This is a genomic window from Faecalimonas nexilis (genome assembly GCF_059731825.1).
In genome coordinates this window covers 2,191,518-2,652,890 of sequence record NZ_AP029189.1, presented here as the reverse complement: position 1 = coordinate 2,652,890, position 461,373 = coordinate 2,191,518, and the positions used below count along the sequence as shown (strand labels likewise).

The 461,373-nt window shown below is 40.6% G+C and carries 410 protein-coding genes, 1 tRNA gene, 18 pseudogenes, 1 riboswitch and 1 other annotated feature (1 of these 431 cut by a window edge); of the genes and pseudogenes, 372 read left to right on the top strand and 57 right to left on the bottom strand.

The annotated features are described in order from the left end of the window. The 3 genes from AC6I5B_RS13300 to AC6I5B_RS13290 all read left to right on the top strand — a co-directional run. Positions 1 to 1,071: the 3' portion of an O-antigen ligase family protein gene (locus AC6I5B_RS13300; protein WP_144167173.1), read on the top strand. 225 nt of this gene lie to the left of the window's left edge; the window shows 1,071 of its 1,296 coding nt (coding positions 226–1,296); the start codon falls outside the window, past its left edge; it ends in the stop codon at positions 1,069 to 1,071. A gap of 103 nt (positions 1,072 to 1,174) precedes the next feature. Then, entirely contained in the window at positions 1,175 to 2,185 is a 1,011-nt protein-coding gene (locus AC6I5B_RS13295) for a glycosyltransferase family 2 protein (protein WP_004611153.1), read from the top strand. Positions 2,186 to 2,207: 22 nt separating this feature from the next. Then, a complete protein-coding gene (locus AC6I5B_RS13290) occupies positions 2,208 to 3,896 on the top strand; it encodes an asparagine synthetase B family protein (RefSeq protein WP_004611152.1) in 1,689 nt (562 codons plus the stop codon). Positions 3,897 to 4,021: 125 nt separating this feature from the next. On the opposite strand, the gene AC6I5B_RS13285 is transcribed toward AC6I5B_RS13290, so the two are convergent. Then, positions 4,022 to 5,269, bottom strand: a complete 1,248-nt coding sequence (locus AC6I5B_RS13285; protein WP_044988652.1) for an IS110 family RNA-guided transposase — start codon at positions 5,267 to 5,269, stop codon at positions 4,022 to 4,024. A gap of 317 nt (positions 5,270 to 5,586) precedes the next feature. Between AC6I5B_RS13285 and AC6I5B_RS13280 the strand changes: the two genes are divergently transcribed. From AC6I5B_RS13280 to AC6I5B_RS13060, 45 genes are all read left to right on the top strand, one after another. After that, entirely contained in the window at positions 5,587 to 7,107 is a 1,521-nt protein-coding gene (locus tag AC6I5B_RS13280) for an O-antigen polysaccharide polymerase Wzy family protein (RefSeq protein ID WP_022251086.1), read from the top strand. A 68-nt stretch (positions 7,108 to 7,175) separates the two neighbouring features. Further along, the gene (locus AC6I5B_RS13275) at positions 7,176 to 9,800 is read left to right on the top strand and encodes a VanW family protein (RefSeq protein ID WP_022251085.1); all 2,625 of its coding nucleotides are present in this window, start codon (positions 7,176 to 7,178) and stop codon (positions 9,798 to 9,800) included. Positions 9,801 to 9,912: 112 nt separating this feature from the next. After that, on the top strand, positions 9,913 to 11,013 hold the full coding sequence (locus tag AC6I5B_RS13270) for a glycosyltransferase family 4 protein (RefSeq protein WP_022251084.1): 1,101 nt from the start codon (positions 9,913 to 9,915) through the stop codon (positions 11,011 to 11,013). After that, on the top strand, positions 10,995 to 12,134 hold the full coding sequence (locus tag AC6I5B_RS13265; RefSeq protein ID WP_270608614.1) for an acyltransferase: 1,140 nt from the start codon (positions 10,995 to 10,997) through the stop codon (positions 12,132 to 12,134). The genes AC6I5B_RS13270 and AC6I5B_RS13265 overlap by 19 nt, the downstream gene beginning before the upstream one ends. A 27-nt stretch (positions 12,135 to 12,161) precedes the next feature. Further along, positions 12,162 to 13,262 carry a glycosyltransferase family 1 protein gene (locus AC6I5B_RS13260; RefSeq protein WP_022251235.1) on the top strand — a complete coding sequence of 367 codons (1,101 nt, stop codon included), beginning with the start codon at positions 12,162 to 12,164 and terminating at the stop codon, positions 13,260 to 13,262. Positions 13,263 to 13,280: 18 nt separating this feature from the next. Next, positions 13,281 to 14,246: a glycosyltransferase family 2 protein gene (locus tag AC6I5B_RS13255; protein WP_004611142.1), complete on the top strand. Its 966-nt coding sequence runs from the start codon at positions 13,281 to 13,283 to the stop codon at positions 14,244 to 14,246. Beyond that, positions 14,247 to 15,152 (top strand): beta-1,6-N-acetylglucosaminyltransferase, encoded by a 906-nt coding sequence (locus AC6I5B_RS13250; RefSeq protein WP_004611141.1) that lies wholly within the window; start codon positions 14,247 to 14,249, stop codon positions 15,150 to 15,152. Beyond that, entirely contained in the window at positions 15,142 to 16,656 is a 1,515-nt protein-coding gene (locus AC6I5B_RS13245) for a lipopolysaccharide biosynthesis protein (RefSeq protein WP_004611140.1), read from the top strand. The genes AC6I5B_RS13250 and AC6I5B_RS13245 overlap by 11 nt, the downstream gene beginning before the upstream one ends. 19 nt (positions 16,657 to 16,675) lie before the next feature. Next, on the top strand, positions 16,676 to 17,590 hold the full coding sequence (locus AC6I5B_RS13240; RefSeq protein ID WP_004611139.1) for a glycosyltransferase family 2 protein: 915 nt from the start codon (positions 16,676 to 16,678) through the stop codon (positions 17,588 to 17,590). Positions 17,591 to 17,608: 18 nt separating this feature from the next. Then, on the top strand, positions 17,609 to 18,001 hold the full coding sequence (locus tag AC6I5B_RS13235; protein ID WP_004611138.1) for a GtrA family protein: 393 nt from the start codon (positions 17,609 to 17,611) through the stop codon (positions 17,999 to 18,001). 7 nt (positions 18,002 to 18,008) lie between these two features. Further along, complete coding sequence (locus AC6I5B_RS13230; RefSeq protein WP_004611137.1) at positions 18,009 to 19,628, top strand: DUF6020 family protein; 1,620 nt, start codon at positions 18,009 to 18,011, stop codon at positions 19,626 to 19,628. Between the two features lie 29 nt (positions 19,629 to 19,657). Next, a complete protein-coding gene (locus AC6I5B_RS13225) occupies positions 19,658 to 21,052 on the top strand; it encodes an LCP family protein (protein WP_004611136.1) in 1,395 nt (464 codons plus the stop codon). A gap of 56 nt (positions 21,053 to 21,108) precedes the next feature. Next, positions 21,109 to 22,179 (top strand): LCP family protein, encoded by a 1,071-nt coding sequence (locus AC6I5B_RS13220; RefSeq protein ID WP_022251232.1) that lies wholly within the window; start codon positions 21,109 to 21,111, stop codon positions 22,177 to 22,179. Between the two features lie 105 nt (positions 22,180 to 22,284). Then, the gene (locus AC6I5B_RS13215) at positions 22,285 to 23,835 is read left to right on the top strand and encodes a cohesin domain-containing protein (RefSeq protein WP_044986503.1); all 1,551 of its coding nucleotides are present in this window, start codon (positions 22,285 to 22,287) and stop codon (positions 23,833 to 23,835) included. A gap of 130 nt (positions 23,836 to 23,965) precedes the next feature. After that, a complete protein-coding gene (glmS, locus tag AC6I5B_RS13210; protein ID WP_022251230.1) occupies positions 23,966 to 25,792 on the top strand; it encodes a glutamine--fructose-6-phosphate transaminase (isomerizing) in 1,827 nt (608 codons plus the stop codon). Between the two features lie 91 nt (positions 25,793 to 25,883). After that, positions 25,884 to 27,392, top strand: a complete 1,509-nt coding sequence (locus AC6I5B_RS13205; RefSeq protein ID WP_330673610.1) for a S1C family serine protease — start codon at positions 25,884 to 25,886, stop codon at positions 27,390 to 27,392. 141 nt (positions 27,393 to 27,533) lie between these two features. Beyond that, a complete protein-coding gene (gene glyA / locus AC6I5B_RS13200) occupies positions 27,534 to 28,769 on the top strand; it encodes a serine hydroxymethyltransferase (RefSeq protein ID WP_022251228.1) in 1,236 nt (411 codons plus the stop codon). A gap of 180 nt (positions 28,770 to 28,949) precedes the next feature. Further along, on the top strand, positions 28,950 to 31,193 hold the full coding sequence (locus AC6I5B_RS13195; RefSeq protein WP_497773391.1) for a heavy metal translocating P-type ATPase: 2,244 nt from the start codon (positions 28,950 to 28,952) through the stop codon (positions 31,191 to 31,193). A gap of 11 nt (positions 31,194 to 31,204) precedes the next feature. Beyond that, a complete protein-coding gene (locus AC6I5B_RS13190; RefSeq protein ID WP_022251226.1) occupies positions 31,205 to 31,504 on the top strand; it encodes a metal-sensing transcriptional repressor in 300 nt (99 codons plus the stop codon). Positions 31,505 to 31,517: 13 nt separating this feature from the next. Next, positions 31,518 to 31,715, top strand: coding sequence for a metal-binding protein (locus AC6I5B_RS13185; protein WP_004611128.1), 198 nt, complete (start codon positions 31,518 to 31,520; stop codon positions 31,713 to 31,715). A 65-nt stretch (positions 31,716 to 31,780) separates the two neighbouring features. Further along, positions 31,781 to 33,526: a DUF3114 domain-containing protein gene (locus AC6I5B_RS13180; protein ID WP_159431691.1), complete on the top strand. Its 1,746-nt coding sequence runs from the start codon at positions 31,781 to 31,783 to the stop codon at positions 33,524 to 33,526. Between the two features lie 12 nt (positions 33,527 to 33,538). Next, a complete protein-coding gene (locus AC6I5B_RS13175) occupies positions 33,539 to 34,213 on the top strand; it encodes a hypothetical protein (RefSeq protein WP_004611126.1) in 675 nt (224 codons plus the stop codon). A gap of 64 nt (positions 34,214 to 34,277) precedes the next feature. Next, entirely contained in the window at positions 34,278 to 34,499 is a 222-nt protein-coding gene (locus AC6I5B_RS13170; protein ID WP_004611125.1) for a spore coat associated protein CotJA, read from the top strand. Continuing rightward, on the top strand, positions 34,496 to 34,765 hold the full coding sequence (locus AC6I5B_RS13165; RefSeq protein ID WP_004611124.1) for a spore coat protein CotJB: 270 nt from the start codon (positions 34,496 to 34,498) through the stop codon (positions 34,763 to 34,765). Before AC6I5B_RS13170 ends, AC6I5B_RS13165 begins: the two co-directional genes overlap by 4 nt. Positions 34,766 to 34,768: 3 nt before the next feature. Continuing rightward, entirely contained in the window at positions 34,769 to 35,386 is a 618-nt protein-coding gene (locus AC6I5B_RS13160; protein WP_004611123.1) for a manganese catalase family protein, read from the top strand. Positions 35,387 to 35,549: 163 nt separating this feature from the next. Beyond that, positions 35,550 to 37,415 (top strand): asparagine synthase (glutamine-hydrolyzing), encoded by a 1,866-nt coding sequence (gene asnB / locus AC6I5B_RS13155; protein ID WP_004611122.1) that lies wholly within the window; start codon positions 35,550 to 35,552, stop codon positions 37,413 to 37,415. Positions 37,416 to 37,422: 7 nt separating this feature from the next. Next, positions 37,423 to 38,616: an FtsW/RodA/SpoVE family cell cycle protein gene (locus tag AC6I5B_RS13150; RefSeq protein WP_004611121.1), complete on the top strand. Its 1,194-nt coding sequence runs from the start codon at positions 37,423 to 37,425 to the stop codon at positions 38,614 to 38,616. An 89-nt stretch (positions 38,617 to 38,705) separates the two neighbouring features. Continuing rightward, positions 38,706 to 39,545, top strand: a complete 840-nt coding sequence (locus AC6I5B_RS13145) for a DegV family protein (protein ID WP_004611120.1) — start codon at positions 38,706 to 38,708, stop codon at positions 39,543 to 39,545. Positions 39,546 to 39,567: 22 nt separating this feature from the next. Then, positions 39,568 to 39,816, top strand: a complete 249-nt coding sequence (locus tag AC6I5B_RS13140) for a hypothetical protein (protein ID WP_004611119.1) — start codon at positions 39,568 to 39,570, stop codon at positions 39,814 to 39,816. Positions 39,817 to 40,023: 207 nt separating this feature from the next. Next, positions 40,024 to 40,461, top strand: coding sequence for a division/cell wall cluster transcriptional repressor MraZ (gene mraZ / locus AC6I5B_RS13135; protein ID WP_022251219.1), 438 nt, complete (start codon positions 40,024 to 40,026; stop codon positions 40,459 to 40,461). A gap of 26 nt (positions 40,462 to 40,487) precedes the next feature. Continuing rightward, the gene (gene rsmH, locus AC6I5B_RS13130) at positions 40,488 to 41,423 is read left to right on the top strand and encodes a 16S rRNA (cytosine(1402)-N(4))-methyltransferase RsmH (RefSeq protein WP_004611117.1); all 936 of its coding nucleotides are present in this window, start codon (positions 40,488 to 40,490) and stop codon (positions 41,421 to 41,423) included. Positions 41,424 to 41,486: 63 nt separating this feature from the next. Next, the gene (locus AC6I5B_RS13125; RefSeq protein ID WP_004611116.1) at positions 41,487 to 41,963 is read left to right on the top strand and encodes a hypothetical protein; all 477 of its coding nucleotides are present in this window, start codon (positions 41,487 to 41,489) and stop codon (positions 41,961 to 41,963) included. Positions 41,964 to 41,970: 7 nt separating this feature from the next. Beyond that, positions 41,971 to 43,857, top strand: a complete 1,887-nt coding sequence (locus AC6I5B_RS13120; RefSeq protein WP_181989647.1) for a peptidoglycan D,D-transpeptidase FtsI family protein — start codon at positions 41,971 to 41,973, stop codon at positions 43,855 to 43,857. A 63-nt stretch (positions 43,858 to 43,920) separates the two neighbouring features. Then, entirely contained in the window at positions 43,921 to 45,654 is a 1,734-nt protein-coding gene (locus AC6I5B_RS13115) for a peptidoglycan D,D-transpeptidase FtsI family protein (protein WP_004611114.1), read from the top strand. Positions 45,655 to 45,708: 54 nt separating this feature from the next. After that, positions 45,709 to 46,665: a phospho-N-acetylmuramoyl-pentapeptide-transferase gene (mraY, locus tag AC6I5B_RS13110; RefSeq protein WP_022251217.1), complete on the top strand. Its 957-nt coding sequence runs from the start codon at positions 45,709 to 45,711 to the stop codon at positions 46,663 to 46,665. A 20-nt stretch (positions 46,666 to 46,685) separates the two neighbouring features. Continuing rightward, positions 46,686 to 48,038, top strand: a complete 1,353-nt coding sequence (gene murD / locus AC6I5B_RS13105; RefSeq protein ID WP_004611112.1) for a UDP-N-acetylmuramoyl-L-alanine--D-glutamate ligase — start codon at positions 46,686 to 46,688, stop codon at positions 48,036 to 48,038. Between the two features lie 18 nt (positions 48,039 to 48,056). Next, positions 48,057 to 49,142, top strand: a complete 1,086-nt coding sequence (locus tag AC6I5B_RS13100; RefSeq protein ID WP_022251215.1) for an FtsW/RodA/SpoVE family cell cycle protein — start codon at positions 48,057 to 48,059, stop codon at positions 49,140 to 49,142. A 24-nt stretch (positions 49,143 to 49,166) separates the two neighbouring features. Beyond that, positions 49,167 to 49,949, top strand: coding sequence for a cell division protein FtsQ/DivIB (locus tag AC6I5B_RS13095; RefSeq protein WP_497773390.1), 783 nt, complete (start codon positions 49,167 to 49,169; stop codon positions 49,947 to 49,949). A 136-nt stretch (positions 49,950 to 50,085) separates the two neighbouring features. Continuing rightward, complete coding sequence (gene ftsZ, locus AC6I5B_RS13090; RefSeq protein ID WP_022251213.1) at positions 50,086 to 51,285, top strand: cell division protein FtsZ; 1,200 nt, start codon at positions 50,086 to 50,088, stop codon at positions 51,283 to 51,285. 167 nt (positions 51,286 to 51,452) lie between these two features. After that, on the top strand, positions 51,453 to 52,235 hold the full coding sequence (locus AC6I5B_RS13085) for a sigma-E processing peptidase SpoIIGA (RefSeq protein WP_022251212.1): 783 nt from the start codon (positions 51,453 to 51,455) through the stop codon (positions 52,233 to 52,235). Positions 52,236 to 52,246: 11 nt separating this feature from the next. Then, a complete protein-coding gene (gene sigE / locus AC6I5B_RS13080) occupies positions 52,247 to 52,990 on the top strand; it encodes an RNA polymerase sporulation sigma factor SigE (protein ID WP_004611106.1) in 744 nt (247 codons plus the stop codon). A 67-nt stretch (positions 52,991 to 53,057) separates the two neighbouring features. Beyond that, positions 53,058 to 54,665, top strand: a complete 1,608-nt coding sequence (locus AC6I5B_RS13075; protein ID WP_004611105.1) for an MBL fold metallo-hydrolase RNA specificity domain-containing protein — start codon at positions 53,058 to 53,060, stop codon at positions 54,663 to 54,665. Between the two features lie 132 nt (positions 54,666 to 54,797). Next, complete coding sequence (sigG, locus tag AC6I5B_RS13070; protein ID WP_004611104.1) at positions 54,798 to 55,577, top strand: RNA polymerase sporulation sigma factor SigG; 780 nt, start codon at positions 54,798 to 54,800, stop codon at positions 55,575 to 55,577. A 138-nt stretch (positions 55,578 to 55,715) separates the two neighbouring features. After that, entirely contained in the window at positions 55,716 to 56,378 is a 663-nt protein-coding gene (locus AC6I5B_RS13065; RefSeq protein ID WP_004611103.1) for an HAD family hydrolase, read from the top strand. Between the two features lie 13 nt (positions 56,379 to 56,391). Further along, on the top strand, positions 56,392 to 56,655 hold the full coding sequence (locus AC6I5B_RS13060; RefSeq protein ID WP_004611102.1) for a hypothetical protein: 264 nt from the start codon (positions 56,392 to 56,394) through the stop codon (positions 56,653 to 56,655). 21 nt (positions 56,656 to 56,676) lie between these two features. Here the strand turns inward: AC6I5B_RS13060 and AC6I5B_RS13055 are convergent, their stop codons facing one another. Beyond that, positions 56,677 to 57,108, bottom strand: a complete 432-nt coding sequence (locus AC6I5B_RS13055) for an FMN-binding protein (RefSeq protein ID WP_004611101.1) — start codon at positions 57,106 to 57,108, stop codon at positions 56,677 to 56,679. Between the two features lie 143 nt (positions 57,109 to 57,251). Here AC6I5B_RS13055 and pth point away from each other — a divergent pair, with 143 nt between their 5' ends. The 4 genes from pth to AC6I5B_RS13035 all read left to right on the top strand — a co-directional run bounded on the left by pth (position 57,252) and on the right by AC6I5B_RS13035 (position 63,112). After that, the gene (pth, locus tag AC6I5B_RS13050) at positions 57,252 to 57,827 is read left to right on the top strand and encodes an aminoacyl-tRNA hydrolase (protein ID WP_022251209.1); all 576 of its coding nucleotides are present in this window, start codon (positions 57,252 to 57,254) and stop codon (positions 57,825 to 57,827) included. A gap of 12 nt (positions 57,828 to 57,839) precedes the next feature. Then, the gene (gene mfd, locus AC6I5B_RS13045; RefSeq protein ID WP_004611099.1) at positions 57,840 to 61,178 is read left to right on the top strand and encodes a transcription-repair coupling factor; all 3,339 of its coding nucleotides are present in this window, start codon (positions 57,840 to 57,842) and stop codon (positions 61,176 to 61,178) included. A gap of 46 nt (positions 61,179 to 61,224) precedes the next feature. Next, a complete protein-coding gene (locus AC6I5B_RS13040; protein WP_004611098.1) occupies positions 61,225 to 62,259 on the top strand; it encodes a peptidylprolyl isomerase in 1,035 nt (344 codons plus the stop codon). Between the two features lie 67 nt (positions 62,260 to 62,326). Continuing rightward, positions 62,327 to 63,112 carry a ZIP family metal transporter gene (locus AC6I5B_RS13035; RefSeq protein ID WP_004611097.1) on the top strand — a complete coding sequence of 262 codons (786 nt, stop codon included), beginning with the start codon at positions 62,327 to 62,329 and terminating at the stop codon, positions 63,110 to 63,112. An 81-nt stretch (positions 63,113 to 63,193) separates the two neighbouring features. Here AC6I5B_RS13035 and pdaA read toward each other — a convergent pair whose 3' ends face one another. From pdaA to AC6I5B_RS13020, 3 genes are all read right to left on the bottom strand, one after another. Continuing rightward, positions 63,194 to 64,000 (bottom strand): delta-lactam-biosynthetic de-N-acetylase, encoded by an 807-nt coding sequence (gene pdaA, locus AC6I5B_RS13030; protein ID WP_118208295.1) that lies wholly within the window; start codon positions 63,998 to 64,000, stop codon positions 63,194 to 63,196. Between the two features lie 140 nt (positions 64,001 to 64,140). Beyond that, positions 64,141 to 64,590: a DUF6465 family protein gene (locus AC6I5B_RS13025; protein WP_022251205.1), complete on the bottom strand. Its 450-nt coding sequence runs from the start codon at positions 64,588 to 64,590 to the stop codon at positions 64,141 to 64,143. A gap of 119 nt (positions 64,591 to 64,709) precedes the next feature. After that, positions 64,710 to 65,738, bottom strand: a complete 1,029-nt coding sequence (locus tag AC6I5B_RS13020; RefSeq protein WP_118208296.1) for a hypothetical protein — start codon at positions 65,736 to 65,738, stop codon at positions 64,710 to 64,712. Positions 65,739 to 65,947: 209 nt separating this feature from the next. Here AC6I5B_RS13020 and AC6I5B_RS13015 point away from each other — a divergent pair, with 209 nt between their 5' ends. From AC6I5B_RS13015 to AC6I5B_RS12960, 12 genes are all read left to right on the top strand, one after another. Beyond that, the gene (locus AC6I5B_RS13015) at positions 65,948 to 67,357 is read left to right on the top strand and encodes an amidophosphoribosyltransferase (RefSeq protein ID WP_118208297.1); all 1,410 of its coding nucleotides are present in this window, start codon (positions 65,948 to 65,950) and stop codon (positions 67,355 to 67,357) included. A 155-nt stretch (positions 67,358 to 67,512) separates the two neighbouring features. Next, complete coding sequence (gene vanR, locus AC6I5B_RS13010; protein WP_118208298.1) at positions 67,513 to 68,211, top strand: VanR-ABDEGLN family response regulator transcription factor; 699 nt, start codon at positions 67,513 to 67,515, stop codon at positions 68,209 to 68,211. Then, complete coding sequence (locus tag AC6I5B_RS13005) at positions 68,201 to 69,268, top strand: sensor histidine kinase (protein WP_022251203.1); 1,068 nt, start codon at positions 68,201 to 68,203, stop codon at positions 69,266 to 69,268. The genes vanR and AC6I5B_RS13005 overlap by 11 nt, the downstream gene beginning before the upstream one ends. A 32-nt stretch (positions 69,269 to 69,300) precedes the next feature. After that, positions 69,301 to 70,128 carry a PHP domain-containing protein gene (locus tag AC6I5B_RS13000; RefSeq protein ID WP_004611088.1) on the top strand — a complete coding sequence of 276 codons (828 nt, stop codon included), beginning with the start codon at positions 69,301 to 69,303 and terminating at the stop codon, positions 70,126 to 70,128. Positions 70,129 to 70,145: 17 nt separating this feature from the next. Next, positions 70,146 to 70,937, top strand: coding sequence for a DUF975 family protein (locus AC6I5B_RS12995; protein ID WP_022251202.1), 792 nt, complete (start codon positions 70,146 to 70,148; stop codon positions 70,935 to 70,937). Positions 70,938 to 71,135: 198 nt separating this feature from the next. Then, complete coding sequence (locus tag AC6I5B_RS12990) at positions 71,136 to 71,594, top strand: prepilin peptidase (RefSeq protein ID WP_022251201.1); 459 nt, start codon at positions 71,136 to 71,138, stop codon at positions 71,592 to 71,594. Positions 71,595 to 71,611: 17 nt separating this feature from the next. Continuing rightward, complete coding sequence (gene yqeB / locus AC6I5B_RS12985; protein ID WP_497773389.1) at positions 71,612 to 73,057, top strand: selenium-dependent molybdenum cofactor biosynthesis protein YqeB; 1,446 nt, start codon at positions 71,612 to 71,614, stop codon at positions 73,055 to 73,057. Beyond that, positions 73,032 to 73,925, top strand: a complete 894-nt coding sequence (locus AC6I5B_RS12980) for an XdhC family protein (RefSeq protein WP_004611084.1) — start codon at positions 73,032 to 73,034, stop codon at positions 73,923 to 73,925. Before yqeB ends, AC6I5B_RS12980 begins: the two co-directional genes overlap by 26 nt. Before the next feature lie 62 nt (positions 73,926 to 73,987). Continuing rightward, complete coding sequence (locus AC6I5B_RS12975; RefSeq protein ID WP_497773388.1) at positions 73,988 to 74,773, top strand: FAD binding domain-containing protein; 786 nt, start codon at positions 73,988 to 73,990, stop codon at positions 74,771 to 74,773. 1 nt (position 74,774) lies between these two features. Next, positions 74,775 to 75,239 (top strand): (2Fe-2S)-binding protein, encoded by a 465-nt coding sequence (locus AC6I5B_RS12970; RefSeq protein WP_004611082.1) that lies wholly within the window; start codon positions 74,775 to 74,777, stop codon positions 75,237 to 75,239. Beyond that, entirely contained in the window at positions 75,240 to 77,522 is a 2,283-nt protein-coding gene (locus AC6I5B_RS12965; protein ID WP_004611081.1) for a xanthine dehydrogenase family protein molybdopterin-binding subunit, read from the top strand. Then, a complete protein-coding gene (locus tag AC6I5B_RS12960) occupies positions 77,512 to 78,075 on the top strand; it encodes a nucleotidyltransferase family protein (RefSeq protein WP_004611080.1) in 564 nt (187 codons plus the stop codon). The genes AC6I5B_RS12965 and AC6I5B_RS12960 overlap by 11 nt, the downstream gene beginning before the upstream one ends. Before the next feature lie 54 nt (positions 78,076 to 78,129). Here the strand turns inward: AC6I5B_RS12960 and AC6I5B_RS12955 are convergent, their stop codons facing one another. Next, positions 78,130 to 79,035: a hypothetical protein gene (locus tag AC6I5B_RS12955; protein WP_227038960.1), complete on the bottom strand. Its 906-nt coding sequence runs from the start codon at positions 79,033 to 79,035 to the stop codon at positions 78,130 to 78,132. Positions 79,036 to 79,356: 321 nt separating this feature from the next. On the opposite strand from AC6I5B_RS12955, the gene AC6I5B_RS12950 reads away from it, so the two are divergent. From AC6I5B_RS12950 to AC6I5B_RS12940, 3 genes are read left to right on the top strand one after another with little or no spacing between them, the layout of a single operon-like run. Then, positions 79,357 to 80,193: a putative ABC transporter permease gene (locus AC6I5B_RS12950; RefSeq protein ID WP_004611078.1), complete on the top strand. Its 837-nt coding sequence runs from the start codon at positions 79,357 to 79,359 to the stop codon at positions 80,191 to 80,193. 25 nt (positions 80,194 to 80,218) lie between these two features. After that, positions 80,219 to 81,865: a SulP family inorganic anion transporter gene (locus AC6I5B_RS12945; RefSeq protein WP_004611077.1), complete on the top strand. Its 1,647-nt coding sequence runs from the start codon at positions 80,219 to 80,221 to the stop codon at positions 81,863 to 81,865. Between the two features lie 2 nt (positions 81,866 to 81,867). Then, on the top strand, positions 81,868 to 82,098 hold the full coding sequence (locus AC6I5B_RS12940) for a hypothetical protein (RefSeq protein ID WP_004611076.1): 231 nt from the start codon (positions 81,868 to 81,870) through the stop codon (positions 82,096 to 82,098). Positions 82,099 to 82,301: 203 nt separating this feature from the next. Here AC6I5B_RS12940 and AC6I5B_RS12935 read toward each other — a convergent pair whose 3' ends face one another. Next, a complete protein-coding gene (locus tag AC6I5B_RS12935; protein WP_442872463.1) occupies positions 82,302 to 82,616 on the bottom strand; it encodes a hypothetical protein in 315 nt (104 codons plus the stop codon). Next, positions 82,597 to 83,625, bottom strand: coding sequence for a transposase (locus AC6I5B_RS12930; RefSeq protein ID WP_147344809.1), 1,029 nt, complete (start codon positions 83,623 to 83,625; stop codon positions 82,597 to 82,599). The genes AC6I5B_RS12935 and AC6I5B_RS12930 overlap by 20 nt, the downstream gene beginning before the upstream one ends. A 366-nt stretch (positions 83,626 to 83,991) precedes the next feature. Here AC6I5B_RS12930 and AC6I5B_RS12925 point away from each other — a divergent pair, with 366 nt between their 5' ends. From AC6I5B_RS12925 to AC6I5B_RS12915, 3 genes are read left to right on the top strand one after another with little or no spacing between them, the layout of a single operon-like run. Then, positions 83,992 to 84,588 carry a TVP38/TMEM64 family protein gene (locus tag AC6I5B_RS12925; RefSeq protein WP_004611071.1) on the top strand — a complete coding sequence of 199 codons (597 nt, stop codon included), beginning with the start codon at positions 83,992 to 83,994 and terminating at the stop codon, positions 84,586 to 84,588. A 31-nt stretch (positions 84,589 to 84,619) separates the two neighbouring features. After that, the gene (locus AC6I5B_RS12920; RefSeq protein WP_004611070.1) at positions 84,620 to 85,870 is read left to right on the top strand and encodes a glycosyltransferase family 4 protein; all 1,251 of its coding nucleotides are present in this window, start codon (positions 84,620 to 84,622) and stop codon (positions 85,868 to 85,870) included. Continuing rightward, positions 85,782 to 86,783, top strand: coding sequence for an LTA glycolipid anchor biosynthesis glycosyltransferase, IagA/BgsA family (locus tag AC6I5B_RS12915; protein WP_207661360.1), 1,002 nt, complete (start codon positions 85,782 to 85,784; stop codon positions 86,781 to 86,783). Before AC6I5B_RS12920 ends, AC6I5B_RS12915 begins: the two co-directional genes overlap by 89 nt. A 50-nt stretch (positions 86,784 to 86,833) precedes the next feature. Here the strand turns inward: AC6I5B_RS12915 and AC6I5B_RS12910 are convergent, their stop codons facing one another. Continuing rightward, positions 86,834 to 87,502, bottom strand: a complete 669-nt coding sequence (locus AC6I5B_RS12910; RefSeq protein WP_004611066.1) for a S1 RNA-binding domain-containing protein — start codon at positions 87,500 to 87,502, stop codon at positions 86,834 to 86,836. 138 nt (positions 87,503 to 87,640) lie between these two features. On the opposite strand from AC6I5B_RS12910, the gene AC6I5B_RS12905 reads away from it, so the two are divergent. The 5 genes from AC6I5B_RS12905 to AC6I5B_RS12885 all read left to right on the top strand — a co-directional run bounded on the left by AC6I5B_RS12905 (position 87,641) and on the right by AC6I5B_RS12885 (position 92,739). Next, on the top strand, positions 87,641 to 89,290 hold the full coding sequence (locus AC6I5B_RS12905; RefSeq protein ID WP_022251192.1) for a putative manganese-dependent inorganic diphosphatase: 1,650 nt from the start codon (positions 87,641 to 87,643) through the stop codon (positions 89,288 to 89,290). Positions 89,291 to 89,300: 10 nt separating this feature from the next. Beyond that, on the top strand, positions 89,301 to 89,882 hold the full coding sequence (locus AC6I5B_RS12900; RefSeq protein WP_004611064.1) for a flavin reductase family protein: 582 nt from the start codon (positions 89,301 to 89,303) through the stop codon (positions 89,880 to 89,882). Between the two features lie 102 nt (positions 89,883 to 89,984). Beyond that, a complete protein-coding gene (locus AC6I5B_RS12895) occupies positions 89,985 to 90,656 on the top strand; it encodes a polysaccharide deacetylase family protein (protein WP_004611063.1) in 672 nt (223 codons plus the stop codon). 18 nt (positions 90,657 to 90,674) lie between these two features. Then, complete coding sequence (locus AC6I5B_RS12890; protein WP_004611062.1) at positions 90,675 to 91,394, top strand: tRNA threonylcarbamoyladenosine dehydratase; 720 nt, start codon at positions 90,675 to 90,677, stop codon at positions 91,392 to 91,394. 13 nt (positions 91,395 to 91,407) lie between these two features. After that, the gene (locus AC6I5B_RS12885; protein WP_004611061.1) at positions 91,408 to 92,739 is read left to right on the top strand and encodes a replication-associated recombination protein A; all 1,332 of its coding nucleotides are present in this window, start codon (positions 91,408 to 91,410) and stop codon (positions 92,737 to 92,739) included. A 43-nt stretch (positions 92,740 to 92,782) separates the two neighbouring features. Here the strand turns inward: AC6I5B_RS12885 and AC6I5B_RS12880 are convergent, their stop codons facing one another. From AC6I5B_RS12880 to AC6I5B_RS12860, 5 genes are all read right to left on the bottom strand, one after another. Then, a complete protein-coding gene (locus AC6I5B_RS12880) occupies positions 92,783 to 93,628 on the bottom strand; it encodes a DUF2705 family protein (protein ID WP_004611059.1) in 846 nt (281 codons plus the stop codon). Between the two features lie 2 nt (positions 93,629 to 93,630). After that, on the bottom strand, positions 93,631 to 94,359 hold the full coding sequence (locus tag AC6I5B_RS12875) for an ABC transporter ATP-binding protein (protein WP_004611058.1): 729 nt from the start codon (positions 94,357 to 94,359) through the stop codon (positions 93,631 to 93,633). Between the two features lie 122 nt (positions 94,360 to 94,481). Continuing rightward, positions 94,482 to 94,994: a DUF4364 family protein gene (locus AC6I5B_RS12870; protein ID WP_004611057.1), complete on the bottom strand. Its 513-nt coding sequence runs from the start codon at positions 94,992 to 94,994 to the stop codon at positions 94,482 to 94,484. Between the two features lie 12 nt (positions 94,995 to 95,006). Then, positions 95,007 to 95,939: a tRNA modification radical SAM protein MnmL/YtqA gene (gene mnmL / locus AC6I5B_RS12865; protein WP_004611056.1), complete on the bottom strand. Its 933-nt coding sequence runs from the start codon at positions 95,937 to 95,939 to the stop codon at positions 95,007 to 95,009. After that, positions 95,939 to 97,087: an NAD(P)-dependent malic enzyme gene (locus tag AC6I5B_RS12860; protein WP_004611055.1), complete on the bottom strand. Its 1,149-nt coding sequence runs from the start codon at positions 97,085 to 97,087 to the stop codon at positions 95,939 to 95,941. The genes mnmL and AC6I5B_RS12860 overlap by 1 nt, the downstream gene beginning before the upstream one ends. A 201-nt stretch (positions 97,088 to 97,288) precedes the next feature. Here AC6I5B_RS12860 and rho point away from each other — a divergent pair, with 201 nt between their 5' ends. The 15 genes from rho to xylB all read left to right on the top strand — a co-directional run bounded on the left by rho (position 97,289) and on the right by xylB (position 113,375). Further along, positions 97,289 to 98,614, top strand: a complete 1,326-nt coding sequence (gene rho / locus AC6I5B_RS12855; RefSeq protein ID WP_004611054.1) for a transcription termination factor Rho — start codon at positions 97,289 to 97,291, stop codon at positions 98,612 to 98,614. A 149-nt stretch (positions 98,615 to 98,763) separates the two neighbouring features. Next, entirely contained in the window at positions 98,764 to 98,967 is a 204-nt protein-coding gene (rpmE, locus tag AC6I5B_RS12850) for a 50S ribosomal protein L31 (RefSeq protein WP_022251186.1), read from the top strand. 71 nt (positions 98,968 to 99,038) lie between these two features. Beyond that, positions 99,039 to 99,971, top strand: coding sequence for a DUF1385 domain-containing protein (locus AC6I5B_RS12845; protein ID WP_004611052.1), 933 nt, complete (start codon positions 99,039 to 99,041; stop codon positions 99,969 to 99,971). Continuing rightward, complete coding sequence (prmC, locus tag AC6I5B_RS12840) at positions 99,968 to 100,831, top strand: peptide chain release factor N(5)-glutamine methyltransferase (protein ID WP_118208302.1); 864 nt, start codon at positions 99,968 to 99,970, stop codon at positions 100,829 to 100,831. Before AC6I5B_RS12845 ends, prmC begins: the two co-directional genes overlap by 4 nt. Before the next feature lie 55 nt (positions 100,832 to 100,886). Then, positions 100,887 to 101,957: a peptide chain release factor 1 gene (prfA, locus tag AC6I5B_RS12835; RefSeq protein WP_044986492.1), complete on the top strand. Its 1,071-nt coding sequence runs from the start codon at positions 100,887 to 100,889 to the stop codon at positions 101,955 to 101,957. A gap of 166 nt (positions 101,958 to 102,123) precedes the next feature. After that, positions 102,124 to 103,860, top strand: coding sequence for an ABC transporter ATP-binding protein (locus tag AC6I5B_RS12830; protein WP_117787043.1), 1,737 nt, complete (start codon positions 102,124 to 102,126; stop codon positions 103,858 to 103,860). A 103-nt stretch (positions 103,861 to 103,963) separates the two neighbouring features. Then, positions 103,964 to 104,869, top strand: a complete 906-nt coding sequence (locus AC6I5B_RS12825; RefSeq protein WP_004611048.1) for a DUF2156 domain-containing protein — start codon at positions 103,964 to 103,966, stop codon at positions 104,867 to 104,869. A gap of 14 nt (positions 104,870 to 104,883) precedes the next feature. Next, positions 104,884 to 106,071 carry a pyridoxal phosphate-dependent aminotransferase gene (locus tag AC6I5B_RS12820; RefSeq protein WP_118208303.1) on the top strand — a complete coding sequence of 396 codons (1,188 nt, stop codon included), beginning with the start codon at positions 104,884 to 104,886 and terminating at the stop codon, positions 106,069 to 106,071. A gap of 15 nt (positions 106,072 to 106,086) precedes the next feature. Then, the gene (gene hisC, locus AC6I5B_RS12815) at positions 106,087 to 107,163 is read left to right on the top strand and encodes a histidinol-phosphate transaminase (RefSeq protein ID WP_022251181.1); all 1,077 of its coding nucleotides are present in this window, start codon (positions 106,087 to 106,089) and stop codon (positions 107,161 to 107,163) included. After that, a complete protein-coding gene (locus AC6I5B_RS12810) occupies positions 107,157 to 108,005 on the top strand; it encodes a DUF368 domain-containing protein (RefSeq protein ID WP_118208304.1) in 849 nt (282 codons plus the stop codon). The genes hisC and AC6I5B_RS12810 overlap by 7 nt, the downstream gene beginning before the upstream one ends. A 1-nt stretch (position 108,006) precedes the next feature. Beyond that, positions 108,007 to 108,690, top strand: coding sequence for a DNA alkylation repair protein (locus AC6I5B_RS12805; RefSeq protein WP_004611044.1), 684 nt, complete (start codon positions 108,007 to 108,009; stop codon positions 108,688 to 108,690). Between the two features lie 22 nt (positions 108,691 to 108,712). Further along, positions 108,713 to 109,546, top strand: a complete 834-nt coding sequence (locus AC6I5B_RS12800; protein ID WP_497773387.1) for an AraC family transcriptional regulator — start codon at positions 108,713 to 108,715, stop codon at positions 109,544 to 109,546. A 136-nt stretch (positions 109,547 to 109,682) separates the two neighbouring features. After that, on the top strand, positions 109,683 to 110,300 hold the full coding sequence (locus tag AC6I5B_RS12795; protein WP_004611042.1) for a DUF4867 family protein: 618 nt from the start codon (positions 109,683 to 109,685) through the stop codon (positions 110,298 to 110,300). An 18-nt stretch (positions 110,301 to 110,318) separates the two neighbouring features. Next, a complete protein-coding gene (locus AC6I5B_RS12790; protein ID WP_022251171.1) occupies positions 110,319 to 111,803 on the top strand; it encodes an L-fucose/L-arabinose isomerase family protein in 1,485 nt (494 codons plus the stop codon). A gap of 99 nt (positions 111,804 to 111,902) precedes the next feature. After that, the gene (xylB, locus tag AC6I5B_RS12785; protein ID WP_004611040.1) at positions 111,903 to 113,375 is read left to right on the top strand and encodes a xylulokinase; all 1,473 of its coding nucleotides are present in this window, start codon (positions 111,903 to 111,905) and stop codon (positions 113,373 to 113,375) included. A 48-nt stretch (positions 113,376 to 113,423) separates the two neighbouring features. Here xylB and AC6I5B_RS12780 read toward each other — a convergent pair whose 3' ends face one another. Next, entirely contained in the window at positions 113,424 to 114,305 is an 882-nt protein-coding gene (locus AC6I5B_RS12780) for an AraC family transcriptional regulator (protein ID WP_083382842.1), read from the bottom strand. Positions 114,306 to 114,536: 231 nt separating this feature from the next. On the opposite strand from AC6I5B_RS12780, the gene AC6I5B_RS12775 reads away from it, so the two are divergent. The 3 genes from AC6I5B_RS12775 to AC6I5B_RS12765 are packed head-to-tail and all read left to right on the top strand — an operon-like array spanning position 114,537 to position 118,749. Beyond that, complete coding sequence (locus tag AC6I5B_RS12775; protein ID WP_022251167.1) at positions 114,537 to 115,895, top strand: MFS transporter; 1,359 nt, start codon at positions 114,537 to 114,539, stop codon at positions 115,893 to 115,895. An 11-nt stretch (positions 115,896 to 115,906) separates the two neighbouring features. Continuing rightward, positions 115,907 to 117,082, top strand: a complete 1,176-nt coding sequence (locus AC6I5B_RS12770) for a glycoside hydrolase family 5 protein (protein WP_022251166.1) — start codon at positions 115,907 to 115,909, stop codon at positions 117,080 to 117,082. Positions 117,083 to 117,102: 20 nt separating this feature from the next. After that, positions 117,103 to 118,749 (top strand): glycoside hydrolase family 43 protein, encoded by a 1,647-nt coding sequence (locus tag AC6I5B_RS12765; RefSeq protein WP_022251165.1) that lies wholly within the window; start codon positions 117,103 to 117,105, stop codon positions 118,747 to 118,749. 22 nt (positions 118,750 to 118,771) lie between these two features. Here AC6I5B_RS12765 and AC6I5B_RS12760 read toward each other — a convergent pair whose 3' ends face one another. Continuing rightward, positions 118,772 to 119,131: a helix-turn-helix domain-containing protein gene (locus tag AC6I5B_RS12760; protein WP_004611034.1), complete on the bottom strand. Its 360-nt coding sequence runs from the start codon at positions 119,129 to 119,131 to the stop codon at positions 118,772 to 118,774. A gap of 185 nt (positions 119,132 to 119,316) precedes the next feature. Here AC6I5B_RS12760 and AC6I5B_RS12755 point away from each other — a divergent pair, with 185 nt between their 5' ends. From AC6I5B_RS12755 to AC6I5B_RS12700, 12 genes are all read left to right on the top strand, one after another. Beyond that, positions 119,317 to 119,778 carry a hypothetical protein gene (locus AC6I5B_RS12755; protein ID WP_044986488.1) on the top strand — a complete coding sequence of 154 codons (462 nt, stop codon included), beginning with the start codon at positions 119,317 to 119,319 and terminating at the stop codon, positions 119,776 to 119,778. A gap of 107 nt (positions 119,779 to 119,885) precedes the next feature. Continuing rightward, on the top strand, positions 119,886 to 120,941 hold the full coding sequence (ispG, locus tag AC6I5B_RS12750; protein WP_497773386.1) for a flavodoxin-dependent (E)-4-hydroxy-3-methylbut-2-enyl-diphosphate synthase: 1,056 nt from the start codon (positions 119,886 to 119,888) through the stop codon (positions 120,939 to 120,941). A 15-nt stretch (positions 120,942 to 120,956) separates the two neighbouring features. Continuing rightward, positions 120,957 to 125,432: a PolC-type DNA polymerase III gene (locus AC6I5B_RS12745; RefSeq protein ID WP_497773772.1), complete on the top strand. Its 4,476-nt coding sequence runs from the start codon at positions 120,957 to 120,959 to the stop codon at positions 125,430 to 125,432. Between the two features lie 149 nt (positions 125,433 to 125,581). Continuing rightward, positions 125,582 to 126,892 (top strand): phenylacetate--CoA ligase family protein, encoded by a 1,311-nt coding sequence (locus tag AC6I5B_RS12740; RefSeq protein ID WP_022251161.1) that lies wholly within the window; start codon positions 125,582 to 125,584, stop codon positions 126,890 to 126,892. A gap of 10 nt (positions 126,893 to 126,902) precedes the next feature. Further along, positions 126,903 to 128,651, top strand: a complete 1,749-nt coding sequence (gene iorA / locus AC6I5B_RS12735) for an indolepyruvate ferredoxin oxidoreductase subunit alpha (RefSeq protein ID WP_071144765.1) — start codon at positions 126,903 to 126,905, stop codon at positions 128,649 to 128,651. Next, complete coding sequence (locus AC6I5B_RS12730; protein WP_004611026.1) at positions 128,651 to 129,220, top strand: indolepyruvate oxidoreductase subunit beta; 570 nt, start codon at positions 128,651 to 128,653, stop codon at positions 129,218 to 129,220. The genes iorA and AC6I5B_RS12730 overlap by 1 nt, the downstream gene beginning before the upstream one ends. Before the next feature lie 10 nt (positions 129,221 to 129,230). Beyond that, entirely contained in the window at positions 129,231 to 129,650 is a 420-nt protein-coding gene (locus tag AC6I5B_RS12725; RefSeq protein WP_004611025.1) for an ACT domain-containing protein, read from the top strand. A 15-nt stretch (positions 129,651 to 129,665) separates the two neighbouring features. Then, on the top strand, positions 129,666 to 130,982 hold the full coding sequence (locus AC6I5B_RS12720; protein ID WP_071144407.1) for a phenylacetate--CoA ligase family protein: 1,317 nt from the start codon (positions 129,666 to 129,668) through the stop codon (positions 130,980 to 130,982). A gap of 13 nt (positions 130,983 to 130,995) precedes the next feature. After that, positions 130,996 to 131,427: an ACT domain-containing protein gene (locus AC6I5B_RS12715; RefSeq protein ID WP_022251158.1), complete on the top strand. Its 432-nt coding sequence runs from the start codon at positions 130,996 to 130,998 to the stop codon at positions 131,425 to 131,427. Between the two features lie 196 nt (positions 131,428 to 131,623). After that, the gene (locus AC6I5B_RS12710) at positions 131,624 to 136,348 is read left to right on the top strand and encodes a discoidin domain-containing protein (protein ID WP_497773385.1); all 4,725 of its coding nucleotides are present in this window, start codon (positions 131,624 to 131,626) and stop codon (positions 136,346 to 136,348) included. A gap of 40 nt (positions 136,349 to 136,388) precedes the next feature. After that, positions 136,389 to 142,925, top strand: coding sequence for an endo-alpha-N-acetylgalactosaminidase family protein (locus AC6I5B_RS12705; RefSeq protein WP_235837168.1), 6,537 nt, complete (start codon positions 136,389 to 136,391; stop codon positions 142,923 to 142,925). A gap of 287 nt (positions 142,926 to 143,212) precedes the next feature. Then, positions 143,213 to 149,668 carry a discoidin domain-containing protein gene (locus AC6I5B_RS12700; protein WP_071144405.1) on the top strand — a complete coding sequence of 2,152 codons (6,456 nt, stop codon included), beginning with the start codon at positions 143,213 to 143,215 and terminating at the stop codon, positions 149,666 to 149,668. A gap of 145 nt (positions 149,669 to 149,813) precedes the next feature. Here AC6I5B_RS12700 and AC6I5B_RS12695 read toward each other — a convergent pair whose 3' ends face one another. Beyond that, positions 149,814 to 150,014: a cold-shock protein gene (locus AC6I5B_RS12695; RefSeq protein ID WP_004611017.1), complete on the bottom strand. Its 201-nt coding sequence runs from the start codon at positions 150,012 to 150,014 to the stop codon at positions 149,814 to 149,816. A gap of 165 nt (positions 150,015 to 150,179) precedes the next feature. Between AC6I5B_RS12695 and AC6I5B_RS12690 the strand changes: the two genes are divergently transcribed. The 12 genes and pseudogenes from AC6I5B_RS12690 (at position 150,180) to AC6I5B_RS12635 (ending at position 162,849) form a co-directional block, all read left to right on the top strand. Next, on the top strand, positions 150,180 to 150,608 hold the full coding sequence (locus tag AC6I5B_RS12690) for an RrF2 family transcriptional regulator (RefSeq protein WP_004611016.1): 429 nt from the start codon (positions 150,180 to 150,182) through the stop codon (positions 150,606 to 150,608). 56 nt (positions 150,609 to 150,664) lie between these two features. Continuing rightward, positions 150,665 to 151,099, top strand: coding sequence for an RrF2 family transcriptional regulator (locus AC6I5B_RS12685; protein ID WP_004611015.1), 435 nt, complete (start codon positions 150,665 to 150,667; stop codon positions 151,097 to 151,099). A 14-nt stretch (positions 151,100 to 151,113) separates the two neighbouring features. Then, a complete protein-coding gene (gene cysK, locus AC6I5B_RS12680) occupies positions 151,114 to 152,046 on the top strand; it encodes a cysteine synthase A (protein WP_497773384.1) in 933 nt (310 codons plus the stop codon). A 175-nt stretch (positions 152,047 to 152,221) separates the two neighbouring features. Continuing rightward, positions 152,222 to 152,974, top strand: coding sequence for a DeoR/GlpR family DNA-binding transcription regulator (locus AC6I5B_RS12675; RefSeq protein WP_004611013.1), 753 nt, complete (start codon positions 152,222 to 152,224; stop codon positions 152,972 to 152,974). Then, complete coding sequence (pfkB, locus tag AC6I5B_RS12670; protein WP_497773383.1) at positions 152,971 to 153,891, top strand: 1-phosphofructokinase; 921 nt, start codon at positions 152,971 to 152,973, stop codon at positions 153,889 to 153,891. Before AC6I5B_RS12675 ends, pfkB begins: the two co-directional genes overlap by 4 nt. A 12-nt stretch (positions 153,892 to 153,903) precedes the next feature. After that, positions 153,904 to 155,828: pseudogene (locus AC6I5B_RS12665) on the top strand (PTS fructose transporter subunit IIABC). A 66-nt stretch (positions 155,829 to 155,894) separates the two neighbouring features. Further along, positions 155,895 to 156,152 carry an HPr family phosphocarrier protein gene (locus AC6I5B_RS12660; RefSeq protein ID WP_004611009.1) on the top strand — a complete coding sequence of 86 codons (258 nt, stop codon included), beginning with the start codon at positions 155,895 to 155,897 and terminating at the stop codon, positions 156,150 to 156,152. Between the two features lie 28 nt (positions 156,153 to 156,180). After that, on the top strand, positions 156,181 to 157,803 hold the full coding sequence (gene ptsP / locus AC6I5B_RS12655; RefSeq protein ID WP_497773382.1) for a phosphoenolpyruvate--protein phosphotransferase: 1,623 nt from the start codon (positions 156,181 to 156,183) through the stop codon (positions 157,801 to 157,803). A gap of 159 nt (positions 157,804 to 157,962) precedes the next feature. Further along, entirely contained in the window at positions 157,963 to 159,354 is a 1,392-nt protein-coding gene (locus tag AC6I5B_RS12650; RefSeq protein WP_022251150.1) for an NCS2 family permease, read from the top strand. Positions 159,355 to 159,452: 98 nt separating this feature from the next. Continuing rightward, positions 159,453 to 160,370: an alpha/beta hydrolase gene (locus tag AC6I5B_RS12645; RefSeq protein WP_004611006.1), complete on the top strand. Its 918-nt coding sequence runs from the start codon at positions 159,453 to 159,455 to the stop codon at positions 160,368 to 160,370. 3 nt (positions 160,371 to 160,373) lie between these two features. Beyond that, on the top strand, positions 160,374 to 162,179 hold the full coding sequence (locus tag AC6I5B_RS12640) for a DUF6320 domain-containing protein (RefSeq protein WP_071144403.1): 1,806 nt from the start codon (positions 160,374 to 160,376) through the stop codon (positions 162,177 to 162,179). Positions 162,180 to 162,198: 19 nt separating this feature from the next. Then, positions 162,199 to 162,849, top strand: coding sequence for a hypothetical protein (locus tag AC6I5B_RS12635; protein WP_497773381.1), 651 nt, complete (start codon positions 162,199 to 162,201; stop codon positions 162,847 to 162,849). A 68-nt stretch (positions 162,850 to 162,917) separates the two neighbouring features. Here the strand turns inward: AC6I5B_RS12635 and AC6I5B_RS12630 are convergent, their stop codons facing one another. Together AC6I5B_RS12630 and AC6I5B_RS12625 are read right to left on the bottom strand one after the other, a co-directional pair. Next, complete coding sequence (locus tag AC6I5B_RS12630; RefSeq protein WP_118208312.1) at positions 162,918 to 163,961, bottom strand: ABC transporter substrate-binding protein; 1,044 nt, start codon at positions 163,959 to 163,961, stop codon at positions 162,918 to 162,920. A gap of 83 nt (positions 163,962 to 164,044) precedes the next feature. Then, on the bottom strand, positions 164,045 to 164,245 hold the full coding sequence (locus AC6I5B_RS12625; RefSeq protein WP_004611002.1) for a hypothetical protein: 201 nt from the start codon (positions 164,243 to 164,245) through the stop codon (positions 164,045 to 164,047). 90 nt (positions 164,246 to 164,335) lie between these two features. On the opposite strand from AC6I5B_RS12625, the gene AC6I5B_RS12620 reads away from it, so the two are divergent. From AC6I5B_RS12620 to AC6I5B_RS12610, 3 genes are all read left to right on the top strand, one after another. Then, positions 164,336 to 165,061 carry a phosphatase gene (locus AC6I5B_RS12620; RefSeq protein ID WP_004611001.1) on the top strand — a complete coding sequence of 242 codons (726 nt, stop codon included), beginning with the start codon at positions 164,336 to 164,338 and terminating at the stop codon, positions 165,059 to 165,061. Positions 165,062 to 165,122: 61 nt separating this feature from the next. Further along, the gene (locus AC6I5B_RS12615; protein WP_004611000.1) at positions 165,123 to 165,425 is read left to right on the top strand and encodes a YerC/YecD family TrpR-related protein; all 303 of its coding nucleotides are present in this window, start codon (positions 165,123 to 165,125) and stop codon (positions 165,423 to 165,425) included. Further along, positions 165,379 to 166,545, top strand: a complete 1,167-nt coding sequence (locus AC6I5B_RS12610; RefSeq protein WP_181989642.1) for a DUF3810 domain-containing protein — start codon at positions 165,379 to 165,381, stop codon at positions 166,543 to 166,545. The genes AC6I5B_RS12615 and AC6I5B_RS12610 overlap by 47 nt, the downstream gene beginning before the upstream one ends. A gap of 22 nt (positions 166,546 to 166,567) precedes the next feature. On the opposite strand, the gene AC6I5B_RS12605 is transcribed toward AC6I5B_RS12610, so the two are convergent. Next, positions 166,568 to 167,185, bottom strand: coding sequence for a DUF1836 domain-containing protein (locus AC6I5B_RS12605; protein WP_004610998.1), 618 nt, complete (start codon positions 167,183 to 167,185; stop codon positions 166,568 to 166,570). A gap of 220 nt (positions 167,186 to 167,405) precedes the next feature. On the opposite strand from AC6I5B_RS12605, the gene AC6I5B_RS12600 reads away from it, so the two are divergent. The 5 genes from AC6I5B_RS12600 (at position 167,406) to AC6I5B_RS12580 (ending at position 172,232) form a co-directional block, all read left to right on the top strand. After that, positions 167,406 to 168,578 carry a CD0519/CD1768 family membrane protein gene (locus AC6I5B_RS12600; RefSeq protein ID WP_270606675.1) on the top strand — a complete coding sequence of 391 codons (1,173 nt, stop codon included), beginning with the start codon at positions 167,406 to 167,408 and terminating at the stop codon, positions 168,576 to 168,578. A 65-nt stretch (positions 168,579 to 168,643) separates the two neighbouring features. After that, positions 168,644 to 169,021: a PH domain-containing protein gene (locus AC6I5B_RS12595; protein ID WP_270651102.1), complete on the top strand. Its 378-nt coding sequence runs from the start codon at positions 168,644 to 168,646 to the stop codon at positions 169,019 to 169,021. Further along, positions 169,018 to 171,243: a DNA helicase PcrA gene (pcrA, locus tag AC6I5B_RS12590; RefSeq protein ID WP_497773380.1), complete on the top strand. Its 2,226-nt coding sequence runs from the start codon at positions 169,018 to 169,020 to the stop codon at positions 171,241 to 171,243. Before AC6I5B_RS12595 ends, pcrA begins: the two co-directional genes overlap by 4 nt. Positions 171,244 to 171,353: 110 nt before the next feature. Next, positions 171,354 to 171,596: a hypothetical protein gene (locus AC6I5B_RS12585; RefSeq protein WP_022251143.1), complete on the top strand. Its 243-nt coding sequence runs from the start codon at positions 171,354 to 171,356 to the stop codon at positions 171,594 to 171,596. A 66-nt stretch (positions 171,597 to 171,662) separates the two neighbouring features. After that, positions 171,663 to 172,232 (top strand): CDP-alcohol phosphatidyltransferase family protein, encoded by a 570-nt coding sequence (locus AC6I5B_RS12580; protein WP_004610993.1) that lies wholly within the window; start codon positions 171,663 to 171,665, stop codon positions 172,230 to 172,232. Between the two features lie 71 nt (positions 172,233 to 172,303). Here AC6I5B_RS12580 and AC6I5B_RS12575 read toward each other — a convergent pair whose 3' ends face one another. Then, the gene (locus AC6I5B_RS12575) at positions 172,304 to 172,720 is read right to left on the bottom strand and encodes a hypothetical protein (protein WP_004610992.1); all 417 of its coding nucleotides are present in this window, start codon (positions 172,718 to 172,720) and stop codon (positions 172,304 to 172,306) included. A gap of 155 nt (positions 172,721 to 172,875) precedes the next feature. Between AC6I5B_RS12575 and rlmD the strand changes: the two genes are divergently transcribed. Beyond that, the gene (gene rlmD, locus AC6I5B_RS12570) at positions 172,876 to 174,516 is read left to right on the top strand and encodes a 23S rRNA (uracil(1939)-C(5))-methyltransferase RlmD (RefSeq protein WP_497773379.1); all 1,641 of its coding nucleotides are present in this window, start codon (positions 172,876 to 172,878) and stop codon (positions 174,514 to 174,516) included. A 31-nt stretch (positions 174,517 to 174,547) separates the two neighbouring features. Next, complete coding sequence (locus AC6I5B_RS12565) at positions 174,548 to 174,919, top strand: TnpV protein (RefSeq protein ID WP_177297708.1); 372 nt, start codon at positions 174,548 to 174,550, stop codon at positions 174,917 to 174,919. A 77-nt stretch (positions 174,920 to 174,996) separates the two neighbouring features. Here the strand turns inward: AC6I5B_RS12565 and mobQ (AC6I5B_RS12560) are convergent, their stop codons facing one another. From mobQ (AC6I5B_RS12560) to AC6I5B_RS12540, 5 genes are all read right to left on the bottom strand, one after another. Beyond that, a complete protein-coding gene (gene mobQ / locus AC6I5B_RS12560) occupies positions 174,997 to 176,706 on the bottom strand; it encodes a MobQ family relaxase (RefSeq protein WP_390387643.1) in 1,710 nt (569 codons plus the stop codon). A 137-nt stretch (positions 176,707 to 176,843) separates the two neighbouring features. Then, positions 176,844 to 177,065 carry a DUF3847 domain-containing protein gene (locus AC6I5B_RS12555; RefSeq protein WP_014080783.1) on the bottom strand — a complete coding sequence of 74 codons (222 nt, stop codon included), beginning with the start codon at positions 177,063 to 177,065 and terminating at the stop codon, positions 176,844 to 176,846. 170 nt (positions 177,066 to 177,235) lie between these two features. Continuing rightward, on the bottom strand, positions 177,236 to 178,093 hold the full coding sequence (locus tag AC6I5B_RS12550; protein WP_044922371.1) for an ATP-binding protein: 858 nt from the start codon (positions 178,091 to 178,093) through the stop codon (positions 177,236 to 177,238). Beyond that, positions 178,090 to 178,806 carry a replication initiator protein A gene (locus AC6I5B_RS12545; protein ID WP_390387648.1) on the bottom strand — a complete coding sequence of 239 codons (717 nt, stop codon included), beginning with the start codon at positions 178,804 to 178,806 and terminating at the stop codon, positions 178,090 to 178,092. The genes AC6I5B_RS12550 and AC6I5B_RS12545 overlap by 4 nt, the downstream gene beginning before the upstream one ends. Before the next feature lie 18 nt (positions 178,807 to 178,824). Further along, positions 178,825 to 179,208: an adenylate cyclase gene (locus tag AC6I5B_RS12540; protein ID WP_148446802.1), complete on the bottom strand. Its 384-nt coding sequence runs from the start codon at positions 179,206 to 179,208 to the stop codon at positions 178,825 to 178,827. Positions 179,209 to 179,435: 227 nt separating this feature from the next. On the opposite strand from AC6I5B_RS12540, the gene AC6I5B_RS12535 reads away from it, so the two are divergent. From AC6I5B_RS12535 to AC6I5B_RS12475, 13 genes are all read left to right on the top strand, one after another. Beyond that, positions 179,436 to 179,729: a transposase gene (locus AC6I5B_RS12535; RefSeq protein WP_025581345.1), complete on the top strand. Its 294-nt coding sequence runs from the start codon at positions 179,436 to 179,438 to the stop codon at positions 179,727 to 179,729. Next, positions 179,726 to 180,649, top strand: coding sequence for an IS3 family transposase (locus AC6I5B_RS12530; protein WP_025581343.1), 924 nt, complete (start codon positions 179,726 to 179,728; stop codon positions 180,647 to 180,649). The genes AC6I5B_RS12535 and AC6I5B_RS12530 overlap by 4 nt, the downstream gene beginning before the upstream one ends. 164 nt (positions 180,650 to 180,813) lie before the next feature. Further along, the gene (locus AC6I5B_RS12525; RefSeq protein ID WP_044919773.1) at positions 180,814 to 181,704 is read left to right on the top strand and encodes a LysR family transcriptional regulator; all 891 of its coding nucleotides are present in this window, start codon (positions 180,814 to 180,816) and stop codon (positions 181,702 to 181,704) included. Between the two features lie 158 nt (positions 181,705 to 181,862). Further along, on the top strand, positions 181,863 to 182,417 hold the full coding sequence (locus AC6I5B_RS12520) for a DUF4405 domain-containing protein (RefSeq protein WP_390387651.1): 555 nt from the start codon (positions 181,863 to 181,865) through the stop codon (positions 182,415 to 182,417). Beyond that, a complete protein-coding gene (locus AC6I5B_RS12515) occupies positions 182,398 to 182,541 on the top strand; it encodes a hypothetical protein (protein WP_390387653.1) in 144 nt (47 codons plus the stop codon). The genes AC6I5B_RS12520 and AC6I5B_RS12515 overlap by 20 nt, the downstream gene beginning before the upstream one ends. Before the next feature lie 23 nt (positions 182,542 to 182,564). Then, positions 182,565 to 183,491, top strand: coding sequence for a prolyl oligopeptidase family serine peptidase (locus AC6I5B_RS12510; RefSeq protein WP_349063621.1), 927 nt, complete (start codon positions 182,565 to 182,567; stop codon positions 183,489 to 183,491). A gap of 117 nt (positions 183,492 to 183,608) precedes the next feature. Further along, on the top strand, positions 183,609 to 184,496 hold the full coding sequence (locus AC6I5B_RS12505) for an aldo/keto reductase (RefSeq protein ID WP_390387655.1): 888 nt from the start codon (positions 183,609 to 183,611) through the stop codon (positions 184,494 to 184,496). 18 nt (positions 184,497 to 184,514) lie between these two features. Continuing rightward, a complete protein-coding gene (locus AC6I5B_RS12500) occupies positions 184,515 to 185,147 on the top strand; it encodes a flavodoxin family protein (RefSeq protein ID WP_237984774.1) in 633 nt (210 codons plus the stop codon). A gap of 45 nt (positions 185,148 to 185,192) precedes the next feature. Further along, entirely contained in the window at positions 185,193 to 185,879 is a 687-nt protein-coding gene (locus AC6I5B_RS12495; RefSeq protein WP_055164066.1) for a flavodoxin, read from the top strand. A 144-nt stretch (positions 185,880 to 186,023) separates the two neighbouring features. Then, the gene (locus tag AC6I5B_RS12490; protein WP_015528537.1) at positions 186,024 to 187,025 is read left to right on the top strand and encodes an aldo/keto reductase; all 1,002 of its coding nucleotides are present in this window, start codon (positions 186,024 to 186,026) and stop codon (positions 187,023 to 187,025) included. 128 nt (positions 187,026 to 187,153) lie between these two features. Beyond that, positions 187,154 to 187,657, top strand: a complete 504-nt coding sequence (locus tag AC6I5B_RS12485) for a flavodoxin (protein ID WP_021650495.1) — start codon at positions 187,154 to 187,156, stop codon at positions 187,655 to 187,657. 20 nt (positions 187,658 to 187,677) lie between these two features. Continuing rightward, positions 187,678 to 188,232, top strand: a complete 555-nt coding sequence (locus AC6I5B_RS12480) for a flavin reductase family protein (RefSeq protein WP_390387659.1) — start codon at positions 187,678 to 187,680, stop codon at positions 188,230 to 188,232. A gap of 15 nt (positions 188,233 to 188,247) precedes the next feature. Further along, positions 188,248 to 189,015 (top strand): carboxymuconolactone decarboxylase family protein, encoded by a 768-nt coding sequence (locus tag AC6I5B_RS12475; protein WP_072521411.1) that lies wholly within the window; start codon positions 188,248 to 188,250, stop codon positions 189,013 to 189,015. A gap of 62 nt (positions 189,016 to 189,077) precedes the next feature. Here AC6I5B_RS12475 and AC6I5B_RS12470 read toward each other — a convergent pair whose 3' ends face one another. Continuing rightward, positions 189,078 to 191,330, bottom strand: a complete 2,253-nt coding sequence (locus tag AC6I5B_RS12470) for a tetratricopeptide repeat protein (RefSeq protein WP_390387661.1) — start codon at positions 191,328 to 191,330, stop codon at positions 189,078 to 189,080. Between the two features lie 249 nt (positions 191,331 to 191,579). On the opposite strand from AC6I5B_RS12470, the gene AC6I5B_RS12465 reads away from it, so the two are divergent. Next, positions 191,580 to 191,714, top strand: a complete 135-nt coding sequence (locus AC6I5B_RS12465; RefSeq protein WP_004844681.1) for a hypothetical protein — start codon at positions 191,580 to 191,582, stop codon at positions 191,712 to 191,714. A gap of 39 nt (positions 191,715 to 191,753) precedes the next feature. On the opposite strand, the gene cptIN is transcribed toward AC6I5B_RS12465, so the two are convergent. After that, on the bottom strand, positions 191,754 to 192,242 hold the full coding sequence (gene cptIN, locus AC6I5B_RS12460) for a type III toxin-antitoxin system CptIN family toxin (RefSeq protein WP_390387663.1): 489 nt from the start codon (positions 192,240 to 192,242) through the stop codon (positions 191,754 to 191,756). A 288-nt stretch (positions 192,243 to 192,530) separates the two neighbouring features. Here cptIN and AC6I5B_RS12455 point away from each other — a divergent pair, with 288 nt between their 5' ends. Next, positions 192,531 to 194,525: a recombinase family protein gene (locus AC6I5B_RS12455; protein WP_497773378.1), complete on the top strand. Its 1,995-nt coding sequence runs from the start codon at positions 192,531 to 192,533 to the stop codon at positions 194,523 to 194,525. A gap of 76 nt (positions 194,526 to 194,601) precedes the next feature. Here AC6I5B_RS12455 and AC6I5B_RS12450 read toward each other — a convergent pair whose 3' ends face one another. Further along, positions 194,602 to 195,102, bottom strand: coding sequence for a hypothetical protein (locus tag AC6I5B_RS12450; RefSeq protein ID WP_270606666.1), 501 nt, complete (start codon positions 195,100 to 195,102; stop codon positions 194,602 to 194,604). A 639-nt stretch (positions 195,103 to 195,741) separates the two neighbouring features. Here AC6I5B_RS12450 and AC6I5B_RS12445 point away from each other — a divergent pair. From AC6I5B_RS12445 to AC6I5B_RS12320, 26 genes and pseudogenes are all read left to right on the top strand, one after another. Then, positions 195,742 to 196,170, top strand: a pseudogene (locus AC6I5B_RS12445) (RNA polymerase sigma factor). A 215-nt stretch (positions 196,171 to 196,385) separates the two neighbouring features. Continuing rightward, positions 196,386 to 197,009 carry a TetR/AcrR family transcriptional regulator gene (locus AC6I5B_RS12440; protein ID WP_004611459.1) on the top strand — a complete coding sequence of 208 codons (624 nt, stop codon included), beginning with the start codon at positions 196,386 to 196,388 and terminating at the stop codon, positions 197,007 to 197,009. A gap of 110 nt (positions 197,010 to 197,119) precedes the next feature. After that, a complete protein-coding gene (locus AC6I5B_RS12435) occupies positions 197,120 to 198,892 on the top strand; it encodes an ABC transporter ATP-binding protein (protein WP_497773376.1) in 1,773 nt (590 codons plus the stop codon). 1 nt (position 198,893) lies between these two features. Continuing rightward, on the top strand, positions 198,894 to 200,627 hold the full coding sequence (locus AC6I5B_RS12430; RefSeq protein ID WP_004611457.1) for an ABC transporter ATP-binding protein: 1,734 nt from the start codon (positions 198,894 to 198,896) through the stop codon (positions 200,625 to 200,627). A gap of 23 nt (positions 200,628 to 200,650) precedes the next feature. Then, on the top strand, positions 200,651 to 201,457 hold the full coding sequence (locus AC6I5B_RS12425) for a class I SAM-dependent methyltransferase (RefSeq protein ID WP_044986622.1): 807 nt from the start codon (positions 200,651 to 200,653) through the stop codon (positions 201,455 to 201,457). A 218-nt stretch (positions 201,458 to 201,675) separates the two neighbouring features. After that, positions 201,676 to 202,638 (top strand): helix-turn-helix transcriptional regulator, encoded by a 963-nt coding sequence (locus AC6I5B_RS12420; protein ID WP_004611455.1) that lies wholly within the window; start codon positions 201,676 to 201,678, stop codon positions 202,636 to 202,638. 126 nt (positions 202,639 to 202,764) lie between these two features. After that, positions 202,765 to 203,376 carry an MptD family putative ECF transporter S component gene (locus AC6I5B_RS12415; RefSeq protein ID WP_118208317.1) on the top strand — a complete coding sequence of 204 codons (612 nt, stop codon included), beginning with the start codon at positions 202,765 to 202,767 and terminating at the stop codon, positions 203,374 to 203,376. Beyond that, complete coding sequence (locus AC6I5B_RS12410) at positions 203,373 to 204,074, top strand: energy-coupling factor transporter transmembrane component T family protein (protein WP_497773375.1); 702 nt, start codon at positions 203,373 to 203,375, stop codon at positions 204,072 to 204,074. Before AC6I5B_RS12415 ends, AC6I5B_RS12410 begins: the two co-directional genes overlap by 4 nt. Before the next feature lie 10 nt (positions 204,075 to 204,084). Beyond that, entirely contained in the window at positions 204,085 to 205,563 is a 1,479-nt protein-coding gene (locus tag AC6I5B_RS12405; protein ID WP_004611452.1) for an ABC transporter ATP-binding protein, read from the top strand. 2 nt (positions 205,564 to 205,565) lie between these two features. Next, positions 205,566 to 207,392 (top strand): ABC transporter ATP-binding protein, encoded by a 1,827-nt coding sequence (locus AC6I5B_RS12400; protein ID WP_004611451.1) that lies wholly within the window; start codon positions 205,566 to 205,568, stop codon positions 207,390 to 207,392. After that, positions 207,385 to 209,118: an ABC transporter ATP-binding protein gene (locus tag AC6I5B_RS12395; RefSeq protein ID WP_055151422.1), complete on the top strand. Its 1,734-nt coding sequence runs from the start codon at positions 207,385 to 207,387 to the stop codon at positions 209,116 to 209,118. The genes AC6I5B_RS12400 and AC6I5B_RS12395 overlap by 8 nt, the downstream gene beginning before the upstream one ends. 148 nt (positions 209,119 to 209,266) lie before the next feature. Beyond that, positions 209,267 to 209,692 carry a metal-dependent transcriptional regulator gene (locus AC6I5B_RS12390; RefSeq protein WP_044986668.1) on the top strand — a complete coding sequence of 142 codons (426 nt, stop codon included), beginning with the start codon at positions 209,267 to 209,269 and terminating at the stop codon, positions 209,690 to 209,692. A 618-nt stretch (positions 209,693 to 210,310) separates the two neighbouring features. Continuing rightward, positions 210,311 to 210,692 (top strand): annotated as a pseudogene (locus tag AC6I5B_RS12385) (recombinase family protein); the annotation flags it as partial. A gap of 64 nt (positions 210,693 to 210,756) precedes the next feature. Then, positions 210,757 to 211,797 (top strand): annotated as a pseudogene (locus AC6I5B_RS12380) (PDDEXK nuclease domain-containing protein). Further along, positions 211,794 to 212,120, top strand: coding sequence for a hypothetical protein (locus AC6I5B_RS12375; RefSeq protein WP_004611445.1), 327 nt, complete (start codon positions 211,794 to 211,796; stop codon positions 212,118 to 212,120). The pseudogene AC6I5B_RS12380 and the gene AC6I5B_RS12375 overlap by 4 nt, the downstream one beginning before the upstream one ends. Before the next feature lie 46 nt (positions 212,121 to 212,166). Then, positions 212,167 to 213,108 (top strand): DUF1848 domain-containing protein, encoded by a 942-nt coding sequence (locus AC6I5B_RS12370; protein WP_270606662.1) that lies wholly within the window; start codon positions 212,167 to 212,169, stop codon positions 213,106 to 213,108. 150 nt (positions 213,109 to 213,258) lie between these two features. Then, complete coding sequence (locus tag AC6I5B_RS12365) at positions 213,259 to 215,091, top strand: NAD(P)-binding protein (RefSeq protein WP_118208343.1); 1,833 nt, start codon at positions 213,259 to 213,261, stop codon at positions 215,089 to 215,091. Beyond that, positions 215,085 to 216,857 (top strand): [FeFe] hydrogenase, group A, encoded by a 1,773-nt coding sequence (locus AC6I5B_RS12360; RefSeq protein WP_117787029.1) that lies wholly within the window; start codon positions 215,085 to 215,087, stop codon positions 216,855 to 216,857. The genes AC6I5B_RS12365 and AC6I5B_RS12360 overlap by 7 nt, the downstream gene beginning before the upstream one ends. A 185-nt stretch (positions 216,858 to 217,042) precedes the next feature. Next, positions 217,043 to 217,687, top strand: coding sequence for a pyridoxamine 5'-phosphate oxidase family protein (locus AC6I5B_RS12355; protein WP_318261212.1), 645 nt, complete (start codon positions 217,043 to 217,045; stop codon positions 217,685 to 217,687). Further along, positions 217,596 to 218,911 (top strand): annotated as a pseudogene (locus AC6I5B_RS12350) (ABC transporter permease/substrate-binding protein). Before AC6I5B_RS12355 ends, AC6I5B_RS12350 begins: the two are co-directional and overlap by 92 nt. An 11-nt stretch (positions 218,912 to 218,922) precedes the next feature. Next, the gene (locus tag AC6I5B_RS12345) at positions 218,923 to 219,717 is read left to right on the top strand and encodes an ATP-binding cassette domain-containing protein (RefSeq protein WP_497773374.1); all 795 of its coding nucleotides are present in this window, start codon (positions 218,923 to 218,925) and stop codon (positions 219,715 to 219,717) included. Between the two features lie 136 nt (positions 219,718 to 219,853). After that, positions 219,854 to 220,393 carry a rubrerythrin gene (gene rbr / locus AC6I5B_RS12340; protein ID WP_022250578.1) on the top strand — a complete coding sequence of 180 codons (540 nt, stop codon included), beginning with the start codon at positions 219,854 to 219,856 and terminating at the stop codon, positions 220,391 to 220,393. Between the two features lie 191 nt (positions 220,394 to 220,584). After that, positions 220,585 to 222,021, top strand: a complete 1,437-nt coding sequence (gene purB / locus AC6I5B_RS12335; protein ID WP_022250579.1) for an adenylosuccinate lyase — start codon at positions 220,585 to 220,587, stop codon at positions 222,019 to 222,021. A 14-nt stretch (positions 222,022 to 222,035) separates the two neighbouring features. Then, positions 222,036 to 223,313, top strand: a complete 1,278-nt coding sequence (locus AC6I5B_RS12330) for an adenylosuccinate synthase (protein WP_004611433.1) — start codon at positions 222,036 to 222,038, stop codon at positions 223,311 to 223,313. A 147-nt stretch (positions 223,314 to 223,460) separates the two neighbouring features. Next, entirely contained in the window at positions 223,461 to 224,891 is a 1,431-nt protein-coding gene (locus AC6I5B_RS12325) for a radical SAM protein (RefSeq protein WP_044986660.1), read from the top strand. Positions 224,892 to 225,081: 190 nt separating this feature from the next. Further along, on the top strand, positions 225,082 to 226,140 hold the full coding sequence (locus tag AC6I5B_RS12320) for an STAS-like domain-containing protein (protein ID WP_497773373.1): 1,059 nt from the start codon (positions 225,082 to 225,084) through the stop codon (positions 226,138 to 226,140). Positions 226,141 to 226,166: 26 nt separating this feature from the next. On the opposite strand, the gene AC6I5B_RS12315 is transcribed toward AC6I5B_RS12320, so the two are convergent. Together AC6I5B_RS12315 and AC6I5B_RS12310 are read right to left on the bottom strand one after the other, a co-directional pair. Beyond that, entirely contained in the window at positions 226,167 to 228,344 is a 2,178-nt protein-coding gene (locus AC6I5B_RS12315; protein ID WP_270606646.1) for a YhgE/Pip domain-containing protein, read from the bottom strand. A 4-nt stretch (positions 228,345 to 228,348) separates the two neighbouring features. Continuing rightward, positions 228,349 to 230,874 (bottom strand): YhgE/Pip domain-containing protein, encoded by a 2,526-nt coding sequence (locus AC6I5B_RS12310; RefSeq protein ID WP_044986617.1) that lies wholly within the window; start codon positions 230,872 to 230,874, stop codon positions 228,349 to 228,351. Positions 230,875 to 231,070: 196 nt separating this feature from the next. Here AC6I5B_RS12310 and AC6I5B_RS12305 point away from each other — a divergent pair, with 196 nt between their 5' ends. The 5 genes from AC6I5B_RS12305 (at position 231,071) to AC6I5B_RS12285 (ending at position 237,973) form a co-directional block, all read left to right on the top strand. Then, positions 231,071 to 231,664 (top strand): TetR/AcrR family transcriptional regulator, encoded by a 594-nt coding sequence (locus AC6I5B_RS12305; protein ID WP_083382837.1) that lies wholly within the window; start codon positions 231,071 to 231,073, stop codon positions 231,662 to 231,664. A 201-nt stretch (positions 231,665 to 231,865) separates the two neighbouring features. After that, complete coding sequence (gene licT, locus AC6I5B_RS12300; RefSeq protein ID WP_071144393.1) at positions 231,866 to 232,702, top strand: BglG family transcription antiterminator LicT; 837 nt, start codon at positions 231,866 to 231,868, stop codon at positions 232,700 to 232,702. A gap of 139 nt (positions 232,703 to 232,841) precedes the next feature. Next, positions 232,842 to 234,731 carry a beta-glucoside-specific PTS transporter subunit IIABC gene (locus tag AC6I5B_RS12295; RefSeq protein WP_022250584.1) on the top strand — a complete coding sequence of 630 codons (1,890 nt, stop codon included), beginning with the start codon at positions 232,842 to 232,844 and terminating at the stop codon, positions 234,729 to 234,731. A gap of 22 nt (positions 234,732 to 234,753) precedes the next feature. Continuing rightward, the gene (locus AC6I5B_RS12290) at positions 234,754 to 236,205 is read left to right on the top strand and encodes a glycoside hydrolase family 1 protein (protein ID WP_044986613.1); all 1,452 of its coding nucleotides are present in this window, start codon (positions 234,754 to 234,756) and stop codon (positions 236,203 to 236,205) included. Positions 236,206 to 236,252: 47 nt separating this feature from the next. Next, positions 236,253 to 236,513, top strand: a binding site (T-box leader). Positions 236,514 to 236,596: 83 nt separating this feature from the next. Continuing rightward, positions 236,597 to 237,973, top strand: coding sequence for a TrpB-like pyridoxal phosphate-dependent enzyme (locus AC6I5B_RS12285; RefSeq protein ID WP_004611423.1), 1,377 nt, complete (start codon positions 236,597 to 236,599; stop codon positions 237,971 to 237,973). Positions 237,974 to 238,014: 41 nt separating this feature from the next. On the opposite strand, the gene AC6I5B_RS12280 is transcribed toward AC6I5B_RS12285, so the two are convergent. Beyond that, complete coding sequence (locus AC6I5B_RS12280; RefSeq protein WP_004611422.1) at positions 238,015 to 238,236, bottom strand: helix-turn-helix domain-containing protein; 222 nt, start codon at positions 238,234 to 238,236, stop codon at positions 238,015 to 238,017. 128 nt (positions 238,237 to 238,364) lie between these two features. On the opposite strand from AC6I5B_RS12280, the gene AC6I5B_RS12275 reads away from it, so the two are divergent. The 18 genes from AC6I5B_RS12275 to thiI all read left to right on the top strand — a co-directional run bounded on the left by AC6I5B_RS12275 (position 238,365) and on the right by thiI (position 263,619). Continuing rightward, positions 238,365 to 240,650 carry a diguanylate cyclase gene (locus AC6I5B_RS12275; RefSeq protein WP_071144392.1) on the top strand — a complete coding sequence of 762 codons (2,286 nt, stop codon included), beginning with the start codon at positions 238,365 to 238,367 and terminating at the stop codon, positions 240,648 to 240,650. Continuing rightward, complete coding sequence (locus tag AC6I5B_RS12270) at positions 240,625 to 240,792, top strand: response regulator transcription factor (protein ID WP_004611420.1); 168 nt, start codon at positions 240,625 to 240,627, stop codon at positions 240,790 to 240,792. The genes AC6I5B_RS12275 and AC6I5B_RS12270 overlap by 26 nt, the downstream gene beginning before the upstream one ends. Positions 240,793 to 240,912: 120 nt before the next feature. Beyond that, the gene (locus AC6I5B_RS12265; protein WP_004611419.1) at positions 240,913 to 242,226 is read left to right on the top strand and encodes a uracil-xanthine permease family protein; all 1,314 of its coding nucleotides are present in this window, start codon (positions 240,913 to 240,915) and stop codon (positions 242,224 to 242,226) included. A 124-nt stretch (positions 242,227 to 242,350) separates the two neighbouring features. Further along, on the top strand, positions 242,351 to 244,390 hold the full coding sequence (locus tag AC6I5B_RS12260; RefSeq protein WP_004611418.1) for a HelD family protein: 2,040 nt from the start codon (positions 242,351 to 242,353) through the stop codon (positions 244,388 to 244,390). Positions 244,391 to 244,410: 20 nt separating this feature from the next. Beyond that, positions 244,411 to 245,391 (top strand): alpha/beta fold hydrolase, encoded by a 981-nt coding sequence (locus AC6I5B_RS12255; RefSeq protein WP_004611417.1) that lies wholly within the window; start codon positions 244,411 to 244,413, stop codon positions 245,389 to 245,391. A 19-nt stretch (positions 245,392 to 245,410) separates the two neighbouring features. Further along, complete coding sequence (gene rsmH, locus AC6I5B_RS12250) at positions 245,411 to 246,460, top strand: 16S rRNA (cytosine(1402)-N(4))-methyltransferase RsmH (protein WP_497773372.1); 1,050 nt, start codon at positions 245,411 to 245,413, stop codon at positions 246,458 to 246,460. A 106-nt stretch (positions 246,461 to 246,566) separates the two neighbouring features. Further along, on the top strand, positions 246,567 to 247,793 hold the full coding sequence (locus AC6I5B_RS12245) for a [Fe-Fe] hydrogenase large subunit C-terminal domain-containing protein (RefSeq protein WP_004611414.1): 1,227 nt from the start codon (positions 246,567 to 246,569) through the stop codon (positions 247,791 to 247,793). Between the two features lie 85 nt (positions 247,794 to 247,878). Continuing rightward, positions 247,879 to 249,048 carry a flagellin lysine-N-methylase gene (gene fliB / locus AC6I5B_RS12240; protein WP_022250591.1) on the top strand — a complete coding sequence of 390 codons (1,170 nt, stop codon included), beginning with the start codon at positions 247,879 to 247,881 and terminating at the stop codon, positions 249,046 to 249,048. An 11-nt stretch (positions 249,049 to 249,059) separates the two neighbouring features. Then, positions 249,060 to 250,274 carry an exonuclease SbcCD subunit D gene (locus AC6I5B_RS12235; protein WP_497773371.1) on the top strand — a complete coding sequence of 405 codons (1,215 nt, stop codon included), beginning with the start codon at positions 249,060 to 249,062 and terminating at the stop codon, positions 250,272 to 250,274. Then, positions 250,261 to 253,341, top strand: a complete 3,081-nt coding sequence (locus tag AC6I5B_RS12230; protein WP_071144389.1) for an AAA family ATPase — start codon at positions 250,261 to 250,263, stop codon at positions 253,339 to 253,341. The genes AC6I5B_RS12235 and AC6I5B_RS12230 overlap by 14 nt, the downstream gene beginning before the upstream one ends. A gap of 75 nt (positions 253,342 to 253,416) precedes the next feature. Beyond that, on the top strand, positions 253,417 to 256,101 hold the full coding sequence (locus AC6I5B_RS12225; protein ID WP_022250593.1) for a cation-translocating P-type ATPase: 2,685 nt from the start codon (positions 253,417 to 253,419) through the stop codon (positions 256,099 to 256,101). A 42-nt stretch (positions 256,102 to 256,143) separates the two neighbouring features. Next, positions 256,144 to 257,421, top strand: a complete 1,278-nt coding sequence (locus AC6I5B_RS12220) for an L-cysteine desulfidase family protein (protein ID WP_004611409.1) — start codon at positions 256,144 to 256,146, stop codon at positions 257,419 to 257,421. Positions 257,422 to 257,461: 40 nt separating this feature from the next. Continuing rightward, positions 257,462 to 258,652 (top strand): dicarboxylate/amino acid:cation symporter, encoded by a 1,191-nt coding sequence (locus AC6I5B_RS12215; protein ID WP_412364215.1) that lies wholly within the window; start codon positions 257,462 to 257,464, stop codon positions 258,650 to 258,652. A 202-nt stretch (positions 258,653 to 258,854) separates the two neighbouring features. Next, the gene (locus AC6I5B_RS12210) at positions 258,855 to 259,418 is read left to right on the top strand and encodes a manganese efflux pump MntP (protein ID WP_412364216.1); all 564 of its coding nucleotides are present in this window, start codon (positions 258,855 to 258,857) and stop codon (positions 259,416 to 259,418) included. 75 nt (positions 259,419 to 259,493) lie between these two features. Beyond that, complete coding sequence (gene prmA, locus AC6I5B_RS12205) at positions 259,494 to 260,447, top strand: 50S ribosomal protein L11 methyltransferase (protein ID WP_004611406.1); 954 nt, start codon at positions 259,494 to 259,496, stop codon at positions 260,445 to 260,447. Between the two features lie 10 nt (positions 260,448 to 260,457). Beyond that, positions 260,458 to 261,195, top strand: a complete 738-nt coding sequence (locus tag AC6I5B_RS12200) for a 16S rRNA (uracil(1498)-N(3))-methyltransferase (RefSeq protein ID WP_412364217.1) — start codon at positions 260,458 to 260,460, stop codon at positions 261,193 to 261,195. Positions 261,196 to 261,237: 42 nt separating this feature from the next. Beyond that, entirely contained in the window at positions 261,238 to 262,395 is a 1,158-nt protein-coding gene (locus AC6I5B_RS12195) for a cysteine desulfurase family protein (protein WP_004611404.1), read from the top strand. 39 nt (positions 262,396 to 262,434) lie between these two features. Further along, a complete protein-coding gene (gene thiI, locus AC6I5B_RS12190; protein ID WP_022250598.1) occupies positions 262,435 to 263,619 on the top strand; it encodes a tRNA uracil 4-sulfurtransferase ThiI in 1,185 nt (394 codons plus the stop codon). A gap of 97 nt (positions 263,620 to 263,716) precedes the next feature. Here thiI and AC6I5B_RS12185 read toward each other — a convergent pair whose 3' ends face one another. Then, positions 263,717 to 263,950: an HPr family phosphocarrier protein gene (locus AC6I5B_RS12185; protein WP_004611402.1), complete on the bottom strand. Its 234-nt coding sequence runs from the start codon at positions 263,948 to 263,950 to the stop codon at positions 263,717 to 263,719. A gap of 139 nt (positions 263,951 to 264,089) precedes the next feature. Here AC6I5B_RS12185 and mtaB point away from each other — a divergent pair, with 139 nt between their 5' ends. The 8 genes from mtaB to AC6I5B_RS12145 all read left to right on the top strand — a co-directional run bounded on the left by mtaB (position 264,090) and on the right by AC6I5B_RS12145 (position 270,561). Further along, a complete protein-coding gene (mtaB, locus tag AC6I5B_RS12180) occupies positions 264,090 to 265,382 on the top strand; it encodes a tRNA (N(6)-L-threonylcarbamoyladenosine(37)-C(2))-methylthiotransferase MtaB (RefSeq protein ID WP_004611401.1) in 1,293 nt (430 codons plus the stop codon). Between the two features lie 57 nt (positions 265,383 to 265,439). Beyond that, positions 265,440 to 265,703 carry an IreB family regulatory phosphoprotein gene (locus tag AC6I5B_RS12175; RefSeq protein ID WP_004611400.1) on the top strand — a complete coding sequence of 88 codons (264 nt, stop codon included), beginning with the start codon at positions 265,440 to 265,442 and terminating at the stop codon, positions 265,701 to 265,703. A gap of 7 nt (positions 265,704 to 265,710) precedes the next feature. After that, positions 265,711 to 266,142 (top strand): Holliday junction resolvase RuvX, encoded by a 432-nt coding sequence (ruvX, locus tag AC6I5B_RS12170; RefSeq protein WP_004611399.1) that lies wholly within the window; start codon positions 265,711 to 265,713, stop codon positions 266,140 to 266,142. Positions 266,143 to 266,168: 26 nt separating this feature from the next. Beyond that, positions 266,169 to 266,429, top strand: a complete 261-nt coding sequence (locus AC6I5B_RS12165) for a DUF1292 domain-containing protein (RefSeq protein ID WP_004611398.1) — start codon at positions 266,169 to 266,171, stop codon at positions 266,427 to 266,429. Positions 266,430 to 266,456: 27 nt separating this feature from the next. After that, complete coding sequence (locus AC6I5B_RS12160; RefSeq protein ID WP_004611397.1) at positions 266,457 to 266,924, top strand: Fur family transcriptional regulator; 468 nt, start codon at positions 266,457 to 266,459, stop codon at positions 266,922 to 266,924. A gap of 19 nt (positions 266,925 to 266,943) precedes the next feature. Further along, on the top strand, positions 266,944 to 268,608 hold the full coding sequence (locus AC6I5B_RS12155; protein ID WP_022250599.1) for a ribonuclease J: 1,665 nt from the start codon (positions 266,944 to 266,946) through the stop codon (positions 268,606 to 268,608). A 72-nt stretch (positions 268,609 to 268,680) separates the two neighbouring features. Then, positions 268,681 to 269,331 (top strand): O-methyltransferase, encoded by a 651-nt coding sequence (locus AC6I5B_RS12150; RefSeq protein ID WP_004611395.1) that lies wholly within the window; start codon positions 268,681 to 268,683, stop codon positions 269,329 to 269,331. Between the two features lie 3 nt (positions 269,332 to 269,334). Further along, a complete protein-coding gene (locus tag AC6I5B_RS12145; RefSeq protein ID WP_004611394.1) occupies positions 269,335 to 270,561 on the top strand; it encodes a peptidase U32 family protein in 1,227 nt (408 codons plus the stop codon). A 29-nt stretch (positions 270,562 to 270,590) separates the two neighbouring features. On the opposite strand, the gene sigK is transcribed toward AC6I5B_RS12145, so the two are convergent. Continuing rightward, entirely contained in the window at positions 270,591 to 271,208 is a 618-nt protein-coding gene (sigK, locus tag AC6I5B_RS12140; RefSeq protein ID WP_022250600.1) for an RNA polymerase sporulation sigma factor SigK, read from the bottom strand. A 211-nt stretch (positions 271,209 to 271,419) separates the two neighbouring features. Here sigK and AC6I5B_RS12135 point away from each other — a divergent pair, with 211 nt between their 5' ends. The 11 genes from AC6I5B_RS12135 to AC6I5B_RS12085 all read left to right on the top strand — a co-directional run bounded on the left by AC6I5B_RS12135 (position 271,420) and on the right by AC6I5B_RS12085 (position 284,525). Continuing rightward, positions 271,420 to 272,946: a YifB family Mg chelatase-like AAA ATPase gene (locus AC6I5B_RS12135; RefSeq protein ID WP_071144365.1), complete on the top strand. Its 1,527-nt coding sequence runs from the start codon at positions 271,420 to 271,422 to the stop codon at positions 272,944 to 272,946. Positions 272,947 to 272,950: 4 nt separating this feature from the next. After that, a complete protein-coding gene (dprA, locus tag AC6I5B_RS12130) occupies positions 272,951 to 274,027 on the top strand; it encodes a DNA-processing protein DprA (protein WP_004611390.1) in 1,077 nt (358 codons plus the stop codon). 26 nt (positions 274,028 to 274,053) lie between these two features. Further along, entirely contained in the window at positions 274,054 to 276,138 is a 2,085-nt protein-coding gene (gene topA / locus AC6I5B_RS12125; protein ID WP_004611389.1) for a type I DNA topoisomerase, read from the top strand. A gap of 120 nt (positions 276,139 to 276,258) precedes the next feature. Continuing rightward, positions 276,259 to 277,041 carry a GTP-sensing pleiotropic transcriptional regulator CodY gene (codY, locus tag AC6I5B_RS12120; RefSeq protein ID WP_004611388.1) on the top strand — a complete coding sequence of 261 codons (783 nt, stop codon included), beginning with the start codon at positions 276,259 to 276,261 and terminating at the stop codon, positions 277,039 to 277,041. Positions 277,042 to 277,099: 58 nt separating this feature from the next. Beyond that, positions 277,100 to 277,429: a hypothetical protein gene (locus tag AC6I5B_RS12115; RefSeq protein WP_004611387.1), complete on the top strand. Its 330-nt coding sequence runs from the start codon at positions 277,100 to 277,102 to the stop codon at positions 277,427 to 277,429. A gap of 83 nt (positions 277,430 to 277,512) precedes the next feature. Further along, entirely contained in the window at positions 277,513 to 277,797 is a 285-nt protein-coding gene (locus AC6I5B_RS12110; protein ID WP_004611386.1) for a co-chaperone GroES, read from the top strand. A gap of 27 nt (positions 277,798 to 277,824) precedes the next feature. Further along, complete coding sequence (gene groL, locus AC6I5B_RS12105; RefSeq protein ID WP_004611385.1) at positions 277,825 to 279,447, top strand: chaperonin GroEL; 1,623 nt, start codon at positions 277,825 to 277,827, stop codon at positions 279,445 to 279,447. 139 nt (positions 279,448 to 279,586) lie between these two features. Further along, positions 279,587 to 280,075: a DUF6106 family protein gene (locus AC6I5B_RS12100; protein ID WP_022250601.1), complete on the top strand. Its 489-nt coding sequence runs from the start codon at positions 279,587 to 279,589 to the stop codon at positions 280,073 to 280,075. A 141-nt stretch (positions 280,076 to 280,216) separates the two neighbouring features. Further along, complete coding sequence (gene guaB, locus AC6I5B_RS12095) at positions 280,217 to 281,671, top strand: IMP dehydrogenase (RefSeq protein ID WP_004611383.1); 1,455 nt, start codon at positions 280,217 to 280,219, stop codon at positions 281,669 to 281,671. A gap of 252 nt (positions 281,672 to 281,923) precedes the next feature. Then, positions 281,924 to 282,319 carry a hypothetical protein gene (locus AC6I5B_RS12090; protein WP_044986611.1) on the top strand — a complete coding sequence of 132 codons (396 nt, stop codon included), beginning with the start codon at positions 281,924 to 281,926 and terminating at the stop codon, positions 282,317 to 282,319. Continuing rightward, positions 282,303 to 284,525: a glycoside hydrolase gene (locus AC6I5B_RS12085; RefSeq protein ID WP_497773370.1), complete on the top strand. Its 2,223-nt coding sequence runs from the start codon at positions 282,303 to 282,305 to the stop codon at positions 284,523 to 284,525. Before AC6I5B_RS12090 ends, AC6I5B_RS12085 begins: the two co-directional genes overlap by 17 nt. 307 nt (positions 284,526 to 284,832) lie before the next feature. Here AC6I5B_RS12085 and AC6I5B_RS12080 read toward each other — a convergent pair whose 3' ends face one another. The 4 genes from AC6I5B_RS12080 to AC6I5B_RS12065 all read right to left on the bottom strand — a co-directional run bounded on the left by AC6I5B_RS12080 (position 284,833) and on the right by AC6I5B_RS12065 (position 287,839). Then, positions 284,833 to 285,069 (bottom strand): helix-turn-helix domain-containing protein, encoded by a 237-nt coding sequence (locus tag AC6I5B_RS12080; RefSeq protein ID WP_005341369.1) that lies wholly within the window; start codon positions 285,067 to 285,069, stop codon positions 284,833 to 284,835. Between the two features lie 233 nt (positions 285,070 to 285,302). Further along, complete coding sequence (locus AC6I5B_RS12075) at positions 285,303 to 286,496, bottom strand: site-specific integrase (protein WP_497773369.1); 1,194 nt, start codon at positions 286,494 to 286,496, stop codon at positions 285,303 to 285,305. A gap of 78 nt (positions 286,497 to 286,574) precedes the next feature. Beyond that, positions 286,575 to 286,778: an excisionase gene (locus AC6I5B_RS12070; protein ID WP_015527885.1), complete on the bottom strand. Its 204-nt coding sequence runs from the start codon at positions 286,776 to 286,778 to the stop codon at positions 286,575 to 286,577. Then, entirely contained in the window at positions 286,778 to 287,839 is a 1,062-nt protein-coding gene (locus tag AC6I5B_RS12065; RefSeq protein WP_497773771.1) for a replication initiation factor domain-containing protein, read from the bottom strand. The genes AC6I5B_RS12070 and AC6I5B_RS12065 overlap by 1 nt, the downstream gene beginning before the upstream one ends. Positions 287,840 to 288,335: 496 nt before the next feature. Here AC6I5B_RS12065 and AC6I5B_RS12060 point away from each other — a divergent pair, with 496 nt between their 5' ends. From AC6I5B_RS12060 to AC6I5B_RS11885, 36 genes and pseudogenes are all read left to right on the top strand, one after another. Further along, a complete protein-coding gene (locus tag AC6I5B_RS12060; RefSeq protein WP_087213576.1) occupies positions 288,336 to 289,007 on the top strand; it encodes a helix-turn-helix domain-containing protein in 672 nt (223 codons plus the stop codon). Positions 289,008 to 289,314: 307 nt separating this feature from the next. Continuing rightward, the gene (locus AC6I5B_RS12055) at positions 289,315 to 289,731 is read left to right on the top strand and encodes a hypothetical protein (protein WP_117468503.1); all 417 of its coding nucleotides are present in this window, start codon (positions 289,315 to 289,317) and stop codon (positions 289,729 to 289,731) included. A gap of 469 nt (positions 289,732 to 290,200) precedes the next feature. Beyond that, a complete protein-coding gene (locus AC6I5B_RS12050) occupies positions 290,201 to 290,581 on the top strand; it encodes a hypothetical protein (protein WP_226799356.1) in 381 nt (126 codons plus the stop codon). A 40-nt stretch (positions 290,582 to 290,621) separates the two neighbouring features. Next, positions 290,622 to 290,954 (top strand): DUF5720 family protein, encoded by a 333-nt coding sequence (locus AC6I5B_RS12045; protein WP_005341391.1) that lies wholly within the window; start codon positions 290,622 to 290,624, stop codon positions 290,952 to 290,954. Between the two features lie 187 nt (positions 290,955 to 291,141). After that, positions 291,142 to 292,050, top strand: a complete 909-nt coding sequence (locus AC6I5B_RS12040; RefSeq protein WP_044912250.1) for a ParM/StbA family protein — start codon at positions 291,142 to 291,144, stop codon at positions 292,048 to 292,050. Further along, positions 292,047 to 292,337, top strand: a complete 291-nt coding sequence (locus AC6I5B_RS12035; RefSeq protein ID WP_006426993.1) for a hypothetical protein — start codon at positions 292,047 to 292,049, stop codon at positions 292,335 to 292,337. Before AC6I5B_RS12040 ends, AC6I5B_RS12035 begins: the two co-directional genes overlap by 4 nt. Before the next feature lie 154 nt (positions 292,338 to 292,491). Continuing rightward, a complete protein-coding gene (locus AC6I5B_RS12030) occupies positions 292,492 to 293,043 on the top strand; it encodes a hypothetical protein (RefSeq protein WP_497773368.1) in 552 nt (183 codons plus the stop codon). A 70-nt stretch (positions 293,044 to 293,113) separates the two neighbouring features. Continuing rightward, positions 293,114 to 294,409, top strand: coding sequence for a DNA (cytosine-5-)-methyltransferase (dcm, locus tag AC6I5B_RS12025; protein ID WP_055247004.1), 1,296 nt, complete (start codon positions 293,114 to 293,116; stop codon positions 294,407 to 294,409). Between the two features lie 2 nt (positions 294,410 to 294,411). Then, entirely contained in the window at positions 294,412 to 295,368 is a 957-nt protein-coding gene (locus AC6I5B_RS12020; RefSeq protein ID WP_006426990.1) for an amidoligase family protein, read from the top strand. 12 nt (positions 295,369 to 295,380) lie between these two features. Further along, complete coding sequence (locus tag AC6I5B_RS12015) at positions 295,381 to 295,863, top strand: gamma-glutamylcyclotransferase family protein (protein WP_497773367.1); 483 nt, start codon at positions 295,381 to 295,383, stop codon at positions 295,861 to 295,863. Positions 295,864 to 295,932: 69 nt separating this feature from the next. Beyond that, positions 295,933 to 300,309, top strand: coding sequence for a SpaA isopeptide-forming pilin-related protein (locus AC6I5B_RS12010; protein WP_497773366.1), 4,377 nt, complete (start codon positions 295,933 to 295,935; stop codon positions 300,307 to 300,309). A gap of 88 nt (positions 300,310 to 300,397) precedes the next feature. Further along, positions 300,398 to 301,558, top strand: coding sequence for a methionine adenosyltransferase (metK, locus tag AC6I5B_RS12005; protein WP_497773770.1), 1,161 nt, complete (start codon positions 300,398 to 300,400; stop codon positions 301,556 to 301,558). Beyond that, positions 301,558 to 302,535, top strand: coding sequence for a DUF3991 and TOPRIM domain-containing protein (locus tag AC6I5B_RS12000; RefSeq protein ID WP_006426986.1), 978 nt, complete (start codon positions 301,558 to 301,560; stop codon positions 302,533 to 302,535). Before metK ends, AC6I5B_RS12000 begins: the two co-directional genes overlap by 1 nt. A gap of 6 nt (positions 302,536 to 302,541) precedes the next feature. Then, positions 302,542 to 303,288 carry a hypothetical protein gene (locus tag AC6I5B_RS11995; RefSeq protein WP_007884619.1) on the top strand — a complete coding sequence of 249 codons (747 nt, stop codon included), beginning with the start codon at positions 302,542 to 302,544 and terminating at the stop codon, positions 303,286 to 303,288. A 20-nt stretch (positions 303,289 to 303,308) separates the two neighbouring features. Next, positions 303,309 to 304,112 (top strand): DNA-methyltransferase, encoded by an 804-nt coding sequence (locus AC6I5B_RS11990; protein WP_226793175.1) that lies wholly within the window; start codon positions 303,309 to 303,311, stop codon positions 304,110 to 304,112. Positions 304,113 to 304,193: 81 nt separating this feature from the next. Next, entirely contained in the window at positions 304,194 to 304,517 is a 324-nt protein-coding gene (locus AC6I5B_RS11985) for a DUF7768 domain-containing protein (protein WP_015513330.1), read from the top strand. A 138-nt stretch (positions 304,518 to 304,655) separates the two neighbouring features. Then, positions 304,656 to 304,826 (top strand): DUF3789 domain-containing protein, encoded by a 171-nt coding sequence (locus AC6I5B_RS11980; RefSeq protein WP_117482321.1) that lies wholly within the window; start codon positions 304,656 to 304,658, stop codon positions 304,824 to 304,826. Beyond that, positions 304,805 to 305,113 carry a plasmid mobilization protein gene (locus AC6I5B_RS11975; RefSeq protein WP_024852688.1) on the top strand — a complete coding sequence of 103 codons (309 nt, stop codon included), beginning with the start codon at positions 304,805 to 304,807 and terminating at the stop codon, positions 305,111 to 305,113. Before AC6I5B_RS11980 ends, AC6I5B_RS11975 begins: the two co-directional genes overlap by 22 nt. A 6-nt stretch (positions 305,114 to 305,119) precedes the next feature. After that, a complete protein-coding gene (locus tag AC6I5B_RS11970; RefSeq protein ID WP_007884624.1) occupies positions 305,120 to 306,409 on the top strand; it encodes a relaxase/mobilization nuclease domain-containing protein in 1,290 nt (429 codons plus the stop codon). A gap of 2 nt (positions 306,410 to 306,411) precedes the next feature. Next, entirely contained in the window at positions 306,412 to 307,218 is an 807-nt protein-coding gene (locus AC6I5B_RS11965) for a PcfB family protein (protein WP_007884625.1), read from the top strand. 5 nt (positions 307,219 to 307,223) lie between these two features. Continuing rightward, positions 307,224 to 308,198 (top strand): ArdC family protein, encoded by a 975-nt coding sequence (locus tag AC6I5B_RS11960; protein WP_044927355.1) that lies wholly within the window; start codon positions 307,224 to 307,226, stop codon positions 308,196 to 308,198. Positions 308,199 to 308,247: 49 nt separating this feature from the next. Continuing rightward, positions 308,248 to 308,592 carry a hypothetical protein gene (locus tag AC6I5B_RS11955; protein ID WP_007884627.1) on the top strand — a complete coding sequence of 115 codons (345 nt, stop codon included), beginning with the start codon at positions 308,248 to 308,250 and terminating at the stop codon, positions 308,590 to 308,592. A gap of 16 nt (positions 308,593 to 308,608) precedes the next feature. Further along, positions 308,609 to 308,887, top strand: coding sequence for a DUF4314 domain-containing protein (locus AC6I5B_RS11950; RefSeq protein WP_024852684.1), 279 nt, complete (start codon positions 308,609 to 308,611; stop codon positions 308,885 to 308,887). A gap of 254 nt (positions 308,888 to 309,141) precedes the next feature. Further along, complete coding sequence (locus AC6I5B_RS11945) at positions 309,142 to 309,447, top strand: type IV secretory system conjugative DNA transfer family protein (protein ID WP_330379476.1); 306 nt, start codon at positions 309,142 to 309,144, stop codon at positions 309,445 to 309,447. 696 nt (positions 309,448 to 310,143) lie between these two features. Then, positions 310,144 to 311,428: pseudogene (gene ltrA, locus AC6I5B_RS11940) on the top strand (group II intron reverse transcriptase/maturase); the annotation flags it as partial. A gap of 14 nt (positions 311,429 to 311,442) precedes the next feature. Continuing rightward, positions 311,443 to 313,689: a beta-galactosidase, LacZ type gene (gene lacZ / locus AC6I5B_RS11935; RefSeq protein ID WP_497773769.1), complete on the top strand. Its 2,247-nt coding sequence runs from the start codon at positions 311,443 to 311,445 to the stop codon at positions 313,687 to 313,689. A gap of 77 nt (positions 313,690 to 313,766) precedes the next feature. Further along, positions 313,767 to 315,296, top strand: coding sequence for a response regulator transcription factor (locus AC6I5B_RS11930; RefSeq protein WP_497773365.1), 1,530 nt, complete (start codon positions 313,767 to 313,769; stop codon positions 315,294 to 315,296). 3 nt (positions 315,297 to 315,299) lie between these two features. Then, a complete protein-coding gene (locus tag AC6I5B_RS11925; protein ID WP_497773364.1) occupies positions 315,300 to 317,060 on the top strand; it encodes a cache domain-containing sensor histidine kinase in 1,761 nt (586 codons plus the stop codon). Further along, a complete protein-coding gene (locus AC6I5B_RS11920; RefSeq protein ID WP_004611372.1) occupies positions 317,044 to 319,248 on the top strand; it encodes an alpha-galactosidase in 2,205 nt (734 codons plus the stop codon). Before AC6I5B_RS11925 ends, AC6I5B_RS11920 begins: the two co-directional genes overlap by 17 nt. A gap of 84 nt (positions 319,249 to 319,332) precedes the next feature. Then, on the top strand, positions 319,333 to 320,022 hold the full coding sequence (locus AC6I5B_RS11915; protein ID WP_117787017.1) for a peptidoglycan recognition protein family protein: 690 nt from the start codon (positions 319,333 to 319,335) through the stop codon (positions 320,020 to 320,022). A gap of 132 nt (positions 320,023 to 320,154) precedes the next feature. After that, on the top strand, positions 320,155 to 321,051 hold the full coding sequence (locus tag AC6I5B_RS11910) for a LysR family transcriptional regulator (RefSeq protein ID WP_004611370.1): 897 nt from the start codon (positions 320,155 to 320,157) through the stop codon (positions 321,049 to 321,051). Between the two features lie 46 nt (positions 321,052 to 321,097). Next, entirely contained in the window at positions 321,098 to 322,054 is a 957-nt protein-coding gene (locus tag AC6I5B_RS11905; RefSeq protein ID WP_022250609.1) for a carbohydrate kinase family protein, read from the top strand. A 21-nt stretch (positions 322,055 to 322,075) separates the two neighbouring features. Next, complete coding sequence (locus AC6I5B_RS11900) at positions 322,076 to 322,585, top strand: YqeG family HAD IIIA-type phosphatase (protein WP_044986652.1); 510 nt, start codon at positions 322,076 to 322,078, stop codon at positions 322,583 to 322,585. Between the two features lie 194 nt (positions 322,586 to 322,779). Next, entirely contained in the window at positions 322,780 to 324,783 is a 2,004-nt protein-coding gene (locus AC6I5B_RS11895) for an oxidoreductase (protein ID WP_022250611.1), read from the top strand. Between the two features lie 216 nt (positions 324,784 to 324,999). Further along, positions 325,000 to 325,446: a regulatory YrvL family protein gene (locus tag AC6I5B_RS11890; RefSeq protein WP_004611366.1), complete on the top strand. Its 447-nt coding sequence runs from the start codon at positions 325,000 to 325,002 to the stop codon at positions 325,444 to 325,446. Between the two features lie 89 nt (positions 325,447 to 325,535). After that, entirely contained in the window at positions 325,536 to 325,895 is a 360-nt protein-coding gene (locus tag AC6I5B_RS11885; RefSeq protein ID WP_004611365.1) for a hypothetical protein, read from the top strand. A gap of 25 nt (positions 325,896 to 325,920) precedes the next feature. Here AC6I5B_RS11885 and AC6I5B_RS11880 read toward each other — a convergent pair whose 3' ends face one another. Next, on the bottom strand, positions 325,921 to 326,805 hold the full coding sequence (locus AC6I5B_RS11880; RefSeq protein ID WP_022250612.1) for a LysR family transcriptional regulator: 885 nt from the start codon (positions 326,803 to 326,805) through the stop codon (positions 325,921 to 325,923). Positions 326,806 to 326,988: 183 nt separating this feature from the next. On the opposite strand from AC6I5B_RS11880, the gene AC6I5B_RS11875 reads away from it, so the two are divergent. The 11 genes from AC6I5B_RS11875 (at position 326,989) to AC6I5B_RS11825 (ending at position 335,802) form a co-directional block, all read left to right on the top strand. After that, a complete protein-coding gene (locus AC6I5B_RS11875) occupies positions 326,989 to 327,864 on the top strand; it encodes a shikimate dehydrogenase (RefSeq protein ID WP_004611363.1) in 876 nt (291 codons plus the stop codon). 29 nt (positions 327,865 to 327,893) lie between these two features. Then, positions 327,894 to 329,081 (top strand): MFS transporter, encoded by a 1,188-nt coding sequence (locus AC6I5B_RS11870; protein WP_022250613.1) that lies wholly within the window; start codon positions 327,894 to 327,896, stop codon positions 329,079 to 329,081. A 27-nt stretch (positions 329,082 to 329,108) separates the two neighbouring features. Further along, on the top strand, positions 329,109 to 329,870 hold the full coding sequence (gene aroD, locus AC6I5B_RS11865) for a type I 3-dehydroquinate dehydratase (RefSeq protein ID WP_022250614.1): 762 nt from the start codon (positions 329,109 to 329,111) through the stop codon (positions 329,868 to 329,870). Between the two features lie 89 nt (positions 329,871 to 329,959). Beyond that, positions 329,960 to 330,472 carry a TRAP transporter small permease gene (locus AC6I5B_RS11860; protein ID WP_004611360.1) on the top strand — a complete coding sequence of 171 codons (513 nt, stop codon included), beginning with the start codon at positions 329,960 to 329,962 and terminating at the stop codon, positions 330,470 to 330,472. Continuing rightward, positions 330,460 to 331,749 carry a TRAP transporter large permease gene (locus AC6I5B_RS11855; protein WP_004611359.1) on the top strand — a complete coding sequence of 430 codons (1,290 nt, stop codon included), beginning with the start codon at positions 330,460 to 330,462 and terminating at the stop codon, positions 331,747 to 331,749. The genes AC6I5B_RS11860 and AC6I5B_RS11855 overlap by 13 nt, the downstream gene beginning before the upstream one ends. A 12-nt stretch (positions 331,750 to 331,761) precedes the next feature. Beyond that, positions 331,762 to 332,751: a TRAP transporter substrate-binding protein gene (locus tag AC6I5B_RS11850; protein ID WP_270651371.1), complete on the top strand. Its 990-nt coding sequence runs from the start codon at positions 331,762 to 331,764 to the stop codon at positions 332,749 to 332,751. A 140-nt stretch (positions 332,752 to 332,891) separates the two neighbouring features. Then, positions 332,892 to 333,449, top strand: coding sequence for an elongation factor P (gene efp / locus AC6I5B_RS11845; RefSeq protein WP_004611355.1), 558 nt, complete (start codon positions 332,892 to 332,894; stop codon positions 333,447 to 333,449). 243 nt (positions 333,450 to 333,692) lie between these two features. Next, positions 333,693 to 334,574 (top strand): DUF5688 family protein, encoded by an 882-nt coding sequence (locus AC6I5B_RS11840; RefSeq protein WP_022250619.1) that lies wholly within the window; start codon positions 333,693 to 333,695, stop codon positions 334,572 to 334,574. An 86-nt stretch (positions 334,575 to 334,660) separates the two neighbouring features. Next, positions 334,661 to 334,732, top strand: a tRNA-Arg gene (locus AC6I5B_RS11835). Positions 334,733 to 334,774: 42 nt separating this feature from the next. Next, positions 334,775 to 335,479: an AzlC family ABC transporter permease gene (locus AC6I5B_RS11830; RefSeq protein ID WP_144166834.1), complete on the top strand. Its 705-nt coding sequence runs from the start codon at positions 334,775 to 334,777 to the stop codon at positions 335,477 to 335,479. Beyond that, the gene (locus tag AC6I5B_RS11825) at positions 335,470 to 335,802 is read left to right on the top strand and encodes a branched-chain amino acid transporter permease (protein WP_004611350.1); all 333 of its coding nucleotides are present in this window, start codon (positions 335,470 to 335,472) and stop codon (positions 335,800 to 335,802) included. Before AC6I5B_RS11830 ends, AC6I5B_RS11825 begins: the two co-directional genes overlap by 10 nt. Before the next feature lie 46 nt (positions 335,803 to 335,848). On the opposite strand, the gene AC6I5B_RS11820 is transcribed toward AC6I5B_RS11825, so the two are convergent. From AC6I5B_RS11820 to AC6I5B_RS11805, 4 genes are all read right to left on the bottom strand, one after another. Continuing rightward, positions 335,849 to 336,631, bottom strand: a complete 783-nt coding sequence (locus AC6I5B_RS11820; protein ID WP_497773363.1) for a hypothetical protein — start codon at positions 336,629 to 336,631, stop codon at positions 335,849 to 335,851. Further along, positions 336,625 to 337,323: an ABC transporter ATP-binding protein gene (locus AC6I5B_RS11815; RefSeq protein WP_004611348.1), complete on the bottom strand. Its 699-nt coding sequence runs from the start codon at positions 337,321 to 337,323 to the stop codon at positions 336,625 to 336,627. The genes AC6I5B_RS11820 and AC6I5B_RS11815 overlap by 7 nt, the downstream gene beginning before the upstream one ends. Then, complete coding sequence (locus AC6I5B_RS11810; RefSeq protein ID WP_004611347.1) at positions 337,324 to 337,692, bottom strand: GntR family transcriptional regulator; 369 nt, start codon at positions 337,690 to 337,692, stop codon at positions 337,324 to 337,326. Between the two features lie 88 nt (positions 337,693 to 337,780). Then, positions 337,781 to 338,656 carry a deoxyribonuclease IV gene (locus AC6I5B_RS11805; RefSeq protein ID WP_022250624.1) on the bottom strand — a complete coding sequence of 292 codons (876 nt, stop codon included), beginning with the start codon at positions 338,654 to 338,656 and terminating at the stop codon, positions 337,781 to 337,783. A gap of 205 nt (positions 338,657 to 338,861) precedes the next feature. Here AC6I5B_RS11805 and argS point away from each other — a divergent pair, with 205 nt between their 5' ends. The 3 genes from argS to AC6I5B_RS11790 are packed head-to-tail and all read left to right on the top strand — an operon-like array spanning position 338,862 to position 342,619. Then, the gene (argS, locus tag AC6I5B_RS11800) at positions 338,862 to 340,628 is read left to right on the top strand and encodes an arginine--tRNA ligase (protein ID WP_004611345.1); all 1,767 of its coding nucleotides are present in this window, start codon (positions 338,862 to 338,864) and stop codon (positions 340,626 to 340,628) included. A gap of 3 nt (positions 340,629 to 340,631) precedes the next feature. Next, on the top strand, positions 340,632 to 341,816 hold the full coding sequence (locus AC6I5B_RS11795; protein ID WP_004611344.1) for an alanyl-tRNA editing protein: 1,185 nt from the start codon (positions 340,632 to 340,634) through the stop codon (positions 341,814 to 341,816). Next, positions 341,777 to 342,619, top strand: a complete 843-nt coding sequence (locus AC6I5B_RS11790; RefSeq protein WP_022250626.1) for a CPBP family intramembrane glutamic endopeptidase — start codon at positions 341,777 to 341,779, stop codon at positions 342,617 to 342,619. The genes AC6I5B_RS11795 and AC6I5B_RS11790 overlap by 40 nt, the downstream gene beginning before the upstream one ends. A gap of 71 nt (positions 342,620 to 342,690) precedes the next feature. Here AC6I5B_RS11790 and AC6I5B_RS11785 read toward each other — a convergent pair whose 3' ends face one another. Beyond that, on the bottom strand, positions 342,691 to 343,059 hold the full coding sequence (locus AC6I5B_RS11785) for a VOC family protein (RefSeq protein WP_071144290.1): 369 nt from the start codon (positions 343,057 to 343,059) through the stop codon (positions 342,691 to 342,693). 185 nt (positions 343,060 to 343,244) lie between these two features. On the opposite strand from AC6I5B_RS11785, the gene AC6I5B_RS11780 reads away from it, so the two are divergent. The 29 genes and pseudogenes from AC6I5B_RS11780 to AC6I5B_RS11640 all read left to right on the top strand — a co-directional run bounded on the left by AC6I5B_RS11780 (position 343,245) and on the right by AC6I5B_RS11640 (position 371,794). Beyond that, a complete protein-coding gene (locus AC6I5B_RS11780) occupies positions 343,245 to 344,285 on the top strand; it encodes a C40 family peptidase (RefSeq protein ID WP_071144750.1) in 1,041 nt (346 codons plus the stop codon). 123 nt (positions 344,286 to 344,408) lie between these two features. After that, the gene (locus tag AC6I5B_RS11775) at positions 344,409 to 345,587 is read left to right on the top strand and encodes an NlpC/P60 family protein (protein ID WP_459632800.1); all 1,179 of its coding nucleotides are present in this window, start codon (positions 344,409 to 344,411) and stop codon (positions 345,585 to 345,587) included. A 158-nt stretch (positions 345,588 to 345,745) separates the two neighbouring features. Then, positions 345,746 to 346,492 carry a 30S ribosomal protein S2 gene (rpsB, locus tag AC6I5B_RS11770; RefSeq protein WP_022250631.1) on the top strand — a complete coding sequence of 249 codons (747 nt, stop codon included), beginning with the start codon at positions 345,746 to 345,748 and terminating at the stop codon, positions 346,490 to 346,492. A gap of 84 nt (positions 346,493 to 346,576) precedes the next feature. Further along, the gene (gene tsf, locus AC6I5B_RS11765) at positions 346,577 to 347,497 is read left to right on the top strand and encodes a translation elongation factor Ts (protein WP_004611338.1); all 921 of its coding nucleotides are present in this window, start codon (positions 346,577 to 346,579) and stop codon (positions 347,495 to 347,497) included. A 290-nt stretch (positions 347,498 to 347,787) separates the two neighbouring features. Next, the gene (locus AC6I5B_RS11760) at positions 347,788 to 348,222 is read left to right on the top strand and encodes a DUF6075 family protein (protein WP_101879817.1); all 435 of its coding nucleotides are present in this window, start codon (positions 347,788 to 347,790) and stop codon (positions 348,220 to 348,222) included. A 12-nt stretch (positions 348,223 to 348,234) separates the two neighbouring features. Next, a complete protein-coding gene (locus AC6I5B_RS11755; RefSeq protein ID WP_004611644.1) occupies positions 348,235 to 348,408 on the top strand; it encodes a hypothetical protein in 174 nt (57 codons plus the stop codon). A gap of 2 nt (positions 348,409 to 348,410) precedes the next feature. Beyond that, entirely contained in the window at positions 348,411 to 349,196 is a 786-nt protein-coding gene (locus tag AC6I5B_RS11750) for a ParA family protein (RefSeq protein ID WP_009461710.1), read from the top strand. Further along, on the top strand, positions 349,186 to 350,091 hold the full coding sequence (locus AC6I5B_RS11745) for a ParB/RepB/Spo0J family partition protein (protein WP_101879816.1): 906 nt from the start codon (positions 349,186 to 349,188) through the stop codon (positions 350,089 to 350,091). The genes AC6I5B_RS11750 and AC6I5B_RS11745 overlap by 11 nt, the downstream gene beginning before the upstream one ends. Next, positions 350,072 to 351,313: a replication initiator protein A gene (locus tag AC6I5B_RS11740; protein WP_101879815.1), complete on the top strand. Its 1,242-nt coding sequence runs from the start codon at positions 350,072 to 350,074 to the stop codon at positions 351,311 to 351,313. Before AC6I5B_RS11745 ends, AC6I5B_RS11740 begins: the two co-directional genes overlap by 20 nt. Then, positions 351,310 to 351,633, top strand: a complete 324-nt coding sequence (locus AC6I5B_RS11735; protein WP_101879814.1) for a DUF6050 family protein — start codon at positions 351,310 to 351,312, stop codon at positions 351,631 to 351,633. The genes AC6I5B_RS11740 and AC6I5B_RS11735 overlap by 4 nt, the downstream gene beginning before the upstream one ends. Positions 351,634 to 351,749: 116 nt before the next feature. Continuing rightward, positions 351,750 to 352,151 (top strand): helix-turn-helix domain-containing protein, encoded by a 402-nt coding sequence (locus AC6I5B_RS11730; RefSeq protein ID WP_242953062.1) that lies wholly within the window; start codon positions 351,750 to 351,752, stop codon positions 352,149 to 352,151. Between the two features lie 179 nt (positions 352,152 to 352,330). Next, positions 352,331 to 352,948, top strand: a complete 618-nt coding sequence (locus AC6I5B_RS11725; RefSeq protein WP_101879812.1) for a sigma-70 family RNA polymerase sigma factor — start codon at positions 352,331 to 352,333, stop codon at positions 352,946 to 352,948. A 16-nt stretch (positions 352,949 to 352,964) separates the two neighbouring features. Continuing rightward, positions 352,965 to 353,408, top strand: a complete 444-nt coding sequence (locus AC6I5B_RS11720; RefSeq protein WP_101879811.1) for an RNA polymerase sigma factor — start codon at positions 352,965 to 352,967, stop codon at positions 353,406 to 353,408. Positions 353,409 to 353,490: 82 nt separating this feature from the next. Next, complete coding sequence (locus AC6I5B_RS11715) at positions 353,491 to 354,861, top strand: hypothetical protein (RefSeq protein ID WP_226971699.1); 1,371 nt, start codon at positions 353,491 to 353,493, stop codon at positions 354,859 to 354,861. Positions 354,862 to 355,275: 414 nt separating this feature from the next. After that, positions 355,276 to 361,197 carry a SpaA isopeptide-forming pilin-related protein gene (locus AC6I5B_RS11710; protein WP_497773362.1) on the top strand — a complete coding sequence of 1,974 codons (5,922 nt, stop codon included), beginning with the start codon at positions 355,276 to 355,278 and terminating at the stop codon, positions 361,195 to 361,197. Positions 361,198 to 361,271: 74 nt separating this feature from the next. After that, complete coding sequence (locus AC6I5B_RS11705; RefSeq protein ID WP_004611655.1) at positions 361,272 to 361,418, top strand: hypothetical protein; 147 nt, start codon at positions 361,272 to 361,274, stop codon at positions 361,416 to 361,418. Continuing rightward, a complete protein-coding gene (locus tag AC6I5B_RS11700) occupies positions 361,402 to 361,683 on the top strand; it encodes a hypothetical protein (protein ID WP_004611656.1) in 282 nt (93 codons plus the stop codon). Before AC6I5B_RS11705 ends, AC6I5B_RS11700 begins: the two co-directional genes overlap by 17 nt. Continuing rightward, a complete protein-coding gene (locus AC6I5B_RS11695) occupies positions 361,664 to 362,182 on the top strand; it encodes a PcfB family protein (RefSeq protein WP_497773361.1) in 519 nt (172 codons plus the stop codon). The genes AC6I5B_RS11700 and AC6I5B_RS11695 overlap by 20 nt, the downstream gene beginning before the upstream one ends. 50 nt (positions 362,183 to 362,232) lie before the next feature. Next, positions 362,233 to 362,793, top strand: a pseudogene (locus AC6I5B_RS11690) (type IV secretory system conjugative DNA transfer family protein); the annotation flags it as partial. A gap of 756 nt (positions 362,794 to 363,549) precedes the next feature. Then, positions 363,550 to 365,397 (top strand): group II intron reverse transcriptase/maturase, encoded by a 1,848-nt coding sequence (gene ltrA / locus AC6I5B_RS11685; RefSeq protein WP_062807359.1) that lies wholly within the window; start codon positions 363,550 to 363,552, stop codon positions 365,395 to 365,397. A 109-nt stretch (positions 365,398 to 365,506) separates the two neighbouring features. Continuing rightward, positions 365,507 to 366,277, top strand: a pseudogene (locus AC6I5B_RS11680) (VirD4-like conjugal transfer protein, CD1115 family); the annotation flags it as partial. Between the two features lie 814 nt (positions 366,278 to 367,091). Then, positions 367,092 to 367,817 (top strand): reverse transcriptase domain-containing protein, encoded by a 726-nt coding sequence (locus AC6I5B_RS11675; RefSeq protein WP_201885414.1) that lies wholly within the window; start codon positions 367,092 to 367,094, stop codon positions 367,815 to 367,817. Next, the gene (locus tag AC6I5B_RS11670; RefSeq protein WP_243097876.1) at positions 367,814 to 369,001 is read left to right on the top strand and encodes an RNA-dependent RNA polymerase family protein; all 1,188 of its coding nucleotides are present in this window, start codon (positions 367,814 to 367,816) and stop codon (positions 368,999 to 369,001) included. The genes AC6I5B_RS11675 and AC6I5B_RS11670 overlap by 4 nt, the downstream gene beginning before the upstream one ends. Positions 369,002 to 369,094: 93 nt before the next feature. Continuing rightward, positions 369,095 to 369,652 (top strand): annotated as a pseudogene (locus tag AC6I5B_RS11665) (type IV secretory system conjugative DNA transfer family protein); the annotation flags it as partial. A gap of 277 nt (positions 369,653 to 369,929) precedes the next feature. Continuing rightward, positions 369,930 to 370,088 carry a Maff2 family mobile element protein gene (locus AC6I5B_RS11660; RefSeq protein ID WP_195484274.1) on the top strand — a complete coding sequence of 53 codons (159 nt, stop codon included), beginning with the start codon at positions 369,930 to 369,932 and terminating at the stop codon, positions 370,086 to 370,088. A 155-nt stretch (positions 370,089 to 370,243) separates the two neighbouring features. Next, entirely contained in the window at positions 370,244 to 370,516 is a 273-nt protein-coding gene (locus tag AC6I5B_RS11655) for a helix-turn-helix domain-containing protein (protein WP_009274451.1), read from the top strand. Beyond that, entirely contained in the window at positions 370,476 to 370,853 is a 378-nt protein-coding gene (locus AC6I5B_RS11650; RefSeq protein ID WP_117685620.1) for a TnpV protein, read from the top strand. The genes AC6I5B_RS11655 and AC6I5B_RS11650 overlap by 41 nt, the downstream gene beginning before the upstream one ends. Before the next feature lie 50 nt (positions 370,854 to 370,903). Next, a complete protein-coding gene (locus AC6I5B_RS11645) occupies positions 370,904 to 371,308 on the top strand; it encodes an SRPBCC family protein (RefSeq protein ID WP_118106552.1) in 405 nt (134 codons plus the stop codon). A gap of 21 nt (positions 371,309 to 371,329) precedes the next feature. Further along, positions 371,330 to 371,794, top strand: coding sequence for a hypothetical protein (locus AC6I5B_RS11640; protein WP_117685618.1), 465 nt, complete (start codon positions 371,330 to 371,332; stop codon positions 371,792 to 371,794). A gap of 111 nt (positions 371,795 to 371,905) precedes the next feature. Here the strand turns inward: AC6I5B_RS11640 and AC6I5B_RS11635 are convergent, their stop codons facing one another. Then, entirely contained in the window at positions 371,906 to 372,712 is an 807-nt protein-coding gene (locus tag AC6I5B_RS11635) for a helix-turn-helix domain-containing protein (protein WP_117685617.1), read from the bottom strand. 483 nt (positions 372,713 to 373,195) lie between these two features. Here AC6I5B_RS11635 and AC6I5B_RS11630 point away from each other — a divergent pair, with 483 nt between their 5' ends. The 23 genes and pseudogenes from AC6I5B_RS11630 to AC6I5B_RS11520 all read left to right on the top strand — a co-directional run bounded on the left by AC6I5B_RS11630 (position 373,196) and on the right by AC6I5B_RS11520 (position 402,907). Next, a complete protein-coding gene (locus AC6I5B_RS11630; protein WP_002304353.1) occupies positions 373,196 to 373,384 on the top strand; it encodes a hypothetical protein in 189 nt (62 codons plus the stop codon). Then, a complete protein-coding gene (locus AC6I5B_RS11625) occupies positions 373,381 to 373,722 on the top strand; it encodes a replication initiator protein A (RefSeq protein ID WP_497773360.1) in 342 nt (113 codons plus the stop codon). The genes AC6I5B_RS11630 and AC6I5B_RS11625 overlap by 4 nt, the downstream gene beginning before the upstream one ends. Further along, positions 373,715 to 374,011, top strand: coding sequence for a DUF3847 domain-containing protein (locus AC6I5B_RS11620; protein ID WP_117685615.1), 297 nt, complete (start codon positions 373,715 to 373,717; stop codon positions 374,009 to 374,011). Before AC6I5B_RS11625 ends, AC6I5B_RS11620 begins: the two co-directional genes overlap by 8 nt. 376 nt (positions 374,012 to 374,387) lie before the next feature. Continuing rightward, complete coding sequence (locus AC6I5B_RS11615; protein ID WP_006876003.1) at positions 374,388 to 374,609, top strand: DUF4318 domain-containing protein; 222 nt, start codon at positions 374,388 to 374,390, stop codon at positions 374,607 to 374,609. Positions 374,610 to 374,793: 184 nt separating this feature from the next. Continuing rightward, complete coding sequence (mobQ, locus tag AC6I5B_RS11610; protein WP_118513983.1) at positions 374,794 to 376,374, top strand: MobQ family relaxase; 1,581 nt, start codon at positions 374,794 to 374,796, stop codon at positions 376,372 to 376,374. A gap of 65 nt (positions 376,375 to 376,439) precedes the next feature. Beyond that, positions 376,440 to 377,084 carry a CHC2 zinc finger domain-containing protein gene (locus tag AC6I5B_RS11605; protein WP_099323100.1) on the top strand — a complete coding sequence of 215 codons (645 nt, stop codon included), beginning with the start codon at positions 376,440 to 376,442 and terminating at the stop codon, positions 377,082 to 377,084. Then, complete coding sequence (locus AC6I5B_RS11600; protein ID WP_497773768.1) at positions 377,053 to 378,390, top strand: virulence-associated E family protein; 1,338 nt, start codon at positions 377,053 to 377,055, stop codon at positions 378,388 to 378,390. The genes AC6I5B_RS11605 and AC6I5B_RS11600 overlap by 32 nt, the downstream gene beginning before the upstream one ends. Before the next feature lie 241 nt (positions 378,391 to 378,631). Next, positions 378,632 to 378,829 (top strand): hypothetical protein, encoded by a 198-nt coding sequence (locus AC6I5B_RS11595; RefSeq protein WP_002304371.1) that lies wholly within the window; start codon positions 378,632 to 378,634, stop codon positions 378,827 to 378,829. Further along, a complete protein-coding gene (locus AC6I5B_RS11590) occupies positions 378,830 to 380,500 on the top strand; it encodes a recombinase family protein (protein ID WP_497773359.1) in 1,671 nt (556 codons plus the stop codon). A gap of 91 nt (positions 380,501 to 380,591) precedes the next feature. Continuing rightward, positions 380,592 to 380,672: pseudogene (locus AC6I5B_RS11585) on the top strand (Maff2 family mobile element protein); the annotation flags it as partial. 22 nt (positions 380,673 to 380,694) lie between these two features. Next, entirely contained in the window at positions 380,695 to 381,567 is an 873-nt protein-coding gene (locus AC6I5B_RS11580; protein ID WP_101879806.1) for a VirB6/TrbL-like conjugal transfer protein, CD1112 family, read from the top strand. Positions 381,568 to 381,580: 13 nt separating this feature from the next. Then, on the top strand, positions 381,581 to 382,189 hold the full coding sequence (locus AC6I5B_RS11575; protein WP_497773358.1) for an MT-A70 family methyltransferase: 609 nt from the start codon (positions 381,581 to 381,583) through the stop codon (positions 382,187 to 382,189). Between the two features lie 30 nt (positions 382,190 to 382,219). Then, positions 382,220 to 382,597, top strand: a complete 378-nt coding sequence (locus AC6I5B_RS11570) for a PrgI family protein (RefSeq protein ID WP_004611665.1) — start codon at positions 382,220 to 382,222, stop codon at positions 382,595 to 382,597. Then, a pseudogene (locus AC6I5B_RS11565) lies at positions 382,524 to 384,590 on the top strand (VirB4-like conjugal transfer ATPase, CD1110 family); the annotation flags it as partial. The gene AC6I5B_RS11570 and the pseudogene AC6I5B_RS11565, both read left to right, overlap by 74 nt. A gap of 6 nt (positions 384,591 to 384,596) precedes the next feature. After that, a pseudogene (locus AC6I5B_RS11560) lies at positions 384,597 to 385,304 on the top strand (VirB4-like conjugal transfer ATPase, CD1110 family); the annotation flags it as partial. 354 nt (positions 385,305 to 385,658) lie between these two features. Next, positions 385,659 to 385,970: pseudogene (locus AC6I5B_RS11555) on the top strand (conjugal transfer protein TraE); the annotation flags it as partial. A gap of 31 nt (positions 385,971 to 386,001) precedes the next feature. Beyond that, on the top strand, positions 386,002 to 388,425 hold the full coding sequence (locus tag AC6I5B_RS11550; RefSeq protein ID WP_497773357.1) for a CD1108 family mobile element protein: 2,424 nt from the start codon (positions 386,002 to 386,004) through the stop codon (positions 388,423 to 388,425). A 20-nt stretch (positions 388,426 to 388,445) separates the two neighbouring features. Further along, positions 388,446 to 388,742 carry a DUF4315 family protein gene (locus tag AC6I5B_RS11545; protein WP_009461694.1) on the top strand — a complete coding sequence of 99 codons (297 nt, stop codon included), beginning with the start codon at positions 388,446 to 388,448 and terminating at the stop codon, positions 388,740 to 388,742. Continuing rightward, entirely contained in the window at positions 388,723 to 389,385 is a 663-nt protein-coding gene (locus tag AC6I5B_RS11540) for a CD1107 family mobile element protein (protein ID WP_413059876.1), read from the top strand. The genes AC6I5B_RS11545 and AC6I5B_RS11540 overlap by 20 nt, the downstream gene beginning before the upstream one ends. A 57-nt stretch (positions 389,386 to 389,442) precedes the next feature. Further along, complete coding sequence (locus AC6I5B_RS11535) at positions 389,443 to 391,524, top strand: type IA DNA topoisomerase (protein ID WP_413059877.1); 2,082 nt, start codon at positions 389,443 to 389,445, stop codon at positions 391,522 to 391,524. Between the two features lie 21 nt (positions 391,525 to 391,545). Next, a complete protein-coding gene (locus tag AC6I5B_RS11530) occupies positions 391,546 to 399,321 on the top strand; it encodes a helicase-like domain-containing protein (RefSeq protein WP_497773356.1) in 7,776 nt (2,591 codons plus the stop codon). 55 nt (positions 399,322 to 399,376) lie between these two features. Next, the gene (locus AC6I5B_RS11525; RefSeq protein ID WP_497773355.1) at positions 399,377 to 402,040 is read left to right on the top strand and encodes an LPD16 domain-containing protein; all 2,664 of its coding nucleotides are present in this window, start codon (positions 399,377 to 399,379) and stop codon (positions 402,038 to 402,040) included. A gap of 30 nt (positions 402,041 to 402,070) precedes the next feature. Beyond that, positions 402,071 to 402,907 carry a YodL domain-containing protein gene (locus tag AC6I5B_RS11520; protein WP_497773354.1) on the top strand — a complete coding sequence of 279 codons (837 nt, stop codon included), beginning with the start codon at positions 402,071 to 402,073 and terminating at the stop codon, positions 402,905 to 402,907. A 48-nt stretch (positions 402,908 to 402,955) separates the two neighbouring features. On the opposite strand, the gene AC6I5B_RS11515 is transcribed toward AC6I5B_RS11520, so the two are convergent. The 3 genes from AC6I5B_RS11515 to AC6I5B_RS11505 form a co-directional block, all read right to left on the bottom strand. Then, positions 402,956 to 403,900, bottom strand: a complete 945-nt coding sequence (locus AC6I5B_RS11515; protein WP_459831351.1) for a hypothetical protein — start codon at positions 403,898 to 403,900, stop codon at positions 402,956 to 402,958. Between the two features lie 90 nt (positions 403,901 to 403,990). Next, positions 403,991 to 405,622 (bottom strand): relaxase/mobilization nuclease domain-containing protein, encoded by a 1,632-nt coding sequence (locus tag AC6I5B_RS11510; RefSeq protein WP_497773353.1) that lies wholly within the window; start codon positions 405,620 to 405,622, stop codon positions 403,991 to 403,993. Further along, positions 405,609 to 406,031 (bottom strand): plasmid mobilization protein, encoded by a 423-nt coding sequence (locus AC6I5B_RS11505; RefSeq protein ID WP_441659274.1) that lies wholly within the window; start codon positions 406,029 to 406,031, stop codon positions 405,609 to 405,611. Before AC6I5B_RS11505 ends, AC6I5B_RS11510 begins: the two co-directional genes overlap by 14 nt. Positions 406,032 to 406,168: 137 nt before the next feature. On the opposite strand from AC6I5B_RS11505, the gene AC6I5B_RS11500 reads away from it, so the two are divergent. The 9 genes from AC6I5B_RS11500 (at position 406,169) to AC6I5B_RS11460 (ending at position 414,669) form a co-directional block, all read left to right on the top strand. After that, positions 406,169 to 406,411 (top strand): hypothetical protein, encoded by a 243-nt coding sequence (locus AC6I5B_RS11500; protein ID WP_441659273.1) that lies wholly within the window; start codon positions 406,169 to 406,171, stop codon positions 406,409 to 406,411. 321 nt (positions 406,412 to 406,732) lie between these two features. After that, positions 406,733 to 407,095, top strand: a complete 363-nt coding sequence (locus AC6I5B_RS11495) for a BlaI/MecI/CopY family transcriptional regulator (RefSeq protein ID WP_118382366.1) — start codon at positions 406,733 to 406,735, stop codon at positions 407,093 to 407,095. Beyond that, positions 407,095 to 408,273 (top strand): M56 family metallopeptidase, encoded by a 1,179-nt coding sequence (locus AC6I5B_RS11490; protein WP_497773352.1) that lies wholly within the window; start codon positions 407,095 to 407,097, stop codon positions 408,271 to 408,273. The genes AC6I5B_RS11495 and AC6I5B_RS11490 overlap by 1 nt, the downstream gene beginning before the upstream one ends. A 28-nt stretch (positions 408,274 to 408,301) precedes the next feature. Next, positions 408,302 to 408,568 (top strand): PqqD family protein, encoded by a 267-nt coding sequence (locus tag AC6I5B_RS11485; RefSeq protein ID WP_118382368.1) that lies wholly within the window; start codon positions 408,302 to 408,304, stop codon positions 408,566 to 408,568. Between the two features lie 12 nt (positions 408,569 to 408,580). After that, entirely contained in the window at positions 408,581 to 409,651 is a 1,071-nt protein-coding gene (locus AC6I5B_RS11480; protein ID WP_195484243.1) for a radical SAM/SPASM domain-containing protein, read from the top strand. Positions 409,652 to 409,718: 67 nt separating this feature from the next. After that, positions 409,719 to 409,862, top strand: a complete 144-nt coding sequence (locus AC6I5B_RS11475; protein WP_158567070.1) for a hypothetical protein — start codon at positions 409,719 to 409,721, stop codon at positions 409,860 to 409,862. Between the two features lie 545 nt (positions 409,863 to 410,407). After that, positions 410,408 to 412,111 carry an ABC transporter ATP-binding protein gene (locus tag AC6I5B_RS11470; protein WP_195484242.1) on the top strand — a complete coding sequence of 568 codons (1,704 nt, stop codon included), beginning with the start codon at positions 410,408 to 410,410 and terminating at the stop codon, positions 412,109 to 412,111. Between the two features lie 10 nt (positions 412,112 to 412,121). Continuing rightward, positions 412,122 to 413,843, top strand: coding sequence for an ABC transporter ATP-binding protein (locus AC6I5B_RS11465; protein ID WP_195484241.1), 1,722 nt, complete (start codon positions 412,122 to 412,124; stop codon positions 413,841 to 413,843). A 121-nt stretch (positions 413,844 to 413,964) separates the two neighbouring features. Next, entirely contained in the window at positions 413,965 to 414,669 is a 705-nt protein-coding gene (locus tag AC6I5B_RS11460) for a hypothetical protein (RefSeq protein ID WP_118384210.1), read from the top strand. Positions 414,670 to 414,718: 49 nt separating this feature from the next. Here the strand turns inward: AC6I5B_RS11460 and AC6I5B_RS11455 are convergent, their stop codons facing one another. Then, positions 414,719 to 415,051: a helix-turn-helix domain-containing protein gene (locus tag AC6I5B_RS11455; RefSeq protein ID WP_118384209.1), complete on the bottom strand. Its 333-nt coding sequence runs from the start codon at positions 415,049 to 415,051 to the stop codon at positions 414,719 to 414,721. 464 nt (positions 415,052 to 415,515) lie between these two features. Between AC6I5B_RS11455 and AC6I5B_RS11450 the strand changes: the two genes are divergently transcribed. From AC6I5B_RS11450 to tnpB (AC6I5B_RS11335), 24 genes and pseudogenes are all read left to right on the top strand, one after another. Beyond that, complete coding sequence (locus AC6I5B_RS11450; protein WP_497773351.1) at positions 415,516 to 415,956, top strand: RNA polymerase sigma factor; 441 nt, start codon at positions 415,516 to 415,518, stop codon at positions 415,954 to 415,956. After that, positions 415,940 to 416,197 carry a helix-turn-helix domain-containing protein gene (locus tag AC6I5B_RS11445; protein WP_118384207.1) on the top strand — a complete coding sequence of 86 codons (258 nt, stop codon included), beginning with the start codon at positions 415,940 to 415,942 and terminating at the stop codon, positions 416,195 to 416,197. The genes AC6I5B_RS11450 and AC6I5B_RS11445 overlap by 17 nt, the downstream gene beginning before the upstream one ends. A gap of 580 nt (positions 416,198 to 416,777) precedes the next feature. Next, positions 416,778 to 416,972, top strand: coding sequence for a MerR family transcriptional regulator (locus AC6I5B_RS11440; protein WP_118384206.1), 195 nt, complete (start codon positions 416,778 to 416,780; stop codon positions 416,970 to 416,972). A gap of 79 nt (positions 416,973 to 417,051) precedes the next feature. Beyond that, positions 417,052 to 417,276 (top strand): type II toxin-antitoxin system Phd/YefM family antitoxin, encoded by a 225-nt coding sequence (locus AC6I5B_RS11435; RefSeq protein WP_242953103.1) that lies wholly within the window; start codon positions 417,052 to 417,054, stop codon positions 417,274 to 417,276. A gap of 76 nt (positions 417,277 to 417,352) precedes the next feature. Then, positions 417,353 to 418,609: a site-specific integrase gene (locus AC6I5B_RS11430; protein ID WP_101880354.1), complete on the top strand. Its 1,257-nt coding sequence runs from the start codon at positions 417,353 to 417,355 to the stop codon at positions 418,607 to 418,609. Positions 418,610 to 419,128: 519 nt separating this feature from the next. Next, the gene (locus tag AC6I5B_RS11425; protein WP_004611337.1) at positions 419,129 to 419,638 is read left to right on the top strand and encodes a helix-turn-helix domain-containing protein; all 510 of its coding nucleotides are present in this window, start codon (positions 419,129 to 419,131) and stop codon (positions 419,636 to 419,638) included. Beyond that, positions 419,563 to 420,279, top strand: a pseudogene (locus AC6I5B_RS11420) (IS630 family transposase). Before AC6I5B_RS11425 ends, AC6I5B_RS11420 begins: the two are co-directional and overlap by 76 nt. 273 nt (positions 420,280 to 420,552) lie before the next feature. Next, on the top strand, positions 420,553 to 420,810 hold the full coding sequence (locus tag AC6I5B_RS11415; RefSeq protein ID WP_004611334.1) for a carbohydrate kinase family protein: 258 nt from the start codon (positions 420,553 to 420,555) through the stop codon (positions 420,808 to 420,810). Positions 420,811 to 421,005: 195 nt separating this feature from the next. Next, entirely contained in the window at positions 421,006 to 421,911 is a 906-nt protein-coding gene (locus AC6I5B_RS11410) for an AraC family transcriptional regulator (RefSeq protein WP_270606579.1), read from the top strand. Positions 421,912 to 422,159: 248 nt separating this feature from the next. Continuing rightward, positions 422,160 to 424,544 (top strand): glycyl radical protein, encoded by a 2,385-nt coding sequence (locus tag AC6I5B_RS11405; protein ID WP_071143843.1) that lies wholly within the window; start codon positions 422,160 to 422,162, stop codon positions 424,542 to 424,544. Between the two features lie 12 nt (positions 424,545 to 424,556). Further along, positions 424,557 to 425,339, top strand: a complete 783-nt coding sequence (locus tag AC6I5B_RS11400; RefSeq protein WP_497773350.1) for a glycyl-radical enzyme activating protein — start codon at positions 424,557 to 424,559, stop codon at positions 425,337 to 425,339. A gap of 16 nt (positions 425,340 to 425,355) precedes the next feature. Next, positions 425,356 to 426,261: a sulfite exporter TauE/SafE family protein gene (locus AC6I5B_RS11395; protein ID WP_083382709.1), complete on the top strand. Its 906-nt coding sequence runs from the start codon at positions 425,356 to 425,358 to the stop codon at positions 426,259 to 426,261. 36 nt (positions 426,262 to 426,297) lie between these two features. After that, positions 426,298 to 427,083, top strand: coding sequence for a pyrroline-5-carboxylate reductase (gene proC / locus AC6I5B_RS11390; RefSeq protein WP_071143844.1), 786 nt, complete (start codon positions 426,298 to 426,300; stop codon positions 427,081 to 427,083). A 683-nt stretch (positions 427,084 to 427,766) separates the two neighbouring features. Further along, positions 427,767 to 428,360 carry a type IV toxin-antitoxin system AbiEi family antitoxin domain-containing protein gene (locus AC6I5B_RS11385; RefSeq protein ID WP_022250637.1) on the top strand — a complete coding sequence of 198 codons (594 nt, stop codon included), beginning with the start codon at positions 427,767 to 427,769 and terminating at the stop codon, positions 428,358 to 428,360. Further along, entirely contained in the window at positions 428,360 to 428,581 is a 222-nt protein-coding gene (locus AC6I5B_RS11380) for a nucleotidyl transferase AbiEii/AbiGii toxin family protein (protein ID WP_497773349.1), read from the top strand. The genes AC6I5B_RS11385 and AC6I5B_RS11380 overlap by 1 nt, the downstream gene beginning before the upstream one ends. A gap of 35 nt (positions 428,582 to 428,616) precedes the next feature. After that, positions 428,617 to 429,237: a nucleotidyl transferase AbiEii/AbiGii toxin family protein gene (locus AC6I5B_RS11375; protein ID WP_497773348.1), complete on the top strand. Its 621-nt coding sequence runs from the start codon at positions 428,617 to 428,619 to the stop codon at positions 429,235 to 429,237. Positions 429,238 to 429,517: 280 nt separating this feature from the next. Continuing rightward, positions 429,518 to 431,110, top strand: coding sequence for an IS66 family transposase (gene tnpC, locus AC6I5B_RS11370; RefSeq protein WP_071143845.1), 1,593 nt, complete (start codon positions 429,518 to 429,520; stop codon positions 431,108 to 431,110). Between the two features lie 93 nt (positions 431,111 to 431,203). Beyond that, complete coding sequence (locus tag AC6I5B_RS11365; RefSeq protein WP_004611327.1) at positions 431,204 to 431,455, top strand: fatty acid kinase subunit FakA-related protein; 252 nt, start codon at positions 431,204 to 431,206, stop codon at positions 431,453 to 431,455. A gap of 39 nt (positions 431,456 to 431,494) precedes the next feature. After that, positions 431,495 to 432,148, top strand: a complete 654-nt coding sequence (locus AC6I5B_RS11360) for a hypothetical protein (protein WP_004611326.1) — start codon at positions 431,495 to 431,497, stop codon at positions 432,146 to 432,148. Positions 432,149 to 432,180: 32 nt separating this feature from the next. Continuing rightward, on the top strand, positions 432,181 to 432,549 hold the full coding sequence (locus AC6I5B_RS11355) for a VOC family protein (protein ID WP_004611325.1): 369 nt from the start codon (positions 432,181 to 432,183) through the stop codon (positions 432,547 to 432,549). A 448-nt stretch (positions 432,550 to 432,997) separates the two neighbouring features. Next, complete coding sequence (locus AC6I5B_RS11350; RefSeq protein WP_004611324.1) at positions 432,998 to 433,246, top strand: DUF3781 domain-containing protein; 249 nt, start codon at positions 432,998 to 433,000, stop codon at positions 433,244 to 433,246. A 22-nt stretch (positions 433,247 to 433,268) separates the two neighbouring features. Then, a pseudogene (locus AC6I5B_RS11345) lies at positions 433,269 to 433,612 on the top strand (GNAT family N-acetyltransferase); the annotation flags it as partial. A gap of 147 nt (positions 433,613 to 433,759) precedes the next feature. Continuing rightward, on the top strand, positions 433,760 to 434,173 hold the full coding sequence (tnpA, locus tag AC6I5B_RS11340) for an IS66 family insertion sequence element accessory protein TnpA (RefSeq protein ID WP_172590409.1): 414 nt from the start codon (positions 433,760 to 433,762) through the stop codon (positions 434,171 to 434,173). Beyond that, the gene (tnpB, locus tag AC6I5B_RS11335) at positions 434,167 to 434,379 is read left to right on the top strand and encodes an IS66 family insertion sequence element accessory protein TnpB (protein ID WP_497773347.1); all 213 of its coding nucleotides are present in this window, start codon (positions 434,167 to 434,169) and stop codon (positions 434,377 to 434,379) included. The genes tnpA and tnpB (AC6I5B_RS11335) overlap by 7 nt, the downstream gene beginning before the upstream one ends. A gap of 79 nt (positions 434,380 to 434,458) precedes the next feature. On the opposite strand, the gene AC6I5B_RS11330 is transcribed toward tnpB (AC6I5B_RS11335), so the two are convergent. The 3 genes and pseudogenes from AC6I5B_RS11330 to AC6I5B_RS11320 all read right to left on the bottom strand — a co-directional run bounded on the left by AC6I5B_RS11330 (position 434,459) and on the right by AC6I5B_RS11320 (position 437,692). Continuing rightward, positions 434,459 to 435,496 (bottom strand): tyrosine-type recombinase/integrase, encoded by a 1,038-nt coding sequence (locus tag AC6I5B_RS11330; protein ID WP_118262634.1) that lies wholly within the window; start codon positions 435,494 to 435,496, stop codon positions 434,459 to 434,461. Beyond that, positions 435,493 to 436,049 (bottom strand): annotated as a pseudogene (locus tag AC6I5B_RS11325) (tyrosine-type recombinase/integrase). Before AC6I5B_RS11325 ends, AC6I5B_RS11330 begins: the two are co-directional and overlap by 4 nt. A 419-nt stretch (positions 436,050 to 436,468) precedes the next feature. Beyond that, positions 436,469 to 437,692 carry a tyrosine-type recombinase/integrase gene (locus tag AC6I5B_RS11320; protein ID WP_022250142.1) on the bottom strand — a complete coding sequence of 408 codons (1,224 nt, stop codon included), beginning with the start codon at positions 437,690 to 437,692 and terminating at the stop codon, positions 436,469 to 436,471. A 149-nt stretch (positions 437,693 to 437,841) separates the two neighbouring features. Here AC6I5B_RS11320 and tnpB (AC6I5B_RS11315) point away from each other — a divergent pair, with 149 nt between their 5' ends. The 12 genes and pseudogenes from tnpB (AC6I5B_RS11315) to AC6I5B_RS11260 all read left to right on the top strand — a co-directional run bounded on the left by tnpB (AC6I5B_RS11315) (position 437,842) and on the right by AC6I5B_RS11260 (position 445,527). After that, positions 437,842 to 437,991: an IS66 family insertion sequence element accessory protein TnpB gene (gene tnpB / locus AC6I5B_RS11315; RefSeq protein WP_073962808.1), complete on the top strand. Its 150-nt coding sequence runs from the start codon at positions 437,842 to 437,844 to the stop codon at positions 437,989 to 437,991. 151 nt (positions 437,992 to 438,142) lie between these two features. After that, positions 438,143 to 439,759, top strand: coding sequence for an IS66-like element ISRgn2 family transposase (locus AC6I5B_RS11310; protein WP_119636217.1), 1,617 nt, complete (start codon positions 438,143 to 438,145; stop codon positions 439,757 to 439,759). A 78-nt stretch (positions 439,760 to 439,837) separates the two neighbouring features. Beyond that, a pseudogene (locus AC6I5B_RS11305) lies at positions 439,838 to 439,972 on the top strand (GNAT family N-acetyltransferase); the annotation flags it as partial. Between the two features lie 137 nt (positions 439,973 to 440,109). Continuing rightward, complete coding sequence (locus AC6I5B_RS11300; RefSeq protein ID WP_173691417.1) at positions 440,110 to 440,229, top strand: VaFE repeat-containing surface-anchored protein; 120 nt, start codon at positions 440,110 to 440,112, stop codon at positions 440,227 to 440,229. A gap of 143 nt (positions 440,230 to 440,372) precedes the next feature. Continuing rightward, on the top strand, positions 440,373 to 440,552 hold the full coding sequence (locus AC6I5B_RS11295) for a hypothetical protein (protein WP_004611319.1): 180 nt from the start codon (positions 440,373 to 440,375) through the stop codon (positions 440,550 to 440,552). A gap of 106 nt (positions 440,553 to 440,658) precedes the next feature. Then, complete coding sequence (locus AC6I5B_RS11290) at positions 440,659 to 440,877, top strand: hypothetical protein (RefSeq protein ID WP_004611318.1); 219 nt, start codon at positions 440,659 to 440,661, stop codon at positions 440,875 to 440,877. 94 nt (positions 440,878 to 440,971) lie between these two features. Next, positions 440,972 to 441,082: riboswitch (TPP riboswitch) on the top strand. Between the two features lie 138 nt (positions 441,083 to 441,220). Beyond that, positions 441,221 to 441,517, top strand: coding sequence for a thiamine-binding protein (locus AC6I5B_RS11285; protein WP_044986600.1), 297 nt, complete (start codon positions 441,221 to 441,223; stop codon positions 441,515 to 441,517). Continuing rightward, positions 441,486 to 442,244, top strand: coding sequence for an ABC transporter permease (locus AC6I5B_RS11280; RefSeq protein ID WP_022249899.1), 759 nt, complete (start codon positions 441,486 to 441,488; stop codon positions 442,242 to 442,244). Before AC6I5B_RS11285 ends, AC6I5B_RS11280 begins: the two co-directional genes overlap by 32 nt. Positions 442,245 to 442,258: 14 nt before the next feature. After that, positions 442,259 to 443,260, top strand: a complete 1,002-nt coding sequence (locus AC6I5B_RS11275) for an ABC transporter substrate-binding protein (RefSeq protein ID WP_071143851.1) — start codon at positions 442,259 to 442,261, stop codon at positions 443,258 to 443,260. Positions 443,261 to 443,270: 10 nt separating this feature from the next. Beyond that, entirely contained in the window at positions 443,271 to 444,014 is a 744-nt protein-coding gene (locus AC6I5B_RS11270; RefSeq protein ID WP_004611313.1) for an ABC transporter ATP-binding protein, read from the top strand. A gap of 62 nt (positions 444,015 to 444,076) precedes the next feature. After that, positions 444,077 to 444,688 carry a sugar O-acetyltransferase gene (locus tag AC6I5B_RS11265; RefSeq protein ID WP_004611312.1) on the top strand — a complete coding sequence of 204 codons (612 nt, stop codon included), beginning with the start codon at positions 444,077 to 444,079 and terminating at the stop codon, positions 444,686 to 444,688. Positions 444,689 to 444,717: 29 nt separating this feature from the next. Next, a complete protein-coding gene (locus AC6I5B_RS11260; protein ID WP_022249902.1) occupies positions 444,718 to 445,527 on the top strand; it encodes an aldo/keto reductase in 810 nt (269 codons plus the stop codon). On the opposite strand, the gene AC6I5B_RS11255 is transcribed toward AC6I5B_RS11260, so the two are convergent. Continuing rightward, on the bottom strand, positions 445,524 to 446,906 hold the full coding sequence (locus tag AC6I5B_RS11255; protein WP_004611310.1) for an MATE family efflux transporter: 1,383 nt from the start codon (positions 446,904 to 446,906) through the stop codon (positions 445,524 to 445,526). The genes AC6I5B_RS11260 and AC6I5B_RS11255 overlap by 4 nt on opposite strands. A gap of 121 nt (positions 446,907 to 447,027) precedes the next feature. Between AC6I5B_RS11255 and AC6I5B_RS11250 the strand changes: the two are divergent. Further along, positions 447,028 to 447,231: pseudogene (locus AC6I5B_RS11250) on the top strand (YbaK/EbsC family protein); the annotation flags it as partial. Positions 447,232 to 447,271: 40 nt separating this feature from the next. Beyond that, positions 447,272 to 447,664 (top strand): hypothetical protein, encoded by a 393-nt coding sequence (locus AC6I5B_RS11245; RefSeq protein WP_071143852.1) that lies wholly within the window; start codon positions 447,272 to 447,274, stop codon positions 447,662 to 447,664. 32 nt (positions 447,665 to 447,696) lie between these two features. Here the strand turns inward: AC6I5B_RS11245 and AC6I5B_RS11240 are convergent, their stop codons facing one another. Continuing rightward, positions 447,697 to 448,737, bottom strand: a complete 1,041-nt coding sequence (locus tag AC6I5B_RS11240; protein WP_044986597.1) for an FAD:protein FMN transferase — start codon at positions 448,735 to 448,737, stop codon at positions 447,697 to 447,699. A 59-nt stretch (positions 448,738 to 448,796) separates the two neighbouring features. On the opposite strand from AC6I5B_RS11240, the gene AC6I5B_RS11235 reads away from it, so the two are divergent. The 8 genes from AC6I5B_RS11235 (at position 448,797) to AC6I5B_RS11200 (ending at position 454,335) form a co-directional block, all read left to right on the top strand. After that, positions 448,797 to 449,228: a putative signal transducing protein gene (locus AC6I5B_RS11235; protein WP_004611306.1), complete on the top strand. Its 432-nt coding sequence runs from the start codon at positions 448,797 to 448,799 to the stop codon at positions 449,226 to 449,228. 158 nt (positions 449,229 to 449,386) lie between these two features. Next, positions 449,387 to 450,247, top strand: coding sequence for an ABC transporter ATP-binding protein (locus AC6I5B_RS11230; protein WP_022249906.1), 861 nt, complete (start codon positions 449,387 to 449,389; stop codon positions 450,245 to 450,247). Further along, complete coding sequence (locus AC6I5B_RS11225) at positions 450,240 to 451,010, top strand: hypothetical protein (RefSeq protein WP_497773346.1); 771 nt, start codon at positions 450,240 to 450,242, stop codon at positions 451,008 to 451,010. The genes AC6I5B_RS11230 and AC6I5B_RS11225 overlap by 8 nt, the downstream gene beginning before the upstream one ends. Before the next feature lie 20 nt (positions 451,011 to 451,030). Further along, the gene (locus tag AC6I5B_RS11220; protein ID WP_044986595.1) at positions 451,031 to 451,408 is read left to right on the top strand and encodes a GntR family transcriptional regulator; all 378 of its coding nucleotides are present in this window, start codon (positions 451,031 to 451,033) and stop codon (positions 451,406 to 451,408) included. A gap of 1 nt (position 451,409) precedes the next feature. After that, a complete protein-coding gene (locus tag AC6I5B_RS11215) occupies positions 451,410 to 452,138 on the top strand; it encodes an ABC transporter ATP-binding protein (protein ID WP_497773345.1) in 729 nt (242 codons plus the stop codon). 1 nt (position 452,139) lies between these two features. After that, entirely contained in the window at positions 452,140 to 452,655 is a 516-nt protein-coding gene (locus AC6I5B_RS11210) for a hypothetical protein (protein WP_004611301.1), read from the top strand. 174 nt (positions 452,656 to 452,829) lie between these two features. After that, the gene (locus AC6I5B_RS11205) at positions 452,830 to 453,294 is read left to right on the top strand and encodes a hypothetical protein (RefSeq protein WP_147344824.1); all 465 of its coding nucleotides are present in this window, start codon (positions 452,830 to 452,832) and stop codon (positions 453,292 to 453,294) included. A gap of 120 nt (positions 453,295 to 453,414) precedes the next feature. Continuing rightward, positions 453,415 to 454,335 carry a ketopantoate reductase family protein gene (locus AC6I5B_RS11200; protein ID WP_117787803.1) on the top strand — a complete coding sequence of 307 codons (921 nt, stop codon included), beginning with the start codon at positions 453,415 to 453,417 and terminating at the stop codon, positions 454,333 to 454,335. 74 nt (positions 454,336 to 454,409) lie between these two features. On the opposite strand, the gene AC6I5B_RS11195 is transcribed toward AC6I5B_RS11200, so the two are convergent. After that, positions 454,410 to 455,966, bottom strand: a complete 1,557-nt coding sequence (locus tag AC6I5B_RS11195) for an ABC-F family ATP-binding cassette domain-containing protein (protein WP_004611297.1) — start codon at positions 455,964 to 455,966, stop codon at positions 454,410 to 454,412. A gap of 93 nt (positions 455,967 to 456,059) precedes the next feature. After that, positions 456,060 to 457,019, bottom strand: a complete 960-nt coding sequence (locus AC6I5B_RS11190) for a dipeptidase (protein WP_270607418.1) — start codon at positions 457,017 to 457,019, stop codon at positions 456,060 to 456,062. Between the two features lie 64 nt (positions 457,020 to 457,083). On the opposite strand from AC6I5B_RS11190, the gene AC6I5B_RS11185 reads away from it, so the two are divergent. Further along, a complete protein-coding gene (locus AC6I5B_RS11185; protein ID WP_004611295.1) occupies positions 457,084 to 457,785 on the top strand; it encodes a gamma-glutamyl-gamma-aminobutyrate hydrolase in 702 nt (233 codons plus the stop codon). 10 nt (positions 457,786 to 457,795) lie between these two features. Here AC6I5B_RS11185 and AC6I5B_RS11180 read toward each other — a convergent pair whose 3' ends face one another. Next, the gene (locus AC6I5B_RS11180) at positions 457,796 to 458,749 is read right to left on the bottom strand and encodes a type II CAAX endopeptidase family protein (protein ID WP_117787801.1); all 954 of its coding nucleotides are present in this window, start codon (positions 458,747 to 458,749) and stop codon (positions 457,796 to 457,798) included. Positions 458,750 to 458,865: 116 nt separating this feature from the next. Between AC6I5B_RS11180 and AC6I5B_RS11175 the strand changes: the two genes are divergently transcribed. From AC6I5B_RS11175 to AC6I5B_RS11160, 4 genes are all read left to right on the top strand, one after another. Then, positions 458,866 to 459,048, top strand: coding sequence for a hypothetical protein (locus AC6I5B_RS11175; protein ID WP_004611293.1), 183 nt, complete (start codon positions 458,866 to 458,868; stop codon positions 459,046 to 459,048). A 15-nt stretch (positions 459,049 to 459,063) separates the two neighbouring features. Continuing rightward, positions 459,064 to 459,321 (top strand): spore coat protein, encoded by a 258-nt coding sequence (locus AC6I5B_RS11170; protein ID WP_004611292.1) that lies wholly within the window; start codon positions 459,064 to 459,066, stop codon positions 459,319 to 459,321. 88 nt (positions 459,322 to 459,409) lie between these two features. Continuing rightward, a complete protein-coding gene (locus AC6I5B_RS11165) occupies positions 459,410 to 459,895 on the top strand; it encodes a DUF6512 family protein (protein ID WP_004611291.1) in 486 nt (161 codons plus the stop codon). 101 nt (positions 459,896 to 459,996) lie between these two features. Further along, positions 459,997 to 461,310 carry a sodium-dependent transporter gene (locus AC6I5B_RS11160; protein ID WP_004611290.1) on the top strand — a complete coding sequence of 438 codons (1,314 nt, stop codon included), beginning with the start codon at positions 459,997 to 459,999 and terminating at the stop codon, positions 461,308 to 461,310. The last annotated feature ends 63 nt before the right edge of the window (positions 461,311 to 461,373 follow it).

The following is a 461,373-nucleotide window of genomic DNA, read 5'->3' as shown; positions in this document are numbered from 1 at the left end:
GGGAAATTAAGAAAACCAGTATGGGATAAGAAGATTGTAGGATTATGGATGATATTTGGCTGTATTCGAATGTTATCTGGATTTGTGACTTCAATAGAATATTTGCCGTTGGCATGTGTGTGGTTAATTTTATTTCCTATGCTTTTTATCGTTTGGTCAAGTCGAGGAGATTATGATACTCTGTTAATTTCCTTGTATAGAGGATTTGTGTATCCTGTTATGGGATTTATTATTGCATCCTTAATTATAGTGCCGATAACTTCGGAAGCATTTGGAGGATTAGCAGGAAACGCTAATGCAGTGGGACAATACATTTGTGCGGTGTTACCTTTGATATTGTATAAATATAATTTGATAACAACAAGTAAAAAAGAAAAGTTCGTATTGCTTATATTCATGGCAGTTATGATATCAACAGTATTCTACACGAGAAGTAGGACTACGACGTTAGCTGCTGTTACAGTGGGCTTAGTTTGGCTTGTTTGGCAAAAATTCTTTAACTCTGCAGAATGGAAAAAAATTCTAACCATTGTTGCAGCAATCAGTATTTTGAGTTGCGGATTTACATATGGAATGCTCCAGATTAATTCTACAATGCACACGTCTCAAAAACAACAAGAGGCAAAAATTGATGATGTAGTTGAAGGTTATGTTGAAAGAATCGAAGGAAAAGATAAACATGCGGGTGGAGCAGAAAATTATTCGTCAGGAAGAATAGGAATTTGGAAAAAAGTAATAGAATCTGTGAATGTTTTTGGACATCCTAGCAGAGAACATATCGTCACAGATAGGAATGGTGATGTTGGAGCTAATGCACATAACAATTTTTTGCAATTTACATATGATCAAGGGATTTTTGGAGGAGTTCTTTTCTTTGGTCTATGTGCTGTGGCTTTTTTAAAAACAATTTGTGGAGTTTACCAAAAAAGAAAATATTATAATTTTATATTGTATAATAGTGTAGTTTTTCTGTTGATGTCACTTGTGACAAGTCTTAATTTGCCTTTTTTATATATTATGAGTTTTAGCTATTATACAGGATATGCTATATTGTTTAATCAAAAAAAATAAACAGAGAGTATGGGAATATTTAGAAAATATTAATATTTGATTAAATTAAATATGCTATACTACAAGTGAGTGTAAATAGATTTAGGGACTAGAGGAGAGTAAAATGACAGTTTCAGTGTGTATTATTGCATATAATGAAGAAAAGACATTGACTTCATTATTTTCAGATATAAAAAATCAAGACTATCCACATAATAAAATGGAAGTTATATTGGTAAATTCGATGTCTTCAGATAGGACGAGGGTGTTAATGGAAAAATTTGCAGAAGAAGAAAATGGCTTTTTGAGGGTAAAGGTATTTGATAATCCAAAGAAAAAACAAGCAGCTGGCTGGAATATTGCCATTAAAAATTCCTCAGAAGATATTATTATTAGAATTGATGCACACACTATGATTCCACGAGAATTTGTATCTAAAAATGTACAATGTATTGAAAGTGGAGAAGATGTTTCGGGCGGTCCAAGACCTAATATTGCAGAGGATGATTCACCTTGGAAACATACTCTTCTGCTTGCGGAAAAGTCTATGTTTGGAAGCAGTATTGCGACGTATAGGAGAAGCCATCATAAAACATATGTTAAATCTGTATTCCATGGAGCATATAGAAGAGAAGTTTTTGAAAAAGCAGGACTATTTAATGAGAATTTAGGTAGGACAGAAGACAATGAAATGCATTATAGAATTCTAAAAGCTGGGTACAAAATATGTTATAATCCTAAAATTATATCTTATCAACATACGAGAAATACATGGCGAGGTATGATTAAGCAAAAATATGGAAATGGATATTGGATAGGTCTTACAGTTGGGATTTGTCCGAGATGTTTTTCTATTTATCATTTTGTTCCGTTAAGTTTTGTTATAGCATTGATGTTTTCTTTAATAATGGTTGCACTAGGTAAGATGAGCCCTTTCATAGTACTTATCTTATTATATGGAATGGTAAACATTAGTATGTCTGTGCTTGCGGTATTAAAAGAAAAGAAAAAATATGTATATTACTTATTATTACCATTTATATTTATTTCACTTCATATTTCATATGGAGTAGGGACAGTGGTTGGATTAATAAGAATGCCTAGGTGGAGCAAGAAAATAAATAGAGAAGTTTAAAACAGACACAAGAGGAAAAGGTATGAGTGAATGGTGGATTGGAAACGAAAAAATAGGGAATGAAGGAAAAAAGATTTCAGGAACAGAGTATTTCTATTGGTTTGATAAAGGGAACAGATTCGTTGAAGATAAAGTAATTGTAGATACTCAGGATTTTTTTATTTTATTGGACGGAGTTATTTTTAATAAGAAAGAAATTCTAAAAAATTGTCAACAAAATAATTGGAGCTTAACAATAATTGATTTATATAAAACAGGCAGATTGGAGTTTGTAAATTTACTGCGAGGGAGTTTTAATGGAGTAGTAATAGATAAAATATCTCAAGAGGTCAATGTATTTGTAGATCAATTAGGAGAAAGAGCCGTTTTTTATAACAATGAAAAAGATGAGTTTTTTGTTTCCACGGATTTCAATCGACTTATTGAAGTGTTTAAATACAAGAAATTAAAATACTCTATAGATAAAGACGGAATAAAAAATCTTTTGTATTTTGGCTATATGATAGATAATAGAACTTGTGTAAAAGAAATAAAACGTATATTTCCAGGAAATTATTTATATAAAAATCAATGGCAAATGAGTGAAGTGGTTTATTTCAGATTTAGCAATAAAAATTTATTGCAAAAAACAGAAGAAGAGTTAATTGAGTTGATTGATAAGACTTTTCAGAGGGCTTTAAAACGAGAATTGGATAAGGATAAAGAGTATGGATATCGCTCGTTAATAGATATTAGTGGGGGAATGGATGCAAGAACAATTAGTTTTGTAGCAAAAGCATTAGGGTATAAAGAAATTACGAACATTTGTTATAGCCAAATGAATGCATATGAACGAAAGATTGCTGAAAAGTTAGTTAGGGAGTTAGGAAACGATTATATTTTTAAGGCACTGGATAATGCAAAGTTTATCTATGAGGTAGACGATTTGGTAAAAGAAAATTTTGGGCTTTGCTATTTCGCCGGAATAACAGGGGGGCGAGACTTTTTGAAAGTCTTAGACAAAACTTATTTTGGTATAGAGCATACAGGAATTTTGGGAGATGTATACGAGGGAAGTTTTAATGAACAACCTGTCTTAAGAGAGCCTATGATTGATGATAAGTACCGAGTTAGTAAGTTATTAAAAATAAATATTGATGATTCCTGCTTAAAACAATATGAAAACGATGAAATGTTTAAATTTTATACGCGAGGGATTTTAGCGGGGATGAGTACACATTTGATTAGGCAAAAATACATAGAAACTTATTCACCTTTTGCCGATATAGATTTTTTGAATTTAATGTTTTCGATTCCTCTAGAACAACGTATAACTGGAAAAATATATATGAAGTGGTTGAATAAAAAATATCCAGAAGCATTGGAATATACCTATGCAGGAACTATGTGTAAACCGAATAGTGCTAAATTAAAACTTAAACTACGAGTAATGTGGAACATATTACTTTTAAAATTTTTGTTGCCAATTCAGAAGAAAGTTTTTTATCGTTCAGAATGGAATTATAAAGGAACAATGAATCCTTTTGAGTATTGGTATGAAAAAAATCAAAACATAAGAAAATTTGTAGATGAATATTATCAAAAAACCTTAAAATATGTAGAGGATTTGGAGATAAAGGGATATATTGAAGAAATACAGAAAACAGGAAGAATGCAGGATAAAATGATTATGTTAACAGTACTTTCGGTATATAAGCAGTATAGTTGTTAAAATATAATAAATGGAGAGAAGATTGAAAATGAAAAGTAGAGGTTATCCATTACCTTAATCGTATCACAACAAAGCCATCTTACGGTGGCTGCTTTGAAAATTGAATATGTAGACAAAGTTACAGGTTATTCCGTTGCTGACTTGATGCGGAAACCTTGAAACTGAGCCATTAAAATAGCCTGCTCAACCGTGATTTCACGGGTTGTCGGAAGAATATCAGATTTTTGGTATAAATCTGAATTATAATTCTCACCATTTTTGAGCATGTGGTATAATGCTGTAAGAAGCATTCTTGCAATAGCAATGATTGCCTTCTTATGACCGCGACGCTTTTTGATACGGAGGTAGCGGTCACGAATTTCAGGATGCTTTTTGCTCTTGATCGCAGCGTTTGCACACTGTACAAGAAGTGGTTTGATATAGCATCCGGCCTTGGAAACCCGGACAGATTTTTTCTTCCCTGCACTTTCATTGTTGGTTGGAGTAAGACCAGCCCATGAACATAAGTGTTTCGCCGAAGGGAAAGCCTCCATGTTTGTTCCGATTTCGGAGATGATACCGATAGCAGTAAAGGTGTTCTTAAAACCTGGAGCGGTTAGGATAATGGAAATTTCCTGCTGATAGGGATTGGCGAGCGCAAGAATGAGTTCTTCTAACTCTGCTTTCCGGGCTTCAAGGTTATCAAAATGTTCTTTAATGATCTTTAATTTAGCAGCCTGTTCCGGAGTGATATATCCGTCAATGGCGAGTTCCAGTTCAGGAAGTTTATCTTTCATGGAACCATGGATTAAAGATCCGATATCAAAAGAAGTATCATCAGGATTTTCAAGGATTTTAGCAATAATCTTTTGAGAACTCTTACCAAAAGTGTCCGAGACAACGTTCCCCAACTGGATGTTGGAAACCGTGAGACAATTCTGGTAACGATTCTTTTCGCTGGACTTAAAGCAGGTCAGTTTGAAACGGTAACGCATAAGGTCACGGAGTTGACGGATGTCAGCAGGAGGCATAAAGCTACCGGCAACAAGATCATGTTTAAACAGGTCAGCAATCCATTTCGCATCTTTCTTGTCAGTTTTTTTACCACGGATAGCCTTAACATATTTCGGATGAGCAAGGACAATGGAACAGTCGTGTTCTAAGACATTGTAAACGGGAATCCAATATTTACCTGTAGATTCCATACAGACATCCTTGCAATTACGGTCGAGCAGCCATTTGAGCAACTGTTTCAGTCCTTTCGTGTAGGTTGAAAAGTGATGGCGCTCATAAGTGGTAACGCCTTGCTTATCCGTTTTAGCAATGCAAGCCACTACAAAGTTTTTGTGGACATCGATACCACAACAAATTTTGTACACGATTTTTAAAGCCATAGGGACTCCTTTCAGAACCAAAAGGTTCACTAAAGATTATAGGGAGAGACGGCATTGACTGAACGCCTAAGCCATAAACGAAGTAGTTTATACAAAGATAAGATTACGTGCTTGGTGTCACACTTATTTGTGCTTGAAAAGGCGAACTACACATATAAAAATACAGTCATTCCAGAAGAGGAACAGCCTACTCACCTCCCCGTGATTTGTAGTATACCGAGTTCCCTACAAAAAGAATTATAAAGAAAAAAAGCCGGGTAGAAAACTGTTTTCATAACGTTTTGTGCCTGAGCAAAGCGAAAGGAATGGATATAAAAATGAAAAAGACAAATATTGTATTCAAATTTTCAAAAAAAGAAATTACACGCTTGTTGTGTTTGATAATAAGTGGTGTGTCAGTAATTATTGGATATTCTATAAAGAATTTTAATGTTTTGTGTACAAGTATGATATTTCTGTTGATTCATAATATAATTTATGTTTTTGAAAACACGAAAGATAGGGTTATATTTTTAATACTCCACATTACTATTTTTACATTTTTGATTTCTAGACCATTTATAGGAATGCTTAGAGGTGAAAAATGGTGGTTAGAATCTGGGCAAGCACCTGAAAATATATACTTTTCAATAAATGTTATTCTATTGTCCATGTTGTTTATATATATAGGAGCAGTTATAGGAGAGCATATTTATCAAAAAGTTGAAAGGAATAATGATAATAATCAGGAAAAAAATCAGAAAAAAATACAATTTCGAAATAATTTACAAGTTGTTTCAATGCTTGCTTTTTATATAACAATGTGTTTTTTCTTAGTGCAAGAAGGAGAAAAACTGTTATATATGCAAGGGAGAAGTTATGTAGAATATTATGCGGGGTTTCATAGTCAATTACCTGGGATATTTTACACGATTGCTTCTTTTATGAAATATAGTTTGTGTGTTTTTTTGGCTACATTCCCAAGTAAAAAAAGAGCTTTTACACCACTTTTCTTGTTTGAATTATCTGCAATTCCAGAACTTCTTATAGGAGTGAGAAATCCGATTATGTTAAATAGTATTTTTATTTTTTTATACTATATAATGCGTGATATATATGAAAAAAGACAAAAGTGGATTGGAAAAATTGAAAAAGTAATATTAGTGATTTCAATTCCAACTTCTTTAATTTTTATGACGGTTTATGCATATGTAAGAAGTGGTGTGGCAATAGCACAAAAAAATATTTTTAAATTATTTTTTGACTTTTTCTATGGACAAGGAGTAACTTTTAATGTATTAAGTATTGCGTATGGATATCGAAATAACTTGCCAGAACGTCCGTGGCGCAATTATACATTCGGAGGAATGATTGATTATATTGTTCATGGAAGAATTGGGCAAATGCTTTTTGGAACAGATCCTTTGCCGGAAGGCAACAATTGGACAAATGGAACTTTGAGTAATAATTTTAGCCATAATTTTTCATATTTAGTAAGGAAAGATGACTATTTAAACGGTCAAGGTTGGGGATCGTCTTATATATTGGAGACATATGTTGATTTTGGATATATTGGTTTAATTCTATTTAATTTAATTTTAGGAATTTTATTGGTTTATATGTTGAAAAGATTGGGGAGAAATACATTGTTGGACACTATCTTCTTATTGTCATTAACAACAATCTTTTTGATTCCAAGAGCAGAAGCGACGGGATGGCTTTCTTTTATCGTTACAGCTCAATTTTGGGCATGTATTTTAGCGTGCTATTTAGGAGCGTATATTTGTATGAAATGTAAGTGGATACAAAATATATTAAAAATACTACATCTATATCCCAAAACGGATGTTGAATTGTAGAATAAAAATATTAAAGAAATTGCAAGAACCTATTATTAAAAAGTCAAAAGAGTGAGGGGGAATTATTGATGAAAAAAATAATTGCTTTTGGAATGATATTGTCTATGATTTGTAATAGTGGGACACTCAGAGTAGAGGCTGCAGAGAGCCAAGTTGTACCAATGGAGCAAGTTGTTTTTCGAGCGGAATCGGAGCATATGGAAAATGCTACTGAATTGGAAAACAAAGAAGAAAAGAATGATATTTTGTTAAGTTGTGAACAGATAAAAATAGCAGTCGGAGAAAGCGCTTGTTTTTATGTATTATGTAATTCAGAAAACATGTATGATGAACTTGTAATAACAGAAGAAAATAGCAATTTAATACAGGTAAAAGAGATTAGTTCTGACCAGTTGCTTTATGAAAAAAAAGGAGCAGAGTTATTAAAAAATGCTCCGAGTGGTGTAAAATGGTATGTAATAGAAGCGAAGACAGAAGGTCATACGAGCGTTAGTGTAGAAAGCAAAGGGAATTCAGAAAAAATACAAATTGTAATTGATAAGTCAGTATTTTCAGAAAAGGTAGAAGAGAGCTTAAAGGATAATAATGAAGGGTTCAATGAGCAGAAAATTTCAAGTGGTTGGACACAAGATGGTTGGTATTATTATGTTAATGGAGAGCCAGTTAGAGGGATTGTAGAGATTCAAGGGTGCTGTTATTATTTTGATGAGTATACAGGAAGATTATGTAAGAAAGCACAATGGATAGAAAAAGATGGAAAGAGATATTACAGCAACGCAGAGGGAATCTTATATCAGAACCAGATGATTAGTTTTGGATCTACATATTATTATATGGGAATTGATGGAAGTGTCCAAAGCGGAATTATTAATGCAAGCAATGAGAAGATGTACTATGCTGGAAAAGACGGGATAATACAGAAGAAAGCTCAATGGATAGAAGCCAGTGGGAAAAAATATTTCAGCAATGCTGAAGGAGTATTATATCAAAATCAGATGATCAGTTTTGGAAATACATACTACTACATGGGAAACGATGGAAGTGTTCAAAGTGGGATAGTCAAAGAGAGTAATGGAAAACTGTATTATGCAGGGAAAGATGGCGTGATCCAAAAGAAAGCCCAGTGGATAGAAGTGAGTGGGAAAAAATACTTGAGCAATGCTGAAGGAGTATTATATCAAAATCAGATGATCAGTTTTGGAAATACATGCTACTACATGGGAAACGATGGAAGTGTTCAAAGTGGAATTGTCGAAGCGAGTAATGGAAAACTATATTATGCAGGGAAAGATGGCGTGATCCAAAAGAAAGCCCAGTGGATAGAGGAGGGAGAAAAAAAGTATTTTAGTAATGTAGAAGGAATACTGTATCAGAATCAGATAATAAGCTTTGGAGATACAAGTTATTACATGGGAAGCGATGGAAGTATTCAAAATGGAATTGTCAAGGCAAACAATGGAAGGAGTTATTATTCAGGAGAGAATGGAATTATCCAAAAGAAAGCACAATGGATTGATTTTGATGGGAAACGTTATTTCAGTAATGTAGAAGGAATGTTGTACCAAAATCAGGTAATTACTTTTGGAGATGTAGGATATTGTATGGGAGAAGATGCTAGTGTTCAGTATGGAATTGCTAAAGCAGGTAATAAATATTATTATACAGATGAAAACACAGGAATCCTAATAAAAAAGACTGGTTGGATAGAAACAAGTGGAAAACGTTATTTTTCAAAAGCAGATGGAAGCTTATATCAAAACCAATTTATAAGTTTTGGTGATACATATTATTACTGCGGAAATGATGCAGCAATTGTAAAAAATAGCACGCAGGTGGTTTCAGGTGTGTTATATCGATTTGATGGTAATGGTATTATGATTAAAGAAGGTGGCTGGGGAGAATATAATGGAAACAAGTATTATAAAAATCCGGCAACCGGTTTTCCATACAAAAATCAGTGGGTTACGTTCGGAAGAACATGGTATTACGCAAATTCGCAAGGTTTTATGGTAAGTGGATGGCAAACGATAGGTGGATATAAGTATTATTTCTATTCAGATACAAAATATATGGCTAGAAATGTAATTATAGAGGGGCTTTCTATTGGTGATGATGGGCGAGTGGTAGCATTTGGAACTCGTATGTCACAGTTTACTACTGTTTCAACTAATAATTCTAACGGTACATACAATATGAGCAAAGCATTAAAGAGTTTTAACCAAGTTGTCATTCAGCCGGGACAGACTATTTCATTTTTTGATATTGCAGGTCCATGTGGAAAAGCAGAAGGATATTTACCAGCTGGTGTAGTTGGCGGCATTGGATATGGCGGAGGAATTTGTCAAGCAAGTACAACACTGTATGGGGCAGCTCTTAGAGCAGGTCTTACAATTGTAGAAAGAAGAAATCACTCTGTTCCATCAACTTATGTTCCGATAGGACAGGATGCAATGGTCAACTATGGGAGCTCAGATTTGAAAATCAGAAATGATTTTAATTTTCCGGTGAAACTCGTTACCTATACAAAGGGAAAAACATTATATGCAGAAGTATGGGGGACACAGCCAAGCTGGTACGATTACGTATCGATAGAATCTTGGTGGAGTGGAAGCAGAAGTGCAGTCGCATATAGAAAATATATTAAAAATGGCCAAGTTGTAAAAACAGAACAATTACCAAGTTCATACTATTAAAAGAACTTCTAAAAACTTAAGAATCTCTTACACCCCTTGAGAAACCCTCTGATTTATGGTATAAACTTATTTTGAGATAGATGAGTATTGTTTGACCAAACTGGAGTGGATTATGAAGAGATTATGTTTTGTAGAATATGATATGACAGTAACAGGAGGCGTTGAGCAAGTGACGACATCACTTGCCAACGCTTTTTGTGATGCATATGAGGTATATATATATGGCATTTTTGGAAAAGGGAAACATGTTCCGTACGATCTGGATCCGAGAATTCACTATCGAGCGGAACTGGCAGAAGACTGCAGAATCCGAAAACGGATCACAAGTGTATTTAAACCATTTAAGGAGTATATAAAAGAAAATGAGATTGATGTAGTATTCCTAATGGAGAATCATCCGGCAATTACCGTATCACCGGTTCGATTTTTTACAAAGGCAAAATATGTATTTTGTGACCATGGTGCCTTGATGAATGAGTGGGAGAAGAAAGATATTACAGCATTTCGCTTTTGGGATGGTTTGATTTCTCATAAGATTGTGACATTGACAGAACAGACACGTCAGGATTATATCAAAAGGTTCAAGACAAATCCGAAAAAAATTCAGAGCATCTATAATTGGATACCGGAAGAAGTATTAAAGGCAAGAAGACCGTATGACAGCACATCAAAAAAGATTATTACAGTTGGAAGATTCAGCGAGGAAAAAGGACATGATATGTTGGTAGAAGCAGCGAAGCTTGTGTTGCCGAAATATCCGGACTGGCAGTGGGATCTTTATGGAACAGGAGATACACTTGATGAGATTCGGAAGAAGATAGAAGAATATGGATTGGAGAAGCAATTGATTCTAAAGGGCAATGTAAAGGATGTATATCAGGTATATGGAGACTATGCATTTCTTGTGCTGCCGTCTTATCGGGAGGGACTTCCCCTTGTACTCTTAGAGGCAAAAGCGTTGGGACTTCCGATGATAAGCTTCGATATTACCACCGGTCCGAGGGAAATCATTAATGAGGGAGAAGATGGATACTTGATTCCACCGTACCATATTGAGGAGATGGCGGCAAAAATAGAAACATTAATAATAGATGAAAAACAACGAATATTGTTTTCAAAGAATACGGAAAAAGGAATTGAAAAATTTTGTAAAAGAAGAATATATTCTGAATGGGAGGAATTAATTGAAACATTATGTGGAGGAGAAGAGTAATCAGTACTAAAAAAAGAAATATAAATTTAGATATGATACGCGTTATAGCAGTTTTTTCTGTACTATCTGTTCATTTTTTTTTACACAATGGATTTTATGAAGAGATAGTTGTCGGAAAACGATTGTTTTTCATGGGAACGATGAGAAACTTCTTTATGATTTGTGTTCCTTTATTTTTAATTTTGACGGGTTTTTTGATGAATAAAAAAGTAGTGAGTAGAAAATATTATAGTGGATTAAAAAAGACATATATAACATATGTTTTGGCTAGTATAGCGTGTCTAGTATATTTTAGCATTTCGACACAAAGATCATTTGGAATTATAGAAAGCATTAAAATGATTTTAAACTTTAGTGCGGCACCGTATTCGTGGTATATAGAGATGTATATTGGACTGTTCCTTTTGATTCCTTTTATAAATATATTATATAATGGATTGAAATCAAAAAAACAAAAAATAGGATTAATTATTACAATGTTAAGTTTAACAGTATTGCCAAGTGTGATGAATATTTGGGGAATTTCAAGGAAAATTCAGGGAATACTATTGCCAGGAGGAAGTGAAAATTGGGTCAAAATCATTCCTAATTATTGGACAACACTGTGGCCCTTGACATATTATTTTATTGGTGCTTATATCAGTGAGTATGATATTAAAATTCGAAAGAGAAACAATTTTATATTATTAGTTGTAAGTTTGTTTTTATTTGGAGTATTTAACTATATGAGGAGTTATCAAAATACATACGAAGTAAGTGATTACAATTATTTTCAAGGTATACAGCCAGCTATTTTAGCTGTTCTTCTGTTTTTATTTATTTTGCATTTGAATTTAGATAATATTCCGAATATTTTGAAAAGTATTATAACGAAAATTTCAGAATTGTCATTAGGAATATATTTAGTTTCGTTTATTTTTGATAATTTGATTTATCCAAAATTGAATGCTAGAATTATAGAGATGCCTAAAAGAATGGAATGGTATATTATTATTGTTCCCGTGGTGTTTATCTGTTCTCTATTTCTCTCAGGAATTTTAGATTATATTAGTAAATTTGTTTTTTATTGTGTGGGAAGAGTTACATCAAAACTGAAAGAAAAGAGAGAAAAAGATAAATAAGTAGAAGAGAATAGGAAGGAAATAATTATGCGAATCTTACAAATTGGATTATCCCATAATCCGGGCGGAGTAGAAAGCTTCGTAATGAATTATTATAGAGAACTTGTGAAATATGGCGTGCAGTTTGATTTTATCAGCATGTATGACAGTCTTGCGTATGAGGATGAGATAAAGTCTTTGGGAGGAACAGTTTTCTATATTTCCAATGTGAAAAGGCATCCGATTCGTTTTCGAAGAGAACTTTTAAAGATATTGAAAGAGGAAAAATATGCTGCAATTCATGTGAATATGCTGTCTGCTGCAAACATTGTACCACTGGAAATTGGGAAAAAAGCAGGGGTGCCAAAAGTGATCGCACATTCCCACAATTCTTCTACACCAGGGTTGCTGAGAAATATACTGCACCGTTTGAACAAGCCGCGGATTTTACATTATGCCACTGATTTTTTTGCATGCAGTAAAGTTGCGGGGAAATGGTTGTTTGATGAGAAAACTATGCAAAGTGACCGATTTCATATCATCCACAATGCACTGCATGTAGAAAAATTTTTTTATAATGAAACTACCAGACAAAAGATCAGAGAAGAGCTTGGTGTGGAGAATCGGTTTGTAGTTGGACATGTGGGTAGGTTTGAAGAACAGAAAAATCATGAATTTCTGATTGATATATTTAATGAGATTGCGAAAGAGCGTGAAGATGCAGTTTTGCTGCTTATAGGGGATGGAGAGTTAAAAGAACAAATTACTGCGAAAGTGCAGGAATATGCAATAGAAAATCAGGTACAGTTTTTGGGGGTCAGAAAAGACATTCCGCAGTTATGGAATGCGATGGATGTATTTGTGTTTCCATCGCTCTTTGAAGGCCTGCCGTTAGTTGCATTGGAAGCGCAGGCATCCGGAGTTTACAGTGTGATGGCGGATACGATCAGCAAAGAAGTAAAAATTACAGATGCAGTAACATTTTTGCCATTGGCTCATAATGAAAAAGAATGGAAAGAGTGCATTTTGGAACCGGGAGATGCTGGGAGAACGGAAGTTCAAAATACTATTATAAAGGAACAGTTTCAAGGTGCTGGATATGATATTATGACAGCGGGAAAACAGCTATTGGAATATTATAAGAAATAAAAGTGATGGAGGAAAATTATGCCAAAAATCAGTGTGATAGTGCCGGTATATAAAGTAGAAAAATATATTCATAAGTGTGTGGATTCTATTTTAAATCAGACGTTTTCGGATATTGAAGTTATTTTGGTAGATGACGGAACTCCGGACAGATGCGGGGAAATCTGTGATGCATACGGAGAACAGGATTCGAGGGTAAAAGTGATACATAAGGAAAATGGTGGATTGAGTGATGCAAGGAATGCAGGAATGCCACATGCGTCAGGGGAATATATCATTTTTATAGACAGTGATGATTATATTGAGTCAGATATGCTAGAATATATGTATACCCGGCTGACAGAGGCAGGAGCTGATATGGCGACGTGTGGACTCTACGAGGTTTACAGTGACCGTATTGAACAACAGAAAGAGGAAAAAGATTTTGTGTGTAGTGGGGAAGAGGCATTTCGATGTATTCTGCAGGGGCACACAATTCGCGGAGAAATTTGGAATAAACTGATTCGCAGAAGCTGCATTGAAGATCTGCGCTTTCCAAAAGGAAAGCTATATGAAGATATTTACTTTACTGTGGATATGATGCAGAGAATCAAGAAAGTTGCGGTGGGTACGAAACCGAAATATTATTATCTACACAGAGAGGACAGTATCACAGGAAAGCCATATCGACCACAATTATATGATATTATAGACGGATATACGAAAAATTACAAAGTAGTGCAGAAAGCATTTCCGTCATTGACGGAAGAAGCAGAGTGCCTTTGGTTATGGTCGCGCTTTATTGTACTTGATAAGATGCTTTTGGAAGAAAACTATCGAACCATTGAGGGCAGAAAAGAGTTGGTTTTATTCATACGAAGGCATATGATTCGAATCCTAAAAAATAAGTATTTTAATCGTAATCGAAAAATATCGGCAATGATATTATTTTTAAATCTGGAATTGTATCGCAAATTAGTCTTTATCAGTGAGGAAAAGAAAAAGTAAATGATGAAAAAACATGCATATTTGATCAAAGCGCATCATCAGTTTGCATTATTAAGAAAATTGCTGATGTTGCTTGATGATGAGAGAAATGACATTTATATTCATATAGGAATGGATGTAAGGTTTGAACGAGAAGAACTTAAGGGTGTGGTGAAAAAATCTGCTTTGCATTTTGTGGAGAACGTCCGTGAACAGTGGGGAGGATATAGTCAGATTCAAAGTGAGCTGATTTTATTTCAGGCAGCGTGGGAACATGGCTATGAATATTATCATTTGATAAGTGGTGTGGATTTACCGATTAAGACGCAGGATGAGATACATGAATTTTTCCGTGAGCACTACGGAAAAGAATTTATCTATTTTTGTCCCAAAACGTTTTGGGAGGAATCCAGATATAAATATGAACAATATTACTGGCTGCAGGAGAAAATTGGACGAGAAGGACATGGATTTCTTCGGTTTGTAGAAAAAGTATCACTGTTTTTGCAGAGGAGAATTGGCATAAAGCGTCATATGGAGAGCATGGAGTACTGTCTTGGGGCAAATTGGGTGAGCATTACACATGAATTAGTGGGATTTATTTTAGAAAATAAGGAACTTATCTATAAGATGTTTCATGCGACACTTTGCGCAGATGAGTTTTTTATACAGACACTTGTCTGGAATTCAGGTAAATACAGAAAAAAAGTCTTTTCGCTGGAAGATGACTATTTTGCCAGCCTGCGTCTGATTGATTGGAAACGAGGGAATCCATATGTATGGAGAGAGAATGATTATGAGGAACTGATGCAAGCACCACATTTGTTTGCGCGTAAATTTGATGAGACAGTGGATGCTGCTGTTATAGAGAAAGTTTTTAATACGATTATGGATAGACAAAGGAAAGGTAAATCATATGAGAAGTGAACAGGCATTTAAGAATATGGTCGCAAATCTATTTTTGCAGGTCATCGTATTTGCATCCGGAATTATATTGCCAAGATTTTTTCTGGAAGCGTATGGCTCAAACATAAATGGAATGATTACTTCGATCAATCAGTTTTTAGCATATTTGGGACTTGCGGAGGCTGGGGTTGGAACGGCGTCTGTAGTTGCCTTGTATGCACCGCTTGCAAATAACAATACAAAAGAAGTAAATGGAGTCTTGTCTGCTGCAAGACGTTTCTATAACCGTTCGGGGATGCTGTTTCTCGGACTGGTAGGAGTGCTTACAGTAGTGTATCCATTTATGATTTCCGGACAGCTTGATAACACACTTGTAAGAAGTATGATCTTAGTGCTGGCGAGCAGTACACTTGTGGATTATTTCTTTTTGGGAAAATACAGAGTATTGCTGACAGCAAACCAAGAGGGCTATATAGTGGCTCTGATTCAGTCAGCAGGAACGCTTGTGAATATGGTTTTATCCATTGCACTGATTTATCAGGGGGCAAATGTATTATGGGTAAAGGCAGTTGCCACAGGGGTGTATATGCTGCGACTTTTCTTGGTAAAGCGCTATGCAAAGAAACGCTATCCAGAACTTGATTTTCATGTAGAACCGTCTACTTCTGCTTTGACTCAGAGAGGGGCTGCACTTCTCCACCAAGTTGTTGGAATTATCGTAAACAATACAGATGTTGTTTTGCTGACGATTCTCCTTGGCAAAGGTTCCTTGTTAGAAGTGAGTGTATATGGTGTGTACAATTTAATTGTATATGCAGTTAACATGCTTTTGACATCTTTCTCAAACGGATTGACGGCAGGTTTTGGAGAGGTGATCTCAAAAGGGGAAAGTGAGACACTGAGAAAAAGTTATTCAACCTATGAATACATGTATATCATTATTTTGTTTATAGTAACGGTCTGCATGGGAGTGTTGATTTTACCTTTTGTGTCTGTCTATACAATGAATATGACCGACACGAATTATATGAGACCGGTTATCGCAGGACTGTTTACGGTGATTGTACTTTTGCAGAATATAAGAATCCCGGGACTTACGATCATCTGTGCAGCGGGACATTATAAAGAGACACAGTATCAGGCAATTTTGGAAGCAGTAATCAATATTATTGTATCTGTTTTATGTATTCATAAATTTGGAATGGCGGGAGTTCTGTTTGGAACAGCGTGCTCGTATGCATACCGCTCTGTTGAAGTTATGATTTATAACCATAAGAAACTGGTTAAAGGTTCTGGTGGGAAATCATTAGCAAGAGTGTTGAGAAATCTTGTGATGAGTATTCTTTTGATTTTTGCAGGAATCAAATTTGTACCACAGCAGATGGATTCTTTTATTATTTGGTTTGTATATGCACTGGCTGCCGGAGTTGTGAGTGCTGTGGCAATAGTAGTAGTGAATATGGGATTTGAACCGAAGGAATTCAAGGCACTGATAAAACGGGTGACTGGAATTATACGTAAATAAGTTGAGAAGGGGAAAAATTATGAGTGAGATAGCAGTATTAATACCATGTTACAATGAAAGTATCACAATTAAAAAAGTAATTGAAGACTATAAGAAGGCATTGCCAGAGGCCACAATTTATGTGTATGACAATAATTCAACAGATGGCACGGATGAAATTGCAAGAGCAGCAGGTGCGGTAGTCAGATATGAATATCGTCAGGGAAAGGGAAATGTCATCAGGAGTATGTTCCGTGAGATTGATGCGGACTGCTATCTGATGATTGACGGAGATGATACATATCCGGCAGAGCACGCGAGAGAGATGGTGGACAAAGTATTGAACAAAGGTGTGGATATGGTAATCGGCGACCGTCTCTCATCTACCTATTTTACAGAAAATAAGAGACCATTTCATAATATGGGAAACCGGACAGTGCGTTTTTTTATCAACAAGCTATTCGGAAATGAGGTCAAAGATATCATGACGGGATACAGGGCATTCAGCAGGATGTTTGTAAAGTCGTTCCCGGTATTGTCAAAAGGGTTCGAGATAGAAACGGAGATGACTATTCATGCAGTGGACAAGAACTTCTTGCTTGAGGAAATTCCAGTTGTTTATAGAGACAGACCGGAGGGAAGTGATTCGAAACTGAATACGTTTTCTGATGGAATGAAAGTGTTAAAGACAATTGCGACGTTGTTTCGAGAATATCGCCCGTTTGCGTTTTTCTCTCTGATAGCGGCAGTGCTATGGACAATCACCTTGATTTTGTTTGTCCCGGTATTTGTGGATTATATTCAAACAGGACTGGTTCCGAGATTTCCAACTTTAATTGTGTCCGGTGTGATAGCAGTTTTGGGAATGTTGCTTTGGGTCTGCGGTATTATTTTAGATGTAATTGTAAAGAAACACAGACAATTATATGAGCTGATGCTGAATCAGATGAAATAAAAAACAGGAAGTGAAGAGATGGAAAAATTAATAAAGCAGATTATGAAGTTTGGTGTTGTAGGGGGAAGCGCGTTTGTCATTGATTATGGTATCATGATTTTTTTGACAGAAGTATTTCACATCAATTATTTGATTTCCAGTGGGATTTCTTTTGCGGTGTCTGTTATTTTTAATTATGTCATGAGCGTGAAATGGGTATTTGAGGTAGAAGAAAACAGAGATAAAAAGCAAGAGTTTGCGCTGTTTGTTGTACTTAGTATCATAGGTTTGGGGATCAATCAGCTGATTATGTGGCTTGCGGTGGAAAAATTCAGAGTTTTTTATATGATATCTAAAATTGGTGCTACAATCGTTGTAATGGTCTATAATTTTGTTACGAGAAAACTGTTTTTGGAGAAAAAGGATAGTTGAGGGTAAGATGAAGTTTGAAGTAAAGTGGAAAAGGGAAAAAAAGGAACGCAATTTTTTAATAGTGTTATCAATTGTATTTGCGGTGTTTTGGGTTTTAGGAAATTATGAGGTGCTTGGGTTTTCAGGATTATCTTTGATTTGTGTTTGTACAGCACGTGTCATTCTTTATAGTATCATTTTATATATTTTACTGGGAATTATTTGGGATAAGATTTTAGCTTTTGAAATGATGGATAGTAAAGAAGAGCGAAAAAAGTCGAAAAAGTTATATTGGGGAATCGTTGGAATCTGTCTGATATGCTGGCTGCCATATTTTTTGACATTATATCCGGGGGTAGTGACGTGGGATTCAGAATGGCAGGTAGAGCAGGCAATCGGACTTAGCAGTTACAGCAATCATCAGCCATGGATTCAGACGTTGATGATTAAATTTTGCTGCTTTTTGGGAAAACTAATCAGTGACAGCATAAATACAGGTGTTGCCATTTATGTGATGTTTCAAATGTGTGTCTTAGCACTGATTTATGCCTATGTCATTTATTATCTGTATCAGAAAGGGACAAGAAGAATATATCTGATTGGCTGTCTGATTTTCTATGCAGTTTTTCCAATCAATGCGTTTTATGCTGTGACAATGTGGAAAGACGTGCTTATGGGAGCAATAGTCCTTTTGTTTTCTGTGATTTTGTGGAAAATGGAGTGCAATGAACAGACAAAAGTGGACTGGATTTTATTCTTCATAACAGGCATTCTTATAAGTCTTTTAAGAAGCAACGGATTTTATGCATATGTGCTGTGTATTCCGTTTATTATATTTTTCATGAAGAAAAAAAGAGTTCAGACGGGACTCATCTGTATTGCGACTGTGTTTCTTGTAATGTTTGTGAAGGGGCCTGTTATGGAGCACTATAAAGTGGTACAACCGGATACGATTGAAGCGCTATCCATTCCTGCACAGCACATTGCACGTGTTATTACAGATGGAGGAGAACTGACCCAGGAACAGGAAGAATTATTGAGTAAAGTTGTAGATTTGGAACGGGTGCCAAAAGAGTATGACAGTACAATCTCAGATCCGATTAAAACGTTGGTGCGAGAAAAAGGAAATCAGGATTATATTAAGGAACATGCAAAAGAGTATTTGAAATTATGGCTGGAGCTTGGAATGAAATATCCAGGAACATATCTGAAAGCACAGATCGATCAGACGAGAGGATTTTGGTGTCCCGGAGTGGAATACTGGGCTGTGTCGACAGAGGTTAAAGATAATACATTTGGAATGGTAAGAGATTCAAAATTACCATCAGTATTTCAGGCTGGATTGGAAAAAGTGGAAGGTTTCTTTTATGCGATGCCGGTAATAGCATGGTTTTGGGGAATTGGGATTTATACATGGATCGCAATTGCGATGTTTTGGATCAGCATTTTCAAAAAACAGAAAATTTTAGTGTTTTTCCCTGTGCTTGCAATCGTGGCTTCACTTATGATTGCGACACCGGTGTTTGCGGAGTTCCGATATGCATATGCAGTTGTAGTTACAGTTCCGTTTTTTATTGCGATAGGATGCAGTAAAAAGCACCTCATACTTGCTGATAAAAAGATTTTAGTGTATGATAATATCAACTGATTTTGAGCAAAAGAAAAGGGGAAACTCATATGGAAGGAAAGAAGGGGAGATTAACTAACTGGTTCACACGCCTGAGCAGGGGAAAGAAGATTGCTTTGTGCATCAGCGGCGTTATTATTTGCCTTGCAGCATCAGCGGGATTCTATGTGACTGCAAAACTTGGAAAGGTAAAGCGAGAAGTGATTCCGAAGGAAAAGATTGTAGTCAATGATCTGGAAGAAGATGTGGGCGTGGGATATACGAATTTTGCTGTTTTTGGAGTGGATTCGAGAGAGGGAGAGATGGAAAAGGGAACGAGAACAGATTGTCTGATTGTTGCCAGCTTGAACAATGAGACAAAAGAAGTCAGGCTTGTGTCTGTGTATCGTGACAGTTTTTTAGATCTTTCAGACGGAACACTTCAGAAATGCAATGCGGCGTACAGTTATGGTGGTGCCGAGCAGGCAATCAATATGCTGAATATGAATCTTGATTTGGATATACAGGATTTTGTGACCGTCGATTTTACTGCTGTTTCAGATGTTGTAGATTTGCTTGGCGGCATTGAGATTGAGATTCAGGAAGAGGAAGTTCAGTATATCAACGAGTTTATTGATGAGACAGGTGCAGTTGCAGGCAAGGCTGCGAACCATATCACGACGGCCGGATTACAGACATTGGATGGAGTTCAGGCTACAACTTATGCGCGTATCCGATCTACGGCGGGAAGTGATTTCACAAGAACAGAGCGACAAAGAAGAGTAATTGAGAAAATTGCTGAAAAAGCCGTAAAAAGTGATTTGGTGACAATCAATAAAATTATCGATCAGGTATTTCCGAAAATAAAGACAAGCCTGAGTATTACGGAAATCTTAAATTACGCAAAGTCGTTTGCGAAATATAAGATCGCGGAGACAACAGGATTTCCGATGGAAAAGACAACGGATACCATTCCAGGAAAAGGAAGTATTGTGATTCCCACAGATCTACTTACAAATGTGAAAATGCTTCATGAATTCCTATATGGAACGGTTGATTATCAGCCTTCGGCAAAAGTACAGAGTATTGACAGTGCGATCAAGGCAGAGCTTGGGACAAGCCAGTCAGACAGCAGCGCAGAGCAATCAGGGGGAGCGTCTGGTGAGACACAGGAGAATCAGAATTATAATAATAGTTATAATAATAACAGCAATGGCAATGATAGCAGTGAGGAAAGTACAGGCGAGCAGGTCGCGCCGGAAGAACCGGTAACTCCGCAGGAGCCGCAGCAGCCAGTAGAACCGGAAAGTCCGCCGACGGAGCCGACGGACCCGCCTACAGAGCCGACGGACCCGCCGACGGAACCAACAGATCCGCCTGCAGAGCCGACGGATCCACCGACGGAGCCAACAGATCCGCCAACGGATATTGAGAGTATAAGCATTCCCAAAGAGAAACATAGATAGGCTGGGGATGCTTATTTCAATAGGGGATGATAAATATTAAGAAGGGAATTGGTTTGATGAAAAAGAAGAGAAAAAAATCGAGGAGAAAAAAGAGAGTTCTTTTTTTGCTGGCAGAGATTGTGATTCTTGCAGTATTACTGGCAGTGGGCTATGTGATTTTAAAGTATGATAAGTTTCAGGTCACATCATTTGATGAGGGAGACATCAAAGTGAATGAGGGAGCAAATCAGGAAGGATATACAACGGTTGCGCTGTTTGGAGGAGATTCCAGAGAAGGACAGCTGGAAGAGGGAACACATGCGGACTGCATCATTGTAGCAACAATTGATAATCAGACGAAGGAAGTAAAGATGGTGTCTGTCTATCGTGATACGTTGACGGAGCAGATGAATGGAGAAATCAAAAAGGCCAACAATGCATATTTTACAGGCGGTCCGCAGGATGCTATCAATATGCTGAATAAAAATCTGGATTTGGATATTCAAAATTATGTAACAGTTGACTTTAAAGCGTTGGCGGATACGGTTGATCTGCTTGGCGGAATCGAGGTTGACATTAAGGAAGAGGAAGTCCAGTACATGAATGAGTTTTTGGAAGAGACAGCGCAGGTGGCTGGTAAAGAAGCGAAGTTCATTGAGCATTCCGGTAATCAGCTCCTTGACGGAAGTCAGGCGGTTACCTATGCAAGAATTCGCTCCACGGCAGGCGGAGACTATACGAGAACGGAGCGGCAGAGGCTGGTTTTGGAAAAAATCTTTGACAAAGTGCTGCATACAAAGCTTGGAACAATCAATAAGATTATTGATGAAGTCTTTCCACAGGTGTCGACAAGCTTTTCGCTGAAAAATTTGATTGGATTGGCAGCGGATGCGACTCAGTATCAGCTTGGCGAGGCGAAGGGATTTCCATTTGAGCTGACAGATGGCAATGTGGATGGTGTCGGAAGTTCGGTTATACCGCTTGGACTTGCAGAGAATGTTCAGGAACTGCATGAGTTTTTGTACCCGAAGGACGAGTATACAGTGTCTGAAAAAGTGAAAGAGATTGCGAGTGAAATCGAGACACTCACAGGATATACAAGGGCTGATTATACGGAGAGCGCACAAGATACGGAAAATCAGGAATAATGTCAAATAACTAGACAATTTGATGAAAACAGTGTAATATGTATGAAGAATGTCAGAAACTGGCATGCAATAATTGTTACGAAACGAAAGAAAGAGGAAGAACGCATGAAAGTAATGAAAAAAATAGCCACATTTATATTGTCGGTATGTCTGATAGTACCATGCTTTGGAATGCTGACATATGCAGCAGATGGACAGATTGTATTCAGTGATCCATCCACAAAAGTAGGAGAGACGGTAGAAGTTACCGGAGTAGTCAGAGCGGGAGCGGCAATCGGTGATGCAGACTTGAATCTGACTTACAATACAGAATATTTAAAATTCAAAAGTGGTGATAATGTCACGGAATCCGGAAGTGGACAGTTAGTCTATTCCGGCAAAGGAACAGGAAGCGAGACTGAATTAAGATTTAACATGCAGTTTGATGTATTGAAAGAAGGAACTGCAAAGATTGAAGTCAGCAGTTATAAAGCATGGCTTTACTCAGATGAGACTTTGAACTGTACTGAAGGTTCATCTGCGGTTACAATTGCAGCAGGAGATGGCACAACACCGACAGATACAACAGAAGGCTCAACAACTGATGTGAAAGTAACTGTGAACGGAACAGAATATACACTTTCTGAATCATTTTCAGAGGCGGAGATTCCATTAGGGTTTGCAGAGGCAACTATGGAATATGAAGGAGCACAGCGCAAAGTAGTAAAGCAGCAGACAGCAGATGTATATTTAGCATATTTGGTAGATGCGGACAACAATGGAAAGTTTTTCTTGTATGACAATGACACATCGACATTTGTTCCGTTTGAACAGATTAATATTTCTGACACAGCGGCGATTATGCTTCTTTCAGAACGAGGAGATATCAAACTTCCAAAGGAATATCAGGAGACTGAGATTACATTGAACGATCAGACATTTCCTGCCTGGAGAAATGCAGAAGAGAGCGATTATTACATTCTGTATGCCATGAATAACCAGGGCGAAAAATCATTATATCAATATGATTCTGTAGATGGAACATATCAGAGATTTGATGCTCCGACGGTAGAGACAGAGGAAAAAGCAGACTCATTTTTAGGGAAATTTATTTCATCTATTGAGAACTATTTAAATTATGTGATATTAGGTGCAGCAGTACTGTTTGTCATTTTGATTGTGATTTTAATTGTATTAGCAGTGAAACTCCACAACAGAAATGCGGAATTAGATGAGCTGTATGATGAATATGGAATTGATTTAGAAGATGATGAAGATATTGAAATGATCGAGACGGATGAGGAGTCTGAGAATGAGACTGCAAATCAGGAAGCAACTGCAGAAGATGCCAATCCTGAAGAGACATATTTAGAGGAAAAACAGGTTGCAGAGGCAGATGTTCAGGAGAAAGATACTTTTGCAGATGAAGATGAGTTTGAAGATGACTTTGTAGGCGAAGACGATTTCGGAGATGATTTCGATGATGACGATTTTGATGATGATTTCGGGGACGACTTCGACGACGATGATTTTGATGATGATGACTTTGGTGACGATGACTTTTCAGACACCGACTTTGGCGCTGATCGTTTGAATGATGAGAGAACAGCATCGGCGAAAGAAAAGAAACAATCTTATGAAGATTTTGACCTTGATTTTATTGATTTAGACGATTAAGGAAGCGAAAAGAGGAACTTGGGATAACTAAGTATCCTCTTTTTTTCTTTACAAATCAGTTCAGGTTTGCTACAATAAACCACATAGTGCAAAAAAAATGGTGATTTGTACAAAAGTGGAGGTAAAAATTATGTGTGGAATCGTAGGATACATTGGAAATGAACAGGCAGCCCCTATTTTGTTAGATGGATTGGCAAAATTGGAATATCGTGGATATGATTCAGCGGGGATTGCCGTATATGATGGAACAAAGGTAGCAACATTAAAATCAAAGGGAAGACTGAAAGTGCTAAGTGAATTATCTCACGATGGTGCAACACTTCCGGGAACAGTCGGAATCGGTCATACAAGATGGGCAACACATGGATCACCATCGGATGTCAATGCACATCCGCATTTCAACAAAGAGGAATCTATTGTTGTTGTTCACAATGGAATTATCGAAAATTATCTGAAACTAAAAAAGAAACTGGAGAAAAAAGGGTACGAGTTTATCTCTGAGACGGACACAGAGGTTATTGCTCATTTACTTGATTATTATTACAAAGGCAATCCGTTGGAGGCAATCACAAAGATTATGCATCGTATGGAAGGCTCCTATGCTCTTGGAATAATCTTCAAAGATCATCCGGAAGAATTGTATGCAGTCCGCAAGGACAGCCCATTGATTGTGGGACATACAGAGAATGGAAATATCATTGCATCAGATGTTCCGGCAGTATTGAAGTATACAAGAGATGTATATTTCATTGAAAATGAGGAGATTGTCCGTATGACAGACTCTACAATGGAATTTTTCACAGTGGATGAAGAGCCGATCGAAAAAGAATCCACAAGAATTGACTGGGACATCAATGCCGCAGAAAAAGGTGGATTTGAACATTTCATGCTGAAGGAGATGTACGAACAGCCGAAAGCGATTCTGGATACATTTTCGCCGAGAATCAAAGGCGACGACATTGTGATTGAAGAATTAAAGATGAGCGATGACGAGATCCGTGCGATTAAAAAGATTATGATTGTTGCATGTGGTTCTGCGAATCATACAGGAATGACAAGCAAATATATTTTTGAAGGACTGGCAAGAATTCCTGTGGAAGTGGACTTGGCGTCTGAATTCCGTTATCGCAACCCGATTTTAGAAGAAGGGACACTTGTCATCGTAGTTAGTCAGTCAGGAGAGACAGCAGATTCTCTGGCAGCGCTGAGAGAGGCGCAGGCAAGGGGAGCAAAAGTGCTTGGAATTGTCAATGTTGTCGGAAGTTCAATTGCAAGAGAGGCGGACAATGTGATGTATACATGGGCAGGTCCGGAGATTGCGGTAGCTACGACGAAGGCATATTCTTCTCAGTTGATTGCATTGTATTTGCTCGCAATGAAATTTGCGCATGCAAGAGGTACTTTGGATGACGCAGGCTTGAAAGAGATGCTGGAAGACCTGCAGAAGCTTCCGGAACAGGTAGAATTGCTGTTGAATAATAAAAATAAAATTCAGAAGTTTGCAAACCGCTATCTGGCTGCAAAAGATGTATTCTTTATCGGAAGAGGAATTGACTATGCTATTTCCATGGAAGGTTCTCTGAAATTAAAAGAGATATCTTATATTCATTCAGAGGCATATGCAGCGGGAGAGCTGAAGCATGGAACTATTTCTCTGATTGAAGAAGGGACATTGGTTGCAGCGGTGCTTACTCAGGAAGATTTGTATAAAAAGATGATCAGCAATATGGAAGAAGTGCGTACACGTGGGGCGTTCGTTATGGCAGTGACAAACGAAGGAAATACCGATGTGGAGAGAGTAGCAGATTATGTCATCTATATTCCGGAGACAAACAGATATTTTGCAAATTCATTGGCAATCATTCCACTTCAACTGTTTGGATACTATGTATCTGTCGGAAGAGGATGCGATGTGGATAAGCCGAGAAACTTAGCAAAATCAGTAACTGTAGAATAGTTTTTCAAAGTTTTTTTGCAAATAAAACACAGTTTTATCACAAATTATTGTTAGACTACTATCATCAAAGGAAATGAAAGGAGTCTTGACAATGGATAATGAATATAATTACGGAAATAATGAAGAAAAAAGAGAGGAACCGGCAAGAATAGAACCGCCGGTACCGGAAGATGGGATAATAGAGGAAGCTGCACAGACGGAACAAAGAACAGAGCAGGAGAATACATCATACTATGAAAAACCGCCGGTATATGAATCTTCCACACAAGAGTCCCAGACACGTGATTTTCAGTCGTATGATTCTCAGTCGTATGATTCTCAGTCATACGATTCTCAGACATATGGTGCGCCGACATATGAACAGCCAGATGAGGAGTCAAAGAAGCAGCCGCGTCGCCATATGAGAAAGGAAAAAGAGAGAAAGCCGATTCATATTGGTGTGAAGTGGGCAACATGCATCTGCATGGCACTTGTATTTGGTTTGTTGGCAAGCGCAGCATTTCAGGCAAGTAATCTTGTGATCAATAAAGTGGTTGGAAATAAAACTACGGTCGCATCATCCGGACAGAAGGTGAATTCCACAAAAGTATCGACGAATACGAGTTCAGATGTAGATTCCGATCTTGCGGATATGGTGGAAAATGTAATGCCGTCAGTTGTATCAATTACAAATTTAAGTGTACAGCAGGTACAGGATTTCTTTGGCGGTGTTCGTGAATATGAAAGCCAGAGCAGCGGATCTGGAATTATTATCGGACAGAATGATTCAGAGTTATTGATTGTGACAAATAACCACGTAGTAGAAGGAAGCAGTACACTGACAGTTACTTTTGTAGATGAAGAGAGCGTTGAAGCACAGGTAAAAGGAACAAATTCCAACATTGACCTTGCAGTTGTAGCCGTTCAGTTAGATCAGATTAAAGACTCTACTATGAAAGAGATTAAGACAGCGACACTTGGAGATTCTGATGCAATTCGTGTAGGTGAGCCGGCAATTGCAATTGGAAATGCTCTTGGATATGGTCAGTCTGTAACAAACGGAATTATCAGTGCAAAGGACAGAACTGTAGATGGTTTTGAGACAACTTTAATTCAGACCAATGCAGCAATCAATCCTGGTAATAGCGGTGGAGCACTTTTGAATGCCAAAGGTGAAGTAATTGGTATCAATACAGTAAAAGTAAATGCAGATGCAGTAGAAGGTATGGGATATGCGATTCCGATTTCAGATGTGACAGATGTTATCAATGATTTGATGAATCGTCAGACAAGAACCAAAGTAGATGAGTCAGAGCGAGGAGCGCTTGGTATCAGCGGTACAGATGTGGACTCACAGAGTGCTCAGGTGTACAATATGCCGGAAGGTGTGTTTATTTCCGACGTAACAAAAGACGGCGGAGCTGAAAAAGCTGGTCTCACAAAAGGAAGTATTATCACAGAGTTTGACGGAACAAAGATTGATAGTATGGATACTTTGAAATCTCAGCTGGAATACTACAAAGCAGGCGAGACTGTAGATGTAACTGTTCAGGTACCGGAAAAGAATGGTGAATATAAAGAACAGACTGTACAGGTAACACTTGGTGAGGCAGCTAAGTAAGATAATCGGACTAAAAGATACATGGAATAAATGCAAAATTTATTTCCATGTATTTTTTTGACTGTTCAGACCCGGTTGAAAAATCAAAAAACATATGCTATTCTAAAATTAGTTCGAAAAATGGTGAGGAGGTATCTGAAAATGTACGAATTTGATGAATTAAAAACAGCAGACGCTGAAATAGCAGAAGCGATAACGAAAGAGATGGAAAGACAGAATTCTCATATTGAGCTGATTGCATCAGAAAACTGGGTGAGTCATGCGGTGATGGCAGCGATGGGAAGCCCTTTGACGAATAAATATGCAGAAGGGTATCCGGCTAAGCGTTATTATGGTGGTTGTGAGTGTGTAGATGTTGTTGAGAATCTTGCAATAGAACGTGCAAAAAAATTATTTGGATGTGATTATGCGAATGTACAGCCTCATTCAGGAGCGCAGGCAAACATGGCGGTATTTTTTGCAATGCTGATGCCGGGAGATAAAGTACTTGGCATGAATTTGGATCATGGCGGTCATCTGACACATGGATCACCGGTTAACATGTCCGGAAAATATTTTGATGTTGTGTTTTACGGGGTGAATGATGAAGGATTCATTGACTATGAAGATGTGAGACAGATTGCATTGAGAGAACAGCCGAAATTAATTGTGGCAGGTGCAAGCGCATATGCAAGAACTATCGACTTTAAAAAATTCCGGGAGATTGCAGATGAAGTAGGAGCGTATCTTATGGTGGATATGGCACACATTGCAGGACTTGTGGCTGCCGGACTGCACCCATCGCCAATTCCGTATGCAGATGTGGTTACGACCACTACTCATAAGACGCTCAGAGGCCCTCGTGGAGGAATGATTTTATGTAATCAGGAGGCAGCAGATAAATTTAACTTTAACAAAGCCGTGTTCCCGGGAATTCAGGGAGGACCGCTCATGCATGTGATCGCTGGAAAAGCGGTATCCTTTAAAGAAGCATTGCAGCCGGAATTTAAGGTGTATCAGGGGCAAATCGTAAAAAATGCAAAGGCGCTCTGTGACGGATTAATGAGACGTGGAGTGAAAATTGTCTCAGGTGGAACGGATAATCATCTGATGCTTGTTGATTTAAGCGGAACAGATTTAAGCGGAAAAGAATTGGAAAAACGTTTGGACCGTGCACATATTACATGTAATAAAAATACGATTCCAAACGATCCAAGATCACCGTTTGTGACGAGCGGTGTTCGACTTGGAACTCCTGCAGTTACGACAAGAGGTATGGTCGAAACAGATATGGACAAGATTGCAGAGGCAATCGCACTTGTGATGGAAAGTGAAGAAAATATTGAAAAAGTAAAAGTAATGGTGGCGGAATTAACAGAAAAATATTCGTTGTCTTAGATGAGAGAAAAGCCTTGGAGATCCAGGGCTTTTTGTTGTATGCATGGAAATTGAGTCCTATTTACATAACAAATGTTCTGTAAGAATCACATTTGCTTCAAAATATCCCTTGACAGATTGTGATAGATAGAATAATATATACATATACCCCCTATATGTATGTTGAGAGGAGTGAATGTTATGGTTACAGAAAAATATAATATATCAGGAATGACATGTGCGGCATGCAGCAGTGCGGTGGAGCGTGTCACAAGAAAGCTTGAGGGTGTCTCGGAGAGCAATGTGAATTTGACAACGGGAATTTTGACGATCACGTATGATGAGACAAAGATTACACAAAATGATGTAGTGACAAAGGTGGAACGTGCAGGTTTTGGGGCAGAACTGCATGTGGAGAAGAACAAAGAAGAAAAAGTGAAAGAGGAGGAAGCTTTAGAGCAGGACATCAAAAAGACAAAGCATAGATTGGTCACGAATGTACTGCTGGCAATTCCGTTGCTTTACATTTCCATGGGGCATATGGTTCCCTTCCCGATGCCTTTGCCGAACATTTTGGACATGCACCATAATCCGCTGAATTTTGCCTTGGCACAGCTGATTTTGACAACGATTATCTTATATAATGGAAAAAAATTCTATCTGGTAGGATTTAAAAGTTTGTTCCGCGGACATCCGAATATGGATTCCCTTGTTGCAATCGGAACAGGAAGTGCCTTTTTGTACAGCTTAGTTATGACGATTTCTATTCCGGGCAATGAAAATGCAGTACACAATCTGTACTATGAATCTGCGGCAATCGTTGTTACGCTTGTCATGGTAGGAAAGTATATGGAAGGACGAAGCAAAGGAAAGACGTCAGAGGCAATTCGCAAGCTGATGGAGCTAGCGCCGGATACGGCAGTTGTGATACGAGACGGAGAACAGAAAGAGGTACCAGTGGAATCTGTCGCGCTTGGCGAACTGATCTTGATTAAGCCGGGGAGTCGTATTCCGCTGGATGGAATTGTGGTGGAAGGAAGTACCAGTGTGGATGAATCGATGCTCACAGGTGAGAGTATCCCGGTAGAGAAAGAAAAAGAAGATGAAGTAATCGGAGGAAGCGTAAACTATCAAGGTGCGATCACTGTAAAAGTAACTCATATTGGCGCAGACACGACACTTGCAAAAATTGTGAAGATGATGGAAGACGCACAGGGAAAGAAGGCTCCGATTTCAAAATTGGCAGATACTGTGGCAGGCTATTTTGTTCCGACTGTTATGACGATTGCAGTTGTGGCAAGTATCATTTGGATGCTACTTGGACATGATATTACCTTTGTGCTGACAATTTTTGTATCTGTGCTCGTCATTGCATGCCCGTGTGCGCTTGGACTTGCAACTCCGACAGCGATCATGGTAGGAACCGGACTTGGGGCAAACCACGGTATTTTGATTAAGAGTGGGGAGGCACTGGAGATCAGCCATAAAGTTGACGCGGTTGTATTGGATAAGACGGGAACGATCACAGAGGGAAAACCGACTGTTATGCAAGTGATAAGCCACAGCGAAAGTGAGGAAAAATTGCTTCAGATTGCAGCGTCCTGTGAACAAGTGTCAGAGCATCCGCTTGGAGCCGCGATTGTAAATGGTGCAAAAGATCGTGGAATAGAATTAGAAAAAGTGGTTGAGTTCCAAAGTATTACCGGTCAGGGAATTGAAGCAATCATTGCCGGAAAGACTTATTATATAGGAAACAAAAAGCTTTGCGTGGAACAGAAGATCGATTTTTCCGAATATGAGGAGGAGGCGCTTCAGATTGCGGGAAAAGGACAGACACCGATGTTTGTAGCTTCAGGCGGTAAAGTAATCGGGATTGTGAGTGTCGCAGATACTGTCAAAGAGACGAGTAAAGCGGCAATTCAAAAAATCAAAGAACTGGGGATTGAGTTACACATGCTGACAGGAGATAACCGTCTGACAGCAGAATATATAGGAGAAACAGTGGGGGTAGATCATGTGATTGCAGAAGTGCTGCCAAATGATAAAGCATCTGTTGTAGAAGTACTGCAAAAAGAAGGAAAATGTGTTATGATGGTAGGAGATGGAATCAATGATGCACCGGCGCTTGTACAGGCAGATGTCGGAGTTGCAATCGGAAGCGGAAGTGATATCGCATTGGATTCCAGTGATATTGTATTGATGAAGTCAAATCTGCAGGATGTATATAAAGCAATTCGGTTGAGCAAGGCAACGATCCGCAATATTAAACAGAATCTGTTTTGGGCATTTTTCTATAATGCATGCGGTCTTCCGCTGGCAGCCGGAGCGTTATATGCAATCAACGGAACGCTGTTGAATCCGATCTTTGCAGGGTTGGCGATGTCTCTTAGCTCAGTCTGTGTAGTTGGAAATGCTTTGAGACTTAAGACGACAAAGTTGGACTAGGGAGAATGAACATGGAAGAAAACAAATGCTGTGAAAGAACAAAACATCGTTCAGAAAAAGAGAAGAAAGACTTGATAACTCGCCTGAATCGAATCGAAGGTCAGGTCAGAGGGATTAAGAACATGGTGGAGGAAGAACGCTATTGCGTTGAGATTTTAAATCAGGTATCAGCAGTTCAATCCGCACTGAACAGTTTCAATAAAAAGTTGTTGGCAAGTCATATTCATTCGTGTGTAGTAGAAGACATACGAGACGGAAAAGATGAAGCGGTAGATGAACTGTGTGAGGTAATACAAAAATTAATGAAATAGTGGAGGAATTAGTATGACAATCATTAAAGCAGAAGATATGCACTGTGAAAAATGTGTAGAACGAATCACGAAGGCGATGACAGATGCAGGACTTGATTTTCAGGTAAGCCTTGCAGACAAGACAGTTTCCATTGATGGATGCGACAGTTGTGTGAAAAAAGCGCTGGAGATTTTAGATGATTTGGGATTCGAGGGAATCGTTCAGAAATAGGGATGTACAAAGGACAAGTATCAGGAAGAAGCTGGTACTTGTCTTTTGCAAATATGGGGGATTGTATGAAAGAAAAATGGAAAATAGCAGTGGCATTTCTTGTACTGGGAGTATTTATTGTGGCAGGAAATTTGCGTGTGAGTGCAACAGAATCCGAAGACCTGTTCCTGAAGGATATTTTGGATGACAGTACGTATGTAAAAGCGATACTCGGAGGAGGGTATCTTGGCAAAACCATTTTGTATGATGTAGATGGAGAGAAGACAGTTGTATATCCAAATGACGGTGAACATAAGACGATTGTAAGAAATGGGCAAAAAGCGACTGTGTTTTATGGGAAATATCGAGGAAAAGATGAGCATAAGGACTATCGGGATTTGTTTCCGGAACTGGATATTTCATTTTTTTATGATCCGGTGAAAGAATTAGGGCTAAAGATGAGTGAAATACAGGAACAGAATTATCAGATTGAAGTAACTAAGCAGGAACAGATTGAAAACTTCCTTGTTCCGTTATCTTTTGTGGGTGTGATTGACAATGAGATGTTTACGATTTCACAAATCGATATTTTGTTCGATGAGGCATGCCGCCCGATTGAGATACGGTTTCACATCACATCGGATGTGGCGCAGCAGGATCGGATTACCTATTTAGAGCAGCAGCTGAATCAGAAGTTTGAATATACAACAAGAGAAGTTGTAGAGAATGCTTTTTCTGATGTGGAAGACGAAATTGCACAGATCAAACCGTTTGAGGAAGTTGAAGTAATTGACTATATTGATGAACTGTCAAATGTGGTCAAAGTGACAGATGAGCATTTTCTGCTTGTTCTACAGGCGCAGACGGAAGAGTTGACGGACCGTGCGGGGTGGGACAAAAGAGCTGTGTTTGCGTATCTGGAGGCGGTCGATAATAAGTTCGGACAGTTTGCCAAGGGATATGAAGGGGAACAGATTACACAAGAGGAGTATCTGGAGCAGTTGGACAGAGTGTACAAATCGGCACATTTGGTCGGCTCAGATGTCTATACCTATATGTTTGAGTCCAGTGAGCTTAAAGCAAAGAAGAAAGCGTTGCTTGTCATAGAGCAGATGGGTGGATATTTGGATGAGAACGGGATGTTACAATTGAAAGACGGAGATGAATTTTATCTGAGTATGGAACCACATTCTGTTTTTCTGGAGGATTATGCCCAATGTGTCCGAGATGCTTATCAGAAGAAAAATAAAACGTATAAGCGGTTGGATGATACGATGATTCACCAATTCCGTATGTATATAGATAAACATAATATAGAATATGTGCGCAATAACTTTGACGGGAAGACGGACTATGAGAAATTGAAAAATTATGCGGCGGAGTTTGAGTTCTCTTTGTATTATGGAGAACCCTCCAGACATCACAATAAAATTCAAAAAGACAGTGCATTTGACGGACAAAAGTACGATAAAATTCTGACGCCGAACAGGCTGTCAGAGTTTATCATCAATGTGGAGACGGGAGAATTTGTGACAGAGTGGGACGTGCTGAAAACGAAAGATACACAGACTGTGATGAGCAAAGATTCTTCCTATAAAAAAGAGAAAGAAAGCTCCCAAAAAAAGGTGGTGGATACGGAATCTTTCAATTATGCGCCGGCGGACTATGTGGAGGCACATCAGATGCTTGATGTACTGCCGGCATCGCCGGCTAAGGAGAAAAAGCTTTATTTGGAAAATGATTTGAAGAAACTGTTGAAAAAAACATGGAAAAGTCCAGAAAAGAAAATTTACCGGGAAAAATACAGGAAACCAAGTGATTATTTAAAATAGAGGAGAAAAAGGATGAGAAAAAGAAATAAAGTGCTATTTGGGATTGCAGGCTGTCTTTTTTTGACTGCATGTGCAAAAGAGGTAGATGGTGCGGAAAAAATCAATGATATTTTAAAACAGCAGCCATACGTAGATGTTCAGCTGGGGGAGGAATATCATCAAAGTGAGGTGAAATTTTCTACGGAGGAGGACAAGGCGGTCGTGCCAAAAGGTGCTGAGTGGGGAAGAGCAGAGTACCGTGAAAAAAAAGAAGCCGGGATATATTATGGAGAAGGGGAAGGTGGAGAAATCTTTGAGACAGATTCGGAAATCACACCGGAGCTTTATATGGATGCTTATTTTGAGTCTATTCAGAATCTGAATCTGACGGCCGCCCAGGTACAAAAGGAAGAATATGTGATTCAGGTAACAGAAAATAAAAAACTCGAATTATTCGAAGAAGAATTACGGATGCTCACCGGAATCATCATGAAAGACCATTATGAATTGACGGGGGTAGAAATTACATTTGACAAACAATGCAGACCGGTACAAAAAAATTTCCAACTGCAGGATATTGATGAAGATGAATTAAAAAAAGGAACAATTGAAAGTGAGGACTATGTGCAAAAGTTTTCATATGAGACAGGACAGGGGAAGTTTGACAGGACAATCAAGAAAGTGAAGAAAGAAATCAACGAAGAATAGAAGAACCAATTTCAGAAGCATACATACAATATACTATAAGTATTCAAGAAAGGGAAAAATATGTATGCAAAATTATCGCGATAATATCATGCAATACCGGGCGAACAGACAAATGGCTCCGTGCTGCGAAAAAAATGATGCATTAGAGGGAATGCCTCTGGCGATGGCATATGTGCCATGGCAGATGTGGAGAAAGCTTTATGATGCAGAAAAAGGGTTCTCCTGTGGAACGATTTTCGAGGAATTGAATAAACCATTTCGAGGGATGGGAGGGTGTCAGAGATGATGGCAAAACCTTGTAGAAAAGATTTACTGCAATGGATCAATGTAGTAAGTTTTGCGGTAGATGATGTGAAATTGTTTTTGGATACCCATCCATGTGACCAGAATGCGCTTGCGTATTTTCAGGAATACAGCAGGATGCGAAATGAGGCGTTAAAAGAGTATGCGAAATACTACGGACCGCTTACGATTGACACGGCGGCGGAATCCTGCGCAGACAGATGGAACTGGATCAACGAGCCATGGCCATGGCAGGAAGGGGGATGTTAATCGATGTGGAATTATGAGAAACGATTGCAGTATCCGGTAAAAATTACGCAGACAAATCCAAAGATTGCTCAGGTAATTATTACGCAATTCGGAGGACCTGACGGCGAACTGGCTGCTTCTATGAGATATTTGTCGCAGCGTTATACGATGCCGTATAAAGAAGTGACCGGAATTTTAACGGACATCGGCACGGAAGAGCTGGCCCACATGGAGATGATTTGTGCCATTGTCCACCAGCTCACCAGAAATCTTTCAGTAGAAGAGGTTGAAAAATATGGCTTTGACAAATATTATGTAGACCACACCCTTGCGCTTTGGCCACAGGCGGCAAGCGGAGCACCGTGGACGGCGACATATTTTCAGTCAAAAGGAGATCCAATTACGGATCTACATGAGGATATGGCAGCAGAGCAGAAGGCGAGAACGACGTATGACAATATTTTACGTCTCGTAAAAGATCCGGAAGTGTGTGATCCGATTCGTTTCCTGCGAGAGCGTGAAATCGTGCATTACCAAAGATTTGGTGAAAGTCTTAGAATCGTGCAGGATGATTTGGACAGTAAGAATTTCTATGCGATCAATCCGGAATTTGATATGAGAGGGAACTGTAATTGTAAGTAGACAGAGTGTACAAGGAAAGTTTAACAGGAAAAAACAAGTTGTTTTTATGAAAAGATGTGGGTATAATGTTAAAGTAACGTCGGTGTGGCAGTTGCGGCACCGGCGCTGCGTGAACAAAAGACAGCAAGAATGAAACAGAAGGAAAATAGAAGGAGAACAATACATGTGCGGATTTACAGGATTTGTAGGAGCAATCGAGAATAAAGAACAGGTGCTTGAAAATATGATGAATACCATTGTACATCGTGGACCAGACAGTGCAGGGACGTTTTTAGATGACGATGCAGCGCTTGGATTTCGACGCTTGAGTATCATCGATATCTCTTCGACAGGTGACCAGCCGCTGTATAATGAAGATAGAACAAAAGTACTGGTATTTAATGGAGAAATTTATAATTATCAGGAATTGAGAGAAAAATTAATTGAGGCGGGACATGAGTTTAAGACACATACCGATTCAGAGACACTTCTTCATGGATATGAGGAGTGGGGAGAAGCGTTGGTTGACCGTCTTCGTGGAATGTATGGGTTTGTAATTTGGGACAGAGAAAAGAAAAAAATGTTTGGCGCGAGAGATATTTTCGGTATCAAACCATTTTACTATGCACAGATGAACGGAAGTTTTTTATTTGGTTCCGAGATCAAATCGTTTGTGGAACACCCGAAATTCGATAAAGTATTTAATGAGGAGGCACTGGGAAATTATTTATCATTCCAGTTTGTGCCTACAAATGAGACCTTTTTTAAAGGGGTATATTGTCTCCAGCCGGGACATTATTTTACTTACGAGGATGGAAAGCTTGAGGTTACAAGATACTTTGAACCGAATTTTACAGGAGATACGGACAAGTCATTTGATGAGGTTGTGGATGAAATCGAGAAAGTGATGAAAGAGTCTGTAGAGATGCATAAGATCAGTGATGTGGAGGTTGGATCTTATCTTTCAAGCGGTGTGGACTCCAGCTACATGGCTTATTTAGGACAGGTTGACCGCACGTTCACAGTCGGATTTGGGGAAGAGAAATACAGTGAGATTCATGATGCAAAAGAATTTGCAAAGAGTATTCATATGAAGAACGACAGCAAGATTATTGAACCGGATGAGTATTGGGATGCGCTTTCTGATATTATGTATTATATGGACGAGCCTGTGGCGGATCCGGCAGCGATTGCGCTTTACTTTTTGAGTAAGGAGGCCGCCAAAAAGGTAAAAGTAGTTCTGTCAGGAGAAGGTTCAGATGAGTTGTTCGGTGGATATAATATTTATTGTGAGCCTCTTGAGTACACCGGATTTAACAAAGTGCCGTTATTTATCCGCAGGATGTTAGGGGCATTTGCGGAAAACTGCATGCCAAGGTCGATGAAGGGACGCGGATTTTTGATGCGTCACGGAAAAACGCTAGAAGAGCGTTATATTGGAAATGCGAAGATATTTACAGAAAAAGAGGCGAAGAAAGCGATTAAAAAAGGATTTGAACCGGGTTGCATGAAAGTGACTGCTCCGATCTATGAGAGAGTAAAAGGAAAAGATCCGGTCACAAAGATGCAGTACCTGGACATTCATCTCTGGCTTGTGCATGATATCCTGATGAAAGGGGACAAGATGGGAATGGCAAACTCTTTGGAAGTGCGTGTCCCATTTTTGGATAAACAAGTGCTGGAATTGGCGCAGACGCTTCCGCTTCAGTATAAGGTGGACGCGCCAAAGACGAAGATTGCGCTTCGTGCGGCAGCGGAGAGAGTCATTCGCAGCAAGACTGCAGAAAAGAAAAAACTTGGTTTCCCGATTCCGATTCGTGTATGGCTCAAGGAAGAGAAATATTATAATAGGGTAAAAACGCAATTTTCATCAAAAGAAGCACAACAGTTCTTTAATGTATCGTATCTTCTGAAACTTTTGGAAGAACATAAAGCAGGAAAGCAGGATAACAGCCGTAAGATATGGACGGTATATATTTTCTTATTGTGGTATGACAGATATTTTGCAAATGGGAAACCGATACATCCATCTATGAATAACGGGCAGTAAGAATTCGATGGGGAGTGTAAATGTGACTACTCGTAAAAAACAAAGGGAAAAACGAAAAGAAAAAAAGCAGGTAGAAGAAGGTGTTGTTCAGTATTTCGATTACAGTCTGCTGGCAATTGTCATTTTTCTCATGTGCTTTGGGCTTGTCATGCTTTATAGTACAAGCTCTTATCGTGCGCAGATTAAATATGGGGACAGCATGTATTTTTTTAAACGTCAGGCGCTGATCAGTCTGGCGAGTGTGTTCGTGATGCTCGTAGTTGCGAAGATTAACTATCACTGGTATGCAAAGCGTTCAAAGATTTTGTATATTGTGGCGTTTGTCCTGATGGCGCTGGTGCTCACGCCTCTTGGAATTGAGGTGTACGGTGCAAGAAGGTGGATCAGACTGCCGCTTGGGCAGCAGATGCAGCCTTCAGAAGTGATGAAGATCGCAATTATCCTATTTATCCCATACCTGATTTGTCAGGCGGGAAGCAAGGTGAAACAACCAAAGGAGGCGCTTAAGATATTTGCGTGGGGAGTGGCAGCTGCGCTCGGAGTGTATAAGCTGACAGATAACATGAGTACGGGAATCATCGTGCTTGGAATTGTGAGCATTATGCTGATCATTGTCTATCCGAAATCAGCTCCTATTGTTGTACTTGGAATTGCTGCCTGTATTGTTGGATATGCGGGACTTCACCTTTTAGGCGAGTATCTGGAATCAAGTGGGAGTTTTCGTATGGAGAGGATTCTTGTGTGGCTGGATCCGGAGAAATATGCCTCAGATGGCGGACTTCAGGTTGTGCAGGGGCTTTATGCGATTGGTTCCGGCGGATTTTTTGGGAAAGGGCTGGGAAACAGTGCGCAGAAGATGATTATTCCGGAAGTACAAAATGATATGATTCTGGCTATTATCTGCGAGGAGCTAGGCGTATTTGGAGCGATTATCGTATTGGTATTGTTTGCAATACTGTTGTACCGGTTGTTGTTTATTGCACAGAATGCTCCGGATCTATATGGATCTTTGATCGTGATTGGAATTTTTGCACACATTGCATTACAGGTTATTTTTAATGTGTGTGTTGTGCTGAATCTGATTCCGACAACAGGAATTACACTCCCGTTCATCAGCTATGGGGGGACTTCGATTTTGTTTTTGATGATAGAGATGGGAATCGCTCTTGGTGTGTCAAGTCGTATTCGGTTTGAAGAATAAAGAAAGGTCTTTTCAAATATACATAAATATGATATAATAATATGTAGTATTTAAAACTATATCGTACGGTGCTTTGGAGGAAAAGATTGATGAGTTATAAAATTATTGTAGACAGCTGCGGCGAATTGACAAAAGAGATGAAAGAGAGCGGGATTTTTGAAAGTGTTGCCCTAGGTATAGAAGTGGGAGGACATCATATTGTAGATGATGAGACATTTGATCAGGCAGATTTTTTAAAAAGAGTGTCAGAAAGTCCGGAATGCCCAAAATCATCCTGCCCATCCCCGGAACGATATATGGAAAGTTATCAGTGTGATGCACAGCGTGTATATGCAGTGACATTGTCGGCAGAACTGAGCGGTTCCTATAACAGTGCGGTTTTAGGGAAGAATTTATACACAGAAGAACATGGCGAAAAGCAGATTTATGTATTTAATTCCCGTTCCGCTTCAATCGGGGAGACATTAATCGCACAGAAGATTGCAGAATGCGAAGAGCAGGGAATGGAATTTGAACAGGTTATCGCAGCTGTAGAAAAATTTATAGCGAGACAAAATACATATTTTGTGTTAGAATCATTAGAGACGCTTCGCAAGAATGGACGGCTAAGCGGTGTGAAAGCGCTTGTGGCATCAGCGTTGAATATTAAGCCAGTTATGGGCGGTTCAGAAGAGGGAACTATTTATCAGATTGGTCAGGCGAGAGGAATGAAGAAAGCGCTTGTAAAGCTTGTGGATACTCTTGTTGAAAAGGTTGAAGATCCGGAGAATAAGATACTTGCGATTGCCCATTGCAATTGCAAAGAACGTGCCAATGATGTGAGAAAGATGATTGAGGAAAAGATTCATGTGAGAGATGTTATCATACTTGACACAAAGGGAATCAGTTCCATGTATGCAAGCGACGGAGGAATTATTGTCTCAATATAAGAAAGCGGACGGAGGATGAAAGATGAGTCAGGAAAAAGTGTCACGTTACAAGGAAGAAAAAGCAAACCGAAAAGCGATGATGAAGAAAGAAAAGAGAAAGCATTTTTTTAGAAAATGTGTAGTAGGAATAGTAGCACTCGGCTTGGTTGGATGGATTGGATATTCTGCATATAGCATGTATGAAAGCAGCAGACCGCGCCAGACAGCAGAAGTAGATTACAGTGCGATTGACTCTTATATAGATAGTTTGAACGGAACAGAGACAGAATAGAGAATGAAAAAAGAACTGCGTGTCAGTTCTTTTTTATTATGGAAGAAAAGTTTGTGAAAAGTTTGTGAAAGGTTTACACAAACTTATAAAAAATGCTTGAAATGGCAGGAAAAGTAGTTTACAATGGTTTTAGGTGGTAGAAAGTGGTGAATAGTGGTGTGAAATGGTAGACAAGTGGCAGTACCATTTCGAAAGAAGGTGTTTTCATTGTTGACAGGAGAATTTAATCACAGTATCGATGCGAAGGGCAGATTAATTATCCCTTCTAAATTTCGTGATATCCTGGGTGAAGACTTTGTCATCACAAAAGGATTGGATGGTTGCCTGTTCCTGTACCCAAATAATGAATGGAAAATCTTTGAAGAAAAGCTAAGAACCTTACCGCTGACAAATAAAAACGCCAGAACTTTCACACGTTTCTTTTTGGGAAGTGCAGTGGATGGCGGCCTTGATAAACAAGGCAGGGTATTAATCTCTTCTGCCCTCAGAACTTTTGCGGGATTGGAAAAGGAAGTCGTTTTAGTAGGAGTGCTAGATCGAGTGGAAATTTGGGATAAAGCAAAATGGGATGAAAATAATGCTGTTGTAGAAGAAGATATGGACGAGATCGCAAGTCAGATGGAGGAGTTAGGACTTGGAATCTAAGGCTTTGACTACATTTGGAGGTAATTATGGTATTTGAGCATAAATCAGTATTGTTAGAAGAGACAGTAAATGGTCTGAACATCAAGCCAGATGGCATTTACGTAGATGGAACGCTTGGTGGCGGCGGACACGCTTATGAAGTGTGTAAGCATTTAAACAACAAGGGGAGATTTATAGGAATAGATCAGGACGAAGCTGCGATAGAGGCAGCGGGCAGCCGACTAATCGACTTCGGGGAGAGAGTTACGATAGTCAGAAGCAACTATTGTGATATGAAGTCGAAGCTTCAAGAATTAGGCATTGACAAGGTAGATGGGATTGTGCTTGATTTGGGCGTATCCTCCTATCAACTGGATACGGCAGAACGGGGATTTTCCTATCGGGTAGATGCTCCTTTGGACATGAGAATGGATAGGCGTCAGAAGATGACGGCCAAAGACATCGTCAATGAATATAGTGAGATGGATCTTTTTCGGATTATTCGTGATTATGGGGAAGATAAATTTGCGAAAAATATTGCAAAGCATATTGTGCTGGAGAGAGAAAAAGGTCCTATCGAAACTACCGGACAATTGATAGAGATCATCAAACGTGCCATACCGATGAAATTTCAAAAAACAGCAGGACATCCTGCAAAGAGAACCTTTCAGGCAATTCGTATTGAATTGAACAGGGAGCTGGAAGTGCTGAGAGAAAGTCTGGATGACATGATTGAGTTATTGAATAAAGATGGAAGGATATGTATCATTACCTTCCATTCATTAGAAGACAGGATTGTAAAAGGGATTTTCAGGAAGAATGAGAACCCATGTACCTGTCCGCCTCATTTTCCGGTATGTGTATGCGGGAATGAGTCGAAGGGGAGAGTTATTACAAGAAAACCAATTTTGCCAAGTGCAGAAGAGTTAGAGGAGAACAGCCGATCAAAAAGCGCAAAGCTGCGTATCTTTGAGCGCACATAGTGCAGGGCTTATAATTTAATGAAAGTAACAGGGAGATAAATAATCAGAAATGGGGTGAGTGATATGGCATATGTATATGGAAATACCATACGAAAAGAAACACTTCCAAAGACAAAAGAACATATTTCTCCGGACAAGCCCAGGCAGACAAGCCGGCAGGTGCGGAAGAATAGAAATAAGGCATTACATATGAGTGCCGGATATGTTGTGTTTTTGGCGATTGCAGCAATTGCGGCATTGATTGTCTGTACAGGATATTTAAAGCTGCAGTCTGAAATTACCAGTCGCTCAAGAAATATTGCGTCTCTTCAGGAAGAGCTTGCAGATTTAAAAGAAGACAATACAACGAGATATAATGCTGTTTTGAATTCGGTCAATCTGGAAGAAATCAGGGAGAAAGCAATCAATGAACTGGGAATGGTGTATGCCAGCCCAGAGCAGATCATCAAGTACAAAAGTCCGACAAGCAACACAGTAAAACAATATGAAGATATACCGAAAAGCGGTGTTCTTGCAGGTTCAGATAAAGTAGAAAAATAAGGGTGAAATGATGTCAAAGAAAAAACGAGGAGTGCGATATACGAGACAGAAGTTTCCCAAAAAGATGCAAAAAAAGCTAGTAATGTTGTTTGGGGCAATCATACTAGCTTTTGTTTTCTTAATTGGAAGAATTACGTATATCAATGCAGCAAATGGCGAAAAATATACAAAAATTGTATTGGAACAGCAACAGTATGACAGTAGAGTGATTCCGTTTAAAAGAGGGGATATTTTGGATCGAAACGGAACGAAAATCGCAACGAGTGAACGTGTTTACAATGTGATTTTGGATGCAAAGGTCATGCTGGCATCTGAGGATGAGAAGAAAAAGAACAAAACGATCAGTCAGACGAAGAAGGCGCTTGAAGAGTGCTTTGGCATAACGGAAGAAGCGGTCGACAAAGTAATTGAGGAAAATCCGGACGGGCGTTACAACATTATGCTCAAAGGCGCCACATATGCACAGGCACAGGCGTTTGAAGCGATGGAAGAAAATGAAGATGGCAAAGAAGAGTATGCATATATTTCGGGAGTGTGGCTGGAAGAGGATTATGTGAGAACGTATCCGTACAACACGCTTGCATCGGATGTAATCGGCTTTACCGTGTCCGGAAATGTTGGGAACGGGGGGCTGGAAGCATCTTATAACAGTATTTTGAATGGGACAGATGGAAGGGAATATGGATATCTGGATTCGGATTCTTCACTGGAGCGCACCGTGAAATCTGCAATCAATGGCAACACAATTGTGTCTACAATTGATGTCACACTGCAAAGCATTGTGGAGAAACATATCAAAGCGTTCAACGATGAACATAAAGGTGGGGAAGATGAGAATGCACAAGGCAGTCTGAATACAGCTGTTATCATTGCAAACCCGAATACCGGAGAGATTTTGGCTGAGGCATCTTATCCAAATTACGATTTGAATAATCCAAGAGATTTGTCTGCGTACTATACTCAGGAAGAATTGGATGCAATGACAGATGAAGAAAAGCTCGATGCGATGAATTCACTTTGGAAGAATTTCTGTGTAAGTGATGCATTTGAGCCGGGCTCGACGATGAAGCCGTTTACCGTTGCAGCAGGGCTTGAGACCGGAAAGCTTACAGGAAATGAAACCTACAATTGTACAGGTTCATTGATGATTCCGGGATATCCAAGTCCTGTAAAATGTCATAAGTTAAGCGGACACGGCATTCAGACAATAGAAGATGCGATAGCCAATTCCTGCAACGTTGCGCTTATGCAGATGGCAGAGACAATTGGTGTAGAAGACTTTGTAAAATATCAGAGTATTTTTGGTTTTGGAGAGACAACCGGAATCGATCTTCCGGGAGAAGCAGAGGGACTTCTTTTTTCTGCAGAAGATATGAAACAGATTGATCTTGCGACAAGTTCATTCGGACAGAGTTTTACCGTGACAGCAACTCAGATGGTAGCAGGATTTTCGTCTCTGATCAATGGTGGAAATTATTATGAGCCACATATTGTGAAACAAATTCAGGACGAGAATGGAAATATCATTGAAAACAAAGATCCGGTATTGTTAAAAAAGACCATCTCGGAAGAAACCAGCAAGACGCTGAGAGAATATATGAGAAAAACAATGACGGAAGGAACCGGAAAAAATGCACAGGTGGAAGGATATGACATCGGTGCGAAAACCGGAACGGCACAGAAAATTCCGCGAACAAGTGGTAAGCATCTGCTTTCTTATATGGGATTTGCGCCGGTAGATAATCCGGAAGTGCTTGTATATGTCATCATTGATGAGCCAAATGTGGAGAATCAGGCAAACAGCAGTTATGTGACAGATTTGGCGAGAAATATTATGACGGAAGCATTTCCGTATTTGAACATTACGAAAGCAACAGAAAGTACAGAAGAATAAAGGTAGAATAACCTCATAAAAGCGTTAATAAATTATAACAATAACTTTTATGAGGTTTTTTATATGAAAAATAAGACGTATAACCGTAAAAAGATTATGGTCGTCTTTGTATGTGCGATGCTTGTGTTGCTTGGACTGATTGGGAGACTTGTATATCTGATGATATTTGACGCAGAATATTATCAGGAGAAAGCAGAAGCGCTGCACGAAAGAGAACGAGAAATCAAGGCGGCGAGGGGAGAAATTATTGATCGGAATGGGACAGTGCTTGCAACCAATAAGACGGTGTGTACCATTTCCGTAATCCACAGTCAGATCAAAGACAAAGAAAAGGTAATTCGGGTATTATCAGAGGAATTGGAACTTGAACCGGAAATCGTCCGCAAGCGTGTGGAAAAGGTTTCTTCTATGGAGCGTGTCAAGACGAATGTAGACAAGGAGATAGGTGATCGGATACGGGAATATGAGCTGGACGGAGTGAAGGTGGATGAAGATTTTAAACGCTATTATCCATATGATGAACTTGCCTCAAAGGTGCTTGGATTTACAGGAGGAGATAATCAGGGGATTATCGGTCTTGAAGTGAAATATGAGGAGTATCTAAAGGGGATCAATGGCATGATTTTGACAACAACCGATGCGAGAGGAATTGAGCTGGAGGGAATCGCGGAGGATCGAAAAGAGGCAATTCCGGGAAATACATTGCAGATTAGTCTGGATTATAATATTCAGAAATATGCACAGCAGGCGGCGGAAAAAGTGATGGAAGAAAAGGCGGCAGACCGGGTGTCTGTTCTGGTTATGAATCCGCAAAATGGGGAAATCCTGTCAATGGTGAATGTGCCTGAGTTTAATTTGAATGATCCTTTTTCCTTAGAGACGACAGGGGTATCTGATGAAAGTGTGAAAGCGGAAGAAAAACAGGATCTTCTGAATCAAATGTGGAGAAACGGCTGTATCAATGACACGTATGAACCGGGATCTACATTTAAAATTATTACATCATCTGCGTGTCTGGAAGAAGGGGTAGTGAAGCTTGACGATACGTTTCACTGTCCGGGCTACCGGATTGTAGAGGATCGAAAAATTCGATGTCATAAGGTCGGCGGACATGGGTCTGAGACCTTTGTGCAGGGAGTACAAAATTCTTGCAATCCTGTATTTATCGACATCGGACTTCGTCTTGGGGTAGATAAATACTATGATTATTTTAAGCAGTTTGGGCTGATGGATAAGACGGGAGTAGATCTTCCGGGGGAGGCGGGAACAATTACGCATAAAAAAGAAAATGTCGGGTTGGTGGAACTGGCAACGATGACTTTTGGACAGTCATTTCAGATTACACCGATTCAGATGGCAACCACGGTCAGTTCTCTGATTAACGGTGGCAGGAGAGTGACTCCGCATTTTGGGGTGAAAGTGATTAATGAACAGGAAAAGCATGAGAAAATATTTGAGTATAAGGAACGAAAAAATGTGGTGTCAGAAGAGACGTCGGAGACGATGCGGACGATATTAGAAAGCGTCGTGTCGGAAGGTTCAGGAAAGAATGCTTATATTGAAGGATACAAAATCGGCGGAAAGACAGCTACGTCTCAGACACTTCCGAGAAGTGCAAAGAAATATATTTCCTCATTCATCGGATTTGCACCGGCAGATAATCCGCAGGTGCTGGCAATGATTGTCATACATGATCCACAGGGAATCTATTATGGAGGTACCATTGCGGCGCCGGTTGTGAAGGACATTTTTGAAAATATCCTGCCGTATCTGGGGATTGAAAAGGAAGGGGAATAGTTGTATACTGTATAAGGTTATAGAAGAATAACTAAAGAGATGAAGAGGTGTGGTATGGATTATAAAATGGTGATACCGGTACTGGTGTCATTTGCTTTGAGTGTGATTATGGGACCGGTTGTGATCCCGATACTTAGAAAGTTGAAGATGGGGCAGACAGAGCGAGAAGAAGGTGTGCAGTCACACTTAAAGAAAGCGGGGACGCCGACAATGGGAGGCGTGATCATTCTTGCGAGTATCGTTTTGACGTCTCTGATTTATATAAAAGATTACCCGAAAGTGATTCCGATTTTGTTTGTGACACTTGGATTTGGGATGATCGGATTTTTAGATGATTATTTGAAAGTTGTGATGAGACGGTCTGACGGACTGTATCCAAAGCAGAAAATGGCACTGCAGATTTTGGTGACGGGAATATTTGCTTATTATATTGTTCGGTTTACAGATGTGCCGCTCACATGGCTGATTCCGTTTTCGGAAGGAAAATATTTGGATTGGGGAATTTTTGCGCTTCCGCTTTTGTTTGTTGTAGTGATTGGAACGGTCAATGGAGTGAATTTCACAGACGGACTGGATGGTCTTGCATCCAGTGTGACGGTTTTGGTGGCAACGTTTTTTACAGTTGTGGCAATTGGAACAAAAAGCGGGATTGAACCGATTACTTGTGCAGTCGTGGGCGCGTTGCTTGGATTTTTGTTGTTCAATGTATATCCGGCGAGTGTGTTTATGGGGGATACAGGTTCTCTTGCGCTTGGGGGCTTTGTCGCATCGACGGCTTATATGCTGCAGATGCCGTTTTTTATAGCGATTGTAGGGTTGATTTACCTGATTGAAGTACTGTCGGTAATGATTCAGGTAACTTATTTTAAAAAGACCGGTGGAAAGCGCATTTTTAAAATGGCGCCAATCCATCATCATTTTGAACTTTGTGGCTGGTCTGAGACGAGGGTTGTGGCCGTGTTTTCGATTGTTACGGCAATCTTATGTCTTATTGCACTTATGGCGATATAGAAAAATGCAGGAGGAACGATATGGATATGAAAAATAAAAAAGTACTTGTATTTGGTTCTGGAATCAGCGGAATCGGAGCAGGAAAATTATTAGAACAGGTTGGAGCATCGGTTGTTTTATATGACGGAAAAGAGACACTCGACAAAGAAGTGTTAAAAGCACAGCTTGGTGACGATACAAAAGCAGAAATCATTTTGGGAGAACTTTCAGAGGAGGTTATGGAGACGCTTGATCTTGTTGTGATGAGTCCTGGAGTGCCTACAGACCTTCCGGTTGTCTTAAAGATGCGTGATATGGGAATTCCGATCTGGGGAGAGGTCGAGCTTGCCTATACATATGGAAAAGGCGATGTGCTTGCAATCACAGGAACCAATGGAAAGACGACGACGACTGCACTTTTGGGAGAGATTATGAAGAACTATAAAGAGAGTGTATTTGTGGTTGGAAATATCGGAAATCCATACACGGCAGCTGCGTTAGAAATGAGAGAGGACAGCGTGGCGGTGGCTGAGATGAGTAGTTTTCAGTTGGAGACAATCCATGAATTTCGCCCGAAAGTCAGTGCAATTTTAAATATTACACCGGATCATCTAAACCGTCATCATACGATGGAAGCGTATATCAAGGCAAAAGAGGATATCGCCAAAAATCAGACGAAAGAAGATACTTGTGTACTGAATTACGAAGATGAAGTGACAAGAAAAATTGGAGAAAATGTAAAAGCGAATGTTCTATATTTCAGTAGTCAGCGTAAACTAGACAGAGGGATTTATTTAGATGATGGGAATATTATATTGAGGCAGGACGAAGAAATCCTGGTCTGCAATGTAAATGAGCTGAAATTACTTGGGACACACAACTACGAGAATGTGATGGCAGCAGTTGCTATGGCTGCGGCATATGGGACACCGATGGAGGTTATCCGCAGGACGATCAAAGAATTTGCGGGAGTGGAGCACCGGATCGAATTTGTGCGTGAAAAAGACGGTGTTGCATATTACAATGATTCCAAAGGTACGAATCCGGATGCGGCGATCAAAGGGATTCAGGCGATGAACCGACCAACAGTTCTGATCGGCGGCGGATATGACAAAGACTCTGAGTACGAGGAATGGATTCAGGCGTTTGACGGGAAGGTAAAACTCCTCGTATTAGTCGGGGCAACAAAAGAGAAAATTGCGGAAGCAGCCGAGAGAGTTGGATTTGTGTCATATGTTATGGCAGACTCTTTTGAGGAAGCAGTAGAGAAATGTATTGAGGCGGCAGAGCCTGGGGATGCAGTTTTGTTATCGCCGGCATGTGCAAGCTGGGGAATGTTTAAAAACTATGAGGAACGAGGAGATAAATTCAAAGAACTTGTAAATTGTCTATAAGTGGGGAGTGGATTTATATTGACGCGGCAGAACAAAAAGAGAGGATATGATTACAGCCTTCTCGCAGTTGTTTTCCTGCTGGTAATCATAGGGTTGGTTATTTTGTACAGTACAAGTGCCTACAACGGACAGGTAAAATTCCACGATCGGTTTTATTATTTGAAAAAACAGGCATTTGCGACGGCGCTTGGACTGGCACTGATGTTTTTTATGGCGAATATCGATTATCATATTTGGCAGAAATTTGCAGTGCCGGCATATATTACGGCGCTAATGCTGTCTGTAGCTGTTTTGCTTGTAGGTGATGAGTATAATGGGTCCAAAAGATGGTTATCTTTCGGACCTTTGTCATTTCAGCCTTCAGAATTTGCAAAGATTGCAGTGATCTTATTCTTGGCATGTGTGATCACAAAGAATGTGCGAAAAATGAAACAAATGCGATATTTGCTGTTTGTCATGCTTCTGATTTTGCCGATCGTAGGACTTGTGGGGGCGAGTAATTTAAGCACCGCAATCATTATTCTTGGAATTGGCGCTGTGCTTGTGTTTGTGGCAAGTCCAAAGTATGCACAGTTTGTATGGCTCTGTGTCAGCGGCGCCGGATTTATGGGGATTTTTCTGGCGCTTGAGAGCTATCGACTGGAACGGCTGGCAATTTGGAGGAATCCGGAAAAATATGAAAAAGGCTATCAGACATTGCAGGGATTGTTTGCAATTGGCTCGGGAGGTCTCTTTGGAAGAGGACTTGGGGCAAGCGTGCAAAAGCTTGGATTTGTTCCGGAGGCGCAAAACGATATGATTTTTTCCATTGTCTGTGAAGAATTAGGTCTTGTGGGAGCGTCATTTATTATTCTTTTATTTCTGATTTTAATCTGGCGTTTTTTTATGATTGCCACACATGCAAAAGATTTGTTTGGGGCGCTGATCGCGTCCGGAGCGATGGCGCACATGATGATTCAGGTCATACTCAATATTGCAGTTGTCACCAACACGATACCAAATACAGGAATCACGCTGCCGTTTATCAGTTATGGGGGAACTTCGGTTATGTTTCTTCTATTAGAAATGGGGCTTGTCCTGAGTGTATCGAATCTGATAGAATAGAAAAGAAACGACAGGAGGAAAAAGATGGAGCAGGAAAGAGAAGAGATCGAAGAAAGACCGAGAAAAAAAAGAAAAAAGAAAAAAAGTAAAATTGGATATTATTTATATGCGGTTGTTGTGCTGATACTGACGATCGCTATCATAGTAGTAGCTACATTGATTTTATTTCATGTGCAGAAGATAGATGTAAAAGGAACGCAGTACAGTGAAAAGAATGAGGTGCTAGAGTGGGTTCGGGAAGATAAATACACTTCGAATGCGTTGTATGCACTTTGGAAATTTAAGTTTGGTTCCTATAAGATGCCGCCATATCTGGAAAAAGTAGAGGTAGGGCTTTCGGCTCCGTGGGCATTAAAAGTAAAAGTGACAGAGAAAAAGATGATTGGCTGCATAGTATCAGACAATGAGTATGTATATTTTGACAAAGAAGGGCTTGTGCTTCTGAAAAGTACTGAGAAGATGGATGGGGTACCGGTGATAGAAGGACTGGAAACCGAAACGATCGAACAGTACAAAAAGCTTTCTGTGGATAATGAGAAAGTATTCTCTTATATTGTGGAGTTGACAAAAGAGATAAAGAAAAATGATTTGGAGCCGGATCGCATTGTGTGGGAAGACAACAGCATGGATCTGTACTTTGAAAATGTGTGTGTGCATCTTGGAAGAAGCCGTTTTGACGAAAAAGTGGTTCAGCTTCCACCTATTTTAGAAAAATTAGAGGGAAAAACAGGCGTGCTCGATATGGAATATTACAATGAAGCAAGTTCAGATATCAGTTTTAAAGAAGAAGTTACAACAAACGAGTAAAAAAATGAAAAAATAAGGAAAGTTTCTATTGATTATTTAAGGAAAAGCCGATATTATATAACTATGTGACAAGAAGCATATAAAGTATAATCCAGGGATGTATAAGATAAATAGGGAAACAAAGGAGGAGAAACTCTTGTTAGAAATCAAAACAAATGAATCAGAAGCAGCAGCAAAAATAATTGTAGTAGGTGTCGGTGGCGGCGGTAACAATGCGGTGAACCGCATGATCGATGAGCAGATTGCCGGAGTTGAATTTATTGCAATTAATACAGATAAACAGGCGTTACAGTTGGCAAAAGCTCCAACATTGATGCAGATTGGGGATAAGCTTACAAAAGGTCTCGGTGCAGGAGCAAAACCTGAGATTGGTGAAAAAGCAGCAGAAGAAAGTGAAGAAGAGATTGCAGCAGCATTGAAAGGTGCTGATATGGTATTCGTGACATGTGGTATGGGTGGCGGAACCGGTACAGGTGCTACACCGGTTGTTGCACGTATTGCGAAAGAGCAGGGAGCGCTTACAGTTGGTGTCGTTACAAAACCTTTCCGTTTTGAATCAAAGACACGTATGAACAATGCTCTTGCAGGAATTGAAAAGCTCAAAGAGAATGTAGATACACTGATTGTAATCCCGAACGACAAGCTGCTTGAAGTGGTAGACAGAAGAACGACTATGCCGGACGCGCTGAAGAAGGCAGACGAGGTATTGCAGCAGGGTATTCAGGGAATCACAGACTTGATCAATGTACCTTCTTTGATCAATTTGGACTTTGCCGATGTGCAGACAGTAATGCTTGACAAAGGTATTGCACACATTGGTATCGGATATGGAAAGGGAGATGACAAGGCTCTTGAGGCAGTGAAGGAAGCTGTTTCCAGTCCACTTTTAGAGACAACAATTGCAGGTGCATCTCATGTTATCATCAACATTTCAGGTGATATCACATTGATGGATGCAAGTGATGCAGCTGAATATGTACAGGATCTTGCAGGCGAAGAAGCTAATATTATTTTCGGTGCAATGTATGATGATACAAAGACAGATGAGGCGACAATCACAGTTATTGCGACAGGTTTACATAATACAGGCGGAACAGCTTCTAAATTAAAATCAAGATTAGAGAAGACTGTTATGCCGACTATCCAGAATGTAGAAAGACAGGAAGCTCCTGTAGCTCAGCAGTCAGCGAACAAGTTTGATCTTGGAGCAGATGCCGTGAATGCAGCACAGCCAAAGACTGCAGGTGGAACGATGCCTACATTACAGGTTCCAAGAACACCAACGAGCCATGTAAAGGAACAGTCTATTAAGATTCCATCATTTTTGAAAAAATAAGAGATTGATTAATAAAAAGAGATATGCAAGAGCATGTCTCTTTTTTTGTCGAACGAAAGGGGCAGTTTCCCAAGCGTATTTGACAAATTTTTCGGAGGACATTCCGTATAATGAGTTTTGCTTGAGTACCAAATCGATTTTGCGTCGAAAGAGAAAGAAGGTGGGACGTGTACTATGAATTGTATATAGACGTGCTGTTCCTGGTAAATTTTATGATGGACTATATACTTTTGCTTTTAGTTCGAAAGATGTTAAAGTGTACTGCCACGCACGGTAATATCTGTATAGGAGCAATGACAGGATCTTTTCTGACGTGTCTGGTCATCATATTACCGGTCTTACATCCGTTTTTGAAATTCATACTGTTCCATGTAGTTGTAAACACAGCAATGATCAAAGCAGGGCTTAAGATCAAAGATATGAGAAATTTTGTAAAAGCGCTTTTGATGCTTTATACGGGTGGATTCCTGCTGGGAGGTGTGATGGAGCATTTCAGACAGTACATAAAGATTGGAAGTATGTTTCTGCTTGTCGCAGTCGCTGCATATTACGTTGTTACATGGATATGGAGTTTTATCGTTTCCGTTCAAAGAGTGAATCAATATCAATGTAGAGCGCAGTTGTATCTGGGACAAAAGAAATGTTGTATAAAAGGCATGATTGACACTGGCAACGGACTGAGAGACCCTGTCACAAATGAGCCTGTCAGCATATTGGACAGAAAGACGGCGATGAAATTTTTGGGAGAAGAAAAAATGGGGAAGATCAGATATGTTCCGTATCATTCAATCGGAAAGCGGGAAGGGGTTCTTCCGGTTGTGCGGATTGACAAAATGTGTGTGGAAAATGATGAAATTCACTGGATTAAAAATCCGTTGATTGGAATCAGTGAGGAAGAAATTACGGCAGAAGATACATATCAGATGATTTTAAATCCTGACATATTTTAGGAGGAGTAAAAATGGTTATCAACACAGTGATGTCACATCAGTTTAAATTTAAATTTATACCGGGATTTCGAACATTTTTGTTTCCGGAAAAGAAGGATATACATTACATAGGGGGCTCTGAAGTGCTTCCGGCTCCACTGGCGGTGGAGGAAGAAGCAGAAGCAATCAACGAGCTCGGCTCAAAAGACGATGAGTATGCCAAGAAAGTTTTGATTGAACACAATCTGAGACTTGTCGTCTACATTGCAAAAAAATTTGACAATACAGGGGTTGGAGTAGAAGATCTGATATCGATTGGGACGATTGGTCTGATCAAGGCAATCAATACATTCAATCCGACAAAGAATATAAAGCTTGCGACATATGCCTCCAGATGTATTGAGAATGAGATTTTGATGTATCTGAGAAGAAATAATAAGACAAAGCTGGAAGTGTCAATTGATGAGCCGCTAAATGTTGACTGGGATGGAAATGAGCTTTTGTTGTCCGATATTCTGGGGACAGAAGAGGATACGATATATCGTGATCTGGAAAATGAGGCAGAGCGAAAATTACTTGTTAAAGCAATCGGCAGGCTTTCCAACAGAGAGAGGATGATCGTGCGGATGCGTTTTGGGCTTGGAACACTTGACGGGGAGGAAAAAACGCAAAAAGAGGTCGCTGACCTCCTTGGCATTTCACAGTCTTATATTTCAAGATTGGAGAAGAAAATCATGCAGAGATTAAAGCGGGAAATGGTGCGTTATGAATCTTAAAAATTGGTAAAAAGACTATCGAAAAGAAGGAAAAAGTGGTAGGATAAAAAGAAAAGGGGTTGATTGTATGAAATTAACGTTTATCGGAGCAGCCCACGAAGTGACTGGAAGCTGTCATTTGCTGGAGACGAATGGTAAGCACATTTTGATTGACTGTGGTATGGAGCAGGGACCGGATTTGTATGAGAATCAGGAACTTCCGATTGCACCGGGAGATATTGATTTTATACTTCTGACACATGCACATATTGACCATTCAGGTTTGATTCCGCTTATGGTGAAAAATGGATTTAAAGGACAGATTGTCACCACTTTTGCAACCGCGGATCTCTGCGATATTATGCTTCGAGACAGTGCCCATATTCAGGAGTTTGAAGCGGAGTGGAGAAATCGAAAGGCAAGACGTTCCGGTGAGCCGCTGTATGAGCCGCTGTATACGATGCAGGATGCACAGGATGCAGTGGAACTTTTGGCACCGTGCGATTATGAGCAGCGGATAGAGCTGTGCAAGGGCGTGGAAGTGCGTTTTACAGATATTGGACATTTGCTTGGCTCTGCCTGTATTGAGATTTGGATTACAGAAGAGGGGCTATCACGGAAAATTGTATTTTCAGGAGACGTCGGAAATATCAATCAGCCGATTATCAAAGACCCGAAACAGATAAAAGAGGCAGATTATGTTGTGATTGAATCGACTTACGGAGATCGTCTGCATGGAGATGAGAGACCGGATTATTTGGGAGAATTTACAAGGATTTTGCGAGATACCTTCCAAAAAGGAGGCAATGTGGTGATTCCTTCTTTTGCAGTGGGAAGGACGCAGGAACTACTGTATTTTATCCGTGAGATCAAAGAGAAGAATCTGCTGAGTGATTTCCCGAACTTTGATGTGTATGTGGACAGTCCGCTTGCGATTGAGGCAACCAGTGTGTTTACAAAGAATGAGAGAGATTGTTTTGATAAAGAGGCAATGGAATTGGTGGATCAGGGAATTAACCCGCTTGTATTTCCGGGTCTGAGGCTTTCTGTGACGAGTGACGATTCCAAATTGATCAATTTTGACAGCAGACCAAAAGTCATTATATCCGCTTCCGGAATGTGCGAGGCGGGCAGAATCCGGCACCATCTGAAACATAATCTCTGGAGAAAAGAATGTACGATTCTTTTTGTAGGTTATCAGGCGGTCGGTACACTCGGACGAAAACTGATCGAGGGAGCGCCTGTTGTCAAGCTGTTTGGCGAGACTATTGAGGTGGCTGCCAGAATTGAATCGTTGAAAGGAATCAGCGGCCATGCGGATATGAATGGACTGCTTGACTGGCTTGGTGGATTTGAATCGGATATCAGGCATGTATTTGTCGTGCATGGCGAGGATCAGGTGACCGATTCCTTTGCAGAGACAGTGACTGAGAGATTTGACATACCGGCATTCGCACCGTATTCAGGCGGATGTGTAGATCTTGCGACGAATCAGATTCTGTCAAAAGGAAATCCGATTGTGAAGAAGAAAGTGGAGAAACCAGAGAAATTGAGAGCAGAAAGTGCATTTAACCGCACGGTAAACGCGGGAAAATATCTGCTTGAAGTTATTATGAAAAATGAAGGTCTCGCAAATAAAGACCTTGCGAAATTAGAAGCTCAGATTAAAAATCTGGCAGATAAATGGAACCGGTAATGAACCGTTTGAAATAATAGTTCTTGAACAAGTGTCAAGGACTATTATTTTTTTTATTTCGTTCAAAATAGTATATTTACACCGCACAATGCAGAGAATCCTACTAGAAAGAAATCGTGGGAGGATACGAAGATGGCACTGAATAAAGTGGAAATATGTGGTGTGGACACGTCGAAGCTGCCGCTGCTTAAGGAAGAAGAGAAAAATGCACTATTTGCAAAGATTAAGGCAGGAGATGAGGGAGCGAAAGAGCAATATATAAAAGGAAATCTAAGACTGGTATTAAGCGTAATCAAGCGTTTTACGAATAGCAATGAAAATCCGGATGATCTGTTTCAGATAGGATGCATCGGGCTGATCAAGGCAATCAATAATTTTAACACAGAGCTGGATGTCAAATTTTCTACCTATGCAGTTCCGATGATTATCGGGGAGATCAGAAGATATATGAGAGACAATAATTCGATTCGTGTAAGTCGTTCGCTGCGGGATACGGCATACAAAGCAATCTATGCAAAAGAGGGATATATGAAACGGAATCTAAGGGAGCCGACACTTCAGGAAATCTCAGAAGAGATTGGCATAGCAAAAGAAGATATTGTGTTTGCGATGGATGCGATTCAGGCGCCGATGAGCTTAAATGAGCCGGTCTATAATGACGGTGGAGATGCACTTTATGTGATGGATCAGATCAGTGACAAAAAAAATAAAGAAGAGAACTGGATTGAGGAACTGGCGCTTCAGGCAGCGATGGAACATCTGGGAGAGAGAGAAAAATATATTATCCGATTACGTTTTTTTGAGGGGCGCACCCAGATGGAAGTTGCGGAGGATATTGATATTTCCCAGGCACAGGTGAGCAGACTTGAAAAACACGCATTGAAGGTGATGCGCCAGTATCTGATGGCATGAGAGGGGAGAAAAACATGGGCAGTGTGCGAGGAGAGAAGTATACTGCCTTCACTACTTTTTGGAGGTTGTAAAAAAAGATATTGAAATTTCAGAGTGTTCATACTATACTGATGCTATAAAAAATTAAGGAGGCACACAATGTATAAAGCATGCATATTTGATTTGGACGGGACATTGACAGATACATTAGAATCCTTAACATATTCAGTTAATGAAACGTTGAAAGAATTAAAGCTTAAGAAAATTACACAAGAGCAGTGCAGAAGCTTTGTCGGAAATGGTGCGAGATGTCTGATCGAACGTGCCTTGGTGGCAGGAGGAGATTTAGAAAAATCTCAGATGGAGCCGGCAATGGAGATATATGGACGTATATTTGGAGAAAATTGTACATATCATGTAACACCATACGATGGAATCGCAGAGATGCTTGAACAGTTGAAGAAGAGTGGAATCAAGCTGGCGGTGCTGTCGAACAAGCCGCATTTGCAGGCTGTTGATGTGGTGAAGGAATTTTTCGGGGAAGATGTTTTTTCATATGTTCAGGGACAGATAGACAGTGTACCGAGAAAGCCGGATCCGAGCGCAGCACTGATGATTGCAGAGAAGCTTGGATGTAAAAAAGAAGAATGTGTGTACGTCGGAGATTCTGAAGTGGATATTAAGACGGGGCATGCAGCGGGTATGAAGACAGTGAGCGTATCCTGGGGATTTCGCTCAAGAGAAATACTTAAGGAAAATGGTGCGGAGCATATCATTGACAGACCAGAAGAATTAATTCATATGATAGGAAAGGGTATATAGGAGGAATTTTAAAATGTATGAATATGATGAAGAATGTTTAAAAGTTTTTTTGGAGAAACAGTTACAGTTATTTGACGAACCGGTTGCGGAGACTCTTGAGGAAGCAGAGGCATTTTTGGAGGACTGCATGGCAGTTGTCGTGGATTCGTTGGACGAAGTAAGAGATTACTTTGAAGAGAACGGAGCGGATATCGCAGAGATGACAGATGATGAGCTTGAGGAGGCTTCGGAAGTATTTCCGGTTTCTGACGGACGCTATCTTGTTGTAGAAGGCTAAGAGAAGCAAAAAGCCACGGTTTTATTTGACCGTGGCTTTTTTTAATGCATCATCAATTGCGTTTATGATGACCTGAGAGGTGTAAGGATTATCTTCCGGGAAGGATATATTTTCCAGCGACTGGGAATCATAGACTTGCTCTGCAATATTTTCGATTGCAGGCTGAATCAGCGGGTACATTGTTGCAACTGTTTCATCCAGATTGCTGAACCGGATGGAGTTGATGTGTGAGCTGTCCACTGCAACTTCCACTTCCAGAGAAGTGTTATTTAAAGTGACGGTGGAAGTGTAGACACCGGGCATATATTCTTGTTTTTTGGATGTATGTTTTTCATCATTTGGGAGGAACATAAAGGTTAGCAGCAGGATCAGCAAAATTCCCAGCACGACAAACACTACAGTATAAATCACTTCTTTCATGTGTAAGACAACGATTTTGGTCTTGGAACTCATAGAGGCCTCCTAATCTATCGAACGATAATTGTTTACTTTTTATAATGTATGAAGAAGTTTGGAAAATTATTCATGGCTTTTGCGTGACAAACGAGGATAGTTCTTGTAAAATAAGAAAAGCAGTAAAAAGAAGAGGTGAAATGATGTTTGTTATAGTAGGATTAGGAAATCCGACGGCTCAGTATGAAGGAACGAGACACAATGCCGGGTTTGATGTCATAGATGTGTTGGCGGAGAAATATAATATATCAGTGGATGCAAGGAAGTGTCGGGCATTCTGCGGGAAAGGAGTCATTGCGGGGCAGAAAGTACTTCTTGTAAAACCGCAGACTTATATGAATTTGAGCGGAGAGAGCGTTGGGGGAATTGTAAATTACTACAAGATTGATCCGGAGTCTGATCTGCTTGTCATTTATGATGACATCAGTCTGGATGTAGGACAACTTCGCATCCGCAAAAAAGGAAGTGCGGGCGGTCACAACGGAATCAAGAGTATTATCGCCCATCTTGGCACAACGGTATTTCCGAGAATTAAAGTAGGAGTAGGAGAAAAACCGAAGAATTACGATCTGGCAGACTATGTGCTCGGTCATTTTTCTAAACAGGAAAGAGAATTGATGGAAGAAGGATATGAACATGCATCTGATGCAGTAGAGCAGATTGTGCAAGGTGAGATTGAGGCTGCGATGAATGTGTTCAACAAAAAAGTAAAAGCATAGAAGGAGGAGAACATGCAGTTTTTTGCAGGACCGCTGAAAGAATTGGCGGAGTATGAAGAGATTCAGAAAAAAAGAACGGAAAAGCAGGGAATGATACAGATATCAGGTTGTGTCACTTCCCAGAAAACACATTTGATGTATGCGCTGGGCGATGGTTTTAAACGAAAAATCATCGCTGTTTCCAGTGAGCTCAAGGCAAAACAAATTTATGAAGAGTACCGTTTTCTGGATTCTGATGTATGGATCTATCCGGCAAAAGACTTATTGTTTTATCAGGCAGATCTTCGTGGCAAGTTTTTGATTAAACAGAGAATGGAAGTGTACCAGGCATTGCTTGAACAGGAACAAGTCACTGTGATCACAAGCTTTGACGGCTTTATGGATTCTTTGCTTCCGCTGGAAGAGATGGAAAAGAGGGTCATCTCTTTGGAGGCAGGACAGGAGCTTGACTTTGAGAAATTAAAAAAAGATATGGTGCTTCTTGGATATGAGAGGGAAGAACAGATCGAAGGTCCCGGACAGTTTGCGGTGCGGGGAGGTATTTTAGATATTTATCCGTTGACGGAAGAAGTACCTGTGCGTATTGAGATGTGGGGAGATGAAATTGATTCTATCCGTACATTTGATGTGGAAAGCCAGCGCTCTATTGAGAATCTGGAATCGATTCGTATCTATCCGGCAACAGATTTTCCGGAAGAACAGGCAAAACGTGTTTCATTTTTAGATTATTTTGATAAGAAAACAAGTATGCTGTTTTTGGATGAGCCGGTGCGCCTGATTGAAAAGGGAGAGTCTGTGGAGGAAGAATTTGTGCAGGCACAGGCAAACCGTATGGAATGTGGGTATGCGGTCTCGGACGAGGAGATGAAACTGTTCTCCACAAAAGAGATTGCCGACAAGATGAATCAATACTATAGTATAGGGATGTCGGCATTGGAGATGAAGTGCAAAGAATTTAAGACGCGTGGTCTGTATCATTTGCAGGCAAAAGGGGTAAACCCGTATAATAACAGTTTTGAGATGCTGACACGGGATCTGAAGCAGTTAAAGAGAAAAGGGTACCGTGCGATCTTGCTTTCCGGTTCCCGAACAAGAGCAAAACGTCTGGCAGAAGATTTAAGAGATTATAATCTAAGCAGTTTCTACAGTGAGGATGTAGAACGAGAGGTTAATCCAGGAGAAATCATGGTGACTTATGGGCATGTGACGGAAGGATATGAATATCCGATGATCAAATTCATCGTCATTTCTGAAACGGATATCTTTGGGCAAAAAAAGAAAAAGAGAAAGCGTAAAGTATATGAGGGACAGAAAATACAGAGCTTTTCAGAACTGAAGGTCGGAGATTATGTAGTACATGAAAATCATGGATTGGGGATTTATCAGGGAATCGAAAAGATTGAGGTGGATAAAGTTTCCAAAGACTATATGAAAATTGCTTATGCGGCGGGCGGGAATCTGTATATTCCGGCAACTCAGCTGGATCTGATCCAAAAGTATGCAAGCGCAGATGCAAAGAAACCAAAGCTTAATCGGCTTGGTGGACAAGAGTGGACGAAGACGAAGACAAGAGTTCGCGGGGCAGTAAAAGAGATTGCAAAGGACCTTGTCGAACTGTATGCGGCAAGACAGGAAAAACATGGATTTGTCTATGGAGAGGATACAGTATGGCAGAGAGAATTTGAGGAGATGTTTCCGTTTGAGGAGACGGAGGATCAGCTGCTTGCAATCGAGGCGACGAAAAAAGATATGGAGAGCACCAAGATCATGGATCGCCTGATCTGTGGAGATGTTGGATACGGCAAGACAGAGATTGCGATCCGCGCGGCATTTAAGGCGGTGCAGGAGAATAAGCAGGTGGTGTATCTCGTTCCGACGACGATACTTGCCCAGCAGCATTATAATACGTTTGTGCAGCGCATGAAGGAGTTTCCGGTGCGAGTCGACCTGATGTGCCGTTTCCGTACTCCGGCGCAGCAGAAAAAGACAATTGAGGACACAAAACGCGGTCTGGTGGATATCGTGGTAGGTACGCACCGTGTGCTGAGCAAAGATTTGGAGTTTAAAGATTTGGGACTTTTGATCATCGATGAAGAACAGCGTTTTGGAGTGCAGCATAAGGAGCAGATTAAAAAATTAAAAGAGAATATTGATGTGCTGACGCTGACAGCGACACCGATTCCGAGAACCTTGCATATGAGTCTTATCGGAATACGTGATATGAGCGTGCTTGAGGAGGCTCCGGTTGACCGTATGCCGATTCAGACATATGTCATGGAATACAATGATGAGATGGTGCGCGAGGCGATACAAAGAGAATTATCCCGTCAGGGACAAGTGTATTATGTGTATAACAAAGTGAAAGATATCGATGAGATTACGGACAAGGTGCAAAAGCTTGTGCCGGAGGCAAATGTGGCATTTGCGCATGGGCAGATGAAAGAACGGGAGCTTGAGAACATTATGCTTGATTTTATCAATGGGGAAATCGACGTGCTTGTGTCGACGACGATCATAGAGACGGGACTTGATATTTCCAATGCAAATACAATGATTATCCACGATGCAGACCAGCTCGGACTTTCGCAAATGTATCAGCTAAGAGGACGTGTGGGACGTTCCAATCGAATGGCATATGCGTTTTTGCTATACAAAAGAGATAAACTCCTGCGTGAAGTGGCAGAGAAACGCCTGTCAGCAATCCGTGAGTTCACAGATCTTGGTTCTGGTTTTAAAATCGCCATGCGGGATTTGGAAATCCGCGGAGCAGGGAATCTTCTGGGGGCAGAACAGCACGGACATATGGAGGCTGTCGGGTATGACCTGTATTGTAAGATGCTCAATGAGGCAGTTAAGCAGCTGAAGGGTGAGATTGAGGAGGAGCCATATACAACAACAGTAGATTTGAATGTAGATGCGTTTATTCCGGCGTCGTATATTCCAAATGAATACCAGAAACTCGATATTTATAAGCGGATTGCAAGTATTGAAAATGAGGCGGAGATGGATGATATGCTGGAAGAATTGATTGACCGATATGGAGATATTCCGAGAAAAGTTCAGCAGCTTTTGCAGATTGCGCTGTTGAAATCACTTGCACACAGTGCATATTTAGTTGCTGTGGAGCAAAAAGGGGAACAGTTCCGGTTTACAATGTATGAACGTGCGAAGGTGCATGCAGAGCGGATTCCGATGCTGCTTGATCAATACAAAGGGGCGCTTAAATTTACGGTTGATACGAATCCTTATTTTGTCTATGAAAAGAAAGCAAGAAATAAAAAAGAGAAAGACGATGATGTGCTAGAACTTGTGAAAAAAGTGTTAAATGATATAAAAACATTGATAGAATAAAGAAAAACCGCTATAATTAAGAATTAGAAATACAAAGGAGGCAGTTATGAGGAATCTGAAAAAGAAAGTAGTCGTATTTGCGACAGCGGCATCTCTTGCAGTAGTCTCAATGACAGGATGTGCAAGCTTTGAAAACGCAGATACAGTGGCAACTGTTGGAGGGGATAAGATACCGGCAGGAGTTGCAAATTTTTATGCGAGATACCAGCAGGGAATGATTGAGACAAACTTAGGCTCTATGCTTGGAGACAACATGTGGACGCAGGAAGTAAGTGAGGGAAAGACTTATGAGGACAATGTAAAAGACAGTGTGATGGATGCGCTTCAACAGATGTATATTCTGGAAGACCACATGGCAGAATACGAGGTTGTGTTGACAGATGAAGAAAAGAGTGCGATTCAGGAAGCGGCAAAGAAATTCGATGAGGGCAATGAGCTGGAAGCCAAAGAATTGGTATCCGGAGAGACGGAGTATGTGGAAAGAGTGCTGACTCTGCTTACGATTCAGAAGAAGATGACGGATGCGGTGACAAAGGATGTAAGCACAGAAGTTTCGGATGAAGAGGCTGCGCAAAAGAGTATGCAGTATGTAAGTTTTCCATATACGACAACAGACGAAGAAGGGAATTCTAAGACTTTGACAGATGAAGAAAAGGCAGCCCTGAAAGAGACGGCAGCAGCTTTCCTGGAAGGTGCAAAAGCGGCGGAAGATTTTGCGGCTTATGCGACAGAACAAGGCAAGGAAGCGCAGACAGCTACCTTTGATTCAGAGAGTACATCGCCGGCCGCGGAGTTGATTGCGGCAGCAGATTCTTTGGGAGTGGGCGGATTTACAGATGTCATAGAGACAGAGAATGGACTCTACGTCGCAAAAGTGACAAGTCTGCTCGACAGAGATGCGACAGATGCGAAAAAGGAGACAATCGTAAATTCTCGGAAAAGCGAAAAGTTCAATGGGGTTTATGATGGCTGGAAAAAAGACACTAAGATAAAAGTGAATAAAGATGTATGGGCAAAAGTAGATTTTCAGGATGTCGGAGTAACTGTCAAACAGAATGAAGAAGAGCCATACACAGAATAATTAAGGAGACAGCTTTCTTTCACGGAAAGCTGTTTTTTTCATATAGTATCAGCAGAGGTGATCGTATATGAATGGAATTTTAATGGCACTATTTGGAACACTTGGAACCTTTCTCATAACAGCTTTAGGAGCAGCGGGGATTTTCTTTGTCAGACGGGAAGTCAGCGGAAATCTGCAGTGTGGATTTTTAGGATTTGCCGGGGGAGTTATGATAGCTGCGTCCGTGTGGTCGCTGCTGCTTCCGGGGATTGATTTTGCAGAGGCAAACGGGCAGGTTGGATGGCTTGTCATGACCGGTGGTTTTTTGTTGGGAGTCATCACATTGCTTGTGGCAGACGGGTTGATGAAAGCATGGTATGAGAGAGAAAAAAGTACACAGCTTACATTGGGGAAAAGTACGGCAATGCTGATCATAGCAATCACAACTCACAATATTCCGGAAGGAATGTCAGTCGGGCTTGCATTTGCACTGGCGGGACAAAATATGCAAGATACGGCGTTGTTGTCAGGTGCGGTTGCACTGGCGATCGGAATTGGAATTCAGAATTTCCCAGAAGGGACGGCAGTTGCATTGCCGCTTGTGAAAGAAGGGGTAAGTAAAAAAAGAGCATTTGTCATTGCGAGTATGACAGCGGTTGTAGAACCTCTTTTTGGTGTGCTTGCAGCAGTATTTGCGAGATTTGCAAATGCATCGATTGCAATATTACTTGCATTTGCTGCGGGAACAATGATCTATGTCGTTGTGGAAGAACTGATTCCACAGGCGCATATGGGAGAAAACGGGAAGATGGGCACACTCGGATTTGTTGTCGGTTTCCTTGTGATGATGATATTGGATGTTGCGCTTGGATAAGAAAAGTGCTATTTACAAGCGAGTGTGGTAAAATGGAGAAAGGATGGGGAACGAAAGTAATGTTCACCCATCTTTTTGGCTTTATGGCATTTGGTTCAGAGATTTGAAGGTGTATCCCATTTCTTCCCACTTTGTCAGCAACTCATCTAAGATTTGTCCGTTTGTGGAAGAGGTGTTATGCAGCAGAACGACAGCGCCGGGATGTATTCTTCCAAGTAGTTTGTCAAATGCCTCTTCTTTTGTCGGTTGTTTATCCTGATACCAGTCAACATAGGCAAGACTCCAGAAAAACGTCTTATAGCCCAGTTCTTTTGCCATTTTCAAGTTTTCTTCACTGTATTTTCCTTGCGGAGGGCGATAAAATTTTATCATTTCTTTTCCGGTGATTTCCTGATAGAGTTTTTCGACATCCTGAATTTCCTTTGAAAAGCTTTCCATCGTGGAAATCTTGGACATGTCCGGGTGCGTATAAGTATGATTTCCTACGATATGACCTTCCTCGACCATACGCTTGATCAGATCGGGGTTGTCGGAGAGGAAATTCCCGACGACAAAAAATGTAGCCGGAACATTGTGTTTTTTCAGTGCGTCTAAGATGGCTGGCGTGTTACCATTTTCAAAGCCGGCATCGAATGTAAGATAGATTACCTTTTGATCGGTATTTTCGGCGTAGTAAGCATCATATTGCCTTAAGTCTTCGTAGGTCGCATTTGCAACGGGAGGTTTTCCGTCCTCCTGAAAACTCAGCCCCCAATTGCCGGTGGCAGATGTAGTGACCGACTTTGTCTGAAAATGTTCCACTGTCCGGGCAAAAAAGTGACCGACGAGGAATGCGGCGATAAATAAAAGAGAAGTACCGATTATTTTTTTGTGTGAGAATGGCTTCATAAGAACCTCAAAAATAGGATTTAGTTTAGTATATAAAAAAGAGGCTGTCTCTATTCCGGGGGAAGAAAAAAGGACAGAAGTAAAAACTTCTATCCTATCCTTACAATCATATATATCAAGTATTGTTATTCCAGTAATGATTAAAATGCTACACTTCCGGTCTCGGTTGTGTTGATTACATAATATACAGCGGCTTCTTCAGGTTTTACATATAATGTCATAGTCTTGATGTCGCCAATTTTTCTACCTGATTTCGTCCATGCCTTTTTCACTGCTGCAATCATGTCTTTGTCTTCCACTTGCTTTCCTTGGTGCTCTACGATCAAAGTCGTTTTCATCTCTTTTTTTGGAGCTGCTTTTCTTACTTTTTTTGCAGCTTCTTTTGTCTCTTCCACAACTTTTTCTGCAGCTTTCTCTACGGCAGGGGCAGTCTTTTCTACGACCTTCTCTACGGCAGGAGCAGTCTTTTCTACGACTTTCTCCACTACAGGAGCAGCTTTCTCAGCAACCTTTTCCACTACAGGAGCAGCTTTTGCTTTCATTGCATTTAATTTACTTTCTTGTTTTTTAACTTGTCTTTTTGTAGCCATAATCATACCCTCCTAACAAACTGTACGGCAACATAATACATTATTCTTTTCTATTATAGCATACTGTCAATAAAATTGTTGCCAATAATTTTGAATTTTACGAATAAATGATGTATTTTCTATACAATTCGAAAATATATTTTGTCCCGTCCCATGAAAAAATGGGAATCCTGAAGTTCTGGCTCATTGTCTGGAATGGCATCTACAATGTCGGATAACAAGATTTCTTGTTTGGCGGCTGGTGTGTGATATTGAAAATATTCAAGAATTTTTTTCGGAACACCTAATTTCACACGGCGCTTTCTGGCATATTCGTCTGTTTCGTGTTCGTCTATGTTGAGTCCGAAAAGTTCCAACTCAATCTCCAGATAACCGTCAATATAATCAATGACACTGTCAAAAGGCCTCCGACGAAGAGATTCATCAAACAATTCACAGATATGTCGGTAGTAGAGAGTCAAAAACTGTTCTTTGTCAAAGTGAACATCGGCTTTTTTACCTTCCGGTGCATTGCGGAGAATTCCCTGAAGCTCATTGTGTTTGGTGTCAAAATAGGTCATAGATGCCATTGCAAATGTGGGTGCCTGCCCATTTACACTTTTGATACCGAGCACTTGATTGAAGGCATCGCTTAATGCCTTCGGAGCATGATCACGTTTTCCTGTCGGCTCCCAGATACTCCATTTTCCATCGGCTTGTGTCAGACCGACAAAGGAGGGTTTTTTGCGCCCGTTGCAGATAAAAGATTCTTTCCCGTAGACCTGTTCAAAAAGTGTTGTGTTCAAAAAATAGTCTGTCTGAAATTCTTTCATGCTGAAAAGCTTTGTAAAAATAAGTCCCAGATAGTAGGAGGTAACACTTTTTTCGCTCGCATCTAAATATTCTGTCTCAGGAGATTTGATTAGATAGCCGTCGCAGACAGAAAGAATGGATTCAATCATCGATACTTTAAAAATAAATTCCTGGCTCCGCTTTTCGTGATGCCATAAAGCCAGATGCTGGGATGGAGTCGCGCATGTCACAAGGGCGTGCAGCAGTTCCAGATTGTTGAACTCTAAAATCTTAGAAGAAAAAAACGGCCATTCCATCCCATTACAGCCTGTAATTTCCAATGCTAGTTTGTAGCAGTTATCCTGTGTTAGTTTCATAGAGATTCCCCGGCTTTCGAAAAGAAAAATACGTTGTTTCTATGCTCTTATTATATGTGATTTTTCTGCTTGTTACAATAGTATTATTAATGAGACTTATAAACCCTCTTTAAAAATAATTAACTATCTTTCTTTGCACTTGCGGGCGATTCGTGCTAAACTTATTCTGTTAATGAGCTAATAAGATAATTGAAAAGAGGAGAAAATACATGGGTGGATTTTTTGGCGTTGCTGCAAAGACAGACTGCATATTAGATTTATTTTATGGCGTAGATTATCATTCACATCTGGGAACAAGACGCGGTGGAATGGCAACATTTGGAAAAGGCGGTTTTCACCGTGCGATTCATAATATTGAGAACTCTCCGTTTCGTACAAAATTTGAGCGGGATGTCGAGGAAATGAAAGGGAATATCGGAATCGGCTGTATTTCTGATTTTGAACCACAGCCGCTTTTGATTCAGTCACATCTGGGAAGTTTTGCAATCACAACAGTTGGAAAGATCAACAATCTGGATGCACTTTTGAATATTGTCTATGAGAATGGGCATACACATTTTCAGGAGATGAGCGGCGGGCAGATCAATGCAACTGAACTAGTAGCATCGTTGATCTGTAAAAAAGAGACGATTGTGGAAGGAATCCGATATGTGCAGGAGATCATTGATGGCTCCATGACAATGCTGATCATGACAAACGAGGGAATCTATGCAGCGAGAGATCGTTATGGACGTACTCCGCTGATGGTCGGCAAAAAAGAAGATGCATATTGTGTTTCATTTGAAAGTTTTGCATACATGAGTATGGGATACTCTGATTATAAAGAACTTGGACCGGCGGAGATTGTCTACATTACACCAGAGAGTGTGGAAGTCGTTTCAGAGGCAAAAAAAGATATGAAGATCTGTTCGTTCCTTTGGGTGTACTATGGATACCCGACTTCTTCTTACGAGGGAGTGAATGTGGAAGAGATGCGTTATAAATGCGGCAGTATGCTGGCAAAACGTGACAAAGGAACCATCGAGCCGGATGTGGTAGCAGGTGTTCCGGATTCGGGTATTGCACATGCGATTGGATATGCGAACGAATCGGGCTACCGTTATGCGAGACCATTTATCAAATATACACCTACCTGGTCCAGATCATTTATGCCTACAAATCAGGCACAGAGAGAAAAAGTAGCGAGAATGAAACTGATCCCGGTGCCGTCTTTAATTGAAGACAAGAGACTGCTTTTGATCGACGATTCAATCGTGCGAGGAACACAGCTTCGTGAGACGACGGAATTTTTATATAACAGTGGCGCGAAAGAAGTTCATGTAAGACCGGCATGTCCGCCGTTGCTTTATGGATGTAAATATTTGAATTTCTCACGTTCAAAATCAGAACTGGATCTGATTACCCGCAGAATTATTTTGGAACGTGAGGGAGAGAATGCAGAAAAGGTACTTGATGAGTACGCAGATCCAAACAGTGACCGCTATGCAGCAATGCTGGAAGGAGTGCGCAAGCAACAGAACTTCACGACATTGAGATACCACAGACTGGATGATTTGATTGCGTCTATCGGATTGGAACCATGTAAACTCTGTACATATTGCTTTGATGGAAAAGAATAAGACTTTTTGAGCAGGATTTTAGGAAGATCAGCTAGTAATCGCTGGTCTTCTTTTTAATTTGGATAAGAAAGATGGTTTATTTAAGAAAAAATATATATTTTGTACACAAGAGTTTGCTATAATACTTTTAAACCGTTAAGAAAAGAGGAAAATATATGGCGATAAACATTCTTGTAGTAGATGATGAAGAGGCGATTGCAGATTTAGTAGAAGTATATTTAAAAAGCGAAAATTACAATGTGCTGAAATGTTATAACGGAAAAGATGCGTTAAAGTGTGTTGAGAAAGAGGATATTGACCTTGCAATTTTAGATGTGATGCTTCCGGATATCGATGGATTTGATATCTGTCAGAAGATTCGTGAGAATTATCATTTTCCGGTGATTATGTTGACTGCAAGAGACGAGAACATTGATAAGATTACCGGACTTACGATAGGGGCAGACGATTATATCACAAAACCATTCCAGATGCTGGAACTTGTTGCAAGAGTCAAAGCACAGCTTCGCAGAGTGACGAAGTATAATCAGCAGGATGTAAAGATGAATGAAAATGTGATCATCATCGGCGGTCTGGTTGTAGACAAAGAGAACCATGAATGCACGATCAATGACGAACCATTGTCTTTGACCCCGACAGAATTTTCGATTTTGTGGGTATTATGTAAGAATCGTGGTAAAGTTGTGGATTCTGAAAAATTGTTTGAGGAAGTGTGGGGAGAAAAGTATTTTGTGAACAGTACGAATACAATTATGGTTCACATCAGACATTTGCGGGATAAGATGAATGATTCGGCGGAGAATCCAAAATATATCAAGACTGTGTGGGGAGTGGGATACAAAATTGAAGGATGATGTTCGGGTATTTAAGAAAAAAATATTGTGGAAGACAGCATTTTTTCCCGGAGTTCTCACCATAATATGGGCAGTCAGTCTGTTTATTATATCTGATGGAGTACTTAAGGAGGAAAGGCAGAAAGAGATTGTCTGCATAGTCGGAACAATCCTGTTTTTTTTAACCGCATATTCTTTTTCGTTAAAGAAAATTATAAAATATTTTGATGAGATTGGAGCCGGCATCAATCAGCTTCTGGAGGAAGAAAACGACAAGATACAATTGGAGCCGGAACTGGAATTTATTGAGAAGAAAATGAACCGGCTGAAGATCACGCTGGAACAGCGAACCAAAGATGCAATCCGCACAGAGCAGAGAAAGAATGATCTGGTCGGTTATCTTGCGCATGATATCCGTACACCGCTGACTTCCATAGTCGGCTATCTGGAACTTCTAAATGACATGAAACAGATGGAAAGGACACAGCAGGAAAAATATTTGCGGATCACGTATGATAAAGCAAAGCGATTGGAAAAACTAATCAATGAGTTGTTTGATATTTCAAAATTAAATATGCAGACAGTTGCCTTAAAGAAGGAGCAGGTGAATCTGACTTTCATGTTGTATCAGATGGCAGATGAATTTTATCCGATGTTGGAACAAAAAGGACAGAGCATGAAGATGGAGATTGACGAGAAGATTTTGATATACGGAGAGGCAGACAAATTGGCGCGTGTGTTTGGAAATATTTTAAAAAATGCAATCGCTTACGGAGATGCGGGAAGTGAGATTACAGTGCAGGCGGCGAAAGGTGTGGAGAATGTTGTGGTCACCTTTGTGAACAGGGGAGCAGAGATACCAAAACATCAGTTGGAACATATTTTTGAGAAATTTTATCGTTCGGACAGTGCAAGATCTACAGATACCGGAAATGCCGGACTTGGTCTTGCGATCGCAAAAGAGATTGTCACGCTGCATGGTGGGGAGATTTGGGCAGTTAGCAATAAAGAAGATACAAAATTTATTGTAAAACTTCCGATTTTATGTCATTGCGACTTCGGAAGTGAAGATGTATAATGGGTATATAAAAAGAAAAGGGGGCTTATTTTATGAAGATAGATATGCATTGTCATGTAAAAGAAGGATCCCCGGATAGCAAGGTAAGTTTAGATGAATATATTACGATTCTAAAAGCAAATGGCTTTGAAGGGATGCTGATTACTGATCACGACACGTACAAAGGATACAGGTATTGGAAAAACAAGATGAAAGGAAAAAGCCATGAGGATTTTGTCGTCCTGAAAGGAATTGAATATGATACCTGTGATGCAGGGCATATTATTGTCATTATGCCGGAAGGGGTAAAGATGAGGCTTCTGGAACTAAAAGGACTTCCGGTCTCTGTGCTGATTGACTTTGTCCATCGGCATGGAGGTGTGCTTGGACCGGCGCATCCGTGCGGAGAAAAGTATATGAGCTTTACGAACACAAAGAGATTTTATAAAAATCCGGAAATCATAAAGCGATTTGATTTCATTGAAGTATTCAATGCGTGTGAGTCAATGGAGTCCAATGAAAAGGCGGCAAAGCTGGCTTATAAGTATCAAAAAGTGGGAATCGGGGGAAGCGACGCACATCGTCCGAACTGTGTAAGTATGGCTTACACAGATTTACCGGAGAGGGTGACTTGTGAGACAGAGCTGATTTCCCTGATTCGAAAAAAGGTGCCTTTGGAAGTCGGCGGAATGTTATATAATAAGACGACGAAGGAAAAGCTTGGAAAGGCAAATAAGATTCTGGTGTATTCGTTTTGGATCTATAACAAAACAGGTGGACTGATTAAAAGAAGCAAACGAAAGAGAAAGAGTATGCTGGAGAATCCGATAGATCCGATAGATCCAATCGAGATGGAATATCTTGCAAATTACAAAAGATAGCAGAAGGGAAGACAGTTATGTGGACAAGATATGATTTGAAGATGAATGCGAAGATGGCATTTAAGAGAAATTACTGGACGTGTGTGGCTGCAAGTCTGGTGGTAGGAGTTTTGAGTGGAAGTATGTTTGCCGGTTCCGGAAGCGGTGTGCAGACTACGCTGGAGGTACAGCATAATAATCCATATGCGTATGACAGTTACAGCGCATATTCTTATAACAGCAGCAATTCGATATTCGGGGGAGTTATTTTTTCTTCGATAGTAATCGCGATTTTGCTGGTGATTGCTTTGTTAGCTTCGTTATATACGATTTTTGTCGGAAATGCGGTATCGGTAGGCGGATGCAGATATTTTATGGAGAACAGAGAGCATCAGACAAGTGCTTCAAAGGTGTTTTATGGATTCCAGAATGGAAGATATGGAAATGTGGTTAAGACAATGTTTTTCCGGGATTTGTTTATTTTATTGTGGACACTGCTTTTGATCGTACCTGGAATCATTAAAAGCTACAGTTACAGACTTGTTCCATATATTTTGTCAGAGAATCCACATATGGACAGAAAACGTGCGCTGGAGCTGAGTCAGCAGATGATGGACGGGCACAAGATGGAAGCGTTTGTGTTGGAACTGTCTTTCTTTGGCTGGTTCTTATTATCGGCATTGACTTGCGGACTGGTTGGTATCTTTTATGTAAATCCGTATTTGGATGCGACATTTGCAGAATTTTATGTGGCAATCCGAACAGAGAGCATCGGAAAAGGACTGGTGGCAGAAGGAGAACTTCCAGGTTATAGTGCTCAGACAGTTTAAAAGGAGAATCCTGCATCTGCAGGATTCTTTTTAAATTATAGGAAATTCCTTTGGAATCCTATAATTCAAAAAAATGCACTTTGTGCAAAGATACGCAGCTCGCGGGGGTGAAATTATCACTGCGTGAACCGCTCGCGCGCGAAGATTGCGCAATAGCGCAATCTTTTTAGGATAAAAGATGGAAAAAAGAGGACAGATATGGAAAAAATCTTTCTAATAGGAGTTGTTTGTGTTATCTTAATATCGATTGCAGTAGTGGATGCAAGAAAAAAGAAAATTCCCAACATACTTTTGGGAATACTTTTTTTCTGTGCGGTGCTTTCCGGATTTATCTTTCCGGAGATATCGTGGCCGGATCGAATTGCGGGAGGGATTCTGGTCAGCGTAGTGTTTTTGACCGTGATATGGATTCGACCGGGAGCATTTGGGGCAGGTGATGTCAAGCTCATGGCGATATCTGGTCTTATGCTCGGTGTGGGGAGAAATCTCACTGCATTTGGATTTGCGACAGCGTTAGCGGCATTATATTGTCTGCCGGGGATATTGCGCAGAGATAGAAAGAAAGAGTCGGAGATTGCCTTTGGACCATTTTTGTGTGTGGGAATTTTGCTTTCTATCTTTTTGGGAAAGGCATTTATCCGATGGTATATCAGTTAAAAGTGAGGAGAAAATAGATGATTATTGTGAGAGGAGCGGGAGATCTTGCGACAGGAACAATTTATGAACTTCATAAGGCGGGATATCGTGTACTTGCCCTTGAATGTGCAAGACCGACGGCGATTCGAAGAGAAGTTGCCTTCAGTGAGGCGGTCTATGACGGAGTGAATGAGGTAGAGGGAGTCACTGCGCGTAAGATTACTTCTGTAGAAGAGGTGGCAACGGTTTGGGAAAAGGGAGAGATTCCTGTTTTGATAGATGCCGAGGGAAAAAGTATTGAAGCATTACGTCCGTTGGCAGTGGCGGATTTAATTTTGGCGAAGAAAAATCTTGGTACAAGGCAGGATATGGCGCCGCTTGTAATTGGAGCGGGACCGGGTTTTGCCGCAGGAGAAGATGTAGATGTAGTGATTGAGACGATGAGAGGTTATGAGCCGGGAAAGGCGATTTATCAGGGAAGTGCACTGGAAAATACAGGCATTCCGGGAATGGTAGGCGGATATGCAAAAGAGCGGGTGATCCATTCGCCGGCAGAAGGAGTTCTGAGACAGAAGCATCACATTGGAGAAATCGTGCAAAGAGGAAGCGTGATTGCTTTTGTTGGGGAAGAACCGGTGTATGCGACACTGACGGGAATACTGCGCGGATTAATCCGAGATGGATTCGCTGTGAAAAAAGGAATGAAGATTGCGGATATCGATCCGCGACCGGACAAGCAGGCTGCATGTTATGAGCGGTCGGACAAAGCAATTGCAATTGCAAAAGGGATTTTAGATGTAGTGCAGAAACATTTGAGATTACAACACTTACTTCAGATACATCCGACACAAGACAGAGTGATCGCATTTGTAGGAGGCGGTGGAAAGACGACGTTGATATACGAACTTGCAAAAGAATTGGAGTCGGTTGGAAAAAGAGTAATTGTCACAACAACAACGCATATGCTGAGACCGAAAAATGAGTGGGAATTGCTTCATACAGTCGGGGTGCCGTGTGAGGAGGAACCAGAGAAAATTAGGGGACTTTCGGAGGAGGAGTACCGAAAACTGAAAACACAATGCGATGTGCTGCTAGTCGAAGCGGATGGAGCTAAGCGAAAGCCGCTCAAAGTTCCGGCAGAGCATGAACCGGTGATACCAGAAGATACGGATATGGTAATTGGGATCGCAGGAGCCTCAGCGATTGGGCGGACGATCAAAGCAGGCTGTCACAGAGGAGAACTTGTGGGGGAGTTACTTGGGAAAAAACTTAGTGAGATCCTGACAGAAGAGGATGTGATGACAATCCTGAAAAGCAAGGCAGGACAGAAAAAGCATGTGAAGCAGAAATATCGTATGGTCATCGGACAAGCAGATCTTTTGACGCAAGAGCAGGTGGAAAAATTCAAAAAAGAACAGGGGATTTGCCTGTATTCAAGGAAAGGAGGAGCAGATACCAATGGAGAAAATATCGGAATATCGTGAAATTGCAAGAATGTTAAAGGACGGAAAAACCGTGGTAAAAAAGACGAGGATTACAAAGGAGCGCTGTCTGGAAGAAAGTCTTAGCGGAGGATTTACACTGGTAATATGTGGAGGCGGACATATTTCGTATTCACTTTGCAATCTTGCGAAGATGCTTGGATATCAAGTGTGGATCATTGATGACAGAGAAGAGTTTGCCAATGAAGAACGGTTTCCGCAGGCGGATCACGTATATTGTATGGGATTTGAAGAGGCATTTGACAAGGTGATTTTTCCAGAGAGCGCATGGTATGTCATCGTGACAAGAGGTCACCAAAATGACTATGAATGTCTCAAAAAAGTGATGGAGCGAAAGAGCAGCTATGTAGGAATGATTGGAAGTAAAGGGAAAGTGCGAACGACACTTGAACGTCTGAAAAAAGATGGGGTTACAAAAGAACAGCAGGAGCAGATACATGCTCCGATCGGGCTGCCAATCGGAGCAAATACCCCGGAGGAGATCACAGTTAGTATCATGGCTGAGATGATACAGGAAAAATCAAAGCTTGGTTATACAGATTTGCCGAAAGAGATGATAGAGTGGCTTTTGAACAAAAAGCAACCGATGGTGATGACCACGATCGTGGGAAAGAAAGGCTCGGCTCCGCGCGGAGTTGGTGCGAGAATGCTTGTTGCAGCAGACGGCACGATGACAGGGACGATTGGTGGAGGTGCAATTGAGCATCTCGTGTTACAAAAGGCATGTATCATGCTCGAAGAAGAGAAAGAGTTTGCCTTAGAGGCTTATGATCTGACAGCGAAAGCGGCGGCGAGTATCGGAATGATCTGTGGAGGATATGTAGAGGTTCTGTTTGAAAAGGTCATCTAAATATGATAGAATATCAGATTGGGTAAAGAAGCATAAAATGACGAAGAGAAAGGGGAATATCGTTGTTTCACGCAAAAAATTATATAAAAGTAACAAGCCTTGAAGAGGCATATGAATTGAATCAAAAAAAATCAAATGCGATTATCGGAGGAATGCTCTGGCTGAAGATGAGCAACCGAAATATGCAGACAGCAATTGATCTGTCGGGACTTGGTCTGGACAAGATTGAGGAACAGGAAGATGCGTTTTCCATCGGATGTATGTGTACACTTCGCCAGTTGGAAATACACGAAGCATTGAATCGCTATTTTGGAGGCGCGATGAAAGCTTGTACAAGACATATTGTCGGTACACAGTTCCGCAATGGCGCAACGGTTGGCGGAAGCATTTTTGGAAGATTTGGATTTTCGGATATATTGACTTGTCTTCTGGCATTAGATACATATGTGGAATTATATCATGCAGGTGTGATTGCGTTATCTGAGTTTGTGGAGATGCCACGCGATAATGATATCTTGGTGCGCATTATTATAAAAAAAGATGGCAGAAAGATTGCATATCGGTCACACCGTGAGGCGGCGACGGATTTCCCGGTGATCGCCTGTGCGGTGGCAAATAAAGACGATCAGTGGTATGTATCTGTCGGGGCAAGATCAGGAAAAGCGAAACTTCAGGTAAGACAGGTGCAGATTGAAAATGCAGAGATATTTACCAAAGAGGTGATTGCCGGATATACATTTTCTTCTAATATGCGTGGAAGTGAAGTATACAGAAGACATTTGGCAGAGGTGTATACGAAAAGAGCAGTGGAAGAAATACTGGCAAAAAACAGTGAGAAGGGAGCATAACATGGCGGAATTAAAATTGGTTTTAAATGGAAAGACAGTCCTGGAAGAGATTGCACCGGATATGCTTCTTTTGGACTTTGTACGTTCACAAGGGTGTTATAGTGTAAAAAGAGGATGCGAGACTGCAAACTGTGGTCTTTGCACTGTTTTGGTGGATGGAACACCAATGCTGTCCTGTTCAACGCTTGCGATGCGTGCGAATGGAAAAACGGTGACGACGATGGAAGGCATGCAGGAGGAAGCGGCAGAGTTTGGGGCATTTCTTGCAAATGAAGGGGCAGAGCAGTGTGGCTATTGCAGTCCGGGATTTATCATGAATGTGATTGCCATGTCGAAAGAACTGGAAAATCCGGGTCTTGATGAGATTAAAGAATATCTGTCTGGAAATCTGTGCAGATGCACGGGGTATATGGGACAGCTTCGTGCGATTCAGAAATTCTTAAAGATGAAGAAGGAGGAGAAGTAGATGAAGTCTGTAAATGCACCAATTATGAAAAAAGATGCGATGGCTCTTGTAACAGGAAAGCCAGTCTATACAGATGATATTGCTCCAAAGGACTGTCTTGTCTGTAAGATTCTTCGAAGCCCACACGCACATGCAGTGATTGAGGAAATCAACACAGACATTGCGATGAAAGTGCCGGGAATTGAATGTATTCTGACTTATGAGGATGTGCCGGATAAAAGATTTACAATGGCGGGTCAGACCTATCCGGAACCAAGTCCGTATGATCGCCTCATTTTGGACAGACGAGTACGTTTTGTGGGCGATGCGGTCGCAATTGTGGCAGGAAAGACGGAAGAGGCAGTTGAAAAGGCACTGAAATTAATAAAAGTAAAATACGAAGTGCTGGAGGCTGTACTTGATTTTCACCAGGCAAAAGATGCCAAGATTCTTGTTCATCCAGAAGAAAACTGGAAAGCACTATGCGATGTCGGCGCGGATAATAAAAGAAATCTTTGCGCGACCGGTTCGGAACAAAATGGCGATGTGGATAAGATTTTGGAAGACTGTGATTATGTAGTGGAGGGAACGTATCATACGCAGGCAAACCAGCAGGCAATGATGGAGACATTCCGCACATATACATATATGGATACTTATGGAAGACTGAACGTGGTATCCTCTACGCAGATTACATTCCATGTGCGACGTATCCTTGCGAATGCGCTGGATATACCGAAGTCTCAGATTCGAGTGATCAAACCTAGAATAGGAGGAGGATTCGGAGCAAAACAGACAGTAATCACAGAAGTGTATCCGGCAATTGTGACAATGAAGACGGGGAAACCGGCAAAAATTGTCTATACAAGGGAAGAATCCCAAATTGCATCTTCGCCACGTCATGAGATGGAAGTGACTGTAAGAGTGGGGGCAAATAAAGAAGGAAAAATTCGTGCAATCGATGTGTATACACTTTCCAACACAGGAGCGTTTGGAGAACATGGACCGACTACAGTAGGCTTGTCAGGGCATAAGTCCATTCCGATGTATGGGCAGGCAGAAGCATTCCGATTTGCATATGATGTTGTCTATACGAATAAGATGTCGTCAGGGGCATACAGAGGATATGGAGCGACACAAGGGATTTTTGCGGTTGAGTCAGCGGTCAATGAGCTTGCTGCCAAGATGCAGATGGATCCGGTAGAACTTCGCCTGAAAAATATTGTGCGGGAAGGTGATGTGATGCCGGCATACTACGGTGAGACTGCAAACAGCTGTGCGCTTGACAGATGCCTTTTGCGTGCGAAAGAGATGATTGACTGGGAGAAAAAATATCCGGCACGCGATATGGGAAATGGAAAAGTCAGAGGTGTCGGTGTGGCGATGGCAATGCAGGGATCATCAATCTCCAAAGTGGATCATGCATCGGTATCGATCAAGGTAAATGATGATGGGTTCTATTCGTTGATGATTGGAGCATCTGATATGGGAACCGGGTGTGATACCATTTTGGCACAGATGGCGGCAGACTGTATGGACTGCTCGGCAGATGATTTTATCGTGCATGGGGTGGACACAGATATTTCGCCATATGATTCCGGATCGTATGCGTCAAGTACGACATATCTGACCGGAATGGCAGTGGTGAAAGCGTGTGATTCCCTTCGGGAAAAAATATTGGCGCAGGGAGCAAAGTATTTGGAATGCGACGTGGAAGAGGTCGATTTTGACGGACAAAAAGTGTTCATGCGTTCCAAAGATGTATCCATTTCTTTAAAAGAAATCGGAAACAGAGTGATGACAAATAACGAGGAAGCACTGGTAGCTGCAGGGGCACATTCTTCGCCGGTGTCACCACCACCGTTTATGGTCGGAATGGCAGAAGTAGAAGTCGATAAAGAGACCGGAAAAGTAGAGTTGATTGATTATGCAGCGGTTGTAGACTGCGGAACTGTAGTCAATCCAAACCTTGCCCGCATACAGACAGAAGGTGGAATTGCACAGGGAATCGGTATGGCTCTGTATGAGAATGTTGTGTACAATGAAAAGGGACAGTGTCTGAGTAATTCTTTTATGCAGTATAAGATTCCGTCTAGAATGGATGTGGGAGATATACGTGTTGAATTTGAGAGCAGTTATGAGCCGACAGGTCCGTTTGGAGCAAAATCCATCGGTGAGGTTGTGATCAATACGCCGTCACCGGCAATTGCACATGCAGTATATAATGCGACCGGAGTGCAGATCAAAGAACTGCCGATCACTTCAGAAAAAGTATACATGGGAATGCAAAACAATGAAAATTAGTTTGATTTTACTGGCGGCTGGGGACAGCCGCCGTTTTGGCTCAAATAAATTATTGTATGAACTTCATGGAAAACCGATGTACAGGTACAGTGTCGATGAAGTTGCGAAACTGGATACGACGGTATTTGCGGAGAAAATTGTGGTGAGCCAATATGATGAGATCTTGGATACGTTGTCAAGGGAAGGGTATCTGACAGTGCGAAATACAGAGAGTTATCTTGGAATATCGCACTCGATACAGCTTGGTCTTGCGGCGTCTGAAGAAGAGGCGTGGTGCTTCCTTGTGGCAGATCAGCCGTACCTGAAAGCAGAGACGCTTGAAAGATTTGTGGAAGCATTTCAAAAAAGTGGGAAGAGCTGTGCCTGTGTAAGATATGGGAACAGAACTGGAAATCCGTGTATTTTTACGGCAGAATATCAAAAAGAGCTATTGGAACTTGCCGGAGATATTGGGGGGAAGCGCGTCATAAATAAACATTTGGATGAAACATTTTTTTATGATGTGGAAGAGGAACAGGAACTGGAAGATATAGATGAAAACAATCTCCCGTAGAACGAGATGCTAAAAGCATTGCGTTCTATGGGAGATCGCTATTTTGCATGAAATTTATTTCCAGTATTCTTCTAAATACTTTTCAGCCTCTTCCTGTGACAGTGAAAATTCTTCCATCAGGTTTTGCATTACATCTTCTTTTGGAACATTAAATTTCATACAAGCATGAATAGTTCCTTTGATTCCTTTACTTAAACCGTTGTTCAAACCTTTACGGAATCCTTCATTCAATAAATCTTCTCTCCATGCTCTCCGAAATTCTTCTTCGTCATATTCTGTCAAAATCATATCCACGACCTCCGATCGATTTTTTTGAAGTATATCCGCAAGAATCCCATTGTGGATACAGAAATCCACTGCTTTATTCACTGCATTTCCAAAGTCCATCTGTTCCGAAAGATATTTTCGGATGATACTGATAAACTCTGCGTATTCCTTTAATGGTCTGCATTTCTCCATTAACTCTCGGTTTTTCCCTAAATTGATATTGAGTACAACTGCTGTACATTCCAAAGATGGAGTTGTTTCCTCTTTGTTTTCAAGAAACAAATCACTCAGCTTTAATTCCTGCCGCTCCGGTTCTTTCTTTGTTCCGTTGTAAAAAACAACATACTTTGGAAAGGGAATATGGAGCGGCGATGCTGTATACAGGCGGTGCTTTACCGGTTCGATATACTCTTTGTACAGGGATGAAAAATAGAATAATCCTCTCAATGGCAGGTTTGGACTGAATGAACTTTGATGCTCATACAGATTCATCACATCCCCGATGAGAAAGGACAAGTCATTTTTCATTCCCATGTAGACAACGTCCTCGATGGTAGTAATAGTTAAATCATCGGGATTTGTGTAATTACTGTTATTGACTGCGTTGTAAAGCTCCAAAAGCTCCTTTTTCTCATGGAAAATCATCCGGAATATCCTGTCTTTATACTTCTTATTTATCTTATGTTCTGTCAAATGTGTTCCTCCTTTATATCTTATCAAATTTATGCCTGTGAATCAATGGAAAGGGCATAAAGATTCATAGGCATCACCATCTTTCTTTAAATAAAATATGAATACAAATTGGGGTTCTTGTGACGGCTGTCACGAGATATTAGAAGTTATAGAATGTTTGATTTGTGGGACTAAGCATATCATAAATAATTTCTGACTGCAACCATAAACGGTTCATAAAAGTAAAAAATAATTCGGGATTTTACTTGAAAGATTGCCAGACTTATTATACAATTGATGCCAGCATGAAGAAGATATAACAGACAATTAGGAGGAAATAGTTTGTATTATTTAATCTTATATTTTTTTGTATATGGTTTTTTAGGATGGTGCACAGAAGTTGCATTTGCGGCATGCAAGGAGCGAAAATTTGTAAACAGAGGATTTCTAAACGGTCCGATCTGTCCGATATATGGAATCGGTGTAGGGATTGTTGTTCAGTTTTTGACACCATACAAGGAAAATCTGGTGCTGCTGTATATTGCATCTGTAGTGATGGTGACTGCTTTGGAATGGGTGACCGGATTTATTTTGGAGAAAATATTTCATAATAAGTGGTGGGATTACTCAAAGATGCCTCTGAATCTGAATGGTTATGTGTGCCTTTTGTTTTCTTTGATTTGGGGAGCAGCGTGCGTTCTGATCGTAGATTTTATCCATCCACTGATTCATAAAGTGTTGTCATGGATTCCGTTTCCAGTAGGAATGACCTTGATTGTTGTGCTGGGTATTGTGATGTTTGCCGATTTGTATGTGACAGCTTCCACAATTTTGAAGATGAACAAGCACTTAGAGAAGATGAAAGAGATTGCAACAGATTTACATCGTATCTCAGACGAACTTGGAGAGAACATTTATCAGGAAGTTGTAGAAGTGTTAGAGCGAAGAGATGAATGGAAATTAAAAGTGCAGGAAGCATCTGACGGAGTGAAAGGGAAAATACAAGATGTGTCAGATGAGGCAATGGAAAAAATTGCGGATTTGAAGAAAAAGTATAAAGAAGTTGGTGGAAAAGGAATACGAGTTTCGAGACGTTTACTGAAGGCGTTTCCTAGAATAGAATCTAAAAAGTACCGAGAGGCGATGGAGGATTTAAAACAGTATTTAAAACGAAAATAAAATGTGAGTGGGGTAAGAATAAGGAATGGAAGAGAGAATACCAAAATTGTTCCTGATGTGGAAAGAGTACTCGAAGGAACAATTTATAAAAGATATTGTGGCAGGGATTATCGTGGCAATCATTGCATTGCCATTGTCGATTGCGTTAGCACTGGCATCCGGCGTGAGCCCGGAACAGGGAATTTATACTGCGATTGTGGCAGGATTTGTTATAGCAATGCTTGGCGGAAGCCGGGTGCAGATATCTGGTCCGACAGCAGCATTTGCGACGATTGTAGCAGGGATTGTCGCACAGAAAGGAATGGCAGGTCTTGTCGCAGCGACAATTCTTGCCGGAGTGATTTTGATCCTGATGGGAGTCTTTAAGCTTGGAGGATTGATCAAGTTTATTCCGTATACGATTGTGACAGGATTTACAAGTGGAATCGCTGTGACGATTGTAATTGGGCAGATTAAAGACTTTTTGGGACTGGAATTTAAACATGCTCCGATTGAGACGATGGAAAAATTAAAAGAGTGCATAGACACGATTGGGACAATCAATGCGCAGGCGTTGAGCGTTGGACTGATTGCACTGGCAATCCTGATTGTCTGGCCGAAGATCAACGCAAAAATCCCACCGTCTCTGATTGCTGTCATTGTAACAATTGTGCTTGTGAAAGGGCTGGATATGGAGGTCAATACAATCGGAAGTCTGTATGAGATATCGAATAAACTTCCGGTACCGTCTATGCCCCAATTTAGTTTGGAATTGATCGAGAGTGTACTTCCGGATGCATTTACAATTGCAGTACTGGCGGCGATCGAGTCACTTTTGTCTTGTGTTGTATCGGATGGAATGATTGGAGACAGACATAATCCAAATGTGGAATTGATTGCTCAGGGAGCAGGAAATATTGCATCTGGTATATTCGGAGGAATTCCAGCGACAGGTGCAATTGCAAGAACAGCAGCAAACGTGAAAAACGGAGGGCGTACTCCAATCGCTGGAATGGTTCATTCCGTAGTATTATTACTAATTCTGATTGTGCTGATGCCTTATGCGGCATTGATTCCGATGCCTGCGATTGCGGCAATTCTTTTTATGGTTGCCTACAATATGTGTGGTTGGAGAGAGTTTGTGACTCTTTTGAAAACAGCGCCGAAAAGCGATATATTTGTGCTGGTGACAACATTTGTGCTGACAGTTGTGTTTGACTTGGTTGTTGCGATTGAAATTGGATTTATGCTGGCGGTGATTTTGTTTTTGAAAAGAATGTCTGATGTGGCAGATGTCAGAAGTTGGGAATATGTAGAAGAGGAAAGAGAAGGACTTCGCATTGTGCCCAAAGGAACACTTGTGTATGAACTGGAAGGACCGATGTTTTTTGCAGCAGCAGACAAATTTTTGAGTGTATCAGCAGATAAAAATACGAAGGTTGTCATATTGAGGATGAGTGATGTGCCGGCAATGGACGTATCTGCATTACGAAAATTGGAAGAAGTATATCGTTCGTGCAAAAGAAAGAATATTACTTTGATTTTATCCCATGTGACAGAACAACCGCGTAGAATGATGGAAAAAGCAGGATTTGTAGTGGATGTGGGAAGTGAGAATTTCTGCGAGAGCATAGAGACGGCGCTTAGACGAGCAGAACAATTGTGTCAAAAACAAAGTAGAAAGAAGATGTAAAAATGCGAGAAGAGCAGTTTAAAATGGAACGAAAAGGTCTGGTAGAAGAAGGGCAGGAAGTTAAAGTGACTGAGAGAGTTAATGGAAGTCTTTACAGCTATATTGTAGAACCGTCGGTTGCGATGTCTGGAATTTATCGAAGCAATCAGAGAATAAAATCAGACAAAGGAATCATCAATCAGATCAAAGAGACCGAACGGGGATTTTACCTTGTTGTCGGATTTGATGAATAATCAAAAGGGAGTGAGCAAAAGAGCCAATATCATTAAGTTAAAATGATGTAAATGGCAATCCAAAACAAAAATATACAAATCAGAGTATATCTAATTCGGATATGCTCTGATTTTGTATTACAAGAAAAATTTCGTTTGATTTTTTGATAGCACAATAGCTCCTTCGGAATCGGAGGAGTAAAAGAGATTGAATTATTTCTGATTTATGCTAATCTATAATTGAATGAAACCACACATGTACTGACAGAAACTCGCTGTCGTTTTCGGTTGGGTCTTATTGGGAGTAAGAATCGTTGAATTGTGGCTTCAATATCATAAGGAGGCTCCTTTCCTTTGTACCTGAAAAAGTTCAAACAGATTTTGGCAGCCTGCGTGAAATTGATCTGTAGTTTATACTTCAGATCTTTTTCTTTTGGTTTTACATGTTGAGCAATCAACATGCTAAAGTTGTACATAACTAATCTTGCGTATATTTCCTGTAAAATAGAATTCTCCTGTTTAGAATGAAATGCTGACAATCCAAGAATATATTTCAATTCTCTGAAGCCAGTTTCTATTCCCCATATGCCGATGATAGATTTCTTTCAAATCTTCCATTGAAAATATTTCTTCTGGAAGGCTCGTTGCAATAACTTCATATGTATTGTCATCTAAAAGGAATCTGACAAACCGTATTGTTATCTCATAATCAGGACTTTTGCTATTTTCAATATAATCAAACCGGGACTTCTTTGAAAGATACTTATATTTTTCTGTGTTAATCGCAGCTGGACCAGAGAAATGTCTGGTTAATACCACCCGTTTTGTAATATCATATTCCACTGTTTTAGGAAGATTTAACCCAGAAACCATACAGGAATTATCAGAATCTCTGACTCTTACAACATAATCAAAAAGTCTCTCTTCAATATGAGCGAAAAGATTATAGTTCTCATAACCACGGTCTGCCATGATTATAACAGGATGTTTTTCACTGATTCGATCCACAAGTTCACATGCTGCACCTGTTTCGTTTTCGTGCAATCCCTTTTGAACAATGACATCCAAAAAGCTTTTACTACAAACATCAAAAAGTGCATTCAAATGGAGGGTCGAAAAATGATTATCCCCCATAACATTATCTTCTTGAGAGTTGTAAGGTAGTGAAAAATCACTTCCATCAATTGCAAGTAAACGATAATTTTTATAAAGGACAGGTTTTTTAAATGTACATTCATTAAAGCGATAAAACAAATGTTCTAAGGCAGTGTAACTGAGTTTTTTTCTTTGTTGGACAAATGCTGACACAGTTGGAAACCCTTTCCTATATTCAAAAAATTCTCCTATCTCATGTCCAAGACTGTTGCTTCCAAAAGAAAGAATAAATTGAATCAACGTAGAAAAGTTAAATTTACTTTTACGACAAAAAGCCGGTTTTCCTGAAAGATTAAAGATGTCAGAAGAAAGCGCCATTTCATCAATAATCTTTAGTAAACAATTTTTAAGTTCATTAGCGTGTGTATTCACGACGTCACCTCCTATAAACAAGGGGCTTCGCCGCAATTTTTTTGGTATTTGTCAACCATTTTTTTTAAATCACAAAAAAAGAGCAGGGTACATTTTTCTATATACCTTGCTCTATAAGAGAATACATTTTTAATATCTTAACTTAATGACATTGGCAAAAGAGCTTGCTCTTTTTTAATTTCTTAAGAAAATCTGTAAAATCATCAGAAATAGAACTGAAATCTTTAAGAAGTCTTAATAAAGCCCTTATGATATTTTAAAATTGATTTGGTAACATTAATACTAGAAAGAAGGAAAGTTTCAAGATTGTACCTTTTCGAAAAATGGATGTCCCTTTTTTGAAACTTTAATTTTATAAAATAAGAGTACTAAGAGGAGGATGGAAAGATGCAGAAAGAGGGAATGAAAAAAGCAATTAATATTTTGACGGTACTTTGTACTGCGGCAATGGCTGCATTTGTCATATATGGTGTAAAGAGTGGAATTTTTACAGATCGGGCCATGATGGAAGAATTGGTTCGAAAAGGCGGAATATGGGCGCCGGTGACATTTATCTTAATTCAGATGGTACAGGTGGTTGTTCCGATTATTCCGGGAGGAATCACATGTGCAGTAGGTGTTGTCATATTTGGACCATGGTATGGACTGCTTTATAACTACATCGGAATTGTGGTAGGTTCCGGAATCAATTTCTATTTGGCAAGAAGATATGGACAATGCCTGGTGAAATTTTTTGTGAAGGAAGAAACCTATGACAAGTATATTACATGGCTTGACAAAGGAAAGAAATTTGATAAGTTTTTTGCACTTGCGATTTTTTTCCCGTGTGCTCCGGATGATGTGCTTTGCATGATTGCAGGATTGACAAAGATGTCGTGGAAGAAATTTTCAGCGATCATTTTATTAGGAAAGCCGGCATCTATCGCAGCATACAGCATGGCTCTGATTTACGCAGGCGGATTTTTAGGGAAACTCATAGCATAGATAACAAAGGAAGAGAAAAGGGGACAGCATTATGAAAGTACTAATTACAAGCGATTTATTTGATTCAACTATTAACGGAGTGGTAACTTCTGTAAAAAATCTGGAGAAAGAATTGACAAAGCAAGGACATGAAGTGAGAATTCTGACTGTGTCTGATCAATATGCGTCCTACCAAAAAGATAATGTCTACTATATGAAATCTGTGCCGGCAAAGATATATCCGGATATTAGAATTCCGGTATCCAAGTGCGCGGATTATATAGAAGAACTGATTCGGTGGAAACCGGATGTGGTACACAGTCAATGTGAATTTTTCAGTTTTGGCTATGCAAAGAAGATTGTGAAAGCGACAGGCGCTGTGTTTATTCATACTTACCACACATTGTATGAACAGTATACAGAATATGTTCCGATTGGAAAGACATTGAGCCGGGCGGCACTTGGAAAATGGATTAAATTGAGATTGCGAAATGTAGATACCATCATTGCACCTACGAAAAAAGTAGAATATGCACTTTTGGAATACGGAATGGAAAACAACATTCAGATCATTCCATCGGGGATACAGATTGACCGTTTTTTCAAAAAGGAAGAGGCGGAGATAACAAAAAGATTAAAAGAAAAGTATCAGATTCCAGAGGACAAAACAGTTCTGCTAAGTCTTGGAAGACTTGGATTTGAAAAGCGAATTGATGAACTGCTGCGAGGAATGAAGGCACTGCTTTCAAAAAGACAGGATGTTGTTCTTTTGATTGTGGGGGGCGGACCGGCAAGAGGAAGCCTGGAGCAGCTGGCGAAGGAATTAGGTATCGAAAGATCGGTTCGGTTTGCCGGTATGGTAAATCCAAACGAAGTAGCTGATTATTATAAATTGGGAGACATTTTTACATGTGCGTCGACAAGCGAGACACAGGGGTTGACTTATATTGAGGCGATGGCAAGCGGACTTCCGCTTGTGTGCAGAAAGGACCCTTGTCTTTACGGAGTGCTGGAGGAAGGCGGAAACGGATATTCTTATGAATCAATCCAACAATTTGTGTCCGGTGTACAAAGACTTTTGGAAGAAAAGGAAATATTTGAAAATGCGAGACAGCACAGCCGGAAAATCGCAGAAGAGTATGGAACAAAACGATTTGGAAAGCGTGTGGAAAGCTGCTATGAAAAAGTATTATTGGAAAGAGAGTGTGAGAAAAATGAAAGTGCTGTTATATGCGAAGAATCGACAGGTCGTCTTAAAAAGTGGAGTGGGGAGAGCCATGGTTATGCAAGAAGAATCTCTTAAGGGAAACGGTGTGGAAGTGACAACAGACCCAAAAGATGATTACGATGTAGTACATATCAATACGATTTTTCCGAGTGACTATTTTATGGCAAAGAAAGCAAAAAAATGCGGGAAAAAAGTAGTTTATCACGCCCATTCTACAAAAGAAGATTTTCAAAACTCCTTCACAGGTTCGAATCTGATTGCACCGTTATTCAAGAAGTGGATTATGAAATGCTATCAGACCGGAGATCTGATTTTAACACCGACAAATTATTCGAAGTCATTACTTGAGGGGTACGGCATCAAAAATCAGATTGAGGTCATCTCAAACGGTGTGGATACTACGTTGTTCCAAAAGAACATGCTTGTTCGTGAGAAATTCCGAAATAAATATGGGTTTAAAAATACGGATAAGATTGTGATGTCAGTAGGGCTTTATTTTGAGAGAAAAGGGATTTTAGATTTTGTAGAACTGGCAAAACAGATGCCGGAATATCAGTTTGTCTGGTTCGGTTATACACCGGATAGCCAGATTCCGAAGAAAATCAGAGAGGCTGTTCACACAAAGCTGCCAAATCTCAAATTTACCGGATATCTGCCAAAAGAAGAGCTGCAGATGGCGTATAGCAGCTGTGATCTGTTTTTCTTCCCATCTTATGAGGAGACAGAGGGAATTGTCGTGCTGGAGGCATTGGCGTCCCAGATTCCGGTACTGCTTCGTGATATTCCGGTTTACAGTGACTGGCTGGAAGAAAATAGAGATGTCTATAAGGGAAGAGATAATCAGGAATTCAAAGAGCGGATTGAAGAAATTTTGGAAAGAAAGATTCCGACGCTGACATTGAATGGATTGGAGCGGGCAAGAGAGAGAGATGTGTCACATCAGGCAGAGATTCTGAATCGATATTATGAAAGACTGGCAACCGTATAAAAATTGCCACAGTTGTAAGGAGAGCTCACAACTGTGGCAGTATTTTTTTACTATAGTTGAATATTTTTGAATAAGTCGCCGAGACTTGTACCAATCTCTTCGGATTTTGGAATCTCTACTTCTTCTACGACTTCTTCTTCCGGCTCGATAAGCGCTTTGATGCTCAAGCTGATCTTTCCATCTTTGATGCCGATTACTTTGACATTGACTTCCTCACCTGTCTTTAGAACGTCAGCAGGCGTCTTGATACGTTTTTCACAGATCTGAGAAACATGCACAAGTCCGGATAATCCATTTTCCAGACGGATGAAAGCGCCGTATGTCTGGAGCGTCTCTACGGTTCCGGTCAAAACAGAGCCAACTTCGACAGATGCAAGTAATTTTTCTTTTTCTTTACGCTCTTTTTCTTTCAGAAGTTCCCGTGCAGATAAAACAAGACGGTTGTTCGCCTGATCGACATCAATTACCTGAACCTCAATATCTTTTAATAAGTAGTCTTCCAAATCTTCGATATATGATAAAGATAATTTAGAGGCAGGAATAAATCCACGAAGACCTTCTACCATGGCGATTGCACCACCGTTTACAATTCCTTCTACTTTTACCGGAAGGACAGTTCCCTGTTCCATGTATTCTGTTACACGGTTCCATGGATTTGCATCGTCAAAATGTTCCTCGTAATCTGCCATTGTTTCTGTCTGTAATTGTTCTTCACTCATTTGTCACACCTCTTCGTTTTTATTTTATACTGTTCTTAGTATAACATATTTTTAGAAAGAAGAACAAGAAATGTCAGAAATTATTTGACAAATGCAAAAAAAAATGGCAACCTAAAAGAGCAAAAGGAAGTGAAGTAAATGGAAAATAAGAAATCAAAGAGAGTATATGTAGTAGGACATAAAAATCCGGATACCGATTCTATCTGTTCTGCGATTGCCTATGCGAATTTGAAAAATCAGATTTCAAACAATGAGTACACGGCAAGAAGAGCCGGGCAGATCAATGAAGAGACACAGTTTGTGTTGAGGCATTTTGGCGTAGAGGCTCCAAGATTGCTTGCAAATGTACACCTTCAAGTAAAAGATATGGATATCAAGAGAATTGAAGGAATTAAGAGCAGCACCTCGATCAAAGAGGCTTGGGCGATGATGAAAGAAGAAAATGTGCATACATTGCCCGTGGCAAGAGATCATAAGTTGGAAGGCGTGATCACAACAGGGGATATCGCGACTTCCTATATGGATGTATATGACAGTAAGATTCTTGCGACAGCAAGAACACAGTATCAGAATATTATCAATACGCTCGACGGTGAGATTGTGATTGGCAATCCGCATGCATATTTTGTAAAAGGGAAGGTAGTAATTGCTGCCTCCAGTCCGGATATGATGGAGAGCTTTATTGAAAAAGACGATCTGGTTATCTTAGGAAACCGATATGAATCACAGCTCTGTGCAATTGAGATGGATGCAAGCTGTCTTATTGTATGCCAGGGGGCACAGGTGTCAAAGACAATTAAGAAACTGGCAGAGGAGAGAAGTATCGTTGTGATCACAACGCCACATGATACCTTCACAGTGGCAAGGCTGATCAACCAAAGTATTCCTGTAAAATATTTTATGAGCACAGAAAATCTGACATCGTTTAACACATTAGATTATGTGGAGATGGTAAAAGAAGAGATGGCGAAAAAGAGATATCGGGATTTTCCTGTCATAGACAGAAAAGGAGATGTATATGGTCTGATTTCCAGACGTCGTCTGTTGGAGGCAAGTAAGAAGAGGGTCATTTTAGTTGACCACAACGAGAAGTCGCAGGCAGTAGACGGAATTGAAGAGGCAGAGATTTTGGAGATTATTGATCACCACAGATTGGGAAGTCTTGAGACTGTCGGACCGGTTTATTTTAGAAATCAGCCGGTGGGATGTACGGCGACTATCGTTTACCAGATGTATAGGGAAAACCAGATTAAGATCAATGAGACGATTGCTGGTCTGTTGTGTTCTGCAATTATTTCAGATACATTGATGTTTCGCTCACCGACCTGTACAGGAATCGACCGTATAGCGGCAGAAGAGCTGGCAGAACTTGCGAAGATCAATATTGAGGAACTGGCACAGGATATGTTCCAGGCAGGAAGTAATCTGAAAGGAAAGACGGCAGAGGAAATCTGCTTTCAGGACTTTAAGAAATTTACAGTCGGCGATGTTACATTCGGAGTAGGACAGATTAATTCGATGAGCCGTGATGAATTACAGGAGATTAAATCAAAGCTTTTGCCGTATATGGAAAAGGCAAGACAGGCACAGCAGGTAGATATGGTGTTTTTCATGCTGACCAATATTATTCAGGAATCAACAGAGCTGTTGTGCTGTGGAAACGGCGCAAGAGAGCAGGTGCTGGAGGCGTTTGATCTGTCTGATGATATAGAAGAGATTATGTTAAAAGGTGTTGTGTCTCGTAAAAAACAATTGATACCAGCTTTTGTAATCTCGCTGCAGCAGTAGGAGGATACAGATGGGAAAACAGAGTTGGAAGCCGGGGAATATGATTTACCCGCTTCCGGCAGTCATGGTGAGTGCCGGAAATGCGGAAGGGCAGACGAATATCCTGACGATTGCCTGGACAGGAACAATCTGTACGAATCCGGCAATGCTATATATATCAGTGCGTCCGGAACGTTATTCGTATTCCATGATCAAAGAATCCGGAGAGTTTGTTGTCAATCTTACTACAGAGGAATTGGCAAAAGCGACGGATTACTGTGGCGTGCGTTCCGGCAGAGATGTGGATAAATGGAAAGAGATGCACTTGACGAGGGGAAAGGCAAAAGAACTTCAGTACGCGCCGATTATCGAGGAGTGTCCGGTAAATATAGAATGTAAGGTGGAAGAGATCAAAGAACTCGGAAGCCATCATATGTTTATCGCCAAAGTCATGGCGGTTCAGGTAAGCGAAGAGTATATGAATGAGACAGGAAAGTTCTGTCTGAATGAAACTGGACTTTTGGCATACTCACATGGAGAATATCTCGGGTTGGGAAAAACAATAGGAACTTTTGGCTACAGTGTAAAAAAGAAAAAGAAACGTAAAAAGTAAGAAGGAAAGTTTTAGAAGGGAAACTCCTTCTTCTTTTTTTGAAAATATATATGCTCTGTCAAACATATACATAGTGTTGAGGAAACAAAAGGAATCAGAAAAATGATGCGGTATAAAAAAGCAGCATTTGCATTTTCCATGCTATACGCAGTATGTCTGCTGGGAATAGCAGGGTATTGGAACAAGACAAAGCCTGTAGATGCGGCAGTGGAAGTGAGTGAGAAACCGAAAATTGCAATCACATTTGATGATGGACCGAGTGTCTATACAGAAGAGCTTTTGGACGGACTGAAAGACCGAGGGGTAAAGGCGACATTCTTTGTGATCGGAAAAAGCGCTGTCTCCTATCCGGATATTGTAAAACGAGAAAGTAATGAGGGACATCTGGTAGGAAATCATACCTATAATCATGTGGAAATCACGAAAATAGGGGACAAAAAGGCGAGAGAAGAAATTGAAAAGACCAATACTGTACTGAAAGAGATGCTCGGAAAGGAAATCGAATATGTACGTCCGCCGTTTGGGGCGTGGAAGAAAAAACTGGAGCAGGAGATGAATGTACTTCCTGTGATGTGGTCGATTGATCCGCTTGATTGGACAACCGAAAATGTAGATGAAATTGTGAATAAGGTAGTGACGGAGGCGAAAGAAAATGATATTATCTTATTGCATGACTGCTATCAAAGTTCGGTTCAGGCAGCGCTTCGTATTATCGATATCCTGCAAAAAGAAGGATTTGAATTTGTCACTGCCGACGAACTACTATTAGATTAGAAAAGAGGATTTTAGTTTATGATACATGAATATTCCAGAACAGAATTACTTGTCGAAAAAGAGGGCTTACAAAGACTGAAAGATGCAACTGTTATGGTGCTTGGAGTGGGAGGAGTCGGATCGCACTGCATTGAGGCGCTGGCGAGAAGCGGAGTTGGGAGACTGATCTTAGTGGACAATGATAAAGTGACACTGACCAACATTAACCGCCAGTCTATCGCGTATCACAGTACAATAGGGCAGTATAAGACAAAATTGATGAAAGATCGTATATGGGACATTTCATCTGAAATTGAGGTCATCACACATGAAAAATTTATACTGCCGGAAAATCTGCATGAGATTTTTGATCGGAAAGTGGATTACATTATAGATGCGATTGACACAGTTACCGCAAAACTGGCGCTTGTGGAATATGCAAAGCAGCAGGATATCCCGATCATCAGCTGTATGGGAACAGGAAATAAACTGCATCCGGAGCTGTTTGAGATTACTGATATTTCAAAGACATCAGTATGCCCTCTGTGCAAGGTGATGCGAAAAGAGCTCAAAGAAAGAGGGATCAAACATTTGAAGGTGTTGTACTCGAAAGAAAAACCGGTGGATACATCTGGAAAATCAACCGGAGAAAATATGGGCAAACGGCGGGCACTGCCGGGAAGTATTTCATTTGTGCCGCCGGTTGCGGGACTTCTCATTGCGGGAGAAGTGATTCGGACGCTTGCGGGAGTAGAATAGAGGAGTTGAGAAAATGGATTTATTTGATTATATGCGTGAAAATGCAGCGCAAAAAGAGTCTCCGCTTGCTTCCAGAATGCGCCCGAAAACGCTGGAAGAAGTGGTTGGACAGCAGCATATCATCGGGCAGGATAAGCTTTTATATCGGGCGATCAAAGCGGACAAGCTGAGTTCGATTATTTTTTATGGACCTCCTGGAACAGGAAAGACGACACTCGCAAAGGTTATTGCGAACACAACGAGTGCACAATTTACACAGATCAATGCAACAGTTGCAGGGAAAAAAGATATGGAGGAGGTTGTCCGTAAGGCGAAAGACAATCTTGGCATGTATGGACAGAAGACCATTCTGTTTGTCGACGAGATCCATCGATTTAACAAAGGACAGCAGGACTATCTATTGCCGTTTGTAGAAGATGGAACGCTTATTTTAATTGGTGCGACGACAGAAAATCCGTATTTTGAAGTGAATAGTGCGTTGATTTCCAGATCCAGCGTCTTTGAATTGAGGGCGCTGACGAAGGAAGATATCAAAGTGCTTTTAAAAAGAGCTGTATATGACGAAATAAAAGGTATGGGAAGTTACAGAGCTGATATCGATGACGATGCGTTGGAGTTTTTGGCTGACATTGCAGGGGGAGATGCAAGAAATGCGTTGAATGCAATAGAGCTTGGCATTTTGACGACAGAGAGAAGCAAAGAAGATGGAAAGATTCATATTACGTTAGACGTGGCTCAGGAATGTATTCAGAAGAGAGTTGTTCGATATGATAAGACTGGAGATAACCACTACGATACTATTTCTGCTTTTATCAAAAGTCTGCGTGGGTCTGATCCGGATGCGGCGGTATACTATCTTGCAAAAATGCTCTATGCGGGGGAAGATATCAAATTCATTGCCCGACGAATTATGATTTCTGCGTCGGAAGATGTGGGGAATGCAGACCCGAATGCATTGACGGTAGCAGTTTCGGCGGCACAGGCAGTAGAGAGGCTTGGTATGCCGGAAGCGCGTATTGTACTTGCGCAGGCAGTCACCTACATCGCATCGGCACCAAAGAGCAATGCGGCATATCTTGCGGTGGATGCCGCACTTGAAAATGTGAGAAATTATAAGACAACTGTCCCGGCTCATCTTCAGGATTCGCATTACAAAGGAGCCGCAAAATTGGGACACGGGATAGGGTATAAATATGCACATGATTATCCGGAGCACTATGTGGAGCAGCAGTATCTGCCGGATGAGATTAAAGATGCGAAGTTCTATTTCCCGACAGAGATTGGATATGAAAAGAATATGAAAGAACGTTTGGACAGACTTAAGAGCCGCAGACAGGATTCATAAAAACAGGAACAGGAGGTTTTCAAAGCCTTCTGTTCCTGTTTTGTTATTTGATATCTCGTTTTCGGAAAGAAATCAGTCCAATCGCTGTGGCAACGATAAAAAATCCGAAAGCTACGCAGATACTTCTTGCGGCCAGTTTTCCGGTAATATCGGAAGTGGCAATCTGTGTCATGTTTGTGTCAATCAGATAATTCGAGAGCGTGATAGACGTATCGAAAATCTTGTTAATGATCATCTCTCCGAACATGACGATGAGAGAGATAAATTCCAAAAAGAAGATATTGGCGGCAATCGCACCTCCACTTTGACGGATCAACATGCTGAACATGACAAACACGGCAGTGAATGCGCTTACCAAAAGAAATTCAATCCCGATACCTTTGCAAGCGTTAGCGACAAACGAACTGTCAACTTTGCCAAAGCCCCAGAGAGCTGTGCCAAGACCTGTAGCTACAACGGCGTAAAGGAGAGTCATGACGATTGCGGCGATGACAGAAACGATTATCTTGGAAAGATAGATCTGGGTGCGGGTATGATTTTTGGAAGCAAGATTTTTGATCGTTCCGTGTGAAAATTCTCCACCGACAAACAGTGACACAAAGATGGAGATCAAAATGGTTGTTGTTCCGGCAAACTGCATGAGGAGCATGTTGGAAGCATTTAGATCCGCAGAGCTCATCGGGATACCGTCGGTAGATATATTCAATCCGCTTTCTTCCAGTGCTGCCTCTTCCTGAGCTGCCTGCTGCGGTACTTTATCCATCAGTTTTACAGAAAAATCCATGATCAATACACTGAATACAGCGAGTGCGACAGCGAGAATCATGCATACCCAGAAAGATTTCGCTTTTCTTAATTTGTAAAAATCACTTCTTATCAAACTCTTCATAATTATTTTCCTCCAATCACTTTTAAGAAATATTCTTCCAGTCCAAATTCCTGACCATTTTCAGAAATACAACGTTTCCATAGTTCTTCTTCTGTAAATTCCTCGATAAGAGAGCCATTATGTATAATGCCATAGCGGGTGGCAAATTTGGATAGCTCGCTTAGGATATGGCTGGAAATCAATACCGTAATATGCTTTTTCTGATTCAGATGTAAGATTAGGTCACGAATCTCTTTGATCCCTTCTGGATCCAGCCCGTTGGTCGGCTCATCCAGAATCAGAAATTCAGGATCTCCGATCAGTGCAATTGCAATGGCAAGTCTTTGGCGCATACCAAGAGAAAAATTCTTTGCCTTTTTCTTTCCGGTATTGGAAAGTCCTACAAGTTCCAGTGTCTCGTCCACTACACGCAGATCTTTTACATTTGCGATGCGGCACTGTGTGATGAGATTTTCACGGGCAGTCATATTTGGGAAGAGTGCCGGAGACTCAATTACCGTGCCGATCTTTGCACGTTCTTTTACAAGGTCACTGCTTCCAAATAATTCAATGGAACCGGAAGATGGAGTGGCAAGTCCGGCGATCATACGGATCAAAGTTGTTTTTCCGGCGCCATTTTTCCCGATAAAGCCGTAAATATCTCCTTGCTGAATGGTCATAGACAATTCTTTTACAACCTGCTTGCTACTATATGTTTTCGTTAATTGTGATGTTTTCAATACAGCATTCATAAGAATCCTCCTCTTGTACTAATGTATTATTGAGTTAATACAATAATATTCTTAAAAGTTTTATTTGTCAAGAGAAAAATAAAAAAAGAATGTGCATGGGCACATTCTTAATGTGTAATATTTTATAAAAGATGCTGCATAATGAGCGCATAGACTTCCTGATGATTTTTATTCCAGTTATTAGTGACAGCAATCGCTTCTTCTTCAGTAGGGACAGTGAGAGTCAAATCAATGAGCGGTGAAGCGTTTTCAATAATCTGGCATCTTACAGAAAATTCATGGCTCATATTTTTATAATAGTCTGCTTTGACAGATACTTCATCTTTGAGTTCATATCGTTTTTCTTCGATAAAGGCATCGACATCTTCACGGATGGCGGAAGAGATGTTTGTCTTGAAATATTGTATGGTCTCAAGTCCCTCCTCTGTGAGATGATAAAGTGTGCGATTGTGAACAAATTCTTCGCGGATCAGATTGGATTCTACCATCTCGGAGAGAGCCTGCTGTAAGGTGAAGTAGGTAGTGTAACCCTTATCAAGAATAAATTCCGAAATTTGTCCGTTGGTAAGCGGAAAATCCAATTTTTCCAACATATATAAAACAATCAATTTATAAAGTGTAAATGGTTCTGACATAACTGCTCCTTTCTAAGCATGAGAAAGATAATCTTTCCCCTGCCAAATATCAGTATCCTTAAAATATTTTTGAATACTGTTCAGCACAAGACGCTTGTTCGCAGTCCATTTGGGCGCGATCAGTAAATTCTTTGGACCGTCTCCTGTGAGTCGGTGGACTACAATATCCGGACGAAGGTGGGAGATCAGAACCCCAAGTAATTCCAGATATTCCTCCAAAGAAGGAAGCCAAAATGGAGACTGCTCATAGGACTTGGCAAGGTCTGTATGTTTTAAAATGTGCAACAGTTGTAATTTTATGCCTTGAATCGGAAGCCTGTTGAGATAAGAAATCGTATCAAGCATCATCTGTTTAGTCTCATTGGGGAGACACAAGATGGTATGAACGATGACCGGAATTCCGATATGATGCAATTGAGTGACTGCCCGCTCAAACATAGAAAGAGGATATCCTCGTCGGATAAACTCGGCGCTTTTTTCGTGTATTGTCTGTAGTCCAAGCTCAATCCAGACCGGTTTGATCTGATTCAGACGATTCAGCAAATCTAAAATATCGTCCGACAGGCAGTCCGGTCTTGTTGCAATGGACAGGACTTTTACATCCGGTTCCTGAAGTGCCTCCATAAAAATCTGTTCCAAGTAGGAGACGGGGGCATAGGTATTCGTATATGCCTGAAAATAGGCAATATAGGAAGAGCCGGTGTGTTTGCGCTGGACAAGGCTTTTTCCGTCTGAAATTTGTTCTTTAATGGAGACGTTCCGATCACCGGCAAAGTCCCCGGATCCTCCGGCGCTGCAAAAAATACAGCCGGTGTTTCCGAGTGTTCCATCCCGATTCGGGCAAGTCATACCTCCATCCAGTGCAATTTTATAAAGCTTTTCGTGAAAGGTCTGTTTGACATAATAGTCAAGCGAATAATATCGCTTGTCACCCCAGCGCTCCATTAGATCAAAGCCTTTACTGCAGCGCTTACTGCATCTGCAACGCGTGGATCAAACGCTTCCGGAAGAATATTGGTATCGCTTAAATCTTCCTCAGCTACAAGTCCGGCGATGGCATGGGCAGCCGCAAGTTTCATCTCTTCTGTAATCTGTGTGGCGCGTCCTTCCAAAGCGCCGCGGAAGATTCCAGGAAAAGCAACGACATTGTTTACCTGATTTGGAAAATCAGAGCGTCCTGTTCCGACAACCTTTGCACCAGCCTTTTTTGCAAGGTCAGGCATGATCTCAGGGACAGGATTTGCCATGGCAAAAAGGATGGCATCCTTATTCATGGAAGCAACCATATCTTCCGTCACGATGTTTGGCGCGGAGACACCGATGAAAATATCTGCGCCACAGAGAGCATCGGCAAGTGTTCCTTCTTTTTCTTCCAAATTGGTCACTTCGGTCATGTATTTCTGCATGTAGTTTAAATTCGGCGAATTTTTGGAAAGAATTCCATTGATATCACACATAGTAATGTGAGAAAAGCCATAAGTCAAAAGTAGTTTTGTGATGGCAATTCCAGCGGAACCGGCACCGTTTACGATTACTTTGCATGAGTCTTTTTGCTTTCCTGTCACTTTTAATGCGTTGATGATTCCGGCGAGCACTACAATGGCAGTTCCGTGCTGGTCGTCGTGAAATACCGGAATATCCAACAATTCTTTTAATCGTTCTTCAATTTCAAAACAACGTGGAGCAGAAATATCTTCCAAATTGATTCCTCCAAATGCCGGGGCAATATTTACGATAGTTTTGATGATCTCTTCTGTATCCTGTGTGTCAAGACAGATTGGAACTGCATTGATCTGACCGAACTCTTTGAAAAGAACTGCTTTTCCTTCCATGACAGGAAGCGCTGCATATGCCCCGATATTTCCGAGACCGAGAACTGCACTTCCGTCAGAGATAACGGCTACAGTATTAGCTTTCATAGTATATTTATAGACTGCCTCTTGTTCTTTTGCGATGACTTTACATGGCTCGGCAACGCCAGGTGTATATGCGATTGCAAGATCTTCTCTGGAGTTTACATGCGCCTTGGCGGTTGTCTCTAGTTTACCGTTCCACTGTTCGTGCATTTGTAAGGCTTTTTCGTTTGTTGTCATTTTTCCACACCCTTTTATTACATTTTAGTTTTTGTTTCGTACATTATCATACCATTGTGCGGAACTCAAATCAACTGAGATGAAAAAAATACTTTATCTTCTGAGAAAAGTAGTGTATAATAGGAATCAGAAAATTCAATGTAGTCAATTCAGACAGTGAAATCCCACAGTATGGTATTTGAATAGAGAAAGGATGTAAGTATGAGAGAAAAGTATGAATCTCTGTCACTAGCAGCATTAAGAGATATTGCGAAAGCAAGAAAATTAAAAGGTGTCAGCACTATGAAGAAATCAGAGCTGATAGAACTGATGCTGGAACAGGACGAAAAAGATAAAGCAAAAGAAGTAAAAGAGGAGATTAAGAATGAAAAAGCCGGTGTGGCAGATATTGAGCAGCTTGACAGCGGCATGGTGGCACACGGAATTATAGAGGTACTCCCGGATGGATATGGATTTATTCGAAGCGATAATTATCTTCCGGGAGAGAATGATGTGTATGTTTCCCCGTCTCAAATCCGCAGATTTGGCTTGAAGACTGGAGATATTATCTCCGGAAATACAAGGATTAAGACACAGGCAGAAAAATTCAGCGCCCTTTTGTATCTTACAAAGATTAATGGAGTTTCTCCGAGTGAGGCGACAAAAAGAGCGAATTTTGAAGATATGACACCGATTTTCCCGAATGAAAGACTGCGTCTTGAGAACGGACAGAGCAGTACGGCGATGAGGATTGTAGACCTGTTGTCGCCAATAGGAAAAGGACAACGTGGTATGATCGTGTCTCCGCCGAAAGCGGGTAAGACAACGCTGTTAAAGCAGGTGGCACAGTCTGTTTTGAAAAATAATCCGGAGATGCATTTGCTGATTCTTCTGATTGATGAGCGTCCGGAAGAAGTAACAGACATAAAAGAAGCAATCACAGGAGAGAATGTAGAAGTGATCTATTCTACATTTGACGAGCTGCCGGAACATCACAGACGTGTATCAGAGATGGTGATCGAGCGTGCAAAACGCCTGGTAGAGCATAAAAAAGATGTCATGATTCTGTTAGACAGTATTACAAGACTTGCAAGGGCATATAACCTTACTGTTCCACCGAGTGGAAGAACATTGTCGGGAGGTCTTGATCCGGCTGCGCTTCATATGCCAAAACGAATCTTTGGTGCGGCGAGAAATATGAGAGAAGGCGGAAGCCTTACCATTCTTGCCACAGCGCTTGTAGATACCGGAAGTAAGATGGATGATGTCATCTATGAAGAATTTAAAGGAACCGGTAACATGGAACTTGTATTAGATCGTAAATTACAGGAAAAACGAGTATTCCCTGCGATTGATATTCCAAAATCAGGGACAAGACGTGAGGATCTTCTGCTGTCTTCGGAGGAGCAGGAGGCGGTTTATACAATGCGAAAAGCGTTGAATGGAATGAAGCCGGATGAGGCAGTAGACAACATTTTGAACATGTTTGCACGTACAAAGAACAACGAAGAATTTGTTCAAATGGTAAAAAAGACGAAGTTTTTATAAAAAATTTATAGAAAAACTTGCAAAGAACTGGCATCTGTGGTACAATGACAAAGCTGTTTAGAAAGTAGAAATCATCGCGGGCATCGTTTGAGATGTACTTGACAGACGATGGCCTACGCACAAATAAAATTATTAAAGAGGTGAAAATCATGAGAGAAGGAATACATCCAGAATACCATCAAGCAACAGTAACATGTAACTGTGGGAACACATTTGTAACAGGATCTACAAAAGAAGATATCCACGTAGAAATTTGTTCAAAATGTCATCCATTCTACACAGGACAACAAAAAGCTGCTCAGGCTCGTGGTCGTGTTGATAAGTTTAACAAAAAATACGGAATTCAGGAATAAGAGAATCCAAATGAACGGGTTGAGGTCAATGCATCTCAACCCTTTTGTTTCTTTATGGAAAGGCAGGAACTATGAAATCATCAAACATAGGCGGTCAGGCTGTACTCGAAGGAATTATGATGAAAAACGGCAAGGACTATGCGGTTGCAGTGCGAAAGCCTGACAAAGAGATTGAAGTCAAAAAAGACGAATATAGGAGTTTTATAAAGTGGGAAAAGCTCACTAAGATTCCGTTTATCAGAGGAATTTTTAATTTTATAGATTCCATGGTATTAGGTATGAAGACGCTTACTTATTCAGCCAGCTTTTATGAAGAGGAGGAGACGTCACGTGTCTTGACGGAGGAAGAAGCAAAGAAACAGGAGAAAAAGGAAAATGTGCTTATGGGAATTACCGTGGCAGTTTCGATTGTGCTGGCGATGGGAATATTTATGGTGCTGCCATATTTTATTTCCGGTTTGTTTGACAAAGTTATTTCCTCCAGATTTATAAAGTCTGTCATAGAAGGTTTGATCAGAATTGCTATTTTTATCGGCTATATCTTGCTCATTTCTCGGATGAAGGATATACAGAGGGTTTTTATGTACCACGGTGCAGAGCATAAATGTATCAATTGCATTGAGCACGGATTAGAGTTGAATGTGGAGAATGTAAGAAAAAGTTCGAAGCAGCACAAACGTTGTGGAACAAGCTTTCTGTTTTTTGTGTTGTTTGTCAGCATCATTGTATGTTTTTTTATTACCGTAGAATCTCCGGTGCTAAGAGTTGTGCTCCGTATTGCGCTGATTCCACTGATTGCAGGAATTTCTTATGAGATGATTCGTTTGGCGGGAAACAGCGACAATCCAGTCGTAGAGCTTTTGAGTAAACCGGGACTGGCGCTTCAGAATCTGACGACAAAAGAGCCGGAAGACGATATGATCGAAGTGGCAATCAAGGCAGTGGAGGAAGTATTTGACTGGAAAGAATATCTGAGAGAAAATTTTGGAGCGGATGTAAGATGACATTGAAAGAAGCGTATGAATATGGCCGGGAGCGATTAAACGCAGCTGGGATTGAAGAGTGTTCTGTTGATGCATGGTATCTGCTTGAATTTGTCACAGGGCTTGACAGAACAGCATATTTTTTGAAGCCGGATGAGAAGATCACGGATGAGCAGGACTCTTTATATAAAGCCTATCTGGAGCAGAGGGCGCAGCATATTCCACTTCAGCATATCACAGGTGTTCAGGAATTTATGGGATTGGAATTTGCGGTCAATGAACATGTCCTTGTTCCAAGGCAAGACACGGAGACGTTGGTGGAATGTGTGCTGTCTTATGTTCAGCCACAGATGAAAGTGCTGGATATGTGTACCGGTTCCGGTTGTATACTGATCAGTCTGATGAAATTAGGAAAGATCGCGCAGGGAGTGGGAGCAGATATTTCAGACGAAGCTCTGAAGACAGCAAAAAAAAATGCCGAGAAACATCAGGTGGAACCACTGTTGATAAAAAGCGATTTATTTGAAAATATTGTGGATAAGTATGATGTGATTGTGTCAAATCCACCATATATCAGAACAGCGGTGATTGAAGAATTAAAAGAAGAGGTGAGATGCCACGATCCGATTCTTGCTCTTGACGGAAAAGAGGATGGACTTTATTTTTATAGAAAATTGATAGAACAAAGTCCGATGTATCTGAAAAAAGGTGGAATGTTGTATTTTGAGATTGGACATGATCAGGGGCAGGATGTAAAATGTCTGATGGAAAAAGCCGGATTTGAGGATGTGATGGTGAAAAAGGACCTCGCAGGACTTGACCGGGTTGTCTTTGGCGTGTACAATATTGCAGAAGGTGAACACATAGAAAAAGGTATATAGTATAGAAGAAAATGTTGCCCGCCATGCGGGCGGATGAGAATATGGAGGAATGGACATGTTTGATAAATTAGATGATTTGCTTATTCGTTTTGAAGAGCTTATGAGTGAACTGCAGGAACCGGATGTGGCAAACGATCAGAATCGTTTCAGAAAATTGATGAAAGAGCAATCAGATCTTGCTCCGATTGTAGAAGCATACAATGAATATAAGAGTGCGAAGCAGGCAATCACAGACAGTGAAGAGATGTTGGAGATGGAGTCTGACGAAGAGATGCGCGAGCTTGCAAAAGAGGAGCTTTCTTCTTCTAAAAAGCGTGTGGAAGAGCTGGAGCATGAATTGAAGATTTTACTTCTTCCAAAAGACCCGAACGATGATAAGAACATTATGGTCGAGATCCGCGCGGGTGCAGGTGGAGATGAATCCGCATTGTTTGCGGCAGAAGTGTACCGTATGTATGTGCATTATGCGGAGAGCAGGCATTGGAAGACCGAGATGATTTCATTTAGTGAAAATGGGATCGGAGGATTCAAAGAAGTTGTATTTATGGTAAGTGGTCAAGGTGTATATTCACGAATGAAATATGAAAGTGGTGTACATCGTGTGCAGCGTGTTCCGGAGACAGAATCCGGCGGACGTATCCACACTTCTACAATCACTGTGGCAGTCATGCCGGAGGCGGAAGAAGTGGATGTTGTCATTGATGAAAAAGATATCCGTATCGACGTTATGCGTGCGTCCGGAAATGGTGGACAGTGTGTCAATACAACTGACTCAGCGGTTCGTCTGACTCACTACCCGACAGGAATTGTAATTTACAGCCAGACAGAAAAATCACAGTTACAGAACAAGGAAAAAGCGTTCCGTTTACTTCGTTCAAAGCTGTATGAGTTAGAGTTGGAAAAACAGCAGTCAGCAGAGGCGGAAGCAAGAAGAAGCCAGATTGGTACAGGAGATCGTTCTGAAAAGATCAGAACATACAACTTCCCACAGGGACGTGTGACAGAACACCGTATCAAATTGACATTGTATAAGATTGATAACATTATGAATGGAGATCTGGACGAGATCATCGATAGCCTGATTGCGGCAGACCAGGCGGCGAAACTGGCGAATATGAATGAATAGATTATAAAAAGAAATAGAAATTGGCTTAAGAATGTAAGAAGAGCTGATTTCTATTTTTTTGATTGATATTTTTGTTCTGCCTCGTAGAATTCATTTATATCGAGCAGGATTGCACTTTTTTTCTTCCTATAGTATGATATTTGAGAAGAAGGAGGAGAAACATCTGATGAGAGAAAAATTAAAAAAATTATTTTCATATTATAAACCGTATCGGGTTTTGTTTTACAGTGATATGTTTTTTGCAATTTTGGGAGCAGTTATCACGTTAGTGATTCCGCTGATCGTGCGCTATATCACGAATGAGGTGGTTTATTTTAATCACCATAAAGCGATGCAGACAATTCTCGTATTAGGTGCGGTGATGATCGGACTCGTTATCGTCGAGTTTGGCTGCAATTATTTTATTGCATATTATGGGCATATTATGGGGGCTTATATGGAAGCAGATATGCGCAGTGACATCTTTGGGCATTATCAGAAACTGACATTTGCTTTTTATGACAATCAGAAGGTTGGGGCATTATTGTCGCGTATTACGAGTGATTTATTTGATATTACGGAGCTTTTGCATCATGGGCCGGAGGACGTGGTCATCTCGATCATAAAACTGGTCGGTGCATTTGTGATTTTGATCAATATCAATGCACCGCTTACAATTGTTGCGTTTGTGTTCGTGCCGGTGATGGCTCTGTTTGCATGGTACTATAATCGAAAGATGAAACGTGCATTTAAGCGCAACCGCGAGAAAATCGCGGATATCAACAGCCAGATTGAGGACAGTCTTTCCGGTATCCGTGTGGTAAAGTCGTTTGCAAACGAAGAGATTGAGATGAAGAAATTCAATCAGGGAAATAAGAATTTTGTGAATGCAAAAAAAGTAAGCTACCGGTATATGGCAGGATATAATTCGGGATTAAGTGCATTGACAACGCTTGTGACTGTTGCAGTGCTTTTGGCTGGAGTAAGCTTTTTGACATCGGGTACGATCATCGTGACAGATTTGGTTACATTTTTGCTGTATATCAATAATTTCGTAGAACCTGTAAAAAAACTGATGAACTTTACAGAGATGTTCCAAAATGGATATTCTGGATTTGAGCGATTTCAGGAAATTATGGCAATTGCACCGGATATCAAAGATGAAAAGGATGCGATAGCTGTAGATCATCTAAAGGGAGATATTACATTTGAAAACGTTTCTTTCTACTATGAAGAAAGTGCAGAGAAAGTATTAAATAATATTCAGTTAAAAGTAGATGCGGGAGATTATATGGCATTAGTGGGACCGTCAGGAGTCGGCAAGACAACGCTTTGCAGTTTGATACCGAGATTTTATGATGTGTCTGAGGGAAGCATTCAGATTGATGGAATGGATATCAGGCATATAAAATTGGCGGATTTGCGAAACAATATCGGAATTGTACAGCAGGATGTGTATCTGTTTGCAGGAACGATCATGGACAATATCCGCTATGGCAATCCAAATGCGACAGACGAGGAAGTTATTCGCGCGGCAAAGCGGGCAAATGCACATGAATTTATCATGAGTTTTCCGGAAGGATATGATACCGATATCGGACAGCGCGGAGTGAAATTGTCAGGAGGGCAGAAACAGAGACTTTCGATTGCCCGTGTGTTCTTGAAGAATCCACCGATTCTTATTTTTGATGAGGCGACATCGGCGCTTGACAATGAGAGTGAACAGGTAGTACAAAAGTCGTTAGAAGAACTTGCAAAAGACCGGACGACGTTTGTGATTGCACACCGTCTGTCAACAATTCGCAATGCAAAGCGGATTCTTGTGCTGACAGAAAATGGAATTGAAGAAGAAGGAACACATGAAGAATTGATGTCAAAAAAAGGTGTATATGAATCACTTTATCAAATGCAGTTCCGTTCTTAGTATATAAAAGAAATGTAAATTTTTTCAAGTCCGACTAAAAAAGTGGGAAAAATATGGTATACTTTTAAAGTATGAAAAAATAGCAAAGGAGAAGGGTAATTTTATGGAAGAAATTCAGTTTAAACGACCGGAAATAGAAGACCGCGAACTTATAGAGTCCTATTTTCGGAAATATCCGAGCCGCAGCTGTGAGAGAACATTTGTCAATGTATTTTTATGGTCAAGACACTATAAAGTGACATTTGCAGAGATAGAACATACGATTGTATTCAAATCAGAGGATCACGGTCTGGCGTTTGCCTATCCGGTAGGAGCCGCGGAGGATGTGAAACGGGTGCTTGAATTTTTGATGGAATATAGTGCAAAAAAAGAGGCGCCATTTGTGTTATATAATGTAACGGAGGATAACTTCAGACAACTGGAGGAGTGGTATCCGGGACAGTACCAGATTGAGTACAACAGAGATATTGCTGATTATGTGTATGAATCGGAAAAACTTGCGACATTGTCCGGCAAAAAACTTCATGCGAAACGAAATCATATCAACAAATTTAAGGCGACATTTGATGACTGGTGTTATGAGCCGATCACAAAGGAGAATGTAGAAGAATGTTTCCAGATGGCGTTGAAGTGGAGAAATGAAAGCGGATGTGAGGAAGATGTGGAAAAGAATGCAGAGATGTGCGTGACACTCAATTCGCTGCGTTTGTTTGAAGAACTGGAATTGAAAGGAGGACTTCTTCGGGTAAATGGAGAGATTGTGGCATTTACCATGGGAGAGCCGATCAGTGAAGATACATTTGTGGTTCATATTGAGAAGGCATTTGCGGATGTGCAGGGAGCGTATCCAATGATCAATCAGCAATTTGTAGAGCATGAATGTATGAATTACAAATATGTCAACCGCGAGGAAGATACAGGAGCTGAGGGACTTCGCAAGGCGAAATTGTCTTACCGCCCGGTATTCCTTGTAGAAAAAGGCGTTGTTACAAAAAAATCAGAATCATAAAGGAGAACGATACGATGATAGCAGAAAAGATGAAAAATATGGTGGCAAACAGCTCCGCAATCCGTGCGATGTTCGAGGAGGGGAATCGTCTGGCACAGATTTATGGAGCGGAGAATGTGTTTGATTTTAGTCTTGGGAACCCGAATGTCCCGGCTCCGGAGGCTGTAAAGCAGGCAATGATTGACATTTTGAATGAAGAAGATCCGGTGGCGCTTCACGGCTATACGAACAGCAATGCAGGCTATGCAGATGTGAGACAGGCAGTGGCAGATTCATTAAATGAGCGGTTTGAGACAGCGTTTTCCGGAAATAACATTGTCATGACAGTCGGAGCGGCAGGTGGACTTAATGTAGCGTTGAAGATTTTGCTGAATCCGGGAGACGAAGTGATCGCGTTTGCGCCATATTTTGGAGAATACAGAAGTTACACAGCAAATTTTGATGGTGTGCTTGTTGAGGTTTCTCCTAATACAGAAAATTTCCAGCCGAAACTTGATGAGTTTGAGCAGAAGATTACGGCAAAGACGAAGGCGGTTATCGTAAATACACCGAATAATCCGACCGGAGTTGTGTATTCAGAGGAGACGATTCAAAAGCTGGCTGCTATCATGGAAGAAAAACAAAAAGAATTTGGAACAGATATCTATCTGATTTCCGATGAACCGTATCGTGAACTGGCATATGATGGTGTGGAGGTACCATATCTGACAAAATACTATAACAATACAATTGTCGGTTATTCTTATAGCAAATCGCTTTCGCTGCCGGGCGAACGAATTGGGTATCTTGTGATTCCGGATGAAGCGGCAGACAGTGAAGACTTGATTTCAGCGGCGAGTGTGGCGACACGTATTTTAGGGTTTGTCAACGCACCGACTTTGCAGCAGAAGGTTGTAAAAAGATGTTTGAATGAAAAGACAGATATTTCTTACTATGACAGAAACAGAGAGACACTTTACAACGGTTTGTCAGAGCTTGGATTTGAATGCATTAAGCCGGAAGGAGCTTTTTATCTGTTTGTGAAATCACCGGTGGCAGATGAGAAGGCGTTCTGTCAGGCGGCGAAAAAATATAATATACTGATCGTTCCGGGAAGTTCTTTTGCATGTCCTGGATATGTGCGTATCGCATATTGCGTATCGCATGAGACCATTGTAAATTCACTGCCGAAATTTAAAGAACTTGCAAAAGAGTACTTCTAAAGGAAGGATAAAAAGATGAGAGTATTTGAAAACAATATCAGAAAAGTAGAGCCGTATGTTCCGGGAGAACAGCCACAGGGAAATGTGATCAAATTGAATACAAATGAAAATCCGTATCCGCCGGCGCCGGGAGTGCGCACGGCGCTTCAGAATATGGATACAGACCTGATGCGCCGTTATCCGGATCCAACGGCAGGAGAACTCGTACATACATTGGCGGAATATTATGGTGTGAAGGATGAACAGGTATTTGTGGGGGTTGGCTCGGATGATGTGCTGGCAATGTGTTTTCTCACATTTTTCAATTCCCAAAAACCAATTTTGTTTCCGGATATTACCTATTCTTTTTACAAAGTGTGGGCAGAGCTTTACCGGATTCCATATGAGTGTCCACAGGTTGATTCACAGTTCCGTATTGTAAAAGAAGATTACTACAAAGAAAATGGCGGTGTTATTTTCCCGAATCCGAATGCTCCGACTTCAATCTATGAAGAGTTGGATTTTGTGGAGGATATTCTGCAGCACAATCAGGATGTGATCGTGATTGTGGATGAGGCGTATATTGATTTTGCGGGGAAATCGGCGATGGAGCTGATTGACCGATATGACAATCTGATTGTCGTGCAGACATTTTCGAAAGCTCGTTCTATGGCAGGAATGCGTATTGGTTATGCCATCAGCAATCCGACCTTGATCAAATATCTCAATGATGCGAAATATTCTTTCAATTCTTATACGATGAATCAGACGTCGCTGGTCTGTGGCGTGGAGGCAGTGAAAGACAGAATATACTTTGAAGAGCAGACAGCAAAGATCATAGAGACTAGAGAGTGGTCAAAAAAGGAACTTTCTGCGCTTGGATTTGTATTTCCGGATTCCAGATCTAACTTTATCTTTGCAAAGCATCCTGAATTCGACGCAAAAGAATTGTTTGAAGCCTTGAAAAAAGAGGACATCTATGTTAGATTTTTAGGAGGTTCCAGAATCAAAGATTATTTAAGGATTTCGATTGGAACAAGACAAGAGATGGAAATGTTGATTTCGTTTCTGAAAACATACATAGAAGAGCGTAAGGAGATTAAAACATGTTAAAGCAAGTATTACAGGGAATGGTAGTGGGGATTGCTAACATTATTCCTGGTGTGAGCGGTGGGACGATGATGGTTGCCATGGGACTTTACGACCGGCTGATCCATGCCATTACACATCTGAAAAAAGAATTCAAGGAAGGTATGAAACTTTTAATCCCAATTTTTATCGGAGCGGGAATTGCGATTGTCGCATTGTCAAGATTGTTTGAGTTCCTGCTGGAGACATATCCGATTCCGACGAATTTTGCGTTTTGCGGTCTGATTGCAGGAAGTCTTCCGTTTATCTTTAAAAAAGTGAAGGGACATGCGGTGACAGTCGGAAAGATCATTCCGTTTTTGGCATTTTTTGGAATTGTAATCTTGATGGCAGTGATGGGAGAGACAAGTGGGAATGCAGCAGATGTAAGTTTCAATGTAATTAATGTAGTGAAGCTGTTTGGAGTCGGTGTCATTGCAGCAGCGACGATGGTAGTACCGGGAGTCAGTGGTTCCATGATGCTGATGCTGCTTGGATATTATGATACGATTTTGAAAGCAATTAATAATTTTATTGATGCACTTATGGCATTTGACATGAATGGACTTTTAACAGGTGTCGGTATTCTTGCACCGTTTGGAATTGGTGTAGTAATAGGAATATTCCTGATTGCGAAAATCATTGAGTTTATTTTCTCGAAGGCAGAGATTCATGCATATTATGCGATCATCGGTCTGATTCTTGCATCTCCAATTGCAATTCTGTTAAAGACAGACTGGAGCGGTGTTTCTGTGATTATAATTGTGATAAGCGTAGTTACATTTGCGGCAGGATGGTTTGCGGCAAGCAAGCTTGGCGGTGAGTAAGATGAATATCCGAATGAGATTAGAAAGTCTGGCAGAGCCAGACTTTCGTGCGTTTATGGCAAAATTGACACCGAATGTTCCGAAAGAAAATATGCTTGGAGTGAGAATCCCAAAGCTTCGAAAACTTGCAAAAGAGCTTGCAAAAACAGATTGGCGAACTTATTTGGAAGAGGCAAAAGATGACAGCTTTGAAGAGATTATGCTGCAGGGACTGGTAATCGGATATATAAAAGCAGAACTTTCAGAGATACTTATTCAAGTGGAACAGTTTCTCCCAAAGATTGATAATTGGGCGGTATGTGACAGTTTTTGTGCGGGACTGAAGCTGCCGAAACAATATCCGCAGGAGATGTGGGAATTTATCGTACCGTATCTGAAAGATGCAAGACCGTATTATATTCGGTTTGGTGTTGTCATGCTGCTCGATTATTATACTGATCGAGAGCATGTAAAAGAAGGCCTCGCTCTGCTTGACCAGATACGGAATGAAGACTATTATGTAAAAATGGCAGTCGCATGGGCAGTTTCTATTTATTATATTAAGCTTCCCGATGAGACGATGGCATATTTGAAGAAAAACAACCTGGATGATTTTACATACAATAAAGCGCTGCAAAAGATTACCGAATCTTTAAAGATATCAAAAGAGACGAAACAGATGATTCGCAGTATGAAAAGAAAGTAGGAAAGGGGGAAGGTGAGAAAATATGGAAAAAGAGACAGCGTATAAACATGAGCTTGTCGTACCAAATGAAGATCTGCCATTCAAATTGTTTGTGTTTGAGGGCAAAGAAGGAAATTATGTGAGGGACAGACACTGGCATCGTTCAATTGAAATTTTTGCCGTGTTTGAAGGGAGTCTTACATTTATTTTAGATGAGAAAAAAGTGCCGCTCAAAGCGGGAGAATTTATTATCGTGAACTCGAATGAGGTTCACTCTGTTTTTTCACCGAAACCGAATCTGACGATAGTACTGCAGATTCCAATGGCAACGTTTGAAAATTACTATTCTGAGGAACGATTTGTATTGTTTTCCCATGAACCTGGTGTGGACGACAGTCAGATGATGGAATTAATTCAGAATATGTATGAGAATTACGTCAAGAGAGCATGCGGATATGAGTTTCAAGTACAAAGTCAGTTCTACATGCTTATGTACCTCATGATCACACAGTATCGCATTAATGAAGTGAGTGAGGATATGGTGAAAAATCACAGGAAGTTGAATCGGCTTTCATCGATTACTTCCTATATCCGAGATAATTATCAAAAAGAATTATCGTTGGAGTATATTGCAGAGATATTTGGGTATTCGCCGACGTATTTATCAAAAATGTTTCAGAAGTATGCAAAGATCAATTATAAAGCGTATTTACAAAGTGTGCGTGTAGAGTATGCTTATCAGGAGCTTGTCAAAACGGACAAGACAATCAGTGAGATTGCGGCAAAACATGGATTTTCGAATCAAAAGGCATTTGCAAAAGAGTTTCAGAAGAAATATGGAATGCTGCCAAGTGAATATCGCAAGCATATGCTGTAATCAATCGAATATCATTGTATGAGGGGAATATGAAAATGACAAGAAATTGCCATCACATGGATAAGTTTTTGGAAGAAGCGACAAAAAAACGGTGCTAAAATGCAAGTAGAAATAAAGCAATTCAGGAGGAAGCGGGATGAAAATTCAGAAGATAACAGATGAAGCTTTTAAGAAATATGGAAAAGTGCTTGCTCAGTATGATTGTGCAGAACTTATCAGAGAGATGGAGCATACACCTCTTCCGGAAGATGTCATTTATGTGCCGTCTGTAGAGGAACTGGAAGTACTTAGTGTGGCGAGAGATTTTCAAAATAGTATGTATGGGGGACTCCCGATCCAAATCGGATATTGCAACGGTCACAACCATACATTAAATGCACTGGAATATCATAGAAGTTCTGAGGTAAATGTGGCGGTTACGGATTTGATTTTACTGCTGGGTGCTCAGCAGGACATCAAAGAAGATGACACTTACGATACTTCTTTAGTAGAAGCTTTTCTTGTTCCGGCAGGGACTGCGATTGAAGTATATGCGACGACGCTTCACTATGCGCCGTGCAGCGTAGGAGAAAAAGGTTTTCGATGTGTAGTTGTACTTCCGAAAGATACAAACACAGAGATTACATTTGCATTGAAAGAAAAAGGCGAAGATCGCCTGATGACTGCGAAGAACAAGTGGCTGATCGCACATGAAGAGGCAAAAATTGCAGGTGCATTTAACGGATTAAAAGGTGAAAATATTACATTGTCATAAGAAAATGGAGGAAGAATCATGAACAATATGCCAAAATTAAAAATCGGTGTGGTGGCAGTCAGCAGAGACTGTTTTCCAGAAAGTTTATCAGTAAACAGAAGAGCAGCTCTTATGAAAGCTTATACAGAAAAATATGGAGATGCAGAAATTTATGAATGTCCGATTTGTATTGTAGAAAGTGAAATTCATATGGTACAGGCATTAGAAGATATCAAAAAAGCAGGATGTAATGCGTTAGTTGTATATCTTGGAAACTTTGGACCAGAGATTGCAGAAACATTGCTTGCAAAACATTTTGACGGACCAAAAATGTTTATCGCAGCAGCGGAGGAGACAGGAGACAATCTGATTCAAGGGCGTGGAGATGCGTATTGCGGTATGTTAAATGCAAGCTATAACTTAAAGCTTCGCAACGTAAAAGCATATATTCCGGAATATCCGGTTGAAACAGCCGAAGAGTGTGCGGATATGATTTACGAATTCCGTCCGATCGCAAAAGCAATCATTGGACTAAACAGCTTAAAAATTATCAGCTTTGGACCACGTCCATTGAACTTCCTTGCTTGTAATGCACCAATTCAACAACTTTACAATTTAGGTGTTGAGATTGAGGAAAACTCAGAGCTGGATTTGTTTGAAGCATTCCATAAACATGCAGGAGACGAAAGAATTCCGGCAATTGTAAAAGAGATGGAAGAAGAATTAGGAGCAGGAAACAAAAAGCCTGAGATTCTTGCAAAATTAGCACAGTATGAATTGACATTGAAAGATTGGGTGGAAGAACACCGAGGCTATAGAGAATATGTGGCAATCGCCGGAAAATGCTGGCCGGCATTCCAGACACAGTTTGGATTTGTGCCATGTTATGTCAATAGCCGTCTGACAGCACAGGGAATTCCGGTATCCTGCGAAGTGGATATTTATGGAGCGCTGAGTGAATTTATCGGAACGGTTGTAAGTGAAGACACAGTGACATTACTTGATATCAACAATAATGTTCCGACAGATTTATATAAAGAAGATATTGAAGGAAAATTCAATTATACACAGAAAGATACATTTATGGGATTCCACTGCGGAAATACAGCGGCATCTAAATTGTCATTCTGCGAGATGAAACATCAGCTTATTATGGCAAGAGCACTTCCGGAAGAAGTGACACAGGGAACATTGGAAGGAGATATCATGCCTGGAGATATTACATTCTTCAGATTGCAGAGCACATCTGACAACAAACTACGTGCTTATATTGCACAGGGAGAAGTGCTTCCGGTGGCAACACGTTCCTTCGGTGCAATCGGTATTTTTGCAATTCCTGAGATGGGAAGATTTTACCGCCATGTATTGATTGAAAAGAATTTCCCACATCACGGAGCAGTTGCATTTGGAAACTTTGGAAAGGCATTGTTTGAAGTGTTTAAATACATTGGAGTGCCAGTGGATGAGATCGGATATAATCAGCCGAAAGAGGTTCGTTATCCAACAGAAAATCCGTGGCGCTAATGAATTGGGGACGTAGTAAAATTGAATTTTACTACGTCCCCAATTGAAAAATGCCCTGTCCCTTTTTGAATAAAACACAATATATAGAGGAGTAAGTGTATGTTATACATAGGTGTAGATTTAGGAACTTCAGCAGTAAAATTGCTTTTAATGGATGAAAATGGAAAGATAAAAAACATCGTATCAAAGGAGTATCCGCTTTCGTTTCCGAATCCAGGATGGTCGGAACAAAACCCAAAAGACTGGTTTGAAAAGTCAATGGAAGGAATCAGGGAATTGACAAAGGACTGTGACAAAAGTCAGGTGCAGGGAATCAGCTTTGGTGGACAGATGCATGGGCTTGTGGTGCTTGATGATGAGGATGAGGTCATTCGTCCGGCGATTCTATGGAATGACGGGAGAACAACAAAAGAGACAGATTACCTGAATACGGTGATTGGGAAGGAAACGCTTTCGAAATACACAGCGAACATTGCGTTTGCAGGATTTACAGCGCCGAAGATTCTTTGGATGAAGGAAAATGAGCCGGAACTATTTGCAAAAATAAATAAAATTATGCTTCCGAAAGATTATTTGGCATACAAATTATCTGGAACATTTTGTACGGATTATTCAGATGCTTCCGGCATGTTACTGTTAGATGTCCAAAATAAATGTTGGTCACAAGAAATGATAGACATCTGCGGAATCAGAGAGGAGCAGCTTCCAAAACTGTTCGAAAGCTATGAGGTGGTCGGAAGTTTAAAGCAAGAAATTGCAGAAGAGTTAGGACTTTCTAAGACAGTAAAAGTTATTGCGGGAGCAGGGGATAATGCTGCTGCGGCTGTCGGAACAGGAACAGTTGGAGATGGAAGATGTAATCTTTCACTTGGCACATCCGGAACAATTTTTATTTCCAGTAAACAGTTTGGAGTAGATGAAAATAATGCTTTACATTCGTTTGACCACGCAGATGGCTATTATCATTTGATGGGCTGCATGCTCAGTGCAGCATCCTGCAATAAGTGGTGGATGGATGAGATTCTGCAGACAAAAGAATATGAAAAAGAGCAGGAAAATATTACAAAATTAGGTGAAAATCAGGTGTTCTATCTACCATATCTGATGGGAGAACGTTCACCGCATAATGATCCGCTGGCGAGGGCTGCATTTGTAGGAATGACAATGGACACGACACGTGAAGAGATGACACAGGCTGTTTTAGAAGGTGTGGCATTTGGACTTCGCGACTCATTAGAGGTGGCGAGAAGCCTTGGAATTCAGATTGAACGTACAAAAATTTGCGGAGGCGGGGCAAAGAGCCCACTTTGGAAAAAGATTATTGCAAATGTAATGAATCTGAAAGTGGATGTTATTGAAAGCGAGGAAGGACCAGGATATGGAGCGGCAATACTTGCGGCAGTCGGCTGTGGAGCGTATGAAAGCGTAGAGGCAGCGACAGAAAAATTGGTCAAAGTAGTTGATACAGTGGAACCGTCTCAGGAGCTTGTCGCAAAATATGAAGAGCGCTATCAGAATTTTAGAAAAATTTATCCGGCAATGAAAGGATTATTTCAGGAATTAGCGAAATAGGAAAAAGAGAAGAGCTGAAAAAAGCTCTTCTTTTGCTGCTTTAAAAGGTTAATTTTGCTGCGATTTGTGCTTGTTACGAATCCGCAGCGGCGTATCTCCAAAATGTTCGTGAAACATTCTGCGGAATAATTTATAATTTGTAAATCCGTGTCGTTCTAAAATCAAATGAATCGCGTCGTCTGTTGTGATCAGGTCACGGTAAATGTGAGAAAGGCGCAGCTCATTTTGATATTCTAAGAAAGTAATTCCCATATGTTTTTTGAAAAATCGGCAAAAATACCCGGTCTGTAAACAGGCTATACACGCGATTTCTTTCAGTGAGATCGGTTGAGCATAGTGCTTGGACACATAGTTTAAGATCAAATCCAGCCGGTCACGGTCTTTGTTCTTCTGACTGAGATCTGATGGAAAAAGCTGGATGCTGAAATTGTGTAACAGCTGGAACAGCAACTCAAACAGCAGACTGTTAAAACGCAGAATAAATCCCTCTGGCCGGATGTCATTTGCAATCTGCATCTGTGTCAGAGTCTCTTTAAACCGTGCCATTTTTGTCTGACGCACCAGATCAGAGCTGTTTTCATCCAATAGGAAAAATAACTGTTGAATATTTGAAATGTAGATTTCCATAAATTCTACCGGAATCTGCAACAAAATAGCAGTGTTGGGCTGTGTGCACTTTGTCGAATGCATAATATTTGCATTGATAAGTGTACAATCGTCGGCCTGCATCAAAAATGTCTGAGATTCGATTGTTACTTCCAATTTTCCTTCAAGAAGATAGATGATCTCGACAGCACGGTGCCAGTGCGTCGGGATGTAGCTTCCCTCGTCCACGGAAGTGCGGAACATTACACCGGTTGCCTGCGGGACGTCGATAATCTCGTATAAATGTGAAATTTTCTGAGTGTTTTCCAAATTGTTATCCTTCATGTCATATGCACCTCTTTCTTATTTATCTCATTATACAATATAAAAAAGAGAATATCGACCGCTTTTTTAGATTTTTTAAGACCTACTGAACAAGGGAGAAATGTGATACTATATAAGCATAGAAGGTAGAAAAAATGAAGAAAAACAGATGTGCACAAACGTTTGATTCAAAAATAATGTTTTTAAAAAGTAAAAATATACCTGAAAAGAAGAAAGGTGAGGAATCAAAAGATGAATAAGAAGGCAAAGTTAAGTATGGGAAAAATCGTCGAACGTTTTTCCTATGGATGTGGAGATTTTGGATGCAATATCATCTATACGGCAATGTCAGCATTTCTTGTATTTTATTATACCGATTATGCAGGAGTAAATGCATTGGCAGTGGGAACGATTATGATGGTGTCAAGAATTTTTGATGGTATCAGTGATATCATCATGGGTGTCGTTGTAGACCGGACAAAATCCCGGTTTGGGAAGGCGAGATCCTGGATACTGCGTATGTGTATTCCGTTTGCGATATCTGGAGTATTGCTGTTTTCTGTGCCGACATCGTGGACATCTACACCAAAACTGGTTTATGTATTTATCACGTATAATCTTGTGTCAACGATTATTTACACTGCGATCAATGTTCCGTACTCTGCGCTCAATGCGCTGATGACACAGGATCCGTATGAACGGTCAGTGTTGAGTATTTTCCGAAATCTGCTTGCAACAGCAGGAACGTTGCTGATCAACACATTTACATTACGGCTTGTAGAATATTTTGGAAATAATGCGTCAGCATGGACAAAAACATTCTGTGTGTTCGGTGTGATTGCGATCATAGCATTTTTATTTACGTTCTTTGGAACAAAAGAGCGTGTGGGAGCTGCGGAGTCAGCTGTGGATGAGGTTCCGTTTAAAGAAGGCGTAAAGGCGTTGTTCAAGAACAAATACTGGATGATGATGACTGGAATGCTTGCATTATTTTTCCTTATGTATTCTGTAAATGGAGGTTCTACGGTTTACTATGCGAAAGATATTTTAGGGGACAAAAATCTGGTTGGGACAATCAACGGAATTTTCAATATTGTACAAATTTGCGGAATGTTCTTTATCGCGATGCTTGTAAAACGGTTTGGAAAGAGAAATGTATTTGCAATCGGCCTTGTGTTTGACATTATCGGGATGCTCGTGCTGAATTTTTCAGGCGGCTCGCTTGCGATTATCATCGTCTCCAGTGTGATCCGTGGTATTGGAAATGCATGTGGAGGAGCAACCATGTGGGCGATGGTATCTGACACGATTGATTATGGCGAGTGGAAGACAGGATACCGAACAGAAGGGCTTGTGAACAGTGCATGTAGTTTTGGATATAAGATTGGAAATGGTGTTGGTTCGGCGTTGCTTGGATTGATCCTGGAAGTCGGAGGCTATGCGGGAGAAAAAGCGGTACAGTCTGCATCAGCGCTGTTTTCCATTGAAATCTGCTTTGTGTGGATTCCGATTGTTGTCTATATACTGGGGCTGATTATCATGAAATTTTATCACTTAGACAGGGAATTTGACGGAATTATTGCGGACTTGAAAAAACGCGCGGAAAAATAGGAGGAATGGAAATGTATATCAAAGGTGTAAATTTAGGAAACTGGCTTGTGCTGGAGAAATGGATGAGTCCGGCGCTGTTTGCAGGAACAACAGCAGAGGATGAGTATTACCTTCCAAGACAACTCTCAAAAGAGGTATATGAGGCACGAATCAAGGTGCATCGTGCAGAATATATTTCGGAGCGTGATTTTGTGGCAATCAAAGCAATGGGAATGGAGGCTGTGCGAATTCCGGTGCCATACTTTATATTTGGAGACAGAGAACCGTTTATCGGGTGCGTAGAAGAACTGGATAAGGCATTTAACTGGGCAGAAAAGTATGGATTGCAGATATTGATAGATCTGCACACTGCACCGGAGGGACAAAATGGCTTTGACAACGGAGGTATTTGCGGAGTGTGCAAATGGTCTAAAAATCCGGAAGAAGTAGAATTTGTGCTGACAGTGCTTGAACGGCTGGCAAAGCGTTACGGCAAAAGAAAGGGGCTGTGGGGTATTGAAGTGCTGAATGAACCAATCACAGAAAGTGTGTGGGAGCTGTTTGATGTCCCAAACCGTTATCCGGCAGTCGACAAGGAGATGGCGGCCGGCTCCGGACCGAATACACTTGCGTTTTTAAGGATATTTTATCAGGAAGCGTATGACCGCATACGAAAATATATGCCAAAAGAAAAATATGTTGTCATTCACGACGGATTTGTGCTTACAGCGTGGAAAGATTTTATGCGGGAAGAAAAATATGTAGATGTTGTGCTGGATACACATCAGTATCTGATGATGGCAGAGGCAGCTGGATGCGAACAGACGATAGAAGGATACACATGCTTTGTGAAAGAACATTATGAAAAAGAAATTGAGGAGATGGAGAAATATTTCCCGGTTATCTGTGGAGAGTGGTGTCTGTTCAATTCTCTTGCATGCGGATGTGACACAAAAGGCGGTCAGAGTGTGTTAAACGGCGTGGACGGTGCAAAAGAGGAACGATTGACTTTAGATGAAAAGAACGAAATCTATCGGGCTGTCGCTGATGCACAGCTTCAGGCATGGCAAAAGGGAAGCGGATACTTTTACTGGAGTTATAAGCTTTTGACGGACACGGTAAATGAAAACGGATGGCTTGGCTGGGATAGCTGGGATTTAGGGCGGTGTGTCGATTTTAAATGGTTTCCGACGCAAAAGAAGAATTAACAAAAAAGGGGGAAAAAACTATGATTTTAAATCCGATACTTCCGGGATTCAATCCCGATCCATGTATTTGCAGAAAAGGGGATGATTACTATCTGGCAGTGTCTACGTTTGAATGGTTCCCGGGAATTCCGGTTTATCATTCAAAAGATTTGAAACACTGGGAATTATATACACATATTTTGACTGATGATGAGGCGGTTGACTTGAAAAAATTGCCGAGTGCAAAAGGAATATGGGCGCCGTGTCTGACTTATTGTGAAGAGGAAGATATGTTCTATGTTGTATACGGTGTGATGAATTCTATGAATGCGAGATACTTTGATGTAGATAATTTTTTGGTGAAATCAAAAGACATCAAAGGACCGTGGAGCAAGCCTGTATATCTGCATTCATCAGGATTTGATGCTTCAATCCTGCATGATGATGACGGAAAGAAATATATTGTCTCTTTGGAATGGGAGACAAGAGAAGGGTATGAAAAACCAGGATTTATCTGTATTGTTGAGTATGATCCAGAAAAAGAAGAGATTGTTGGATATCCAAAACCACTTTGGCGAGGCGGAACAGACAGGGGATGTATTGAGGCGCCGCATCTGACAAAGAGAGGAGAATACTATTATATTATGTGTGCCGAGGGCGGTACGGGGTATAATCACTGTGTGACGATGGGACGTGCTAAAAATGTATGGGGACCGTATGAAAAAGATCCGATGAACCCGATTGTGACAAGTGTGCCGGGAGAATCCAATGAGAGAAAAGACCCGGATCATTTAAAGCCAAAATATTTCAATCCGGATTCTGTTTTGCAAAAATCAGGGCATGGAAGTTATGTGGAATTGCCGACAGGGGAAGTGTATCTGGTACATCTTTGTGCGAGACCGTTTGTGCCGGAACTTCGCTGTACACTTGGACGTGAGACTGCAATCCAGAAAATGAAATGGACGAAAGATGGATGGCTTCGCATGGCAGATGGAACCAATCTTGCCAAGATTGAGGTGGAAGAGAGCACACTGCCTGAGCAAGAACTTCCGGCAATTCCTGCGTTTGATGATTTTGATGGAGAAGAATTGGGCAATTTTTATTATGCCCCGCGCATTATGCCGCAGCGTTTTGCAGATGTGACGGCACGGAAAGGGTATGTGAGAATCAGGGGACAGGAATCGCGCACGTCTCTGAATAAAGTAAGTATCTTGGCAAGAAAGTTGACAAGTGTGTATGCGAGGGTAACGACCAAGATGGAATTTACTCCAGAGATTCATCAGCATAGCGCCGGACTGATCATGTATTATGACAATATGAACTATGTAAATCTGAGAAAATATTACAGTGAGACACTTGGACAGAGTGCGCTTTCTATTATTCAACTGGAAAATGGAGAAAAGACAGAATTTTTAAACACCAGGATTCCGGTGGAAGACAGACCGATTTACTTGCGGCTCTATGTACAGGGAAGAGAATCTTGGTTTGAGTGGAGCTATGATGGAGAACAGTATGAGCGAATAGGCAGGGTTTTTGACACGACAAAATATTCGGATGAGTATTGCAAATATGGGGAATTTACAGGGACATTCGTCGGAATGACTTGTGCTGACAGGGTATTGCATAAGCATTATGCAGATTTTGATTTTTTTGAATATCTTGCAGATGAGAGCAGAAATGTAGAATAAGGAATGTGCTTTCGCACATTCCTTATTCTACATTTTGAACATCATCACGCAACTGAAGCAATTCGATATATTTTAGGACATCCTGTTTGGATTCGAGTGATAGTTTCTGATAAGCCATAGCCACATCACGATCCAGTGATTTTTCGTTCGGCTCTTTTTTTAGAGGGATATCTGTGCTCGTGGTCTCTGAGCCGGAGACCAGATAGTCGATGGATACATGAAAGTAATTTGCAAGTTTCTCTAGTTTTTCAAAATCAGGTTGACGACTTTTTGTTTCATAACCTGCAATAGTAGGACGAGATACTTGTAAGTATTCAGCCAGCTGACCTTGGGTAACATTCCGTGTTTCGCGCAAGTCTTTTAAGTTATTCCCGAAATTCATATATCGTCCTCCTTGTCTTTGTTTTTCTATTTTATCAGTACTATTCTGTAAAAAGTGAAAAAGTGCTGATTCTCAACAAGACAAAGGAAAACAGTTAAAAAACGGAACAAAAAATAGGGCGTTGACATAAAAACACAAACTCCGTATAATTTAGGTATGCAATAAAGTTGAGGGGAATGATAGACATGATGATAGCAAAAAACGATGAAGAAAAAAGAAGTAAAATGTGGCGTTTTGTGACAGGCATCGCATCCGTAGTTATTGTATTGGTTGTTGTCTTTTTTATTACAAGACTTTTTACGGGCAATCCATTAGACGGGAGATGGGAATCAGAAGAGAACAGCATGACGCTGATTTTTCAGGGAAATAATGATTTGACCGTAAATTTAGATTCTGCCGATGAAGGAACAGGCATAAAAGTAAAGATGGATTATGTGCTTGACAAAGATGCAAAGACGATTACGATCAAGGTAGATGAGGCAGCTCTGCAGAAGGCGGCGGACAAATCGGATGGTCAGGTGACTGCAGAAGGTTTGAAAGCATCGCTTGGCGAGATTTTATCTACGTTTGATTATAGCATTGAACAGAATGTGCTGGTACTTGCAGAGCGTGAATATGGGGATCAGCTTGTATTTACAAGACAGTAGCAGAAGATAGAGGCAAGAATAAGCAAAGAGTCTGACATGTCAGACTCTTTGCTTATTAGTGGAATTGGGGAGAGTTTATGTTCTCCCTGAGTATGAAAGGAGAAAATATGAGACGAGAAGAGACAAAGGTAGTTCAGATTGGGAATTGCAAGATTGGCGGAGGAAATCCGATTGCCATTCAGTCTATGACAAATACAAAGACAGAGGATGTGGAGGCGACAGTTGCCCAGATATTGGCATTGGAGGCAGCAGGATGCGACATTATCCGCTGCGCTGTGCCTACGATGGAGGCGGCGGAAGCACTCACAGAGATAAAAAAAAGAATTCATATTCCGCTTGTTGCAGATATTCATTTTGATTATCGTTTGGCAATCGCAGCAATCGAACATGGAGCAGATAAGATCCGTATTAATCCGGGAAATATCGGAGATGTGTCGAGAGTGCGTGAGGTTGTGGAAAAAGCAAAAGAATACAATGTGCCTATCCGTGTGGGGGTGAACAGTGGATCATTGGAGAAACATCTCGTGGAAAAATACGGTGGTGTGACGGCCGAGGGCATTGTGGAGAGTGCGTTGGATAAGGTGCGTATGATCGAGGAGATGGGGTATGACAATTTAGTGGTCAGTATCAAATCTTCTGATGTGATGATGTGTGTAAAAGCACATGAATTGATTGCAGAGCAGTGCCCATATCCGCTTCATGTTGGAATTACGGAATCCGGAACAATTTTATCTGGAAATATCAAATCCTCAGTCGGGCTTGGCATTATCCTGTATGAAGGAATTGGAGATACGATCCGCGTATCTCTGACAGGAGATCCGCTCGAAGAGATCAAATCAGCAAAACTCATCTTAAAGACACTGGGGCTTCGCAAAGGTGGAATAGAAGTAGTGTCCTGCCCGACTTGCGGAAGAACAAAGATTGACCTTATCGGACTTGCGAATCAGGTGGAGAATATGGTCGCAGATATCCCGCTTGACATCAAGGTAGCGGTGATGGGATGCGTTGTGAACGGACCGGGAGAAGCAAAAGAGGCAGATATCGGAATCGCCGGTGGAATCGGGGAAGGACTTTTGATCAAGAAAGGTGAAATTGTGAAAAAAGTAAAGGAAGAGGAACTTTTAGATACTCTTCGGAATGAATTATTAAACTGGGGAAAATAGAGATGGAGAAATATGATGACAAAGCAATTCTTTGATGTGTTTCCGACTTTAAAAGTAAATAGTGATTGTAAAGTACTGTTTGAAAATGTGGAAGTGACGAAAGTTACGACAAATTCAGACAGAGACTACCTGCACGTCCATTTATTCAGTACGCATCTGCTTGCGAAGAGCTGGATTTATAAGATGGAAACAATGATTAAAGAACAGTTATTTGGGCGAAACCGGATTCGGATCAGGATTTATGAGGATTATCAGTTGTCCGGTCAGTATACACCGGAAAATCTGATGAATGAGTACAGGGAAAGTATTTTGCTGGAATTGAAAGAACGAAGTGTTGTCGAGCACAATATGTTCCTGAATGCGAAGTATCATTTTGAAAACGAAAACCATCTGTATCTTAAGCTGGATGACACAATTGTGGCGCAGGGAAAGCAGGACTCGATTGTAGGTTTGTTGAATGAAGTGTTCGAGGAACGGTGCCATGTTCCGATTCAAATTCATGTGGAATATCAGCAGGCAAAGACAAGCAAGATGCAGGAGCACAATGCCCGTATGCTTCAGCAGGCGATCAATGCGATTGTGGAAGAGAATGCAGCAAAACTTGAGACAAAAGAAACGAAGGAAGAGGTAAAACAAGAAAAGAAAGAACACAAGGAGACAGCGAAAACATCTACAAAAGCTCCGGCAAAAGAGATGCCAAAGAAGAAAGAGTTTTATCGCCCGCTTAAGAGATCGGACGATCCGAATCTAATCTATGGACGTGATTTTGAGGATGAGACGATTGAACTGTCACAGGTGGTCGGAGAGATGGGAGAGATCACATTCCGCGGACAGGTGACAAGCTTTGATACACGTGAGATTCGAAACGAAAAGACCATTGTCATGTTTGCAGTGACCGATTTTACAGATACGATCATGGTAAAACTGTTTGTGCGAAATGATCAGCTTCCGGAGTTGCTTGGAGAGGTGAAAGCGGGAGCGTTTTTGAAAATCAAAGGTGTCACAACCATCGACAAATTCGACAGTGAACTGACGATTGGTTCTGTTGCCGGAATAAAAAAAATTCCGGATTTTCGAACGACCAAAAAGGATACAAGTGCAGAGAAAAGGGTGGAACTTCACTGCCACACGAAGATGAGTGATATGGATGGTGTCTCTGATGTGAATAAGATTGTAAAACGAGCACACGACTGGGGACATCCTGCGATTGCAATCACGGATCACGGTGTTGTGCAGGCATTCCCGGATGCAAATCATTTTATCGAAGGACTTGATAAAGATGATCCGTTCAAAGTGATTTACGGGGTGGAAGCATATCTGGTAGATGATCTGACAGATATCGCAGTGCATGCAGGAAATCAGACACTCGATGATACATATGTGGTGTTTGATATCGAGACGACCGGATTCAGTGCTGTGGAAGATCACATCATTGAGATTGGCGCGGTGAAGGTGGAGAATGGAAAGATTACGGATAAGTACAGTACATTTGTAAATTCGGAAGTTCCGATTCCGTTCGAGATCACGCAGCTTACAAGTATCGATGACTCTATGGTGATGGATGCCCCGAAGATCGATGTCATTCTGCCGCAGTTTTTGGAATTTGTCGGAGACGCCTCTCTTGTGGCGCACAATGCAGGGTTTGATGTCGGATTTATTGAGCAGAACTGTAAAAATTTGAATATTGAGCAGGAATTTGTGTCGGTGGATACGGTTGCACTTGCGAGAGTGCTTCTTCCAACGCTGTCCAAATATAAATTGAATATCGTGGCGAAAGCATTGAACATTTCACTTGAGAATCATCATCGTGCTGTGGACGATGCCGGGGCGACCGCAGAGATTTTTGTGAAATTTGTCGAGATGTTAAAAGAGCGGGAAATCACGACATTAAAAGGAGTGAATGCATTTGGTGCGACGAATCCGGATGCGGTGAAAAAGATGCCGACGTATCATGCAATCATTTTAGCGAAAAATGATGTGGGAAGGGTAAACCTATACCGATTGATTTCATTGTCGCATTTGACATATTATGCAAGACGACCGCGTATTCCCAAAAGTGAGTTCAACCGCTATCGGGAAGGTTTGCTGATCGGAAGCGCCTGTGAGGCGGGAGAACTTTATCAGGCGGTACTCAATAACAAGTCGGATGAAACAATTGCAAGATTGGTAGAGTTTTATGATTATCTGGAAATCCAGCCGCTCGGCAATAACCAGTTTATGGTGGACAGCCCGAAATACAGCCAGATTCGAAGCGATGAAGACTTAAAAGATATTAACCGCAAAATTGTAAAATTGGGGGAGGAGTTTCACAAACCGGTTGTGGCAACCTGTGATGTGCATTTCTTAGATGCGGAAGATGAGGTTTATCGAAGAATCATCATGACCGGAAAAGGATTCGGCGATGCTGACAGCCAGCCGCCGCTTTATCTTCGCACAACAGAGGAGATGATGGAAGAATTCGCATATCTTGGATCGAAAAAGGCGCATGAGGTGGTCATTGAAAATACGGTGAAGATCTCAGATATGATTGAAAAGATTTCTCCGGTTCGTCCGGATAAATGTCCGCCGGTCATTGAGGATTCGGATCAGATGTTAAGGGATATCTGTTACAGCAAAGCGCACAGCATGTATGGCGATCCCCTGCCGGAGATTGTAGTGGAGCGTCTGGAGAGAGAGTTGAACTCGATTATTTCCAATGGATTTGCCGTGATGTATATCATCGCGCAGAAACTGGTATGGAAATCCGTTGAGGACGGTTACCTCGTAGGATCACGTGGTTCAGTTGGTTCGTCGTTTGCTGCGACGATGGCAGGAATTACGGAAGTAAATCCGTTGAGTCCTCACTATTATTGTCCGAATTGTTTTTACAGTGATTTTGAGTCTGAGGAAGTCCGCGCTTATGCGGGGGGCTGTGGTTACGATATGCCGGATAAGCTTTGTCCGAACTGTGGGAAACCGCTTGTTAAAGATGGGTTCGATATTCCGTTTGAGACCTTCCTTGGATTCAAGGGAAATAAAGAACCTGATATTGACTTGAACTTCTCCGGAGATTATCAGAGTAATGCTCACAAATATACGGAGGTTATTTTCGGGGAAGGTCAGACGTACCGTGCGGGAACGATCGGTACACTGGCAGATAAGACGGCATATGGATTTGTGAAAAATTATTATGAGGAACACGGACAGGGAAAACGAAAATGCGAGATCGAGCGTATTTTACAGGGATGTACCGGAATCCGAAGAAGTACCGGACAGCATCCGGGAGGAATTATCGTTCTCCCACTTGGTCAGGATATCAACTCTTTTACACCTGTGCAGCATCCGGCAAATGATATGACAACAGATATTATCACAACGCATTTTGATTATCACTCCATCGACCACAACCTGCTGAAACTTGATATTCTCGGCCATGATGATCCGACGATCATCAAGATGCTGGAAGAGTTGGTGGAACAACTCACGGGAAAACCGTTTAAGGCAACAGACATTCCGCTTGACGATCAGGGTGTGATGAAACTGTTTCAGGATACAAGCTCTCTTGGGATTACGCCGGATGATATCGGTGGATGTCCGGTGGGGTGTCTCGGAATTCCGGAGTTTGGAACAGACTTTGTTATTCAGATGGTGGTGGATACGAAACCAAAGACACTTTCAGATTTGATTCGTATTTCCGGTCTGTCGCATGGAACGGACGTATGGCTCAACAATGCGCAGGAATTGATCAAAAGCGGTAAGGCGACGATTTCCACCGCAATCTGTACCCGTGATGATATTATGACGTATCTGATCAACAAAGGAATGGACAGTGAGGAGTCGTTTACGATTATGGAGCGTGTCCGTAAAGGTCTTGTGGCAAAAGGGAAGTGTAAAGACTGGCCGGAGTTTAAAAAGGACATGATTGAGCATGGAATCCCGGACTGGTATATCTGGTCATGTGAAAAGATTAAGTACATGTTCCCGAAAGCGCATGCGGCCGCTTATGTCATGATGGCATTTCGCATTGCCTACTGCAAAGTTTACTATCCACTTGCCTACTATGCGGCATATTTCAGTATCCGCGCCAGCGCATTTTCTTATGAGCTGATGTGTCAGGGAAAAGAAAAGCTGGAGTTCTATATGAACGATTACAAACGCCGCAGTGATTCTCTGAGCAAAAAGGAGCAGGATACATTGAAGGATATGAAAATCGTGCAGGAAATGTATGCAAGAGGATTTGAGTTCCTGCCACTTGATATCTATCGAGCAAAGGCAACGAAATTTCAGATTATCGATGGAAAACTTATGCCGCCACTTTCAAGCATTGAGGGTATGGGAGACAAAGCGGCGGATGCGGTTGAGATGGCTGCAGCAGACGGTCCATATCTGTCAAAAGATGACTTCAGGCAGCGGACGAAAGTAAGTAAGACCGTCATTGATTTCATGGCGGATTTAGGGATGTTTGGAGATTTGCCGGAGACGAATCAATTGTCATTGTTTGATTTTTCATAATAGAGAAAGATGCAGGTCGTGAGGATTTGCATCTTTTTTTGAATTTTGCGATGCAATAAATTAATGCTTTAATTTGAAAAAGCATTGTGCTATAATAAAAACATTAAGCGATTTGCTAAAGGAATGCAGTGAAAAAGGAGGATGAGGGAATGATTTGGGCGAAGGAAGAGACACTGCCAAGAGCCGAGATTGAGAAGATTCAGTTAGAGCGATTAAAGGAAAGTGTTGCATATATTTATGAGAGAGTAGCGCCTTATCGTGAAAAAATGGATGCAGCGGGCGTGAAGCCGGAAGATATTCAGACATTAAAGGATTTACAGAAATTGCCATTTACAAATAAATCAGATTTTCGGGAGCATTATCCGATGGGATTGTTTGCGGTAGATAAAAAGGAACTTGTTCGATTTCATGCCAGTTCCGGGACGACTGGGAAACCGACTGTTGTAGGATATACGAAAAAAGACTTGGAAATCTGGCTGAACAATGTAGCGCGAGTGGCGTGTATGGGCGGCGCGACGGAGGATGATGTCTGTCAGATTGCGTTTGGGTATGGAACATTTACAGGAGCGCTCGGATTGCACGGAGGTTTGGAGACACTTGGTGCAGCTGTGATCCCGATGTCCTCGGGAAATACAAATAAACAGATTATGTTTTTACAGGATATGGGTGTGACACTTTTGGTGGCGACACCATCGTATGCATTGCACCTTGGAGAAGAGATTCGAAGAAGAGGACTTGATCCGGCAAAAGATCTGAAAGTTCGGATCGGTTTGTTTGGAGGCGAAGGGATGACCGAGCCGATGAGAGAAGAGATGCGTAAAGTGTGGGGAGACCAATTTGTCTGTACACAAAATTATGGAATGAGTGAGCTGTGTGGACCTGGTGTGTCAGGAGAATGCACGGAGTTGAATGGCTTACATATCAATGAAGACTGGTTCATTCCGGAGATCATTGATCCGGAGACCGGGGAAGTGCTGCCGGAGGGTGAACTTGGCGAACTGGTTGTCACTTGTCTTGGGAAGGAAGCGCTTCCGATGATTCGTTATCGCACGAAAGATTTGACGAGATTACATTATGAACCTTGCAAATGTGGAAGAACGACATGCAGGATGGATAACTTATCTGGACGTTCTGATGATATGCTTGTCATTCGTGGTGTCAATGTATTTCCGACACAGATTGAGGAAGTGCTTCTTCAGATTGAGGAGATCGGACCACATTATGAGATTCTTGTGGAGAGAAAGAACAGACTCGATGTGATGACGATTTCCGTGGAATTGATCGATGACAGATTACTTGACAGTTATGCAAAATTGAGTGAGTTGGAGCAGAGAATCAAAAGCAAATTAAAATCTGCGCTTGGTCTTGCATCGAATATCAAGCTGGTAGCACCACATACATTACAGCGTTTTGAAGGGAAAGCAAAGCGTGTGACTGATTTACGAAAGGATGGATTATAAAATGGCAAATATGAATCAAAAAGTAATTATGCTCGGCAATGAGGCAATTGCCCGTGGAGCATATGAGGCGGGCGTAAAAGTGTCTGCTGCGTATCCGGGAACGCCAAGTACAGAGATCAGTGAGAATCTTGTAAAATATAAAGATGATATTTATGCGGAGTGGTCACCGAATGAAAAGGTGGCAACAGAAGTTGCGATTGGAGCAAGTGTGTCAGGGGTACGTTCTATGGCATGTATGAAACATGTGGGACTGAATGTGGCGGCAGATCCGCTCTATACAGTTTCTTACATGGGAGTCAACGGCGGTCTTGTTGTGATTGTGGCAGATGATCCTGGGCTTTACAGTTCTCAAAATGAACAGGATACACGTATGGTCGCAAGAGCAGCTCAGGTGCCGGTGCTGGAGCCATCAGACAGTATGGAAGCAAAAGAGTTTATGAAGTTTGCATATGAGATCAGTGAAAACTTCGACCGTCCGGTTATTTTCCGCACAACGACAAGATTGGCGCATTCGCAGGGGCTGGTGGAATTATGTGACCGCGTGGAGCCGGAGGATAAGCCGTATGAAAAAGATATTCGTAAAAATGTTATGATGCCGGGCAATGCAAAGCTTCGCCATATTGAGATTGAGAAGCGAAATCTGGAGCTTGCAGAGGCGGCAAACACAATGGCGATCAATAAAGTGGAGATGAATGATACAAAAATTGGTGTTATCACAAGTGGAATTCCGTATCAATATGTAAAAGAAGCGATTCCAAATGTGTCTGTGTTAAAACTTGGCATGGTGAATCCACTTCCGAAAAAATTGATTGAGGAGTTTGCACAGAAAGTGGAGACACTCTACATTGTGGAAGAATTGGATCCTGTTATTGAAGAACAGGTGAAATCATGGGGGGTGAAAGCAATCGGGAAAGAAATTTTTACAGTGCAGGGTGAATATAGCGCCAATATGATCCGTGAGGCGATTCTCGGAGAAAAGGCAGATGTGAAAGCACCTGCACAGGTCCCGGGAAGACCTCCGATTTTATGTCCAGGATGTCCACACAGAAGCGTTTACCATGTGCTGAATAAGTTGAAGATCCATGCGGCAGGAGACATCGGCTGCTATACTTTGGGGGCAGTTGCACCACTTAGTGTTGTGGACACAACAATCTGTATGGGAGCAAGTATTTCAAGTCTTCATGGAATGGAAAAGGCAAAAGGAAAAGACTATATCAAGAACTGGGTAGCTGTGATCGGGGATTCTACATTTTTACATACCGGCGTGAATTCACTTATGAATATGATGTACAATAGAGCGACAGGAACCGTGATGATTCTTGATAATTCCACAACCGGAATGACCGGGCATCAGGACCATGCGGCGACCGGCAAGACACTTCTCGGCGAGCCGACATATGCAATCGATATTCCGGCGCTTTGCAGGGCAATTGGTGTGAAAAACGTAGTGGAAGTAAATGCGTTTGATATTGAAAAGTTAGAAAAAGTGGTAAAAGAAGAAGTGGCAAAAGACGAGGTGTCTGTCATCATCACAAAATCACCATGTGTTCTTTTGGATAAATCAAAGAAACCGGTTTATATTGCACATGAAGACAAGTGTAAAAAATGCGGTATGTGTATGAAACCGGGATGTCCGGCAATGACAAGAAATGCGGACGGAACGATTCATATCGACGATACGATGTGCACCGGATGTGGACTTTGTGAGACATTATGTAAATTTGAGGCGATTGAACTAGTGGAGGCAGGTGACAGATAATGACGACAAAAAATATTATGATTGTAGGTGTGGGAGGTCAGGGAACACTTCTCACGAGCAGGATTTTAGGTGGGCTTGCGATTGCGGGCGGATATGATGTGAAGCTTTCTGAGGTGCACGGCATGGCGCAGCGAGGCGGAAGTGTTGTGACATATGTGCGTTATGGAGAGAAAGTTGCGGAGCCGATCGTGGAAGAAGGGCAGGCAGATGTCATTATCGCATTTGAACGATTGGAAGCACTCCGGTATGCACATTTCTTGAAAAAAGACGGTGTGTTGATTGCCAATGATTGGAGAATTGATCCGATGCCTGTTGTGATCGGGGCGGCTCAGTATCCGGAACACATTTTAGAAGATTTGGCGAAAGAACATAAAGTGTATACAGTGAATGCGACAGAGGAAGCAAAAAAGCTTGGCAATCCGAGAGTGTTTAATATGATCGTGCTTGGAATTGCTGCACAGCACATGGATTTTACAAAAGAGCAGTGGTATGACGTGATCGAGCATACGGTGCCGCCAAAGACTGTGGAACTAAACAAGCAGGCATTTGATGTCGGCTATACATTGTAGGAGGTGTCTTATGATTAAGCAGTTATCCGTATTTGTGGAAAACAGGCCGGGAAGCCTTATGGATGTGACGAGTCAGTTGACGGAAGCACATATCAATATCCGGGCGGTGTCTTCGTTTGATGCACCGGAGTTTGGTATTTTGCGTCTCATCGTTGACAAACCGATGGAGGCAAAAGAATATCTGACATCAAAAGGATTTGTTGTCCGTGTCAGTGAAGTGCTTGGCGCAGAGTTGGAAGATAAGAAGGGGACGCTCAACAATATGCTGACGATTCTTGCGGAAGGAAAGATTAACATCAATTATATTTATTCGTTTATTATCCGGGATGGACTGGCGCCTGTCATGGTGTTCCATACAGATGATTTTGACAAAGCGATTGAAAGTCTGAAAAAGGCAAACGTGAAGATTGTAGACGAAAACGAGTTATAGAGGAGATGAAGTGCGATGGAGTGGAAGGAAAGGATCAGAGATCCGAAAGTGGAATGTATGAGCAGGGATGAGATGACGGCTCTGCAAAGTGAACGATTGGTAAAACTGGTGGAACGGGTATATAAAAATGTTACGTTTTACCACGAGAAGATGAAAGCGCTTGGAGTAGAACCGGGAGATATCAAAGGAGTGGAAGATATCGATAAACTTCCATTTACAACGAAAGAGGATTTGAGAGAAAACTATCCGTTTGGACTTTTGGCAGTTCCGAAATCTCAGGTAGCGAGAGTACAGGGAACTTCCGGAACGACGGGAAAACTGACACTTGCATCCTACACACAGAGTGATGTGGATCTCTGGGGAGAGTGTGTGGCAAGATGTCTTACGATGGCAGGACTTACCGAGGAGGATATCATTCATGTCTGTTATGGATATGGTCTCTTTACCGGAGGAATGGGACTTGATTTTGGCACAAGAAAATTAGGTGCGATGGCGATTCCGATGTCTGCTGGAAACACAAAGAGACAGATGATGTGTATGGAAGATTTTGGAGCGACAGCAATCGCATGTACGCCGTCCTATGCACTTCATTTGGCAGAATCACTTCAGGAAGCCGGACTTGTAGAAAAATTGAAATTAAAGGCGGGAATACTTGGAGCCGAGCCATGGACTGTGGAGATGCGTCAAAAGATTGAAAACATACTTGGAATCAATTGCTTTGACATTTATGGACTTTGTGAGATCATGGGACCGGGTGTTGCGTTTGAATGTATCCATCATAACGGATTGCATATTTTTGAAGACCATTTCTATCCGGAAATCCTAGATCCGGCAACGGGAAAAGCATGTGCGGATGGAGAGACAGGGGAGTTGATCTTTACAACTCTCACGAAAGAGGCGATGCCTCTTCTGCGCTACCGGACAAAAGATTTGACGAGCATTGACCACAGCACATGTGCATGTGGAAGAACACTCCCTCGAATTTCAAAATTCAAAGGACGTACAGACGACATGAAAGTCATTCGTGGTGTCAATGTGTTCCCAACTCAGGTGGAAACTGCACTTTTAAGTATGGGTGGAGATGTCGCACCACACTATCTGATGATTGTTGACCGCGAGAACAATATGGATACGCTGACTGTCATGGTGGAAGTAGATGAACGTTTCTTCTCGGATGAGATCCGTGCGTTGGATGGTTTGAAAAATAAAATCGGTGCAGTGTTAAAACAGGCGCTTGGAGTGGCAGTGAAAGTAAAGCTGGTTGAGCCGAAGACAATTGAGCGGAGCGAAGGAAAAGCGAAACGTGTCATTGATAAGAGAAATCTATCTTAAGAGGAGGGAAAATATGAGAATTCAACAATTATCCGTATTTTTGGAGAATCGAGAAGGGCGTCTTGATGAGGTTTTGACAGTATTAGGGAAAAATGATGTCAATATTGTGGCGTTAAGTCTTGCGGACACTGCAGACTATGGGATGCTGCGCATGATTGTATCAGATCCGATGAAAGGAAGAATGGTCTTAAAGGAAGCGGGGATTACAGCGATGCTGACAGATGTGGTTGCAATTCGTGTGCCACATGCGACCGGTTCGCTTAGCAAAGCAATGCATGCATTGGTGGAAGCAAAAGTGAATGTGGAATATATGTATGCATTTGCCAATGGAGCAGACGCCTCGGCGGTGCTGAAATCAGATGAACCGGAAAAAGCAGTTGATGTTTTACGGGAAAATGGATTCGATGTGTGGAGTGCGGATGAAGCGTACAAGGCAAATTGTTAAGAACAAGGAGTGTATCATTGTGATATGCTCCTTATTTTTTGGTGAAAAGACTGAAAAATATACAAAATATACATACTAATAAAGTGAAAACAAAATATACAGGTGAAAGTTTACAATTATAAATGGTTATAACAGAAAAAATATGTTATACTAAACGAAATGGCTTGAGGCGGTCAGGAAAGAGAGGAAAAAGAAATTGAAAAGGAAAAAGGTAATTGCAATCTTATTGGCGGCGGCACTTTCGGCAGGAAATCTTTCGGGTCTTGGTATGTTATCAGTTGCGGCAGAAAATACTCAGACAGAACAGGCGATGGAAAAAGAAAATGAGCAGACGAATATTGCTCTGAATAGAACTGCAAGAGCATCAAACTCATTAGGAGCATCTGCTGAGCATCCTGCAAGAACACCGGAACTGGCGTTTGACGGAAAAGGGGACAACACAACAGACAATATCAACAGCCGCTGGCAGAGCAGTGATGTTCAGGAGTTTCGGGAGGAATGGCTGGAAGTCGACCTCGGAAACTCAGCAAAAATTTCAAAGGTGACTGTGAAATTCTTTGCAAAATTATATGGAAACTTTGTTATTGAGACATCGGACAGTCAGGCGGAAGATGCGAAATGGACGGAAATTAAATCTGTGGAGATGCCATCCGGCAATGATGCGAATATCATAAAAGAAGTAGATGTAACAAAGGATGGGGAACCGGTGGAAGTATCCCGTTATCTGCGTCTGCGTTTCACATCAGGAAACACGCAGGCTGCAAGCCGTGGAATCGGCGTGTATGAGTTTGAGGTGTACGGAGATTTGAGTGAGCCGGACAAGCCGGAAAAACCAGAAAATCCGGATGCAGTTACCGGAAATATTGCGAAAGGAAAACGTGCCACGGCATCCGGAGTGGAAGTTGGAATGGAGTCCTGCACACCGAATTTAGCAGTCGATGGCGATAAAGAGACAAGATGGTCTGCACCTCAGATGAAAACAGGAACAGATGCGAATCAGAAACAGAATATGCAATGGCTGGAATTAAATCTTGGAAATAATGTGACAGATATCACAAGCATTGATATTTCTTTCTTTAAATTAGTATTTTCTACAGACTATACAATTAAGACGAGAGCAAGCGAAACAGATAATTGGAGAGAAGTCGCACATATTACACATGAGCCAAGTGCAGAACAGAATAAGGTAGATTCTATCAAAACAGTAAAAGAATTGGATAAATATGTCCGTTTTGAGTTTAACAAGGTAAACACACAGGCAGGCGGAAACAGTGTCTCTGTGCGTGAAATTGAAATCAACGGAACGCAGGTTCCGATACCGTATGAGCCGGAAAGTGCAAAAGAAGTGCTTGACACGGTGAAAGGTCTGGATACAATTACAACAGACATGACAGAAGTGCCGCTTCCGCAGGTACCGGAAGGATATGAGATTCATGTGATCGGAAGCGAGTATCCTCAAGTCATCACAGATGACGGAAAAATCAGCGCATACAATATGTACGATTACAAGAGTATGGAGATTATGCTTCAAGTTGTGAATAAAGAAGATGAGACGGATGTCGCAAAGAAAGCTTTCCAGGTAGCAGTTCCGAAAAAGACACAGAAACATGTTGATTTATTCCCGGAAGTAGAAAATCAAAATGCGGAGCCAAAAGTGATTCCGAGTATTCAGGAATGGTACGGCTATGATGGAGAATTTAAGCTTACGAAAAATTCACGCATCATTGTGAAAGATGGGGCGAATCTTGGCGCAGACAAAATTGCAAAACAGTTTCAGGAAGATATGAAAGAGATTACCGGAATGGAACTTGCAATTGTAAGCGGACAGGAATCAGATGCAGATGACATTTTGATTGAGTCTGAGGTGGAAGATACATACACACTTGGAGACGAGGGATATCTTCTGCAGGCAGATGACGATGGAATCCACATCATTGGAAATGGATACAACGGATGTCTTTACGGTGCGATGACTTTAGAGCAGGTATTTTATACACAGAAAGATGAATTTAAATTCCCGAAGGGAATTGCCCGTGATTTTTCCAAATATGCAGTCCGTGGAGTGATGATTGATATTGCAAGAACACCATACCGAATGGATGCGTTGGAAGATATTGTGAAAGCGCTGGCGTTCTATAAGATTAATGAAGTACAATTTCATCTGAATGATAACCGACATGTGCCGGGAAATGCAGACCGTGATAAATATGAACATTGGGAAAACGTAGAAGGTATGTTCCGTCTGGAAAGTGATACCTTCCCAAGCCTTAAGACGACGGAGAAAAAGAACGACTATTACAACGAAGTGTTTGGCGGCTCGCCGCAATATACAAAAGAAGAATACAAGAATTTACAGAATTTGGCGATGGATTACGGAATTAATCCGATTTCAGAGATTGATGCTCCGGGACATTCGCTTCTGTTTACAAAATATGTGAGAAATCATTTGGATGAGGCACAGAAGGCGGTTCCGGAAATTAAGGGAAATATCAATGCAGATAAAGACTGGGAATTGCTTGCGATGACCGGGGAGAAAAAAGATTCTGCGTTTGCGTTTATGGATGCATTGTTTGATGAGTATCTGGAAGAGGATGTATTTTTAGGTGACACGGTCAACATCGGAGCAGACGAGTACTGGAATATCAATGATCAGGAACGACCGGGTGTACAGGAGTATATCCGTAAAATGGCAGACAATGTAAAGGATCACGACAAAAAGGTTCGTATGTGGGGATCGACAAGCCAGTTTTTCAAAAATCAAGATCAGGCAAAAGCATATAACGATATTGAAATTGATTTCTGGTCAAATTCATGGGAAAATGCAGCGAATAGAATTGAACAGGGATATAAAGTAGTCAATGTAGATTCGTTCCATCTGTATGGAAATCCTGGGCGCGACAAACGAGATGTTGTCAATGTGGAGCATGTGTTCAATAACTGGGATCCGACAGTGATGACAGGAAGCAAAGTAAGCAAGTCAGAGCCGAATCTTCTTGGAGCAAAGACGGCGCTTTGGGCAGACATTGCAGATATGGGTGTGACAGAAAGAGATAATTTTGAACGTATCATGCGTCAGGCAGCAGTGTTGAGTGAAAAGACATGGGGCGGAACAGATGAGACACAGACATTTGAAGAGTACAGTTTCAAGTATGACAGATTACAGCAGGGACCGGGCGTGTCTTTGGGGGCAGATGTAGACAGTGAGACCGGGCTTGTGCTGGATTATGATTTTGCAAATGTTAAGGAGGGAAAAGTATATGATGCCAGCGGAAATGGATATAACGGAAATATTTCGGATGCAAAGATAAAAGAAGAAGCTGGGACAGCGTGGCTTCAGCTGAACGGAGATACAGAGGTGCAAACGGAGCTTCGATCTATGGATTATCCATACACGGTACAATTTGAACTTCGACTTGCAAAAGAGGGCAATGGTGATGGAGAGACATATATTTTTGACGGACGCGATGGAAGATTGTCAATCAATGACAAAGGGAACTTGCAGATTAATCGTTCTTACTTTACACAGGACTTTGGTTACCAGATTCCAACAGACAAACCGGTGCAGATGACAATTGTCGGGACGCAGCAGGTGACAAAGTTGTACATTGATGGAAAATTAGAAAAGACACTTTTGCGAACTACGAATTCAGAGACGGATTATGAGCATCTGTTATCGACATTTGTATTTCCGCTTTCTTCTATAGGAAAAGGGATAGAGGGTGAACTTGCAAATTTGAAAGTATATAACAAAGCATTGTCACCGGAAAAAATCAAAGAAGTTTCAGAGAAAAAAGAAGTGACAGAAGTCAATGTGTCTCAGGGGACAGCAGCAGGGACAGCGCAGCGAAAAGGTGACGGCAATCAGGATGTGGACTGGAAAAAACTTCGTGTCGGCTGGAAAGCAATTGATGGTGACGGCAATGCTCTGGATGGAAAGCATGGCACAGATGTGAGTGAAAAAGATTCGTATTTTGAGGGTGCATATGCGGACAGCGCATTTGCGGTAGATATGCTGGAAGAGCAAGATATCAGTAAGCTGGTACTGCAATGGGATCGAGCGCCAAAAAGTTTTAAGATTCAGATTTCAGAAGATGGAAGTGTGTGGAAAGATTTACAGACTGTAGATGGAGAAAGTGTCAATACAATCACGTTTGCACAACCGATTCACACACGTTACATTAAAATGCAGGGAGTAAGTCTGAATGGAAACAATACGTTCAAATTGAGGGAATTCGAAGCGTATGAGGCAGTGGACAAGACAGCGCTGAAAGAGCAAGTGAAAGCAGCGGAAGAAAAATGCGAAGAGTTCGGTCTGACATTTGCAGATGCAAAGGGATATGATGCTTTTATGGATGCATATATGAAAGCAGAGGCAATGTACGAAAACACACTGGCAGAACAAAATGATGTGGATCTTGCAACGAAGACATTGGAAGAAACGCTGAAAGACCTTCCAGAGAATCCGGAGCCAGGGGAAGTAGAAGTGGAATCAGTCAAAGTGACTGTAAATAAGACGGAATTGAAAGTCGGAGAGACGACAACGGCAAAAGCAGTGATTACACCGGATAATGCAACAGATCAGACAGTCTCATGGACAACTTCTGATGAGTCAGTGATAACAGTGGATAAAGACGGACAGATCACAGCAAAGAAGATCGGAAAGGCAAATGTGATTGCAACTGCATCCAATGGAAAAACTGACAAAGTAGAAATTACGGTTGTTGAAGAGAAAACGGATCCAAAACCGGATAATGGAGACGATGGAAAAGATAATCAGAATCAGACTCAGAATACGAAGCCGGAAGAGGATAAAAAGAAAGATCCTGTCAAGACGGGAGACCCACAGTCTATCGCACTGTGCCTTGGGGCAATGGCGGCAGCCGGAGTAACTGTCATTGGAAGAAAAAAGAAAAGAGATTAATTAAAAAGTAAAATTAAAAGAGCAAAAATCGGAGGCAGAAATGAAGAAAACAGTCAAAAAAGGTATGGTAGTGACATTATCAGCATGTATGCTTGCAAATTCAGTTCCATTATCGAATTTTACAGTACAGGCAGCGTTAAAGCAGGAATTTGTTGAATTTACAAATGAACAAAACAGAGGTGGATGGTCAAAGGCGAGTGGAAACGGGAAAATCGAGTTTACAGACGGAGAGAACGAAAAAGGATATATGGTGTTAAGCTCAGATGATAATACGATTTTTTCGGAAAACCAGTCAGAAAAACGTGCAGACGGTTATGTGGAGATGGATATGACTCTGACGAAAGCAGACAATGGTGGCCGCATGGGAATTATTTTTCGGTATAACAATGAAAACGACTGGCAGGGAATCGGTATTGACAGTGGAAGCTGGAATTGGTTCAACGGAGCAGGTGAGTGGGGAAGCGTAACATCTGCGGCTAAAAGTTTTACAAAAGTAGGAGAAACTCATAGAATTCGAGTGGAATACCGCGGAAACAACGTGAAAGTTCTGCAGGATGGTGTGGAGATCATAAATCAGGAAATCGACAAGTTCAGCAACGAAAAAGCGGGGAATGTCGGTATGCGCCTCTGGGGAAAGGTGTCTGAAAACTATGATTGTGCTTTTAAAATCGACAATGTAAAGACAGGGGAAATCGCAAAAGAAGTTGTTCTTACACCGGATCATTTTACAGTTGATTATGAGGAAGCCGGAAAAGAAGATTTCAAAGTAACAATTGCTGAGGAGTCTTTGCAACTGACAGAAATTAAAAGTGGGAATGTGGCATTAGAAAAGGACAAAGATTACACATTTCATGCCAATACAGTTACGATAAAAAAAGAATATATTGCACAGATCAAAGATGCGGCATCCACAAATTTGACATTTGTATTTGAAGATGGACAACAGAAAACGTGCAGTATACAAATCAAAAAGGAAGAAGAACAAGTTTCTTATAATCGTGATTTCACAAAAGGGACAGAGGGGTTTGAAAAAGTTTCTGGAGACAGCGGAGTGCTGGAAGCAGGGAAAGATGGTGTGACTGTTCAGAAAGATGGTGTGTTCATTGATCAAAATTCTAAGGAGCTTAAGAATCAAGAAGTGGAATTTACATATGATCCGCTAAATAATAGCTGTAATTATGGCGTGGTACTGCGCTATACATCTCCGACAGACTATATTTATGTGGGACCTTCTGCTCAAAATAACCAACATTATACAAAATGGGGGATTTATAATCAGAACGGAAGACTTGCAGAGATTGAGGACAGCGGTTTTGTACTTTCCGGACGTGACGTTCCGTATAAAGTAAAAGTAAGAGTTGTTGAAAATGTAGTGACAATCTTTTTGGATAACGAAGAGATTTACAATGGAGAGATAGGTGGACTTACAACGAATGCCGGAAAAGTTGGTTTTCGAACAACAGAAAGTACAGGCATGACAATTCAAGGATTTACACAGGAGACAGCAAGTGCGCCAGAAGTGGTGGAAAACACGTCGGAAGCTGAGATTGCTTCTGAGCAAATGACAGTGACGCTGGATGCAAATTTCCCAAGAGTGGTCGAGTATACCTTGAAAGAGGGAGGGCAGACTGTCAAGGGGCAAGAACTTGCATTACATCAGGTGGAATTGAATAATAAACTGTACACACCGAAGGTTACATCAGATATTTCCGGTGCGAAGGCGACCTATCATGTTTCGGAAGAATCAACAGGGATTTCGTTTGATGTCATCATGGAAGTAAAAGAAAATGTACTGTCTATGCATGTGAAAAATATCAAAGATGATAAGACAAAGCTATATACTTTGAATTTCCCAGAACACAGTCTGATCTCTATGTCGAGCAAGGATGCAGGCGGCATGCTCACGGTAAATGATTATCGTTCGGAATCAAAGGTAGAACTTTCAAAAGCAAATGTCGCAAATGCTTACAGTGAGACAACGCTTGCCGTGCTGAGTAATCAGAATGTGGCGGCAACTCTGACAGGAGAATCCTATAAGAATCGGCATGAGGTGGCGTATCAGACATTTGATGCGGGGGATCACACTTCCACGGGACTTTGGGTGAATGAGTTTACATACAGAGGTCTGGATGGAGAAGTAATGTATGAGCCGGCTGTGAAAGTGGCTATTACAGCGGATCGCAACAAAGACGGTAAGGTGGATTATCAAGATGGTGCAATTGCACTGCGTGATGACTGTATGACCAGAAAAACAGGCGCAGATGTTGTGACAGATACATGGACGATGGTTGCAATGAATGTGGGGTCTGAGGCACAGTATCCGTTTCTTCGTATTTTAGACAATGTAAAGAAGATGTCACTTGCGATGGATGGATTTGGTCAGAATATAATTATCAAAGGATATCAAAGTGAAGGGCACGACTCATCACATCCGGATTTTGCAAATTACAATAAACGTGCCGGAGGTTTGGAAGATTTTCAGACATTACTTGAAAACTCTGAAAAATATAATGCCAAGATAGGAATCCATGTCAATCATACGGATATTTATCCGGAATCGCCGCAGTTTGGAAGATTGTTCACAGATCAGGCAGCGTGGAGCTGGTATGATTCTTCAAAACAGATTATACGTGAAAATGATGATTTGGATAAGAGTGAAAATGGTCTGGATGGACGGTTCGGACAGTTGTATGACAAAGATACCAATGGACAAATAGATTCGACCTATGTGGATGTATTCTTTGGTACAAGATGGCCGATGTATAAATTGATTGAAAATATTGCGGGTCGTGACATCGTTCTTGGAACGGAATATGCGGATGAGATGGCATCGCACAGTGTGTTCGCACATGGAATTCAGGTGGAGCCAGTGGCATCGAATCTGAAAGCGGCAGGAAATCTGGTTCGTTTTGTGGAAAATAATCAGTCTGATATTTTTCAGCAGCATGATCTGTTCCGTGGTGTGAAGGATCGTAACTCAGATACAGCTGGGATCAATGGATGGCAGACGGCGAAAAATATGAACAATGCACTGCAGATTTTTTATGAGCAGATACTTCCGAACAAGTTCCTTGCACAGTATCCGGTTATGCAGTATACAAGCAATGAGCAGGCGGTGCTTGGTGAAAATAATGAAGTTGTGACAAAGATGGAAAATGGTGTCAATGTCATCACGAAAGACGGAAAAGAAGTTGCAAGAGGAAATAAAATATTTATTCCGTGGGGAAAAGACGATGATACAGAAGGAAAGATTTATCATTACAATGGCGATGGGGGAGAGAGTACATGGTCACTTCCGAATTCGTGGAAAGATGCATCGCAGGTTACGGTATACAAGCTTTCTGAAAATGGAAAAAGCGATAAACAAACAGTGTCTGTGACAGATGGAAAAGTGACGTTAAAAGCAGATGCAAAAACAGGATATGTGCTTTACAAAGAAGAAGCGAAAAAGATTGAAACATCGGATACGATGGAATGGTCAACAGGCTCTCCGGTAAAAGATATGGGATTTGATTCTTATAATTTTGATGAGTGGAAGCAATCTTCTTCGGCAAAAAGTGTGGAACATATTACGATTGAAGATAATTCGCTTGGAAATGCGCATCTTTACATTAAAGGGAAAAAAGATGGGCAAGTGGAGCAGGTTCTGACAGGACTTGAGAAAGGACAAACCTATTCGGCATCGGTATGGTGTATTACAGATGATGACAGAAAAGCATCTATCAAAGTCGAGAATGGGGACGAAGTTGTAGCGAATTATATGGACAGCAGCAATGTAAAATATGGTGTTCATCACAATGACAAATACCAGACATATGCACAACGTATGCAGGTTCGTTTTACGGCAACATCTGACAAGGCGGTGTTGACTTTGGCTGCGGAGGAAGGAAAGACAGATGAATCGGTAGTGGATTTTGATGATGTACGTGTCATGAAAGTAAATCCGTCGACAAATCCTGAACCTGCAAAATACACATATTGGGAAGATTTTGAAAATGTAGACCAGGGATATGGTGTGTTTGTGTCAACGGAGTCTGACCAGTCGCATTTGTCACAGAAGAATGCAGTAGATCCGCAATATACGCCGGATGTAATCGATGGCAACTATTCATTGAAGGTACGTGCGGGAGATTACATGAGAACGATTCCTTCGACAGTAAGACTGGAGCCAAATACAGAGTATACAGTAGGAATCGATTATAAATCTCCGTCTTCGAATGCGTTTACATTCGCAGTGAAATCAGACAAAGCAAGTAAGGAAAATGATGCGCAACATGCTGTGGTTGCGAGTGAAGTGGTAAAAGATCAAGAAGGAAAGCTGGTATTGAAGTTTACAACCGGAGATTATGATGATTACTATGTAGATATTACAAAAAATGCAGCGACAGAATATTATGTAGACAATTTCTATGTGGAACAGGCTCGCGCTATGAACCAGGAAACACTGGAGGCGCTGATTGAAGAGGCGAAGGCGTTAGATGAAAAGGCATATACAAAAGAGTCTTTTGAAAACATGCAGGCTGCGTTGAAAGAAGCTGAGAAAGTGCATAAAAATCAAAATGCTTCGAAAGAAGAGATAGAAAAGGCGTATACAGATTTAGAGACTGCGATGGAAAATCTGGATGCCTATGCAACAGCTGAGGATAAGGAACAGCTCTCGAAAGTAATTCGTGAGATGAAGAGTATTCTTGCGAGCGACTACAAGCAGGATGAAAAGTGGCTGGCGTTCCAATCTGCGCTCAAAGAAGCGGAGTCTTTATATGATTCAGACAAGGCGACCCAGAAAGAGGTTGCTTGGATGATTCGCGATTTGCGGGAAGCAAAAGAAAGGTTGAATCCATTAGTAGACAGAACAGCATTAAAGGCAATCATGGCAAAAGCAGAGAGAGTAGATAATAATTCTGTTGTAGATGGAAAAGAATTACAGACATTCTTAAGCGCTTACAGTGAAGCAAAAACAACTGACTTAAAACCGGGAGTGACAGAAACGGAGATTTTGCAGGCGACGCAGAAATTAACAGATGCATATAATGCAATTGTTTTAAAAGAAGATTCTAAAAATCAACTTGTAAGCACAGCGCTTGAAAAGGCGGATGAAGATGTAAACTATTTTCTGGAAAAGGACTGGAAGGAAATTCAGGAGGCAAAAGCGGCGCTTGAAAAGATGAAAAATCAGACAGGTGTTTTGGTAAAAGATTACTTTGAAGTATTAGATCGTCTGGAGGCTGCGCTGGAACATAAATTGAGCAGACCGGTGGTGCCGTCTGCGGTGGAAATTGATTCAAAGAACTTCAAGATTTCAGCAAACACAGAACAGGCAGATAATACGGCTCATAATGAAGGGCCTGTCAAATATGCATTTGACAAAAATCCAAATACGATCTGGCACAGCAGTTATAATCCGATGTTTACGGTATCGGCAGACAATCCGGCAGAGATTACAATTGATATGGGAAAATCATATACGATTAATCAGTTTTCATATTTGCAGCGCCCTGCTGGAGGAAATAATGGAAAAGTACAGAAATACAATCTGTATGTCAAGTCGAATCAGGCAGATAAATGGAAGAAAATTGTAACGGATGGAACATTTGCGGATAAACAAGAACTTCAAAAAGTGACATTTGATGAAGTGGAAGCACAGTATGTCAAATTTGAAGTGACGCAGGGATTTGGTAACTTTGCGACAGCAGCAGAACTTGCGGTTTATCAGAAAGCTTCTGATTTTTCAAAATTGCAGGAAGCGATGGATGAAGCGGAGAAGTTGGAGCGTACAAAATATTTAGAAGTATATTACTCCAACATCGATCAGTTATGCGAAGAGGCAGAAGAGTTGCTGAAAGATTTTATGACGGAACAGGCAAAAATTGATGCGCTCACAGAACAATTGCAAAAGGCTTTGGATGCACTTGAGGCGCTGGCTGCAAAATCAGATATTAAATTGTTGGAAGAAGCGGTAGAGGCTGCACGAAATATTGATTTAGATCAGTACAAAAACACAAAAGAATTTGAAAAAGCACTGTCTGCTTCTGAGAAACTGCTGGCAGAATACAAAAAAGAAGAAAGAATATTACAAAAAGATGTGACAGAAGCAATTTTGAAATTGACTGAGGAACAAGGAAAGCTGGAAGAAAAAGATCCGGTAAAACCAGAAAAGCCAGAGGTAGATATGGTTGTGGTGAAAGCGGAACAAACCACATTGAAAGTTGGAGCCGCCACAAAGGTATCTGCGACAATCATGCCGGAAGATGCCAAAGATAAGGCTGTGACATGGTCTGTATCAGATGAGAATATTTTGTCTGTGAGTCCAGATGGAACGGTGACTGCGAAAAAAGAAGGAAAAGCATATGTAATTGCAACTTCTTCGAATGGAAAAACCGGACGAGTAGAAATTACAGTTGTTTCAAAGGATACTGTTTCGAATCCGGAATCATCAAAAGATGAAGGAAAAGAAAATAAGAAAGAGCCTGTGAAAACAGGGGATACGCAGTCGACAGCGTGGTATATCGGCTTGATGGCGGCAGTTGGTGCAGTTGTATTTGGCACGAAAAAGAAGAAAGAAAAGGATGAAATGTAGTTAAGCAATAAAAGGTTCTGGATTTGGTGAAAACCAAATTTGGAACCTTTTTTAAACAAAATTATTAAAAATAACTAAAAATATAAAATTAGAGAATTTAAAACAGTTGTTTTTGACATGAGAAATATACAAAATGATGAAAAATTTATATATTATACCTATAAATATGAAATTGTGCTAAACTAAAAGAGTGCATGATTGCTACAAAACAAACAATCCTGCAAATTTATCTAATCTGCCAAAAGACTTGGAAAGGAGTTTGAATTGCAGAGGAAAAGGAGAAGGTTATGAAAAGAAAACTTTTAAGTTCCATGCTCGCGGCGGCAGTAGTCGTGACGAGTACGTTCTCCACAACATCAGTCTCTGAGGCGAAGGAACCAGATGCCTCAAATGGCAAAGTTGAGGTTACGATGAAAGATAATTCCGTAACAATTGGAAACGATGCCATTGAAAGAACATTTTCAACAGCAGATTCAAAGTTATCTACTACTGAAATTGTGAACAAGAGAACGGATGGTGGAGAGACTAACTTTACACCGGAAGAAGGTAGTGAAGAATTTATTGTCAAGACGACAAAAGAAAAGAAAGACCCGATTAGTTTGGAGCCGATTGACAGAAAAGGATGGACAGCAGAGGCGGACAGTTATCAGAATGGCGCGGCAGGCGCTTCTGATGGACCGGCATCAAATCTGTTAGATGGGAAGATTGATACAATTTGGCACAGTAATTATGGTGGTGGAACAAATGGTGCGGGCGATCAGGATTACCCACACAATGTTGTGATCAAATTTGATGATTCTGAGACGTTTCAGTCATTTTCATATACGCCTAGAAAAGAAAGTGAGACGACAAACGGAAACATCAAAGGCTATAAATTGTATGCATCTACAGAGGCGGAAAAACTTGATTTTAATTCAGATAAATGGGGAGAACCGATTGCGGAAGGCGAATTTGAGTATGATGGCACCAACCCGATCTATGTGAACTTAAAGGAAACATGTACAGCAACACAGATTAAGTTTGTGGCAACATCGTCAAATAACGGCGAGAAGTTTGCGGGTGGCGCAGAATTTAATTTACATAAAGATAAAGTGCCGGTTGTTGCGGACGACAGAGCGTTTAAGACAAGTGACTTACAACTGGAAGATGGCAAGGATGCCGTGAAGGTTGAAGATACAACAGCAACTATCAACGGGGAGAAGAAGACAGGTAAGAAGGTGACGTTTTCCTTTGAACCGTATACACATAAAGGTGTAGAGTATACAATCGACGAAGTAGTTGTTATGTATGAAGGGGATCACTTCATGCGTAAATATTTGGAAATTGAAGTTCCGGATGAAGATATGGGAAAAGCGGAAATTGACTATATCGATCTGGAATCTCTGAAAGTAGAAGAGTCTGATAAACAGTGGACAATTCCGAGAGGAAAAGGTGGAATTGTTCAGATGGAAGAGTTTAAGGCGAATCTTGGACAGCCAATCTATATTCAGGGCATGTTTTTCGGATGTGAATTCCCGGCGGCAGATACGGAGATTGTAGACGAGACAGGATATATGCGTTACTATACCGGAAAAACATTCGAAAGAATGAAAGAGGATAATCAACTGACAACAGATGGAAAATATGTGACATGGCAGACAGTTGCCGGCGCTGCAAGAAGTACGGAAAACGAAGTTATTCAGGCAGATTTCTATGATTACATTGATTCGATTGCAACTCCATCAGAATTTCGAATTCAATATAATTCATGGTTCGACAACATGATGAAGATTGACGATGAAAATATTTTGGAATCTTTCATTGAAATTGATCGTGAGTTGAACAATGCGGAAGTACGTCCGCTGGATTCTTACGTTGTGGATGATGGGTGGAATGCTTACAACGATGGAACGCTAGGGGCTGGCTCTTATCCGCAATCGGGATCAGAGATTAATAAAGAAGGGTTCTGGACATTCAATGAAAAATTCCCAGATGAACTGACACCATCCAGCGAGTTAGTGCAGAAGTTTGGAAGTAATTTCGGTGTGTGGGTTGGACCAAGAGGTGGCTATAACTTCTATGGAACATTGGCAAATATCATAGAAAAAGCTGGAAATGGAAGCAAAGCCGGCGGTTCCATTGATGTTGCAGACCGGGTGTACGTAGAAAAATTTAAAGATATGGCAATTGACTGGCAGAAGCGATTCAAGGTAAATTACTGGAAATGGGATGGATTTGCGGATACAGGACAGTATAATCACTTTAATAATTCAGGTGGTGCGGACGGTGTTCCGGTATATAGCGAGACGAATCACCATATGACGGGTGGTTACCATCAGATGTACCATGTGACGGATTTGTGGGAAGCATGGATTGATCTTATGGAAGCAGTACGCCAAAGTGAAAAAGAGGATGGCATTAATAATCTGTGGATTTCATTGACATGCTATGTAAACCCAAGTCCTTGGTATTTACAATGGGCAAACTCTGTATGGATTCAATGTACACATGACCAAAAGGATGCTGGTTTTGGTACAACAAAAATGAACAAGCAGATCACTTACCGTGATGCATGTTACTATGATTTCCTGAAGAATCATGAGTTCCAGTTCCCATTGCAGAACATTTACAACCATGATCCGGTATATGGAAAAGAAGGAACCGGAATGAATGTGAATACGGCTACAGATGAAGATTTCCAGAACTACTTATATATGCTTTCTACACGTGGAACAGCTTTCTGGGAACTATACTATTCTGACAGTATCATGACAGATGGCAAGTATGAGATTACCGGAGAATTTTTAGAGTGGGCGGAAGAAAATTATCATATGCTGAAGAATTCTAAAATGATTGGTGGACGACCGGACAATACAACTTTGGGAAGTGCTTCTTCAAGTGAAGCATCAGCAGAAGCGTACGGATTTTCATGCTTTGATGGAAAAGAAGGAATCATTTCACTTCGTAACCCATCTGCTTCCGCTGATAAAGAAATTAAATTTACATTTGACCGAACTATAGGTGTTGCTGAAGGTGCAGGCACATTAGATTATTATTTGGAGCATAGTTATAAGCTTTCCGACGAGTCTGCTCAGACGGGAACATTGACATACGGACAAGAATATACAGTGAATTTGAAACCAAATGAAGTACGTATTTTACGAGTTTCTGCACAAAAAGATACAAAAGCACCTGAGATTGACCGGATTATGACAGACGGTAATTGTGAAGTTACGGTAAAATTCAATGAAAAAGTATCTGGAAATCTCTTTGCAGTGGATGGTTCCGGAATTGCTTCAATTGAAAAGAGCGCGGACGACACAACATATCATATCACTTTGACAAAAGCGCCGGAAGACGGAAAGACAATCACGGTGACGCCAAAAGATATCAAGGATATGTCAGGAAATGCGACGACAGCATCTGCATCAGTTGTATATCACAAGGGCAATGTAGTTGTCGAGAATAAGGAAATTGCAGAAGCCGGAGAAATTGCAGCGGCAGATAAGTCATTGAATTCTAATAACGGATTTAGTGTGGCTGCATCTGTAAATACAACAGGCAAGGATCAGACACTTGTAAAACAAAATGATCAGTATGAATTAAAAGTTACAGCAGACGGAAAAGCTTCCTTTACACTGAATGGTGCGACAGCAGTTTCCGGTAAAACGATCAACGATGGCAAACAACATGTAGTTGTCGGTGTGAAAGAAAATAACGGTATGCTGAAGCTTTATGTGGATGGCAGTCTGGAAGGTTCGGATTACAAGGAAGGCAACAGATACCATAAGGTAGAAAAAGCTGCAATTACAGTTGGAAATGATGTTTCAAAAGCCGGCGTATATGATACCGCATATGGCTATGATAAAGTAGATGAAATCTTCCAAGAAGGGTTCTCAAAATTAGAATTGACAAATGAGATGATCACAGTGTCAGGAACAGAAGAAGGCGATAAGAATACGGTGTTAGATAAGAATAATACAACGTTTTGGACAAGTCAAAAAGTTTCAGAGGGTACTGTGAACAATGAAAATGCTTGGCTGAAAGTGGATTTGGGTGCAACATACAAGTTGGATCAAGTTGACTATACACCACGTTTTGACAATGTGCAGAACAATTATTGGGAATGTACCGGTAATATCAAAAACCTGATTGTGGAGACAAGCGTGGATGGAGAGACATGGACAGCAGTAACAGAAGATGGTGGTCGTGATCTTTCGAAAAAAATAGTGAAAGAGAATAACAGCTCATTCTTCCCGGAAGAGATTACATTTGAAGCAAAAGAGGCAAGATATGTACGTATCAGCGGTACAAAATCACATCATTGGCAAACTCAGAATGTAGATAAGCAGATTACTGTTGCAGATCTTGCAATCTACGGAGAAAAGGCAGGAGTAGAAAACATTGCAACAGATAGCTCGGTGAAAGTAGAAGCTAAATGGACAAAAGATGACACAGATGCAGCCAAAGGCGGAGACAGACCGATGTCTATGGTTGTGGATGGCAACAAGGCAGATACTAACGGAAACTACGGTGAATTTGGTGCGGATGACAAAGCAGAATCTTCTTATATGCAGATTGATTTAGGAGAAGTGTGCGATGTAGATACATTGAATTTATATCGTTACTGGAATCAGAATCGTGTTTATGATCCATCTGTCATTTTAGTTGCAGAGAAAGAAGCTGATTTTAAAGACGGAACAGCGACAGTTGTATACAATGCAGATAAAGAGAAAATTCATGGATTGAATGACAAATATTATACAGAAGTTAAAGATGAAACATATGAAGAAACTGCACAAGGTAAGTCGTGGAACTTACCGGAAAACACAAAGGCAAGATTTGTGCGTGTGTATATGCATGGTGTGAAAAATGGCGGAGACACAAACCATATCGTAGAGATGGAAGTGATCGGAACAAGACCTGACAAAGAAGAAGTGCCAGCAGTTGATCTTACAAAATTGATTGAGAGATTAACTGTGTTAGCAGCAGTGGATACGTCAAATGCAACAACAGACAGTGCGGCGGCATTTAAAGCACTTGTAAAAGAAGGATATGATCTTGTTGCATCTGGAGCAAAGACACAGGGCGAAGTAGACGCTATGTTGAAGAAACTGGAAGGCGCAGAAAACAAACTGGTAGATACAAACGCGCTGAAAAAAGCAATTGCAGATGCAGAAAAGAAAGTGGCAGAAAGTACAAAGACAAGTGCAGCAGCGACATTAGCAAAAATCGAAGAGGCAAAAGCACTTTTGAAAAATGGTACAACAGAAACGATGAATCAGATGATCAAGGCTTTGGAAGATGCCATGAAGACACTTGTTGCAAGAGGTGATGTGAAAGAACTGAAAGCATTGATCGACACATATGAAAAAGAAGAATTGAAAGAGGCAGATTATACAACTTCTACATGGAGCGCTTATGAGACAGCCTTGAACACGGCAAATGCTATTGTTAAAGACAACAGTGACAGTGACCAGACACAGGTAGATGCAGCGAAGAAAGCGTTGGAGGATGCACATAAAGCATTGGAAAAACGCGGAGATACAGATGCATTGAAAGCGTTGGTTGAAAAGTACAAGGATTTAAAAGAAGCAGATTATACACATGACACATGGGTAGTATTTAAAGAAGCGTTTGATGCGGCAAAAGCAATTGTGGCAGACAACAGCGACAGCACCCAGGCGCAGGTGGATGCGGCAAAAGAGGCGTTGGAAAATGCTTATAATGCATTGAAGGAGGCTCCGGAGAATCCAAAGCTTGACACAAGCAGACTGGAAAAAGCAATTGCAGATGCAAAGGCGGTTGTCAAAGAGTCTTATACAACAGATTCTTACAATGCAATGAAAGCGGTTCTTGATGAGGCGGAAGACTTGTTGAAAGAAGAAGCTCAGGATCAGGATACAATTGATGCCAAGACAGAAGCGTTGAATGCGGCAATTGAAGCGTTGGTAAAACGAGGCGATGTAAAAGAACTTTCAGAATTGGTGAAAGCATACGAAGAAGAGAAACTGAATGAAGGAGTATATACAACTTCTACATGGAGTGTTTACCAGACAGCATTTGATGCAGCGAAAGCGATCATAAAAGATAACAGCAATAGCGACCAAGAAAAGGTAGATGCAGCAAAAACAGCTTTAGAAGTGGCAAAAGAAGCGTTGGAAGAACGAGGCAATACAGACAGCCTTAAAGAGCTTGTAACAGTATGTGAGGAACTGAAGGAAGAAGACTTTACAGCGGATACATGGAAAGTGTTTGAGAATGCGCTTGATGCAGCAAAAGCAATTGTTGCAGATAACAGTGACAGCAATCAGACACAAGTAGATGCAGCTAAAGAAGCGTTGCAGAAAGCAAAAGACGATCTGAAAGAAGCAGAAAAACCTGTTAACAGGAGCAAGTTGGAAGAAGCATATAACAAGTATAAAGATCTGAAAAATGATGGTTATACAGAAAACAGCTGGAAAACATTTAAGAATGCGCTTGATGCAGCGAAAGCAGTTTTAGAGTATGAAGATGCGACGGCAGAGCAGGTAGATGCAGCACTTGCACAATTAGAAAAAGCAGTCAGTGGATTGAAAAAAGCACCAATTGATGGAAGTGGAAACAATCAAGGTGCACAAAATAACAATCAGAAACCATCTACAGGTGGTTCAGGCTCAAACGGAAGTGTAAAAACAGGAGATTCTTCAGATGTAATGCTGTGGGGAATCTTTGCGGCAGCAGCTCTTATGGCTGGCGTAGTCGTAAAAAAGAAAAAAGCTTAGTGTAAAATCAAAAAGAGCAGAGGCGGGAAAACCGCTTCTGCTCCTTTTCTAATCATTTCGCATAAGAATTGCTTTTTAAATATTAATTAAATATATATTATATACATAAACATAAATAAAAGGCACATCTACATTTTGATTCTGATTAAAGTTTTACGACATTGACTGCCTGAGGTCCTTTTGCACCTTCAGTTACTTCGAATTCTACTTCCTGACCTTCTTCTAAAGATTTGAAACCTTCCATGTTAAGTCCAGAATAGTGAACGAATACATCGTTTCCTGCTTCGTCGGAAATGAATCCGTAACCTTTTTGGTTGTTAAACCATTTTACTGTACCTTTGTTCATGTTGATACCTCCATAAAAATAAATAATAAAGTTGTATTACTTGCGTAATATTGAATTAGATTAGCATAATTCTATATAAATGTCAATGTTTTTGAAAAAATATAATGAAAAATGCACAAATATAGGTTACAATAAGACGTAACAATGAAAATAAGGAGATAGAATATGAGAATTTCGACAAAAGGGACATATGCATTGGAAATAATTGTGGATCTTGCAATGCATTCTTCGGAAGAGCATTTAGAGCGGCTGAAAAATATTGCAGCACGGAGAGGTCTGTCTGAAAAGTATTTAGAGAGGATTGTCAAAGCAATGAAGAATGAGAATCTGATTTTGAGTACAAGAGGAGCAATGGGAGGGTATCGTCTTGCGAGAAGACCGGAAGATATTACTGTTTTGGACGTGCTTCGCTCTGTGGAAGGAGAGCTTGCACCGGTGGAGTGTCTGACAAAAGAGACGAATTGCGGGATTGCGTGTGAGGATTGCTTGACACGAGGAGTCTGGGCAGATATGTGGAGAGAAATCTTGGGTGTTACGGAGAATGTCTCAGTGGCAGATATTACAAAAGAGGTAGTTGACAGAGCAGGAGAATAGGTGTATAACATAAAACATGTAATACTTAGCAAAGTGGTAGGAAAAGGAAAATTCTTATGAAAATATCGACAAAAGGAAGATATGGACTGCGGGCGCTGGTAGACTTGGCAGGTCATGACAATGGAGAGCCAATTGCGTTGGCAAGTATTGCACAAAGGCAAAAACTGTCATTGAATTATTTGGAACAGGTTTTTAGTGTGCTTAGGAAGGCTGGAATTGTAAAAAGCCTGAAAGGGGTGAACGGAGGGTACCGTTTGGCAAAAAAGGCTGATGATATCACGGTGAAAGAAGTTTTGGAAGTACTGGAAGGAAAGTTCTCGATTGTAGATGAATATGCACAAGAGAAGGGGACAGATGACGTGCAAGAAGCGATTAAAACTTTAGTCTGGGATCAGATTAATACACGGGTGAACCAGTTGCTGGAGGAGAAGACATTGAAGCAGTTGATGGCATCATTTGCCGATGAAAACAGAAAGCAGAAGTCTATTTGAAGGAGGAATTACTTATGGGAAAAGTATATCAAAATGTAACGGAATTAATTGGGCATACACCTCTTTTAGAAGTGCAGAATATCGAATCAGAGCTTGGGTTAAAAGCAAAGATCCTGGTGAAATTAGAGCTGTTTAATCCGGCGGGAAGTGTAAAAGACCGTGTTGCGAAAAATATGGTGGAGGAGGCTGAACGCCAGGGAATCCTTAAGCGTGGAGGGACAATCATCGAACCTACAAGTGGAAATACCGGAATTGGACTTGCGTCCATTGCGGCATCAAAGGGGTATCGTGCAATCTTTACAATGCCTGAGACGATGAGTGTAGAACGGCGGAAACTTCTTCAAGGTTATGGCGCAGAGATTGTTCTGACAGACGGGAAAAAAGGAATGGCTGGAGCGATTGTGAAAGCTGGAGAACTTGCAGAAGAGATTGATGGGGCAGTTGTTCTTGGTCAGTTTATAAACAAAGCGAATCCGGCTGCGCATACCGCTTCTACCGGACCGGAGATATGGGAAGATACCGAAGGTAAGGTGGATATCTTCGTTGCGGGAGTCGGTACCGGTGGAACAATTACAGGAACCGGGGAGTATTTAAAAGAGAAAAATCCGGCGCTGAAAGTAATTGCAGTGGAGCCGGCGGCATCACCGGTGTTATCAGGAGGGAAACCAGGACCTCATGGTCTGCAGGGGATTGGAGCAGGTTTCATTCCGGAGATTTTGAATACGGAGATTTATGATGAGATTGTGCAGGTGGAAAATGACGAGGCATATGCAGCTTCCAGAATGCTTGCCCACAAAGAAGGGGTACTGATAGGAATTACATCCGGCGCAGCGCTTCACACGGCGATAGAGCTTGCAAAAAGAGAAGAGAATGCAGGAAAAACAATTGTGGCAATATTGCCGGATACGGGAGAACGATATTTGTCGACACCATTATTTGAGGTATAATTTTCAAGAAAAAAGTCATTGTAAAGTATGATACTTTGCAATGGCTTTTTTACGGCAATAAAGATTTTGCAGTATGCATAAAAAATAAAGGGAAAAATTGCGAACTATTTTGAATGAAATTGATTGACTTTGAACGAAAATGAATTTAAAATAGATTTAGAAGAGAGGTGTAAATATGCTGGCGGAAGAACGGTTTAACCGGATATTAAATATTGTAGAAGAAAAGAAAAGTGTCACAGTGACAGAATTGACAGAGCTTTTGGATACTTCCGAGTCTACGATACGAAGGGATCTGACAACGCTGGATAAGCGAAAAAAACTGATTAAGGTGCATGGCGGCGCGACGGCAGTCGATATGGAATATATGACAAAAGACTCTTCGGTTTCTGTGAGACAGGATTTGAACAGAGAAGAGAAGATAAAGATTGGAAAGTACGCAGCCGGATTGATCAGAAAAGATGATTTTGTCTATATCGATGCAGGAACAAGTACAGAATATCTCGTGGAGCAGATTTTGGAAAAGGAAGCAGTTTATGTGACGAATGGCATTTCTCATGCAAGAAAATTGCTGCATAAGGGATGCAGAGTATTTTTGCTCGGCGGAGAGCTGAAGAAAGAGACAGAGGCTTTGATCGGAGCGGAAGCACTGGAAAGCCTGGAAAAATATAATTTCACAAAAGGATTTTTTGGTGCGAACGGGATTCACAATGAATATGGAATCACCACGCCGGATCTCAATGAAGCTGCTGTGAAAGAAAGAGCGTTCAGACAATGCAGGAAAAAATATATTCTTGCAGATTCTTCTAAAATCGGACAGATTTCGCTTATTAAATTTGCGGAGCTGAAAGAGGCGGAGGTAATCACAACTAAGCTGAAGCAGGGAACCTATCAAAAGTACAAAAACATTGTGGAGGTGGATGAAGCATGATTTACACGGTAACATTTAACCCGTCTTTGGACTATGTGATTCAGGTGGATGACCTGACACTTGGGAGAGTCAACAGAACAACCAAAGAGGCGATATTTCCTGGAGGAAAAGGTGTGAATGTGTCGGTTATTCTCTCAAATCTGGGACTTAAGAGCAAAGCACTTGGGTTTATCGCAGGGTTTACCGGAAAGCAGTTGGAAAAGATGTTGACAGACTTTGGGTGTTACACAGATTTTATTGAGCTGAAGGAAGGGCTGACCCGCATTAATGTGAAGGTGAACTCGAACGAGGAAAGCGAGATCAATGGTCAGGGACCAAACATCGGTGACAGGGCGATTACAGAATTATTTGAAAAGCTGGATTGCCTGCAAAATGGGGATATCTTAGTACTTGCGGGAAGTATTCCGAACACATTGCCGGAGGATATCTATGAGAGCATCATGGAAAGACTACAGACAAAAGGGGTTCGTATCGTGGTGGATGCGACAAAGGATTTGCTGTTGAATGTTCTGAAGTACCATCCGTTTTTGATCAAGCCGAATAATCATGAGCTTGGAGAGATGTTCGGTGTCACATTAAAGACAGATGAGGAGATTATCACCTACGCGAAGAAGCTTCAGGAAAAAGGAGCGAGAAATGTGCTGATTTCCATGGCGGGCGACGGAGCAATTCTAATCACTGAGGATGGGGAGATTCATAAAGGACTTCCACCAAAAGGAGAAGTGGTGAATTCGGTCGGAGCAGGAGATTCGATGGTTGCAGGATTTTTGACAGGATATCTGAATACAGGAGACTATGAAAAGGCATTTAAACTGGGAATTGCAACCGGAAGTGCGACTGCATTTCTGGCATGGCTTGCAGAAAAAGAGGATGTTGTGAAGTTGTTAGACGAAGCAAAAGAGAACTTTGGATTGTAGGAGGGAAGTAACGTGAGAATCACAGATTTATTGAAAAAAGAAAGTATTGATTTAAACGGTGTCGTAACTACGAAAAAAGAGACGATTGAAAAGATGACGTTGCTGATGGAAAAGGCGGGAATGTCAAAGACCTCGAAAAATACAGAGCCGGCGTATTCGCAAGAGAAGAAGAAGGAACGACCGGAATCGGGGAAGGAATCGCTATTCCACATGCAAAGACAGATGCGGTGAGTGGTCCTGGACTGGCGGCGATGATTATTCGTGACGGAGTGGATTATGATTCGCTGGACGGTGAGCCGGTACACATGGTGTTCTTGATTGCGGCGCCGAATACAGAAGACAATATTCATCTGGAGGTATTGAGTCGTCTTTCGATGCTGTTGATGGATGATAACTTCCGGGCAAACCTGATGAAAGCGTCTACAGTAGAAGAATTTTTAGGATATATCGATCAGGCGGAAAAAGAAAAGTTTGAAGAGGAGACGGAGGAAAAACAGGAGAAAGAAGAGAAAAAGAGATATCAGATTCTTGCAGTTACGGCCTGTCCTACCGGAATCGCACATACTTATATGGCGGCGGAAAGTCTTGAAAACACGGCAAAAGAGATGGGATATACGATCAAGGTGGAGACAAACGGCTCCGGCGGAGACAAAAATGTATTGACGGCAGAGGATATCGCAAATTGTGACTGTATCATTGTGGCAGCCGATAAAGATGTAAAAATGGCGAGATTTGATGGAAAACCAGTCATTGTCACGAAGGTTGCCAATGGAATTCACAAAGCGAAAGAGTTGATTGAAGAAGCAGAGAGCGGAAAGGTTGCAATCTATCACAGCAATGAAAAAGGAGAGGCGACCGGATTTCAGGAAGAGCAGGAAAGTATCGGAAGAAAGATCTATAAAAGTCTGATGAACGGTGTGTCTCATATGCTGCCGTTTGTAATCGGAGGAGGAATCCTGATTGCACTGTCATTTTTGTTTGACGGCGCAAACGCAGGAACTGATGTTTTCGGTACCGGAAATCCACTTTCCAAATTCTTGAATTTGGTGGGAAATGTATCGTTTGGCATGATGTTCCCGATCCTCTCAGGATATATTGCGATGAGCATCGCAGAACGTCCGGCATTGATGCCTGGTATCGTTGGTGGTCTGCTTGCGAAAGCAGGAACATCTGTGTTTGCGGCTGAGGCGGATTGGATCCCATCCGGATTTTTTGGAGCGCTGCTCGCCGGATTTATTGCAGGATACCTGATGCTTCTTATCGAAAAAGCATTTGCAAAGCTCCCAAGGGCATTGGAGGGAACAAAACCGGTGCTGATTTATCCGTTCTTTGGAATTGTATTGATCGGTGCGATCATGGTATTTATCATCAATCCACCTGTCGGAGCATTCAATCAATGGTTGTATGACGGACTTGCAAGTATGGGTGAGGGAAGCAAAGTGCTGCTTGGAGCTGTTCTCGGCGGTATGATGGCAATCGACTTTGGAGGACCGTTTAACAAGGCTGCGTATGTATTTGGAACAGCAGCAATCGCAAGCGGACAGTTTGATATTATGGCGGCGGTTATGGCTGGTGGAATGGTTCCTCCAATCGGAATCGCACTTGCCACGACATTTGCAAAAAACAGATTTACAGAGAGTGAAAAACAGACGACTGTTACCAACTATATTATGGGACTGTCATTTATTACAGAGGGAGCAATCCCATTTGCGGCATCTGATCCTCTGCGCATTATTCCACCGTCAATCGTTGGTTCGGCAGTGGCCGGAGCGGTCTCAATGGCGTTTGGATGTGGTTCAAGAGCACCGCATGGAGGTATCTTTGTAGTTGGTATTATGGACAATGCACCGATGTTCCTCGCAGCAATAGCGATAGGTGCTGTCGTGACGATGTTTGGAATTATTCTGTTAAAAAAACCAATTACTATTGAAAAATAGTGAAAAATATTAGATAATAGGGAAAGGTAAATCCTAATATTTACAGAAAAGAAAAGGAGATTAATTATGAAAGAATTTAGTTATGTAATTACAGATAGTGAAGGAATCCACGCAAGACCAGCAGGATTATTAGTAAAAGAAGCTGCAAAATTCCAATCAGATATTAAACTGAAAAAGGGAGAAAAAGAAGCAGATGCAAAAAGAATCTTTGGTGTAATGGGATTGGCTGTAAAATGCGGTGAAGAGATCGTAATGACAGCAGAGGGTGCTGACGAAGCAGAAGCAATCGCAGCAATCGAGACATTTTTAAAAGAGAACTTATAAGAAAAATAATGTTGAGGAAGGTTAAGCTATGATTACATTAACTGGCAAAAGTGTATTTGGCGGTGTATCAATCGGTAAGATTGCCTTTTATAAAAGAAATGAACAGCAGATTAAAAGATGGCATGTGGATGATACAGAAAGCGAAGTAAAACGTTTTGAAGATGCAAAGGCAAAGGCAGTTGCAGAACTTCAGGAATTGTATCAGAAGGCGATGTCAGACGTCGGTGAGACGAATGCGATGATCTTTGAGATTCATCAGATGATGCTGGAAGATTTGGATTACATTGAATCTATTATCAATATTATCACTGCACAACAGGTGAATGCAGAATATGCGGTGGGAACGACAGCTGACAATTTCGCAGCGATGTTTTCCGCAATGGATGATGCATATATGCAGGGACGTGCTGCGGATGTAAAAGACGTTTCTGAGCGTATTTTGAACATTTTGTCCGGAGCAGAAAAAGTTGCATTTGCGACAGATGAACCTGTCATTGTTGCGGCAGATGATCTTGTTCCAAGTGAGACAGTCCAGCTTGATAAAGAAAAAGTATTGGGCTTTGCTACGATGTATGGTTCTTCGAACTCACATACAGCAATTTTGGCAAGAACAATGAATATCCCGGCAATCATCGGTTTGGGCGAAGAGTTGAAATCGGAATATGATGGTAAATTTGCTGTCATCGACGGGTTTGACGGAAAGATTTATATCGATCCAGATGAAGAGACACTCGCTGCGATGAAGAAAAAGCAGGCTGAGGATATAGAAAGAAAGAAACTGTTGGAACAGTTAAAAGGCAAAGAGAATGTCACATTGAGCGGTCAGCACATCAATATCTATGCCAACATCGGCAATAGCTCAGATGTGGGAGCTGTTTTGAAAAATGATGCAGGCGGAATCGGCCTTTTCAGAAGCGAATTCCTGTATTTGGAGAATGAGACATTCCCGACAGAAGAGCAGCAGTTTGCTGTCTATAAGACAGTTGCTGAGAATATGGCTGGAAAGAAAGTTATCATCCGTACACTTGATATTGGTGCGGACAAGCAGGCAGATTATTTCAATTTAGATAAAGAAGAGAATCCGGCACTTGGATATCGTGCAATCCGTATTTGTCTGACTAAGCCTGAGATTTTTAAAACTCAGCTGCGTGCACTGTATCGTGCATCGGCATTTGGTCAGATTGCGATCATGTTCCCGATGATTACAGCAGTGTGGGAAGTGAAGAAAATTAAAGAGATTGTAGAAGAAGTAAAGGAAGAACTTCGCAAAGAAGGAATCGCATTCCGTGAGGATATGGAACTTGGAATTATGATCGAGACACCTGCGGCTGTTATGGTGAGCCGTGAACTTGCAAAAGAAGTTGATTTCTTCAGCGTAGGTACCAATGACCTCACACAGTATACACTGGCGATTGACAGGCAGAATCCAAAGCTTGACACATTCTATGATCCACATCATCCGGCAGTGCTTGCGATGATCCAGATGGCGGCAGACAATGCACATGCAGAAGGAAAATGGATTGGAATCTGTGGAGAATTAGGAGCAGATTTGGAATTGACAGAGACATTCCTGAAGATGGGAATTGATGAACTTTCTGTATCACCATCTATGATTCTTCCGGTTCGAAAAAAAGTCAGAGAGACAGAATAGTATAGAAAGAAAGTGTGTTCTTGAGATGGAATGCACTTTCTTTTTTATTGTGCTAATAAATGTTTATAAAAATAAGTAATGAATACTTTCATTTACTTTCCAGTAGTTGTCTGATAAACTTGTGAAGTAAAAAAAGGAAATGAGAGGCAGGAAAATTTTATGCTGGAAAAATTGTTTAAGTTAAAAGAAAACAAAACAGATGTCAGGACGGAAGTGGTGGCAGGTATTACGACATTTATGACAATGGCGTATATACTGGCGGTAAATCCAAGCGTGCTGTCGGCAGCCGGAATGGATCATGGAGCAGTGTTTACGGCGACGGCGATTGCGGCATGTATTGGTACTTTGCTCATGGCTCTGTTTGCAAACTATCCGTTTGCACTTGCACCGGGAATGGGACTGAATGCATACTTTGCATATACGGTTGTACTGAACATGGGATACACATGGCAGGTGGCGCTTGCGGCTGTATTTGTGGAAGGAATTATTTTTATTCTGTTATCAGTTACGAATGTGCGTGAAGCAATCTTTAATGCAATCCCGATGAATTTGAAATCTGCAGTAAGTGTCGGAATTGGTCTTTTTATCGCGTTTATCGGTCTGCAGAATGCAAAAATTGTTATCAGTGGTTCTACATTAGTGCAGTTATTCTCGCTGGAAGGTTACAACAGTACTTTGGCAGAAGGCGCTGCAAAGGCGACGATGAATGATGTTGGAATTACGGTATTACTTGCGGTGATCGGCGTGATTATTACAGCGATTCTTGTAGTAAAGAACATTAAAGGTAATATTCTTTGGGGAATTTTAATTACATGGATTCTTGGAATTATCTGTCAGCTGACCGGATTGTATGTGCCAAATGCAGAACTTGGAATGTACAGCTTACTTCCGGACTTCAGCAACGGTATTTCGATTCCGAGTCTTAGTCCGATCTTTGGAAAACTGAGTTTTTCAGGAATCCATATCGGAGAGTTTATGGTTGTAGTGTTTGCGTTTTTGTTTGTGGATATCTTTGATACACTCGGCACATTGATCGGTGTTTCCACAAAAGCAAATATGTTAGATGAAAACGGAAAACTTCCAAGAATTAAAGGTGCTCTGATGGCAGATGCGGTTGCTACAACGGCAGGCGCAGTGCTTGGAACATCTACAGTTACAACATTTGTTGAGAGCGCTTCGGGTGTGACGGAAGGAGGACGAACAGGTCTTACAGCAGTCACAACAGCGATTTTGTTTGGATTGTCGTTGTTGTTGTCACCAATCTTTTTGGCGATTCCATCTTTTGCGACGGCGCCGGCATTGATTGTTGTAGGGTTCTATATGCTGACAAATGTAGTGAGTATTGATTTCAGTGATTTTGGGGAAGCGATTCCTTGCTATATCTGTATTGCAGCAATGCCATTTTTCTACAGTATTTCAGAAGGAATTGCAATGGGTGTGATCTCTTATGTTGCAATTAATCTGTTTACAGGAAAAGCAAAGGAAAAAAAGATCAGCGTATTGATGTTTGTGTTAGCACTTTTGTTTATCGGAAAATATATCTTATTATAAAATATAGTTTTTTAGGGAAAGATGAGAGTCTTTCCCTTTTTTTAGAGCTAAAAACATGGTATTATAATTCATACAAAAGCAGCAGATAGGAGAAAAGAATGGCAATTAATAAGGCAATGCGAAAAGTATTGAAAGCACTTTCGTTTGATGGAATTGAGGTGGAGGCGTCCAGGCATTTGGCAAATTTAAAGGCGTTGGATCCGATGCGAATTTTTCATAAGACGATTGATTATAAAATATATAATGGCACACATGAGATTCCTGTGAGAATTTATCTGCCTGGCGAAGAGATTGAACACAAATATCCGGTTCTTTTATTCTTTCACGGCGGGGGATGGGTCACAGAGAGCATAGATAATTATGAGAGGATCTGTGCAAGGATGGCATCGGCGACCAATCATATTGTTGTGTCGGTAGAATACAGGCTCGCTCCCGAGTATCCGTTCCCGACAGGATTGGAGGATTGCTACGCCGCAGCGAAGGCGGTCTATACGAATAAATTTATTTTAAATGTGCATCCGGACGATATCACGATCATCGGAGACAGTGCCGGCGGTAATCTGGCGGCTGCAGTCTCTCTTCTTGCAAAAGAGAGGGGAGAGTTTATGCCAAGACAGCAGATTTTGATCTATCCGGCGGTGAATAACGACTATACGGAGACTTCTAGATTTCCGTCCGTCCATGAAAATGGAAAAGATTTCCTGTTGACGGCTGGAAAGATGCAGGATTATATTGATTTATATGCGAGAGATGAATCGGACAAACAGAGTCCGTATTTTGCTCCGATTTTGCAGAAAGATCTCACAGGACAGCCGAGGACACTGATTATCACCGCGGAATTTGACCCGCTTCGAGATGAAGGAGAGGCTTATGGTAAGGCGCTTGAGGAAGCCGGAAATGAAGTGGAGGTTCATCGTATCAAAGATGCGCTGCATGGATTTTTTGCACTGGGGATCAAATATTTTCATGTGCAGGAGAGTTTTGAAATTATGAATCATTTTTTAGGGGAGGTGTAAGAGATGTTTCATTCGAAAAGGTCATATTGGAGAAAGCTTGACAATGCCGCAAAATTATTTCCGGCGACAAGTAACAAAAAGGACACTCGAGTCTTTCGTTTTTATTGTATTATGAAGGAAGATGTAAAAGAAGAGATTTTGCAGCAGGCAGTGGAAAAAGCGCTTGAAAAATATCCGCTTTTTTTGTCGGTCATGCGAAAAGGCTTGTTCTGGCATTATTTGGAAAAGAGTAATTTAAAACCGGTTGTCACAGAGGAATTTAAAGAGCCTTGCAGCAATCTGTATGTGCGTGACAAGAAAAGCCTGTTATTCGAAGTCACGTACTATAAAAGGCGGATTAATTTTGAAGTATTTCATGTGCTGACGGACGGAACAGGTGCGACATGTTTTTTAAAGGAGATTGTCAAACACTATATTGTGCTGGCATATGGTGAAGCCGATATTCCACTTGATAAGGAGCATATCACAATTCAGGATCAGGAATCAGACAGTTTTCGAAAATATTATTCTGATTTACGGCGAGAGAAGAAGGAAAAGGTAAAAGCATATCAGATTAAGACTCTTCGGAAGGCGAGAGGACCGCTGCAGGTGACAGAAGCGGTGCTGTCGGTAAAAGAAGTGCTGGCAAAGGCGCGGGAATATCAGGTGTCGATGACTGTTTTTTTGACGGCAGTATTCCTTTGTGCGATCCACAGGGAGATGCCGAAAAGACAGGAAAAGCATCCGGTTGTTCTGATGGTCCCGGTGAATCTTCGCAATTTTTTTCCTTCAGATTCGATGCTGAATTTCTTCGGATATATTGAACCTGGGTATCGTTTTCGAGAAGGGGACACTTTTGAGCAGGTACTTGCACAGGTGAAAACATATTTTCAGGAGGAGCTTACGAAGGAAAGACTTTCGATGCGCATGAATGAGCTGATCGCGCTGGAGATGAACCCAATTCTGCGGGTGGCGCCGTTGGAGTTGAAAAATTTGGGGATTTTGGCGGGAGCAAAGATGGCGGCAAGTGATGTGACTGCAATTTTCTCTAATATGAGCGTTGTAAAAATGCCGGAAGCGTATGTCCCGTATATAGAGCGGTTTGGCGTGTATACAAGTACACCGAAGACGGAACTTTGTATGTGCTCATTTGAAGACAAACTTTCCCTTGGGTTTACATCGAGGTATGACAGCATGAATATTAAGAGGAATTTTTTTCAGATATTGTCAGAGCTTGGAATACATTCGAAAGTGGAAGAACCAGACTATCCGGAGGAGAGACTTGCGAGTGCGGCGGCTGTAAAATTTTTCGAGTGGTTCTCATTTGTCTGTATTGCTTTTGCGGTGATTGCGGCAGTGGTGAATATTACACTGACACCGGGGAAATATTGGGCGCTCATCGTATCAGGCGGAATCTTAAGTATGTGGACAGCGTTGGCAATCGGGTTTGTAAAGAGATATAATCTTTTGAAAAATGCAATGTGGCAGTTGATTCTGATCACGGTTGGATGTCTCATCTGGGATCTTGGAACCGGATGGCATAAATGGTCAATTGATTTTGTTTTTCCGGGAATTAGTGTTATAATAATGATATCCATGCTGATGATTACAAAGCTGCAGAGATTGGCTGCGAATGAATACATGATTTATTTTGTGATGGCGGCGGGATATGGATTTGTGATACCATTGGTTTTATTATTGACGGGAGTGCTTGGAGTTACATTTCCATCGGTTATCTGTGTGGGATTTAGTTTCCTGTTCTTTATGGCGCAGGTCATTTTTAGAAGACGGGAATTAGGGGAGGAATTAAATAAAAAGTTTCACATTTGATTAGTAAGGAGGAAGCAGTATGAAATGTACAAGATGCGGTAAAGAGATGACGATTAAGCCGGTGCAGTCCGGTACGGACGAAAGTGGGGAGCCTGTTTTTACACGATATGCATTTTGCTATGACTGCAAGATAAAGGTGAATCTGGACAAGCAAAAAGAAAGAGACACGCAGAAAAAAGCGACGGCAGAAGATGTGGTAGAGACAAAAACAAAGAGAAAGAAAAAGAGAGGGAAAAAGCTTCCTTCTGTTTCGCTTCCGAAAAGACGAGGCGGAAGAGGAAAGACGAAAGCGAGGAAAGAAAGACGAGGCGGCGGATTGCTCAAGTTCTTACTCTTTCTGATCGTTGTTGCGGTACTTGGATTTGCAGCATATACCTATCGGCATCCAATTGCAAAATTCGCACAGCAGATGTATGACAAGTATATGAATCAAACAGAAGAAAATCAACCGGAAGATTCAAAGAATGAGGATTTGAACATAGATTCCGGTGATAATAATAATACTGCCACGCCTGATTCAGACACAACGGATGAACCGCAGAATCAAACTGAGCCGGTAGATCAAACACAAGGGGGCAATGGAAGCAGTACACCGGAAAGCAGTGATGATAAGACACAGGATACTCCGGCGACACCTTCTGACGGGACAGCGACAGAGCCTACATCATAGTGTATATAGAATAACAGAAGATGGAACATGTAATGTGTGAACGGGGAAGATTCCCCGTTCACGCATTTTTATTTTGCAGCCTTTTTGGCAAAATCAGTTGTTACAAGTTCTTCGTAAGGTGCCCGCTTAGTGAGTTCGTCAGCAGATTCCAAAATATTTTGCAAAAGTTCAAAGCTTTCTTTTTCAAAAATTAGATTTTCTTTCCAAGTCTCCTGCTCATAGTAACGGGTCACAATCGTTGTGATAGTGGCTAAGTCTGTCTCTTTGAACTGTGGTGCAATGATTTTTGCAATTTCTTCCGGAGTATGTGTCTGCACGTAGTCCATTCCTTTTTGCAGCGCATCCGTGAATCCCTGAATGACGTCTTTATTTTTTTCGATATAGCTTTTCTTTGCAGAAAATGCGGTGTAAGGGACATATCCACTGTCCTCGCCGAGAGAAGCGACAACATATCCCTTTCCGCCTTTTTCCAAAGTGGTAGCTCCCGGCTCAAATTCAACTGTAAAATCCGCCTGACCTTCTGAGAAAGCGGCGGCAGTAGAGCCAAAGTCAATATTTTGGTTGATTGTCAGATCTTTTTCGATGTCGATTCCCTTTTGTTTTAAGATATACTCAAATACCATTTCAGGCATGCCGCCTTTTCGTCCGCCGAGCACTGTTTTCCCTTTTAGATCCGTCCATGAAAAATCAGGCATTTCTTCTCGCGCTACAAGAAAATTACCGGCACGTTGTGTAAGCTGGGCAAAATTTACAACATAGTCGTTTGCACCTTCATTATAGGTATAAATAGATGCTTCTGACCCCATGAATCCGATATCTGCCTCGCCGGAGAGCACGGCGGTCATTGATTTATCGGCTCCAAATCCAGTGACGAGTTCGAGATTAATGCCCTCGTCTTCAAAGTATCCTTCTTCGATGGCTACATACATTGGTGCATAAAAGATGGAGTGAGCTACTTCGTTGAGAACAACTTTAGTAGAGTCCGGAAGAATTTCTGTTGATTTTTCTTTTTGTGGTTTGGCAGGTTTGCTTTCTTCTTTTGAAGAGCATGCAAGCAGAGAAGTGACAGATATTGCTGTCACTAATGCGAGAGTAAGAAAACGCTTTTTCATAATATCCTCCTGATGATCAAATCTGATTCTTCTATAAATATATGAGAAAAATCAGAATGTGTACCATTAGCAGAGAACAATGACTATTTTGGTGGCTGTTCGGAATCCGGTGTCTTTACTTTTACCTTTGGCGGTTCGTAGTGATAGATATCCTCATAGGATTCCAACTCAGCTTTACTTGTCGGAGCTGCGGGAATAAGACCGGTACAGTCCTGTGTAGAAGCGGCGTTTGCCAGATAGTCGTAAGAATCAATGATTTTTTGATTTTTTTTATTATCAGCCATAATAAGTCTCCTTTTTATAAAAAATGTGGTAAGATATAAGCTTAGGATATGTAAATACAAAGATTCTATGCAGAAAGAAGGAAGATTGAGATGAATATAAAAGTAGATACACATTCCCATACACTTGTAAGTGGACATGCATATAGCACAATACAAGAGATGGCGAAGATGGCGAGAGAACATGGGATGGAAGCGATTGCATTTACGGAGCATGCGCCAAAGATGCCGGGAACTTGCGGAATATTTTATTTTGAAAATTTGAAAATTGTGCCAAGAGAGCGTTACGGGATCAAAATGCTTTTTGGAACAGAGCTCAATATTATGGACAGCGAGGGAACAGTAGATATGCGCGATGGGCTTTTAAAACATCTTGATATTGTCATTGCGAGTATTCATACGCCATGCTTTTGTGGAGAAAGAACAAAAGAAGCGGTGACGAGAGCCTATGTAAATGTGATGAAAAATCCGTATATCAATATTATCGGTCATCCGGATGATTCTCGTTTTCCGATTGACTATGAAGTGCTTGTCAAGACTGCAAAGGAGACAGGGACACTTCTAGAGGTCAATAATTCCTCGCTGCGGGAAGATAATAAAAGAGAAAATGCGGATGAGAATATCCGAGTTATGTTGGAGTATTGTAAAAAATATGAGGTTCCAATCACAACAGGAAGTGATTCGCATTTGGATCTGGATGCGGGAAAACTGAATTTAGCAGAACAAATTTTGACGGAATGTCATTTTCCGGAAGAATTGATCGTCACAACATCATTAGAAAAATTGAAACCATATGTGAATCGATACAAAAAAAACTAGACTTTAAGAGTTTACTGTGCTAAAATATAAAAATAGTACAACACTATAAAGGAGACTTAAAATGAGTAAAAAAATTAGAACAGAAGCAGTCGATTATCTGTTTGAAGCAATTTTGAGCTTAAAAGATAAGGAAGAATGTTATACTTTTTTTGAAGATATATGTACCATCAATGAGCTGTTGTCGTTGTCACAGCGGTTTGAGGTTGCCAAAATGCTCAGAGAACAGAAGACATATTTGGAGATTGCAGAAAAGACAGGGGCATCGACAGCCACAATCAGCCGTGTGAATCGTTCTTTAAACTATGGAAATGACGGATATGATATGGTATTTGAACGAATCAGTCTGGATGAAGATGAAGAATAAGAGAAGTAAGAAAAAGTGCATCAGGTCAAGTGATGCACTTTTTTCCACAGTGGAAAGGTTAAAAGCAGGGCTGTTATTGCTTATACTTGCAGTATTCTTTCAGTTTTTGGCAAGAAATGTGAATGGATTTGCGCAGTGGTATGCGACTTCAATATACAGAATACTTGTAACAATTATCAGCAGAGTCTGCTCTGTGTTTCCGTTTTCGATTGTTGAGATTTTGCTTTATGTGCTGCTCGTAGTTCTGGCGGCTGGGGTGATGAGGGGAATCTACAGAATCTGCAGAAAAACAGAAAAGGCATCCACGATTGCTTTGAAAGGGAGTTCGTGGGTATGCTTGTTAGTAGGAGGATTGTTTTTTATCTACACAATGACCTGTGGGATCAATTATCACAGAACATCTTTTGCTGAGGAGGCGGGCATAACGGATGCGGAATACTCACAGGAAGAATTGGTTCAGTTGGCTGAGTATCTTACGGAAGAAGTCAATGAATTGGCAGATACGGTTCCGCGGACGAAAGAGGGAATCTTTGTGTTGAAAGGGAACACGAAAAAAGAAGCGGTAAGGTCGATGGAACATCTTGCAGAGACCTATTCGGTGTTGGAAGGATATTATCCAAATCCCAAACCTGTCTGGATATCGGAAATTTTGTCATATCAGCATCTGACAGGAGTGTATTCACCATTTACAATTGAGGCAAATTATAATGCGGATATGACAGACTATAATATCCCGTTTACGATGTGTCATGAATTGTCTCATCTGAGAGGGTTTATGTCAGAGGATGAGGCGAACTTTATTGCATATTTAAGTTGTATCAAATCGGAGTCAGAAGAGTTCAGATATAGTGGATTTTTGTCAGGATGGCTGTATGTGATAAACGCCCTTTACGGGGAAAATACAGAAAAATATGAGGAACTGTGTGAACGCCTGAATATAAATGCGCTGAAAGATTTACAGGCGAATAATTCATTTTGGGATAAGTACGATGGCATAACAGCAGAAGTGGCTGACAGAGTAAATGACATTTACTTAAAGGCAAACAGACAAATTGACGGCGTAAAAAGCTATGGGAAAGTAGTAGATCTGATGCTTGGATATCAAAGAATTATGCAGTAAAAAAAGTAGAAGTGTGAAGCTTCTACTTTTTTTTCTCATAATAGTTAGGAAATTTTTCAGGAAGAGAATCAATGAGTTTTTCAATAATTTGTTTCTTGACATACACATCGAAACTGAGTGTGCAAATGAAAGAAAACAATTGTAAAAATTCACGATCCTGTTCGTTCTCTTCTGAAAATGTCTCAGAAGAGGAAGCATACATTGCCTTGAGCTCTTCTTTTAAAGTATCAATGCGATCTTTTTCAAATGAACAGACCTCATCGTAAATATGCGTCAGGTTCAGCTTGCTGTCGGTATGGAAGTACCGATCGGTAACCGGTCTCAAAAGCATCTCGATATCTTTGATAGATAAGAAACTTTTAAAATAATAGATAAAAGTAAGAACGAGAAGATGTTCTTTTGTATACTTTTTCTTTTCCGGAGAAGGAAGCAGATTGTTCTTGGCATAATTGTTGATCATTGTCTTAGTAAGAACCTTGTCATCCTCATAGCGCTTGGAAGAAGCCATCTGCTTATCCATAAAAGTGGTAACCTGATCCATATATAAATCGATATTAGGAATATCAATAGATTTTACATAATCAATTCTGGAAATACTTTCCAAAATACTGTTTAATAAATCATTCGTATCAATTGTCATTTTATCACCTCGATAATTGCATTATATAGTAATAGAAACTATATGACAAGTATTTTGAAAAAACTTTTGGCAAAAAAGGAGAAAAAAGGAAGGATTGATATTTTTTTGACAAAACGTATTGTTCCTGTTGACTATAGATAACCTCTATGTTATTATAGGGTTACATCTATAGTAAGGGAGAAAACTATAGAAAAAATAATATAATAAGAGAGGATAAAATATGAGTAAAGCGACAAAAACGAAAAAGGCAGTAAGCCTTGAAGTCTTTATCTTTCTTGCAGTGATTATTGCATTCTTTGGATTGATAGGGGCGAAAATGGGCGGTGTAAACATGATGCAGACGATGATGAACACAGCCTATCAGTTACTTCTTGAAACAGTATTTTATATCATGGCGATTGCGGTTATAGCAGGAGCCGTATCTGGGTTATTTTCAGAATTTGGTTTGATTGCATTAATCAATAAAATAATTTCTCCCCTAATGAAACCAGTGTATGATTTACCTGGAGCAGCTTCAATGGGAGTCTTGACTACGTACTTGTCAGATAACCCGGCAATTTTAGGACTTGCAGAGGACACAAACTTTAAAAAATATTTCAAAAAATATCAATTACCGGCACTGACAAATTTAGGTACAGCATTCGGTATGGGTCTTATTGTTACAACATCAATGATCGGTATTACATCTCCAACAGGTGAGAATCTTGGATTTGCAGCTCTGATCGGTAATATCGGTGCAATTATCGGTAGTGTTGTCAGCGTAAGAATGATGATTTTGTTTACGAAGAAAGAATATGGTACGACAGAATATTGTATTCCGCTTGAAGAAGGAAGTGAAAAAGATGTCTTTGAGCAGAGAGAAGTAAGAGATGGTGGAATTGGAGCGAGAGCATTGGAAGCATTGTTGGACGGTGGTAAGAATGGTGTGGATGTAGGTCTTGCAATTATTCCTGGTGTACTTGCGATTTGTACGGTTGTAATGATGCTTACAAATGGACCTTCCGCAGACGGTGTTTACACAGGTGCTGCTTATGAGGGAGTTGCATTGTTGCCATGGATTGGAGAAAAATTGCAGTTTATCTTATCTCCATTATTTGGATTCTCTTCACCATCAGCAATCTCTGTTCCAATCACAGCATTAGGAGCGGCCGGAGCAGCTGTTGGATTGATACCTAAGATGGTAGCAGACGGTGTAGCACATGCGAATGACGTTGCAGTATTTACAGCAATGTGTATGTGCTGGAGCGGATACTTAAGTACTCATGTTGCGATGATGTCAAGTTTGAAGTGCAGCAAACTTACAGGAAAAGCAATCATCAGCCATACAATCGGTGGTATTGTGGCAGGTATCGCAGCAAACTGGTTATTCCAGTTAGCATCTTTCATAATGTAATTTGAATAATGTTTAAAATGGAATGTGCGAGAGTACATTCCATTTTTGGCAGGAGGGAAGAACGTATGAGCGAAAAAATGAAAATATTTCAAAAGATTCAATATGTGACGGTGGGAATTGCATTTGCATCAATTGTTTTGCCATTGATATTGCTTATATTTATTCCTCTTGTTTTTATGCGGTATACCCTCTATAATGATTACATACTTGTGCAGTGCTATATTTTTGGAACGGAACGGATTCCATATGAGAGCATTACCAATATAAAGAAGACGTGGAATCCATTGTCTTCGGCAGCGTTGTCACTTCGCAGGATTCAGATTGATTACACGGTAAACGGACGGCATGAAATCATGTTGATTTCGCCGATAAAAAGAGATCAATTTTTAAGAGAAGTGGAAAAAAGAATGGCAATTCAGAACATAAAGAAGGAGAGTTTATGAGCATTTACGATACATTGAATAAAGAACAGCGTGAAGCGGTCTATCATACAGAGGGGCCGCTTCTCATCCTCGCGGGAGCAGGTTCAGGAAAGACAAGAGTGCTGACACACCGCATCGCATATTTGATTGATGAAAAGGGAGTCAATCCATGGAATATTTTGGCGATTACATTTACGAACAAAGCGGCAGGTGAGATGCGTGAGCGTGTTGATCAGATTGTCGGATTTGGCTCGGAGAGCATCTGGGTGAGCACGTTTCATTCGACCTGCGTGCGGATATTGAGAAGACATATTGACTTACTTGGATACGATACTAGCTTTACGATTTATGATGCAGATGATCAAAAGACGCTTATGAAAGATGTCTGCAAATATTTACAGATTGATACAAAAGTCTATAAGGAGCGGAACCTTTTGGCAGCGATTTCTTCGGCGAAGGATGAGCTGATCACGCCGGAAGAATATGAATTGAATGCGGCGGGGGATTTCGGAAAGCAGAAGATTGCAAAGGTATATAAAGAATATGAAAAACAACTGCGGGCAAACAATGCACTGGATTTTGATGATCTTCTCGTGAAGACAGTACAACTGTTTCAGACACAGCCGGAGGTGCTTGATTATTATCAGGAGCGATTCCGCTATATTATGGTCGATGAGTATCAGGATACGAATACGGTGCAGTTTGAGCTGATTCGGATTTTGGCAAAGAAATATAGAAATCTCTGCGTGGTAGGAGATGATGACCAGTCTATTTACAAATTTCGCGGGGCAAATATCAAAAATATTTTGAATTTTGAACATGTGTTTGAAGATGCAAAAGTGATTAAACTGGAGCAGAATTATCGTTCTACAGGTAATATTTTGAATGCGGCGAATGCAGTGATAAAGAATAATTTTGGCCGTAAGGAGAAATCACTCTGGACAGAAAATGGTGAGGGGGATAAGATTGCGTTTCGTCAGTTCGACAGTGGATATGATGAGGCAGAATACATTGTGGGAGATATCAAAGAGCATGTGAATAACGGAACGCGCACATACAATGATCATGCTGTTTTATATCGTACCAATGCGCAGTCACGTATGTTTGAAGAAAAATTTGTAACAGCCAGCATTCCGTATAAAATTGTGGGCGGCATTAATTTCTATGCAAGAAAAGAGATTAAAGATTTACTTGCATATTTGAAAACAATCGACAATGGGAAAGACGATTTGGCGGTCCGAAGAATTATCAATGTGCCAAAACGTGGCATTGGGCTTACGACAATCAATCGAGTGCAGGAAAATGCACTGGAGCGCGGAGTAAGTTTTTACGAGACACTCCGAGCAGCGGATCTGATTCCAAATATTGGGAGAAGTGCGAGTAAATTAGAGTCATTTGTGGCGTTGATTGAACATTTTAAAAGTGAGGCAAAAAATATGTCTATCTGCGATCTTATGCAGGAAATTCTGGATATGACAGGCTATATCGAAGACCTGAAATCGGAGGGCGATATTGAAGCGGAGGCAAGAATCGAAAATATCGATGAATTGATGAATAAAATCGCAGCTTACGAGGAATCCTGTGAAGATGAAATGCCGACATTGAGCGGATTTTTAGAGGAAGTTGCACTTGTCGCAGATATCGACAGTTTGGATGAAGACAGTGATTATGTGGTCCTGATGACACTGCACAGTGCAAAAGGTCTTGAATTTCCGGAAGTGTATCTTGCAGGAATGGAAGATGGTCTTTTCCCAAGCTATATGACAATCACATCCGATGATCCGACTGAGGTGGAGGAAGAGCGAAGACTCTGTTATGTTGGAATTACAAGAGCAAGAGAAAATCTGACGCTGACTTGTGCGAGAAGAAGAATGGTGCGCGGAGAGACGCAGTACAATAAGATGTCTCGATTTTTAAAGGAGATTCCGGTGAATCTTTTAAGCACAGGCAATCTCATCGAAAAAGATGGGAAAGAAGTTCCAAAGCAGAATGCATATATGCAGGCAAAACAAGCATTCCGCACACAGGCATTTGCTATGCAGAAACCGAAGCAGCAGTTTACAGTTACGCAAGGGGAAGGTCTGTCTTATGATGTGGGGGACAGGGTCAGACATATGAAGTTCGGAGAAGGACTGGTGACTGGAATTACAGAAGGCGGACGTGACTATGAAGTCACGGTACAGTTTGATACAGCCGGTGTGAAAAAGATGTTTGCTACATTTGCAAAATTACAAAAAGTATAAGGATTTGCATAAAATGATAGAATCTACATATGGTAATATCAGTATGTAAGTGTTATAATGTGAAAAAGAGAACAGTGACTTCTGAGGAAAGTCGGAAAGGACGTGGACATATGAATAAATTAGAAGATATGATTGCAGCATCAAAATTAAATGAGTTACTGCACAAAAAAGATGATGAAAAAGCGAAAAACACATTGCTTTGGGTTTTGGCGATTGTAGGTGCAGTGGCAGCAATTGCAGGAATCGCTTACGCAGTATATAAGTTCTTTACACCAGACTATTTGGAAGACTTCGAAGAGGACTTTGAAGACGATTTCGACGACGATTTTTTCAGTGATGATGATGAAGTTTAATTAGTTGAGGGCGGTGGTAATGTGACAATTACTGCCGTCCTCAATTCAATAAGGGGGAGGATACATATGATAACAAGTGATATGCCGCTTAGAAAGCAGATTTTTTCTATCCCGAATATACTTGGATATTTTCGGATATTGTTACTTCCGCTGATCGTATGGAGATATGTGACAGCAGATTCGATTGCAGAGTTCCATATGGCGGCAGTTATTATTGGAATTTCAGGAATTACCGATTTTTTAGATGGATTTATTGCAAGAAAATTCAATATGATTACTAACCTGGGAAAGATTGTTGACCCGGTTGCAGATAAATTAACACAGGCAGCGATTGTATTTTCTTTGTCGTTCCGTTTCCAATGGCTGATTCCGGTTGTGGTGCTGTTTGTCATCAAAGAAGGGGTTATGGGAATTATGGGCGTGATTCTTCTGAAAAAAGGGAAAATGTTAAACGGTGCGAAGTGGTTCGGAAAAGTATCGACAGCAGTGCTTTATGTTGTGATGTTTATTTTGATTCTGGCGCCGAATATTCAGGAGCAAATTGCGAATATGTTGATTGTATTGAGCGGTTTTCTGCTTTTGATGTCATTTATACTGTATATTCCGGTGTACAAAAAAATATTGAGCGAAGCATAATTTCATGTAAAAAAGAGTTCGGTATGCGAAAGCAAATCGAACTCTTTTTTTCATGTGATCTGCAGTGCTTATTAGAGCCGATCAATGATGTCAGATGCGTGCAATGCCTTTTGGATAATATGCAGAATATCAGGCTGCACTTTTTGCGGATCGTCAAGCTGAAATGGCATATCGTCTAAAAACGCATTTGAAAGCCGGTAAATATATGCCTCTTCTTCAGGTTGTTCTGCAATCAGAACATCCCCCTGAGTACGCATCTCATCTGTATTTTTTTCATGCTCAAGACTCATCTCAGTCAGCATCGAGAGCATAATGCAGAAATGCTCTTCATCCCAAGCGGACAGATACATACATTTACAGAGCCCTTTGGTGAAAAATGGATAATCGGCGAAACAGTCTAAAAGCTCTTTGAAACGTGTCCGGTGGCTTGAGTTCTCGAATAGATGTTCTTTGTCTAAAGCGGCAATCCATTGTTCTTTCCAATTCATGAAATCCCTCCTCAATCTGTATTACTAAAATTATAGATGGAAAAAGGCAAGAACTCAATACATTTTGGAAAGATTGTTCACTTTTGGTTGGCAAAAAAGTTGGAAACTGATAGAATAAAACAATAAATGAAAAGTATAGAGAGGATTTTATATAGATGAAAAAGAGAGAAGTATATGAAGGCATTATTCAAAAAGTAGCATTTCCGAACAAAGGACTGGTGACTGTCGAGGGCGAGGAAAAATCAGTGATTGTAAAAAATGGTATTCCAGGTCAGAAGGTAAAATTCTGTGTAAACAAAATACGAAAAGGGAAAGCGGAAGGAAGGCTTTTGGAAGTTCTTGAAAAATCACCTTTGGAGACAAGAGAACCTGTGTGCAGCATTTTCCCTGCCTGTGGAGGCTGTATGTACCAGACGATGTCTTACGAGGAACAGATGAAAATGAAAGGTGATCAGGTAAAAGAAATATTGGATGCCGCCATTTTGGAAGATTATGAATTTGAGGGGGTAAAAGCAAGCCCAAAAGAGTTCGCTTACCGTAATAAGATGGAATTTTCCTTTGGAGATGAATACAAAGACGGTCCGCTGTCACTTGGGCTGCACAAAAAGGGAAGCACATATGATGTGCTGACAGCAGCTGATTGTAAATTAGTGCACGAAGATATGACAAAGATTCTCTTGTGTGTATTGGAATATTTTAAAGAGAAAAATGTGGCATATTATAAAAAAATGCAACATGTGGGTTATCTTCGCCACCTGCTTTTACGCCGTGGTGATCAGACCGGAGAAATTCTCGTAAACCTTGTGACAACAACACAGGAAGAACACGATTTATCTTTGCTTGTGGACGCACTTTTGGCATTGCAGCTGGAAGGAAAAATCGTTGGAATTCTTCATATTTTAAATGATTCCTTATCTGATGTAGTACAGAGTGATGAAACTCGAATTTTATACGGACAGGACTTTTTCTACGAGAAATTGCTTGATATGGACTTCAAAATCACACCGTTTTCATTCTTCCAGCCAAATACAAAGGGTGCGGAGATTCTCTATAAAACCGTGAGGGATTATATCGGGGATATCCACAACATGACGGTCTTTGATTTGTTCAGTGGAACAGGAACGATCGCACAAGTTTTAGCTCCGGTTGCAAAACAGGTAATCGGCGTGGAGATTGTCGAGGAGGCTGTGGAGGCTGCGAAAGAAAACGCAGAGCACAACGGACTTTCCAACTGTAGATTTATTGCAGGTGATGTGTTCAAGGTGCTGGATGAAATTGAAGAAAAACCGGATGTGATCGTGCTGGACCCTCCGAGAGATGGGATACACCCAAAAGCACTGCCGAAGATATTGGACTATGGGGTGGATAAGATTGTGTATATTTCCTGCAAAGTGACAAGTCTTGCGAGGGATCTGGAGATGATACAGGCAAGAGGATATCGGGTGGAGAAGTGCACGGCGGTGGATCAATTTTGTCAGACCGTGCATGTGGAGACGGTTGTTCTTTTGTCCCAACAAAAACCAGATGACACGATAGAGATCGACTTAGACCTGGACGAGCTGGATGCCACCAGTACCGAGTTGAAAGCAACCTATCAGGAAATCAAAGATTATGTGCTGAAAGAATTTGGCTTGAAGGTTTCAAGTTTATATATTTCTCAGGTAAAACGCAAATGTGGAATTGAAGTGGGAGAAAACTATAATCTTCCAAAATCAGAAAATGCAAGAGTTCCACAATGCCCGAAAGAGAAAGAAGATGCTATCAAGGCTGCCCTGAAATATTATGCGATGATCTAAGGACATCGCTGATTTCAAGGAGGAATAACACATGAAAAGCACATTTGAAAAAATGGGTGGAACCTACACACTTGGTGCAGACGGAATTTACTATCCGAATCTTGTCAGTACAGATGAAGAACCGCATTATGGGAAATATGGAATGATGCGGAAAACGTATCTGAAAGAGCATCGTCCGGCAATGTATTCACTGTATATGTTGGAAGACAGATTGACAGAACATCTGAATACTGTGGACGATGAAGCACAGGAGAGAATGGATATTCTGGTGCGTCAGATGATGGAGAGGCAGGGCATTACGGAAGAATTGAAAGCTTGTGACCAGATGGAATGGGTCAGAGCGGTAAATGGTATTCGTAATATGGCAGAAGAGATTGTGTTAAATGAATTGATTTACAGGTAAACAAAGAGCTGAACAGGTAGGAAGAAAACTCCTATTTGTTCAGCTCTTGTGTTTATAATGGGCAAAGAAGAGCCAAATTATAATTCCATATCATACGACCTTTTCTTAGTCCGAGCAGGCTGATTTCGCCGCATCTCCTGTTTCCTCTGATATTCAAGTTCCCAGGTACGATGGGAAAAAACATCAGGATCCTCCACATTGAGATAATCCACCTCATTGGCTGCAATATCACGGCGGTGATAGTCATAATACTTACCAAAAGTACCTTTGAGCTGCTCGATCAGCTTATCCCGGAAATCAGGACGTATCTGGATTCTGGTGTCCAGCAATTCTGTATACTGTTCAGGTTCAGGACGAAATTTTTCTTCCCGGAAAGCGGCGGCATCTTTTTCAAGCTGTTTTTTGAGCGAGATGTCCTGAGAATCTAGGATATCAAGATTGTTATTCATCTGGTCGTATTTCTTGGATAGATTCGTCATATCTTTATCGGTAGAGCATTCTGCCTGGAAGATTAGCTGTTCTTTCCTTGATTTCAGTTCTTCGATTTCTTCGGTAATAGTGGTAAGCTGTTGATTCAATTTTATATGCTGGATGGGATTCAAAATACTGGTTTTCTCTTTTTTCACATTCAGTTCTTTCCGCTCTGTAACTTTAGCTTTGAGTTTCTTTTTAACGGTGTTGTATTTATTCAGTATTGGATTAAAATGATTCATCCAGTCATGGATCACTTCTTTTTGCATCTCATTGTGGAGCAAATGATATTGTGTAAAAATCATGTGATTTCGGATTGCTTCCAATGTTTCTGCAATTATTGGAATAGACTTTTCTACAGCTTCAGCCAGTTTTGCTACTTTTGCTTTTAATTCTCGGAGCATTTTGTTATCCGCACGAATCTGACGGTTGATTTCACAGCGGTCTGCTATCATGCCTTTCTTTTCCATATTCTGGGCAATGTAGCCTTCATGGATGGTTGGCTGTTCGGTGATTCCCTGATCTGCAAAGCTGCGGTGATCAATGGTAGCATTTATCTGATTACGTGCAAGCATTTCATTTACGGCATCTGCCCAGTTTGCCCGCCAGATGCAAAGTTGTTCATCACTGTTCCATTGTTCGGAAATAGGATTCTGTCTGCCATATCGGCTGCTCTTGGGGTGCTTATCAATCCGTTCATATCCTTTTTCCTGTGCGGAAGATGGAGTCAGATATTCTTTCTTTTTCCCAACTTTATAGCGATATTGCTTTTCCCATCCCTGTTTCTGAGCAGTTTTAAATTCAGAAGCAGTGAATCCTTTTTCTTCCCCATCTTTGATACAGAGATATTCTTTTTCGGTTTTATACTGCCATGTTCCATTTTCATTTAGTGGTCGGACAGTAAGAAGAATGTGTGCATGGGGATTGTGACCATCTATATCGTGAATGGCAAAATCAGCACACATCCCCATATCTACAAAATTCTTTTTAATAAAATCTTGAAGAAGAGAAATATTGCTGTCTTTATTCAACTCAACGGGGAGTGCGACAACAAATTCTCTTGCAAGTCGGCTGTCTTTGGTCTTTTCGTTTTCTTCCACAGCATTCCAGAGTTGTTCCCGGTCATTCCATTCCAATGGAGCCATTGGAGGAAGTATCACCTCCTGATAGATCAGCCCCTGCTTTCTGGTATAGTCATGCTGGATGCCGTCATAATCATTGTACATGCGGCTACAGCTCATATAAGCAGAAGCAGCAACAGCAGACCGACCGGAACCACGGCTGACGACTTTGGCTTGCATATGATAAATTGCCATATCTGGCACCTCCTTTCGATGTTGCCTGCAACAGCGGATAAAGCCCTCGGCAGAGCGCACGAGCCCCGAAGGGGATACCACTGCCTGATTTATCAGGTGGTGAGTAAGTGCGCCCTTCGGGAGTAGAACTTGTGCGTTTACATTCCCCGTAGCCGGATCATCAGCTCCCGTTTCAGGGAATCTAAATCCATTTCTTTAATATGGGGAACAATACTTTCCAGAATTGCTCCTTCCTGGACTAACCTGTGTGTTCTGGCATCACGTTCTTTTTTGCGATTTCTTGCTTCGGCTTCTTCCTGGCGGTGTCTTGCCTGTAAAAGTGCTTTTTCTTCCGGTGTCATGATTTTTTTATCTGCCATATCTGGCACCTCCTTTTTATGCCCGTATCCGGGCAGTTTTGGTTTTAAAATCTTTTGGTTTGGTACTATGGTTTTAGATAACTGACAGTGACATATTTCCGGTAATAAATGAGGAAAGAAAGTAGTACCACTGTCAGTGAAAAGTAATCATTGTGTTATACTTTTTTGAGTCAATTCTGGTTTGGAGCATGATTGTTCAACAGGATTTTTTTCGCCTGTTTTAAATTAGCTGTTGCATTGTCCTGACGAATATTCCGGTTATTGATACGGACAGGAATACATCTCTCCAGAATACGATCATAAATTCGTTTGTGTGCGATATCAGCGGCGTTATTCAGCTCTGATAAAGTGAGATTGGTCGTTATGATCAGGGGCTTTTTACTGCGGTAACGACTGTCAATCACATTGAATACCTGTTCCAGTGCAAAGTCAGAGTTCCGCTCAATTCCGAGATCATCAATAATCAGAAGACTGTAGCGGTTTAAGCTGTTGATGAACTGGTTTCTGTCTTCAAAATGCATTCCGGTAAGGGTATTTAGAATCCGAGAGAAGTTGGTCATCAGTACAGGAATGCCTTTTTCAAGAAGGGCATTGGCAATGCAGCCTGCAAAAAAAGATTTTCCAGTACCGACATCACCCCAAATAAGAAGTCCGGAAGCGTTTGATTTCATCTCTTCCCAGTTACTTACATAATTGTGTGCCAGTTTTATTTCCGGATTGATGCCGTTATCCCTGGCAAACGTGTAGTCGTAGAGTGCTTTGTCCTGTAAGCCACTGGTTTTAAGATGCTCTATTTCCATTTGTTTTTCATGAAGTTTTCTTTGGGCTTCTTCCTGCTCAAAGATTTCCTGCTGGCATTTACAGCGGATGGAAGGAATAAGAACTTTTCCCTGTAATTCATGCCGGCATTGTCTTGGCGTATTGCATTTGGAACAGTAGATCAGGTGGTCTGTTTCGTTAAAATATTCATCAGGCTGAATCTCTCTGTTTGGTGTTATAGCGGTTGCTTTTTCTGTAAATTTTGTCATAATGTTTCGTATTCCTCACTTTCGTAATTTCTTTGCCGGGAAGCAGGATGATCCTGTCTTGCCCAACTGATGATGGTAGCTGCATGGTTCTGATATTGCTTTCCGGTAGAAGCCATATAACCGGATAAGCGTTCAATATAATCCTGCCAGTCAGGGATTGTCTGCCGGATATCTTCCAGCTCTTTTTCTGACAGAAAAACATTTTGAAATTTTCCATAGGGTGAGAGTGGCTCCTTACTCCCTCTTATTGCTAAATTGTTCTTTTTTATCTCTTTCTTATTACCAGACAGTTTTCTGTCTGTATCAGGGAAAGAATCCTGTCTGTCAATAGGACAGTTTTCTGTCTGTCTTAGGGAAAGAAATCTGTTTGTATAGTGGATGGTTTCTTTTGGGAGTTTTACATAAATTCGATTGGGCTGTCCGGGTCCCTGCCGTTTTCGGAAGATAAGCTCCTGTTTTTCCAGTACTGCCAGAGCAGTTTTAACCGTCATCTGGCTTTTGTGGAGAACTTCTGCCAGTGCTTCAATTGTAAAGTAAATGAACACATGACCATCGATATCTGACCAGCCCTCATTTTTCTGGGAAAGCCTTGCCCGGTCGAGCAGGATAATATAAAGCATTTTGGCAGTTTCGTTTATTTCCATGTCCAGAAGAAAACGGGGAAACATCATATAAGATGGCAGGTTGGTGTCTGCTGTCAGAAAGTCCGTCATGTGTTCACCTCCAATCAGTTATTCGCCAAGAAAATCCCAGTCTACATCACTATCTGGCAGTGAATTTTCAGGTGCTGGAAAGGACGCCCTGATTTGGGGCTCCCTTTGCACCATGCCTGCAGTCAGTCCGGAAAGAAAAAGTGGCAATGCCTGTTTCAGACTGTTTTCCACTGCATCTACAATCTGTTTCACAAAAAGTTCTTCCCGTTCTCTTGTTTCCAGATAAGGATCAGCCTGTGTGCGGTAGTAGCGGTCAAAATAATCTACCAGTGCAAGAGAGATTACCTGACTGTAAGATTTAAAATCCTGCCTGTCCATCGTCTGTAAATATTCCCAGGCTCTCCGCTGCTGTTCTTTGTCCAGATTAAAGCGTAGGTTTGTGTTGCGGATATTGTTCTGCATGGTTTATCCCCTCCTTTTATCGTATTGATTGATTCAGCAGGTTGTACCGGTGTGGTACTGCTTTGCTGTGAGATAAGCATACGAAAATCAGAGGAAAAAGGCATTGAGGGGAAATTGAGTTGGAATTGAGAAAAAGATTGATGTTAGAATATAAATAGTACAAAATAAACATGACCATTTTCAATAAATATTATATGATAGTCATAGATCAAGAGAGGAGAATGGTTATGGCAAGAGGTACAAGGTATTCACAAGAGTTTAAGGAAGATGCAGTAAGATATCGGTTGGAGCATCCTGAGATTGCGCTTCGTAAGTGTGCTGAAAATCTTGGAATTAGTGAATCAGCACTAAAGACTTGGATGAAATCAGCAAAGGAACATGAAGGAACTGTTCCTACTCGTGGTTCAGGCAATTACGCAAGTGATGAAGCAAAAGAAATCGCACGTCTGCAACGAGAATTACGCGATACAAAGGATGCACTTGAAGTGTTAAAAAAAGCAATCGGTATTCTGGGAAAATGACAAAAACTCTTTACGCTGCTACATCTAAATATGTAGAAGAAATTAACAACCTGCCTGTGAAACGTCAAGTTTCTGTCAGCGGGATACTGAAAAAATTGGACGTTTCACGATCTGGTTATAATGCATGGAAGAAGCGGGTTCCTTCGGACACGTCTATTCGTCGAACTGTTTTAAAAGAAAAAATCCAAAAGATTTATGATGATTCACATCAAAACTATGGTGCTCCTAAAATTGCAGCTGAATTGCGGAAATCCGGAGAAACTATTACTGAAAAAACAGTGGGAAATTATATGCGTCAAATGGGAATAAAAGCGCAATGGATCAAACCGTATACTCAAACAACCATTGATTCTGATCTAAGCCAGAAACTAAAAAATATTTTGAACGAAAAATTTAATCCAGAACATCCAGATGCTGTATGGTGCTCAGATATCACTTATATTTGGACATATGAAGGATTTGTATATCTTACCAGTATTATGGATCTATATTCCAGAAAAATCATTTCCTGGGTACTAAGTGAGACGCTGGAGGCATCTCATGTAGTAAAATGTATTGAAAAGGCAAAACAGTCCAGACATATTGAAAATCCGCTTATTTTTCATTGTGACAGAGGATGTCAATATGTATCAGAAGCATTTCACAAGGCAACGGAAGGAATGATTCACAGCTATTCCAAGAAGGCTTATCCTTGGGACAATGCTTGCATAGAATCGTTCCATGCCCTTTTAAAACGAGAGTGGATTAATCGTTTCAAAATTTTCAATTATACTCATGCATATAAATTGATTTTTGAATATATCGAGACGTTCTACAACACCGTCCGTATTCATAGTCATTGTGGATATTTATCTCCAAATGAATATGAGGAACAATATCTAAAAAATCTGGAAACGACTGTAACAAGCTTAGCAAGTTAACAATTACATAAAAAGAGAAAATTGGTTGTATTTAATTTGTACTTTTTCTTGACATAAGACCAGATGCAATATTTTTTGAGTTGAAGTATAATATCAAGTGTTAAGCCAATAGAAATAAAAAACGTTATTGCTAACGTGTATATAAGAACAAAGGAGTGAATTACATGATGTATAATCCACAACTTGATACATTTATCTGCGTTGTAGAAGCTGGAAGTTTTAGTAAAGCGGCAGAAGAATTATATATAAGTGCACCTGCGGTTATTAAACAGATAAATTCTTTGGAAAACAGCTTAAATTTGCAATTATTTGAAAGAACACACAGAGGTCTTATTATTACGGAAGCTGGTAAATCGCTCTATCAGGATGCAAAATATCTGATTCAATATTCAAAAGAATCGTTGATACGGGCGCAGGAAGCAATGAATCATAATGAAGAAATCATTCGTGTTGGAATATCTCCGATGACGCCACCGGAAGTTTTTGTGGAACTTTGGCCTAAGATACAGAAAATATATCCGGAGATGAAGTTTAAATTGATTACATTTGAAAATACACCAGAGAATGCAAGAGAGATACTGGCTAATATGGGAAAGAATATTGATGTGATAGCTGGAATCTTTGATGAAACAATGCTTGAACTCAGAGGCTGTGATGGCACTGAGATTTCAAGAGAACCATTTTGTGTGGCGGTATCAATTCATCACAGGCTGGCAAAAAAAGAAAAAATTACACTTGATGATCTGGCTGGAGAAAATCTTATGCTCATGCAAAGAGGATGGAGTTATTATGGCGATATGCTAAGGGATGATATGATGAAAAATCATCCTGAAATCAATATTGTAGACTTTAATCTGTACAATGTAGAAGCATTTAACCGATGCGAAAACAATAATGAGGTATTACTGGCATTCAAGAGCTGGGAAAGTGTTCATCCACTGATCAGAATCATTCCAGTAGAGTGGGATTATACTATGCCGTTTGGAATTCTTCATTCGAAAAAACCGTCCATTAAGGTTAAGCGGCTGATAAATGCTATTAACAAGGTAAAATAAAAATTGAATACATGCGAGTAGAAACCTAAAGGTTAATACTGAATAACAAAACGAGACTTCTAATGGAGTCTCGTTTTGTTATACTTTAGCTGAAGTGAAAATGGAGGATACTATATGCAGATAAAGACAATATGAATGCTTTAGATAAGAGGTAGGATATGAAAAATAAACGATTTACAGCAAAAATATTGATAGATATAGGAATGACGATATGTTTGCTTCTTCTTATGCCATATAGTCTGCTCAGCGAGACTGCACATGAGTGGATTGGTATGGCGATGCTTGTGCTTTTTATTTCACATCACATACTGAATCATAAATGGGTGACCTCTGTAAGGAAAGGAAAATATAATGCGTTCAGAGTGATACAGACAGTACTGGTTATCATCATGCTTATTCTTATAATGGGTTCCATGATAAGTGGAATATTATTGTCAAATCACATATTTAAATGGATAAAGATTTCCGGAACATATATGACAGCCAGACAGATACATATGTTTTGCGCATACTGGGGACTGGTTGTGATGTCATTACATCTCGGATTTCATTGGAATATAGCGGTAGCAATGGCAGGACGATTATGGGAACATCCATTCGTCATCAGAACATGGGCAGCAAGATCTGTCGCAACCACAATTGCAGGTTATGGTTTATATGCATTTTACAGGAGACAGATAGGAGATTATGAGGATGCATTTTGTATTTTATGATTATGAAAAGGGGATCTTTCCTTTTCTGCTGGATTATCTGGCAGTAATGATATTGATAGCATTTATTGGATATTATAGTGGAGTGTTTCTAAAGAAAACAGGTAAGAGAAACCGAAAAGGTTAATACTGAAAGAAGGTGGTGTATTTATGGAAAAGCGGAAATTAGTACTTACAATTATTGGAGTTGTTATTTTAGCAATGGTAATCATGGTATATATCTACTTTTTAAAACCTGGCAGGGATGAAAAGAAGAATCAACAAACAATAAACCAGGTACAGACCGTACAGCAGAAGACAGATGAGAAAAAAGAAAATACAGAAAAAAATACATCCGGAGATGAATTGGAAAATGTTACGCCGGGAAGCGAAGAATACCGGGGCTTCCTCCTGGATAATGTTCTTCATTCTCCAAATGAAGGGGACATTCATTACAATGTATATATTCCGGATGCATATGACGGGACAAAGGAATATGCACTATATGTAACATTACCCGGATATCAGGGATTATATTTTCAGGGCGTGGGAGAAAATATCCGGACAGAAGATTTTGGATTTGAAGCACAGAAGTATATTACCGATATGATTATTGTAGCTCCACAGTTAAATGACTGGGGACAGACATCAGCAGATCAGACAATTGAACTGACACAGTATTTTCTGACGCATTATATTATTAATACATCGAAAGTATATATTAATGGTTATTCCGGAGGAGGAGAAACCCTGTCACTGGTATTGGCAAAGCAACCGGAATTATATACAGCGGCACTTATGTGCAGCTCTCAGTGGGATGGTGCATATGAGCCGGTTGTGGAGATGAAAACGCCGGTATATTTTGTGATTGGCGAAAGCGACGAATACTATGGATCAGAACCTTTTAAAGAGGCATACCAGCAGATACATGAGCTTTACAAAGAACAGGGATTATCGGAATCAGAGATTGATAAACTGGTGGTACTGGATGTAAAAGATAAAGATTACTTTGAAGGAACACCGGTCACTTATCAGCATGGCGGTGGCTATCTGTTTTGTCGTGACAAAGAAATTATGGGATGGCTGTTCAATCAGTAAGAACCAGAATAAACCGAAAGGTTAAGACTGAAAAACTTATCGAAACTTCTCAAAGGAATCTATCAGTATTATAGTATGAATGTAAGATGAATGAAAGAAAACAAGGAGGATACGACAATGGAATATATTTCATTAAATAATGGTGTAAAAATGCCAATACTGGGATATGGCGTATATCAGGTAACAAAAGAGGAATGTGAAAGATGTGTGCTTGATGCTTTAAAAGTTGGATACCGGGCGATTGATACAGCACAGAGTTATTTTAATGAGGAAGAGGTTGGGAATGCAATCCAAAAGTCAGGCATTCCAAGAGAAGAAATCTTCCTTACAACAAAGGTGTGGGTTGAACATTATGGATATGAAGAAGCAAAGAAATCATTTCTTGAATCCATGAAGAAGTTAAAGACAGATTATCTGGATCTGGTATTGCTTCACCAGCCATTTTCAGATGCTTACGGTGCTTACCATGCATTGGAAGATCTGTACGATGAGGGAAAAATCAGAGCAATCGGAATTTCCAACTTTTATGTAGACAGAATGGTTGATTTTGCATCCTTCAACCGCATTAAACCTATGGTAAATCAGGTGGAAACCCACATCTTCAATCAGCAGAAAGAGATGAAGGAATGGGCAGACAAATATGACATCCGGTTAGAAGCATGGGCACCATTCGGTGAGGGCAGAGGAGGCACCTTTGAGAATCCTGTCATCGCAGAGATTGCAGAAAAATATCAGAAGACTCCGGCACAGGTTATGCTTCGCTGGCATATTCAGAGAGGGGTAGTGGTTATTCCGAAATCAACACACATTGAGAGAATGGAAGAAAACTTTAATGTTTTTGATTTCACACTTTCTGATGAAGATATGAAGACTATTGCAGAACTGGACAAGAAGACAAGCTCCTTCTTCTCGCATCAGGATCCGAATATGGTGGAATGGTTCGTGAAGATGGTTGAGGAAAGAAAAAAGAATAATGACAGTTCAAAAGAAAAAAAGAACTGGTAAGCATAAGAGGAAAAATCAATGAAAGTATTACTTGTCAATGGCAGTCCACACAAAAATGGCTGTACTTATACAGCTCTTTGTGAAGTATCCAGTGCATTAAATGAAAATGGCATAAGTACAGATATTTTTTGGATTGGAAACAAGCCGATTTCAGGATGTATTGCCTGCAGAAAATGTCAGGAAAAAAATAAATGCATCCTGGATGATATCGTGAATGAATTTCTGGAAATAGCAGGGGATTATGACGGATTCGTATTTGGAACTCCGGTACACTGGGGTGGTGCAGGCGGTGCAATCACATCCTTTATGGACAGAGCCTTTTATGCCGATTTAAACGGTGGCGGCGACAGATTCCGCCTGAAACCTGCCGCTGTGGTAATTTCAGCAAGAAGGGCCGGAACAACGGCCACATGGGATCAGGTAAATAAATATTTTGGTCTGATGCAGATGCCGATTATCACATCGAGATATTGGAATATGGTACATGGGACGAATCCGGATGAAGTAAAACAGGATCTCGAAGGAATGCAGGTTATGCAGATCCTTGGAAACAATATGGCATATTTCATTAACTGTAAAAATGTTGCGACAAAAATGGGAATTGAAATGCCAAAGGCACCGGATTTTGTATTTACCAATTTCATCCGATAGGAATTAGCGTGACAAACATTTTATACGACAGGAGGTGACCTTAGAATGAAAACAAAGAAAATAGCAGCAGTACTCTTAACATGCATCGTGGCAATCGGTTTGATGGCAGGATGTGGAGCAAGCAATACCAACCAGTCTGCTTCTAATAATGACAGCCAGTCTACAAGTACAAACCAGTCTGGAAATGAAGAAGCGGATACAAATTCCGAAAACACTACAGATACAACAGAAAATACATCAACAGGAAATGGAAAAACATTGGTTGTATATTATTCAGCTTCAGGAAATACAAAAGATGTTGCTGAAAAGATAGCAAAAATTACAGAGGCAGATCTGTTTGAAATAGAGCCTGTGGAGCCATATACAGATGATGACCTTGACTGGACAGATGATGACAGCCGGGTGTCAAGAGAACATGATGATGAGAGCTTAAGAGATGTGGAACTGGTGTCTACAACAGTTGATAACTGGGATTCATATGATACGGTATACATTGGCTATCCTATCTGGTGGGGAATTGCAGCATGGCCAGTAGATAACTTTGTAAAAGAGAATGACTTTACAGGAAAAACAGTCATCCCATTCTGTACAGCAGCGACCTCGGGAATCGGTGACAGCGGTAATCTTCTGGAAGAGATGACAGGAACAGGTGACTGGAAAGAAGGGGAACGATTCCATGGTGGAGCGTCTGAATCAGATATCAGTTCATGGATAGACAGTCTTGGATTATAAAAGAATATAAAAATATTTGGAGGAATCGTAATAAGTAAGACATAACCTTTAGGTTTAAACTGCCTAAGAAAGAGAGACTTCTGTCCGGAGTCTCTTTTTCTTATACTTACAGTAAAGTTTGAAATATAGAAAAGGAAGATAAAGATGGAGATAAGAATTTTAGGAAGAGACTTAGAAGTATCAGAAATCGGATTTGGATGTATGGGAATGAGTCATGCATATGGAACTGTTTCAACACAGAAAGAAGCAGAAGAATTGATTGAAAAAGCGATCGATGAAGGCTGCACATTTTTTGATACGGCAGAGATATACGGAACAACAGAAGACCCTCATCACAATGAAAAACTGCTTGGGAAAGTGTTAAGGCCATATAGAAACAAAATTGTCCTTGCATCAAAGTGTGGGATACGTTTTGATGAAACTGCAACAACTGTAAATAAACCTTTGATTCCTGATGGACGACCGGAGACGATTAAAGCATCGATTGAGGGATCTTTAATGAGACTTAACACAGACCATCTTGATTTATATTATATTCATCGTATTGACATGACTGTACCGATTGAAGAGACGGCAGGAGCTATGAAGGAGTTAATGGAGCAGGGAAAAATCACACACTGGGGGTTATCAGAAGCCAGTGAAGAGATTATTCGACGTGCACATAAAGTATGCCCGGTTACAGCGATTCAGAACAGATATTCCATGATGTACAGGGATTATGAGAAATTATTCCCGGTGCTTGAAGAATTGAAAATAGGATTTGTTGCATTTTCGCCGCTTGCAAATGGATTACTGACAGCAGCATATCATTCCCATGGGGAATTTGAAAAGCCGGGAGATTATCGAAGCGCAATGCCACAGTTTACAGAAGAAGGATTAAAGGAAAATAATGAATTTATGTCCTGGATGAAAGTGATTGCAGAAGAAAAAAATGCCACGCCTGCACAGATTTCTCTTGCATGGATGCTTGCAAAGAAACCATATATCGTACCAATTCCGGGAACAAGAAAAGTAAATAGACTGGAAGAAAATATGGAATCAGCAGATATAAAGCTGACTCAGGATGAAGTAAAATCTATTGATGAGATGCTTGCCCATATGCCGATGTCGCAGGTGTTTGGAGGTTCAAAAATACAGAAGAAATAAAAGAGGTGAGCAATGAAAACAAGGAAAAAGATAACCATCGGGGTAATAGTGGCTTTCTTAGCGGTAGTCATGGTGGGTTATATCTATCTGTTTACAGGGGTTAAAATAAGTAAAGGAGAATAGAGATAATGAAGAAAATGTTAGTTGTATATTATTCCTGGTCAAATGGAAACACGAAAAGAATTGCAGAGCAGCTGACTAATGGGACAGGTGCAGATATTGCGAGAATCGAAACAACAGAGCCATACAGCGGCAGTCATGAAGATGTGGTTGAACAGGGAAAAAGAGAGGTAGAGGCAGGCTTTATGCCTCAGATCAATCCGATATCTGTAAATCTTGCTGATTATGATGTGATTGCTATCGGAACTCCAACGTGGTGGTATACGATGGCACCTGCAGTGCTTACATTTTTGACAACAAATGATTTTACAGGAAAGACAGTGATTCCATTTATGACAAATGGTGGATGGCCGGGGCATGTTATAAAAGATATGGAGGAAAATTGCAAAGGAGCTGCCTTTGCACATGAAATGCAGATTCAGTTTGATTCCAAAGGAAAAGATCATCTGGAAACTTCAGAAGAGGTGATTACAGAATGGATTGGGCAGATAAATACTGATATAAACAAATAACCATAAGGAGAGATAAAACAATGAGAAAAAATTTTGGAGCAAAGCCATTTTTATATCCACAGCCGGTTATGATTCTGGGAACCTATGATGAAAATAGAAAGGCAAATGCAATGAACGCTGCATGGGGCGGAATTGTAGGTGCAAATGAGATTATTGTAGATTTGTCTGCCCATAAGACAACAGACAATATTATAAAAAATAAGGCTTTTACAGTAGGGGTGGCAGATCTTGAACATCTGGTTGCCTGCGATTATGTGGGAATTGTTTCTGCAAATAAAGAAGCAGATAAGATGAAAAAAGCAGGCTTTACTACAACGAAAGGTGAATTTGTAAATGCACCAATCATCAATGAACTTCCATTGACTCTTGAGTGTGAACTTGTAAAAGTCATTGATGGCAGCAAGTATCTTGCGGAAATTAAAAATGTAAGTGCAGATGAGAAATATCTCGGTGATGACGGAGAAATTGATCTTAGTAAGTTTACACCAATTACATATGATCCGGTACATCACGGATATTACAGACTTGGAGAACGTGTGGGAAATGCTTTTAAGGATGGAGCAAAGTTAAAATAAGGACAGGTGATTAAAGTGAAAAAAATTGTACAGACAGCAGGAAGAAACGCACTGAATGAATTTGCACCACAGTTTGCACATTTTAATGATGATGTTTTGTTTGGAGAAAACTGGAATAATCAGGATATTGATGTAAAGACAAGATGTATTATAACAGTCACAGCACTTATCGCTTCAGGAATGATTAATACATCTTTAGTACATCATTTTGAAAATGCAAAAGCTCATGGAGTGACTCAGAAAGAAATTGCAGCCGTGATTACCCATATAGCATTTTATGCAGGGTGGCCAAAAGGATGGGCGGCATTCAATCTTGCAAAAGATGTCTGGAGTATAGACGAAGGTGATCTTTCATATGAAGATGAAGCAATGAGAGCTCATGCTAAAAAGATGATATTCCCGATTGGAGAGCCAAATGATAAATTTGCACAATATTTTACAGGGAAAAGTTTTTTGGCTCCTGTGTCTACGTCACAGGTTGGAATTTTCAATGTGACTTTTGAACCTGGTTGCAGAAATAACTGGCATATTCATCATGCAAAAAGCGGAGGCGGACAGATTCTTATCTGCATTGCAGGACGTGGATACTATCAGGAAGAAGGAAAAGAAGCAGTAGAAATGAAACCCGGAGATTGTGTCAATATTCCGGCAGAAGTAAAACACTGGCATGGAGCAGCACCAGATGAATGGTTTTCACATCTGGCAATTGAAGTACCGGGAGAAAAAACATCATCCGAATGGTGTGAAATAGTAACGGATGAGATATATGGAAAACTGAAATAAGTACTTTCTCCCAAAAGTGGGAAAAAGAAATTTTACGGCGAACAATTATGTCCGCCGTAAAATTATGTCTGTTTTGTTAAAAAGTCTGATAGCTGTTGTCCAAGAAAGAAACCAACCTGTGGATATAACTCCTGGATTTCCTGATATTTTGCTTCAATCATTTCTGGTTCATCAGTCCAGATCTTTTCATATATTTTGAAAGCTCTTTTAAAATGTGTTTTGGCTTGCGGAAGATTGGCAGTCATTAGATAAATGGTTCCAAGGGTTTCCTGTACTTTGGCATAATCCAGACAGTGATCGGAATGGTATTCCTTGATGATGCCGGATAATTTTTGCAATTCGGAGATTCCTCTTTCGGGTTCCTGCTGTTCTGTCAGGAACATTGCATAATTGGCAATCTGAGGTATGCTGTCATTTATATGAAGCAGGTTAAATTGGTCAAGCAGTGAGATACTTTTTTCCATGTGTTCTCTTGCAAGATCGGGATGACCGTTCATGCGGTAAAGTCCACCGAGATTGGCATGAAGGTTGGAAACAAGGCGAGCATTGTCAACAGTGATAGTTTCTATCTGGGCAAGTGCATCTTTTTCCAGTTTTATTGCTTTTTCAGGTTTAGTTTCAAGAGTTGCCTGAAAATCCAGTAATAATGCCCGGTCGGAGTCGGTGCCAATACTTTTTGCTTTTAATAGACATTTCAATTCCTGAATGATTCCATTCATACCTTTGTGGTAGTTATAGTTATCCATGTATGGAAATGCATTTTCCAGAAAAAGCAGATACTTTGGTATATCATCCTTTTCAATCAATTCTATGATATTTCCGATTGTTTGAAACAGTTTCTTGTAATAATCAACTTCCATTCCATGCATTAAACATATGTGCTGTAAAGAATCCAGTAATATGTGGCAGCGAGTTACAGATGGTTTTGTCTCTGAAAGGGTGATTTCCTGAATCATCGGATGCAGAGAGATAGTGCGACGTGTTGTTGCCTGAACGAAACCAGTCTCAATTAAATCGTTGATTTCATTTAGTGTGGGCAGTTCCAGCCATTTGGCAAATATACGGGCAGAAATACCGGTGGAAGGAAGAAAGCACATATTACACATGATATCCTGCTGTTCAAGAGATAAAGTGTATAAAGAAAACAGCGTATGGATATGACTGTAATAGGTGGCTTTGCTGCTTTGTCCATCTTTGATTATTTTAATTTTATCTTCGTTATGGAAAGATGCTTTTTCCACCTGAAGTCTTGTTAATAACTGGTCTGGAGTTGAGATTCCATTTTCCAGAAGTTTTGCTGCCAGTTCCACGGCAAAAGTATGAGAATGAACAGTTTCGATGATCTTTTCAACTGTTGCCCGGTACGTGTCTGCCTCTGAATAAAATACTGATGCCAGCTGGAAGAGAGCGTTCATATTCTCTATTTCTTTTAATGGCAGAGTACAGTATTCATCCAGTTTGCTTCTGGTTGTAAACAAAATCTGGCAGCGATATTTTAATACTACTGACAGAAAGCTGTCCTGTGTCGCAGTGACATTAAAATTATCTATGATAAGCAGAGTATCGGATTTCAGGGAACGAAGGAAACGGTTATGTCTTTGAAACCGTTCCTGTTCAGTGCTTTCCGGCAGATCGTCAATAAAATCCATGTCAGTAATATCCTGATGAAGATTGCCGGTATATTCTACATAAAGGATATTGGTGTAATGCTTCATGTACTGCTTAGCGTAGGCTTTAGCAAGTTCACTTTTTCCGATGCCGGCGATTCCGCAAAGAAAAACATGCCGGTTTTCCTCAAGCATGGTATATAATTCTTCCAGTTCTTTATCTCTTCCGATAAAATGACGGCATGGTTTCGGAACCTCACTGTCCATAATATAATCCAGCACAATGGGGGATAAAGCTCCTCCGGCGAGTAGCTTCTGATTTTTGGTATTACGTTTGATGAATTGACGTTCCATGCCAAAAGAAATCAGTTTTGCAAGAAACAGCAGTCTTGAACTGGCTGGTTTATATAAGGGAGTCAGATTTTTCTTTTTCGCATCTGAGATGCTGTCATCCTGAATGAATAAAGTGTAAATATCTTGTATAGCCATATTACAGTCAGACATTAGTGGAAGAAGATTCTGGTGGATGGTATGGGCTAATTTTTCCTGATTGGATGGCTTGGAATAGTAAGCGGATATTTTAGGGCTGATTTTAGCCTGACCAGTCATCCAGCGGCAAACCAGACCGTTATCCATTGAAAAATCCTGATTTGCCGGATCATCCATAAAATCTTCAAATAATTCGTATAAAAAATCAGGCTGACTCATTTGATTACTTTCGCTGATATGATTTTTTAAGCAAGTGCTAATAGAAGAAAAATCGCATCGATTCAATAGAAATTCCCCTTTCGTAGTTAAGATTGAGTATATCTATCATAACACGAACATACATTCGATTCAAGAAAATACGGATATTTTTAAAGTGATTGTGTCAATTTACAATCAATTTCTATTCAATGTGGTTTTCAGGCAGGTTCTGTAAAATAAGCTCAGAACAAACAATAACGGGAGGAGCTTATGCAACAGAATATTGAATTTGAGCGGTGCATTGATTTTCTGGTACGGATGATTGATAAGTACGGCGAAGAAGTCCTCCGGGAGTTGGAGGAAGAAAAACAGAATAAGGAAGAAAAAGAAGCGGCAGTTTCCTGAAATACAAAATGTAAATCAGACTGTCGCTTTTTTGTGAAATTATTCGGTTGCGTTATCTTTTACTTCTGCAAGCATAATCTGCTCTAGTCGGTCAATATCTGGAAATACCACTTTTTTGCCTCTGGAATGAAGTTGACGAATTTTTTTCATACGTGTTGTTACTTCCCTGTGAATGGAATGCTTAACAGGAACCGGATTATTATTTCGAGTATGTATATGGTCAAGATAGTACTCTCTGATTGGAAACATATTCTGGAGAAGAAAAGCAGCTTCTTTTCCATCAAATTCACCTAAAACAATCGTTAGGCACTTTCCGTATTTAGCCACCTGTTTATCGTGTATTGCTTTAAACTTTTCTACACGAGAACTGAGTGGAACCATCCATAACAGAGAAGTTTTATTGTCACGCAGACAGTAAAAAGTAGGACGGTATGTACCGCCCTCTTTGTTCTGCATTAAGTTGGAATCCCGTACTTTTTCAAAGTATTCATCTTTAATATGGTAAACGTATCCTTCTTGATATATCATGTTTATCACCTATAAAATAAGCCCTGCCATGCGGCAGGGCCGAAATTTTCGAGCCGGACATTTATTAGACGCTTCCGGTGAGCGAACAATATTTTCGAGCCGATCACTTATAAGCCGCCAACGGTGGGCGAACAATATTTTCGATGACAGAAATCCTGTCTCTATCATTATTATATGGTTGTAACGAAAATATGTCAATAAAAAATAAAAAGAAGTATTGAAAATAGTTGGAACAAGTACTAAAATAAAGTTGGGACAACAAAACGGAGTTATATTGCGAGGAAGATTATGAAGAATAAAAAGATTAAATGCGATATATATACCAGAGTATCCACAACCATGCAGGTAGATGGATACAGTCTAGATGCTCAGAAAGAAAAACTCAAAAGATATGCGGAATTTCAGAATATGGAAATCGTAAATGAGTATTCCGATGAAGGTAAGTCTGGAAAGAGTGTAGAGGGCAGACCGGAATTTCAGAGAATGTTGGATAATATTGAGAATGGAACAGATGAGGTGCAGTTTGTACTGGTGTTTAAGCTTTCCAGATTCGGTCGTAATGCGGCAGATGTATTAAATTCTTTGCAGAGGATGCAGGATTTTGGAGTGAATCTGATCTGTGTAGAAGATGGGATTGACAGCTCAAAAGATAGTGGAAAGCTGATGATTTCCGTTCTGTCTGCGGTGGCAGAGATTGAACGAGAGAATATCCTTGTTCAAACAATGGAAGGACGTAAGCAGAAAGCCAGGGAAGGAAAATGGAACGGCGGGTTTGCTCCTTATGGCTATGAACTGGTAAATGGAGAATTGCAGATCGCAGAGGACGAAGCAGAGATTATTCGTCTGATCTATGACAAATTTATTCATACCAATATGGGAATCTCTGCGATTGCTGCATGGCTGAACCAGCATGGATATAAAAAGAAAAAACGACAGAATAATACACTGGACGCATTTGCCTCTTCCTTTATAAAAGGCGTTCTGGATAATCCGGTATACTGCGGAAAGCTGGCTTATGGACGAAGGAAGAACGAGAAAGTTTCTGGAACAAGAAATGAATATCGCATTGTAAAACAGGAAAATTATATGCTGAACGATGGTATCCATGAAGGGATTGTTTCAGAAACAGACTGGGAGCTGGCTCATCAAAAACGAGAAAAAACAGGTGTGAAATATGAAAAGACACATAGTCTTGATCATGAACATATCTTATCTGGAATATTAAGATGCCCGTTATGTGGAAGCGGTATGTATGGAAACGTAAATCGAAAGAAAAAGAAAGACGGAACCTTATATAAGGATTATTTTTATTATGCCTGCAAACATCGTCGTCTGGTAGATGGTCATAAATGTGGATATCGTAAACAATGGAGCGAGGAGAAGATTAACAATGCAGTGGAAGAAGTTATTCGGAAACTGGTGAAAAATCCTAAATTTGAAGAAGCAATTCTGAATAAAATCGGTTCAAGAATAGATACAGAGGAAATAGAAAAAGAGATTGAAGGACTGGAAAAACAGCACAGGCAGCTGACCGGAGCAAAAGCAAGACTTGGACAGCAGATGGATAGCCTGGATATCATGGATAAATTTTATGAGAAGAAATATCAGGATATGGAGACAAGGTTATACCGTCTGTATGATGAAATTGAAGGCGTGGAGAATAGTATAGAGGAAGTAAAGAATCGCCTGTTGAATATCCAGCAACAGAAAATATCAGAAGAAAACGTCTATCAATTTCTTTTATATTTTGATAAACTATATGATAAGTTCACCGATCTGGAGAAGAAAGAATTTCTTAACAGCTTTGTAGAACGGGTGGACATTTACGAGCAGGAGCAGCCAGATGGCAGATTCCTGAAGCACATAAAGTTCCGTTTTCCGGTGTATTTCGGAGACAGGGAGACACAGGAATTTTGTTGGGACAACGAAAGTACCGTTGAGACGGTAGTACTGCTTTCCCACAAAAAGCCAGACGGACATATCAACGTAAAAGTTGAGTTTGGTGAGGGTGAGGGAAAAGTACCGCTGGATAATATCGTAAAGAGAGCCGAAGCGTACAAGCCGAAAGAGCGAGTTACATACAAAAAGATAAAGGAATACATAGAAGCTAAATATGGTTTCAAGGTACATACTGCTTATATAGCAGAGGTAAAGAGAAGTCTGGGCTTGCCGATGTATGACGCTCCTAATGCGGTAGAAGAATTGAAACAACCGAGGAAACATCCGACAGCGGAGAAAGTGGAAGCTATCAAAGATGCATTGAAGTGTTTTGAGGTTATCTAAAATCATAAGCGTATCATTAGAAATAGTGATGCGCTTATTTTTACAAACAAAATTCCACATTTGAGCTGTTTGTCACTTATACATATAATGAAGGTGAAGAAACAGAGGTGCATCGCTTCTCGCACAGGTCGAAAAGAGCATTCAGATGAATCTGATTAAATCCCCGATCAGTTGGTTGAGACTGAAAATAAGTGCCTGCATCGTTTGGATTACGGGCAATGTTCAAATCTGAGCCATCACAAGCTAATAGTTGATAATCCTTATACTTTTTTTCGAATGAGAAACAAGAATTAAATTCATAAAACAAAAACTGGAATGCCTCCAGAAGTAGTTTGTTTCTCTGTTGACAGAACGCTGAAGCAGACGGGGTATCGACAGAGAACTGGAAATAATCCAGCAATTCTTTTTTTAAGCTTCCACTTTCCATAGAAAGAAGAAATTGAATTGTAGATACAAAATCAAGTTTTCTGTTCCGTGAAAAATCAACTTCTGGATTTTTTGAAAACAACCATGGGGCGGTCGCCATTTCATGGATGAAAGATGACAATTTGTTTTTTACATGTTCCGCAAATATCATAGGCGTTACCTCCAAAATGTAATACATTCAAGTGGCTTCGTCGCAAATTTTTCTATATTTGTCAAGGATTTTTTACAAAAAAAGAGCAGGGTATATATTTTTATATACATTGCTCTGCAAGAGGCTGCCGACTCAATGTCTTAACTAAATGACATTGGTTGAAAAAGGCCGCCTTTAGAAATCAGGAAAGCGAGATTTCTGCCCTGTCAAAAGCGATAAAGGATAAGCCCACCGAATAAAAAAACGGTGTTTCGGTGGGCGGCTTCATCATGCCTTATTACACATCTTCCCTCTGAACCCGTTTTGGGTTTGGAGGGATTTTTTATGTGCTGGTCTGCTTCAGCCACCCCGCTGCTTATCCAAAGCAGCAACTACCTACATAATTTCATACAGGAATGAGGATAGCCTCTCAAAAAAATCTTCTGCTGTTGGTGGTACTCTCACGCCCCTAATGTAGAAGTTTTAGCTCTACAGCATAGTTCTTATTTTTCTTACTGCCGCAAAGGTTTAACAGCCTTTGCGGTTTTTTGTTTGTCGATATTTGTCGGAAAAAAGGACAAGCCTTCTTCCGGTATCGGCTGCCGTTCTCCGCCCTTTCCAATCTGAGTTTTCAAACAAATCAGATTGGAGGTAAGGAAAATGGCATATAACCATGGAAGAGCAGAGCGCAAATGGAAGCTCTGGAAAGAGAAAGAAGAAAAGATTTTAAGAGACAGCGGTGCTTCTGAAGATATGATTGAAGCAATCCGTCTCTATGACCGTCAGGCATTTAATACAGACAGACGCTATTATGAGCGTGTGCAGGAAACAGGTACATACCTTGATACTGTTGCAGCATCCACAGATCAGGCAGAACCAAAAACAGTACAGGACTTCCTGGATCGTATTGAAAATCAGGAATTGTAACATGTGCTGATCACCGTGGACAGGCTTACCCTTCAGATCGTTCTGATGAAGATCCAGGGGTATAGCACTCATGAAATAGCCAGGTATCTGAAGATTACCGAAAAGGCGGTTTACAGGCATATGGACAGGCTGAAAGAAAAAGTGAAGAAGATCTTCGAGTAGTTCATGATAATCACAAAGCAGGGTGTGAGAACAAACTCCACCCTGCTTATCATTTATTAGAAAAAATGAAACTTTTGTCAAAACCAGTATTTAAAAATTTTATCAGTAATAAAGTACAGAATGCTGTTTGGATTGCTATTTTTATGCAACTATTTCTTGTTGCTCTTGACAAAATAATTTTTAGAGACTAAAATTATAACAGTGTTATATAGGAGGTGTGCAAAATAAACGGAAATGGAACGACTTTAGAAAATATCCACCGGGCAGCGAAAGCAGAATTTTTAGAAAAAGGATATAAAGACGCTTCCCTGCGGAATATTGTGAAATCCGTGGGAATGACTACCGGAGCCTTTTACGGATATTATAAAAGTAAAGAAGAACTTTTTGAAGCCATCGTTGGTGAGCATTACGAATATATTCTCAAACGTTTTATAAAGGCACAGCAGGAGTTCGCCGAACTACCAGCTGCCCAGCAGCCGGAAGTCATGAGTGACATTTCGGGGCTTTGTATGTACGATATGCTCCATTATGCGTACGAACATTTAGAGGAATGTAAACTGATCCTCTGCTGTTCGGAAGGAACAAAATTTGCCGGGCTAATTGATGAAATGGTGGAGATTGAAGTGGAAGGGACTCATGCCTATCAGGAGGTTTTAAGGAAGCTTGGAAGGCCCTCTCCGCATATCGATCCTTCGCTGGAGCATATTCTGATCACCGGAATGTTTCATACCTTTTTTGAATTGATCATCCACGAAATGCCGCTCAAAGATGCCGAAAACTACGTCAGAGAAATGCGCGCCTTTTATACAGCGGGATGGATGAAAATTATGGGGCAGTAATGCCTTATAATTTTTGCTTGATAGTTAGCTGAAACTAATCTAAATTCGGATATTGTAAGAACATAGACGTGTTCTCTTTATCATAAACACAAAGAAAAGGAGGAATTTTTTTGAAAAAGCAATCCAATTTATCACGCCTGCTGGAAATTGCAGGCAGCCATAAGTACCTGACCTATGCTTCTTGGGTGCTTTCTGCGATCAGTGCCCTGATTGCTCTGGTACCATTCTATTACATCTGGAAAATGATCAAGGAAGTATTGGAGGTGGCACCGAATTTTGACCAGGCACAGAACCTGACCGGTAATGGCTGGATGGCAGTATTGTTTGCGGTTATAGCGGTGCTTGTCTACATAGCAGGGCTGATGTGTTCCCATTTGGGAGCATTTCGTATTGCCACAAACCTGCGTATCCAGACCATGGAGCATATTGTTAAGTTGCCTCTTGGGTTTGCCGAGAGTTTTGGCAGCGGAAAACTGCGCAAGATTGTCAACGAATCCAGCGCAGCCACCGAAACCTATCTCGCCCATCAGCTTCCCGACAGAGCCAATGCCATTGCAACCCCCTGCGGTCTTTTGGTGCTGTTGTTCGTGTTTGACTGGAGACTGGGACTATTGAGTCTTGTTCCGGTTGTGCTGGGGTTTCTGATCATGATGGCAATGACCGGAAAGCAGATGCAGGAAAAGATGAAAGAATACCAGAATGCGCTGGATGATATGTCCAATGAAGCGGTAGAGTATGTCCGTGGGATTCCGGTGGTAAAAACCTTTGGCCAGACGATCTTTTCCTTTAAGAAGTTTAAAGACTCCATTGACCGGTATAAAGTATGGGTGATTGCTTATACCAGGCAGCTTCGGACACCGATGATGTTCTATACAGCTGCGATCAACGGCGTTTTTGCCACACTGATTGCCGGAGGACTGTTGCTTACGCAAGACGGTGTAACTTCCGGTTTCTTACTGGATCTTATTTTCTATATCATCATTACACCGGTTATTTCTGTCACACTGACACGCATTATGTTCCAAAGTGAAAACGCCATGATCGTAGACGACGCTTTACAGAGAATTGACAGCGTTTTGCATTTGAAGCCTCTGGAGGAAACGAAACATTCAAAGCATCCTCAAAACGCTTCCGTGGAACTGAAATCGGTTCATTTCAGCTATGATGGAGAAAAAGAAGTATTAAAAGATATTTCACTGACCATTCCTGCAGGACAGACGGTAGCTTTTGTAGGTCCATCCGGCGGTGGAAAAACAACCCTTGCCAACCTGATTTCCCGATTCTTTGATCCCCAGAGCGGAATGGTAAAAATCGGTGGTGTTAATGTGAAAGACATCCCGAAAGAGGAACTCATGAACACGGTGTCTTTCGTATTTCAGAACAGCCGTCTGACCAAGGCATCTATTCTGGAAAATGTGCGTATGGGAAAACCGGAAGCTACCCGTGAGGAAGTTCTGACTGCCCTTCATCACGCGCAATGCGATGATATTCTGGAAAAACTCCCACAGGGTGTGGATACGGTCATCGGTACAAAGGGTGTCTATCTTTCCGGCGGCGAGCAGCAACGAATTGCCATTGCCCGTGTGATGCTGAAAAATGCTCCGATTATCATTCTGGATGAAGCCACTGCCTTTGCTGACCCGGATAACGAAAGCCGCGTACAGGCTGCTTTCTCAAGACTTTCCGAGGGTAAGACAGTGATTATGATTGCCCACAGGCTTTCTACCGTAACAAATGTGGATCAGATTTTTGTCATTTGCGACGGACGGGTTGCCGAGTGCGGAAACAGTCGCGAATTGCTTGCAAAAGACGGTATATTCAGCCGTATGTGGAAAAATTACCAGACTTCCGTGCAATGGAAGGTAACAAAGGAGGTGCAGTGATATGATCAAAAAACTGCAGAAAAAATATGCCCTGTCTGAACAGGGAGCAAAAGACCTGATCAAAGGCTGCCTGGCCTGTGTCCTTCAGAATCTGTCTTTTATGTTTCCGGTGGGACTTTTATATTACCTGGTCAGCGATCTGATGAACGGGGGTGTTCCCGGCGAGAAAATTCCATTTTATGTGGCAGGCTGCGTGGTGTGTATCGGCTTGATTCTGCTGACCACTTTCTTTCAATACAATGCGACCTATTTTGCCACTTACAAAGAAAGCGGTATCCGCCGCATTACCCTGGCAGAGCATCTGCGCAAAATCCCCCTTTCCTTTTTCGGGAAAAAGGATTTAGCCGATCTTACCAGTACCATTATGGCGGATTGCACCTTCCTGGAGCAGAGTTTTTCGCATTTTATCCCTGAGCTTGCGGGTTCGATCATTTCTACAGTTCTGATTTCCATTGGTCTGCTCTTTACGGACTGGAGAATGGCACTGGCTGCCTTATGGGTTCTGCCGGTTGCCTTTGCGATTGTGGGATTTTCCGCAAAGATTCAGGAAAATCTGAATCAGAAAGCCATGGATGTAAAGATGGCCTGCGCAGACGGGATACAGGAGTGCATTGAAACGGTTCGTGACCTGAAAGCGAACAATGCGGAGCAGGCATATTTAAAAGGTCTGGAAAAGAAGATCCGTGCCGTGGAGCATCGTTCCATCCTCAATGAATTCGGTCTTGCTGTTTTTGTGGTTTCCGCATCGCTGGTGCTGAAGCTTGGTATTGCAACGGTTGCGCTGGTGGGAGCTGTTTTGCTCATGCAAGGAAGCCTCTCCGTGCTTACATTCTTTATGTTCCTTCTGGTAGTATCCCGTTTATATGACCCTCTGCAGGGCGCACTCCAGAATCTTGCGGCAGTCATCAGTACACGAACCAACATTGCCCGTATGAATGAAATTCTCGATCATCCGATCCAGCAGGGCAGCGACAGGCTTTCCAATCAGGGGTATGATATTGTCTTTGACCATGTTAGGTTTGCCTACAATACCGGAGAAACCGTATTGAAAGATGTTTCCTTTACGGCAAAACAGGGAGAGGTTACGGCTTTGGTCGGCCCATCTGGCGGCGGAAAAACAACCGTATCCCGGCTGGCAGCAAGGTTCTGGGATATTAACAGAGGAAAGATTACCGTGGGAGGCATGGATGTATCCCGAATTGACCCGGAAACACTGCTTTCTCTGTATTCCATCGTATTCCAGGATGTTACACTGTTTGACAATACGATTCTGGAAAATATCCGAATCGGAAACAAAGACGCCACAGATGAACAGGTCATTGCTGCTGCGAAACTTGCCAATGTGGATGAATTTGCGGAAAAACTGCCGGATGGATGGCATACCAATATCGGGGAAAATGGCTGTGAACTTTCCGGCGGAGAGCGCCAGCGTATCTCTATTGCCCGTGCATTTCTGAAAAATGCGCCGATCATTCTTTTAGATGAAGCCACTGCTTCCCTGGATGTGGAGAATGAAACTCTGATACAGACAGCCCTTTCCCGTCTGATCGCAGATAAAACGGTTCTGGTCATCGCCCACAGGATGCGTACCGTAGCAGGAGTAGATAAAATTGTTGTCCTTTCTGATGGCACCGTGGCAGAAGAAGGATCACCAAAGAATCTGGAAGAAAAGAATGGTGTATATGCCCATATGGTAAAACTGCAGACAGAAAGCCAGAATTGGAAACTTGCGTGAAGAGGCAAAAAGGAGGACTGGTTATGCAAAAATTAGGCGTTTTGGAGGATACCTTGTTTATCCCTATGCTGGGCAGAATCTATGCCAGTGAGCATTGCCCGCAAATTTTATATGATAAAAAAGCATTGGAATTGAAAAAGAAGCTGCCTTCAGGCTTGATCGAACAGAATATGCAGAACCAGTATACCCTCTTGGCCTCTGCTTCCCGGTCTGCCAATATGGATCGGATTATTCGGTCTTTTCTGGAACGCAGACCGGACGGTGTGATTGTTCAGCTGGGCTGTGGTCTGGAAACAACCTATCACCGATGTGATAACGGAAAGGCCCACTGGTATGCCGTGGATCTGCCTCATGTGATCGAATACCGGCGAGATCTTCTTCCCGAACCGAAGCGGGAATTTTATATTTCCGGGGATGCCTTTGTGAAGGACTGGATCAAAAAAGTTCGCAATGATGTACTTGATGCTCCTATTCTCGTTACTGCAAGCGGGTTATTTCATTATTTTGAGGAACATAAGGTCATTGCCCTTCTGCGTATGATTGGGCAATTTGGAAATATGGAAGTTGTTTTTGATACGGTGAACAAAAGAGGCATGACCATGATGAAGAAAAAATATATGAAACAGGTCGGCCATGCCGATGCACAGATGTTCTTTTATGTGGATTCAGCGGAAGAACTGGCAGCAAAGATCGGGGGTAATGTGAAGGTGATTGCGGAGGAACCATACTATCGTTATATTCCTAAAAACGACTTAAAGCTATCCACAAAGGTCAGTATGGCAGTTTCTGATCAATTCAAGATGGTGAAGATGATACAGTTGAAATTATAGATACTTTTGCGCGGAAAAGAAAAGAGGTGAAATCTTGTTATGACATATAATAATTGTTACCTCAATCAACTCTACAGTGATTTGCTTTTCAATGAATTAGAGCGAGGATGTATTACTCAAATAAAAATTAAGCACGGGGTGATTTTTTCTAATTGGTAATGAAACTACCAAAAAAACTATTATATAATTAGTTTATATCAACTGATAGGGAGGTGGAAATGAGCATGAGTGAACTCCACAAACCAGAATGGTATGGGGAATATGCTGTAATTAAAAATAAGTATAATGATTATGTTCAAGTGGAGTATAAATGCAATGGAACAGGAAGCCTATATGACTATGACCTTTTCCCTGGTATTGACTTGATTTTTATGGATTTTAATTGTTCAGATATTTTCCATGAGCCTATTCCTAATAAGAATATCATTGAAATCCGGCATTACCAAAAAGGACGTGTTGAGTTTGAGCTAAGAAATAACAAAGTGTTCCACATGAAAGAAGGAGAATTTTGCATTAATGCTCTTGCAAATATTCCTGCGGCGTATTCCTTCCCCTTTGGATATAGTGTGGGGCTAAGCTGTGTGATCGATAAAGATTCTGTCGATGTGCAAACGCAACAATTTTTTTCTTACTACAACATTGATGTTCTAAATCTTGGGCGAGAATTGGAATTAGAAAAAAATTGGTTTTTATGTCGAACACCACAGCGATTGTTGCATATCTTCGATGAATTGTACGCCGCAAAAGGTATTGAAGGGAGAGATTACTTCCGTATTAAATTATTGGAACTCTTTTATCATATCAAACAACTGCGGATTGAAGATCAGTATGAAGCAACATATTATGCCAAGGAACAAATTGAAATTATCAAGCGAATCCGGCAACAGCTTATAGAAAACCTCGACAAAAAAATACCTATAGAAGAACTCTTACAAAGAGAGCCAATGAGCAAAGTCACATTTCAGGCTATTTTCAAACAGATTTATGGCGAAACCCCCTATGCGCATATCAAAAATTACAAAATGAATCTTGCAGCTGTTTATTTGCAGGAAACAGATCAATCTATCACGCAAATAGCTGGTGAACTTGGATATTCAAATATTAGTAAGTTTGCGAGGGCTTTTCAAGAAGTGTTTGGAATGCTTCCAAAGGATTATCGTAAAGTAAAAAAATCAAATTAACTTTTGGGCTGTTTTGGGCGACTGTCTTTTCATTTGGAGTAGTTAGCGGATGCGAACTACTGTATAATAGCGTCGTGGTTAGTTTTAGCTAACCACGACGCTATTATATTTAAGGAGGGTTCTGGAATGGAACAAACGGTAAAGAAAAAAATAGGTGTTCGCGATGTTATGACGATTGCCGCAATGATGGTCATCAATTTCGCGATTGCAATGGTGATTGGTATGGTTACATTGCCTTTCCCGGTAGTATATTTGTACGGTTCCGCTGGAATTGATGCCTTTATTGGAGCAACTTTTTATTTGGTTGCGGCAAATCGCATTAACAAACACGGATTGTTGTTTGCTTGGGCTGCAGTTTATGGACTAATCCAAGGTGTTATGGGTTATATGTTCTTGGTTCCCTATTTCTTGATTGTAGCCCTCATTGCCGAGTTATGCATGGTTGGCAAGAATACATACCGAAGCGCAGTTCGCAACCGAATTGGCTGGATGGTCAACTCAATCGGAAATTTTGTAGGCTGTGCCGTACCGCTGTGGTGGTCTTGGGACAGCTATCAGGAAATGGCAGCAAGCAGCGGTTTTGATGCAAATACCTTGAATATGCAGCTCTCTATGGTGACTTCTCCGGCGCTGATGCTTCTGGGTGTTGTCATTACTGCGGTTCTTGCAATTCTTGGTACATTGTTCGGCCAGCGGTTGCTCAGAAAGCATTTCCAAAAAGCAGGTATTGTAGGATGATGGTCGGAGAAAAAAAGCAAAAACGCATTGACCAGATCGATGGGCGCACAGTTCTTTTCCTTACGCTGTGCGCCTGCATCGTGACCTTTCTTACAACAAGTTTTTTAGGGCATGGTTGTTTTAGCTTTTTGATCTTTTTAATCCTCTGCTGGTTCGGCTTATATAAACAGGCTCTGGGATGCTTTGCGGTCTATTTAGTGGCGATTGTATGGCTGATGATCGAGACAAAATATCAGATCAGCATCCCCTCTCCGCTACTACTCAGCATGATTTACAAGCTGTTGCTTCCCGCTATGCCAGCTTATCTTCTGGCTAAAATCCCGTCCGGGAAACTGACAGCCAGCCTGCGAAAAATGCCGATTCCTACCCGTATCATGCTTGTATTGATTGTCATGATCCGGTTTGCTCCTACTGTGCTACATGAATTTGGAGAAGTCAGGGAGGCCATGAAAATTCGTGGTTTCTTAAAATCGGTTGGCAATGTTTTGAAACACCCAATGGATACATTGGAATATGCCATTGTCCCGATGGTATTTCGCTCCTTAAAGATCGCGGACGAGTTAGCCGCTTCTGCCATAGTCAGGGGAATTGAAAGCCCCTACAAGAAAGAAAGTTACTATGTCAGCCGGATTGCTGCGCTGGATTGCTTTTTGATTGTTGTCAGCGTGGGAGCTACTATGTGCTGCTGTCTTTTATAGGAGGAATGGAATGGGAAAAGAAATAATGATCCGTGACCTGACCTTTTCCTATGGCGGGAACGGAAATCAACTGGAACATATATCGTTAGACATTGCTGCCGGAGAAGTCATTGTTATGACCGGCCCATCAGGAAGTGGAAAAAGCTCTTTGACAAGAGTGATTAACGGACTGATCCCCTATTTTTACGAGGGGGAATTAAGCGGGGATGTTTTTGTGGACGGGAAACCGCTGAAAGAAATTCCGTCCTGGGAGCGCGGCAAAATCGTAGGGAATGTATTCCAAGACCCCAGGAGCCAGTTTTTTGCCAATGAGGTTGCCGGTGAGGTTGCTTTCGGCTGTGAAAACTACGGTTATTCCCATGAGGAAATTCGGAACCATGTTCACCGGGCGGCGGCGGACATTAAGATTCAAAACATTCTGGATCATAGCCTGCACAGCCTGTCCTATGGAATGCGCCAGAAGGTTGCGATTGCATCGGCAGAGGCGATAGACCCGGAAATCTATGTAATGGATGAACCGTCTGCCAATCTGGATATTGCATCTACTTATCGCTTTGCGGACATTATCTGCGATTTGAAACAGCAGGGAAAAACCATTATCATAGCAGAACACCGGCTTTATTATCTGATGGATCTGGCAGACCGCTTCCTGTGTGTGCAGAAAGGAAAAATTGTGCGTGAATTTACCGCACAACAAATGAAAGCTCTGACTAATAAGGAAATCCAGGCATTGGGACTTCGCACTCCTGACCTGCATCAGATTGAGCAGACGGAAATCCCGTCTGCGGCAACCGGCGAGGTTGTCCTGAAAGTGAAAAAACTGAACCACTCTTTTGGTGAAACAATTGTAGCTAAGGATATTGACTTTCAATGCCGTAAGGGAGAAGTGATTGCCCTGATCGGCCCCAACGGAACGGGCAAAAGCACCATAGGGCGAATCTTGGCAGGGCTTTTGAAAGAGAAATCCGGCGAAGTCGTTTTATTCGGAAAGCATTGCAGACCCAAAGACCGCTTGGGAAAGGTCTGGTACATTCCCCAGGATTTAGACAGCCAGCTATTCGGTGAGGATTTGCTGGACGAACTGACTACTGGCTCAGAGGCCAGCCCGGAGCGGAAGCAAGCGGCAGAAGAAATTCTGGAAGCCCTGGAACTGACGCCGTTCATCAAGCAGCATCCCTCTACGCTGTCAGGAGGGCAAAAGCAGAGGCTGGCTCTTGGCGTAGCTCTGATACACGAAGCACCTATTATCATACTTGACGAACCTACAAGTGGGCTGGACGGCACGAATATGCGGAATGTCAGCCGGATGATCCGCAAACTGGCGAAGATGGGGCGCACCATTATCGTCATTACCCATGACGCAGAGTGTGCGCTTGCCTGTTGCGAGCGGGCAATGCGCCTTGAAAACGGATATATTACTGATGATTTTCAAATCAGAGGAGCAGAGCTTCTTTTGAAAAAAATTGGGTATGACCAAAAGGAGGGTTAGGAATGACACAGCAAAATGAGAAACAGCCGAAGGCAAAGACTGGACTGGCGCGTTGCCTGGAATTAGCTTCGGGTCATAAATGGCTTTTGTTTCTATCAGGGTTTCTGGCTGCGCTGGCAGCAATTTGTTCTTTTGCACCTTGTTTATCAATTTATTACATCGTTCGGGAAATCCTGTTTGTTTACCCGGATATGTCGCTCTTGAATGTTTCTGCAATCTCAACCTGGGGCTGGCTTGCCCTGGCTGGTATTTTGGGGAACATCGTATTTTACTTTTTTGCCTTACTGTGTTCCCACATTGCAGCGTTTGGAACGCTTTATGAATTGAAGGTGGCCTTTGCCGACCACATTATGCATATTCCGCTTGGGTATCATCTGACCTTGGGCAGCGGCAAACTGAGAAAAATCATGGACGAAAACATTGAAAGCGTTGAGAAATTTATTGCTCACCAGCTCCCGGATTTTGTCGCCTCTTTGGTCGCACCGCTTGTTCTGGTCATTATTCTTCTTGGGATTGACTGGCGGTATGGTGTGGTTTGTCTGGTTGGTATTGTTCTGGCCTTCATCGTTCAGTTTGCAGGATTCAACGGTGAAGCAAAGGAAAAAATGCACCGTTTTCAGACCGCCCAGGAGAACATGAACAGCGCCTCTGTGGAATATGTGCGCGGTATGCCGGAGATCAAAGCATTTAATCAGACCGCAGATTCTTTTAAGCGGTTGAGCAAATCTATTAAGGACTATACCTCTTTCGTGCTGGAGTACGCATTGGGCTGGCAAAACTGTATGCCTGCATTTACCACAATCATCAACAATATTTATCTGTTTTTAATTCCGGTAGGTGTTCTGATCGGGATGCATACTACGGATTTCAGAGAGTATTCGTTGACATTCATTTTCTACCTGATTATTGTACATGCGATTTCCGGTATCCTGAATAAGATCATGTTTATCTCGGAGTCCTTTACGCAGATTGACGGCAATGTAGAGCGCATGGATGAAATCTTGCGTATCCCGGTTCTGCCGGAAAAGAATACAAAGGCTGTTATACAAAACTATGACATTGCTTTTCAGGATGTCAGCTTTTCCTATGAAACTGATTCCCAAGTCAAGGCCCTGGCTCATGTCTCTTTCCTTGCGCCTCATGGCAAGGTAACAGCCGTTGTCGGCCCTTCCGGTGGCGGTAAAAGTACCATAGCCAACCTAATCTCCCGATTTTATGATGTGACGGACGGAAGTATTCAAATCGGTGGTGTTGACATTCGGGATATTCCGCTGGATGCGCTGATGGATAAGGTGAGCTTTGTATTTCAGGATACATTCCTCTTTAAGCAGAGCATCCTGGATAACATCCGCATGGGAAATCCAGATGCTACGGAGGAACAGGTGATTGCGGCGGCAAAGGCGGCAAGATGCCACGAATTTATCGAGCAACTTCCAAACGGTTATCAGACTGTGATTGGAAGCACCGGCGTTCATCTCTCAGGTGGTGAACGCCAACGGATTGCCATTGCAAGTGCTATCGTAAAGGATGCCCCTATCATCGTACTGGACGAGGCAACCGCATTCAGCGACCCGGAAAATGAGTACCTGATTCAAAAAGCCTTTGAAAAGCTAATCCAGAATAAAACGGTTGTAATGATAGCCCATCGTCTGTCTACGATTCGCAACGCTGACCAGATCCTTGTCATGGAAAAAGGACACCTGATTGAATCTGGCACCCATGACGAGTTGCTGAAGAAGGGTGGAAAATACGCGCAGATGTGGAGCAGCTATACGGAGTCGATCAACTGGAAAATCAGTACAAGGAAAGGCGGTGTGATCTATGAGTAAGCTGAAAGAAAAGTTAATGCTATCGGAGAAAGGCTACTCCGACTTAAAAAAAGCAATTACAGCCTGCACAATAACCAATATTGCACTGCTACTTCCTTCAATGGTAGCCTGCCTACTTTTTTGGGAACTGCTGAAACCGTTCACCGGAGAAGCAATTTCATGGGACGCACTGTGGAAGCTGCTGGGACTGGGAGTGGTTGCGGCTATTCTGGTATTCCTGGCTGCAAAAAATGATTATAGAAAAACCTACATTGCTTCTTATAAAGAGGCCAGCACGACCAGACTTCGGATCGCAGAACATCTTCGCAAGCTCCCCATGAGCTTCTTTAACACAAAAGATTTATCTGATATTACCACAAACATGATGGCGGATTGCAGCAGCATGGAATCCATGCTCAGCAGTACCATTCCGCCGCTGATCGCAAATATTATCTCTGTCACCCTGACCTGCATTTGTCTGGCATTTTTTGACTGGAGAATGGCCCTTGCGATTTTCTGTACGATGCCGGTCACATTTCTTATCATCTGGTGCAGACGCAAGCTGCAACTCCGTCTGTTTGATAAACAGGTGGATGTGAAGTTGGAGGCGTCCAGCCAGATTCAGGAATACCTGGAAGGTATCAAAATTATTAAATCCTGCGGCCTTAGCGGTTCCCGTTTCTCCACGCTGGACAAAGCACTCCAAGCCATGAGAAAAATCGCCATCAGGGTGGAACTGGCCTCTGGTATTCTGGTTCAGGGAGCCAGCCTGGTTCTGCAAGCAGGTCTTGGTATTACCATTTTTATTGGAACGGTACTGATAACTGGTGGGCAAATTGAACTGCTTCCTTTGCTGGTGCTGTTCATGTTCTCCACGCAGATTTACGGCCCAATCCTTGCCATCCTTTCGCAGTTAACCTCTCTGTTTCATTTGGGGACTGTTACCAACCGTATGCGTACCCTGCTGACCACCCCTGTTATGGAGGGCGAAGATAAGGATATGGCTAACTATGACATTGAATTGAAAAATGTCACTTTCGGATATAACCGGGACGATGTTATCAAGGATGTATCTTTTTCTATTCCAACTGGCAGCGTAACAGCCCTAGTAGGGCCTTCCGGTAGCGGCAAAAGCACAATTTCCAAACTCATTGCCCGCTTTTGGGATGTAAGAAAAGGTCAGATTTCCATTGGTGGTATGGATGTCCGCACCATTGAACCGGAACACCTGATGCGCTGTATGTCCTTTGTATTTCAGGATGTGACCTTGTTCAACGACACTGTTTTTAATAACATCCGCGTAGGCAACATGAACGCTACCGAAGAGCAGGTCATGGCGGCGGCAAAGGCAGCGTACTGTAACGAATTTATCCAGCGATTGCCGGATGGTTATCAGACTATCTTGGGGGAGAACGGCAGCACTCTTTCTGGCGGAGAACGTCAGCGAATCTCCATTGCCCGCGCTCTGCTGAAAGATGCCCCGATTATTCTTCTTGATGAAGCAACAGCATCTCTTGACCCGGAGAACGAGGTTTTAATCCAGCGGGCCATTGCAAAGCTGGTGGAGGGTAAGACGGTCATTATGATTGCTCACCGGCTCCGTACTGTGGTGGATGCCGACCAGATCATCGTTTTGAAAGATGGTAAACTGGTCGAGCAAGGAACGCATGGAGAATTGATGAAAAAGAAAGGGCTGTATGAAAAGTTGTATCATATTCAGCAGGAAAGCCTTGGATGGACTGTGTAATTGGTATATGCAGGAGCATAACACTGGGAGTATTTGGAAATCATCTGCTAGCAAGAAGAAAGGGGGGCGCACATGGATGTTTTCATTGGTTATTCGTGAAGCATGGGAAGAATTGCAAAAAAAACAGACGAAGGAAAGCAAAGAGTTTATGAAGCCCGTAATAACTCCGTCCGGGGAGGACTATCTGGAAACCATCCTTGTTCTCCATAAGAAAATGGGTATGGTGCGCTCCGTAGATGTTGCCCGGCACATGGGAGTGTCAAAACCGAGTGTTTGTGTGGCGGTCAACACCCTGAAAGACGGCGGCTTTCTCATAATGGATGAAGATCACCTTCTCCATTTGACCGATGTGGGCCGCGAGGTTGCCGAAAAGATTTATGAACGTCATTGCTTCTTTACAGAACAGCTTATCGCAGCAGGTGTTGATCCAGAAACTGCAGAGGTCGATGCCTGCCGTATAGAACATGTAATCAGTAATGAAAGCTTTGAACGGTTGAAAAAGGCTGCCTTTAGAAATCAGGAAAACGAGATTTCTGCCCTGTCAAAAGAGATAAAGGATAAGCCCACCGAATAAAAAAAACGGTGTTTCGGTGGGCGGCTTCATCATGCCTTATTACACATCTTCCCTCTGAACCCGTTTTGAGTTTGGAGGGATTTTTTATGTGCTGGTCTGCTTCAGACGCCCCGCTGCTTATTCAAAGCAGCAACTACCTACATAATTTCATATAGGAATGAGGATAGCCTCTCAAAAAAACCTTCTTCTGTTGGTGGCACTCTCACGCCCCTAATATAGAAGTTTTAGTTGTTCATAATGAACCTCCTGAAATAAATGTTGCTTGTAGTAAATAGTGAAAACAAACAGCAAAACGGAGGTGGGCGAATAAAAAAATCAGATATGTAATTGTTGAATGATACAAAATGTGATAGATTAATCATAGCAGTTCTTTTGTTGTGTGAGTTTGTTGTGTTAGGGGTAATTCAACAATATAACATATACAAAAAAACTGCTACTTTTATTTGAAAAAAGCAACGATTGTATTGTACGTAATGCTAGCCATCGCGCTAGCGATTTGGTACAATAAGTGATGAAGAAAAGAAGAGTATAATTACTTATCTTATAAAGGAAGTTCAAATTTATCCGCATGGTGAATCGGAAATGCCGTTAAAGTCTATTGAGTTTAACTTTCCGATATATCGTGATGGTAAAGAAGTAAGGAAGATTTTGTGGGAATCTGGTAATACCGTTGAAAGTATCATGCTTTTGTCCCGAAAATAACCAGATAGTGTTATCAATGCGAAGGAAAAGTGCCGCTTGATAATATAATATTGCTAAGAGAGCCGTTGCGTACAAGCCGAAAGAGCGCGTGACCAACAAGATGATTAAGGAATACATAGAAGCGAAATATGGCTTCAAGATACATACCGCATACATCGCAGAGGTGAAGTGAAAATTGGGCTTGCCGATGTATGATGTTCATAATGCGGTGGAAGAATTGAAACAGCCGAGGAAACATCCGACAGCAGAGAAAGTGGAAGCAATAAGGGATGCATTGAGATATTTTGAAGTAATATAGCTTGTATTGCAAAATATTAGAAAGATTAATAGATAATTTGTAAATGAGAGGATGCTTTGATATGATGAACGAATTTTTTTATAAGGAAATTAAAGAAATTTTAATTTCAGCAAGAAATAAAGTCTATCAGACAGCCAATTTTGCAATGGTTGAAGCCTACTGGAATATCGGGAAATCAATCATTGAAGAACAAGGTGGTAATGAGAAAGCGGAGTATGGTACAGGTTTACTAAAAGAGTTGTCAAAGCAAATGACACAGGATTTTGGAAAAGGATTTACCGTTGCCAATTTGAAAAATATGCGACAGTTTTATTTGACATTTCCAGATGGCTACGCATTGCGTAGCGAATTGAGTTGGACGCATTATCGGCTTCTGATGCGAGTAGAGAATGAAAATGCAAGAGAATTTTATATGCAGGAAGCTGTAAAATCTCAATGGAGTACCAGATAACTTGAGCGACAGATAAATTCATTTTTTTATGAAAGGTTATTATCCAGTAAAAATAAAAAGCAAGTTGCAGAGGAAATACAGACATTAGAGCCAGCGAAAAAAACAGAAGATGTTATACGTGACCCGTATGTGTTGGAATTTCTTGGGCTGACACCTAATGATGATTTTTATGAAAGTGATTTAGAGCAAGCGTTAATTACACATTTGCAGAAATTTCTTTTAGAACTCGGTAGAGGATTTTCTTTTGTTGCCAGACAGAAAAGAATTACTTTCGATGGTCGTCATTTTAGAATTGACCTTGTATTCTATAATTACATTTTGAAATGTTTTGTTCTGATGGATTTAAAAGTTGGTGATTTAACACATCAGGACTTAGGTCAGATGCAAATGTATGTTCACTATTATGAGCGGGAGCTTATGAATGAAGGGGACAATCCTCCGATTGGCATTGTATTATGTGCAGATAAAAGTGAATCTGTGGTTAAATATACGCTGCCTGAAAATGAAACACAGATTTTTGCTTCAAAATATAAATTATATTTACCAAGCGAAGAAGAATTATTGAGGGAGTTAAATCAGGAATATCAAGCGTTGGAGTCTAGCAAGACAGTGGGAGAAGATATTGGTAGTGAAAAAGAGGAGGGGAGATATTGAAATATACAGGAAAATATAAAGAAATGGCGGAACAGTTTCAAAAGGATGGTTGTGATGAATATACGATAGAGCAATTTATTAGGCGAGAGATGGAAACAGATGGGTTTACTAAGGGCGGTGGAACAACAGACCTAGAAGCTGTGAAGCTTTGGAAAAGCTATCCGGATGAGATGAAGGAAATATGGTTTCACAATGCGTTCTGTATTAACTGCGGAAAAGTATCATTTAAGCCGGGATATAGTCTGCGGAAAGATAAATTTGGCGTGGTAATTGAAGGCTTCTGTGCTAAATGCGGAGAACGGATTATAAGGTGCTGTGACTGATGAATAGGATAGAAACTGCAAAACAGTGAAAAAATGAGGAATCACCATGATATTAAGTGCAAGCAGAAGAACAGATATTCCGAATTATTATTCAGAATGGTTTATAAATAGAATAAGAGAGGGCTTTTTATATGTGCGTAACCCGATGAATGCACATCAGGTAAGTAAAATCAATCTATCACCGGACGTGATAGATTGTATTGTATTTTGGACAAAAAATCCAATCAATATGTTAGGAAAACTAGAAGAACTAAAACCTTACATGTATTATTTTCAATTTACACTGACTGGGTACGGAAGAGATGTGGAACCAAATCTTCCGCACAAGAGGGAAGCACTGATTCCCACATTTCAAAGGTTATCTGAGCAAATTGGAAAAGAGAGGGTGATATGGAGATATGATCCGATATTTCTAAGTGACAGATATACGGTAGAGTATCATATAAAAGCATTTGAGGAGATTGCGGCGAGTCTTGCTGGATATACGGATAAAGTTGTGATTAGTTTTATAGATTTCTACAAAAAAACGATGCGAAATACAAGAACTCTTGCAATTCAGCAGATGACGGCTCAGAAGACGAGAACTCTTGCTGAAAAAATGGCAGAGATTGCTTTAAGATATTTGTTGGATATTGAGACATGTGCTGAGAAAATCAATCTTCAGGAGTTTGGAATTTCAAAAGGGCATTGTATTGATAAAAGGTTGATTGAAAAGCTTTTAGGATGTGAGCTGAGCGGACAGAAAGATAAATATCAGAGAGAGTCTTGTGGTTGTTTGGAGAGTGTTGAAGTGGGAACATACAATACGTGTTTCAATGGTTGTAAATATTGCTATGCAAATTTCCATGAAACAAAGGTAAAAGAGAATGCGAGACAATATGATAAAAGTTCACCGCTGTTATGCGGAACGCTTACACAGTATGATAAGATTACGGACAGAAAAATAAAGTCTCTCAAGGATGGACAGTTTTCGCTTTTTAGAGAGTGACGCTCTGTTAAAAATCTAACCATTTTGTTAAATAAACTACTTTTAGCAAAAATAATTACAAGCCTCTCGCTTGATGCTATAATAGCTACTATTACGTTACTACACTACAGTGAGCGTATTTGTAAAACAAAAGAAGGGATGGTAAAAGCAATGAGTAGATTAGAGCTTGCGTCGCCTACAAGAGCTGATATTATTATGGAAGAGCTCTATAAGGATTTGGAACGCAGAATTGAATCGAGCCCGCCAGGATTATGTCCGGTTGATATGGCGCGTGCATTTTTGGAACTATGTCATGCACAGACCTGTGGAAAATGTGTGCCATGTCGAATCGGTCTTGGACAATTGAATGGTTTCATCAAGGATGTGCTGGATGGAAATGCGACGATGGAGACACTGGATATTATGGAGCAGACAGCGCTTTCTATTATGGAGTCGGCGGACTGCGCCATCGGCTATGAGGCGGCTCACACAGTATATAAAGGATTGATCGGTTATCGTGATGACTATGTGGAGCATATAAAAAATGGGCGTTGTACCTGTACATACAGCCAGCCGGTGCCGTGTGTATCGTTATGTCCGGCACATGTGGATGTTCCGGGATATGTAGCGCTTGTCGGAGAGGGGAGATATAAGGATGCAGTTCGTCTGATTCGTAAAGACAATCCGTTTCCGACTACGTGTGGGTTTATCTGTGAGCATCCATGCGAGGCGAGATGCCGTAGAAATATGATGGATGATGCCATTAACATCCGTGGTTTGAAAAGAGTGGCGGCGGATTTTGCAGGTGAGGTGGAACCACCGGCTTGTGCACCGTCCACCGGAAAGCGTATTGCAGTGCTCGGCGGAGGCCCGGGAGGATTAAGTGCGGCATATTATCTGCAGCTTATGGGACATCAGACAACCGTCTATGAGATGCTTCCGAAGCTTGGAGGAATGCTTCGCTACGGAATCCCGAACTATCGTCTGCCAAAAGAACGCCTTGAAGAAGATGTGAATGCTATTTTAAAAACAGGTGTTGAGGTAAAATACGGTTTGAAGATCGGAACAGATATTACGATTCAGCAGCTTCAGAAAGAGTACGATGCAGTGTTAATTACCATTGGAGCAAGTACGGATAAAAAACTGGGCTTGGAAGGCGAGGATGCAGAAGGGATCTTTTCGGCAGTGCAGTTTTTAAGAAATGTAGGTCAGAATATCATCATGGATCTGACAGGGAAAGAAGTTGCGGTAATCGGAGGCGGTAATGTTACAATGGATGTTGTTCGTACAGCAAAACGTCTTGGTGCGAAGAAAGTCAGTGCCGTATATAGAAGAAGGGCTGCCGATATGACAGCGCTTCCGATAGAGATTGAGGGTGCAGTGGCAGAGGGCATTGAGATGCAGACATTAAAGGCACCGGCTTCTTTAGATGTGGATGAAAATCATCACATCAAGGGGATCTATGTGACACCGCAGATGATCAGCGCAATTAACAATGGTCGCGCAAGTATCAAACCGACCGGTGAGGAAGATGTGTACATTCCTTGTGATGTTTTAGTTGTTGCAGTAGGTCAAAATATAGAGACGAAACATTTTGAGGAGGCCGGAATTCCGGTAAGCCGCGGGAAAATCGTCACAAAGAGTAATGGTTCTATAGAAAATCTGCCGGGAGTATTTGCGGGTGGAGACTGTGCAAGCGGACCAGCTTCTGTTATCAAAGCGATTGCGGCGGCGAAAGTGGCGGCTGCCAATATTGATGAGTATTTGGGATATCGTCATGAGATTTCCTGTGATGTGGAGATTCCGGAGGCGCATTTAGATGACAGAACTCCTTGTGGCAGAGTGAATTTGACAGAGCGTGAGGCAAGCGAGCGTGTGAAAGACTGGGAAGGCTGTGAGAATTGCATGACAGAAAAAGAGGCAAAGCAGGAAGCCGGTCGCTGTCTGCGATGTGACCATTTCGGATATGGAATCTTTAAAGGAGGCAGAGAAAAAATATGGTAAATCTTACAATAGACGGAAAGCAGATTACTGTAAAAGAGAATAGCACGATCATGGAGGCAGCTGCCCAGAATGGGATTCCGATTCCACATCTATGTTATCTGAAAGGAATCAATGAGATTGCAGCCTGTCGCGTCTGTGTGGTGGAGTTGGAAGGAAAAGAAAGACTGATTACCTCGTGTAATAATGTGGCAAAAGAGGGGATGGTCATCTACACAAACAGTCCGAAGGTGAGAAGGCATAGAAAAACGAATGTAGAATTGATTCTTTCACAGCATAATTGTGAGTGTGTTACTTGCCCGAGAAGTGGAAACTGTATGCTGCAGACTGTTGCGAATGATTTGAACATTCTTGAAATCCCATACAGGATGCAATTAGAGAAACAGATGTGGAACAAAGAGTTTCCATTGATTCGGGATTCTTCCAAATGTATCAAATGCATGCGTTGTATTCAGGTTTGTGATAAGGTACAGTCATTGCATATCTGGGATGTGGAAGGAACAGGCTCCAGAACAACGGTAAATGTGTCTGGACATAAGACGATTGAAGAGTCAGCCTGTTCGCTCTGTGGTCAGTGTGTTACGCATTGTCCGGTGGGAGCTCTTCGAGAGAGAAATGACACGGAGAAAGTGTGGGAGGCTCTTTCAGATCCAAATAAGATTGTAGTGACACAGGTGGCTCCGGCAGTGCGTACCGCATGGGGAGAAGAATTTGGGCTGCAGCCAAATGAGGCGACAGTGGGCATGATCCTGGATGCACTCAAGAAAATGGGAGCTGATTATGTGTTTGATACCTGCTTCTCAGCGGATCTTACGATTATGGAGGAAGCAACGGAGTTTATTCAGAGATTTACCTCAGGAGAATTAAAGGAGCGTCCAATGTTCACTTCGTGTTGTCCTGGATGGGTTCGATTTGCAAAATCCCAGTTCCCTCATATGGTCAAATATCTTTCTTCAGCAAAGTCACCGCAGCAGATGTTTGGTACAGTTATGAAGACGTATTTTGCGCAAAAACTGGGCGTAAGTCCGGAGCAGATTTTCACAGTCTCGATCATGCCGTGTCTGGCAAAAAAAGGAGAGCAGGAGATGGAGTTGTTCCACGGAGAATATGCAGGTAAAGATATTGATGTGGTACTTACGACAAGAGAATTTGTGAAAATGATTCGAGCAGCGCATATTAGTCCGGAGACATTGAAAAATCGAGAAAGTGATCGTCCAATGCAGGAGGGAACAGGAGCCGGTGTGATCTTTGGAACGACTGGCGGTGTAATGGAAGCGGCGCTTCGCAGTGCGTATTTTTTCCTTAAAGGTGAGAATGCAGCGGCTGATGCATTTCAGGCAGTGAGAGCGGAAGGCTTCAATGCAAACCACGGCGTGCAGGAAGCAGAATTTCAGATTGATGATATTACCGTGCGGACAGCGGTGGTAAGCGGACTTGGAAATACAAGGGCGCTGATGAAGAAAATCGAGAGAGGCGAAGTACACTATGATTTTGTAGAAGTGATGGCATGTCCGGGCGGATGTGTAGGGGGCGGCGGACAGCCGATTCACGACGGAGAGGAGCGGGCTTTTGAAAGAGGCAAGAGGCTTTATCAGTTAGATGCAGATGCGAAAATCCGTTATTCACATGACAATCCGGATATCAAGCGCCTCTATGAAGAATATTTTGGTGAGCCGAATGAACATAAGGCGCACATGCTGTTACATACAGATCATCTGGAGAGTATGGAACGATATGGAACAGGATATCGGAACTATAGAGAAGAATAAAACATTTGAAGCAGCAGTTAATCTGTAAGATTGACTGCTGCTTGTTTTAGAATGAAGTTTTTGGACGAATGTCTGATGTGTAAAATATAATGATAAAATTGTTGTAACTATTGACGATACAACAAAAACGTGGTAAATTTGTTGTAATAAAAAATATTACAACAAATTTATTGGGAGGAATGGATATGAATGTTCAGAGATGTTTGGAAATATTACGTGAAGTAAAGGATGTTGCGTTTGCCACAGTTGATGAAAAGGGACTTCCTCAAATTCGTATTATTGATGTGATGCTGGTTGAAAATGAGAAACTGTACTTTTGCACCGCAAGAGGAAAAGATTTTTACAGCCAGATTATCAAAAACAGTCAGGTTGCCATTACTGGAATGAATCAAAATTTTCAAATGATCCGGTTAGACGGTAAGGCTGAAAAATTGGAAGAACACAGAAAGTGGATTGACAGGATTTTTGAGGAAAATCCGTCCATGAACACCGTTTATCCTAATGAGAGCAGATATGTACTCGAAGCGTTCTGCATTGAGAATGGTTCTGTTGAGTTTTTTGACTTGGGAAAAGAGCCGATTGTCAGAGAAGGTTTTATGCTCGGAAGTGCAAAGACAAAAGAAAACGGGTTTTTTATTACAGATGCATGTATTCAATGTGGAAAGTGCGAAGATATTTGTCCGCAAAAGTGTATTACAGAGTATGTGGTTGGTCTTTATAGAAAAAAAGGCTTTCTTTTTGAATCTATTATGGGAGCATTTAGAAATTTCTCTGGTTGCTATTGTGATAGCTGTTTTATTCGGTGGCATAGTCGGAATCCTGATCGGTGAATTTCAAAAGACAGCAAAACTGACTTTGGGAATAATAAATTTTTTATATACAATCCCATCTATTTCTAGGCTTGGCTTTTTAATTCCTTTTTCGGGTGTTGGAAATGCGACTGCTGTTATTGCACTGACGGTTTACGCTCTTTTGCCGATGGTAAGAAATACCCACACCGGAATAGCAAATGTTGACCTTGCTATTTTAGAGGCGGCAAAAGGTATGGGAAGCACAAGAATGCAGATTCTTTTCAAGATAAAACTGCCGCTTGCGATGCCGGTTATTTTGTCCGGAATTCGCAATATGGTTACAATGACAATCGCCCTTGCAGGTATAGCTTCGTTCATCGGTGCAGGAGGTTTGGGTGTTGCGATTTACAGGGGTATCACGACAAACAACGCTGCAATGACTATGGTTGGCAGCTTACTCATTGCTCTGCTTGCATTGATCATGGATTTTCTGCTTGTTTTTTTTGAAAAACGAATCAGCAGCCGCAGCGTAAAAGTAAAAAAGGCAAATCGTATAATAGCAATTGTCGTATGTTTACTTTGTCTGTGCATGGCGATTGGCACATTATTTCCTGTTAATAGACAGGATACAATACATATCGCGACAAAGCCGATGACAGAACAATATGTGTTGGGGGAAATGTTGGACATTCTGATCGAACAGGATACAGATTTAAATGTGGAATTAACACAAGGTGTCGGCGGAGGCACGTCGAATATTAAGCCTGCAATGGAAAGCGGTGAATTTGATATTTATCCAGAATATACAGGGACAGCTTGGAATATGGTTTTGAAAAAAGACAGCTTGTATTCGGAGCAGAATATGATTTCTTTGAGCGGGAAGATGGATATGATGCTCTTTGTGACGCTTATGGTTTCACATTCAAAAAGACCATGGACATGGATATTGGATTGAAATATCAGGCAATCAATGAAGGAAAAATTGATGTAATGGTCATTTTTACGACAGACGGACAGCTAAGCGTTTCAGATGTTACTGTTTTAGAGGATGATAAAAATTTTTATCCGTCCTATCTGTGCGGAAATGTGATTCGTTCTGAAGTTTTAGAAGAACATCCTGAATTGGCGAAAATATTTAACAAGCTTACAGGGGTTATTTCAGATAAAGATATGGCACAAATGAATTACGCTGTCGAGAGCGAGGGAAAAGAGCCAAGAGAAGTAGCCGAAACGTTTTTGCGAAATGCAAATCTTTTGAAATGAGGTGACAAGAAATGAACACAGCAATTGAATTTAAAAATATCAAAAAAGTATATGGGAACAAAGTTGTTTTGGAAAGATTCAACTTTTCTGTTGCAAAGGGTGAATTTGTTACGATCATCGGTTCTTCCGGATGTGGAAAAACAACGGTTTTAAAAATGATAAATGGTCTTATCGAGCCGACAAGCGATGATATTTTTGTAGACGGAAGCAATATTCTGGATAAAAACTTGACAGAACTGCGGTCCAATATCGGATATGCAATTCAGGGGAGCGTTTTGTTCCCGCATATGACAGTAGAACAGAATATTTCTTATGTTCAGAATCTCATCAACAAGAAAAATAAGGAAAAGACCAAGCTTGCAGTTTCCAAATGGATGAAACTGGTTGGTCTTGACGAAGAGTTGAAAGAGCGCTATCCGGCTGAGTTATCGGGAGGACAGCAGCAGAGGGTTGGAATAGCAAGAGCACTGGCGGCATCTCCTGAGATTCTGCTGATGGACGAGCCTTTCGGTGCGGTTGATGAAATTACTCGTGGACAGTTGCAGATTGAGCTGAAACAAATCCATAAAAAAACGGGGATCACCGTTTTGTTTGTCACTCACGATATTTCGGAGGCGCTGAAACTTGGCACAAAGGTGCTTGTTATGGGTAAAGGTCAGGTGCAGCAGTATGCAAAGCCGGACGACCTTTTGCGTAATCCAAATACAGATTTTGTAAAACAGCTAGTGGACAAAGAGAGACGTACCTGTTATTTGCCTGATGAACGCTTAGAAGATTGTGAGTATAGCGGAGCAGGGAATAAGTAGTTCGGATGAGGCGGTGAAGAGATTTATAAATATTTTGATAAAAGTGGGTACAGCACGAAAAAACTGTGCTAAAATAGAAGCAAGATAAGCTGTTTTCCAAGTGATAAATATGTTAAAAAGTAAGGAGATGATTTTTATGAACAATAAGTATGTGGGAACAGAGACAGAAAAAAATTTAAGAAGTGCTTTTTCAGGAGAGTCGGAGGCGAGAAATAAATACACTTATTTCGCTTCCGTAGCAAAAAAAGAAGGTTATGAGCAGATTGCTGCATTATTCCAAAAGACGGCGGATAATGAAAAAGAGCATGCGAAGATGTGGTTTAAAGAATTAAACGGAATCGGAAATACGGCAGATAATCTGAAAGCAGCCGCAGAAGGTGAAAATTACGAGTGGACAGATATGTATGAGGGATTTGCGAAGACAGCAGAAGAGGAAGGATTTCCGGAACTGGCAGCAAAATTTCGCCTTGTAGCCGAGATTGAGAAGCATCATGAGGAACGGTATAGAGCATTATTGAAGAATGTCGAGACGGCAGCTGTGTTTGAAAAAAGTGAAGTGAAAGTATGGGAGTGCAGAAACTGTGGTCATCTTGTAGTGGGAACAAAAGCACCGGAAGTTTGTCCAACATGTGCTCATCCTCAGAGCTATTTTGAAGTTCGGGCTGAAAATTATTAAAATGAAACAGAAAACGGCTTATCTGCTTTAAATAAGGAATGTATGCGAACAAAAAACTTGACAATACTTTCTCATAGGTATATCATGTTTGACGTAAGGACAAAGGGGTCTTGAAAACAGGGTGTAACAGATGTTTTCATGGTATCTTTGTCTTATTCTATTTTATTTGACAGGTCAAAGTAGGAGGAAAGATGAGAACAGATATTTACCAGTCGCCACTATGTGGCAGATATGCAAGTTATGAGATGCAAAATATTTTTTCGGCAGACCAGAAGTTTTCTATGTGGAGAAAATTATGGGTAGCACTCGCAGAGAGCGAAAAAGAATTAGGGTTGCCGATCACAGAAGAACAGATTGAGGAAATGAAGTCACAGATTCATAATATTGATTATGAAGCTGCGAAAAAGTACGAATTAGAACTTCGCCATGATGTGATGGCGCATGTGCATGCGTATGGAGATGCATGTCCGAATGCGGCTGGAATTATCCATCTCGGAGCAACTTCCTGCTATGTTGGAGATAATACAGACATTATTTTAATGCATACAGCATTAAAGAGAGTGCGCGTGCTTTTAGTCAATGCGATAGACGCACTCAGCAAGTTCGCGGAACAATACAAATCACTGCCAACACTTGCATATACACATTTTCAGGCAGCACAGCCTACAACAGTCGGAAAGAGAGCGTGCCTTTGGCTGAATGACCTGTTGTTTGATCTGGAGCAGTTGGACTTTCAATTAGATAGTATGAGACTGCTTGGATGCAAAGGAACAACAGGAACCGGAGCAAGCTTTTTAGAGCTTTTTGACGGAGATGAGAAAAAAGTAGAATTATTAGAACAGAAGATTGCAGAAAAGATAGGATTTTCAAAATGCCAGAGTGTAAGTGGACAAACGTATACACGTAAAGTAGATTTTGCTGTCTTACAGGTGCTTTCAGGAATTGCCCAAAGTGTATCTAAGTTTTCAAGTGACATCAGACTTTTGAGTCATTTAAAAGAGGTGGATGAACCGTTTGAGGAGAAGCAGATTGGTTCTTCTGCGATGGCATATAAGAGAAATCCAATGAGAAGTGAGAGAATGGCTTCTTTGGCACGCTATGTGATCTGTGACCTGCAGAATACCGCAGTGACAGCATCTGCACAATGGTTCGAGAGAACATTGGATGACTCGGCTAACAAACGTTTATCTGTACCGGAAGCATTTCTTGCGGTAGATGCAATTTTGAATTTGTACATCAATGTAGTGCGTGGTATGAAAGTATATCCGGCTGTGATCAGACAGCATTTGGAAGAGGAACTTCCGTTTATGGCAACAGAGAATATTATGATGTATTGCGTGAAGAATAAAAACGGAGACAGACAGGTTCTGCATGAGGCAATTCGCCAGCATTCCGTGAAGGCTGCAGAACAGGTGAAATTGTATGGAAAGAAGAATGATTTGTTGGACAGAATCAAAGCCGACGACACATTTGCGCTTTCTGATGAAGAGATTGAGATGTTGATGCAGCCGGAGACATTTACCGGAATGGCTGCACATCAATGCGACAAATTTTTAAAAGAGATTGTGGCACCGGTGCTGGAACAGTCTAAAGATGAACCAAGTGTTACAGCGGATATTAATGTCTGAAAGGAGTTTGAAATATGTTAACAGCGATTGTAGGTACGAACTGGGGCGATGAAGGAAAGGGAAGAATGGTAGACCTTCTGAGCGAGGATTATGACGTAGTTGTTCGTTATCAAGGTGGAAATAATGCGGGGCATACAGTGATCAACGAAAAAGGAAAATTTATTATGAACCTGATGCCGTCAGGGATTTGCCGTGAGGATACGGTGAATATTTTAGGACCAGGAGTGGTAATTGATCTGGAACATTTATACGGAGAGGTACAAAAACTGGAGGAAGCAGGTGTTTCTGTAACTCCAAAGAATTTAAAAATCAGTGACAGAGCAACGATTTGTATGCCATATCACAAGCTTTTAGACTGTTTGGAGGAAGATCGTCTGGCAGATAAAAAGTTTGGTTCTACACGTCGTGGAATCTCGCCGGTATATGCGGACAAATATATGAAAAAAGCGTTCCGCATGGGAGATTTACTTCACATGGATACATTGAAGAAAAGACTTGCAGATGTGCTTGAATGGAAGAATCTGACTGTGGAAGGCGGATATAAAAATGCGCCGGTTCAGGTGGAAGAGATGTTTGCATGGCTTGAAAAATACGGTACATTTTTTGCATCATTTGTATGTAACACAACAGAGTATCTTTCAGATGCAATGAATGATGGAAAATCAATTATTTTTGAAGCACAGCTCGGAGCGCTTCGTGATATTGATTTTGGTATTTATCCATATACATCAGCGTCCACAACATTGGCAGCATATGCACCGATTGGAGCAGGCGCACCATTTGCAAAATTAGATGAGAGCATTGGTATTATGAAAGCGTACTCAAGTTGTGTAGGTGAAGGACCATTTACATGTGAGATGTTTGGAGAAGAAGCAGAGGCTCTTCGTATGGCAGGCGGTGAGTATGGTGCAGCAACAGGAAGACCAAGAAGAGTCGGTGGATTTGATGTGGTTGCTTCCCGTTATGGTGCGAAGATGCAGGGATGCACATATGTTGCATTGACAAAGTTAGATGTGCTTTCTTATATGGATGAGATTCCGGTTTGTACGGCTTATGAGTTGAACGGAGAAGTGATTCATACATTCCCTTCTGACATTGATTCATTGAATGCAGCAAAGCCTGTATATGAATATATGAAAGGCTTTAAGTGCGATATCAGTGGCTGCCGCACAAAAGAAGATTTGCCAAAAGAGGCGCTTGAGTATATCCAATACATTGAAAAAGTGATTGAGTGCCCGGTAAAATATGTTTCTGTAGGAGCAGAGCGTGACGCATATATTAAAATGTTTTAATTTTTAGATGAAAAGTTGTTTGTCTCGTGAGTAGATAAACAACTTTTTTTATTTTTGTGCGAGAACCGGTGGAAGTCAATTAAGAAAACAAGTATAATAAAGGAATGTAAAGTGCAAAATAATAAATTGAATGATGAGAGGTATGTTTTGAATAAGAAAGAGAAAGAACAAAGACATGTTATTAAAGAGGTGTATCCGGATTCAATCGCAGAGGAGTTGGAGATTGAGGCCGGGGATGTGCTCCTTGCAATCAACGATCAGGCGATACAGGATGTCTTTGACTACAGATATTTGATAAAAAATGAATATATTGAAGTGTTGGTCGAAAAACAGGATGGGGAAGAATGGCTTCTGGAGATTGACAAAGATTATGATGAAGATCTTGGAATTGAATTCGAGAATGGGCTTATGAGTGAATACCGTACCTGCAGCAACAAGTGTATTTTCTGCTTTATTGATCAGATGCCGCCGGGAATGCGCGAGACACTTTATTTTAAGGATGACGACTCCAGACTGTCCTTTTTGCAGGGAAACTATATCACGTTGACAAATATGAAGCTGCCGGATATTGAACGTATCATACAGATGCATTTGGCGCCGATCAATATATCCGTGCAGACTACTAATCCGGAATTGCGATGTAAGATGCTGCATAATCGTTTTGCGGGAGAGAAACTGAAATTTTTAGATATCCTATATGAAAACCATATCGAGATGAATGGTCAGGTTGTTGTATGTAAGAATGTCAATGACGGGAAAGAGCTGGAGCGGACGATCGACGATCTCTCAAAATTTCTTCCGTTTATGAGAAGTGTGTCTGCGGTGCCGGCAGGAATTACAAAGTACCGAGAAGGCCTGTATCCGCTTGAGTTATTTACGAAAGAAGAAGCAGGGCAGGTGATCGATATGATCGAGAGCCGCCAAAAGAAATATTATGAGGAATTTGGTCTTCATTTTATTCATGCCAGTGATGAATGGTATATTCTGGCGGGACGGGAATTTCCGGAAGAAGAACGCTATGACGGATATATTCAGCTGGAGAATGGTGTCGGAATGATGCGTCTTTTGATCAATGAATTTCAGGAGGCATTAGAGCAGCTTCGAAGAAGTCAGGAATATGAACAGATGAAGAAATCATTTTCAAGAACGGTTACAATTGCCACAGGTAAACTGACCTACCAGACAATCAGTAAGTTTGCTGAGACATTGATGGAAGAATTTCCGGGACTTACCGTTCATGTATATGCGATTCGCAATGATTTCTTTGGTGAGACGATTACCGTGTCAGGACTGATTACCGGTCAGGATCTGATCGGTCAACTGAAGGAAAAGAAGGAAAGTGGCGTGAAACTTGGTGATACGCTTCTGATTCCAGGCAACATGCTAAGAAGCGGTGAACAGGTATTTTTGGACGATCTGACAGTGGAAGACGCAAGGCGGGCACTTGAGATGGAGGTGACCGCAGTGGAATCAGGTGGACAAGATCTGATCGATGCGATATTGAATGTGGATTATGCTATGGAAAGAGAAAATGATAATTTTGTCTATATACAGGCATATAAAAAAGATGAAAAATAATAAAAAGTTGGGGAATTCTCCTGTGAGGAAATGAAATCACAGGAGAATTTTTTGTTGCGTTAGAAAATATTATAACAGGATATTGGAAACAATAAACAAATTTAAAATTATATTTTATTGTATTGAAATTCAAAAATAAAGATGATATAGTTTGTATATATAAAAATAAAGTTTGAATGAAGGTGAGAAAATGTCATTTACAGAAGAAAAAAGAGAATGGATTAAAAAGTATATGTTAGAGAAGATTCGTCAGGATGATGGCGCATATGCCCAGAAAACGATGGAAAACTTTGAGGTCTCTATTACGACTGTAAAAAGATATCTGAAAGAGTGTGTGGAACAAAAAATCATCGTTCCGAATGCGGATAAAGAATGTGGATATTGCTTGATTACTGTGGAAGAAGAGTGGGAGGTGGACGATGTTGAAGACTTGGAAGAAGATACATTTTACTTTGAAAAAGTATTCCCGATTTTAAATGATCTTTCCGAGAATTCTAGAAAGATTTGGTATTATGCGTTTACAGAGATGATGAATAATGCAATTGAACATGCGAAGGCAAAAAGAATCTGTTGTAAGGTGAAGAAAGATGTACTGTATACAGAAATTTCCATTGCAGATGACGGGATTGGAATTTTTAACAGTATTCGACAATATGCCGATCAGCAGCTTCATATCAAGATGGACACGGCACAGGCAAGGATGGAATTGTATAAAGGAAAATTCACAACGAGTCCAGAGAGGCATTCCGGAGAGGGCATCTTTTTTACTTCCAAGATGCTTGCGCAATTTGCCTTGTGGTCAGAAGATGTGATGTATAGTAATCGGTGTGATGATGAAGCAAAATTTGTAAGAAGTCATTTGATTGCTTATTATACAAAATTGAATCGTATTGGAACGATGGTGCAGATGAAATTGGAAAATGATACGAAGAGGACGGCACGAGAAGTGTTTGATATGTTTGCGCCTCTTGGGGAAGGGGTTGTAAAGACTCTGATTCCAATGAAAGAATTTTGTCGTCAGGGCGAACCGGTTGCAAGATCGCAGGCGAGGAGAATTCTGAGTCGCTTGGAAGAATTTAAAGAAGTGATTTTTGATTTTTCGGAAATTGATTTTATGGGACAAGGATTTGCCGATGAGATATTTAGAGTGTTTCAGAATCGTCATCCGGATATTGTGTTGACTGTAAATAATGCGAATGAGGAGGTCGCAGGGATGATACAACATGTAAAAAGCAACGGAAACCACTAGTTTTTGTGATTCCCGCTGCTGATATATTAGATGAGATGTGTGCTCTCTAATTTCTCTGTAAAAGCGTCATTAAGTCGGATAACTGGCTTACGAAGTACAAGTCCAAGAAGTAATGCCGGTATCAGGAAGAGAGCAAGTGTACCAAGTTCTTTCCAATAAGTGTTTCCGTAGAATCCGGCGATACATTCGCGCATGGCGTTCATGCTGTGAGTAAATGGAAGCAGCGGATATACTTTTTGGAAAAATTCCGGTGCAACTTCAATTGGGAAGGTTCCACCACTTCCTGCAACTTGCATAACAAGCAGAACAACACAGATTGCTTTTCCGATATCTCCGAATGAAACAGTCAAAGCATAGATGATGCTCACATAGACAATACTTGTGAACCATCCGGCAAGGAGAAATAAAAATGGGTGTTCACATTGAATTTGCAAATAGAACAAATCTCCAAGACAAATGAGTCCGCTCTGTAAAAGTCCGACACCCAGTAAAAGGATACTACGTCCGATATACAACTGGTGAGCTTTCGGATTTCTGAGCTTGGAAACGGTACTTTCCGCTACGGTTACTTTTAACATGGCAACTAATACAATGCCTCCGACCCAAATTGCAAGTGTTGAGTAAAACGGTGCCATGGAAGAACCGTAGTTGCTGATTGGGTAAATAGCATGCTCTGACAGACTGACAGGAGAGGCAAGGAAAGCAGAGACGCTTTCGGAACCTTCTGACAGCAGAGAGGTCAGAATAGCCATGCCGTCGCTTCCGGAGAATGTCATAATCTGAGAAGCAGAACTTAGCTTTTCGGAAAGATCCGAAAGTAATGAGGCTGATTCATTTAGTGTGCTGTGTACTTCTGATAAATTTGAAGCTGATTTATCAGATGCTTTGGAGATGTTGGATACACTGTTATTCAGCTGCTGTAATAATGTTGAGACAGAAGATCCGGTATTATCAACATTGTTTGCTAAGTTGTCAAGTTCATCTTTTACATTTGTTTCAAAACTATTTTTGACATCTGTAATCGATTGAACGCTGTCGGCAATCAGACGATCGACATCTGCTTTTAAAGCGGTGGCATCTTGGGTAGTGCCGGTGATTTGCGATTGTGCAGAATCTAGTTCATTTTTGATAGATGTCTGATGTTCGATTGCTTCAGCAATACGCCGATTGATTGCATCTACAGAAGGAGTCAGAATAGGATAAGACTCTTTGAGTGCAGTCAATGAATCGGACAGGGAAGTATAGCCGTCTATAAGCTTTTGCACCCGGTCTCCGACAGAGGAAAGTGCTGATGCAGCTGCGTCACTGTCAGAAGAAAAAGAACTAAGAGCAGAGTCTAAAGCGTCTGAGACAGCTGTATAAAACTTTTTGTTGTCTGCCAATGCCTGATTGACAGCGGTGGTAGTTCCGGTAATTGCGGAAGTGAGAGAACTGATGCCATCTCCTGCATCGTTCAGCGCATTCAGGCTGTCCTGTGTTCCGTTTCCGGATTGTTCGAGAAACTCAGAAGTTGTATCGAGCATAAGGGAAGCGGCGTCTGACATATCTGAAAATGCTTGTACAGTGCCGGCGGCAGAGGACAAATCCTGTGAGATATTTGCAAGCGATGCCGCAAGGTTATCTGTTAATGTTTTGTCTCCGGATTGCTTAGAGATATCAGCAACATACTGGAATGCTTCTAAGGCAGTCTTAGAAATAGTCTCTGTAAAGGTACTGTTTACCTGTTGTTGTACAGCAGTTGCCCCCTTGTCTGTTATCTTTGGAGCAATTGCATTTTCTTTTTCGTTGATATAGTAAGTGATCTTAGGATGTGTGACATTAGGAGAAAAAAGACTCATCATGTCCTGGCTAAAATCTTTTGGAATCACTAATGCTGCATAGTAACGTCCTGACTTGACTCCTTTTTTAGCATCCTTTGCATTTGTGAAGACCCAATTGAGTTGTGTGTTTTCGTGCAATTCAGATAGAATCTGATCACCTAAGTTTAGTTTGACCGGAATCAGTTCACCGTCGTACCCTTTATCCTGGCTGGCTATAGCAACTTTCAAGTCTCCTGTATTTCCATATGGATCCCAGCTTGCAGCAATGTTGAACCACGCATAGAGGGAAGGAACAATGGTAATTCCGAGAATAACAATCAACGCAATGACGTTTTTACGGATTTTCTTGATGTCGTGATAAAAAATCTGAAATATATTCTTCATGGTCTTACTCCTCCTCCTTTTTGCGGAATGATTCCAGCATTTCATTGAAAGACATACCTGCGAGTTTCTGTTGATTGGCAAATGCGCTGTGGAAATATTCCACTATAATAAGCCATGTTGCAATCAAAATGATGGATAGAATCCAAAGAACAAGGAATACGAGTTTGGATTCCAGACTGAACATCAAAATCAGGAAAATCAGAGGAACAATCAAAATAGCAAGGAACCCAATTTTTATCATTTTCTGATAGTTCTTTTCAAATGCCTGTGCTTTGGAAGCGGTTTGTATCTGCAATTCTTCTTGTGACAACGAAGCAGAAAGAAGCATAGAAAGCTGTAGCTTTTTTCCTACCACTTCAGTTGGCGTTTCGCCGATCATCAATTCCGTCTCGGCTAATTTCTGATCAAACAGTCGGTTGAGCCCAGATAAAAGAGGTCTGATACCAAGTCCGATCAAAAGGGAGATTGGCACATACAGTAGTAAAATGAGCAGATTATGTATATAAGTGCTCCCGTACATTCCAGCAATACATTCTCTCATTGCAGTGATACCATAAGTAAATGGGAGCAATGGATGCAGATTTTGGAAGAAGGCAGGGGTCATCTCGATTGGATAGGTTCCGGAGGAACCTGGAATCTGCAGAATTACCAGTATGACACACAATGCTTTTCCGATATGTTTGAATGTAAGGGAAAGAGCATAAATAATATTTACATATACGAAAGAGCAGACTGCTCCCGTCAGTATTAATGCTGCCGGATTAGTACATTGTACACCCGGAAGGAAAATGTCGCCGGCAGTAACGATAATTCCCTGTACGACACCTACAGTTACATACAAAAGCCAACGTCCGAAGTAAAGAGAAACAGAACCATAATTGCGCATGGAGTGATCTTTGTCTACTTCCATTTTAAATATGGCAATCAGTACGATTCCGCCTACCCAAATAGCGAGGTTCGTGTAGAACGGTGTCATGGAAGAACCGTAATTTTTTACCGGATACAGTCGTTCTGTCTGAATCTCTACAGGAGAAGACATGAAGGAAGCAACAGACTTGTCATCGACCCCTTCTAATGAGAGCAGTGTCTGAAAAGCATCAGAACTTGCCAGTGCATTGATATCTGTCTGGATGGTATCAATGTGCCCCTGAACATTCTGCAGAGCGGTTTTTGTGCCGTCAAGTGCTTCGTTTGTACTTTTAAGGCTCTTTTCAAGTTGTGACAGAATTCCATTCATTTGATCTGCCGTGGCAGGAACACCATTTAGAAGTCCTGTCAGTTCACCGGTTACAGAAGAAAACAGATCTAAGGTCTGATTCAGCTGAGGAAGTACATTCTGATCCAGTGTAGAACGGAAGGTATGAAGACTGTCGATGCTGTCAGAAGCAATTCCGGCAATCTCTTTTCGGGAAGTAGATGCAGTTGAAATAGCATCTGAAATACCTTTGTTTCCGGCAGTCAAAGAATTTACCAATTCCTGATTACTCTGATTTTGTGCTTGAAGTTTTTGGATACTTTCCGTAATCTTGTCAGGTAAGAAAGAGCTGAGTTCTTCCAAATCAGCTAAAATCTTTCCGTTTAACTCGGTGACAGAATTTGCGGCATCTAAAGCATTGCCAATAGAGTTATTGACAGATTGAGCTTTGGATTCCAGACTGTCAAGTCCTGAAGAGATGGAACTGCTTGCTTGTCCAAGGAGATTTTCACCTTGTGAAACAGAACTAGAGAGAGCGGAAGAAAAATCTCCAGCTGCACTTCTGGCGTCCTTTAGGATTGAGATAGAGTTTTCAAGTGCGGAAGCACCTGATGTCGCTGAATTTTTTAAAGATTCTGAAGTCTTGGCAGCGTTTGCAATGGAAGACTGCGCACTGGCAGTGTCAGAAGAAAAGGTCAGAAGAATCTTTTCGTAGGACGCAAGGTTGTTCTCAGTCTTATTGAGCATTGCAATTACATTGGAATTTACTGTCCCAAGTGTGTTGGACAGCTTTCCGGCAGATTCTTTAAGTATGGAGGAGACAGACTCCGATGCCACAGCGGAAAATGTACTGTTTATCTCTTCCTGAATCGTGCTGGCACCACTACTTGTTATTTTTGGTGCGATCGCATTTACTTTTTCGTTGATATAATAGTCTAGTTCCGGAGTTTTTAAATTTCCGGATAAGATACTAAGCAGAGAACTGCTGAAATCTTTCGGGATTACAATGGCAGCATAGTATTTGCCTGATTTAACCCCGTCTACTGCTTTTTTCTCGGAGGTAAACACCCAGCCGAGTTGTTTGTTTTCTTTCAGATTATCTAAGATTTCCTGTCCGGCATTAATTGTGATATCTTGATCAGTTGCCTGCGTGTCATTGTTGGCGACTGCGATTTTGATACCGGATGTATTGCCATATGGATCGATATTGGCTGCAATATTGAACCATGCATAGAGCGATGGCAGCAGGCAGACGCCTATTGTGACAAGAATTGCGGCCCGATTATGCATAAGTCTTGATAAGTCGCGTCGGAAAATTCGAAATGATTTTTTCATAAAATACAAGCCTCTTTTCTAAAAATATTCTAGTAAATAGATACCATGTTGATTTTTTTAACAAAAAGTATTATATTAATGAAAAAATCGATTTACAACCATTAATAGTTAAGGGAAATGTTGAATTATAGACAGATATGAAAAAAATGTTGGGATACATATAAAATTATATAAAATAAGGAAAGGAAAGAAGAAAATGGATCGCAGAGTCAGAAAGACAAAAAGCCAGTTGAGAGCCGGACTGGCACAGTTGATGAGGGAGAAGAGTATTCGAGAAATTACGGTGAAAGAGTTGGTTGATAAAGTGGATATTAATCGTTCAACCTTTTATCTCCATTATTCTGATATTCCAGGAATGCTCAAAGAGATAGAAGATGAGATTTTAGAAGAGATGGGGAGAGCAATTCAGGAGCATCCGATTGAGGAAGGAGAAAAAAGTATTTATTTTTTTATGCAGGATATGTTCCGGGTGCTGGCAGCAAACAGGGAAATTGGCTGTGCGCTTGTGGGGCCTCACGGGGATATTGCGTTTGTGAGCCGAATTGAAAACTTTTTGGAACAATATAGTCGGCATGTGCGAGGAGATATGCTGCCTGAGCAGCTTGCTGAGATGAAGTATTTTTACTCATTTTGCTGGAATGGATGTCTGGGATTTGTGAAAACATGGCTGGAAGAAGGCGAGGATAAATCTCCGGAAGATGCGGCAAAATTAATGTTTCAGATGGTGACCAGTTCCATGCGTGCATTTTTTGACAACGTAGGTGGGAAAACATTAACCGAAAATATTTAGAGAACATGCATAAAAACAGAAAGATAAAACTGTGTAAAATCAATAAAAATAAAAAAGGGTATGGACAAATAGGGAGCGTACTGTTATCCTAGTTACAGATATTAAGTTTGTTATTACGTGAGGGTAAGCAAGACTGTTTATAATACTTTAGAGAGCGGTATTATAAGCAGTTTTTTTATTCTATAGGAGGGAGCACGCAGATTGAAGATTCTTAGAGTTTTGAACACAAACTCCGTTGTGACAATCGATGAAAAGAAAAGAGAAGTGATTATCACAGGTCCCGGGATTGGGTTTAAAAAGAAAAAAGGTGAGTGTATAGACGATACTCTGATTGATAAGATATATTGCCTGGAAGATCATGACAAGAATCACACATTACAGGAAATTGTTAAGGCGATATCGGAACGATATCTTGAAATTGTAGGAAAAGTAGTGCAGGCAGCAAAAACGGAGTACCATCTGAAGATAAATGAAGTGTTGTATATCACACTGACAGACCATATTAATTCGGTGATTGAAAGACATGCCGAAGGTATTCATCTAAAGAATATGATAAAGATGGATATTCAGAAATTCTATCCGAAAGAATATGAACTGGGAGAAAGAACTGTAAAGTGGATACAGGAAGAAACAGGAATTTCACTGGAAAATGATGAGGCGGCTTTTATTGCTATGCATATTGTTTCATCAGAGATGGAGAGTAGTGACACACCGGTTGTGAGAAAGATTGTAGAATTGATAAATGCGATTATGCAGATTATCAGAATTCATTTCAAAATAGAGTTTGATGAAACTTCAGTCTCTTATCAGAGATTTCTCACACATTTAAAATTCTTTTCAGCAAGAATTTTTAGTGGAAAAACATATAAAGATAGTATGCATGAGATTTATGATGTTATGGTAGAACAGAATGCATACGCATATAAAGGTGTGGAGAAAGTGTCCACGCTGATCAAAAAACAATATGATTATACGTTGAGTATTGACGAACAATTATATTTGTTGATTCATATAAAACGAATACTAGATGAACAATAGAATAGAATTATTAAGTTTGTTATTATTCAGTTAAGCAAGACTTGATCATAAAAAGAGGCTATCCCGGGAAATGGCGTCTTTTTGTGGTCGAGTCTTTTTTATATTAAAATCAATAAGCAATGAAGAGAGGGAAAAAAGTATGGATTACGAAAGCGTAGCAAAGAAAATTTTACAACGTGTAGGTGGAGCAGAAAATGTTACCGGACTGGTACACTGCATGACCAGACTTCGTTTTAATTTGAAAGACGAGTCCATCGTAGATGATGAGGCGGTCAAAAAGACAAAAGGTGTTATGGGGGTTATGAAGAAAGGAGGACAATATCAGATCATCATAGGAAATGATGTGGGATATGTCTATGAAGAATTGAACAAATTGGGGAAATTTTCAAATCAAGTACCGAAAAAGAAGGAAAACAGCACTGAGAAGAAAAATATTTTAACCATGTTAATGGATACGATTTCAGGAATTATGACTCCTGTCATTCCGGCGATTATCGGAGCTGCGATGATCAAAGTGCTCTTGACATTGCTGCCAATGATTGGAGTGCTAAATACAAGTGGAGATACATATCAACTCTTAACTGTGATAGGAGATGGTGCATTCTTCTTCATGCCGGTTCTCATTGCAGTGTCTGCATCTAAAAAATTTGGCACGAATGTATATTATGCGGCAAGTATTGCATTGATTATGCTGCATCCTAATTTCATCAGTATGATGACAACCGCGCACGATGCAAATGAGACAATTCGATTTTTAGGCCTTATACCTGTGACATACGCAACCTATTCTTATTCGGTCATTCCGATTATTTTAGCAGTGTGGTCACTGAAATATGTAGAAAAATTTGTGGATAAAATCACACCGGTCATTACGAAAAACTTTTTAAAACCAATGCTTGTCGTATTGATAGAGGCGCCGATTGCATTGATCATATTAGGACCACTTGGTGCTATTTGCGGAAATGTTTTATCGGATGTGGTTTATTTCATTCATGATAAATTAGGCTTTATTGCGGTCGGACTCGTTGCAGGTATTTATCCGTTTGTAGTCATGGCGGGAATGCATCATGCATTTACACCGATTAAACTTGGCATGATCGCAACAACAGGATATGAGAATTTTATTTGTATTGGAGAACTTTGTTCCAATATGGCACAGGGAGCGGCATCGCTTGCAGTTGCCATCAAAAGTAAAAATAAAGATTTTAAACAGATTGCAGGTTCCTCAGCATTTTCAGCACTTCTTGCGGGAATTACAGAGCCGGCTCTTTACGGAGTAACATTGCGATTGAAACGGCCAATGCTTGGAGCATGTATCGGGGCTGTGGCAGGTGGTTTGTTTGGAGGATTCTTCCAACTGAAATGCTTTGGAATTGCCACACCTGCGATTGTAACGATTGTTCAATATGTGGAAGAAAGCCGTCCGATGAGTCTTTTGATTGCAGCGCTCACAATCTTGATCACAGTGATAGTTGCATTTATTGCTACTATGCTAATCGGGTTTGAAGATGTTGTAGATGAAGATGACGAAGAAGAGTATTTTGAGGAAGTAAAAGAAGAACCAGAGTTGACAGATGGCGAAGAGATTACAGTCTTAAACCCATTAGCAGGAGAAATTGTTTCGTTAAATCAGGTGAAGGATGCAACTTTTTCACAGGAAATCTTAGGAAAAGGGGTTGCGGTGGTTCCGGCTGAAGGTGTTGTATATGCGCCATTTGACGGTAAAGTAGATATGATGTTTGAAACTGGTCATGCAGTAGGTTTAACGAGTGATAAAGGTGTGGAGCTGCTGATCCATGTTGGTATCGATACTGTTAACTTAAAAGGTCAGTATTTTCATCCGATGAAAAAGACAGGCGATGAGGTAAAAAAAGGAGATGTGCTTCTTACTTTTGAAAAGGAGAAAATAGAGCAGGAGTATGATCTTATGACACCGGTGATTATTTCAAATACAAACCGATATCAAGAAATAAAAGCTGTAAAAACAGGAAAAGCAAACGTGTTAGATTCAATTTTGACAATCAGATAGTAAGTGTGAGAGGAGAAAAATGATGGAACAGATCGAAAAAACAGCATTTCCAAAAGACTTTTTATGGGGAAGCGCCTCAGCAGCATATCAGATTGAGGGGGCATATGCGGAAGATGGAAAAGGAATGACAAACTGGGATGAGTTTGTCAGAATTCCGGGGAAGACATACAAAGAGACGACAGGCGATGTTGCGGTTGATCATTATCACCGCTATAAAGAAGATATCAGGCTGATGGCGGAGATGGGATTGAAAACATACCGGTTTTCCATTTCGTGGGCGAGAATTTTCCCAAAAGGAAAAGGCGAGATCAATGAGAAAGGGATTGCTTTTTATGGGGATGTGATTGATGAGTGCCTGAAAAATCACATTGAGCCAATGGTGACAATCTTTCACTGGGATTTGCCACAGGCGCTTGTGGATTCCTATGGCGGATGGGAGAGCGCGGAAATTATTGACGATTATGTAACCTATGCAAAGACATTGTTCCAAAACTGGGGAGACAAGGTAAAATATTGGATTACATTAAATGAACAGAATATTTTCACTTCACTTGGCTGGCTGACAGCGCAACATCCGCCGGGAAAATTTGACGATCAGAAGATGTTTTATCAAGTAAATCATCACGCTTTTATGGCGCATGCAAAAGCGGTTCTTGCTTATCGCGAGCTGGGATACAAAGGTGAGATCGGAGCAAGCTTTGCATACACACCTTCTTATGCGCTGGATTGTAAGCCGATCAATGCAATGGCAAAAAGCAATTATGATGATTTGAAAAATTATTGGTGGATGGATGTCTATGCATATGGACGATATCCGAAAGCGGCAATGACCTATTTGAAGAAAAAGAAAATTGCGCCTCAAATGCAAAGCGGTGATGAAGAAATTTTGAAAGAAGCTGCAAAAGAGATCACTTTTATGGGTGTAAATTATTACCAGAGCTGCGTATGTGAATACAATCCATTAGATGGTGTTACGCCGTATGGAACAATGAACACAACAGGGAAAAAAGGAACTGCACAGGAAATCGGAATTCCCGGAATTTATAAAAATCCGGCGAATCCGTATCTTATGACAACAGACTGGGATTGGAGCATTGATCCGAAAGGACTTCAATTTTGCTGTCGCGAAATCACGAGCCGCTATGCGCTGCCGATTATCATATCCGAAAATGGATTGGGGGCATTTGACAAATTAGAGGAGGATGGCGCAGTTCATGACGTATATCGTGTTGAGTATCTGAAAGAGCATTTGAAAGCACTGGGTGAGGCGATCGAAGAAGGGTGTGAAGTGTTAGCATATTGTACATGGTCATTTACAGATTTGCTAAGTTGGCTGAACGGATATCAGAAACGATATGGATTTGTATATGTGGATCGCAACGAAGAAGGAGGAACGTTGAATCGCTATAAAAAAGACAGCTATTACTGGTATAAAGATGTGATTTCCACAAATGGTGAAAATCTATATAAATAAAAGAAAACTTCTTGACAATAATAAATTAGCGTGGTAAAGTACTAATAAATAAACCGATGAGGAAGAGTAAGTATCTTCAGTGTTTGCTTCACAGAGAACTGCAGATGGTGGGAGTGCAGTAAGATGTAGCTGTAGAGAATGGGCTTCCGAGGGCGAGCTGAACGGCAAAGATTTACAGTAGGTGAGCCGGAGACAGTACTCCGTTAACAAAGTTCGCATATGTCAGTATGCATAAGTGGGTATATAGTGAAAGATATACCAAGCCGGGTGGCACCGCAGGAGTTGAATTATGTACTCTTGTCCCTGCAATAGATATTGTATGGGACGAGAGTTTTTTGTTATATAGAATTTCTTGTCCCGCAGATTTCATATTGAAAAGGAGATAAACACAATGAGCGAACGAAAAATCCCTTATAAAATCTATCTGGAAGAAAGTGAGATGCCAAAGACATGGTACAATATGCGTGCAGATATGAAGAACAAACCGGCGCCGCTTTTGAATCCGGAGACGTTGCAGCCGATGACAGAAGAAGAACTCTCGGTTGTGTTCTGCAAAGAGCTGGTGGAACAAGAATTGGACAACGATAACAGATACATTGAGATTCCGCAGGAGATACAGGATTTTTATAAGATGTACCGTCCGGCGCCGCTTGTAAGAGCATATTGTCTGGAAGAAAAACTGCAGACTCCTGCAAAGATTTACTATAAATTTGAAGGAAATAATACGAGCGGAAGTCACAAATTGAATTCCGCCATTGCGCAGGCGTATTATGCGAAGAAACAAGGATTGAAAGGTGTTACGACCGAGACAGGAGCAGGACAGTGGGGAACAGCACTTTCGATGGCGTGTTCTTACCTCGGCTTAGACTGTAAAGTATTCATGGTGAAATGTTCTTATGAGCAGAAACCGTTCCGGCGAGAAGTGATGCGCACCTACGGCGCGAGCGTGACACCGTCACCGTCGATGGAGACGGAGGTTGGACGCAAGATTCTTGCAGAACATCCGGGAACGACAGGAAGTCTTGGATGTGCGATTTCGGAGGCTGTGGAAGTTGCAGTGGGAAGTGAAGGGTATCGTTACGTGCTTGGAAGTGTTCTGAATCAGGTTGTACTGCATCAGTCAGTCATCGGTGTAGAAGCAAAACTTGCAATGGATAAATATGGTGTTACTCCGGATATTATTATCGGATGTGCCGGAGGGGGATCGAATCTTGGTGGATTGATCTCTCCGTTTATGGGAGAAAAATTAAGAGGAGAAAAAGATTATCATTTCATTGCAGTGGAGCCGGCGTCTTGCCCGAGTCTTACAAGAGGTGTATTTGCATATGATTTCTGTGACACCGGTATGGTGTGTCCGTTGGCGAAGATGTACACACTGGGAAGTGGATTTATTCCGTCGGCAAATCATGCGGGAGGACTTCGTTATCACGGAATGAGTCCGGTGCTGTCACAGCTTTATGCGGATGGATATATGGAAGCAAGATCGGTAGAACAGACAGCTGTATTTGAAGCGGCGGAGCAGTTTGCGAGAGTGGAAGGAATCCTGCCGGCGCCAGAGAGCAGTCACGCGATCAAAGTTGCAATTGATGAAGCGCTTAAATGCAAAGAGACAGGAGAGGAAAAGACGATTTTGTTCGGACTTACCGGAACCGGATATTTTGATATGTATGCGTATGAAAAATTCCATGATGGAAAGATGTCAGATTACATTCCGACAGATGCGGATCTGCAAACAGGATTTGATGGCATTCCAAATATTTCTTTATAAAATCAATAGCCTTTATCTGAGTGAAATATCTTAGATAAAGGCTATTTTTCAGTGTCTTCAGAATCTTCAAATGTGATTTTGACGATATTTTCAATTGGAACCTCCAAGATTCGACACAGCGATTCGATTGTGTGAAGGGTTACATTTCTGTTATGCTTTAAAGAGTCAAGGGTGCCTTTGGAAAAGTTATACTCTTTCAGTAAGCGGTAAGTAGTAAAATTTTTTTCTTCTAAAGTTTTCCAAAGCGGGCTAAAATCAATCATATAAAATCACCTTTCTTAATATCATTATATTTAGTAAAAATGTGCTTGGATATACCCGATATATAGGGTATAATATGTGGAAAAAAAGTAGATATTATGGTATAATATGCAAAACAAGGGAGGACGCTATGAATAGATTAATGGACAAAAAGGCAAAAACAGTATTTTTAATTACATTATGTTCCGCAATGCTGATTGTTCATGCGTTTGCAAGGTTTGGCACTTCGTTTTTTAAAACGGAGATGTCAAGAACACAGGATGAATTGGAGGAGATGGCGGAGTCTGGTATTCGTGAAACAAAGGAAAAGTATGCAGGTATGATATCTTCTCTGAAGACGTTGGCAGTTGCATTCAACGGTTTTTCCTCTATATATGATGAGTCAATTTATAAGCAATTAATCTTTTTTAAAGACATGACTTTTTTTGATCACATTGTGATCGCGGATATAGATGGAAATACAGTGGATTCAGATGGAAATAAGACGAATATTAAAGAACGAGAGTATTTTCAAAAAGCAATAAACGGAGAAACTGTTATTTCAGAGATAATGGATTCTCGAATCATACCAGATAAAGAGATTCAGGTCATTGCGGTTCCGATTGAAAGTGAGAACGTGGTGACAGGAATTTTGTTTGGAATATTAGATACTGGTACATTAAACCAGGAGATAGGGGATTTGTATCTGAACCATATCTATATACAGATTGTAGATTCCGAAGGAAATTATATTACGAGATTTAAGTCAGAAGATGCGATTATGAATCATGCGAATGTTTGGGACGATCTCGAAGAGTTCGAATATCAGACCGGAAGTCTTGAAGAATTGAAGGAAGACATTTCGAATGAAAAAGAGGGGCATTTCACTTTTCGAAAAGGAGAGGAGGAACGAGTCTCATATTATGCACCACTAGGTGTAAACAATTATTATATTTTTGCCACAACAAACAGTAAATATCTAAAAGAGCATATCAGTAATATTAATCTGAAAGTATTGGGAATGGCAACGGAGATGACGGCGGCATTTTTAATCTTGATTTTGGGGTTATATTGGTACAATGGAAAAGTGCGCAAGGCGATTTTGCAGTCGCATGAAGAGGTGCTGAGCAGTGAGGAGATGATGCGTATTGCGATCAGTCAATCCAAACAGACCGTGTTTGAGTACAGTGTAAAGACTAAAGAACTGCATGCGAAAGTCGGAGAGCAGAATCCGCTGTTTCAGAAAACATGCCTCTCCAATGTCCCGGAATCTATTTTGGAAAGAAACGTGATTGACGAAGAATCTGCTGATAACTTAAAAGAGACGTTTGAGCTGATCAAAAGAAAGGAATTGTGTGAAACAGAAATCAAAGTCTTATATCATGGAGAGGTGCAGTGGTTCCGGATGATTATGAAGAATTTATACGATGAGAAACATCAGATTGTGAATACAGTGGGAATTCTGGAAAATATCAGTGAGAAGAAATATCAGGAGGAGCTATTGGAAGAAAAACAGCAGATTCAGGATGCACTGAATGCAGATGCATTTTTGCGATGTAAAATAGATCTTGAGACAGAGATGGTTGTGGAAGTCGATGGGAAAATTTTGAAAGAGCAGATCCCTTATCAGCAGTATTTGAAAGAAAATATTTTATCTGTGACAGGAAAGGAAGACTGGAAGAATGTAATCTGTCAATCTTCAAAAGAATATTTGATCGACGAGTATCAAAAAGGTCAGGATGTTATTGAAATCCAGTTTCAGATGCAGTATCAGGGAACGGAAAGATGGGTATCCTGCATGATTTATCTTATGACAGACAATTGCAGGAATGGTCATATCCAGGCGCTGATGATTTTAAACGATATCGACAAACGCAAGCGTGAAGAATTGCGTCTGAAAGAAAGAGCAGAACGAGATGGCTTGACAGGACTTTACAATGCGACTACTATGAAGATGAAAGCAGATAATTTTTTGCAGTCACTGTGGGCATTGGAAGGAAATCATATCTTTATGCTGATGGATTTGGATTGTTTTAAACAGATCAATGATACGTTCGGACATCAGTATGGAGATCAGGTATTGAAAGATGTGTCACAGACATTGACGAAAACATTTCGACATAATGATCTGATAGGAAGAATGGGCGGAGATGAATTTGCGATTATGATTTTGAATGTTTCTGATTTTTCAGTGATAGAACATACTGTACAGCAATTGTTAAAGGAATTGCACAAATCATATGAGCAGAATGGAAAGACGGTTGAGGTATCGGCATCTTTGGGCATTGTGACTGCCCCTGAACATGGAACGACGTTTGAAGAATTGTATCAGAAGTCGGATCAGATGTTATATGAAGTGAAAAGAAGTGTGAAAAACGGATATCGGTTGTATCAGGAGAAGGAATCAGAACATGAAACAGATTTTAATTGTAGATGATGATGTCAGCATCGGAGATATGCTGGAGGAGATATTAACAAAAGAGGGGTATGGCGTAAGCCGTGCGTATTCGGGGACGGGAGTGTTTTCATTCATATTATTTTTGAAAAAGAACAACTTCCTGCTTATGAATAGCTATTAAAATAACTAATGGATAAGGTGTTTGTCAATCATTGACAATGTATCTAAATATTTCCTATAATGATATGCGGCAGTATCGGCAGAGCACCGGTGCGAGACGAGTGAGAGGAGAACTATAGGAATGAAAACAGATAAGAAATATGCATCTGTCTTTGAATTGAATGGAATGCCGAAGTTTTCACAGGCATTTCCGCTTGCACTGCAGCATGTAGTGGCAATGATTGTTGGATGTGTAACCCCTGCGATCGTGATTGCAGGAGTGGCAGGATTAGAAGGAAACGATAAGGTTATTTTTGTGCAGGCAGCGTTGTTTATTGCTGCAATTTCCACATTGATTCAGTTGTTTCCGCTTGGAGGAAAGATTGGTTCCGGTCTTCCGGTCATCATGGGAGTCAGCTTTGCGTATCTACCAAGTATGCAGGCAATCGCAGGAAATTTTGATATTGCGACTATTTTAGGAGCGCAGTTGATCGGCGGTATTGTGGCTGTGTTTGTCGGAATTTTTGTAAAGAAATTGAGAGTGTTGTTTCCGCCGTTGATTACGGGAACGGTTGTGTTTACGATTGGTCTGTCATTGTATCCGACTGCTGTCAAATATATGGCAGGAGGAGCATCTTCACCGAATTATGGTGCATGGCAGAACTGGCTTGTTGGATTTATCACACTGGCAGTTGTAATTGCGCTGAACCATTTTGCAAAAGGAATTTTGAAACTTGCATCTATTTTGATTGGTATGATTGTCGGATATATTGTGTCAGGATTCTTTGGCATGATTGATTTTTCAGCGGTAGGTTCGGCAGGAATGTTCCAAATCCCGCAGCCGATGTATTTCGGAATGAAATTTGAGGTATCTGCAATCGTTACGATGGTATTACTTTTCGTGATCAACTCTGTGCAGGCAATCGGAGATTTTTCAGCGACGACAGGCGGTGGACTTGACCGTGAGCCGACCGATAAAGAGCTGTCGGGCGGTATTGTGGCATATGGTATCACAAATATTTTCGGATCGTTCTTTGGAGGACTTCCGACAGCTACTTTCAGCCAAAATGTGGGAATTGTTGCAACTACAAAGGTTGTGAACCGCATGGTGCTTGGACTGGCGGCAGTGATTATTCTGCTTGCAGGGTTCGTCCCGAAATTCTCAGCGCTGTTGACAACGATTCCGCAGTGTGTACTCGGAGGTGCAACGATTTCGGTATTCGCATCGATTGCAATGACAGGTATCAAGCTTGTCGTACAGCAGCCACTTACATACCGCAGCACTTCAATCATTGGTCTTGCAGTCGCACTTGGAATGGGGATCACACAGTGTTCAGATGCACTTGCAAGTTTCCCGGCATGGGTGACAACGGTATTTGGAAAATCACCGGTTGTTGTTACAACAATCGTGGCAATTTTGCTCAATTTGATTCTTCCAAAAGATAAAAAACAATAATAAAAATGGGTTAGATTCCGTTCGAAAAAATGATTTTTCGGACGGAATTTTTTTGTTCATAACATAAAAATACGTGGTATAATAGAACACTAAGATTTAAGAAATTGAGAAAACAGATAAGGAAATGGATGACAACATGAGTATAGATGGAACATTATTTTTAGAACAATTGACAGAAAAATTAAAATATCGGATAGAGGAACTGGATGTAGTCATTTCAGAAGGACAGAAAGATGTCGAGAGTATGCATGAATACTACTGGGAGAATTATACTGAGATGGACGAGTATGGGTATGAGAACTATGACAACCAGCAGGCATTGCTGCGGCAGGTGAATGCGAATCAGGACAAGCTTTTGTTAAAGCACCGATTTGAAAAAATGTTGGATTCGCCATTCTTTGGGAGAGTTGATTTTATCTATGACGGGGAAGATGAGGCGGAGTCGTTCTATATCGGGATTGGCAATTTTGCAGAGCGCACAGGGAGTGTGCCGCTTGTGTATGATTGGAGAGCGCCCGTGAGCGGACTGTTTTATGATTTTGATCAGGGCCCGGCATCTTATGAAGCTCCACTTGGGACGATTGAGGGTGAGATTGTGTCAAAGTGGCAGTATAAGATTCGAAATGGAAAGATGATCTATGGATTTGAGAGTGATGTGAAGATCGATGATGAGATTTTAAAGCAAGAGCTTGGAAGTAATGGGGATGTGCAGTTAAAAAATATTGTGCGGACAATCCAAAAAGAGCAGAATGCAATTATCCGAAATACAAAAGACAAGATTCTCATCATTCAGGGGGCAGCAGGAAGTGGGAAAACTTCGGTGGCACTTCACCGGATCGCATATCTGTTATACCACGACAGAGAACATTTGAAATCTTCAAATATTTTGATTCTTTCTCCGAATAGTGTGTTTGCAGATTATATCTCGCACATTCTGCCGGAACTTGGAGAGGAAAATATACAGGAGATGAGTTTTGATCTGTTTGCATATAAAGAACTCAAACATGTAGTCTCTGATTGTGAGGATAGATACCATCAGATTGAACGGCAGTTAAAGTGGATGACAGACGAGGAAGAAGAGAGGTACAGACAGAAGCAGTCAGCAGAATTTATCGGTCAGACAGAAGGATTTTTGGCGGGGCTGGAAGATGAATTGATGGATTTTTCCGAGATAGAATGGAAAGGGTTAAAAAAGACAGAGCAGGAGCTGATTGAGCTGTTTTATTTTAAGTTTCAAGATGTGCCTCTATTGTCGCGTATGGATGCGGTGATGGAATATGTGATTGATGAGTATGAGACACTCTATGACCGGACAGTGTCGGAAGAAGAATGTGAGATACTCAAAAACCGATTTATGGGGATGTATGTGACAAGAGATCTTTATGAGATTTATAATTGGCTGCTTGAGGAGGCAGGGTATCCAACCCTTCCGGAAAGGTCTTACGAGAAACGAACCCTTCCGTATGAAGATGTATATCCGATGCTGTATTTGAAATATCGTCTGCAGCAGAAAACGTCAAGGCAAAAGATCAAACATCTGGTCATCGATGAGATGCAGGATTATTCTTATCTGCAATATTATATTCTGAAACAGCTGTTTTCTTGTAATATGACGATTCTTGGGGACAGAGCGCAGACGATGGACGACAGAGAACAGGACGTGCTGACATTTTTGCCGGGCATATTTGGGAAACAGGTAAAGAAAATTGTGATGAACAAAAGCTATCGAAATACGATGGAGATTGCAGCATATGCAGGAGCAATTACCGGAATTCAGGATCTGGAGTTGTTTGAACGGCATGGAAAAGAAGTGACCGAAGCAGTTTTTGAAAGGAAAGAGGATGCGCTGGATGCATTGGAACAGGAACTGCGCCTTGCGGAAGATGCGTTTGAGACTGCCGCTGTACTTACATTTACTGAGGAGGAGGCAAAAGCAGTCTATGAGGAACTGAAGCATCGTGGGAGAGAGGCTGCCTATATTGACAGGGACAGCTCTACTTTTCGAAAAGGGCTGACGGTGACAACCTTTTACCTTGCAAAAGGGTTGGAATTCGATCAGGTATTTGCTGTCTGTCCTGGCAGAGAGGATGCACTTGCAAAGCAGGCGAGATATATCTGTGCGACGAGGGCGCTGCATGAACTTTATATGTATGAGATCAAATAAGCAGGAAGGAGAGACATGCGATGAAAAATGGTATTTTAAAAGAACAGGACTATCAGGAACAGATGGAACATGTTGTAGAGCCGTATTTGCATTCTAAAGAGCGGGAGCTGTGGCTTGAAAGAGAGCACGGGAAACAGATTTATGTAAGGTGTTATCAGGCAAAGAAGGCGAGAGGAGTTGTTTTAATCTCGCATGGATTTACGGAGACGAGCGAGAAGTACAAGGAGTTGATCTACTATTTTCTGAGAGGCGGATATCATGTGTATATACCGGAGCACTGTGGGCATGGACGCAGTTATCGTCTGGTGGAGGATCCGTCGCTTGTACATGTGGATTCTTACAAGCGGTATGTGGCAGATCTTTTATTTGTGGCAAGGACAGCGAAAAAAGAGCATAAAAATCTAAAACTATATCTGTTCGGGCATTCTATGGGAGGCGGTATTGCAGCAGCCGCAGTGGCAGCGAAGCCGAAATTATTCGAAAGACTGGTCCTGTCTTCGCCTATGATACGTCCTTTGAGCGGGAAAGTACCGTGGCATGATGCGCGAACGATTGCGACAGCTTTTTGTAAAGCAGGGCAGGCAAAGCGGTATGTGGCAGGACAGAAGCCTTACAGTGGACCGAGAAGGTTTGAAAATAGTTCGTCCACCTCAAGAGTTCGCTATGAATATTATCGGGCAAAGAAAGAGAAGGAGCCGTTGTTTCAGATGAATGCGGCATCGTATGGCTGGCTTCATGCAGCAGCATGTCTGAACAGGGATCTTCAAAGAGATGGAGTCAGACGGATTCGAATACCGGTTATCTTATTTCAGTCAGAACATGATCATTTGGTATCGAAAAAGGAACAGGTACGGTTTATATTAAAATTGAACCAAAATGGAAATACATATGCAAAGCTTGTGCGGGTACCTGGGACAAGACATGAGATATGGGGAGCAGATGAGAAGATTTTAAGAGGATATCTTGGAATGATCTTCCGGTTTTTATCGGGACAAAAATAAAACAGACAAAGGAGAATATATGGAAAATCAGGAAAAACAACATAAACGGCGAGTGCGTTATAAAGGCACCCACCCAAGAAGTTATAAAGAAAAGTATAAAGAGCTGAATCCGGAAAAATATCCGGAGACCGTTGAAAAAGTAATCGGAAAGGGCGGGACTCCCGCCGGGATGCATATTTCTATCTGTGTAAAAGAAATTTTGGATTTTTTCCAGATAGAACCGGGACAGAAAGGGTTGGATGCAACCCTTGGATATGGCGGTCACACATTGGAAATGTTAAAATGTCTCAAAGGTGAAGGGCATCTGTATGCGCTCGACATTGATCCGATTGAGTCGGTGAAGACAAAAGAACGTTTGAAGAACCTTGGATACGGAGAAGAGATGCTTTCTATCCGTCATTTGAATTTTGCCGACATTGATCAGGTTGTCGAAGAAGCCGGACCGTTTGACTTTATTCTTGCAGATCTCGGAGTATCGTCCATGCAGATTGACAATCCGGATAGAGGATTTACATACAAAAGCGAAGGATCTTTGGATCTGCGTCTGAATCCGGAAAAGGGAGAATCTGCCGCAGAACGCTTAAAAAATGTGACGGAAGACGAATTGGAAGGAATGCTTGTGGAGAATTCGGATGAACCATATGCGGCAGAGATTGCACAGCAGGTTATGAAAAAACTCAGACAGGGAGAAATGATTGACACGACAACTAAATTGTATGAGACGATAGAGGAGGCGCTTTCGTTCATTCCGGAGAAAGAACGGAAAGAGGCAGTGAAAAAGTCATGCCAGAGAACTTTTCAGGCACTTCGAATCGATGTAAATAGTGAGTTTGAAGTGTTGTATGCATTGATGGAAAAGCTCCCAAGCGCTCTGAAAAGTGGTGGTAAAGTGGCGATTTTAACATTCCATTCCGGGGAAGACAGAATTGTGAAGAAGGCATTCAAAGAGTGGAAAAAGGCCAGTGTTTACAGTGAGATTGCAAATGATGTCATCCGACCGTCTGCAAAGGAATGTGTCCGTAACAGCCGGGCGAAATCAACGAAGATGAGATGGGCGATCAAGGCATAAGAAGCAGGAAAGACAGATGGGGATTATTAAAACAATTGTGGCAGTGTGATAAAACGAAGCTTTTTTGCTCATAATAGCATTATGATCAGAAAAGAGAGGAAATCCTATGAAAACATTTCAGCAATTATACGAAGATTTGCTGCGGCAAAAAGTTTCGGTGGAGGAGCCGCTGCCGAAGGAATATGATCCAAAGCATCTGGATTGTCTTTTGTATCCGGAAGAATACGCCCCTGTTATTTCGACGGATACATGCGCAGATTGTTTCGAGAGAGCATGCCAGAAAAGCTGCATATTTGATGCGATTGAGACAGGAAAAGAAGGAGAGCTTTTTATCAATCCGTCACGTTGTGAGGGGTGCGCAGCCTGCATAGACGCATGTAAATCCAATCATCTTGCAGCAAGTAAAGATGTGCTTCCGGCGATGAGAGCGGTGCGAAATGCAAGTGGTCCTGTTTATCTGATGATTGCTCCGGCATTTTCCGGACAGTTTCGCGGGCATGTGACGGCGGGAAAATTAAGAAGTGCGTGCAAAGCGCTTGGATTTACCGGAATGGTGGAGGTGGCATTGTTTGCAGATATTCTGACACTGAAAGAAGCGCTGGAGTTTGAACGACATGTCAGAGAGCCGGGCGATTTTCAGCTCACAAGCTGTTGCTGTCCGGTTTGGATCGCAATGATCCGAAAGAGGTATCACGAATTATTACCGCATGTTCCAGGGGCAGTCTCTCCGATGGTTGCCTGCGGACGGTTTTTGAAGCGAATCCATCCGGATGCGGTGACGATATTTGCAGGTCCTTGTCTTGCAAAGAAAAAAGAGGCAAAAGAGCCTGATATTGCTGATGCGGTGGATTATGTGCTCACCTTTCAGGAAATGCAGGATATATTTGATGCGGCAGAGATTTCTTTGGAAGAACTTCCTGAGGAGGAAAAAGAACATGCTTCGAAAGCAGGCAGGCTGTATGCTCGTACAGGCGGAGTGAGTCAGGCAGTGGAGGAGATGGTGCGGCAGCTTTCGCCGGATGGAAAGATCGGTGTTCGCTGTGAACAGGCGAATGGAACAAAAGAGTGTATGGAGATGATGAGGCGCATTCAAAATAAAGAGACAGATGCGAATTTTTTTGAGGGGATGGGATGCGTTGGCGGCTGTGTGGGAGGTCCGAAAGCAATCATAGACAGTGAAAAAGGGAAGCGGTATGTGGACGAGTATGCAAAAAACTCAATCTACCAGACGCCGCTTGAAAATCCTTATGTACGAAAGCTGCTAGAGGAGCTTGGATTTGAAACCGTGGAAGAACTTTTGGAGGACAACACGCTGCTGACCAGAGAATTTTAGCGGCGTTAGTAGCGAAAAAGCCTGTTTTATTGTATAATACTAGCGTCGGCATACACTAAATGGTGAAAAATAGAAAGGACACGTTATGAAATATACAATACCACATTATTTTGAACAATTTCGCTGTACAGCAGCAGAATGTGTGGATACCTGCTGTGCAGGATGGGCGATTATGATTGATGAGAAATCATTAGAAAAATATAAAAATACAGAGGGGGCTTTGGGAAACCGCCTTCACAATTCAATCGACTGGGAGGAAGGAAGTTTCCAACAGTATGAGAAAAGATGTGCATTCTTGAATGAAGAAAATCTCTGTGATCTGCATTTGGAGGGCGGCGAGGAGATGTTGTGTGACACGTGCAGAAATTATCCGAGACATATGGAGGAGTTTGACGGTCTGCGGGAAGGCTCTCTGTCGCTGTCTTGTATTGAGGCGGCGAAGATTATTTTAGGATGTAAGGATCCGGTTCAGTTTATTACGATGGAAGATGACACCGAGGATGAAGAAGATGAAGAGTTTGATTTTCTGTTATTTACAAAATTGATGGATGCACGAGAGGCAATTCTTAAGATGCTGCAGAACAGGGAAGTTGATATCTGTGTACGTATGGGAATGGTCTTAAATCTTTCAAAAGAGATCCAGATTGCGGTGGATCATGGAGAATTATTCCAGATTGATGAGTTGTTGAAAGATTTCGGAGAGATGGATTCTTTGCTTGAAATGCAAAAACAGATCGGGGAAGATCCAATGGGCGAGAATGAATATTGCAGTGAGATGCGCAAGATGTTCCGCACATTTTCCAAGTTGGAAGTGCTGAAGGAAGATTGGCCGGAGTATGTAAGAAAGGCGGAAAGGCTTCTGTTTGGAGAAGGACAGCGGGAATATCTAGAAAGGCGTAAGGCATTCCACAAAGCGATTGGATTAAAAAGTGCTTCCTACGATGTGTGGTCGTGTCTGCTGGAGCAATTGATGGTATACTTTGTGTTTACTTATTTCTGCGGAGCGGTCTATGATGATCACATTCTTGGAAAGATGCAGACAGCTGTGGTCAGTACTATATTGATTCAGGAATTGGCGCAGGCAGTTTGGCAGGAAAAACAGGAGGCGTTTACGTTTATGGATTTTGTAGATGTGGCGCACCGTTACTCCAGAGAGATTGAACATTCTGATATTAATCTGCTGAGGCTTGAAAAACTGTTTGACAGGCTGCCGCTGTTTCAGCCAAAACAATTGATTCGCATTTTATCTGTATAAGGAGAGGGTATATGAGACTGATACATACAGCAGACTGGCATCTCGGAAAACATATTGAAGGTCACAGCCGGTTGGAGGAACAAGAACTGTTTTTAGAGGATTTTGTGAATATCGTGAAAGAAAGAGATGCAGATGTTGTTCTGATTGCCGGCGATATCTATGATTCCTCGAATCCACCGGCGAAAGCGGAACAGTTATTTTATGATACACTGAAAAAGATTTCAGACGGAGGCAGAAGACTTACGATTGTGATTGCGGGCAATCATGATAACCCGGATCGTCTTGTGTCGGCGACACCGCTTGCGATGGAGCATGGAATCATCATGGTGGGAACACCAAAGACGGTGATTCCAAAAGGGCAGTATGGAAGCTGGGAAGTCTGCAGAAGTGGAGAAGGATACATTAAGATTGAGAGAAAATCTGAGCAAGCGGTCGTTTTGACCGTACCGTTTCCAAGTGAGAAAAGGCTGGAAGAGGTACTTTATTCGGAGATGGAATCGGAAGAAATACAATTGGAAACGTATAATGAGAGGCTGAGGTGTCTGTTTGACAGACTGGCAGATCAGTTTGAAGAAGAGACGGTCAATATCATCGTCTCTCATTTGTTTGTAATGGATAGTTTGGAAGAAGGTTCTGAAAGAAGCATACAGCTTGGAGGAAGTTATCTGGCAGATCCGGATATTTTTCCGAAGCTTGCAGATTATGTGGCACTTGGGCATATTCACAGACCGCAAAGTGTTCCGGGACACCCGAATATTCGCTACTCCGGTTCACCGATCGAGTATCGGAAAGGAGAAGAACGTTACCCAAAACAAGTGCTGTGTGTGGATATCAGAAAGGGCGAACCGGTTAAAGTTGAGCCGATCGAATTAAAACAGTACAAACCAATCGAGGTGTGGAGATGCACGAGTATATCGGAGGCAATCATGGTCTGTGAGGAGAACCGGGACAAGAACTGCTGGGTGTACTTGGAAATTGAGACAGAGCGCGCCATTTTGGAAGATGAGATCAAGAAGATGAAGCAGACGAAAAAGGATATCCTGGAAATCCACCCGATCTTGCGGGAAAAAGACACGGAAGAGGCAGAGACATCGTGGAAGGATCGTCCGTTTCCGGAAGTGTTTGCAGAATTTTACAGACGGGAACGTGGTGTGGAGATGTCTGAAGAGACGCGGGATATGCTGCTGAAACTATGTGAAGAGGAGGAGCCGCATGAGACCGATTAAATTAAAGATCAAAGGGCTGAACAGTTTTGTGGAGGAGCAGACAATTGATTTTGAAAAACTGACGAAACAAGGCTTTTTTGGAATTTTTGGTCCTACGGGAAGTGGGAAATCCACAATTTTAGATGGAATGATTCTTGCACTTTACGGAATGAAGGCAATGTCACGGGGAACGAATGAGTTTGTCAATAAAAATTGCAAGAGTGCGCTGGTGAGTTATGAATTTCAGATTACTGCGGCGCAGGTAAAGCGTTACCGGGTGGAGCGTGAGTTTAAAGCAGGTGAAAAAGGGACAAAATCCGGAAAATGCAGACTTTTGGATGTGACAGATGGAGAGACTGTATTAGAAGAATCTGTGACAGGTGTGGATCGTGCATGTGTGGAGATTATCGGTCTGACTGCAGATGACTTTATGCGGACGGTTGTTTTGCCACAAGGGAAATTCAGTGAATTTTTAAAGGTGAGTGGAAAAGACCGAAGAGAAATCTTAGAGCGCCTCTTTCGTTTGGAGGAGTATGGTGTGCGTCTGGAGGAGCGCATCGCCTCTGCAATCAAAAAAGAGCAGTCAGAGCACACAAGACTCTGCGGACAGGCGGAGGTCTACGGAGACTGTAGTGAGGAAGAGCTAAGAGATGCACGGGAGCGAAAAGATAACTATCAGACGGAGATTGAGTTGCTTGAAAAGGCATTGCGGGAACGTTGTAAAGAGGCAGAAATTTATAAAGAAATATGGAATCTTCAAGAAGAACAGCAGTTATTAAAGCAGAAAGAGAAAATGCTTTTTGAAAAGGAACAAATCATTGAAGAGAAAAAAAGGAGCCTGACGCTGTCTGATAAAGCAGGGCATGTCATGCCTATTCTTCGTTCGGTGACTGAACTGGAAGACAAAGAAACAGAACTTTTGCAGAAATTGGAACAAGAGACGGCGCGGTATGAAAAACGGAAAGAAGATGTCAAAGTAAGAAAGAAACATTTTTCCAAGCTGGAGACAGAAAAAGAGTCAAAAGAGTCAGGACTTCTCTCCTCGATTGAGCGGGCAAAAGAAGCGCTAAAGGATTATCGGGAACTGCCGCAATTGCAAAAAGAGCAGAACTGCAGCGAAGCATTGTGGAATGAGAGCAGAACACAGGAGCAATCGCTCAAAGAAAAGGTACAAAAGACCCAGCTGAAAAAAGAGTCACAGACAGAAGAATTGCGAAAAACAGAAGAAATGCTGAGCCGGCGTATGATCACAAGTGAATACAGGGAGGCGTTGGAACAGTTTACGCTGCGCTACAATGAACTGACCGGCATTTTGAGGGAGCGAAAGGAAAAAGAGCAGAAGACAGACCAGAAGAAAGTGCAGTTGCAGGTACAAAAGCAGGAGATTGTCGCACTGAAAGAAAAGATGACGGTTCTCGAAAAGCAGCTGGAACTTTGGAAAGAAGAGGAAGCCGAGTTCAATAAAGATATGGAGCAGACTCAGATTTTGAATCTGAGGAAAAAACTCAAAAGAGGAGAGCCTTGTCCGGTCTGTGGTTCTCGTCATTTTGTATATGAAGAAAATGACGGTGGGGAAGAAAAAGGACAGGAAAGCGTTGACTTAGAAAAACTAGAGACATTAAGAAAGCAAATTGAGAACCGGGAGAGCGTTTATAAAGCAGCCGAGCAGGAATATCAAGTGAAGCAGAGCCTTCTCCTTGCAGCACAGGAAGAATACAAGGAGCTTGAGGAAAAAACAGCGGCGATTGCAAAGGAGATGGAAGAGAAAAAAGATTCTTTGCAGGAAGAGCTTTTAGCATATGGTATTCAAAGTTTGAAAGCAGAAAGAGAGCGTGTGCGAAATCTGGATCAGGAAAGAGAAAGACTGGAAATTGAGCGAAATCGCATATATAGACAGCAAACAGAAGTTGAGCAGATATTAGGTAGAGCTCAGGAGGAATGGAAAAATAAGGAGCAACAGACAAGACAATTGGAGATTCTGCTTATCCCGCTAAAAGAAAAAGTGACACAAAAGCAAGAGCAGATTCGGGCAAAGATTGGGACAGAGACGAATCCGGAAGTTTATTTGCAGACACTGGAAGACAGCCTTTCGAACCTGCGCAAGATATACCAGGAGGCAAAGCGCAAAAAAGAAGAGGCGGAGAATTTACTGAAACAAAGTGAAGAAGTATGGCAGATTTTGCAGGGCACAAAGACAGGTAATGAAGAGGCATTGAAAAATGCCCGCACATATCTGGAAGAGGAACTAAAACAGCAAGGATTTTTGAACCGGGAAGAAGTGAGAAAGGCATTGTTAAGTAAAGAATGTCAGGAAAGATATCGGGAAGAGATTGAGGAATATGTGCGACAGCTGCAGCAGACACAGGCACAGATTGAGAATGTCGAAAAGCGTCTGGCTGGAAGAAAGATAGAAAAAGTGATTTACGAGGAAGCAGTAACAAACTGTGAGATGCTGGATCGTGAAAAAAGGGAGAAAGAGGAGATACTGATTGCGACAAGACAGGAGATTAAAAGAATGGAGGAACACTTAAAACAGCAGTCTGAAATTCGAAAAGTGATCTCAGAGATTGAACACCGTCTTGCGATTTTGGAAGACTTAAGAAGTGTGACAAGAGGGAAACGATTTGTAGAGTTTTTGGCGACAGAACGCCTGCGATATATTTCTAAAAGCGCATCCAAACGGTTGTATGAGATCACAAATGGCAATTATGAGCTGGAGATTAATGAGGATGGAGAATTTATCATTCGGGACAATAAGAACGGAGGCGTACGCAGACAGACTGCCACATTATCAGGAGGTGAGACTTTTGTCACTTCCCTGGCATTGGCGCTTGCGCTGTCGGCGGAGATTCAGTTAAAAGGGACAGCTCCGCTTGAATTGTTCTTTTTGGATGAAGGTTTTGGCTCATTGGATGATATGCTGCTTGATATCGTGATGGAGTCTTTGGAAAAGATACATAATGACCACTTAAAAGTGGGGATTATTTCCCATGTGGAATCCGTAAAAGCACGAGTGCCAATTAGACTGATGGTGACTCCTGCTGAGACCGGAGTCAGTGGAAGCAGGGTAAATATTGAATATTCATAATCCGTACTGCTTGGACATACAGTAGTAAAACAGCCGATCATAGCTGTGAGAAATCAAAATGCGAGGAGGAAATGTATGTTTGAGCAAAAGTCGGCAAAGGAGACGATTCTAGAGCTGCATAGCAGTGCGGGCAATGGATTAAGCGAGGCGGAAGCAAGAAAAAGACTGGAACAAAATGGGAAAAATGAACTGAAAGAAGGAAAGAAAAAATCTGTGGCGGAAGCATTTTTTGAGCAGTTGAACGATCCGCTGATCTATGTACTGCTTGTGGCGGTAATTATTTCGTTGCTGCTTCACGAAGTAAGTGATGCGATGATCATTCTTGTTGTAGTCACAGTAAATGCAGTTGTCGGCGTCATTCAGGAAGGAAAAGCGCAAAAAGCTTTGGAAGCGCTCAAAGGGCTCACGATTCCAAAAGCTATCGTAAAACGTGAAGGAAGAAAAAGGGAGGTTTTATCCTCAGAACTGGTTGTGGGTGATATTGTATACTTGGATGCGGGAAGGCAGATTCCGGCGGATCTTCGTCTGCTGGAAACCGTCAGCATGAAGGTGGAAGAGTCTGCATTAACAGGGGAGTCACTTCCGGTGGAAAAGGATGCTTTGTTTCAGGCAAATCAAACATGTCCGGTCGGTGACCGGAAAAACATGGCATATATGTCTACTGTGGTCACATATGGAAGAGGAACAGGGATTGTCACTGCAGTAGGAATGGATACAGAGATTGGGAAAATCGCAGCGATGATTGACGAGGCTCCGCAGGAACTTACGCCGCTTCAAAAAAGGCTTGGGGATCTTGGAAAGCTGCTGAGTATTGTGGCTGTGGTTCTTTGTGCGGCTTTGTTTGCGATTGCTGTGATACAGAAGCGAGATATAGCGGATATGCTTATTACAGCGATATCGCTCGCCGTGGCAGCAGTGCCGGAAGGTCTTCCGGCTGTGGTGACAATCGTGCTGGCGCTGAGTGTCTCAAAGATGGTAAAGGTCCATACGATTGTGCGAAAGCTTCCTTCCGTGGAGACGCTGGGGGCAGTCGGTGTTGTCTGCTCGGACAAGACCGGAACGCTGACACAGAATAAGATGTCAGTCACAGCATGCTATGTAGATCAGCATATGTGTGATGCAGGCGAAGCAGATGCAAGAAAAAACCGTGAATTTTTGGAGTGCTGTGTGTTGTGTAATGATGCGGCGGTTTCTGAGACAGAGCGAATTGGCGATCCAACCGAACTGGCATTAGTAGATTTTGCAGAAGCACATCATTTGAATCGAAAAGAACTTCAGACAGACATGCCAAGAATCGATGAGGTATCCTTTGATTCCAAACGGAAAATGATGACGACACTTCATCAAAGCCGACATGGAAAGATTTCTTATACAAAAGGGGCGGCAGACCGGGTGATTTCCAAATGTACACATATTCTGATCAACCAGAAACGGATACCGCTTACCGACATACATAAGAGGCAGATCATGATCGCAATGGAAGAGATGTCGGCGCAGGCGCTTCGGGTTTTGGCTATTGCCATGTGCCCGAATGTGACGATGCCAAAAGAGGAGGGGCTTACATTTCTTGGTCTTACGGGAATGATAGACCCGGCGCGACCGGAGGCAAAAGAGGCGGTTCGCACGTTTCGGGAGGCATCGGTAGATACAATCATGATCACAGGAGACCATGTTGATACAGCATTTGCCATTGCAAAGCAACTTGGAATTGCGAACAAAATGAGTGAGTGTATGACGGGAGAAGAATTAGAGCGGTTGTCTGCCGGTGAATTGCAAAGAAAACTAAGACAGACAAAAGTGTTTGCCCGTGTGGCACCGGAACATAAGGTGCAGATCATAAAAGGCTTAAAAGCTTCCGGGAAGATTGTGGCAATGACAGGGGACGGGGTCAATGATGCACCGTCTCTGAAAGCGGCAGATATCGGCATTGCCATGGGAGAGACAGGAACAGATGTGGCGAAGAATGCATCCGATATGATTTTGACTGACGATAATTTTGCGACAATCGAAAAGGCGATTGAAGAGGGAAGAGGAATCTATGAAAATATCCGGAAATCCATTTTGTTTTTGCTGTCTTCCAACTTTGGAGAGATTATCACCATGTTTCTGTCTATTTTGTGCGGACTTGCGTCTCCGTTAAAGGCAAGCCATATTTTATGGATTAATCTGATCACGGATTCGCTGCCGGCATTGGCTTTGGGCGTTGATGAAAACGATAAAAAGAGTTTGATGAGAAGACCTCCGAGAAAGGTGCAGGAAAGTTTGTTTGCAAACGGAGGACTTTCTTGCACATTGTTTTATGGAGTGCTGATTGCAGGAATCAGTCTGACTGCATTTTTAAAGCTGCCACTGGAAGTGCTGACTGAAAGAAACGCAGTTGTAAGCTTAGAAAACCTGATAATTGTACTGAAATCTCCGGAAATCTTAAATCGGGCACAGACATATGCGTTTACCGTGCTCGGCTTATCACAGCTTTTTCATGCAGTCGGAATGCGGGATGTGCATAAGTCTGTATTTTGTATGGATCATAGTGCAAACAAATTGATGATAGCTGCATTTTTCGCAGGGTTTGGGCTTCAGATACTGGTGACGGAGATCCCTTATATGGTGGAGATTTTTGGAACGGCAGCTTTGACGATGGGAGAGTGGATTCAGCTTATTATTTTGTCCGCATTTCCGCTTATCGCACATGAAATTATGGTGCTGTTTTCAGTGGGGACAGTATTTGACCACCGCAGAGAAAATGTGGTATCCTATTAGAAAATAAAGAGATGTTTATTAAAAAAGGAGGGTAAAGTACCTATGAAAAAAGAAGATGTAAAGTATGGCGCGTACGTTCAGATTTTGAAAGAGGAGCTGGTCCCGGCAATGGGGTGTACAGAGCCGATTGCACTTGCATATGCCGCGGCGAAAGCAAGAGAAATACTGGGGAGTATTCCGGATAAGGTTGTGATTGAAGCAAGTGGAAGTATCATCAAAAATGTAAAAAGCGTCATTGTGCCAAACACAAATCATCTGAAAGGAATTCCGGCGGCTGCCACAGCGGGAATTATTGCGGGAAGAGCGGAGAAAGAACTGGAAGTGATTGCACAGGTGACAGAGTCAGAGATTGAGCAGATGAAACAGTTTTTGCAGACGGCGGATATCAAAGTTGTACATGCAGACAATGGAATTACATTTGATATCATCGTGTCAGTTTACAAAGGAAGCTCTTATGCGAAAGTCAGAATTGCGAATTATCACACGAATATTGTGCTGATGGAAAAAGATGGAGAAGTGCTCTATGAAATAGCGGTCGAGGGAGAAAAGGAAGAGGGATTGACAGATCGAAATCTTTTGAATATGAAAGATATCTGGGATTTTGCGATGACTGTAGATGTGAAAGATATAAAAGAGACGTTAGACAGACAGATTGCATATAATACGGCAATTGCGGAGGAAGGCCTGAGAGGAGATTACGGCGCCAACATTGGAAGTGTGCTTTTGGATACGTATGGAGATGACATTCGTACAAGAGCAAAGGCAAAGGCGGCGGCAGGCTCTGATGCAAGAATGAACGGATGTGAACTTCCGGTGATCATCAATTCAGGAAGCGGCAATCAGGGAATGACTTCATCTATTCCTGTCATTGAATATGCCAAAGAGTTCGATGCGGATGAAGATACCTTGTACCGTGCGCTTGCTTTGTCAAATCTTGTTACAATCCACCAAAAGACAGGAATCGGACGTCTTTCTGCATACTGTGGAGCAGTCAGCGCAGGAGCAGGAGCAGGTGCGGGAATTGCATATCTCTGTGGAGGAGGTTATGAAGAAGTGATTCACACAGTTGTCAATGCACTTGCAATTGTCTCTGGGATTGTCTGTGACGGTGCGAAGGCGTCTTGCGCAGCGAAGATTGCATCTGCGGTGGATGCCGGGATTTTAGGCTATAATATGTATAAACGAGGACAACAGTTCTATGGCGGTGACGGAATTGTCACAAGAGGAGTGGAGGAGACGATTCAGAATGTGGGACGTCTCGGAAAACAGGGAATGAAAGAGACCAACGAAGAAATCATCAAAATCATGGTTGGTGAATAGAATAAAGAATGAGAAAAGAAATGAAAAGGGGAAAGCGTTTATGAAAAAAATAGTTGGAAGCCTGCCTTTTAAACTTGTTCTTGGAGTTGTGATCGGCATTTTAGTCGGACAGGTGGCAAATGAAGGTGTTATGAATGTTGTGGTTACGATCAAGTATATTCTGAATCAGGTGATCAATTTCTGTGTTCCTTTGATCATCATCGGATTTATCGCTCCGTCTATTACAAAGCTTGGGAACAACGCGTCCAAAATGCTTGGTATAGCTCTGGTGCTGGCATATGTTTCGTCGCTTGGCGCAGCGTTGTTTTCGATGGCGGCAGGATATGGTCTGATTCCGCATTTGTCCATTGATGCAAATGTAGAGGGGTTAAAAGAGCTTCCGAAAATCGTATTCCAGCTTGATATTCCTCAGATTATGCCGGTTATGAGTGCGCTCGTATTTTCTGTGTTGATTGGACTTGCGGCGACATGGACAAAAGCAAAGACAATCACGACTGTTTTGGAGGAATTTCAAAAAATTGTGCTGGATATCGTCACAAAAATTGTCATTCCGATTCTTCCGATTTTTATCGGATTTACTTTCTGTGCATTGTCATATGAAGGAACGATTACAAAACAGCTTCCGGTATTTATTCAGGTTGTGCTGATTGTTATGATCGGTCATTTTATCTGGATGGCATTGTTGTATGTGCTGGCAGGGATTTATTCAGGAGAAAATCCGTGGACAGTTGTAAAAAACTATGGACCTGCATATATTACGGCGGTTGGAACAATGTCTTCGGCAGCGACGCTCGCAGTGGCGCTTCGCTGTGCAAAAAAATCAGAATCACTTCGTGATGACATGGTAGATTTCGGGGTTCCGCTGTTTGCCAATATCCACCTGTGTGGCTCGGTTCTGACAGAAGTTTTCTTTGTGATGACAGTGTCAAAAATCTTATATGGGAATATTCCGTCGTTTGGGATAATACTGTTATTCTGTGTACTGCTTGGTGTATTTGCAATCGGAGCGCCGGGAGTTCCGGGAGGAACAGTGATGGCATCTCTTGGATTGATCACGGGAGTGCTTGGGTTTGACGAGACAGGAACGGCGCTGATGCTTACGATTTTTGCACTGCAGGACAGCTTTGGAACAGCCTGCAATGTAACCGGTGATGGAGCGCTGACATTGATGCTGACAGGATATGCGAAGAAACATCACGTAGAAAAACAGACCATTTCTGTTGATTTATAGGCTTGACAAGTGCAGTGAGACTTCCTATAATGTTCAGAGACGATAAGGGAGTAGTTAGCGTAATTACGTAGTATTGTCAACATACTGGCAGTTTGACTGTCTGGCATTACTTTAAATAATGAGACTTATCCGTAGATATAAGGCTACGGGTAGGTCTTTTTGTTTGGAGTAATTGCAAGGAAACGAAAAGGAGAAAAGGGAAATGGGTATTGTAGAATTATTTTTAATTGCGGTAGGATTGTCGATGGATGCATTTGCGGTTGCAGTCTGTAAGGGGCTGGCAATGAAAAAATGTACGTGGACGAAAGCGGGGATCGTAGGTCTGTATTTTGGAGTGTTTCAGGCTGGAATGCCGTTGATCGGATATGTTTTGGGCGTGCAGTTTAAAGACTTTATCACATCAATCGACCACTGGATTGCGTTCATCCTTCTTGGGATTATCGGATTTAATATGGTGCGAGAGTCAAGGGAAGAGGAATGCGAGACGGCGAGCGAAGCTTTGGATGTGAAGACGATGATAGGGCTTGCGGTTGCGACGAGCATTGATGCGTTGGCAGTCGGAGTGACATTTGCATTTCTTCAGGCGAAAATCGTGCCGGCAGTCAGCTTTATCGGAGTGACTACATTTATCATCTCGGTGGCAGGTGTGAAGATCGGGAATATCTTCGGGGCAAAGTACAAATCAAAAGCAGAGCTTGCAGGAGGGATCATTCTGATTCTGATGGGAGTCAAAATATTGTTGGAGCATTTGGGATTCTTGGGATAATCAGAATCCCTTTTCGTTGCGTTTTTTTAGAATATTTGTTATACTTTTAAAAGATTAAGAAGAGGTGAACAGAAAATGAAATGGAATAAATTTAGATTGAAAACAACGACAGAAAGCGAAGATATCGTCAGCAGTATGCTGATGGATCTTGGAATTCAGGGCATTGAGATTGAGGACAAGATTCCGTTGACACAGTCTGATAAAGAGCAGATGTTTGTGGATATCCTTCCGGAGATTGAAGCAGATGACGGTGTTGCGTACATTAGTTTTTATCTGGAAGAGGACGAGGACAAAGAAGAAGTTCTTGCGAATGTAAAAAAAGAATTGGAAGAGATGCGGGCATATACGAATGTGGGGGCGTGTACCATTGAAGAATCGCAGACTGAAGATGTGGATTGGGTCAACAATTGGAAACAGTACTTCCACCAATTTTATGTGGATGATGTGCTCATCATTCCGTCGTGGGAAGAGGTGAAACCGGAGGATGAGGATAAGATGATCATTCACATCGATCCGGGGACTGCGTTTGGAACAGGAATGCATGAGACAACACAACTTTGTATCCGCCAGATCCGCAAATACGTGACACCGGATACGACAATTTTAGATGTAGGATGCGGAAGCGGGATTCTTGGAATGCTCGCCTTAAAATTCGGGGCAAAATATTCGGTTGGAACGGATTTGGATCCATGTGCTATCGATGCGACTTATGAGAACATGGAAGTAAACGGAATTACAAAAGATCAGTATGAGGTCATGATCGGAAATATCATCGATGACAAAGAGGTGCAGGACAAAGTCGGATATGAAAAATATGATATTGTCGTGGCGAATATTCTTGCAGATGTGTTAGTTCCGCTTACACCTGTTATCTTACATCAGTTAAAGACAGGCGGAATTTATATCACAAGTGGAATTATCGATGCAAAAGAAGAGACAGTCGTGGAGGCAGTGAAAGAAGCAGGACTTGAAGTTCTGGAAGTGACATATCAGGGCGAATGGGTATCCGTGACGGCAAGAAAAAATTAGGAGAATCATTATGCATCAGTTTTTTGTAACACCTATGCAGGTGAAAGAGGATCATATCTATATAGAAGGTCTGGATGTGAATCATATTAAAAATGTGCTCCGCATGAAAGTGGGCGAAGCGTTAAAAGTCAGTGACGGAAACAACCGAAAGTATCTCTGTGAGATTGAGTCAATGACGGCGCAACAGGTCTGTGTCCGGATTGTAGAAGAACAGCAGGTGGATACGGAGTTACCGTCAAAAATATATCTTTTTCAGGGACTTCCGAAAAGCGATAAGATGGAATTGATTGTACAAAAAGCGGTGGAACTTGGAGCGTATGAGATTATACCGGTCGCAACAAAACGTGCGGTTGTAAAGCTCGACGAGAAAAAGGCGTTAAAGAAAGTGGAGCGCTGGAGAGGAATTGCGGAAAGCGGAGCAAAGCAGTCCGGGCGCAGCGTAATCCCGAAAGTGACAAATGTGATGTCTTATAAAGATGCTCTGACATATGCGAGGGGACTGGATATCCTTCTCATTCCGTATGAACTTGCAGAGGGAATGAAAGAGACAAAGCAGGTGATAGAGGAAATCAAAAGAGGACAATCCGTCGGTATTTTTATTGGACCGGAAGGTGGATTTGAGACACAGGAAGTAGAGGATGCCATTGCAAATGGAGCGAGAGCCATCACACTTGGCAAGCGGATTCTGAGAACGGAGACAGCAGGTCTTACGACACTGTCAATTTTGATGTATCACTTGGAAGAGTGATGACATAACTTATATAGTAAGAAAGAAAAACAGGAGAAGATCATGGAAGTTTATTTGGACAATTCTGCAACTACAAAATGTTATGAGAGTGTCAGAGAGATTGTAGGAAAAGTAATGTGTGAAGATTACGGCAATCCGTCTTCAATGCACAAAAAGGGAGTAGATGCAGAAAAATATATAAAAGAGTCAAAAGAGACATTGGCGAAGCTTTTAAAAGTGCAGGAGAAAGAGATTTACTTTACTTCCGGAGGGACAGAGAGTGACAATCTGGCTCTGATTGGTTGTGCAAGAGCCAATCACAGAGCGGGAAAACATCTGATCACATCTTCTATCGAACATCCGGCAATCTTAAATACGATGCATTATCTGGAGGAGGAAGAAGGATTTCGAGTGACATTCCTGCCGGTGGATAAGGATGGCAGAATCCGTTTGGATGCATTGAAAGAGGCGCTTTGCGAGGATACTATTCTCGTGTCTGTCATGTATGTGAATAATGAGGTTGGTTCCGTGCAGCCGATCGAGGAAGCAGTGCAGATTGTGAAGAATTATAATAAAAACATTCTGTTCCATGTGGATGCGGTTCAGGGATTTGGGAAATACCGTATTTTTCCAAAGAGAATCGGAGTGGATATGATGTCGGTGAGCGGACATAAAATCCACGGACCAAAAGGAATCGGAGCGCTTTACATCAATGAAAAAGTAAAGATTAAACCAATTGTATTTGGTGGCGAACAGCAGAAAAATGTCCGCTCCGGTACGGAGAATGTTCCGGGAATTGCCGGACTCGGCGCTGCGGCAAAAGAGATTTATACCAATCTGGAACAAAAAGTGGAGACGATGAGGTCGCTTAAGAACTACTTTATAGAAGGAATTGCAAAGATTGAGAACACGACGATTCACGGACGAACCGATGAGACAAGCGCGCCGCATATTGTCAGTGTGGGATTTGCGGGAATTCGAAGCGAGGTACTATTGCATACGTTGGAAGAGAAAGGAATTTATGTATCTTCCGGATCTGCATGTGCATCAAATCATCCGGCAATCAGCGGTGTACTAAAAGGAATTGGAGCGGGAACAGAATATTTGGACGCGACACTTCGATTTAGTTTTTCTGAATTTACAACAAAAGAAGAAATTGACTATACATTGGAAACACTATATAATTGTGTACCGATGCTTAGAAAGTATACAAGACACTAAGAAATGATGGAACAAGACAAAAGAGAGGAAAATAAACGTATGATGTTTCAGGCTTTTTTGATAAAATATGGAGAAATTGGAATCAAGGGAAAGAACCGTTATCTGTTTGAAGATGCATTGATCAGACAGATGAAGTTCTCCCTTCAGGATGTGGAAGGAGAATTTCACATTCACAAATCACAGGGCAGAATTTATGTAGACTGTGAAGGATATTATGACTATGAGGAGACGGTAGATGCACTGAAAAGAGTGTTTGGAATCGTTGGGATTTGTCCGGTTGTTCATGTGGAAGACAAAGGATTTGAGGAACTGAAAAGAGAAGTTGTAGATTACATGGATAAGATGTATCCGGATAAAAATACGACATTCAAAGTGGAAGCGAGACGTGGAAAGAAAAGCTATCCGAAGAATTCTATGGAGATTAACTGTGATTTGGGAGAAGCAATCTTAGATGCGTTTCCGGAGATTCGTGTCGATGTGCACAAACCAGCGATTAAATTAAATGTAGAGATTCGAGAGAAGATTTATATCTATTCTGAGATTATTCCAGGACCGGGAGGAATGCCGGTTGGAACAAACGGGAAAGCGATGTTGCTATTGTCAGGCGGTATAGACAGTCCGGTGGCAGGCTATATGGTATCAAAACGTGGAGTTGCGCTGGAGGCGACATATTTCCATGCACCGCCGTATACAAGTGAACGTGCAAAACAAAAAGTAGTAGATCTGGCAAAACTGGTATCAAAATATTCAGGACCGATCAAGCTGAATATTGTCAACTTTACAGATATTCAGTTGTATATTTATGAAAAGTGCCCGCATGATGAGCTGACGATTATTATGAGAAGATATATGATGCGAATCGCAGAGCATTTCGCAAAAGAGAGCGGATGTTTAGGGCTGATCACGGGAGAAAGTATTGGACAAGTGGCGAGTCAGACAATGCAGAGTCTTGCTGCGACAAACGATGTGTGCACTCTTCCGGTATATCGTCCGGTTATTGGATTTGATAAACAGGAAATTGTAGAAATTGCAGAAAAAATTGATACATTTGAGACTTCAATCTTACCGTTTGAAGACTGCTGTACAATTTTTGTCGCAAAACATCCGGTGACAAAACCGAACATTAATATCATTAGACGCTCAGAAGAAAATCTAGCGGAGAAGATTGATGAATTATTTGAGACTGCGATAAATACAGTGGAGACAATTGTTGTCAAACCTTAGATAAAATGCAGCAGTTCTGGCATGAAAGTTTGAAATAACGGAACTGCTGTAAAAAAAGATGCCCCGCCAAAGGCGGAGCATCTTTTCAATCCGATTATTATACTGTGTATGCAGATAATACTTCCATGATAGTATCTAAGTTAGCGTTATCAGCGTGAATGTTTAATGTGATCGGTTTGGATAAATCTAAGCTAAAGATTCCCATAATCGATTTTGCGTCGATAACATATCTTCCAGATACAAGATCAAAATCAGAATCAAATTTGCTGATATCATTTACAAATGATTTTACTTTGTCGATTGAATTTAAAGAAATATCTACTGTTTTCATTAGAAAAAACCTCCTTGAATTTTGTTTTGTTCTATGACTATCTTAAAATGGATGGACACAAAAGTCAAGAAATAAATTGCCAAAGAAAACCGTAACATTTTCGGCAGATTAAACATATATAGAGAGAAAGGAAAAGAATATGAAAAGAGCAGCATTACATAATTTGGGATGTAAAGTAAATGCATATGAGACGGAAGCGATGCAACAGCTTTTGGAAGAAAATGGATATGAGATTGTGCCGTTTAAAGAAGGCGCGGATGTGTATATTATCAATACATGCACAGTGACTAACATGGCGGACAGAAAGTCCCGTCAGATGCTCCATCGTGCAAAAAAGATGAATCCGGATGCAATTGTAGTTGCAGCTGGATGCTATGTGCAGGCAAAAGAAGCAAGCGGAGAAATTGACGAGAGTATTGATATCGTTATCGGAAATAATAAAAAGAAAGATCTGATTCAGATTCTGGATGGGTTTTATGAGAAAAAACAAGGTCAAAATAAGGCTGTAATTGATATTAATCATACACACGAATATGAGGAGATGCACTTGAATAAAACAGCAGAACATACGAGAGCATACATCAAAGTACAGGATGGCTGCAATCAGTTTTGTACCTACTGCATCATCCCGTTTGCAAGAGGAAGAGTGCGAAGCCGTGCAAAAGAAGATGTGGTTCGGGAAGTGACAGAACTTGCAGCAAACGGCTATCAGGAAGTTGTGCTGACTGGAATTCACTTGAGTTCTTATGGCGTGGATTTAGAGAATGAGAATTTACTTTCTCTGATTTTGGCTGTAAATGAGATTGAAGGTATTAAAAGAATTCGGCTTGGTTCATTGGAACCACGGATTATTACAGAGGATTTTGTGAAAACGATTTCGGGTCTTGAAAAGATGTGTCCGCATTTTCATCTTTCGCTGCAAAGCGGATGCGATGAGACCCTTCGCCGAATGAATCGAAGATATACTTCTGAGGAATATTATGAAAAGTGTATGCTGCTTCGCAAATATTTTGCGCATCCGGCTCTTACAACAGATGTGATTGTAGGATTTCCGGGGGAAACAGAAGAAGAATTTGAAAAATCAAAAGCCTTTATCGATAAAGTGGATTTTTATGAGACGCATATTTTTAAATATTCAAAGCGGGAAGGTACAAAAGCGGCAGTGATGGACAACCAGATTCCGGAGCAGATTAAAACAGCGCGCAGTAATGAACTTCTTGAGTTGGGTCAAAAAAAGAGAATAAAATACGAAGAACAGTTTGTAGGAACTACGGTAGAAGTTTTGATGGAAGAACAGATAAAAATCGACGGAGAAAACTATCAGGTCGGACATACAAAAGAGTATGTGAAAGTTGCATTAAAGACGGAAGCAAATTTGCAGAATAAGTTAGTAGATATCCAAATTGATAATCATTCACAAATTATTCATTGAATTTCACAGAAAATTATATTAAAATAGAAAGTGAAGTAAACAAAAGGACGTGAGCAAATGAGTGAATTAAGTAACACACAATTTTTTCAAGTGGGGAACGCACCACAAATTCAGGCAAAAGAGATTCTTGAAATTGTGTATAAAGCTCTGCGAGAAAAAGGGTACAATCCGGTGAATCAGATTGTTGGCTATATTATGTCTGGAGATCCTACTTATATTACGAGCCATAATGGAGCAAGAAGTCTGATCATGAAGATGGAACGAGATGAATTGGTAGAAGAGATGCTGAAGTCGTATATCGAGCATCATTCATGGGAATAAAATAGTTATGAGAGTGATGGGATTAGATTACGGCTCAAAGACCGTGGGAGTGGCGATAAGCGACCCGCTGGGAATTACAGCTCAGGGAATAGAGACAATTCATCGTAAAGCGGAGAACAAGTTACGTCAGACACTTGCTCGTATTGAAGAATTGGTGAAAGAATACGAAGTGGACAAACTTGTGCTTGGCTTTCCAAAGCATATGAATAATACAATAGGTGATCGTGCGGAAAAATCTTTGGAATTAAAAGCAATGCTGGAGAGACGGACAGGTCTTCCGGTTATTATGTGGGATGAACGTCTGACGACTTTGGAGGCAGAACGGACATTGATTGAAAGTAAAGTAAGACGCGAAGACCGGAAAAAATATGTGGATAAGATAGCGGCAGTTTTTATATTGCAGGGATATTTGGATTCGATTCGCATGAATCACGAATAGGATGAAAGAATTCTTAAGGAGAGTTTATGGAAAAAATTAAATTTGTGTTTGATGATACAAAAGATGAAGTGGAATTTTTTGTGTTGGAACAGACAAAAGTAAATGGAAATTCGTATATTTTAGTGACGGATTCCGAAGAAGATGAGGCGGAGTGCCTTATTTTAAAGGATACAAGTGCGGCAGAGGATGTGGAGAGTCTCTACGAAGTAGTAGAAGACGAGAACGAGCTTATGGGAGTGCTGAAAGTATTCGAGGAACTATTAGAAGATATTGATATTGATATGTAACAGATGGCTGCATTTTGAGGGGGCACTATGTCAATTAACCAGGAAGAGTTTAAAGAAATGTTAAAAGCCAAGGGATTGAAGGTGACGAATCAGAGACTGATTGTTTTAAAAGTATTGGATAAGCATCGGGATATCCATATGGCAGCAGAAGATATTTATAAGTTAGTAAAAGCGGAATGTCCGGATATCGGACTTGCTACAGTGTATAGAACGGTACAGTTGTTGTTGGAGATGCAATTGGTGGATCGGATCAATTTGGATGACGGTTGTGTACGGTATGAGATTGGGCATCGGGTAGATGGAGAATCAAAACATACACATCATCATTTGATTTGCAAAGATTGCGGAAAGGTGTTGTCATTTAACGATGATCTTTTAGAGGAGTTGGAAAATCACATAGAGAAAATGACGGGATTCCGTGTGTTAGACCACGAATTGAAATTCTATGGACAATGTAAGGACTGCGCCGAAAAAAGTGCAGAAAAAGTTACATAAAACACATGGAGGTGTAAATTTGAAAAAAGAAAGTAACTCAAAATTGAAAATTATTCCACTCGGCGGATTAGAGCAGATTGGAATGAATATTACTGCCTTTGAATATGAGGACAGTATTATAGTAGTGGATTGCGGATTGGCATTCCCGGAAGATGATATGCTTGGAATCGATCTTGTGATTCCGGATATCACTTATTTAAGAGACAATATTAAAAAAGTAAAAGGATTTGTTATCACACATGGACATGAGGATCATATTGGCTCTCTTCCGTATGTATTGAAGGATATGAATCTCCCGATTTATGCGACAAAGCTGACAATGGGGATTATTGAAAATAAATTAAAAGAGCATAATCTGCTTCGCAGTACAAGACGAAAAGTAGTGCGTCACGGACAGTCGATTAATTTAGGACAGTTTCGTATTGAATTTATCCGTACGAACCACAGTATTCAGGATGCGGCAGCGCTTGCAATTTATTCGCCGGCGGGAACTGTAGTACACACAGGTGACTTTAAGGTAGATTACACACCGGTATTTGGCGATGCCATTGATCTGCAGAGATTTGCAGAGATTGGTAAAAAAGGTGTTTTGGCGATGATGTCAGACAGTACGAATGCAGAGAGACCGGGATTTACGATGTCTGAGCGGACAGTTGGAAAGACATTTGATCAGATATTTGCGGAACACCGTAATACAAGAATTATTATTGCGACATTTGCGTCCAATGTAGACCGAGTACAGCAGATTATTAACTCTGCATATAAGTACGACAGAAAAGTAGTTGTGGAAGGACGCAGTATGGTCAATATTATCTCGACAGCGTCAGAGCTTGGATATCTTCACATTCCGGACAAGACATTAATCGAGATTGACCAGCTGAAAAATTATCCGGACGAAAAGACAGTTTTGATCACGACAGGAAGCCAGGGAGAGTCAATGGCTGCATTGTCACGTATGGCGGCAGACATTCATAAAAAAGTGACAATCAAGCCGGGAGATACCGTTATTTTCAGTTCTAATCCGATTCCGGGGAATGAAAAGGCAGTGTCACGTGTGATTAATGAATTATCACAGAAAGGGGCAGATGTCATTTTCCAGGATGCCCATGTATCAGGACATGCCTGTCAGGAAGAACTAAAGCTGATCTATTCCCTGTTAAAACCGAAATATGCAATTCCGGTACATGGAGAGTATCGTCATTTGAAAGCAAATGCAAAATTGGCAGAAAGCCTTGGTATTCCGAAAGAAAATATTTTCATCATGCATTCCGGAGACGTGCTTGCATTAGATGAAAAAGAGGCAAAGATTGTAGATAAAGTACACACCGGAGCAATTTTAGTCGACGGACTTGGCGTTGGAGATGTGGGAAATATCGTATTACGTGATCGTCAGCATCTGGCGGAAGATGGTATTTTAATCGTTGTTCTTACGTTAGAAAAGAGAACGAATCAGCTTCTTGCAGGACCGGATATTGTATCCAGAGGATTTGTGTATGTGAGAGAATCTGAGAGTCTGATGGAAGAGGCAAGACAAGTTCTTCAGGAAGCACTGGAGAAATGTCTGACGAACCGGAATGCAGACTGGAGCCGTATTAAGCTTGTGATACGTGATACCATGAATGAATTTATATGGAAGAGGACAAAGAGAAAACCTATGATTCTTCCGATTATTATGGATGTATAGAATTAGAGAGAAAGACGGGGAAAATGATTTCTCCGTCTTTGGTTTCGTTATGAATAGAGGAAGGTAAGGGACATGATAGTAGATGAACGTATGGTGACGTTTATTCATTCGCTGGAGACGGAAAACAGTGAGATACTGGAGACGATAGAGAAAGAAGCGCTCGATACTTATGTGCCGATTATCCGAAAGGAGATGCAGAGCTTTTTGAAAGTACTTTTGCAGATCAAAAAGCCGATGCGGATATTGGAGGTCGGAACAGCAGTTGGATTTTCCGCACTTTTGATGAGTGAATATGTTTCGGAAGATTGTAAGATTACAACAATCGAAAAATATGAAAAGCGGATTCCGATCGCCCGCGAGAACTTTAAAAGAGCAGGAAAAGAAGAACAGATCACACTGCTTGAGGGAGATGCACTGGAAATCTTAAAATCACTTGATGAGACGTATGATTTTATTTTTATGGATGCGGCGAAAGGGCAGTACATTTATTATATGCCGGAAGTGGTTCGTCTGTTGGAACATGGAGGTGTGCTGGTGTCAGACAATGTGCTGCAAGAAGGAGATATCATTGAGTCCCGGTTTGCGGTAGAACGCAGAAATCGCACGATCCACAGCAGAATGAGAGAATATTTATATGAATTGAAACACCATAAATTATTGGAAACTTCCATTATCCCATTGGGAGATGGAGTAGCACTTAGTACAAAGATAAGAGAGGAATAAAAAATGGCAAGACATCCTGAATTATTAATTCCGGCAAGCAGTCTGGAAGTATTGAAAACAGCAGTTATGTTTGGAGCCGATGCGGTATATATTGGAGGAGAGGCATTTGGACTTCGGGCAAAAGCAAAGAACTTTTCGATGGAAGATATGCGGGAGGGAATCGCATTTGCCCATGAGCATGATGTGAAAGTGTACGTGACTGCAAATATTTTAGCTCACAATGATGATTTGGAAGGCGTGAGGGAATATTTTCAAGAATTGAAAGAAATCAAACCGGACGCGCTCATTATCGCAGATCCTGCAATTTTTGAGATTGCGGGCGAGATTTGTCCGGAGATAGAGCGTCATATCAGCACGCAGGCGAATAACACAAATTACGGTACATTTAATTTTTGGCATAAGCTTGGCGCAACCCGTGTGGTTACAGCGAGAGAATTGTCTTTGGAGGAGATCAGAGAGATCCGTGCAAATATTCCGGATGATCTGGAGATTGAGACATTTGTACATGGTGCAATGTGTATTTCTTATTCAGGACGCTGCCTTCTGAGTAATTTTATGGTCGGAAGAGATGCGAACCGAGGAGCATGCACACATCCGTGTCGATGGAAATATTCAATCGTAGAGGAGACAAGACCGGGCGAAGTGATGCCGGTATTTGAAAATGAAAGAGGCACTTATATTTTTAACTCGAAAGATTTGTGCATGATCGAGCATATTCCGGAACTTTTAGAATCTGGAATTGACAGCCTGAAAATTGAAGGTCGTATGAAGACAGCGCTTTATGTGGCGACTGTTGCAAGGACATACCGTAAGGCAATTGACGATTATCAAAAAGATCCGAAACTTTACGAAGAGAATATGCCATGGTATTTGGAACAGATATCTAATTGCACATACCGTCAGTTTACTACCGGATTTTTCTTTGGAAAGCCGGATGAGACAACACAGATCTATGACAGCAATACCTATGTGAAGGAATATACCTATCTTGGTATTATCGGAGAAGAAAAAGAGGGAACCTATCGGATTGAACAGAGAAATAAATTCTCTGTCGGAGAGACGATCGAGGTGATGAAGCCAAATGGCGAGAACGTTGAAGTCACTGTAAAACGGATTCTCACAGAGGACGGAGAGGAGCAGGAAAGTGCACCGCATCCGAAACAGGTGTTGTATGTGGATTTGGGAATCAAAGTGGATGCATATGATATTTTAAGACGACGTGAACCATAAGAAATTGTGGCAGTTAGAACTGCGGGATTCTAAAAAAATTCCCGCAGTTTTTCTATTGCACTTTTTTCAATACGAGACACATAGGAACGAGAAATACCAAGCTGAGCGGCGATTTCCCGCTGTGTATATTCTTCCTCGTCGTAGAGACCGTATCGCATTTTCAAAACAAGCCGCTCGCGAGGTGAAAGTTCAGATTCAACTTTTGTGTAGAGCATTTTAATATCCTCTTTGAGAGCAACCTTTGTCTGTGCATCATCATCGTCAGCTTCTATGATGTCAAAAAGCTGTATTTCGTTTCCTTCACGGTCTGTGCCGATTGGTTCATAGAGAGAAATCTCTTTCGATACTTTCTTTTTGCTGCGCAGCATCATCAAGATCTCGTTTTCAATACATCTTGCAGCATAGGTTCCGAGACGATTATTTTTAGAAGGATTAAAAGTTGCAACTGCTTTGATCAGCCCGATCGTTCCGATGGAGATCAAATCTTCCGGATCATCGTCTAAGTATTGATATTTTTTGATGACATGGGCGACAAGGCGCAAGTTCCGCTCGATCAAGATGTGTTTCGCCTCAAGGTCACCCTCGATATATTTTTGTATATAGTATTGTTCTTCAGCTGCAGTTAGGGGAATTGGAAATGATTTCAAGGAAAGCACCTCTTAGCGTATTTAGTATAATGTATGTGCGGACAAAAATATTTGTGCTTTTCCACTTACAAATATTGACAATGAATGAGAAGTATGTAAGAATAAGAGCACTATATTTCAGAAGATATTCGTTCTTCTATAGTACTATCAGGCAGTTCTGCCAGAGATTTCAACTAAGAAAAAAGGAATAAAGAAAGGAGCGTGCAAATGATTGTTTAGCACAGTATTATCCGCTGCACTACAAGGATTACAGGTAGAATTTATTGATGTGGAGGCGGATTTAAGCAATGGATTACCGATGTTTCATATGGTAGGATATTTATCCTCAGAAGTAAAAGAGGCAGGAGAACGGGTACGAACGGCAATTCGCAATTCGGGGCTTGTGATTCCGGCGAAGAAGATTGTTGTGAATCTTTCACCGGCAGATGTCAGAAAGAGAGGGACAGCATTTGACCTTCCGATAGCGGTGTCAATTTTGGCATCACTTGGAGTGGTAAGTCAGGAGAGGCTTGAAAAAACAGTTTTTGTTGGAGAGCTAAGCCTTGACGGAAGGGTGAGAAGTGTGCCGGGAATTCTGCCGATTGTCCTGGAGGCAAAAAAACATGGTTTTCAATCCTGTGTGGTGTCAAAAGAAAATGAAAGTGAAGGAAAGCTTGTCGAGGGAATTGAAGTGATCGGAGTGGAAAATTTAAAAGCGGCATGCGATGTGCTCAATGAGGGCGTTGCTGCAGATCCTACGGAGACAAGAACGGTGAGAGATGCAGGAGAGCATACATACGAATTGGATTATCAGGATATCAAAGGGCAAAAGCTTGCAAAGCGGGCGGCCGAGGTGGCAGTTGCAGGGAACCACAATATGTTGATGATCGGACCGCCGGGAGCTGGAAAAACAATGATTGCAAAGCGGATACCGACGATTTTGCCACCGCTGACAAAAGAAGAAAGCATGGAATTGACAAAGCTTTACAGTATTGTTGGAGGATTGAATGCAAACCAGCCATTGATTTTGGAACGGCCATTTCGGGAGGTACATCATACAACGACAACGTCTGCGTTGATAGGGGGCGGTCTGATACCTCGGCCGGGAGAGATTAGTTTGGCAGATAAAGGTGTTTTGTTTTTGGATGAGATTGCAGAATTTCAAAAGCCGGTGCTGGAAATGCTAAGACAGCCACTTGAGGAACATTTTATAAAAATCATAAGAAATCGGGGAGTGTATCATTTCCCGGCAGAATTTTTGCTGGTGGCGGCTATGAATCCATGTCCTTGTGGAAACTATCCTGATTTGAATAAGTGCCTTTGTACGTCGACTCAGATTCAAGCGTATTTAAGTAAGATCAGTCAGCCGATATTGGATCGAATTGATATCTGTGTTGAGGCTGAACGTGTGGCTTACGAGGATTTACAGGGAGCCCGTGAAGAGTCTTCAAAGGATATCCGAGAGCGTGTGATCATGGCAAGAGAACGGCAAAAGGAACGGTATAAAGGGGAGGGGATTACAACAAATTCACAGTTGAATGCAGAGAAGATAAAGCGATACTGTATTCTTGGAAGCGAGGAGGAAAAGATGATGCGGCAGGCGTTTGAAAAGTTAAATCTCACAGCGAGAATGTATCACAAAATCCTCTGTGTCGCCAGAACAATTGCAGATTTGGCGGGCGAGGAGAAAATCGGTTTGGCGCATTTGAGAGAGGCGATCGGATACAGGACATTGGATAAAAAATATTGGGGCAGGTGACAGGATGAAATATGAATATTGGTTTGCAAATATAAAAGGAATTGGCAATCAGAAAAAGAAAAGAATTCGTAAGCGCTTGGTGAGTGCACAAGAGTTATATTATATAGAAGAAACAGGCTTACAAGCACTTGGAGTGGAAGAAAAGGATGCTCAAATTATTCGGAAAAGTATAGAAACATGGGATTTGGAGGAAGAATATGAGAGGATGCAACAGAAGAAAATTCAGTTTTATCCGTTTTTTCACAGCGATTATCCGGAAAAATTAAAGCAAATCAGTTCACCGCCATATGCGCTTTATGTAAAGGGGAGACTGCCAAAAGAAGACAGGCTTTCAGTGGCGATTGTAGGAGCACGAGAATGCAGTCCTTATGGGAGACAATTGACAAAGGAATTTGCAAAAAAACTGGCAAGTGCAGGAGCGCAGATCATAAGCGGTATGGCAAAAGGGATTGATGGAGCCGGACAGATAGGAGCATTGGAGGAAGGCGGAGATTCCTATGGGGTTTTGGGGTGCGGGGTGGATGTCTGTTACCCTAGAGAACACATTGAGCTGTATACGGAGCTGGAAAGAAAAGGCGGGATTTTATCAGAGCAGCCCATCGGGACAAAGCCGCTGCCGCAGTTTTTCCCTGCCAGAAATCGAATTATCAGTGGACTTTCAGATATCGTACTTGTGATGGAGGCAAAAGAAAGAAGTGGATCTTTGATTACCGCAGATATGGCATTGGAGCAGGGAAAGGATATCTATGCACTGCCGGGACCGATAAACAGTCAGCTGAGCAGGGGGTGCAACCGCCTGATTAAACAGGGTGCAGGGATATTGTTATCGCCTGAGGATCTCTTAGAAGAGCTATCGTTTGTTTGTGAAGAAAAAGTGAAAAAATTAACGGAAAATAAAATAGCACTTGAAAGTCCAGAAAATTTGGTGTATAGTTGTCTCGATTTGTATCCAAAGAACCTAAACGAATTGGCGGACCTTACAGGGCTGACAATTCCGGCGTTGATGGATGTGCTGGTGAGTTTAGAGTTACAAGGATATATTCGTGAATTTTCAAAAAATCATTATGTTAGATTGAGATAGATAGAACGATAGTGGAGGAATTATAAATGGCACGTTATCTTGTAATCGTAGAGTCTCCTGCGAAAGTAAAGACAATTAAAAAATTTTTGGGGAGTAATTATGTTGTTACGGCGTCAAACGGGCATGTACGTGATTTGCCAAAGAGTCAGCTTGGAATTGACGTGGAACATGACTTTGAACCAAAATATATTACCATACGCGGAAAAGGGGATATTCTTGCTAATTTAAGAAAAGAAGTGAAGAAAGCGGATAAAGTATATCTTGCAACTGACCCCGACCGTGAGGGAGAAGCGATTGCATGGCATTTGTCAAAAGCGTTAAAACTGGAAGACAAAAAGATGTACCGTATCAGTTTCAACGAGATTACCAAGAATGCGGTAAAAGCATCGATCAAAGACGCAAGAGAGATTGATATGAATCTGGTAGATGCACAGCAGGCAAGAAGAGCGTTGGATCGAATTGTTGGCTATAAGATCAGTCCTCTTCTCTGGGCAAAAGTAAAGAGAGGCTTGAGTGCGGGACGAGTACAGTCTGTGGCGCTGCGCATTATTGCAGACCGTGAGGAGGAGATCAATGCATTTATTCCGGAAGAATATTGGACACTGGATGCAAAGATTAAAGTAGAAGGGGAGAGAAAGCCTCTCCTTGCAAAATTCTATGGAACAGATGGGAAAAAAATAGTCATCCATTCAAAAGAAGAACTGGAACAGATTATGAAGGCAGTCGAGGATGTACCATATTATGTAGACGATATCAAAAAGGGAGAGAGGACAAAGAAAGCACCTCTTCCGTTTACTACGAGTACATTGCAGCAGGAAGCATCAAAAGTGCTGAACTTTGCAACACAGAAGACAATGCGAATTGCGCAGCAGCTCTATGAAGGAATTGACATCAAAGGAAATGGAACAGTCGGTGTGATCACGTATCTGCGTACAGACTCAACAAGAATTTCCGAGGAAGCAGATGCGAATGCAAGAGAATACATTTCGCAGAATTATGGAGAGAGCTATGTATCGGCGGTGGCGAAAAAGGCGGATGACGGGAAGAAAATTCAGGATGCGCATGAGGCGATCCGTCCGACAGATATCACAAGAACACCGGCGGCTTTGAAAGAATCCCTTACAAGGGATCAGTTCCGATTATATCAGCTGATCTGGAAGCGATTTGTGGCAAGTAGAATGAACCCGGCAAAATATGAGACGACTTCGATCAAAATTGCAGCTGGCGAGTATCGTTTTTCTGTTGCGGCATCCAAAAACGTATTCGAAGGATTTCGGGCTGTTTATGTGGAAGCGGATGAGGAAAAAGAAGAAAACAATGTACTTGTAAAGAGCATCGATAAGGATTCGAAGCTTACAAAAGAAGAACTGGATCCAAAACAGCACTTTACACAGCCGCCGGCACATTATACAGAGGCATCACTTGTAAAGGCATTAGAAGAGCTCGGGATCGGGCGTCCAAGTACGTATGCGCCGACAATTTCAACAATCATTGCAAGAAGATACGTGGCGAAGGAAAACAAAAACCTTTACATGACAGAGATTGGTGAAGTTGTAAATAATATCATGAAACAATCGTTTCCAAGCATCGTAGATGAGAATTTTACAGCAAACATGGAAGGCCTGCTCGACATGGTTGCAGAAGGAAAAGTTGCCTGGAAGTCTGTGATCAGTAATTTCTATCCTGATTTGGAGGAAGCAGTGCAAATAGCTGAAAAAGAGCAGGAAAGTGTCAAGATTGAAGATGAAGTGACAGATGTAATCTGTGAAGAATGTGGAAGAAATATGGTGATTAAATACGGGCCACATGGCAGATTTCTTGCATGTCCGGGGTTCCCGGAATGTAGAAATACAAAACCATACCTTGAAAAAATCGGTGTACCATGTCCGGTATGCGGAAAAGATGTGGTTCTTCGAAAGACAAAAAAAGGAAGAAAATATTACGGATGTGAAGATAATCCGACTTGTGAATTCATGTCATGGCAAAAACCATCCAAAGAGAAATGTCCGAAGTGCGGAAGCTATATGGTAGAAAAGGGAAATAAACTGCTCTGCTCAAATGAAGAATGCGGGTATAAAACAGATATAAAAAATGATGAAAAAAATGAATGAAATGTTGAAAAAAAACAAATTGTATGATAACATACAACTATACACATATTTTTTCTGAGTTGTGTGTATGATTAGGTAAATAGTTTGTAAAATCAAGTGTCACATAATGGAGGCGAAGATATGAGTGTACAATTATTGGATAAGACTAGAAAAATTAACAGATTATTGCACAATAACAATTCAAGTAAAGTCGTGTTCAACGATATCTGTGAGGTATTAAATGAGATTCTCGCATCGAATGTATTAGTGGTGAGCAAAAAAGGAAAAGTGCTTGGAAGTGGCCAGTGGAAAGATGTAGAAGTGATACATGAGCTGATCGATAATGAAGTTGGAAGCCATATTGATGAGATGCTCAATGAAAGACTGCTTAGTATTTTGTCGACCAAAGAAAATGTGAATCTTCAGACACTTGGATTTTCACCAGAGGTTGTCAAAGGATATCAGGCGATCGTGACACCAATCGACATTGCGGGAGAAAGACTTGGAACGTTGTTCATTTATAAAAAAGATGAACTTTACGAGATCGATGATATTATTCTAAGTGAGTATGGAACAACTGTCGTGGGACTGGAGATGCTGCGCTCTGTCAATGAAGAAAGTGCCGAAGAGATTCGAAAGGAACAGATTGTGCAGTCGGCGATCAGTACACTTTCCTTTTCAGAATTGGAAGCAATCATTCATATTTTTGATGAATTGGAAGGAACAGAAGGAATTCTTGTGGCGAGCAAGATCGCAGACAGAGTTGGGATTACGCGATCTGTTATCGTGAATGCACTTCGAAAATTCGAAAGTGCCGGGGTGATTGAATCACGTTCGTCCGGTATGAAGGGAACATATATTAAAGTGGTAAATGACTATATTTTTGAAGAACTAGATGCGATCAAAAAGAAAAAATTGAAATAACAATAAGAGAAGGGGGTCAGAGTTCTGGCTCCCTTGAGTTGTACAAGGAGAGGGAAACATGTACGAAGGGAAAAAAGCAGAGTTAGAAATGAAAAAAGCGATTCTTGCCGGAGGAATATTGGAATCAAAAGTATTTCAGTGTAAGATTTTAGCATATCACGCGGAGGAGGAACGCGTATATTTACTTTTAGAAGATGATTCACTTGCGGATATTGTACTTGATGCAGTCTATGAATGTCGGATAGAGACAGGAACAACATGGCACGGCAGTGAGGGAAGAATAAAAGAACGCTACTACAATGAACACGGAAAAATTTTAGAATTCCAAATAGAAAATGGATTTTATAAAAATAGTATAAAGTCTGTTGACAAACAGGAAGTGGAGTGATATTTTATAACTAAAGCAAATTAGCACTCGGACAAAGTGAGTGCTAATAAACTGATAACATAGTATGAAGGAGGCAGTTTGATATGAAATTAGTACCATTGGGAGACAGAGTCGTATTAAAACAATTAGAAGCAGAGGAGACAACCAAATCCGGAATTGTATTGCCGGGACAGACAAAAGAAAGACCTCAGCAGGCAGAAGTTGTTGCGGTAGGACCAGGTGGAATGGTTGATGGGAAAGAAGTAACAATGCTCGTATCAGAAGGAGATCAGGTTATCTATTCGAAATATTCGGGAACAGATGTAGAATTAGATGGTGAAGAATATATTGTTGTAAAACAAAGTGATATTTTAGCTGTTATTAAATAATAAAAAGATAATAGGAGGCAAATAATCATGGCAAAAGAGATTAAATATGGAGCAGAAGCCAGAAGTGCTTTAGAAGCTGGTGTAAATCAATTGGCAAATACAGTAAGAGTAACATTAGGACCAAAAGGAAGAAATGTAGTGCTTGATAAATCTTTTGGCGCACCGCTTATCACAAATGACGGAGTGACAATTGCAAAAGAGATCGAGTTGGAAGACGCATTTGAAAATATGGGTGCACAACTAATTCGTGAAGTTGCTGCAAAGACGAATGATGTTGCCGGAGATGGTACAACAACAGCAACTGTTTTAGCTCAGGCTATGGTTCATGAAGGAATTAAGAACCTTGCGGCAGGAGCAAATCCAATCGTACTTCGCAAAGGTATGAAGAAAGCTACAGATGCAGCTGTTGAAGCTATCGCATCTATGAGCAGCAAAGTAGAAAGTAAAGAGAGAATCGCAAATGTTGCGGCAATTTCAGCAGGAGATGTGGAAGTTGGAGCAATGGTAGCAGATGCGATGGAAAAGGTATCGAATGACGGTGTGATTACAATCGAAGAATCCAAGACAATGAAGACAGAATTGGATTTGGTAGAAGGTATGCAGTTTGACCGTGGATATATTTCAGCATATATGGCTACAGATATGGAGAAGATGGAAGCAAACTTAGAAGATCCATATATTTTGATTACAGATAAAAAGATTTCTAATATTCAGGATTTATTGCCACTGTTAGAGCAGATTGTACAGTCAGGAGCAAGACTTCTTATTATTGCAGAAGACATCGAAGGAGAGGCGCTTACAACATTGATCGTAAACAAATTACGTGGAACATTCAATGTAGTTGCAGTGAAGGCACCTGGATATGGCGACAGAAGAAAAGCAATGTTGGAAGATATTGCAATCTTAACAGGCGGACAGGTGATTTCTGAAGAACTTGGATTGGACTTAAAAGAGACGACACTTGATCAGTTAGGTCGTGCAAAATCTGTAAAAGTACAGAAAGAAAACACAGTCATCGTAGATGGAATGGGTGACAAAGATGCAATCAATGGTCGTGTTGCACAGATTAAGGCGCAGATTGAAGAGACAACATCTGAATTTGATAAAGAAAAATTACAGGAAAGACTTGCTAAACTTGCAGGTGGTGTAGCTGTTATCCGTGTGGGTGCAGCGACAGAGACTGAGATGAAAGAAGCAAAACTCCGCATGGAAGATGCACTTTCCGCAGCGAGAGCAGCAGTGGAAGAAGGAATCGTTGCAGGTGGTGGATCTGCTTATATCCACGCATCAAAACAGGTTGCGAAGCTTGCAGATGAATTAGAAGGAGATGAAAAGACAGGAGTTAACATTATCTTGAAAGCTTTGGAAGCTCCATTGTTCCACATTTCAGCAAATGCAGGACTGGAAGGCTCTGTAATTATCAATAAAGTAAGAGAACAAGAACCAGGAATCGGATTTGACGCATATAACGAAGAATATGTAGATATGGTGAAAGCGGGAATCCTTGATCCGGCGAAAGTGACAAGAAGTGCATTACAGAATGCAACAAGTGTTGCATCAACATTATTGACAACAGAATCAGTAGTGGCAAATATCAAAGAAGACGCACCGGCTATGCCAGCAGGTGCACCTGGAATGGGTATGATGTAATCAATGATATAAAATCAGAAGGCGGAGCTGTGAGACAGTTCCGCCTTTTGATTTTATGATAATTTAATTAGAAGAAAGCTTGTAGAGTATATTGAAGTTGTGCTACAATAATAATATGAATTTACAAGTGGAGGTTAGTATGAGTGACTATTACACAGAACAATTAGTAAAACAAAAAGCAAAAGCATCATCAATGATAGCAAAGACAGCGTTGATAGCAGTTACGGTGTTGTCGTTTTTTCTTGTGCTGCTGTTTCCGATGGCGATGATTATTCCGGTCATTATGGTTGTTGTGGATATCGTTTTATTCAAGCGTTTTGATCTGGAATTTGAATATCTGTATGTCAACGGAGATCTTGATATTGATAAGATTATGGCAAAACAAAAAAGAAAAAGAGTGTTTGAGATGAATGTAAGAGATATGGAAGTACTTGCACCTACAGGCTCTATTGAACTGCAGCAGTATCAGAGAACAAAAACATATGATTTTAGTTCCGGAGTGGAAGGCGCAAGAACATATGAGATGGTGACAATCTCTCAGGGACAGACTGTGAAAATTATTTTTGAGCCAAATAAAACGATTTTGGAAGGCATGAAAATGCTTGCGCCGAGAAAAGTGTTTATTTAGTCTTGACAGAAACGAATCTTTTTTGTAATATAACACTACCTTATAAAAAACGTTTATATAAGGAATTATTTATAAGTATTCCTTATTAGTGTATTATTATACAATAATCAGACCAAAAAGAGAAAGAGAGGATGAAAGATCATGGGAAAAATTATTGGAGAAGGTATTACATTTGATGATGTACTGTTAGTACCTGCATATTCAGAGGTAATTCCAAACCAAGTAGATTTATCAACTAATTTAACTAAAAAAATCAGATTAAACATTCCGATGATGAGCGCAGGCATGGATACTGTAACAGAACACCGTATGGCAATTGCGATGGCTCGTCAGGGAGGTATTGGTATTATCCATAAAAATATGTCGATTGAACAGCAGGCAGAAGAAGTCGACAAGGTAAAACGTTCAGAAAATGGTGTCATCACAGATCCATTTTCGTTGTCACCAGAGCATACACTGCAAGATGCAGATGATTTGATGGGAAAATTCCGTATTTCGGGTGTACCTATCACAGAGGGGAAAAAATTAGTTGGTATTATTACGAACCGTGATTTAAAGTTTGAAGAAGATTTTACAAAGAAAATCAAAGAATCAATGACTTCAGAAGGATTGATTACTGCACCGGAAGGCATCACTTTGGAAGAAGCAAAGAAAATCCTCGCAAAAGCAAGAAAAGAAAAATTACCGATCGTAGATAAAGATTTTAACTTAAAAGGTCTTATTACAATCAAAGATATTGAAAAGCAGATCAAATACCCATTGTCAGCAAAAGATGAACAAGGACGTCTGTTATGTGGTGCGGCAGTTGGAATTACAGCAAACTGCGTAGAACGTGTGGATGCGCTTGTAAAGGCTCATGTGGATGTTGTTGTTATGGACTCAGCACATGGACACTCTGCGAATGTAATCAGAACAGTGAAGATGGTAAAAGAAAAATATCCGGATCTTCAGGTGATTGCAGGTAATGTGGCAACAGGAGAGGCAGCAAGAGCTTTGATTGAAGCTGGAGTAGATGCGGTGAAGGTTGGTATCGGACCTGGATCCATCTGTACAACACGTGTTGTTGCAGGTATCGGTGTGCCACAGATTTCAGCAATCATGGACTGCTATGAGGCAGCAAAAGAAGCTGGAATTCCAATCATCGCAGATGGTGGTATCAAATATTCAGGTGATATGACAAAGGCGATAGCAGCAGGTGCCAATGTATGTATGATGGGAAGCATTTTTGCGGGATGTGATGAAAGCCCTGGAACATTCGAATTATTCCAAGGAAGAAAATATAAAGTGTACCGTGGTATGGGATCTATTGCAGCGATGGAGAACGGAAGTAAAGACCGCTATTTCCAGACAGATGCAAAGAAACTGGTTCCGGAAGGAGTAGAAGGTCGTGTCGCATACAAAGGAACAGTAGAAGATACTGTGTTCCAGCTTATGGGAGGTCTTCGCTCTGGTATGGGTTATTGTGGAACGCCTACGATTGAAGATTTGAAAGAAGAAGGAAGATTTGTAAAAATTTCTGCAGCTTCTTTGAAAGAAAGTCATCCACATGATATTCATATTACAAAAGAAGCACCAAACTATAGTGTAGATGAATAAAAGAATTATGTAAAAAATAGATTGCGTATTAGCGCAATCTATTTTTTATGTGTGCCGAGCATAGAAATTTGCTTCATTTTACAAAAAAAGTACAAAATCCTAAAAAAAGTTCATACCTGAAAACAAGAAATAAAAAAGATGATAATATACCTCAAAAAAATCCTAATAGCAAATTTTGATTTTGTGATACGTTTATCGTATCAGAATAAAATTAGGAGGAAAAGAGGATATGAAAAGAAAAAAAGGTATCAATTGATAGCCGGAGCAACAGTACTTTCAATGTGTGTATCACTTGTAAATCCAGTTGTCTATGCAGAAGAGTCTAAGCAGGATGCAAAGGTGAGCGCAGGGGATATCAAATTGAATCCAGAGGTTCATTATCAGACTTTAAAAGGGTGGGGAACTTCTCTTTGCTGGTGGGGCAACATTATCGGTTCATGGGGAGATGCTGATTACAATAATAATGGCACTCCTGACAGAGAGGAGATTGCGGAGTTAGCATTTTCACCGGAATATCTCAATCTGAATATTGTAAGATACAATGTAGGAGGCGGAGATAAAGAAGATACAAGTATCAAACGATGTGAAGGAATTGTTCCAGGATGGACAGAAGACATGACTGGTAAGAAAGATGGAACAGGCAAATGAGTACCGTAAAGATGAAAAGGATATCATCAATGAAGTATTTTCTAATTCTCCACCGTATTATATGACAAAGTCAGGTACATCTACCGGTGGGTGGAATGCAGAAAACAATCTGAAAGAGGAATGCTATGATGATTTTGCGACATATATGGCAAGAGCAACAAAGTGGATTGACAATAATCTAGAAGAAAAATATGGAACTGGCGTAACATATGTAGAACCAATGAATGAGCCGGATACAAGCTATTGGGCAGCCGGAAGTACGAAACAGGAAGGATGTACATTTGCACCGGGAAAAGCACAATCTGAGATGTTCCGGCAGATGCAGACTGCACTAGATGAAGAGGGACTAGATAATGTGCAGATTACAGGAACAGACGAAACAGCACTCTGGAATGCAAACAACTCTTTCTATAAGTTGGAAGACGACGTGAAAGAGAATATGACAACAATTGGCGCTCATACATATGGTGGAAATGACAGTGAGAGAAAGACTCTTTTACACACAGCAAAATCGTATGATAAAGATTTGTGGATGTCAGAGGTTACCAAAGGAGGAGGAGCTCATTGGGAAGGATCTCATGACAGCATGGATGCAGTAAATGCAAAATCGCAAAGTGAAGGCATTATGGCAGACTTAAAATATATGCAGCCGACAGCGTGGATTGCATGGCTTGTGGCGGACAGCGAATATGAATGTTTGCAGACAAATTCTAACTGGGGATTGCTGCATGCTGTATTTGAAAAAGACGGACAGCCGGTTCCGGATTATCACACAAACCTTGTAGATGAAAACGGAAATCGAAAAGACGGCGTTCCGGGCGAAGGATACTGGGCAGTGACTAAACAGTTCTATACAATGATGCAGTATAGTAAATATTTAAAAGCCGGATATACGATGATTGATATTGCAGATGGAAATATGTGTGCTGCAGTTTCGCCAGATGGAGACGAGATTGTCATTGTAGCTCAGAATTTTGGAAATGACAGAACAACAACAGTAGATTTATCCGATTTAAATGGACCGGCAACAGCAGAAGTTTATCAAACATCTGATGCAAAAAGCTGTGAAAAAGTTGAGACACAAGATGTAACAGACGGCGTATTAGATATCACACTTCCAAAAAATTCTGTGACAACTTATGTGATTCAGGCAGAAGACGGAAGTGCACTGTGCAGTATGGAAAACTATGCAAATATCGTGGGGGCAGATGTTGTAAAACCGGAAGAAGACTGGACATCTGATAGAAACAAGTTTACATATGAAGGTTCATGGGGAGAATCAGCAGATGAATTTGGCGGTGGAAAATATACAACAAGCGCAGGAACGTCTGTCACATTTACTTTCGAAGGAGAGCAGGCTGCAATTTATGGAACAAAGGGTTCTGAAGCAGGAAAAGTATTAGTTTCTGTAGATGGCGGTGAGGCGAAAGAAGTAGATCTTTCCGGGAACGGAAAAGATGGAGATGCACTCATTTATTACACAGGAAAATTGGAAAATGCAAAGCACACAGTTATGATTTCAAAGGCAGAAGGACATGAAGAAAAGCTGCTGGAAATCAATCATGCAAAAGTGATTCACGGAGAATTTATCGAACAGGCAGAAGGTGTGGAATCATCGGGAACTGTATTTACAGTAAGCGGTGTGAGACCGATTCTTCCGGATAAGGTAAAGGTGGTATCCAATCAAGGAAATATAACAGAAAAAGCAGTTGTATGGGATGTGGAAGGACAGGACTTTACATCTGACGTGAAACTTACAGGTTCTGTGGAAGGAACAGATAAAAAAGGAACAGTAGATGTGAAAATTGTTCCAGAGCATATGGCATACTATATCGACTGTAACAGTCCGAAATCTCCGGCATACGCATCAGTAGATGCATATGCAGATTTGTTAAATGAAGTTCCGGATCAGGCATATGAAAAAGATGCTTGGGGCTATGTGGAAACTTATGGTGCACACGATACGGACGAATCAAATTTAAAAGACGCTTATGAGACAGGATGGTGGGCAAAAGAAGGACAGTCCATTCAGTATACAATTCCATTAGAAAAAGGTAGTTACAAAGTAGAATTTGGATTTAAAGAATGGTGGAAAGATTATAACTCAAGCCGTCCAATGAAAGTTTCTATGGTACAGGGAGAAACAAAAACAGAACTAGGTACAACAAATACATGGAATGGTGGTAAAATGGAGTACAGTTTATAGTAGTGTATAGCGTGTACCAAGTTATAATTATGGGGTTGAAAATAACAGTATACACAGATAATGTGGAAAAATGTGTATGACGTTTATATAGAAAATAACATTGAAAAAGAAATTCAAGAATGGGTAAATTCATTAAATTTAAAATAGAATAATAATTACATGAGTGACAGAAGATAAGAATCTGAATTCCCTGTCACTTTTATATTATTTGATAAGAAAAAAGAACTGGTTTATATCCGATAAGAATATAGACTGGTTCTTATTTTTAATATGCTATTATATACACAGGGAGTCGGGGAATGTCGAACTATAGCAAGCCGGAAAAGAAAGCATTGATATCGGTATGAAAGAGTTTTGCAAGTGCAACTAATTCAGATGCCTTAATGTTCATGCGATTTGTTTCCAGTTTGGCATAGGTACTTTTGGTGATGGAGATACCCATAAGATTTAATTTTGCAACTACTTGGTCTTGAGTCATATTGTTTTTATATCGAATTGCTTGGATATTTTTACCAATATCCATATCTGGTCTAATCTTTTGCATAATGATGAACTCCCCTTATAAAATAAAAAGATTCGTAATACAGAAATATATATATTGATTTATAGTAAATTATATATGTCTTTTTGACTATCTTTTTATATCTTCTTAAATGTCCGCAAAGCCTTATTTTATAGGCTCTACGGGCATTTTGCTTTTGTGGTAAACCTCACATATCTAGGTCTATCTTCTTATATTTTCTCTATCAAACGTGGTTAAAATCGTGGTAAATACTTCTATGCAATTAGACGCTGAACCTCTGATTTCGCGGTATCTATGGACGCATGAGCGTACCAATTCATTGTGATACTAATGTTGGAATGTCCCATGATATACTGTAAATCTTTTGGGTTCATGTTCTTGCTTGCCAGCCTTGTGCAGAACGTATGGCGTAGCGTATGCGGTGTGATATGTGGCAAGGGATTGTCCTTATGGTACTTGTTATATTTCTTTACCATACGGACAACAAGCATATTGTAATCAATCGCAACTTTGGGCTTGCCTTTATGATTGACAAATAGAAAGTTGCCCCGTCCGTCTATCACAAATGGTTCTGCCTTTGGGCGTTTTTTCATAACCCGTTGAAATGCCTGTATTGTTTCTCTGCTTAATGGCACTTGCCTTATTCCGCTCTTTGTTTTAGGCGTTTCAATGTAATAGCCTTGTTCCTTGCTCTTTAGTAACTGGTGGTCGATTATCACAACTTCATTCTTGAAATCAATATCGGCTACTGTCAGTCCGCACAGTTCCGAGATACGAAGTCCTGTTTTTAATAATATCAGCACATCATCATAATGCTTGTGATACACATTGTCCATCTTGATAAATGAGAGTAAGGCTTGTTCTTGTTCCTCTGTCAATGCGACTTTCTCTTTGGTATCATTTTCTAGGACTTCACTTAACTTGAAATCAAAAGGGTTTTTCCTTACACAATCGTCTTGTATGGCGATATAGAATGACGCTTTTAACGAGCGTTTATGGTTGTTAATGGTGTTATAGGAAAAGCCTTTGTCTTTCATGCGTAAAGCCCATTCTTTAGCGTCAGAGGGTTTGATTGTATCAATGCTCCTAGCACCTAACTTGTCCTTTTTCAATAACCGCATGAGCTGTTCCCGTTGTTTTATTGTGCTTTTCTTCACGTTTGCCCTCTGTGCGTTCTGTTTGGCGTAGAGTTGGCAAAGTGTCATTTTCTTGCCTGTGCTGTCGATACCGTCCTCAACATCTCGTCTTATCTGCTGTTCCAGTTCTCGAAGTGAGGGTTTTTCCCGTTTTCCCTTTGGTGTCGGGTCTGTGGGTGTCAATCTCCAAGCATACACATATTTTGTGTTTCCAAATGCGTCTACATATTTATATAAGTATTTCCCGTCTGTTCGTTGGCTCTCTCCAGTATGCAGGATACGACCTTTGTTATCCCGTCTTTTTTCTTTCATGGTGTCTGCTCCTTTCCTTGTTGGAAAGAGCCTTGATATGACTTGTGTTCATCATAACACATACAAGGCTCATTTGCATTAGATTGCGTTCAATTTGTCAATGACCTGTTCAAATTGTCGGCGTTTAATCTGTATGCGGTTGCCATTCATAATGAACCAGCCAGCGTCCTTGTTTTCCTCTGCCAATCGTCTTAACTTGTTTTCTCCGATACGGAAATACCTTGACGCTTCTTCAATGGTAAGGGTGTATTTTTCCCATACAGGAATATCGTTGTTATTCATCAGATACCCCCTTTCCCATGTTTCGTGTCATACTGGATATAGGGAATAAGGTCGGTGCGGTTTATCCTCTGTAAATGAGCGGTTAATTTACTGGAAAGGGAATTGCTGTATCTTGCCTTATCAAGCATAGTTCCCACTTTTTCCAGTCCACCTAATGCGTCATGTTCTTCCAAGAAGTAAAAACTTTTGACAGCGGAAATCACGCCACCCTCTGTGAGCCATTGCTGTGTTTCTTCAAGGGAATTTTGCTGTTTTGGTACTTGCAGTTTTAAGACTTCCACAGCCCCTAAAAAGCGTTCCCAAAACCGACAAGTTTTCCACCTGCTCTTATTACTTTCGTTTCTGTTTGGTACGACAAAGCGTAGGTTGTTTGCCAATAGCCCGAAAGCCAGTTCTCCAAGTTCCAGCGGTCTGTCATTGAATGTCATGGCAAAAGCATGAGCCTTATCATCACGCAGTTGCATTTCTGTCCGTTTCCAACTGCCGACTTCCTCAAGCGTCTTATTATGTTTTGAACAGACTTCCTTATCCTTATCATAAAAGCGATAGGACAATCCCGATTTTCCAGCACCGATATAAACAGTCTTTGCGGTGTCGAAATCATCAAACTTGCTTTCGTCAAAGTGGTAGCCCTCACTATTAGAAATAAATTCCTCTTTTTCGCATTTCTTCTTTATCTGCTCTATGGTAAAGAATGGCTTTTCGTTCTTATCATCAATGGCAATATCAAGTCTTGTGAAATGGAAGTTATCCAGTCCGTATCTTCGCTCACAGCGTCGGAACATATCACCAAAGGTATAATTCCTACTGTCGAGAATACGGAAAATATCATCACAACCTCTGCCAGTCATAACAAGATAACAGCCTAGCCCTTGTGGGTTATCCTCTGTCTTTCTTGCGTCCCCCGATACATAAATATCTCCAATCTGCCAGCGTGCTTGATAGGTTTTGTATTTAACGCTTGCCGGATAGACATTGAAAAGGTCAGTCGGTAAACCTAAAATGTGCATGATGACATCTTCTGCGGTTGCAGTATCAAATACAATACTGATGTAATCAATCTTAACGGATAAATTTTTGTGTGTAGTTATAGTGCATTACTCCTTTCGTACTTCCCGTTTTTTTGCGGGGTAAAAATCGTGTTTTGTCCTTTATTTATCACAGTTTCTAGGTACTATGACATGTATGCGCAGGGCGGTGTTACATATACGCCCTATGCGTTCGCCGAAAGGCGTTCCCTTTCTTCCTGTGTCTGATCCGTTCTTAACACTCACGAGCCTTGTAAGGCTCGTGGCTAAACGGAACAGCCCCAGTCAGAAACCCGATTTTCAGTCTGATAGTCCATGCCTTTTCATGCTATCAAAGTGAAAATATATATTTTATATGCTTATTCAAGCTTGTGATTGACCCTAGCGTGCTTAATCACTCTATCTGATACGATAATAACGTCATTAGAATTACTTGTCAAGAAGTTTTTATTGACTTTTGGATATATATTAAGTATGATATGCTTATAAATACCAAGAAAAGCAACGAAAGGAGCGGTTGTACTAAGTTATGGAGGGTTATATAAAGAAAATCAGTTTCTTAGGAGAGAACATACAAACCATAAGAAAACACAGGAAAATGAAACAACAGGAGCTTGCGGACAAAATCGGTATCAATATGCAGAGCCTTTCCAAGATTGAACGTGGTGTGAATTATCCTACCTTTGATACGTTGGAAAAGATAATGGACGTGCTAGGAGTAACGCCCAATGAATTATTGTCGGGAGAATGGAAGTATATCGACCACACCGAGCCATATATCATGGACGTTATCAAACGGGAACAGGATTTTAATGTTTCTTTAGATTATCTGTCTGAAAATGAATTTTTCAATGACGAAAGAGAATGTAGATTTTACATGGAATATAAACTCATACAGTATATTCATAACTACATTACCAATGAGGTTACGGAGTTGGAAGAACTTATGGAAATCAAGCAGTTGATACAGCGTCAGAAATTGGAACGCATGATGAAAGTGCATAAGGAAATGCGAGGTTTAGACCGATACAGAGAACAGCCCAAAGAATATAAATACCACGACCCTTATGATGATTGGATATTCCGTCAGCTTGCGGATATTGACAACAGAAACAATATTCCCGACACTTCCCCACAATCAGATTTCAATGAGGCGGACTATGATGATTATCTAAAGGAGAAATGGAACAGAGGACTTTGATTTTCCTCTTGCATAAAAAATACAGCAAATAAAAAGCCCAGTAAAGAGTGCAAAGCACCACCAATGGTGGCAAGCTCTTGACAGGGCTTTTTCTTTTCTGTGGTGGGTAATCAAGAGGAAGAAAGAAAAAGTGTGTATTTTCAATGCAGAAAATATTTAAAGGGTATGCTGATTTTTATTGTGGCGGATATATGGAACTGTTATAATATGGTATGAAGAAAAGGACAAATTAGAAGTTTAATTATATATAATTCTAATCTTGATAGAATTAAAGAGTTACTTTTAAAATATATAGGGAAAACAATTGATGTTGTTGATTAATGAAGTGAAAGAAGGTTGGAGTATGGGTTTTTTATTTGGAAGAAAAAAGAAAGAAAAAAAGCATGAGGTGATAAGCATTTCGGGAACACAATTGTGTGATCTTTTAACAAAAGCTGTATCGTTGGCTACTGAAGACGTAGAAGCAAAGTGTTATAGTACTGGACCAGAAATAATGTTTGAGTATAATGGAAATGTTCATTTTATGGGAATTAAGTATGATAAAAAAAGAGCAAAAACTGAGAAAAGAATTACATTTTCAAATGAATTGATGACAGTGTATATTGATAAACAATCTTTTTCTACAGTGGAAGAATTGCGTATGCAGGCAACGATTGACGGTGAATTTCTATCAAATATCTCAGCAGGAATTATTGTAGCCCCTGAATATAATGAATTGTTATAAAATCAGTATAGACATTATGGAAGATTAGTAATGATGATGAGAAGTTACGAGGTATAGCAATGGGATGATATGCTGTATCAAGCCGTATTGAAATGATTACACTTGCTATTTTATCAACGGCTATTTTATCAAGTATATTGGGGAAATAGCAAGAAATTCCAGTTTGACAATTTCATATCCATGCACACAAAGCAGTTAGTCTTAGGATTGACTGCTTTTAAAAAGACACCATTTAGGTGTAATGGTGTCTTTTGGGTGTTATTATAATGGTCATATCAAGGCTCATTCAATCGTGGTAAATTCGTGGTAAAATGAATGATTTTCTATACTGCAAAATACTTGAAAGTATAGTGTTTATGCGGATAATCAAAAATTAGATATAAAATTTCTAAAGAATTTAAATTTTATAATGTTTCGTAATAAGGAATTATTTTTAACAGGAAGAGGTAAAAGTATAATGGATGTGGAGATGGAAAAGAGAAAATTTTTAAATCTATGTGGCAAAAGAGATCGAGCATTATTGTCAGGTGAAAAAAGAATGACATTGGGGGATATGGAACGATTGACATATCTGACAGAATTTTTTGAACTGGAGAACTATGGAATCGCCTTATGGAAAGAATTTGGTGATGATGTAAAAGAGCCATTTGAAGCGATGATGAAAATGTTAGATGAGCCGGAGTGCATAGAAGATCGATGGCTTGATGACGAAGCAAAAGGGGAAAAGTGGTTGTTAGAATTTCAGGAACTGGCATTAACGGAAGAATACAGGGAATGGATTCGAAATTATATCGATAAAAAATATGAAGAAAGAGGATTACCATATCCGACAGGAGCAGACTTCGATTAAGAGGTCTGCTTTTTTCTGGTCTTTTGGGAGGTGATAAGAGGTGGAAGTAAGTATTTATGAACTCTTGGCGGCAGCAAGAGAATCGGCTAAATCTGATTATATAAAAGGGGACAGCATTTTGTGTGAGAAGAGATTTCATCCAGATACCCATTACATGGTAGAAATAGAACTGCTGAAAAATGATAACAAGCTGGGAAAAAAGGGCAATTATATACGGAAGTTTTTGACAGAACCGGAGTATCTTCCCATTTTACAAAAGCAGGAAAAACATCTCATAAAAATAAAAAGACAGGCAATTGTTCAAAAAGGAAACTTGCGATATATCCCTCCCCCGGACAGGCTGGACCGCCGCCGGGAGAGGGATCTTTTATAACCGGCTGGGAAGGAACAGTAGTGTTCCTCTGGCGATAGTGGTATAAAAAAACCAGATTTTCCGCAGGTTTTGGGACGCTGGAACATAGAAAAGTGTTCACGAATGGCACTTTTGCAACGATCCGTTGCAGCAGTGACAACATTTTTGACCTTACGTTAAACAGAAAAAATGAAAGGATGTGATTGCGATAATCATAGGAATTGATCATGGCTATTATGCCATTAAAACAAGACAAGTGTCTTTCCCAAGTGGAATTATTGGGTATGATTACGAGCCGTATACCATGCAGAATGTTCTGCAATATCAAGGAAAGTATTATGTCTGCGGTACGGGAAGACAGACGCTGGTAAAAAATAAAACGTCCAATGATAATTATTATCTGCTGACGTTGGCAGCCATTGCAGAAGAAATCAAGCATCGGAAAGCGGAACGAAAGACAGAGGTAATTCTGGCTGTTGGACTTCCGCTTTCAAGTTTTGGAAGAGAGAAACAGGGATTCAGGGAGTATCTGTTGCGGAAAGAGCAGCCAGTGCGATTTTTATATGAAAGTGAGTTATATGAGATAACAATAAAAGATGTGAAACTGTTCCCACAGGGATACTCTGCGCTTGCTCTGCATCCAGAGTATCTGAAGAATGAACCGTCTGTTCTGCTTGTTGATATTGGTGGCTGGACCGTTGACCTTATGAGGCTGGACAATGCTGTTCCGAATGCAGCAACGTGCAGAAGTCTGGAACTTGGAGTAATCCGATGTATTGATGAGACAGCAGAACAAGTGCGTAGAAATACCGGACTGTCTGTGACAGAAACTCAAATTGAGCGTGTGCTTCGGAGGGAATCTTGCAGTATGGCAGAGGAGGCCAGACGGATCATACAGGAAAACGGACGGAAATATATAGAAAGAATACTGTCTGCGGTGACAGAATCCGGGTTTGATCTCCGGGCAGTACCCACCGTATTTATGGGGGGAGGCTCCGCAATTTTAAAACGCCACGTGACCGCACAGGACGCGATTTGCCGCCCCGTTTTTATAGAGGACGTCCATGCCAACGCAACAGGGTATGAACGGATTGTAGAGCAGATGTGGACGAGATGACACGCCCGGTATATTCGTTCCGCCCGAACCTGAAAAATCCAGAACACCAGAGGGCATGGGAGAAATTTCAAAGTGTTCCAGAAGGGCAGAAAAGCCAGTATCTGGTTCAGGCAATTCTGGAAAAAGAGGATCGGAAATGGATGGAAGAAGTCATTCAAAAGACGATAAAAGAAAGTGTTCGGGAATTAGGAATATGTGGCACTACGGAACAATTGAAAACGAAACCATCATCGGAAGAAATACCAGATCAGATGATGGATTTTCTATCTCAAATGGAAAATTTGTAAAGGGGGTGAGGCCTATGATTGCACGATACATACATTGTTGGATCTGCTAGGGGTAAGGCAAGAAATGCATCGATATCTTTGGTGGGTATTGTGAATAGCTTTCCATGCGGCTTTGGAGTATGTTGTGTGTAGCAAAAGTGAAAGGAGAAAGGTTATGGCAGAGATGAAAAATATCTGCGGAAAGATCCCGATGGACTTACATGAGAAAGTAAGAGAAGAGATTGAACTCACAGAAAGCAGCACACAAAAATTTTTACAACAGGTCATTGAAGAACATTTCAACAGAGTGGAAGGAAAAGGAGAAATAAGCATGGGAGCAGTAAGAACAGTAGCAGTACAGGTATCAGAGGAATTATTCCAGAGATTAAAAGTAGTCGTCGGAAAGAAACACATGAAACAGAAAGACTTCTTAATTCAGATTATAGAAGAAGCACTGGAAAAGGTAGAGGTCGAATGGCAAAGCAAAGAGCAGCCTGAAGAATCCGAACAGACAACTGGAGAATTGGGAACAGAAGAAACTCAACCGGAAGAAAGAACTGAGCCGGAAAGGGAAAGTGAACCAGAAGAGGAAGCCGAACCGGATGGAGAAAGTGAACCGAAAGAGGAAAACAAACCAGAAGGGGAAAGTGAACCGGAAGAGGAAACTGAACCAGAAGGAGAGACTGATCCGGAAGAATCCAAAGCAGAAGAACCAACAGAATGGTAACCAATTGATACAGAATAACGAAGGGCGGTATGAGAGATCATGCCGCCTGTTTTTATCAGCAAAAAGGAGGTTGATAGCCGCAACCATTCAATTTTTTGATCTCTTTAGCGGAATCGGGGGATTTCGTGAAGGCTTAAGACGGGCAGGAAACTTTGTCTGTGTCGGACATTGCGAGGTGGATACTTATGCGGATAAGAACTACCGATTGCTGTTTGATACGGAAGGGGAGTGGTATTGTAATGACGCAAGAACAATCGAACCAGAACGAATGCCAGATTTTGATTTACTCTGTGCAGGATTTCCTTGCCAGGCATTCTCTATCGCCGGAAAGCGAGAAGGATTTGCAGATGCAAGAGGAACTCTCTTTTTTGAAATTGCCCGGATTCTTGAAGCTAAAAGACCCTCGTATTTTATCCTTGAAAATGTTCCCGGTTTGTTATCGCATGACAAAGGCCGGACGTTTTGCACCATCCTCAGTACGCTTTCTGAACTGGGGTACCATGTCGAATGGAAAGTGCTTAACAGCAAGGATTTCGGAGTCCCCCAAGCAAGAAAACGGGTGTATATTGTCGGATATTTTGATTTCCGATGTGCCGGAAAAGTATTACCTGAACCAGAAACAAATGGAGCAGCTCTTGTTCAAGTCCGGGCAGGAAGTCAGGGGAAAAGAGTCTACAGTCCCAAAGGACTAAGCTGTACCCTGACATCACAGGCAGGTGGAATGGGCGGCAAGACAGGATTATATGATGTAGGTGTTCCAATCAAAGAGAATACAAAGCTCGGCTACAAACTTGCAAGAGAAGGGGACAGCATCGATCTGGGTTATGCGAATCTCAACAGCAGGAGAGGAAGAGTCGGACACCAGATCGCACATACCCTGACAACAGGTGTTCAACAGGGAACGCTGCACTTTGTCGATCTTTCACCTCCGCCGGTGGTAACGGAAGAATGCAGAAGCCTGAATACCAGACAATGCGGTGTCCACAAATACAAAGGAGAATGTTCTGGTGTATTAGCAGAGGATGGAGCAAGAGCAGTCTTAACACCAGCAAAAGAGAATGTTCGTCAGAACGGCAGACGTATGAAAGAACCCGAAGAACCGATGTTTACAATTACTGCAACCGATCGTCATGGCATCTTGTATCACGGCAGAATAAGAAGGTTAGTTCCGAGGGAATGTCTGCGACTGCAGGGTTATTACGACTGGCAGATTGATAAGATCATAGACAGCACTTCTGACGCACAGCTTTATAAACAGGCTGGAAACGGAGTAACTGTCAATGTTATCGAGGCAATTGGCAGATTGTTACAAAAGGCAGACTCCGAACTTAACACACAGAAAGTGTCTGAGAAAGGAATCCATTAGGCATGATCGGAATAAAAGACCAATACTTTGGCACAGAAATCGAAATGACAGGGATTACCAGACAACGTGCTGCAGAAGTTGTTGCTGAAATGTTTGGAACAGAAGCATATTATGACGGCACTACTTATGGAGTCTGGTCAGTGATAGATCTGGAAGGAAAAAAGTGGAAATTTATGTCTGATGGGAGCATTTATACACAACGGAAAGTATACGGTCGAATTGTAGACGCAGGTGGAGAATATTCAACAGAAATGGTATCACCGAAATTATCCTATGATGAAATGGGAAAGTTACAGGAAGTAGTACGATGTCTGCGACAGCATGGAGGTTTTGTAAATGAGTCCTGTGGTCAGCATGTTCATGTAGATGCATCGAATCATACACCGCAGAGTCTGAAAAATGCACTGACAATTATGTATGCAAAGGAAGATATCCTGTTCAAAGCACTGAAAGTGCAGGAGAGAAGAGCAAATAGTTATTGTCAGAGGGTGCGACCGGAGGTATTGGAGAAAATCCGAAAAATACCAAATAAATCAATCACAATGGACCGAGTAAGAAATGTCTGGTATGGAGGCAGGGATGGAAGTCATACCCATTATGATCATACCCGTTATTATGCTCTGAATCTTCATGCTGTGTTTTCCAAGGGAACTTTGGAATGGCGTTGTTTTGAAAGCACACTACATGCAGGAAAGGTGAGAGCAAATATTACACTGGCATTAGCCATTTCCGCACAGGCAATCAATCAGAGATCGACACAGATGAAAAAGACACTGATATCAGAAAACCCGGCATTTACATTTCGTACATTTTTATTGAGACTTGGGTTAATTGGAGACGAATATAAAAATGTTCGAAAACATCTGCTGGCAAATCTGGATGGTGATCTTGCGTGGAGATATGATAAAAGCACGTATGAGTGTCTGAAGAAAAATCAAAGGACAGAAGGAGTCAGATAGAGGTGAGAAAAAATGAAAGATAGATATTACTTCGCTTATGGCAGCAACATGAATCTGGAGCAGATGAAGTACAGGTGTCCGGCTGCGGAAGTTGTGGAAAACGTCCGGCTTGAAAATTATCGGCTGGCATTTCGGGGAAGGGCTCCGGGCAATGGGGTAGCAACGGTACTGCCGGAAAAGGGAAGCTGTGTCGAAGGAGTCTTATGGAAAATCACAGAAGCGTGTGAGAAGAGTCTGGATTTTTATGAAGGATTCCCAAGTTTTTATAGGAAAGAATCGATTCAGGTAAAAAATCAGGATGGAATGGAGAAAGAGGTGTTTGTATATATGATGAACGCTCCGCACAAAGATGTTCCGGCAAGACCATCGCAGTTTTATCTGGATGGAATTCTGGAAGGATATAAGGATAACCAGATTTCAACAGATTCTGTCATGGAAGCGGTGAAGCGTACCAGACAGGAAGTGAAAAAAGAAAAAAATCGATATACAAGATAAAACGTACCGCAGAGGAAACATCTTCTGCGGTATTTTACTGAAAAAATCTATTTTAGGAAGGAAAAGCACATGAAGGTTAGAAAATTGAAGACCAGAATCGCTGCTTTTGGACTGGCTGTCCTGATGGGCATCAGTACTTTAAGCAGTGCGAATGCGTTTGCGGCCGAACAGACAGGCTCGGAACAGCAGACGGAAGTACAGGTATCTGAACAGGCGGTAACAAATCAGAAAGATACATCAGTTACAGCAGATGATATCACAAAAGCGGTTTCGGATGAAACATTTGCAGTGGAAACCAGTATGGAAGGAATCCATTATGATGCAGAAAAAGAAGATGTTGCGATTGTAAGTATCAAAGATGTGAATGGTGGAGAGTATCATTCAGACAAAGCAGGAACATATATTGCAACTTATATGGTCGTTCCAAAAGATAAGAGTGACAGCTATATCATCACCCGGAAAGTGACTCTGACAGATACCGAAGGACAGGCACATTCCGAAGAGAATGGTGGAGAGAAACAGAAGTCAGATACAGAATCTGAAAATGATTCGGATTCGCCTGTGCAGAACTACACAGATGTAGAAATTGAAACATCCGAAGAAGATGCATCTGCACAGGCAGTCAAAGAACTGAAAGAGGACATCGAAGAGGGAAATGTGATGGTATTGTCTGCGGCTGAAAGAGCTACAAGCAGCGGTTCCACAGTTACATTGACAAAGGGGCGAACCATTTATTATCCAAGCTATATTGGAAATTATCTTACTTGCCTGTTCACAGTCAATGGAAAGATCGCATACTGTCTCCAGTCCCAGAAAGCATCCCCACCGAGTGGAAGTTATGTAGCACAGGTACTGGACAGCAATAAAAATTTGCAGAAAGTTCTTTATTATGGTTATGGCGGGGCAGGAGATCTGACAGGAAGTTATCTGGCTGGAAAAACGGAAGATGAAAAGTATGTGTATACACACATTGCAGCCAGCTACGCTTATGCAGGAGAAGCCGGATTTACCGGATGTAATTATAATGACCTTGTAAATGCAGGGGTTATCGCATATATCAATTATCTGTTCGGACAGGAAGAACCGCCAAAAGGTGAACTGAGCCTTTCAAGCACAAAGCTGAATGCAGTACGGGATGGAAACATCCAGAAAACACCAAATATCACACTGTCTGGAGATCACAGAAACTATGTGACATTGAGTGTACCGGAAAATGTGACTGCACATAATCTTTCCAAAGGAACAAGTGTTACAAATGGAAAAATCCAGATTTATGGTGGAGATACATTCTATCTGTCTGCGGATTTATTACTGACAGGCAGTTATGCTTCCGGCAACTTATATGGTTCTGTCGGAAAGACATGGAGAACGCTGGTGCTGACAACCGGAGATTCTAAGCAGGATATCGGTGTATTTGAAAGCGAAATAGCAGCTCCGGTAAGTTTCAGTGTACAGTGGCTGAATATGACACGCATTGAACTTATGAAGAAAGACGTCAATACACAGAATCCACTGTCAGGAGCAGTTTATGGTATTTATACTGATAAGAAGTGTGAAAACCTGCTGATGACAATGTCAGCAACCGGAACAGACGGAAAAGCAGTCAGCGATTATTTTGATTCTGCACTGAAAACTGTGTATGTAAAAGAGGTTACTGCCCCAACAGGGTACAAACTGAATACAGAAGTATATAAAGTGGATGTTGCAGCCGGTAAGACATTGACGGTAACAGCAACGGATGAGAGGGTCACTGGAAAAGTAAAGATTGCAAAGATTGATAAGGAAACATTTGCATTCCAGCCACAGGGAGACGGCGCTCTTCGAGGTGCTGTGTATGGTCTGTATGCCAAAGAAGATATCGTGCATCCGGATGGAACAACAGGAGTTCTGTATAAACAGGACAGCCTGATCGCGCAGGGAGTCATCGGAGATGATGGAACACTGGAGTTTTCAGAATTATACCTTGGAGAAATGTATGTAAAAGAAATCACTCCACCGGAAGGATATACACTGGATACTACAAAATATGAAGTATCCGTAACTTATGAAGGTCAGGATGTTGCAGAAGTGACAAGAGACCTTACGGTAAAAGAGCAGGTAAAGAAACAGGCATTCCAGTTGATCAAAGTCAGTGAAGATGGAGAGCAGACAGAAACAGACCTGGTTGCAGGAGCAGGATTTAAGGTATATCTGATCAGCGACCTGACACAGGTGAAAAATGGGAAACTGAAACCGTCCAATGGAGAAAGCTATACAGCAAGTGATTTCAAGAATTATGACTTCAGCAAAGAGCAGGTTGCAGTTACTTATGAGAACGGAACCGCCGTACCAGTACCGGAACTGATCACTGATACCAAAGGATATGCAGTCAGCCCGGAACTGCCGTATGGAAGTTATGTTGTAGTGGAAAGCACTACCCCGGAGAATCTGAAAACCATTGATCCATTTGTTGTAAATGTGGAAAATGACAGCAGAGAACCAATGCAGTGGAGAGTATTTGATGACCGTCCGTTTGAATTCTTGTTGAAAATTGTAAAGAAGGATGCACAGACTGGAAATACGGTTTTAAAGGCTGGTGCTTCTTATAAGATTTACGATGTGACAAATAAGAAATATGTGGAACAGGTTGTTCAGTATCCGAAGAAAGAAAAGATCAGTGTATTCGAAACAAACGAGGAAGGATATCTGATCACACCGCAGGAACTGAAGTGCTCTACCTATCGAATCGAAGAAGTGAAAGCACCGGAAGGATTTGTAAGACAGGGAAGCGAAGAGTCCCTGTATGATGGAACAACGATTATTTCACCATTAGAGCAGACTACAAAAGGAACATATAAAGAAAATCCACAGAGCGGTATTGTAATTACAGTATCCTCAAACACTGCACATCAGATTGATCCAGATACAGGAGCAGCGATTGTAGAGGTAGAACAGAAAAACGATGAACAGGTAGGAAGCCTGCTCCTGACGAAAAAGGGAGAACAGCTTACCGAAGTAACAGGAGATTCTGTTCTGGCAAAAGTAAAAGCACTGGTCTCTAAAGTAAGAAATGCTGTATCTGGTAAAGAAGAAACAGGTATTTATAAAGGCTTTAAATATGAAGAAACCGGAGTAGAAGGTGCCCAGTTCGAAGTATATGCCAAAGATACCATCTATTCACCGGACGGAGCAAAGGACGAAGAAGGGAATCCGCTTGTCCGCTACGAAAAAGATGATTTGGTAGCCAAACTGACTACAGACGAAAAGGGAATGGCAGTACTCAACAACCTGCCACTGGGAACTTATTATCTGAAAGAAGTTGTGGCAGGAGAGAATTTTGTTCTGAATACCGAACAGAAAGAATTTACCCTGACAGCCGAGGATGATACACAGGCAGTTGTTTATGAAGGAGTTACTTACAAAAACGAGAGACAGAAGGTGTCCGTATCGGTAGAAAAGAAGGATTCTGTTACAGGAGAAAAACTGGAAGGAGTCATCTTCGGACTGTATGCCGGGGAAGATATTGTTTCCAATCAGGGAGAAGTTCTTGTAGAGAAGGATACTCTGCTGGAAAAGAAAGCAACTGATAAGAATGGGAATCTGACTTTTGACAGTGACCTTCCACATGGAAAATATTATGTCAAAGAGGAAGTCAGAAAAGACGGATATCTTCCGAACGAGGAAGTATGGAAAGTAGATGCATCCTACGAAAACCAGAATCTTGAAAAGATTGTACTGAGTAAAGAAGTTGAGAACCAGCCGACCGAGACACGGATCACCAAGACAGATGCAACAACCGGAAATGAGCTGGAAGGAGCAAAACTGCAGGTCATTGATAAAGACGGAACTGTTTTGGAAGAGTGGATCAGTACGAAGGAAGAACATGTCATTTACGGACTGCCGGAAGGAAGTTATACCTTACATGAAGAACTGGCTCCTTATGAAGATGGTTATGTGTCTGCCAGCGATGTGACGTTTGAAGTCAAAGAAGATGGCAGTGTGACAAAGGTTGAGATGAAAGACGAATATTCCAAAGTGGAAATTTCAAAAATAGACCTAACAACCGGAAAAGAACTGGAAGGGGCAAAGCTTCAGATCATCCGCAAAGACGGAACTGTTTTGGAGGAGTGGATTACGGATGGAAAGCCACATTCCGTTGCAAAGCTCCCGGTCAATGAAGAACTTACTCTGCGTGAGATCACAGCGCCGGATGGTTACGAGATTGCGGAAGATGTTACATTCACATTGAAAGATACAATGGAAGTCCAGAAAGTAGAAATGAAAGATGCCAGAACACCGGAGAAAACAACAGAAAAAACAAATGCACCAAAAACAGGTGATAACCAGAAAGTATGGCCGTTTGTTCTGCTTGCACTGGCATCTGCCGGAACAGCTACAGGAGTGACTGTATACCGCAGAAAGAAGTCAAAAATAACAGACAACAAAGAAGAAACAGAAGAAAAATAAAATAAAAATTACAGGATAAACCAATCTGACAGGGCAGGAGATGTGCATAAAGCAGCTTCTGTCCTGTCTGTATATAAGGAGAAGAATGATGAGACGTTTTTATACAGCAGAATCAGTAACAGAAGGACACCCAGACAAAGTATGCGATCAGATAGCAGATGCAATCTTAGATGAATGTCTGCGTTACGATCCATCTTCGAGAGTGGCGTGTGAAGTCCTTGCTACAAGAGGAAATGTGTTTGTAGCAGGAGAAATCACCAGCGGATATGAACCACCAGTGTTTGAAGTGATCCGAAAAGTTTTAGAAGAGTGTGGATATTGTACAAATGGGATAGAAATGGATACGTTTGTACACCAGCAGAGTCCAGATATTGCGAAAGCAGTGAGTGTGTCGAAAGAATTTCGGGATAATATCGGCGCAAAATTAAGAGATAGAAGCAGGGGAGCTGGAGATCAGGGTGTTATGGTCGGATATGCGTGTGATGATACTCCGCAGCTTATGCCAATGCCGACTGTTCTGGCACACCGGATCACACGTGAACTTTCGGCTTGCAGAAGAAGCGGATATATCAAAGATATCTTTTCGGATGGAAAAGCACAGGTAACCGTAGAATATGAAGATGGAAAACCAGTGAGACTGGAAAGTGTTGTTGTTTCCTGCCAGCATGGTGCAGAAAAGAGCCTGAAGAAGTTAGATGCCGAAATCAGAGAGAAAGTGCTTCGCTCAGCACTCAGATTACTGCCGCCGGATGAGGATACGAAGATTCTGATCAATCCGTCAGGAAAATTTGTGTGTGGAGGGTTTGATGCAGATACCGGACTGACCGGAAGAAAGCTGATGGTGGATACTTATGGAAGTATGGTTCCGCATGGCGGCGGTGCATTTTCAGGAAAGGACTGTTCGAAAGTAGACCGTTCGGCAGCTTATATGGCAAGGTATATCGCAAAAAATATAGTAGCTGCTGAGTTTGCAAGCAAGTGTCAGGTGTCTCTGGCTTATGCAATCGGAGTAGCAGAGCCGGTTATGATTGAGGTGGATACCTTTGATACAGGGAAAGTGTGTGCGGATGATTGTCTGGCGGCAGCAATCCCACTGGTGTTTGGAGTGACACCTGTTCAGATCATGGAATCCCTTCGACTGAACCGTCCGATTTTCCGGCAGACGGCAGTTTTTGGTCATTTTGGAAGAAAGGAGTTTCCTTGGGAGCGGACGGATAAGGTACTGGATCTTCAGGATGCAATTCTGTAATGCCCTGGGTAACGGAAGAAGAGATTCAGGCAGCAAAAAATATGACTGCGTATGAGTATTTGCGGACGCATCAGGCACAGCGGTTGCAAAAGACAAGAACCAGAAATGAATGGCAGTTGACGGACCATGACAGTTTTAAAATCAATGAACTGTCCAGCAAATGGCATTGGAAATCCAGAGATATCGGTGGCGTGTCCGCACTGCGGTTCCTGATTGAAGTAGATGGAATGAAATTTACAGATGCCGTAAAACTGTTGTGCGAAGAGAGTCCGTCTTTTATTCCGACACAGTCTGCGAAAAAGGAAAAACCACCCTTTAAGCTGCCGGAGAGATATTGTAATTGCAGACGAATCAGGGCTTATTTAAACCACAGAGGAATCAGCGATGAAGTGATCACGTATTGCATTTCGCATGAAATCCTTTATGAAAGTGTCCCGTACCATAACGCTGTTTTTGTTGGAAAAGATGAATCCGGAAAAGCAAGATATGCATTCCTGCGAGGAATCTATGAAAAAAACGGGAAAGGATTCAAGATGGAGCAGACCGGGAGTGAAAAAAAGTACAGCTTTTGTATTCCACCTGAAAGAGAAACAAAACGAGTTGTCGTATATGAAGCGTGTATTGATGCACTGGCCCACATGACACTGGAAGAAGGAAAGAGGGATAAATATCGTCTTTCCCTTGGAGGAATCGCTGCTCCGAAAGAAAACACACAGATACAGAGTGAACGTTTTAAAAAGCTGCCGGATGCACTGGAAGAGTTTCTGAAGAACCATCCGGAAATCAAAGAAATTGAAATCTGCACCGATAATGACTTTGCCGGGAGATGGGCGAAAGAACAGATGAAAAAACATTACGAGGGAACGTATCAGATTATTTGCAATCTGCCGGAAAAAGAAGGGGCAGATTATGCAGACCTTGCGAAAGAAAAAAAGCAGACAAATAAATGCAGGGACAGACCATTAGAAAGAAGGTGATAGAGAATGGAAGAAAAAGGAACGATGCACGTACATCTGTTGACGGAGCTGACTGGAAATCTTTATTCAGAAGAATCCGAATGGGAAGAAGAGTGGTCGGAGAGTGATGAATATGGAATGCCATTAGATGGAACAGAACTTGCCGATTATGAAGAAGTCATCCGAGAAGAACTGGAACGCTATGGGGAAGATGATCTCATGCAGTATTTTGACGGAAGTGAGTCCATTCAGGAAAAGATACAAAGTGCAGTTGTTACGATAGAAAACAAAGACGGAATCCTGTACGGCTGTACCAAACTGGAATTAAATGAATTTTTAAGTCAGGAAGAACTACAGGAATTCACCGAATACATTACAGGGCAGTACAGTGACGGGTGGGGTGAAGGATTTGAACAGAGGGATATCAAGGTAGATGGTGGAACGATGAATGTGCATTTTTGGCATCCTAATATGGAACAGCCGAAAATGTATGAAAAGAAAACAGAGCAGATTCCGACAAAGCCTGAGAAACAACGTCCCAAGTTACAGCTCCTTGGACATGATGGGAATATTTTTTCCATTATGGGCGATGCCTCAACTCTTTTGAAAAAGAATAAACAGACAGCAGAAGCAAAAGAAATGCGTAAAAGGGTATTGGAAAGTGGGGACTATTACAAAGCACTTTTGATTATCAGCGAATATGTAGAAACTGAGTTGAGTCCGCCGCCCAAAGAAAATAAAAAGACAAAGAAGAAAAATCAGCCGGAACGCTGAGAAAAGAAAGGATGATGCCTATGACAAATGGCCTGAGTTTGGAAGAACTTATGAAAGAGGGAACATACCCGGAGGAATATACTGAAGGGGAAAACTGGAAAATATTACATGGAGATACATTAAAACTGGTCAAAGCATTCCAGCCGGGAATCTTTGATGCAGTTATTACCGATCCGCCGTATGCATCCGGTGGAACAAAACAGAATGAAAGAAATCGTACTACAAATCAGAAATACAGCAGTATGAGTGCTGCCAATGCACTTCCGGATTTCGATGGGGATAACAAAGACCAGAGATCTTGGACGCACTGGATGGCTGAATGGCTCTATGATGTGCGGAAAGCCTGCAAGAAAGGTGCTCCGATCTGTCTGTTCATTGACTGGCGTCAGTATCCATCGATTACCGATGCATTGCAGTGGGCAGGATGGATCTGGCGAGGAACAGCGGTGTGGGATAAGGGAAACTCCCGTCCACAGAAAGGCCGTTTCCGCCAGCAGGCTGAATATATTGTGTGGGGCAGTAACGGACCGATGCCGATCAACCGTCCGGTATCTTGTCTGCCGGGCGTCTTCCGATATGGCAATCCGCAGAACCGGATTCATGTGACAGAGAAACCGTTGCAGCTTATGAAAGATGTTATCCAGATTTGTGAACCGAGAGGGCTGATCCTGGACCCGTTTGTCGGAGCAGGAACAACTGTCCTTGCAGCGGTTATGACAGGTTATCGTGCAGTGGGAATTGAGGTAACAGATGCCTACTACAAACTGGGAAGTGACAGAGTGAAAATTGCATTAGAAGCAGAGCAGAAAGAGGATGAAAAGTAGCCGGGATGTCCAATTGGACATCTTGTTTTTTATAGAGAAAATGAGTGGCATCCAACTGGATGCAGGAAGGAGATGGAGCGTATGGAACAGGCGCTGGCTTATGTGTGCTGTTCAGCAGAAGAAAGCCGGGTAAAAGTGCAGAAATATTGCAGAAAAATCTATGAACTTGGGTATGTACCAATCTGTCCGAGATTTGTATTCTCACCATTCTTGGAAGAGTCTGATGCAGAAGATATGCAGGGATATGGAAGAATGTCCCATATCCTTTTACGGAGATGCCGGATGGTAGTCGTATGTGGGAAAGAAGTGACAGGAACAATGAATACCGAAATCAGTATGGCAGACAGACTCCATATCATTTGTACGACACTTGATGGACTGGTACAGATAAAAGAATCAAAATAAATCAGAATCGAGTCAATCCGGTGCTACAGAAACTGGCGGTACTCGTTTTGCAAGCATAGCGTTTGGATATCCAAACGCACTTTGGGGAGAACCCCAATCCCCCGGACACAGACGGAAATGGAAAGGAAGGATCAAGTCATGTTAAGAAATGGAGTAATGATTGTAATCGCATTGATGAGCGGAGGATTTATAGGAGTGATAGTGACCTGTTGCATGGTTGCAGCGAAAAAATCCGATGAGGAGCTTGGCGATATGATGAAAGAGAAAAGAGAAGGGACGGTGATGCAATGCGAAAACGAAACCATGTGATCCCGGTGCGGTTAAATGCAAGGGAACTCAGGGAATTGGAGGAACAGGTGGAAAAAAGCGGACTGAGTCGGGAAGAGTTTATGCGTTCGCTGATCTTAGGAGCACAGGTACACGCAAAACCTTGTGAACATCACCCGGAACTGCTTAGGAAGATAGCGGGTCTGTGCAATAATGCGAACCAGCTTGCCCATGTTGCGAATGCTTCGGGAATGGCAAGTGAGCAGAGTGTACAGGAAATGCTCCGGCTTACCAAAGAGACATGGCATCTGGTAAAGGAAGAGTGGTAATGACAGATGGCTTATACAAGTGTTATCCCCGTCCACCGCCTGGACCGTTCCATCGAATATGTGAAAGACAAAGAAAAAACCACACAGAAAGCAGACTCTCTGGAGGCTGCCATTGATTATGCCATGAACCGGACAAAGACGGAACAAGCGGTCTTCGAAGATACCATCGGATGCACCAATGAAAATGCGTATGAAGATATGCTGACAACGAAAAAGAGATTCCATAAGATGGGCGGTGTGGAAGGATACCATCTGGTACAGAGTTTTGCAGAAGGTGAGGTGACACCGGAACTGGCACATCTCATCGGGCAGGAACTGGCAGACCGGCTCTTAAAAGGACAGTTTGAAGTAGTCATAACAACACATCTTAATACCAGACACTATCATAATCATATTGTCTGGAATTCTGTAAGCATGGTGGACGGACATAAGTACCATAGTAATGCTAAGAGTTATTATACGGAGATCCGTAAGATTTCCGATGACTTGTGCAGAAAATATGGTCTGTCTATCATTGAATCCAATCAGAAAAAATCAATCCCTTATGTACAGTGGAAAGCAGAACAGGAAGGAAAACCGACATGGAGAATGGCGATCCGTTTGGATATCAGGGAATCGGTACAGGAAAGCTACTCCTGGTTACAATTCCTAAAAGAGATGGAAAAGCGGGGTTATACATGGAAACTGAACAGGAAATACATTTCTTTAAAAGCTCCGGGAATGGAGCGGTATATCCGTCTGCGTTCTCTCGGAAAAAACTATTCCGAAGAGGAAATACGTGGGCAGATACTACAGCCAAAGGTGAAACGAGTCTATCAAAAGGCAGTACAGATTCATCCCAAAAAGAAACTGACCGGGATTCAGGCACTGTATTATTCCTATTTATATCAAATGGGGGTACTGCCAAAAAGACCGAAAAGGAGTCCATACGCTGTCAGAGAGGATATCCGGAAACTGGACCGCAGGATTGAACAGATTGAATTTCTACTGAAACATGACATCATAACCAGAGAGCAGCTTGCCGCGTACCGAGAGCCATTGCAAAAGCAGATTGCGGAACTTATGAAAGAACGCAGAAGATTGTATCGGAATGGGGGCAGGGAGACTGGGGAAGAACGATTGTCCGAAATCAATGAGGAATTGAAGCGACTCCGTAAGGAAGTTCGTATGACCGTTCAGATTGAGAAACATTCCTTGGAAATCGAAGCGAGACTTCAGGAAGCGGAAGAACAGAGCCAGAATGAAAAACGTGTGGAAGATAAAGAAAGAATGCAGAAAAGTCAGGAGGTGAGATAAGTATGAATTACGGAGCAGAACCGGCAGATCAGGTGGTACGGTACAGTCTGGAAGGGATGGAGTATTCGCTGAAGATCACCGGGAATGTAGCAAAGCATGTGGCAGTCTTTATTGCTGCCGCCTTGAAGGACCAGAAAAAGACAAGAGGGAAAACAAGACTTACCAGAATGTTAAAGGAACAGCGCCCGATGAAATTTTTTACCGTTCCGGGTGACCGTTTAAAAGAATTTGCAAAAGAAGCCAAGGCGAGAGGTATCTTATATGTAGTCATCAAAGATAAGGTGAATCCGGACCAGACAGAGGTCATGGTATTTGCAGATGATGCAGCGAAGATGAATCGGGTATTAGACCGGATGAATCTGGATTTTGTAAAAGCAGAATCAGGCTCTATGGTTACGGAAGCAGTGGAAAAAGAGACTGCACCGGAAAAGGCAGAAAACCAGATGGAAAAAGAAACCGGGGAGAATGTACGGACAGAGACCGTTGTCCTGCCGGAAGGCAAGATAGAATTTGAACTGGACGATGCGGAAGAAATGTTCCAGATCGGGGATGAGGCTTTCCCGGAAGGAAATTTTACACAGGCGCAGGAGGGGGAAGAAAAGAATCCATCCGAACCTTTCTCGCGCAACAGAAATACTTCTTCCGATCGGGAAATTAGCTGGAAAGAAAAGAATGAAAAACCATCTGTGCGGAAAGAACTCGGAGATATCCGCAAGGAACAGGAAGAGAAACGTAAGAGGCCGGACAGACGGAAAAATGCCAGAGAGAGCCGGAAGAAACGTAAGAATATGAAAACGAAAGGCAGGTAATGTATATGGATTTAACAGATATGATTTCAGGGGGAACGGAAGAACAGCAGGTTCCTGAACAGAAATTGACGAAAGAAGAATATGCAGCCAAAAAACAGCAGGAAAGAGAAGAGGTATGGGCTGAAGTAGATTCACAGGCACAGGGAGTTTTTCAGGATGGAGAAAAACTGAAAGGCTTTCTGGACTTTATGGCAGAGTGTAATACCCAGAGAACACCGAATCTGCTTTTGATTTACGGACAGCATCCAGATTTTAAGGTGGTAAGGTCTTATGAACGCTGGAGAGAAGAACACCGTTCGGTCAAAGTCGGGGAACATGGCATTACTTATATGATTTCCACTGAATACGAAAAAGACGGAGAAATGCGGAGAGGGTATACGATTGGAAAAGGATTTGACATCAGTCAGATGTCTGGAAAGCCATTGGAAGAACGCCCTCAGCGAAGTCTGACAGAACTGATAGGAACTGTCTTAAAAGACCAGTCGGTACGTGTGCAGATTGAGGATGATCTGCCAGACAAAGTGCAGGCCCAGTACAATCCGAGATACCGTACCATTTATATCCGCAACGGAATGAGTGAAGTAACGACATTCCATGCACTGAACAGAGAACTGGCGTGTGCAGCACTGGACCAGCATACCGGAACCTACAGCCGACAGAAAGTCAGTGCACAGGCTTATTGTGCAGCCTATGTGATTGCGAAACGTTATGGTGTGGATGTTACCGGATTCAATCTGGAGTATATTGCACAGAGAAATGAATGTGGAAAGAAAGATCCACAGGAACTGAGAGACTTTTTAAATGATGTCCGTCAGGCTTCCTATAGTATCCGAAACCATATCGAACGGAATTTTGGTGCAAAGGAACAGGAGTATGTAACCGATGAGTTCGCAATCGGAGACCCTGTAAAAACACCGGAAACCAAGGATGAAAAAGCATCTGGAAAAGAGAAAAAAGCAAAGAACCAGCCGGAACGATAAAAGTGAAAAAGTTGGACGGTTGGAGTAGCTATTACGGAGGTCTTGTGATATGGTTGGTGTAACAAAAAAGGAGGTCAGCCAGATGACAAAATACTATTTGAAGATGGATAACATTATGAAAAATATGTTCGTGGTGGCACTGAATGATGAGCTACAGGCGCAGAGTGAGCAGGATGAATGTTTGGAAGAAACGAAAGCTCTTCTGAAAAAAGTAAGTGAATACGACCTCGCTCAGAAACGACTGCAGATTACAGCCGGGGAACAAAGGCAGATCCGTAAGGCACTGAACAGACTCAGAAGTAAATATCTTGCAGCCGGAAGATACAGTGATGGAATAGATAAAGTTATTATTCAGGTTGCAAAACCGAATACTAGCAGACACATGTTCTGGTAGAGAAAGGAGTGGTTGATTGGTCATTTATTCAAGAGAAAAAGTGGCAAGACTTAGAGAACAGTATCCGGCAGGAACAAGAATCTGTCTGAATTCGATGGATGGAGAAGCGGGTATGCCGCAGGGACTGGAAGGAACTGTGCAGTATGTGGATGATGCAGGCCAGCTTGGTGTTAAGTGGGACAACGGCAGAAGTCTCTCACTGATACCGGGAGTGGATTCCTTTCATAAGAAAGAAGGACAGGGACATCCAGAAGAAAAGCCACGCAAGAAAAGAGAATCTGACTTGCAGAGATAAGTACAAAAAAGCAGGACTGGGTTCTGTATCTTGTCTTTCTGCCATTTGTCTGGTGGGCGGCAGCGATTACCGCTTGTGCCATTACACCGGATAAGAATTTTATTCAAATCTTAGAAACGCTGAGCGAAAAACTCGAACAGCCGTTTTTTATCACGTATACACCGTATACGTTCAAATGTATTCTGATATTCACAGCAGCCTATTTCTTAGGCATTGGTATTTATGAATCCCAAAAAAGAAATTATAGAAGAGGCGTGGAACATGGTTCCGCAAAATGGGGCAACGTGTCCGAAATCTGCAGACGTTACTGCGAAAAGCAGTACACGAATAATCTGCTTCTGACACAGCATTTCCGCATGGGACTGGATGGATATAAGCATAAACGAAATTTAAATGTGCTGGTAGTCGGAGGTTCCGGGGCAGGAAAGAGCCGGACCTATGCGATTCCGAACATCATGCAGTGCAACTGCTCGATGGTGATCACAGATCCGAAAGCGGGTGCGAGACGTTCCAGTCTGAAAAGGACTGGCACATCTCAACTGAATCATTGTTTATTGTAATGAAATTAGTTCGAGTTGGAGAACTGAATGCGTGAATAGTCGAATGAAGGGGTAACGCCCTGAAAGGCTACTCTAATACTCCGGCTGGCATGGAAATGAGTAAACATTGAAATGTCAGAAGCCCGGTGAAGTCGGCAGAGAGATACCGTAACAATAGTAGTTGACGAAAGCTGTCCAGAGGTGGATGGTGTATCCTATATGCCGGGAGTCTATAAAATACCTATGGTTAGAATGGTGGATGTTACATAATCCACTGACGAACCCTCGAATGTACGGGTCTATATCGGGACTAAGTATAAATGCTTAGTAACACAACTAGTGTTGCTACTGCGGGTGAGTAAGACTTCTGCCTTTATGAAAATCCGTGCAATGTTACAGGCATTGATGTGGTAGCAGGCTCAGAGATGGGAACCTACGGGTATATAGGAACAGATAACGCATTCGGAACGTCGTAAGCTGACAGCGTGGAGATTTTACTGTCTATGAAACGTATCGAACGGGAAAGTCATCGTGAGATTAGCGATGATATAAGGGAGATAATGTCAGTGAAAGCGGTGGCATAGTACCGATGAAACCGTGATAACAAGCGGTGGAGGGATAGCCACTAGTCATATATTAGAGTAAATAAGTTACAAATGGTATGGGTTCGAGTAAGACTAAGAGATGTAATAACTCCCAGATAGGAGGTTACAGACCATACAAAAGAAAGCTAAGCTCCGGTACAACGAATATTACGATATGCAGAAAGCATTCGATGAGTTGTATCAGCAGAGCAAAAATGGTAACAACTTTTATAAGTTATTAGAAATTATCGGTTCAGAGCAGAATATTTGCCTGGCATACCGAAACCTAAAAACCAATAGCGGAAGTAAAACCGCTGGTACAGATGGTAAAACAATCGAGGATATCAAAGGTCTATCGGACAGGGAAGTAATTGAAACTGTCAGAAAACAATTAGCAGATTATCATCCGCAATCAGTCAGGAGGGTCTTTATTCCTAAGCCCGGAAGCGATAAAAAGCGTCCGTTAGGGATTCCATGTATCTGGGATAGATTGATACAACAGTGTATCCTACAGGTGTTAGAGCCGATTTGTGAACCTAAGTTTCATAATCACTCATATGGATTCCGGCAAAATAGAGATGCCCACCATGCGGTCAGCAGAGTTGTCAGCATGGTAAATATGTATAAACATTATTATTGTGTGGATGTGGACATCAAGGGCTTCTTTGATAATGTAAACCACGGAAAGCTGCTAAAACAGATATGGACATTAGGTATACGAGATAAACGATTGCTATGTATCATTAGCAAAATATTAAAATCAGAAATTGAAGGAGAAGGAATACCGGACAAGGGTACACCGCAAGGTGGGCTGATTAGTCCGCTACTTTCGCTCATTGTGCTGAATGAACTTGATTGGTGGGTAAGTAGCCAGTGGGAGACTTTTACACCAAATGGAGTGAAGAAAGGCAACATGAAAGGAAGTAAGGGCTGGTTGAGTTATGCACGAAAATATACAAATCTAAAAGATGGGTATGTGGTGCGTTACGCTGATGATTTTAAAATTATGTGCAGAAGTTATACTGATGCACAAAGATATTATCATGCGACAATAGACTTTTTAAAGTCAAGATTAAAACTCGACATTAGTCCGGAGAAGTCCAAAGTTGTTAATCTCCGAAAGAACTCTTCTGATTTTCTGGGATTCAAAATTAAAGTCCTGCCAAAAGGCAAGACCAGATATGGATACATTGCTAAAACTGATATGAGCGATAAAGCCATCAAAAAGATTACTGCTGAATTAAAGGCAAAAGTGATTAATATAAGGAAACACACAACTGTTGGTAGAATCAATGCCTATAACATGGCAGTGATAGGGATACAGAATTATTACTGTATTGCTACCAACATATATAACAATCTAACGGATGTTAATTACGCTCTCTTACCAACCTTTAGAACCAGATTATCATGTATTGGAAGTACAAAAGCAGTGCTTCTAAATGCAGAAGAAAAGATTGTTTTTGAAAAAAATATAAAGGGAAACTCTATATGTGAAATTAGCGGAGAAGTTGAAAATGTACATGCATGGAGTGCAGAAGACCCATATTTGTATCAATTATATCTGTATGTGGAAGATCAGAAAGGAAATCTGATCGAAGCAGTTCCGGAATTGGTTGGATTCCGAACATTTGAGATGATTGACAAAGTAATGCATATCAATGGAAAACGAATTGTATTTAAAGGTGTGAACCGGCATGAATTTAATGTGCGAAGAGGTCGTTCTATTAAGAAGGAAGATATGCTTTGGGATATTGAGTTTATGAAACAGCACAATATCAATGCAGTTCGTACTTCGCATTATCCAAATGAGAGTCTTTGGTATCGTCTGTGCGACATTTACGGAATTTATCTCATCGATGAGACAAACTTGGAATCCCACGGTTCATGGCAGAAGATGGGGGAGTGTGAACCTTCTTGGAATGTTCCCGGAAGCAGACCGGAGTGGAAAGAGGCAGTTTTGGATCGGGCGAAATCGATGTTTGAAAGAGATAAAAATCATCCATCTATTTTAATTTGGTCTTGTGGAAATGAATCTTATGCGGGTACTTGCATTGAGGCGATGTCAGACTATTTCCATGAAAAAGATGACACAAGATTAGTTCATTATGAGGGTGTATTCTGGAATCGTGAATTTGATCATATTAGTGATATGGAAAGTCGTATGTATGCAAAGCCGGCGGAGATAGAAGCGTTTCTAAGTAATGATCCGAAAAAACCATATATCAGTTGTGAATATATGCATGCAATGGGAAATTCTTGCGGTGGCATGAAATTATATACGGATTTAGAGTCAAAATATGAATTGTATCAAGGCGGATTTATTTGGGATTATATCGATCAGTCGATGCTTCGGAAGAATGAGCAAGGTGAGGAAGTGTTTGCTTATGGTGGAGATTATGATGACAGAGCAACAGACTATGAATTCTGTACAAATGGAATCGTATATGCAGATCGAAAAATCTCTCCGAAAGCACAGGAAGTAAAGCAACTCTATGCGAATGTGAAACTGACTCCGGACGAAAATGGAGTGCTTATAAAAAATGAGAATTTATTTATTTCCACAGAAGCTTATACACTTGTCTATCGTATGATGCTAGATGGTTATCCTGTCTTTGAAAGTATGCGAAACGTAGTTGTACAGGCGCAAGAAGAACAGTATGTGAAATTGGATTATCCAAATATAGATGAGCCTGGAGAGTACACTTATGAAGTGGCAATGGAATTGACGGAGGACACGATTTGGGCAGATGCAGGACATGAGATCTGTTTTGGACAATTTGTCAAGAAGGTTACGGAAGAGGAAGAACAAACGACGAAAAAGATGCAGGTGATTTATGGCGATGTCAATATTGGAGTGAAGGGTGAAGGCTTTCTGGCAATGTTCTCAAAAAGTGAGGGAGGTCTTGCATCACTTCAGTATGATGGAACAGAGTATATTACACGGGCGCCGAAGACGAGTTATTGGAGAGCATGTACCGACAATGACCGTGGGGCAAAACAGGGATTTGACCGCAGTATGTGGCTGACTGCCGGTTTGTATCAAAAAGTCATTGATGTGAAAGTGGAGGAATTGGAAGAACAGGTTCGGATTACGTTTGAGTATGAACTGCCGACGATTCCAAAAGCATACAGTACAATTTCCTATGTGATGTCAGGTGACGGTGTTGTGCATGTACACTTGTTGTACAAAGGGACAGAAGGTCTTCCTGAAATACCGGCATTCGGAATGGATTTCAAACTCAAAGAGAGATATCATAATTTTGAATATTATGGATATGGTCCGGAGGAAAACTATGTCGACCGAATGGAAGGTGCAAGACTTGGCATTTTTGAGGGTACAGCAGAAGAAAATTTATCGAATTATCTGATTCCTCAGGAGTGTGGAAATCGTGTAGGAACAAGATGGCTGAAAGTGACAGATGAGTATGGCAGGGGTCTTCAATTTACATGTGAAGAGATTCCATTTGAGAGCAGCGTCCTTCCATATAGCGCGTACGAACTTGAGAATGCATTACATCAGGAAGAATTACCGAAAATACATTATACATGGGTTCGAATTCTTGCAAAACAGATGGGTGTTGGAGGAGATGACAGCTGGGGAGCACCGGTGCACGAACAGTATCGGATACCATCGGATAAAAATTTGGAAATTGCTTTCCATGTCAGTAAATTGTGATATAATAAGATATAGTTGGGTAAAAGGGCGAAGGGTCGAAGATTCTTCGTCCTTAGACTATAGATTGAGGTGTAAGGATGGCAGAATATTGTAAAGTGGTAATTATTGATGATGAATTTATTATGCGTCAAGGAATGAAGCACATGCTGGATTGGGAAAAGGAAGGTTTCCAAATTGTCGGTGAAGCTTCCAACGGGCAGGAAGGCTTGGAAGTGATTGAAAAGACAAAACCGAATATTGTACTCACAGATATCGTGATGCCTGTGCTTGATGGAATTGAATTTTCAGAAATTTTAAATAAACGTTTTCCGGAAATGCAGCTTGTGATATTGAGTAGTTACGATAAATTTGAATATGTGAAGGCTACATTTCTAAATGGGGTAGTGGATTATATTTTAAAACCGACATTAAATCCGGAAATTTTGCTTTCAACTTTGAAAAAAGTGGCTGGAAAAATTCCGGGAATGGAACTTGAGCGAAAAGAAATTGATTCCGTTCAAAGCCAGATGGAACGGTTTTTATGTGGTTATCAAGAAAAGTTAGATGAAGCATTGTTTGTGGAGTATTTTCCGCATACACTGTATCGACTTTTGGGGATCAATTTGAAAAAAGTGTGTGGAAATCAAAAAGATAAGATAGCATCTGTGCAGGAAAGTATTTTCGATTTTTTTCAGAGTAAGAAAGAGTATGTGCATTGCCATGTTTTTTTAGAGGAAGAGGTATTCTGTTGTATCTTTAACTTTCGTGTCAAAGATGAAAAGCTTGTATTGGCGGATATTGAAAGCTGTGTCGATAAGATGGCGAAAATGTATGGAAATGTATTTTTTGTGGTGGGAAAAAGTTTTGCCGGTATGAAGAACATAAAGGACTGTTATCAGAAAGAAATCAAAGATATGGTAAACAGGCAGTTTTATTTTAAGGAAAAATCACTGCTTGTATTAGAGATGCCACAAGTTTTGGAAAAAGAACAACGGTTTCCCTTTGCGGATTATTCAGAACTGTTACTTCATAGTCGATTTGCAGATGCAATTGCGATGCTCAAAAAATATGTGTTTTATTTGAAAGAGCGACAGGTAGAGGAGTACCGCTTGAAATATTTGACCAAGAATTTATTATACAATTATCTGATGGAAATCGAGCGGTATGAAGTGGAAAGCGAGCAATTGCGGCAACAATATTTTAACTGGATTGACAATACACACTATATCGAAGAATTTGTGCAGGTGTTTCAAGATATTATAGAAAAATTGGAAGCATTGCGAGTTTATCAGCTAGAGGCAGAAGATGTTAAAATTTCGAAAATGAAAAAGTATATTAAAGAGCATTATCAGGAGCAGCTGGAACTTTCGGAAATTGCAGAAAATTTTAACTTTAATTATCATTATCTGTCTTCGTATTTCAACAAACATACAAAAGAAGGATTCAGCGGATACTTGAATAAAATCAGAATTGAGAAGGCTTGTGAACTTTTGCGAAAGGGAGATATGAGTATATCACAAATCAGTGCTGCAATCGGATATTCGGACCATAGTTATTTTTGCCGAGTATTCAAAAAAATGATTGGAAATACACCGAGCTCTTATAAAAGACAGATGAAAAAGGAGTAACACATGAAGAGGCAAATCCATATAAATATGTTATTTGTAAAAATTTTATGCACCGTGATTGTGGGAATCACTTGTCTTTCGGTGGCTCTTAGTACATTGAATTTATTTATTTCCAAAAAGGTATTTGTAAATATTTTTTCAGAATCACAGCGAAAAATTTTCAAGCAGATTGACAAAGAATTTTATAAGTTTTTTTCGGATGTGATTGAGATTACCTCGAAAGCAAATATGAGCTGGGCGGTTCGGGAATATCTAACGACACAGAATCAGACAGATGAAGAAGAGATGAAAACGATATATTATATGCAGAAACATATGAAAGAGACAAAAGTAGATGAGCACAGTGAGCTTGGTGTAATGCTGATGGGAATGAACGGGAAAAATTATATTTTGAATAATGCCAGAAAAGATATCTCAGCGGAGGCAATTTTGCAAAGTGAAGTGGCGAAAAAGGCGATGAGCAATCCAGGAAAGCTGATTTGCGAGTATGAAGAAAAAGGATACACCGACGATCAAAAAAATGTGCCGGTTTTGGTGATGGCAAAGAGTCTGAATTACAGTGAGAAGGATGTTTGCGATGGAATTATATTTATATCGATCAAAGAATCTGAGTTTCAAAAAATGTACGATTATTTTACATCGGATACAAGTGATATTATTATCTTGAATCAGAATGAAAAGGTGATCTCTTCAAATGAGCGAGAATATTTAAACGGTGAAGGCAAAAAGGAATTGGAGATGATTTTGGATCAAGTCGACGGTGAAGGGAAGAGTCTGGGAAAGATGTATTTGACGCAGAAACTTCAAGGTACAAACTTTCGGATGGTCGGCGTTATAGATCCGGATTTTGCATTCATACAGCAGTATCATCTGAAAAGCAATATACTTCTCACGCTCGGCATTACGGTTTTGATAGGACTGTTTGTATTTATTTTTATTAAACAACAGACGAGACCATTATCAAAACTGGCAGATAAGATGAGGCTTGTGCAGGAAGGAAATATGCAGGAATATGTAGATGTGGAAGGAACAGAAGAAATTCAAGAACTTTCGAAAGCTTATAATACGATGCTGGAGCGAATCAATCAATATATAGAAGAACGCATGAAAATTCAGGAAGAAAAACGAAACGCGGAAATTCACGCATTGCAGATGCAGATTAATCCACATTATATGTATAATACATTGGCAAGTATAAAGTGGTTGACATGGCAGGGGGATGTGAAAAAATCGACCGCAGTCATCGATGCCTTTATTTCCTTGCTTCGCAATACGATAAGTAATACGGATGAATTTGTGACAGTAGAACAAGAAGTGGCAAACTTGAAAAATTATGTTTTGATTAATCAGACGAGATATGGAGATGCAGTCGGAGTCGAATTTTATGTAGTGGACAAATGTAAAGAATATCTCGTTCCAAAGTTGATTTTGCAGCCTTTCGTAGAGAATGCATTTTTTCATGCATTTCCAGAAGGAATGGAGGGGGAAATTTCCGTTTTTATAAAAGAAGAAAAGAAATATCTGAGATTTGACATTGAGGATAACGGTGTAGGAATGGATGCAGAGCAGTTATATACTTTGAATAATAAAAAAGATAAAAAAAGTGAACATTTTACAGGGATTGGAATTAACAATGTAGATGATCGTATTAAATTGATTTATGGTATGGATTACGGAATCAATATTGTTAGTGAAAAAGATAAAGGGACAACAATTACAATTTTGTTGCCGAGAAAGGAAAAAGAACATGGCAATTCAATTTGATAAAGAAAAAAATATATTTACATTAGAGAGTAAAAATACTGCATATCAAATTATGATAGGAGATTATGGAGTATTACAACATCTATACTATGGAAAGCGGGTCGGTAAGTGTGATATGTCTTATTTAGTGCAGATGTACGATAGAGGATTTTCTGGACAAATACCAGATGCGGGTAATCGCCGGGAATTTTCGATGGATACACTGCTTCAGGAGTATTCCACATATGGAACAGGTGACTATCGTACAGAGTCATTGCGTATCATAGATGGGAATGGAGGATATGGTGCTGACCTTCGTTATGAATCGCATAAGATTTACAAGGGAAAATATAGTATTTGCGGGCTTCCTGCAATGTATGCGAAAGAAGAGGAAGCGGATACATTAGAAATTAAGCTTAAAGATTTCACAACAAATGTTGCGGTCATATTGTATTATGGCGTGTTTCATGAGTTAGACATCATTACAAGAGCTGTCACTGTAATTAATGAGGGAACAGAGACTATTATATTGGAAAAGGTGGCATCAGCATGTTTGGAGTTTTACCACAAAGAGTTTGATATGGTACACTTTCATGGAAAACATGCGATGGAGCGGGAACTGGAACGTCTTCCAATAAGGCATGGAATGCAGTCCATTGGAAGTGTGCGTGGGACATCCAGCCATCAGCACAATCCGTTTGTGATTTTATGCAGTAAAAATGCAACAGAAACGACAGGGGATTGTTATGCGATGTCGTTTGTGTATAGCGGCAATTTCCTTGCTGAGGTAGAAGTGGATCAAATTGAACAGACACGTATGGTTATGGGAATTCATCCTACGCAGTTTTCTTATCAATTAAAACAGGGAGAGGTGTTCGATGCTCCGGAAGTGGTAATGAGTTATAGTGGAGAAGGGTTTTCAAAACTTTCTAATACATTTCACAAGGCATATAGGAATCATCTATGCAGAGGAAAATATAAACTTTCGAGACGCCCGATTTTAATCAATAACTGGGAGGCTACCTATTTCCAATTTGATGAAGAAAAGCTATTTCAAATTGCAAAGGAGGCAAAAGAACTTGGCGTAGAAATGTTCGTTATGGATGATGGCTGGTTTGGAAAGAGGGAAGATGACACCTCTGGACTGGGAGACTGGTTTGTGAATGAAAAGAAGATAAAAGGCGGGCTTGGAAAGCTGGTAGAACGTATTAATCAGATGGGTATGAAGTTCGGAATTTGGTTCGAGCCGGAAGCTGTTTCGGAGGACAGTGAGCTATATCGGGCACATCCGGACTGGTGTCTTGCCATTTTAAACCGAAAACCAAACAGAAGCCGTTATGAATTGATCTTGGATATGGCGAGAGCGGATGTGAGAGAATATCTGTTTCAAGCTATGTGTGAGGTGTTAGATTCTGCAAATATAGAGTATGTGAAGTGGGATATGAACCGGAATCTGAGTGATGTGTGGTCTGCATATTTTCCGAAAGACAGACAGGGAGAAATTTACCACCGCTATGTACTCGGATTGTATGAATTGTTGGAAAAGCTGATTCAGCGATATCCGGATATTCTGTTTGAAGGGTGTTCCGGAGGAGGCGGGAGATTTGACGCCGGGATGCTCTATTATACACCTCAGATATGGTGTAGTGATAACACAGATGCAATTGAGCGGTTATCTATACAATACGGGACTTCTTTCGCTTATCCGATTAGCACAGTCGGATCTCATGTGTCGGTTTGTCCAAATCATCAGACAGGAAGAAACACACCGATGTATACAAGAGCAGTTGTCGCAATGGCTGGAAGTTTTGGGTATGAATTAGATGTGAACCAGCTGTGCGAAAAAGACAAAGAAGAGATTCGATATCAAATAGAAGCTTATAAAAAATACCAAAGCCTGATTCATGACGGAATATACGACCGTTTGTCAAATCCTTATGAAAACCATACGTATACAGCATGGCAATTTACAAGTGAAGATAAATCAGAGGTGCTTGTAAATTATGTGCTGACGAAAAAGCATGCGAATGAAAAAGTGTATTATTTGTATTTGCGAAATTTGGAGGAGGAAGCATTCTATCAAGACAAAGAAAATGGGAAAATTTATACCGGAGCCGCATTGATGTATGGTGGATTGCCAATGCCGAGAAATATTCAAGAGTATGAGGCCGTGCAGCTTTACTTTGAACGTTTGGAAAAAAGTAATTAAGAAAAAACTAAGCAAATTTTGAAATAATCCGTAGAAAAATATGTTAGAATCATATATCATATTTTGATATACGGGGGTTGTAGTATGACAGCAAATCACAGAAGAAAAAAAGGGAGAAGTAAGAACAGAATGAAACGGCGAATGCAACTCTATACACGAGTTGGCGCGGCCTGTCTGATTTTGCTTACGGTTGTGCTTGGGGGAATGAAAGTGTTTCATATTGGACCATTGGGTAATGGATATATGGAAATTACAGGTGCAGATATAGATGCTGCTAAGCCGGATATCGATGTGCAACTTTTAACGGTAAATGAATATTCTAGACCGGGGACAAAGACAGAGCGAATCAATGGAATTGTAATTCATTATACGGCGAATCCCGGATCGACTGCTATGCAGAATCGAAATTATTTTGAAGGCTTAAAAGACAGTCACATAACGAAGGCAAGCAGCCATTTTATTGTAGGATTAGATGGAGAGATTGTGCAGTGTATTCCGACGTGGGAGGAAGCATACGCATCCAATGACAGGAATCCTGACACGGTTTCTATTGAGACATGTCATCCGAATGAAGATGGAAAATATACACAGGCAACCTACAAATCTATGGTACAGCTGACAGCATGGTTATGTAAAAAATTTGATTTGACCGAAAAAGATGTAATTCGTCATTATGATATTACCGGCAAGATTTGTCCGAAATATTTTGTAGAAGATGAAGCGGCATGGGAAAAGTTTCGGGAAGATGTAAAAATTGTATTGGCTAAAATGTAAAAGAGTCCAACTCGGACTCTTTTTATCATGTGCGGTTAACTTACTTATTAGCAAAGATAATAGTTTTTATCTATAGATTATAGAGAGAAATTGTGATATACTTAACAAAACTTATTTGAAGGAGAGAGGCATATGAATTTAAATCAATTGCATTATTTTGTAACACTAGCCTATATGGAACATTATACGAAAGCGGCGAAGCAACTATCTATCACGCAACCAAGCCTCAGTCATGCAATTGGTATGTTGGAACAGGAACTGGGGACTTATTTATTTGAAAAACAAGGACGGAACGTAGTTCTTACAAAATATGGAAAAGTATTTTTGAAATATGCCGAGGAGTCTTTGCGGGTGTTGGATACCGGAATTAAAAAGACGAGATCGATGACAAGTGAGACAAGCGGTGAGATTGATATCGGATACATCTATACACAGGGGAGTGAATTTATACCGGAGCTGGTTAAAAATTTTTTGGACGAGAACAAAGAAAAAGATATCCAATTTCACTTTAACAATGGAGTGACAGAGGAGATTGTGAAAGGTATCAAATCAGAACGTTTTGACCTTGGATTCTGTTCTTATATGAAAAATGAGCCGGATATTGAATTTATCCCGGTTACAAAAGAAGAACTTGCAGCAATTGTGCCATATGGACACCCATTAGCAGATCGGGAGAGTGTAAAATTTGAAGAGATTGCCAGTTATCCTCAGATTTTTTTCAATAAAACGAGTGGACTTCGTGCGGTGATCGACGGGCTTTTCAAAGACGCAGATATTACTCCGGATATCAAGTACACGGTGGACGAAGACAGCGCACTTGCCGGACTTGTGGCAAAGGGATTTGGTGTCGGGATTGTACCGAATATTCCGATTTTGAAGAGCCTGCAGGTGAAGATTATCCCGATTGAAAAGCTGGCGTATCGAAGATATATTTATATGGCGATCATGCGGAACAAATATTTATCGCCGATTGTAAAGCAATTTCTGCAATATGTTCAAAAAAACTATAAAATAGAAATTGAACAATAGAAGTGTGTCGGCTATAATAGATGGAGAAAATAAGGGAGGTTTTACAATGCAGAAAGAATTTGATGTAATCGCATTGGGAGAATTATTGATTGATTTTACGATGCACGGGGAGAGTGAACAGGGAAACAATCTTTTTGAGGCGTGTCCGGGTGGGGCGCCTTGTAATGTGCTCGCAATGCTGAACAAGTTGGGAAAGAAGACGGCTTTTTTGGGGAAAGTAGGACAGGACCAGTTTGGAACACTGTTGAAAGCTACACTGGATGATGTTGGAATCGACACCTCCGCTTTATATATGGATCAAGAGGTGAATACCACATTGGCATTTGTGCATACATTTCCGGATGGGGACAGGGAGTTTTCGTTTTACCGGAATCCGGGAGCTGATATGATGCTGACAGCTGATGAAGTAGATGAAGAATTTGTAAAAAAGGCAAAGATATTCCATTTTGGAACATTGTCTATGACTCATGACGGAGTGAGAGAAGCCACAAAAAAAGCATTGAAAATTGCAAAAGACAATGGGCTGGTTATTACATTTGACCCGAATCTTCGACCACCTCTTTGGAGCTCATTAGAGCTTGCAAAAGAGCAGATGGAGTATGGATTCGCATATTGCGATGTTTTGAAGATTTCAGATAATGAGATTCAGTTTATCTCAGGAAAAGAGGATTACGATGAGGGAATCCGGTATCTGCAGGAGAAATATCAGATCCCGCTCATTCTTCTGACTATGGGGAAAGATGGAAGTCGTGCTTACTACAAAGATATGAGAGTGGAAGTTGCCGGACGCGTTGTGAAGGCAATCGAGACGACAGGTGCAGGAGATACTTTCTGTGGAAGCTCGATCAACTATGTATTAGAACATGGACTTGAGAATCTGACAGAGGAAAATTTAAAAGAGATGCTTTCGTTTGCAAATGCGGCAGCAGCATTGATTACGACTAAAAAAGGCGCGATTCGTTCAATGCCGGAAAAAGAAGATGTGCTGGCATTTATGGAATAAAAAGAGAAATGGATGAAGATTATGTTTGAACGTTTTTTTCCGGATGACTATGTCGCATCGACCTATGTTATTCCGTTTGAAAAATTGTATGAAGAAGGCTATCGGGGACTGATTTTCGATATTGATAACACATTGGTTCCGCATGGTGCACCGGCTGATGAGAGGGCAAAAGCGCTGTTTGCGAGACTGAAGGCGATTGGATTTTCCAGTTGCCTGATTTCGAATAATCAGGAACCCCGCGTAAAGATGTTCAATGAGGAGATTCAGACGAACTATATTTTTAATGCTCACAAACCATCTACAAAAAATTACAAAAAGGGGATGGAGATTATGGGAACAACACCAGAGAATACAATTTTTATCGGGGACCAGCTGTTTACTGATGTCTATGGCGCAAAACGGGCGGGAATCCGAAATATACTTGTGAAGCCGATTCACCCCAAAGAAGAGATTCAGATTGTTCTGAAACGATACTTGGAAAAAATTGTATTACATTTTTATCGAAAAGAGAAAGACAAACGGAAAAAGTAACTGTTCTTTGAGCAGTTACTTTTTTAAATCTATAGAGAAAATTTATCAAAAATGATGAAAATACCAATTTGTTTTATGGATGAAGAGTGCTTATAATAGTAGCTAAGAAAAGACAGAGGCCGGCGCCCAAGGCAATGTCAACAACCTCGTTTCACATGGATCTGAAACAATCATTTAGAAGGAGTTAGGAAAAAATGCAAAGCAAATATACACATATTTTTGAACCGCTTACAATTAAGCACATGACACTGAAAAACAGAATTGTTATGACACCAATGGGAACGAACTATGGAGAACAGAATGGAGAAATGAGTTTTCTTCATATCAACTATTATGAACAGAGAGCAAAAGGCGGAACAGGTCTTTTGATCGTAGAAAATGCAAGTGTAGATTCACCGGAAGGATCTAATGGAACAACACAGCTTCGTATCGACCACGACAGCTATATTCCAAGATTATTCAAATTGAGCGAGACAGTACACAAACATGGTGCCTGTATTGCAATCCAGATCAATCATGCTGGAGCTTCTGCGCAGTCTGCAAGAACAAATATGCAGCCGGTTTCTGCGTCGAATATTCCGTCAAAAGCAGGTGGAGAGATTCCAAGACCGCTTGAAAAAGAAGAGATTTTACGCATTGTAAAAAAATACGGAGAAGCTGCAAAGAGAGCACAGATCGCAGGATTTGATGCAGTGGAGATTCACGCCGGACACTCTTACTTACTCAGCCAGTTCTTGTCACCGATAACAAATAAGAGAACGGATGAATTTGGAGGTTCCCCAGAGAACAGAGCACGTTTTGCAAAAATGGTTATTGAAGAAGTACGTGCACAGGTAGGTCCATTCTTCCCGATTTTTGTAAGAATCAGTGCAGATGAATTTTTAGAAGGCGGAAACACATTGGAAGATACTTTGGATTATCTTCAGTATTTTGAAAAAGAGGTAGATGTATTTGACGTTTCCTGTGGTTTGAATGGCTCTATCCAATATCAGATTGATGCTAACTACCTGGAAGACGGATGGCGTTCTTATATGGCGAAAGCAGTCAAAGAAAGATATGGAAAAATTTGTATCACAATGGGAAATATCAGAGACCCACAAGTTGCAGAAGATATTTTAGAAAGAGGAGATGCAGATCTCATCGGTATGGGACGTGGTCTGATTGCGGATCCGGAATGGGTAAACAAAGTAAGCTTTGGCGATGAAAAAGAAATCCGTAAATGTATCTCATGTAACATCGGATGTGCAGGAAACCGTATCGGAGTAAACCGCCCAATCCGTTGTACAATCAATCCGGCTGTGAATGAAGGAGAAGGATACAAAAAACTTCGCGTGAAGAAATCTTGCAATGTTGTTGTAATCGGTGGAGGTACTGCAGGACTGGAAGCAGCATGTACAGCAGCTGAAGTTGGATGTACAACATTCTTGATCGAGAAAAAGGCAAATCTTGGAGGACTTGCAGCGGAGATTTCCAAGATTCCGGATAAAAAGAGACTGTCAGATTTCCCGAATTATCTGATTCACCGTGCAAGCAAGCTGAAAAACTTATTTATCTTTAAAAATACAGAAGCAACAATTGAGTTGGTTGAAAGCCTGAATCCGAACATTATTGTCAATGCGACAGGATCGAATCCACTTCTTCCACCAATCAAAGGATTACACGAAAATATTGACAAAGAAGGCGGAAAAGTATCTTCTATCACAAATATGATCAACCACATTACAGAATATCCGGAAGACTTGACTGGAAAGAAAGTTGTAGTCATCGGTGGAGGAGCAGTTGGTCTTGATGTAGTGGAATTCTTCGCACCAAGACATGCGGATGTGAGTATCGTAGAAATGATGCCGGTTATCGGAAATGGAATTGACCCTGTTTCTAAAGTTGGAACATTTACGATGATGGATCAGTATGGAGTACAACAGCTTCCAAACACAGCTTTGTTAGAAGTAAAGAGCGATGCATTCCTTGTGAAAATGCCGGATGGAGAAGAGAAAGATCTCGCATTTGATTACGGATTTGTATGTCTTGGTATGAGAGCAAATGCTCCGATCTTAGATGCGTTGTATAATACATTTGGACACAGCGGAGACGTAGAGATTATGAACATCGGTGACAGTGTCCGTGCAAGAAGAATTATTGAGGGTACAACGGAAGGGCGTAATATCCTTGAAGTTTTGGAAAAAAGAGATTATTTATAGAATTTAACGCCTGTTTATGAGCAAAAATAGCTGCTTGCAGCGGAAAAGCACTGAAAGTGCGTTTCGCGAATGGCGTGGAGTGAACTGTAACATATAGCCTAGTAAATTGCAAGAAATATTGGACATAATTTAAAGAACAGATTAAAATAGATGTATGAGGTAGAAGTTGAAATAGTATACCTTGTACATCTTTTTTTGTTTGGAAAGGCGTGAAAAATGAGAAAAAAAGTATTAGATTTTTTGGGCTTTATTATTTGCGTGGCAGTTGTTTTAGGTATTGTTTCGGTAATCGCTCTTGTCGGTGGTTCTATTATGAAAATCTTTGGGTTTCGATATGAATCGGTTGGCAAAATTATATTGTTTTTTCTTATTTTTGCAATTGTAGGATTTCCGATGGAAGTGTTTGCACAGGCGTTGCCGAATGCACTGCTGTCATTAGACAGGATTTCTTTTATGAGTGCGAAAGTTTTGTTTGTTTTTTTAGACACTACAGCAACTACGATTGCAATGGTAGTTGTTGATCATTTTATGAAAAGTGTGTCTGCCTCGTTATTATCTATACTTGTGGTCGCATTTTTATTTGCAATCACATCTTTGGATGAGGTTAAGCGAGATTGCGATTGTAAAGATGAGAAGGAAAGATGGGAGGAAAAAGAGTCATGAGAAGTGTTAGGAATCGGAAGTTGTATTGTTGGATTATTATTAGTTGTTTTCGGTAGCATAATGAAAATGAAGGGTTGGAGGTGTATCAAATGAGAAAAAGATCTGTTGTATTAGGTGCCTGTATTTTTGCTGCGTTTTCATTAACAGGATGTAAAGATACGGAAACGCCGAAAGGGAATCCGACATTTAACGCAACTGTTTTGGAAATAGGTGAAAATACGATTTCAGTCGAACCTTTTGAAAATGAAGAGATATCAACAGGTGAAATTACGGTTACAACGGATGTTGTATCAAAGATTGAAGTACCGGAACTTGAAGAGGGAACAGAGGTATGTATCGTATATAATGGAGAAATTTTGGAGACTTATCCGGCTCGGATTAAAACCGTTTTTGCAATTTACCTGTTGGATGAAAATGGCGAAGCAATTATACCAAAGGACAGTGATTAAAGGAAGGAGCGCAAGTTAAAGAATATTAGGTCAGACCGGAATCTTTTTTGATAAATTTGACAAACCGGTTTGTGGCGGGAATCATATATTTGTCTTTCATATGAGCCATGTAGACCGTGTGGATGAGTTCTTCGCCGGCAACCGGAATTTTGGCAATCTTTGCATCGCGTATCGTGTCAACATCGGCAACGAGTGCGATTCCAAAGTCTTCTGCCACAAGTGCTGCGATAGAATATTCGTCTGGACAGTCGATGACAATATCCGGCTGGATCTGGTGCTTACGATATAATTTGTGAGTGTAAAGTCCAAGACCTGAATCACGGTCATATCCGATCACCGGATAATCCTGCAGTACTTGAAAAGGTACTTCTTTTTCATTTGCGAGCGGATGGTTTAACGAGGTGATGAGTAACATCTCCTGATGCAGGATTGGAGTAAACTGTACGGAAGGCTGATCTTCCACATATGCGCCAAAAACAACGTCATACATGTCGTTTTTCAGCCCGCGGATCAGGTCAATTGTATGTGCCTGACTGAAACTGAACGTCACTTGTTTATTTTCCGGAAGATTCAAAAAAGTACGCACCGTGTGCGGAATATAGTGGTTAGCGAGAGGGGATACATAGGCGATGTCGATGTGTCCCCCTTCTTGTGTCAGATGGTACATTTTCTGTTCCGCAGTGCGAACCTCTTCTAAAATGCGGTCAACGTGTTCTAAAAACATCTTACCGTATTTAGTGAGTGTGATGTTTCGTCCGTTTTTTTCAAAAAGAGGAATACCGAGTTCATTTTCTAGCGTATCCATAGAACGACTGAGACTTGGCTGGGAAATATTCAGTTCATTGGCGGCTAAGCGGAAATGTTCCAGCTGGGCAATTTTTTGAAAATATGTTAATTGATTTAATGTCATAGCATGTACTCCTTTCTCTACCTTACAGTATATCACAATTGATAGAAAAAAACTATCAAAAAATAACAAAAGATGTATTGGAAGTATTGATTGAAATCGTATATAATCACAGTAAAGAGGTTGTTTAAAATTTAACAAATGGGCAAAAGAAAAAACAATTCAAATTAAAAGGAGAGAAAAATCATGGCAGAAAGAATTACAGGTCACACAGAATTAATCGGTTTAATGGCTTACCCAATCAGACATTCAAGTTCACCGGCAATGCAGAATGAAGCATTTGCAAAATTAGGATATGACTATGCATACCTTGCATTTGAGGTGGACAACGATACATTAGAAGATGCGATCAAAGGACTTCGTGCATTAAAGATGAGAGGCTCTAACGTATCTATGCCAAACAAAACAGTGGTACATAAATACTTAGACGAGTTGTCACCGGCAGCGAAAATGTGTGGTGCAGTCAATACAATCGTAAATGACAATGGACACCTGACAGGTCACATTACAGATGGTATCGGTTATATGGCAGCATTAAAAGACAACAACATTGATGTTATTGGCAAAAAAATGACAATTGTCGGAGCGGGTGGAGCTGCAACAGCAATTGAAATTCAGGCAGCGCTTGACGGTGTGGCAGAGATGTCTATTTTTAACATCAAAGATAAATTCTGGGCAAATGCAGAAGAGACAGTAAAGAAAATCAATGAAAATACAAACTGTAAAGCGACATTATATGATCTTGCAGATCTTGACAAATTAAAAGAAGAGATTGCAGACAGCTATTTATTTGCAAACGGAACAGGCATGGGTATGAAACCATTAGAAGGTCAGACATACATTCCGGACAAATCGTTCTTAAGACCAGACCTGATCGTAACAGATGTTGTATATGCTCCAAGAGAAACAGCGCTGTTGAAGATGGCAAAAGAAGTCGGATGTAAGACAATGAACGGTCTTGGAATGATGTTATTCCAGGGTTCAGCCGCATTTGAATTGTGGACAGGAGAACCAATGCCGATCGAATATATGAAAGAAATCTTAGATATCAAATACGACTAAAAGAAAAAAGGAGTGCAGAGGAAAAGACGATGAATAAGAAATATTTACCAAGTGCATTGATTTTGTACTTAAACTATTTTATCCATGGTATTGGATGTTCTATATTGAGCCAGCAGGTTGTAAAAGAGATGCTGGCAGATCAGTGGGGAATGAACGATGCGATGAAAGTAACTGCAATCGCAGCCGCATTGGGATTGGGACGTTTGATCTCACTTCCGTTTGCAGGACCGTTATCGGATAAGCTTGGAAGAAGAATTTCGGTATTGATTGGTGTGGCATCTTATGTTATTTTCTTCGTAGGGATTGCTTTTTCACCAAACGTACAGGTTGCATATGTTGCAGCAGTTCTCGGAGGTATCGCAAACTCCTTCTTAGATACAGCTACATATCCGGCAGTTGCAGAGATTATGTACAAGTATACAGGTATTGCGACAATGGGAATTAAGTTATTTATTTCCGTAGCACAGCTTTTAATGCCATTCTTCTTAGGACTTGTGGCAGGAACATCTATGTCATACCTGACACTTCCACTTGTAGCAGGTATTATAATCGCAGTGCTCGGTGTGCTGGCAATTTTTGCACCGCTTCCGGCAGAGTCTGAGAGCGGAAAATCAGAGTCATTTATCAGTAACCTGAAAAATGCAAATTTCTCATTGGAAAGTGTAGCCTTGATTTTAATCGGTTTCACAAGTACAGCTACATTCCAGTTATGGTTAAACTGTGCGCAGACATTCGGAAAAGAAATCGCAGGAATCCCGTCTGAATCGGTATCTGTAATGCAGACATACTACTCAGCAGGAACTTTGGTTGCGTTGTTTGTGACAAGTATTTTGATCACAAAATTCAAACAAGTACGTTTTCTTGTTATCTATCCGGCGATTGCGACAATCATGTTGGTGTTAGTATATTTGATCAAGACACCTGCAATCTGCTACATCGGTGCATTTGTAATCGGTTATGCAGCAGCAGGAGGAGTTCTTCAGATGGCAACAGCTACTGTAAATGAACTGTTCCCGAAGATCAAAGGAACAATCACAAGCCTTGTTATGATTGCATCAAGCTTATGTAATTATACAATTTTAAGTGCGGCTGCCAATATGTCCGCAACAGGCGTTCTTGTAATGAACATTGTCATTACTGTAATCGGTGTGTTGCTTGCGCTGTTGGTAAATGCAAGATATGGAAAATTAGTAGAAAAAGTAAATACAGCAAAATAAATTTTAAAAATCTGTAGGAGGAAGTTTATGAATCCGGTAATCGTAAGAAATGTAAAGATCGGAGAAGGAGTACCAAAAATCTGTGTGCCGATCGTAGGAGTGACAAAGGAAGAAATTATCAATGAAGCAAAAACATTTGAAAATATTCCGGTAGATGTAGTAGAATGGCGTGTAGACTGGTTTGAACATGTTTTTGAATTTGAAAAAGTAGAAGAGGTTTTAAAAGAGCTGAGAGAAGCTTTGGGAGAGACACCATTGTTATTCACATTCCGTACTTCAAAAGAAGGTGGAGAGAAAGCAATCGAGGCAAAAGAATATGCAGAATTAAATAAGAAAGCTGCTGCGACAGGATATGTGGATTTAGTAGATGTGGAAGCATTTACAGGAGATGAGGTTGTAAAAGAAATCATCGAAGCGGCACACGAAGTGAATGTAAAAGTAGTTGCGTCTAACCATGATTTCGACAGGACACCTGAAAAAGATGAGATTGTCTCAAGACTTCGCAAAATGCAGGACTTAGGAGCAGACATTCCGAAGATTGCAGTAATGCCGAACAACAAAAAAGATGTTCTTGTATTGTTATCTGCGACAGAAGAGATGGCATCTGAGTATGCGGACAGACCGATCATCACAATGTCAATGGCAGGAACAGGCGTGATCAGCAGACTTTGTGGAGAAGTATTTGGTTCTGCTTTGACATTCGGAGCAGCAAAAAAAGCATCTGCACCAGGGCAAATGGAAGTGAATAATTTGGAAACTGTATTGCAATTGTTACACAAAAGCCTATAATAAGTGCAAACAGGCTTGACAGCGAGACTGCCAAGCCTGTTTTTAAATCCGTGTTGTGTTAAGAAATAAACGAATGAGAGGAGCAGGCTATGAAAAGAGTATTCACATGGTTAAATAACAGTCTGGAAGAATTCCTGATGGGAGCAGGTCTTATCATGATGACTGCCATTATGGGAATTCAGGTGGTTTTTCGATATGCATTTGGCATGTCTTTGTCATGGTCGGAAGAGATCACAAGATATATTTTTATTTGGGAAGGATTTTTGAGCATCAGCTATTGTACGAAAAAATGTATTTCTATAAAAGTGGAGCAGTTTGTGGCGATGTTTCCGAAACGAGGAAAAGCGTTGTTTAAGCTGGTGAATCATACGATTGAACTAGTATTTTTCTGCTATATGATACCGTATGCCTTTTTGTATCTGCGCTCTGCGATTGAGAGCGGACAGGTCAGTCCGGCGTGTGGAATTCCGATGTATTACATTCAGGCAGCGCCGTTTGTATGCTTTATTCTGGCAGCATTTAGAATTGTGCAGAGATGGTGGATCGAGCTTCAGGTTGTAAGGGCGAAAGAAAAAGGAGGGGAAGAATCATGCCAATCGTAGTTGTATTTTTAATATTTGTAGTTTGCCTGGTGATTGCGATTCCGGTATCGATATCACTTGGGATTGTATCGGTATTGCCGGGAGCATTTGACCCTTCTTTTACGGCGAGCGCCCAGTTTGTCATTCGTTCTATGTTTGGTGGAATCGACAGTTTTCCACTTCTTGCAGTGCCGATGTTTGTGTTCTCCGGAATCGTTATGGCAAAGGGTGGAATCTCGAAAAGGCTGTTTGATGTTTTCGCGTATTTTCTTGGAAAAAGAACTGCGGGAATGCCGTGCGCAGTGATTATTACATGTTTGTTTTATGGTGCAATATCAGGTTCGGGCCCGGCTACTGTAGCGGCGGTTGGAAGTATGACAATACCGATTCTGATGGAACTTGGATATGACAAGAAATTTGTGACAGCAGTGGTTGCTGTGGCGGGAGGACTCGGTGTGATCATACCGCCAAGTATTCCGTTTATCATGTATGGAATGGCGGCGGGAGAATCCGTGAGTGATCTGTTTATCGCGGGAATTATTCCGGGACTTTTGATTGGCGGCCTGCTGATGATCTATGCAATCTATTACTGTAAGAAATATGGAGAAGACAAAGAAAAGATTGCAGAAGAGATTGGAAAATTACATGCGAAAGGCTTTTTGAAAGTGTTAAAAGAGAGCTTTTTTGCCCTGCTTAGTCCGGTTATTATTTTAGGGTGCATTTATTCGGGAATTGCTTCACCGACAGAGGCTGCGGTTATCTCGGTTTTCTATGCGTTGATTATCAGTCTTTTTATCTATCGCACGATTCAGGTGAAGAACATTTGGGGAATCATTGTAGAATCCACAAGAACTTATGCGCCGCTGTTATTTATACTTGCAGCGTCAATTGCGTTTTCGCGGGTGCTTACACTGATGCAGGTGCCACAGGCAGTCAGCGAATGGATTTTGACACACTTTAGTAATCCGATTGTCATTTTAATTGTGATTAATATCTTTTTACTGATTGTGGGAATGGCGATGGACACGACACCGGCGATCTTGATCTTAAGCCCGATTTTATTGCCGATTGTAACAGAAATAGGAATGGACCCGATTCATTTTGGTGTGATGATGGTTGTAAACCTTGCAATTGGTTTTGTGACACCTCCGATCGGAGTCAATTTGTTCGTGGCAAGTTCACTTACGGAGATACCGATTATGGAAATTGCAAAAAAAGCATTTCCGATGATTGTGTTCTTCTTGATTGCGTTACTGCTGATTACATTTATACCAGGTATCAGTCTTGTGCTATTGTAGGAGGGAAATCTGATGAAGAAAAAAATATATATGGCAACAGCGGTGCTGGCTGCTGTACTCTTGTCCGGGTGCGCCAAGGAGAGCGATGTGCAAAGATACGCTTGGCCGCTTGCGACATCCAGTCCGGAAGATACGGTGACACAGTTGTTCTCGGAAAAATTTGCAGAAGAGGTGGATCGGCTAAGTGATGGAAAGATGAAGATTCAAGTATATCCAAACAGTACGCTTGGCGGAGACCGTGAATCGTTAGAAAGCTGTAAAGACGGAGATATTCCGTTTGTCGTACAAAATACAGCGCCGCAGGTTACGTTTATGAAAGATGTCGCGGTATTTGACATTCCATGTGTGTTTGACTCTATTGAAGAAGTCCGCAACAAAGTGGATGATGCGAAGTTCTATGGTCTGATGGAAGATGTTTACAAAGATGCGGGCTATAAGCTGTTGGGGTATGCGGATCAGGGGTTCCGTGTCATGTCCACGAACAAAAATATTACTTCCCTGTCGGATTTTAAGGGGCAAAAGATCAGAACAATGGAGAATCCGTATCATATGGCTTTCTGGAAGTCGCTCAAAGCGAATCCGACACCTATGACTTTCAGTGAGGTGTACATCGGGCTTCAGCAGGGAACAATCGATGCACAGGAAAACCCATATGAGGTTATTGTTTCCAGTCGATTATATGAACAGCAGGATTATGTGGTTGAGACAAATCATCTGCCGCATTTGATTTCTTTGATTGTCAGTGATGAATTTTTTGAAGGGCTTTCAAAGAAAGAGCAAAATGTGATCACAGAGGCTTCTGAGATTGCAAAAAAATACGCAAGAGAGCAGTCGGACACCCGCATTGCGGAAAAAATCAAGGTGATTGAGGAAAGTGGAACGAAGATTGTTCCTATGAGTGAAGAACTAAGACAAGAGGTGCGGGATGCCTCAAAAGGAGTGACAGAAGAGATCTGTCACAGTGTGTCAAAAGACATTGTAGATGCGTATTTGGAACAATAATTAAGTGGATAGAAAAAAAGGTTGAAAAATCGTACAAACTATTATAGAATGGATAGAAGTGAAGAAGAATATTTATGCTTAAAGGAGCATGTCCCGCAAGATGTAGTGATACATGTGGGAATAATTAAGGAGGATAACAGATGATTTCAGCAGGAGATTTTAAAAATGGTGTAACCCTTGAAATTGACGGGAATATTTATCAGATTTTAGAATTCCAACATGTAAAACCAGGTAAAGGTGCAGCGTTCGTTAGAACAAAATTAAAAAATATTATCAGTGGTGGAGCTGTAGAAAAAACATTTAGACCTACAGAAAAATTCCCAAAAGCTCATATCGAAAGAAAAGATATGCAGTACTTATATTCTGATGGAGAATTGTATCACTTCATGGATGTTGAGACATATGATCAGATTGCATTGAATGAAGATGCAATTGGTGATTCACTCAAATTCGTAAAAGAGAATGAGATGGTGAAGATTTGTTCTCACAATGGCAATGTATTTGCTGTAGAGCCACCATTGTTCGTAGAACTTGCGATTACAGAGACAGAGCCAGGATTTAAAGGAGATACAGCACAGGGTGCGACAAAACCAGCTACTGTGGAGACAGGAGCAGTTGTATACGTACCGTTGTTTGTAGAACAAGGCGATGTTCTGAAGATTGATACACGTACAGGAGAGTACTTATCAAGAGTATAATGGATTCTGTTCAGATATCTGATAACGGAGAGGATGAGTTTATTTATAGGATAGCTCATCCTTTTTTTGTTACAGAGGAAATGTTAGCGTATGGATAAAAATTTCAAAAAGGCATTGTATTTTTCAGAAGCTTCGGTTATAATCAAAAAACCATAATATATTTCAAATCTATTTTCTTTGACAGGTTCATGTCAATTTTTCAAGAGGGATAAAAAGAAAGCAACTCACAGGAAAGGAGTTTATATGAATTATCAGCAATTTGTGAGTGCAGTAGAAGTAAGAATAAAGCAACAGGTGAAAGAAGGGATGTCAGTATGTATTCAGACGACGATGAAAAATAATGGAAAAAACAGAGTCGGAATCATGGTCAGTGAAAAAGGAATCAATGTATCGCCGACGATTTATCTGGAAGAATATTTTGAGCAGTATCAGAAACATCAGTCACTTGACCGGATTGTAAAGAGCATTTTAAAATTGTATCAGGAAGTGCGCATAGAGCATGCGTGGGAGACTTCGGTATTGCAGAGCTTTTCAAAAATGCAGCAAAAAATTGTGTACAAACTGATTCATGCAGAGGAGAATGCAGAACTTCTCGAACAGATTCCACATGTGTGCGTGTTGGATTTGGCGATTGTATTCTATGTGCTGCTGGATGTCAGTAAATCAGGAACAGCCACCATATTGATCACAGATGATATTGTGAAAATGTGGGGTGTGGAAAAAGAGAAAATCTATAACATTGCACATCAGAACACGAAAAAACTCCTGCCGCCGGAATTTCAAACAATGCACTCCGTGGTGGCTGAATTGCTTGGCGAAGAGACAAACGATGAAGAGGAAGAAGATTTTATGTATGTGCTAACCAATGAAATCCGAAGCTTTGGTGCTGCGTGCATTTTGTATGATAAGGTGCTTGAGGATATTGGAAATCAGCTCGGAGAAAATTATTATGTACTCCCAAGCAGTATACATGAAGTGATTATCGTGCCGGAGAGTAAGAGCCCGAACCGTATCGATCTGGAGGATATGATTGAAGAGATCAACGATACGCAGGTGGAAGAGGAGGAAATCCTCTCTTACAGAGCATATTATTTCAGCAGAAAAGAAAACCGACTAATTTTGTGATTTTGTAAATCCAGACAGAATTTCTTTACTTTTGGAGAAAAGTGTGATATTATTTAAAAGTCGTTTACGATGTAAACGACTCTTATACACCTATAGCTCAGGGGATAGAGCACCGCCCTCCGGAGGCGGGTGCGGCGGTTCGAATCCGCCTAGGTGTGTATATTTGAGAATGATATAAAGTGTAGGATAGAGGAAGAGAAATGTCACAACATAGGCAAGCATTTAAGAAAGCATTTCCTTATACAATTCCGGTGTTGACGGGATATTTGTTTATAGGAATTGCGTTTGGTGTGATGTATGCAGAAAAGGGATATTCTTTCGTATGGGCGATATTAATGAGTCTGCTTGTATATGCAGGTTCTGGACAATACCTGGCAGTGAATTTTTTCGTGCCGGGTATTTCTTTTTTACAAGTCATTTTTTTGACATTTATGGTGAATGTCAGACATGTGTTTTATGGAATCTCTCTTTTGGAAAAATTTAATAAAATGGGCAAATCAAGATGGTATATGATTTTTAGCTTGACGGATGAGACGTACTCATTGCTTTGTACGACAAAAGTGCCTCAGGGAGTAGCGGAAGAAAAGTTTCTTTTGGCGATCGCACTTTTGAATCAATCTTATTGGGTGATTGGTTCTGCAATCGGTGGTTTGGTGGGAAGTCTTCTTCCGATCAATTCAGAGGGAATTGATTTTGCAATGACGGCATTGTTTGTTGTGATCTTTATTGAACAATGGATGGAGAAAAAGAACCGGATACCGGCGGTGATCGGTGTTGTGGGAGCGTTTGTTTGTCTGCAGATTTTTGGCGCGGACAGTTTTGTATTGCCGTCGATGCTTTTGATTGTTCTTATATTGTTTGTGGGGAAAAAGAGATTGGATAAGGAGGAAGAAGGATGCCGGTAAGTGCGGGAATTTCGATTTTGATTATTTTGGCGGTTGCACTGACTACATTTGCAACGAGAGTTACTCCTTTTTTGGTCTTTCCAAAAGGAAAAGAGATTCCAGAGACGATACAGTATCTTGGAAAAGTATTGACACCGGCAGTGATCGGGATGCTTGTTGTATATTGTTTAAAAAGTACACCGGTGCGGGAGGCACCGCATGGTGTTCCGGAGTTGATTGCTGTGGCCACGGTTGCGGCACTGCATGTGTGGAAACGAAACAATCTGCTCAGTATCGGGGCTGGAACGGTGCTGTATATGTTTTTGATTCAGGTTGTATTTTGATAAAAATAGGGACGAGGGTTTCAAAAAGAACCCTTGTCCCTGTTTTTTAGTTGAGATTTGTTTTTTTCTTTAGTAAGTAGTATGTACCACCGAAGAACAGGAATGTTTCCAGGATACATAGGATGGCACTTGCCTTATAAGAACTTAAGAATGCTGTTGTGGCAAGCGAATCAGAGGAAGCGCTCAAAAATGGATCATATCCAACTGCAAACATGACGATCAGCATCAATACAGAAAAAACTGTTGAAATTGCAAAGTAAGCAATGATTGCTTCGAGCACTCTGTGCGAAGAAAGGAGCTGCCCGATAGATACTGAAAAATAGTAAAGTGCCACATTCCCAAAACATCCGACAACAGAGATTCCGACAGTTGACCAGAAAAACAGGCTTGGTGACATCTCCAATGCTTTTTCTAGCTCATTAAGCGCCTCTGCAGAGTTTTGATAAACCTGTGGTATGATAACCACAATTGCAAGTCCTGCGATGACGATTGCGAGATCTAAAATACTCCAGACGCATGCTGCAAATGCTTTGGAAAACAGAAGCTGTCCTCTTGTCGCCGGAAGTGTCAGTGTCAGATATCCTTCGTCGGTATACAGGCTTTTATAATAGCGTACTACAATTAAAATAGATGTCGCACATGGTACAACGATCCAGATGGAGATCAGGAATACAAATGAGACAATCAATATCACATTTGGCAGATCCATCGTGGCCATCGCCTGAAACATAAATCGTCCAATCAGACAGGCAACCAGCAAAAGAATATGAATCGGAAGTAAAAATCGGGAGAGTGCCCGAAATTCGTGTTTAATTAATTTACTTAACATCTGAATACCTCCCTGAATAATGTATCTACGGATTTTCCGTGCTCAATTCGGATGTCATCTACACTTGTATTGAGTGCAATGTGCCCGTTTTGAAGAAAAAGAACACGGTCTAAAATGTTTTCAATATCTGTGATCAAATGTGTAGAGATCAATATTGTAGCATTTTCATTATAGTTTGTAAGAATGGTGTTCAGTATATAATCACGTGCTGCCGGATCAACACCGCCGATTGGTTCGTCCAATACGTACAAATCTGCATTGCGGCTCATGACTAAAATCAATTGTACCTTTTCTTTTGTCCCTTTGGAAAAGGTGCGGAGTCTTGCATTTGAATCAATCTGCAAATGTGCAAGCATCTCATAGGCACGTTTCTCATCAAAATTCTCATAAAAGTCTTTGAAATAAGAGACAATCTCTTTTACTTTCATCCAGTCGCTTAAGTATGTCCGTTCCGGAAGGTAAGAGACAATATTTCGTGTGGTGACAGATGGTTCTGCCCCGTCGATCAATATGCGTCCATCTGTTGGAACGAGCAGACCGTTGATGAGTTTGATCAATGTTGTCTTTCCGCTTCCGTTTGGTCCTAAAAGACCGATAATCTGTCCTCTGTCCAGAGATAGATTTAAGTTCGATAATGCAGTAAAGCTTCCGTAATTTTTGGTAAGTCCTCTGCACTCCAAAATAGGATTCATCTATTTTTCCCCCTTTATTCTCTCTTCCATAAGTTGTAAAGCTTCTTCTTCTCGAAAACCGAGTTGTTTCATTTTTTCGAAAAATTCTAAGATATGTTCATTGGCAAGATGCTGTTTTAGTTCTTTTATCATAGTTGCGTCCTCCGTAATAAAACGTCCACTCGTTCTCTGTGAGTATACCAAACCAACACGTTCCAGTTCTGATAAAGCTTTTTGCATCGTGTTTGGATTTACAGCAGCTTCTATTGCGAGATCGCGTACAGAAGGAAGCTTGTCACCAGCGTGGTATTTGCCCGATACAATATCCATTTGTATACGTTCCATAAGCTGCAGATAAATAGGTCGGTCATTGCTTAGTTCCCATGGCATTTAAGAATCACCTCACTTTGTATTAAATATATAATACAATATTACAATTAGAAGAAGAGAAAGTCAAGAGGAAGGTAAAATAATCATCTTAAAGGATAGAAGAGAATGTCTTGGTTTTTAACATTTCAATTTCGTGTTTGTAAGGTGCGAAAGATTTTTTGGGATTCTCTGTAGATGGAATATAAGGTGTCTCCAAAATCTTTGGCACTGTTTTGAAGTCTTTGTGATGCACGATATAGGAGAGTGCATCAAAGCCGATTTCGCCGAGACCTATGTTGGCATGGCGATCCTTGGAAGCACCGCGTATATTTTTGCTGTCATTAATGTGAAAGACGGCAATCTGCTCTTTGCCTATGAGTTTGTCAAAATGGTTGATGACTCCGTCAAAATCGTGAATGATATCATAGCCACTGTCATGTGTATGGCAGGTATCAAAGCAGACGCGCAGCTTTTCGTTGTGGACAACACCGTCGTAGATGCGTGCAAGTTCTTCGAAAGACCGTCCGATCTCGGTTCCCTTTCCTGCCATCGTCTCTAAGGCAATATTACAATTCGTGTCCTTGGTCAGGACAGTGTTTAATCCCTTTACGATTTGTGCAATTCCGGCATCTGCTCCAGCGCCTACGTGTGCGCCGGGATGGAGAATCAAAGTGTGACTTTTACAGCTTTCTGTTCGCTCCAATTCTAGCTGCAAAAATTCTACTGCCAGCTCAAAGGTTTCCGGTTTGATTGTATTTCCAAGATTGATGATATACGGTGCATGCACAACGATTTCGTCAATTCCGTGAGCGGACATGTAATCCCATGCCGCGTCAATATTTAATTCACTGATATCTTTTCGGCGCGTATTTTGGGGTGCGCCTGTATAAAACATAAAGGTATTGGCGTTGTATGAGACGGCTTCTTTTGCTGAACCAAGCAGCATCTCTTTGCCACTCATACCTACATGAGAGCCTATTTTCATAATGTTTCCTCACTTTCATAATATAGTATATTTAAGTTTCAATAATAGTAATCGTTCCTAAATATATCATGGAAGAAAAGAAAATACAATAACGAACGAAATCTTTTGCAAATATATGGTTGTTGCAATGAAATCCTTGTGCTAAAATAAGGAAGTATAAGAAAAAATATGAACGAAATAGAGCAGATGCAAAGCAGGAGGAACTATGAAAAAAATAGCAGATATTTTAACATTTGAATTGGAAGCTGCCTTTGAGAAAGCAGGATATGATAAACAATATGCAAAGGTTACATTGTCAAACAGACCGGATTTGTGTGAATATCAGTGTAATGGCGCGATGGCGGCGGCAAAAGCTTATAAGAAAGCACCGATCATGATTGCCAATGATGTGGTTGAAGTATTAAAAGAAAGTGTTTGCATTGAGCAGGTGGAGGCGGTCAATCCAGGATTTATCAATATTATTCTGGACGGTGAGTTTGTCGCTTCTTATTTAGGAAAAATGTCAGAGCAGGAAAAACTTGGTGTGGAAGAGCCGACAAAGCAGAAGACGATCATTGTGGATTACGGCGGAGCGAATGTTGCAAAGCCGCTTCATGTAGGACATCTTCGCTCAGCGGTAATTGGGGAAAGTGTAAAACGAATCGGGAAATATGTCGGACATAAGATGATTGGAGATGTGCATCTTGGAGACTGGGGATACCAGATGGGACTTGTCATCACCGAGCTGAAAAAGAGAAAACCGGAGCTTCCATATTTTGACGATCAGTTTGAAGGAGAATATCCAGAAGAATCACCGTTTACGATCACCGAGTTGGAAGAGATTTATCCGACAGCGAGCGCATACGCAAAAGAACATGAAGATTATAAAGAAGAAGCATTGCAGGCGACATTCTTATTGCAGAACGGGCATAGAGGATACACTGCAATCTGGAAACACATTATGAATGTTTCTGTTGCGGATTTAAAAAAGAATTACGGTGCATTGAACGTGGAATTTGATCTTTGGAAAGGCGAGGCAGATGCGCAGCCATATATTCCGGAGATGGTAGAATATATGAAAAAAGAAGGTTATGCACATATTGATCAGGGAGCGCTTGTCGTAGATGTCAAAGAAGAGAACGATACAAAAGAGATCCCGCCGTGTATGATCTTAAAATCTGACGGAGCGGCATTGTATGATACGACAGATCTTGCCACACTGATCGAACGTGAGAAACTGTATCATCCGGATGAGGTGATCTACCTTGCAGATAAGCGTCAGGAACTGCATTTTGTGCAGGTATTCCGTTGCGCGAAAAAGACAAAGATCATCAATGAGAATATGGAATTGAAGTTCATTGGATTTGGTACAATGAACGGAAAAGACGGAAAACCATTTAAGACGAGAGACGGCGGAGTGATGCGTCTGGAGAGTCTGATCAATGACATCAATGAGGAGATGTATAAAAAAATTGCAGAGAACCGTACGATGTCCGAAGAAGAGGCGAGAAAGACAGCACAGATGGTTGCGCTTTCTGCCATGAAATACGGAGATTTGTCAAATCAGGCTGCGAAGGATTATGTGTTTGATGTGGAAAGATTTATCTCGTTCGAGGGAAATACAGGACCGTACAATTTATATACGATTGTGCGTATCAAATCAATTCTTGCAAAATATGCAGAAAGTGGAAAAGATGCAGCCAAGTGCAAGATGAAAAAACCTCAGACACAGAGTGAAAAAGCATTGATGCTGGAGGTTGCAAAATTTAATAATGTCATTGAGACAGCATTTGAAGAACTTGCACCACATAAAATCTGTGCATACATTTATGATCTTTCGAATGCATTCAATCGCTTCTATCATGAGACGAAGATTCTTTCAGAAGAGAATGAAGACCGAAAAGCAGGATTTATCGCATTGTTGCTGATTACAAAACGGGCATTGGAGGCATGTATTGACATGCTTGGTTTTGAGGCTCCGGAAAGGATGTAGGATATGACAGAAAAGTTATTTTATGAAGATAGTCATATGGTAACCTTTTCGGCAACGGTTGTCTCGTGCGAACAATCAGGGGAAGTATATGAGGTGGTTCTTGACAGAACTGCCTTTTTTCCTGAGGGAGGGGGACAATACGCAGATACCGGGAGACTAGATGATGCAAAAGTGACAGATGTGCAGGAAAAAGCCGGAATCATTTACCATAAGACGAACCAATCTTTGGAAATAGGAAAAACAGTACAGGGCACGATTGACTGGGAAGAACGGTTTTCCAAGATGCAGCAGCATTCCGGAGAACATATTGTATCAGGGATTGTACATGCGGTATATGGCTATGACAATGTCGGGTTCCACATGGGAAAAGATGCCATTACAATGGATTTCAACGGCAGCATTTCTAAAGAAGAATTAAAAGTGATCGAGCGAAAAGCCAATGAAGCAGTGGTGAAGAGTCTGGATATCAAGGTGTTGTATCCCGCTAAAGAGGAATTAGATTCAATTGCTTACAGAAGTAAGATTGAGATTGAAGGGCAGGTACGCATTGTGGAGATACCAGGATATGATGTGTGCGCCTGTTGTGCACCGCATGTCAAAAAGACTGGGGAGATTGGATTGATCAAGCTTTTGAATGTGCAGAATTATAAAGGTGGCGTACGAATTTCCATGCTCTGTGGATTCCGGGCACTTCAGGATTATGAGCAGAAAGCAGAGAGTGTGAAAAAAATTTCTGTTTTGCTGTCAGCCCCGGAGGAGGAAGTCTTTTCAGAAGTCACCAGATTAAAGCAAGAGATTTCATCTGGAAAAGCGAAGGTTTCACAGCTTCAGCAAAAGCTTCTTGTCTATAAGGTGGAGCAGATTCCACAATCCCAAGAAGTAGTCGTTTGGTTTGAGGAAGAGCTTGAGGGAAATGCGCCGAGAGAATTGACAAACCTTATCATAGAAAACGGTGCTTCGATTGGAGCTGTATTTGCGGGAGATGAAAAAGATGGCTATCGCTATGTGATTGGAAGTAAAAGTTGTGATACACGAATATTTTCAAAACGATTAAATGAGAAATTCGGCGGAAGAGGCGGTGGAAAACCAGAGATGGTACAAGGTTCTTTGGCGGGAAGAGAAGAAGAAATTCGAAAGGAAGTGGAACTGTGCAGCAAAGAAGTCCTGGACAGCGGATTTGGAGACTGATCGGTCCGATTATTGTAAAAATGGCGGTTGCATTTGTGGTGGAGGCAGTTGTGATTTTTCTGTATGCGATATTTGTGCATCCGGAGACATTTCAAGCGGTGTCCAGCCAGGAAGAGTTGATGCAAAAGACGGTGGAGCTGACAGATGGTGTTTTGAAATATGCAACACAGATTAGCGCATTGGCTGCGCTTTGTACGATACCGATTCTTGCGTGGATGTTTCGAAAAGACCGGAAGCTGGAAAAAGAAAGTGGAGTTACACCGCAAAAAAAAGCGGCTTTTGGAAAATATATTTTGATTGTCGGAATCAGTATACCGGTTGCGCTAGGGGTTAACAATTTGTTGCTTTTGAGCAATCTCTCAGAAGTGAGTGAGGGCTATAAACAGGCGTCGGAGATGTTGTACACTCCGTCTTTACCGGTACAGATCATATGTCTTGGCATTGTTATTCCGATCATGGAAGAGTTGATTTTTAGAGGACTGCTCTTCAAGCGTCTGAGAGAAGTTATGCCGATGGTTCCGGCAGTGATTTATTCTGCGCTGTTTTTCGGATTGTATCATGGAAATCTGGTGCAGATTATTTATGGAACAATATGCGGTCTTCTTTTGGCATATGTCTATGAAAAATTCGGCTCGTTAAAAGCGCCGGTTTTGATGCATATGACCATGAATATATTAGCTTGTGTAGTGACTGAACTGAACGGATTTGCGTGGATGCTGGAGCAGCCGATGCGAATGGGAATTATCACTGTACTCTGTGCACTAGTGGCATCAGGCATGTTTGTTTTGATAAAAGATATGTAAAATAGAAAAATACAAATTGGGAGCTCTCGTTCATAGCAAACGTGCGCTCCCGATTATTATGGTGTTTTCCGTTATTCGGCTGGAATGATCTCGATCCAATATCCATCCGGGTCAGAAATAAAGTAGATTCCCATATCCGGATTCTCAAAACAGACACATCCCATCTCTTTGTGATATTTGAATGCAGCATCAAAATCAGATGTCTCAAATGCCAGATGAAATTCATTGTCTCCAAGATTATAAGGACGGTCCCAGTCACGAAGCCATGTCAGTTCGAGCTTCTGAGTAGAAGTCTTGTCGCTTAAGAATGCAAGGATAAAACTTCCGTCAGAAGCTTCTTTTTTGCGAACAACTTCAAGACCAAGCGCTTTCTTGTAAAAATCCAGCGATTTTTCCAAATCTAATACATTTAAGTTGTTGTGATTGAATGTAAAATTCATAATTGACCTCCTGATATGTGTTTTTTTGTTTAAATATAGCATATCATATATTACGAAGAAAAGGCAAAAGGAAAATGAATATTACAAAAATATTAAAAAATATTGCAAAAATGTATGAAGTGTTATATAATCGGGGTAATGAGGATTGTAAAGAAAATACTAAAAAATTCAGGATAGGTGGAATAATGAACAAATTTGGAAAGACTTTATTGACCTCTCTACTGGTAAGTTCTCTCACAGTGAGTTCTGTTTTTGCGGCGCCGTCAGTCGATGATTTAAAGCAGAATAAGGAAGCAGCGGAGAAGAAAGTAGAGACATTGCAAGATGAGATGGCAAGTCTGATGGCAGAGATTAATACGTTGGAGGAAGAGCTCGTTCAGACAGGAAAAGAGATCATAAAAGCAACAGATGATCTGCAGAAAGCAGAGGAAAAAGAAAAGACGCAATACGAAGAGATGAAAGCTCGTATTAAGATAATGTATGAGAATGGAACAGGTTCTATGCTCACAAAAGTATTTGAATCAGGAAGTATTGCTGAGATGCTGAAAAAAGCGGAATATGTTCAGGCAGTTCATGATAAAGACAGAAAGTGTCTGGAAGACTATGTTGAGACGAAAGAAAAGATTGCTGACTTAAAAGAATCTTTGGAAGAAGATCAGAAAGAACAGCAGAAAAAGCAAAAAGAATTTGAAAGTCAAAAAGAGACTTTGAATGCGACGATTGAAGAAGCAAAAGCAGAAGTTGATGATTTTGATGCACAGATTCAGGAAGCTGCACAGAAAGCAGAACAAGACAGACAGCGAGCATTGGCAGCAAGCTCTGGTAATCGTGGGAATTCCGGAACAACCTCCAATGGAGGTGGTAGTGATTATGTACCGCCTAGCAACTCTGGCGGCGGACAAGCAATTGTAGATGCGGCATATAGCTTTATCGGAGTTCCGTATGTGTGGGGCGGTGAAAGCTACAGCGGAGTGGATTGTTCAGGACTAGTGCTGATGGCGCACAAGGCAATTGGAGTAAGTTTACCACATAGCTCAGGATCTCAAGGAAGTGGTGGAAAAGCAGTTGCCAATATGGCTGCCGCATTACCTGGAGATGTTGTGTGCTATTCTGGACATGTAGGGATTTACATAGGCGGAGGACAGATGATTCATGCACCGGACTTTGGTCAGACAGTAAAAGTTTCGAGTGTATACGGATCACCTTGGTTCAGAAGATACTGGTAGGAAGAGTGAAAGGGTTATGACTATGTCATAGCCTTTTTTGTTTGGAGAAAATGATTGAAAAGGGGAGGTATTTATAGTATATTAAACTATATAGGGGGAGAAAAAATAGAGAAAGGGACTAAGATGAAAAAATTTACAAAAATACTTGTATCAGCGATTACAGCAAGCAGCTTGATTGTATCACCGGTTTTTGCAGAACCGAACAGTGTGGACAATCTTGAGACACAGAAAAAGGAAGCACAACAAGAAGTAGACACGCTTCAAGCAGATTTGACAAAGATATTGACAAAGATCAATGACATAGATGCCCAGATGACGACAAAGGGGGAGGAGATCATTCAGGCGAAGTCAGATTTAGAGACTGCACAGGAAAAAGAAAAGAAGCAGTATGCAGAGATGAAATATCGAATTAAAGTCATGTATGAGAATGGAACAGGCGCTATGTTGACAAAAATTTTCCAATCGGGCAGTATTGCGGAGATGTTAAAACAGGCAGAATATGTACAGGCAGTTCATGACAGAGATAGAGAATATTTGGAAAAATATATAGAGACAAAAAATGAAGTAGCTTCATTAAAAAGTGGTTTGGAAAAAGACATGGATAAATTAAAAGAATTGAAGGCGGAATCTTCCACCCAGAAAGAAAATTTATCCAAGACATTGGAAGCAAAAAGGACGGAAGTGGCAGATTTAGATGAGCAGCTTCAGATAGCGGCACAGAAAGCCGCGGAGGAGGCAGCGAAGAAAGCGGAAGAAGAAGCAAAAAAACAGCAGCAACAGGTGGCGTCAAATAAACCGTCTGGGAATAGCCAGTCTGGAGGAACATCCAGTGGAAGTTCAGGCGGCGGAAATAGTCAGCCGCAAGAAAAACCAAGCCAGCCGGACTCTGGAACTTCAGGTGGCGGAAGCAGCAACAATGACAGTAATAACAATACAGGAAACGGTGATGTAAGTGTTGGACAGGCAATTGTGGCAGCCGCAAGAAGTTATATCGGAACACCGTATGTATATGGTGGAACAAGTTATAATGGCATCGACTGTTCCGGACTTACCATGAGAGCCCATCAGGCAGTGGGAATCTCGATTTTGCGTACATCAGGAGAACAGGCAGCAGGTGGAAAAAGTATAGCGAGTCTTGCAGATGCGCTTCCGGGAGATATTATCTGTTATCCTGGACATGTTGCGATATACATAGGCGGAGAGCGTGTAATCCATGCACCGACAGAAGGACAGACGGTAAAAGAGGCGAGCGTATACATGGGATCATCACAGCCGATTACAGCAATCCGAAGATATTGGTAAAAAAGACTTGCCATGTATCATTTAGATATGGTATACTACTAACGTTGCAAAAAACACATATATGGTTATCCTTGCAGGTGCCAAACTCTTTTTATAAAAAAGAGCGGTTGCAAGGCGGGAAGTATATGGAAGTAAAAAACCAAATGGAGGAAAAACACATGAGCGTTATTTCAATGAAACAATTATTAGAAGCAGGTGTTCACTTTGGACATCAGACAAGAAGATGGAACCCTAAAATGGCTGAGTACATCTACACAGAAAGAAACGGAATTTACATTATCGATTTACAGAAATCTGTAGGTAAAGTAGACGAAGCTTACAAAGCAATTTCTGATATCGCAGCTGAAGGTGGTACAATTCTTTTCGTTGGTACAAAGAAACAGGCACAGGATGCAATCAAAACAGAAGCAGAACGTTGCGGAATGTTCTACGTAAACGAGAGATGGTTAGGTGGAATGTTGACTAACTTCAAAACAATCCAGAGCAGAATCGCCCGCTTAAAAGATATCGAAAGAATGGCTGAAGACGGAACATTCGACGTATTACCTAAGAAAGAAGTTATCGAAATCAAAAAAGAATGGGAAAAACTTGAAAAGAACTTAGGTGGAATCAAAGACATGAAGAAAGCTCCAGATGCAATCTTCGTTGTTGATCCGAAAAAAGAAAGAATCTGTGTACAGGAAGCTCACACATTAGGAATTCCGTTGATTGGTATCGCTGATACAAACTGCGATCCAGAAGAATTAGATTACGTGATTCCAGGTAATGATGATGCAATCAGAGCTGTTAAATTAATCGTTGCTAAGATGGCAGATGCTGTAATCGAAGCAAACCAAGGTGTAACAGGTGCTGAGGAAGTATACGAAGAAGTTGCAGAAGAAGTAGAAGCAGCTGAAGAAGCGTAAGATTTCGAACATGAATGCTTCAGCCTTAAGAACAGGTTGAAGCATTTTTTAAAAAGAACACACAATTTTATGGAGGAATGAATCATGGCAGTTACAGCAAAAATGGTAAAAGAATTAAGAGAAATGACAGGCGCAGGAATGATGGACTGTAAAAAAGCTCTTAATGAAACAGATGGAAATATGGATGCAGCAATCGAATATTTAAGAAAAAATGGTCAGGCAAAAGCTGACAAAAAAGCTGGAAGAATCGCTGCAGAAGGTATTGTAAAAGCAGTTGTAAAAGACGATAAAGTAGCAGCAATCGTTGAAGTAAACTCAGAGACAGACTTCGTTGCTAAAAATGCTGATTTCCAAAGCTACGTAGAAGAAGTTGCTAATCAGGCATTAAACACAGAGACAACAGATATCGAAGCTTTCTTGAGCGAAGCATGGGCAGCAGACAACTCTAAGACAGTAAAAGATGTTTTAACAGAAAAAATCTCTGTAATCGGAGAAAACTTAAACATCAGAAGATTTGAAAAAGTTACAACAGATGGTTGTGTAGTATCTTACATCCACGGTGGCGGAAGAATCGGTGTATTAGTAGAAGCTGATACAGATGTTGTAAATGATGAAATCAAATCATGCTTAAGAAACGTAGCTATGCAGGTTGCAGCTATGTATCCAAAGTATGTATCTCGTGATGAAGTAGATGCTTCTTACATCGAACACGAAAAAGAAATCTTATTAGCTCAGGCTAAGACAGAAAATCCAGAAAAACCAGAAAACATCATTGAAAAAATGATTATCGGACGTTTGAACAAAGAGATGAAAGAAATCTGCTTATTAGATCAGGTTTACGTTCAGGACAGTGATTTAACAGTTGCTAAATATGTAGAAAAAGTAGCTAAAGAAAACGGTGCTAACGTAACAGTTAAGAGATTTGTTCGTTTCGAAACAGGTGAAGGATTAGAAAAGAAAGAAGAAAACTTTGCTGAAGAAGTAGCAAAACAGATGGGCAATTAAGCAAAGTTTTCAATCTGAAATTTAATTAGAGTTTTATAGGCTCTGAGAGCCTTGTAAACACACTATTTCCAAGTGTTTATAAGGTTTTCAGGGCTTTTTTTATTGCCAAAGGGAAAAAGGGCAATATATCATTAAAGACCGTCTAAAACCGTCTAAAATCACATCAAATTGAGTATTACACAACATGCAAATCGAGTAAAATGTATATCCACAATCTTCAGCGAAGTTTACACAAATTACTGGAATATTTAAAAGCACCCTAAAAGTTAAAGCTATCAGGAGGGAAAAATATGAATAACACAGCGTTAAGAGCAGAGAAAGAAATCACAAACACAATTATCTTCAGAAACGAGAAACACAAAGACTTTTATCAAACATATATGAAAAAATGCCGCCGCCAAGATGTGTATCACAAAGCCTTGATTTATTGTCTTGGGATTAGTGAAGATACAAGAGTCAATATAGATTGTATTTACGATTTGAGAACAGGATATGTAAAAACAGAATGCCTTCAAGAAGGGTGGCAGACCAGTGGCAGCGTAAGGATTGTTCGTATGGCTTTTAATTTATACTGTAACGGGACGCCAAGCGTATATGACTATGAAAGCGAAGATGGAAAATTACAGGAGTATGCAGGATATACACCGGAGGAGTTATTTTGCTGTGGGTATGCGAGATACTTTTGGGAGGCAATTAAAATTCGTTATCCGGAATATTGCTTTTAGAGGAGAAGAAGCATGTTAAAAGTCAGAGTTCAGGGAACAAAATCAGATATTCGATGGTTTCGGGAAAAGTTGGAGCAGCATCCTCAGATAGCGGTGCTACAGGTATCTGACCTGTTTTCCAATAAAGGAACTACAAAATATTTTCGTATGTATGCAGAGATAGAAGAAAAGAAAGGCGGAAGATAAGTATGTGTAAAGTAATCGCAATCGCAAATCAAAAAGGTGGAGTCGGAAAGACAACAACTTGTGTCAATTTAGGGATTGGCTTAGCAAGAGAAGGAAAAAGAGTTCTTTTAATAGAAGCCGACGCACAGGGAAGTATGGCTGCAAGTTTAGGGATACAGGAGCCGGACGAGTTGGAAGTAACTTTAGTAACAATCATGGAAAAAGTAATCAATGATGAAGATGTTGAACCAAATGAGGGGATTATCTGGCATGATGAAGGCATTGCCTTTATTCCGGCAAATATTGAACTGGCAGGATTAGAAACTGCGCTGGTGAATGTGATGAGCAGAGAAATGATATTAAAACAATATCTTGATACGGTAAAGGCAGAGTATGACTATATTCTGATTGATTGTATGCCGTCACTGGGAATGATCACAATCAATGCGCTGGTAGCGTCGGATTATGTGTTGATCCCGGTAGAAGCAGCATATCTTCCGGTAAAAGGACTTCAACAGTTGATTAAAACGATTGGGAGAGTACACAGAAAATTAAATCCCCAGCTTTCTATTATGGGAATTTTATTTACAAAGGTTGACCGAAGGACAAATTTTGCAAGAGATATAGCCGAACAAATCCGGCAGGTATACGGAACAAGAGTACATATTTTTAAGAATTGTATTCCTCTGTCTGTTCGGGCTGCAGAAACAACAGCAGAAGGAAAGAGTATTTATCTGCATGATCCGAAAGGGATAGTAGCAAAAGGATATATTTCTCTGACAGAGGAGGTGCTTGCATATGAGGAGTAAGAGCGCAGAAAAAGTAAAACTTTCTTCTTTTGATGATTTGTTTGGTAAGGAAGAACCAGTAAGTGGTGAGGTAGTCACTTCTGTTCCGATTGATTTGCTGCACCCATTTAAAAATCACCCGTTTCATGTGCAGGACGATGAGAAAATGGAAGAAACCGTAGAGAGCGTCAAGCAATATGGGATTTTGATGCCCGGGATCGTCCGCCCTTATCCAGATGGCGGATATGAGGTAGTAGCAGGACACCGCAGGTGGAGAGCATGTGAACTTGCCGGGTTAGAGGAAATGCCTGTTATTATTCGGGATATAGATGATGATACTGCGACGGTGATTATGGTGGATACTAATATACAAAGAGAGGATATTCTGCCAAGTGAAAAAGCCTTCGCTTATAAAATGAAGTATGAGGCACTGAAACATCAGGGAAGTAAAGGGGAAAAATATACTGCTGAAATGGTAGGAGAAACTGCAGGTGACAGCGGAAGAACCGTTCAGAGGTATATTCGTCTGGCAAATTTGATCAGCGGATTGTTAGACCTTGTTGATGTGAAGAAAGTTCCTATGATTGTAGGAGAAAAACTATCTTATCTTACAAGGGAAGAACAGGAGCTTGTTTTGGAGGCAGTGAGAAATTGTGAAATCATGCCAACAGCGGCGCAGGCAGAAGCAATCAAGATGTTTAGTGAAGAGAAAAAACTGGACGGAAATGTCATATATGGACTGTTATTAAAAAAGAAAAATAGTGGGAATGGAGTGACGATTTCAGCGAAGAAAATCAGCAGTTATTTTCCACCTGCATATACAAAACAAGAGATAGAGAATGTAATTTATACCTTGCTGGAAGAATGGAAAAATGGCAGAGAGGAGGAATTGGAGCATGGAGAAGATACAATTTGATTATTATAGGGGAATGGAGGCAGAGCAGTACAGTTTTTACCGTGTTCCTAAAATTCTGTTCACTGCAGAATGCTTTAAAGAACTTTCCTGTGAAGCAAAAGTACTCTACGGTCTATTATTAGACCGTATGAGCCTCAGTATGAAAAATCATTGGCTGGACGAAGAAGAAAGAGTATACATTATTTTTACCGTAGAGGAAATTGCAGAGTTATTAAACTGTGGAACGCAAAAAGCGGTAAAACTTCTGAAAGAACTGGACAGTGAAAAAGGGATTGGATTGATTGAAAAAAAGCGGTTGGGACTTGGCAGACCAAATGTAATTTATGTAAAGAATTTCTTGGTTCAGAAAAATGATGAAGAAAATAGTGATATATCAGATTTGCAGAATTGTGAAAATCACAATTCAGGAGTTGTGAAAACCACAATTCAAGAGTTTCCAAAATCACAATTCAAGAATGATGAAAATCACAATTCAGAAGATGCGGAACCCATAGACATAGAAACAGAACGGTTGGAAAAGGAGCCGTATTTGAGTGGTGAGAAGGAAATTTTAGAAAATATGGAGATAAAAATGCAGGAAAATGAGGGGACTGGGGAAGAAAACTTCCAGAATTGTGAAAATCACAATTCAAGAGTTGTGAAAACCACAATTCAGGAATATCCAAAATCACAATTCAAGAATGATGAAAATCACAATTCAGGAGTTGTGAAAACCACAATTCAAGAATGTCCAAAATCACAATCTAATAATACTGATATTAACAAGACAGAGAATAATGAAACGGAGAGTGGTAATATCCTATCAAATCTTATCTGTCCGGAAAAAGAAAAAACGATAGATGAGATTGAGCAGAGGAATACATACCGGGAAATAATTCGGGAAAACATTTCGTATGAGTGTTTCCGGAATGATACCCCACATGCAAGAGAAGAAGTTGATGAGTTGGTGGAATTGATGGTAGAAGTTATGGTAATGCCGGATCAGGGAAAAATCCGGATTGCCGGAGAAGATAAATTAGTATCACTGGTAAAAAGCCAGTTTATGAAATTGACACATGCCCATATTGAGTATGTCTGTCTTTGCCTGAATAAAAATACAACGAAAGTCGGGAACATTAAGTCCTATCTTTTAACGGCACTTTATAATTCTGTTTTGACAATCAATCATTACTATCAGGCAGAAGTAAACCATGATTTATACGGAGGAGGATGGGGAAAATGAGGCAGGAAATTTTTTGCCGTATGATTTTTGTGACAGAGGTGTTATTGTGGACAGTGATTTTTTATCCATTTTGTGTGGAAGGAGGAAACTGTGATTATTTAAAATTATGGATACTGGTAGGGATTCCTTTTGGAATCCGTAAGATGCAGATATGGATTGTTCCACGAAATAGAGATGTGGGGAGCACGATTGCCATGTTGGTGTTTCAAATGCTGATTGGAGGCATAATAGGGGGAGTTGTATTAGTGTGGAAACTTTTTTTATTGTTTGTTTTTATGGGATTACAACTTTATAAAGCAATAAAAAAGTTGATAAAGTAGAAGATGATAAGAGTTGAGCATGTTTGGCAGCCTGAAAAGGGCTGCCTTTTTGCGTTTTGGAACTTTACGACATCATGGCGCAAGGTGAGATTTTGGAGAAGAAAGGAGGGACTATTTTGGGAAACCGGGCAGTATCACAGGAGTTAATTATGTTGGGAAATCGTATTCGGGAGTGTCGGAAGGAAAGGGAATTTTCACAGGAAATTCTTGCTGAGAAATCCGGTGTCAGTACCAATACAATCAGCCGTATTGAAGGGGGACAGATGGCAATGTCAGTGGGAATTTTACAAAAAATTGTAAAAGCTCTTGGGGTAGATGCAAATACGCTGCTTGGAGTAAGCACAGAGGTAAATGAAACAGAGATATGGGTATCTGCATTTTCCAGCAGAGTACAGGAATTGAAGGAAAATGAGCAGGAGATTTTAAAGCATACCATGAATGCCTTGATCGAAAGTATGGAGAAAAACCGTTTAAAAATTTCTACGGATAAGAGTAGTCAGGTTCTACACACCCGTTGAGGAAAAGAGTAAGCGAAACTGCTACACTAAGCGTAAGAAATCCAGTAAGTTAGAAACAGAGGGTTATGGAAGGTTCCAGTCCCGTTAAAAAAAAACGGGTATGTCTGGGGCTGTTTTCTATTGCCTTAACACACATTCAATCTGGTATTTCTGGCTGCCCGTTGAAAGGTGGTCAGGATATGCTTACATTAGCAGAATTAAAACATTTCATGCCGGTTCCAGTTCTGGAAGAAAATTACCCAACTGCAAAGTATTTAAAAACACATGGCACAATATTTGTGTCAAAAAGCATTGCTACGAATGTAAAAATTTCCGTTTATCAAAATGGATATGCCCTTTATGAAATATCTGGTATTGCAACGGTATTTCCCATTTGGGATTGTCAGAATTATCGCTATGAGATGGAACAAAATGAAATTTCAGAGCAATGGTTTGAAAAAGAGGCTTGGTATCTTCGCTTAATTTTAGAGGGTGAAGATCGTATCAACCGAAATCTGGAAACAAGGCAACAGAGAAAGAGCATTTCTTATAGTGCAGTTTCAGAAGAATGGGGAGTTTTGGGTTCTTTAGAAGCAACTGTTTTGGAAAAAGCGATAAGGAAAGAAACGATACAGGAATTACTTGGATTACTGACAGAGCGGCAGAAAGAAGTAGTTTTCGAGTATTTTTGGGAACAGAAATCTCAAAGTGAAATTGCAGAAAAACTCGGTGTTTCTCATGCCGCCGTATCAAAAATCCTGACAAGAGCAGTCACTCGGCTTCGTAAAAAATGTATGGAATGGAAAGAGGCTATATAAGAGGAGGAAAAACTGAATGCGAGGGAAAAAGCCAAAAGAGAGAAAAAGCTATGTATTGAGAATGCCCGACGGTTCACTGATTGAAGTGACCAGAGAAGTATACTTAGAATGGTATCAGTCCAGACGAAAAGAAAGATACCAGATGGAAAGGCAGAAGAAACAAGGGGTGTGTAGTTTAGAGGCACTGAATGGATACGGAGATTTGGAAGAAGAAAAATATGATACAGAGGAAACGGTACTTTGCAAGTTGTATGAAGCAAAAGTACGGGAAGGAATAGCCCAGTTGGCAAAGGAAGATGCCCGTTTGATTTATTTGCTATTTTTTGAAGAAGTAACAATCAAAGATGCAGCTCAAATTATGGGGTGTAGCCGGAAGACTATTTATAATCGAAGAAAACGTATTTTGTCAGAACTGCGATCTATTCTGCATGATTTAGGAATTGTAGGCGGCGCTTTTTAAAAAACTATGATTATTCTCTTTCATAGACCTGAATTATAGACTATAATAAAATAAAAATTTTAAATTTGTACAGGAGAGAAATATGTCATTGATTGAAGTTTTATTATCATCGGCAGTCATAGTTGCAGTAATACAATATTTTCAGGGTGAAAAGAACAATAAATTGCAATATATTACAGAAGAACGAGCAAAATGGAGAAAAGAAATAAAAGAGATAATTTCAGAAATAAGGATAGCAGACTTTCAAACAATAGAAAAATGTTTGACGGATTTGGGAAAACACTTAAATGCGTATGGTTATTGTCCAGATGGTAAGTATGAAAAGAATAATCTTGATTTTTTTCAAGATGAGCATATATGGAGAGAAATGGACATAATAAAAAACGCAGTGAATGAACATAATACGTCTAGTTTTAATAAGTCAAAGGAAAATCTAATACACTATCTTTTTTTGTTATTAAAGTTTGATTGGGAACGCTCTAAGCAAGAGATAAAAGGTGAAAAAGCGATTCCAGTTTCTATTGCTTTATTTGGTTTAAGCTTAATAATTAGTATATTTTCTGTGTATTCGTTAAATGATATTCAAGAAAATCCTCTGGAGTGTTTTATTTTTTCTAGTGTAATATCTATGATGTATGTATTTTCATGGATAATATATGGAACGGAAAGAATAGAAATTCTAAAAGAAAAGAAATGGTATTTGAAAATAGATAGAGTTTTGGCAAGCTGGATTGTTGCTGTTTTTGAATTAGTAGGTTTATTTATTTTAGAATACAAGTGGGAAAATTTAGGACTAGCTATTCCATTTATGGCAGTTGCTGTTTTACTGATACCATGTTTGATGCTTTCTAAAAAAGAGATGTATCGGAAATATGATAAAAAAATCAATCAAATGTTAAATGTGGAAGTAAATGTTTACCAGAGACGGAACAATTCGAAAATGAAGACTAATATAACAATTGGACACGTAGGAATAACCGTGATATTACTTATTTATTTAATTTTTACAATTTATGTACAAGAAATTGCTGCTTCAATTTTGAGTACAATTACTCTTATAATTATTGAAAATAAATATTTTGGAGAGCAAAAAATGAAAATTAAATTACAAAAAGCAGTAGAAGAAGAACAGAAATTATGCTTAAATGAATTACGAATAGAATTGCTTAAAAAGTATGCTGATAGTATGTTAGCATTGATATCTTTAGATTTTTCTATTATAAGTATGTTATATGGTACTCAAACTCATAATATAACAAAGATTATTGCGTCAGTAGTCTTTATATTTTTTATATTGCTAATTTTGGGTATAGTAATCTTGGCAATTATGTATAAACATTCTAGTGTTGATAATATTATTTTTAAATTGTGCAAAGAAAACATGGTTGATCACAACAAACTTACTTATGTAAGTGGAAATCAAATAAAAGAAGTTATGAACGAAAATAATTAAAAATTTTCAAATATCTATAAATAAAGTAATTAAAATGATTGAGTGTAAATTTTATTTTTTAAGAGCTACACTCAATCGTTTTTTATGCAACTCTGTATGTGTTAAATAGTAAGATATAAAAATTTTCTCGAATGGTTAAAAAATCCCTTTTCTAATATGCGATTAGTGAAGGGATAACACAAATCTTAAAAAATCCCTTTTTTGTACCTTGAAAATTGAATTGCCTGTCCAAAGTGATACCTGATATTGAGTGGGCATTCTGCCTGCCTTATCAGAGAAAACGCTGCGAAAGGAAATTTGGAGTAGGAACGGATTTGGAAAGAGAACAGGCAGGACTTAGAGAAGGGAGTGAGTTGGAAAAAAGAAATAAAAGATACAGTATCAGTAAAATATAGAAAAGAGGCAGAGAAAAGTATGAAAAAAACAGTAAAAAGAATTTTCTCAGGTGTACTTTCGGCACTTACAATCTTAACCTCTGTTGTGCAGCCGATGACAGCGTATGCAGGAGAAACAAATCCAAAATCTTATGAAATGCAATACCCTGCGCTGGAACAGGTAAAAGCTCAGCTTCAGGAAGATGAGATTGTAACTGTGCAGGATTATGAAGTGGAAAAAGGCAGTGACTTTGATATAAAGACAGATTTTTCCGGCATGAAGTTTCATTCTGACCAAGTAAAAGTGACATTTTATGAAGCGAAAAATCAGAAGGGGCAGGATTTTCATACAGACCATGCAGATACTTATCAGGCAGTGTATTTTGTAGAGCCGGTTCGGGAAGCGCCGAACTACCATGTGATTAGAAATATCACAGTTGCCGAGCATAAAGAAAAAGAAAATCCGTCACCGTCAAAAGAGCATGGAAAACAGGAGAAAAATTCAGAAGAGGAAGAAGATGCGTCACAAAAAGAGGAACAGATTTTAACAGAAGATGAATTTTCACAGGTACTTGAGGAAAGTAAGAAACAGGATACTTATGATGAAGAATCCGGGTTAGGTCTTTATGATGTGCTGTCACAGGCAGAAGAACAGGAGATTGATCTTTTTCAGATAAAAGAAGGAGAAACAGTTACTTTTGTAGCAAATGCTTCCGATCAGGCAGCAAGGGCAACACAGACAGTTACAATCACAAAAGGTCCGTTATATCGTTATCAGGATTATGATCTGGGTACTTATGTGACAGAGCCTTATTTTATTTCTTATGGGAATGTCCATGCCACCGCTTATTGTATCCAGCCGTCTTTACCGGGACCGGGAACAGGTACTTATACAATTACAAAAATTGAGGATAATCAAGCGCTTGCAAAGGTCTGCTATTATGGGACAGAAGCGGCAGGAAAAGAAAGCTATTTTGCAAAACACCACAGTGATTTTTCAGAGGGAAAGCAGTTCATTCTTACGCATATAGCTGCAGCTTATGCTTACGGAAGTGCGGATGCTTTTTACGGAGCAAATGAAACAGCAAAATCTTTGGCAATGGAAGTTTACAATTATTGTGTAGGAAAACCGGAAATTCCAGAGGTTTCCATGTCTTTTTCTAAAAATCATGTGAAAGCGTATCAGGAAGGGCAGGAACAGCGGACAGAGGATATTACATTTACTGCAGATTCCTTGCAGTCCATTACCATGCAGCTTCCGAAAGGGGTTGTGTTTCATAATCTTACAACTGGAAAAAACAGCGCTGCCGGAGCAAGGGTAACACTTTCGGGCGGAACGAAGTTTTATTTGAGTGCGCCGCTTACACAGACGGAAGATGTGGAAGGTTCTTGGTCAGCGACTATGCAGGGAAGTATTACAAAAGATTATTCCGCATATAAGCTGGTAACAAATGACAGTGTGCAGGACTTGGCATTTGTATTCGGAGAAGGAGTTGAACAGGAACAGTATGTTGAGTTTTCCGTAGAGTGGCTGAAAAATGCAAAGATAGAACTTATAAAAAAAGATCAGAGCAGCCAGAAAAAAATGGAAGGAGCGGTATATGGTGTATACCGTGATAAAGATTGCACAGATTTGATTGTGGAAATGCCTGCAACAGATAAAAATGGTGTTTCCAGCGTTACCATAGAAAAGACACAGGATACCGTTTACTTAAAAGAAATTTCTGCACCACAGGGATATGTGTTAGACACAAAATATTATGGTGTGAAATTGGAAGTAGGAAAGACGGTACAGATAGAAGTTGCGGATCAGGAACAGCTTGCTTCCTTAACCGTTTATAAAGAGGGAGAAGTTCTGACAGGAGCAGACGTTACGGAAGAAGGTGTAACCTTTTCCTATACAAAAGAGAAACAAAAAGGTGCTGTATATGATGTATATGCAGAAAAAGAGATTGTCCGAGCAGATGGAACAGTTGCTTATAAAAAAGGTGCTGTGGTGAAAAAAGGACTAAAAACAGGAGAAGATGGAAGTGTTACACTTTCGGAGCTTCCTCTTGGTACTTATAAAGTGGTGGAAGTAAAAGCACCTGAAAATTTCGTATGCAAGGGAGAATCCCAGACAGTTACGTTATCCTATGCAGGGCAGAATGAGGAAGTTGTTTTTAAAACCATAACATTTGTAAACGATAGGCAGAAAGCAAGCGTGTCCGTGAGAAAAGAGGATCAGGACACGAAAAATCCACTGGCGGGTGGTATTTATGGGTTATATACGGCAGAAGATATACATGGAAAGGCTGGAAATCTGCTGGTGAAAAAAGATACTTTGATTGAGAAAGTTACAACGGGAGAAAACGGAACTGCCAGTTATCAGGCAGACCTTCCTATTGGATATTCTTATTATATCAAAGAATTGCAGGCGCCTGCTCAGTATGTAAAAAAGGAAACCGAGAAGTTCTTCTTTGACTTTCAGTATGCAGAAGGAGAAGAGCATTGTTCTTTTTCTCATACGTTTCAAAATGAGAGGGTAAAGGCAGAAATTATTTTGGAAAAAGAAGACGCCGAAACAGGAAAAACACCACAGGGAGATGCGTCTTTAAAAGGAGCGGTGTATGGACTGTATGCCCGTGAAAATATCGTGCATCCAGATGGGAAAACTGGAGTCTTATATCAGAAGGACGAACAGGTAGCGACTTTAAAAACTGATGATAAAGGCAAAGCAGAAGTAAAGGATTTATATTTAGGAAGTTATTACATCAAGGAGATTACGCCTCCGGCGGGTTATCTCTTAGATGAAACTGAGCATGATGTGGTATGCGATGATGAAGGCGATACGGTTGCCATTGTAAAGAGAGTTTGCAATGTAAAGGAACAGGTGAAAAAACAGCCGTTTCAGTTAATTAAAGCCGGAAATAATGGGAATACAGACGCAGAACTCTTAAAAGGAGCAGGTTTTCAGGCATATTTGGAATCTTCTTTAAAGAAAAAAGAAGATGGAAGTTATGATTTTGCTTCTGCAACTCCCGTGGTAATTGGAGAGAATGGAGCAACAGAGTTATTTACAGATGAAAGAGGGTATGCTTGCAGTATCCCACTCCCGTATGGAACGTATGTGGTCAGGGAAACAACAACACCGCCAAACTATAAGCCTGTAAAAGACTTTATTGTCCGTATTACAGAGCATAAGCCGGATACACCGCAAATCTGGAGAGTTCTTCTGGATAAAGAGTTTGAGGCAAAGTTAAAAATCGTAAAAAAGGACGATGAAAGTAAAAAGCCTGTACTCAAAAAGGGGACAGAGTTTAAGGTATATGATTTGGACAGAAAAAAATATGTGGAACAGGTTACCACCTATCCTACAACGGTAGTGCATAAGTCTTATTTTACAGATGAAACTGGGTACTTAATTCTTCCTCAGAATTTGGACGCAGGACATTACCGTATTGAGGAAGTCACAGCACCAGACGGCTATACTCTGAATGAAAATTATTATGAAGTTTCGGTAGCTTCTGATACAGCGTATCAGATGGACAGTGTTTCGGGAGATGTCCTGATTGAAGTGGTATATGAAAATCACCCGGTAAAAGGAGAATTGCAGATTGTAAAAAAAGGAGAAATCTTAGAATCCTTTGACAAAGATTTTTCTTATCAGGAAATCAATCTTTCCGGTGCAGTTTTTGATTTGTATGCGGCAGAGGATATTTATACTGCAGATGCGCAGAAGGACGAGCAGGGGAACCGGATACTGGAGTATGCAGAGGGAACGAAGGTTGCTACCCTGACAACAGATTGGGAAGGAAAGGCAAGTGTGTCAGATTTACCACTTGGAACGTATGAACTGGTAGAGATCACAGCACCCGAAGGATTTGTGAAAAATCCAGAGCCGCAGAAAGTGACATTCAAATATGAAGATCAGAACACTCCTGTAATTGAGCAGGAAGTCCTGTTAAAAAATGAACGCCAGAAAGCAAAAATTTCCGTAGTAAAGCGAGATGCAGAAACAAAAAAAGAAATAAAAGGTGCAGTCTTTGGATTGTATGCGAAAGAAGATATTCAGGTGGGAAATCAGACTTTAGTAAAAGCGGATACACTGATTGGGAAAGCTGAAACAGGGGAAGATGGAAAGGCAACATTTTCTTTTGATCTGCCATTTGGAAAATATTATGTGAAGGAACTGGAAGCGCCAGCGGGCTATGTATCTTCGGAGCAAGTGCTTGATGTCGATTTTTCCTATCAGGGACAGGACATTGATGTGGTAGAACTTACATCAGAATTTTTAAATCAGCCGACAAAAGTTTCCATTACTAAAGTCGATACTGCAACAGGAGTCGAGCTTTCCGGGGCAACCCTTGTGGTGCTTGATAAAAATGGGGAAATGGTAGACAGTTGGAAATCGGTTAAAGGGGAAGCGCATGTCATTCGTGGACTAAAAGTTGGAGAAACGTATACTTTAAGAGAGGAAACTGCCCCGTATGGTTATCTGAGGGCAGAGGAAGTTTCCTTTACTGTGAAAGACACGGAGGAAATTCAAAAAGTGGAAATGAAAGATGATGTGCCGACGGGAAGTATTCTGATTAACAAAAAAGGTGAATTTTTAGAAAAGGTATCAGTTTTTGAGCAGATTGGAGGCTGGATTTCCCATGTATTTGAATACCTGTCAGGCTCATTGAAAGAGGTTACTTTTGCAGTGTATGCAAGAGAAGATGTTCCGGCGGCAGATGGGGAAAGCAAGGATTATTATAGAAAAGATGAATTGGTAGCGGAGATTACTACAGATCACGCAGGTGTTGCAAGAATTTCCGGTTTGCCACTTGGAAAATACTATGTAAAGGAAAAGGAAACAGCACATGGATTTGTACTGGATCAGGAAGCCAGAGAAATTGACCTGTTGTATCGTGATCAGGAAACAGCAGAAATTACATATTCCACAGACTGGCAGAATAAACGCCAGAAAGCAGAAGTGACTGTGTGGAAGAAAGAAAAAGATGCAGACCGTATGCTGCAAGGTGCAGTATTTGCCCTCTGTGTCAAGGAAGACATAAAAAATACACAGGGAAACGTAATCATGAAGGCAGATACCGTCATTGAGGAACAGGCAACAAATGCACAGGGAAGGTTGCGTTTTGAGGCAGACCTACCAGTAGGATATACTTACTATATTAAAGAAACAGCTCCAGCACCGGGCTTTTCTATGACCGGAGAGAGAAAAGAATTTACTTTTGATCCAGAAAGCAGTGAGGAAGCGTGTGTATCTTATGAATTTACTTTTGAGAATGTACCGACAGTGGTAGAATTTACGAAAACTTCTCTGACAGATGGAAAAGAGGTAGAAGGTGCAAAACTTCAGGTAAAAGATGAGCAGGGAAAGGTCATTGACGAATGGATTTCTGAAAAAGAACCACATATTATCAAAGAATTGGTGGTAGGGCATACGTATGTGCTGGAAGAAACACTTCCGGCAGATGGTTATGTAACAGCAGAAAGTATCTCTTTTACTGTTGAAGATGCAGGAGAAGTCCAGAAAGTGGAAATGAAAGATGATATTACGAAAGTCGAAATTTCTAAAACGGACATTTCAGGAAAAGAGCTTCCCGGCGCAAAATTAACGATTTTGGATCAGGAAGGAAATGAAGTAGAAAGCTGGATGTCTGGTGAGAAACCTCACTATATCGAGATGCTTCCAATTGGAAAGTATACGCTTCATGAAGTGTCTGCACCGGACGGGTATCTGGTAGCAGAAGATATTATTTTTGAAGTAAAAGATACAGGGGAAATCCAGAAGGTTGTGATGAAAGACGAAAGGAAGCCTTCTGAAAATGTGGAACAGCCACAGGAATCAAAACCGACAGGAAATGCCCCAAAAACAGGAGATACCAGCCATGTAGAATTGTGGGTGCTGTTATCCGCAATGGCAGTGTTACTGGCAGGTTCTTCTTATTACTGGATTAAGAAAAGGAAAAAATAACATGGGAGATTCCCATAACTGGAAAGGCAGTCACGGAAAATCTGTGGCTGCCTCTTTTTAAAGGAGCAGAAAACATGGTAGGAAAAATAATTTTTGGAGTTGCTGTTATTTTGACATTTGGCTTATATTGTTGTGTCCGTGTAGGTGGTCAGGCGGATCGCCAGATGGAAGAAATGCTGCAAAAGAAAAGGAAGGATCAGGAAAATGGAGAAAGCGGATAAGAGAAAATACGCAGAGGACAAACCTTTGGTGTGTGAGGACTGCTATTTTTGGAGCAGACGAAAAAATGGCTGCACCAGAAAACAGTGCTATTATCTTCTCCCAAAACAGCCAGAGAAAGATACGAAAAAAGCAGGACAATGTGTGGGTTGCCCTTATGGAAAACATTCTCCTTGTATTGGATACTGTTTGCAGAAAATTTTACAAGACATGAGAAAGAAGAAATCAGGAAAGGAAGAAACAGCCTATGCAGGACGAAGTCAATGAGAAAGTTGTGTCCCTGTGTATCCGTGGAGGAAAAATTTCTGCACAGATTTTAAAAAGTGCAATATTAAAAACTTTGACAAAGCTGGAACAGCAGAAATCCCAGAGGAAGCAAAAGAAAGGGGTATCTAAGGAAGAAAAAAATTTGGCAGTTTATAAAGGAAAACAAAGCATGGAGAAACTCAAGGAGCAGAACTGTGAACTTTCCAACATTGAGATTACAGACGGAAATATTAAATCCTTTGAAAAGTATGCTAGAAAATATAATGTGGACTATTGCTTGAAAAAAGACCGTTCTTCCGAACCGCCCCGTTATTATGTGTTTTTTAAAGCCAGAGATGTAGATTCTATGACCGCAGCATTTAAGGAATATACAGGCTGGAGCATGAAGAAAAGTAAAAAAATATCGATACGGAAAAAACTTTCCAAAGTAAAAGAAAGGCAGGCACAGCAGCGAGAAAGGCAGAAAACAAAGAGGAAGGAGAGGGATACTGTACGATAAAAAAGAAAAAACAGAAAAGAGAAAATCCATTCCCAAAAGTATGGAAAAAACTGTGGCAGGATATAAGTGGAACACTGTCAGAGGTAGATAAAAAGAAGCTGTTTCTTACCAACCTGCCCTATGTGTTTGTATTTTATGCAGGGAATAAACTAGCATGGCTTTATCGGTATTGTCAGGGAAATTCCCTACTGGAACGATTGAGTGTTTTGGTGCTGCATATATCACTGGCATTTGAAAATATGTTGCCAAGTCTGGTATTTTCTGATATAGGAGTGGGACTTGCAGGTGCAGTTTTATTAAAAGGGATTGTCTATGTGAAAGGTAAGAATGCAAAGAAGTTCCGTCAGGGAGTGGAATATGGGTCTGCCCGCTGGGGGACAGCAAAGGATATTGCACCTTTTATGGATTCTGTATTTGAAAACAATATCATTCTTACGCAAACAGAAAGGCTTACCATGAACAGCCGCCCGAAAAAACCAAAGTATGCCAGAAACAAAAATGTCATGATTATTGGTGGTTCCGGTTCAGGTAAGACGAGATTTTATGTGAAACCCAATTTAATGCAGATGACACCAAATGTCAGTTATGTAGTGACTGATCCGAAAGGAAGTGCGAGACGTTCCAGTCTGAAAAGGACTGGCACATCTCAACTGAATCATTGTTTATTGTAATGAAATTAGTTCGAGTTGGAGAACTGAATGCGTGAATAGTCGAATGAAGGGGTAACGCCCTGAAAGGCTACTCTAATACTCCGGCTGGCATGGAAATGAGTAAACATTGAAATGTCAGAAGCCCGGTGAAGTCGGCAGAGAGATACCGTAACAATAGTAGTTGACGAAAGCTGTCCAGAGGTGGATGGTGTATCCTATATGCCGGGAGTCTATAAAATACCTATGGTTAGAATGGTGGATGTTACATAATCCACTGACGAACCCTCGAATGTACGGGTCTATATCGGGACTAAGTATAAATGCTTAGTAACACAACTAGTGTTGCTACTGCGGGTGAGTAAGACTTCTGCCTTTATGAAAATCCGTGCAATGTTACAGGCATTGATGTGGTAGCAGGCTCAGAGATGGGAACCTACGGGTATATAGGAACAGATAACGCATTCGGAACGTCGTAAGCTGACAGCGTGGAGATTTTACTGTCTATGAAACGTATCGAACGGGAAAGTCATCGTGAGATTAGCGATGATATAAGGGAGATAATGTCAGTGAAAGCGGTGGCATAGTACCGATGAAACCGTGATAACAAGCGGTGGAGGGATAGCCACTAGTCATATATTAGAGTAAATAAGTTACAAATGGTATGGGTTCGAGTAAGACTAAGAGATGTAATAACTCCCAGATAGGAGGTTACAGACCATACAAAAGAAAGCTAAGCTCCGGTACAACGAATATTACGATATGCAGAAAGCATTCGATGAGTTGTATCAGCAGAGCAAAAATGGTAACAACTTTTATAAGTTATTAGAAATTATCGGTTCAGAGCAGAATATTTGCCTGGCATACCGAAACCTAAAAACCAATAGCGGAAGTAAAACCGCTGGTACAGATGGTAAAACAATCGAGGATATCAAAGGTCTATCGGACAGGGAAGTAATTGAAACTGTCAGAAAACAATTAGCAGATTATCATCCGCAATCAGTCAGGAGGGTCTTTATTCCTAAGCCCGGAAGCGATAAAAAGCGTCCGTTAGGGATTCCATGTATCTGGGATAGATTGATACAACAGTGTATCCTACAGGTGTTAGAGCCGATTTGTGAACCTAAGTTTCATAATCACTCATATGGATTCCGGCAAAATAGAGATGCCCACCATGCGGTCAGCAGAGTTGTCAGCATGGTAAATATGTATAAACATTATTATTGTGTGGATGTGGACATCAAGGGCTTCTTTGATAATGTAAACCACGGAAAGCTGCTAAAACAGATATGGACATTAGGTATACGAGATAAACGATTGCTATGTATCATTAGCAAAATATTAAAATCAGAAATTGAAGGAGAAGGAATACCGGACAAGGGTACACCGCAAGGTGGGCTGATTAGTCCGCTACTTTCGCTCATTGTGCTGAATGAACTTGATTGGTGGGTAAGTAGCCAGTGGGAGACTTTTACACCAAATGGAGTGAAGAAAGGCAACATGAAAGGAAGTAAGGGCTGGTTGAGTTATGCACGAAAATATACAAATCTAAAAGATGGGTATGTGGTGCGTTACGCTGATGATTTTAAAATTATGTGCAGAAGTTATACTGATGCACAAAGATATTATCATGCGACAATAGACTTTTTAAAGTCAAGATTAAAACTCGACATTAGTCCGGAGAAGTCCAAAGTTGTTAATCTCCGAAAGAACTCTTCTGATTTTCTGGGATTCAAAATTAAAGTCCTGCCAAAAGGCAAGACCAGATATGGATACATTGCTAAAACTGATATGAGCGATAAAGCCATCAAAAAGATTACTGCTGAATTAAAGGCAAAAGTGATTAATATAAGGAAACACACAACTGTTGGTAGAATCAATGCCTATAACATGGCAGTGATAGGGATACAGAATTATTACTGTATTGCTACCAACATATATAACAATCTAACGGATGTTAATTACGCTCTCTTACCAACCTTTAGAACCAGATTATCATGTATTGGAAGTACAATTCCGTTTGCGGAAACGCCCTATGAATTTCAACAGAAAACTGTAGGAATCAAGAAAGAAACCAAAATTATAACAGTAGGCAAAATGCCACTACTGCCACTTACAGGAGTTCATCACAAACATCCTATAAATTTCTCACAAGATATTACCAGCTATACAGCAAAAGGAAGAGAAAAGATTCATAAATCTGTCCAATGTGTAGAAACACAGGAATTACGAAATGTGATGAAGTATAGGAATCCTAATGAAAGCATTGAATTTAATGATAATAGTATTTCTGCATACCTCGTGCAACAGGGGAACTGCTATGTCATGGGAAATAGGCTGAATGTACATCAAATGAAATGTATAAGGAAAATTCCAGTAGGTGAAGGTGGTACAGACAAGCATACTAATATCGCATTTATTTCAGAGGAAATATGGCGAGCTGTTATGACAGAGGATATTTCAGAAACTATCAGAATAATGAAGAGATTCAATATGGACGACAAGCAAAGACGGAGATTCAACCGATTGCGTGAAAATTATGGATTACTACCAATTAAGAAAAGATAACTTATAAATTTACTTGAGTATGATGGCACGCCGTATGATGCGAAAGCATCATGTACGGTGTAGAGCGGGGGAAAAGGTGGAGATTACTTCAAAGCCTTACCTATCGCTATCGATCTTGGTGGAATGTGGAAAGATGCTGCAAAAAGGGACACCAAAAATGAAAGATGGAAAGCCGGTACTGGATAAAAAGGGAAAAGTAATCTATGAACCATACAAGATTAAGGTTTTAAATACAATCAACTTCAAAAAAAGTATGCACTATAACCCGTTTCGTTATATACGCAGTGAAAAAGATATTTTGAAACTGGTCAATACAATCATTGCCAATACAAAAGGTGATGGGGAAAAATCAGGAGAAGATTTCTGGATTAAAGCAGAGCGTTTGTTGTATTGTGCTTTGATTGGGTATATCTATTATGAAGCCCCGGAAGAAGAACAGAACTTTTCCACACTTTTGGAATTTATCAATGCTTCTGAGGCAAGGGAAGATGATGAAGAATTTAAAAATGCAGTTGATGAACTGTTTGAGGAGCTGGAAAAGGAAAAACCAGAACACTTTGCAGTCAGACAATACAAGAAATATAAACTGGCTGCCGGAAAGACTGCGAAATCTATTTTGATTTCCTGTGGGGCAAGGCTGGCACCGTTTGATATTGCAGAACTGCGGGAACTGACTTCTTATGATGAGTTGGAATTGGATATGCTGGGAGATCAGAGAACAGCAATGTTTGTTATTATTTCTGATACGGACGATACGTTTAATTTCCTTGTAGCAATTATGTATACGCAGCTTTTTAATTTGCTGTGTGACAGAGCAGATGATGTGCATGGAGGACGTTTACCTTACCATGTGAGATTGTTATTAGATGAGTTTGCCAATAGTGTGACACGTTCTACGCCTAAAACGGTGGGAATAACCGACAAAAGCGTAGCCTAAAGTCACAAACAATTAAATAAATGTGGTTTTAGAGAACTGCATAACTGAAATCTCAAATGACGGGGTAACGCCCTGAAGGGGATTCACTAATACTCCGAATAGCGTCAGCCGAATACAGACGGTTGGGGTTATAAGCTCGGGGAAGTCGTGCGAAGCACACCCTAACGCTTAATGGCGAGGAAAGATTCGTAGAGGTACGGGTTGTGTGTGACGGTGCGGGTGGGGTTGCCATATGGTTAGAATGACCAAAAAGGCGGTCTGACAAAGATTCCGAATGTACGGCTCTAAACGAATGGCTTGCAGAAATGCAAGTGTACCAATGGGTACGCAAGCGGGGCAAAGTAAAAGTTGTTAGTATGAAATGCCCTCTGTGTTTACAGGACACAGGTATCTTGAGGGATTCGCTCGAAGATAATGCTTGCAGGGCTAAAGGAACGACCTAAGTGGCAACAATCCTAAGTTATGCGGAACGTGGAAAGCAGCCAATACGGGAGCTGACTGTATCAGCGGAAAAAGTACCGTAGTTGTATCGAAAAGGAAAGGGATTGAAAGAGCCTTTCTATAATAAGTGCATTAGTGGCTGTGAGAGTAGAGGCACAGTACCTGTGAAGCCGTAACAATAAGCGGTGGAGGGATAGCCTCAAGCCGATACTAAGATTTTCTTTCATGCCTATATAGTAATCACCAAAATGGAGATTTTCATAGCTGTCGTGGTGCGACTAAGAAAAAATCATTCTCTGATAAGGAGCTGGTTACTATGGCAAAACGAATTGTAAACAAAGCAGAGCGAAATGCAGAAAGGTATGACGCTAAAGAAACAGGCTACCGATTATTTGAGGACAGCCAGAATGGAAAGACATTTGACAGGCTCATGCCGTTGATTGTGTCAGAGCAGAATATCATACTTGCATATCGAAATATCTGTAAAAATAGTGGGAGCAAAACTCCCGGCACAGATGGGAAAACGATTGTAGCGATACAGTCACTGCCCATCGAATCGGTCATTAAAACCGTCAGAAATAAGTTGAACTATTATCAGCCAAAAAAGGTTAGACGAGTTGAAATCCCGAAAGACAACGGAAAAACCCGCCCATTAGGGATTCCGAGTATTTGGGACAGACTGATACAACAGTGTATCTTACAGATACTGGAGCCGATTTGTGAAGCGAAATTTCATGAGCGGAACAATGGTTTCAGACCATATCGGTCAACTCAGAATGCAATCGCACAATGCTATAAAATGGCACAGTTGCAGAATCTGCACTTTGTAGTAGATGTAGACATTGTTGGCTTCTTTGATAATATCGACCACAGTAAGTTGATTCGGCAGTTGTGGGGAATCGGCATACAGGACAGAAAGCTGATTATGATAATCAAGCAGATGCTGAAAGCGGAAATCCTGTTCAATGACATTATAATCACTCCCGAAACGGGTACACCACAGGGGGGATTCTATCCCCACTTCTTGCAAATGTTGTATTGAATGAACTGGACTGGTGGATTGCCAGTCAGTGGGAAATGTTCAAAATCAAAGAGGGTAAAACAGGTTTAGAGTTTAACAAGACTGATAAAGAGGGAAACGTCCTCACAGTAGACAGAACGCAGAAATGGAATAAGCTGAGAGCAAAAACCGATTTGAAAGAAATGTATATCGTAAGGTATGCAGATGATTTTAAGCTATTCTGTCGGGATTATGCAACGGCGAAAAAGGTAATGTGTGCCACAAAACTCTGGTTGGCAGAAAATCTGCATTTACAGACCAGTGGAGAAAAGTCGGGTATCACAAACTTGCGGAAGAATTACACTACTTTCCTCGGTATCAAATTTAAGGTTGTACCAAAAGGCAGTAAGTGGGTAATACGTTCCCACATGGCAGACAAGAGTAAAGCAAAGGTCATTAAAAAGCTAAGTGACGTTTGGAAAGACATAAAGAATCCGAGCAAACAAAGCGAGATAGACCGAAATATAAGTCTTTATAATGCAATGGTTATGGGAATGCACAACTATTACTGTATGGCAACTATGGTATCAGCAGACTTTGCGGAAATCGCCTTTAAAGTAACGGGAAAAAGTAACGGCATGAATCATAATAACCGCTGTTACCCCATAGAACGTCAAGGCGAGATAACCAGCAAGTTTATTCAGGAAAAGTATGGAAAGTCTAAGCAGTTCCGATGGATAAAGGGAAGAATGATTATCCCTGTTGGATATGTGGCTTATGAATACCCCAAATATAAAAGGCGTGAAGTCAATAAATATGTGAGGAAGTATTCAGACATCGAAAACTGTATCAGCTACGATGTTATGAAATACATGATGGAAAATGCACATCTCTACCCTACGTTGGAGATGGCAGACAACGCTCTTTCGAGATATATCGCACAAAAAGGCAAATGTGCGGTAACGCACAATGCCCTGTCAATATCAGATATGGTATGTGTGCATATCAAACCATGTAAGGGAGAGCGAAACGACACTTACAGGAATTTGATTATCCTGTCAAAAGAGGTGTCAGAACTGGTTGGAGCAACGAATCCTGTAAAAATTGGAAAGTTGCTTAAAGACTTACAGTTGACCGAAGAAATGAAAGATAAAATCAATAAACTCCGAAAACACAGAGAGTTGGAGGAAATACAATTCGAGGACTATATAGGCACTAAAAAGTAATCTTAGTCGGTGGAACGCCGTGTGATGGGAAACTATCACGCACGGTGTGGAGCGGGGGAAAAGCCCGAGGTGGAAACGCCAGAGGCTTACCTATCGCTATTCGGGCAAATTCCAAAATTTGATAAGCTGATTGCAACGATACGAAGCAGAGAAATTTCTGCTTCGATTATTTTGCAGTCACAGAGCCAGTTAAAGACCATTTATAAAGATGCTGCAGAAACCATTTTAGGAAATTGCGATACGATGTTGTTTTTAGGAGGAAAAGAAGGGAGCACTTTAAAGGAAATATCAGAAACATTAGGAAAGGAAACCATAGACCTTTATAATACTTCCGATACCCGTGGACAAAGCCGATCCTATGGATTGAATTATCAGAAGACTGGAAAAGAGTTGATGAGTCGGGACGAGCTGGCTGTCATGGATGGAGATAAATGTATTCTTCAGCTTCGTGGAGTGCGTCCTTTTTACAGTAATAAGTTTGATATTACGAAGCATAGAAGATACAGGGAATTAGCAGATTATGATAAAAAGAATACTTTTGACGTGGAAGCCTATTTAAAACATCAATTTGAAATCCGAAAAAAAGAGGAGTTTGAATTGTTTGAAGTAGAGGGAAAACAGGTGGATACAGAAATTTCGGAGCAGGTATAAGTATATTGCTCTTTTTTTATTGGATAAAACTTTGCGACATGATGGCGTAAAGTAGGAAGGAGTGTTTATTGCAAATTTTTTAAAGAGGTGGAGGCTACTCAAAAAAAGGAAATATAGCCACCACGATATAAGGGCAGAACCGTGAGAGGATATGCCCGCAGCACAATCAAAATTTGAGAAAGGATAAAACGGATAAAAGGGAAAGGGCGGACTGTTGATGAAAATTCAGCAGTTTTTTATTTGTGCAAAAACAGCTTTTATCTGTTTCAAGTGAATTATGGATTTTTTTAGCTCAGCGGTAGATATTTTACAGACGCTTGTGGTGGCAATCGGAGCTGGTTTGGCGGTATGGGGTGTAATCAACCTTTTAGAGGGATATGGAAACGACAATCCGGGTGCAAAATCACAGGGCATTAAACAGTTCATGGCTAATTAAAGGGAACAAAAAGAAAGGAAAAGCACAATCCAGACGGTATCAGCGGCAGTCCACAAGAATAAATTGTGATTTCACAAGATTGGTGCTATAATAAGAGAAAAGTTCCTGCCGGGGCAGCCGCCCCGGTGGTATGGATAGGAAGGCGGGAAAGCAATATGCACATCAGCTATAAACCACTCTGGCATACACTGTTAGAGCGTGATATGAGAAAAGAAGATTTAAGGCTTGCTGCTGGTATGACAACGAATATGATTGCCAACATGAGCAAAGAGGGAAAGCACATCAGCATGGATACATTAGCCCGTATCTGCGAAACGCTGAATTGTGAGATTACCGATGTGATTGAGTTAGTATCAGACGAGCCTGCTTCCACAGGAGGTAAGGAGCATGAGCGAATTGAAACCAAGAATAACGGAAAACGGAATTGATTATATCCTTGTCGGAGATTACTATATCCCAGATTTGAAGCTGCCGGAGGAACACCGCCCTATCGGAAAGTACGGACGGATGCACCGGGAGTATTTAAGAGAAGTCCACCCAGCCAAATTGAACACCTTGACCTTGACAGGGGAGTTATGGACATACCTTGCAGACCTGAACGAACAGGTACAGGAACGGTTAGACACCATCATGGAGCAGATGAAAGCTGCCGAGGGCGTGACCGAGGAATTGAAGCGTACCTGTCAAATGGAATGGGTGCAGCGTTGCAATAACATTCACAACCGGGCAGAAGAAATTGTTTTGTATGAGATGATTTATTCATAATGGTATGGTAGAATGATTATGACAAAATAGAGTTTGAAGGGGGTATGAAAATGGCAATTTCGAATATAAATGCGATTATCAATGATGATATTCATAAAGTTTGGGATATTGTTTTTGCTGTTGATAAATATAGTGCGTGGCGAAGCGATTTAAGCAAAACAGAAATCATAAATGAGAAGCAGTTTATTGAGTACACGAAAGACGGATATGCAACTACATTTTCTATTACTGCTGTTGAGCCATATAACCGCTGGGAATTTGACATGGAAAATAGCAATATGGCCGGGCATTGGACTGGTATTTTTACAGCTAAGGGAAATGAAACACAAATTGATTTTACAGAAAATGTGACACCTAAAAAGTGGTTTATGAAACCTTTTGTAAAACTCTATTTGAAGAAGCAGCAAACTCAATTTGTTCTGGACTTAAAAAAAGCATTGGAACAACAAAGTTGAAGTTGTAAAGGAGAGAATACTATGAATAGAATCAAATATGCAGAACAGTTATATGCTCTTATTTCTATGTGCTTAGGCTGTGCTTTTATCGTTTTTGGTTTGCTTAGTTTTATTGGAATATTACAGCCTACATCAGCGTCAATAGTTCAAAGTCAAAGGCACATTGGGATTGTTTTTTCTGTACTTGGTGTCGCTTTTTTAATTGCACAAGCTATTTTTACAGTTCTCGCTTCAGCAAAGAGGAAATCATATTGCGAGTTGATTTCTAACGGAATTAAAGTTAATGGGATTGTAGAAAAGGTATATATGCAAAAGTTTCTACAATATGGAAAAAAGTCCCCGTACAGAGTTCTTTACAGCTATACATACGGAGGGAAGATTTATCATCACAAAAGCCATCTTTTATGGGATAAGCCGTATATGAAAGAAACAGATTCGATTGCAGTATATATAAATGATTCAGAGAAATCGGCAATCCAATTATAGGGAGTATTTTAGTTGTATCCTCAGTTTGTCACCCTAAATTTTAACTAAATAAGCACAGCATAAACCGCTGCTACATGGAAGCCACCCCAACCATGCAACAGCGGTTTTTTGTTACCGTTTTTTCCTCTGGCTGATAGGCGTTCCCATTTTCTTTGATTTTTGGAGAATCCGAATCAGCCAGCGAAATTCTTCTTCCGATAAATTTTTGTAGTTGATACCAAGCTGCTTGCAGTAAAGTACAACGAGCTTTTCATCCCGGCTGCCCTTGAAATTTTCGACCGCTTCCAGATTTTCTTTCAGTTCATCAGCAACGGTGGTCTGGGGTGCACTCTCGCTGTCCTTTTTGTGAGCTTCCCGAATATCCCGGATAATCAGGTTGAGGTCATCCAGAACCATGTGGCTGAAATATTCATCATCGCTGATATGGGCGGCTTGCAACACTTTCAAATGGGGGTCATCTTCGCCGGGGCGATACCGTTCAATGATTTCATGCCGGACGGTATCGACAAGGGCGTTGAGGTTCTGAATCTGCATGGTGGCAATCCCATCCACATAAATCTCAATGTCCGCAAGAAACTTGATAAAATCTTTATGTGTGGCAAGCTCACAGAGCAGGCGGTTGTTAATCCGACCGCTTTTCAGAAGTGCAACCATCTCATCATTCAAATGCAGCTCTGTTAGTGGCGTGTTAATCTGCTCCCGGTTCTCTGTCCGGCACAGCAGATAATCAACGGAAACCCCATAGAAATCTGCCAGCGTGATAAGGTTGCCATGATTGATTTCCTTATAATCCTCTTTCTCATAACTGCCAAGGGCTGATTTGGAAATACCCGTCAGCTCTGATAATTCTTCCAGATTTAAGCCTTTGTCCTTGCGGAGTTCCCAAAGGCGTTCCTGTATGCTTGTTGCTCCTTTCATGGGCGCACGCTCCTTTCCGGCGGTTGCATTGCTGCCGCTTAACTGGATTATAGCACACTTTCCGCAATCGTGGAAATTTCTGATTTTTACCCCTAATTCCTACTTTGTGGACATACGGCACAGGGCACAAAAATGTTCTATGATACAGGTAGTTCATCGATGGATTATTCCAATCGAATGACCAGCCTGTGTGGGATATGCTTCCCCGGCGATGTAGCGCCATGACTTTTGGCAGGGATATGGAGGAACCCTGACCAAAACGAGCGTACCAACGGGAGCGATACGCCGCTGTGAGATTCAGGGGAGGAACGACACCGGGGAGAACTGGCGGACTGACACCGAAATGATACCGAAACACGACAATCTGATAGGGGGACAGTCTATCCTATCGCTGATACTTCGGGAGATTTTAGGCGGCTCTATGACCGTAATTTTGCCGAAAATCGCCCCGAAACCATACACGAAAACGGGAGGAAGCGCAATATGCCGAGAATGAGCAAAAAGAGGAAGCATGAGCTTTCATTTTACCTCAATGACCGGGGGCGTGTCACTTACAACGAATTATGCCGGAAATGCCAGCATGGGTGCAAGCAGAGCTTCCGGGCGGTTGTGATTGACTGCCCCCGTTATTTATCCAAACGAGCAAAGAAAAAGGAGGAACACACAGAATGAATTTTGAATTTATGACGATAGACACATCATTGCCGCCCTGTATGCCCTTTCCCAGAGCGTTGACAGGATTTCCAGTCAGCAGCACCGCAAAGGTCATGTACTGCCGGATGCTGGACGCTATGCTATCCAAAGGGCAGGAGGACGAGAACGGAATCCTGTTTGTCTGCTTCCCTGTCACAGCCATTGCCGCAGTCCTGTTCCGCAGTCCTATGACGGTCAAGCGTTCTCTGAATGAACTGGAAACCGCCGGACTTATCATGCGGGTGCGTCAGGGCGTTGGAGAACCAAACCGGATTTATGTGCTGATACCGGGAAAGGGGGACGCTGCCCTTGCCTGATACCTCAAAGCTGGAAAAGCTAAACCGGGAGCTGGAGAAAAGCGAAAAGAAACTGCGGAAAGCCATCCATGATGAAAAGGCATTGCAGCACCAGTTAAAGCAGCTTACCCGAAAGGAACGGACGCACCGGCTCTGTACTCGTGGCGGTATGCTGGAAAGTTTTCTACAAGAGCCGGAACGCCTGACAGATGATGATGTCATGCTGTTGTTGAAACTCATTTTTCACAGACAGGACACACAGGAACTGTTGAAAAAACTGCTGGAACGGGAGAAGCCGGAAACCCCTTAGTTTACTAAGGGCGCAATTATACACCACCCAGAGGTTGGTGCATTGCGTTCTCCGAAGGCTCCTCGCCGGAGGGCTGTGATTTTCCGCAGTCATGGTCTGCTCCAAATCAAACAGGGGACGCTACGCTTCCCCTGCGCTGGCTTTCGCCAGCTACCCTTTTGTGGACTTGCCATCTGGGGACACCTTGCATTGCAAGCTGTTCCCAGCCGACAAGTTTTATAAAATATACTATCTTTTCGATAGGCAATGCAGTATAATAAAGACAGCAACAAATTAGAAGTTATAAGTGGACTTTTGCGAAGTTGTATGATACTATTATTTTACAAAGATTTGAAAATTCGTGGATTATTTAACAAATTAGAAGGAGGTATTTTATATGTTTAAAAAGGCTTTTTGGGTTCCTTATGAGGATAGTACCAATTACCCAACTCTTGCAAAAACTATGGAAGCAATTTCAAAATATTGTGAAGAAAATGGCGAGTCTTATACATTTATTAACGATGACGAAGTGGAGATAAATGGAAAAAGATATGAAATATATCGGGGCTACGAAAATGGTAGTAGGGGAAATTACGGTATAAAATGCAAAGAAAAATAATTTCCAGTTTTTCATTCCCTACACATCGGGTCAACTTGCCCCGAACTTTCACAACTAAATACCCGCCGCCTACACAGTGGCACACCAAGCAGGAAATCTGAAAAGATCTCCTGCTTTTTTTCTGCCCAAGGTGGGGTGGCAAAACGCCACCCCATCAGTCAATCACAGGAAGGAGGGACACGAAATGCCCTGTCCACACAACGAAATTTCTATTGTGCAGCGCAGCCAGCGGCAGTCTGCTGTTGCCGCCGCTGCTTACCAGAGCGGCGAAAAGCTGTTCTGTGAATACGACCAGGAAGTGAAGCACTACCCGGAAAAGCGTGGTATCGTTCACAATGAAATCCTGCTCCCGGCAAATGCCCCGCCGGAGTACGCAGATCGCAATACCTTATGGAACGCCGCCGAAGCTGTGGAGAAGCAATGGAACTCCCAGCTTGCAAGGAGGTGGGTGCTTACCATCCCCAGAGAGATACCGCCTTACCAGTACGCCGCCCTTGTCCGGGAGTTCTGTAAACAGCAATTTGTTTCCAAAGGCATGATTGTTGATTTTGCCATCCATGACCCAAATCCTCCGGGACACAATCCTCACGCCCATGTCATGCTGACTATGCGGGCAATGGACGGGCATGGGAAATGGCTTCCCAAGAGCCGCAAGGTCTATGACCTTGACGAGAATGGGGAACGGATAAAACTTCCGTCCGGCAGGTGGAAAAGCCACAAGGAAGATACGGTTGACTGGAACGACAGAAAGTATTGTGAAATCTGGCGGCATGAATGGGAGGTCATTCAGAACCGCTATCTGGAAGCCAATAACCGCCCGGAGCGTGTGGATTTGCGTTCCTATGCCAGACAGGGGCTTGATATTGTCCCCACTGTCCATGAGGGTGCTGCTGTCCGGCAGATGGAAAAGCGTGGTATCCAGACGAATATCGGCAATCTGAACCGGGAAATCAAGGCTGCCAACCGCCTGATGCAGTCCATCCGGCAGCTCATTAAAAACCTCAAAAGCTGGATTACCGAGCTGGGAGAAAAACGGAAAGAGCTGCTTGCACAAAAAGCGGCGGAGGAAGCGACACTTCTTCCCAATCTGCTGATGAAGTACATGGAGATACGAAAGGAAGAACGGAAGGACTGGACGAGGGCTGGACAGAACCGGGGGACTTCACAGGACTTAAAGGCAGTCAGCGAAGCCCTGTCCTATCTCCGGCAAAAGGGGCTTTCCACTGTGGAGGACTTAGAAGCGTTTCTGGAATCTTCCGGGAAATCAGCCGCAGATTACCGCAATCAGATGAAGCCAAAGGAAGCCCGCAGCAAAGTGATTGACGGGATTCTTGCCAGCCGGACAGACTGCAAGGAATGTAAGCCTGTCTATGAGAAGTACCAGAAGATATTTTTCAAGAAAACAAAGGAGAAATTCAAGCAGGAACACCCGGAGGTTGCCCGGTATGAGAAAGCCGCCGCCTACCTTGCCAAGCACCCGGACGATAAGGACAGCACCCAAAAGGAACTGCAACAGGAGCAGGAAAAACTTCTCAGCGAAATCGCAGAGCTGAAAGTACCGCTGACAGAGGTGCAGGAGGATTTGAAGAAGCTGCGGGATATCCGCTACTGGGTACGGAAAGCCACACCCGGCACAGAGGAAAGCAAAGAGCCGCCCAAGAAGCAGCCCATCAAGGAAGTCTTGCAGGATAAGGCAGACGAGAAAAAAGCACAAAGAACCGCCCCAGCACAGACGAAACACAGACAACAGGATATGGAACTTTAACAGGCACTTGCCATTTTCAGTCAGAGAATGTCAGGTGCTTTTCTTTTTTTCAAGGAGGGATAGATTTGAATGTATTTGAAGCTGTGAAGCAGTCCGTCACAACAAGACAGGCTGCGGAGCATTATGGAATCCGTGTAGGCCGGAACGGGATGGCTTGTTGCCCGTTCCATAACGATAAAACCCCAAGCATGAAGCTGGATCGGCGTTACCACTGCTTCGGCTGCGGTGCGGATGGGGATGTGATTGATTTTGCCGCCGCCCTGTATGGGCTGGGAAAGAAAGAAGCCGCCGTACAGCTGGCACAGGACTTCGGGCTTTCCTATGAGGACTGGAAACCGCCGGGGAAGGTAAAAAAGCCCAAGCCCCGGCAGAAATCCCAGGAGGAACAGTTTCAGGAAGCAAAGAGCCGCTGCTTCCGTATTCTTGCCGATTATCTTCACTTGCTTCGGGCATGGAGAAAGGATTATGCCCCGCACTCCCCGGAGGAAGCCTTTCATCCACGGTTTGTGGAAGCCTTACAGAAGCAAGACCAAGTGGAATATCTGCTGGATGTGCTGCTCTTTGGGGAGACAGAGGAAAAAGCAGCTTTGATTACGGACTACGGGAAGGATGTGATACAGCTTGAAAAGCGAATGGCAGAGCTTGCCGCCGCAAACGCAGCAAGAACTAAAAAACACCATGAACGCCATGCAGCCGCCCCAGAGCATTGAGGAAATCAAGGCGGGGCTGGAAACTACCGAGAAAGGCGGTGTCCGTCAGAGCATACGGAACTGCCTGACCGTATTCCAGCGTGACCCGCTGCTTTCCGGGGCTATCGCATACAACATCCTGACCGACCGCAAGGACATCATAAAGCCCATCGGCTTCCACAGGGAAAGCACCGCCCTGAACGATACAGATATGAAGTATCTGCTTCTCTATCTGGAAGAAACCTACGGGCTTACCAATGAGAAAAAGATTGATAACGCCATCGGGATTGTGGCGAATGAAAACAAGTACCACCCCATCCGGGATTATTTAAGTTCCCTTGTGTGGGACGGGACAGAGCGAATCCGCTTCTGCCTGCGGCACTTTCTGGGGGCTGACGCAGACGATTACACCTATGAAGCATTGAAGCTGTTCCTGCTGGGTGCAATCTCACGAGCCTTTCAGCCGGGGTGCAAGTTTGAAATCATGCTCTGTCTGGTCGGCGGTCAGGGGGCTGGCAAGTCCACTTTCTTCCGTCTGCTGGCAGTCCGGGACGAGTGGTTCTCCGATGATTTGCGGAAGCTGGACGATGACAATGTGTACCGCAAGCTGCAAGGTCACTGGATTATCGAAATGTCGGAAATGATGGCAACCGCCAACGCCAAGAGCATTGAGGAAATCAAGTCATTTTTAAGCCGACAGAAAGAGGTTTACAAGATACCCTATGAAACCCACCCAGCAGACCGCCCCCGTCAGTGCGTGTTTGGCGGCACTTCCAATGCCCTTGACTTCCTGCCCCTTGACCGTTCCGGCAACCGCCGCTTTATCCCCGTCATGGTGTACCCAGAGCAAGCCGAGGTTCACATTTTGGAGGACGAAGTTGCTTCCAGAGCCTATATCGAGCAGATGTGGGCAGAAGCTATGGAGATTTACCGAAGCGGCAGGTTCAAGCTGGCTTTCAGCCCCACCATGCAACGGTATCTCAAAGAACACCAGCGGGATTTTATGCCGGAGGACACCAAAGCCGGAATGATACAGGCGTATCTTGATAAGTACACCGGGAGCATGGTCTGTTCCAAGCAGCTTTACAAGGAAGCCTTGAACCATACCTTTGACGAGCCGAAGCAATGGGAAATCCGGGAAATCAACGAGATTATGAACCAGTGCATTACCGGCTGGCGGTACTTCCCGAACCCAAGAATGTTTTCCGAATATGGCAGACAAAAGGGCTGGGAGCGTGAAAACCCGGCAACGGACTTATGCAACCCGTCTGAAAAAACGATGGATGGTTTTGTGGAGGTCACAGAACAGATGGAGCTTCCATTCTGAAAATGACCGCCCGTTGCACCCCCTGTTGCTATCCCGTTGCCGAGCCGGTTGCCGGGGAAAACCCCTTATTTCCGGGCTTTTCTCCCCTATGACAACCAAAACAACAGAAAAATAAAAGAAAAGTATAAATAGTAACCATCGCCAGATTGAGATTGTTTGCAAGGTCTTTTGAAGCCCGTTGCCGGACTTCGTTGCCGACACCCTCTGTCTGGCTATTTTCATGTATGGAGGATAACTGCCTATGGCAAAAAACAAAACAGAGATTCATGTTACAACGGTGTTTGACGGGGAACTGGACGCCACTGATGTGTTCGTCAGCCTGATTTCCCAGAAATACGGAAAGACAAATACAAAAGAATATCTTGCTAAAAAGAAAGATATAAGCTATAATGAAGATGAGGTTCAAAAGAGCCAGATACCGTCTGGATTGTGTGGGTAAATGGCTATGATGAACGAAATGGAATACAGAACAATCGGAAAGGCACTTGCCGGGGGCTATCGTGCAGCGGTCTATTGCAGGCTGTCAAAGGACGATGACCTGCAAGGCGAAAGTGCCAGTATCGCAAACCAGCGTGATATGCTGGAAAAATACTGCGAAAAGCAGGGATGGGAGGTTGTGGCAGTCTATCAGGACGATGGCTTCACAGGTCTTAACATGGAGCGTCCTGATTTACAGAGAATGTTGAGAGCCATTGAGCGCAGGCAGATCAACCTTGTCATCACGAAAGACCTCAGCCGACTGGGGCGTAACTATCTGCAAACCGGGCATTTGATTGAGGACTTTTTCCCAAGGAACGGCGTCCGCTATATCGCCATGAATGACGGTATCGACACCCTGCGTGATAACAACGATATTGCCCCGTTCAAGAATATCCTGAACGAGATGTACAGCAAGGATATTTCCAAGAAAGTCCATTCCTCTTATCTTCTGAAAGCGCAGAAAGGACAGTTTACCGGGTGTCTTGCTCCGTTTGGATATCGGAAAGACCCGGAGGACAAAAACCATCTGCTCATTGACGAGGAAACCGCCCCGATTGTGCGGCTGATTTTCGGATATGCCCTAAACGGTCATGGTCCGAACTATATCCGCAGACGGCTGGAGGAAGAAAAAATCCCCTGCCCCACATGGTGGAACCGGGAACGGGGGCTTCGCAATACCCGTACCAAATGGGAAAAGAAAGACCCGGAAAATGGGCGGTATATGTGGGACTTCTCCGTTATCAAAGACCTTTTGATGAATCCCGTCTACACTGGGGCGATTGCTTCCCAGAAAAAGGACTACCGCTTCAAAATCGGCACGATTGGGGAAAAGAAGCCGGAGGACTGGATTGTGGTGGAGGGACAGCATGAACCGCTGATTGACCGCATGAGCTTTGACATTGTGCAGAACAAGCTGAAATCCCGCCAGCGTCCGGGGCAGACCAATGAAATCAGCCTGTTTGCCGGACTGATAAAATGCGGCGAGTGTGGGAAGTCGCTGACGATACGCTACACAAACGCAAAACATCCCCAGCGGATATACTCCTGCAAGACCTACAATGCCTTTGGAAAGAACCACTGCACCCAGCACCGGATTGATTATGACACCCTTTACAGCCATGTGCTGCGGAAAATACGGGAATGTGCCAGAGCTGCCCTGATGGACGGGGAAGCGGTTGCCGACCGCCTGACAAATACCTGCGAAGCCGAACAAAAGGAACAGCGGGAAGCAATGGAACGCTCCCTTACAAGGGACGAGGAACGGATTGAGGTTCTGGACAAAATGGTCATGCGGCTTTATGAGGATATGATTGCAGGGCGTATCAGTGAGCAGAATTTCAACACCATGCTGGAAAAGACACAGACCGAGCAGACGGAGCTTAAAACAAAAGTGTCCGAGGGCAGAAAGCGGCTGTCCGATGAAGTCCAGCTTGCCAATGACGCAAAACAATGGGTGGAAGCCATTCAGGAATATGCCAACATCACAGAGCTGGACGCAGCCACCCTCAACCGCTTAATCAAAGAAATCGTCGTGCATGAGCGCATTGACGAAGATAAAACAAGACACATTTCTATCGAAATTCATTTTAATCTCAAACCCATCCCGGAGGTGGAACAGGTCACTGCCTGACCTGTCCCGCCGGGACGGTTCTCTTAAAAACACCATATAGATTTTTTGTACGCCGCCGCCCGCCATCGAGCAGAGTTTTTACACCTAATTGGGGATAAAACAGCTTATGGCTGGTGGAGGCGTCGTTTTGATTGGTACACAGCTCATTCCTCTTTTGAGTGGATTATTTTAAATAAACGAAAGGAGAACCGCCCATGTTCGATGGCATTTTTGAAGCAATCGAGGAGTGGATGAGGGGACTTCTGACGGGAATGGTGGAATCCAACCTGACCACAATGTTTACAGATGTTAATGAGAAAACAGGAGAGATTGCGGCTCAGGTTGGACAGACACCACAAGGCTGGAATGGAAGTATTTTCAGCCTGATACAGAATTTGTCCGATTCTGTCATTGTGCCGATTGCAGGCATGATTATTACATTTGTACTTTGTTATGAACTGATTTCCATGTTTACAGAAAAGAATAACATGCACGAGGTTGATACATGGATGTTCTTTAAATATTTTTTCAAAATGTGGGTAGCTGTGTATCTGGTCAGCCATACATTTGACATTACTATGGCAGTGTTTGATGTAGGACAACATATTGTCAATGCTGCAGGAGGTGTCATTGAATCGGATACGGCAATCAATGTAGACACGATGCTGGAGCAGATGAAAACAGCAATGGAATCTATGGAAATCGGGGAACTTGTGATATTGGCATTGGAAACCATGCTGGTCAGTTTGTGTATGAAAATCATGTCTGTACTAATTACGGTAATTCTATATGGAAGAATGATAGAAATTTATCTTTATACCTCGGTTGCACCAATTCCGTTTTCCACGATGTCAAATCGGGAATGGGGACAGATTGGAAACAATTATTTCCGTGGGCTGTTTGCCCTTGGATTTCAGGGATTTTTTATGATGGTGTGTGTCGGTATTTATGCAGTGCTGATTGCGACCATTGAAATTTCAGATAACATGCACTCTGCGTTGTTCGGAGTGGCGGCATATACCGTAATTTTATGTTTTAGTCTGATGAAAACAGCAAATTTAAGCAAATCAATTTTTAACGCACATTAAAGGGGGAATGAGAATGGGAAAATATCAAGTGATTTATGCAGATCCCCCGTGGGCATATCGGGTTTGGAGTAAAAAAGGAAACGGGCGATCAGCGGAAAGCCATTACCCAACTATGAGCATAGAAGAAATAGCAGATTTGCCAGTAAAAAAATTGGCAGATGAAAATTGTGCATTGTTTCTATGGGTTACATTTCCGCTTCTAAGAGAAATATGGAAGGTAATTGATGCGTGGGGATTTACCTATAAAAGTGTAGCATTTGTGTGGATCAAACAGAATAAAAGAGCAGATTCTTTGTTTTGGGGCATGGGGTACTGGACAAGAGCCAATGCAGAGATTTGTATTCTTGCAACAAAAGGAAGTCCAAAACGTTATTCCAAACGTGTGCATCAGGCTATTGTAAGCCATATTGAGGAACATAGTAAGAAACCAGAGGAGGCAAGAAGACGGATTGAGCAGTTAATGGGAGATGTACCACGTATTGAACTGTTTGCACGTAGAGAAACACCGGGGTGGGACGTGTGGGGAAATGAAGTTGCCTGTTCTTTGGGAACAGAAATATTACAGGAAAATAAAAGAAAGGAGACATCAGAGAAGAAGATGGGAGAGTTGTTAAACCTGTGACAGCCATTTTCACTCTGAGCGGAAAAAAAGATGGCATTTGTATCCGTACCAAAGGATTTGACAAAGGTAAAAAATAAAGTGGTCTTGAATTTGACAAAAAGGCAGCTTCTTTGCCTTTCGATTGCGGCGGCAATGGGATTACCGTTTTATTTTTTAACAAAAGACTGGATTGGGACGAGTAATGCAGCAACAGGTATGGTCATTCTTATGGTTCCAGCTTTTTTGTTTGCGATGTACGAGAAAGATGGAATGCCACTGGAAAAGATTTTGTTCCATATTATTCAAGTGAAACTGCAACGTCCGGCAGTCCGAAAATACGAAATAGAAAATTTTTATGAGAAGGAGGAAAATTTGCAGACGGAGAGAAAGAAAAAAGGAGGGAAGCCTGATGGTAGACAGAATGGATAAGAGAAAACCTATAAAACTTACAAGAAGTGAGAAAAAAGCCATGAGGCGTACAGAAAAACTGGCAGTAAAATTAGAAAAAGAACAGGAAAGAGCAGATAAAATCCGCAGGAAAAAGGAAGCAAAAAGAGCTGCCCGTGAGGAAAAGAGGAGAAAAAAAGGAAACAGAAAAAGTGGATCGCAGAGAAAGGATAAGAAACCTACACCGAATAAGAGAACAGAAAAGAAGCATTCCTATTCAGAACAGAAATCTTCTACCGGAAATGTGAGATGTACCAATGTGAAAAGAAAACAAGAACGGAACATATCAGCACAGAACTCCATTCCATACAGAGAGATGGCAAAAGACGGAATTTGCAGGGTTCAGGAAAAGTATTATTCCAAAACAATCCGTTTTTATGATATTAACTACCAGCTTGCCCAGAATGAGGATAAGAATGCTATTTTTGAAAACTGGTGTGATTTCTTAAATTATTTTGACAGCACCATACATTTTCAGATTTCCTTTATCAATCATCACAGTAATATGAAGGAATTTGAATCCGTAATACAAATTCAGCCGCAGAATGATGCTTTTGATGATGTGCGTATGGAATATGCACAAATGTTAAGGGATCAGCTTGCAAAAGGGAACAATGGTCTGGTACGGACAAAGTATATTACTTTCGGAATTGAAGCAGAGAATATCCGGGAGGCAAAACCAAAACTGGAGCGTATTGAAGCCGATATTTTAAATAATTTTAAGGTTCTTGGTGTGTCTGCATATCCATTGAATGGAGAAGAGAGGCTGCAAATCCTCTATGAAACTTTTAATCCGGAAGAAAAGGTGCCATTTCAGTTTTCTTATGACAGGATATTACGTTCTGGCATGGGAACAAAGGATTTTGTAGCGCCTACCAGTTTTGTTTTTAAAGAAGGGAAAACCTTTCAGATGGGAAATACCATAGGTGCAGCGTCTTATCTTCAGATTTTAGCACCAGAGTTGACAGATAAAATGCTGGCAGAATTTTTGGATATGAACAGAAACCTGATTGTGAATCTTCATATCCAGTCCATAGATCAGATGAAAGCCATTAAATTGGTAAAAAATAAGGTGACAGATATTAACCGTATGAAAATTGAGGAACAGAAGAAGGCAGTACGTGCAGGGTATGACATAGACATCATACCTTCTGACTTAAATACATACGGAGGAGAAGCCAAGCGGCTGTTGGAAGATTTACAGTCCAGAAATGAGCGAATGTTTTTGGTAACAGTTCTTTTTCTGAATACAGCAAAAACAAAGCAGGAATTGGATAATGCAGTATTCCAGACTGCCGGGATTGCACAGAAATATAATTGTTCTTTACGACGTTTGGATTATCTGCAGGAGCAGGGATTGATGAGCAGTATTCCGTTGGGAATGAATATGATTCCGATTAAACGGGCATTGACCACCACATCTACTGCTATTTTTGTGCCTTTTACCACGCAGGAGTTATTTATGGGAGGAGAATCCCTATATTATGGCTTAAATGCGTTATCCAATAACATGATTATGGTAGACAGGAAGAAGTTAAAAAATCCAAATGGTCTGATTCTTGGTACACCGGGGTGTTTTACCGGGGAAACAAAACTGCTTTTACCAGATGGAAGAAAAGTCAGCTTTTTAGAATTGCTGGCGAAGAAAGAAGAAGTTCTTGTCAATAGTTTTGATTTCCAGAAGCAGGAGCTTGTAAAAGCCAGAGGATATGACGTGCGCTGCACGAAAGAAGTTACGGAATTGGTAGAGGTAGAACTGGAAAATGGAGAAACAGTACGCTGTACTCCGGAGCACTGGTTTCTTACGCAGTCGGCAGGATATGTGGAAGCCTGTAACTTGAAAGTAGGGGCAAAGTTTATACCGGAACATGAAGTGAAGGCAGTCCGTTTCCTGAGTTTAGAGGAAGCAGTTCCTGTTTATGATATTTCCGTAGAAGGCTATCAGAATTTTCTTTTATCCTGTGGTGTAGTGGTACATAATTCAGGAAAATCTTTTGCGGCAAAGAGAGAGATTGCCAATGTGTTTTTTGCAACACAGGACGATATTATTATCGGAGATCCGGAAGGAGAATATTATCCGCTGGTACATGCACTGGGGGGACAGGTAATTCATATTTCCCCGACAAGCCACGATTATATCAATCCGATGGACATCAATCTGGATTATTCAGATGATGACAATCCTCTTGGGTTTAAGAGTGATTTTATCTTATCTCTTTGTGAGCTGATCATGGGTTCCAGGAATGGAATTGAAGCAGAGGAAAAATCAGTGATAGACCGTTGTCTGCCACTGGTATACCAGAAGTATTTTGAAAATCCAATACCGGAAAATATGCCGGTACTTGGAGATTTATATGACTGCCTGAGAAAACAGGAAGAAGTACAGGCACAGAGGATTGCCACAGCGCTTGAAATTTATGTCAATGGCTCCCTGAATGTATTCAATCATCATACCAACGTAGAACTGAATAATCGCATCGTTTGTTTCGATATTAAGGATTTGGGAAAGCAGTTAAAGAAGTTAGGAATGCTGATTGTGCAGGATCAGGTGTGGAACCGTGTCACCGTAAACCGTGTAGCCCATAAGTCTACCCGATATTATATAGACGAGTTCCATTTGCTTTTGAAAGAAGAACAGACTGCAGCTTATTCCGTAGAAATCTGGAAGCGATTCCGTAAATGGGGAGGTAAACAAAACATAATACTTAAAATATTGCAAAGGAGTATTGTGTATGCCGTCTTAATTGAAGCCGAAGGAAACAATTAAGAGTATAAGTGGAGAAGAAAACGGGAAGGGGGTTGCAACCCTAATCCGAGTGGAAGTTTCAGAATAATATTTGAAACACACGCAACGCATAGAGTCTGAACCCCATTCTGTGATGTTTGGGAATATAATGGCTCCACGAGGCTCCGCTGTCGTTTCGGCTTGTGTAAAAACACAGGACAAAAAGATATGCTATGCCGGGAATGAAAGGACATTCCGATGAAAATGAGTGAAAACTCCGGAGGGACAGATAAAAAACTGTCTGTTAATCACAAACAGATCCCAACAGGAATTACGCAGAACATTAAAGACCTTCTTGCCAGCCGTGAAATTGAAAATATTTTTGAAAACTCCGATTTCATTTATATGCTGAATCAGGCGGCGGGAGATAGACAGATTTTAGCAAAGCAACTGAATATTTCTCCGCATCAGCTTTCCTATGTGACAAATAGCGGGGAAGGAGAAGGATTGATTTTTTATGGAAATGTCATCATTCCTTTTAAAGACCGTTTTAATCATAATCTGCGCTTATATTCGCTTATGACAACCAGACCTTCGGATTTGGAAAAACACGCAGGAAAAGGCGCTTAGGATAAAGCAGAGAAAAAGGAAGTGATATACGATGCAGGAACATAAATATCAGGCAAGAGAAAAGCCAGTCCGGGAGATAGAACGTGAGGAAAAAACAAAGATCAGACAGGAAGGAAAGGGACTGGCACGGGATAGACCGATTGAAAAGGTACTATTGGAAAAATATATAACGGATAAAGAAACCGTGCCTGCAGAGAAAGAAAAGCAGGAAGTTTCAGCCGGACAAAGAAAAAAGAAACAAAACACGTTGAGAAGCTTTGCAAGCAACAGAGAAGAAGACGTAGATGGAAAGTTTACCAGAGAACCTGTTACCATTTCAGAGCCGGAGGAGAAATTGGAAAGAGAGAATGGAAAGGAAGAATTATCAGAACATTCTCTCCGCATGGGAAATCTTCGGGGAAAAGCAAAGAACCAATCTTTAGAGAGTGAGAGTTCGCAACGGGACAGCCGTAAGAAAAAGCTGGTACAGGAACATGCACGCAAGAGAAAAACAGAGGGAGAAAATTCGGTCAATCCAGAAGAGGAAAAGGGAAGGAAACCTCAGGATAACTCTTTAGAACATGTTCGGGAGAAGAAACAAAAGAAGAAGCGATTGCAAGAAGAAACAGCACGTTCCCAAAAGAAACTTTCTTTTTCTGATGAGGGAAATGGCATGATCCGTGGTGCAGGAATGGGAATTGCAAAAAAAGGAATTTCTGTAACAGCCAGTACTATTGAAAACTCTTTGCAAACACAGGAAACAGATGAAAATGCAGCGACAGAGGGGGCAAAGCAATCCGGAATACTAAGTGAAAAAGCCTTACGTTATGCTGTAAAAAAATCAAGACGACAGGCACAGTATCATAAAGGAAGATGTAAAGAGGAAGAATCCGTAAAGCATTCTTTGCATTTTGATTCTGTGCAGGGAACTGCAGACAATATAAAAACAGAGAGAGAAGGGAAACAGGCACAGGAGAGAAAACATCTGTTAAACCGTTTCTGGCAAAAACAGCGCTATAAAAAAGCAAGGCAGGCAGCACAGCAGGGAGAAAAGACAACTGCGGAGGCAGCAAAGACAGCGCAGACTTTTTTAGAAAAAGCGAAGAGCATTGTAACTTCCTTTTTTAAGACACATAAGGGATTTTTGGGAATTGTGATTGCGATTCTTCTATTTGTCCTGATGATAGGTGTGGGAATGTCCAGTTGCAGTGCGGTCTTTCAAGGGACTGTTTCGACAGTTGTAGGGACAACCTATGCCAGTGATGATGAAGATATTTATGCCGTAGAAGCTGCTTACTCCAAATTAGAAGCAGAGTTAAATCAGCAGATTAACAGTATGGAAGCCCGGCATGAGGGCTACGAGGAATACCGCTATCAGGTGGACGAGATTTCACACAATCCGTACCACCTGATTTCTTATTTTACAGCCTTATATGGGGACTTTACTTATGAACAGGTGGCAGGAGAAATAGAAGAAATCTTTCAACAGCAATACCATTTAACGACAGAAGCAACCAAAGAGGTTGTAACAGAAACAAAGAAAGTAAAAGTAGGAGAATCTCTTGGAAAGGTTGTAACCAGTGGATACTGTAACTGTTCTATTTGCTGTGGAAGCTGGTCAGGCGGTCCGACAGCAAGCGGTGTCTATCCAAAAGCAAACCATACCATTGCAGTAGATGCCAACAATCCGTTTGTACCCATTGGAACAAAGGTTGTCATGAATGGTGTGGAGTATACAGTGGAAGATACAGGAGCATTTGCCCGTTACGGAGTTCAGTTTGATGTTTATTATGACAATCATGCGGCAGCTTCTGCACATGGACATCAGACTTGGGAGGCTTTTATTGCGGACAGTAATGGGAAAAATGAAATTGAAGTTACAACAACACAGGAAGTAAACCGTATGGACATTACCCTGACAAATAAAGGTTTGGACGCTGTTCTTCGCAGCCGCATGGACGAAAATGAAGAAAAACGCTATGACATTTATAACACCACTTATGGAAATCGGGACTATCTCTTTGATAAGAATACCATTCCAATGGGTGGAGGAAATGGCGGTTTTGGATATGAAATTCCACCAGAGGCTTTGACGGATGAACGTTTTGCCAATATGATACGGGAAGCAGAAAAATATTTGGGTTATCCCTATGTATGGGGCGGTGCATCTCCAAGCACCAGTTTTGACTGTTCCGGATTTGTATCGTGGGTAATCAATAATTGTGGCAATGGCTGGAACGTGGGGCGGCAGACTGCAGACGGATTACGTTCCTGTTGTGCTTATGTTCCGCCGGAACAGGCAAAGCCGGGAGATTTAATTTTCTTTCAAGGCACGTATGATACGCCGGGAGCAAGCCATGTGGGGATTTATGTAGGCAATCAAGTGATGATCCACTGTGGTGATCCCATTCAGTATGCAAATATCAGTACCCCATACTGGCAGCAACATTTTATGGCATTTGGCAGACTTCCTTAAAAAGAGATGGAGGCAGGATATTGAATAAGAAGTTACAAAAAGTGTTAGATGAAATTGAAAAAACAGAAACGAAGATTGCACAATGGCAGGAACATTTGAAAATGCTGCTGGTTCAGAAGAAGCAGTTGGAAGATACGGAAATTTTAAAGAGTATCCGTTCCATGCGTCTTGAGAGCCGGGAACTTTTGCAGGTTTTAGAAAAACTGCAGAAAGGCGAGTTTCAGTTTACTGGGAATCGTTACGAAAATCCACGCAAAAGTGATTTTTCAGAAAAAGAGGAAACGAAGGAGGAAACAAATGGTGAACGTGAAATTTAAAAAATGGCTGATAGCCTGTATTGTAAGTATGGGAATTGTTTGCAGTACCGGTGCGACAGCATTTGCATATACAGGAGAAGGAACACCGACAGAACAGGGAACGGAAGCGCCTACTCCGATACCGGAGCAGGCACCAGCACCACAGGAGGGACAGACGGAAGAAGGAACCCCGTTTTCTGTTCCGGGGAACGGGCAGATTCTGGACGATAAGAACAATGACAGCACAAAGCAGTTTTTGACAGTTCAGACAAAGAACGGGAATACTTTTTTTCTTGTTTTAGACCGATCCAGTTCTACGGAAAATGTATATATGCTTTCTATGGTAGATGAAAATGATCTGGCAGAATTTGTTCCAGAAAAGAAGCCGCAGACAGAAACCCCGTCTGTGGTCATTCCGGAAACAGAGAAAAAACCGGAGGCAGAAAAGCCAGAGAAAAAAGCAGATAAGGCAGAAAATCAGACGGGTGCATTGCTTGCAATCGGTTTACTTGCGGCAGGCGGCGCTGGTGCCTATTACTATTTTAAGGTTGCAAAACCGAAAAAGGCAGAAACAGATGCCGAAGATGAAGATTTAGAATTTTATAACGGTCCGTATATCAATGAAGATGAAGATACAGAGGACGCAGAAGAAACAGAAGAATAGAACAAAACAGGGACAGCTTATGAAAGGGCTGTCCTTTTTGAAAAGGAGAGGAACAATATGTTTTTAGTATTAGGAGAAAAGCCCAGTGTTGCACAGGCATTGGCAGAAGTATTAGGGGCAAAGAAAAGAGCGGACGGTTATCTGGAAGGAGAGGACTGTATTGTAAGCTGGTGTCTGGGACATTTGGCAGAGTATGCAGCCCCGGAAGTATATGATGAAAGGTATAAGAAATGGGAGTTTGCAGACCTTCCAATTCTTCCAAAGGCATGGGAGTTACGGATTGCCAAAGATAAAAAAGAGCAGTTTGATGTATTAAAAGAATTATTAAACAGAAAAGATTTGGAATATGTCGTAAATGCCTGTGATGCAGGTCGAGAAGGGGAACTGATCTTTAAAAGAGTGTATGATTTATCGAAAAGCAGCCTTCCGGTGAAAAGATTATGGATCAGTTCTATGGAAGAACAGGCAATTTGTGATGGATTTTCCAATTTGAAAAATGGAAAAGAGTATGAAAGACTGTGTGAAGCTGCTGTTTGCAGGGCAAAAGCGGACTGGCTTGTTGGCATGAATGCTACCAGAGCATTTACAACTACTTATTATAAGAGAATGGTTGTAGGAAGGGTACAGACGCCTACTCTTGCTATGTTAGTGGAACGTCAGAAGAAAGTGGAAAATTTTGAGAAAGAAGCCTATTATCAGGTGGAACTTCCGGTGCTTGATTTCTTTGTTACATCAGAAAAAATGAAAAAAGAAGAAGAGGCAGATGCACTGGTAAAAATGTGCGAAGGAAACCCTATTCACATTTTAAAAGTGGAACGCAAACAGAAAAAGACAAATCCGCCAAAGCTATATGATCTTACTACGCTGCAAAGAGAAGCAAACCGATTTTTTGGATATACGGCACAGGAAACATTGACAGAGCTACAGAAATTGTATGAAGAAAAATGGGTAACGTATCCCAGAACAGACAGCCAGTATATCACGGAAGATATGGAACAGTCTGTACTGGAACTTTTAGATATTCTTTCAGATATGTTTCCTTTTTGTAGCAGGGAGCTGGTAGGGAGGAATGTAGGGGCAATCATCAATAACCAGAAGGTTTCCGATCATCATGCGCTCCTTCCAACAAAAGAAGCATGGAAACAGGATATAGGGGCTTTATCGAAAAAACAGAAGGATATTTTCTATCTGATTGGACAGAGATTAGCACAGGCAGTTTCAGAAGCGGCAATTTTTGAAGAAACAGAAGTATCGGCAGAATGTGCAGAACACCTTTTTGCAACAAAAGGGAAGAAGGTGGTGGAACTGGGCTTTCAAAAAATTTTGAAAGCGTTTCAGGAAAAGGTGAGAAAAACAGAAGAAGCGGGAGAAAAAGAGGAACAAGTTTCGATTTCGGAAAATATTTCAGACGGAATGGAAATAGCAGGAAGGACACCGGAAAAGAGAAAGCGTTTTACAGCACCGCCAAAACCGTATTCCGAAGATACGCTGCTTTCTGCAATGGAAACAGCCGGAAATCATTCTTTTGATGTGGAAACCGAGAAGAAGGGATTGGGAACTCCTGCAACACGAGCGGGTATTATTGAGAAATTGGTGTTTTCCGGATATGCCGTAAGAAAGGGGAAACAGCTTCTTCCTACGAAAGAAGGAATTGCATTGATTTCTGTATTGCCAGAAGAATTAAAATCAGCGGCTTTAACAGCAGAATGGGAAAATGAATTACTTCGTATGGAGAGAGGGGAAGTTACCAGTGAAACATTTATGGAGGACATTACGGAATTTGTCCAGAAATTGATTGCAGGTTGCGGGGAAATCCCAAAAGAGGAACGCTACCGTTTTTACGAAAAAGAAAGTATCGGGAAATGTCCGGTATGCGGAAGTCCTGTGTATGAAGGAAAAAAGAATTTTTATTGTTCTTCCCATGATTGTAATTTTGCCCTCTGGAAAGAGAGCCGTTATCTCGTTGGAATGAAAAAGACGTTGGATCAGAAAATGGCAAAGGAACTTTTAGAGCATGGGAAAACCCGTGTGACTGATTTTTATTCCCAGAGGTCGGGAAAGAAATTTACAGCAGACTTATTGCTGGAACTGCAAGGGGACAGGGCAAGCTTTAAAATGGAATTTCCAAAAAGAAAATAGAAAGAAGAGGAGGGATTGTTCATGGGAAAACTCTATGAGATTTTGGGGCTTGCCCAATATGAAGCGGAAAAAATCAGCAGTTCTCCAAGAGATTGGCTGCATTATCTGGATACTGCATCACAACTGTACCGTTACTCTTTTTCTGATACACTTTTAATTTATGCACAGCGTCCGGGGGCAACTGCCTGTGCAGAGCTGGAAATTTGGAATCACAAAATGAAACGGTGGGTAAACCGGGGAGCAAAAGGGATTGCTTTAATTGATGACAGATACCCGAAAAAAAGACTACGGTATGTATTTGATGTTTCTGATACACATAAAGTGCAGGGTGGAAAAACACCGTATTTATGGCAGTTGAAGGAACATCAAAAGGAGCCGCTTTTGGATCATTTGTCTGAGGTATATGGCCTGGCAGGAGAAGATACCGTTGCTCTTACGTCGGCACTTTGGAAAATTGCACGAGATATGACAGAGGAAAATCTGGAAGAAGCAATGGAAGGTCTGGAATATGAAGTAGAAGGCACTTTTTTAGAAGATTTGGACGAACAGACCATACAGACAGAGTTTCGGGAGTTGCTGCAAAACAGTATCTTTTATTCTTTGTCACGCCGCTGCGGTCTTGATCCTATGGACGTTTTGGAAGAAGGAGATTTTACTGCAATTACAGATTTTCGTTCGATGTCAGTCCTTCCATTTTTAGGAAATGCAACCAATCAGATTGTAGAACCGATTCTTCGGGATATTGGGCGGACAGTATGGAGAATGGACTGGGAAGAACAAAAGGAAAAATCTCAAAAAAGGGTTGAAAATTCTTCTCGGACACATTATAATGAGTTTAACACGTTAATGCAAGAAAGTAAAGAAAATGGAGGAAATGAGAATGGAACTGACATACTACCACAAAGGGGATTACCTGTTTCCGAACCTGACAATAGAAAACGAACCAGTGAACATCGGGAAGTACGGAATGCTTCGGAAGACATTCCTGAAGGAAAACCGGAAGAACTGGTATCAGAGCATGCTGCTGACAGGAAAATTGGAGAAACATCTGATGGAAATCGAGAAAGCAGCACAGGAGAGAATGGAAGTTCTGATGAATGGACTTCTTATGCAATATCCGGCTCCGGACAAGGAGGCAGATCAGATGAAGTGGGTGGCACACATGAACAATCTCCAGCAGATGGCAGAGGAGAGCGTTTTGACGGAATTGGTATACAATTAAGCGAGGAACAAACAGAACAGGATTTCGATGGAGCAGAGGAAGAAATTGCCTCTGCTCTTTCTTTGCCCCAATTACCTCCCGTAGAAAAACAGATTCGTGAAATTGAAGAAAGGCAGGCTGCTCTTTATGCAAAAGAAGTGACAATTCCGGCAGAAATCGTAGATGAAGTATTGCGCTATGGAGGAAACCGGACTGGAAGCCATTTACGGATCATCTATAATTTTATGATTGAGCAGCCAGAAGAAGCGTATACAGAATTTGTCCAAAAAGAATATGGAAAAGGCGGCATTGGGTTACAGATTTCAGGCAGGGAGTATGCGGTCTGGTATGATGAATTAGGTATGCAGATTGCAGTGGGACATACGGTACATGATACCGTATTCGATAAAGTATTCTTATCTTGGGAGGAAGCCAGTGGAAGAATACACCAGTTGCTCAGACAGGGAGAGTATGCACCACAGGTTGTCTTAGATGCTGCGAGAGAAAATGCCCTGAAAGAACATGCAGACGCTTTAATCTATATGGAACGGGATATGGCAGAGGGCGTCGCCGAACTGGTATTTGAAGATACAGAAGTATTCCATAATACTTTTCCGACGGTTACAGAAAAGGTCTGTGAATTACTGGAACAGCCGGGGTATTTGGCAGATTTGAATGAGCGATTGGAAGCACTGGCAGAGTATTACCAAGAGGATAAAGAAATCATGCGCTTCCATTTTTACCGTCCGGATAAAGTGCTAGAACAGTTTCAGAAATTTGCAAAAGAGGCAGTTCCTTATCAGGCAAGGGAAGGGTTTGCTTGGGAGGAACATCCTATTTTTATTACACAAGATGAGATTGATGCGTTTTTAGGGGGTGGCGGCTCTTATCGTGATGGAAGGCTTAGTACCTATGCTTTTTTTATTCAGGACAAAAGTGAAAGAGAGAAAGCGGATTTTGTAAAGGAAAGTTATGGGATTGGTGGAAGAAGTCATGCCCTTTCTGGTGCAGATCACTCTCATGCGGATTACGATAGCAAAGGACTAAGGCTGGAAAGAGGTTCTTATAGCCACCCGGAAGCTACCGTATTTTTGAAATGGACACAGGTGGCAAAGCGCATTGAGTTTTTGATTGATCAGGATTTTTATTTAAAAGCGGCAGACTATACAAGAATGCCCTCTTATGAGAGAGAACAGATGGCGAACCGTATTGTTTCCTTTTATTATCGACTTCCAAAGGAGATTGAACGTCCGTTTTCAGACGGTTTTTTTGGGGAAGAAGAAAGACAGGAGTTACCACTTCTGTTAGAGCAGGAAGAAACAGCGGAAGAACTGGTTAGAAAAATGGACGAAGCCCTTGCAGCCTTACCTTTAGAATTTGAGAATTATGAAAAACGTGTGGAAACCCTTGCAATTCTTCATCAGTATATAGAAGGCACGTATACGCTGTTTCCGGAGCGGCAAAAAGAAATATCTGTTGAGAATGAAAATCAACAATTATCCCTGTTTGATTTTATGCAGGAAGAGCCATTTGACATGGAAAAATTAGAAGAACCAAACTTATCACAGCCTGATAACGAATTTGCCGATATGATAGATGTGATAGGTACAGATGGAGAAATTATAACGGCTGTTCCACAAAAACGAAATCAAACAAAAGAAGATACCATTCCACAGCAGAAAGAATATGCAAAAGAAGGGAATAACTTTCGGATTACAGATGATGCGCTGGGTGTTGGAAGTCCAAAAGAGAAGTTTCGTGGAAATATAGAAGCAATTTCTTTATTAAAAAAGCTGGAAGCAGAAAATCGTTTGGCAACACCGGAAGAACAGGAAATTTTATCCAGATATGTTGGCTGGGGTGGTCTTTCAGCGGCATTTGATGACAGAAAAGAAGAGTGGAGTCAGGAATATCAGGAGCTAAAAGGTTTACTGAGTGAAAGTGAATACAAAGAAGCACGTTCTTCTACGTTAAATGCTTTTTATACACCGCCTACGGTGATCAAAGCCATGTATCAGATTTTAGAAAATATGGGATTATCTACGGGAAATGTATTGGAGCCTTCCTGCGGCGTGGGAAACTTCATGGGACTTATTCCAGAGAATATGCAGGGCATTCAGATGTATGGTGTAGAATTAGATCCGATTTCTGGAAAGATTGCAGGTCAGCTCTATCAAAAGAACCGGATAGAGGTAAAAGGATTTGAAAAAACAGAATATCCGGAAAGTTTTTTTGACTGCGTGATTGGCAATGTGCCATTTGGAAATTATCAGGTATCAGACCGAAAATACGATAAGTATTCTTTGATGATTCATGACTATTTTATTGTGAAGTCTTTAGATTTGATACGTCCCGGAGGTGTAGTAGCAGTGATTACTTCCAGCAGGACGATGGATAAAGAAAGTGAAAAAGTGCGATTGCAGTTTGCAGAGAAAGCAGACTTATTAGGTGCAATCCGCTTGCCGGAAAATGCGTTTCGCAAAAATGCCGGAACAGATGTAGTATCCGATATTTTATTTTTCCAAAAACGGGATCGGGCAGTGCTGCAGAAGCCTTCTTGGGTGGAAGTGGGAGAAACCGAAGAGGGATATAAAATCAATTCTTATTTTGTAGAACATCCGGAAATGGTGCTGGGGGACTTTGCGCTTGAGAGCAATCAGTATGGAAGAATGGAAGTTACAGTAAAGCCGAGAAAAGAAACTTCTTTGGAAGAACAGTTAAAAGAGGTTATTCCTTTCATTCAAGGGCAGATTACAGTCAGAGAGTTTGACGAATTGGACTTAAATGAAACAGAAGACTCCATTCTGGCTGATCCGTCTGTGAAGAATTTCAGTTTTGCAAAGGTTGGAGAACAGGTGTATTATCGGGAAAATTCCAGAATGAACCGTATGGATTTACCTGCTGTGACAACAGAACGTGTCATAGGCATGATAGAGATTCGGGATATTACCAGAAAGTTGATTGACAGCCAGATGGAAGATGCCGGTGAGGAGGAAATCAAGAGTATTCAAAAGGAATTAAACCAAACCTATGATACTTTTACAGAAAAATATGGACTGCTCAACAGCGCTGCAAACCGTCGGGCATTTTCACAGGATAGCAGCTATTGTCTGCTTGCTTCTTTGGAATTTTTAGACGAAGAGGGGAAGTTAAAAAGAAAAGCAGATATTTTTCATAAGCGTACAATCCGAAAAGCAGAACCGATAGAGCGTGTGGATACTGCAAGTGAAGCACTTGCTCTGTCTTTGGCAGAACGTGCAAAAATAGATTTGTCCTTTATGACAGAACTGACAGGAAAGCCGGAGGCAGAGATTATTGAAGAATTAACCGGAGTTATTTTCCAAAATCCATTGACGGAAAAGTGGGAAACTTCAGATGAATATTTATCAGGGAATGTCCGGGTAAAGCTGGAAGTAGCAAAACAATTTGCTGAAAATCACGATCGCTATCAGGTGAATGTGCAGGCGCTTGAAAAAGTGCAGCCAAAAGAATTGGAAGCATCAGAAATTGAAATCCGACTTGGTGCAACGTGGGTGGACGCAGAGTATATCACCGAGTTTATGGGAGAACTATTTCAGACGCCAGACTATTATCTTGGAAGCCGGATTGAAGTAAAATATGCTCCGGTAAACGGACAGTGGAATATTTCAGGGAAATCGCTGGATACGTATGGGAATACAAGGGTAACTGCTACCTATGGGACAGCCCGTGCAAATGCCTATCGTTTGCTGGAAGATGCGTTAAATCTGCGGGATACAAAGATTTATGATACCATACAGGACGCTGATGGAGAACACAGATTATTAAATAAGAAAGAAACTATGCTGGCACAGCAAAAGCAGGATATGATTAAAGAAGCCTTTAAGGAATGGATTTTTCGTGATATAGACCGAAGGGAAGCCTTGTGTAAGAAATATAATGAGATTTTTAACAGTGTCCGTCCCAGAGAATATGATGGAAGTCATATTCAATTTGTAGGAATGACACCGGAAATTACCTTGATGCCACATCAGAAAAATGCAGTAGCCCATGTATTGTATGGAGGAAACACATTGCTGGCACACTGTGTAGGGGCTGGAAAGACGTTCCAGATGATCGCAGCGGGAATGGAGAGTAAGCGGCTTGGTCTTTCGCAGAAAAATCTCTATGTTGTGCCGAATCATCTGACTGAACAGTGGGGGAGTGACTTTCTCCGGCTTTATCCGGGAGCCAATGTATTGGTAGCTACCAAGAAGGATTTTGAGCCGGCGAACCGAAAGAAGTTTTGTTCTCGGATTGCCACAGGAGATTACGATGCAATTATCATTGGACACAGCCAGTTTGAGCGTATTCCACTGTCAAAAGAGCGTCAGATGGCAATGATTGAACAGCAGATAGAAGAAATCATGCTGGCAATCAAAGAAGCACAGAGTGATGACAGTCCACGTTATAGCATAAAGCAGATGGAAAAAACGAGAAAAGGTCTGGAGAAAAGACTGGAAAAATTAAACGACGATACCCGAAAAGATGATGTGGTGACCTTTGAGCAGTTAGGGGTAGACAGGCTGTTTGTAGACGAGAGCCATTTTTACAAAAATTTGTTTCTTTATACAAAAATGAGAAATATTGCAGGGATTGCACAGACTGACGCACAGAAAAGTTCAGATATGTTTATGAAATGCAGATATATGGACGAACTGACGGGAGGAAAGGGTGTTACTTTTGCCACAGGAACTCCCGTTTCGAATAGTATGACGGAACTATATACCATTATGAGGTATTTACAATATGATACTTTGCAAAAGTTACAGTTGGGACATTTTGACTCTTGGGCGGCAACTTTTGGGGAAACAGTGACAGCAGTAGAATTGTCACCGGAAGGAACGGGCTATCGTGCAAAAACACGGTTTGCCCGCTTTTTTAATCTTCCGGAGTTGATCTCTCTTTTTAAAGAAAGTGCGGATATTCAGACTGCAGATATGCTGCATTTACCTGTGCCGGAAGCAGAGTATATCAATGAAGTGCTAAAGCCAAGTGAAGAACAACAGGAATTAGTGGCAGCGTTTGGGGAACGTGCGGAAATTGTAAGAAGTGGAGGTGTGGACGCTTCTGTTGATAATATGCTTAAAATCACTAATGATGGACGAAAATGTGCGTTGGATCAGCGTCTTATCAATGACATGCTTCCAGATTATGAAGACAGCAAGATTAACCGTTGTGTGGAAAATACTTTTTCTATTTGGGAAGAAACAAAGGAGCAGCTTTCTACACAGCTTATTTTCTGTGATTTATCAACACCAAAAAGTGACGGTTCTTTTAATGTATATGATGATATTCGGGAAAAACTGGTAACAAAAGGGATACCAAAAGAGGAAATTGTGTTTATTCATGAAGCAGGAACGGAAACAAAAAAAGCAGAACTTTTTGCAAAAGTGCGTTCCGGTCAGGTCAGGGTTTTACTGGGTTCTACCCCGAAATTAGGGGCAGGTACAAACATTCAAGATCGCCTGATTGCCCTTCATCATTTAGATTGCCCCTGGAAGCCCGCAGATTTGGAACAACAGGAGGGAAGAATCTTGCGGCAAGGCAATCAAAATAAAAAAGTAAAGATTTTCCGGTATGTGACAGAGAATACCTTTGATGCGTATATGTGGCAGATTTTGGAGAATAAACAGAAATTTATTTCCCAGATTATGACAAGCAAATCCCCTGTTCGTGCCTGTGAAGATGTCGATGACACAGCATTGTCGTATGCAGAAATTAAGGCACTGGCAACAGGAAACCCTTATATCAAAGAAAAAATGGATCTGGATATACAGGTAAGTAAATTGAAATTATTAAAAGCAAACCATACCAGCCAGAAATATAAACTGGAAACGGATATTGCAAAGAATTATCCAATGCAGATTGCAGCACAGAAAGAACGCCTTGCGGGGCTTCGTTCCGATGCAGAAGCCGTCCGTCCTATTTTTGAGAACGAAGATTTTTCCATGATTGTTTCCAATAAAACCTTTACGGATAAAAAAGAAGCAGGAACCGCACTTTTGGCAGCATGTGAAGGACTAAAAGCTATTCATACAGAGGGAAAAATAGGAACGTTTCATGACTTTTCTTTATACGCAAAATTTGATGCGTTTAATCAACGGTACATTATGACCATTAAGAGAAAATGCAGTTATCTGATTGAGATGGGAAAGGATATTCTTGGAAATTTACAGCGTATCAGTAATGCGTTAGGTGGAATTGAGAAGAAAATGGAAGAAACAGAGCAAAAATTGGAAACACTGCAGAAGCAGTTGGAAACAGCACAGGAGGAAGCTGCGAAGCCTTTTCCCAAAGAAAAGGAATTGCAGGAGAAGATGGAAAGGCTTGCAGAACTGAACTCCCTTTTGAATATGGATGAAAAGGAAATGCCGCAAGATCAGGAGAAAGAAGTAGATCAGGTGGCAGATTTGCCGAGAAGGTCAGTCAATTATGCAGGCAGAGTGTCAGAAGGTCGAAAAGGAAAAATAGAAAAATCTTCAGTGCTTGGCAGATTGAAAACCACACAAAGAAATATGGAAAAAGGCTGGAAAAACAGAAATATGCAGAAGAAAAAGCCGGAACAGCAGTTATAAAGAGGAAGTCCCGTCAGGAAACTGGCGGGACATTTTTACGATGGAGGATTTGTCTATGGCAGGAAATAGAGAGCAGCAAATGTATGAAATTACGAAGCAGTTGGAAGAAGGTGTAAAAGCGTTATTTACCTCAGAACGGTATACAGAATATTTAAAAACCATGTCAAAATTTTATAATTACAGCTTTAATAATACGGTTTTGATTGCATTGCAAAGACCAGAAGCAACTTTGGTAGCGGGATATTCCGCATGGCAGAAAAATTTTCATCGTCAGGTGAAAAAGGGAGAGAAGGGAATTCAGATTATTGCTCCTTCACAGAGGAAAGAAAAGGAACTGGTGGAAAAATTTGATCCGGAAACAAATGAGCCGATTTTGGGACCGGACGGGCAGCCAGAAACAGAAGTAGTGGAGCATGTCGTTTCTGATTTTCGGGTAGTCCGTGTATTTGATATATCACAAACGTATGGAGAGCCGTTACCGGAACTTGCAATACCGGATTTAACGGGGCAGGTACAAAATTTTCCCTTGTTTTTACAGGCAGTCAGAGAACTATCCCCTGTGCCTATCCGCTTTGGTGAAACAGAAGGAGAAGCAAAGGGATATTACAGTAATAAAAAGAAAGAGATTGTTGTGAAAGAAGATATGGGTGAAAGTCAGACGATAAAAACACTCATTCACGAAATTGCCCATGCAAAGCTGCATGACAGGGAAGTATTGGAACAGGCAGGAGAAGAAAAAGATCAGAGAACAAAGGAGATAGAGGCGGAAAGCATTGCCTATACGGTGTGTCAATATTTTGGACTGGATACTTCTGACTATTCTGTTCCTTATATTGCAGGGTGGAGTGAAAATCTGAAGATATGGGAATTGAGGACTTTCATGGACGCAATACGAAAAACAGCAGGAGAGTTTATTAAGGAACTGGAAGAAAAAATGAAAGAATTGGAAACAGACAGAAGTGAAAGAGATGATATTCAGAACGAAAAAAAAATAAAAATTGGTATGGATACAAAAGCGGTGGAACTGAAACAGCATGAAGGCTTATGGCATACGGTAGAAGAAGTGGAAATTGAGAAGGAACATTTCTATCTCATGGAGCATAACGAATACGGAGCTTCGGTTGCGCCGGTTCTGGTAAATGGAGATGGTAAAGTGGTTGCACAGGATTTGGAAAATGGTCTGGATCAGGAGGTTGTGAAAGCAATCAGAGAGTATCTGGAAGAAAAAGAAACCGCCAAAAAGCAGGAGAAGGTGGAAACTTCAAATGCAAGTTTATTCGACGAAGCAGAAAGAGAAGCAGCTTATCAGATAGAAACAACGGGACAGTTTTTCTTTATTCAGGAAACAGAGGAAGGGTATGATTATACCTTTTACGATCAAGAGTTTCAAGAATTAGATGGAGGGGTATACGATACCTTTGATGTTACACTTCAAGAAGCGGCAAAAACACTGTTATTAGAGGAAGGGGCAGATTTGACTGCATGTAGAAAGATTGATAGTGAAATGCTTCAGGAACAGGTTGAACGGGCAGAATATTTTCCGCAGAAGTCGTATGAGGCATTAAAACCCCTGATGGAGAGTGAAGAAAATAACGTGGCTTTCCGATCCGGATATGGGTATGTGATGTTGCAGAAAATTTCAGAAGGCTATGAATGTATCATCTATGACCAAGCGTTTCGTGAGATTGGTGGACAGTTTTACGAGAATATAACTGCCTCTAAAGAAGAGGTTTTTTCCCAGATATTTCAAGAGGAAGGAATAGGTGAATTGCCTTGCGAGCCGTTTTCCTATGAAGAACTTAAAAAATCTGTAATAGAAGGGGAGAAACAGAGATTATATGAAGGGGAACTGACACCAACTTCACAGATTGATATTCGGGAAGAAGAACTGTTGCGTGGGGAGAGCCGTCAGAACATTGAAGAATCGGTGCTTTGTTACGCACAGGCGGAACTGGAAGAGGCTGGATATGAAGAAATTACTTTATTGGCAGCAAGAGTATATGGAAGCCGCACAAGAGAAAATTTATATAGGGAAGACTCTGATCTTGATGTGGTGCTTTCTTATACCGGAGACATCAAGGAAGATGCCTTTTTTAATCTGCTTCAGGAAAATGGAATGCGGATTGCCGGATTAAAGATTGACATAAATCCCATTTCGTTGGAAAAAACCGGGACACTGCAGGAATACATAAAGCGTGCAGAACAGTATCTTGACGAAAGAGAAGCAGAAAAGCAGGGAAGGACACCACAGGAAACGGTACAAGAACCAAAAATTTCTTTCTATGCTGCAGAATGTATGGAATTTCCTTCTATGGGAGAATATTATGAAAATCTGACATTGGAAGAAGCTGTAGAAAAATATAAAACGATTCCAGAGGATCGCATTCATGGGATAAAAGGAATTGGATTTTGTCTGGAAGATGGCAGCATTTATGATGGGGAATACGAATTGATGTCTGGAGGGAAAATCTCCAAAGACTTGATTGATTTAGTTCCCCATTATAAAGAAAGTCCGTTGGTACAAAAGGCAATGCGAGATTTAGAGAGAATATTGGCAGAAAAACAACGGGAAAATACAGCGGAGCAGGCAAAACCAGAGGGAACAATGGGAAGAAAAGTTTCTGTGCTAAAAGCCTTAAAAGAGCGGAAGGAACTGTTAAAGAAACAGGAGAAAAAAGAAGAAACGTCCCACACCCGTAAGAAAGAAGCGGAATTGTAATGAAAAAATGGAAATACAGGAGAAGCGGTTATGGCAGGTAATCAATTTGCAGTGTATCAGCTTAGAGAAATTCCGGAAAACAGAAAAAAGCGTTTTCGTTCTTATGCAGAATTACAAAAAGAACATATTCAGATACGCTATACAGATTATAAGCAAGTATATAGAAGTTGGATGCGGTATGATGAAACACCGGATAATATCCGAAACCGTTTGGCAAAGCAGTTACCGAAAAATTTTTCCGGACATGCTCTAAGCATCGGGGATGTACTGATTTTAGATAAAAATGGGGAAACGGCAGCCTATTATTTGGAAAAAGAGGGATTTACTGTTTTAGCAGGTTTTATTCGGAATGGTTCGTCCAGTACATTGATTTCTCTTGCCACTACCAATTTTCATATTGAAGGGAAAGAAGGAAGCTGGCTTGCCTTCGATAATCTGGTGGTGGAAGGAAAAGAATTTTTCCTGATGGAGCATACGACATACGGAAAAAATGCCGCTTGGGTGGTGGTAGATGGAACTGGAAAGTTAATAGTGGATCAGGTTACGACGGGATTTGACGAAACAGTCAAAGAACAGATTGTTTCCTATCTGCACCCACAAGAAATACGGAAAAAAAGTGGAAAACCTGTTTTGGAAAACTGGCAGAAAGCCTATGAAAATGGAGAATATTTAAGAAGTGCAGAGATTACAGAAGAACAAAATTATAATATGATTGATGGAAGAATGAATAATCTGCCAGTAAAGCCCCGTAAGATCGGAACACGAATTTCTGTGTTAGACCGTTTGCATTTAAAACAGGCGGCTTTAAATATGAAGAATTTGCCACAGCCGGTTATGGAGAATGAGATGGAGAGGAAAAGGAAATAAAAAGAAAGGGAAATCGGAATTTGTGTATTCGGATTTCCCTCGTTCCCTTTATAGTTCTTTTAACATAGCGAAATATTTTGGGCGTTCTGCTTCTGGGATTTTCAGAGCTACCATAGCCTCTTCGGTAGTCAAGTTTAGTGTTTCCATTAGATTGCGGATACTGTCTAAAGTATTTCGCTCGGTAGTGCTTTCAACAATTCCCTGACTTAAATTACACATCAGCGACACCTCTCTTTCTAAATTCTGCGTCATTTCAATATCAAAATCATCATGGAGAATTCTTTCTTTTTCCTTCGGTGTTGTTTCTGAAGAAAGCAGGACATTTAATAATTTTAAAACTCCGTGATAATTCTCACTGTCCGGTTTGCCGAGGCAAATTATAACAGCAGACATCAAATCATAATTTTCCACTTTTTCGGTAACATGCCCCACAAGCGATTTTTCTGCAATGTAATATTGGGTAATAGTATTTTCTCTGGATTTTGGCGGGTTCATACAAATCCAGATGGAGTAGACTTTGCGAATTTTATCGTACTGTGCAGATGAAAATACAGTACCATATTGAGCAGAAATCATACGACTGCAATAGTATATGCTGCGTTTAAGCAACGGATAACCGGGATAAAAATTGTTTTGTGCTTCTACATTGATAATTAAACGGATGAACTCACCAGACTTTGGTGCAGTTGCTGTGAAACGAATATCGTAGGTAATCGTTCCCTCCGTAATGGTTTTATCTTCTGTGCGTTCTCCCTTGATTAAAGAGGGATTGGTCTGATCAGGCAGAACCGGAACTTCTGCGACTTGCGGTTCACCTTCAATATATTTTTCAATGATTTCTGAAATGCTGCATTCCCGATATTCTTCTAAACAATTCTTCATAATCCAAGCAAGAATGATTTTTTCAGAAAGTAGCCGTTTACAAGCAGAGTCATAATCCGAATTGCTTCCTGCAGTACGAATTGTTTGCGATAGCGTTGTTTCCAGTTCCACTAAATCACCACCTTTTCTATCTTGCCTTTAGTATAAAACAGATAACAAAAGAATACAACAAAAATAGAAAGAAATTTTGGAGCAGAAGGGTTAGCGTGGTGGTATATCCTTTTCAGAATTCTTTTCAAAATCAGACTTTCCATGAAGAATCATCTCGACATTTTTACATACAGTCTGCAATTCTTTTTCGTATTGTTTTCTTTTTTGATATTCCTGACGCTGCATATTTTTTATGGAAAGCAGTTTTTCTTTTTCAGATTTTAATAATTTCATAGAAAGCAATGTTTCATTTTCTGAGTGCTGCTTTAAGAAATTCCGGGCAGTTTCATAAAGCGTAATTTCTGACAGATGTTCCTGTCGGAATTGTTTCTTATTTTTTGCGTGTAAAAATTCCCTATAAACAGATTTATTTGCAAGGTATTGTCCGGTGTAATGAATTTGTTCATTGAGCCTTTTCAATTCCTGTTGTGTGGAACGGAGGTTTTTTCGGCAGTTGGCAGTTTCCGACTGTGATGTGGTCAGTGCGGTCATCAAATCCGCTTCTGTGGAATAGCCACGTTCCTGTACATAAGCAATGGTTTTTGCCATTTGCTGTAAATTGGAAAGCTTTACTTTTCTGGCATAAACCGGATTATTCTGCGCTTTGACACGTTGCTGCAGATCTATGACAAGCCGTAGGTCTGATTTTATAAAACAGAAGGCTGTAGTTCCTTTTCTTTCCGTAACAGTAGAAGCAGAATGAGGAGTGAAAAGTTCCGAGCCTGTGTGAGATTGCATTTGGGGTTCTTTCTTCTTTTCCCAAATGGAAAGCAGATAATCTTCTGTGTAATGGGAACCTAGTGATCTTCCGGTAATGAACTTGTTTCGTTCCGGGTGTAGATAGCTGAAACGTCCTCTGCTTACTTTTAAAGTAATCTGATAGTTATTGAAAAGTGCTGCCTGAAATTGTTCGATATTGCAGGAAGAAGCAGCGGCGTATTCAATAGCGGTTCGCAGATATTCCTTTTGTGTCTGAAAAACGGTTTGGCGTGGAGCAATTCCTTTGGACAACATTTCTTTATTCAGAGCGTCCAGCTTTTTTTGCCCAGTGTGCTTTGCACGATACTCTCTGTCTGTGATTTTTTTCTCTGCCGGAGAAAGTAAATCCACCTGATGTAAATGTTCTCTATGGCAAATATCCATAAGTGAGTGTTTTAAATAAATAAGATAAGTCGGTGTTAGATGATGCTTGTATCCGGCACGGGCATCGCAGGGACGTTCCATAAATGTCTGGCGCTCTACATCATATTTTCTTAGGCTGTTGATTACAATATGTACATGAATGTTTCCGCTTTCATTATTTCCGTCTGTATGGGTACAGACAAGAGCCTGATGTCCCGGAAAATTTTTTTGAGCATACTCTAATCCGAGTCGTTGTGCCTTTTCTCCGGTTAATCCATGATCTTCGGTATCTTTCGGATCAAAGCTTAGAATATAGTGATGAGATTTGATTTCATCAAAATTTTGGTTTTTACGATATTGTGCGTTTAACTCTTTACATTCCAAATCAAAAGAGAAGGGATCACAGTTGATACCGTCAATGTAATATTCCTTTCTTGGAATGAGTTCTCCATTTTCATCAAGGACTGGCTTTTTCGTATGTTCATCATGTTGAAACAGAAGATAACGTTGTGCTTCTCCGTAGTCCATATTTTTAATTGCAATATGCTTAAGAATTGCCATATTCATTACCTCTTGAATGAGTGGGAGCAGATATATTTTGGGCAGAAAAGTTTCCGGCAAGTTTTAAGACTTCGTATTTCATTTCATAGATTTTAGAAAGACTCTGTTGGAGTGATTTTTGTACTTCCTGTGAATGAATACCGCCGCTATTGAAGTACCGGGCAATCTGATTTAGATTACTTCCTATTTTTCCAAACTCGGAAATCAATTTTTTTAATTCCGGCAGATCAGCCACCAGTTCGTATTTTAGAATTGTTCTTTTGTTCATAATTTGTCTACGGGCAAATTCTGCCAAAGGCAGATTTGCGGATTTTGCCTGAGAAGATATAATTTCGTATTCTGTATCAGTAAGACGCAGCATAATTTGATGTGTATGCCGTAATGATTTTTCTTTTTTTGGTCTTGCCATAGTATAAAATCTCCTTTTATAAAAATTCTATTTATATATAAGCCGATAGAGGGAACTGTATTGGAAAATATAAAATCACTGTGAAAATAGTTTGAAAACATGATACAATAGAAAAAATAATTGTATGGAGGTTGACTATGCCAAGAGGAAGAAAAAAACAGAATGTGCTTACTTTGGAGGAACAGCTTGTAACAGTAAACGAAAGAATTCAGGAAGTAGAGAATGAATTGAAGCAGCTTCGTTCTAAAAGAAAAGAAATTCAGGCGAAAATTGAGGAGCAGGAAAAGGAAACATTGTTCCGGGCGGTAGTTGCTTCGGGAAGAACCGTAGAAGATGTTCTTGCAATATTAAAAGCCCAAGATCAGAAAGAAGAACAGTAATTTAGAAAAAGATGTTTATTGCTATGAAAAGTGTAGCAGTAGACATCTTTTTTATTACCGTGATGGAACAATCACGCTGCGACTATCAAGATAGGAGCCAATATACATATTTGAAAAATATGATGATGTTGAGGGTATGGGGAGCGAAATCCCCATCAAGTTTGCCGAGTAGGAAAAAGTCACGAAGTGAGTTTTGAGTTACTCAGGCGAAACTTGCTCTGCAATGAAAATGAAAAATATATTGACATAATAAGACTATTGTGATAGTATTTACACAACGACAAAAGACTATTGCAATAGTATAAAGGAGGTACCGTTTTAATGAAGTTGTATGACTCAGAAATTAAAGTAATGAATGTTTTGTGGGAAAGAGGGAGTTTAAAAGCATCTGAAATTGTAAAAATAATGCAAAATCTTACAGATTGGAATAAAAATACAACATATACTGTGATTAAAAAATGTGTAGACAAAGGAGCCATAGAACGTAGAGAACCGGGGTTTTTGTGTGTCCCGATAATAGATAAAATTGATGTTCAAAAAAAGGAAACACAAGAATTGATAGGAAAGATGTTTTCGGGTTCACGGACGAAGTTTTTATCCTGTTTCTTATCTCAAGATGACGTTAGTGATTCAGAATTAGATGAAATGGAGAATCTTATTAAAAGATATAAAGAGGAAAAGTAGTGAATTTATTAAGGCTAAATATCTTAGTTAGTATTTTTATAATTTTTGTGATTTTCATAAGAAAATACGGGGGAAAAAGAATTGCATCATATTTTTATAGTGTGTTATGGGAAGCAATTATTATCAAATTACTGTTATCTTTTTTTGTGCCGATAATCAAAATGATGGTAGCAAGCTGGGTATTGAAAAATGAAAGTAATGCAAATGAGAAAATTAAATTTGGAATTTTTGAAAATCTTAATGTATGGATAATGTGCATATGGATATTTATTAGTATTTGTCTACTATGTATGTTTGTTCTAAATTATTGTAGATTTTTAAAAAGAATTTATAAAACGACCAGTGCAGATAGATTTAATGGTCTATTCCATATATCTCATAATAAGAAACATATCCACACAAAAATGTGTACGAGTATTCAATCCCCATTAACATTTGGTATTTTTAAGTCGACGATTTTGTTGCCGCAATCAGTTTTAGTTATGACAGAGGAGGAACAAAAATATTTATTGTATCATGAATTGGTACATGCGAAACATAGGGATTCTTTATGGAAGATTTTAGCAGTAATTATAGCAACGATATATTGGTTTAATCCCTTTGTGTGGATTTTGGTTAAGTTTTTTGATCAGGATTTGGAACTCAGATGCGATTATAATGTGGTTTCTAAACTGGGAGGAAAAGTGGAATATGCAGAGTTACTTTTGAAGTTTGCAAGAAATTCTAAAAATCCAGTTTATTTATTAAATGGATTTGGAGATTCTATAGTAAAAAAAAGAATTGTTTCTATAATGAATTTTGATAAAGAGAAAAAGAAATACACATGTTCATTACTTGTTTCAACGACATTTATTATTTTACTGATATTTTTTAAAATGGATTCGATTGAAAGCATCTCAGAAAGTATAGGAAAATCACAAGTAGTGGAGCTGAATGAACTTGAGGAAAGAGAACATCCGCTGTATGTATATGAAGAAAATGGAATTGAATATGTTAATGGCAAATGGTTTTTTAAAGGAAGTGAAATAGGAGGGCTTGTAGATGTAGGGTATTGTATTTATGTGGATGAAGGTGCTAAGAGTAGTGTTTGGATTTATGTTTCAAGGAATAAAAATGGACAAATTAGTTCGTTGGATGTGATTTCAGAAAAAGAGGGATGGGAAAAAGTAGAAAAATAACTTCATATCAATAGGAGGAATTTTGCGTATGAAATATCAAAAGAGGAATAGACCGTATGAAAATGTAAAAGAGAATGTACTTGTTCTTACTAATGATGGAAAATCAATAATTACGTTGAATAATACTGCATTTGCTATATGGCAAAACTGTGAGGGAAGGGAGTTAGAAGAAGTAGTGCAATGTGTATTACACATGTATAAATTAGATGTGGCAGAGTTTTATGATACGGTAAAGAATGACTGTATTGAAATTCTAGAATACTTAGGAGAAAACGGTTTAATTAAAGAAGGATAGAAGGTGAATAATATGATAAATGAAAGTTTAGTAGATAATTACAGTCTGCAAGGAGCGTACATAGAGCTTACATCTGAATGTAATTTACGGTGCTTACATTGTTATAATGAATCAGGCGTGTTGCGCAATTTAATCAACATGAAAGAATATGAAAATATTCTTAATAGTCTTCCAAATGGAGAAGATACAACCGTTACATTATCAGGTGGGGAACCATTATTACACCCTTTGATTTGGGAGTTTGTTAAAAAGCTAGATGAGAAAGAATTTGGAAGAAAATTAATGATAACTAATGCAACATTGATTACACCAGAAATTGCTAAAGCGTTAAAAGCTCATAATTTATCTATACAAGTAAGCTTGAATGGTTCATGTCCAGATACACATGATAAATTATGTGGAAAGGGTAATTTTGATAAAACTATAAAAGGTTTGAAATATTTACTTGATGCGGGGCTTGCAGAGAGAGTTTTAATAAGGTGCATGGTTTCTGCGTTTAATATTACAGATGTAAAAAAGATGATAAAAATGTTAGCAGAGCAGGGAATTAAACATATCGACTTGGCTACGTTAACGCTACTTGGTAGAGGAAAGAAAAATATCGATAAAATGTATTTGTTGCCAAAAGATAAAAAGGCGTTTATTAGAAATATATCTTCAGATGAAGAAATATTGAGGTATATTGAAAATGGGATAAATATTTCTTTTCCAGATGAATTTACAGGGGTTTGTCCACTAATTATGGATAGTATAGATGGAAAGAAGATTCCACTGACACCACGTATTGATTCAAGCGGTAATGTATATTTATGTCAAATATTTTCAGGAGAAAACTATTCTATAGGAAATGTTTATGACGAAACATTAAGTGAAATATGTAAAGGTGATAGACTTTCTCATTTAGTATGGTTCCTGAGATATGGAATGAAATATATGCATGAGTGTGAAAAATGTGTATGGCAATCATCATGCGGAAAAGGGTGTTTAGCACTAGCTTTGAACAACGGTTCTATTCAAGAAACTGATGGAGAGTGTGAACTTCGAAAAGAACAATTTCTTGAAGATTTTTTAAAACAACAATAAGGTAACCGGCTATTAAAGAATTTGTTTTTGATAAATGATTTAGATTTAATTATAGGAGGTATTTAGTATGAACTATACAAAACCAGTAGCAACAAAAGCAACAGTAGCAACTATCGAACCAAGAGCTTGTACATCAAACTTTACTTGTACATCAAGCTTTAACTGCTCTAAATACACATGTAAAAAGAACTTTACATGTAAATCTTGGTAAAATAAGTTAATAAAGCATATAGACATTTTACTGCGAAAAGTCTTTGACAAAAAAATGATATAAAGAGGTTACCTTATTACAAATTCTTTAATAGCTAACTTAAAATGGAACTTTTATGGTAAAAGTTCCATTTTATTTTATCTTATCTATAATTTTAACGCATTTTAGAAAAAAAGTATATAATTCTTTTGCATAAATATTTTTTAAATGAATGTTCTGGATAAGTTTATATTAGCTGTCCGGTGATATATATGGAAATCACTTCTTAGATTCACTTTTGTGCATATTGAATGCATAATTTCTACAGAAATATTTGTAAAGGCTACTACTCACTGTAGATGTGACAAGACCTTGAAAAATATTCCCATAGAAATGAAACCGTAATCAAGCACAAAAAGGCAATTTCTGGTGTCAGAACTCTGATTTCTAAATTTCTGAATTTGTGATTTTTCGAGTCGCAAGAATATTCATTAAAAAAATATACAATATAATACATATAGGGAAATGATAAACAGAATAATTGTAAGAAATAAAAGGAAAAAGCAATGGAAATAGGATATAAATGGATAATAAAAAAAATTATTAAAGGAAATATTTTGGCGTTTTTGGGAATGATATTTATATTTTTTGCTATTGGAATTTTGCAATCAGGGAGCATTTTGATAGTACAAAAAATAATGAGACAGATCAATAGCCCTAAAGAGGCATTAGTAATAATACTAATAATTGCTTTTATCGTAATACAATTATTGAGAAGTTTTGAACATTTTATCAGTGAAAATTGGGAATTATTTATCCAAAAGAAAGTGTTTAGAGTTTTTTATCATGAATTATGTGGAAAAATACATAATATATCAATTTTAAAATTTGATTCAGCACAATTTTTAGTTGATGTTGAGCGCTCAAGGAAAGCAGTAGACAATAAAATCGCAGATTTTATTGGTCAGATATTTTCTTTGATAGCAATTATATCCACCATGATTAGTTTATGTGCTATACTTGTCAAAATAGACAAAAAATTTTTTGCATATTTTCTAATTATGAGTATATTTCAAAATATAGTTCTAATTTTTAACTCAAAAGATACAATTCGATTTTTAAAGAAACAAGATAAAAAGTGGCATAAGGAATATTATTATAAAGACCTATTGGAAAATAGAGAATATGCTAAGGAAATAAGAAATTATAACGGATATGACTGGATTGTGGAAAAAAGAATGGAAAATTATGATCAAATTGCAAAGGAGCATTTAGGGTTTAGTAAAAGATGGTCAGCAATTAATATTATTACAGGAATTTTGATGTATTTATTAGAGGGAGGCATGTTTCTATTTGTGTTTATATATTTGAAAAAAGGAAATATAACATCAGATGTTGCAATAATGTTAATTCAGGCGCAGATACTTTTTTGTACTACAGTATTTGCTTGTGTAGAATATGTAATGAATGCGAAAGAAGATTTTTCTTATATAGATTCATTTATAAAAATTATGAATACAAAAGAGCAAAAAGTAAATGTAGATGCACCGGAGCATATAACTGATAAACTTGAGCTAAAGAATATATTTTTTGGATATGATGAAAAAAATCTTGTTTTAAAAAATATCAATCTATGTATAAAAAAAGGGGAAAAAGTAGCTTTAGTAGGAGAAAATGGTTCGGGCAAGAGTACGCTGGCAAAAATTATAATGGGTTTATTATTACCTACGAAGGGAGAAATAAGTATAGGAAAATGGGAAAAAGCTGCTATTTTTCAAGATTTTGGTAGATTTTATTTGAAAGTAAAAGAGAATATTTTTATAGGAAATTTAAGCGCCGATATTGATGAATTTGAAGACTTTTATAAAAACAAAAAAGAATTTCAATTTATCGAAAATCTGCCAAATGGACTTGATAGTCTTTTGGGACCTGAAATTTATGAAAATGGACTTGAATTATCAGGTGGGCAATGGCAAAAGATAGCTTTACTTCGTGCGCTAATTAGAAATGCTGAGATTATTGTATTTGATGAGCCAACATCTGCTATGGATCCTGTCGCAGAGAGAGAATGCTTTAAAGAGATAGAAGAATTATTAAAAGATAAGACAGTGATTATAATAACTCATAGAATAGGATTGACTAAATTCGCAGATAAAATAGTAACTTTGCAAAATGGACAAATTGTAGAAGAAGGTACGTATAAAGAACTTTTGAATAATACTAGTATTTTTCAAAAATATTACATGGAACAAAGTAAATGGTATAAGTGAGATGAATAAGATGAAAATATGTATCAAAATGATAAAAGAAATAATAGACAAAAGATTGTTACAAAGAATTGTGATAATGATTGTTTTGCTGCTTTCAGCAGGAATGATAGAACCTTTTATAACGTGGATATATAAGGTGATTATTGACTGTATTAGTGACTTCTCAGAAATAGATTTACAAATAATAGTGTTTGTGATATTTGCATACGAAATTCTTCAGTGCTTGATACAAATTCTCAATTATGTTAAGGAACATTTTTTTTTAAGAATCAATTATCAGTTTAGTAAAAATATTATGAAAAGTATACATCAAAAAATTAAAAATATTGATATGGAAGAATTTGAAAACCGAAAAGTATATGACTTAATGGAGAGAATAAATTCAAAAATGGCAGATGATGTATTAGATATTTTAACGACAGGATTTCAGGTTGTGACAATTGTGATATCAATACTCATATATTGTGTTATGCTTTTTGATATAAGATGGTATTTCCCAATACTAATTATTATAAGTTTAGTTCCGTCAATAGCTTTAAAACAGAAGAAAAATAAAGAAAAATTTTGTCTCGCAAGAGATTTGTTTCCAGAGGAAAGGAAAAAAAATTATTTTCTTAATGCTGTATTCCAAAGACAATATGTTAAAGATATTAAATTGTTAAATTTGGAACCTTTTTTTTTAGAGAAGGCACAAATAACTAATGATAAGGTTATCGAAAAAAATAGAGAGTTGTCAGTAAAATATTTTTTGTACGAATTATGCGTAAATATACTAAAATATGGAATACTTGGAAGCCTTATTTATATAACTTGTCATTTGGCTGCATATCAGATGGTAACGGTTGGAAGTGTCATGTTGCTGGTTAATATTTTTCAGCTGTTAACTCAAAATGTTGAATGTTTTGTAGATTTGATAAAAGGATTTAGTGACGTTTCATGGCTTATGGAAGAATGGGATGAGTTCAAAAATTTGAAAGAAAAAAAGTGGGGAAATAAGAGGAGTAGTACATATACAATACAGTTTGAAAATGTAAAGTATAAGTATCCAAATTCTAAAAAAAACTCTTTAAATGATGTATCGGTGAATATTAAATCAGGTGAGAAGGTAGTGATTGTTGGCGAAAACGGAAGTGGAAAATCTACGTTTATAAATCTTTTAATGGGAATGTATCCAGTAAGTGAGGGAAAGATAAAAATAGATGGTATAGATATAAAAGATATAGATAAAAAGTGTATGGATAAAATAGTATGCGTATTTCAAAATTTTATTAAATATCATGCAACAATAAAAGAAAATATTACATTAGGAAAAGAAAAATTAGAAAAAGAAAATATTTTTCTTCAAAGTTTTGATTTGGATTATTTTTTAAAAAATAGTGATATAGAATTAGGGCAGTTAAATGAGGGTGGGATTGAGTTGTCAGGAGGTCAATGGCAAAAACTAGCAATATGTAGGGGATTGGTAAGAGAAGCAAAAGTGCTGATTATGGATGAACCAACAGCTAGCCTTGATGCAAAAAGTGAAAATAAACTATATGAAAATTTGATAAAGCTTTGTCATAATGATAAAACTTTAATTTTGATTTCTCATAGAATGAGTGCATGTAGACTATGTGATAGAATTTTAACTTTTTCAGAAGGAAAAGTAATAGAAGATGGAACATTTGATGAGCTTATAGAACGAAAAGGAAAATTTTATGAATTATACATGGCTCAAAAGGAATATTACTAAATTAGAATAAGATATATGAAAATATAGTTGCAATATTTTATTCTATGTGATATTCTGTAAATGGAAAGACTATCGCAGTAGTCTGTATGCGTGATGAATTTAGTGAAAGGAGATTTTAACTATGAAGAAAAAAAATATTATTATTGGATCAATATGTCTAGTTGCAGTAATAATGGGAGCTTGTGGCACACAGGACAAAAAGAATATGCAAGATAATATACAGGCTATGGAAAACAGTAGTCATAAAAGTGCAGATACAACAGATGCGTTTGATTCTAAGAAATATGAAAAATATGAAAAATATGGTTTAAAGTATAATAATGAGGAAAAGAGATTTTATTATGAAGGAAAGTTAGTGAGAAAATTTTCAGATAAAAAAGATGCATCTGGAAATACGGAAGGTTTTTCTTTTTCTGACGGAGAAATTGATATTGAAGCACAGCGAAGTAAAACTTATAAATTAGAGGGATTAAAAGTGCTAACCAAAGAAGAATTTGACAAAAATACAGAGAAATTAAAGGAAACTATTATTCTCAATGGAGTTCAGTCTTTTGAAGCAGGTGATGATAAAGTAAAAGATGATACACTAGAAGATTATTCTTTGTATGGAGTCATATATGATTCGGAAAGAGAACTTTGGCGATATGAGGATAAAGATATTTACATTTTTTATGATCAGGATGGATATAAACTGATCCAAGGAGATGTAAATATTAAAAATAGTGTTTCCTTGAAAGTTGAAAGGAATCAGGATGGAAAAATTGAAAAACTCGTAAAATTAAATGAAAATGAGGTGGCTTCTTATACAAAAGAAATTATCCAGTAACACTAAAAGGCACTAAAATAAATTATTTATATGCCTTTTATAAATGATACTATTTAATTGTTTGACTTTCCAAAGCGGCTTGAAGTGTAGCTTGTACTATTTGTAATGAACGCTTATCACAAGTATACAGTTGGCGTATTATTGAGTCGAATTCCGTTATAGAAGAATTTTTTTCAGGATAAAAAATATTATCAGGATTTATTCCAAGTTCTCTGATAAGCTTATATAGGATAGAGTAACTCGGTTTTTTGTGTTCATTTTCTATACGATATAAATAACGCTCGCTAATACCTAACTTTTCAGCCAAGCATTCAATAGTAATAGATTTATTTTCACGAGCAGCCTTTACAACATCGCCTAAAGTATCAGATATTTCATGCACTGATAGTTCACCGCCTCTTTTATAAATATAAACTATTTCTTTAAATAATATAATGGCATAAAGATACAGATATATACGAACTGTCAGTTCTTTTGCGAGGAGCAGTGGAAATATAGATACCCCCCTTTTGACGATGTTTGGTCAAGAGGGGGTATTATGTATACAGCGATTTTGGGGATGTATATAACAATTGAAAGAGAAAAGTACATTTGTTGTACAATTGTTCTAGGTTTATTTTGGAGAAAAACTGAACTATCAGTACATGAGTATTATGAATAAAAGTATATTTAAAAAAGCAAGATTATTTGTTTTTTTGAATATGCTTTTTATTTTTTATTGCATTGTTTTTATTTAAAAAATTTTTTATATAGAACAGCCGAACATTCTATATGACTCATTCGGGATAAGAACGAAAAGAGAAAAGAACTTTGCTCTTATCTTTAAATAGGAAGGAGGTGAACTCTATGGGGCAATCTTCTTCCTATGACGAACAAACAATTCGGCATCAATTTGATCGTAAATGTAAATTGGCATTGAAGGGGGAGAAAATAGATTATGACAGACATCTTTCTTATCGACGGGAACACGAAGTCTTATTTTGTGAATTGCCGGAAGCCGATTTTGGGAAAATATCTATGACAGATGAGTATGATGTAGAAAACTATTCTCTGATAGACATACAGTTTGATGTAAAGATAAAAGATGAACTGTTGGCAAAAGCAATAGAAACATTGACAGATAGAAAAAAAGAGGTTATTTTCTTAGCTTATTTTCAGGGAATGTCAGATGCTGCAATTGCAAGAAAGCTAAATCTTGTAAGAAGTACAGTATGTGAGCATAGAATACGATCTTTAGAATTATTGAAAAATACGATGGAGCAATACAGATATGGAAATAACAGATAAAAACACAGAAAAAATAAAATTAGTACCATTCGCTGTGATTCAAAAAGCAGTAGAAGGAGATATTGTATCAATTAACAAGGTGTTAAAACATTATGAAGGATATATATCTTGTCTGGCTGTTCGGAGAATGTATGATAAATATGGAAATGAGTATTATTGTATAGATGAAAATCTTCGTAGTAGTCTAGAAGCAAAGTTGATTAAAACAATTTTGGGATTTAAATTGGTACGTAAAAAGTAATTTAAAACAACCATTATAGCACCTTGATAATAGAACAGAATTCTTGTAGGACATAGAAAGTGGTGGAGCCGGCAATCAGTACGCCATGACTATTAAAATATTCAACTTTGCGACATCATGCTATAAAGTTGAATAGTACGAGCGAGTAATATTGAGGTGCGAACAAATGAATATTCTTGTGCGATGAAATCACACTTCCGGAAATTTGGAAATCAGAGTTCCGGTACTCGGAAATCGCCTATTTTGTGCTTGATGACTTATCCATTTCTGTTTGGATATTGGTCAAGACCTTGCCGCATCTGCGGTGCGTAGCAGTCTTTACCAATGTCTCAACAGAAATTATGATTCGGTATGCACAAAAACGGATCTAAAAAGTGATTTCCATATCACCGGACAGCTGATGTAAAACCATCCGGAATATTCAAACAAAAATGGGATTTTGTGCGAAGATGCTACTTTTGATAATGATACTTCTGGAGAAGGCTGCTCCGGTCTGAAAAGATGGTGAAAATCCAATGAACTGTTTCCCGACAGTACCTACAGGATGTATATATAAAATAAGAAGAAAGGAAGTTTTAAAATGAAATATGAAAAGACTTTATTAACAGTAGATGAATTTTGTCATTATGTGGGAATTGGAAAGACCAAAGCGAGAGAATTGATTTCCAATCCATGCTGCAAATACGTTGTTAGGATAGGACGAAGGGTATTTATACATAAAGAGTTGTTTGATAATGAATTAAAAAGAAATGCTAAATTTCAACTAACAATGTGAAGCTACAGAAAAATATTTAAAATACATCTTGAACATGTGTCATAATTATGCTACAATAAAAGCGAAAGGAGATGAAAAGATGCCAAGAATAATTCCGATTAGGGAATTAAGAGATACAAATGCTATTTCAGAAATATGCCATAGTTCAGAAGAACCTGTGTTTATAACTAAGAATGGGTATGGAGATATGGTTATTATGAGCTTAGAAACCTTTGAAAAAAACTCTGGAATGAGTGATTTTTATGGAAATATAAAGTTTAATAAAGGTAAATATTCTGATTTAAAGAAAAAAGAGGGCATCTGATTTCTGGGTGTATTTTAAGTATTGCCGGTAATTCACGTTTTAAAATTGTGGGTGCAATTATGAAAGGACAGTAATTATGGGTAAAGACTTAAAAGGCAAGGAGTTAGGACGGGGATTGTCACAAAGACCAGATGGGCGCTATATGGGTAGAGCGCAGGTGGAAGGAAAGCCAATTGTGTTATATGGCTGGAAAGTAAAAGAGCTAAAAAAGGAATTGGTAAGAGCTGTTGATGATCTAAAAAGAAGTAATTTGTTACCAGAAGAAGATGGAACAGGAATTACACTGAGTGAATGGTTTGAAGAATGGTATAGCAAATATAAAGCGCCAACATTGAAAGATGGAGGTTCTCCAGCGTATAAAAGAAAGTTTTTAAACTATTATGGAGTGCGCATAGGTTCAAAATATTTAGCAGATATACGACAGCTTCATGTACAAACGGCAATAGCTGACATGGTAGAATCTGGAAGAAGTTCAAAATCTATTAGAGAAGCAACAGGGATTTTACAGAACTGCATCGAGGCTGCAATAGCAAATGGGCTTATGAGGATAAATCCGGTAGTTGGAACTATTGTACCTAAATGTGAAAAAGTAGAAAGAAGAGTATTGACGGTTGAAGAACAAAGAATTTTTCTAGACTATCTTGCTCAAAATAAAAGTTGGTATGAGGAACTGTACAAATTTATGTTACTTACAGGACTTCGGATTGGTGAAGTTGGTGGCTTGCAATGGGAAGATATTGATTTTTCAAACAGATTTATTTATGTGAAAAGAACATTGTCTTATCAATATGAAGATGGTAAAAAAACAATGAGATTAACATCTCCTAAAACTGAAAATTCAGTAAGAAAAGTTCCTTTTTTTGGAGAAACACAAAAGATACTTGAGCAACAATTTGAAAAAGTGAAAAGAAGAAAAAAGGATTTGGGAGATCGTTGGAGAAAACCAGAGGAAATGGGAAACTTGGTATTTCTGACGTCAATGGGCTCTCCAATAGGAAGATATAACATTGAAAGTGATATGCGTTATATCACTCAACAGATCAATGATATATTTCGTACAGAAGCATTATACTCTGGTGGAATTCCAAAAAATTTTGAAAAGATTCACCCTCATGCACTTAGACATACATTTGCAACAAGATGTTTTGAAAAGGGTATGACACCTAGGACAGTGCAGGAGATTATGGGACATGCTAATTACAATACAACAGTGTCGTACACACATGTCTTAGATGATATTAAATTAAAAGAAGCAGAGCGCCTTGGGGATTTCTTAGAAAATGGGAACAATAATCAGACGCTTGAGTACAATGATGTGATTGGAATATTGTAGTGATAACCGTCTACTCAAAAAGTTAGGGCGGAATATCTTTGGAAATAGTTTAAAGGCAGATTGAAAAAATGGAAAAAGCCTGAGTTTTAGCAGAAAAGCAAGATTTAGAAAATAACTGCTAAAGTAAAACTTCGCAAAGCAGATGGGAAACTAATTTATCAATCGTAAGACTGGTAAAAAGCGAATTAAATAGCGTATTTAAGCGATTTCTGGCTATTTTGACAAGTGTTATAAACTACTGTAAAATCTCACAAAATATCGTGCTATTTTGGGTACAGATTGGGTAGGGTATTGGGTAAAGAAATTTACCCAACCTCTTAACGAGGAATTTACTTGTTGTTTAAAAATAGAAAGGGAACGCTGTGAGTGTTGAGGGTGTATTGCATTTTGCAATATGCCCTTAAATTTGGGGAAAATAATGTTAAAGACTAGTGTATTGACATATTTATATTTAACACAATTATTCTTTTGCTTCATGCCGTTTCATGATATACTAAAAAGAAACGGCGGTGATTCATTATGGCAAGACCAAAAACATATCATATTATACTCAGTGACAATGAAGTGTCAGCTCTTCGTAAGGTTATCAGGGATAAGAAAACCTGTAAAACCGTCCTAAAGAGATGTCAGATTTTATTAGAGTTAGATGAAGTCAGTGGTACTGGTTTGACCCACTCACAAATTGCACATACTTATGCGGTCTGTCCGGCTACGGTTACAAATATTATCCAATCTTATGTTAAGAACGGTATTACTAATATCGTCAAATACAACATCAGCCCAAATTCAAGTGCGGCATTACGCAAGGCAGATGGACGGACAGAAGCGCATTTGATTCAAATTGCTTGCGGTCCGGCACCCGAAGGACACTCCCGAAGGACACTCCGACTTCTGGAAGAGAAAGCACGTATTGAACTGGAAACACCAGTCAGCAGAGAAACAATCCGCAGGGTATTAAAAAAAATGAACTTAGACCTCACCTCAATGACTATTGGTGCATCCCGCCAAAAGAGGATGCAGAATTCATAGCATGTATGGAAGATGTTCTCGATGTCTATGAACTCGCGTATGACCCAATGCATCCGGTCGTCTGCATGGATGAAAAACCATACCAGCTGTTGGGAGAGACAAGGGAACCGCTGCCAATGCGCCCGGGCGATGACCGGAAAGTAGATTCCGAATATATCCGTAATGGTACATGTAGCATCTTTGCTTTCATAGAACCTCTTGCTGGGAAGCATCATGTCAGTGTCCGGGAGCACCGGACTGCAGTTGACTGGGCAGAAGAAATAAAATACCTTGTTGATGTCATGTACCCAGAAGTGGAAAAAACCATTCTTGTAATGGATAACCTTAATACCCATAAACCGGCATCCTTATATAAAAAGTATCCTGCGGCAGAAGCAAGGCGTCTTATAAAACGCTTGGAAATCCATTATACACCGAAACATGGAAGCTGGCTGGATATCGCTGAAATAGAACTTAATGTAATGACACGCCAGTGCCTGTCACGGCGAATTGACGATATCAATCATCTCCGCAGCGAATTATCGGCATAGGAAACCGAGCGTAATACAAGGGCGGCAAAGGTGGATTGGCAATTTAAAACTGCTGATGCACGAATCAAATTGAATTCGCTATATCCCAAATTTACTGCCACTTCCGTGTAAGTGGCAGTAATGCTAAATATATACATGCCAACACACTAGAGGAAAAATATTCTTTGAAACTCAGCAAAGAATTAGAACTTTTTAAATCAAACATTGAGAATAAAAAATATATAAGTCGAACAAAATTTGACACTGAATTTCAAATTTTCAAAGTTAGGTGCCATTGAGTAGTGTTAAAATATTGACAAAAAAGAATCGATGCTGTTACTATAATAGTGTTGATCTTTTTTCACATATGCGGATATAATATCAAACAGGGAGACGAGTAGACTAATGACAAAAAAGAGCGCAGTGATTAAGAATCTGTCCGGATTTGTCAAATATTCGCTGACAGCAGCGATTCCGGTGATATCAGTGATGGGTGATGATGGGGTAAAGTATGATATGTTTACTGATGGACTGCTGGCAAAGATGAAAGAACTCACCTGTCAGGCGGATGTTCTTACTCCTAATCTGAAAGAGCTGTGCCTGCTAACGAAAGAGAATTATGAGACAGTCTGTTACAAAAGGGAGCAAAGCAGATTCTGGTAACAGAGATTTATCTGATAGAAAATGGAGAAGAAAAGATTGGTAATCTGATCATTGATAAAGAAGATTGCGAGCTAATTGCATTTCCATATATTGGCGGAAGTTATTCGGGGACTGATGATCTTTTCGCATCAATTATTGCCGGAGACATGGTAAGAGGAGATGCACTGGGAGATGTTATACAGGGAGGTAAGTAATATGGAGAAAGCAAAAGAAGAAGTCTCAAAGATGCCTGAATGTCCGAATTATAATGACTGTGCTTTTCCAGTCAGTATGCATACGATAACCAAATATGATATTTTCCCGAATGGAAGAGGTTTTCATGATGTTCACTGGCATGATGAAATACAATTCACATATGTAAGTAAAGGAGAACTTACAATGCAGGTGGAGGGAAGAGAGTATGTGCTAAAAGAAGGAGAGGCACTGTTTATCAACAGTGGACTTATTCATGTGACAACAAGTATTTCAGAAGATGGGCAATATGAAGGCTTTATGTTTCCAGAGAAATTACTTGGATTTTTCCCGGGAAGCAGGATGGAACAAAATTATGTACTTCCATATCTGAAGAGTAATGTGCTTTCTGTCTGCGTATTGTACCGGGAATCAGCAGAAGATGAGAAGATATTGTCAGATATTCGTAATCTGAGGGAGCTGTTTAATAATAAAGAGAATGTGACAGCATTTGAATATGAGGTTGCAGTCCGGATGACTGCCATCTGGCTGCAGATTGTACGGAATGTTTCGGATACGATGCAGAAGATGCCGGCATGTTATCTGCAGCGTCAGGAGCGGATGAAAAAGATGATGCAGTATATTGTAGAGCATTATCATGAGGCCATTACCCTTAAAGAGATTGCTGAATCAGCAAGTATTAGCATTGAAGAGTGCAGACGCTGTTTTAAGGATATCATTAAGGAAACGCCAATGCATTATCTGTCTTCGTATCGTGTTATGGTAGGCATGGAATTGTTGCGGACTACAGATTTGGATATTACAGATATAGCATTTCGTGTAGGATTTAACGATTCCAGCTATTTTATACAGGCATTTAAAAAGAAAAATGGAATGACACCTAAGCAATACAGAAATCATATTTTTTAGTGTTGTGAAGAGATAACGTTCAGAGAATGATACACAATGTAAGTGTATCATTCTATTTTTTTTGTGCAATAATGTGTTGTGGAATTGGATTTTATCACATTTTTTGTGGAATTTTTTGTGGAAAAATTAATATTTTTCTTTGTTAAAGTAATGGAATTGTTAAAAATATAACGTTATAATCTTGTCAGAAAGTAAAGAGAATATGTTCGAAAGTTACTAGATAAATATGGTGAAGGAGGAGTCATATCATGAATGAGAAACAAAGAGCAAGAATAAATTTCATGAAAGAACGTGTTGTTAATACAATCCCAGAAATGGATCTAGAAAATGCAAGAATTCTGACGGAGAGTTTCAGGGAGACGGGTGGAGAGCCATTGGCTATTCAGAAAGCAAAGTCTTTTCGCAGACAGTGCCAGGAGAAAACAATCAAGATATGGGATCAAGAGCTGATCGTAGGGTGTGCCGGAAGTAAGATGCGAGGCGGTATTCTCAGTGCAGATACTTGCTGGTCTATCTTGGACAAAGAACTGGATACCATCAATGAAAGAAAATATGATCCTTTTATTTTAAAGCCGGAAGACAGACAGATGTTCTTGGATGTAGTAAAACCATTTTGGGAAGGGCGTTCCACTTATGAAGCATGGCTCAAACAGATTCCAGATGATGTACGCGCATTAAGAGACAGTGGACAGATCTACATTGATAAGAAAGCTGTACGAGGCTGGGGCGAGACGACTGCCGGATACAAGCAGATTATTGATGAAGGTATTGAAAGTATCATGAATACAATCAAGGCAGAGCGAGAAGCGCTTGACCTGACAGACCCGGGAGCATTTGATAAAGATAATTATCTTCAGGCACTCCTGATTTCGGCAGAAGGCATCTGCATTATGGCTGAAAGATATGCGAAAGAAGCAGAACGTCTGGCAGAGCTGGAGAAAGACGAAGAAAGAAAAGCTGAATTATTAACGATTGCTGAGACTTGCCATCATGTACCGAGATATCCGGCAAGGACATTTCAGGAGGCAATTCAGTCATTCTACTTCTATCATATTTCGATTTTTATGGAGCAGAATGCAGCAGCATATAATCCGGGAAGAATGGATCAGTATTTTTATCCATATTACAAAGTCGATATTGAAAGTGGAAGAATCACAGAGGATGAAGGACAGGAGCTTCTGGAGTGTCTGTGGGTGAAGTTCTCTGAACCATGTGTATTCCAGGATGCAACAACAGCAAGATATTCAGCAGGATATCCAATGTTCCAGACACTGTGCTGTGGTGGCATCGATGCAGAGGGCAGAGATGCAGTTAATGATATTTCTTATATGATGTTACAGGCTACACAGGATGTGCAGCTCTATCAGCCAAACATGTGTGTAAGATACAGTATGGCTAAGAATCCGACTAAGTTTTTGAAGAAGGTTGCAGAAGTTATCAGCCTGGGTACCGGATTCCCGGCATTCTATAATGATGATGTGGGAATACGTATGTTGATGAATAAAGGTATTCCACTTAAGGAAGCATATGACTGGAATCCGGCAGGCTGTGTAGAGACAAATCTAGACGGAAGACTGCGTCACTATTCCGCATTTGCAGATATTAATCTGGGCGGTATCATTGAGTTCGCATTGACGAATGGAGTGAACCGTAAGACAGGAAGAAAGGTAGCAACAGAGACCGGAGATCCGACTACATTTGAGACATATGAGGATTTTGAAAATGCAGTAAAAGAGCAATTAAAGTATTCTGTACGTATCTGTGTAAAGGAAAGCCATATTATCGATGATATCTGCATGGATCGAATCGTTCCGGCACTTTCCTTATCCTTCCGCGAATGTGTGAAGAATGCCAAAGATTATGCGTGGGGCGGAGCGAAATACAACACCGGTAATGGTATCATTCTGATTGGTGTAGCGGATTTGATAAACAGTATGGAAGCAATCCGTGATCTGGTATATGACCGTAAGCTGGTCAGCATGGAAGATATGGTGAAAGCTCTTGATGCTGATTTTGAAGGATATGAAGAGATTCAGAAACTTTGTAAAGAAAGTCATAAATATGGCAATGATGACGATGATGTAAATGATATTACTAGCCACATGCTTACATTTATTGCAGATGAAATTGAAAAATATCACAGTAAATTTGGACAGATGACACCTGGTATCTTACCAGTATCCGGTAATACACCATTTGGACAGGACGTTGGAGCACTGCCATCAGGAAGAAAAGCATGGATGCCACTTGCAGATGGTATCAGTCCGAATGGAGGAACAGACGTAGAAGGACCGGCAGCGGTAATTAAGTCAGTTGCAAGTATTCCACATTCAAGATATACACAGGGAACATTGCTTAATATGAAACTGGAACCGGATATGGTAAAGACTGAAAACGGTATTCGGCAGCTGATGGCACTGTTGAGAAGTTTGTGTACGTTGGATGTATATCATGTACAGTTCAACGTTATCGATAAAGAGACACTTCTTGCAGCACAGAAAAAGCCGGAAAATTACAAAGGTCTGCTGGTGCGTGTAGCTGGATATACAGCATATTTTACGGAGCTTGGAAGAGAAGTGCAGGATGAGATTATTGCTAGAACCGCACAGAGCAACTTCTGTAGCACCTGTTAACAGGAGGTAATAATGGAAAGACGGACAGGAAAGGTACTTCGGATAGAAAAAGCATCCATCCATGACGGAGATGGTCTTAGAACTGTCGTGTTCATGAAAGGTTGCCCACTCCGGTGTCAGTGGTGTTCGACACCGGAGTCGCAGTCCATAGAATGTATGATGGATTATGGATATGATGCAACACCGGAAAGTATTATGAAGATTATACGCAAGGATGAAGTTTTTTACTTTCATTCAGGTGGTGGTGTGACAATCAGTGGCGGAGAAGTGCTTCTGCAGTCGGATTTTGTCCGAGATATTCTGAAAGAATGCAGGGATGAAGGAATCAATACAGCGATTGAATCCAGTCTGTATGGACCATATGAGGCACTGGAGAAGATGCTTCCTTATCTAAACACGGTTTTTGTGGATTTCAAACTGGCCGATGAGCAACAGCATCTAAAATATACAGGTGCATCCAATAAAATCATCAAGGACAATATCCGTCGTATGGATGCGGAGTTTACAGGAGATATTCATGTGAGAATTCCGACAATTCCTACAATTAATATGACAGAAGAAAACATGAGGCTTACGGCTGAATTTGTCAGACCATTGAAACAAGTCAGGGACATTGAATTGTTGCCATATCATAAGCTGGGAGTGGATACCTATAGAAAAATGGGGAAAAAGTATGAGCTTGAAGATATCCAGTCACCAAATCAGGAGCAGATGAGGAGCATAGCATCAAAGCTACAGGAATATCAGCCAGGATGTGCAATTAAAATCAATGGAATCTATTATAGAAAAGTATGAGTGAGGAGATAGCTAGATGATATTAAAAATAATTCAGATTATTCTGATCGTGTATGCGATCGTGGTAGGTGCCATTATTGTAAGAGATTATAAGAAGAATAAAGAAGAAGGAGTATCTAAAAAAGAGACGATACTGCATTACATCATAGGAGCAGTTGTGAACTTCTTCGATGCACTTGGAATTGGATCATTTGCAACAACAACGGCGGCCTACGGCTTGTTCCGTCTAGTAGATGACAAGAAAATTCCGGGGACATTGAATGCTGGAGTTGCAATCCCGGTCATCTTTGAAGCATTACTTTTTACTAGTTCTGTGAAAGTGGAATTCGGCACATTGATTCCGATTGTAATATGCGGAGTGTTGGGAGCTGCTATTGGCAACAAACTGGTTGCAAGGATTTCAGAAAGAACAGTTACGATTGTTATGGCATTTGGACTTCTGCTGTCAGCACTTCTGATGCTAGGAAGCAAGTTTGGAATCCTGCCGGCAGGCGGAGACGCAATTGGAATGGAAGGAATTAAACTGGTAATCGCATGTGTTGGTAACTTTATCTTTGGTGTGGCATTAAACTTCAGTATTGGTAATTTTACACCGTGTATGTGTATGATTTATATGCTGGGCATGAGCCCTCTGGTGTCATTCCCTATCATGATGTGTACCGGAGCAGTATCTACTCCGACAACAGGTCTGATGAGTCTGAAAAAAGGTCTGGTTGACCGTCATGCAGTGATGGGATTGACTGTAGGCGGTGTGTTTGGTGTAGCGGTTGCAGTATATATTGTAAAGTCAATGTCGATTTCCACATTACAGTGGATGGTAATAGTAGTAGTGTTTTATACCAGTGTCAATATGTTCCGAAGAGCTTTGAAAAAAGTGGACAAAAAAGAAGCGGTATACGGTAACAATTTGGAAACAAATTGATTATCAATGAAAAAGGATTTGAAGGAGGAAACAATAATGAAATTAGGTGGAATTGGATATGGATTGATCTCAGGAGCGATTCTTGGAGGTATTGTAAATAATGATCTTGTAAAACCTGAAAATATTACCATATCGGATAAATTTGAAGGAAGCAGAAAAAGAGCGGTAGAAGCAGGATTTACAGCTGTCGATGATAATATGATTGCAGCAAAGAATGATGTACTTCTTGTAGCAGTACAACCATGGCTGGTACCGGCTATTATGGATGAAATCAAAGATACCGTTAAGGAGAATGGAACAATCGTATGGTGTGTTGCAGCAGGTGTTACAATTGCAGAACTGGAAGAACATTTGGGGAGTGATGCGAAGATCGTACGTTGCATGCCAAATACATGTGCTCAGGTAGGCGCAGCTGTTACAGCCGTTGTACCGAATAAGAATGTAAGCAAGGAAGAGACAGAGATCATGTTAAAGCTGATCTCTGGATTTGGAATCGCAGAAATTTTGGATGAAAGCAAGCTGAATGGTATTATCCCAGTAACAGGAAGTTCTCCGGCAATGGTATTTATGCTGATTGATGCTATGGCCAATGGAGCAGCAAGAGAAGGATTTACCTGGGAGCAGGCAATCAAATTCAGTGCACAGGCTGTAAAGGGAAGTGCTGAGATGGTACTTCGTTCAGGGAAACATCCGGCAGAACTTCAGAATCAGGTATGTACACCTGGCGGAATTACGATTGAAATGGTCAAGAGATTGGAATCATTCGGATTTAGAAATGCTGTGATGGAAGCTATGCAGGCTTGTACAGAAGATCTGGATTAATCGGAAAAGCTCAGGATTGAAAATACATCTTTATATCTTTATAATTATCTCATAAAACAAGGGCGTTTTTCTTAGCGGAAGAACGCCCTCTTTCATAATATCACTTTATAAATTCACACGATCAAGAGTACAAATCAATATAGGAGTATAGGCGGTTTGGAATTGGTGGAAAACAGTTCTGGAAAGCATAAGGGAGACAGGCCAACACCGGAAGAAGTTATTAACTATGCGGTGAAGCGATTAAAAGGAAATTAGAATCTATGAAAAAGAAAATAGATGTGGTAGGCAACTTTGCTATGAATCGGGATGAATTACAGAAAAAAACGCAAGATTAGGGGAATTAAATACATTACTTGGTATGGATAAGAAAGAACATCCGATTTTGAATGTGGAGCCGGATGAAAGTGTGGAAGTACAGACAACAAGAAATAAGGTTGTGATGGAGCGATAGTTATAACGGTATTGGTGAGCCAATACCGCATACATAGCATGGAATATGTAAACTCTGTAAAATACAAATTCGCACATTGAGACGAGTGCAGATGTATTTGCTTGGGAGGAGGCATATATAGGAGTTGTTAAATTTGTGATAGTAGAGAAAAAGTTTTCTTTTAATAAATAAAAAAAGTTTACTTTCACACATTAATAAATTATAATCAATGTGTGAAAGTAAGGTGATGAAAATGAATAAAAAAGAAAAGTTAGACAACATGCTATGTGAAAAGAATGGAGTTCTTCAAACTGCCGATGTGATTGAGGCAGGAATTTCAAAAACTTATTTTATGGAATATGCAAAGAAAATGGAATTAGAATGTGTGGCAAAAGGAATTTACTTGTCGCCGGATGCATGGGAAGATCCTTTTTATTTATTACAAACGAGATATCCACAGATTATTTTTTCTCATGAAACTTCGCTTTATTTGTTAGGAATGGCAGAGCGAGAGCCGTTACAATTTACGGTTACTGTAAAAGCAGGATACCATGCAAAAAGTATGAAAGAGCAGAAGATAAAAGTATATCGTGTAAAAAGAGAACTTTTAGAGTTGGGAGTAGTAAATTTAGAATCACCAGAGGGACATCTTGTGAAAGCGTACAATGCGGAACGTACCGTGTGTGATTTATTACGCAGCCGCAGTAATGTAGAGATTCAGGATTTACAGTCAGCAATAAAGGAATACCTGCGAAGTAAAGAAAAAAATCTGCCGCAACTTATGCGATATGCAAAAGAGTTTCGTGTAGAAAAAATTTTGAGACCATATTTGGAGGTATTGTTATAATGATTAAAACTTCAAGACAGTTGAAAGCGTTAGTAAGAAATTTAACAAAAGGGGATAGCTTACAGGCACAGATTATTATGCGTAACTATGTGATGGAGCGTTTCTTAGAACGGATTTCTCTTTCAAAATATAGAAACAATTTTATTTTGAAAGGGGGAATGCTAGTATCTGCTATGGTAGGATTGGATACTCGTTCTACAATGGATATTGATACACCATAAAGAATATGCCACTGTCCGTAGAAAATGCAAGGGAAATGATAGAAGAAATTATTGCGGTTCCCATTGATGATGGTATGACATTTTCTATAAAAAGTGTCGGTGAAATTATGGATGAGGCAGAATATACCGGAGTACGAGTGAATCTAGAGGCTACATTGGAAACAATGCGGACGCCATTAAAAGTAGATATTTCCACTGGAGACATTATCACACCGAGAGAAGTATTGTATACGTTTAAGTTGATGTTTGAAGAACGTACTATATCTATTTTAGCCTATAATTTGGAAACAGTACTTGCAGAGAAAATGGAAACAGTAATAGCAAGAGGTGTAGCGAATACAAGATTGAGAGATTACTACGATCTGTATATTTTACAGAATGAATATACCCATGCGATTAGCATGGAACAATTTAAGGCAGCGTTTTTAGCAACATGCAAAAAGCGTAATTCCATACAACTGATAGCTGAGGGTAATAAAATTTTAAAAGAACTCCTTTTGTATAAACGTCTTGAAAAAGGCAGTTTTGTATGGCCAAGAAATGAATCTGAAGTACAGGAACTTACAGGACAACAATTCCGTTGGCTGATGGAAGGACTGACCATTTCTCCCAAAAGAAAGGTCCAGGAGATTTCCATCCCGAAATATACCACATAATCCTTGTGCAAAAGGTAGAAATTTTACAGGATAAATCAAGTGCTTCATTCCCTTTATTTTGAATAATCAGTAAGTGATTTATTAGGCATTATCGGTGTGTTACAGCACTTTGGCAAGCTTATATTTTATAGGAATCACTTTAAAAGCCTTTGATTTTAATGGGGTAGAATCTTATTGTGGTTGCTTACAACCATAGGCAAAATGACGAATTCAGATGGGGATGAAATTCGCAATTTTCTGCCATATCCGCTATAATAATACTTAGAAAAGGGGTGTCATTATGGCGATGGAATATACAGAAGAACAATTAAATCATTTTGACAAGTCTACACTTGTTCAACTGTTTTTGGTTCAACAATCACAACTGAAGGATATTGATCAGAAGTTGCAGTTATTGTTGGAGCAAGTCGCTGTATTGAACAACAAACGTTTCGGCAAATCTTCTGAGAAACTAGGTGTAGATAACCAGATTTGTTTCATGGAGGTTGATGGGAATATCGTCTTTTTCAATGAGGCAGAGGCTGTTGCAGCACTGGATGAATCCGAAGAAGAACCTGTTAAAAAACGTGGAAAGAAGACAAAAGGGAAACGTATTGCTGATATCCGGAATCTTCCAGTCATCCCTGTAGAACACAAGATGACAGAGGATGAATTGATTGCTGAATTCGGAGAAGACGGCTGGTATCAATTAGAAGATGAAGTATATAATCGTTACCGTTTTACACCAATGAAAGTTGAAATCGAGGAACATCATGTGGGAGTCTATAAGTCAAAGAAGGATAACCATTTCAAAAGGGCAGATCATCCAGCTTACTTATTAAGGAACAGCCTTGTATCAGCATCATTGCTCGCTGGAATTTGGAATGCAAAGTATATAAATGCAGTTCCGCTTTATCGTCAAGAACAAGAATTCCAACGAATGGGAGTGAACATTGATCGAGCAGATATGGCTCGCTGGACGATTCTTTGTGCAGAAAGATACTTGTCGATTTTCTATGATTACCTACACGAAAAGTTATATGAATATCATGTGCTTCAAGCCGATGAAATTCCGGTTCTTGTTTCAAAGGAATACCGAACAACCGGAACAAAGCACTACATGTGGGTTTACCGAACAGGAATGATGTATCTTGATAAGCAGATTGTCCTATATGAGTATCAACCTACTCGTAATGCAAACCATCCAAGATCCTTCCTAAAGGAATTTCGTGGAGTCTGTATAACGGATGGCTACCAGATTTACCACACGATTGCAGAAGAACGTGAAGACCTGAAGATTGCCGGATGTTGGGCACATGTGAGACGTCGCTTTGATGAAGCGGTAAAGGCTTTGCCGAAGGCGAGTCAGAAAATGTCACTTGCATATCTTGCATTAAAACAAATCCAAGCGATTTATCGTGAGGATAATAAACTCAAGGAGTTAGGTTCTGAGGAACGTTTGAAACATCGACAGCTGACTGTGAAGCCTCTGGTAGATGCTTATTTTGCGTGGGCAAAACAAAACTTGTTGTCTGTGATGCCAAAGAGTAAAACAGCAAATGGATTCACGTATTCATTGAATCAGGAAAAATATTTGCGTGTGTTTCTTGAAGATGGTGATGTCCCACTAGACAATAATGCCGCAGAACAGGCAATCCGCCCATTCTGTGTTGGCAAGAAAAACTGGGTCATGATTGATACCATTGCAGGAGCTGAAGCAAGTGCAATCATCTATAGTATTGCTGAAACAGCAAAAGCAAACAATCTGAAACCATACGATTATTTTGAATATTTACTCACAGAGATTCCAAAACATATGGAAGATCATGATACAAGTTTCTGTGAGGATCTGCTTCCTTGGTCAGATAAGTTGCCAGAGAAATGTAGAAAGTAACTTATAAAATATGCCACTCTGATGAGTGGCTAATCAATTGATAGTACGCACTATGGTGCGTTTACTATATAACACAGAATTTGGAGGATAAGTATGTTAGAATTTAAATATGATACTCAACTTTTAATTGAAGGCGAAAATCTTGATGAAGATAAAATCAGCGAATATTTCACGAACAATTTTAATGGGGACTGTTTGTTAGCAGTTGGAGATGAAGAACTGATTAAAATTCATTTTCATACAAATGAACCATGGAAAGTGCTAGAATACTGTTCGCAACTCGGAGAAATTTACGATATTGTTATTGAAGATATGGACAGACAAGCAAGAGGATTAAAAGGATAAAATCCGATCTGCTTAGTAGAAAAATTAGAATTTTTGGAGGTGTTGAAAATTAAATCATTTCTTGAAAATGTTAGGGCGCCAAGAAAAGATATTCCACTAAACAGGCAGATAACCGAAACAGCAGGAATAATCCTGTTTGGGTTTGCACTTGGTGTCTTGCAGAAATGGCTGGATGGTACAACTGCAAATGCTTTTCCAGTGATAATACAGCAACTGGATATCCGCAACTATTTTGGACGCTTGGCAATATGGATTTTATTGGCAACTATAATTTCTGTGTATGCGAAATCTCCATTGAGAGCTGCTATTAACACATTCTTTTTCTTTATAAGCATGTTGGCAGGATACTATCTCTATTGCAATTACATTTTGGGGTTCTTGCCGAAAACCTATATGATGATATGGATAGCGATTTCTTTTGTTACATTCTTTATGGCATATATATGTTGGTATGCAAAGGGGGAAGGTATTATTGCAATATTCATATCAAGCATAATTATGGGTGTTTTACTTGCACAGGCATTTAATCTCAATATTATCCAGGGCTTTTATATATACCATTTTTTGGAGGTACTTACATGGATAATTGGTGTAATACTCTTGAGAAGAAAACTGAAAGAGTATGCTATCGAAATTGGATTATCCATTGTGATTGCATTTGTTTATCAGCTGGTTATGCCACATTGGGGATAAAGACAAATTGGATTTGAAAGGATGTTAAAAATATGGTAGATGAAGTGGTCTTAGGGAATGTTATGGTTGATTGTGATGATGAAAGAAAATTGCAAAGATTCTATGGAGAATTATTAGGTTGGGAAATGTGTGAACTATTTGCAAGACCGGCTGTCCGTAGTTCTTCGGGGATTGTTTTTTTGTTTATTGAGGAAAAAGATTATGTTCCTCCTGTATGGCCAGAAAATGCAGGAAAACAACAAAAACAGATGCATTTTGATTTTCAGGTTGATAATGTTGCAGAAATGGTTAAGAAAGCGGAATCATTGGGAGCAAAGAAAGCGGAAAGTCAATTTGGAGGAGATGATTTTGTAACCATGTTTGATCCGGCAGGACATCCGTTTTGCTTATGCCGGAAGTGACAATTCCAATTTATTAACCTGGGAAATCAGAATTTGCTCACTGTATAATGTATACTGAGTTTCAGATTGATAATGATATATTGCATTTAATTTTTTAAATAGTTTTTAAGCACATTGATTGTCATAAATTCAATCCTACGAAACTTGTGATTTGATAGAAAGCTTAGCGGGCACTCGGTGTATGAACAGGTGGGACGAAGGAAGTTGGTACAGGATACCATTAGACACGGAAGGTTCATCCTCATAGTTGTTCAGAGGGGAAATAGCCTTTATAAAGTGAACAAACAGGGACGCTTTATAAATAGCACCCATTTATCAGCTATTCGGTACAAGATACTACGATATCCATCACTTCCGGCTCTGTTTTTGAGGTAAATAAAAATCGTCAAAGCCTGTAAAATCAATAGATTTAGACTTGACAGAATAGGAAGGTTGAGGAAAAGAAAAAATGGAAGATAAAAAAATATTACTTGATAATATTGATAAAATTCATACAACCGAAATGGGAATTGATAGAATTAAAAGAAATCTAAAAATAGATACAGCAGATGTTGTTGAGTATTGCAAAAATAAGATGTTAGATAAAAATTGTAATATATACAAACAGGGTAAAAATTGGTATTGCGAAGTTGAAAATATCAAAATGACCATCAATTCATATAGTTATACAATTATCACAGCACATATCGTTAAGTAAAATTGGAACTTGGAGTGAAATTATGGACTATATAATACGAGAAATGAAAAGTGAAGAATACTGTTTATTAAGTGATTTTTTGTATGAAGCGGTTTATATTCCAGACGGAATTGAACCGCCACCTAAATCAGTAATAGAAAGTCCAGAATTACAAGAATATATCATCGAGTTTGGAAATCGAAAACACGATAAAGCCTTAGTTGCAGAAATTCAGGGAAAAGTAGTAGGAGTTATTTGGGTAAGAATTATGAATGATTATGGAAACATTGATGATGATACTCCATCACTTGCCATGTCTGTCAAGAATATAGAGGATTGGGTATTGGAACTTTATTATTGAAGCAACTATTACAAGCAGAAAGATTGTAAGCGCAAAATAATTCGACGGATTGTGTTGCCCTAAAAATCATTCCATAATAATCAATAGAAAATGCAAGCATTTCACTTCATCTTCTCTTGCTAGAAATGATAGATGCGAGCATTTTACTCTATCCGATTTATGGAGGTGTGCTCATGAGAAGCAAAAGAATACCTACCGAAGAACAATACCGTCTCATCATGGAATGCCGTCAAAGTGGGTTGACAGATCATCAATGGTGTGTGGAACATGACATTAAACCGGGAACTTTTTACAACTGGGTAAAAAGGCTGCGTCAGAAAGGTTGTGTGGATTTGCCAGCGTCAACCGGACGCAGCTATCGTGCACCGGAAAGCCAGGAAGTTGTCAGAGTGGATTTTCATGATACTGACCCGCTCCCATATGAACAGCCATTAAATGTGATTCCGGTAGCTACGGAAAAAAATAACCTTTCCGTAGCAGAGCCAATGAAGCTGTCTGTAGGAAGTTTGCATCTAACAATACCAAATGGAACAGATCCTCAGCTTCTGGCTCAAACGCTTCGCATTGTGAAGGAGTTGGAATGTTAGGGGATATCACAGCCGCCGATGAAATCTATATCGTAACAGGCAGAACGGATATGCGGAAATCCATTGACGGGCTGTGTGCTATTGTAGAGAATCAACTCCATATGGATCCAAGGCGAAGCGCCCTGTATCTTTTCTGTGGAAAACGTTGTGACAGGATCAAAGCTTTGCTTTGGGAATCTGACGGATTTGTGTTGTTATTAGAATAGAATTATTATTCGAGATAATCTCTTGGAAAGCCCAGAAATTAAGACTTTCTAAGAAATCTTCTCGAATAATGATATCCTATTAGTGACTCTTCAAAAAATCAGGAACATTTCTTTCTTCCAAGTCTTCTTCATCAATATAAATCGAACGCGGAAAATTCATTTCGTTCCATTCACGGATATGTTTATCAACTGTTGCCTGTGGACTTTCTGTATAAATCTGTGTCGTTTGAACTGATGCATGTCCAAGGAAAGCTTTTATTACCATAATCGGAACTCCCGCTTCTAACATATGTTGTCCGGTCGTGTGTCTCATACTATGAGGTGAATAGTGTTCTTCTTTGAAAAGATTGGGCGTTTTTTCTTTAGCGAGTTTTATATATTTTTTGTATATTTCTTCCACGCATGATATTGTCATATGCTCATGCGTCTGACTCGAAAATATATGTCTGTCAGGTTCTGTTTCTATTCTGCGATGTCTAATATATTTTCTAAGCATAGATGCACAAGGGTCAGGAATACGTATGCGACGTGCTTTTGAACCTTTTCCTACTATATCAATAGTAGTACCAGTTGATCTGAAATTGACAGATTTTACAGTAAGATCACACACTTCCTGTGCACGTGTGCCTGTTGCATACATAAAGCTTAATAAAACCATGTCTCTTAAACCAGTCTCACTTTTTTGGTCAGGCAGTGCCAGAAGGATCTTTACTTCATCGGTGGTAAAACCAACACGCCGCTTTTTAGGTGCTTTTTTTGATGGAATCCTCAATACAGCACTTCTAAAAGTTGATGCTGCATCAAAGTCATAGTTTTGTGCATACTCGGAAAAAGAATACAGTGCGGCAAGTCTTTGATTTCTGGTTGTAACTGAACATTTACGTTCATTTTCAAGCCATGACATAAAATCGGAAAGCGTATTTACATCTAAACAGTCAAAAGTAATCTCATCTGCTTTCGTGTTTTTGACTGAATACATATATTTTATTAAAAGTGTAAATGTTGTTTTATAAGAGTTGATTGTGTTCTTACTTAACCCACGTGCTTCCGGCATATATGTATTTACATAGTATTCAAGATATTTCATAAAAATCGAAGGAGTCTTCTGCTTTCTCATAAATCAACCTCCGGAAACAGAGATTCTGTGAAATCAGCAAACAAGAGCATATCTTCTTCGAAGAGTTCACTGCTGAATTTCATATATTTTTCACTTTCCACAAGGGATTCATGACCACAATATACAGAAAAATATGGAGAAGCCATATCGATATGATATCCTGCAGTTTCCAGCTGTTTAAAAGCATGGAACATAAAACAATGTCTTAAACAGTGCAGGCATGGAGCACGTTTATGAGGATCTTCATTCCCTTTGATAATACCAGCTTTCCTAAGAATCTTTTTAAATTGGCGTTCAGCAGTTATTGGGGATAAATGTTCGCTTTGTCTTGGGAATAAAAATGGATTATCTATACCATAGATTTTTATCACCTTACAATAATCCTTCAGCATGTTTGTTAATGTTTCATGCATTGGAACTAATCGTTGTTTCTTTTTTTTGAATGTATAATACGGATGACTCCGTTTTCTAGATCCAGATGCTCCATCTTCAAATTTAGAGCTTCGCCTAATCTGAGTCCACAACAATACAAAAGGCGTATGAGAACCGCCATTTCCATATGTATATGCGGAATGCTGCTAAATTTGTTTGTCATTGGATATGCATCAGCAATAGCAAATATATTCGACAATTCCTCATCACTAAATATATAGGGAATATACAAATCTTTCGTTTTCTGGAAGGGCGGAAGATAAACAACTTTTCCCATATCGGCTCTATATTTCATAAAGTTTCGTATAGTCTTTATGTATCCATTAATAGATGCCTCTGGAACACCTACATCATTAAGCCACTGATTTATTATTGTTTGTGGTACAATTTCATCATTATAAGATATTTTTGTAAGATATCTGTCAAAAGAAGACAGGCGATAATTATCCAAACGATAGGTATTCCATGCGAAAGTCGCAACACGATACTCCATGAATGACTGCATGTCGTCTTTAAAACAACTTTTAAAAATCACGGTTCTCATATACGACCTCCTTTCAGGAATTGGTGAAGTGTTCCTGAAGGTGCCGGGCATGCAAGAGCACAATTCCTAAGCATCTGAATATCAAGACGTGCATAGTGCCTGATTGCATTGGGACTATCATGTCCCAGTACTTTTCTTACGGTTTCATAAGATATGCCATCGTTTACCATCGATGACGCAAGAGAAGCTCTCAGACTATGAGGTCCATGTTTTTTACCTGCAATGTTAATACCAGAGCGAATCATATGTTTTTTTACAGCAAATGAGACAACAGAATACGATATTTCTGAATAAGGGGCACATGATTTTAAAAATACATAGTCGCTTGTGGATGCAGGACGATCTGTTGACAGATAATCCATCAGTGCTGTTTTGATTTCTGGCACCATGTAAAGTTCTGAAACACTTCCCGTTTTATTTTGGATAAAGCAGATACGCTGATTTTTGAAATCAAGAGAATCTAATTTAAGCGAGGCAATATCTCCCGCACGCATTCCTAATCGCGAAGCGAGAAGCAATATCGCATAATCTCGTTTTCCGATAGAAGAAGTTCGGTCTACAGCATTTTCGATCTCGATGATTTCAGAGATATCATAAGTTTCAGGAATACGTATACCACGATTGAATTTAGGAACTAATGTTGAAAAATCTTTTTCAATGTATCCTTGTGCAAAAAGATATCTTAAAAAATCTCTTAGTTCAGGATAGAATTCTTTATTCTTAAGATTCACTGAAAACTGAATGATTTCAGAACTATTTATGTATTCAAGACTTTTACAATTGTTTTCATCCAGATAAGTAAGGAATAAATATAACAAGCGTTCTTTAGTCTTTAGAGTAATTGGACGATTTCCTATCTTGCGACAATGTTCAAGATAATCCGCCTTAATAGCGTGATATTGCTCTGGAACAGACAAATCTTTTCGTGGAACGGAATATACGAAACCTGTACCAGAACAGATATTATTTAATCTTCGAATGACTGTCCTGAAAAAACGTTTCGTCGTATAGTTGTAATCTCTTGATTCAACTTCTTTTTTGTAGTATTGATCTGCAACTGATGAAGAATAATCAGTTATGTTATTAGCTAACATGAATTTTTTGATTCGTTTTACATGTTCCTGATACAGTTGTATCGTGCTTTTTGCATACTTTTCTTCTTGAAGTATTAAAGTTAGTTGATCATACAATTCATCAATAGGTATTTGGGTATTATTCATTGGACACCTCCGTCTTATATTAGTAAGTCCAATGATACATCATTATTCGAGAAGATTTCTCTGAAAGTCTTAATTTCTGGACTTTCCAAGAGATTATCTCGAATAATAATTCTCTTCTAATAACAGCACTTATCTAAGAACTCGAATAATTGCTTCTGTATAAACGTATGGAAGTCCAGGGCAGATTCCGCTGGCCCAGAAATCAGTTGGAAGTAAAGCAACTGACCTGGCAGCAATTCGACTGGCTCATGTCCGGTCTTGAAATCGAACAACCAAAAGCATTCAAACCTACGGAATGATTGTGTAAAACCTCTATGCCAGCCAACAAAAATGGAGAGCTTTCCACACCCTGTATCATGTCTGCAATCCCTTGTAAATACTGGGTTTTCTGCTTCCTTTTCATTGCTTTTTATGGTATAATAAGAGCAGTAAAAAAGGAGCAGAAGACATATGGCTGGTAATTCAAAAGATTCAAAAATCCTTGCGTACAAGGACATGATCAACCAACTGAATAAAACGATTTCCGCACAGACAGAACTGATCCAGTCTTTACAAAAAACATTGGAAGCAGACCGTCTGGAAAAAGAAAATCTTCGTCAGCAGATTGAATATCTCACGAAGAAGCTCTTTGGTACTTCCAGTGAAAAACGGAAAGATATCGATGGTCAGCTGAATCTTTTTGATGAAGCCGAGCAGGAAGCAGATCCGACATGGAAACAGGAACTTCCTGATGACATCACTGTTCCGGAACATAAGCGAAAAGCACGACGGACACATGCGGATCTCTTTAAAAATGTTCCTTCCTGCGACGAGATCATTTCTCTTCCGGAGGAGGAGCGGAACTGTCCAACCTGCGGAACGCAGATGGAATGTATTGGGAAAGAATTCGTCCGCCATGAATTCCGGTTTACCCCTGCCAAAGGGAAAGTAGTAAATATCTATCGTGAAACCTATAAATGCCCGGAGTGTGCCATATCAGAGGAACACCCGGATGATCAGACATTTGTCAAAGCGCCTGTTCAGGAACCATTGATCCCGGAAAGTTATGCATCGGAATCCGTTGTAGGATGGGCAATGCACCAGAAGTACCAGAATGGTCTGCCATTAAACCGGCAGGAATCGGAATGGAAGCAGCTGGGTGTCCCATTGAGCCGGGCTACGCTTGCTAACTGGATCATTTACTGTACCGAGAATTACCTCTGCCATGTTTATGATTATTTTCACCGTCAGTTACGGATGCGTAAATATCTGATGGCAGATGAAACTCGGGTTCAGGTACTGAATGAGCCGGAGCGCAATCCTGAAACAGATTCCTGGATGTGGCTCTTCCGCAGTGGAGAAGATGGGCTTCCGCCGATCCTGCTCTATCATTACACAGAGACAAGGGCAAAGTTCCATGCAGCATCTTTCCTGCAGGGGTTCCGTGGATATCTGGAGACCGACGGATACCAGGGTTATAACAATCTGCCGGATATCAAACGCTGCTCTTGCTGGGCACATGTGAGACGTTATTTCACAGATGCCATACCGAAAGGGAAAGAGTATGATTACAGCCTTCCGGCGGTGCAGGGAGTACAATTTTGCTCCAAGCTGTTTGATTGTGAGCGGTACTCAAAAGCAAAAAATCATACTGCGGAGCAGAGAAAACAGTTCCGTCTTGAAAAGGAGAAGCCGATACTGGAGGCATTCTGGATTTGGCTGGATCAACAGCGTCCAAACAAGGGAACCCGTTTGGCGAAAGCGGTGAACTATGCCCAAAATCGGAAAGACACCCTGATGACCTATCTGGAAGATGGTCATTGCAGTTTATCCAACAATCTTAGCGAGAATGCAATCAGACCATTCACTGTTGGTCGGAGGAACTGGCTGTTCAGTGCCAGTCCGAAGGGAGCGGCCTCTAGTGCTATTGTGTATACAATGGTTGAGATGGCAAAAGCGAATGACCTGAATACCTACAAATATCTGACATACCTCTTATCACAGCGGCCAGACGATAAAATGTCAGATGAACAGCTGGAACAGCTTGCCCCATGGAGCGAGACTGCGAAAGCAAACTGTCAAAACTAAACATAGAGCAAAACGCTTGCATCTATCATTTTGGTGCAAGCGTGATTCATGGGCAGCGTAGCAATATTTTGCGCTTACGAAAGATTGGCTGGATATTCAAAAATATCCCTATCTGTTCAGAAAAGTAATTATGCAGTGAAGATGTACGAGAAAGTGGGATTTACTGTTGTTGATGAAAATAGTGAAGAATATATTATGATTGTAAATCTATAACAGAAAACCACAGTTTGTAGCAGACAGTTTTTTGATAGGACTGTCTGCTTTTTCTTTTTTAATCATAATTGATAGTAGTGGTATAGAATGGTTCATATCCGTTGTGAAAAGACCATTTAGAGTGGAAAGGAAAAGAGATTGCAGTACATGCAGATCTTTCTTATGAGGGGCAGACCATTTATTTCCCGGAAATCGATACAACCGCAAAAGATACAGAGACGAATAGTCATGTATCGAAAGCAGATGAGGAAGTATAAAGAATATGCCACTGTCCGTAGAAAATGCAAGGGAAATGATAGAAGAAATGAGAATGGATTTACTGACATACCTGAAGAACTATGAACCGTAGGAGCTTGTGCCTTTCTCAGGGAATACCTACACAACGAGAAGTCATGACGGTTTGAAGATTTCCAACGGGAAATGGATGTGGTGGAGTCAGAGTATCCGTGGCAGATCAGTGCTGGATTATCTGATTAAGGTCAGCGGTTATTCTTTTATCGAGGCGATAGAAATCATTGCAGGACAGGTGGCAATTCAGCCGCCTGTTTCCTCCTTCACTCGGCTATCTAACACCAGTTGAATATCGGATGAATAACCTTAAAAAAGTTGTTTAGTTTACTGTTGAAAATCCAGGATTCGTTATTAAAAATGGAATTAGTGTAAATTAATCTAGTAGGAGGAAGTTTATGGTAGAGGAATTAAAAAGTATGGTCGGATTGGAAGAAACAATCTTATACGAAGGGAAGCCAGATAAAAAATGTTTTATTTTTGAAAGTATATTTAATCCATTGATGCCATTTGCGATCGTTTGGGCAATATTTGATATGAGTTTTCTCCGTATGAGCATGGGAGGGATGTCTTTTGTCATCATACCATTTTTGTTGCTGCATATGATGCCGGTATGATTTACCTTGCAAGACAAAATACCGTGGATAGGAATAGAGAGTTATTTTAGTTGAGTTTTCAACTTGACTTCCAAAAAAACTTAGAGTAAACTAGAAAAGAAATCAGGGGTGCCGGGAGAACCTGGCTGAGAGTAAACTACGAGAATGTTTAGACCCTTAACCTGATCTGGGTAATGCCAGCGTAGGGAGAATATTGAAACACAAAGTAGAGTCTATAATGAGATAGATGAGTTTGTATACAATATAAGGCTTCCTTTCAGAAAGAAAGGAAGCTTTTTCTTCTGGAAAAGCAGTTCTTTTAAGAACCCAGATATCAAATATGAAAAGAAAGAAGGAGACAAAGATGAACGCAAGTGTAGCAATTCAAACTTTACCGGAGGCAAAAAACGATGAGGAATTAATCCGTATTGTGGATGAGGTGATCGCCTATATTAAGAGCACCGGACTAAATTATTATGTAGGACCGTTTGAGACAGCAATCGAGGGAGATTATGATGAACTGATGGATATTGTGAAAGAATGTCAGCACATCGCAATCCGCGCGGGAGCACCGTCTGTGGCTGCTTACATCAAAGTGATATACAAACCTGAAGGAGATGTGCTTACCATTGAAAAGAAAGTTACAAAACATCACGAGTAAGGCATACTCTGTGGCAGCGATTGTAGTTTTGCTGTTCGTATGGCAAATACTGTCAAGTGCCGGAATTGTGCCGTCCTTTTTGCTGCCGTCGCCACTGGAGGTCGTACAGGCATTTGTGAAAGACTTTCCACTTTTGATGGAACACGCGAAAGTAACCTTAACGGAAGGTTTTTTAGGTCTGACTTTGGGAGTGGTAATCGGGTTTGTTGCTGCAGTTTTAATGGATCATTTTCAAGGATTTTACAAAGCGTTTTATCCGATTATGGTGATCACACAAACGATACCGACGATTGCGATCGCTCCGCTTCTTGTACTGTGGATGGGATACGAGATGGCGCCGAAAGTAACTTTGATTGTGATTGTGACTTTTTTCCCGATCGCAATCGGATTGTTGGAAGGATTTCAGTCGGCTGACAAAGACACGGTTAATTTATTGAAAGCGATGGGAGCGAATCGGCTTCAGATTTTTTTACATGTAAAATTTCCAAGTTCTCTCGGAAGATTTTTTGCAAGTCTTCGGATTTCGGTGTCCTACTGTGTGGTAGGGGCTGTAATCTCAGAGTGGCTTGGAGGATATAATGGTCTCGGTGTGTACATGACACGGGTGCGAAAATCTTATGCATTTGACAAGATGTTTGCGGTTATTTTTCTGATTTCTGCAATCAGTCTGCTTTTGATGTGGCTTGTGTCAATACTTCAGAAGAAATGTATGCCTTGGGAGAAATGAAAAGGAGAATAAAAATGAAAAAGAAAATAGTAGCGTTGGCGCTTGCTGTGGCAACAGTATGTTCCGTGACAGCTTGCGGCGAAAAGAAGGAAAAACAAGAAGGAAAAGAGCTTGAGAAAATTACATTTGTGCTGGACTGGACGCCAAATACGAATCATACTGGATTATATGTGGCAGAAGAAAAAGGATATTTTGAGGATGCAGGGGTGGATGTAGAGATTGTACAGCCACCGGAAGACGGTGCAAGTGCTTTGGTTGCATCCGGAAAAGCACAGTTTGGAATTGATTTTCAGGATTCTATTGCACCTGCTTTTGCAAGTGATGATCCGTTGCCTGTGACAGCAGTTGCCACTTTGATTCAGCACAATACATCAGGTATCATTTCCAGAAAAGGGGAGGGCATGGACCGGCCTAAGGGAATGGAAGGCAAAACATATGCGACTTGGGACATGGAAGTGGAGAAAGCAATGATTAAAAACGTGGTGGAATCTGATGGCGGGGACTACGGCAAAATTAACATGATTCCGAGTAATGTGACGGACGAGGTGACTGCATTGAAATCCAAACAGGTAGATGCAATCTGGGTGTATTATGCATGGGGAGGAATTGCGACAGAAGTAAAAAATCTTCCGACAGACTATTTCGCTTTCAAAGATATCAATCCGGTATTTGACTATTATACACCGGTAATTGTTGCAAATAATGACTTTTTGGAAGAGAAACCGGACACTGCAAAAGCATTTTTGAGTGCAGTGAAGAAGGGGTATGAAGATGCAATCGCAGACCCGAAAGAGGCGGCGGATATTTTATGCGAGGCAGCTCCGGAACTTGATAAAGAGTTAGTGCTCGCGAGTCAGGAATGGCTGGCAGATCAGTATAAAGCTGAAGTAGAGCAGTGGGGTTATATCGATCCGGCGAGATGGGATGCATTTTATAAATGGCTCGGAGATAATGAGTTGATTGAGCAGGAGATTCCGGCGGGATTTGGATTCTCTAACGATTATTTGGAAAAGTAGGATGAGCAGCATGATTCGATTGGAAACCAAACAAGTGTCAAAATCGTTTGATGGAAAGAAAGTGATTGAGGATATTTCCATCTCCTTACAGAAAAATGAGATCGTGAGTCTTCTCGGCGTCAGCGGTGCTGGAAAGACGACGCTTTTTAATGTGATTTCAGGGTTGATGGAGCCGGATTCCGGGGAAGTTCTTTTAAATGGGAAAGAGATTACCGGCCAGGCGGGACATATCAGCTATATGCTGCAGAAAGATTTGCTTCTTCCATATAAAACGATTGAGGAAAATGTGGCGCTTCCGCTCATGATAAAGGGAGAGAAGAAAAAAGATGCCCTTGCAAAGGTGCGTCCGCAATTTGGACCATTTGGACTTGCGGGAACAGAAAAGAAATATCCAAGTCAGCTGTCCGGCGGAATGCGCCAACGCGCCGCACTGCTTCGGACTTATCTGTTTTCAGAAGGGGTGGCATTGTTAGATGAGCCGTTCAGTGCGCTGGATACGATTACGAAAAGTGCGATGCACAAATGGTATTTGGATATTATGAATCAGATTGAATTGTCTACTATTTTTATTACGCACGATATTGACGAGGCGATTTTGCTGTCTGACCGTATTTTTTTGATGACAGGAAAACCGGGAAGGATTACAAAAGAGATTGTAATTCGGGAGAAAAAACCACGCGGCGGAGAGTTTAATCTGACGGAGGCATTTTTAAATTATAAAAGGGAGATCATTACCCAGTTAGGTGTGGAATAGGCAGATGTGATATGCTAGAATGAAAATAGAAACAATGCTATAACACATAGGAGGCACGCGTTATGAGTATGAAAGAGAAGATGCATACAGGAGAGCTTTATCTGCCAAATGGTGAAGAGATTATGAATGAGCAGTTACAAAGACTGGAGAGGTTATATGATTTTAATGCGACACGTCCTTTAGAGCAGGAGAAGAGAACGGCGTTGCTAAAAGAGATGTTTGCGGAAATCGGTGAGGGCTGTTATATTGAACCGCCATTTCACTCTAACTTTGGTGGCGGACATGTACATTTTGGGAAAAATATTTATGCCAATTTCAATTTGACATTGGTCGATGACACTCATATTTATGTGGGTGATTATACAATGTTTGGTCCGAATGTCACAGTGGCTACGGCAGGGCATCCGATTCTGCCAGAGCTGCGCAGTCAGGGGTACCAATATAATGCGCCTGTTCATATAGGAAAGAATTGCTGGATTGGAGCAGGGGCGATTATCGTGCCGGGAATTACGATTGGAGATAATGTTGTGATTGGTGCAGGAAGCGTGGTGACAAAAGACATTCCGTCCAATGTAGTGGCAGTCGGGGTGCCATGTGAGATACTTCGCAAAGTGAATGAACATGACAGAGAATATTATTTTAAAGACCGAAAGATTGTATGGTCAGAGGATTAAATGAATGGCAAAACAGGAGGATGTTTCATATGGAATTAGTAAATCATATAGAAATCCCTGAGATTGGGCTTGGTGTTTATAAGATGGAAGCGGGAGCTGAGATGAACGAAGCAATTGGAAATGCATATCAATATGGCTACAGATTGTTTGACACAGCTCAGATGTATAAGAATGAGGAGGCATTGGGAGATGCGTTGAAAGAAAATCATATCCAAAGAGAGACTGTTTTTCTGAACAGTAAAGTGGATAATTGTAATCAGGGATATGAAAAGACCATCTCAAGTTTTCATGATTCTTTAAAAAGATTGCAAACAGATTACCTGGATTCTTTTTTGATACATTGGCCGGGATTGAATAAAGAGAGGACTTTGAGTACATGGAAGGCTTTGGAGGAACTATATAAGGCTGGGCTGATCCGGGCAATCGGTGTCTCAAATTTTGAGATCAGTCAGCTGGAGATTTTGTTAGAGAACTGTGAAATTCCTCCGATGATAAATCAAATCGAGCACACTCCTTTTTTGCATGATGAACAGTTGAATTCTTTTTGTAAAAAGAATAAAATTCAAATTATGGCATGGGGACCATTGCTTCGTGGAAAAATGGAGGATGATGGAATTAAAGAAATAGCTAGCCGCTATGCAAAAAGTCCGGCTCAATTATTGCTTCGATGGAATATTCAACAGGGAATTATTCCAATTCCAAAAACGAAAAACAGTTCAAGGCTGATAGAAAATATTTCAGTATTTGATTTTCAAATTGAGCCGGAAGATATGGCAAAATTAAATGCAATGAATGAAAATATCAGAACAAGCTATAATCCGTTGGAATATGATTTTTAATTGTGGATATGTTCATTTTCAAGTTGCATTCGTTTCAGTTCAGGCAGTATGAGATAGAGCATTACGATAAAACACAAGCTTCCGCCGATAATGTTTGAGACTGGTTCGGCGAGGAAAACTCCATCAGAGCCTATATGAAGCGCATATGGAAGCAGGTAAGTCAGTGGTATCACGATCAACACTTTTCGAAGAAGTGAGAAGAAAATTGCCTGCTTCTTTTTGTTGAGTGATTTGAAAACGGTCTGTCCGATATACTGTAGGTCCATAAAGATGAATGCAGCGAAATATGTTTTTAGGGCAGGAATGGTATGGCTTGCCAATGATCGATCAGAGCTGAAGATGCTGATGAGAAATCTTGGAGCGAACAGGATAACACTCCAGGCAATCCCGGTATACAAAAGAACCAAAAATGCCATTTCAATGCCACATTTTTTAACTTTTTCCGGTCGTTTGGCTCCGTAATTATAACTTAAAATAGGGGAGGAACCTTCCGTAATTGCATAGATGGGGGTCTCCACTATTTGGCGAATGCTGGATATAATTGTCATGACGGATATATATACATCACCTCCGAGGTGCGCCAAAACGCTGTTGCAGCAGATTGTCACAAGGCTATTTGTGAGCTGCATAATAAATCCCGCGCTTCCAAGGCTCATAATGTCCTTGATATCAGCAATGCAGGAGTGCATTTTGCGGAGCGAAAAAAGCCGGACTTTGATCTCGGCGCGGTGTTTTAGAAAATAAAGCACAAATGCGGCAGATGCAACCTGAGAGATGACGGTTGCAATTGCGGCTCCCGGAACACCGAAGTGAAATACAAAGATAAAAATTGGGTCTAAAATAATGTTTGCAACAGCTCCGATTGTAACGGAATACATACCGGCAGCAGCATATCCCTGAGCGTTGATAAATGGATTCATCCCTGTAGTGATCATGGATGGAAGTGTTCCAATCAGATAGATCATCAGATATGGATAGGCATATTTTAGCGCATCTTTGGAGGCACCGAATAATACGAGAAGAGGATTTGCAAGGAGCATGCCGACAAGCATCAGGATCAAAGAACAGCCGCAGAGCAGCGTGAAAGAAATTCCCATGATTTGTCTGGCGTGTTCGACATCTTTTTTTCCTCGGCAGATTGAGAAAATCGGTGCGCCACCGGTGCCAAGCAGATTGGCAAAGGCGGTGATTATTACAATAATCGGAAAGCATAGACCGACAGCCCCAAGGGCGGTAGTCCCAATATCTGGAATACGAGCGATATAGATGCGGTCGACAATGTTGTATAACAGTGCTAATAATTGAGCAATCAGCATCGGGAAAGCCGCATTTAAAAGATTACTTGTTGTGTTTCCATTTTCAAAATCAATTCGTTTCATCTGTACGTTTCCCCCTTGTGTTTTTCAGTGATATATAATATATAAATTTATTATAATATACCCTAAAATATATGGTATAATTTTCTAAACCGAAAGTCAATCATTCAGAAAAGGGAAACGACACTTTCTCGTAACCTGTGATGAGAAGAAGACCGTGGATTTAAAGACGTTGGGAAGACAGTTGGGCGCAGGAAATTTAAGCTTTGCTTCGGAAGACCGTTTAGAAAAATATCTAGGGTTAAAACAGGGAAGTATATCACCGTTTGGATTGATGAATGACACAGAACATGCAGTGGAATTTGGATGTGGATGCTATGAAGATTAAGTTATAGAACAGTGTGAATATAGCAAGTGAGGAGAATGGTATGAAGAAAAACATAAATATGAGAAAGATGAAATGGTTTGTGATAGGGGTTGTTATGCTATGTCTGCTTTCGGGAGTTTTATGGGTGTCTCTGTTACAAAGGACATTGCAAGAATATCAGGTTGAAGGGGCAGGAGTGATGGATGTTCTGGCAGTGAATGCACATATGAAAGATGCAGTCGTACTGGAAAGCGAGGAGGATTTTCAATCGGTTTTAGGGCGCTCTGAATGGAATCCAAAAGAGGCTTTGGAAGAGAGAGGATATAAATATTGCTCTAATGATGGAAATGGTTATTTGTTTGAAAATCAAAATGGAGAGACTGTGATGGTGATTGCAACAGATGTATGGTGTAAATTTTTTCGAGTTTACACTATAGATGAAAAGGTGTTTTAGAAAAAAGGCCGGAAGCTTAGGTGCTTCCGGCTTTAGTTTACATCTATGACAGTCAGTTCGTCATTAAAATGGTCACTGTAATGCAGTTGATAATCGTCCGTAATAAAGACAGCCTGTACATCCGGCAGGCTGTTGATCAGTTCCATGCCTTTTTCTAATCCAAGTGCAAAGCAAGTTGTGCTCAGACCGTCACCGTCTACGGATTTGTCTGAAATAATCGTGACAGAGATTAAAGAATTATCGTAAGGATATCCGGTCTTTGGATTTAAAATATGATGATAAAAATTTCCATCTTTTTCAAAATAGCGTTCATAGATACCAGAAGAAACGACGGATTTGTCGTTTATCTCTAAAGCTGCAATTGTCTCGCTGCGTTCGGCAAATGGTTTTTGAATGCCGATGTGAAATGGTGATCCATCAGGTTTTTCGCCGATGCAGAGTGTGTTACCGCCAAGGTCAATGATGGCGCTTTCAACCCCTTTAGAGATCAAAAACTCTTTTATCTGATCTGCGATATATCCTTTGGCAATTGCTCCGAAATCAAGTCCCGTGCCATCTTTTGCAAATCGGATCTGGTCTCCTTCCAGTGTAACATTTTCATAATTTACCAAAGGAAGCGCATTTTTTAAAGCGGCATCATCCGGAACGATTTTCTCATCTGAAACAAAATCCCACATAGAAGAGATCGGCTCGATGGTAATATCGAATCCGCCACCTGAAAGACGGGAATAATAAAGTCCTTTTGAGACTAAATCTGCAAAATCTGAGGATACCGTAAATGCCCCGTCATTTTGTGGCAAAGTCTTGTGATTCAGATTGTAAAGCTCGCTGCTTTCTTTAGTACGGCTGAAGATATTCTCGTATTTATCGCAGATTGCAAGTGCATCGTCCAACAGTGTCTCATCTTTTGAATCATAGATTTTTAAGGTGACGACAGTGTTGAGTTTAAATGCAGTTTTAGAAATTGGCTCCGTGCTGTCGGCTTGATCTGGATGAATGAGCACGAAGATAAGAATCAGGAAAAAAATGCAGGCAACACAAAAGGTCAGAATTCTTTTTTTAGTCTGTTCCATAAATATAATAGTCCTCCTTGTCAGTGAGTTTATTATAAGCGTTTCAAAAAGAACTTGCAATGAAAAGTTCTTTTGAAATTTATGTTGAAAAAGGCTATGTGTTTGGATATACTGAAAAGAAAAAGGGGGCAGTGATTATGAGAGCAATGCATCCGGTAAAAGTGTTTTCAACAGACAATGCGATTAGTGCTGAGATGGCAGCAGGTCTGTTGCAGAAAGAGGAAATCCCGTGCTATATAAAGGATTTGGAGACGGGAGATTATCTGAGTATCTATATGGGATATTCTGTATTTGGAAAAGAGATTTATGTAGATGAAGAGGACTATGAACGGGCAAAAAGACTGCTGGATTCTGTCACCCCTGACAAATCCAATGTTGAGGAGGACTTAAAGGTAAAAAAAGCCAGGACGCCGAGAATCGCAGCGTGGTTTGCCTTGGTTATCATAGTGGTGCCGATTATTATTGCCTTGATTAACAGTGTGTGGAATTAAGTTTATGCAGGAGTGAAAGCTCCTGCATTTTTATGTGGTTTCGCAGCTATTTTATGTAGATATCTGCGAATATAGGTTGACAACTGTGTATTCTGTGCATATACTGTACATATATATATAAACAGTATATGCACAGGTATAAAAAAGGAGGAGTGGAGATGGAAGCATTACTACATGTGAATCATTTGGAAAAGAATCTGGATGAATTTGTGTTAAAAGATGTGAATCTGACGTTGCAGCCGGGATATATTATGGGATTGATTGGTGTGAATGGGACAGGAAAGACAACACTGATACAGACGATTTTAAATTTGTATAAGAAAGACGCGGGAGATGTTTATGTTAACGGCTATTCAATGGAGGAACAAGAGCGGGAAGCGAAGGATCAGATTGGATTTGTGCTTGATAAAAATGTGTTTGAGGAATCATTGAGTGTGTGGAAGAATGCAAAGCTTTTTGGAAAATTATATTCTAGATTTGATGAAGAAGTTTTTCGAGAATGCTGCGAACGATTTCAGGTGCCGCTGAATCAGAAGGTTGGAAAGCTGTCGACAGGATATCAGGTGCGGTTTCAGCTTGCATTTGCACTTTCTCATGATGCGAAACTTTTTATTCTGGATGAGCCTGCATCAGGATTGGACCCATTATTTCGAAAAGAATTGATGAGATATCTGCAGGAAATTGTGGAAGATGGAACGAGAAGCGTACTTATGTCCACGCATATCACAGAAGATTTGGATCGCATCGGAGATTATATATTGCTGATGAAAGATGGACGGATTGTATGGGACTTACAAATAGAAGAAGTGCGGGAGCGTTATCTGATCGTCTATGGTACAAAAGAAGAGATAGAACAGTTTCGGCAAGGAAAAGTGATCTACAGGTCTTTTGGAGAATACAAAAATTATGCATTTATCAAAAAAGATATGAATATCGATTATGGCGGATATAGGACAAAGCAGCCTTCACTGGAAGAAGTGATGTACTGCCTGGAGAAGGGAGGATACGAAGATGTATAGAGTGATGATGATGGTGATGCTGAAAGATATGTGGAGATATATGAAGAAAGAGAAATTTGCTCTGCTTTGGTATATGCTAATAGTAGCCATTGCTTTTCAAAATATGGTGGTGCTTTTAGATATGGATGTAAGACAAATGATTAGTGCAGGTATACAGATGGAAGGTTTGAAAAAATGGATTTTATTCGGTGCAGTTTTTTTCCTTGCATGTATTGGCGGGTTGATGCGTGGCATTCCACTTCGTATTTGTAAAGCAATGTATCTATGCCCGGCAGGAGAAAAAGAGAAGGAACGATATTTATTCGGAATGCTTGTTGTGAAAGTTGCCATCGGAATGATTTTTATTGGAGTATCCTTGAAATGGTTATTGGGAGTCGCATTTTGGGGCGGAGATATCATATTGACGGTTATAGTGTATGGACTTTGTTTTTTTACGTTGCTAAATGTGAGTCTGACTTTTCGAATGGGTGATACCGGGGAGCGAAGAGTCGATGAAAATGGATATGTGATTCAGACAAAGACAGAGCTTGTCGTAAAAGTATACTGGACGTGTATACTTGTGGTACAGTGGGTCATTCTCTTTGCGGATACGGTTAGCTCAATGACTCCTCTGGTGAGAGGAATCATTTGGGGAGTTTGTTTTTTGATAAATCTGTTTTTTGTCGTGGCGTATGTGGGAGCCTTTTTGAAGGAGATCCTTTTATATGAAAATGTTTATTGTCAGAGACCAAAAAGAGACGATGTGCAGTATGATATTTGTTAATAACGAGAGGAGGAACAGACTTGGAAATTATCATACGGGAAAATGACAGTTTGCCAATTTATGAACAGATTGTGCGGGAAGTAAAAAAGGCGATTATTAAAAAAGAGATTATGCCGGGAGATATGATGCCTTCCATCCGAGCGCTTGCCAGAGAACTGGAGATTAGTGTTATCACAACAAAACGCGCATATGAGGAGCTTGAAAAAGAGCAGTTGATCTATTCGGTGGCGGGAAAAGGATTTTATGTAAAAGCGAGAAACAGAGAATTGCTGAAAGAAGATCAGATCCGCCAGATAGAAGAAAAGATGATGGATGCGGTGGAACAGGCAAAGGAGATGGGAGTGTCTCTTCGGGAGCTGAAAAAAATGTTGGAAATGTTTTATGTGGGAGGGCGATAGTATGTCTGGAGTATTACAATGTGAGCATGTGGCGCGGTCGTATCAGGGATTTGCATTAAAACCAATGTCATTTGAGATTGAAAAAGGATATCTGACAGGACTTGTGGGTGTAAATGGAGCGGGGAAATCTACGCTTTTGAATATTCTGGCAGGTATTGATGACAGGTATCAGGGAGAGGTCATCATTGCCGGAAAAAATCTGCGGACCGAATATGAGGAAGCAAAGCAGAAGGTGGCGCTGGTATCCGAGAAGCTTTCATATTTTATGGATAAGACACCTTTGGAAAATGGAGAATTGCTTGGGGTTTATTTTGAACGATGGAGTATGGAGGAGCTGTATCTTTGGCTGGATCGGCTGGAAATACCGAAAGGACAGCCGATTTATCAGTTTTCTAAAGGAATGTATATGAAATATCAACTCGCCTTTGCAATGTCTTATCAGCCGGAGTTTTTGCTGCTGGATGAGCCGACGGCAGGATTCGACCCGGTGTTTCGAAAGGATTTCACCGGAATCATACAGGATATCAGAGATCGGGAAATCGGTGTGCTGATGTCCACTCATATTATCAGTGATATTGATCAGATTGCAGACTATGTAATGCTTATTGATGATGGAGAGTTAAAGTTCTCCAAGACAAGAGAAGCGCTTGGAAATCATTCGATTCAGGAACTGATTGAACAATGTGGACATAAGAAAACGACAGTTCGGGATCTTTTGAGGAGGGAATGAGATGAGAGAAATGTATCGAAGAGAGAAGCGGAGAATACGGTTTGAAAGATGGAGTTGGCTTTCAGTTAGTTGGGGGCTGTATGCTATGACATTACTGGGGCAGGCACCGTCGCCGTACTCACCGGATTATAAGGAAATTCAGAATATGATATTAGATTTTGAGGCAGGAGCATTGATTTTTCTGGGGATCTTTCTGCTCTTATCTGTAAACGATACTCTCTTTTTTATACGAGAGCAGGGCAAGAAAGTTTATTTGTTAGAAAAATATGTAATTGTACCGATACATAAGAAGAAATTATATGAAGTGTGGGTGAGAATATTTTTGGAAACTATTCTTTATTATATAATCGGTGCAAGTTGCATTTACGCAATCATGACAATCGCAAATAACTGTATATTTTCTCCTGCGGTTCTTTGTTTCGGCGCTCTAAAGGTGCTTGGCGTTCTGATTATTCTGATGCTTTTCTTTATTGTGTTTTTGGATTTGTATCAGGAACACCAGCTTCGAAAAAAATAGAGGGACGGAATCTTTCGGAATTCTTAAGATTTTCATGGCGGGAAACTTAAACTTTCTAAGCTACAATACAATTAAATCAAATGAAGTAACGAAAGGATGAGTATTATGATCATGCAAAAGAAAGGATTTTTATTATTTTTATGTTCCCTGATTCCAGGAGCGGGAGAGTTATATATGGGATTCAAGAAACGCGGTGTCAGTATGATGGCAATCTTTTGGGGAATTGTCGCACTGGCATGTGTATCGGGATTAGAATGGTTTGCACTGGCGCTTCCGGTTGTCTGGGCATATAGTTTTTTCCAGGTACACAATTTGAAATCTTTGCCGGAAGAAGTGTTCTATCTGCAAAAAGATGAATATGCATTTCACTTTGGCTATGTCTTGGAACACAAACGAGAGATGCTGAAAAAGTATCGGGTAGTGATTGCAGCAGTATGCATTTTACTTGGAGGTTCGGTGTTGTTCCATACTTTTGGAGATATTTTATATTATTTACTTCCGATGCATTTGGCGGATTCATTTGCTATGGTAAGTGGAATGATAAAAAATGCAGTTGTGGCGGTTGTCTTTTTAGGCGGTGGTATTTACCTTGCCGTAAACAAAGAGAAATGGCAGGATTTTTTTGAAAAAGAAAATTAAGAAAAATTACGGGCGATAGGAAACTTTCGTCCGTATTTTTATGCACTTCAAAGGTGGAAAAAGGTGAGATTTTGGGATATACTGTAACAAAATGTAAGTGGAAGGGAAAGTAGAGCAGATATGAGTAAAAAAATTACAGTGGCAGGAATTGGTGGCGTTGGAGGATATCTTGCCGGAATGTTGGCGGATACCTATGATGAAGTTTCATTTATTGCGAGAGGTGAACGAAAGAAAAGTCTCGAAGAGAATGGGCTTGTATTACACAGTGAATATCACGGAGAAATAATTGCTCATCCAAAGAAAGTAGTGGAGCGAGGAGATGAGCTTGGGATACAGGATTATATTTTTATATGTGTGAAAAATTATTCTTTAAAAGAAGTTTGTAAGTCACTGAAAGGCTGCGTGGGAGAGAGGACGGTTCTGATTCCGGTCATGAATGGCGCGGATCCGGGAGAGCGTGTGAGAAAATATATTGGAAAAGGAATTGTTGTGGATTCCTTGATTTATATCTTATCCTATACGAAAGAGGATTTTTCAGTAGTGCAGAAAGGGAATTTTGCCGATATTAAGATTGGAATTTCCAATGCGAATGAGAGAGAAAAAAAGGCAGTAGAAGACGTATACCAGTTGCTGAGAGGGGCGAAGGTGGACTGCGTTGCTGCGGAAGATATTGAGGCAGAGATTTGGAGAAAATACATATTTAACTGTGCGTACAATGTGCTGACCGCTCATTATCGGGAAAATGTCGGAGAACTTCGTGCAGATGCAAAGAAGAGGGAAGAGTTTCGCCGATTATTGCAGGAGGCTTATGATGTCGGGAAGGCAAAAGGAGTGCATCTGGAGGAAGAAGATATAGTAAGGCACCAGAATCGATTTGAAAATAAGCTTGCAGATGATGCGACAAGTTCACTGCAAAGAGATGTGGAGGCCGGGAAGCGCAATACAGAGCTTGAGACATTTTGCGGATACATTGTCCGTGTGGGGAGAGAGCTTGGGGTAGATGTTTCGCTCACGGAGAAATTTTACAGGATGGATTCGTGAGTGTGTATTTTTGAAGGGACTATTTAAAAAGAAGGGAAAGCTGCTCCAGTGGAGCAAGCTTTCACAAATGTAGCTTAGATAATTTTTGTTGTCCATTTTGTGCAGTCCCAAACCTCATTTACGACGTCGCGGTAAAATTCCGGTTCGTGACAGATGAGAAGGACACTGCCTTTGTATTCCAGTAAGGCGCGTTTTAATTCGTCTTTCGCATCTACGTCGAGATGGTTGGTTGGCTCATCTAAAAGCAGGATATTTGTCTCGCGGTTGATCAATTTGCAGAGACGTACTTTTGCCTGTTCACCACCGCTTAACACACGCACCTGACTTTCGATATGTTTTGTCGTCAGACCACACTTGGCAAGGGCGGAACGTACTTCATACTGAGTATAGGAAGGGAATTCCTGCCAAATCTCTTCAATACAGGTTGTTTTGTTGTCTGGTGCAGATTCTTGTTCGAAATATCCAATCTGCAGATTTTCACCCAGTTCGACGGAACCGCTCAATGGTTTGATCAGGCCTAAGATACTTTTTAATAAGGTTGTTTTTCCGATTCCGTTTGCGCCGACCAATGCAATTTTATGTCCGCGTTCCATAGATAAAGTCAGCGGTTTGGAAAGTGGTTCGTTGTATCCAATGACTAAATCTTTTGTCTCGAAGATATATTTTCCAGGAGTCCGTCCCTGTTTGAAATGAAATTCCGGCTTTGGACGTTCTGCCGCAAGTTCAATGACATCCATTTTATCCAGTTTTTTCTGGCGGGACATCGCCATATTTCTTGTGGAAACACGAGCTTTATTTCTGGCAACAAAGTCTTTCAGCTCACTGATTTCCTGCTGTTGGCGTTTGTAGGCCGCTTCAAGCTGGGCTTTCTTTACGGCATACACTTCCTGAAAATGATCATAATCGCCAACATAGCGGTTCAATTCCTGATTCTCCATGTGGTAGATAATGTTGATGACTTCGTTTAGGAATGGGATGTCATGAGAAATCAGGATAAATGCATTCTCGTAGTCAATCAGATAACGTTTCAACCATGCGATGTGTTCTTCATCCAGATAGTTTGTCGGTTCATCTAAAAGCAGGATGTCCGGTTTTTCCAAAAGTAGTTTGGCAAGCAGTACTTTTGTGCGCTGACCGCCACTTAAATCGGTTACGTCTTTCTCAAGACCGATATCCAAAAGACCGAGTGCACGGGCAACTTCCTCCACCTTTGCATCAATGACATAAAAATCATGTAGCGTGAGTGTGTCCTGAATTGTTCCCAATTCTTCCATGAGCGTCATCATCTCTTCTTCGTCTGCATCTCCCAGAGAGTCGCAGATGGTATTCATTTTTTCTTCCAGTTCAAATAAATATGCAAATGCAGATTTTAGAACGTCCTGAATGGTCATCCCTTTTTCTAATACAGTGTGCTGATCGAGATATCCGACGCGGACATTTTTTGCCCATTCGATCTTGCCCTCGTCAGGCTGTAGTTTTCCGGTTACAATATTTAAAAATGTGGACTTTCCTTCACCGTTTGCTCCGACCAGACCGATATGCTCGCCCTTTAAAAGACGAAACGAGACGTCGCCGAAGATAGCACGGTCACCAAATCCATGTGATAAATGTTCGACATTTAAAATACTCATTTCGAAACTCCTTATTGTTGATAATTTAATTGATGTATATTGTCAATTAAAATTATTTTACACGATAAATAGAGTTTTGTCATCAAACTTCTGCTAAAGAAGATCTTTTACAATGCGGAGGATATTTTTGGACCAAATTTTTTCCAGTTGCCGTTCGGTGAATCCTCTCTTTTGCAATTCTGCGTATAGACGGTCAATCTGACCGATATCTGTCAGTTCTAATTTTCCGTCATCAAATCCATCGAAATCAGTTCCGATTGCCACCGCATCTTCTCCGCCGATATAAAACAGATGGAGGGCGTGTTCTGCCAGGTCTGAAACGGATGCGTGTCCGACTGGGTTTACAAAATATGGATAAAAATTCAATCCGATTACGCCACCTTTTTCTGCCAGTGCACGAATCATGTCGTCAGTCAGATTTCTCGGGTGCTCACAGAGTGCTCTTGCATTGGAGTGGGAGGCGACAATCGGCTTGGAGCTGGTGCTTAGCACATCCCAAAAACCACCGTCTGATAAATGCGACACATCGATCAACATTCCGAGGGCATTCATTTGCTCAACTACTTCAAAGCCAAATGGTTTCAGTCCTTTCTGCATGATTTTGCGGTCTTTACTGTTTGGAGAGCCAATGCAGTTTTCTTCGTTCCAAAGGAGAGTAACCAAACGGACTCCTTCCTGATAGAGCGTGTGTAAGCGATTCACTTGACTATCCAAAATACCACCTTCCTCGATCGTCACAAAAGCGGAAAGTTTTCCCTGCGCCTGATTTTTGTCAAATTCCAGAAAATTTCGTGCAATTGCGATTGCGTCTTTATTTTGAACGATCTCTTGCTTTATGCGTGCAAGCATTTGCATAGCATAGTCATAGCCTTTCGTATAACGACCATTTCCCTCAAATTGCTTTAGATAAATGAAACAGGCAAAAAACTGGGCAGTACTCTCGGCTCGTTTCAATTTTTGTAAATCTATACAAAATGGATTATCGTTTAATGTGGTCCCGTTTGTTTCCATCAATTTCCAAATGGTGTCACAGTGCATATCAATCAAATTCATATTTTTTTACTCCTTGCATAATCTGTATTGTTATAGTCTACTCTATTATAAAAAGGATGTATATATGAAATCAAAAATTGGAATTGTTATTTGTGGGTTGATGGGGGAAAAGCAGTTTGTGAGTGACGCCTATATAAAGGCGGTGAAGTCGGCAGGAGGTCTCCCGATTATTCTGCCGCTTGTCAAATCAAATGAAGTGATTGCGGACTATGTGAAACTGTGCAGCGGTTTTCTGTTTTGCGGGGGCGGTGACATTACGCCGCTGCTTTTTGGAGAAGAGCCGGCACGTGGAATCGGGGAGACGGACATTGCGTTGGATCTGTTTCAGATTCGACTTATGAAATCGATTCTTAAGAGCAAAAAGCCCGTGCTTGCCATCTGTCGTGGCATGCAGATTTTAAATGTAGCTTGCCATGGTACGATCTGTCAGGATATAGAACTTCGAAAAGAACCTTCAATCAACCATATGCAGACAAGCATTTCGCGAAAGGATATCAGCCATAAAGTGAATACTGTTGCTGGCAGCAGGCTGCACCGGATTATCGGAGAGTTTGCCTACACAAACAGTTTTCACCATCAGGTAATCGAGGAGGTGGGGGAAGCGCTGCAAGTTACCGGAAGAACGGCAGACGGTGTGATTGAGGCAATCGAAATGCCATCGCACCCCTTTGTGTTAGGGGTACAATGGCATCCGGAAAGCATGTATGAAATTTCATCAGACATGCGCTATCTTTTTCGCGCATTTATGCATTTTGCGGAAAAATAAATTCGCAATCTTAGTACATCATACTATTTAATACAGATGGATCAAATAGTAAGGAGAAAATGATGATAAAAAAGCCGACAACCAAAAATGCCCCGGATATCAAGAGCAGTACGACCAGTTTCATCCGTTCTTCTTTCGCAAACAGGCTGTTTTTTGCATGTTTTGTCCCTTTGTGAATCAGATAATTTCCGATTGTGAGTAAAAGTGGAATAGCAGCTCCGTACATCACATACATTCCAATCGAGATCAAAGGGATTCCATTGTCTGTCATGGTCGACATTTGGCTTTGGAACATCTCATTTGAGTACATGGATTTCATTGCGAAAATACTAAGCAGCGGCATAGCATTGTTGATTGCATGAAACAGCGCTCCGTAAATCATATTGTCGGTCTCATATACAATGTAGCCGAGCATAATGCCAAGCAGTGCCGTCGGAACAAATCTCCAAATATTTCCGTGAAATGCACCGAAAATCAAGCCTGTGACAACGATGGCGATCCATTTGTTTTTTCCATTGTCAAAGCTGTGCATTACAACACCGCGAAATACGGCTTCTTCACAAATTGCAGGTGAGATGGACACAATCACAAAAGAAATTATAAATGTCAAACTTGCAAATTCCATTCCAAGACCCTGACTGACACCGATCACTTCTTCAGGGAAAAAGTATGCGATGATCATGGTGATGATCATAATTGCAAGAAATGATCCAATCCAAAGTAAAATCGTCCCAAAAACAGCCGAAAGTTTTGGCTTGTGAATTGGAAAGACTTGTTTGAAATCACCTCTGACAACAGCAGTAAGAGCGACCGCAAGTACAAGCAGAAGTATTTCGTTTAGCAAAGTACCGTAAAGTCCAAGATTTGCGCCTAAGATTGGACTTACGAAAAATACACAGACAGCTGACAAGATCAGCATGATGATTCCGTGATACACTTTCAGTGTTTTTCTGTTTTCTTCCATATAAAAAATATCCTTCCTAAATTATTTTACTCTCATTATAGCATATTATCTTTCAATACTGACATACTAAACTTGGAAACTTATTATAAATTTTTCATTATGAGGAGGAACCCATTATGTCTGATATTTCTATTTTAGATTTACAGAATCTCCGTCATCTGATCGGCGGGTATGAAACGACACACTGCAAAATGACTGATTATGCAAATCAGGCGCAGGATGCTGAGATTAAAAAACTTTTTCAGGATGCAGCGGATTCTGCAATGAAAAATAAACAAGATCTGATGAAATTTTTGTAAGAGGGAGGAAGTAGAATGAACGAGAAAACAATGGTATCGGATGCACTTGTCGGTGTAAACGGAGAGTTGAAAATGTTTGGAGAGATGATTCCACAGACAGAGAACAAAGAGTTAAAACAATGCCTGAAACAGATTCGAAGCGAATGTGAAATGTCACAGGAAAAACTATATCAGGTGGCGCGTGAAAAGAGTTATTATGTTCCTGCCGCGAAGGCAACACGTGAAGAAATCGATCATGTAAAAAATATTTTGACACAACCATCTATGAAATAACATTGGTATGAATTTCAGGCATCGTAAAGCAACATTCCACGGTGCCTGAAATAAAAAAATAATCCCGTTCTTTTGGAGGCTTGGAAGGATGAAGAATACATTAAAAAAATCAGAAATATTTGGTGCGATATTTGTTATGGTGTTTGGGACGTTAATGCACTTTTTTTATGATTGGTCCGGGAAGAATCCTGTAGTTGCTTTGTTTGCTCCGTACAACGAATCCACTTGGGAACACTTGAAGCTATTGTTTTTCCCTGTTTTGATTTATTCGGTTTTCCAATATGCGTATATCGGGAAACAATATTCGGGCTATCTTACCGGAAGACTTGCAGGAATCGTAAGTGGTGCATTGATGATTGTAATCATTTTCTACACGTATATGGCGGTTTTCAAACATTCAATTCTTTGGATTGATGTTACACTTTTTTATCTTAGTGTGATCGTTTGTTATCGGATTGCTTACTCGATTACACTGCAAGAAATACCAAGGGCAGCAGAAATATTGTCCGGGATTTGCCTGATTGGTATTATGTTGTTGTTTTTTTGTATTTCTGGTTCGTGGGTTAATTTTTGAAAAAATAGACATTTGCTTAATATTTTTATTGCGCCAATGCGTTAAAGTGTGATAGTATGTAGAAGATACGAATGTATCAAATACATATTTGAGAGGTTATTATGGATAAAAGAGAGAAATTTACAAGCAAGCTTGGCTTTGTTATGGCTTGTATCGGTTCAGCAATTGGACTTGGTAACATATGGATGTTTCCATATCGGTTGGGCGCCTACGGAGGAGCAGCATTTTTGATTCCGTATTTTATCTTTGTATTCATTCTAGGAACAACGGGATTGATTACAGAGTTCGCATTTGGACGACATTTTAGTGGCGGATCGATGACCGGTATTATGACCGTGTTCAAAGAAAAGAAACTAAAAGGCGGGAAATTTGTTGGGATGCTTCCAGCGATCGGACTGCTTGGAATCTTTATGTTTTACAATATTGTTGTGGGATGGATTCTAAAATATTTTGTTTTAAGCGGAACTGGGAAATTAAAGACAATCGATAAAGATACATATTTCAATCAGTTTGCAGGTTCTTCGGCATCTATTCCGTGGGATGCGATTGCGATTGTACTTACGGTAGTGGTAATCTGTGTGGGAGTAATTAAGGGGATCGAGAGAGTCAGCAAGATTATTATGCCGGCGCTGTTTGTGATCTTTATATTACTTGCGATTCGATCTTTATCGCTTCCGGGATCTATGGAAGGGGTAAAATTTTTACTGCAGCCGAAATGGCATCATTTGTTGGAGGTAGATACGTGGGTTATGGCACTTGGACAGGCATTTTTTACGGTATCGCTTAATGGATGTGGAATGGTCGTATATGGAAGCTACCTGAAAAAAGATTATAATATTCCCAAACTTGCGATCAGTACAGCAGTGCTTGACACATTGGCAGCAGTGCTTGCGTCGTTTGTGATCATGCCGGCAGTATTTGCATTTGGTTTGGATGTCAATGCGGGACCTCCGCTTCTGTTTATGACGATGCCAATCATCTTTGATAAGATGCCGGGAGGAACGATTATTGCGATTGTATTCTTCTTAAGTTTGTTCTTTGCAGCAATTTCTTCTTCCATCAATATGCTGGAAGGTGTTGTGGAGGCAATTATATCAAACACAAAATTAACGCGTGTAAAAGCGGTCATTCTTGTTGGTGTAGTGACATTTGTACTGTCGATTCCATTAAACTTAAGCATGACAACATTTGACAATTTTACAAACTTGATTACAGTAGTTGTCTCACCGGTCATGGCGTTGCTGGTATTGATTGTATTCTATTATCTCTATGATGCGAAGAAAGCGCTTGCGGGGATCAACGAAGGTGCAGAAAAGCCGCTTGGCAATACATTTTTATACTTTGCAAAATATGTGTTTACGATTGTGACGATTTTGGTTGTTGTTCTTGGAATTGCATATGGAGGAATTGGGTAAACATTCGATTTTTCCAGAAAAAAGAAAATGCGGGTTGTAATAAAAAATTACAATCTGTATTTT

What these genes read in the sequence shown, in the direction of transcription:
- AC6I5B_RS11485 (WP_118382368.1), top strand. Translation starts at nt 408,302, where the DNA reads ATGAAATATCAAAAGAGGAATAGACCGTATGAAAATGTAAAAGAGAAT.
- AC6I5B_RS12645 (WP_004611006.1), top strand. Translation starts at nt 159,453, where the DNA reads ATGGCAATTAATAAGGCAATGCGAAAAGTATTGAAAGCACTTTCGTTT.
- AC6I5B_RS11195 (WP_004611297.1), bottom strand. Translation starts at nt 455,966, where the DNA reads ATGAGTATTTTAAATGTCGAACATTTATCACATGGATTTGGTGACCGT.
- AC6I5B_RS11750 (WP_009461710.1), top strand. Translation starts at nt 348,411, where the DNA reads ATGTGTAAAGTAATCGCAATCGCAAATCAAAAAGGTGGAGTCGGAAAG.
- AC6I5B_RS11165 (WP_004611291.1), top strand. Translation starts at nt 459,410, where the DNA reads ATGAAGAATACATTAAAAAAATCAGAAATATTTGGTGCGATATTTGTT.
- AC6I5B_RS12085 (WP_497773370.1), top strand. Translation starts at nt 282,303, where the DNA reads ATGGAACAGGCAAATGAGTACCGTAAAGATGAAAAGGATATCATCAAT.
- AC6I5B_RS12545 (WP_390387648.1), bottom strand. Translation starts at nt 178,806, where the DNA reads ATGACGGACTTTCTGACAGCAGACACCAACCTGCCATCTTATATGATG.
- AC6I5B_RS11885 (WP_004611365.1), top strand. Translation starts at nt 325,536, where the DNA reads ATGAGAAAAAGATCTGTTGTATTAGGTGCCTGTATTTTTGCTGCGTTT.
- AC6I5B_RS12245 (WP_004611414.1), top strand. Translation starts at nt 246,567, where the DNA reads ATGAAAACATTTCAGCAATTATACGAAGATTTGCTGCGGCAAAAAGTT.
- AC6I5B_RS12015 (WP_497773367.1), top strand. Translation starts at nt 295,381, where the DNA reads ATGAAAGATAGATATTACTTCGCTTATGGCAGCAACATGAATCTGGAG.
- ruvX (WP_004611399.1), top strand. Translation starts at nt 265,711, where the DNA reads ATGAGAGTGATGGGATTAGATTACGGCTCAAAGACCGTGGGAGTGGCG.
- AC6I5B_RS12165 (WP_004611398.1), top strand. Translation starts at nt 266,169, where the DNA reads ATGGAAAAAATTAAATTTGTGTTTGATGATACAAAAGATGAAGTGGAA.
- AC6I5B_RS11475 (WP_158567070.1), top strand. Translation starts at nt 409,719, where the DNA reads ATGAACTATACAAAACCAGTAGCAACAAAAGCAACAGTAGCAACTATC.
- AC6I5B_RS12615 (WP_004611000.1), top strand. Translation starts at nt 165,123, where the DNA reads ATGAGTAAAAAAATTAGAACAGAAGCAGTCGATTATCTGTTTGAAGCA.
- AC6I5B_RS12470 (WP_390387661.1), bottom strand. Translation starts at nt 191,330, where the DNA reads ATGAGTCAGCCTGATTTTTTATACGAATTATTTGAAGATTTTATGGAT.
- rlmD (WP_497773379.1), top strand. Translation starts at nt 172,876, where the DNA reads ATGAAAAAGAGAGAAGTATATGAAGGCATTATTCAAAAAGTAGCATTT.
- AC6I5B_RS13185 (WP_004611128.1), top strand. Translation starts at nt 31,518, where the DNA reads ATGACAATCATTAAAGCAGAAGATATGCACTGTGAAAAATGTGTAGAA.
- AC6I5B_RS12920 (WP_004611070.1), top strand. Translation starts at nt 84,620, where the DNA reads ATGAAAGTACTAATTACAAGCGATTTATTTGATTCAACTATTAACGGA.
- AC6I5B_RS12390 (WP_044986668.1), top strand. Translation starts at nt 209,267, where the DNA reads ATGAAGCCCGTAATAACTCCGTCCGGGGAGGACTATCTGGAAACCATC.
- AC6I5B_RS12870 (WP_004611057.1), bottom strand. Translation starts at nt 94,994, where the DNA reads ATGTCAGAACCATTTACACTTTATAAATTGATTGTTTTATATATGTTG.
- rbr (WP_022250578.1), top strand. Translation starts at nt 219,854, where the DNA reads ATGAACAATAAGTATGTGGGAACAGAGACAGAAAAAAATTTAAGAAGT.
- AC6I5B_RS11805 (WP_022250624.1), bottom strand. Translation starts at nt 338,656, where the DNA reads ATGAAAATAGGCTCTCATGTAGGTATGAGTGGCAAAGAGATGCTGCTT.
- AC6I5B_RS12230 (WP_071144389.1), top strand. Translation starts at nt 250,261, where the DNA reads ATGAGACCGATTAAATTAAAGATCAAAGGGCTGAACAGTTTTGTGGAG.
- AC6I5B_RS12290 (WP_044986613.1), top strand. Translation starts at nt 234,754, where the DNA reads ATGGAACAGATCGAAAAAACAGCATTTCCAAAAGACTTTTTATGGGGA.
- AC6I5B_RS11590 (WP_497773359.1), top strand. Translation starts at nt 378,830, where the DNA reads ATGGCTATGATGAACGAAATGGAATACAGAACAATCGGAAAGGCACTT.
- AC6I5B_RS12215 (WP_412364215.1), top strand. Translation starts at nt 257,462, where the DNA reads ATGAAAAAAATAGTTGGAAGCCTGCCTTTTAAACTTGTTCTTGGAGTT.
- AC6I5B_RS12295 (WP_022250584.1), top strand. Translation starts at nt 232,842, where the DNA reads ATGGATTACGAAAGCGTAGCAAAGAAAATTTTACAACGTGTAGGTGGA.
- AC6I5B_RS13180 (WP_159431691.1), top strand. Translation starts at nt 31,781, where the DNA reads ATGAAAGAAAAATGGAAAATAGCAGTGGCATTTCTTGTACTGGGAGTA.
- AC6I5B_RS13015 (WP_118208297.1), top strand. Translation starts at nt 65,948, where the DNA reads ATGGGTGGATTTTTTGGCGTTGCTGCAAAGACAGACTGCATATTAGAT.
- AC6I5B_RS11320 (WP_022250142.1), bottom strand. Translation starts at nt 437,692, where the DNA reads ATGAATAATACCCAAATACCTATTGATGAATTGTATGATCAACTAACT.
- AC6I5B_RS11915 (WP_117787017.1), top strand. Translation starts at nt 319,333, where the DNA reads ATGACAGCAAATCACAGAAGAAAAAAAGGGAGAAGTAAGAACAGAATG.
- AC6I5B_RS13060 (WP_004611102.1), top strand. Translation starts at nt 56,392, where the DNA reads ATGTATGAATATGATGAAGAATGTTTAAAAGTTTTTTTGGAGAAACAG.
- AC6I5B_RS12965 (WP_004611081.1), top strand. Translation starts at nt 75,240, where the DNA reads ATGAAGTCTGTAAATGCACCAATTATGAAAAAAGATGCGATGGCTCTT.
- AC6I5B_RS11825 (WP_004611350.1), top strand. Translation starts at nt 335,470, where the DNA reads ATGCCGGTAAGTGCGGGAATTTCGATTTTGATTATTTTGGCGGTTGCA.
- rsmH (WP_004611117.1), top strand. Translation starts at nt 40,488, where the DNA reads ATGGTATTTGAGCATAAATCAGTATTGTTAGAAGAGACAGTAAATGGT.
- AC6I5B_RS12280 (WP_004611422.1), bottom strand. Translation starts at nt 238,236, where the DNA reads ATGATTGATTTTAGCCCGCTTTGGAAAACTTTAGAAGAAAAAAATTTT.
- AC6I5B_RS12500 (WP_237984774.1), top strand. Translation starts at nt 184,515, where the DNA reads ATGAAAGTATTACTTGTCAATGGCAGTCCACACAAAAATGGCTGTACT.
- AC6I5B_RS11285 (WP_044986600.1), top strand. Translation starts at nt 441,221, where the DNA reads ATGAACGCAAGTGTAGCAATTCAAACTTTACCGGAGGCAAAAAACGAT.
- murD (WP_004611112.1), top strand. Translation starts at nt 46,686, where the DNA reads ATGGATATGAAAAATAAAAAAGTACTTGTATTTGGTTCTGGAATCAGC.
- AC6I5B_RS12100 (WP_022250601.1), top strand. Translation starts at nt 279,587, where the DNA reads ATGAGTGACTATTACACAGAACAATTAGTAAAACAAAAAGCAAAAGCA.
- AC6I5B_RS12515 (WP_390387653.1), top strand. Translation starts at nt 182,398, where the DNA reads ATGCATTTTGTATTTTATGATTATGAAAAGGGGATCTTTCCTTTTCTG.
- AC6I5B_RS12305 (WP_083382837.1), top strand. Translation starts at nt 231,071, where the DNA reads ATGGATCGCAGAGTCAGAAAGACAAAAAGCCAGTTGAGAGCCGGACTG.
- AC6I5B_RS11430 (WP_101880354.1), top strand. Translation starts at nt 417,353, where the DNA reads ATGGGTAAAGACTTAAAAGGCAAGGAGTTAGGACGGGGATTGTCACAA.
- AC6I5B_RS13215 (WP_044986503.1), top strand. Translation starts at nt 22,285, where the DNA reads ATGAAAGTAATGAAAAAAATAGCCACATTTATATTGTCGGTATGTCTG.
- asnB (WP_004611122.1), top strand. Translation starts at nt 35,550, where the DNA reads ATGTGCGGATTTACAGGATTTGTAGGAGCAATCGAGAATAAAGAACAG.
- AC6I5B_RS12780 (WP_083382842.1), bottom strand. Translation starts at nt 114,305, where the DNA reads ATGAAGGATAACAATTTGGAAAACACTCAGAAAATTTCACATTTATAC.
- AC6I5B_RS12185 (WP_004611402.1), bottom strand. Translation starts at nt 263,950, where the DNA reads ATGAAAACAGTAGATATTTCTTTAAATTCAATCGACAAAGTAAAATCA.
- AC6I5B_RS12525 (WP_044919773.1), top strand. Translation starts at nt 180,814, where the DNA reads ATGATGTATAATCCACAACTTGATACATTTATCTGCGTTGTAGAAGCT.
- AC6I5B_RS12210 (WP_412364216.1), top strand. Translation starts at nt 258,855, where the DNA reads ATGGGTATTGTAGAATTATTTTTAATTGCGGTAGGATTGTCGATGGAT.
- AC6I5B_RS12875 (WP_004611058.1), bottom strand. Translation starts at nt 94,359, where the DNA reads ATGAATGCTGTATTGAAAACATCACAATTAACGAAAACATATAGTAGC.
- AC6I5B_RS11985 (WP_015513330.1), top strand. Translation starts at nt 304,194, where the DNA reads ATGGAACAGGCGCTGGCTTATGTGTGCTGTTCAGCAGAAGAAAGCCGG.
- AC6I5B_RS11200 (WP_117787803.1), top strand. Translation starts at nt 453,415, where the DNA reads ATGAGTAAAAAAATTACAGTGGCAGGAATTGGTGGCGTTGGAGGATAT.
- AC6I5B_RS11465 (WP_195484241.1), top strand. Translation starts at nt 412,122, where the DNA reads ATGAAAATATGTATCAAAATGATAAAAGAAATAATAGACAAAAGATTG.
- AC6I5B_RS12970 (WP_004611082.1), top strand. Translation starts at nt 74,775, where the DNA reads ATGGCGGAATTAAAATTGGTTTTAAATGGAAAGACAGTCCTGGAAGAG.
- AC6I5B_RS11235 (WP_004611306.1), top strand. Translation starts at nt 448,797, where the DNA reads ATGAAAAGTTCTTTTGAAATTTATGTTGAAAAAGGCTATGTGTTTGGA.
- thiI (WP_022250598.1), top strand. Translation starts at nt 262,435, where the DNA reads ATGATGTTTCAGGCTTTTTTGATAAAATATGGAGAAATTGGAATCAAG.
- proC (WP_071143844.1), top strand. Translation starts at nt 426,298, where the DNA reads ATGAAATTAGGTGGAATTGGATATGGATTGATCTCAGGAGCGATTCTT.
- tnpA (WP_172590409.1), top strand. Translation starts at nt 433,760, where the DNA reads ATGAGAAGCAAAAGAATACCTACCGAAGAACAATACCGTCTCATCATG.
- AC6I5B_RS12035 (WP_006426993.1), top strand. Translation starts at nt 292,047, where the DNA reads ATGACACGCCCGGTATATTCGTTCCGCCCGAACCTGAAAAATCCAGAA.
- cptIN (WP_390387663.1), bottom strand. Translation starts at nt 192,242, where the DNA reads ATGATATATCAAGAAGGATACGTTTACCATATTAAAGATGAATACTTT.
- AC6I5B_RS13075 (WP_004611105.1), top strand. Translation starts at nt 53,058, where the DNA reads ATGAAATTAACGTTTATCGGAGCAGCCCACGAAGTGACTGGAAGCTGT.
- AC6I5B_RS12520 (WP_390387651.1), top strand. Translation starts at nt 181,863, where the DNA reads ATGAAAAATAAACGATTTACAGCAAAAATATTGATAGATATAGGAATG.
- AC6I5B_RS12565 (WP_177297708.1), top strand. Translation starts at nt 174,548, where the DNA reads ATGAAAAGCACATTTGAAAAAATGGGTGGAACCTACACACTTGGTGCA.
- AC6I5B_RS11740 (WP_101879815.1), top strand. Translation starts at nt 350,072, where the DNA reads ATGGAGAAGATACAATTTGATTATTATAGGGGAATGGAGGCAGAGCAG.
- AC6I5B_RS11405 (WP_071143843.1), top strand. Translation starts at nt 422,160, where the DNA reads ATGAATGAGAAACAAAGAGCAAGAATAAATTTCATGAAAGAACGTGTT.
- AC6I5B_RS11440 (WP_118384206.1), top strand. Translation starts at nt 416,778, where the DNA reads ATGAAATATGAAAAGACTTTATTAACAGTAGATGAATTTTGTCATTAT.
- mobQ (WP_390387643.1), bottom strand. Translation starts at nt 176,706, where the DNA reads ATGGCAATTTATCATATGCAAGCCAAAGTCGTCAGCCGTGGTTCCGGT.
- AC6I5B_RS13270 (WP_022251084.1), top strand. Translation starts at nt 9,913, where the DNA reads ATGAAGAGATTATGTTTTGTAGAATATGATATGACAGTAACAGGAGGC.
- AC6I5B_RS11840 (WP_022250619.1), top strand. Translation starts at nt 333,693, where the DNA reads ATGAATTATCAGCAATTTGTGAGTGCAGTAGAAGTAAGAATAAAGCAA.
- AC6I5B_RS11815 (WP_004611348.1), bottom strand. Translation starts at nt 337,323, where the DNA reads ATGAATCCTATTTTGGAGTGCAGAGGACTTACCAAAAATTACGGAAGC.
- AC6I5B_RS12700 (WP_071144405.1), top strand. Translation starts at nt 143,213, where the DNA reads ATGAAAAGAAAACTTTTAAGTTCCATGCTCGCGGCGGCAGTAGTCGTG.
- AC6I5B_RS12225 (WP_022250593.1), top strand. Translation starts at nt 253,417, where the DNA reads ATGTTTGAGCAAAAGTCGGCAAAGGAGACGATTCTAGAGCTGCATAGC.
- cysK (WP_497773384.1), top strand. Translation starts at nt 151,114, where the DNA reads ATGGGAAAAGTATATCAAAATGTAACGGAATTAATTGGGCATACACCT.
- AC6I5B_RS12465 (WP_004844681.1), top strand. Translation starts at nt 191,580, where the DNA reads ATGCAACAGAATATTGAATTTGAGCGGTGCATTGATTTTCTGGTACGG.
- AC6I5B_RS11795 (WP_004611344.1), top strand. Translation starts at nt 340,632, where the DNA reads ATGACAGAAAAGTTATTTTATGAAGATAGTCATATGGTAACCTTTTCG.
- AC6I5B_RS12265 (WP_004611419.1), top strand. Translation starts at nt 240,913, where the DNA reads ATGAAAACAGATAAGAAATATGCATCTGTCTTTGAATTGAATGGAATG.
- AC6I5B_RS11160 (WP_004611290.1), top strand. Translation starts at nt 459,997, where the DNA reads ATGGATAAAAGAGAGAAATTTACAAGCAAGCTTGGCTTTGTTATGGCT.
- AC6I5B_RS12605 (WP_004610998.1), bottom strand. Translation starts at nt 167,185, where the DNA reads ATGACAATTGATACGAATGATTTATTAAACAGTATTTTGGAAAGTATT.
- AC6I5B_RS11880 (WP_022250612.1), bottom strand. Translation starts at nt 326,805, where the DNA reads ATGACATTAAATCAATTAACATATTTTCAAAAAATTGCCCAGCTGGAA.
- AC6I5B_RS12450 (WP_270606666.1), bottom strand. Translation starts at nt 195,102, where the DNA reads ATGATATTTGCGGAACATGTAAAAAACAAATTGTCATCTTTCATCCAT.
- AC6I5B_RS12110 (WP_004611386.1), top strand. Translation starts at nt 277,513, where the DNA reads ATGAAATTAGTACCATTGGGAGACAGAGTCGTATTAAAACAATTAGAA.
- AC6I5B_RS13040 (WP_004611098.1), top strand. Translation starts at nt 61,225, where the DNA reads ATGAGGAATCTGAAAAAGAAAGTAGTCGTATTTGCGACAGCGGCATCT.
- AC6I5B_RS13125 (WP_004611116.1), top strand. Translation starts at nt 41,487, where the DNA reads ATGGCATATGTATATGGAAATACCATACGAAAAGAAACACTTCCAAAG.
- rho (WP_004611054.1), top strand. Translation starts at nt 97,289, where the DNA reads ATGAGAGAAAAGTATGAATCTCTGTCACTAGCAGCATTAAGAGATATT.
- AC6I5B_RS11185 (WP_004611295.1), top strand. Translation starts at nt 457,084, where the DNA reads ATGAAATCAAAAATTGGAATTGTTATTTGTGGGTTGATGGGGGAAAAG.
- AC6I5B_RS11435 (WP_242953103.1), top strand. Translation starts at nt 417,052, where the DNA reads ATGCCAAGAATAATTCCGATTAGGGAATTAAGAGATACAAATGCTATT.
- AC6I5B_RS12880 (WP_004611059.1), bottom strand. Translation starts at nt 93,628, where the DNA reads ATGAAGAGTTTGATAAGAAGTGATTTTTACAAATTAAGAAAAGCGAAA.
- yqeB (WP_497773389.1), top strand. Translation starts at nt 71,612, where the DNA reads ATGATTATTGTGAGAGGAGCGGGAGATCTTGCGACAGGAACAATTTAT.
- purB (WP_022250579.1), top strand. Translation starts at nt 220,585, where the DNA reads ATGAGAACAGATATTTACCAGTCGCCACTATGTGGCAGATATGCAAGT.
- pth (WP_022251209.1), top strand. Translation starts at nt 57,252, where the DNA reads ATGTTTGTTATAGTAGGATTAGGAAATCCGACGGCTCAGTATGAAGGA.
- AC6I5B_RS12775 (WP_022251167.1), top strand. Translation starts at nt 114,537, where the DNA reads ATGAATAAGAAGGCAAAGTTAAGTATGGGAAAAATCGTCGAACGTTTT.
- AC6I5B_RS13150 (WP_004611121.1), top strand. Translation starts at nt 37,423, where the DNA reads ATGGGGAGTGTAAATGTGACTACTCGTAAAAAACAAAGGGAAAAACGA.
- AC6I5B_RS12195 (WP_004611404.1), top strand. Translation starts at nt 261,238, where the DNA reads ATGGAAGTTTATTTGGACAATTCTGCAACTACAAAATGTTATGAGAGT.
- AC6I5B_RS12010 (WP_497773366.1), top strand. Translation starts at nt 295,933, where the DNA reads ATGAAGGTTAGAAAATTGAAGACCAGAATCGCTGCTTTTGGACTGGCT.
- AC6I5B_RS13055 (WP_004611101.1), bottom strand. Translation starts at nt 57,108, where the DNA reads ATGAGTTCCAAGACCAAAATCGTTGTCTTACACATGAAAGAAGTGATT.
- AC6I5B_RS11855 (WP_004611359.1), top strand. Translation starts at nt 330,460, where the DNA reads ATGCCAATCGTAGTTGTATTTTTAATATTTGTAGTTTGCCTGGTGATT.
- AC6I5B_RS12070 (WP_015527885.1), bottom strand. Translation starts at nt 286,778, where the DNA reads ATGAATAACAACGATATTCCTGTATGGGAAAAATACACCCTTACCATT.
- AC6I5B_RS12355 (WP_318261212.1), top strand. Translation starts at nt 217,043, where the DNA reads ATGAATGTTCAGAGATGTTTGGAAATATTACGTGAAGTAAAGGATGTT.
- AC6I5B_RS11415 (WP_004611334.1), top strand. Translation starts at nt 420,553, where the DNA reads ATGACAAAAAAGAGCGCAGTGATTAAGAATCTGTCCGGATTTGTCAAA.
- AC6I5B_RS11875 (WP_004611363.1), top strand. Translation starts at nt 326,989, where the DNA reads ATGGCAGAAAGAATTACAGGTCACACAGAATTAATCGGTTTAATGGCT.
- dprA (WP_004611390.1), top strand. Translation starts at nt 272,951, where the DNA reads ATGAAATATGAATATTGGTTTGCAAATATAAAAGGAATTGGCAATCAG.
- AC6I5B_RS12370 (WP_270606662.1), top strand. Translation starts at nt 212,167, where the DNA reads ATGATATTAAGTGCAAGCAGAAGAACAGATATTCCGAATTATTATTCA.
- AC6I5B_RS12410 (WP_497773375.1), top strand. Translation starts at nt 203,373, where the DNA reads ATGATGGTCGGAGAAAAAAAGCAAAAACGCATTGACCAGATCGATGGG.
- AC6I5B_RS13065 (WP_004611103.1), top strand. Translation starts at nt 55,716, where the DNA reads ATGTATAAAGCATGCATATTTGATTTGGACGGGACATTGACAGATACA.
- AC6I5B_RS12285 (WP_004611423.1), top strand. Translation starts at nt 236,597, where the DNA reads ATGAGCGAACGAAAAATCCCTTATAAAATCTATCTGGAAGAAAGTGAG.
- AC6I5B_RS11675 (WP_201885414.1), top strand. Translation starts at nt 367,092, where the DNA reads ATGGCAAAACGAATTGTAAACAAAGCAGAGCGAAATGCAGAAAGGTAT.
- AC6I5B_RS11745 (WP_101879816.1), top strand. Translation starts at nt 349,186, where the DNA reads ATGAGGAGTAAGAGCGCAGAAAAAGTAAAACTTTCTTCTTTTGATGAT.
- aroD (WP_022250614.1), top strand. Translation starts at nt 329,109, where the DNA reads ATGAATCCGGTAATCGTAAGAAATGTAAAGATCGGAGAAGGAGTACCA.
- tsf (WP_004611338.1), top strand. Translation starts at nt 346,577, where the DNA reads ATGGCAGTTACAGCAAAAATGGTAAAAGAATTAAGAGAAATGACAGGC.
- AC6I5B_RS12635 (WP_497773381.1), top strand. Translation starts at nt 162,199, where the DNA reads ATGAAATGTACAAGATGCGGTAAAGAGATGACGATTAAGCCGGTGCAG.
- AC6I5B_RS12150 (WP_004611395.1), top strand. Translation starts at nt 268,681, where the DNA reads ATGATAGTAGATGAACGTATGGTGACGTTTATTCATTCGCTGGAGACG.
- AC6I5B_RS12800 (WP_497773387.1), top strand. Translation starts at nt 108,713, where the DNA reads ATGGAAAAAGAGACAGCGTATAAACATGAGCTTGTCGTACCAAATGAA.
- groL (WP_004611385.1), top strand. Translation starts at nt 277,825, where the DNA reads ATGGCAAAAGAGATTAAATATGGAGCAGAAGCCAGAAGTGCTTTAGAA.
- guaB (WP_004611383.1), top strand. Translation starts at nt 280,217, where the DNA reads ATGGGAAAAATTATTGGAGAAGGTATTACATTTGATGATGTACTGTTA.
- AC6I5B_RS11920 (WP_004611372.1), top strand. Translation starts at nt 317,044, where the DNA reads ATGGCAATTCAATTTGATAAAGAAAAAAATATATTTACATTAGAGAGT.
- AC6I5B_RS13260 (WP_022251235.1), top strand. Translation starts at nt 12,162, where the DNA reads ATGCGAATCTTACAAATTGGATTATCCCATAATCCGGGCGGAGTAGAA.
- AC6I5B_RS13255 (WP_004611142.1), top strand. Translation starts at nt 13,281, where the DNA reads ATGCCAAAAATCAGTGTGATAGTGCCGGTATATAAAGTAGAAAAATAT.
- AC6I5B_RS13240 (WP_004611139.1), top strand. Translation starts at nt 16,676, where the DNA reads ATGAGTGAGATAGCAGTATTAATACCATGTTACAATGAAAGTATCACA.
- mraY (WP_022251217.1), top strand. Translation starts at nt 45,709, where the DNA reads ATGGATTATAAAATGGTGATACCGGTACTGGTGTCATTTGCTTTGAGT.
- AC6I5B_RS13165 (WP_004611124.1), top strand. Translation starts at nt 34,496, where the DNA reads ATGATGGCAAAACCTTGTAGAAAAGATTTACTGCAATGGATCAATGTA.
- AC6I5B_RS11785 (WP_071144290.1), bottom strand. Translation starts at nt 343,059, where the DNA reads ATGAATTTTACATTCAATCACAACAACTTAAATGTATTAGATTTGGAA.
- AC6I5B_RS12640 (WP_071144403.1), top strand. Translation starts at nt 160,374, where the DNA reads ATGTTTCATTCGAAAAGGTCATATTGGAGAAAGCTTGACAATGCCGCA.
- AC6I5B_RS11190 (WP_270607418.1), bottom strand. Translation starts at nt 457,019, where the DNA reads ATGAATTTGATTGATATGCACTGTGACACCATTTGGAAATTGATGGAA.
- AC6I5B_RS11925 (WP_497773364.1), top strand. Translation starts at nt 315,300, where the DNA reads ATGAAGAGGCAAATCCATATAAATATGTTATTTGTAAAAATTTTATGC.
- AC6I5B_RS13020 (WP_118208296.1), bottom strand. Translation starts at nt 65,738, where the DNA reads ATGAAACTAACACAGGATAACTGCTACAAACTAGCATTGGAAATTACA.
- mtaB (WP_004611401.1), top strand. Translation starts at nt 264,090, where the DNA reads ATGAAAAGAGCAGCATTACATAATTTGGGATGTAAAGTAAATGCATAT.
- xylB (WP_004611040.1), top strand. Translation starts at nt 111,903, where the DNA reads ATGTTATACATAGGTGTAGATTTAGGAACTTCAGCAGTAAAATTGCTT.
- AC6I5B_RS13245 (WP_004611140.1), top strand. Translation starts at nt 15,142, where the DNA reads ATGAGAAGTGAACAGGCATTTAAGAATATGGTCGCAAATCTATTTTTG.
- AC6I5B_RS12080 (WP_005341369.1), bottom strand. Translation starts at nt 285,069, where the DNA reads ATGCAAAAGATTAGACCAGATATGGATATTGGTAAAAATATCCAAGCA.
- AC6I5B_RS13265 (WP_270608614.1), top strand. Translation starts at nt 10,995, where the DNA reads ATGTGGAGGAGAAGAGTAATCAGTACTAAAAAAAGAAATATAAATTTA.
- AC6I5B_RS11965 (WP_007884625.1), top strand. Translation starts at nt 306,412, where the DNA reads ATGAATTACGGAGCAGAACCGGCAGATCAGGTGGTACGGTACAGTCTG.
- AC6I5B_RS12260 (WP_004611418.1), top strand. Translation starts at nt 242,351, where the DNA reads ATGGATGACAACATGAGTATAGATGGAACATTATTTTTAGAACAATTG.
- AC6I5B_RS13195 (WP_497773391.1), top strand. Translation starts at nt 28,950, where the DNA reads ATGGTTACAGAAAAATATAATATATCAGGAATGACATGTGCGGCATGC.
- AC6I5B_RS11715 (WP_226971699.1), top strand. Translation starts at nt 353,491, where the DNA reads ATGTCATTGATTGAAGTTTTATTATCATCGGCAGTCATAGTTGCAGTA.
- topA (WP_004611389.1), top strand. Translation starts at nt 274,054, where the DNA reads ATGGCACGTTATCTTGTAATCGTAGAGTCTCCTGCGAAAGTAAAGACA.
- AC6I5B_RS11275 (WP_071143851.1), top strand. Translation starts at nt 442,259, where the DNA reads ATGAAAAAGAAAATAGTAGCGTTGGCGCTTGCTGTGGCAACAGTATGT.
- AC6I5B_RS12270 (WP_004611420.1), top strand. Translation starts at nt 240,625, where the DNA reads ATGAAACAGATTTTAATTGTAGATGATGATGTCAGCATCGGAGATATG.
- prfA (WP_044986492.1), top strand. Translation starts at nt 100,887, where the DNA reads ATGTTTGATAAATTAGATGATTTGCTTATTCGTTTTGAAGAGCTTATG.
- AC6I5B_RS12860 (WP_004611055.1), bottom strand. Translation starts at nt 97,087, where the DNA reads ATGACAACAAACGAAAAAGCCTTACAAATGCACGAACAGTGGAACGGT.
- AC6I5B_RS12495 (WP_055164066.1), top strand. Translation starts at nt 185,193, where the DNA reads ATGAAAACAAAGAAAATAGCAGCAGTACTCTTAACATGCATCGTGGCA.
- AC6I5B_RS12485 (WP_021650495.1), top strand. Translation starts at nt 187,154, where the DNA reads ATGAAGAAAATGTTAGTTGTATATTATTCCTGGTCAAATGGAAACACG.
- AC6I5B_RS12695 (WP_004611017.1), bottom strand. Translation starts at nt 150,014, where the DNA reads ATGAACAAAGGTACAGTAAAATGGTTTAACAACCAAAAAGGTTACGGA.
- AC6I5B_RS11820 (WP_497773363.1), bottom strand. Translation starts at nt 336,631, where the DNA reads ATGTTAAGTAAATTAATTAAACACGAATTTCGGGCACTCTCCCGATTT.
- AC6I5B_RS11635 (WP_117685617.1), bottom strand. Translation starts at nt 372,712, where the DNA reads ATGAAAGGAGCAACAAGCATACAGGAACGCCTTTGGGAACTCCGCAAG.
- tnpB (WP_497773347.1), top strand. Translation starts at nt 434,167, where the DNA reads ATGTTAGGGGATATCACAGCCGCCGATGAAATCTATATCGTAACAGGC.
- AC6I5B_RS11425 (WP_004611337.1), top strand. Translation starts at nt 419,129, where the DNA reads ATGGCAAGACCAAAAACATATCATATTATACTCAGTGACAATGAAGTG.
- AC6I5B_RS13220 (WP_022251232.1), top strand. Translation starts at nt 21,109, where the DNA reads ATGAAAAAGAAGAGAAAAAAATCGAGGAGAAAAAAGAGAGTTCTTTTT.
- AC6I5B_RS12810 (WP_118208304.1), top strand. Translation starts at nt 107,157, where the DNA reads ATGTTAAAGCAAGTATTACAGGGAATGGTAGTGGGGATTGCTAACATT.
- AC6I5B_RS12175 (WP_004611400.1), top strand. Translation starts at nt 265,440, where the DNA reads ATGAGTGAATTAAGTAACACACAATTTTTTCAAGTGGGGAACGCACCA.
- AC6I5B_RS13235 (WP_004611138.1), top strand. Translation starts at nt 17,609, where the DNA reads ATGGAAAAATTAATAAAGCAGATTATGAAGTTTGGTGTTGTAGGGGGA.
- AC6I5B_RS11575 (WP_497773358.1), top strand. Translation starts at nt 381,581, where the DNA reads ATGGGAAAATATCAAGTGATTTATGCAGATCCCCCGTGGGCATATCGG.
- AC6I5B_RS12600 (WP_270606675.1), top strand. Translation starts at nt 167,406, where the DNA reads ATGAGTAAAGCGACAAAAACGAAAAAGGCAGTAAGCCTTGAAGTCTTT.
- AC6I5B_RS12765 (WP_022251165.1), top strand. Translation starts at nt 117,103, where the DNA reads ATGATTTTAAATCCGATACTTCCGGGATTCAATCCCGATCCATGTATT.
- AC6I5B_RS13290 (WP_004611152.1), top strand. Translation starts at nt 2,208, where the DNA reads ATGAGTGAATGGTGGATTGGAAACGAAAAAATAGGGAATGAAGGAAAA.
- AC6I5B_RS11980 (WP_117482321.1), top strand. Translation starts at nt 304,656, where the DNA reads ATGTTAAGAAATGGAGTAATGATTGTAATCGCATTGATGAGCGGAGGA.
- AC6I5B_RS11990 (WP_226793175.1), top strand. Translation starts at nt 303,309, where the DNA reads ATGACAAATGGCCTGAGTTTGGAAGAACTTATGAAAGAGGGAACATAC.
- AC6I5B_RS12455 (WP_497773378.1), top strand. Translation starts at nt 192,531, where the DNA reads ATGAAGAATAAAAAGATTAAATGCGATATATATACCAGAGTATCCACA.
- AC6I5B_RS12760 (WP_004611034.1), bottom strand. Translation starts at nt 119,131, where the DNA reads ATGAATTTCGGGAATAACTTAAAAGACTTGCGCGAAACACGGAATGTT.
- AC6I5B_RS11400 (WP_497773350.1), top strand. Translation starts at nt 424,557, where the DNA reads ATGGAAAGACGGACAGGAAAGGTACTTCGGATAGAAAAAGCATCCATC.
- AC6I5B_RS12360 (WP_117787029.1), top strand. Translation starts at nt 215,085, where the DNA reads ATGGTAAATCTTACAATAGACGGAAAGCAGATTACTGTAAAAGAGAAT.
- sigE (WP_004611106.1), top strand. Translation starts at nt 52,247, where the DNA reads ATGGTTATCAACACAGTGATGTCACATCAGTTTAAATTTAAATTTATA.
- AC6I5B_RS12820 (WP_118208303.1), top strand. Translation starts at nt 104,884, where the DNA reads ATGATAGCAGAAAAGATGAAAAATATGGTGGCAAACAGCTCCGCAATC.
- AC6I5B_RS11265 (WP_004611312.1), top strand. Translation starts at nt 444,077, where the DNA reads ATGAGTATGAAAGAGAAGATGCATACAGGAGAGCTTTATCTGCCAAAT.
- AC6I5B_RS11970 (WP_007884624.1), top strand. Translation starts at nt 305,120, where the DNA reads ATGGCTTATACAAGTGTTATCCCCGTCCACCGCCTGGACCGTTCCATC.
- AC6I5B_RS12550 (WP_044922371.1), bottom strand. Translation starts at nt 178,093, where the DNA reads ATGACAAAATTTACAGAAAAAGCAACCGCTATAACACCAAACAGAGAG.
- AC6I5B_RS11470 (WP_195484242.1), top strand. Translation starts at nt 410,408, where the DNA reads ATGGAAATAGGATATAAATGGATAATAAAAAAAATTATTAAAGGAAAT.
- AC6I5B_RS11775 (WP_459632800.1), top strand. Translation starts at nt 344,409, where the DNA reads ATGAAAAAATTTACAAAAATACTTGTATCAGCGATTACAGCAAGCAGC.
- AC6I5B_RS12790 (WP_022251171.1), top strand. Translation starts at nt 110,319, where the DNA reads ATGAACAATATGCCAAAATTAAAAATCGGTGTGGTGGCAGTCAGCAGA.
- AC6I5B_RS12320 (WP_497773373.1), top strand. Translation starts at nt 225,082, where the DNA reads ATGTCATTTACAGAAGAAAAAAGAGAATGGATTAAAAAGTATATGTTA.
- pcrA (WP_497773380.1), top strand. Translation starts at nt 169,018, where the DNA reads ATGAGCATTTACGATACATTGAATAAAGAACAGCGTGAAGCGGTCTAT.
- AC6I5B_RS12660 (WP_004611009.1), top strand. Translation starts at nt 155,895, where the DNA reads ATGAAAGAATTTAGTTATGTAATTACAGATAGTGAAGGAATCCACGCA.
- AC6I5B_RS11655 (WP_009274451.1), top strand. Translation starts at nt 370,244, where the DNA reads ATGCACATCAGCTATAAACCACTCTGGCATACACTGTTAGAGCGTGAT.
- AC6I5B_RS11995 (WP_007884619.1), top strand. Translation starts at nt 302,542, where the DNA reads ATGGAAGAAAAAGGAACGATGCACGTACATCTGTTGACGGAGCTGACT.
- AC6I5B_RS12255 (WP_004611417.1), top strand. Translation starts at nt 244,411, where the DNA reads ATGAAAAATGGTATTTTAAAAGAACAGGACTATCAGGAACAGATGGAA.
- AC6I5B_RS11540 (WP_413059876.1), top strand. Translation starts at nt 388,723, where the DNA reads ATGGTGAACGTGAAATTTAAAAAATGGCTGATAGCCTGTATTGTAAGT.
- AC6I5B_RS12995 (WP_022251202.1), top strand. Translation starts at nt 70,146, where the DNA reads ATGTGGACAAGATATGATTTGAAGATGAATGCGAAGATGGCATTTAAG.
- AC6I5B_RS12580 (WP_004610993.1), top strand. Translation starts at nt 171,663, where the DNA reads ATGATAACAAGTGATATGCCGCTTAGAAAGCAGATTTTTTCTATCCCG.
- AC6I5B_RS12050 (WP_226799356.1), top strand. Translation starts at nt 290,201, where the DNA reads ATGGAAAAGAGAAAATTTTTAAATCTATGTGGCAAAAGAGATCGAGCA.
- AC6I5B_RS12540 (WP_148446802.1), bottom strand. Translation starts at nt 179,208, where the DNA reads ATGCAGAACAATATCCGCAACACAAACCTACGCTTTAATCTGGACAAA.
- AC6I5B_RS13285 (WP_044988652.1), bottom strand. Translation starts at nt 5,269, where the DNA reads ATGGCTTTAAAAATCGTGTACAAAATTTGTTGTGGTATCGATGTCCAC.
- AC6I5B_RS11930 (WP_497773365.1), top strand. Translation starts at nt 313,767, where the DNA reads ATGGCAGAATATTGTAAAGTGGTAATTATTGATGATGAATTTATTATG.
- mobQ (WP_118513983.1), top strand. Translation starts at nt 374,794, where the DNA reads ATGCCCTGTCCACACAACGAAATTTCTATTGTGCAGCGCAGCCAGCGG.
- AC6I5B_RS12200 (WP_412364217.1), top strand. Translation starts at nt 260,458, where the DNA reads ATGCATCAGTTTTTTGTAACACCTATGCAGGTGAAAGAGGATCATATC.
- AC6I5B_RS11850 (WP_270651371.1), top strand. Translation starts at nt 331,762, where the DNA reads ATGAAGAAAAAAATATATATGGCAACAGCGGTGCTGGCTGCTGTACTC.
- AC6I5B_RS12905 (WP_022251192.1), top strand. Translation starts at nt 87,641, where the DNA reads ATGGAAAATAAGAAATCAAAGAGAGTATATGTAGTAGGACATAAAAAT.
- AC6I5B_RS11255 (WP_004611310.1), bottom strand. Translation starts at nt 446,906, where the DNA reads ATGAAACGAATTGATTTTGAAAATGGAAACACAACAAGTAATCTTTTA.
- AC6I5B_RS11480 (WP_195484243.1), top strand. Translation starts at nt 408,581, where the DNA reads ATGATAAATGAAAGTTTAGTAGATAATTACAGTCTGCAAGGAGCGTAC.
- AC6I5B_RS13280 (WP_022251086.1), top strand. Translation starts at nt 5,587, where the DNA reads ATGAAAAAGACAAATATTGTATTCAAATTTTCAAAAAAAGAAATTACA.
- AC6I5B_RS12220 (WP_004611409.1), top strand. Translation starts at nt 256,144, where the DNA reads ATGAAAAAAGAAGATGTAAAGTATGGCGCGTACGTTCAGATTTTGAAA.
- hisC (WP_022251181.1), top strand. Translation starts at nt 106,087, where the DNA reads ATGAGAGTATTTGAAAACAATATCAGAAAAGTAGAGCCGTATGTTCCG.
- AC6I5B_RS13145 (WP_004611120.1), top strand. Translation starts at nt 38,706, where the DNA reads ATGAGTTATAAAATTATTGTAGACAGCTGCGGCGAATTGACAAAAGAG.
- mnmL (WP_004611056.1), bottom strand. Translation starts at nt 95,939, where the DNA reads ATGGAGCGCTGGGGTGACAAGCGATATTATTCGCTTGACTATTATGTC.
- AC6I5B_RS12395 (WP_055151422.1), top strand. Translation starts at nt 207,385, where the DNA reads ATGAGTAAGCTGAAAGAAAAGTTAATGCTATCGGAGAAAGGCTACTCC.
- AC6I5B_RS11245 (WP_071143852.1), top strand. Translation starts at nt 447,272, where the DNA reads ATGAAGAAAAACATAAATATGAGAAAGATGAAATGGTTTGTGATAGGG.
- AC6I5B_RS12690 (WP_004611016.1), top strand. Translation starts at nt 150,180, where the DNA reads ATGAGAATTTCGACAAAAGGGACATATGCATTGGAAATAATTGTGGAT.
- AC6I5B_RS13025 (WP_022251205.1), bottom strand. Translation starts at nt 64,590, where the DNA reads ATGGCTACAAAAAGACAAGTTAAAAAACAAGAAAGTAAATTAAATGCA.
- AC6I5B_RS13295 (WP_004611153.1), top strand. Translation starts at nt 1,175, where the DNA reads ATGACAGTTTCAGTGTGTATTATTGCATATAATGAAGAAAAGACATTG.
- AC6I5B_RS12685 (WP_004611015.1), top strand. Translation starts at nt 150,665, where the DNA reads ATGAAAATATCGACAAAAGGAAGATATGGACTGCGGGCGCTGGTAGAC.
- AC6I5B_RS11460 (WP_118384210.1), top strand. Translation starts at nt 413,965, where the DNA reads ATGAAGAAAAAAAATATTATTATTGGATCAATATGTCTAGTTGCAGTA.
- AC6I5B_RS12075 (WP_497773369.1), bottom strand. Translation starts at nt 286,496, where the DNA reads ATGAAAGAAAAAAGACGGGATAACAAAGGTCGTATCCTGCATACTGGA.
- AC6I5B_RS11410 (WP_270606579.1), top strand. Translation starts at nt 421,006, where the DNA reads ATGGAGAAAGCAAAAGAAGAAGTCTCAAAGATGCCTGAATGTCCGAAT.
- AC6I5B_RS11975 (WP_024852688.1), top strand. Translation starts at nt 304,805, where the DNA reads ATGCGAAAACGAAACCATGTGATCCCGGTGCGGTTAAATGCAAGGGAA.
- AC6I5B_RS13035 (WP_004611097.1), top strand. Translation starts at nt 62,327, where the DNA reads ATGAATGGAATTTTAATGGCACTATTTGGAACACTTGGAACCTTTCTC.
- AC6I5B_RS11650 (WP_117685620.1), top strand. Translation starts at nt 370,476, where the DNA reads ATGAGCGAATTGAAACCAAGAATAACGGAAAACGGAATTGATTATATC.
- AC6I5B_RS13275 (WP_022251085.1), top strand. Translation starts at nt 7,176, where the DNA reads ATGAAAAAAATAATTGCTTTTGGAATGATATTGTCTATGATTTGTAAT.
- AC6I5B_RS12330 (WP_004611433.1), top strand. Translation starts at nt 222,036, where the DNA reads ATGTTAACAGCGATTGTAGGTACGAACTGGGGCGATGAAGGAAAGGGA.
- AC6I5B_RS11500 (WP_441659273.1), top strand. Translation starts at nt 406,169, where the DNA reads ATGCCAAGAGGAAGAAAAAAACAGAATGTGCTTACTTTGGAGGAACAG.
- AC6I5B_RS12030 (WP_497773368.1), top strand. Translation starts at nt 292,492, where the DNA reads ATGGCAGAGATGAAAAATATCTGCGGAAAGATCCCGATGGACTTACAT.
- AC6I5B_RS12890 (WP_004611062.1), top strand. Translation starts at nt 90,675, where the DNA reads ATGATACATGAATATTCCAGAACAGAATTACTTGTCGAAAAAGAGGGC.
- AC6I5B_RS12830 (WP_117787043.1), top strand. Translation starts at nt 102,124, where the DNA reads ATGAGAGAAAAATTAAAAAAATTATTTTCATATTATAAACCGTATCGG.
- AC6I5B_RS11810 (WP_004611347.1), bottom strand. Translation starts at nt 337,692, where the DNA reads ATGCCATGGGAACTAAGCAATGACCGACCTATTTATCTGCAGCTTATG.
- AC6I5B_RS11180 (WP_117787801.1), bottom strand. Translation starts at nt 458,749, where the DNA reads ATGGAAGAAAACAGAAAAACACTGAAAGTGTATCACGGAATCATCATG.
- AC6I5B_RS12795 (WP_004611042.1), top strand. Translation starts at nt 109,683, where the DNA reads ATGAAAATTCAGAAGATAACAGATGAAGCTTTTAAGAAATATGGAAAA.
- AC6I5B_RS12805 (WP_004611044.1), top strand. Translation starts at nt 108,007, where the DNA reads ATGAATATCCGAATGAGATTAGAAAGTCTGGCAGAGCCAGACTTTCGT.
- AC6I5B_RS11375 (WP_497773348.1), top strand. Translation starts at nt 428,617, where the DNA reads ATGATAGAAGAAATTATTGCGGTTCCCATTGATGATGGTATGACATTT.
- AC6I5B_RS12585 (WP_022251143.1), top strand. Translation starts at nt 171,354, where the DNA reads ATGAATAAATTAGAAGATATGATTGCAGCATCAAAATTAAATGAGTTA.
- AC6I5B_RS11525 (WP_497773355.1), top strand. Translation starts at nt 399,377, where the DNA reads ATGGCAGGAAATAGAGAGCAGCAAATGTATGAAATTACGAAGCAGTTG.
- AC6I5B_RS11910 (WP_004611370.1), top strand. Translation starts at nt 320,155, where the DNA reads ATGAATTTAAATCAATTGCATTATTTTGTAACACTAGCCTATATGGAA.
- AC6I5B_RS11240 (WP_044986597.1), bottom strand. Translation starts at nt 448,737, where the DNA reads ATGGAACAGACTAAAAAAAGAATTCTGACCTTTTGTGTTGCCTGCATT.
- AC6I5B_RS12020 (WP_006426990.1), top strand. Translation starts at nt 294,412, where the DNA reads ATGATCGGAATAAAAGACCAATACTTTGGCACAGAAATCGAAATGACA.
- AC6I5B_RS11580 (WP_101879806.1), top strand. Translation starts at nt 380,695, where the DNA reads ATGTTCGATGGCATTTTTGAAGCAATCGAGGAGTGGATGAGGGGACTT.
- AC6I5B_RS11860 (WP_004611360.1), top strand. Translation starts at nt 329,960, where the DNA reads ATGAAAAGAGTATTCACATGGTTAAATAACAGTCTGGAAGAATTCCTG.
- AC6I5B_RS12960 (WP_004611080.1), top strand. Translation starts at nt 77,512, where the DNA reads ATGAAAATTAGTTTGATTTTACTGGCGGCTGGGGACAGCCGCCGTTTT.
- AC6I5B_RS11310 (WP_119636217.1), top strand. Translation starts at nt 438,143, where the DNA reads ATGGCTGGTAATTCAAAAGATTCAAAAATCCTTGCGTACAAGGACATG.
- pdaA (WP_118208295.1), bottom strand. Translation starts at nt 64,000, where the DNA reads ATGAAGCCATTCTCACACAAAAAAATAATCGGTACTTCTCTTTTATTT.
- ptsP (WP_497773382.1), top strand. Translation starts at nt 156,181, where the DNA reads ATGATTACATTAACTGGCAAAAGTGTATTTGGCGGTGTATCAATCGGT.
- AC6I5B_RS11760 (WP_101879817.1), top strand. Translation starts at nt 347,788, where the DNA reads ATGAATAACACAGCGTTAAGAGCAGAGAAAGAAATCACAAACACAATT.
- AC6I5B_RS11270 (WP_004611313.1), top strand. Translation starts at nt 443,271, where the DNA reads ATGATTCGATTGGAAACCAAACAAGTGTCAAAATCGTTTGATGGAAAG.
- AC6I5B_RS11505 (WP_441659274.1), bottom strand. Translation starts at nt 406,031, where the DNA reads ATGGCAAGACCAAAAAAAGAAAAATCATTACGGCATACACATCAAATT.
- glyA (WP_022251228.1), top strand. Translation starts at nt 27,534, where the DNA reads ATGTACGAATTTGATGAATTAAAAACAGCAGACGCTGAAATAGCAGAA.
- AC6I5B_RS12535 (WP_025581345.1), top strand. Translation starts at nt 179,436, where the DNA reads ATGGCAAGAGGTACAAGGTATTCACAAGAGTTTAAGGAAGATGCAGTA.
- AC6I5B_RS13115 (WP_004611114.1), top strand. Translation starts at nt 43,921, where the DNA reads ATGAAAAATAAGACGTATAACCGTAAAAAGATTATGGTCGTCTTTGTA.
- AC6I5B_RS13000 (WP_004611088.1), top strand. Translation starts at nt 69,301, where the DNA reads ATGAAGATAGATATGCATTGTCATGTAAAAGAAGGATCCCCGGATAGC.
- AC6I5B_RS12160 (WP_004611397.1), top strand. Translation starts at nt 266,457, where the DNA reads ATGTCAATTAACCAGGAAGAGTTTAAAGAAATGTTAAAAGCCAAGGGA.
- AC6I5B_RS11365 (WP_004611327.1), top strand. Translation starts at nt 431,204, where the DNA reads ATGTTAGAATTTAAATATGATACTCAACTTTTAATTGAAGGCGAAAAT.
- fliB (WP_022250591.1), top strand. Translation starts at nt 247,879, where the DNA reads ATGAAATATACAATACCACATTATTTTGAACAATTTCGCTGTACAGCA.
- AC6I5B_RS11890 (WP_004611366.1), top strand. Translation starts at nt 325,000, where the DNA reads ATGAGAAAAAAAGTATTAGATTTTTTGGGCTTTATTATTTGCGTGGCA.
- AC6I5B_RS12060 (WP_087213576.1), top strand. Translation starts at nt 288,336, where the DNA reads ATGGAGGGTTATATAAAGAAAATCAGTTTCTTAGGAGAGAACATACAA.
- AC6I5B_RS12420 (WP_004611455.1), top strand. Translation starts at nt 201,676, where the DNA reads ATGAGCATGAGTGAACTCCACAAACCAGAATGGTATGGGGAATATGCT.
- AC6I5B_RS12925 (WP_004611071.1), top strand. Translation starts at nt 83,992, where the DNA reads ATGCAGAAAGAGGGAATGAAAAAAGCAATTAATATTTTGACGGTACTT.
- AC6I5B_RS11710 (WP_497773362.1), top strand. Translation starts at nt 355,276, where the DNA reads ATGAAAAAAACAGTAAAAAGAATTTTCTCAGGTGTACTTTCGGCACTT.
- AC6I5B_RS11380 (WP_497773349.1), top strand. Translation starts at nt 428,360, where the DNA reads ATGATTAAAACTTCAAGACAGTTGAAAGCGTTAGTAAGAAATTTAACA.
- AC6I5B_RS13095 (WP_497773390.1), top strand. Translation starts at nt 49,167, where the DNA reads ATGGAGCAGGAAAGAGAAGAGATCGAAGAAAGACCGAGAAAAAAAAGA.
- iorA (WP_071144765.1), top strand. Translation starts at nt 126,903, where the DNA reads ATGAATCAAAAAGTAATTATGCTCGGCAATGAGGCAATTGCCCGTGGA.
- prmA (WP_004611406.1), top strand. Translation starts at nt 259,494, where the DNA reads ATGAAATGGAATAAATTTAGATTGAAAACAACGACAGAAAGCGAAGAT.
- AC6I5B_RS12730 (WP_004611026.1), top strand. Translation starts at nt 128,651, where the DNA reads ATGACGACAAAAAATATTATGATTGTAGGTGTGGGAGGTCAGGGAACA.
- AC6I5B_RS11660 (WP_195484274.1), top strand. Translation starts at nt 369,930, where the DNA reads ATGGATTTTTTTAGCTCAGCGGTAGATATTTTACAGACGCTTGTGGTG.
- AC6I5B_RS12365 (WP_118208343.1), top strand. Translation starts at nt 213,259, where the DNA reads ATGAGTAGATTAGAGCTTGCGTCGCCTACAAGAGCTGATATTATTATG.
- AC6I5B_RS11700 (WP_004611656.1), top strand. Translation starts at nt 361,402, where the DNA reads ATGGAGAAAGCGGATAAGAGAAAATACGCAGAGGACAAACCTTTGGTG.
- AC6I5B_RS11640 (WP_117685618.1), top strand. Translation starts at nt 371,330, where the DNA reads ATGAATAGAATCAAATATGCAGAACAGTTATATGCTCTTATTTCTATG.
- AC6I5B_RS12310 (WP_044986617.1), bottom strand. Translation starts at nt 230,874, where the DNA reads ATGAAAAAATCATTTCGAATTTTCCGACGCGACTTATCAAGACTTATG.
- AC6I5B_RS11215 (WP_497773345.1), top strand. Translation starts at nt 451,410, where the DNA reads ATGTCTGGAGTATTACAATGTGAGCATGTGGCGCGGTCGTATCAGGGA.
- AC6I5B_RS11955 (WP_007884627.1), top strand. Translation starts at nt 308,248, where the DNA reads ATGGTTGGTGTAACAAAAAAGGAGGTCAGCCAGATGACAAAATACTAT.
- AC6I5B_RS11205 (WP_147344824.1), top strand. Translation starts at nt 452,830, where the DNA reads ATGGGATTCAAGAAACGCGGTGTCAGTATGATGGCAATCTTTTGGGGA.
- AC6I5B_RS12430 (WP_004611457.1), top strand. Translation starts at nt 198,894, where the DNA reads ATGATCAAAAAACTGCAGAAAAAATATGCCCTGTCTGAACAGGGAGCA.
- tnpC (WP_071143845.1), top strand. Translation starts at nt 429,518, where the DNA reads ATGGCGATGGAATATACAGAAGAACAATTAAATCATTTTGACAAGTCT.
- AC6I5B_RS12620 (WP_004611001.1), top strand. Translation starts at nt 164,336, where the DNA reads ATGAATATAAAAGTAGATACACATTCCCATACACTTGTAAGTGGACAT.
- AC6I5B_RS13175 (WP_004611126.1), top strand. Translation starts at nt 33,539, where the DNA reads ATGAGAAAAAGAAATAAAGTGCTATTTGGGATTGCAGGCTGTCTTTTT.
- AC6I5B_RS11355 (WP_004611325.1), top strand. Translation starts at nt 432,181, where the DNA reads ATGGTAGATGAAGTGGTCTTAGGGAATGTTATGGTTGATTGTGATGAT.
- vanR (WP_118208298.1), top strand. Translation starts at nt 67,513, where the DNA reads ATGGCGATAAACATTCTTGTAGTAGATGATGAAGAGGCGATTGCAGAT.
- glmS (WP_022251230.1), top strand. Translation starts at nt 23,966, where the DNA reads ATGTGTGGAATCGTAGGATACATTGGAAATGAACAGGCAGCCCCTATT.
- argS (WP_004611345.1), top strand. Translation starts at nt 338,862, where the DNA reads ATGAAAAAAATAGCAGATATTTTAACATTTGAATTGGAAGCTGCCTTT.
- AC6I5B_RS11830 (WP_144166834.1), top strand. Translation starts at nt 334,775, where the DNA reads ATGTCACAACATAGGCAAGCATTTAAGAAAGCATTTCCTTATACAATT.
- pfkB (WP_497773383.1), top strand. Translation starts at nt 152,971, where the DNA reads ATGATTTACACGGTAACATTTAACCCGTCTTTGGACTATGTGATTCAG.
- AC6I5B_RS11895 (WP_022250611.1), top strand. Translation starts at nt 322,780, where the DNA reads ATGCAAAGCAAATATACACATATTTTTGAACCGCTTACAATTAAGCAC.
- AC6I5B_RS11615 (WP_006876003.1), top strand. Translation starts at nt 374,388, where the DNA reads ATGTTTAAAAAGGCTTTTTGGGTTCCTTATGAGGATAGTACCAATTAC.
- AC6I5B_RS11570 (WP_004611665.1), top strand. Translation starts at nt 382,220, where the DNA reads ATGGCATTTGTATCCGTACCAAAGGATTTGACAAAGGTAAAAAATAAA.
- AC6I5B_RS12480 (WP_390387659.1), top strand. Translation starts at nt 187,678, where the DNA reads ATGAGAAAAAATTTTGGAGCAAAGCCATTTTTATATCCACAGCCGGTT.
- AC6I5B_RS12530 (WP_025581343.1), top strand. Translation starts at nt 179,726, where the DNA reads ATGACAAAAACTCTTTACGCTGCTACATCTAAATATGTAGAAGAAATT.
- AC6I5B_RS11780 (WP_071144750.1), top strand. Translation starts at nt 343,245, where the DNA reads ATGAACAAATTTGGAAAGACTTTATTGACCTCTCTACTGGTAAGTTCT.
- AC6I5B_RS12400 (WP_004611451.1), top strand. Translation starts at nt 205,566, where the DNA reads ATGACACAGCAAAATGAGAAACAGCCGAAGGCAAAGACTGGACTGGCG.
- AC6I5B_RS12505 (WP_390387655.1), top strand. Translation starts at nt 183,609, where the DNA reads ATGGAATATATTTCATTAAATAATGGTGTAAAAATGCCAATACTGGGA.
- rpsB (WP_022250631.1), top strand. Translation starts at nt 345,746, where the DNA reads ATGAGCGTTATTTCAATGAAACAATTATTAGAAGCAGGTGTTCACTTT.
- AC6I5B_RS12425 (WP_044986622.1), top strand. Translation starts at nt 200,651, where the DNA reads ATGCAAAAATTAGGCGTTTTGGAGGATACCTTGTTTATCCCTATGCTG.
- AC6I5B_RS12610 (WP_181989642.1), top strand. Translation starts at nt 165,379, where the DNA reads ATGATATGGTATTTGAACGAATCAGTCTGGATGAAGATGAAGAATAAG.
- rsmH (WP_497773372.1), top strand. Translation starts at nt 245,411, where the DNA reads ATGGAAAATCAGGAAAAACAACATAAACGGCGAGTGCGTTATAAAGGC.
- AC6I5B_RS13225 (WP_004611136.1), top strand. Translation starts at nt 19,658, where the DNA reads ATGGAAGGAAAGAAGGGGAGATTAACTAACTGGTTCACACGCCTGAGC.
- AC6I5B_RS12510 (WP_349063621.1), top strand. Translation starts at nt 182,565, where the DNA reads ATGGAAAAGCGGAAATTAGTACTTACAATTATTGGAGTTGTTATTTTA.
- AC6I5B_RS12000 (WP_006426986.1), top strand. Translation starts at nt 301,558, where the DNA reads ATGCCCTGGGTAACGGAAGAAGAGATTCAGGCAGCAAAAAATATGACT.
- AC6I5B_RS11625 (WP_497773360.1), top strand. Translation starts at nt 373,381, where the DNA reads ATGAATTTTGAATTTATGACGATAGACACATCATTGCCGCCCTGTATG.
- AC6I5B_RS12945 (WP_004611077.1), top strand. Translation starts at nt 80,219, where the DNA reads ATGGAAGAGAGAATACCAAAATTGTTCCTGATGTGGAAAGAGTACTCG.
- AC6I5B_RS11550 (WP_497773357.1), top strand. Translation starts at nt 386,002, where the DNA reads ATGCAGGAACATAAATATCAGGCAAGAGAAAAGCCAGTCCGGGAGATA.
- AC6I5B_RS11450 (WP_497773351.1), top strand. Translation starts at nt 415,516, where the DNA reads ATGGGGCAATCTTCTTCCTATGACGAACAAACAATTCGGCATCAATTT.
- AC6I5B_RS11720 (WP_101879811.1), top strand. Translation starts at nt 352,965, where the DNA reads ATGCGAGGGAAAAAGCCAAAAGAGAGAAAAAGCTATGTATTGAGAATG.
- AC6I5B_RS12415 (WP_118208317.1), top strand. Translation starts at nt 202,765, where the DNA reads ATGGAACAAACGGTAAAGAAAAAAATAGGTGTTCGCGATGTTATGACG.
- AC6I5B_RS11900 (WP_044986652.1), top strand. Translation starts at nt 322,076, where the DNA reads ATGTTTGAACGTTTTTTTCCGGATGACTATGTCGCATCGACCTATGTT.
- AC6I5B_RS11330 (WP_118262634.1), bottom strand. Translation starts at nt 435,496, where the DNA reads ATGAGAAAGCAGAAGACTCCTTCGATTTTTATGAAATATCTTGAATAC.
- AC6I5B_RS12910 (WP_004611066.1), bottom strand. Translation starts at nt 87,502, where the DNA reads ATGAGTGAAGAACAATTACAGACAGAAACAATGGCAGATTACGAGGAA.
- AC6I5B_RS11535 (WP_413059877.1), top strand. Translation starts at nt 389,443, where the DNA reads ATGTTTTTAGTATTAGGAGAAAAGCCCAGTGTTGCACAGGCATTGGCA.
- AC6I5B_RS12745 (WP_497773772.1), top strand. Translation starts at nt 120,957, where the DNA reads ATGACAAAGCAATTCTTTGATGTGTTTCCGACTTTAAAAGTAAATAGT.
- AC6I5B_RS12915 (WP_207661360.1), top strand. Translation starts at nt 85,782, where the DNA reads ATGAAAGTGCTGTTATATGCGAAGAATCGACAGGTCGTCTTAAAAAGT.
- AC6I5B_RS11395 (WP_083382709.1), top strand. Translation starts at nt 425,356, where the DNA reads ATGATATTAAAAATAATTCAGATTATTCTGATCGTGTATGCGATCGTG.
- AC6I5B_RS11210 (WP_004611301.1), top strand. Translation starts at nt 452,140, where the DNA reads ATGAGAGAAATGTATCGAAGAGAGAAGCGGAGAATACGGTTTGAAAGA.
- AC6I5B_RS11230 (WP_022249906.1), top strand. Translation starts at nt 449,387, where the DNA reads ATGGAAGCATTACTACATGTGAATCATTTGGAAAAGAATCTGGATGAA.
- AC6I5B_RS12725 (WP_004611025.1), top strand. Translation starts at nt 129,231, where the DNA reads ATGATTAAGCAGTTATCCGTATTTGTGGAAAACAGGCCGGGAAGCCTT.
- AC6I5B_RS11225 (WP_497773346.1), top strand. Translation starts at nt 450,240, where the DNA reads ATGTATAGAGTGATGATGATGGTGATGCTGAAAGATATGTGGAGATAT.
- AC6I5B_RS13190 (WP_022251226.1), top strand. Translation starts at nt 31,205, where the DNA reads ATGGAAGAAAACAAATGCTGTGAAAGAACAAAACATCGTTCAGAAAAA.
- AC6I5B_RS11755 (WP_004611644.1), top strand. Translation starts at nt 348,235, where the DNA reads ATGTTAAAAGTCAGAGTTCAGGGAACAAAATCAGATATTCGATGGTTT.
- AC6I5B_RS12145 (WP_004611394.1), top strand. Translation starts at nt 269,335, where the DNA reads ATGGCAAGACATCCTGAATTATTAATTCCGGCAAGCAGTCTGGAAGTA.
- sigG (WP_004611104.1), top strand. Translation starts at nt 54,798, where the DNA reads ATGGCACTGAATAAAGTGGAAATATGTGGTGTGGACACGTCGAAGCTG.
- AC6I5B_RS12900 (WP_004611064.1), top strand. Translation starts at nt 89,301, where the DNA reads ATGGGAAAACAGAGTTGGAAGCCGGGGAATATGATTTACCCGCTTCCG.
- AC6I5B_RS11175 (WP_004611293.1), top strand. Translation starts at nt 458,866, where the DNA reads ATGTCTGATATTTCTATTTTAGATTTACAGAATCTCCGTCATCTGATC.
- AC6I5B_RS11695 (WP_497773361.1), top strand. Translation starts at nt 361,664, where the DNA reads ATGCAGGACGAAGTCAATGAGAAAGTTGTGTCCCTGTGTATCCGTGGA.
- AC6I5B_RS12555 (WP_014080783.1), bottom strand. Translation starts at nt 177,065, where the DNA reads ATGGCAGATAAAAAAATCATGACACCGGAAGAAAAAGCACTTTTACAG.
- AC6I5B_RS12845 (WP_004611052.1), top strand. Translation starts at nt 99,039, where the DNA reads ATGAAATCATCAAACATAGGCGGTCAGGCTGTACTCGAAGGAATTATG.
- AC6I5B_RS11630 (WP_002304353.1), top strand. Translation starts at nt 373,196, where the DNA reads ATGCCGAGAATGAGCAAAAAGAGGAAGCATGAGCTTTCATTTTACCTC.
- mfd (WP_004611099.1), top strand. Translation starts at nt 57,840, where the DNA reads ATGCAGTTTTTTGCAGGACCGCTGAAAGAATTGGCGGAGTATGAAGAG.
- metK (WP_497773770.1), top strand. Translation starts at nt 300,398, where the DNA reads ATGAGACGTTTTTATACAGCAGAATCAGTAACAGAAGGACACCCAGAC.
- AC6I5B_RS11260 (WP_022249902.1), top strand. Translation starts at nt 444,718, where the DNA reads ATGGAATTAGTAAATCATATAGAAATCCCTGAGATTGGGCTTGGTGTT.
- AC6I5B_RS12720 (WP_071144407.1), top strand. Translation starts at nt 129,666, where the DNA reads ATGGAGTGGAAGGAAAGGATCAGAGATCCGAAAGTGGAATGTATGAGC.
- ispG (WP_497773386.1), top strand. Translation starts at nt 119,886, where the DNA reads ATGAGACGAGAAGAGACAAAGGTAGTTCAGATTGGGAATTGCAAGATT.
- AC6I5B_RS12490 (WP_015528537.1), top strand. Translation starts at nt 186,024, where the DNA reads ATGGAGATAAGAATTTTAGGAAGAGACTTAGAAGTATCAGAAATCGGA.
- AC6I5B_RS12625 (WP_004611002.1), bottom strand. Translation starts at nt 164,245, where the DNA reads ATGGCTGATAATAAAAAAAATCAAAAAATCATTGATTCTTACGACTAT.
- AC6I5B_RS12990 (WP_022251201.1), top strand. Translation starts at nt 71,136, where the DNA reads ATGGAAAAAATCTTTCTAATAGGAGTTGTTTGTGTTATCTTAATATCG.
- AC6I5B_RS13205 (WP_330673610.1), top strand. Translation starts at nt 25,884, where the DNA reads ATGGATAATGAATATAATTACGGAAATAATGAAGAAAAAAGAGAGGAA.
- AC6I5B_RS12740 (WP_022251161.1), top strand. Translation starts at nt 125,582, where the DNA reads ATGATTTGGGCGAAGGAAGAGACACTGCCAAGAGCCGAGATTGAGAAG.
- AC6I5B_RS11870 (WP_022250613.1), top strand. Translation starts at nt 327,894, where the DNA reads ATGAATAAGAAATATTTACCAAGTGCATTGATTTTGTACTTAAACTAT.
- AC6I5B_RS12115 (WP_004611387.1), top strand. Translation starts at nt 277,100, where the DNA reads ATGTACGAAGGGAAAAAAGCAGAGTTAGAAATGAAAAAAGCGATTCTT.
- AC6I5B_RS11350 (WP_004611324.1), top strand. Translation starts at nt 432,998, where the DNA reads ATGGAAGATAAAAAAATATTACTTGATAATATTGATAAAATTCATACA.
- AC6I5B_RS12275 (WP_071144392.1), top strand. Translation starts at nt 238,365, where the DNA reads ATGAATAGATTAATGGACAAAAAGGCAAAAACAGTATTTTTAATTACA.
- rpmE (WP_022251186.1), top strand. Translation starts at nt 98,764, where the DNA reads ATGAGAGAAGGAATACATCCAGAATACCATCAAGCAACAGTAACATGT.
- AC6I5B_RS13120 (WP_181989647.1), top strand. Translation starts at nt 41,971, where the DNA reads ATGATGTCAAAGAAAAAACGAGGAGTGCGATATACGAGACAGAAGTTT.
- AC6I5B_RS12940 (WP_004611076.1), top strand. Translation starts at nt 81,868, where the DNA reads ATGCGAGAAGAGCAGTTTAAAATGGAACGAAAAGGTCTGGTAGAAGAA.
- AC6I5B_RS11725 (WP_101879812.1), top strand. Translation starts at nt 352,331, where the DNA reads ATGCTTACATTAGCAGAATTAAAACATTTCATGCCGGTTCCAGTTCTG.
- AC6I5B_RS13230 (WP_004611137.1), top strand. Translation starts at nt 18,009, where the DNA reads ATGAAGTTTGAAGTAAAGTGGAAAAGGGAAAAAAAGGAACGCAATTTT.
- prmC (WP_118208302.1), top strand. Translation starts at nt 99,968, where the DNA reads ATGACATTGAAAGAAGCGTATGAATATGGCCGGGAGCGATTAAACGCA.
- AC6I5B_RS12885 (WP_004611061.1), top strand. Translation starts at nt 91,408, where the DNA reads ATGGATTTATTTGATTATATGCGTGAAAATGCAGCGCAAAAAGAGTCT.
- AC6I5B_RS11170 (WP_004611292.1), top strand. Translation starts at nt 459,064, where the DNA reads ATGAACGAGAAAACAATGGTATCGGATGCACTTGTCGGTGTAAACGGA.
- AC6I5B_RS12575 (WP_004610992.1), bottom strand. Translation starts at nt 172,720, where the DNA reads ATGAATTGGAAAGAACAATGGATTGCCGCTTTAGACAAAGAACATCTA.
- AC6I5B_RS11520 (WP_497773354.1), top strand. Translation starts at nt 402,071, where the DNA reads ATGGCAGGTAATCAATTTGCAGTGTATCAGCTTAGAGAAATTCCGGAA.
- AC6I5B_RS11595 (WP_002304371.1), top strand. Translation starts at nt 378,632, where the DNA reads ATGGCAAAAAACAAAACAGAGATTCATGTTACAACGGTGTTTGACGGG.
- AC6I5B_RS11510 (WP_497773353.1), bottom strand. Translation starts at nt 405,622, where the DNA reads ATGGCAATTCTTAAGCATATTGCAATTAAAAATATGGACTACGGAGAA.
- AC6I5B_RS12980 (WP_004611084.1), top strand. Translation starts at nt 73,032, where the DNA reads ATGGAGAAAATATCGGAATATCGTGAAATTGCAAGAATGTTAAAGGAC.
- AC6I5B_RS11645 (WP_118106552.1), top strand. Translation starts at nt 370,904, where the DNA reads ATGGCAATTTCGAATATAAATGCGATTATCAATGATGATATTCATAAA.
- AC6I5B_RS12770 (WP_022251166.1), top strand. Translation starts at nt 115,907, where the DNA reads ATGTATATCAAAGGTGTAAATTTAGGAAACTGGCTTGTGCTGGAGAAA.
- AC6I5B_RS12345 (WP_497773374.1), top strand. Translation starts at nt 218,923, where the DNA reads ATGAACACAGCAATTGAATTTAAAAATATCAAAAAAGTATATGGGAAC.
- AC6I5B_RS11530 (WP_497773356.1), top strand. Translation starts at nt 391,546, where the DNA reads ATGGGAAAACTCTATGAGATTTTGGGGCTTGCCCAATATGAAGCGGAA.
- AC6I5B_RS13170 (WP_004611125.1), top strand. Translation starts at nt 34,278, where the DNA reads ATGCAAAATTATCGCGATAATATCATGCAATACCGGGCGAACAGACAA.
- AC6I5B_RS12705 (WP_235837168.1), top strand. Translation starts at nt 136,389, where the DNA reads ATGAAGAAAACAGTCAAAAAAGGTATGGTAGTGACATTATCAGCATGT.
- AC6I5B_RS11905 (WP_022250609.1), top strand. Translation starts at nt 321,098, where the DNA reads ATGCAGAAAGAATTTGATGTAATCGCATTGGGAGAATTATTGATTGAT.
- AC6I5B_RS12650 (WP_022251150.1), top strand. Translation starts at nt 157,963, where the DNA reads ATGCTGGAAAAATTGTTTAAGTTAAAAGAAAACAAAACAGATGTCAGG.
- AC6I5B_RS13250 (WP_004611141.1), top strand. Translation starts at nt 14,247, where the DNA reads ATGATGAAAAAACATGCATATTTGATCAAAGCGCATCATCAGTTTGCA.
- AC6I5B_RS12235 (WP_497773371.1), top strand. Translation starts at nt 249,060, where the DNA reads ATGAGACTGATACATACAGCAGACTGGCATCTCGGAAAACATATTGAA.
- AC6I5B_RS11705 (WP_004611655.1), top strand. Translation starts at nt 361,272, where the DNA reads ATGGTAGGAAAAATAATTTTTGGAGTTGCTGTTATTTTGACATTTGGC.
- AC6I5B_RS12895 (WP_004611063.1), top strand. Translation starts at nt 89,985, where the DNA reads ATGATGCGGTATAAAAAAGCAGCATTTGCATTTTCCATGCTATACGCA.
- AC6I5B_RS12405 (WP_004611452.1), top strand. Translation starts at nt 204,085, where the DNA reads ATGGGAAAAGAAATAATGATCCGTGACCTGACCTTTTCCTATGGCGGG.
- AC6I5B_RS12630 (WP_118208312.1), bottom strand. Translation starts at nt 163,961, where the DNA reads ATGAAAAAGCGTTTTCTTACTCTCGCATTAGTGACAGCAATATCTGTC.
- AC6I5B_RS11600 (WP_497773768.1), top strand. Translation starts at nt 377,053, where the DNA reads ATGAACGCCATGCAGCCGCCCCAGAGCATTGAGGAAATCAAGGCGGGG.
- AC6I5B_RS12675 (WP_004611013.1), top strand. Translation starts at nt 152,222, where the DNA reads ATGCTGGCGGAAGAACGGTTTAACCGGATATTAAATATTGTAGAAGAA.
- AC6I5B_RS11960 (WP_044927355.1), top strand. Translation starts at nt 307,224, where the DNA reads ATGGATTTAACAGATATGATTTCAGGGGGAACGGAAGAACAGCAGGTT.
- AC6I5B_RS12055 (WP_117468503.1), top strand. Translation starts at nt 289,315, where the DNA reads ATGTTGTTGATTAATGAAGTGAAAGAAGGTTGGAGTATGGGTTTTTTA.
- AC6I5B_RS11445 (WP_118384207.1), top strand. Translation starts at nt 415,940, where the DNA reads ATGGAAATAACAGATAAAAACACAGAAAAAATAAAATTAGTACCATTC.
- AC6I5B_RS12715 (WP_022251158.1), top strand. Translation starts at nt 130,996, where the DNA reads ATGAGAATTCAACAATTATCCGTATTTTTGGAGAATCGAGAAGGGCGT.
- efp (WP_004611355.1), top strand. Translation starts at nt 332,892, where the DNA reads ATGATTTCAGCAGGAGATTTTAAAAATGGTGTAACCCTTGAAATTGAC.
- AC6I5B_RS11290 (WP_004611318.1), top strand. Translation starts at nt 440,659, where the DNA reads ATGGTAGAGGAATTAAAAAGTATGGTCGGATTGGAAGAAACAATCTTA.
- AC6I5B_RS12825 (WP_004611048.1), top strand. Translation starts at nt 103,964, where the DNA reads ATGGAAGAAATTCAGTTTAAACGACCGGAAATAGAAGACCGCGAACTT.
- AC6I5B_RS11495 (WP_118382366.1), top strand. Translation starts at nt 406,733, where the DNA reads ATGAAGTTGTATGACTCAGAAATTAAAGTAATGAATGTTTTGTGGGAA.
- AC6I5B_RS11735 (WP_101879814.1), top strand. Translation starts at nt 351,310, where the DNA reads ATGAGGCAGGAAATTTTTTGCCGTATGATTTTTGTGACAGAGGTGTTA.
- AC6I5B_RS12755 (WP_044986488.1), top strand. Translation starts at nt 119,317, where the DNA reads ATGATGATAGCAAAAAACGATGAAGAAAAAAGAAGTAAAATGTGGCGT.
- AC6I5B_RS12315 (WP_270606646.1), bottom strand. Translation starts at nt 228,344, where the DNA reads ATGAAGAATATATTTCAGATTTTTTATCACGACATCAAGAAAATCCGT.
- AC6I5B_RS12595 (WP_270651102.1), top strand. Translation starts at nt 168,644, where the DNA reads ATGAGCGAAAAAATGAAAATATTTCAAAAGATTCAATATGTGACGGTG.
- AC6I5B_RS13160 (WP_004611123.1), top strand. Translation starts at nt 34,769, where the DNA reads ATGTGGAATTATGAGAAACGATTGCAGTATCCGGTAAAAATTACGCAG.
- AC6I5B_RS13140 (WP_004611119.1), top strand. Translation starts at nt 39,568, where the DNA reads ATGAGTCAGGAAAAAGTGTCACGTTACAAGGAAGAAAAAGCAAACCGA.
- codY (WP_004611388.1), top strand. Translation starts at nt 276,259, where the DNA reads ATGAGTGTACAATTATTGGATAAGACTAGAAAAATTAACAGATTATTG.
- AC6I5B_RS11385 (WP_022250637.1), top strand. Translation starts at nt 427,767, where the DNA reads ATGAATAAAAAAGAAAAGTTAGACAACATGCTATGTGAAAAGAATGGA.